The organism is Vreelandella sp. V005, assembly GCF_052645115.1.
In genome coordinates, this window is record NZ_JBQXYA010000002.1 from 224,870 (window position 1) to 684,302 (window position 459,433).

The 459,433-nt window shown below is 54.7% G+C and carries 419 protein-coding genes, 9 tRNA genes, 1 pseudogene and 1 riboswitch (2 of these 430 cut by a window edge); of the genes and pseudogenes, 252 read left to right on the top strand and 177 right to left on the bottom strand.

What is annotated here, in order from left to right; all coding sequences use genetic code 11:
- Together ACUN8H_RS06305 and ACUN8H_RS06310 are read left to right on the top strand one after the other, a co-directional pair.
- Positions 1–1,664, top strand: partial view of an FAD-binding and (Fe-S)-binding domain-containing protein gene (locus ACUN8H_RS06305; protein ID WP_445531295.1) — the 3' portion only. It extends 1,339 nt beyond the left edge of the window; the window shows 1,664 of its 3,003 coding nt (coding positions 1,340–3,003); the start codon falls outside the window, past its left edge; its stop codon occupies positions 1,662–1,664.
- Positions 1,665–1,698: 34 nt separating this feature from the next.
- Positions 1,699–2,223, top strand: a complete 525-nt coding sequence (locus tag ACUN8H_RS06310; protein WP_445531296.1) for a gamma carbonic anhydrase family protein — start codon at positions 1,699–1,701, stop codon at positions 2,221–2,223.
- Positions 2,224–2,319: 96 nt separating this feature from the next.
- Here ACUN8H_RS06310 and ACUN8H_RS06315 read toward each other — a convergent pair whose 3' ends face one another.
- Positions 2,320–4,011, bottom strand: coding sequence for an L-lactate permease (locus tag ACUN8H_RS06315; RefSeq protein ID WP_445531297.1), 1,692 nt, complete (start codon positions 4,009–4,011; stop codon positions 2,320–2,322).
- 388 nt (positions 4,012–4,399) lie between these two features.
- Between ACUN8H_RS06315 and ACUN8H_RS06320 the strand changes: the two genes are divergently transcribed.
- From ACUN8H_RS06320 to ACUN8H_RS06330, 3 genes are all read left to right on the top strand, one after another.
- Positions 4,400–5,092 (top strand): glutathione S-transferase family protein, encoded by a 693-nt coding sequence (locus ACUN8H_RS06320; protein ID WP_445531298.1) that lies wholly within the window; start codon positions 4,400–4,402, stop codon positions 5,090–5,092.
- A 103-nt stretch (positions 5,093–5,195) separates the two neighbouring features.
- Positions 5,196–5,885 (top strand): glutathione binding-like protein, encoded by a 690-nt coding sequence (locus tag ACUN8H_RS06325; protein WP_445531299.1) that lies wholly within the window; start codon positions 5,196–5,198, stop codon positions 5,883–5,885.
- A gap of 181 nt (positions 5,886–6,066) precedes the next feature.
- Positions 6,067–6,423, top strand: coding sequence for a phasin family protein (locus ACUN8H_RS06330; protein WP_445531300.1), 357 nt, complete (start codon positions 6,067–6,069; stop codon positions 6,421–6,423).
- Positions 6,424–6,546: 123 nt separating this feature from the next.
- Here the strand turns inward: ACUN8H_RS06330 and ACUN8H_RS06335 are convergent, their stop codons facing one another.
- Positions 6,547–7,911, bottom strand: coding sequence for a uracil-xanthine permease family protein (locus tag ACUN8H_RS06335; RefSeq protein WP_445531301.1), 1,365 nt, complete (start codon positions 7,909–7,911; stop codon positions 6,547–6,549).
- Between the two features lie 120 nt (positions 7,912–8,031).
- A complete protein-coding gene (gene uraD / locus ACUN8H_RS06340; RefSeq protein WP_445531302.1) occupies positions 8,032–8,568 on the bottom strand; it encodes a 2-oxo-4-hydroxy-4-carboxy-5-ureidoimidazoline decarboxylase in 537 nt (178 codons plus the stop codon).
- Positions 8,569–8,713: 145 nt separating this feature from the next.
- Here uraD and uraH point away from each other — a divergent pair, with 145 nt between their 5' ends.
- From uraH to ACUN8H_RS06355, 3 genes are read left to right on the top strand one after another with little or no spacing between them, the layout of a single operon-like run.
- Positions 8,714–9,067 (top strand): hydroxyisourate hydrolase, encoded by a 354-nt coding sequence (gene uraH, locus ACUN8H_RS06345; protein WP_445531303.1) that lies wholly within the window; start codon positions 8,714–8,716, stop codon positions 9,065–9,067.
- A gap of 15 nt (positions 9,068–9,082) precedes the next feature.
- Positions 9,083–10,285 carry a urate hydroxylase PuuD gene (locus ACUN8H_RS06350; RefSeq protein WP_445531304.1) on the top strand — a complete coding sequence of 401 codons (1,203 nt, stop codon included), beginning with the start codon at positions 9,083–9,085 and terminating at the stop codon, positions 10,283–10,285.
- A gap of 14 nt (positions 10,286–10,299) precedes the next feature.
- The gene (locus tag ACUN8H_RS06355) at positions 10,300–11,034 is read left to right on the top strand and encodes a GntR family transcriptional regulator (RefSeq protein ID WP_445531305.1); all 735 of its coding nucleotides are present in this window, start codon (positions 10,300–10,302) and stop codon (positions 11,032–11,034) included.
- A gap of 37 nt (positions 11,035–11,071) precedes the next feature.
- On the opposite strand, the gene ilvY is transcribed toward ACUN8H_RS06355, so the two are convergent.
- The gene (gene ilvY, locus ACUN8H_RS06360) at positions 11,072–11,950 is read right to left on the bottom strand and encodes an HTH-type transcriptional activator IlvY (RefSeq protein ID WP_445531721.1); all 879 of its coding nucleotides are present in this window, start codon (positions 11,948–11,950) and stop codon (positions 11,072–11,074) included.
- A 193-nt stretch (positions 11,951–12,143) separates the two neighbouring features.
- Between ilvY and ilvC the strand changes: the two genes are divergently transcribed.
- From ilvC to ACUN8H_RS06380, 4 genes are all read left to right on the top strand, one after another.
- Positions 12,144–13,616, top strand: coding sequence for a ketol-acid reductoisomerase (gene ilvC, locus ACUN8H_RS06365; protein WP_445531306.1), 1,473 nt, complete (start codon positions 12,144–12,146; stop codon positions 13,614–13,616).
- A 129-nt stretch (positions 13,617–13,745) separates the two neighbouring features.
- On the top strand, positions 13,746–15,233 hold the full coding sequence (gene modF, locus ACUN8H_RS06370; RefSeq protein WP_445531307.1) for a molybdate ABC transporter ATP-binding protein ModF: 1,488 nt from the start codon (positions 13,746–13,748) through the stop codon (positions 15,231–15,233).
- 264 nt (positions 15,234–15,497) lie between these two features.
- Entirely contained in the window at positions 15,498–15,719 is a 222-nt protein-coding gene (locus ACUN8H_RS06375) for a TA system antitoxin ParD family protein (protein ID WP_445531308.1), read from the top strand.
- Positions 15,712–15,999, top strand: a complete 288-nt coding sequence (locus tag ACUN8H_RS06380; protein WP_445531309.1) for a type II toxin-antitoxin system RelE/ParE family toxin — start codon at positions 15,712–15,714, stop codon at positions 15,997–15,999. Before ACUN8H_RS06375 ends, ACUN8H_RS06380 begins: the two co-directional genes overlap by 8 nt.
- Before the next feature lie 97 nt (positions 16,000–16,096).
- Here ACUN8H_RS06380 and ACUN8H_RS06385 read toward each other — a convergent pair whose 3' ends face one another.
- From ACUN8H_RS06385 to ACUN8H_RS06395, 3 genes are all read right to left on the bottom strand, one after another.
- Positions 16,097–17,575, bottom strand: coding sequence for an NCS1 family nucleobase:cation symporter-1 (locus ACUN8H_RS06385; RefSeq protein WP_445531310.1), 1,479 nt, complete (start codon positions 17,573–17,575; stop codon positions 16,097–16,099).
- Between the two features lie 29 nt (positions 17,576–17,604).
- Positions 17,605–18,963, bottom strand: coding sequence for an NCS1 family transporter (locus tag ACUN8H_RS06390; protein ID WP_445531312.1), 1,359 nt, complete (start codon positions 18,961–18,963; stop codon positions 17,605–17,607).
- A 173-nt stretch (positions 18,964–19,136) separates the two neighbouring features.
- Positions 19,137–19,892 (bottom strand): aspartate/glutamate racemase family protein, encoded by a 756-nt coding sequence (locus tag ACUN8H_RS06395; protein WP_445531313.1) that lies wholly within the window; start codon positions 19,890–19,892, stop codon positions 19,137–19,139.
- Positions 19,893–20,216: 324 nt separating this feature from the next.
- Here ACUN8H_RS06395 and puuE point away from each other — a divergent pair, with 324 nt between their 5' ends.
- The 13 genes from puuE (at position 20,217) to ACUN8H_RS06460 (ending at position 31,501) form a co-directional block, all read left to right on the top strand.
- Positions 20,217–21,152, top strand: a complete 936-nt coding sequence (gene puuE, locus ACUN8H_RS06400; protein ID WP_445531314.1) for an allantoinase PuuE — start codon at positions 20,217–20,219, stop codon at positions 21,150–21,152.
- Positions 21,153–21,173: 21 nt separating this feature from the next.
- Positions 21,174–22,049 (top strand): MurR/RpiR family transcriptional regulator, encoded by an 876-nt coding sequence (locus ACUN8H_RS06405; protein ID WP_445531315.1) that lies wholly within the window; start codon positions 21,174–21,176, stop codon positions 22,047–22,049.
- Positions 22,050–22,387: 338 nt separating this feature from the next.
- A complete protein-coding gene (locus ACUN8H_RS06410; protein ID WP_445531316.1) occupies positions 22,388–23,242 on the top strand; it encodes a transporter substrate-binding domain-containing protein in 855 nt (284 codons plus the stop codon).
- 8 nt (positions 23,243–23,250) lie between these two features.
- Positions 23,251–23,928, top strand: a complete 678-nt coding sequence (locus tag ACUN8H_RS06415) for an amino acid ABC transporter permease (RefSeq protein ID WP_445531317.1) — start codon at positions 23,251–23,253, stop codon at positions 23,926–23,928.
- Positions 23,925–24,581 (top strand): amino acid ABC transporter permease, encoded by a 657-nt coding sequence (locus ACUN8H_RS06420; protein ID WP_445531318.1) that lies wholly within the window; start codon positions 23,925–23,927, stop codon positions 24,579–24,581. Before ACUN8H_RS06415 ends, ACUN8H_RS06420 begins: the two co-directional genes overlap by 4 nt.
- Positions 24,562–25,290 (top strand): amino acid ABC transporter ATP-binding protein, encoded by a 729-nt coding sequence (locus tag ACUN8H_RS06425; protein ID WP_445531319.1) that lies wholly within the window; start codon positions 24,562–24,564, stop codon positions 25,288–25,290. The genes ACUN8H_RS06420 and ACUN8H_RS06425 overlap by 20 nt, the downstream gene beginning before the upstream one ends.
- A 110-nt stretch (positions 25,291–25,400) precedes the next feature.
- Positions 25,401–26,246 (top strand): bifunctional allantoicase/(S)-ureidoglycine aminohydrolase, encoded by an 846-nt coding sequence (locus tag ACUN8H_RS06430; RefSeq protein ID WP_445531320.1) that lies wholly within the window; start codon positions 25,401–25,403, stop codon positions 26,244–26,246.
- Positions 26,247–26,255: 9 nt separating this feature from the next.
- Positions 26,256–26,744: an ureidoglycolate lyase gene (locus ACUN8H_RS06435; protein ID WP_445531321.1), complete on the top strand. Its 489-nt coding sequence runs from the start codon at positions 26,256–26,258 to the stop codon at positions 26,742–26,744.
- A gap of 117 nt (positions 26,745–26,861) precedes the next feature.
- Positions 26,862–28,337 carry a pyruvate kinase gene (pyk, locus tag ACUN8H_RS06440; RefSeq protein ID WP_445531322.1) on the top strand — a complete coding sequence of 492 codons (1,476 nt, stop codon included), beginning with the start codon at positions 26,862–26,864 and terminating at the stop codon, positions 28,335–28,337.
- Positions 28,324–29,109: a molybdate ABC transporter substrate-binding protein gene (gene modA / locus ACUN8H_RS06445; protein WP_445531323.1), complete on the top strand. Its 786-nt coding sequence runs from the start codon at positions 28,324–28,326 to the stop codon at positions 29,107–29,109. Before pyk ends, modA begins: the two co-directional genes overlap by 14 nt.
- A 46-nt stretch (positions 29,110–29,155) precedes the next feature.
- Positions 29,156–29,824 carry a molybdate ABC transporter permease subunit gene (gene modB / locus ACUN8H_RS06450; RefSeq protein WP_445531324.1) on the top strand — a complete coding sequence of 223 codons (669 nt, stop codon included), beginning with the start codon at positions 29,156–29,158 and terminating at the stop codon, positions 29,822–29,824.
- Positions 29,787–30,965, top strand: coding sequence for an ABC transporter ATP-binding protein (locus ACUN8H_RS06455; protein WP_445531325.1), 1,179 nt, complete (start codon positions 29,787–29,789; stop codon positions 30,963–30,965). The genes modB and ACUN8H_RS06455 overlap by 38 nt, the downstream gene beginning before the upstream one ends.
- Positions 30,966–30,967: 2 nt before the next feature.
- Positions 30,968–31,501 carry a DUF192 domain-containing protein gene (locus ACUN8H_RS06460; RefSeq protein ID WP_445531326.1) on the top strand — a complete coding sequence of 178 codons (534 nt, stop codon included), beginning with the start codon at positions 30,968–30,970 and terminating at the stop codon, positions 31,499–31,501.
- Here the strand turns inward: ACUN8H_RS06460 and ACUN8H_RS06465 are convergent.
- Both ACUN8H_RS06465 and ACUN8H_RS06470 read right to left on the bottom strand, forming a co-directional pair.
- Positions 31,498–32,358, bottom strand: coding sequence for a DMT family transporter (locus ACUN8H_RS06465; protein ID WP_445531327.1), 861 nt, complete (start codon positions 32,356–32,358; stop codon positions 31,498–31,500). The two genes, ACUN8H_RS06460 and ACUN8H_RS06465, sit on opposite strands and share 4 nt — an antisense overlap.
- Before the next feature lie 190 nt (positions 32,359–32,548).
- A complete protein-coding gene (locus tag ACUN8H_RS06470) occupies positions 32,549–33,283 on the bottom strand; it encodes a ParA family protein (protein ID WP_445531722.1) in 735 nt (244 codons plus the stop codon).
- Positions 33,284–33,563: 280 nt separating this feature from the next.
- Between ACUN8H_RS06470 and ACUN8H_RS06475 the strand changes: the two genes are divergently transcribed.
- From ACUN8H_RS06475 to ACUN8H_RS06525, 11 genes are all read left to right on the top strand, one after another.
- Complete coding sequence (locus ACUN8H_RS06475; RefSeq protein WP_445531328.1) at positions 33,564–34,574, top strand: DctP family TRAP transporter solute-binding subunit; 1,011 nt, start codon at positions 33,564–33,566, stop codon at positions 34,572–34,574.
- 60 nt (positions 34,575–34,634) lie between these two features.
- Entirely contained in the window at positions 34,635–35,114 is a 480-nt protein-coding gene (locus tag ACUN8H_RS06480; RefSeq protein ID WP_445531329.1) for a TRAP transporter small permease, read from the top strand.
- Positions 35,104–36,408, top strand: coding sequence for a TRAP transporter large permease (locus ACUN8H_RS06485; RefSeq protein ID WP_445531330.1), 1,305 nt, complete (start codon positions 35,104–35,106; stop codon positions 36,406–36,408). Before ACUN8H_RS06480 ends, ACUN8H_RS06485 begins: the two co-directional genes overlap by 11 nt.
- 380 nt (positions 36,409–36,788) lie before the next feature.
- Positions 36,789–37,769, top strand: a complete 981-nt coding sequence (locus ACUN8H_RS06490; protein WP_445531331.1) for a TAXI family TRAP transporter solute-binding subunit — start codon at positions 36,789–36,791, stop codon at positions 37,767–37,769.
- 157 nt (positions 37,770–37,926) lie between these two features.
- Positions 37,927–40,530, top strand: a complete 2,604-nt coding sequence (locus ACUN8H_RS06495; RefSeq protein WP_445531332.1) for a TRAP transporter permease — start codon at positions 37,927–37,929, stop codon at positions 40,528–40,530.
- Between the two features lie 12 nt (positions 40,531–40,542).
- Positions 40,543–40,971, top strand: a complete 429-nt coding sequence (locus ACUN8H_RS06500) for a universal stress protein (RefSeq protein ID WP_445531333.1) — start codon at positions 40,543–40,545, stop codon at positions 40,969–40,971.
- A gap of 334 nt (positions 40,972–41,305) precedes the next feature.
- Entirely contained in the window at positions 41,306–42,115 is an 810-nt protein-coding gene (locus ACUN8H_RS06505; RefSeq protein ID WP_445531334.1) for a DUF2189 domain-containing protein, read from the top strand.
- 91 nt (positions 42,116–42,206) lie between these two features.
- Positions 42,207–42,782, top strand: a complete 576-nt coding sequence (locus ACUN8H_RS06510) for a molybdopterin-dependent oxidoreductase (RefSeq protein ID WP_445531335.1) — start codon at positions 42,207–42,209, stop codon at positions 42,780–42,782.
- A complete protein-coding gene (locus ACUN8H_RS06515) occupies positions 42,772–45,039 on the top strand; it encodes an ATP-binding protein (protein WP_445531336.1) in 2,268 nt (755 codons plus the stop codon). The genes ACUN8H_RS06510 and ACUN8H_RS06515 overlap by 11 nt, the downstream gene beginning before the upstream one ends.
- The gene (nosP, locus tag ACUN8H_RS06520) at positions 45,020–46,183 is read left to right on the top strand and encodes a nitric oxide-sensing protein NosP (RefSeq protein WP_445531337.1); all 1,164 of its coding nucleotides are present in this window, start codon (positions 45,020–45,022) and stop codon (positions 46,181–46,183) included. Before ACUN8H_RS06515 ends, nosP begins: the two co-directional genes overlap by 20 nt.
- Complete coding sequence (locus ACUN8H_RS06525; protein ID WP_445531338.1) at positions 46,155–47,567, top strand: hybrid sensor histidine kinase/response regulator; 1,413 nt, start codon at positions 46,155–46,157, stop codon at positions 47,565–47,567. Before nosP ends, ACUN8H_RS06525 begins: the two co-directional genes overlap by 29 nt.
- Here ACUN8H_RS06525 and ACUN8H_RS06530 read toward each other — a convergent pair.
- The gene (locus ACUN8H_RS06530) at positions 47,564–48,241 is read right to left on the bottom strand and encodes a response regulator (protein ID WP_445531339.1); all 678 of its coding nucleotides are present in this window, start codon (positions 48,239–48,241) and stop codon (positions 47,564–47,566) included. The genes ACUN8H_RS06525 and ACUN8H_RS06530 overlap by 4 nt on opposite strands.
- A gap of 116 nt (positions 48,242–48,357) precedes the next feature.
- Between ACUN8H_RS06530 and exaC the strand changes: the two genes are divergently transcribed.
- Positions 48,358–49,878 (top strand): acetaldehyde dehydrogenase ExaC, encoded by a 1,521-nt coding sequence (exaC, locus tag ACUN8H_RS06535; protein WP_445531340.1) that lies wholly within the window; start codon positions 48,358–48,360, stop codon positions 49,876–49,878.
- Positions 49,879–49,971: 93 nt separating this feature from the next.
- On the opposite strand, the gene dauA is transcribed toward exaC, so the two are convergent.
- From dauA to ACUN8H_RS06550, 3 genes are all read right to left on the bottom strand, one after another.
- On the bottom strand, positions 49,972–51,708 hold the full coding sequence (gene dauA / locus ACUN8H_RS06540; RefSeq protein ID WP_445531341.1) for a C4-dicarboxylic acid transporter DauA: 1,737 nt from the start codon (positions 51,706–51,708) through the stop codon (positions 49,972–49,974).
- A gap of 174 nt (positions 51,709–51,882) precedes the next feature.
- On the bottom strand, positions 51,883–53,931 hold the full coding sequence (betT, locus tag ACUN8H_RS06545; RefSeq protein ID WP_445531342.1) for a choline BCCT transporter BetT: 2,049 nt from the start codon (positions 53,929–53,931) through the stop codon (positions 51,883–51,885).
- A 210-nt stretch (positions 53,932–54,141) separates the two neighbouring features.
- Positions 54,142–54,561, bottom strand: coding sequence for a hypothetical protein (locus tag ACUN8H_RS06550; RefSeq protein WP_445531343.1), 420 nt, complete (start codon positions 54,559–54,561; stop codon positions 54,142–54,144).
- A gap of 150 nt (positions 54,562–54,711) precedes the next feature.
- Here ACUN8H_RS06550 and ACUN8H_RS06555 point away from each other — a divergent pair, with 150 nt between their 5' ends.
- Positions 54,712–55,662: an alpha/beta hydrolase fold domain-containing protein gene (locus ACUN8H_RS06555; protein WP_445531344.1), complete on the top strand. Its 951-nt coding sequence runs from the start codon at positions 54,712–54,714 to the stop codon at positions 55,660–55,662.
- Here the strand turns inward: ACUN8H_RS06555 and ACUN8H_RS06560 are convergent.
- The 4 genes from ACUN8H_RS06560 to ACUN8H_RS06575 all read right to left on the bottom strand — a co-directional run bounded on the left by ACUN8H_RS06560 (position 55,659) and on the right by ACUN8H_RS06575 (position 62,232).
- Positions 55,659–56,354, bottom strand: a complete 696-nt coding sequence (locus tag ACUN8H_RS06560) for a response regulator (protein WP_445531723.1) — start codon at positions 56,352–56,354, stop codon at positions 55,659–55,661. The two genes, ACUN8H_RS06555 and ACUN8H_RS06560, sit on opposite strands and share 4 nt — an antisense overlap.
- A gap of 87 nt (positions 56,355–56,441) precedes the next feature.
- Positions 56,442–57,848, bottom strand: coding sequence for an ATP-binding protein (locus tag ACUN8H_RS06565; protein ID WP_445531345.1), 1,407 nt, complete (start codon positions 57,846–57,848; stop codon positions 56,442–56,444).
- Positions 57,848–60,985, bottom strand: coding sequence for an efflux RND transporter permease subunit (locus ACUN8H_RS06570; RefSeq protein WP_445531346.1), 3,138 nt, complete (start codon positions 60,983–60,985; stop codon positions 57,848–57,850). The genes ACUN8H_RS06565 and ACUN8H_RS06570 overlap by 1 nt, the downstream gene beginning before the upstream one ends.
- Positions 60,982–62,232 (bottom strand): efflux RND transporter periplasmic adaptor subunit, encoded by a 1,251-nt coding sequence (locus ACUN8H_RS06575; RefSeq protein ID WP_445531347.1) that lies wholly within the window; start codon positions 62,230–62,232, stop codon positions 60,982–60,984. The genes ACUN8H_RS06570 and ACUN8H_RS06575 overlap by 4 nt, the downstream gene beginning before the upstream one ends.
- A 167-nt stretch (positions 62,233–62,399) precedes the next feature.
- Here ACUN8H_RS06575 and ACUN8H_RS06580 point away from each other — a divergent pair, with 167 nt between their 5' ends.
- Positions 62,400–62,993, top strand: a complete 594-nt coding sequence (locus ACUN8H_RS06580; RefSeq protein WP_445531348.1) for a TetR family transcriptional regulator C-terminal domain-containing protein — start codon at positions 62,400–62,402, stop codon at positions 62,991–62,993.
- Positions 62,994–63,022: 29 nt separating this feature from the next.
- Here ACUN8H_RS06580 and ACUN8H_RS06585 read toward each other — a convergent pair whose 3' ends face one another.
- A complete protein-coding gene (locus tag ACUN8H_RS06585) occupies positions 63,023–63,181 on the bottom strand; it encodes a hypothetical protein (protein WP_445531349.1) in 159 nt (52 codons plus the stop codon).
- A 146-nt stretch (positions 63,182–63,327) separates the two neighbouring features.
- Here ACUN8H_RS06585 and ACUN8H_RS06590 point away from each other — a divergent pair, with 146 nt between their 5' ends.
- The gene (locus ACUN8H_RS06590) at positions 63,328–64,212 is read left to right on the top strand and encodes an alpha/beta fold hydrolase (protein ID WP_445531350.1); all 885 of its coding nucleotides are present in this window, start codon (positions 63,328–63,330) and stop codon (positions 64,210–64,212) included.
- A gap of 59 nt (positions 64,213–64,271) precedes the next feature.
- Here ACUN8H_RS06590 and fabF read toward each other — a convergent pair whose 3' ends face one another.
- A complete protein-coding gene (gene fabF, locus ACUN8H_RS06595) occupies positions 64,272–65,543 on the bottom strand; it encodes a beta-ketoacyl-ACP synthase II (protein ID WP_445531351.1) in 1,272 nt (423 codons plus the stop codon).
- An 81-nt stretch (positions 65,544–65,624) separates the two neighbouring features.
- Here fabF and ACUN8H_RS06600 point away from each other — a divergent pair, with 81 nt between their 5' ends.
- The 3 genes from ACUN8H_RS06600 (at position 65,625) to ACUN8H_RS06610 (ending at position 68,933) form a co-directional block, all read left to right on the top strand.
- Entirely contained in the window at positions 65,625–66,266 is a 642-nt protein-coding gene (locus ACUN8H_RS06600) for a TetR/AcrR family transcriptional regulator (RefSeq protein ID WP_445531352.1), read from the top strand.
- A 171-nt stretch (positions 66,267–66,437) separates the two neighbouring features.
- Positions 66,438–68,621, top strand: coding sequence for an OsmC domain/YcaO domain-containing protein (locus ACUN8H_RS06605; RefSeq protein ID WP_445531353.1), 2,184 nt, complete (start codon positions 66,438–66,440; stop codon positions 68,619–68,621).
- Positions 68,622–68,717: 96 nt separating this feature from the next.
- Complete coding sequence (locus ACUN8H_RS06610) at positions 68,718–68,933, top strand: DUF2798 domain-containing protein (protein ID WP_445531354.1); 216 nt, start codon at positions 68,718–68,720, stop codon at positions 68,931–68,933.
- An 86-nt stretch (positions 68,934–69,019) separates the two neighbouring features.
- On the opposite strand, the gene ACUN8H_RS06615 is transcribed toward ACUN8H_RS06610, so the two are convergent.
- The 15 genes from ACUN8H_RS06615 to ACUN8H_RS06685 all read right to left on the bottom strand — a co-directional run bounded on the left by ACUN8H_RS06615 (position 69,020) and on the right by ACUN8H_RS06685 (position 95,082).
- Entirely contained in the window at positions 69,020–69,886 is an 867-nt protein-coding gene (locus tag ACUN8H_RS06615) for a DMT family transporter (RefSeq protein WP_445531355.1), read from the bottom strand.
- A gap of 85 nt (positions 69,887–69,971) precedes the next feature.
- Positions 69,972–71,201 (bottom strand): nucleoside recognition domain-containing protein, encoded by a 1,230-nt coding sequence (locus ACUN8H_RS06620; RefSeq protein WP_445531356.1) that lies wholly within the window; start codon positions 71,199–71,201, stop codon positions 69,972–69,974.
- Between the two features lie 142 nt (positions 71,202–71,343).
- The gene (locus tag ACUN8H_RS06625) at positions 71,344–72,579 is read right to left on the bottom strand and encodes a cation:proton antiporter domain-containing protein (protein ID WP_445531357.1); all 1,236 of its coding nucleotides are present in this window, start codon (positions 72,577–72,579) and stop codon (positions 71,344–71,346) included.
- Between the two features lie 145 nt (positions 72,580–72,724).
- A complete protein-coding gene (gene glgB / locus ACUN8H_RS06630) occupies positions 72,725–74,959 on the bottom strand; it encodes a 1,4-alpha-glucan branching protein GlgB (protein WP_445531358.1) in 2,235 nt (744 codons plus the stop codon).
- Complete coding sequence (treS, locus tag ACUN8H_RS06635) at positions 74,952–78,509, bottom strand: maltose alpha-D-glucosyltransferase (protein WP_445531359.1); 3,558 nt, start codon at positions 78,507–78,509, stop codon at positions 74,952–74,954. The genes glgB and treS overlap by 8 nt, the downstream gene beginning before the upstream one ends.
- Positions 78,422–80,449 (bottom strand): alpha-1,4-glucan--maltose-1-phosphate maltosyltransferase, encoded by a 2,028-nt coding sequence (locus tag ACUN8H_RS06640; RefSeq protein WP_445531360.1) that lies wholly within the window; start codon positions 80,447–80,449, stop codon positions 78,422–78,424. The genes treS and ACUN8H_RS06640 overlap by 88 nt, the downstream gene beginning before the upstream one ends.
- A 58-nt stretch (positions 80,450–80,507) precedes the next feature.
- Positions 80,508–82,706, bottom strand: a complete 2,199-nt coding sequence (gene glgX / locus ACUN8H_RS06645; RefSeq protein ID WP_445531361.1) for a glycogen debranching protein GlgX — start codon at positions 82,704–82,706, stop codon at positions 80,508–80,510.
- A gap of 77 nt (positions 82,707–82,783) precedes the next feature.
- Complete coding sequence (locus ACUN8H_RS06650) at positions 82,784–83,386, bottom strand: DUF2934 domain-containing protein (protein ID WP_445531362.1); 603 nt, start codon at positions 83,384–83,386, stop codon at positions 82,784–82,786.
- A 75-nt stretch (positions 83,387–83,461) separates the two neighbouring features.
- Positions 83,462–86,257 carry a malto-oligosyltrehalose synthase gene (treY, locus tag ACUN8H_RS06655; protein ID WP_445531363.1) on the bottom strand — a complete coding sequence of 932 codons (2,796 nt, stop codon included), beginning with the start codon at positions 86,255–86,257 and terminating at the stop codon, positions 83,462–83,464.
- Positions 86,250–88,391, bottom strand: coding sequence for a 4-alpha-glucanotransferase (gene malQ, locus ACUN8H_RS06660; RefSeq protein ID WP_445531364.1), 2,142 nt, complete (start codon positions 88,389–88,391; stop codon positions 86,250–86,252). Before malQ ends, treY begins: the two co-directional genes overlap by 8 nt.
- Positions 88,388–90,277, bottom strand: coding sequence for a malto-oligosyltrehalose trehalohydrolase (gene treZ / locus ACUN8H_RS06665; RefSeq protein WP_445531365.1), 1,890 nt, complete (start codon positions 90,275–90,277; stop codon positions 88,388–88,390). Before treZ ends, malQ begins: the two co-directional genes overlap by 4 nt.
- Positions 90,278–90,305: 28 nt before the next feature.
- Complete coding sequence (gene glgA, locus ACUN8H_RS06670) at positions 90,306–91,970, bottom strand: glycogen synthase GlgA (protein WP_445531366.1); 1,665 nt, start codon at positions 91,968–91,970, stop codon at positions 90,306–90,308.
- A 456-nt stretch (positions 91,971–92,426) separates the two neighbouring features.
- Positions 92,427–93,359, bottom strand: coding sequence for a lysine exporter LysO family protein (locus tag ACUN8H_RS06675; RefSeq protein WP_445531367.1), 933 nt, complete (start codon positions 93,357–93,359; stop codon positions 92,427–92,429).
- Positions 93,360–94,079, bottom strand: a complete 720-nt coding sequence (locus ACUN8H_RS06680; RefSeq protein ID WP_445531368.1) for a hypothetical protein — start codon at positions 94,077–94,079, stop codon at positions 93,360–93,362.
- Between the two features lie 67 nt (positions 94,080–94,146).
- A complete protein-coding gene (locus ACUN8H_RS06685) occupies positions 94,147–95,082 on the bottom strand; it encodes a 2-hydroxyacid dehydrogenase (protein ID WP_445531369.1) in 936 nt (311 codons plus the stop codon).
- A gap of 164 nt (positions 95,083–95,246) precedes the next feature.
- Here ACUN8H_RS06685 and ACUN8H_RS06690 point away from each other — a divergent pair, with 164 nt between their 5' ends.
- The 4 genes from ACUN8H_RS06690 to ACUN8H_RS06705 all read left to right on the top strand — a co-directional run bounded on the left by ACUN8H_RS06690 (position 95,247) and on the right by ACUN8H_RS06705 (position 99,278).
- A complete protein-coding gene (locus ACUN8H_RS06690; RefSeq protein ID WP_445531370.1) occupies positions 95,247–96,254 on the top strand; it encodes a DNA topoisomerase IB in 1,008 nt (335 codons plus the stop codon).
- A gap of 269 nt (positions 96,255–96,523) precedes the next feature.
- A complete protein-coding gene (gene doeA / locus ACUN8H_RS06695) occupies positions 96,524–97,723 on the top strand; it encodes an ectoine hydrolase DoeA (RefSeq protein ID WP_445531371.1) in 1,200 nt (399 codons plus the stop codon).
- 38 nt (positions 97,724–97,761) lie between these two features.
- A complete protein-coding gene (doeB, locus tag ACUN8H_RS06700; protein WP_445531372.1) occupies positions 97,762–98,793 on the top strand; it encodes a N(2)-acetyl-L-2,4-diaminobutanoate deacetylase DoeB in 1,032 nt (343 codons plus the stop codon).
- An 8-nt stretch (positions 98,794–98,801) separates the two neighbouring features.
- Complete coding sequence (locus tag ACUN8H_RS06705; RefSeq protein ID WP_445531373.1) at positions 98,802–99,278, top strand: Lrp/AsnC family transcriptional regulator; 477 nt, start codon at positions 98,802–98,804, stop codon at positions 99,276–99,278.
- A gap of 20 nt (positions 99,279–99,298) precedes the next feature.
- On the opposite strand, the gene ACUN8H_RS06710 is transcribed toward ACUN8H_RS06705, so the two are convergent.
- Together ACUN8H_RS06710 and ACUN8H_RS06715 are read right to left on the bottom strand one after the other, a co-directional pair.
- Positions 99,299–100,051 carry a diguanylate cyclase gene (locus ACUN8H_RS06710; RefSeq protein ID WP_445531374.1) on the bottom strand — a complete coding sequence of 251 codons (753 nt, stop codon included), beginning with the start codon at positions 100,049–100,051 and terminating at the stop codon, positions 99,299–99,301.
- The gene (locus tag ACUN8H_RS06715) at positions 100,015–100,509 is read right to left on the bottom strand and encodes a hypothetical protein (protein WP_445531375.1); all 495 of its coding nucleotides are present in this window, start codon (positions 100,507–100,509) and stop codon (positions 100,015–100,017) included. Before ACUN8H_RS06715 ends, ACUN8H_RS06710 begins: the two co-directional genes overlap by 37 nt.
- A gap of 376 nt (positions 100,510–100,885) precedes the next feature.
- On the opposite strand from ACUN8H_RS06715, the gene ACUN8H_RS06720 reads away from it, so the two are divergent.
- From ACUN8H_RS06720 to ACUN8H_RS06760, 9 genes are all read left to right on the top strand, one after another.
- Positions 100,886–102,382 (top strand): NAD-dependent succinate-semialdehyde dehydrogenase, encoded by a 1,497-nt coding sequence (locus ACUN8H_RS06720; protein ID WP_445531376.1) that lies wholly within the window; start codon positions 100,886–100,888, stop codon positions 102,380–102,382.
- A gap of 71 nt (positions 102,383–102,453) precedes the next feature.
- On the top strand, positions 102,454–103,887 hold the full coding sequence (locus ACUN8H_RS06725) for an aspartate aminotransferase family protein (protein ID WP_445531377.1): 1,434 nt from the start codon (positions 102,454–102,456) through the stop codon (positions 103,885–103,887).
- A gap of 116 nt (positions 103,888–104,003) precedes the next feature.
- Positions 104,004–104,681, top strand: a complete 678-nt coding sequence (locus ACUN8H_RS06730; protein WP_445531378.1) for a haloacid dehalogenase type II — start codon at positions 104,004–104,006, stop codon at positions 104,679–104,681.
- Positions 104,682–104,715: 34 nt separating this feature from the next.
- Positions 104,716–105,174, top strand: coding sequence for a DUF302 domain-containing protein (locus ACUN8H_RS06735; protein ID WP_445531379.1), 459 nt, complete (start codon positions 104,716–104,718; stop codon positions 105,172–105,174).
- 86 nt (positions 105,175–105,260) lie between these two features.
- Positions 105,261–105,608: a putative quinol monooxygenase gene (locus ACUN8H_RS06740; RefSeq protein ID WP_445531380.1), complete on the top strand. Its 348-nt coding sequence runs from the start codon at positions 105,261–105,263 to the stop codon at positions 105,606–105,608.
- Between the two features lie 49 nt (positions 105,609–105,657).
- Positions 105,658–106,125, top strand: coding sequence for an S-ribosylhomocysteine lyase (locus ACUN8H_RS06745; protein WP_445531381.1), 468 nt, complete (start codon positions 105,658–105,660; stop codon positions 106,123–106,125).
- Between the two features lie 157 nt (positions 106,126–106,282).
- A complete protein-coding gene (locus ACUN8H_RS06750) occupies positions 106,283–106,894 on the top strand; it encodes a LysE family translocator (RefSeq protein WP_445531382.1) in 612 nt (203 codons plus the stop codon).
- A gap of 98 nt (positions 106,895–106,992) precedes the next feature.
- Positions 106,993–108,030 (top strand): CNNM domain-containing protein, encoded by a 1,038-nt coding sequence (locus ACUN8H_RS06755; RefSeq protein WP_445531383.1) that lies wholly within the window; start codon positions 106,993–106,995, stop codon positions 108,028–108,030.
- Positions 108,031–108,269: 239 nt separating this feature from the next.
- A complete protein-coding gene (locus ACUN8H_RS06760; protein WP_445531384.1) occupies positions 108,270–108,920 on the top strand; it encodes a peroxiredoxin in 651 nt (216 codons plus the stop codon).
- A gap of 56 nt (positions 108,921–108,976) precedes the next feature.
- Here the strand turns inward: ACUN8H_RS06760 and ACUN8H_RS06765 are convergent, their stop codons facing one another.
- From ACUN8H_RS06765 to ACUN8H_RS06775, 3 genes are all read right to left on the bottom strand, one after another.
- A complete protein-coding gene (locus ACUN8H_RS06765) occupies positions 108,977–110,245 on the bottom strand; it encodes a methyl-accepting chemotaxis protein (protein WP_445531385.1) in 1,269 nt (422 codons plus the stop codon).
- A 411-nt stretch (positions 110,246–110,656) separates the two neighbouring features.
- Positions 110,657–110,860 (bottom strand): zf-HC2 domain-containing protein, encoded by a 204-nt coding sequence (locus tag ACUN8H_RS06770; protein ID WP_445531386.1) that lies wholly within the window; start codon positions 110,858–110,860, stop codon positions 110,657–110,659.
- 16 nt (positions 110,861–110,876) lie between these two features.
- On the bottom strand, positions 110,877–111,446 hold the full coding sequence (locus ACUN8H_RS06775; RefSeq protein ID WP_445531387.1) for a sigma-70 family RNA polymerase sigma factor: 570 nt from the start codon (positions 111,444–111,446) through the stop codon (positions 110,877–110,879).
- Positions 111,447–111,621: 175 nt separating this feature from the next.
- Here ACUN8H_RS06775 and ACUN8H_RS06780 point away from each other — a divergent pair, with 175 nt between their 5' ends.
- A complete protein-coding gene (locus ACUN8H_RS06780; protein ID WP_445531388.1) occupies positions 111,622–112,398 on the top strand; it encodes a ZIP family metal transporter in 777 nt (258 codons plus the stop codon).
- Between the two features lie 18 nt (positions 112,399–112,416).
- On the opposite strand, the gene ACUN8H_RS06785 is transcribed toward ACUN8H_RS06780, so the two are convergent.
- Positions 112,417–112,896: a MerR family transcriptional regulator gene (locus ACUN8H_RS06785; RefSeq protein ID WP_445531389.1), complete on the bottom strand. Its 480-nt coding sequence runs from the start codon at positions 112,894–112,896 to the stop codon at positions 112,417–112,419.
- 68 nt (positions 112,897–112,964) lie between these two features.
- Between ACUN8H_RS06785 and ACUN8H_RS06790 the strand changes: the two genes are divergently transcribed.
- Positions 112,965–115,163 (top strand): heavy metal translocating P-type ATPase, encoded by a 2,199-nt coding sequence (locus ACUN8H_RS06790; protein ID WP_445531390.1) that lies wholly within the window; start codon positions 112,965–112,967, stop codon positions 115,161–115,163.
- Positions 115,164–115,189: 26 nt separating this feature from the next.
- On the opposite strand, the gene ACUN8H_RS06795 is transcribed toward ACUN8H_RS06790, so the two are convergent.
- Positions 115,190–116,203 carry an isocitrate dehydrogenase gene (locus ACUN8H_RS06795; RefSeq protein WP_445531391.1) on the bottom strand — a complete coding sequence of 338 codons (1,014 nt, stop codon included), beginning with the start codon at positions 116,201–116,203 and terminating at the stop codon, positions 115,190–115,192.
- 499 nt (positions 116,204–116,702) lie between these two features.
- Here ACUN8H_RS06795 and ACUN8H_RS06800 point away from each other — a divergent pair, with 499 nt between their 5' ends.
- The 3 genes from ACUN8H_RS06800 (at position 116,703) to cfa (ending at position 120,415) form a co-directional block, all read left to right on the top strand.
- Positions 116,703–118,193, top strand: coding sequence for a SulP family inorganic anion transporter (locus tag ACUN8H_RS06800; RefSeq protein ID WP_445531392.1), 1,491 nt, complete (start codon positions 116,703–116,705; stop codon positions 118,191–118,193).
- Positions 118,194–118,211: 18 nt separating this feature from the next.
- Positions 118,212–119,069 (top strand): universal stress protein, encoded by an 858-nt coding sequence (locus ACUN8H_RS06805; RefSeq protein WP_445531393.1) that lies wholly within the window; start codon positions 118,212–118,214, stop codon positions 119,067–119,069.
- A gap of 185 nt (positions 119,070–119,254) precedes the next feature.
- Entirely contained in the window at positions 119,255–120,415 is a 1,161-nt protein-coding gene (gene cfa, locus ACUN8H_RS06810; RefSeq protein ID WP_445531394.1) for a cyclopropane fatty acyl phospholipid synthase, read from the top strand.
- On the opposite strand, the gene ACUN8H_RS06815 is transcribed toward cfa, so the two are convergent.
- The 4 genes from ACUN8H_RS06815 to ACUN8H_RS06830 all read right to left on the bottom strand — a co-directional run bounded on the left by ACUN8H_RS06815 (position 120,412) and on the right by ACUN8H_RS06830 (position 124,015).
- Positions 120,412–121,374: an arsenic resistance protein gene (locus ACUN8H_RS06815; protein WP_445531395.1), complete on the bottom strand. Its 963-nt coding sequence runs from the start codon at positions 121,372–121,374 to the stop codon at positions 120,412–120,414. The two genes, cfa and ACUN8H_RS06815, sit on opposite strands and share 4 nt — an antisense overlap.
- Positions 121,375–121,396: 22 nt before the next feature.
- Positions 121,397–121,783 carry a fluoride efflux transporter FluC gene (locus tag ACUN8H_RS06820; RefSeq protein ID WP_445531396.1) on the bottom strand — a complete coding sequence of 129 codons (387 nt, stop codon included), beginning with the start codon at positions 121,781–121,783 and terminating at the stop codon, positions 121,397–121,399.
- Positions 121,780–122,181, bottom strand: coding sequence for a fluoride efflux transporter CrcB (crcB, locus tag ACUN8H_RS06825; protein ID WP_445531397.1), 402 nt, complete (start codon positions 122,179–122,181; stop codon positions 121,780–121,782). The genes ACUN8H_RS06820 and crcB overlap by 4 nt, the downstream gene beginning before the upstream one ends.
- Before the next feature lie 142 nt (positions 122,182–122,323).
- The gene (locus tag ACUN8H_RS06830) at positions 122,324–124,015 is read right to left on the bottom strand and encodes a 2-isopropylmalate synthase (protein WP_445531398.1); all 1,692 of its coding nucleotides are present in this window, start codon (positions 124,013–124,015) and stop codon (positions 122,324–122,326) included.
- Positions 124,016–124,209: 194 nt separating this feature from the next.
- Here ACUN8H_RS06830 and ACUN8H_RS06835 point away from each other — a divergent pair, with 194 nt between their 5' ends.
- Both ACUN8H_RS06835 and ACUN8H_RS06840 read left to right on the top strand, forming a co-directional pair.
- A complete protein-coding gene (locus tag ACUN8H_RS06835; RefSeq protein WP_290697203.1) occupies positions 124,210–124,695 on the top strand; it encodes an Lrp/AsnC family transcriptional regulator in 486 nt (161 codons plus the stop codon).
- 72 nt (positions 124,696–124,767) lie between these two features.
- The gene (locus tag ACUN8H_RS06840; protein WP_445531399.1) at positions 124,768–125,124 is read left to right on the top strand and encodes a RidA family protein; all 357 of its coding nucleotides are present in this window, start codon (positions 124,768–124,770) and stop codon (positions 125,122–125,124) included.
- A gap of 18 nt (positions 125,125–125,142) precedes the next feature.
- On the opposite strand, the gene ACUN8H_RS06845 is transcribed toward ACUN8H_RS06840, so the two are convergent.
- The 4 genes from ACUN8H_RS06845 to ACUN8H_RS06860 form a co-directional block, all read right to left on the bottom strand.
- Positions 125,143–126,006, bottom strand: a complete 864-nt coding sequence (locus tag ACUN8H_RS06845; RefSeq protein WP_445531400.1) for a MurR/RpiR family transcriptional regulator — start codon at positions 126,004–126,006, stop codon at positions 125,143–125,145.
- Positions 125,996–127,762 carry a GGDEF/EAL domain-containing response regulator gene (locus ACUN8H_RS06850; protein WP_445531401.1) on the bottom strand — a complete coding sequence of 589 codons (1,767 nt, stop codon included), beginning with the start codon at positions 127,760–127,762 and terminating at the stop codon, positions 125,996–125,998. Before ACUN8H_RS06850 ends, ACUN8H_RS06845 begins: the two co-directional genes overlap by 11 nt.
- Positions 127,759–130,002: an ATP-binding protein gene (locus ACUN8H_RS06855; RefSeq protein ID WP_445531402.1), complete on the bottom strand. Its 2,244-nt coding sequence runs from the start codon at positions 130,000–130,002 to the stop codon at positions 127,759–127,761. The genes ACUN8H_RS06850 and ACUN8H_RS06855 overlap by 4 nt, the downstream gene beginning before the upstream one ends.
- A 66-nt stretch (positions 130,003–130,068) precedes the next feature.
- A complete protein-coding gene (locus tag ACUN8H_RS06860; protein ID WP_445531403.1) occupies positions 130,069–131,424 on the bottom strand; it encodes an aldehyde dehydrogenase family protein in 1,356 nt (451 codons plus the stop codon).
- A gap of 217 nt (positions 131,425–131,641) precedes the next feature.
- Between ACUN8H_RS06860 and ACUN8H_RS06865 the strand changes: the two genes are divergently transcribed.
- From ACUN8H_RS06865 to lpxL, 12 genes are all read left to right on the top strand, one after another.
- Complete coding sequence (locus ACUN8H_RS06865; RefSeq protein WP_445531404.1) at positions 131,642–132,793, top strand: GNAT family N-acetyltransferase; 1,152 nt, start codon at positions 131,642–131,644, stop codon at positions 132,791–132,793.
- A gap of 164 nt (positions 132,794–132,957) precedes the next feature.
- A complete protein-coding gene (gene ftsB, locus ACUN8H_RS06870) occupies positions 132,958–133,296 on the top strand; it encodes a cell division protein FtsB (RefSeq protein WP_445531405.1) in 339 nt (112 codons plus the stop codon).
- Positions 133,293–134,030, top strand: a complete 738-nt coding sequence (ispD, locus tag ACUN8H_RS06875; protein WP_445531406.1) for a 2-C-methyl-D-erythritol 4-phosphate cytidylyltransferase — start codon at positions 133,293–133,295, stop codon at positions 134,028–134,030. The genes ftsB and ispD overlap by 4 nt, the downstream gene beginning before the upstream one ends.
- 32 nt (positions 134,031–134,062) lie before the next feature.
- The gene (gene ispF / locus ACUN8H_RS06880) at positions 134,063–134,551 is read left to right on the top strand and encodes a 2-C-methyl-D-erythritol 2,4-cyclodiphosphate synthase (RefSeq protein WP_445531407.1); all 489 of its coding nucleotides are present in this window, start codon (positions 134,063–134,065) and stop codon (positions 134,549–134,551) included.
- Positions 134,544–135,575 carry a tRNA pseudouridine(13) synthase TruD gene (gene truD / locus ACUN8H_RS06885; RefSeq protein WP_445531408.1) on the top strand — a complete coding sequence of 344 codons (1,032 nt, stop codon included), beginning with the start codon at positions 134,544–134,546 and terminating at the stop codon, positions 135,573–135,575. Before ispF ends, truD begins: the two co-directional genes overlap by 8 nt.
- 201 nt (positions 135,576–135,776) lie before the next feature.
- Positions 135,777–136,523 carry a 5'/3'-nucleotidase SurE gene (gene surE, locus ACUN8H_RS06890; RefSeq protein ID WP_445531409.1) on the top strand — a complete coding sequence of 249 codons (747 nt, stop codon included), beginning with the start codon at positions 135,777–135,779 and terminating at the stop codon, positions 136,521–136,523.
- On the top strand, positions 136,510–137,187 hold the full coding sequence (locus ACUN8H_RS06895) for a protein-L-isoaspartate(D-aspartate) O-methyltransferase (protein ID WP_445531410.1): 678 nt from the start codon (positions 136,510–136,512) through the stop codon (positions 137,185–137,187). The genes surE and ACUN8H_RS06895 overlap by 14 nt, the downstream gene beginning before the upstream one ends.
- Positions 137,184–138,143 carry a DUF368 domain-containing protein gene (locus ACUN8H_RS06900; protein WP_445531411.1) on the top strand — a complete coding sequence of 320 codons (960 nt, stop codon included), beginning with the start codon at positions 137,184–137,186 and terminating at the stop codon, positions 138,141–138,143. Before ACUN8H_RS06895 ends, ACUN8H_RS06900 begins: the two co-directional genes overlap by 4 nt.
- A gap of 7 nt (positions 138,144–138,150) precedes the next feature.
- Positions 138,151–139,188 carry a peptidoglycan DD-metalloendopeptidase family protein gene (locus ACUN8H_RS06905; RefSeq protein ID WP_445531412.1) on the top strand — a complete coding sequence of 346 codons (1,038 nt, stop codon included), beginning with the start codon at positions 138,151–138,153 and terminating at the stop codon, positions 139,186–139,188.
- A 166-nt stretch (positions 139,189–139,354) separates the two neighbouring features.
- On the top strand, positions 139,355–140,329 hold the full coding sequence (gene rpoS / locus ACUN8H_RS06910) for an RNA polymerase sigma factor RpoS (protein ID WP_445531413.1): 975 nt from the start codon (positions 139,355–139,357) through the stop codon (positions 140,327–140,329).
- Between the two features lie 152 nt (positions 140,330–140,481).
- Positions 140,482–141,582 (top strand): alanine racemase, encoded by a 1,101-nt coding sequence (gene alr / locus ACUN8H_RS06915; protein ID WP_445531414.1) that lies wholly within the window; start codon positions 140,482–140,484, stop codon positions 141,580–141,582.
- Between the two features lie 12 nt (positions 141,583–141,594).
- Positions 141,595–142,509 (top strand): LpxL/LpxP family Kdo(2)-lipid IV(A) lauroyl/palmitoleoyl acyltransferase, encoded by a 915-nt coding sequence (lpxL, locus tag ACUN8H_RS06920; RefSeq protein ID WP_445531415.1) that lies wholly within the window; start codon positions 141,595–141,597, stop codon positions 142,507–142,509.
- A gap of 62 nt (positions 142,510–142,571) precedes the next feature.
- Here lpxL and speD read toward each other — a convergent pair whose 3' ends face one another.
- The 5 genes from speD to ACUN8H_RS06945 form a co-directional block, all read right to left on the bottom strand.
- Positions 142,572–143,366 (bottom strand): adenosylmethionine decarboxylase, encoded by a 795-nt coding sequence (speD, locus tag ACUN8H_RS06925; protein ID WP_290697238.1) that lies wholly within the window; start codon positions 143,364–143,366, stop codon positions 142,572–142,574.
- Between the two features lie 259 nt (positions 143,367–143,625).
- Positions 143,626–144,045 carry an OsmC family protein gene (locus tag ACUN8H_RS06930; protein ID WP_308321317.1) on the bottom strand — a complete coding sequence of 140 codons (420 nt, stop codon included), beginning with the start codon at positions 144,043–144,045 and terminating at the stop codon, positions 143,626–143,628.
- 71 nt (positions 144,046–144,116) lie between these two features.
- Positions 144,117–144,533 (bottom strand): gamma-glutamylcyclotransferase family protein, encoded by a 417-nt coding sequence (locus ACUN8H_RS06935; protein ID WP_445531416.1) that lies wholly within the window; start codon positions 144,531–144,533, stop codon positions 144,117–144,119.
- Between the two features lie 9 nt (positions 144,534–144,542).
- The gene (gene murU / locus ACUN8H_RS06940; protein ID WP_445531417.1) at positions 144,543–145,211 is read right to left on the bottom strand and encodes an N-acetylmuramate alpha-1-phosphate uridylyltransferase MurU; all 669 of its coding nucleotides are present in this window, start codon (positions 145,209–145,211) and stop codon (positions 144,543–144,545) included.
- The gene (locus tag ACUN8H_RS06945) at positions 145,208–146,233 is read right to left on the bottom strand and encodes an aminoglycoside phosphotransferase family protein (RefSeq protein ID WP_445531418.1); all 1,026 of its coding nucleotides are present in this window, start codon (positions 146,231–146,233) and stop codon (positions 145,208–145,210) included. Before ACUN8H_RS06945 ends, murU begins: the two co-directional genes overlap by 4 nt.
- Positions 146,234–146,303: 70 nt before the next feature.
- Between ACUN8H_RS06945 and ACUN8H_RS06950 the strand changes: the two genes are divergently transcribed.
- From ACUN8H_RS06950 to apaG, 5 genes are read left to right on the top strand one after another with little or no spacing between them, the layout of a single operon-like run.
- On the top strand, positions 146,304–148,754 hold the full coding sequence (locus tag ACUN8H_RS06950) for an LPS-assembly protein LptD (protein WP_445531419.1): 2,451 nt from the start codon (positions 146,304–146,306) through the stop codon (positions 148,752–148,754).
- A gap of 39 nt (positions 148,755–148,793) precedes the next feature.
- On the top strand, positions 148,794–149,819 hold the full coding sequence (locus ACUN8H_RS06955; protein ID WP_445531420.1) for a peptidylprolyl isomerase: 1,026 nt from the start codon (positions 148,794–148,796) through the stop codon (positions 149,817–149,819).
- Complete coding sequence (pdxA, locus tag ACUN8H_RS06960) at positions 149,819–150,883, top strand: 4-hydroxythreonine-4-phosphate dehydrogenase PdxA (RefSeq protein WP_445531421.1); 1,065 nt, start codon at positions 149,819–149,821, stop codon at positions 150,881–150,883. Before ACUN8H_RS06955 ends, pdxA begins: the two co-directional genes overlap by 1 nt.
- A gap of 53 nt (positions 150,884–150,936) precedes the next feature.
- Positions 150,937–151,764: a 16S rRNA (adenine(1518)-N(6)/adenine(1519)-N(6))-dimethyltransferase RsmA gene (gene rsmA, locus ACUN8H_RS06965; protein ID WP_445531422.1), complete on the top strand. Its 828-nt coding sequence runs from the start codon at positions 150,937–150,939 to the stop codon at positions 151,762–151,764.
- Positions 151,761–152,138, top strand: a complete 378-nt coding sequence (apaG, locus tag ACUN8H_RS06970; protein ID WP_445531423.1) for a Co2+/Mg2+ efflux protein ApaG — start codon at positions 151,761–151,763, stop codon at positions 152,136–152,138. Before rsmA ends, apaG begins: the two co-directional genes overlap by 4 nt.
- Here apaG and ACUN8H_RS06975 read toward each other — a convergent pair.
- Positions 152,135–153,583, bottom strand: coding sequence for an FAD-dependent oxidoreductase (locus tag ACUN8H_RS06975; protein ID WP_445531424.1), 1,449 nt, complete (start codon positions 153,581–153,583; stop codon positions 152,135–152,137). The two genes, apaG and ACUN8H_RS06975, sit on opposite strands and share 4 nt — an antisense overlap.
- Positions 153,583–153,762, bottom strand: coding sequence for a hypothetical protein (locus ACUN8H_RS06980; protein ID WP_445531425.1), 180 nt, complete (start codon positions 153,760–153,762; stop codon positions 153,583–153,585). Before ACUN8H_RS06980 ends, ACUN8H_RS06975 begins: the two co-directional genes overlap by 1 nt.
- A 223-nt stretch (positions 153,763–153,985) precedes the next feature.
- On the opposite strand from ACUN8H_RS06980, the gene ACUN8H_RS06985 reads away from it, so the two are divergent.
- On the top strand, positions 153,986–154,801 hold the full coding sequence (locus tag ACUN8H_RS06985; protein WP_445531426.1) for a symmetrical bis(5'-nucleosyl)-tetraphosphatase: 816 nt from the start codon (positions 153,986–153,988) through the stop codon (positions 154,799–154,801).
- A gap of 8 nt (positions 154,802–154,809) precedes the next feature.
- A complete protein-coding gene (locus ACUN8H_RS06990) occupies positions 154,810–155,946 on the top strand; it encodes a polynucleotide adenylyltransferase (protein ID WP_445531427.1) in 1,137 nt (378 codons plus the stop codon).
- 4 nt (positions 155,947–155,950) lie between these two features.
- Here ACUN8H_RS06990 and folK read toward each other — a convergent pair whose 3' ends face one another.
- The gene (folK, locus tag ACUN8H_RS06995) at positions 155,951–156,499 is read right to left on the bottom strand and encodes a 2-amino-4-hydroxy-6-hydroxymethyldihydropteridine diphosphokinase (protein ID WP_445531428.1); all 549 of its coding nucleotides are present in this window, start codon (positions 156,497–156,499) and stop codon (positions 155,951–155,953) included.
- The gene (folB, locus tag ACUN8H_RS07000) at positions 156,496–156,876 is read right to left on the bottom strand and encodes a dihydroneopterin aldolase (RefSeq protein ID WP_445531429.1); all 381 of its coding nucleotides are present in this window, start codon (positions 156,874–156,876) and stop codon (positions 156,496–156,498) included. The genes folK and folB overlap by 4 nt, the downstream gene beginning before the upstream one ends.
- A gap of 102 nt (positions 156,877–156,978) precedes the next feature.
- Between folB and plsY the strand changes: the two genes are divergently transcribed.
- Positions 156,979–157,551: a glycerol-3-phosphate 1-O-acyltransferase PlsY gene (gene plsY, locus ACUN8H_RS07005; RefSeq protein ID WP_445531430.1), complete on the top strand. Its 573-nt coding sequence runs from the start codon at positions 156,979–156,981 to the stop codon at positions 157,549–157,551.
- A gap of 7 nt (positions 157,552–157,558) precedes the next feature.
- Here the strand turns inward: plsY and tsaD are convergent, their stop codons facing one another.
- Positions 157,559–158,614: a tRNA (adenosine(37)-N6)-threonylcarbamoyltransferase complex transferase subunit TsaD gene (gene tsaD, locus ACUN8H_RS07010; protein ID WP_445531431.1), complete on the bottom strand. Its 1,056-nt coding sequence runs from the start codon at positions 158,612–158,614 to the stop codon at positions 157,559–157,561.
- 212 nt (positions 158,615–158,826) lie between these two features.
- On the opposite strand from tsaD, the gene rpsU reads away from it, so the two are divergent.
- The 3 genes from rpsU (at position 158,827) to rpoD (ending at position 163,221) form a co-directional block, all read left to right on the top strand.
- The gene (gene rpsU, locus ACUN8H_RS07015) at positions 158,827–159,042 is read left to right on the top strand and encodes a 30S ribosomal protein S21 (protein ID WP_008956349.1); all 216 of its coding nucleotides are present in this window, start codon (positions 158,827–158,829) and stop codon (positions 159,040–159,042) included.
- A gap of 255 nt (positions 159,043–159,297) precedes the next feature.
- Entirely contained in the window at positions 159,298–161,145 is a 1,848-nt protein-coding gene (dnaG, locus tag ACUN8H_RS07020; RefSeq protein WP_445531432.1) for a DNA primase, read from the top strand.
- A gap of 225 nt (positions 161,146–161,370) precedes the next feature.
- Positions 161,371–163,221 carry an RNA polymerase sigma factor RpoD gene (gene rpoD / locus ACUN8H_RS07025; RefSeq protein ID WP_445531433.1) on the top strand — a complete coding sequence of 617 codons (1,851 nt, stop codon included), beginning with the start codon at positions 161,371–161,373 and terminating at the stop codon, positions 163,219–163,221.
- Positions 163,222–163,334: 113 nt separating this feature from the next.
- Here the strand turns inward: rpoD and ACUN8H_RS07030 are convergent, their stop codons facing one another.
- Entirely contained in the window at positions 163,335–163,985 is a 651-nt protein-coding gene (locus ACUN8H_RS07030; RefSeq protein WP_445531434.1) for a hypothetical protein, read from the bottom strand.
- Positions 163,986–164,174: 189 nt separating this feature from the next.
- Here ACUN8H_RS07030 and ACUN8H_RS07035 point away from each other — a divergent pair, with 189 nt between their 5' ends.
- Complete coding sequence (locus ACUN8H_RS07035) at positions 164,175–165,545, top strand: L-serine ammonia-lyase (protein ID WP_445531435.1); 1,371 nt, start codon at positions 164,175–164,177, stop codon at positions 165,543–165,545.
- Here the strand turns inward: ACUN8H_RS07035 and ACUN8H_RS07040 are convergent.
- Positions 165,542–166,438 (bottom strand): LysR family transcriptional regulator, encoded by an 897-nt coding sequence (locus ACUN8H_RS07040; RefSeq protein WP_445531436.1) that lies wholly within the window; start codon positions 166,436–166,438, stop codon positions 165,542–165,544. The two genes, ACUN8H_RS07035 and ACUN8H_RS07040, sit on opposite strands and share 4 nt — an antisense overlap.
- Positions 166,439–166,569: 131 nt before the next feature.
- On the opposite strand from ACUN8H_RS07040, the gene ACUN8H_RS07045 reads away from it, so the two are divergent.
- From ACUN8H_RS07045 to mtgA, 4 genes are all read left to right on the top strand, one after another.
- Positions 166,570–167,553 (top strand): MBL fold metallo-hydrolase, encoded by a 984-nt coding sequence (locus ACUN8H_RS07045; RefSeq protein ID WP_445531437.1) that lies wholly within the window; start codon positions 166,570–166,572, stop codon positions 167,551–167,553.
- Between the two features lie 45 nt (positions 167,554–167,598).
- The gene (locus tag ACUN8H_RS07050) at positions 167,599–168,708 is read left to right on the top strand and encodes an S-(hydroxymethyl)glutathione dehydrogenase/class III alcohol dehydrogenase (protein ID WP_445531438.1); all 1,110 of its coding nucleotides are present in this window, start codon (positions 167,599–167,601) and stop codon (positions 168,706–168,708) included.
- Positions 168,709–168,780: 72 nt separating this feature from the next.
- Positions 168,781–169,635, top strand: a complete 855-nt coding sequence (fghA, locus tag ACUN8H_RS07055; protein WP_445531439.1) for an S-formylglutathione hydrolase — start codon at positions 168,781–168,783, stop codon at positions 169,633–169,635.
- Between the two features lie 10 nt (positions 169,636–169,645).
- The gene (gene mtgA, locus ACUN8H_RS07060; RefSeq protein ID WP_445531440.1) at positions 169,646–170,362 is read left to right on the top strand and encodes a monofunctional biosynthetic peptidoglycan transglycosylase; all 717 of its coding nucleotides are present in this window, start codon (positions 169,646–169,648) and stop codon (positions 170,360–170,362) included.
- 53 nt (positions 170,363–170,415) lie between these two features.
- Here the strand turns inward: mtgA and ACUN8H_RS07065 are convergent, their stop codons facing one another.
- Together ACUN8H_RS07065 and ACUN8H_RS07070 are read right to left on the bottom strand one after the other, a co-directional pair.
- Positions 170,416–171,183 (bottom strand): EAL domain-containing protein, encoded by a 768-nt coding sequence (locus ACUN8H_RS07065; protein ID WP_445531441.1) that lies wholly within the window; start codon positions 171,181–171,183, stop codon positions 170,416–170,418.
- Between the two features lie 30 nt (positions 171,184–171,213).
- Entirely contained in the window at positions 171,214–172,152 is a 939-nt protein-coding gene (locus ACUN8H_RS07070) for a DMT family transporter (protein WP_445531442.1), read from the bottom strand.
- A 142-nt stretch (positions 172,153–172,294) separates the two neighbouring features.
- Here ACUN8H_RS07070 and ACUN8H_RS07075 point away from each other — a divergent pair, with 142 nt between their 5' ends.
- From ACUN8H_RS07075 to ACUN8H_RS07085, 3 genes are all read left to right on the top strand, one after another.
- On the top strand, positions 172,295–172,687 hold the full coding sequence (locus ACUN8H_RS07075) for a DUF4168 domain-containing protein (RefSeq protein WP_445531443.1): 393 nt from the start codon (positions 172,295–172,297) through the stop codon (positions 172,685–172,687).
- Between the two features lie 257 nt (positions 172,688–172,944).
- Positions 172,945–174,855 (top strand): DUF294 nucleotidyltransferase-like domain-containing protein, encoded by a 1,911-nt coding sequence (locus ACUN8H_RS07080; protein ID WP_445531444.1) that lies wholly within the window; start codon positions 172,945–172,947, stop codon positions 174,853–174,855.
- 1 nt (position 174,856) lies between these two features.
- On the top strand, positions 174,857–175,582 hold the full coding sequence (locus ACUN8H_RS07085; protein WP_445531445.1) for a 3'-5' exonuclease: 726 nt from the start codon (positions 174,857–174,859) through the stop codon (positions 175,580–175,582).
- Between the two features lie 62 nt (positions 175,583–175,644).
- On the opposite strand, the gene ACUN8H_RS07090 is transcribed toward ACUN8H_RS07085, so the two are convergent.
- From ACUN8H_RS07090 to ACUN8H_RS07105, 4 genes are all read right to left on the bottom strand, one after another.
- Positions 175,645–177,285, bottom strand: a complete 1,641-nt coding sequence (locus tag ACUN8H_RS07090) for a BCCT family transporter (RefSeq protein ID WP_445531446.1) — start codon at positions 177,283–177,285, stop codon at positions 175,645–175,647.
- Positions 177,286–177,494: 209 nt separating this feature from the next.
- On the bottom strand, positions 177,495–178,370 hold the full coding sequence (locus ACUN8H_RS07095) for a glycine betaine ABC transporter substrate-binding protein (RefSeq protein ID WP_445531447.1): 876 nt from the start codon (positions 178,368–178,370) through the stop codon (positions 177,495–177,497).
- Positions 178,371–178,507: 137 nt separating this feature from the next.
- Positions 178,508–179,338: an ABC transporter permease gene (locus ACUN8H_RS07100; protein ID WP_290697338.1), complete on the bottom strand. Its 831-nt coding sequence runs from the start codon at positions 179,336–179,338 to the stop codon at positions 178,508–178,510.
- Complete coding sequence (locus ACUN8H_RS07105) at positions 179,338–180,540, bottom strand: quaternary amine ABC transporter ATP-binding protein (protein WP_445531448.1); 1,203 nt, start codon at positions 180,538–180,540, stop codon at positions 179,338–179,340. The genes ACUN8H_RS07100 and ACUN8H_RS07105 overlap by 1 nt, the downstream gene beginning before the upstream one ends.
- Positions 180,541–180,923: 383 nt before the next feature.
- Between ACUN8H_RS07105 and ACUN8H_RS07110 the strand changes: the two genes are divergently transcribed.
- Positions 180,924–181,418 (top strand): hypothetical protein, encoded by a 495-nt coding sequence (locus ACUN8H_RS07110; protein ID WP_445531449.1) that lies wholly within the window; start codon positions 180,924–180,926, stop codon positions 181,416–181,418.
- A gap of 267 nt (positions 181,419–181,685) precedes the next feature.
- Positions 181,686–181,886 (top strand): hypothetical protein, encoded by a 201-nt coding sequence (locus tag ACUN8H_RS07115; RefSeq protein ID WP_445531450.1) that lies wholly within the window; start codon positions 181,686–181,688, stop codon positions 181,884–181,886.
- A 25-nt stretch (positions 181,887–181,911) separates the two neighbouring features.
- Here the strand turns inward: ACUN8H_RS07115 and ACUN8H_RS07120 are convergent, their stop codons facing one another.
- The 5 genes from ACUN8H_RS07120 to ACUN8H_RS07140 all read right to left on the bottom strand — a co-directional run bounded on the left by ACUN8H_RS07120 (position 181,912) and on the right by ACUN8H_RS07140 (position 188,082).
- A complete protein-coding gene (locus ACUN8H_RS07120) occupies positions 181,912–183,312 on the bottom strand; it encodes a sigma-54-dependent transcriptional regulator (protein ID WP_445531451.1) in 1,401 nt (466 codons plus the stop codon).
- A gap of 11 nt (positions 183,313–183,323) precedes the next feature.
- Positions 183,324–184,769 carry an ATP-binding protein gene (locus ACUN8H_RS07125; protein ID WP_445531452.1) on the bottom strand — a complete coding sequence of 482 codons (1,446 nt, stop codon included), beginning with the start codon at positions 184,767–184,769 and terminating at the stop codon, positions 183,324–183,326.
- A gap of 67 nt (positions 184,770–184,836) precedes the next feature.
- On the bottom strand, positions 184,837–186,045 hold the full coding sequence (locus ACUN8H_RS07130; RefSeq protein WP_445531453.1) for a PQQ-dependent sugar dehydrogenase: 1,209 nt from the start codon (positions 186,043–186,045) through the stop codon (positions 184,837–184,839).
- Positions 186,046–186,213: 168 nt separating this feature from the next.
- Complete coding sequence (locus ACUN8H_RS07135) at positions 186,214–187,089, bottom strand: AEC family transporter (protein WP_445531454.1); 876 nt, start codon at positions 187,087–187,089, stop codon at positions 186,214–186,216.
- 78 nt (positions 187,090–187,167) lie between these two features.
- Positions 187,168–188,082, bottom strand: coding sequence for a LysR family transcriptional regulator (locus ACUN8H_RS07140; RefSeq protein ID WP_445531455.1), 915 nt, complete (start codon positions 188,080–188,082; stop codon positions 187,168–187,170).
- Positions 188,083–188,272: 190 nt separating this feature from the next.
- On the opposite strand from ACUN8H_RS07140, the gene ACUN8H_RS07145 reads away from it, so the two are divergent.
- Positions 188,273–190,231 (top strand): ligand-gated channel protein, encoded by a 1,959-nt coding sequence (locus tag ACUN8H_RS07145; RefSeq protein WP_445531456.1) that lies wholly within the window; start codon positions 188,273–188,275, stop codon positions 190,229–190,231.
- A gap of 194 nt (positions 190,232–190,425) precedes the next feature.
- Here the strand turns inward: ACUN8H_RS07145 and ACUN8H_RS07150 are convergent, their stop codons facing one another.
- Positions 190,426–192,558 carry a TonB-dependent receptor domain-containing protein gene (locus ACUN8H_RS07150; RefSeq protein WP_445531457.1) on the bottom strand — a complete coding sequence of 711 codons (2,133 nt, stop codon included), beginning with the start codon at positions 192,556–192,558 and terminating at the stop codon, positions 190,426–190,428.
- Positions 192,559–192,858: 300 nt separating this feature from the next.
- On the opposite strand from ACUN8H_RS07150, the gene ACUN8H_RS07155 reads away from it, so the two are divergent.
- The 5 genes from ACUN8H_RS07155 (at position 192,859) to ACUN8H_RS07175 (ending at position 198,660) form a co-directional block, all read left to right on the top strand.
- A complete protein-coding gene (locus ACUN8H_RS07155) occupies positions 192,859–193,773 on the top strand; it encodes an ABC transporter substrate-binding protein (RefSeq protein WP_445531458.1) in 915 nt (304 codons plus the stop codon).
- A 53-nt stretch (positions 193,774–193,826) separates the two neighbouring features.
- Positions 193,827–194,795 (top strand): FecCD family ABC transporter permease, encoded by a 969-nt coding sequence (locus tag ACUN8H_RS07160; RefSeq protein WP_445531459.1) that lies wholly within the window; start codon positions 193,827–193,829, stop codon positions 194,793–194,795.
- Positions 194,796–194,803: 8 nt separating this feature from the next.
- Positions 194,804–195,919 carry a FecCD family ABC transporter permease gene (locus ACUN8H_RS07165; protein WP_445531460.1) on the top strand — a complete coding sequence of 372 codons (1,116 nt, stop codon included), beginning with the start codon at positions 194,804–194,806 and terminating at the stop codon, positions 195,917–195,919.
- Positions 195,916–196,734, top strand: coding sequence for an ABC transporter ATP-binding protein (locus tag ACUN8H_RS07170; RefSeq protein WP_445531461.1), 819 nt, complete (start codon positions 195,916–195,918; stop codon positions 196,732–196,734). The genes ACUN8H_RS07165 and ACUN8H_RS07170 overlap by 4 nt, the downstream gene beginning before the upstream one ends.
- Positions 196,735–196,848: 114 nt before the next feature.
- Positions 196,849–198,660 carry an ABC transporter ATP-binding protein gene (locus ACUN8H_RS07175; protein ID WP_445531462.1) on the top strand — a complete coding sequence of 604 codons (1,812 nt, stop codon included), beginning with the start codon at positions 196,849–196,851 and terminating at the stop codon, positions 198,658–198,660.
- A gap of 17 nt (positions 198,661–198,677) precedes the next feature.
- On the opposite strand, the gene ACUN8H_RS07180 is transcribed toward ACUN8H_RS07175, so the two are convergent.
- Positions 198,678–199,268, bottom strand: coding sequence for a hypothetical protein (locus ACUN8H_RS07180; protein ID WP_445531463.1), 591 nt, complete (start codon positions 199,266–199,268; stop codon positions 198,678–198,680).
- A 145-nt stretch (positions 199,269–199,413) separates the two neighbouring features.
- On the opposite strand from ACUN8H_RS07180, the gene ACUN8H_RS07185 reads away from it, so the two are divergent.
- From ACUN8H_RS07185 to ACUN8H_RS07200, 4 genes are all read left to right on the top strand, one after another.
- Positions 199,414–199,490 (top strand) — tRNA-Ile (locus ACUN8H_RS07185).
- Between the two features lie 407 nt (positions 199,491–199,897).
- On the top strand, positions 199,898–201,961 hold the full coding sequence (locus ACUN8H_RS07190; protein WP_445531464.1) for a TonB-dependent siderophore receptor: 2,064 nt from the start codon (positions 199,898–199,900) through the stop codon (positions 201,959–201,961).
- A 140-nt stretch (positions 201,962–202,101) separates the two neighbouring features.
- Positions 202,102–202,344 (top strand): FitA-like ribbon-helix-helix domain-containing protein, encoded by a 243-nt coding sequence (locus ACUN8H_RS07195; RefSeq protein WP_445531465.1) that lies wholly within the window; start codon positions 202,102–202,104, stop codon positions 202,342–202,344.
- Positions 202,341–202,763, top strand: a complete 423-nt coding sequence (locus tag ACUN8H_RS07200) for a type II toxin-antitoxin system VapC family toxin (RefSeq protein WP_445531466.1) — start codon at positions 202,341–202,343, stop codon at positions 202,761–202,763. Before ACUN8H_RS07195 ends, ACUN8H_RS07200 begins: the two co-directional genes overlap by 4 nt.
- 22 nt (positions 202,764–202,785) lie before the next feature.
- Here ACUN8H_RS07200 and ACUN8H_RS07205 read toward each other — a convergent pair whose 3' ends face one another.
- Entirely contained in the window at positions 202,786–203,619 is an 834-nt protein-coding gene (locus ACUN8H_RS07205; RefSeq protein ID WP_445531467.1) for an ABC transporter ATP-binding protein, read from the bottom strand.
- Positions 203,620–203,893: 274 nt separating this feature from the next.
- Here ACUN8H_RS07205 and ACUN8H_RS07210 point away from each other — a divergent pair, with 274 nt between their 5' ends.
- The 6 genes from ACUN8H_RS07210 (at position 203,894) to ACUN8H_RS07235 (ending at position 214,006) form a co-directional block, all read left to right on the top strand.
- A complete protein-coding gene (locus ACUN8H_RS07210) occupies positions 203,894–206,035 on the top strand; it encodes a TonB-dependent receptor (RefSeq protein ID WP_445531469.1) in 2,142 nt (713 codons plus the stop codon).
- 229 nt (positions 206,036–206,264) lie between these two features.
- Positions 206,265–208,076 carry an IucA/IucC family protein gene (locus tag ACUN8H_RS07215; RefSeq protein ID WP_445531470.1) on the top strand — a complete coding sequence of 604 codons (1,812 nt, stop codon included), beginning with the start codon at positions 206,265–206,267 and terminating at the stop codon, positions 208,074–208,076.
- The gene (locus ACUN8H_RS07220; RefSeq protein WP_445531471.1) at positions 208,069–209,340 is read left to right on the top strand and encodes a type III PLP-dependent enzyme; all 1,272 of its coding nucleotides are present in this window, start codon (positions 208,069–208,071) and stop codon (positions 209,338–209,340) included. Before ACUN8H_RS07215 ends, ACUN8H_RS07220 begins: the two co-directional genes overlap by 8 nt.
- A gap of 44 nt (positions 209,341–209,384) precedes the next feature.
- A complete protein-coding gene (locus ACUN8H_RS07225) occupies positions 209,385–211,238 on the top strand; it encodes an IucA/IucC family protein (protein ID WP_445531472.1) in 1,854 nt (617 codons plus the stop codon).
- The gene (locus tag ACUN8H_RS07230) at positions 211,232–212,017 is read left to right on the top strand and encodes an HpcH/HpaI aldolase family protein (RefSeq protein WP_445531474.1); all 786 of its coding nucleotides are present in this window, start codon (positions 211,232–211,234) and stop codon (positions 212,015–212,017) included. The genes ACUN8H_RS07225 and ACUN8H_RS07230 overlap by 7 nt, the downstream gene beginning before the upstream one ends.
- Positions 212,018–212,062: 45 nt before the next feature.
- Positions 212,063–214,006, top strand: coding sequence for an IucA/IucC family protein (locus ACUN8H_RS07235; protein ID WP_445531475.1), 1,944 nt, complete (start codon positions 212,063–212,065; stop codon positions 214,004–214,006).
- 105 nt (positions 214,007–214,111) lie between these two features.
- Here the strand turns inward: ACUN8H_RS07235 and ACUN8H_RS07240 are convergent, their stop codons facing one another.
- The 8 genes from ACUN8H_RS07240 to ACUN8H_RS07275 form a co-directional block, all read right to left on the bottom strand.
- Complete coding sequence (locus tag ACUN8H_RS07240) at positions 214,112–214,735, bottom strand: RraA family protein (RefSeq protein WP_445531476.1); 624 nt, start codon at positions 214,733–214,735, stop codon at positions 214,112–214,114.
- A gap of 60 nt (positions 214,736–214,795) precedes the next feature.
- Entirely contained in the window at positions 214,796–215,830 is a 1,035-nt protein-coding gene (locus ACUN8H_RS07245) for a FecCD family ABC transporter permease (RefSeq protein WP_445531477.1), read from the bottom strand.
- Complete coding sequence (locus ACUN8H_RS07250; RefSeq protein ID WP_445531478.1) at positions 215,827–216,831, bottom strand: FecCD family ABC transporter permease; 1,005 nt, start codon at positions 216,829–216,831, stop codon at positions 215,827–215,829. Before ACUN8H_RS07250 ends, ACUN8H_RS07245 begins: the two co-directional genes overlap by 4 nt.
- A complete protein-coding gene (locus ACUN8H_RS07255) occupies positions 216,825–217,805 on the bottom strand; it encodes an ABC transporter substrate-binding protein (RefSeq protein WP_445531479.1) in 981 nt (326 codons plus the stop codon). The genes ACUN8H_RS07250 and ACUN8H_RS07255 overlap by 7 nt, the downstream gene beginning before the upstream one ends.
- Positions 217,802–219,217 (bottom strand): DHA2 family efflux MFS transporter permease subunit, encoded by a 1,416-nt coding sequence (locus tag ACUN8H_RS07260; RefSeq protein WP_445531480.1) that lies wholly within the window; start codon positions 219,215–219,217, stop codon positions 217,802–217,804. Before ACUN8H_RS07260 ends, ACUN8H_RS07255 begins: the two co-directional genes overlap by 4 nt.
- A 186-nt stretch (positions 219,218–219,403) precedes the next feature.
- Positions 219,404–219,739, bottom strand: coding sequence for an AzlD domain-containing protein (locus ACUN8H_RS07265; RefSeq protein ID WP_445531481.1), 336 nt, complete (start codon positions 219,737–219,739; stop codon positions 219,404–219,406).
- Entirely contained in the window at positions 219,736–220,458 is a 723-nt protein-coding gene (locus ACUN8H_RS07270; RefSeq protein WP_445531482.1) for an AzlC family ABC transporter permease, read from the bottom strand. The genes ACUN8H_RS07265 and ACUN8H_RS07270 overlap by 4 nt, the downstream gene beginning before the upstream one ends.
- Positions 220,455–220,985: a helix-turn-helix domain-containing protein gene (locus ACUN8H_RS07275; RefSeq protein WP_445531483.1), complete on the bottom strand. Its 531-nt coding sequence runs from the start codon at positions 220,983–220,985 to the stop codon at positions 220,455–220,457. The genes ACUN8H_RS07270 and ACUN8H_RS07275 overlap by 4 nt, the downstream gene beginning before the upstream one ends.
- Positions 220,986–221,136: 151 nt before the next feature.
- On the opposite strand from ACUN8H_RS07275, the gene ACUN8H_RS07280 reads away from it, so the two are divergent.
- A complete protein-coding gene (locus ACUN8H_RS07280; protein WP_445531484.1) occupies positions 221,137–222,441 on the top strand; it encodes an MFS transporter in 1,305 nt (434 codons plus the stop codon).
- Between the two features lie 165 nt (positions 222,442–222,606).
- Positions 222,607–222,936, top strand: a complete 330-nt coding sequence (locus ACUN8H_RS07285) for a hypothetical protein (RefSeq protein WP_445531485.1) — start codon at positions 222,607–222,609, stop codon at positions 222,934–222,936.
- Positions 222,937–223,009: 73 nt separating this feature from the next.
- Here the strand turns inward: ACUN8H_RS07285 and ACUN8H_RS07290 are convergent, their stop codons facing one another.
- Together ACUN8H_RS07290 and ACUN8H_RS07295 are read right to left on the bottom strand one after the other, a co-directional pair.
- Positions 223,010–223,327 carry a hypothetical protein gene (locus tag ACUN8H_RS07290; protein WP_445531486.1) on the bottom strand — a complete coding sequence of 106 codons (318 nt, stop codon included), beginning with the start codon at positions 223,325–223,327 and terminating at the stop codon, positions 223,010–223,012.
- 140 nt (positions 223,328–223,467) lie between these two features.
- Positions 223,468–224,091, bottom strand: a complete 624-nt coding sequence (locus tag ACUN8H_RS07295) for a CDP-alcohol phosphatidyltransferase family protein (protein ID WP_445531487.1) — start codon at positions 224,089–224,091, stop codon at positions 223,468–223,470.
- A 295-nt stretch (positions 224,092–224,386) separates the two neighbouring features.
- On the opposite strand from ACUN8H_RS07295, the gene ACUN8H_RS07300 reads away from it, so the two are divergent.
- From ACUN8H_RS07300 to ACUN8H_RS07330, 7 genes are all read left to right on the top strand, one after another.
- Entirely contained in the window at positions 224,387–226,033 is a 1,647-nt protein-coding gene (locus ACUN8H_RS07300; RefSeq protein WP_445531488.1) for a DASS family sodium-coupled anion symporter, read from the top strand.
- 216 nt (positions 226,034–226,249) lie between these two features.
- The gene (locus tag ACUN8H_RS07305; RefSeq protein WP_445531489.1) at positions 226,250–226,765 is read left to right on the top strand and encodes a CinA family protein; all 516 of its coding nucleotides are present in this window, start codon (positions 226,250–226,252) and stop codon (positions 226,763–226,765) included.
- Between the two features lie 39 nt (positions 226,766–226,804).
- Positions 226,805–227,626, top strand: a complete 822-nt coding sequence (gene nadE, locus ACUN8H_RS07310) for an ammonia-dependent NAD(+) synthetase (protein ID WP_445531490.1) — start codon at positions 226,805–226,807, stop codon at positions 227,624–227,626.
- 89 nt (positions 227,627–227,715) lie between these two features.
- Positions 227,716–228,861 (top strand): exonuclease SbcCD subunit D, encoded by a 1,146-nt coding sequence (locus ACUN8H_RS07315; protein WP_445531491.1) that lies wholly within the window; start codon positions 227,716–227,718, stop codon positions 228,859–228,861.
- Positions 228,858–231,917, top strand: a complete 3,060-nt coding sequence (locus tag ACUN8H_RS07320; RefSeq protein ID WP_445531492.1) for an AAA family ATPase — start codon at positions 228,858–228,860, stop codon at positions 231,915–231,917. The genes ACUN8H_RS07315 and ACUN8H_RS07320 overlap by 4 nt, the downstream gene beginning before the upstream one ends.
- Before the next feature lie 111 nt (positions 231,918–232,028).
- Positions 232,029–232,772, top strand: coding sequence for a tellurite resistance TerB family protein (locus tag ACUN8H_RS07325; protein ID WP_445531493.1), 744 nt, complete (start codon positions 232,029–232,031; stop codon positions 232,770–232,772).
- A complete protein-coding gene (locus tag ACUN8H_RS07330; RefSeq protein ID WP_445531494.1) occupies positions 232,772–233,254 on the top strand; it encodes a phosphatidylglycerophosphatase A family protein in 483 nt (160 codons plus the stop codon). Before ACUN8H_RS07325 ends, ACUN8H_RS07330 begins: the two co-directional genes overlap by 1 nt.
- Before the next feature lie 80 nt (positions 233,255–233,334).
- On the opposite strand, the gene ACUN8H_RS07335 is transcribed toward ACUN8H_RS07330, so the two are convergent.
- From ACUN8H_RS07335 to ACUN8H_RS07345, 3 genes are all read right to left on the bottom strand, one after another.
- Positions 233,335–234,717, bottom strand: a complete 1,383-nt coding sequence (locus ACUN8H_RS07335) for an NAD-dependent succinate-semialdehyde dehydrogenase (protein WP_445531495.1) — start codon at positions 234,715–234,717, stop codon at positions 233,335–233,337.
- A gap of 179 nt (positions 234,718–234,896) precedes the next feature.
- A complete protein-coding gene (msrA, locus tag ACUN8H_RS07340; protein WP_445531496.1) occupies positions 234,897–235,580 on the bottom strand; it encodes a peptide-methionine (S)-S-oxide reductase MsrA in 684 nt (227 codons plus the stop codon).
- Between the two features lie 78 nt (positions 235,581–235,658).
- Positions 235,659–236,579, bottom strand: a complete 921-nt coding sequence (locus tag ACUN8H_RS07345; protein WP_445531497.1) for a LysR family transcriptional regulator — start codon at positions 236,577–236,579, stop codon at positions 235,659–235,661.
- Between the two features lie 173 nt (positions 236,580–236,752).
- On the opposite strand from ACUN8H_RS07345, the gene ACUN8H_RS07350 reads away from it, so the two are divergent.
- From ACUN8H_RS07350 to ACUN8H_RS07395, 10 genes are all read left to right on the top strand, one after another.
- Positions 236,753–238,264, top strand: a complete 1,512-nt coding sequence (locus tag ACUN8H_RS07350) for a CoA-acylating methylmalonate-semialdehyde dehydrogenase (RefSeq protein WP_445531498.1) — start codon at positions 236,753–236,755, stop codon at positions 238,262–238,264.
- A 20-nt stretch (positions 238,265–238,284) separates the two neighbouring features.
- A complete protein-coding gene (locus tag ACUN8H_RS07355) occupies positions 238,285–240,000 on the top strand; it encodes a GMC family oxidoreductase (RefSeq protein WP_445531499.1) in 1,716 nt (571 codons plus the stop codon).
- Between the two features lie 186 nt (positions 240,001–240,186).
- Positions 240,187–240,390: a cold-shock protein gene (locus tag ACUN8H_RS07360; RefSeq protein WP_445531500.1), complete on the top strand. Its 204-nt coding sequence runs from the start codon at positions 240,187–240,189 to the stop codon at positions 240,388–240,390.
- Positions 240,391–240,732: 342 nt separating this feature from the next.
- Positions 240,733–242,502: an SLC13 family permease gene (locus ACUN8H_RS07365; RefSeq protein WP_445531501.1), complete on the top strand. Its 1,770-nt coding sequence runs from the start codon at positions 240,733–240,735 to the stop codon at positions 242,500–242,502.
- 128 nt (positions 242,503–242,630) lie between these two features.
- Positions 242,631–243,296: an alpha/beta hydrolase gene (locus ACUN8H_RS07370; RefSeq protein ID WP_445531502.1), complete on the top strand. Its 666-nt coding sequence runs from the start codon at positions 242,631–242,633 to the stop codon at positions 243,294–243,296.
- A 40-nt stretch (positions 243,297–243,336) separates the two neighbouring features.
- The gene (locus tag ACUN8H_RS07375) at positions 243,337–244,017 is read left to right on the top strand and encodes a hypothetical protein (protein WP_445531503.1); all 681 of its coding nucleotides are present in this window, start codon (positions 243,337–243,339) and stop codon (positions 244,015–244,017) included.
- Positions 244,014–245,504 (top strand): complex I subunit 5 family protein, encoded by a 1,491-nt coding sequence (locus ACUN8H_RS07380; protein ID WP_445531504.1) that lies wholly within the window; start codon positions 244,014–244,016, stop codon positions 245,502–245,504. Before ACUN8H_RS07375 ends, ACUN8H_RS07380 begins: the two co-directional genes overlap by 4 nt.
- Positions 245,501–247,006, top strand: coding sequence for a complex I subunit 5 family protein (locus ACUN8H_RS07385; RefSeq protein WP_445531505.1), 1,506 nt, complete (start codon positions 245,501–245,503; stop codon positions 247,004–247,006). Before ACUN8H_RS07380 ends, ACUN8H_RS07385 begins: the two co-directional genes overlap by 4 nt.
- Positions 247,003–248,775 (top strand): proton-conducting transporter transmembrane domain-containing protein, encoded by a 1,773-nt coding sequence (locus ACUN8H_RS07390; RefSeq protein WP_445531506.1) that lies wholly within the window; start codon positions 247,003–247,005, stop codon positions 248,773–248,775. The genes ACUN8H_RS07385 and ACUN8H_RS07390 overlap by 4 nt, the downstream gene beginning before the upstream one ends.
- Positions 248,776–248,856: 81 nt before the next feature.
- Complete coding sequence (locus tag ACUN8H_RS07395; protein ID WP_445531507.1) at positions 248,857–249,843, top strand: YihY/virulence factor BrkB family protein; 987 nt, start codon at positions 248,857–248,859, stop codon at positions 249,841–249,843.
- 72 nt (positions 249,844–249,915) lie between these two features.
- Here the strand turns inward: ACUN8H_RS07395 and ACUN8H_RS07400 are convergent, their stop codons facing one another.
- Entirely contained in the window at positions 249,916–251,325 is a 1,410-nt protein-coding gene (locus ACUN8H_RS07400) for a PhoH family protein (RefSeq protein ID WP_445531508.1), read from the bottom strand.
- 205 nt (positions 251,326–251,530) lie between these two features.
- On the bottom strand, positions 251,531–252,400 hold the full coding sequence (locus tag ACUN8H_RS07405; protein WP_445531509.1) for a LysR family transcriptional regulator: 870 nt from the start codon (positions 252,398–252,400) through the stop codon (positions 251,531–251,533).
- Positions 252,401–252,512: 112 nt separating this feature from the next.
- Between ACUN8H_RS07405 and ACUN8H_RS07410 the strand changes: the two genes are divergently transcribed.
- Together ACUN8H_RS07410 and ACUN8H_RS07415 are read left to right on the top strand one after the other, a co-directional pair.
- Entirely contained in the window at positions 252,513–253,379 is an 867-nt protein-coding gene (locus ACUN8H_RS07410; protein WP_445531510.1) for a cation diffusion facilitator family transporter, read from the top strand.
- Positions 253,380–253,479: 100 nt separating this feature from the next.
- The gene (locus ACUN8H_RS07415) at positions 253,480–253,752 is read left to right on the top strand and encodes a hypothetical protein (RefSeq protein WP_290694560.1); all 273 of its coding nucleotides are present in this window, start codon (positions 253,480–253,482) and stop codon (positions 253,750–253,752) included.
- Between the two features lie 63 nt (positions 253,753–253,815).
- On the opposite strand, the gene ACUN8H_RS07420 is transcribed toward ACUN8H_RS07415, so the two are convergent.
- Complete coding sequence (locus ACUN8H_RS07420) at positions 253,816–254,001, bottom strand: DUF3008 family protein (protein ID WP_445531511.1); 186 nt, start codon at positions 253,999–254,001, stop codon at positions 253,816–253,818.
- Between the two features lie 253 nt (positions 254,002–254,254).
- Here ACUN8H_RS07420 and ybaK point away from each other — a divergent pair, with 253 nt between their 5' ends.
- The 6 genes from ybaK to ACUN8H_RS07450 all read left to right on the top strand — a co-directional run bounded on the left by ybaK (position 254,255) and on the right by ACUN8H_RS07450 (position 261,384).
- Positions 254,255–254,722 carry a Cys-tRNA(Pro) deacylase gene (ybaK, locus tag ACUN8H_RS07425; protein ID WP_445531512.1) on the top strand — a complete coding sequence of 156 codons (468 nt, stop codon included), beginning with the start codon at positions 254,255–254,257 and terminating at the stop codon, positions 254,720–254,722.
- 132 nt (positions 254,723–254,854) lie between these two features.
- Entirely contained in the window at positions 254,855–256,252 is a 1,398-nt protein-coding gene (dbpA, locus tag ACUN8H_RS07430; protein ID WP_445531513.1) for an ATP-dependent RNA helicase DbpA, read from the top strand.
- Between the two features lie 58 nt (positions 256,253–256,310).
- Positions 256,311–257,186 carry a PA4780 family RIO1-like protein kinase gene (locus tag ACUN8H_RS07435; RefSeq protein WP_445531514.1) on the top strand — a complete coding sequence of 292 codons (876 nt, stop codon included), beginning with the start codon at positions 256,311–256,313 and terminating at the stop codon, positions 257,184–257,186.
- Between the two features lie 218 nt (positions 257,187–257,404).
- Complete coding sequence (locus ACUN8H_RS07440; protein ID WP_445531515.1) at positions 257,405–258,424, top strand: AbrB family transcriptional regulator; 1,020 nt, start codon at positions 257,405–257,407, stop codon at positions 258,422–258,424.
- Positions 258,425–258,453: 29 nt separating this feature from the next.
- Positions 258,454–260,343, top strand: a complete 1,890-nt coding sequence (locus tag ACUN8H_RS07445; RefSeq protein WP_445531516.1) for an ABC transporter ATP-binding protein — start codon at positions 258,454–258,456, stop codon at positions 260,341–260,343.
- A 33-nt stretch (positions 260,344–260,376) separates the two neighbouring features.
- Positions 260,377–261,384 carry a zinc-dependent alcohol dehydrogenase family protein gene (locus tag ACUN8H_RS07450; protein WP_445531517.1) on the top strand — a complete coding sequence of 336 codons (1,008 nt, stop codon included), beginning with the start codon at positions 260,377–260,379 and terminating at the stop codon, positions 261,382–261,384.
- Positions 261,385–261,462: 78 nt separating this feature from the next.
- Here ACUN8H_RS07450 and ACUN8H_RS07455 read toward each other — a convergent pair whose 3' ends face one another.
- Entirely contained in the window at positions 261,463–261,729 is a 267-nt protein-coding gene (locus ACUN8H_RS07455; RefSeq protein ID WP_445531518.1) for a hypothetical protein, read from the bottom strand.
- 150 nt (positions 261,730–261,879) lie between these two features.
- On the opposite strand from ACUN8H_RS07455, the gene ACUN8H_RS07460 reads away from it, so the two are divergent.
- Together ACUN8H_RS07460 and ACUN8H_RS07465 are read left to right on the top strand one after the other, a co-directional pair.
- Complete coding sequence (locus ACUN8H_RS07460) at positions 261,880–263,028, top strand: hypothetical protein (protein ID WP_445531519.1); 1,149 nt, start codon at positions 261,880–261,882, stop codon at positions 263,026–263,028.
- Between the two features lie 49 nt (positions 263,029–263,077).
- On the top strand, positions 263,078–263,929 hold the full coding sequence (locus ACUN8H_RS07465) for a mechanosensitive ion channel family protein (RefSeq protein ID WP_445531520.1): 852 nt from the start codon (positions 263,078–263,080) through the stop codon (positions 263,927–263,929).
- Here the strand turns inward: ACUN8H_RS07465 and ACUN8H_RS07470 are convergent.
- Entirely contained in the window at positions 263,926–264,660 is a 735-nt protein-coding gene (locus ACUN8H_RS07470; protein ID WP_445531521.1) for a YebC/PmpR family DNA-binding transcriptional regulator, read from the bottom strand. The two genes, ACUN8H_RS07465 and ACUN8H_RS07470, sit on opposite strands and share 4 nt — an antisense overlap.
- Before the next feature lie 205 nt (positions 264,661–264,865).
- Here ACUN8H_RS07470 and ACUN8H_RS07475 point away from each other — a divergent pair, with 205 nt between their 5' ends.
- Together ACUN8H_RS07475 and ACUN8H_RS07480 are read left to right on the top strand one after the other, a co-directional pair.
- Positions 264,866–265,483 carry a LysE family translocator gene (locus ACUN8H_RS07475; RefSeq protein WP_445531522.1) on the top strand — a complete coding sequence of 206 codons (618 nt, stop codon included), beginning with the start codon at positions 264,866–264,868 and terminating at the stop codon, positions 265,481–265,483.
- A 58-nt stretch (positions 265,484–265,541) separates the two neighbouring features.
- A complete protein-coding gene (locus ACUN8H_RS07480; RefSeq protein WP_445531724.1) occupies positions 265,542–266,033 on the top strand; it encodes a glutathione peroxidase in 492 nt (163 codons plus the stop codon).
- On the opposite strand, the gene ACUN8H_RS07485 is transcribed toward ACUN8H_RS07480, so the two are convergent.
- Entirely contained in the window at positions 266,030–266,416 is a 387-nt protein-coding gene (locus ACUN8H_RS07485) for a DUF7079 family protein (RefSeq protein WP_445531523.1), read from the bottom strand. The two genes, ACUN8H_RS07480 and ACUN8H_RS07485, sit on opposite strands and share 4 nt — an antisense overlap.
- A 270-nt stretch (positions 266,417–266,686) precedes the next feature.
- Between ACUN8H_RS07485 and fabV the strand changes: the two genes are divergently transcribed.
- The 5 genes from fabV to ACUN8H_RS07510 all read left to right on the top strand — a co-directional run bounded on the left by fabV (position 266,687) and on the right by ACUN8H_RS07510 (position 270,882).
- Entirely contained in the window at positions 266,687–267,898 is a 1,212-nt protein-coding gene (gene fabV, locus ACUN8H_RS07490; protein WP_445531524.1) for an enoyl-ACP reductase FabV, read from the top strand.
- A 53-nt stretch (positions 267,899–267,951) separates the two neighbouring features.
- A complete protein-coding gene (locus ACUN8H_RS07495) occupies positions 267,952–268,167 on the top strand; it encodes a hypothetical protein (protein WP_445531525.1) in 216 nt (71 codons plus the stop codon).
- Between the two features lie 189 nt (positions 268,168–268,356).
- Positions 268,357–268,611: a hypothetical protein gene (locus ACUN8H_RS07500; protein ID WP_445531526.1), complete on the top strand. Its 255-nt coding sequence runs from the start codon at positions 268,357–268,359 to the stop codon at positions 268,609–268,611.
- 259 nt (positions 268,612–268,870) lie between these two features.
- A complete protein-coding gene (locus ACUN8H_RS07505) occupies positions 268,871–269,698 on the top strand; it encodes a PRC-barrel domain-containing protein (protein ID WP_445531527.1) in 828 nt (275 codons plus the stop codon).
- A 206-nt stretch (positions 269,699–269,904) separates the two neighbouring features.
- Complete coding sequence (locus ACUN8H_RS07510; protein ID WP_445531528.1) at positions 269,905–270,882, top strand: GlxA family transcriptional regulator; 978 nt, start codon at positions 269,905–269,907, stop codon at positions 270,880–270,882.
- Positions 270,883–270,915: 33 nt separating this feature from the next.
- Here the strand turns inward: ACUN8H_RS07510 and ACUN8H_RS07515 are convergent, their stop codons facing one another.
- Entirely contained in the window at positions 270,916–271,710 is a 795-nt protein-coding gene (locus tag ACUN8H_RS07515) for an SDR family NAD(P)-dependent oxidoreductase (RefSeq protein WP_445531529.1), read from the bottom strand.
- A 229-nt stretch (positions 271,711–271,939) separates the two neighbouring features.
- On the opposite strand from ACUN8H_RS07515, the gene ACUN8H_RS07520 reads away from it, so the two are divergent.
- The 6 genes from ACUN8H_RS07520 to ACUN8H_RS07545 all read left to right on the top strand — a co-directional run bounded on the left by ACUN8H_RS07520 (position 271,940) and on the right by ACUN8H_RS07545 (position 278,702).
- Positions 271,940–273,154 carry an aspartate aminotransferase family protein gene (locus ACUN8H_RS07520; RefSeq protein WP_445531530.1) on the top strand — a complete coding sequence of 405 codons (1,215 nt, stop codon included), beginning with the start codon at positions 271,940–271,942 and terminating at the stop codon, positions 273,152–273,154.
- Positions 273,155–273,192: 38 nt separating this feature from the next.
- Entirely contained in the window at positions 273,193–274,257 is a 1,065-nt protein-coding gene (locus tag ACUN8H_RS07525; RefSeq protein WP_445531531.1) for an arginine N-succinyltransferase, read from the top strand.
- Entirely contained in the window at positions 274,257–275,288 is a 1,032-nt protein-coding gene (astA, locus tag ACUN8H_RS07530; protein WP_445531532.1) for an arginine N-succinyltransferase, read from the top strand. Before ACUN8H_RS07525 ends, astA begins: the two co-directional genes overlap by 1 nt.
- A 22-nt stretch (positions 275,289–275,310) precedes the next feature.
- On the top strand, positions 275,311–276,783 hold the full coding sequence (astD, locus tag ACUN8H_RS07535) for a succinylglutamate-semialdehyde dehydrogenase (protein WP_445531533.1): 1,473 nt from the start codon (positions 275,311–275,313) through the stop codon (positions 276,781–276,783).
- Complete coding sequence (gene astB / locus ACUN8H_RS07540) at positions 276,780–278,147, top strand: N-succinylarginine dihydrolase (RefSeq protein ID WP_445531534.1); 1,368 nt, start codon at positions 276,780–276,782, stop codon at positions 278,145–278,147. Before astD ends, astB begins: the two co-directional genes overlap by 4 nt.
- 129 nt (positions 278,148–278,276) lie before the next feature.
- Positions 278,277–278,702 carry a GNAT family N-acetyltransferase gene (locus tag ACUN8H_RS07545; protein WP_445531535.1) on the top strand — a complete coding sequence of 142 codons (426 nt, stop codon included), beginning with the start codon at positions 278,277–278,279 and terminating at the stop codon, positions 278,700–278,702.
- 90 nt (positions 278,703–278,792) lie between these two features.
- On the opposite strand, the gene ACUN8H_RS07550 is transcribed toward ACUN8H_RS07545, so the two are convergent.
- Positions 278,793–279,731, bottom strand: coding sequence for an EamA family transporter (locus ACUN8H_RS07550; protein ID WP_445531536.1), 939 nt, complete (start codon positions 279,729–279,731; stop codon positions 278,793–278,795).
- An 84-nt stretch (positions 279,732–279,815) separates the two neighbouring features.
- On the opposite strand from ACUN8H_RS07550, the gene ACUN8H_RS07555 reads away from it, so the two are divergent.
- Positions 279,816–280,304 carry a MarR family winged helix-turn-helix transcriptional regulator gene (locus ACUN8H_RS07555; protein ID WP_445531537.1) on the top strand — a complete coding sequence of 163 codons (489 nt, stop codon included), beginning with the start codon at positions 279,816–279,818 and terminating at the stop codon, positions 280,302–280,304.
- Between the two features lie 60 nt (positions 280,305–280,364).
- Here the strand turns inward: ACUN8H_RS07555 and ACUN8H_RS07560 are convergent, their stop codons facing one another.
- Positions 280,365–281,237: a LysR family transcriptional regulator gene (locus ACUN8H_RS07560; protein WP_445531538.1), complete on the bottom strand. Its 873-nt coding sequence runs from the start codon at positions 281,235–281,237 to the stop codon at positions 280,365–280,367.
- Positions 281,238–281,325: 88 nt separating this feature from the next.
- Here ACUN8H_RS07560 and ACUN8H_RS07565 point away from each other — a divergent pair, with 88 nt between their 5' ends.
- The 5 genes from ACUN8H_RS07565 to ACUN8H_RS07585 all read left to right on the top strand — a co-directional run bounded on the left by ACUN8H_RS07565 (position 281,326) and on the right by ACUN8H_RS07585 (position 285,983).
- Positions 281,326–282,081, top strand: a complete 756-nt coding sequence (locus tag ACUN8H_RS07565) for an NAD(P)H-dependent oxidoreductase (protein ID WP_445531539.1) — start codon at positions 281,326–281,328, stop codon at positions 282,079–282,081.
- Between the two features lie 59 nt (positions 282,082–282,140).
- Positions 282,141–282,833, top strand: a complete 693-nt coding sequence (gene bluB / locus ACUN8H_RS07570; protein WP_445531540.1) for a 5,6-dimethylbenzimidazole synthase — start codon at positions 282,141–282,143, stop codon at positions 282,831–282,833.
- Between the two features lie 12 nt (positions 282,834–282,845).
- Complete coding sequence (locus ACUN8H_RS07575; RefSeq protein ID WP_445531541.1) at positions 282,846–283,073, top strand: hypothetical protein; 228 nt, start codon at positions 282,846–282,848, stop codon at positions 283,071–283,073.
- Positions 283,066–284,556 (top strand): sodium:solute symporter family protein, encoded by a 1,491-nt coding sequence (locus ACUN8H_RS07580; protein WP_445531542.1) that lies wholly within the window; start codon positions 283,066–283,068, stop codon positions 284,554–284,556. The genes ACUN8H_RS07575 and ACUN8H_RS07580 overlap by 8 nt, the downstream gene beginning before the upstream one ends.
- Before the next feature lie 104 nt (positions 284,557–284,660).
- The gene (locus tag ACUN8H_RS07585; RefSeq protein WP_445531543.1) at positions 284,661–285,983 is read left to right on the top strand and encodes a DUF2252 domain-containing protein; all 1,323 of its coding nucleotides are present in this window, start codon (positions 284,661–284,663) and stop codon (positions 285,981–285,983) included.
- Here ACUN8H_RS07585 and ACUN8H_RS07590 read toward each other — a convergent pair.
- The 8 genes from ACUN8H_RS07590 to ACUN8H_RS07625 all read right to left on the bottom strand — a co-directional run bounded on the left by ACUN8H_RS07590 (position 285,949) and on the right by ACUN8H_RS07625 (position 295,613).
- On the bottom strand, positions 285,949–287,790 hold the full coding sequence (locus ACUN8H_RS07590; RefSeq protein WP_445531544.1) for a GGDEF domain-containing protein: 1,842 nt from the start codon (positions 287,788–287,790) through the stop codon (positions 285,949–285,951). The genes ACUN8H_RS07585 and ACUN8H_RS07590 overlap by 35 nt on opposite strands.
- A gap of 248 nt (positions 287,791–288,038) precedes the next feature.
- The gene (locus tag ACUN8H_RS07595; RefSeq protein ID WP_445531545.1) at positions 288,039–289,091 is read right to left on the bottom strand and encodes an SPFH domain-containing protein; all 1,053 of its coding nucleotides are present in this window, start codon (positions 289,089–289,091) and stop codon (positions 288,039–288,041) included.
- 2 nt (positions 289,092–289,093) lie between these two features.
- The gene (locus tag ACUN8H_RS07600) at positions 289,094–289,588 is read right to left on the bottom strand and encodes a nodulation efficiency, NfeD-like protein (protein WP_445531546.1); all 495 of its coding nucleotides are present in this window, start codon (positions 289,586–289,588) and stop codon (positions 289,094–289,096) included.
- A 293-nt stretch (positions 289,589–289,881) separates the two neighbouring features.
- Entirely contained in the window at positions 289,882–291,498 is a 1,617-nt protein-coding gene (locus tag ACUN8H_RS07605) for a DUF2235 domain-containing protein (RefSeq protein ID WP_445531547.1), read from the bottom strand.
- Positions 291,499–291,667: 169 nt separating this feature from the next.
- Complete coding sequence (locus ACUN8H_RS07610; protein WP_445531548.1) at positions 291,668–292,129, bottom strand: DUF3304 domain-containing protein; 462 nt, start codon at positions 292,127–292,129, stop codon at positions 291,668–291,670.
- Positions 292,130–292,192: 63 nt separating this feature from the next.
- Positions 292,193–292,639, bottom strand: a complete 447-nt coding sequence (locus ACUN8H_RS07615) for a DUF3304 domain-containing protein (RefSeq protein WP_445531549.1) — start codon at positions 292,637–292,639, stop codon at positions 292,193–292,195.
- A gap of 23 nt (positions 292,640–292,662) precedes the next feature.
- The gene (locus ACUN8H_RS07620) at positions 292,663–293,529 is read right to left on the bottom strand and encodes a DUF4123 domain-containing protein (protein ID WP_445531550.1); all 867 of its coding nucleotides are present in this window, start codon (positions 293,527–293,529) and stop codon (positions 292,663–292,665) included.
- Positions 293,526–295,613, bottom strand: a complete 2,088-nt coding sequence (locus ACUN8H_RS07625; protein ID WP_445531551.1) for a type VI secretion system Vgr family protein — start codon at positions 295,611–295,613, stop codon at positions 293,526–293,528. Before ACUN8H_RS07625 ends, ACUN8H_RS07620 begins: the two co-directional genes overlap by 4 nt.
- 241 nt (positions 295,614–295,854) lie before the next feature.
- On the opposite strand from ACUN8H_RS07625, the gene ACUN8H_RS07630 reads away from it, so the two are divergent.
- Entirely contained in the window at positions 295,855–296,571 is a 717-nt protein-coding gene (locus ACUN8H_RS07630; protein ID WP_445531552.1) for a trimeric intracellular cation channel family protein, read from the top strand.
- Between the two features lie 16 nt (positions 296,572–296,587).
- On the opposite strand, the gene ACUN8H_RS07635 is transcribed toward ACUN8H_RS07630, so the two are convergent.
- On the bottom strand, positions 296,588–299,581 hold the full coding sequence (locus ACUN8H_RS07635) for a hypothetical protein (protein ID WP_445531553.1): 2,994 nt from the start codon (positions 299,579–299,581) through the stop codon (positions 296,588–296,590).
- A gap of 109 nt (positions 299,582–299,690) precedes the next feature.
- On the opposite strand from ACUN8H_RS07635, the gene ACUN8H_RS07640 reads away from it, so the two are divergent.
- Positions 299,691–300,398 (top strand): DUF3581 family protein, encoded by a 708-nt coding sequence (locus ACUN8H_RS07640; RefSeq protein WP_445531554.1) that lies wholly within the window; start codon positions 299,691–299,693, stop codon positions 300,396–300,398.
- 26 nt (positions 300,399–300,424) lie between these two features.
- Here the strand turns inward: ACUN8H_RS07640 and ACUN8H_RS07645 are convergent, their stop codons facing one another.
- The 3 genes from ACUN8H_RS07645 to ACUN8H_RS07655 all read right to left on the bottom strand — a co-directional run bounded on the left by ACUN8H_RS07645 (position 300,425) and on the right by ACUN8H_RS07655 (position 307,131).
- Positions 300,425–301,291, bottom strand: coding sequence for a transglutaminase family protein (locus tag ACUN8H_RS07645; RefSeq protein ID WP_445531555.1), 867 nt, complete (start codon positions 301,289–301,291; stop codon positions 300,425–300,427).
- Complete coding sequence (locus tag ACUN8H_RS07650; RefSeq protein ID WP_445531556.1) at positions 301,288–303,699, bottom strand: circularly permuted type 2 ATP-grasp protein; 2,412 nt, start codon at positions 303,697–303,699, stop codon at positions 301,288–301,290. Before ACUN8H_RS07650 ends, ACUN8H_RS07645 begins: the two co-directional genes overlap by 4 nt.
- Before the next feature lie 81 nt (positions 303,700–303,780).
- The gene (locus ACUN8H_RS07655) at positions 303,781–307,131 is read right to left on the bottom strand and encodes a transglutaminase family protein (protein ID WP_445531557.1); all 3,351 of its coding nucleotides are present in this window, start codon (positions 307,129–307,131) and stop codon (positions 303,781–303,783) included.
- A 364-nt stretch (positions 307,132–307,495) separates the two neighbouring features.
- On the opposite strand from ACUN8H_RS07655, the gene ACUN8H_RS07660 reads away from it, so the two are divergent.
- Together ACUN8H_RS07660 and ACUN8H_RS07665 are read left to right on the top strand one after the other, a co-directional pair.
- Complete coding sequence (locus tag ACUN8H_RS07660) at positions 307,496–308,977, top strand: circularly permuted type 2 ATP-grasp protein (RefSeq protein WP_445531558.1); 1,482 nt, start codon at positions 307,496–307,498, stop codon at positions 308,975–308,977.
- A gap of 4 nt (positions 308,978–308,981) precedes the next feature.
- The gene (locus ACUN8H_RS07665) at positions 308,982–309,992 is read left to right on the top strand and encodes an alpha-E domain-containing protein (protein WP_445531559.1); all 1,011 of its coding nucleotides are present in this window, start codon (positions 308,982–308,984) and stop codon (positions 309,990–309,992) included.
- A 4-nt stretch (positions 309,993–309,996) separates the two neighbouring features.
- Here ACUN8H_RS07665 and ACUN8H_RS07670 read toward each other — a convergent pair whose 3' ends face one another.
- Positions 309,997–311,052: a zinc-binding metallopeptidase family protein gene (locus ACUN8H_RS07670; RefSeq protein ID WP_445531560.1), complete on the bottom strand. Its 1,056-nt coding sequence runs from the start codon at positions 311,050–311,052 to the stop codon at positions 309,997–309,999.
- A gap of 279 nt (positions 311,053–311,331) precedes the next feature.
- On the opposite strand from ACUN8H_RS07670, the gene ACUN8H_RS07675 reads away from it, so the two are divergent.
- Positions 311,332–312,831, top strand: coding sequence for a CoA-acylating methylmalonate-semialdehyde dehydrogenase (locus ACUN8H_RS07675; RefSeq protein WP_445531561.1), 1,500 nt, complete (start codon positions 311,332–311,334; stop codon positions 312,829–312,831).
- A 77-nt stretch (positions 312,832–312,908) separates the two neighbouring features.
- Here the strand turns inward: ACUN8H_RS07675 and ACUN8H_RS07680 are convergent, their stop codons facing one another.
- On the bottom strand, positions 312,909–313,601 hold the full coding sequence (locus ACUN8H_RS07680) for a hypothetical protein (RefSeq protein WP_445531562.1): 693 nt from the start codon (positions 313,599–313,601) through the stop codon (positions 312,909–312,911).
- A 177-nt stretch (positions 313,602–313,778) separates the two neighbouring features.
- Between ACUN8H_RS07680 and ACUN8H_RS07685 the strand changes: the two genes are divergently transcribed.
- The 7 genes from ACUN8H_RS07685 to ACUN8H_RS07715 all read left to right on the top strand — a co-directional run bounded on the left by ACUN8H_RS07685 (position 313,779) and on the right by ACUN8H_RS07715 (position 321,516).
- Positions 313,779–314,381, top strand: coding sequence for a peroxidase-related enzyme (locus ACUN8H_RS07685; protein WP_445531563.1), 603 nt, complete (start codon positions 313,779–313,781; stop codon positions 314,379–314,381).
- Positions 314,382–314,424: 43 nt separating this feature from the next.
- Positions 314,425–314,532, top strand: a riboswitch (TPP riboswitch).
- The gene (locus tag ACUN8H_RS07690; RefSeq protein WP_445531564.1) at positions 314,522–315,901 is read left to right on the top strand and encodes a sodium:solute symporter; all 1,380 of its coding nucleotides are present in this window, start codon (positions 314,522–314,524) and stop codon (positions 315,899–315,901) included. (Overlaps the previous riboswitch by 11 nt.)
- 85 nt (positions 315,902–315,986) lie before the next feature.
- Entirely contained in the window at positions 315,987–317,411 is a 1,425-nt protein-coding gene (locus ACUN8H_RS07695) for a diguanylate cyclase domain-containing protein (protein WP_445531565.1), read from the top strand.
- A 43-nt stretch (positions 317,412–317,454) separates the two neighbouring features.
- Positions 317,455–318,423: a magnesium transporter CorA family protein gene (locus tag ACUN8H_RS07700; protein WP_445531566.1), complete on the top strand. Its 969-nt coding sequence runs from the start codon at positions 317,455–317,457 to the stop codon at positions 318,421–318,423.
- A gap of 124 nt (positions 318,424–318,547) precedes the next feature.
- The gene (locus tag ACUN8H_RS07705; protein ID WP_445531567.1) at positions 318,548–319,126 is read left to right on the top strand and encodes an NnrU family protein; all 579 of its coding nucleotides are present in this window, start codon (positions 318,548–318,550) and stop codon (positions 319,124–319,126) included.
- 135 nt (positions 319,127–319,261) lie between these two features.
- Positions 319,262–320,452: a zinc-binding dehydrogenase gene (locus ACUN8H_RS07710; RefSeq protein WP_445531568.1), complete on the top strand. Its 1,191-nt coding sequence runs from the start codon at positions 319,262–319,264 to the stop codon at positions 320,450–320,452.
- Between the two features lie 26 nt (positions 320,453–320,478).
- Positions 320,479–321,516, top strand: coding sequence for a proline racemase family protein (locus tag ACUN8H_RS07715; protein WP_445531725.1), 1,038 nt, complete (start codon positions 320,479–320,481; stop codon positions 321,514–321,516).
- Here the strand turns inward: ACUN8H_RS07715 and ACUN8H_RS07720 are convergent.
- The 3 genes from ACUN8H_RS07720 to ACUN8H_RS07730 form a co-directional block, all read right to left on the bottom strand.
- Entirely contained in the window at positions 321,513–321,704 is a 192-nt protein-coding gene (locus ACUN8H_RS07720; RefSeq protein ID WP_445531569.1) for a DUF1289 domain-containing protein, read from the bottom strand. The two genes, ACUN8H_RS07715 and ACUN8H_RS07720, sit on opposite strands and share 4 nt — an antisense overlap.
- Positions 321,704–322,120 (bottom strand): alternative ribosome rescue aminoacyl-tRNA hydrolase ArfB, encoded by a 417-nt coding sequence (gene arfB, locus ACUN8H_RS07725; protein WP_445531570.1) that lies wholly within the window; start codon positions 322,118–322,120, stop codon positions 321,704–321,706. The genes ACUN8H_RS07720 and arfB overlap by 1 nt, the downstream gene beginning before the upstream one ends.
- A 97-nt stretch (positions 322,121–322,217) precedes the next feature.
- Positions 322,218–323,165 (bottom strand): D-2-hydroxyacid dehydrogenase family protein, encoded by a 948-nt coding sequence (locus tag ACUN8H_RS07730; protein WP_445531571.1) that lies wholly within the window; start codon positions 323,163–323,165, stop codon positions 322,218–322,220.
- A 134-nt stretch (positions 323,166–323,299) separates the two neighbouring features.
- Between ACUN8H_RS07730 and ACUN8H_RS07735 the strand changes: the two genes are divergently transcribed.
- From ACUN8H_RS07735 to ACUN8H_RS07755, 5 genes are all read left to right on the top strand, one after another.
- Positions 323,300–323,914: a flavin reductase family protein gene (locus ACUN8H_RS07735; protein ID WP_445531572.1), complete on the top strand. Its 615-nt coding sequence runs from the start codon at positions 323,300–323,302 to the stop codon at positions 323,912–323,914.
- 259 nt (positions 323,915–324,173) lie between these two features.
- On the top strand, positions 324,174–325,373 hold the full coding sequence (locus tag ACUN8H_RS07740) for an ABC transporter substrate-binding protein (RefSeq protein ID WP_445531573.1): 1,200 nt from the start codon (positions 324,174–324,176) through the stop codon (positions 325,371–325,373).
- Between the two features lie 59 nt (positions 325,374–325,432).
- Positions 325,433–327,532 carry a methyl-accepting chemotaxis protein gene (locus tag ACUN8H_RS07745; protein ID WP_445531574.1) on the top strand — a complete coding sequence of 700 codons (2,100 nt, stop codon included), beginning with the start codon at positions 325,433–325,435 and terminating at the stop codon, positions 327,530–327,532.
- Positions 327,533–327,643: 111 nt separating this feature from the next.
- Positions 327,644–328,213 (top strand): DJ-1/PfpI family protein, encoded by a 570-nt coding sequence (locus ACUN8H_RS07750; RefSeq protein ID WP_445531575.1) that lies wholly within the window; start codon positions 327,644–327,646, stop codon positions 328,211–328,213.
- Positions 328,214–328,327: 114 nt separating this feature from the next.
- Positions 328,328–328,690 (top strand): ribbon-helix-helix domain-containing protein, encoded by a 363-nt coding sequence (locus ACUN8H_RS07755; protein ID WP_445531576.1) that lies wholly within the window; start codon positions 328,328–328,330, stop codon positions 328,688–328,690.
- Positions 328,691–328,733: 43 nt separating this feature from the next.
- On the opposite strand, the gene ACUN8H_RS07760 is transcribed toward ACUN8H_RS07755, so the two are convergent.
- A complete protein-coding gene (locus ACUN8H_RS07760; RefSeq protein ID WP_445531577.1) occupies positions 328,734–329,501 on the bottom strand; it encodes a DUF1499 domain-containing protein in 768 nt (255 codons plus the stop codon).
- 112 nt (positions 329,502–329,613) lie between these two features.
- Here ACUN8H_RS07760 and ACUN8H_RS07765 point away from each other — a divergent pair, with 112 nt between their 5' ends.
- The gene (locus ACUN8H_RS07765) at positions 329,614–329,961 is read left to right on the top strand and encodes a hypothetical protein (RefSeq protein ID WP_445531578.1); all 348 of its coding nucleotides are present in this window, start codon (positions 329,614–329,616) and stop codon (positions 329,959–329,961) included.
- On the opposite strand, the gene ACUN8H_RS07770 is transcribed toward ACUN8H_RS07765, so the two are convergent.
- Positions 329,958–330,191: a DUF3820 family protein gene (locus ACUN8H_RS07770; protein WP_295711485.1), complete on the bottom strand. Its 234-nt coding sequence runs from the start codon at positions 330,189–330,191 to the stop codon at positions 329,958–329,960. The two genes, ACUN8H_RS07765 and ACUN8H_RS07770, sit on opposite strands and share 4 nt — an antisense overlap.
- Before the next feature lie 32 nt (positions 330,192–330,223).
- A complete protein-coding gene (locus ACUN8H_RS07775) occupies positions 330,224–331,108 on the bottom strand; it encodes a LysR family transcriptional regulator (protein ID WP_445531579.1) in 885 nt (294 codons plus the stop codon).
- A gap of 134 nt (positions 331,109–331,242) precedes the next feature.
- Between ACUN8H_RS07775 and ACUN8H_RS07780 the strand changes: the two genes are divergently transcribed.
- Entirely contained in the window at positions 331,243–331,668 is a 426-nt protein-coding gene (locus tag ACUN8H_RS07780; protein ID WP_445531580.1) for a VOC family protein, read from the top strand.
- Positions 331,669–331,687: 19 nt separating this feature from the next.
- On the opposite strand, the gene ACUN8H_RS07785 is transcribed toward ACUN8H_RS07780, so the two are convergent.
- Positions 331,688–332,581 carry an AraC family transcriptional regulator N-terminal domain-containing protein gene (locus ACUN8H_RS07785; RefSeq protein WP_445531581.1) on the bottom strand — a complete coding sequence of 298 codons (894 nt, stop codon included), beginning with the start codon at positions 332,579–332,581 and terminating at the stop codon, positions 331,688–331,690.
- Between the two features lie 219 nt (positions 332,582–332,800).
- Here ACUN8H_RS07785 and ACUN8H_RS07790 point away from each other — a divergent pair, with 219 nt between their 5' ends.
- On the top strand, positions 332,801–333,862 hold the full coding sequence (locus tag ACUN8H_RS07790) for an NAD(P)-dependent alcohol dehydrogenase (RefSeq protein ID WP_445531582.1): 1,062 nt from the start codon (positions 332,801–332,803) through the stop codon (positions 333,860–333,862).
- A gap of 125 nt (positions 333,863–333,987) precedes the next feature.
- Here ACUN8H_RS07790 and lnt read toward each other — a convergent pair whose 3' ends face one another.
- The 5 genes from lnt to miaB all read right to left on the bottom strand — a co-directional run bounded on the left by lnt (position 333,988) and on the right by miaB (position 339,611).
- The gene (gene lnt, locus ACUN8H_RS07795) at positions 333,988–335,466 is read right to left on the bottom strand and encodes an apolipoprotein N-acyltransferase (protein ID WP_445531583.1); all 1,479 of its coding nucleotides are present in this window, start codon (positions 335,464–335,466) and stop codon (positions 333,988–333,990) included.
- Positions 335,467–335,526: 60 nt separating this feature from the next.
- Positions 335,527–336,426: an HlyC/CorC family transporter gene (locus ACUN8H_RS07800; RefSeq protein ID WP_445531584.1), complete on the bottom strand. Its 900-nt coding sequence runs from the start codon at positions 336,424–336,426 to the stop codon at positions 335,527–335,529.
- Between the two features lie 179 nt (positions 336,427–336,605).
- Complete coding sequence (ybeY, locus tag ACUN8H_RS07805; protein ID WP_445531585.1) at positions 336,606–337,106, bottom strand: rRNA maturation RNase YbeY; 501 nt, start codon at positions 337,104–337,106, stop codon at positions 336,606–336,608.
- On the bottom strand, positions 337,103–338,182 hold the full coding sequence (locus tag ACUN8H_RS07810) for a PhoH family protein (RefSeq protein WP_445531586.1): 1,080 nt from the start codon (positions 338,180–338,182) through the stop codon (positions 337,103–337,105). Before ACUN8H_RS07810 ends, ybeY begins: the two co-directional genes overlap by 4 nt.
- An 85-nt stretch (positions 338,183–338,267) precedes the next feature.
- Positions 338,268–339,611, bottom strand: coding sequence for a tRNA (N6-isopentenyl adenosine(37)-C2)-methylthiotransferase MiaB (gene miaB, locus ACUN8H_RS07815; RefSeq protein ID WP_445531587.1), 1,344 nt, complete (start codon positions 339,609–339,611; stop codon positions 338,268–338,270).
- Positions 339,612–339,806: 195 nt separating this feature from the next.
- Between miaB and ACUN8H_RS07820 the strand changes: the two genes are divergently transcribed.
- The 4 genes from ACUN8H_RS07820 to ACUN8H_RS07835 all read left to right on the top strand — a co-directional run bounded on the left by ACUN8H_RS07820 (position 339,807) and on the right by ACUN8H_RS07835 (position 340,777).
- Positions 339,807–339,882 (top strand) — tRNA-Asn (locus ACUN8H_RS07820).
- Between the two features lie 98 nt (positions 339,883–339,980).
- A tRNA-Asn gene (locus tag ACUN8H_RS07825) sits at positions 339,981–340,056 on the top strand.
- Positions 340,057–340,115: 59 nt separating this feature from the next.
- Positions 340,116–340,191, top strand: a tRNA-Asn gene (locus ACUN8H_RS07830).
- Positions 340,192–340,411: 220 nt separating this feature from the next.
- Positions 340,412–340,777, top strand: coding sequence for a metalloregulator ArsR/SmtB family transcription factor (locus ACUN8H_RS07835; protein WP_445531588.1), 366 nt, complete (start codon positions 340,412–340,414; stop codon positions 340,775–340,777).
- 145 nt (positions 340,778–340,922) lie between these two features.
- On the opposite strand, the gene ACUN8H_RS07840 is transcribed toward ACUN8H_RS07835, so the two are convergent.
- Positions 340,923–343,037, bottom strand: coding sequence for a carboxy terminal-processing peptidase (locus tag ACUN8H_RS07840; RefSeq protein ID WP_445531589.1), 2,115 nt, complete (start codon positions 343,035–343,037; stop codon positions 340,923–340,925).
- Between the two features lie 138 nt (positions 343,038–343,175).
- Between ACUN8H_RS07840 and ACUN8H_RS07845 the strand changes: the two genes are divergently transcribed.
- Complete coding sequence (locus ACUN8H_RS07845; RefSeq protein WP_445531590.1) at positions 343,176–344,495, top strand: M18 family aminopeptidase; 1,320 nt, start codon at positions 343,176–343,178, stop codon at positions 344,493–344,495.
- A 72-nt stretch (positions 344,496–344,567) separates the two neighbouring features.
- On the opposite strand, the gene ACUN8H_RS07850 is transcribed toward ACUN8H_RS07845, so the two are convergent.
- The 9 genes from ACUN8H_RS07850 to ACUN8H_RS07890 all read right to left on the bottom strand — a co-directional run bounded on the left by ACUN8H_RS07850 (position 344,568) and on the right by ACUN8H_RS07890 (position 351,971).
- Positions 344,568–344,644: transfer RNA gene (locus ACUN8H_RS07850), tRNA-Met, on the bottom strand.
- 75 nt (positions 344,645–344,719) lie between these two features.
- The gene (gene ychF, locus ACUN8H_RS07855) at positions 344,720–345,811 is read right to left on the bottom strand and encodes a redox-regulated ATPase YchF (protein WP_445531591.1); all 1,092 of its coding nucleotides are present in this window, start codon (positions 345,809–345,811) and stop codon (positions 344,720–344,722) included.
- Positions 345,812–345,894: 83 nt separating this feature from the next.
- A complete protein-coding gene (gene pth / locus ACUN8H_RS07860) occupies positions 345,895–346,482 on the bottom strand; it encodes an aminoacyl-tRNA hydrolase (RefSeq protein WP_445531592.1) in 588 nt (195 codons plus the stop codon).
- 156 nt (positions 346,483–346,638) lie between these two features.
- A complete protein-coding gene (locus ACUN8H_RS07865) occupies positions 346,639–347,286 on the bottom strand; it encodes a 50S ribosomal protein L25/general stress protein Ctc (RefSeq protein ID WP_445531593.1) in 648 nt (215 codons plus the stop codon).
- A 96-nt stretch (positions 347,287–347,382) separates the two neighbouring features.
- Complete coding sequence (locus ACUN8H_RS07870) at positions 347,383–348,324, bottom strand: ribose-phosphate pyrophosphokinase (protein ID WP_009287569.1); 942 nt, start codon at positions 348,322–348,324, stop codon at positions 347,383–347,385.
- A gap of 57 nt (positions 348,325–348,381) precedes the next feature.
- A tRNA-Gln gene (locus ACUN8H_RS07875) sits at positions 348,382–348,456 on the bottom strand.
- Positions 348,457–348,549: 93 nt separating this feature from the next.
- Entirely contained in the window at positions 348,550–349,404 is an 855-nt protein-coding gene (gene ispE, locus ACUN8H_RS07880; protein WP_445531594.1) for a 4-(cytidine 5'-diphospho)-2-C-methyl-D-erythritol kinase, read from the bottom strand.
- A gap of 14 nt (positions 349,405–349,418) precedes the next feature.
- Entirely contained in the window at positions 349,419–350,066 is a 648-nt protein-coding gene (gene lolB / locus ACUN8H_RS07885) for a lipoprotein insertase outer membrane protein LolB (RefSeq protein ID WP_445531595.1), read from the bottom strand.
- Between the two features lie 69 nt (positions 350,067–350,135).
- Entirely contained in the window at positions 350,136–351,971 is a 1,836-nt protein-coding gene (locus ACUN8H_RS07890) for a tetratricopeptide repeat protein (protein ID WP_445531596.1), read from the bottom strand.
- Between the two features lie 253 nt (positions 351,972–352,224).
- Here ACUN8H_RS07890 and hemA point away from each other — a divergent pair, with 253 nt between their 5' ends.
- The 5 genes from hemA (at position 352,225) to ACUN8H_RS07915 (ending at position 356,952) form a co-directional block, all read left to right on the top strand.
- Entirely contained in the window at positions 352,225–353,538 is a 1,314-nt protein-coding gene (hemA, locus tag ACUN8H_RS07895) for a glutamyl-tRNA reductase (RefSeq protein WP_445531597.1), read from the top strand.
- Positions 353,535–354,623 (top strand): peptide chain release factor 1, encoded by a 1,089-nt coding sequence (prfA, locus tag ACUN8H_RS07900; protein WP_445531598.1) that lies wholly within the window; start codon positions 353,535–353,537, stop codon positions 354,621–354,623. Before hemA ends, prfA begins: the two co-directional genes overlap by 4 nt.
- Positions 354,623–355,483, top strand: a complete 861-nt coding sequence (gene prmC / locus ACUN8H_RS07905) for a peptide chain release factor N(5)-glutamine methyltransferase (RefSeq protein WP_445531599.1) — start codon at positions 354,623–354,625, stop codon at positions 355,481–355,483. The genes prfA and prmC overlap by 1 nt, the downstream gene beginning before the upstream one ends.
- A gap of 208 nt (positions 355,484–355,691) precedes the next feature.
- On the top strand, positions 355,692–356,192 hold the full coding sequence (locus ACUN8H_RS07910) for an Lrp/AsnC ligand binding domain-containing protein (RefSeq protein WP_290694738.1): 501 nt from the start codon (positions 355,692–355,694) through the stop codon (positions 356,190–356,192).
- A gap of 4 nt (positions 356,193–356,196) precedes the next feature.
- Positions 356,197–356,952, top strand: a complete 756-nt coding sequence (locus tag ACUN8H_RS07915; RefSeq protein WP_445531600.1) for a HesA/MoeB/ThiF family protein — start codon at positions 356,197–356,199, stop codon at positions 356,950–356,952.
- A 21-nt stretch (positions 356,953–356,973) separates the two neighbouring features.
- Here the strand turns inward: ACUN8H_RS07915 and ACUN8H_RS07920 are convergent, their stop codons facing one another.
- Positions 356,974–357,555, bottom strand: coding sequence for a bactofilin family protein (locus ACUN8H_RS07920; protein WP_445531601.1), 582 nt, complete (start codon positions 357,553–357,555; stop codon positions 356,974–356,976).
- Between the two features lie 207 nt (positions 357,556–357,762).
- On the opposite strand from ACUN8H_RS07920, the gene ACUN8H_RS07925 reads away from it, so the two are divergent.
- Positions 357,763–358,338: a bactofilin family protein gene (locus tag ACUN8H_RS07925; RefSeq protein ID WP_445531602.1), complete on the top strand. Its 576-nt coding sequence runs from the start codon at positions 357,763–357,765 to the stop codon at positions 358,336–358,338.
- Positions 358,339–358,468: 130 nt separating this feature from the next.
- On the top strand, positions 358,469–360,148 hold the full coding sequence (locus ACUN8H_RS07930) for a methyl-accepting chemotaxis protein (protein ID WP_445531603.1): 1,680 nt from the start codon (positions 358,469–358,471) through the stop codon (positions 360,146–360,148).
- A gap of 72 nt (positions 360,149–360,220) precedes the next feature.
- On the opposite strand, the gene ACUN8H_RS07935 is transcribed toward ACUN8H_RS07930, so the two are convergent.
- The gene (locus tag ACUN8H_RS07935) at positions 360,221–360,988 is read right to left on the bottom strand and encodes a class I SAM-dependent methyltransferase (protein ID WP_445531604.1); all 768 of its coding nucleotides are present in this window, start codon (positions 360,986–360,988) and stop codon (positions 360,221–360,223) included.
- A gap of 234 nt (positions 360,989–361,222) precedes the next feature.
- On the opposite strand from ACUN8H_RS07935, the gene ACUN8H_RS07940 reads away from it, so the two are divergent.
- The 8 genes from ACUN8H_RS07940 to ACUN8H_RS07975 all read left to right on the top strand — a co-directional run bounded on the left by ACUN8H_RS07940 (position 361,223) and on the right by ACUN8H_RS07975 (position 367,671).
- Positions 361,223–361,714, top strand: a complete 492-nt coding sequence (locus ACUN8H_RS07940) for a metallophosphoesterase family protein (RefSeq protein WP_445531605.1) — start codon at positions 361,223–361,225, stop codon at positions 361,712–361,714.
- Between the two features lie 153 nt (positions 361,715–361,867).
- Positions 361,868–362,035, top strand: a complete 168-nt coding sequence (locus tag ACUN8H_RS07945) for an endonuclease/exonuclease/phosphatase family protein (protein ID WP_445531606.1) — start codon at positions 361,868–361,870, stop codon at positions 362,033–362,035.
- 54 nt (positions 362,036–362,089) lie between these two features.
- Positions 362,090–362,647 (top strand): endonuclease/exonuclease/phosphatase family protein, encoded by a 558-nt coding sequence (locus ACUN8H_RS07950; RefSeq protein ID WP_445531607.1) that lies wholly within the window; start codon positions 362,090–362,092, stop codon positions 362,645–362,647.
- Positions 362,638–363,858, top strand: coding sequence for a cardiolipin synthase ClsB (clsB, locus tag ACUN8H_RS07955; protein ID WP_445531608.1), 1,221 nt, complete (start codon positions 362,638–362,640; stop codon positions 363,856–363,858). Before ACUN8H_RS07950 ends, clsB begins: the two co-directional genes overlap by 10 nt.
- Complete coding sequence (locus ACUN8H_RS07960) at positions 363,848–364,819, top strand: lysylphosphatidylglycerol synthase domain-containing protein (protein ID WP_445531609.1); 972 nt, start codon at positions 363,848–363,850, stop codon at positions 364,817–364,819. Before clsB ends, ACUN8H_RS07960 begins: the two co-directional genes overlap by 11 nt.
- Before the next feature lie 156 nt (positions 364,820–364,975).
- A complete protein-coding gene (nfsA, locus tag ACUN8H_RS07965; protein ID WP_445531610.1) occupies positions 364,976–365,707 on the top strand; it encodes an oxygen-insensitive NADPH nitroreductase in 732 nt (243 codons plus the stop codon).
- Between the two features lie 190 nt (positions 365,708–365,897).
- Entirely contained in the window at positions 365,898–366,863 is a 966-nt protein-coding gene (locus ACUN8H_RS07970; protein WP_445531611.1) for a zinc-binding metallopeptidase family protein, read from the top strand.
- A 160-nt stretch (positions 366,864–367,023) separates the two neighbouring features.
- The gene (locus ACUN8H_RS07975) at positions 367,024–367,671 is read left to right on the top strand and encodes a hypothetical protein (protein WP_445531612.1); all 648 of its coding nucleotides are present in this window, start codon (positions 367,024–367,026) and stop codon (positions 367,669–367,671) included.
- Between the two features lie 7 nt (positions 367,672–367,678).
- On the opposite strand, the gene ACUN8H_RS07980 is transcribed toward ACUN8H_RS07975, so the two are convergent.
- The 4 genes from ACUN8H_RS07980 to ACUN8H_RS07995 all read right to left on the bottom strand — a co-directional run bounded on the left by ACUN8H_RS07980 (position 367,679) and on the right by ACUN8H_RS07995 (position 373,027).
- A complete protein-coding gene (locus ACUN8H_RS07980) occupies positions 367,679–368,500 on the bottom strand; it encodes a PEP-CTERM/exosortase system-associated acyltransferase (RefSeq protein ID WP_445531613.1) in 822 nt (273 codons plus the stop codon).
- A gap of 63 nt (positions 368,501–368,563) precedes the next feature.
- Positions 368,564–371,395 (bottom strand): EAL domain-containing protein, encoded by a 2,832-nt coding sequence (locus tag ACUN8H_RS07985; RefSeq protein ID WP_445531614.1) that lies wholly within the window; start codon positions 371,393–371,395, stop codon positions 368,564–368,566.
- A 35-nt stretch (positions 371,396–371,430) separates the two neighbouring features.
- Entirely contained in the window at positions 371,431–372,648 is a 1,218-nt protein-coding gene (locus tag ACUN8H_RS07990; RefSeq protein ID WP_445531615.1) for a hypothetical protein, read from the bottom strand.
- Positions 372,617–373,027: a hypothetical protein gene (locus tag ACUN8H_RS07995; RefSeq protein ID WP_445531616.1), complete on the bottom strand. Its 411-nt coding sequence runs from the start codon at positions 373,025–373,027 to the stop codon at positions 372,617–372,619. The genes ACUN8H_RS07990 and ACUN8H_RS07995 overlap by 32 nt, the downstream gene beginning before the upstream one ends.
- Positions 373,028–373,667: 640 nt before the next feature.
- Between ACUN8H_RS07995 and ACUN8H_RS08000 the strand changes: the two genes are divergently transcribed.
- Positions 373,668–374,564, top strand: coding sequence for a dihydrodipicolinate synthase family protein (locus ACUN8H_RS08000; protein ID WP_445531617.1), 897 nt, complete (start codon positions 373,668–373,670; stop codon positions 374,562–374,564).
- A gap of 49 nt (positions 374,565–374,613) precedes the next feature.
- Here ACUN8H_RS08000 and ACUN8H_RS08005 read toward each other — a convergent pair whose 3' ends face one another.
- The 3 genes from ACUN8H_RS08005 to ACUN8H_RS08015 all read right to left on the bottom strand — a co-directional run bounded on the left by ACUN8H_RS08005 (position 374,614) and on the right by ACUN8H_RS08015 (position 376,128).
- Entirely contained in the window at positions 374,614–375,546 is a 933-nt protein-coding gene (locus tag ACUN8H_RS08005) for a glycerophosphodiester phosphodiesterase family protein (RefSeq protein WP_445531618.1), read from the bottom strand.
- An 80-nt stretch (positions 375,547–375,626) separates the two neighbouring features.
- Complete coding sequence (locus tag ACUN8H_RS08010; protein ID WP_445531731.1) at positions 375,627–376,046, bottom strand: adenylate kinase; 420 nt, start codon at positions 376,044–376,046, stop codon at positions 375,627–375,629.
- On the bottom strand, positions 375,988–376,128 hold the full coding sequence (locus ACUN8H_RS08015; protein WP_445531619.1) for a shikimate kinase: 141 nt from the start codon (positions 376,126–376,128) through the stop codon (positions 375,988–375,990). The genes ACUN8H_RS08010 and ACUN8H_RS08015 overlap by 59 nt, the downstream gene beginning before the upstream one ends.
- Positions 376,129–376,376: 248 nt before the next feature.
- On the opposite strand from ACUN8H_RS08015, the gene ACUN8H_RS08020 reads away from it, so the two are divergent.
- Positions 376,377–377,006, top strand: coding sequence for an SDR family oxidoreductase (locus ACUN8H_RS08020; protein WP_445531620.1), 630 nt, complete (start codon positions 376,377–376,379; stop codon positions 377,004–377,006).
- A gap of 6 nt (positions 377,007–377,012) precedes the next feature.
- On the opposite strand, the gene ACUN8H_RS08025 is transcribed toward ACUN8H_RS08020, so the two are convergent.
- Positions 377,013–377,951, bottom strand: a complete 939-nt coding sequence (locus ACUN8H_RS08025) for a LysR family transcriptional regulator (RefSeq protein ID WP_445531621.1) — start codon at positions 377,949–377,951, stop codon at positions 377,013–377,015.
- Positions 377,952–378,069: 118 nt separating this feature from the next.
- Here ACUN8H_RS08025 and trpB point away from each other — a divergent pair, with 118 nt between their 5' ends.
- The 4 genes from trpB to ACUN8H_RS08045 all read left to right on the top strand — a co-directional run bounded on the left by trpB (position 378,070) and on the right by ACUN8H_RS08045 (position 382,108).
- A complete protein-coding gene (gene trpB / locus ACUN8H_RS08030) occupies positions 378,070–379,299 on the top strand; it encodes a tryptophan synthase subunit beta (protein ID WP_445531622.1) in 1,230 nt (409 codons plus the stop codon).
- A 20-nt stretch (positions 379,300–379,319) separates the two neighbouring features.
- The gene (gene trpA / locus ACUN8H_RS08035; protein ID WP_445531623.1) at positions 379,320–380,159 is read left to right on the top strand and encodes a tryptophan synthase subunit alpha; all 840 of its coding nucleotides are present in this window, start codon (positions 379,320–379,322) and stop codon (positions 380,157–380,159) included.
- Between the two features lie 295 nt (positions 380,160–380,454).
- On the top strand, positions 380,455–381,501 hold the full coding sequence (locus tag ACUN8H_RS08040; RefSeq protein WP_445531624.1) for an SDR family oxidoreductase: 1,047 nt from the start codon (positions 380,455–380,457) through the stop codon (positions 381,499–381,501).
- Between the two features lie 286 nt (positions 381,502–381,787).
- Positions 381,788–382,108, top strand: a complete 321-nt coding sequence (locus ACUN8H_RS08045) for a hypothetical protein (protein WP_445531625.1) — start codon at positions 381,788–381,790, stop codon at positions 382,106–382,108.
- Here the strand turns inward: ACUN8H_RS08045 and ACUN8H_RS08050 are convergent.
- From ACUN8H_RS08050 to ACUN8H_RS08070, 5 genes are all read right to left on the bottom strand, one after another.
- Positions 382,092–382,703, bottom strand: coding sequence for a LysE family translocator (locus ACUN8H_RS08050; RefSeq protein ID WP_445531626.1), 612 nt, complete (start codon positions 382,701–382,703; stop codon positions 382,092–382,094). The genes ACUN8H_RS08045 and ACUN8H_RS08050 overlap by 17 nt on opposite strands.
- A 29-nt stretch (positions 382,704–382,732) precedes the next feature.
- Entirely contained in the window at positions 382,733–383,563 is an 831-nt protein-coding gene (locus tag ACUN8H_RS08055; protein ID WP_445531627.1) for an AraC family transcriptional regulator, read from the bottom strand.
- A gap of 138 nt (positions 383,564–383,701) precedes the next feature.
- Complete coding sequence (locus ACUN8H_RS08060) at positions 383,702–383,797, bottom strand: hypothetical protein (protein ID WP_445531628.1); 96 nt, start codon at positions 383,795–383,797, stop codon at positions 383,702–383,704.
- A gap of 10 nt (positions 383,798–383,807) precedes the next feature.
- The gene (locus ACUN8H_RS08065; protein WP_445531629.1) at positions 383,808–383,942 is read right to left on the bottom strand and encodes a hypothetical protein; all 135 of its coding nucleotides are present in this window, start codon (positions 383,940–383,942) and stop codon (positions 383,808–383,810) included.
- Positions 383,942–384,268, bottom strand: coding sequence for a nuclear transport factor 2 family protein (locus ACUN8H_RS08070; protein WP_445531630.1), 327 nt, complete (start codon positions 384,266–384,268; stop codon positions 383,942–383,944). Before ACUN8H_RS08070 ends, ACUN8H_RS08065 begins: the two co-directional genes overlap by 1 nt.
- Before the next feature lie 92 nt (positions 384,269–384,360).
- On the opposite strand from ACUN8H_RS08070, the gene ACUN8H_RS08075 reads away from it, so the two are divergent.
- Both ACUN8H_RS08075 and ACUN8H_RS08080 read left to right on the top strand, forming a co-directional pair.
- Complete coding sequence (locus ACUN8H_RS08075; RefSeq protein WP_445531631.1) at positions 384,361–384,735, top strand: winged helix-turn-helix transcriptional regulator; 375 nt, start codon at positions 384,361–384,363, stop codon at positions 384,733–384,735.
- The gene (locus ACUN8H_RS08080; RefSeq protein WP_445531632.1) at positions 384,719–385,177 is read left to right on the top strand and encodes a GNAT family N-acetyltransferase; all 459 of its coding nucleotides are present in this window, start codon (positions 384,719–384,721) and stop codon (positions 385,175–385,177) included. Before ACUN8H_RS08075 ends, ACUN8H_RS08080 begins: the two co-directional genes overlap by 17 nt.
- Here ACUN8H_RS08080 and ACUN8H_RS08085 read toward each other — a convergent pair.
- Positions 385,174–385,563, bottom strand: a complete 390-nt coding sequence (locus ACUN8H_RS08085; protein ID WP_445531633.1) for an ester cyclase — start codon at positions 385,561–385,563, stop codon at positions 385,174–385,176. The genes ACUN8H_RS08080 and ACUN8H_RS08085 overlap by 4 nt on opposite strands.
- A gap of 98 nt (positions 385,564–385,661) precedes the next feature.
- On the opposite strand from ACUN8H_RS08085, the gene ACUN8H_RS08090 reads away from it, so the two are divergent.
- From ACUN8H_RS08090 to ACUN8H_RS08130, 9 genes are all read left to right on the top strand, one after another.
- The gene (locus tag ACUN8H_RS08090; protein WP_445531634.1) at positions 385,662–385,997 is read left to right on the top strand and encodes a zinc ribbon domain-containing protein YjdM; all 336 of its coding nucleotides are present in this window, start codon (positions 385,662–385,664) and stop codon (positions 385,995–385,997) included.
- Positions 385,998–386,089: 92 nt separating this feature from the next.
- Positions 386,090–386,692 (top strand): glutathione S-transferase N-terminal domain-containing protein, encoded by a 603-nt coding sequence (locus ACUN8H_RS08095; protein WP_445531635.1) that lies wholly within the window; start codon positions 386,090–386,092, stop codon positions 386,690–386,692.
- 209 nt (positions 386,693–386,901) lie between these two features.
- The gene (locus ACUN8H_RS08100; protein WP_445531636.1) at positions 386,902–387,696 is read left to right on the top strand and encodes a carbon-nitrogen hydrolase family protein; all 795 of its coding nucleotides are present in this window, start codon (positions 386,902–386,904) and stop codon (positions 387,694–387,696) included.
- 84 nt (positions 387,697–387,780) lie between these two features.
- Complete coding sequence (locus tag ACUN8H_RS08105) at positions 387,781–388,101, top strand: DUF427 domain-containing protein (protein ID WP_445531637.1); 321 nt, start codon at positions 387,781–387,783, stop codon at positions 388,099–388,101.
- A gap of 223 nt (positions 388,102–388,324) precedes the next feature.
- The gene (locus ACUN8H_RS08110; protein WP_445531638.1) at positions 388,325–389,470 is read left to right on the top strand and encodes a hypothetical protein; all 1,146 of its coding nucleotides are present in this window, start codon (positions 388,325–388,327) and stop codon (positions 389,468–389,470) included.
- An 80-nt stretch (positions 389,471–389,550) separates the two neighbouring features.
- Positions 389,551–390,045, top strand: coding sequence for a hypothetical protein (locus tag ACUN8H_RS08115; RefSeq protein WP_445531639.1), 495 nt, complete (start codon positions 389,551–389,553; stop codon positions 390,043–390,045).
- A gap of 69 nt (positions 390,046–390,114) precedes the next feature.
- Entirely contained in the window at positions 390,115–391,002 is an 888-nt protein-coding gene (locus ACUN8H_RS08120; RefSeq protein ID WP_445531640.1) for a hypothetical protein, read from the top strand.
- 99 nt (positions 391,003–391,101) lie between these two features.
- The gene (locus tag ACUN8H_RS08125; RefSeq protein WP_445531641.1) at positions 391,102–392,868 is read left to right on the top strand and encodes a hypothetical protein; all 1,767 of its coding nucleotides are present in this window, start codon (positions 391,102–391,104) and stop codon (positions 392,866–392,868) included.
- A gap of 95 nt (positions 392,869–392,963) precedes the next feature.
- Complete coding sequence (locus ACUN8H_RS08130) at positions 392,964–393,947, top strand: toll/interleukin-1 receptor domain-containing protein (RefSeq protein WP_445531642.1); 984 nt, start codon at positions 392,964–392,966, stop codon at positions 393,945–393,947.
- Positions 393,948–394,148: 201 nt separating this feature from the next.
- On the opposite strand, the pseudogene ACUN8H_RS08135 reads toward ACUN8H_RS08130, so the two are convergent.
- Both ACUN8H_RS08135 and ACUN8H_RS08140 read right to left on the bottom strand, forming a co-directional pair.
- Positions 394,149–394,493: pseudogene (locus ACUN8H_RS08135) on the bottom strand (ATP-binding domain-containing protein); the annotation flags it as partial.
- A complete protein-coding gene (locus ACUN8H_RS08140) occupies positions 394,477–396,342 on the bottom strand; it encodes a putative bifunctional diguanylate cyclase/phosphodiesterase (protein WP_445531643.1) in 1,866 nt (621 codons plus the stop codon). The pseudogene ACUN8H_RS08135 and the gene ACUN8H_RS08140, both read right to left, overlap by 17 nt.
- A gap of 263 nt (positions 396,343–396,605) precedes the next feature.
- Between ACUN8H_RS08140 and ACUN8H_RS08145 the strand changes: the two genes are divergently transcribed.
- Positions 396,606–397,400 carry a 2OG-Fe dioxygenase family protein gene (locus ACUN8H_RS08145; protein WP_445531644.1) on the top strand — a complete coding sequence of 265 codons (795 nt, stop codon included), beginning with the start codon at positions 396,606–396,608 and terminating at the stop codon, positions 397,398–397,400.
- Positions 397,401–397,492: 92 nt separating this feature from the next.
- Positions 397,493–397,705, top strand: coding sequence for a group II intron maturase-specific domain-containing protein (locus ACUN8H_RS08150; protein ID WP_445531726.1), 213 nt, complete (start codon positions 397,493–397,495; stop codon positions 397,703–397,705).
- 152 nt (positions 397,706–397,857) lie between these two features.
- Here the strand turns inward: ACUN8H_RS08150 and ACUN8H_RS08155 are convergent, their stop codons facing one another.
- Positions 397,858–398,058 carry a diguanylate cyclase domain-containing protein gene (locus ACUN8H_RS08155; RefSeq protein ID WP_445531645.1) on the bottom strand — a complete coding sequence of 67 codons (201 nt, stop codon included), beginning with the start codon at positions 398,056–398,058 and terminating at the stop codon, positions 397,858–397,860.
- A gap of 162 nt (positions 398,059–398,220) precedes the next feature.
- Positions 398,221–398,385, bottom strand: a complete 165-nt coding sequence (locus ACUN8H_RS08160) for an uL15m family ribosomal protein (protein WP_445531646.1) — start codon at positions 398,383–398,385, stop codon at positions 398,221–398,223.
- Position 398,386: 1 nt separating this feature from the next.
- On the opposite strand from ACUN8H_RS08160, the gene ACUN8H_RS08165 reads away from it, so the two are divergent.
- The 3 genes from ACUN8H_RS08165 to ACUN8H_RS08175 all read left to right on the top strand — a co-directional run bounded on the left by ACUN8H_RS08165 (position 398,387) and on the right by ACUN8H_RS08175 (position 400,281).
- Complete coding sequence (locus ACUN8H_RS08165) at positions 398,387–398,767, top strand: hypothetical protein (RefSeq protein ID WP_445531647.1); 381 nt, start codon at positions 398,387–398,389, stop codon at positions 398,765–398,767.
- A gap of 35 nt (positions 398,768–398,802) precedes the next feature.
- Positions 398,803–399,888: a GGDEF domain-containing protein gene (locus tag ACUN8H_RS08170; protein ID WP_445531648.1), complete on the top strand. Its 1,086-nt coding sequence runs from the start codon at positions 398,803–398,805 to the stop codon at positions 399,886–399,888.
- Positions 399,889–400,191: 303 nt separating this feature from the next.
- Complete coding sequence (locus tag ACUN8H_RS08175) at positions 400,192–400,281, top strand: hypothetical protein (RefSeq protein WP_445531649.1); 90 nt, start codon at positions 400,192–400,194, stop codon at positions 400,279–400,281.
- A 308-nt stretch (positions 400,282–400,589) separates the two neighbouring features.
- Here the strand turns inward: ACUN8H_RS08175 and recD are convergent, their stop codons facing one another.
- Positions 400,590–402,875, bottom strand: a complete 2,286-nt coding sequence (gene recD, locus ACUN8H_RS08180) for an exodeoxyribonuclease V subunit alpha (RefSeq protein ID WP_445531727.1) — start codon at positions 402,873–402,875, stop codon at positions 400,590–400,592.
- A 20-nt stretch (positions 402,876–402,895) separates the two neighbouring features.
- The gene (gene recB, locus ACUN8H_RS08185) at positions 402,896–406,741 is read right to left on the bottom strand and encodes an exodeoxyribonuclease V subunit beta (RefSeq protein WP_445531650.1); all 3,846 of its coding nucleotides are present in this window, start codon (positions 406,739–406,741) and stop codon (positions 402,896–402,898) included.
- Between the two features lie 160 nt (positions 406,742–406,901).
- Between recB and pncB the strand changes: the two genes are divergently transcribed.
- Positions 406,902–408,083 carry a nicotinate phosphoribosyltransferase gene (pncB, locus tag ACUN8H_RS08190; RefSeq protein WP_445531651.1) on the top strand — a complete coding sequence of 394 codons (1,182 nt, stop codon included), beginning with the start codon at positions 406,902–406,904 and terminating at the stop codon, positions 408,081–408,083.
- Positions 408,084–408,088: 5 nt separating this feature from the next.
- Here pncB and recC read toward each other — a convergent pair whose 3' ends face one another.
- Entirely contained in the window at positions 408,089–411,733 is a 3,645-nt protein-coding gene (recC, locus tag ACUN8H_RS08195) for an exodeoxyribonuclease V subunit gamma (protein WP_445531652.1), read from the bottom strand.
- A 144-nt stretch (positions 411,734–411,877) separates the two neighbouring features.
- Here recC and ilvD point away from each other — a divergent pair, with 144 nt between their 5' ends.
- Both ilvD and chrA read left to right on the top strand, forming a co-directional pair.
- Positions 411,878–413,560 carry a dihydroxy-acid dehydratase gene (gene ilvD / locus ACUN8H_RS08200; protein WP_445531653.1) on the top strand — a complete coding sequence of 561 codons (1,683 nt, stop codon included), beginning with the start codon at positions 411,878–411,880 and terminating at the stop codon, positions 413,558–413,560.
- An 88-nt stretch (positions 413,561–413,648) separates the two neighbouring features.
- Positions 413,649–414,845 carry a chromate efflux transporter gene (gene chrA, locus ACUN8H_RS08205; RefSeq protein ID WP_445531654.1) on the top strand — a complete coding sequence of 399 codons (1,197 nt, stop codon included), beginning with the start codon at positions 413,649–413,651 and terminating at the stop codon, positions 414,843–414,845.
- Here the strand turns inward: chrA and ACUN8H_RS08210 are convergent.
- Complete coding sequence (locus ACUN8H_RS08210) at positions 414,829–414,969, bottom strand: hypothetical protein (RefSeq protein ID WP_445531655.1); 141 nt, start codon at positions 414,967–414,969, stop codon at positions 414,829–414,831. The genes chrA and ACUN8H_RS08210 overlap by 17 nt on opposite strands.
- On the opposite strand from ACUN8H_RS08210, the gene ACUN8H_RS08215 reads away from it, so the two are divergent.
- Complete coding sequence (locus ACUN8H_RS08215) at positions 414,959–415,192, top strand: hypothetical protein (protein ID WP_445531656.1); 234 nt, start codon at positions 414,959–414,961, stop codon at positions 415,190–415,192. The two genes, ACUN8H_RS08210 and ACUN8H_RS08215, sit on opposite strands and share 11 nt — an antisense overlap.
- Positions 415,193–415,235: 43 nt before the next feature.
- Complete coding sequence (locus ACUN8H_RS08220) at positions 415,236–415,412, top strand: hypothetical protein (RefSeq protein ID WP_298967524.1); 177 nt, start codon at positions 415,236–415,238, stop codon at positions 415,410–415,412.
- A gap of 68 nt (positions 415,413–415,480) precedes the next feature.
- Here ACUN8H_RS08220 and ACUN8H_RS08225 read toward each other — a convergent pair whose 3' ends face one another.
- Entirely contained in the window at positions 415,481–415,753 is a 273-nt protein-coding gene (locus ACUN8H_RS08225) for an XRE family transcriptional regulator (RefSeq protein WP_445531657.1), read from the bottom strand.
- A gap of 219 nt (positions 415,754–415,972) precedes the next feature.
- Between ACUN8H_RS08225 and purE the strand changes: the two genes are divergently transcribed.
- The 3 genes from purE to ACUN8H_RS08240 all read left to right on the top strand — a co-directional run bounded on the left by purE (position 415,973) and on the right by ACUN8H_RS08240 (position 419,401).
- Entirely contained in the window at positions 415,973–416,488 is a 516-nt protein-coding gene (gene purE / locus ACUN8H_RS08230; RefSeq protein ID WP_445531658.1) for a 5-(carboxyamino)imidazole ribonucleotide mutase, read from the top strand.
- Between the two features lie 12 nt (positions 416,489–416,500).
- A complete protein-coding gene (locus ACUN8H_RS08235; RefSeq protein ID WP_445531659.1) occupies positions 416,501–417,640 on the top strand; it encodes a 5-(carboxyamino)imidazole ribonucleotide synthase in 1,140 nt (379 codons plus the stop codon).
- A 186-nt stretch (positions 417,641–417,826) separates the two neighbouring features.
- A complete protein-coding gene (locus ACUN8H_RS08240) occupies positions 417,827–419,401 on the top strand; it encodes a diguanylate cyclase domain-containing protein (protein ID WP_445531660.1) in 1,575 nt (524 codons plus the stop codon).
- A 20-nt stretch (positions 419,402–419,421) separates the two neighbouring features.
- Here the strand turns inward: ACUN8H_RS08240 and ACUN8H_RS08245 are convergent, their stop codons facing one another.
- The 7 genes from ACUN8H_RS08245 to ACUN8H_RS08275 all read right to left on the bottom strand — a co-directional run bounded on the left by ACUN8H_RS08245 (position 419,422) and on the right by ACUN8H_RS08275 (position 425,602).
- Positions 419,422–420,240: a TraX family protein gene (locus ACUN8H_RS08245; RefSeq protein WP_445531661.1), complete on the bottom strand. Its 819-nt coding sequence runs from the start codon at positions 420,238–420,240 to the stop codon at positions 419,422–419,424.
- A gap of 260 nt (positions 420,241–420,500) precedes the next feature.
- Entirely contained in the window at positions 420,501–421,280 is a 780-nt protein-coding gene (locus ACUN8H_RS08250; RefSeq protein WP_445531662.1) for a transporter substrate-binding domain-containing protein, read from the bottom strand.
- Positions 421,281–421,452: 172 nt separating this feature from the next.
- Positions 421,453–422,175: an ABC transporter permease gene (locus ACUN8H_RS08255; RefSeq protein WP_445531663.1), complete on the bottom strand. Its 723-nt coding sequence runs from the start codon at positions 422,173–422,175 to the stop codon at positions 421,453–421,455.
- A 1-nt stretch (position 422,176) separates the two neighbouring features.
- Positions 422,177–422,878 (bottom strand): ABC transporter permease, encoded by a 702-nt coding sequence (locus tag ACUN8H_RS08260; protein WP_445531664.1) that lies wholly within the window; start codon positions 422,876–422,878, stop codon positions 422,177–422,179.
- Positions 422,879–422,893: 15 nt separating this feature from the next.
- Positions 422,894–423,664, bottom strand: coding sequence for an ABC transporter ATP-binding protein (locus ACUN8H_RS08265; protein ID WP_176302009.1), 771 nt, complete (start codon positions 423,662–423,664; stop codon positions 422,894–422,896).
- A 276-nt stretch (positions 423,665–423,940) separates the two neighbouring features.
- A complete protein-coding gene (locus tag ACUN8H_RS08270; protein WP_445531665.1) occupies positions 423,941–424,918 on the bottom strand; it encodes a succinylglutamate desuccinylase in 978 nt (325 codons plus the stop codon).
- 243 nt (positions 424,919–425,161) lie between these two features.
- Positions 425,162–425,602: a hemerythrin domain-containing protein gene (locus ACUN8H_RS08275; RefSeq protein ID WP_445531666.1), complete on the bottom strand. Its 441-nt coding sequence runs from the start codon at positions 425,600–425,602 to the stop codon at positions 425,162–425,164.
- 201 nt (positions 425,603–425,803) lie between these two features.
- On the opposite strand from ACUN8H_RS08275, the gene wrbA reads away from it, so the two are divergent.
- Positions 425,804–426,403 (top strand): NAD(P)H:quinone oxidoreductase, encoded by a 600-nt coding sequence (gene wrbA, locus ACUN8H_RS08280; protein WP_445531667.1) that lies wholly within the window; start codon positions 425,804–425,806, stop codon positions 426,401–426,403.
- Positions 426,404–426,492: 89 nt separating this feature from the next.
- Here the strand turns inward: wrbA and ACUN8H_RS08285 are convergent, their stop codons facing one another.
- The gene (locus ACUN8H_RS08285) at positions 426,493–427,521 is read right to left on the bottom strand and encodes an SMP-30/gluconolactonase/LRE family protein (RefSeq protein WP_445531668.1); all 1,029 of its coding nucleotides are present in this window, start codon (positions 427,519–427,521) and stop codon (positions 426,493–426,495) included.
- A gap of 199 nt (positions 427,522–427,720) precedes the next feature.
- Positions 427,721–428,794: a tartrate dehydrogenase gene (locus tag ACUN8H_RS08290; RefSeq protein ID WP_445531669.1), complete on the bottom strand. Its 1,074-nt coding sequence runs from the start codon at positions 428,792–428,794 to the stop codon at positions 427,721–427,723.
- A 198-nt stretch (positions 428,795–428,992) separates the two neighbouring features.
- Here ACUN8H_RS08290 and ACUN8H_RS08295 point away from each other — a divergent pair, with 198 nt between their 5' ends.
- Positions 428,993–429,937, top strand: a complete 945-nt coding sequence (locus ACUN8H_RS08295; RefSeq protein ID WP_445531670.1) for a LysR family transcriptional regulator — start codon at positions 428,993–428,995, stop codon at positions 429,935–429,937.
- On the opposite strand, the gene ACUN8H_RS08300 is transcribed toward ACUN8H_RS08295, so the two are convergent.
- Positions 429,934–430,170 carry a lipocalin family protein gene (locus ACUN8H_RS08300; RefSeq protein ID WP_445531671.1) on the bottom strand — a complete coding sequence of 79 codons (237 nt, stop codon included), beginning with the start codon at positions 430,168–430,170 and terminating at the stop codon, positions 429,934–429,936. The genes ACUN8H_RS08295 and ACUN8H_RS08300 overlap by 4 nt on opposite strands.
- A 171-nt stretch (positions 430,171–430,341) precedes the next feature.
- On the opposite strand from ACUN8H_RS08300, the gene ACUN8H_RS08305 reads away from it, so the two are divergent.
- Positions 430,342–430,770, top strand: a complete 429-nt coding sequence (locus ACUN8H_RS08305; RefSeq protein ID WP_445531672.1) for a secondary thiamine-phosphate synthase enzyme YjbQ — start codon at positions 430,342–430,344, stop codon at positions 430,768–430,770.
- A 112-nt stretch (positions 430,771–430,882) separates the two neighbouring features.
- Positions 430,883–433,129, top strand: coding sequence for a glycosyltransferase (locus ACUN8H_RS08310; RefSeq protein ID WP_445531673.1), 2,247 nt, complete (start codon positions 430,883–430,885; stop codon positions 433,127–433,129).
- Here ACUN8H_RS08310 and ACUN8H_RS08315 read toward each other — a convergent pair.
- The 3 genes from ACUN8H_RS08315 to ACUN8H_RS08325 form a co-directional block, all read right to left on the bottom strand.
- Positions 433,111–433,833: a TVP38/TMEM64 family protein gene (locus tag ACUN8H_RS08315; RefSeq protein WP_445531674.1), complete on the bottom strand. Its 723-nt coding sequence runs from the start codon at positions 433,831–433,833 to the stop codon at positions 433,111–433,113. The genes ACUN8H_RS08310 and ACUN8H_RS08315 overlap by 19 nt on opposite strands.
- Positions 433,834–433,909: 76 nt before the next feature.
- Positions 433,910–434,848 carry an ABC transporter substrate-binding protein gene (locus tag ACUN8H_RS08320; protein WP_445531675.1) on the bottom strand — a complete coding sequence of 313 codons (939 nt, stop codon included), beginning with the start codon at positions 434,846–434,848 and terminating at the stop codon, positions 433,910–433,912.
- Between the two features lie 80 nt (positions 434,849–434,928).
- Entirely contained in the window at positions 434,929–436,116 is a 1,188-nt protein-coding gene (locus tag ACUN8H_RS08325; protein WP_445531676.1) for a TauD/TfdA family dioxygenase, read from the bottom strand.
- Positions 436,117–436,267: 151 nt separating this feature from the next.
- Here ACUN8H_RS08325 and ACUN8H_RS08330 point away from each other — a divergent pair, with 151 nt between their 5' ends.
- The 3 genes from ACUN8H_RS08330 (at position 436,268) to ACUN8H_RS08340 (ending at position 438,256) form a co-directional block, all read left to right on the top strand.
- Positions 436,268–437,134, top strand: a complete 867-nt coding sequence (locus ACUN8H_RS08330) for a LysR substrate-binding domain-containing protein (RefSeq protein ID WP_445531677.1) — start codon at positions 436,268–436,270, stop codon at positions 437,132–437,134.
- Between the two features lie 161 nt (positions 437,135–437,295).
- Positions 437,296–437,904, top strand: coding sequence for an FMN-dependent NADH-azoreductase (locus tag ACUN8H_RS08335; protein ID WP_445531678.1), 609 nt, complete (start codon positions 437,296–437,298; stop codon positions 437,902–437,904).
- 52 nt (positions 437,905–437,956) lie between these two features.
- Positions 437,957–438,256, top strand: a complete 300-nt coding sequence (locus tag ACUN8H_RS08340; RefSeq protein ID WP_445531679.1) for an MGMT family protein — start codon at positions 437,957–437,959, stop codon at positions 438,254–438,256.
- 68 nt (positions 438,257–438,324) lie between these two features.
- Here the strand turns inward: ACUN8H_RS08340 and ACUN8H_RS08345 are convergent, their stop codons facing one another.
- Together ACUN8H_RS08345 and ACUN8H_RS08350 are read right to left on the bottom strand one after the other, a co-directional pair.
- Positions 438,325–439,893, bottom strand: coding sequence for a GNAT family N-acetyltransferase (locus ACUN8H_RS08345; protein ID WP_445531680.1), 1,569 nt, complete (start codon positions 439,891–439,893; stop codon positions 438,325–438,327).
- Between the two features lie 42 nt (positions 439,894–439,935).
- Positions 439,936–440,850, bottom strand: a complete 915-nt coding sequence (locus tag ACUN8H_RS08350) for a DMT family transporter (protein ID WP_445531681.1) — start codon at positions 440,848–440,850, stop codon at positions 439,936–439,938.
- Positions 440,851–441,072: 222 nt separating this feature from the next.
- On the opposite strand from ACUN8H_RS08350, the gene ACUN8H_RS08355 reads away from it, so the two are divergent.
- The 5 genes from ACUN8H_RS08355 (at position 441,073) to ACUN8H_RS08375 (ending at position 449,498) form a co-directional block, all read left to right on the top strand.
- Positions 441,073–443,094, top strand: coding sequence for an FAD-dependent oxidoreductase (locus ACUN8H_RS08355; protein ID WP_445531682.1), 2,022 nt, complete (start codon positions 441,073–441,075; stop codon positions 443,092–443,094).
- 172 nt (positions 443,095–443,266) lie between these two features.
- Positions 443,267–444,313: a threonine aldolase family protein gene (locus ACUN8H_RS08360; RefSeq protein WP_445531683.1), complete on the top strand. Its 1,047-nt coding sequence runs from the start codon at positions 443,267–443,269 to the stop codon at positions 444,311–444,313.
- Between the two features lie 305 nt (positions 444,314–444,618).
- Entirely contained in the window at positions 444,619–446,541 is a 1,923-nt protein-coding gene (locus ACUN8H_RS08365; protein ID WP_445531684.1) for a PrkA family serine protein kinase, read from the top strand.
- 60 nt (positions 446,542–446,601) lie between these two features.
- The gene (locus ACUN8H_RS08370; protein WP_445531685.1) at positions 446,602–447,891 is read left to right on the top strand and encodes a YeaH/YhbH family protein; all 1,290 of its coding nucleotides are present in this window, start codon (positions 446,602–446,604) and stop codon (positions 447,889–447,891) included.
- 41 nt (positions 447,892–447,932) lie between these two features.
- Positions 447,933–449,498 carry a SpoVR family protein gene (locus ACUN8H_RS08375; protein WP_445531686.1) on the top strand — a complete coding sequence of 522 codons (1,566 nt, stop codon included), beginning with the start codon at positions 447,933–447,935 and terminating at the stop codon, positions 449,496–449,498.
- 99 nt (positions 449,499–449,597) lie between these two features.
- Here the strand turns inward: ACUN8H_RS08375 and ACUN8H_RS08380 are convergent, their stop codons facing one another.
- Positions 449,598–449,912 carry a high-potential iron-sulfur protein gene (locus ACUN8H_RS08380; protein ID WP_445531687.1) on the bottom strand — a complete coding sequence of 105 codons (315 nt, stop codon included), beginning with the start codon at positions 449,910–449,912 and terminating at the stop codon, positions 449,598–449,600.
- Positions 449,913–450,204: 292 nt separating this feature from the next.
- Here ACUN8H_RS08380 and ACUN8H_RS08385 point away from each other — a divergent pair, with 292 nt between their 5' ends.
- Together ACUN8H_RS08385 and ACUN8H_RS08390 are read left to right on the top strand one after the other, a co-directional pair.
- The gene (locus ACUN8H_RS08385; protein ID WP_008958975.1) at positions 450,205–450,480 is read left to right on the top strand and encodes an Lrp/AsnC family transcriptional regulator; all 276 of its coding nucleotides are present in this window, start codon (positions 450,205–450,207) and stop codon (positions 450,478–450,480) included.
- Positions 450,481–450,559: 79 nt separating this feature from the next.
- A complete protein-coding gene (locus tag ACUN8H_RS08390; RefSeq protein WP_445531728.1) occupies positions 450,560–451,420 on the top strand; it encodes a DNA/RNA non-specific endonuclease in 861 nt (286 codons plus the stop codon).
- Positions 451,421–451,521: 101 nt separating this feature from the next.
- Here ACUN8H_RS08390 and ACUN8H_RS08395 read toward each other — a convergent pair.
- From ACUN8H_RS08395 to ACUN8H_RS08405, 3 genes are all read right to left on the bottom strand, one after another.
- Positions 451,522–451,608, bottom strand: a tRNA-Leu gene (locus ACUN8H_RS08395).
- Between the two features lie 45 nt (positions 451,609–451,653).
- A tRNA-Leu gene (locus ACUN8H_RS08400) sits at positions 451,654–451,740 on the bottom strand.
- Positions 451,741–451,799: 59 nt separating this feature from the next.
- A tRNA-Leu gene (locus tag ACUN8H_RS08405) sits at positions 451,800–451,886 on the bottom strand.
- Positions 451,887–452,135: 249 nt separating this feature from the next.
- Between ACUN8H_RS08405 and rnr the strand changes: the two genes are divergently transcribed.
- From rnr to ACUN8H_RS08445, 8 genes are all read left to right on the top strand, one after another.
- On the top strand, positions 452,136–454,559 hold the full coding sequence (gene rnr / locus ACUN8H_RS08410) for a ribonuclease R (RefSeq protein ID WP_445531688.1): 2,424 nt from the start codon (positions 452,136–452,138) through the stop codon (positions 454,557–454,559).
- A 2-nt stretch (positions 454,560–454,561) separates the two neighbouring features.
- Positions 454,562–455,347 carry a 23S rRNA (guanosine(2251)-2'-O)-methyltransferase RlmB gene (gene rlmB / locus ACUN8H_RS08415; RefSeq protein WP_445531689.1) on the top strand — a complete coding sequence of 262 codons (786 nt, stop codon included), beginning with the start codon at positions 454,562–454,564 and terminating at the stop codon, positions 455,345–455,347.
- 235 nt (positions 455,348–455,582) lie between these two features.
- Positions 455,583–455,960 carry a 30S ribosomal protein S6 gene (gene rpsF / locus ACUN8H_RS08420; RefSeq protein WP_007113338.1) on the top strand — a complete coding sequence of 126 codons (378 nt, stop codon included), beginning with the start codon at positions 455,583–455,585 and terminating at the stop codon, positions 455,958–455,960.
- Between the two features lie 33 nt (positions 455,961–455,993).
- Positions 455,994–456,221, top strand: coding sequence for a 30S ribosomal protein S18 (gene rpsR / locus ACUN8H_RS08425; protein ID WP_008958980.1), 228 nt, complete (start codon positions 455,994–455,996; stop codon positions 456,219–456,221).
- Positions 456,222–456,233: 12 nt separating this feature from the next.
- On the top strand, positions 456,234–457,085 hold the full coding sequence (locus ACUN8H_RS08430) for a hypothetical protein (protein ID WP_295712428.1): 852 nt from the start codon (positions 456,234–456,236) through the stop codon (positions 457,083–457,085).
- Positions 457,086–457,100: 15 nt separating this feature from the next.
- Entirely contained in the window at positions 457,101–457,547 is a 447-nt protein-coding gene (gene rplI, locus ACUN8H_RS08435; RefSeq protein ID WP_133730184.1) for a 50S ribosomal protein L9, read from the top strand.
- 307 nt (positions 457,548–457,854) lie between these two features.
- Positions 457,855–459,243 carry a replicative DNA helicase gene (gene dnaB, locus ACUN8H_RS08440; RefSeq protein ID WP_295712433.1) on the top strand — a complete coding sequence of 463 codons (1,389 nt, stop codon included), beginning with the start codon at positions 457,855–457,857 and terminating at the stop codon, positions 459,241–459,243.
- 94 nt (positions 459,244–459,337) lie between these two features.
- Positions 459,338–459,433 carry the start of a hypothetical protein gene (locus tag ACUN8H_RS08445; protein ID WP_445531690.1) on the top strand. 198 nt of this gene lie beyond the right edge of the window, so 96 of the gene's 294 nt are visible here — the first part of the coding sequence; its start codon is at positions 459,338–459,340; its stop codon lies beyond the right edge, outside the window.

The window sequence follows — 459,433 nt, forward strand, 5'->3', positions numbered from 1 at the left end:
CCGGTGTCGGCACGCTGCACGTGCGGCCGATCCTCGATATGCGCCGGGATGGCGCAGAGAAAATGCGCGAAATCGCCGAGCTGGCCTCCGCGTTAGTGCGCGAATACAAAGGCGCCTACTCCGGCGAACATGGCGACGGTATCTGCCGCGGCGAGTGGGTGGCGTGGCAGTTTGGTGAAACCATTAATAACGCTTTCCGCGAAATTAAGCAGTTGTTTGACCCGGAGAACTTGTTCAATCCGGGCAAGATCGTCGATACCCCTAAAATGGATGACGAGCGCTATTTCCGCTTTCCCAAGAGCTATACCACGATCCCGCTCACACCGGTCTTCGACTGGTCCGCCTGGAACGTGAAGCGCGACCCGCTCACCGGTGAGCAATCGGCCCCCGGTACCGGCGGCGATGCCACCCATGGCTTGGCCATGGCGGTCGAGATGTGCAACAACAACGGCCACTGCCGTAAGTTTGATGCGGGCACCATGTGCCCCAGTTTCCGCGTGACCAAAGAGGAGCAGCATCTGACCCGCGGCCGCGCTAACACCTTGCGCTTAGTGCTCTCAGGTCAGTTGGGCGATGAAGGGCTGGCCAGTGATGATGTGAAAGAGGCGCTGGATCTTTGTGTATCGTGCAAGGGTTGCAAGCGGGATTGCCCCACCGGCGTCGATATGGCGAAGTTCAAGATTGAAGCCCGCACCGCGCGCGCCCGCGTTAACGGATTATCGCTGCGTGATCGTATGGTCGGCGAAATGCCGCGCTACGCGCCCTGGGCCAGCAAATTTTCCACGCTGGTTAACGGCGTAGAGCGCGTGCCGTTTCTGGCTAAACAGATCAAGCAGGCGTTAAAGCTGGCACCCCAGCGCTCGCTACCGGTGTTCAACGGTAATTTTCTCGCCAGCGCCGATGCGTCTAGCCAGCCGGTCACTTCTGAGCGGGAAGTGCTGTTGTTTGTGGATACCTTCAATAACTACATGGAAGGCGATAACGCCAAAGCCGCCAAGCGGGTGCTGGAAGCCGCGGGCTACCGTGTGCATCTCAATGTGACCAAAGGGCAGCGGCCACTCTGCTGTGGGCGCACTTACCTCTCTTCGGGTCAGTTTGATAAAGCCAAGGCCGAGGCCAAACGCACTCTTGAGCATCTGATGCCGTTTGTCGAGCGCGGTGTGGCGATCGTTGGGTTAGAACCCTCCTGCCTGCTCAGCATGCGCGATGAATTTCTGCAGTACGGTTTTGGCGAAGAGGCGAAGGCGCTGTCTTCATCGGCTTTTCTGTTTGAGGAGTTTTTGGTTAAGGCGCGTGCCGAAGATCAACTGCCTCTCGAACTCAAGCCGCTGAACTACGAGCGGGCGATGCTGCACGGCCACTGCCATCAAAAAGCCTTCGATGCGCTGCGCCCGGTTGAGCAGGTGCTAGGCTGGATTCCTGACCTCACCGTCGAGACTATCGAGTCCTCCTGTTGTGGCATGGCGGGTAGCTTCGGCTATGAAGCGGAGCACTACGACGCTTCGCTGAAAATGGCGGAACTCTCGCTATTACCGGCGATTCGCAATGCGGATAGCAACGCTGTATTGATTGCCGATGGTACTAGCTGTCGCCACCAGATTCACGATGGCAGTGGGCGTGAAGCGATTCACGTTGCCCGATTGCTGGAACAAGCGCTAGCCTGAACGCTTAACACCAATAACAACCCAGGAGGGTAACGTGGCACTTTACCAATACGGAGAGCATCGCCCAGCGGTTCACGACGACGTCTACATTGCGGAAACGGCCGATGTGATCGGCCAAGTCACTCTGAAGGCGCGCTCAAGTGTCTGGTATCAAGCCGTGCTACGCGGTGATACCGACCACCTTGAGATAGGCGAAGAGAGCAATATCCAGGATGGCGCCGTGCTGCACGCTGACCCAGGCTTTCCACTCAAGGTGGGTAGAGGCGTAACGGTGGGGCACCAGGCGATGCTGCATGGCTGCACGATCGGTGACGGCTGCTTAATCGGCATTCAAGCCGTGGTGCTCAATGGCGCTGTGATTGGTGAGAACAGCCTGGTAGGTGCCGGTGCCTTTATAAAGGAGGGCGCGGTATTTCCGGCTAATTCATTGATCGTTGGCTCGCCTGCCAAGGTCGTGCGCGAGCTTTCCGAAGAAGTCGTGGCGGGGCTCAAGAAGAACGCTCAAAGCTATGTTGAACGCGGCAAACTCCATCGCCAGCAGCTAAAGCGTATCGATTAACGTGTAAAACCAGTGGTGCTAAATAGCAAACCCCCAGGCCTAGGCCTGGGGGTTTGCGTTTCTAGCGTCGTTATTACAGCCAGAGCTACTCCATGCTCACATTAACGGATCGGTCACTCCAATCACGTAGAACGCGATGAGGGCGATGATGCCGGTAAAGACGAGGTAGTAGAGCGTGGGCAGAATCGTTTTACGGATAGTTGCCCCTTCACGACCGAGCAGGCCTACCGTGGCGGACGCTGCGACCACGTTGTGGATAGCGATCATATTACCCGCCGCCGCACCGACTGCCTGAAGAGCAATCATCATGGCCGTGGATAGGCCCAGCGTTTCCGCAACGCTAAACTGGAATTCTGCCAGCATCAGGTTGGAGACCGTGTTGGAGCCTGCAATGAAGGCGCCCATCGCCCCGACGGCGGGTGCAAAGAACGGATAAATACCGCCCACGCTATCGGCCACCGCCTGGGCCATCATGACCGGCATCGATACCAGATCCGCACCGTTAACGCCGGAGTTGATCAAGATGCGCACCATTGGAACGGTAAAGATCAATACAAAGCCCGCGCCAAAAATGGTTTTGGTGGATTCCGATACCGCGGCACTGATTTTTTGCGGATTCATGCGGTGCAGGAAGTAGGTCACGAGAACTACCGCCAGAATGATACCGCCCGGCAGGTACAGAGGCTGCACGCCACCGCTAATGCCCGCTTCACCGAGAATATTGGTCCAGCTCAGGTTGATCGAGGTCAGCGCAGCACGCAGCGGTTCGATAGTGCGTGAAGCCACCAGGAACAGCGCCAGCAGTACGTAGGGCACCCAGCCTTTGAAAGTGGACATTGGCGCTCTGCCTACCACATCATCAAGCTTGATTTGCAGGTTGCCGATCCACTCGTCTGGCCATGCCTTCTCGTCAGGGAAGTCCCAGGTGTCTTTAGGGAGCAGGAAGCCACGTTTGGCCGCAGGCACTACAATTGCCAGGCCGACCATCGCGCCAATCATCGAGGGGAATTCGGGCCCCAACAATACGCCCACCAGCATGTAAGGCACGACAAAGCAGATGCCGGTAAAAATGGCGAAAGGCGTAATCGACAGCCCTTCTTTCCATGAACGGTTAGCCCCGAAGAAACGCACCATCACGGTGACAAGAATCAGCGGCATCAAAATACCCACGATACCGTGCGTAATCGCCACTTCACTGGTGATGAGCTGGAAGAACACGTCCCAGCTTGAGCCGACTGAGTCCAGCTGAGCCGTGATGCCCGCGCGATCAACACCGCTACCGACGCCGACGACGATAGGCGTACCCACCGCACCGAAAGAAACCGGCGTTGATTGGATCATCATGCCCACGACTACCGCCGCAAGCGCGGGGAAGCCAAGTGCCACCATTAGCGGCGCCGCTACTGCCGCTGGCGTACCGAAGCCTGAGGCGCCTTCGATAAAGCAACCGAACAGCCAGGCAACGATCAACGCCTGGACGCGGCGGTCAGGGCTGATGCCGGAGAAGCCGTTACGGATAGCCGTAATGCCGCCCGAGTGCTTAAGCGTATTAAGCAGCAGGATGGCACCAAAGATAATCCATAACAGGCCAGCGGTTTGGATCAAGCCTTGAATCGTGGAGGCCGCGACACGGCTAAACGACATATCCCAAACGGTTAAGCCGATAATGGCGGCGGTCAGGAAGACGATAGGCATCGCTATTTTGGCAGGTATTTTAAACCCGATAAGTAAAATACCGGCAAGCAACAGCGGCAGGAAGGCCAAAAGTGCAAGTATCGTTTCATTCATGGAAGGAACTGCCCCTTGTTATTAATTTGGTATGCTCCGGAATAACCGTCTGACATTTGTATCGCCAGTCGGGTGTAGGTGAAAGATACGTTTAGGCTAACAAGATGACTACATTGGAAAATTGGTCTTACCAGTGCAACGCCTGTTTTACACACCAGTCCGCGTTATTTTTTTGCTACAATTGGTTGTATTTAAAGAGTTTTTTAGGAGGGGGTTAAGGTAACTGAAAGGCGGCCTCATTAGACTAATAGACAGTGCCAAGCAGCGTCTCTTGCACGGTTAGATGGTTGGGCTCATTGTTTAGCGACGCTAAGCGTGTCAAAGAGGTGAGGCAGCGCTTTTCTCACTCTTTTTTTATCAACGTTGTTCTTAACCAGAGGCGGTAGTGATGACAATAAAGTTCTATGAGCTGTGCGGCCGAGATGAACGGCTACGCTTTTCACCTTACTGCTGGCGTGTGCGTATGGCGCTTGCCCATAAAGGCTTGGAATACACCAGCGTGGCGTGGCGATTCCTCGACAAACAAGCATTGGCGTTTGCCGATTACGACAAAGTGCCGGTGCTTTGCGACGGCGATCAGGTAGTCACCGACAGCTTTGAAATCATGCGTTATTTGGATAAGGTCTATCCCGACGCGCCCATGCTGGGTGAAGGTGCCAGCTATCAGCGGGTGTTACTGTTTAAGTATTTTGTAGAGCGTAGCGTGACTCCCGCCCTGTTTCGCATTATTGCCATGGACCTGCTAGCGGCGATCCATCCCGACGACCGTAATTACTTCCGCGAAACACGGGAAGCGCGGTTCGGTTGCACGCTGGAAGAGTTTCACCAACCCGAACAGGGTAAGCAGCAACTCAAACAGGTATTGGCGCCTGTGCGCGACTTACTGCGGGAAAGCGCCTTTTTAGACGGCGATGCGCCCGCTGGTGCCGATTATCTGTTGTTTGGCAGCATGATGTGGGCACACGTGGTATCGACCCAAGAAGTCGTCGAGCCCGGCGACCCGGTCGATGAATGGTTCAAGCGTATGCTCAACGCACACGGTGGTGCGGCTAGCAGCGCGCTGACCGTGCGTGAACTGTAATAGCTAGCGTATAGAGGCGGTACGCTAATGTACCGCCCGACCAAGCGTGAAGGCTTGATAAACTCATGATGAGTGAATCAAAGGTTTCAACAAGGAGATGGCAATGATTGATCTGTACTACTGGACAACACCTAACGGCCACAAAATCTCCATCATGCTCGAGGAAGCCAAGCTGGCGTATCGAGTGAAGCCAATCAATATTGGCCGCGGTGAGCAGTTTGACCCTGAATTTCTCACTATTGCCCCTAATAACCGCATTCCCGCGATCGTCGATCACGCGCCGAAAGATGGCGGCCAGCCGCTTTCGATGTTTGAGTCTGGCGCCATTCTGGAATACCTCGCTGATAAGAGCGGCCTTTTCTTGCCAGCGGTAGGGCGTGAACGCTATATCGTGCTCCAGTGGTTACATTGGCAAATGGGCGGGTTAGGCCCGATGGCAGGCCAAAACCACCACTTTTGCCACTATGCGCCGCAGAAGATCGAGTACGCCATTGAGCGCTACGTGCGGGAGACTAACCGACTTTACAGCGTGCTGGACCAGCGCCTGGCGCAGCACACCTATGTCGGCGGTGACGACTACTCGATTGCCGATATGGCGATTTACCCCTGGATCGTGCCCTGGGAAAAACAGGGGCAAACGATCGAGGAGTTTCCCGACCTGGAACGCTGGTTTGAGATGATCAAGGCACGTCCAGCCGTACGTCGAGCCTACGCGCTCATCGAAGAAGTTAACCCCCAAGCAGGGGTGGAAATGGACGAACAAGCGCGTAAGCACTTGTTCGGTAACCGCTAGTAGCCATTGATAGAAACGGTCGCTAATCATCACTCAAGTGAGCGAGCGCAGCATGAGGAAAAATCATGTTGCGCTGCACAAAAAGCACTGCTAGCTTTATCAGTAGCAGAGGCAACAGCCTGGCTAAGAACCGCCAAGCAAAGGCGCGTTTATTTGCTAGCTCACACTTGGAGATATTGAGATGAATAAAGCAACCGACAAGACTACCCAGCAATTTGAATCCGCATTTGTGTCACCGATGCGTTCTTACACGTTAACAGCGCTCGATTATTACGATCAGCTGTTCAGCGCTCAAATGGATGCTTTCCGTGCCTACTCTGACATGGCGATTTCACAAGCACGCACATGGCTTGATGTTAAAGATGCCGACAGTTTCAAGAAGGCGATGGAAAGCCAGCAGAAAACGGCAAATAATTTCATGGAACGCGTAAAGGGCGATACTGAAAAAGTAACGTCAATCGGCCAAAGCTTTGCTCAAGATAGCCAGAAGCAAGCTGAAGAAGCCACTAAAAACGCGGTAGATAAAGCAAAGCAATAAATTAGCATTAGGTCAGTAAAAAGCGCCGCTTTCCTCAGGGAAGCGGCGCTTTTTTTACTTGGGCGTTTTTTTGTACCTGGGCATTTTTTTGTAAATGGTTAACAGCAAAAGAGGTGGGCGCTGTTAACGCTTAGCTTCAGCTTCCGCAGCGGCAAGCTTGGCTTGCCGGTCGGGCTTACCTGGTAAAATAGCATCTAGCAGTAGGGCGGCAAGTGCTGCGGGTACTAGGCCTGATTTAAGCAGCAGCCCAAGCTGACCCGGCATGGTTTCCGAAATGGCTTCAACGGCTGGCAGGCCGATACCCAGGCTTAGCGAAACCGCGATGATCAGCATATTACGCTGATCCAGCTCGCACTCCTTGATGATCTTAAGCCCCGCTGACGCGATCATGCCAAACATAACCACCCCTGCGCCGCCCAGTACTGCAGGCGGCATGGCGGCCACCAGTCCACCTAGCTTGGGGAATAGGCCCATGGCGATCAATAACAGTCCGCCAATGGTGACCACGTGGCGGCTAACTACACCGGTTAGGGTAATCAGCCCAACGTTCTGTGCGTAAGCGGTGTTGGGCAGGGTATTAAAAACCGCCGCAAAAGACGTGGCCACGCCATCCGCCATTACGCCGCCGGAAAGCTCACGGTCTTTCGCGGGGCGGCCAGCGCCGGTGGTGGTAATCGCTGATATATTGCCGATGGTTTCTAGTCCCACCACAAACATAATCAAGGTCATACCGATGATCGCGGTGCCCGAAAACGTCATGCCGTATTCCAGTGGCTTGGGCAGTGCGAACCAGGCAGCGTTACTTAGCGAGGTAAAATCGACTTTGCCAAGGGCGATAGCCACCGCGTAGCCCGCCATTAAACCAAACAGGATTGACGACGCTTTAATAAAGCCACGCCCATATTGGTGAATGGCGATGGTCACGCTGAGTACAAAAAGCGCCAATAATAAATTGCCGGGGGAGGCAAAATCGGCTTCCCCCACACCGCCTGCGGCGTAATTGAGTCCAACCGGCATTAGCGTAATACCGATCAAGAGCACCACGATGCCGGTCACCACCGGGGAGAACCAGTGGCGGATTTTCTTTAAAAACGCGCCCAGCACAATTTGCAGCAACCCCGCCACAAACGAGGCGCCGAGCACCGCGGGTAGGCCAAACGCCTTGGCCAGCGGCAGTGCCACTGGCAGAAAGCCAAAGCTGGTGCCCTGCACAATCGGCAGGCGCGCCCCGATGGGGCCGATACCGATGGTTTGTACCAGCGTGGATACCCCCGCCACAAACAGCGCGACTTGTATTAAAAAAATCTGCTCCGCCGGGTTAGCGCCGATCACACCGGCAATAATGATCGGCGGTGTCACGTTGCCAGCGAACATGGCCATGATGTGTTGCAGGCCTAGCGGGATCGCTTTTGTAAGCGGCGGCATCGCGTCTGGGTTTTGATTAATGGTACGCGAAGGCCGCGTGTTGGCGTCGGGCGGAGTGGACATAAAGAGCCTTTATTCGCAGTGGGTGGCATTGTTTTCTTCTTGCATCCATTTACTATTAAAAGTGTATACAAGAAATAAATGCAATAGCCCGTTTGGCGAAGAGGCGTTGCCGCTGGTGGTTTATTGTTCGGCTCGCGCCCTTAAACGAAAACGCGCAATGCGAATGATCTGCTCAATGGCTGTTTGCCGCTCGGTGGCTGCATCGTTATGCAGCCGCGCTTCAAAGGCATCGAGAATACCGTGCCGATCTAGCCCCTTAACGGCAATCACAAACGGAAAGCCAAATTTCTCCTTATACGCGGCATTAAGGTCTTCAAAGCGGGCAAACTCCTCAGGGCTGCACTGGTCTAGCCCGGCGCCTGCCTGTTCACTGGTGGAGTCTTGGGTTAATTCGCCTGCCAAGGCGGCTTTACCGGCCAAATCGGGGTGCGCTCGGATAACGCTAATTTGCTGTTCGCTGCTTGCCTGCTGCAACATAAGCCCCATCAGCTCGGCCAGTGCGTCTGGGGTGTCATGGGCTTCGGTTAGGCCGTGCTGCCAGGCCGCTTCGGCCACCCAGGGCGAGTGCTCGTAAATATCCCCGTAATGGTGGGTAAGCATCTCAAGGCTGCACTGGCTCGGCGCAGGCGATAGCAGTCGCGGTGTTTCAGCAGGCATTGGCTCTCTCCAAAGTGAAAAAGGGTAACGCGCGGGTGTTCAAAAAGTGCGCGGTTGGAATTACTGTATACAATAAATAGCTGTAACGGTACTCTTTGACCAATAGGTCAAATCATGCAAACAACGTTATAAATAAGGAGTGGCTATGGGACGTTTAACCACCCACGTATTGGATACCGCCAAAGGGCAGCCCGGCCAGGACATTACCATTGAGGTGTTTCGCCTTACCGGCAGTGATCGCCAGCATCTGAGTACCGTTGTCACCAACAGCGACGGGCGTTGCGATGCCCCCATTTTAGAAGGCGATGCGCTCACGCCAGGCGTGTACGAGCTGGTGTTCCATGCGGGGGACTACCTGCGTGCCCAAGGCGTTGAAGCCAATGAACCCCGCTTTTTAGACGTGATTCCGCTACGTTTTGGCGTCGCCGATGCCAGCCAGCACTACCATGTGCCGCTACTCCTCTCGCCCTATGGGTACTCGACTTACCGCGGTAGCTGATAGGGGACATCCGTTATGCAAGCGTATCTAATCGAGTTTGTTAACTTACTGCTGCGCTGGCTGCATGTCATTGCCGCCATCGCCTGGATCGGTGAATCGATCTACTTTGTCATGCTGGATAACAGCCTGCGCACGCCAAAAGCAGCGGAAGATCGCGACAAGGGCGTGTTTGGTGAAATGTGGTCGGTGCATGGTGGTGGTTTTTACCACAACCAAAAGTACGCTACCGCACCTGCCAAGTTGCCCAATGACTTACACTGGTCATTCTGGAAAGCCTATACCACCTGGCTTTCCGGTTTTACGCTGTTTGTGATTCTCTACATGGTCAATCCAGGCTTCTATTTGGTGAACCCCAATAGCCCCTGGGAGTGGGCCGCCAACCTGACGGGCTGGCAAGCCAATGTGCTGGCGCTGGCATTCCTGCTGGGCGGCTGGGTGGTTTATAACGAGCTGTGCAAACGCATTAGCCCCAACATGGATCGCGATGGGCTGCTCAGTATCGCCGTTGCCGTGATGATGATGGTCGTTGCTTATCTCAGTACACAGATGTTCACCGGTCGTGCGGCCTTCCTGCTCACGGGCGCGGTTATGGCGACGGCGATGTCGGCTAACGTTTTCTTCTGGATTATCCCCGGCCAACGCCGCATGGTGAAAGCCATGAAGGCGGGTGATGCGCCCAATCCGCTGGATGGCAAACGCGGTAAACAGCGCTCGGTGCATAACACCTACTTCACGCTACCGGTCGTGTTGTTGATGGTGAGTAATCACTACTCGTTTATCTATTCTCACGAGCTCGCCTGGGTGGTGATGGTGTTGTTCATCTTCGCCGGCGCCCTGATCCGTCAATTCTTTGTGTTGATGCACGCAGGTAAAACCCAGCCCGCCTATCCCGCCTTCGGGGTAGGGCTTATTCTGTTGGCGTTTTGGGTGGCGGCACCCAGTGCTTCATCCCCAAGTGGCACTGCAGGCGCACAAGGGCCAGACCAAGCGCAAATCACCGGCCTGATTGAGCAGCACTGTGTTCAGTGTCATGCTCGCAACCCCGGGCATGCCGGTTTTTCAGCGCCGCCCGCTGGGTTTGCTTTTGAAAACTGGGAAGAAATTCTCGGTCAAAAAGCGCAGATTCAACAGGTCGTGGCCAGCCGCTACATGCCGTTAGGCAATATGACCAACATGAGCGATGAAGAGCGCGATATCATTGCCGCTTGGGAGGATTGATAAAGAGGCTAGCTATGAGTGATGCGCAGGCGCCGATAAAGCGGCGCGCTTCCGTTAAAGAAACCAAAGATGGCAAAGAGGGTGATGAACGCCACGATGCTATCTATCGCGCCGTGAGCGATGCCATTGTCGAGCAGCGCTTGAAGCCCGGCGCGCGGCTGCGCGAGGATGCCCTAGCGGATGTGTTCGGCATTAGCCGCACCGGTATTCGTAAAATTTTGCAGCGCCTGTCACTTGAGCAACTCGTTACCCTGACGCCGCGCCGTGGTGCCAGCGTTACCCGGCCCACCGCAGACGAAGCCAAGGATGTTTTCGATGCCCGCCAACTGGTCGAGTGCGGATTAATGCCCGACGTGGCGCGGCGCATGGGTGAAAAAGAAGCCGCTGAGCTACGTGAAATGGCCAAGCGCGAACGCCAAGCGCTGCGCAGCGGCCAACAAAGCCTCGCTATCCGGCTCTCTGCCGATTTTCACGTGCGCTTGGCGCAGCTTTCTGGCAATGCAACCCTGGCGGAGTTTGTCGAGCGGCTCTGCTCGCGCTCTTCGCTCATACTCGCCGTCTACGGCCATCGCGGCCATTTGGGCTGCGAGTCCCACGACCACGATGACCTAATCGGCTATTTAGAATCCAGCAACGGCGAGCGCGCGAAAGCCTTTATGAGTCGCCACCTCAAAGCCATCGAAGCCTCGCTCTCCATGGTCGAAGAGGAAGAAAACGTGCCGGATTTACAGCAGATATTTGGGGAGTGAAGGCGCGGGTCGAATCGTGACACACCGGGCGCCGGGCTTACATCAAGCTCCAAAACGCGTCGACCAACGGGTTTTTTAGGTTTTTCTTCAAGGTAAACAAACCAATATCGTAGGGCTCCAGTTCTGGCGTCACGTCGAGCACGCGGATGCGATCCATCAGTGGACTGTTGTCGAGGACGATTTTAGGCACCACGCCAATACCAAAGCCCAGGCTTACCATACTCACAATGGCTTCATTGCCGGTCACCTGGGCATAGATGCGCGGGGAAATGTCATGCTGGCGAAACCACTCATCCACACGCGTTCTAGACACACCGCTTTCCGATAGAATCATGGGCGTATTCGCCCACTCAGCCGGTGTAATGGGCGTACTGGTGGGCGCATTGGGCACTTGCTGCGCCAGCGGAGCAATAAACAGCAAAGGCGACGTCGCAATGGGCTTGAAGGCCAGACCTCGCGGTAAGTTGGCAGGCTGTGCCGCAATGCTAAGGTCTTCTTTTCCATCGAGCACATGTGCAATGGCGTGTTCGGGGTCCCCCGTGCGCAGCTTGATTTCAATAACTGGATAGGCAATACGAAAGCGGCGCAGTAGCTCGTGCAAAAAGCTATAGCTGGCCGTTACGGAGCCATACAGGCTGATTTCCCCGCTTAATTGATCCGGGTTGTCGTTTAACTGATGACGAATCAAATTCCACTGACTGCTGGCATCGCGGGCATACTTGAGAAATTTTTGGCCTTCTTGGGTGAGCACCACGGTACGGTTGTCGCGGTTAAACAGTGCCACACCCAGCTCGTCTTCTAAATGGCGAATATTGCGCGACAGGGCAGATATGCTCACATAGCACTCATCGCTGGCGCGACCGAAATGCAGGGTTTCTGCCAAGGCAAGAAATTGTTTTAAAATTTTAAAATTCATACCTGCCATGATAATGGAGCTTTGCAAAAAAAGGGACATGTTGTTGCAAATATATCAATTTAAGAAATAGTCGTTATTCGTTAGATTGGCGCTACTCACATGGCGCTGGGTTCGCACTTAGCAGCTATGTCACTCTTTTTCGTATCGGTGTGCGACATCGATATCGTGCTTATCAATCATTAGGATGTTAACGATGGCTAACTACTTCAATACGCTGCCGCTACGCGAGCAACTGGCTCAACTCGCCAAATGCCGTTTTATGTACAGCTCGGAATTTGCCGATGGCGTAGACGCGCTTAAAGGCAAAAAAATGGTCGTGATCGGCTGCGGCGCGCAAGGCCTTAACCAAGGCTTGAACCTACGCGACAGCGGCTTGGACGTCTCTTACGCCCTGCGCCCCGAAGCCATCGAACAGAAGCGCCAGTCTTGGAAGAACGCCACTGAAAACGGCTTTACGGTCGGTACTTATGAAGAGCTGATCCCCACGGCAGATGTGGTCTTGAACCTGACGCCCGATAAGCAGCACACCGCTGTTGTAACGGCGGTAATGCCGCTGATGAAAGAGGGCGCTTGCCTGTCTTACTCTCACGGTTTCAACATCGTCGAAGAGGGCATGAAAATCCGCGACGACCTAACCGTCATCATGGTAGCGCCGAAGTGCCCAGGGTCTGAAGTGCGCGCTGAATACGTGCGTGGTTTCGGTGTTCCTACCCTGATCGCTGTTCACGAAGCCAACGATCCCAAAGGCGAAGGCCTTGCCCTGGCAAAAGCCTACGCAGTGGGCACTGGCGGCCATAAAGCCGGCGTGTTGATGTCCTCTTTCATCGCGGAAGTTAAATCCGACCTGATGGGCGAGCAAACGATCCTCTGCGGCATGCTGCAAACTGGTTCAATCCTTTGCTTTGATAAAATGATCGAAGAAGGTATCGAGCCTGGCTACGCCTCTAAGCTGATTCAGTACGGCTGGGAAAACGTCACGGAAGCACTGAAATACGGCGGCGTGACCAACATGCTGGATCGTCTTTCTAACCCGGCTAAGATCAAAGCCTACGATCTTGCTGAAGAGCTGAAAGAGATCATGCGTCCGCTATATAACAAGCACCAAGACGACATCATGAACGGCAATTTCTCTGCTGGCATGATGGAAGACTGGGCGAACGATGATGCGAAACTTCACGCATGGCGCGCAGACACTGCTGAAACAGCATTCGAAAAAACACCAGCGGGTGACATTAAGATCTCTGAGCAAGAGTACTTCGACCACGGCATCCTGATGGTGGCGATGGTAAAAGCGGGGGTTGAGCTTGCGTTCGAAACCATGACCGCGGCTGGCATTATCGCCGAGTCTGCTTACTATGAGTCACTGCACGAAACGCCACTGATCGCCAACACCATCGCGCGTAAGAAGCTGTACGAAATGAACGCGACTATCTCCGATACCGCGGAATACGGCTGCTACCTCTACAACCACGCGTGTGTACCGCTCCTGGCTGACTTTATGAAAGGTATTAAGTCCGATGTTATTGGTAAAGGCCTGAATGTAGATGACAACGGCGTTGATAACGCACGTTTGATCGAAGTCAACGATGCCCTGCGCGCTCACCCGGTTGAAGCCGTTGGCGCAGTGCTGCGTGGCCACATGGCGGACATGAAGAAGATCGTTTAACCGGTTGATTAAAGAATAGCGGGTTAATGCAATTAAAAAGCCGGGATATCGCCACGATAGTCTCGGCTTTTTTGTCTCTTTTTTATTCAAGCCTGATTTTTTAACACCGTCACCGTAAGGAATAGTTCGATGGAGCCTTCAAACCGCTTAGCCAATATTCAGCTAAACAAAGCGACGATCAGTTTTGATGATCGCTTCACCCTAAGCGAGATTGATTGGGCCATCGAACCCCACCAGCATTGGGCCATTACTGGCACCAATGGTGCAGGTAAATCGGCCCTGGCGGCGGCGCTTGCGGGCGTTGGAAAAATTGAAGCGGGCAGTGTTCAAGGCCTTCCCCACAACGTCGGTTTGGTCTCCTTCGAAGCGCAAGCCGAACTCATCGCCCAAGAGCTGAAAAAAGACGATGCTGATATCATGGATGTCATTTCACTCGGCACCCCCGTCAGTGAAATGATTTTCGAACACTGCCAGGACACTGAACTCGCAAGCGAGCTGGTCGAAAAATTCGGGCTGACGAGACTCCTTGACCGCGCCTTTCGGAAGCTCTCTACGGGCGAAACACGCAAAGTCATGCTGATTCGCGCGCTGGCGAATAAGCCGGACTTACTGATTCTAGACGAGCCGTTTGATGGCTTAGACGTCGATACGCTCGCCATGCTGCAGGCCCATCTTGCCTCCATCATCGACACTATACCCATGGTGCTGGTGCTGAACCGCTTTGATGAAATGCCCGACTTCATCACCCATGTGGCCTACCTGGACAAAGAGCGTGGAGATAAAACGAGAGGCGATAAAAAGCGCGGGGATCAGGGGCGATTAGCGTTCACGGTAGACCGCCAGGACGATGCCGCCTTCAATGAGCTTTACCAATTGCTGCATTTGAAAACCACCGATCTCCGCGTGCCCGAGGCCGACCCCGCCAACCAACTACCCGCGCTCGACCCCAGCCAGCCGTTAGTGAAACTCAAGCAAGCGACGATTCAATACGGCGATACCGTGATCGTCGATAAGCTGGATTGGACAATAGAGCAGGGCCAGCACTGGCAGCTAAGCGGCCCTAACGGTAGCGGTAAGACCTGTGTGTTGTCTTTGATCACAGGGGATCATCCCCAGTGCTACACCAACGATATTTTTGTGTTTGGCTTCCAGCGCGGCAACGGAGAAAGCATCTGGCAGATCAAGCAGTTTATCGGCTATGTCTCCACCGCCCTGCAGTGGGAGTATCGTGTCAGCACCAGCTGCAAAAACGTGATTATTTCAGGCTTCTACGACAGCATCGGCGTGTACACCAAATCCACCGATAACCAGAAGAAAATAGCCGACCAATGGCTCGAACTACTCGGCATGAAAGACCGCGCCGACCAGCCCTTTAACAAACTCTCCTACGGCGACCAACGTTTGCTGCTCATCGCCCGCGCCATGGTTAAACACCCGCCGCTGCTGATTCTAGACGAGCCTTGCCTCGGCCTGGACGACATGAACCGCCAGCTCGTGCTCGCCCTGATCGAGAAGATTTGTGAAGGCCAAGAAACCACGGTGCTCTACGTGAATCACCACACGGAGGACAAGATTAAGGAAATAGACAATCATTTGGCGCTTGAGAAGAATCACTAGTGGGGCCTCATGCTCCGGTGCCTCCGAAACAGACCACGACGAGGAGACCACAGGCCAAAGCCTTCATGAACTGCCACCTAAAAGCCATCAAAACGTCGCTCTCCATGGCCGAAGAAGAGGAAAACGTGACGGATTTGCAGCAGATATTGGGGGGAGCGCATTAGTTCTTAGAGCTAATAGAAAATCAGTCGACAATGTTAGCTGCAAATTGCCTCATTTGTAGCGTCTTGCTACAATTATGGCAGTTTTCATGAGGGCATTAAAATGGCCACTAACAGCATACGCCTAGACCAGCAATTAATTGAAAAAGCTACGATTATAGCCAAAGCGCTTGATCGAACGACTCCTAAGCAAATCGAGCATTGGGCAAAAATCGGGGAAATGATGGAAGACAATCCTGATTTGCCTTATGAATTTGTGAAGCAAGCCATTATTGCAAAAGCAGAACGTGAAGCCGGGAAGCTGGAGCCCTACGAATTTGGCTAAAGCCATCAGTGTTTTACAGTCCCCAAGCTTTAAAAAAGCAGTAAAAAAGCTTCAAGCCAATCAGAAAAAAGATCTCGACGCAGCCGTCAAAAAGCTAATGGAAGAGCCCGCTTTGGGGGAGCTGAAGAAGGGTGATCTATCATTCTTACGGGTATATACATTTAAAATGAACAAGCAGCTGACGTTGCTCAGATACAGTTTTGATGATGGCGCTCTTGTTCTTGAACTGTTAGCCCTTGGATCACACGAAAACTTTTACCGTGATATCAAACAGAAATAGTACGTTATGGAGGCAGGCTTCGTAAAAAAAAGCGCCATCGGCTTTAACCGATGACGCTTATAGGAAGGGTTGAAACACCAACTACGGCTAAATCGCCTCAACCTACCTTCTGCTCAGCAAACACAGGCGCAGCCTTAAACTGCCGCATCAACCCGTAGTAGAACAGCCCACCCAGCCCTGCACCAATCAACCAGCCATAGCCGCCAAGCGCGGATAGTGCAGGTACTAACACAGTAGAGAGCGAGAATAGCGCCGCGACGCCAAAGGCGATAAGGGCGCGGGTGTTCCAGCCGTTGACGTAGTAGTAGGCGCTGCCGGGTGCTGATGAGAACAGTTCCTGCATATTCAGGTGCTGACGTTTAATCAAGTAGTAGTCGACCACAATAATGCCGTAGAAGGGCGCGACGATGGCGCCTAGCGCGTTTACAAAGCCGGGAACGCCAATCTGGCTGATGACCGAGAGCCATAGCGCGCCGACGAAGAAGGCGATCACCGCGGTAATCAGGCCGCCCATTTTAAAGCTGATTTTGCTGGGGAACAGGTTGGCCAGGTCGTAGGCAGGCGGAATGAAGTTGGCGACCAGGTTGATGCCCACCGTGGCGGCAAAGAAGGTTAGCGCAGCGATAATCGTTAGCGGCAGCGAATCTACCCGCTCAACGATATCGGCGGGGTTGGTCAGCGCCTCGCCAAATAGCACCAGGGTTCCGGCAGTAATTATCAGCGCGATAAACGAGAAGAAGGCGACGTTGAGCGGCAAGCCCAGCAGGTTGCCTAGCTTCATCTGGCGTTCGGTTTTTACAAAGCGGGTGAAATCGCCGAAGTTGATCACTACCGCTGCGAAATACGCCACCATGGTGCCGACAATCGCCATAAAGGCGGCGATCGAACTGCCGCTGGTGTCACTGCCACCGCTGAAAATGGTGCCAATAGCAGGGATCAGCTCACTGCCCGCCTGATACCAGACAATGATCATTAGCACCACCATCACCACGTAGACCAATGGGCCTGCCCAGTTGAGAAAGTGCTTAATGCGCTCAATGCCCTGCCAGAAAATCGCGATTTGAAACAGCCACACAATCACAAACGATACCCAGGCAACGCCGGAAAGCCCCAGGAAGGTGCTGCCGCTGCCTGCGCCTAGAAAGGCGGTTATAAGAAGGGTGACGGCGGTGGAGGCGAAGTAGGTTTGTACGCCGTACCAGAAAATCCCCACGATGGCGCGCAGCATCGCGGGTAGGTTCGCACCACGCACGCCCATGCTGGCACGCACCATGACGGGAAAGGGAATGCCGTATTTAACGCTGGGCTTACCGGTGAGGTTGACCAGAAACATCACGATCACACCGGCTAGAATAATCGCCGCCATCACCGCCCAGCCGTTCAGGCCGTAGGTTAAAAACAGTGAGGCCGCGAGGGTGTAACCAAACAGGCTCTGGATGTCGTTAGACCAAACGTTAAATATCTCAAACGCGCCCCAGTTACGGTCTTGGGGTTTTAGCGGCGCGAGATCCTCGTTATAGAGCGTGGGATCAATGTGCTTAATGTCCAGGTCACTAACGTCATTACTCTCTTTCATCTTATTCGCTCTTCGGTTGGCAAATGGGGTTACTGACTAAAGCGCTGGCAGGGAGCCCAGTACTTCATCAATAGATAGTAGGTAACACCGGCGGGGATCAGGCTGGCGTACCACGAGATCGCCGAGAAAGAGAGCGCCACCACAATGCCCACCGCCGTGGCGATGAAAGCGGCCAGGTTAATACCTTTATAAGGCCCGTTAACGTCATACAGTTTGTCGATATCCAGCGTGCGACGGCGAATCACATAATAATCGACCACCAGAATGGCAAAGATAGGGCCGAGGAAGGCGGAGTACGTTTGCACAAACAGCTGTAGACCCGCCGCAGAGCCCGGCTGCACCAGCTTCCAGGGGAAGGTGGCGAAGGCCAGCAGCCCAACGATGACGGTGGCGACCGAGAACTTGATCTTGAAGACGTCCATCAACACATAGGTCGGCGGTACCACGTTGTTAAGCACGTTGGTGGTGACCTGGGCAAAGGCGATGAATAGCAGGGTAGTCATTAACAGCGGGGTGTTGTCGACGGCGTTGGCAAACACCTGGATTGGGTCGGCGGTGCCAGTCGCTTGCGAGACCATATAGCCGATCAAACCCATAAACAGCGTGCAGGGCAGAATCGACATAGCGTAGATGGTGGTCAGCAGGCTCTGGGCGGTGCCCTTCTTATGCTCGCGAGAGTAGTCGCTGACGTTGAGCATCATGGTGCTGTAGATGCCCAGGAACAGCATGGTCGCGCCCCAGAACGGCATGCCCCAGGAGCCTTCCATGGTCAGCAGGCTGGCGGAAAGCTCATCGCCATAGCGCTGCACCGTGGCGTAAAACATATACACCAGCGAGGCGAGGATAAAGGCGCTGCCGATATTCTCTAACCACTTGATGCCCTGAAAGCCCATTACCGACAGGCCGATTTGCAGAAACTGGAAGGTAATGAAGTAGAAGATAAGGTTGTCGAAACCGAACAGGGTAGCCGAGACCATATTGAGCGCCCCGGCACCAATCCAGCTTTGAAAGCCGTACCACACTACCGCCGGTACAGCGCGCACCAAACCCGGTAAGCGCGTGCCGGTAAAGCCGAAAGCGCTGCGCGCCTGCACCATAAACGGAATGCCGTACTTGTAGCCTGCGGCCCCGTTAATAGCCAGCGCTATGCCGATCACAAAGCAGCCGATGGCAATCGCCAGGGTGGCTTGTAACAGGTTCAGGGTGCCGACCACGCTGGAGCCCATGGCAAAGGTGCCAATGGAAACGCAGCCGCCAAACCATGCCAGAAAGTAGGAGCCGCGCCCCATAATCCGGGCCTGTTGCGGGGCCAGGCTTTCTGCCCCGAGTGCTTTTGATCCAGCATCGGATCGTTCTTCTGACGCAAGAGCCGAGGGTGAAGCGCTCATGATGTCGTCCTCGCAAGATTATCGGTTTTATTGGCAGCTCGGGTACGTTGGTTACCCGAGCAACGCTTGCGGCGTGGCGTGCTAATGGACGTACTGGTTTTTAAAATATAGTTTTCAAATTCTTAAGCTATTGTTATTAAAATATTATTCAGTCGTTATTGTCTTTTTAGCTGTTATGACCTGCGCGTTAATTCAAGATCAGAAAGCTCGGAAAACTTACCGGTGAAGGCTTTGGGGCGTGGGTAGGCAAGGTCGCCATGTTTACTGGTATACAGCCCTAAACTGACCAGTGACTCCGCCAGTTTCAGCGCGGCGGTAACACCTTCGACGACCGGCAGGCCCACTTCGCGGCTAATTTGCTGGGTCAAGTTGGCCATGCCGCCACAGCCTAAAACGATAGCGCCAATGCCATCTTCATCCCGCGCACGGCAGCACTCTTCAACAATGCGCGTAAACGCCGCGTCAGGGTGATGTTCCAGATCCAGCACCGGAATTTCAGCAGCACGGATGCGGCGGCAGTGGTGGCTAAAGCCATACTGCTGAAGCAGATGCTCGGCGATAATGCCGGTGCGGCCCAGGGTCGTGACGATAGAAAAGCGCGTGCTGACCAGCGTAGCAAGATGAAAGGCCGCTTCAGCAATGCCAATGACCGGCGCGCGGGTCAGTTCCCGTGCGGCAAGCAAGCCGGGATCGCCAAAGCAGGCCACCACATACGCATCGATACCGCCTTCGCGCTCGCCCTTTAGCACTTCCTCGGCCACGCCGACCGCACTGACCACTTCGTCAAAATGGCTTTCAATCGAAACCGGCCCCGCGTCAGGCTGGGAAGCGCTTACGGTGGTGCCAGCGCTTGCCTGTTGCTGAGCTGCCTGATGAATAGCAGCGGTCATCGAAGCCGTGGTATTGGGGTTAATAATTCGTATATGCACGTTAAATAATCCGCATGTAAACAATATAACTTTTCTTGTATACAAAAATAGGGCGGTTTCTAGCCAGACGCAAGGGTCTAGCCGCGAATACACGACGAAAGTGATAGCCTAAAAGTTTGACCAATTGTTCAGGATTCAAAGGCTTAACGGGGATTGCGACGAGAAAGGCTTTTGGTGTCAGAGGATTAGCGCTAAGCCGCGTTGCGGTACGCTAGTAATGTCGCTATTTTGTATACAAATAATTTGCTGCCGCCTGGGTGCTGCGCTCCCTGCAGTAGAGCTAATAACCCGCGCTGGCCAGAAATATGACCGAAGGAGCTAACGATGTCGTCTTCATCCAAGGTGCATTACCCCCGCGATTTGATCGGTTACGGACGCAACCCGCCCCATGCCAACTGGCCCAATAAAGCCAAAATTGCCGTGCAGTTCGTGCTTAATTACGAAGAGGGCGGCGAAAATAGCGTGCTGCACGGCGATGCAGGCTCCGAGCAATTCCTCTCAGAAATTATCGGTGCGCCGGCCTATCCAGACCGCCATTTGAGCATGGAGTCTATCTACGAATATGGCTCCCGCGCCGGGGTGTGGCGCATTTTGCGCGAGTTTGAGAAACGTGATTTGCCGCTCACGGTGTTTGGCGTGGCCATGGCGTTGGAGCGCAATCCAGAGGTGGCGCTGGCCTTTAAAGAGCTAGGCCACGAGATTGCCTGTCACGGCTATCGCTGGATTCACTATCAGGAAGTGCCTGAGCACGTTGAGCGGGAACATCTGCAGCAGGCCATGGAGATTTTTCAACGCCTTTACGGTGAGAAGCCCCAAGGCTGGTACACCGGGCGCGATAGCCCCAATACCCGGCGGCTAGTACTGGACGAAGGCGGTTTCCTTTACGATAGCGACTACTACGGTGACGACTTGCCTTTTTGGACGCAGGTGACCGATAGTCAGGGCAGTGACCACAACCACCTGATTGTTCCCTACACGTTGGACAGCAACGATATGCGCTTTGCCGCGCCGCAAGGCTTCAACACTGCGGATCACTTCTTTACCTACCTGCGCGATGCCTTTGATGTACTTTACGCAGAAGGGGAGGAGGCGCCCAAAATGCTATCAATAGGTATGCACTGCCGCTTGTTGGGGCGGCCGGGGCGTTTTCGCGCGCTGCAGCGCTTTTTAGATTATATCGAAACCCACGACCGTGTTTGGGTGGCCCGCCGGGTCGATATCGCCCGTCACTGGGCGGAACATCATCCTGCAACTCGTTAATAAGCCGCTAAATAGGATGCTATGACGCCGCATATCGGACAGCGTATTACTGCCCAGTTTGACGCGCTAACTGCCCAGGAGCAGAGGGTGGCGAGCTTTATTCTCGATCACTTTGATGATCTAGCGGTATACAGCGCCGCCGATTTGGCGCGCTTGACCGGGGTATCTAAGTCGACGGTCAGCCGCCTGTTCAAGCGCTTGGGGTTTGAGAGCTACCGCACGGTCAAAGACCACGCCCGCCAGTTGCGTAACCTGGGTGTGCCCTTGGTAATCGACGCTAACGCCATGCAGGAAGAGGCTGGCGCACCGTTTCAGCGCCATTTGCAGCGCGAGCAGGATAACCTACAGCGCTGCTTAAACGGCATCGCGGCGGATCAGTTTGCTGCGCTGGTCGAGCATTTGGATAGCGCGCGTCATGTAGTCGTGATCGGTTTTCGTAACAGCTACCCGCTAGCGCTGCATTTTCGCCAGCAGTTGATTCAGGCGCGCACCCAGGTGCGGGTGGTGCCTCATCCTAACCAGTCATTAGCAGAAGAGATCGTCGATCTCACCGAGCAGGACGTGGTGGTGCTGTTTGGCTTTCGCCGCCGTCCAGCAGCGTTTGCCGCGCTGGTCGATGCACTTGAGCGCTCACCCGCCAAGGTGGCTTTACTGGCTGACCCCACCGCGGTCAACGTTGCCTCACAAGTCACGTGGTTTTTTGAAACGCCGCTGGAAAGCCTCTCGGCGTTTGATAGCTATGCTGCCGCCAATAGCCTGATCTGCCTGATCGCCAACGGTGTGCTGCATCGGCGCTTGGCTTCTGGCCGCGAGCGCATCAGTGCGATCAGCGATGTGTACGCCGAGCTTAGCGAGCTGGAAGCGCCGACCATGAGCGTAGATTGGAGCGCTCAGTAGCTGGAGTCTCTTCATGGTGCACCTCAGCGTATTGGCCGCTGAAAGTTGCACCAACGCATTGCATCGCTCTCCTTTTATTCCCCCTTCTCAATACGTCAGTCACTGTATTTTGTTTCTTGGCGCTCTCTAAGCTGCTGTTCTGAAAAACGTATGCCACTTCTGGTATTGCTGTTGCTATTAGCTGGTCAAGTGAAACGAAAGTTTCTTTGTTGGAAATCGTGCAACAAAGCTTTCATTCGCTTTGCTTCCATCACCAAGACCATCACTGCTAATCATTCAGCGATGCATCTCTAGCAAAACCCAGATTTTGTAGAGCATGCACCTGCCAGGAGAGCTTTATGAAATCGTTATCCCACCGCTTCAATCACTCTTTCTCAAGCCGCTTTAAGCGCTTGCAGTCCGGCGTTTTAGCCACAGGGTTAAGCGCCGCTGTAGCTCTCGGTGCTATTACTACTAGCCCCAGTGTTCAGGCGGATGCGCTTGAGGATATCGAATCGCGCGGCACACTCCGCGTGGCTGTCCCGCAAGATTTTCCACCGTTTGGCTCAGTAGGTACCGACCTACAGCCCCGCGGCTACGATATCGATATGGCCCAATACCTCGCTGACGAAATGGGCGTTGAGTTAGAACTGATCCCCGTTACCAGCGCTAACCGTATACCCTATTTGCAGACCGGCCAGGCGGACCTGGTGATTTCTAGCCTGGGTAAAAATCCTGAGCGAGAAGCAGCGATTGATTTTTCTGATGCCTATGCACCTTTCTTCTTAGGCGTATTCAGCGCTGATGCAGACGAAAGCGTAGATGGCCCGAAAGGCTTAGCCGATAAAACCATCGGGGTCACCCGCGGCGCCGTGGAAGATATGGAGCTGTCCAATATTGCCCCGGACTCCACGATGGTGCAGCGCTTTGAAGATAACGCCACTACCATTTCTGCGTTCCTTTCCGGCCAAGTCGACTACGTCGCCACCGGTAACGTAGTCGCCGCTGAAATCGCTGAGCGAAACAGCGATCGCGCACCCTCAATGATTTATCAGCTCAAGGATTCACCCTGCTACGTGGGCATGAATAAAAACGAGCCTGCGCTAATGGAAGAAGTGAACCGCCTGATTGCACAAGGCTTGGAAGACGGCACGTTGAATGAGCTGTCCCAGCGTTGGTTCAGTGCGGATCTACCTGAAAACTTCGGTAGCTGAGATTCACCATGGGGCCAACACTCGACTTTCTCACCCTGTTGCCCTACGTCAGTGAGCTCCTTAAAGGGCTAACCACCACGGTCATTTTGACCGTGGTGACCACCTTGACGGGATTGTCGCTGGCAGTGGCGGTAGCCTATTTACGCGTCAACGCGCAGCCATGGGTACGCTGGGGGCTGGGCGGCTACGTCGAAGTCACCCGCAACACGCCTTTCATTGTGCAACTGTTCTTTATCTTCTTCGGGCTACCGGGGCTCGGCATTAAAATCGATGCCATTACCGCTGCGTTTATTGCCATGACGCTCAACCTGGCCGCTTACAGCGCCGAGATTTTACGCGCCGGCATCAGCGCTACAGCGAAAGGCCAGTTGGAAGCGGGGCGTGCGCTGGGTATGACAACACTGCAGAGCTACCGCCACATTGTGCTGGTACCCGCGTTTGCCAGGGTTTATCCCGCGCTGATCAGTCAGTCGATCATTGTGATGCTGGGGTCGGCGGTGGTGTCGCAGATTTCGGTATTCGATTTGACCTACGCCGCTAACTTTATCCAGTCGCGCAACTTTCGCAGCTTTGAAGTTTACCTGCTGATCACGCTGATCTATTTGCTCCTCGCATTTGGTATGCGACGCAGCTTTATGCTGGTGGGCAAGCGCGTATTCGCCTATCAGCAAGGAGAGCAACGATGATTGAGTTCACCTTCTGGGACATTCTGCGCAACCTGCTGCTGGCAACGCGCTGGACCATTCTCCTCTCGTTGATTGCCTTTGTCGGCGGTGCCACGGTGGGGCTGTTATTGACCTTTATGCGGCTCTCCAGCAACCGCTGGCTGCAGCGCTTAACGTCTTTTTATGTTGATCTGTTCCAAGGTACGCCGCTGTTGATGCAGCTGTTTTTGATCTTCTTTGGCGCGGCCGCACTAGGCCAGCCGATTTCAGCCTGGCTGGCGGCTTCCGTCGCACTGACCCTGTTCACCAGTGCTTTTTTATGTGACATCTGGCGCGGCTGTTTAGAGGCGGTGGCCAAAGGCCAGTGGCACGCGGCGCGGGTGCTGGGCATGAATTACTTCCAGACCATGCGCCATGTGATTCTGCCTCAGGCACTGCGGCTTTCGATTCCGCCCACGGTGGGGTTCTCGGTACAGGTCATCAAAGGCACGGCGCTAGCCTCTATCATTGGCTTTGTCGAGCTGACCAAGGCGGGCACCATGCTCAATAACGCCACCTTCGAACCCTTCACCATTTTTGCCCTTGTGGCCCTGCTTTACTTCGCGCTGTGCTACCCACTTTCCTGCTACGCGCGCTATCTGGAGAAAAAGCTCTATGATGCTGGTTTACGTTGATAACGTTCATAAAGCCTTTGGCGACCTGGAAGTGCTTAAAGGTATTAATCTTTCCGTGGCGCAAGGCGAAGTGGTGGCGATTATTGGCCGCAGCGGTTCGGGTAAAAGTACTCTGCTGCGCTGCCTGAATCAGTTGGAAAAACATGACAGCGGCGAGATCATCATTGCCAATAAGCAGCTCGATGCAGCGTCAATGTCGCCCAAAGAGCTGAGTGAAAATGTCGGCATGGTCTTCCAAAGCTTCAACCTGTTTCCTCATAAAACCGTGGGTGAAAACGTCTGCTTGGCACCGCTGGTAGTGCGCGGCGATGAAAAGGCTGAGGTGGAGAAAATTGCCCGCGAAGTGCTGGAGAAAGTCGGTCTTTCGGATAAGTACGATGCCTACCCCGCCCAGCTTTCCGGTGGGCAGCAGCAGCGAGTTGCCATCGCTAGGGCTCTTGCCATGCGCCCTAAAGTGATGCTTTGCGATGAGGTAACGTCTGCCCTTGACCCCGAGCTGGTCGGCGAAGTGCTGCGCGTGCTGGAAGCACTGGCGGCCGAGGGCATGACGCTGATTCTGGTCACCCACGAGATGAGCTTTGCCCGTGACGTAGCGGATCGCGTGGTGTTCATGCACCAAGGGCGCATCCACGAAGAGGGTGCCCCCAGCGAACTGTTCAGCAACCCGCAAACGCCGGAGCTGAAGCAGTTTATCTCTGCCGTGCTTTAGTCTTTTTAGACGACAAAGCCTAGCGTACTATCGTATACAAGGATGAATACACAGAGCCGTCGTAAAGACAGCCAACCAACACGCCACGCTCAATTAAAACGGGAGAAATAATGCCAACCAATAATCGCTCGGCTACTTACTACGCCCCCACCGGCGGGCATCCGCCGCAAACCCAAATCACCGCTGATCGCGCCGTATTTACCGAAGCCTATGCGCTGATTCCCAAAGGCGTGATGCGCGATATCGTCACCAGCAATCTGCCGTTTTGGGAAGGCACGCGGCTATGGGTGTTAGCGCGGCCGCTGTCGGGATTTGCCGAAACGTTCTCCCAGTACATTATGGAGGTACAGCCCCAGGGCGGCAGCGATAAGCCCGAGCCAGACCCTCAGGCGGAAGGCGTGCTGTTTATTGTGGAAGGTGAGTTAACGCTTACTTTGTCAGGCGAACGCCACGTCATGCAGCCCGGCGGCTATGCGTTTATTCCCCCTGGCAGTTCATGGCAAGTGCACAACGAATCTAGCGCGCCGGTGCGTTTTCACTGGGTGCGCAAAGCGTATGAGGTTGTCGAAGGGCTTGAGGTGCCAAAGGCGTTTGTGACCAACGAGCAGGACATTGCCCCCATCGAAATGCCGGGCACCGAAGGGCGCTGGGCCACCACGCGCTTTGTCGACCCTGCGGACGTGCGCCACGATATGCATGTGAATATCGTGACCTTTCAACCCGGCGGCGTGATTCCTTTCGATGAAACCCATGTTATGGAGCATGGCCTTTACGTGCTTGAGGGCAAAGCGGTTTACCACTTAAACCAGAATTGGGTAGAAGTAGAAGCCGGGGACTTCATGTGGCTACGCGCCTTCTGCCCCCAGGCCTGCTACGCCGCTGGCCCAGGGCCGTTCCGGTATCTGCTCTATAAAGATGTTAATCGTCATGCCTCTCTTAAACTTTCATCTCGCTAAGGAGCTGTAATGCTTGAACTTAAAGCCGAAATGCTGACGGCAGAAGCGTTCGCCCCCTTTGGCGATGTGATGGATGCGCGTACCTCCGCCTCGTTTCCCATTAATGCCGGGCGCACCCAGCGCCATCACGATCTGGCCAAGGTGGAAACACTGGGGGAAAACGCTCATACGCTGATTAATATCTTCGTGAGCCAGCCGGTTACACTGCCACTGGCGCTCACGTTTCTTGAGCGCCACCCTCAGGGCAGTCAGGCGTTTATGCCGCTGCATGAGGAGCGCTTTATTGTCGTGGTCGCACCGCCGGGGGAGCATATCGATCCCAGTGATGTACGTGCCTTTGTCACCGATGGCCGCCAAGGCGTCAACTATCGCGCCGGTACCTGGCACGCCATCCAATCGGTACTGGAGCGCGAAGGCGAGTTTTTAGTGGTGGATCGTGGCGGCGAAGGCAACAACTGCGATGAGTTTCCGCTTGCGATCACCGTGACGTTGAAATGATCCGCGCCTGATGTGTTACACCGCTGTCATATCGCACGCGTTAAACTGATAAGCTAGGGTGACGACATAACGTTACTCCAAACAGTCACACACGCTAATTCGCATGGTTGGAACACAATGAACGCACTGCACTTCTCCTCGATCCGTCGTACCAAAATTGTCGCCACCCTTGGGCCTGCCAGCGACCGTGAAGGCGTGCTGGAAGCCATGCTCCAGGCGGGTGTCGATGTGGTGCGTTTGAATTTCTCCCATGGGACCGCCGACGACCACCGCCGCCGGTTAACCGAAGTACGCGAGATTGCCGCCAAGCTGGGCCGTAGCGTAGCCGCCTTGGGAGACCTGCAAGGCCCCAAGATCCGCATTGCACGGTTTAGAGAGGGTGCCGTGGTGCTTAAAGAGGGCCAGCCGTTCATTCTCGATATGGAACTCGACGGCGATGCTGGCGATATTCACCAAGTAGGCTGTGACTACAAAACCTTGTCGCAAGACGTGGCCCCCGGTGACCGCCTGCTGCTAGATGACGGACGTTTGGTGTTGGATGTAGCCCGTGTTCACGGCCAACAGGTGCATACCACCGTGGTGGTTGGCGGCAAGCTCTCCAACCATAAAGGCATCAATAAACAGGGCGGTGGTCTTTCTGCTCCGGCATTGACCGATAAAGACAAGGAAGATCTCAAAACCGCCGTTGAAATTGGTGTCGACTATCTGGCCATCTCTTTCCCCCGCCATGCGGAAGACATGCTGGAAGCGCGCCGTTTGCTGGGCGAAGCGGGCAAGGAAATTGGCCTGGTGGCAAAAGTTGAGCGTGCCGAAGCGGTCGCTGATGACGCCACACTGGATGGCATCATCGAAGCGTCTGAAGCGGTCATGGTGGCGCGGGGTGATCTAGGGGTAGAAATCGGCGATGCCAAGCTGGTCGGCGTGCAAAAACGCATGATCAAGCGGGCGCGTTCGCTTAACCGGGCGGTCATTACTGCCACGCAGATGATGGAAAGCATGATTTCAGCGCCGCTACCGACGCGTGCCGAAGTCTTCGACGTCGCTAACGCGGTATTGGATGGCAGCGATGCGGTCATGCTCTCGGCGGAAACCGCGGCGGGTGACTATCCGCTGGAAACCGTCGAAGCGATGTCGCGTGTTTGTTTGGGCGCTGAGCGGGAAAAATCCGCCCAGGAGTCCGGCCACCGCATTCATGAGGGATTTACCCGCCCGGACGAAACCATCGCGCTTTCTGCCATGTACGCGGCTAACCACATGACCGGTGTCAGCGCCATTGCCTGCATGACATCCTCTGGGTATACGCCCTTGATCGCGTCGCGCATTCGCTCCGGCCTACCGATTGTCGGTTTGGCCCACAATCCTATCGCCCAGCGCCGCATGGCACTTTATCGCGGTGTGGTTTCGCTGCCGTTCGATACATCCGAAATGAGCGCTACCGAGCTGAACGACCGTGCTCTGGAACTGCTGGTGAAAACCGGCATCTCCAAGGCCGGTGATCACGTGATCCTTACCCGCGGTGACCATATGAATGCTCACGGCGGCACCAATACCATGAAGGTCATGGAGATTACTGACGAGCATGCTAAAAGCTAAATGTGCGCATGGGCTGCTGCTCGCCTGCTTGCTAGTAACAAGCGCCCCCGCAATAGCGGCGGCGCCTATCGTTGCCGCGGCTTCTGATCTGCAGTTTGCGCTAACCGAGGCCGCCGAGCAGTTTCAGCGGGAAACCGGTCACAACCTGCGCTTGAACTTTGGTTCCTCCGGCAATTTCCGCCGCCAAATTGCCCAGGGCGCGCCCTTTGAGCTCTATCTCTCTGCTGACGAGCGCTATGTTCAAGCGCTTTATGAAGAGGGACACACCCAGGATGAAGGCGTGATATACGCCATTGGCCGATTAGTGTGGATGCAGCAAGCGGGGCGCGATGATTTACCCAGTGACGATGCGCCACTTGCTGGGGTTGAAGCTGCCCTAAAAGCACAAGAGAGTGTTTCCGCTGAACGAATCGCCCTGGCAAATCCTGAGCACGCGCCCTATGGCGTAGCGGCGCAGCAGGCCCTTGAGTACGCTGGGCTTTGGGAGCCAACCGAGCCACTGCGCGTGCTGGGCGAAAATGTCTCCCAGGCAGCGCAGTTTGCGCTTTCCGACGATGCGCGTGGTGGGCTAGTGGCATACTCGCTGGCCTTGGCCCCTTCTTTACGCGAGCGAAGTGAGTACGTACTTATCCCTGAGAGCTGGCATGAGCCTTTGCGACAACGCATGGTCTTGACCAACCAGGCGGGAGACGTCGCCACTGCTTTCTATCAATGGCTGCAGCAAGACGAGGGACAATCCATTTTGCGTACCTATGGTTTTAACGTCGAATAATGGCTTTAACGTCGAATGATGAGCGCTTCTTAATGGATGACTCTTAATGGATTGGTCGGCGCTGTCGGTTTCGTTACGTCTCGCGGCTTTCACCTGTCTTATCCTCATCCCCATCGCTATTTGGCTAGGCCGTGCCCTGGCCTACGCGCGTTTTCGTGGTAAAGGCCTATGCGAGGCATTCGTTGCGTTGCCGCTGGTATTGCCGCCTACCGTACTGGGCTTTTATCTATTGATGAGCTTTGGCCGTGATGCCCCGGTGGGGTCGCTTTGGGCGGACCTGACCGGCAACGGGCTAAACTTTACGTTCAGCGGCATCTTGCTAGCATCGCTAATAGCTAATCTACCGTTCGCCGTGCAGCCCATCCAGCGCGCCTTTGAGCATGTGCCCCAAAACCTGCGGGAAGCAGCCTGGTGTAGCGGCTTGAGCCACTGGCAGACGCTGCTGCGTATTGAGCTGCCTTTGGTGTGGCCCGGTATTCTGTCAGCGGCGGCGCTGACGTTTGCCCATACGCTGGGCGAATTTGGTGTGATCTTGATGGTGGGGGGCGCCATCGATGGCGAAACCCGCACCCTTGCCATTGCCATTTATGATCGCGTGCAAGCCTTCGATGAACAGGGCGCTGCACAGATGTCGGCGTTGCTACTGTTGGTGTCGTTTATTACCTTGGGGCTTGTTTATGGGCTGGCCGGATGCAGAAGGTGGGTGCGTGGCTGATTCGGTTTTGGGTGGGCTCGCTGCAGGGCTAAGCGTCGCGGTCCATCAAACGGGGCCGATTCCCCTGGCCGCTGAGTTCACCTGCCAGCCCGGCGAATTACTGGCACTGGTCGGGCCATCCGGTAGCGGTAAAACCACGCTGCTGCGCACCATTGCCGGGCTTTATCGTCCCCAGGGTGGACGTGTGGAGTGCGCGGGAGATAGCTGGTTTGATGCTAAACGTAAGCATTCACTTTCGCCACAGCGTCGGCAAGTTGGCATGATGTTTCAGGACTATGCGCTGTTTCCCCACTTAACCGCGTTAGAAAATATTCAACTACCGCTGCGCCACCTACCTCAGCTCCAGCGCCGGGAGCTAGCGGAGCAGTGGCTGGCCAAGGTGCGTCTAGAGGGGCTAGGCAAGCGTTACCCTAACGCACTTTCCGGTGGTCAGCGCCAGCGAGTGGCGCTTGCCCGCGCCTTGGCCCGCGACCCCAAAGTGCTATTACTCGATGAGCCGTTTTCGGCGGTCGATCAAGTCACCCGGCGGCGTTTGCAGCGCGAGCTGGCACTGCTCCGCCAGCAAATCGAGATTCCTATCGTGCTGGTGACGCATGACCTGGAAGAAGCCACGGCATTGGCGGATCAAATCTGCGTGCTGCATAACGGCGTTAGCCTTCAGCAGGCTTCGCCGGATGTGCTGTTCAGCCGCCCGGACACACCGCTAGTGGCACGCTTGCTGGATCGACATAATCTATTTGAAGGCACCGTCGTGGAGCTAGAAGGGCAGCGCCGCTTGCAGTGGGGAGAAACTTATCTGGACGTCACCGAAGGACTCGCCAACCTGCCACTGGGTGAAGCCGTGACCTGGTATTTGCCGCCTTCTGATATTGTGCTTCACCGCCGTGATCGACCTTCCCAAGGCGAGCGGGAAAACCCATTGGCAGCCACGGTTGAAGAGTTAGTGGTTCTTGGGGGTATTACGTCAGTTTCCTTGCGCGTCCAACATGGTGATATGTTACGTTTCGATATCGCCACCCATGCCGTACGGCGTAACCAGTTAACCCGCGGTGCCGTGGTGAACGTTTCACTGTTGGCAGTCGGTATTCACTTGCTGCCAGGCCACCGAGTTCGCGCAGATGCGCATGACAAAAGGAAGTAAGCATGGATCCCACGCGTCGCACGCTGCTGAAAGCATCGTTACTGTTACCGCTGGCGGCGCTGTTGCCGATGTCATTACTCAGCTCGTTTGTTTGGGGGCAGGCATCTGCGCAAGAGATGCAGACACTGTCGTTGGCTATTCATAGCGAGGACGGGCCGCACCGCTTAGACGTGGAGGTCGCAGAAACCTCTGCTCAGCGCCAACGCGGCTTGATGGGGCGTGAGAGCCTGCCGGAAGCTAGCGGAATGTTGTTTCGCTTTGAGCGCGAGCAATCGGCTAATAACGCCTTTTGGATGTATCGCACCCTGATCCCTCTCGATATTGCTTTTATCGATGCCAATGGCCAGATTGTAGCGATCAATACCATGCAGCCCTGTGAGTCTACATCACCAAGTGAATGCCCCTCTTATCCTGCGGGGGCTGCGTATCATTCAGCGCTAGAGCTCAACGGCGGCTACTTCGCCGAGCGCGGCATCAAAGTAGGGGACTGTGTCTCCATTCCAGAGGAAGCCGGTTTTTGCCAGCCTGAAAATTAAGCGGGCCGAGGGCGGCGGTTGACATTAATCACGATCAGGGCAATGCCTGCGACTACCAAACCTCCCCCCATCAGTTTATGAAAGCCTAGGCTGTCGCCCATTAATAGCGCGCCTAGGCCAACCGCCAATACCGGTACCATTAGCGTCATGGGCACCACACGGTTAACCGGGTGGCGACGCAATAGCGCGTACCAAATGCCGTAAGCAACAATCGACGACATGACGGCGGTGTAAACCATCGCTCCCCAGCCTATCCAGCTTGCCTGCTGAATCGCCTGCCATTGACCGCTTTCAAACAGCCATGAGCCTAGCGCTACCTGCGGCACCGCAAATAGCGCCACCCAGCCGGCCAGTGCTAGCGGTGTGATCGGAGGGCCACGCTTGATCAACAGCTGTGATACCGCCCAAGCGAAAGCACTCATCAGTAAGATGCTTAACGGCAACGGCGAAGGCAGCGTGGGACCTCCCGCCAGCACGACCACGCCAGCAAAGGAAAGCAACAACCCGGCAATCCGCTTTGGCCCCAGCCTCTCTTTCAAAAACACCACCGCCAGCAGCGTGGCGAAGGGTGTGCCCATTTGTACCAATAACGCCCCTGTTCCCGCTTCTGCCTGTGCTAAACCAATGAACAACAGGGCGAAGTGCAGGCTGCCAAAGGTGAAGGAGAGCAGCAGCAAAAACGGCAGCTGTACGCGTGGCACCGGATAGAAGGGCACGAGTAATAGCGCAACCAGCATAAAGCGAAGCGTGGTCATCAACAGCGGAGGCAGCTCCACCACGCCGACCTTGATAACAATGATATTTAACGCCCAAATGGCGATAACAAACAGGCCGAGCAGGAGGTCGCGTAGGGGCACGTTGTTGTCCGTTCGTTGATAGTCGTTGCTAGATGAAAACGAGCGTCATTGTACCAGCTTGGCTGTCGGCAAAAATAAAACGTGTTAGTGCTGAGCCCTGCTGCCGTTAACTGACCGCTTGGCTACTTTTGGAATGCAGATCTGGGGAAATGCGGCCTTTATCGCCACCCTCAGGCGCAGAAAATCCAGATCACTGCAGACGCTGTGCGATCTCTTGCCACAGTTCGGCGTACGCCCGGCCGCCCGGCGTGCTGCGGGCGAATTGCCCGACCGGCGCGCGTTCGATACCCATGCGCTCGACCGCACTGGCGTTGGGCACGGTCGTTGACAGGCGCCTTGGCCAGCGTTCGCTAAGACTATCGATCACCTGGCGATGCAGTGTCTTGCGGCGGTCGGCGAGGGTTATAAATGGCCAGATCGGACAGGCCTGCTCGACCGCGTCCAGGTGAGTGTCCAGTTGCTCGAGGGTGCGAAGCGATAGGGTCGTTGGCACTACGGGTACCAGCAGGGCATCGACGCTGGAGAAAATCTGCTCGGCGAGCGCCGACAGGCTTGGCGGGCAGTCGAGTATCACCAAGTCGTAATTGGCCATCACCGGCTTGAGGATTTTGCGTAGTCGACTAGGCTTGCGGGTTTCCATCGACGCTTCCAGGTCGCGCGAGCCTAGTGCCGCGGGCAGCAGGTCGAGCCCCTCAATGTCGGTCTCGCGGATCGCCCGATCAAGATCCGCCTTACCCTTGACCAGTTTGTCGACACCACCGCGCACTTTGGGTTTGCTGCGCAAGTAAAAGGTCGTAGCTGCCTGGGGGTCAATATCCCATAGCAACACTCGCTTGCCGTCGCGTGCCGCTTCGGCGGCGAGATTGACGGCGGAGGCGGTCTTACCCACGCCGCCCTTGATACTGTAAAGCGCCAGCATCTGCATGGGAAACTCCTTGATTGGTAACTGTTTTAGTCTAACCGATTGGCCCACACGGATACGTGACGTTTCTATGACGGCGGTGGTGGTGGTCGCTCCACACCCCTGTGATACACGCCGAAAGTCGGTCGTTAATAGCCCATAGAATGGCTTTCCTTCCCCTCAAGAATACCTACAATGGAGTGCTTATCGCCAACATGCACGTAATGCAGCACCGTTATTTAGGCGATACAGTGATAGACCTCCTAATAAAGTCACCATAAAAATCGATAAAAAAGGATCTACCATGACGCTGACACGCTCAATGGCTCGTTTCACTGCCGGCTTGGCCGGTGCGGCTCTACTTTCCGCTTCCCTGTCTGCACAAGCTCGTGAACTCTCGGTTTCTACCGTTTTGTCTGACGCTTTCCCCTGGGGGCAGGCGGCAGAGAAGTGGGCCGAATTGGTGGAAGAACGCAGCGGTGGAGAATTAACGCTGCGCGTTTACCCCAATTCTCAGCTTGTGTCTGGCGACCAAACCCGTGAATTTTCTGCCATGCGTTCTGGCTTGATTGATGCGGCGGTGGGCTCGACCATCAACTGGTCGCCCCAGGTGCCGGAGCTGAATCTGTTCTCCTTACCATTCTTCATTCCCGATGAAGCCGCCGTGGATGCGGTTACCGGTGGTGAAGCGGGGGAGCTGGTGTTTGAAGCAATCGAGTCGCGTGGCGTTATCCCGTTAGCTTGGGGTGAGAACGGTTTTCGTCAGGTTTCCAACTCGCGTGGGCCGATTAGCCAGCCAGATGATCTGGATGGCCTAAAAATTCGCGTTGTTGGCTCGCCGCTGTTCCAGGATACCTTCTCAGCACTGGGCGCTGACCCCACGCAAATGAGCTGGACCGACGCTCAGCCAGCGTTGACGACAGGCGCGGTGGATGGTCAGGAGAATCCACTTTCAGTGTTTGACGTGGCGCGTATCGATCAGGTCGGTCAGGCGCATTTGACGCTCTGGAACTACATGAATGACCCATTGATTTTCGCCGTCAACCAGCAGGTATGGCAGTCACTGGATGAAGCGCAGCAAACCATGCTGCGTGAAACGGCTCAGGAAGCCGGCGAGTGGGAAATCGCCATGACCCGTGAAGAGGAAGGCGAGCGATTAGCGGCGATTAAAGAGCGCGGAGTGACGGTGACCGAGCTTTCTGATGAGCAGTACCAGGCGTTTGTTGATGTGACACAGTCCGTTTATGAAAAATGGGCGCCGCGCATTGGTGAAGAGGTGGTCAACGCCGCACAAACGGCTATCGACGCACGTTAATTACCATGATGTTCAAACTCCCGGCCCGCAAGGCTGGGAGTTTTTTGCTGTGAGGCTGCCATGAAAGGCTTACCTGATGCACGCCCCGAGCGCTGGCTAGGCGCGCTGGCGTTAATCATTATCGCATTGATCAGCCTGGGTAATGTCATTACCCGATATCTGACCGGTGGCTCTTTTTCGTTTACGGAAGAGTTTTCGGTGTTTTTGTTGGTAGTGCTGACGTTTGCAGGCGCCTCGGTGGCGCTGCGGCGTAATCGGCATATTCGCATCGGTTTTTTGGAGCGTGCACTACCGCCCAAGTACCGCCATGCGCTGATTGTTTTCCAAGCGCTGTGTGGTGCCATCGTGCTGGGTTTGATCACTTGGTACGGCGGCAAGCTCGCTTGGCAGGAGTATCAGTGGGAGTCGCTTTCACCGGGGTTGGGTTTGCCGCAGTGGTGGTATTTGGTTTGGTTGCCAGTGCTTTCCGCCGCCATGTTATGGCGCTTGTTCCAGCAAACCGCCGACCGTTTGACGGGGAGGCTCACCGATGAGCCCTGATGTTTGGATGATTCTGGCCTTTGCAGGCTTGCTGATTGCGGGCATCCCTGTGGCGTTTTCCCTGGCGCTTTCCGGGGCTGTCGGCATCGTGCTGGGTTTGTCGCCGGATATGCTGGCCACCTTGGGCACCAATACCTATAACAGTATTGCCAAATATCCGCTCATCGCCATTCCGCTGTTTATCCTGACCGGGCTTATTTTTGAACGCTCCGGCGTGGCCCTGCGCTTGGTGCGTTTTGCTCAGGCGCTGATTGGCCCTCGCCATGGCGGCTTGGCGCTGGTCGCGGTGTTGGTGTGCATGATCATGGGCGGTATGAGCGGCTCTGGCCCTGCCGATGCGGCGGCCGTGGCGATGGTGATGCTGCCCAGCATGACCAAAGCGGGCTATCCCAAGCCGTTTTCGGCCACGCTGATTGCGGCCTCAGCCTCGACGGCGATTCTTATACCGCCTTCAGTGGCGCTCATTCTTTACTCGATAGTGGTGCCCGGTGTCGATTTGCGTGCCTTATTCGCGGCAGGGCTGTTCCCCGGCATATTGGCAGGCATAGCGCTATTGGTACCTGCCATGATCGTCTCCAAGCGTTATGGTTGGGAAGGCGGCACACCGGTAGAGAGCGCCGAAAAGCTAAGCGTGCGCACCACTTTTAAACAGGCGATACCGGCGCTGTTTGCGCCAGTGCTGATCTTGGGTGGTTTACGCTCAGGCCTGTTTACTCCTACCGAAGCAGCCGTCGTGGCGGTGGCCTACGGGGCGATAGTTGGCCTGTTTCTTACCCGCGAACTGTCGCTGCGCGATCTATGGGAGTTGTTAGGCGAGGCGGCGATAATCTCAGGTGTGGTGATGCTGATTATTGCGCTGGCCGGTATTTTTGCCTGGGCAGGCACTATGTTGGGCACCTTCCGCCACTTGGCGGAGTGGATCATTAGCCTGACCGACAACGGGGTAGTGCTGCTTATTTTGGTGATGTTAGCGGTGCTGGTGGCAGGAATGCTGCTAGACGCCATTTCGATTTACTTGATTATGATGCCGATCTTGATTCCCGTTATGCAGCATTTTGAATGGAACCCAGTCTGGTTTGGCATTCTATTGGCAATGAACATCGCCATAGGCCAGTTTACCCCGCCGGTGGCGGTCAATTTGATGGTGACGACCGAGGTGGCAAAAATTCGCCTGGAACAAACGCTTGGCTGGGCGCTGCTGTTCGTAGTTGCCATGGGCTGCGCGCTAGCGCTGGTGGCGCTTTTCCCTGCCATCGCGTTATGGCTGCCGACGGTGTTGGGCTATAACGTGTGATGTAGGCTCAGAAAAGAGCGATCATAAGGTATCGCGTATGTCTAGCAAGCAGTGTCTATCCTTATTCCCTATGCCAAAACGGTATAGGGATTAACGCTTACTAAACGTTACTGGCCACTAAACTACTATCGTCCAAGCCTAAATGCGTTTTAAATAGCGAAAGATACTGCGGTATGTCGTCAAGCACGCTTTTTTTCGCTAACGGCTTAGTTTTTCGCTAAAGTAGTATTAGCAGGCAGTTAGCAGATTGCTTGTAACAGTTTGTCCTAGAAACAGAATGTCTTGAAAAACGTTTTGGAGCACGATCGCCTAAGGGAACCATTCACTAGGTGAGCCCAAAGCGCGCAGTACTCATAACATCAATATAAAGAGGTGTGTTCATGAAACGCCATACGTTTTCTACCGCTGCTTTCTCCGGTGCGCTACTTGCCGCCGCTGCCTTCGCCTCTCCGGCGATGGCACAGGATGACGAGCAATTCATCACCATCGGCACCGGTGGCCAAACCGGCGTTTATTACGTCGTGGGTCAGTCGATCTGTCGTTTGGTTAATCGTCTCGAAGACGCCGATATTAAGTGTAATGCACCTTCTACCGGCGGGTCTGTCGCCAATATCAATGGTATCAAGTCCGGCGAATTGGACATGGGTGTCGCCCAATCGGATGTCCAGTACCAAGCTTACAACGGCACCGGTAATTTCGAAGGCGAACCCTACGAAGAGCTACGGGCGGTCTTTCGTGTCCATGGTGAACCGTTAACCCTGCTAGCGCGTGCTGATTCAGGTATCGAGACCCTCGATGATTTGGAAGGCAAGCGTGTCAATATTGGTAACCCAGGCTCAGGCCAGCGCAACACCATGGAAGTGGTGATGGAAGCCAAGGGCTGGACCGAAGATACCTTCTCTTTGGCCTCTCAGCTTGATGCTGCCGAGCAAGCCGCTGCACTCGCCGACAATAACGTCGATGCCATGGTTTATGTGGTGGGCCACCCTAACGGTTCCATTCAAGAAGCGACCACTACCGTTGATTCGCGCCTGATTCCGCTGAACGACGAAGACATTCAGGGTATTGTCGATGAATACCCTTATTACTCTTCATCGGTGATCCCGGGTGGTTTGTATCGCGGTAACGACGAAGATGTTGAAACTTTCGGTGTGGCGGCGACATTTGTTACCACTGCTGAAGCTGATGAAGAAGTTATCTACCAGACCGTTAAAGCGGTGTTTGATAACTTCGATCGTTTCAAGCGTTTGCATCCAGCCTTCGAGAATCTGGATCCAGAAGAGATGGTAACTCAGGGGCTTTCTGCACCGTTGCATGATGGGGCGGCGCGTTACTACCGTGAGCAAGGCTGGATCGAGTAATCCTGCAGCCTGAGGTGTTGCCACCTTAGTAAGGAATGCGCGGTTACCCCAGGGTACCGCGCATTTTGGTTTAAGATATTGATAGGGCATTTAGGATGTTGATAGGGCATTTCGATATGGCAACTATGTGTCAATCGACTCGGAGCAGGGCAGGCATATGACAGAAGATAAGAACAGACCTTCGGGAGACGGCGTAGACTTGGAGGATATGGTTGCCTCCAGCGACACGGGCGCCCGTAAACCAGCCGGTATGCCTGGTAAGCTCTTGGTCAGCATTGCAGCAGCGTGGTCTCTGTTTCAATTGTGGATCGCTTCCCCGGTGCCCTTCGTTCTGGGTTTTGGCGTATTTAGTGCCACGGAAGCCCGCTCTATTCACTTAGCTTTTGCGCTGTTCCTGGCGTATATGGCCTATCCGGCACTGAAGCGCTCACCGCGTGACCGTGTGCCGATCCAAGATTGGATACTGGCTGCGGCCGCGGCCTTTTGTGGCGCTTACATGTTCATGTTTTATGAGCAGTTATCCCAACGCCCCGGCGCACCGATCCTGCAGGATGTGATCATTGGCATCGCCGGGATACTGCTTTTGCTTGAGGCGACGCGTCGTGCGCTTGGCCCGCCATTGATGATCGTGGCGTCCGTCTTTCTGGTCTATAGCCTGGCTGGCCCATGGATGCCGGGTATTCTTTCCCATGGTGGGGTCAGCCTCTATGGTTTGATCAACCACCAGTGGTTAACGACTCAGGGTGTCTTCGGCATCGCATTGGGTGTTTCCACCAGTTTCGTCTTCTTATTTGTTCTTTTCGGCGCGCTGCTCGATAAGGCAGGTGCTGGCAACTACTTTATCAAGGTGGCGTTCTCGCTGCTTGGTCACTATCGCGGTGGGCCTGCTAAAGCGGCCGTGGTGGCCTCGGCCATGACCGGTCTGATTTCCGGTTCTTCTATTGCCAACGTGGTGACTACCGGTACCTTCACGGTGCCGATGATGAAGCGCGTTGGGTTCTCCTCGGAGAAAGCGGGCGCTGTTGAAGTAGCGTCATCGGTCAACGGCCAGATTATGCCGCCGGTAATGGGCGCTGCTGCTTTCTTGATGGTCGAGTATGTGGGCATTTCTTATGTCGAGGTGATTAAGCATGCCTTCCTGCCCGCGCTAATTTCCTATATTGCGTTGGTCTATATCGTTCACCTAGAGGCCCTAAAGGCCAATATGCAGGGGCTTCAGAGCAGCAATCCCCCTAAGCCGCTGGTCAAAAAAGTGATCGGTTTCTTGGGTGGTCTGCTACTCATGATGGTGACCGCGTTGGCGGTCTATTACGGCCTTGGCTGGCTCAAACCGGTGTTGGGCGATGCAACGCCCTGGGTGATAGGCGTTGGGCTGACGATGATTTATGTGGCGCTGCTCAAGCTGGCGTCAGGTTACCCCGAGCTGGAGCTCGATGATCCTAACGAACCGATCTATTCACTGCCGCAAACCAAGCCCACGGTGTTGGTTGGCTTGCAGTACATCCTGCCCGTCATTGTGCTTGTTTGGTGTCTGATGGTGGAGCGTTTGTCGCCCGGGCTGTCGGCCTTTTGGGCCACTATTTTCATGATTTTCATTATTCTTACCCAGCGTCCGATCACTTCGATCTTCCGTGGCCGCAGCGATATGAAGGTGGATCTGCGTGAAGGCGCGATGGATCTATGGAATGGCCTGGTCACCGGCGCTCGTAACATGATCGGTATCGGCATCGCCACGGCCACGGCCGGTATTATCGTCGGCGCCGTCTCTCAAACCGGGGTAGGTCTAGTGCTGGCCGAAGTGGTGGAAACACTGGCCATGGGTAACTTGATGCTGATCCTGCTGCTCACGGCAGTGCTTAGCTTGATTCTTGGTATGGGGTTGCCTACCACGGCTAACTACATCGTTGTTTCGGCTCTACTGGCTCCGGTGATTGTGAACCTCGGCGCAGAAAATGGCCTATTAGTGCCCCTGATTGCGGTTCATCTGTTCGTGTTCTACTTCGGGATTATGGCCGACGTGACACCGCCGGTGGGGCTTGCGTCCTTTGCCGCGGCAGCCGTCTCCGGCGGTGATCCTATTCGAACCGGCTTCCAGGCGTTCTATTACAGCCTGCGTACCGCAGCGCTACCGTTTTTGTTCATCTTTAATACTGACCTGCTGCTGATTGATGTGACCTTCCTGCAGGGGGTGCTGATCTTTGTGGTGTCCACCGTCGCCATGCTGATCTTTGCTGCTGCGACCCAGGGCTTCATGATTACGCGCAGCCGCTGGTATGAGTCCATTGTGCTGTTGCTGATTGCGTTCACGCTGTTCCGTCCAGGCTTCTGGATGGACATGATCCATAATCCCTACGAGTCCATTCCTCCTGCGCAATTCGTTGAAGCATTAGGCGATGCCGACGAAGACTCGACGCTGCGCCTGCAGATTGCCGGTCTGGATGACTACGGTGATCCAATGAGCACTTATATGACTCTACCTGTGCCTGACGGTGAAACAGGTCAGGAGCGGCTTGATAACCTAGGCATGGAGCTGTTTATCGAGGATGGCACGGCAGTCGTTGATATGGTGACCTATGGCAGCCAAGCGGCGGAGCTCGGTTTCGACTTCGATCAAGAAATCATCGAAGTGTTAGCTCCCGTGAACCGTTGGACGAAAGAGATCATGTGGATTCCTGCTTTCCTTATCTTTGGTTTGATTGTCGTCATGCAGCGCCGTCGGCGTGAAAAACAGCTGTCGGATGAGACAACTGCATCCGCCTAGGGGGAGGTCGCTATGTACCAGAAAATCCTATTGCCCGTGGATCTCAACGAAGAGGCTTCATGGAAGAAGGCGCTACCCACGGCCATTACGCTGTGTGAAACCTTTGGTGCGTCGCTGCATGTGGTGACGGTACTGCCGGAATTTAAGATGCCCATGGTGGGCGCTTACTTTCCCAAAGACTTCTCGCAGAAAGCCCACGATGCGATCAACGATGCGCTACATGCGTTCCTTCAGGACAATGTGCCCGAGGGTATTAAGACGCAGAGCATTATCGTCGATGGCTCGCCGTGGGAGGCGATTATCAAGGTAGGCAAAAAATTGGAGGTTGATCTTATCGTGATGGCCTCTCATACCAAGCGCAAGTTTGTTGACTACGTGTTGGGCCCAAACGCTGAGCACGTGGTTCACCACTCCAAAGTATCGGTAATGATTGTGCGCTAGGCGTACTTTGTGGACTAAGTAAAAGCCACGCACCGTAAGGCAAAACTCCGAGCAAATGCTCGGAGTTTTTTTATGGCGGAGTCAGCTAATCCCTTATATAGCGTTTGCTAACGCAGCAATTTAATTGGCGCTTTCCGTTCATCTCGTGGATTTTTTGTACGCATATCCTTTCAGTAAGCGCCTCTAAAGAGCAGGTCAGCTACATTAAGAGTGTATTAAGAAAAAGTGTGACGTCATTAAATTGGCATCAATGCCTTCAGTGGGTAATGCATGTTGAAGCGATGCGGTAAATCCTGGAGTCAGGATCTATATCAGGAACCAAAGGAGTGATGCCATGAATGCGGCTACAACAAAAACAAACCATCATTCAGATCAACCCAGCGTTAAAATCACCATCAATAAAGTAGGTTTGGATCGGCCAAGAGCCTGGTTGGCTGCCGGGGTAGAAGACTTTCGCCATGCGACGGTGGTGAGCCTTTCGTATGGCATGTTTTGGGTGGGTTTGAGTATTGCGATCACCCTCGGTGCTTTCACCTTAGGGTACTGGTATTGGCTGCTCCCCATGATCGCTGGCTTTATGTTTATTGGTCCATTGGTGGCAGTCGGTTCTTACGGTATCAGTCGCGCATTGGAACACGGCCAAGTGCCTAACTTGGGCGACGCTTTTGGAAGCTGGCGTCCTCATGCTGGTCAGCTAGCCATGATGGGGGTCATGATGATGATCTTCTTCTTGGCTTGGATTCGCTTAGCCACCCTGCTGTTTGCCCTGTTTTTCGGCTTAGAAGTCCCCAGCCCCGCCACCCTCTACACATCGCTGCTTACCACCTCGGAAGGCTTAGGCATGCTGGCTGTCGGCACGGTAGCCGGGGGCATTTTAGCATTCGGCGCGTTTGCTATTAGCGTAGTAGCCATTCCCACGCTGATGGACCAAGACTTAACCTTTATGGAAGGTATCGAAGCCAGCGTGCGCTGCGTGGCGCGCAACTTTCGCGTCATGCTGCTGTGGGCGGTAATTTTGACGCTCTGCGTGTTAGTGGGCGTGATGACTTTTTATATTGGACTGGCGCTCATTCTGCCAGTATTAGGCCATGCCAGCTGGCATGCCTACGAGGATTTAGTGCGCTTTGAGCCGTTTGAAAAATGAAATCGTAACACTCAGTGAGTAACTGTTAACGTTTTGATTACGAAAAAGATAGTATTGAGCCTGACCTCTTTAAGGAGATAGCGTAACCTTTATGCTGTCTCCTTTTGTTTTTAAGGCGTTTAAATCAAAAAGTTTCTGGCGTGAGGTGCTAACGGTGAAAGCGTTATTAATATGGTTGGCCGTGCTGATGACCAGTATTCCTTTGGCGGGATATGCTGACACAGACGATGAATTAGCCGTCCCAGACGGGCCTGTGATTTTGACCGTTACCGGCAATATTGACCATACCAACGTTGCCAGTGAAGCGCAGTTCGACCGTGCCATGTTAGAAGCGCTACCCCAGCATGAGTTCGATACCAGCACACCTTGGACCGAGGGCATTAGCCACTATCGAGGCCCTTTAATGCGTGATCTGCTGGCGCGCTTAGATGCCCAAAGCGATGCGGTACACGTGACCGCTCTGAATGGCTACGAAGCGGAAATACCGGTAAGTGATTTTGAAACGTATGACGTCATCCTCGCGCTGGAAAAAGATCAAAAAGCGATACCAATCCGTGAGTACGGTCCGTTATGGGTGCTCTATCCTTTTGATCAAGACGAAGCGCTGTTGAGCGAGAAAATACGCTTTAGAGCGGTATGGCAGGTTATGCATATTGATGTCCGCTAGCGCATCAACCGCACAGGCCTTTAGCCTGCTGCGTTATCCCCGTCGTTTTAAGCTGGTGGCTATCCTGGCCGTGTTGCTCTTTGCTGCCGCGTTGGTGGTGGCAACGTTGGCCGCCTGGCGGCAGGAAAACCTTAACCAAAGCCTGCGCGAAGATACCGCCTGGGTGGTTTATAAACTGGATCGTGACGCGGTACAGCTATTAAATCACTTGCTGGCGGTAACGCGTGGACCGCTCGCGCCTGAGACCCACGATGAGCTGAACCTCCGTTTTGAGCTGTTATACAGCCGCCTTACGCTGCTTAATGAGGGAGAGGTGAGTACGCTCTTACAACAGCTCGATATCGCCCGGGCGTTGTTAGGCGATATACAGCAACAGCTGGATGTGCTGGATGGTATGTTTTATCCCTACGATGAGCCTGCCGCCGGTGAGGGCATAGGTCCATTGCCGATTATAGCGCTGGAAGAGGAATTGCAGGCGCTAACGCGATTAACAGAGCGTCTGGTGATTGCGATTAATGGCTATTTGGCCGAGTCGGCGACTGAAGAACGCACACAACTCAGCCTGCTCTATAAGTTACTTATGTCGCTCATCATTGGCATGAGTTTAGCGGCCTTTATGGTGATTGCTTTTCTGGTGCGGGAAATGCGCGAGAGTGCAGCGATCAGGCGTGAACAGGAACAACTTGGCCGGCAACTGGAAGTGACTGCCAAGCAGGCACAAGCGGCGAACCAAGCGAAATCAGACTTCCTCGCTATGGTCAGCCATGAGATTCGTACCCCGCTGAACGGTGTGATTGGTATGAGTGAGCTACTGCGGGAATCGGCGAGCCCCGCGCAGGTGGAGGATTACGCCCATACGATTCACGATAGTGCCAATCAACTGCTGGCAATGATCAATGAAATTCTTGATTTTTCTAAAATCGAAGCAGGCCACTTAACCCTGGAAACCGCGCCGACGGCGCTTAAACCACTGGTGGATAGTGTGGCAGTGCTGTTTGCACCCAGAGCAAAAATTAAAGGGTTGGCACTGATCGTTTACGTTGATCCGCTGGTGCCTGCCTGGGTGTTGGTGGATGCTGGGCGTTTGCGGCAGATACTGCTTAACCTGATAGCAAATGCGATTAAATTTACTGACCGAGGAGAGGTCAGGGTTAAAGTCTCCTCGACGGTGGGGCAGTTACTATTTGAGGTAATCGATACCGGCTGTGGCGTGAGCGAGCCACAGCAAACGCGGCTCTTTGAACCTTTTCAGCAGGCAAATGAGTCGGTGGCGCGCCGCTTTGGTGGAACCGGGTTGGGGCTTGCGATCTGCAAGCGGCTCAGCGAAGCCATGCAAGGGCGGTTAGGGGTGAAGAGCCAAATCGGCCAGGGGAGTACTTTCTGGTGCGAGCTGCCCTTGGTAGAGGCTGACCCTGTTTCAGCATCACTGCCCGTGATGCCTAATCGCGATTTTGCCGGCACCACGCTTCTGCTCGTTGAAGATAACGCCGTCAACCGCAAAGTAGCGATTGGCTTGCTAGCGCACTTGGGCTGCGATGTCGTTTGGGCTGAAAATGGCCATGACGCGCTGGCAATGGTGTGGTCGCAGCCCGTGGATTTGATCTTTATGGATATTCAATTGCCCGATATGGATGGTCTAACGGTTACTCGGCGTTTGCGTGAACAGGAGGGATGGCTGGCAAGTGTGCCGATTGTGGCCATGACAGCCGGCGGCGCTGAAGATGATCGTCAACGCTGCTTGGCGGTAGGCATGAACGATTACATCACCAAGCCGCTGTCGCTCTCTGCGTTAAGTGACGTACTTGCGATACAGCTGTCTACCCTGCCAAGCGCTGCTCCAGTGCCTTCATTAGGGAATGATACAAAAGCGTTAAACCAGGAACAGCCGTTACTTAATCACGCAACCCTAACGATGTTGAAAACGACCCTGGGAGAGGCGAGCCTGACGCAGCTGATCACGCTTTACCACCAGCAAGCCAACGATTACACCGCTCAAATGACTGCCTGCTTGTCCGCATCCCTCTTAACAACGGAACAGCAGTATCACATCGCTCGTCTGGCGCACCAGCTGCGCGGTGAGTCCGTCAGCATGGGCGCTGGCCGAGTTGCCGAACTGGCAAGGCAGCTTGAAACGCTAGCAAAGACTGATAAAGCCAACCCAAGCCAGCTTGATGATGTATTCAGCACATTAAAGCTCGTAGCCGCGCACACCCATGCGGCACTGGAGACATGGCGTTGTGACAACTTATCCGATTGAAAAAGGCATTCTGACGGCGGCTAGCCAGCAGGCGGTCGCTTCTCTCGCCGCCAAAGAGCTTGCCGCGGCGCTTTATCATGAACACTTGGGTTTCGTGCTTTTCTTCTGCAGTGCAGAGTATGACCTAGCGGCGCTGGCGGCTGAATTAGCGCATAGCTTTCCCTCGACGCCACTAAGTGGCTGCACCAGCGCAGGGGAAATTACTCCACTTGGCTATGACCGTGGCTCGATTGTGGCGATGGGGTTCGACCGTCGCTGGTTTGCCATCGAAACAGCGCTGATTGATGACCTTGATCATTTTGAGTTGACCAATGCGCAGCCGCTCGTTGATACGTTACTTGAGCGTTGCCGCCATCAGGCCATTGCACCGATCAACGAACACAGTTTTGCCCTGACCCTATTGGACGGTCTGTCGAGCCGCGAAGAGCAGGTACTTGCTACCTTGGATGCAGCGCTAGGTCGTATCCCCAGCTTCGGCGGCTCGGCAGGCGACGATAACCATCTTAGCCATACCCACGTGTACAGCGCTGGGCGCTTCTATACTCGGGCAGCGGTCGTCATCATGATCAATACTCGGCTGCCCTTTGAAGTGTTTTCCACCCACCATTTGACGCCGCTAGCTCACAAGCTGGTCGTGACGGAGGCGAACCGAGAGCAACGGCGGGTAATTGAACTGAATGGTTTACCCGCCGCGCAGGTATATGCCGATTTGGTTGGGGTTGGGCCTAAACAGCTCAACGCTGCGATTTTTGCTCGTCATCCCTTAGCGGTGCGTATCGGTGGACAGCACTATGTGCGCTCCATCCAGAGCGTTAATAGCGACAGCAGCCTGAGTTTTTACTGTGCGGTAGAAAATGGCATCGTGCTTACAGCCATGCAACCAACACCGCTACTCGACGACCTCAACATCATGCTTGAAGGCGTGAGTGCTCGGCTAGGGGTGCCTAGCGTCATCATTGCCTGCGACTGTTTTTTACGCCGTATGGAGCTTGAAGCACTGGATCATTTAGACCAAGCGTCGCAACTGCTGCGCCAATCCCGTGTGGTGGGGTTCAATACCTACGGCGAGCAACATCATGGTATGCATGTGAATCAAACGTTTACGGGGGTGGCGTTTGGAACTCTTCCAGTTAACGACGTTTAACACCGACGCGCCAGAACACAGTGACCCAGCGGGCGCCACTCACGCAACTGATATGGCAGCGCTGTGCGAAGAGAATCGCCGTCTACGTAAGGTCTGCCAAGCGCTCATGGAACGGGTAGAAGGGGACGGCAGTGTCGAGGGCGCCCCTTACGCTGCCTTTGAACGTTCGGTGTTATTGGCGGAGCAGGTGCGTGAACGTACCGATACGCTGCACCGCACCTTAGACGAGCTGGGCCAGGTCAATACGCGATTATTGGCCGCAAAAGCCGACGCCGAGGCGGCCAATCTTTCTAAAACAAAATTCCTCGCCGCGGTGAGTCACGACCTGCTGCAGCCATTAAACGCTGCCCGTCTGTTTGCCAGTGCCCTAGAAACCCATGCACTACCTGAGGCTTCCCAAGCGCTGGTGGGCCATATTGGTCGTTCACTAAAAGATGTTGAAGGCCTCTTGGGCACGCTGGTGGATATCTCCCGCTTGGATGCGGGGGTACTACAGGCCGATAAAGCACCGTTTGCGGTAAGCACACTGCTGGATGCGTTGGCGGAGGAGTATCGTCAAGTGGCTGGCGTTAGGGGGTTGGCGCTGCACTATGTGCCCTCGAGTGCGGTGATTGAATCCGACTTGGCGCTGCTGGCGCGGGTAATTCGCAATTTTCTGAGCAACGCCGTGCGTTATACCGAGCATGGTCGCGTGCTGCTGGGCTGTCGGCGCCGTCGCGAAGGGTTGGAAATTATGGTCGGTGATACCGGCCCTGGTATTCCCGAACAGCAGCGCGAAGCCATCTTTCTCGAATTCCGACGTGCCAACCATTCCCAGGGGGCCCACTCTCGTGGCTTGGGATTGGGGCTGGCGATCGTTGATCGTATCAGCACGATGTTAGAGCAGCCGGTATCGCTCACTTCTCGACCTGGTGTGGGAGCACTTTTCTCGATCACCGTGCCTTACGCGGCGGCCTCCACCTCGTCGCTGCCAGTACGCTACGCCTCGCCCTTATCTGAAATAGAAGATCCGTTGCAGGGCTGCATTGTGTGGGTGATCGACGATGACTTGGCCATTATCGAAGGCATGCAGGCACTGTTGGGGAGCTGGGGATGTCGAGTGCGCGCGGCTGCCACGGTCAGTGCCCTCGAAGCTGCCAGCGATGGTGAGCGTCCGGCGGTGCTACTGGTGGATTATCACTTGGGTGACCACCGTGAAACCGGCATTGATTTAGCAGCAAGATTACAGCGCCGTTACCCCGGCTTGGCATCCGTCGTGATAACGGCCAACCACGAGGCTGAGATCAAGCGTGCCACCCGTGAGGCGGGCATGCACTGTTTGCTCAAACCGCTAAAACCACTGCGGCTGCGCATGCTACTGGGCACGCTGCTGAATAGAGGCTAGTGGGGCCGGTTAGCCTGATGGAAAGGTAAGTCTTCTTCACCGGCAATCACGATCGCATGCACTCGGCTGGTGGCTTTTAATTTCCGCAAAATCGCCGACACATGGGTTTTAACGGTGGTTTCGGCAATCACTAGCTCTCGGGCAATCTGCTTATTGGACATGCCTTTGGCCATGCAGACCAGCACGGCCAACTGCTTATTGGTCAAGCGCGACAAACGTTCATTGGTTGTCGAGGCACTTGCGATGGTGGGTGCCAAAACGGCCCGCGGCGCCGGGCGGCGCATCACATCAGGCGGAAGGTAGAGCTGGCCTTCCAGAATCTGCGTTAATGCAGCGAGTAGTGTTTCTCGCGGCGTGGATTTTGGAATATAGCCCACCGCGCCAAGGGTGATGGCGTCTAATACCAGTTGGCGCTCCTGATGCGCAGACACAATCGCCACCGGCAGCCAGGGAAACACGTCACGCAAGTGGGTGAGCCCCTCGAGACCTTCGGCATCGGGCAGGCTTAAGTCCAGCAATAACAAATCCAGCTCAGTGTGCTCTTCCACCAGTGATATCGCCGCCGCGAGGCTCTCTGCTTCCAGCAAATGGGCATTCACTAAGCCACTGCTAATCACGGTTTGCAGCGCATCACGAAACAGCGGATGGTCATCTGCCACCAACAGGGAATACATGGCGTCTCCTACCAAGGGATGAGAACTACTCCTGCCATCGGGCTATATCGCCATTTGCTTTTATGAACAACACTCTCTAAGCACCTTTAATAATCATAATACCCAGGAGCTCAACAATGATCTACGCCAACCCAGGTGATACCGGTTCAGTGGTGTCCTATGAGAAACGCTACGGTAACTATATCGGCGGTGAATTCGTTGCCCCGGTCAAGGGTCAGTATTTTGACAATATCAGCCCCATCAATGGGCGCGTCTTTTGCGAAATCCCCCGCTCGACGGCAGAAGACATCGATAAAGCGCTGGATGCTGCCCACAAAGCAGCGCCCGCTTGGGGCAAAACATCGGTTCAAGAGCGCAGTAATATCCTCCTAAAAATCGCCGACCGCATTGAGCAAAATCTTGAAATGCTCGCCGTTGCCGAAACCTGGGATAACGGTAAAGCGGTGCGCGAAACCCTCAACGCCGATATTCCGCTGGCTGTCGACCACTTCCGTTACTTTGCTGGCTGTCTACGCTCACAAGAAGGCACCGCGGCGGATATTGACGCCAACACGGTCTCTTATCACTTCCACGAACCGTTGGGGGTGGTGGGTCAGATTATTCCCTGGAACTTCCCGATTCTAATGGCCGCCTGGAAGCTGGCGCCTGCGCTGGCCGCGGGTAACTGCGTGGTCTTGAAGCCTGCGGAACAAACCCCTGCGTCGATTCTGAAAGTGATGGAAGTGATTGGCGACCTGTTGCCGCCAGGCGTGCTCAATATCGTCAACGGCTTTGGTGCTGAGGCAGGACAGGCGCTGGCCAGCAGCAAACGCATCGCCAAAATTGCTTTTACGGGCTCGACACCCGTTGGCTCGCATATACTGAAATGTGCAGCGGAAAACATTATTCCTTCTACCGTTGAGCTGGGCGGTAAATCCCCGAATATCTACTTTGCCGATATCATGAATGCCGAACCGACGTTTATTGATAAAGCGGTAGAGGGCTTGGTGCTGGCGTTCTTTAACCAGGGCGAAGTGTGCACCTGCCCCTCGCGGGCGTTGATCCAGGAAAGCATGTACGACGCGTTCATGGCCAAGGTGATCGAGCGCACAAAAACCATCAAACGCGGTAACCCGCTGGATACCGATGTGCAGGTAGGCGCTCAGGCCTCCCAAGAGCAGTTCGACAAGATCATGTCTTACATGGATATCGCCCGAGATGAAGGTGCGGAATTCCTCACCGGCGGTAATAAAGAGACCCTGGATGACAGCATCAACAGCGGTTACTACATCCAGCCCACGTTGCTGAAGGGAAACAACCAGATGCGCATCTTCCAGGAGGAGATATTTGGCCCAGTGGTGGCTGTCACTACCTTCAAAGACGAAGAGGAAGCGCTAGCGATTGCCAACGATACTGAGTTTGGTTTAGGCGCAGGCGTGTGGAGTCGTGATATCAATGTTGCTTTCCGCATGGGCCGCGGCATTCAAGCCGGTCGTGTGTGGACCAACTGCTACCATCAGTATCCCGCCCACGCGGCGTTTGGTGGCTACAAGAAATCTGGCGTGGGCCGCGAAACCCATAAAGTGGCGCTCGAGCACTACCAGCAAACTAAAAACTTGCTGGTCAGCTACGACATCAACCCGCTGGGCTTTTTTTAACGTTCCAGGTGTTGAATAGCCGCTAAATAGCCTCCCAGCACGGTATCAGCTACTGCCGGGAGGCTTTTTATACTCCCTCTTATCCAGCACTACCTAGCCAGCACTACCCAGCCAGCGGCGCGACATGCGTTCGGCATGTGACAGGTTGCTGACGACCGCTAATTTACCCGCTTCGCGTTTGATTCCCGCACGCTTTAACTTCAAGGCCATACGCGGCGGTAGCCCCACAAACATAACACCGACCCCTTGCTCGCCTAGTTCCCGTCGCAGTGTATCCAGCGCCACCATGGCGGTGGTGTCCAGACTAGGGACGTCACGCATATCCAGCACAATGATGCGTACGCCATGATCAATGACCCGCAGCGTGGCAATGGCTTTCTCTGCGGCGCCAAAAAACAGTGGCCCGCTGATTTTATAGAGGGCTACTTCGGATGGAAAATGTTCGCCCATTGGCGGTGCTGCCAAACGCTGGGTATAGGTTAGCTGCGCCATGCGGCGGATAAACAGCGCGGCAGCCAGGCCAATGCCCACAGCCACCGCGATCACCATGTCGAAAATAATCGTCAGTGCAAAGCAAATCACCAGTACCCAAACATCGCTGGCAGGCGCGCTTTTCAGCGTATGGACAAAGTGGTGTGCCTCGCTCATGTTCCAGGCAATAATAAACAGCAGTGCCGCCAGGGCGGCCATAGGGACATGCCCCAGCACATTCGCCAGCGCAATCACCGCCATTAATATCACTAATGAGTGAACGATAGCGGCGAGGGGAGAAAACGCGCCACTTTTGATATTGGTCGCGGTGCGGGCCAACGCAGCCGTAGCGGTAATGCCGCCAAAGAAGGGCACCACGAGGTTGCCAAGCCCTTGGCCAATCAATTCGGCGTTGGGATCATGGCGAGTGCGGGTTAAGCCATCGGCAATGACAGCGCACAATAACGACTCGATGGCAGCCAGTAAGGCGATTGCCAACGCAGGGCCCAGCAGTGCTTGTATTAGTGCAAAGTTAATCCTAAGCGGTGAGCCATCGGCGCCAGGGAAATGCCATGGCGCGATAAAGCTGGGCGCGAAGGGAGGGATGCCGCTACCGGTTTCGTCTTCGAACGCCCAGCTAAAGCGTGAAGCGATCGTATCGACCTCAACACCTCCCATCAGCAGCAGTGCGGCGGCTAGCGTACCCGCCGCTAAACCTACCAGGGGGGCTGGTACCGGTGTATTCAAGCGCGGCCAGACTAACAGCGTTGCCAAGGTCACAAGGCCTACGCTAATTTCCGACAGCGACAGGCTTGGCAGCGCGCGGCCAATCGCCAGTACGTTACGCAGGGTGCTGTCGCCTAACGCTACGCCGGCCAAGCCAAGAAAGTCGGGCAACTGTAATAGCGCAATCACCACGCCGATACCGGCGGTAAACCCCAAAATGACCGGATAAGGCACATACTGAATCAGGCTGCCCAATCGTGACAGCCCCAGCAAGACTAAAATAAACCCCGCCATTAGGGTGGCTATCAGCAGTCCGCCCAAGCCATGGTTAGCCACAATGGGAAAGAGAATGACCACGAAGGCCGCGGTGGGTCCGGAAATGTTAAATCGTGAGCCGCCGGTTAAGGCGATGACCGCCCCCGCGACGATAGCCGTATATAGGCCGTGCTGGGGAGGCACGCCGGTCGCAATTGCCAGCGCCATGGAAAGGGGTACGGCCACCACACCAATCGTTAGTCCCGCCATTACATCGCGCTTCAACTTGGCAAGCGTGTACCCTTCGCGCCAAGCGCTAAGTAACGCACTGCCAGGCATCGGGAAAACGTACCCCGAGGGTCGATGCGCGCGGGACATGAGCCGCCTCCTAAGCAATAGGGAAATCAGCTCTTTACGCTACTCCGGCCCCGTGATTTGCACAACAAGGCGTTAGTCGTGAAGCCATTCGGGCACAAAAAATCCCGGCGCAGAGGCCGGGATGTTAAGGGTTGCTTTCCTGTTGATGGGCATGTTGACGGACAGGGTAAGGGTTTAGATTTGTGAGTCTTCCGGGGGCTCACCAATCGTACCAGGCATTGCCTGCACATGGCCCATCTGCTGGCCCGCCAAGGTAAGGAAGTGCAGATGGCGCTCATATTCGCCAACCAAATCACCAATCACTTGCCCGCGGGTGTAACCGTTAAGATCTTTATCCTGGCCGCCCTCTGCCAGGTACACGTCCAAGCGTACATAAAAGTCGTCATCGGCAGGGATGAAACTGGGTGTGCGCATGCGGTGTGGGCAAACCTGATATACAAAGCTAGTGGCTTCGCCGAAGTCGACCTGGAGGGTCAAGTTCGGTAGCGCCTCGCCCTCAACGTGCTCTTCAGTCACATTGGCGGTTTGGCCACGGCTCTCAAGCTCCTGGGCGAACTGGGTCATTGCCGGGCGAATCGAATGCTCAATCGTTGCAGCCGCACCGGCGCGGTTAGAGGTATCCAAGGCGCGGTCCAAACGCTCTTTCCAATCGCCACCAGGGGCGCTACCGGCAATCATGCGTCGTGCATCGGCCTTGCTGCCTTCCATTTTCAGGGCTTTATACATGCCGACCATGACCGCGAAAATGACCAGCGAGAACGGCAGCGCGGTGATGACCACGGCGCTCTGCAGCGCATTCAATCCACCCGCCATCAGCAGGGCAATAGTGATCAAACCAATCGTCGCTGACCAGAAAATACGTAGTTTCACCGGCGCATCGTGGTTCACATCGCTCAAAATAGAGGTGAAATTAGCAAGCACCAGCGCACCGGAGTCCGCTGAGGTAATAAAGAACACGATACCCAGTACGGTGACGACCGCAGCGGTAAGGCCCACATAGGGGTAGTATTCCAGTAGTGTGTAAAGCGTGGTTTGCGGCGTATTGAGCGCCTGCTCACCCAGCTCGGCAACGCCTTGGTTGGCCACCAGCTCGATGCCGCTGTTACCGAATACCGACATCCACACCATCATGAACGCGAGCGGAATAAACAAGGCGCCTGCGACGAATTCACGGATAGTACGACCCCGGGAAATACGCGCCAAGAACAGCCCTACAAAGGGTGTCCAGGCAATCCACCAGCCCCAGAAGAAGATCGTCCACCACATTTTCCACTCTTGAGCACTTTCATCGGCAAAGGCATAAGTGTCGAAGCTGGCGCCCACAAAGCCCGATAGATAATCACCGGCGTTGTTGACCACTTTATCCAGCAGCACCAGGGTATCGCCTGAAAAGAGTACGAACAGCATCAATGCAAGTGCCAGCAGCATGTTGAATTCTGATAAGCGGCGAATGCCTTTCTCGACTCCAGTGACTACCGAAATCGTCGCTAATATCACGACGAGGACAATCAGGATCACCTGCACGGTGAGGGTTTCCGGCACACCGAACATATAGGTGAGGCCGTAGTTCAACTGCATTACCCCAATGCCGAGGCTGGTCGCAATGCCGAACACGGTGGAGATGACCGCAGTGATATCCACCGCGTTACCAATCGGGCCGTGAATACGCTTGCCCAAGATCGGGTAAAGCGCACTGCGAATCGCCAGTGGCAAACGATGACGGTAGCTGAAGTACGCCAGCGCCATACCCATCAACACGTACAGCCCCCAACCGGAGAGCCCCCAGTGCAGATAGGTTTGAACGACGGCGTTACGCATTGCTTCCTGACTTTCCGGGGTTAAATCCGGCGGTGCCAAATAGTGCGCCACCGGCTCGGCAACGCTGAAGAACAGCAAGTCGATGCCGATACCCGCGGCAAACAGCATGGCTGACCAGGAGAGCAGCGAGAACTCAGGCCGAGAGTGATCGGGACCCAGACGAATGCTGCCAAAGCGCGACATGCCGATGGCGACGACGAAAACCAAGTAAGCCACGATGGCGAGCATGTAGTACCAGCCAAAGGTTTTGCTCACCCAGGCAAGGCCAGCATCAAAAAAGGCGCCAGCTTGCTCAGTGAACATCATGGTAAGCACTAAAAAGATAAGGATACCGGCCACACTGCCGTGAAAAACCACGGGATTGAGGCGGTCGCGGGAGGGAAGGACGGGATTGTCTTTCGCCATCGAAGTGGACTCCTTGTGTTGAAGGGGTGGATGAAATATTTTATTTTGAATGAACGTTCAAATAAAATACGCGATTAAGCGCTCCCCTTCAAGTTACCCTCTCTCCTATAAGTTGAATTAGCGTGAGGCCAGCAATCATCTGACCAACATGCGGATACAAAAACGCCCGGAAAACCGGGCGTTAGAAAGAGTGTTAACGATAACCAGCGTTTATTCGCTATCAGCACCGTTTTTGCTATCAACGTAGTGGCCGCGTTTGCCGTGCTCGCTACGATGCTCTTCACGGACATCGTGCATCGCGCTGCGCAGCGCTTCCTGCTCTTCGTCTGAGAGTATTTCAGCAATCCGCTCGTGATGCTCTTCACGCAGTGCGTGCATAGCTTCACGGTGTTCAGCGTGAGCTTCGTTGAGCTCAGCCTGCTTCTCTTCCGAGATTTCTGCGCGCTGATATACCGCTTGGCGGCGCTCCTCCATGCGCTCTACCATACGCTCGTGATCAGGGCCTGTGCCTTCGTGGTCGCCGTGGTTATCCGCTTGAGCGGTAATCGCTAGCGGTGCAATCGCAATCGCCAGCAGGGCCGGGGCAAGCAGTTGGCGAATCGACATTTTCTGAGTAGTGGTTGCTTTCATAGCATTTCTCCGGGTGAGTTGACGATGCCAGTATCGCTAGGTGGCGTGCAAACCGTTTGCAGAGAGTGTGCAATAATCAAGATCTTATTGGCTTGTGGCAGGTCGTATTGAAGTGGGTGAGGGGTCACCCCGTTATCAAGGAGCATTATAATGTCGCGAACTGAACTATTTCGCGCGTGGCAACAGCATGACGCGTTGACTACCCTGCGCCGGGTCACCGGTCTGGGAGCGCTTACCTTACTACTGAGTGGGTGTAGCGCTTCCCAACACATTAGCCAGGGCGAACCAGCGGTTGAGAGTAACCCGCTGCATGAACCCCAGCCCTTTACGCGCTTGGCCCCAGTCACTTACACGCCCGACGTCTGGCCGCAGGCGTTGAAGGCGAGTGTTTATCTGCCCCGTGGGGCAACGGATACACTGCGCCCAGCCGCCCTAGTGGTGCATGGCGGTGGTTGGCGTAATCGCACACCTGAAGATATGCAGGGCATTGCCGAACAGCTAGCAGGGCAAGGCTATGTGGCGGTTAATGTTGAGTACCGTTTTGCACCTGAATACCGTTTTCCCAGCCAACTGCATGATTTGCAGCAGGCCATGGCCTGGATTCACGCCAATGCCGATGAATGGAAGGTGGATGCCGATCGCATAGTGGGTGTGGGCTTTTCATCAGGCGCACACTTAGTGAGTTTGTTAGCACTCGCGGGCGCCGAAGGGCCGCTGGCGGAACCTTATGGCGGTGAGCAGAGCCGACTGGCCGCGGTGCTGGCGGGTGGCCTACCCAGTGATTTGCTTAAGTTTGATGATGGGCCGCTGGTGGTGGATTTTATCGGCGGCACCCGCGCACAAGAGACCGAGGCGTATCGGCTCGCGTCGCCTGCCTGGCAAATTACCCCCCAGGCGCCGCCGTTCTTTCTCTTCCACGGTAAATGGGACAAGCTCGTGCCGGTGGATCACGCCACGGACTTCTATCAAGCGTTGCAAGATAACAACATCGAAAGCGAGCTATACCTGCAGCGCTGGCGCGGCCACATCACCAGTTTCCTGCTACGTGGTGGCGCCATCGATGCAGGCATCGCCTTTCTCAATCGGCAGGTAAACCCCTAGCCTTCCGGCTGATACTTATAGCCGACGCCATATACCGAGCGGATGATTTCCAGTTCAGGCAGCGCTTCGTGGATCTTCTTGCGCAGTTTTTTGATATGACTGTCCACGGTGCGCTCCGAGACGATGCGGTTATCGCGATACATATGATCCATCAGCTGTTCGCGGCTGAAAATACGCCCAGGTGCCTGCATCATTACCCGTAATAACTGAAACTCCACCGCGGTCAGTCCTAAATCCTGACCGTGGGCGAGGGCTTGCCAGCCATCTTCGTTTAACACCACCGGTGCATTTTGTACCTCACTCGGCGTCTCGGCTGCCGCTTGGCTACGGCGCAGTACCGCTTTAACGCGGGCGACGACTTCTCGCGGGCTGAACGGTTTGCAGATATAGTCATCGGCACCCAGTTCAAGGCCTAGCAGGCGGTCGACCTCTTCTACCTTGGCGGTGACCATGATGATCGCTATGGAAGGCCACTGCTGTCGAATTTCCCGGCTTAGGGTGAGGCCATCTTTACCGGGCAGCATGATATCGAGCAGCACCAGCGCTGGTGAGTGCTGCTCCAGCCACGGCATCACTTCATCACCGTGGCCCAGGGTGGTGACCTCAAAGCCATGAGTGGTTAAGTAGTCCTCCATCAGGCGGGCAATTTTCGGTTCATCCTCAACAACGAGCAAAGAGGCAGCATGCGACATAGGGGGAAACTCGCTTAGCAGTGAACGGGAAAGCATGGCTTAACTCATTTTGAAATAACAGTTCATAACGCATTCGCTCAGAGAACATCAGCTGGCAGCCAATAGCGGAAAACGCAGTGTCCAGCGTAGCCCGCCCAGTGATGATGCAGAAGGGATAAGCGTTGCACCATGCGCATTGACCAAGGCACTGGCGATAGAGAGCCCCAAGCCGCTGCCGCCGCTCGCGCGGTTACGCGAGCCTTCCACCCGATACAGGCGCTCGGTCAAGCGGGCCAGCTCGCCTTCCGGCACGCCCGGTGTACTGTCTTCCCACGTGACCACTGCCATGCCCTGTTGCGTCGTGAGCGTAACGCGCAGCTCACCCGGCGGCTGGGTGTAGGCGCAGCTGTTGTCCAGCAGGTTGTTCCACAGTTGGCGCAGGCGCTGGGCATCGCCACGAATCATGATGCCAGGCTCGATCTGTTCAGTCAGCGCCAAGCCGCTTTCCACCAGCCAGCGGTCGGCATCGTCCAATCGGCTGGCCAGACAGTCGCTTAGATCCATCGGCGCCAGCTGTATATCCAGCGCCCCCGCATCGCTTTGCGAAAGCAGGCGTAAATCCGCCACTAGGCGCTCTAGCTGGCCCACTTCTTGAGCGAGAGAGCCGAGATTTTCCTGATTAAGCGGCCGAATGCCATCCTGCATGGCTTCGATCTCTCCGCGTAGTACCGCCAGCGGCGTTCGCAGCTCATGGGCAGTATCAGACACCCAGCGGGCGCGGGCATCGCGGCTGGCTTCCAGCGTGGCGGCAAGCACGTTGAAATCCCGTGCTAAGCGCGAGAGCTCATCGCGGCCGCGTTCCGGCAAGCGGGTGTGGTAGTCGCCTTCGGTGAGGCGCAGCGTAGCGCCTGCCAGTGCCCGCGTGCGACGCCCTAGCCACCAGGAAAGCCCGCCTGCCAATAGAAGCGAGGCAACGCAGAGTGAGATGACGATCAGCACTAGGTTGCGCTGCTGGCGTTCCAGAAAGCGGCTCTCCATGCGCTCCATCATTTCCCGCGGCGGCCTGAATCCCAGCGAGCCGATAGTGGTCTCGCCGCTGCGCAGCGTCAGCCAGTGCCAGTTACCCGAGTTTTCGCGCCCGCTGTGGGGCGGCACCACAAAACGACCATCTGCCGCACGCAGGCTAAAGTCACGCGCTTCGCCTAACGGTGAGGGTCGGTCGCGGTGCTCCTGGCCCAGTTCAAAACGAACGATAAACGGCCAGCGTTCCGGCGACTGCTCCAGCCACTCCCAGCTCTGCTGGGTTTCCCAACGGGTGACGAGACCATCGGCCAGCAGCGCGGCGCGGCGTTCCTGGGCCTGGTTGAGGTAGTCGAGAAAGCCGCGATCAATACTGTAGGAGACGGCCAAAAACATGCTGGCTGAGATCGCCACGTTGACGCTAAGAATGGTTATAAATAGCTTCAGGCCCAGCCGCGAAGGCCGCCATTGGCGTAAGCCAGTGAATATCGCCATTAGTTTCCGCCCTCCTCTTGGCTCGGCTTGCTATCGTCTAGGTTGTTATTGGGGTTGGGCTGGCGTGGTGTGCTAAGCCGTTCGCGAACATTTTCCAGGCCTAGGTAGAGGCAGGGCACCAGAATCAACAGAATGGCGGTAGCGAACAGCATGCCGAAGCCGAGCGAAATCGCCATGGGAATCATGAAGCGTGCCTGCCGCGAGGTTTCCAGAATCATCGGCGCCAGACCCAAAAAGGTCGTCAACGTGGTCATCATGATCGGTCGCAGGCGACGCGTGGCCGCCGCGACAATGGCTTCCCGGGCGCCCATGCCTTCGCGGCGTTTACGGTTGGCGTAGTCGATCAACACCAGCGCGTCGTTTATCACCACGCCAGAGAGCGCGAGCATGCCCAGCAGGCTGATGATCGATAGTCCAAAGCCCATGATCATATGGCCTGCCACGGCGCCCACAATACCGAAGGGAATGGCGGCCAGCACCAGCAGCGGCTGTAAATAACTGCGGAAGGGAATCGCGAGTAGCGCATAGAGCGCGGCAATCATGAGCCACATCGAGGTTTTCAGCGTAGCCAGATTGTCGGCAGTATCCTGCTGACGGCCGCCCATGCTGACCTCAAGCCCGGGCCAGGTTGCCTCCAGGTTGGGAAACACTTCTTCCTGCAGTGTAGCGAGCACTTGGTTGATCGCCATGTCGCTTTCTGAGTCGGCGGTCACGGTGATGATACGTCGGCCGTTGATGCGCTCTAGGCTGCTTGAGGCTTGGCTGATGGTGATGTCGGCTACCCGCGAAAGTGGCACGCTGAGCCCATCGGGCGTGCGCACCGGCATGCGATAAAGCTCGTTCAAGCTGTCGCGGTTGTCGTTGGGTAAGCGTACCTCGACGCTTATTTCACTGCGCCCGACGTACTGTTCCAGCGCCGTGGCGCCCTGAAGTGGCCCGCGCAGTGCTTGGGCTAAGTTATTGCCGGTGAGTCCTAAGGCGCGACCCTCGGCTGAAAGACGCATCTCCAGCTGTGGCTTGCCATCGCCCAGGCCGCTGTCGATATCGGTGAGCCCATAGCCGCCTAACGTTTCCGCCAAGCGTTCCGCGGCGGCTTCCAACACTTGGGTGTCGGGGTGGGAGAGGCGCAGGCTGAGCGCCGCGCCACTGCCGGGGCCGCCTACATCCGACTCGAAACGTACCGACTGAGCACCGAGTAGATCGCCGGTCAGGTCGCGCCACTCCCTGGCGATGCGGGAAGGTGGCCACGCTTCCAGGCTTTCGCTGGCGATATCCAAACGTACTTCCAGGCTTTCGCCGTCCAGGCGGCTGCGTGAGCTGCTAAAACTGAGGGTGTCTTCACGCTCACTCAGTACATCAGCGGCGTCGAGCAACTGTTGGCTAAGTTCGCGGCTCACGATGATATTGCTGCCGATCGGCAGGGTGACCGTGGCCTGCACCTGATCCGACTCGACGCGTGGCATTAGCGAAAACCCCAGCCGTCCGCTCATGGCCCAGGAGAGAGCGATCAGCAGAATGGCGATGCCCAGCGAAATACTCAGCAGCCGCTGGTTCAGCGCGCGTTGCAGAAACGGCTCGAACTGACGATAGGTGAAGTGGTGCAACCCACCCTGCAAACGTTGGCGCAGTGCTTCTAGGGGCCGCTGCCACGCTGGGGTTTGGCGCGGCTTGCGGCTATGCGCGAGGTGGGCGGGCAAAATAACGAGCGCTTCCAGCCAGGAGATCAAAAAGACGGTCACTACCACCACCGGCACCGTGGCAAAGATTAGCCCTAAGAAGCCGGGTAAAAATAGCAGCGGCAGGAAGGCGACAATATTAGACAGAATGGCAAACGTGAGCGGCGTGGCGATCTCGCTGGCGCCTTTCACCGCCGCATCGCGCAGTGAATAGCCTTCTTCCCGATAGCTGTAGATGTTTTCGCCGACGATGATGGCGTCATCCACCACGATGCCCAGCGCGATGATAAAGGCGAACATCGACATCATGTTGAGCGAGACGCCGATCCAGGGCAGAAACAGCATGGCACCCAGAAACGCCGTGGGAATACCCAGCGTGACCCAGAAGGCCAGCCGTGCTTCCAGAAACAGCGCCATGAGTACCAGTACCAGTGCCAGTCCCATCCAGGCATTTTTTAACAGCAGGCTGAGGCGGGCTTCGTAAACTTCCGAACTGTCGCGGGAAATATCCAGACTGACGCCTTCCGGTATCCCCGCGCGCAGGCGCTCAAGCTCTCCGTTGACCGCTTCTGAAATGCTGGTCGGGGTTTGATCACCGATTTGGTACACATCGACGGAGAGGCCGGGCTGGCCGTTATAGAACTCCTCGCGATCGATCTCGGCAAAGCCGTCGCTAACCCTGGCAATGTCACCCAGTGTAATCGGCGCACCCTGGGTGCTGGTCAGGATGGGCAGCTCGGCAAAGGCTTCGGCGCTGTTGCGCCGACCCTGATAGCGAATCAGCCACTCGCCCTCGGCCGTGGTTAGCTGGCCGCTGGCAAGGTCAAGCGCCTCTTCGGCGATGCGACTAGCCAGCGCCTGATGATCGAGACCAAAGCGCTCGATGGCCTCTTCGTCCAGGTGAACTTGAATCTCGCGCTCGCGGTTGCCGGAAAGCTCCGCCCGAGAAATACCCGAAGTGGCTTGCAGTTCACCGCGCACATCTTCTGCCGCGTTGTGCAACGCCTCCAGGCCTACCTGACCATATACCTGCAGGCTCAATACACTGCGCGACCGCCCGGCCAAGGTAAACCGCGGTGGGTCGGCAGCGCTGGGCAGCGTGGTGATGGCGTTGATCGCCTGCTGAATGTCTTGATAGGCGCGCATGACATCAATGCCGTCAATCAGGGTGGCGCTGACGTTGGCGCTGCCTTCGCTGGCAATGGCGGTCAGCTCGTCAATGCCCTCTACATCGGCAATGGCAGCTTCCACCGGGAGCAGCAGGCTCTGCTCGACATCTTCCGGGGTGGCCCCTGGATAGCTGATAGTGACCTGGACGATTTCGATATTGAACTCGGGGAATACCTCTTTTTTGATCGCCAATGAGGCCATTAGGCCGCCGACGATAAACAGCACCATCAAAAGATTGGGTGCTACGCCGTGATCGACCATCCATGCCAGTGGGCCACGTGGCACCTTCATGATTCGTCTCCCGATCCTTCTAACGCTTGGGCGGGCGTATCATTGGGGCGACGGATGCGGACCAACTGACCCTCACGCGGTTGCGCCAAGCCCGAGATAACGACTTGTTGGCCGACATCCAGGCCGCTACGAATCAGCGCATCGTCTTCTCCGCGATAGGCCAGGGTGACCGGCGTGCGGCGCAGGCGATTCTCCTCATCCACCCGCCACGTGACATCCCCTGGGCGAAGCGCCGCAGAAGGCAGTGATATTAGCTGCTCTTGAATCGCAGGTTGGAAAGAGGCGCGCAGTACATCGCCCAAACGCAGGGCAGGGCCATCGGTCTCGAGCGCTAGCGGGTCGTCCACCGCGATGAGCAGCTGTGCCTGAAGGCCATTCTCTTCCAGGCTGGGCAGCATCGATACCAGCGTGCCCTCACGGCTAGTGCCTTCGGGCCAGCCGCGACTGGTTAACGTCACGCTGCTACCGGCTTCCAGCCACTCTGTCCATTCGCCGGGCAGCGAGGCGCGCACCCAAAACTGCTCGACGCCTACCAAATGCAGTACTTCCGTGCCTTGGCTGAGCAGGCTGCCAGCGCCGACCAGGCGCTCCTGCACCATGGCCCGCCAAGGAGCGGTTAACGTCGCGCGCTCAAGGTTCAGGGCGGCTTGGTCGCGTATCACGCGCGCCTGGGTAAGCTGGGCTTGGGCTTGGCGCAGCTGGGGCTCGCGCAGCACCAGTGCACGACGCTCTGCGCTGAGCTGTCGGCCAAAGGATTCGTACTCGCTTCGGGCGCGCTGCTGCTCCGCTTGTTCCAGCGCGAGCTGTGCCTGGGCATTGGCCAGTTGCGCTTCGGCATCTTCCAGGCTTAGCGCCAAGTCGGCTTGGTCAATAAACGCCACGGCGGCGTTTTGCTCTACCACCTGACCGGGCACAACGTCGTCGGCAAACCGCTGCAACTGCCCGGCCACACGGCTGGCCAGCATGGTCTCTTGTTCTGCTTCAACCCGCCCAAACCCATACAGGTTCGGTGCCTGGGTGCTCTCGTTTACCGTGACCACATCCACCATTGTCGGCAAGGGGCCGGGGGGGGGCGTTCGTTCAATGCGAGGCGGTTGGGTCATAATCCACCAGGCGAGCGCCAGGGTACCCACCAGAATCAATAACGCCACCACGGCACCGAGCCGAATGCGGCCTTGTTGTGATGACGGTGGTGAAAAATAGTGAGAAGAGCGGGGCGTAGAAGTGGAGTGCCGTGTTAGTGTCATTACCGCGCGTCATCCATTGGGAGCGAAAATTCCAGAAAAATAAGCGTATGATGCAAGCATCACGCATTGTTAAGCAGCGATTAGTCAAACAATGTGCAAATAATAGGTAACTGTCACCACGTGGCACCCATTTGATAGCAATAGACTGACTGGTCTACTTTGAGCATATGAAAAACAATGTAACCCGCGATAAATTAATTGATAGTGGCGCCCAGCTGATTAGTCAGCAAGGCTACAACGCGACGGGTATCAATGCCGTTTTAAAATCCTGTGGTGTGCCGAAAGGCTCCTTTTATCACTACTTTTCCAGCAAAGAAGATTTCGGTCTGGCGGTGATCGAGCACTTTGCTGCGACCTACGACGAAACGCTCGTGGCGATTCTTGAAGACAACGGTACGCCGCCACTTGAGCGCTTGAAGCGCTACTTCGCGACCGGTCGTGAATATATGCAGGCGTGTGACCATACCACGGGCTGTCTGATCGGTAATCTGGGCCAAGAGCTGTCGGGCCAGAGCGACACTTTCCGCGATGCCTTGAATCTAGTTTTTCAGCGCTGGGAACAGCGCTTCGTAAGCTGCCTTCAGGATGCCAAGGCACGGGGCGATATTGCTACCTGCATCGCACCCGAGGCGCTTGCCGGTTTTATTCTCACCGGTTGGGAGGGCGCTATTCTACGCGCCAAGACGCTTAAATCCGTCGCGCCCATGGAGCAGTTTGAAATGATTCTGTTCCAGCAGGTGCTGGTTCGTCCATCGCCGTAGCCAGCGATGGACGAGACGTTAAGCGCCTATTAAAAGCCTTCCAACACCAGCTTGCCAACCGTGCTGTTGCTCTCGATCAGCGCGTTGGCGCGTTTCAGGTTGTCGGTGTTAACCGGGCCCAATACGTCGCCTAGGGTGGTGGTTAGCCGTCCGTCATCGACCATGGACACGGCGTTGTAACCCCGCACGCAAGGTTCGCCGCTTTCATGGTCATTCTCCTAATCAAGATAAGTGGCGCCATCATGCCCGTATGTTGTTTCATTAAAAAGGACTCGGCTGCGTAATATCAGCGCAGGCTGTATTGGTTCGTGATGACCTAAGCCAGGAGCACACCATGTTTGAAGGGTTTGAAAAACAGACACGCCACGTAAACGGCGTCGATATCACTTTTCGACAGGGCGGCAATGGCCCGGCACTTCTTCTGCTCCACGGCCACCCGCAGACCCATGTGATTTGGCACAAAGTGGCAGAAGAACTTGCCCAACATTTCACCGTTATCGCAGCGGATCTGCGTGGCTACGGCGACAGTAGTAAACCCGACGACGACCCTGAGCACCTTAATTACGCCAAGCGTGTCATGGCTGCCGATATGGCCGAGCTAATGAGCGCGCTAGGCTTTGAGCGTTTTAAAGTGCTGGCCCATGATCGCGGCGCGCGAGTTGCCCACCGTTTAGGTGTTGACCACGCTGAACGCGTCGAGCGCATGGTGCTGTTGGATATCGCCCCGACGCTGGCTATGTATCGCGGTACCAACGAGGCCTTTGCACGCAGCTACTGGCACTGGTTCTTCCTAATCCGCCCTCAGCCGCTGCCGGAAAGGCTGATTCAGAGCGACCCTGGCCACTACCTGAAAAGCGTGATGGGCGCTCGCAGTGCCGGTATGGCACCTTTTGCTACAGAAGCATTAGTGGAGTATGAGCGTTGTTTATCACTCCCTGGCACCGCTACCGGTATTTGCGGTGACTACCGCGCCAGCGCCACGATTGATCTGGTGCATGATCAGGCGGATATCGACGCAGGGGTAAAACTCACCTGTCCGTTGAAAGTGATGTGGGGCGCTGAAGGTGCCATTGAAGCTTGCTTTGATGCCTTGGCTGAATGGCGCAAGGTGGCCACCCAAGTCGACGGCAAAGCGCTTCCATGCGGCCACTACATCGCCGAGGAGATCCCTGAAAAACTACTTGAGGAAGCGCTGCCGTTTCTATGCAAGGTAGGGTGACAATAGGGTTTAAAAAAACCGATCATAGCCAATGGCAGATCGGTTTTCACCTTCCGCCTTTAATGTTCCATACTGCTAACGATAAGCGCCGCATTGACGCCACCAAAACCAAACCCGTTGCACAATACATGCTGAGTGGTGTGCTGGTGATGAGTCGCCGTGACAAAGGTTAGATCCCGCATGTCATCGTCGCACTCTTCTAGATTGATGGTGGGCGGGAGTTGCTGGGTTCTGAGTGCTAAGACTGAAAAAATACTCTCTATACCTCCCGCTGCGCCTAATAGATGACCTGTGGCGGCCTTCGTTGCCGAAATAGGGATGGCGGGCAAACGCTCACCGAAGACATTACGCAATGAGGCAATTTCAGCCCGGTCGCCAACGGGCGTCGAAGTGGCGTGGGCGTTGATGTGGTCAATGGCATCAATGGTAAGGTTCGCCATGCCTAACGCCGCTTGAATAGCCGCCGCTGCGCCGGAGCCATCCTTCGGGCCTGCCGTTAGATGGTAGGCATCTGCGCTGGTGCCGTAACCGCTAATCACCGCTAACGGCGTTGCACCCCGCGCGAGGGCATGCTCAAGCGTTTCGATCACCATAACGCCAGCGCCTTCTCCCATCACAAAACCGTTACGGCCTTTATCAAAGGGCCTGGATGCGCGTTCAGGATTGTCTGCTTCCGTCGAAACGGCCTTTAAAGCGTTAAAACTGGCCAGTGAAAGAGGATCAATACACGCCTCAGCGCCGCCAACGAGGGCAACATCGGCTTCTCCATTGCGAATGATGCGCATACCATCGCCAATCGCCTGTAGCCCTGCCGCGCAAGCCGTTACCGGACACCCCAGCGGGCCTTGAAAGCCATAACGAATGGACAAATTGCCAGCCGCCAAATTGGCTAGAAAGGCGGGCACCGTGAAGGGAGAAAGTTTGCGATAGCCGCGCTCAGCAAGGGTTTTTTGGGCTTGAGTAATGGTGGGAAAACCGCCGATACCAGAACCAATGATGGTGGCTGTTCGGCGTTTTTGAGCCTGCTCAACAGGGAACCAGTTGGCCTGTGACAGCGCTTCTTTGGCTGCCGCCAATGCGTAGAGGCTGAACAAGTCCATTTTGCGCTGCTCTTTGGGGTCGGCTATCGCATCCAGGTCAATACCGCCGCTTGGGTCTTGGCTAATGCTCGGCACCACCCCGGCGATTTTGATCGGAATATCGCCTGTGTCAAAGCGGTCAATGGTGCTGATGCCAGACTGACCGTCCACCAGTCGCTGCCAACTTGTATTGACGCTGTTCCCTAACGGGCTGACCATACCCATGCCAGTAATCACGATAGGTGAGTGCATAGTGACTCCTAATTTATTGATGTGGTCACCCTAGCAATGGGCAGTATATGATCAAGATAATATTTAGCTGACGAGGTAATTATGCCTTATCCCAAGAGCCATAAATCGAAAACCAAAGAGCGCATTTTGGCTTCAGCGACAGAGCTCTTCAGCCGCAATGGGTTTCAAAAGGTATCGATTGGCCAGATCATGAAGCTAGCCAAGATGACGCACGGCGCCTTTTATGCACATTTCGCTTCAAAAGAGGCCCTTTACAATGAGTCTGTCCGCCTAACCATTGATAACAGCCGGGCGGCCAGGCTGGTAAAAGGCCCGCTTTCGTTACAACACCTAACCGAATTAGTCGCCAACTACTGCAATCTCCAAGAGCTGGAAGCTAAGCATAAGCCGGGGCCTGAAGCGGTACTGTTCAACGAAATAGGCAGTGAAAAAGCCGAAATCCGCACTATGTTTGAAGCGTCATACATGAGCATGAAAAAGATGCTAGAAACGCGGCTGATAGCGCTGAGTAAGCTGAAACAACTCCCTTTTGCCAATGATCGCAAGGCGATTGCTGATAAATCCCGGGTCATATTGGCCTCCCTGGTAGGGGCCGTCGCCATTGCCAAAAGCTTGCCTGGGGAGGTGGAACGAAAGCAGGTATTGGTAGCCACACAACGCCAGATTTTACTGATGCTTGGTGTCAGCGAAGCTGAGGCGGAGCGTATGATGCAAGCGCAATAGTTCGTGAAGAGAACTCCGAGTTGCTGCTGTTGTAAGCACAACCATTTTGCACGACATGTGGTAGATGATTTGGGAGACTGACCAAGACGAAGCGGGTAAAAAACTGGATAATGGGCTGCAATTCGCCTACTGCCTACTCATAGGCACACTCATTGCTCCGGACGCCCGCTCATGGAAATCAAAGTTAACTATCTCGACAACCTCCGCCTGGAGGCAAAGTTCGACGATTTTACGGTCATCTCCGACCAGCCGATTCGCTATAAAGGCGACGGCTCGGCCCCCGGCCCGTTTGACTACTTCCTGGCCTCGTCGGCCATGTGTGCCGCCTATTTCGTCAAGGTGTACTGCAACGCGCGGAATATTCCCACTGAGAACATTCGCCTGTCGCAAAACAATATCGTCGACCCGGAAAACCGCTACAAGCAGATTTTCAAAATCCAGGTCGAACTGCCGGAAGATATCTCGGAGAAGGACCGCGAAGGCATCCTGCGCTCCATCGACCGCTGCACGGTGAAGAAAGTCGTCCAGACCGGCCCTGAGTTTCAGATCGAGGTAGTCGAGAACATCGACGAAGACGCTCAGGCGCTACTGATGGGCGCACCGGAAGGCGGCAGCACCTACATCGAAGGCAAAGACCTGCCGCTGGAGCAGACCATTGCCAATATGAGCGCGATCCTGGCGGACCTGGGCATGAAGATCGAGATCGCCTCCTGGCGCAATATCGTGCCCCACGTGTGGTCGTTGCATATTCGCGATGCGGCCTCACCGATGTGCTTTACCAACGGCAAAGGCGCTACTAAAGAGAGCGCGCTCTGCTCGGCGCTGGGCGAGTTTATCGAGCGCCTGAGCTGCAACTTCTTCTACAACGATCAGTTCTTTGGTGAACAGATTGCCAATAGTGAGTTCGTCCACTATCCCAATGAAAAGTGGTTCAAACCGGGGCCGAACGACGAACTGCCTGCCGAGATTCTCGATGAGCACTGCTTGGCGATCTACAACCCGGAAGGCGAGTTGAGCGGCTCCAACTTGATCGATACCAACTCGGGACGCGAAGACCGGGGCATTGTCTCGCTGCCGTTTGTTCGCCAAAGCGATGGTGAGACGGTCTACTTCCCCTCCAACCTGATTGAAAACCTGTTCCTCAGCAACGGTATGAGCGCGGGCAACACGCTGGTGGAAGCTCAGGTGCAGTGCCTTTCGGAGATTTTCGAGCGGGCGGTGAAGCGGGAAATCCTCGAACAGGAGCTAACCCTGCCCGATGTACCACAAGAGGTGTTAGACAAGTACCCCAGCATCGTGGAGGGCATTAACGCCCTGGAAGCGCAGGGCTTCCCGGTGCTGGTGAAAGATGCCTCCATGGGCGGGCAGTTCCCGGTGATGTGTGTCACCTTGATGAACCCGCGCACCGGCGGCGTGTTTGCCTCCTTCGGTGCCCACCCAAGCTTTGAAGTGGCGCTGGAGCGCAGCCTGACCGAACTGCTGCAGGGGCGCAGCTTCGAAGGCCTGAACGACCTGCCGCTGCCGACCTTTAACTCCCAGACCATCTCAGAGCCGAACAACTTCGTTGAGCACTTCATCGACTCGGTGGGCGTAGTTTCCTGGCGCTTCTTCAGCGCTAAGCCCGACTTCGAGTTTAGCGAGTGGGACTTTTCCGGCAGTAACGAGGAAGAAGCCGAGACGCTTTTTGGTATCTTTGAGGAGCTGGGTGCCGAAGTGTACATGGCAGTACACGAAGATCTGGGGTCACCAGTCTGCCGTATTCTGGTACCGGGCTACTCGGAGGTATACCCCATCGAAGATTTGATCTGGGATAACACCAATAAGGCGCTGGATTACCGTGAGGATATTCTTAACCTGCACCGCCTGGATGACGATCAACTGCTGGATCTGGTCGAGCGGCTGGAAGAGAGCCAGATGGACGACCACGCCGATATCATCACGCTGATTGGTATCGAGTTCGATGAGAACACCGTCTGGGGCCAGATGACCATTCTGGAACTCAAACTGTTGGTGTATCTGGCGCTTGGCCGCCACGAGGAAGCGCTGGACTGCGTGCAGATGTTCCTACAGTACAACGATAACACCGTCGAGCGCGGCCTGTTCTACCAAGCGGTGAACGCGGTGCTGGAAATCGAGCTGGATGACGAGCTGGAACTTGAAGATTATTTGCACAGCCTTCAGCGCATGTTTGGCGAAGACACTATGACCGCTGTCGTGGGCTCGGTGCGTGGTGACGTACGTTTCCACGGCCTCACGCCTACTAACATGCAGTTAGAAGGCCTGGAGCGCCACCAGCGCTTAATCGAGAGCTACAAGAAGCTGCATGCCGCGCGTGCAGCCACAGCAGGTAGGTAAGCGTTATCCACAGGTGGTGATCGTTGATCGCTCTCCTGGCGTTACGGCGTCAGCAGAGTCGCTTGATAGACGTGAAATGGTCGTTAAGGACGCCCTATGAAACATCGAATTATCTTCGCCATTCTCATGTCGTTTACGCTCTCGCTGATCATGTCGGCCTGGGTGACTTACGTCAATATCGGGACGCATCCAGGCTTTTTGGGCATCTGGCTGCACGCATGGCTGTTGGCGTGGCCTGCGGCTGGGATTATTGCGTTTGTTTGCGGTCCCTTTATTCATAAACTTGCCCACCGGATTGCCGGGAAACTCTAGCACCTAAGCGGCTGCGTGTTTGCAGCGAGCGTTTGCAGGCACTTTTGCTTAGGGCTTTTGCTCAGGGCTTTTGCTCAGGGCTATGCCTAGCTTGACGTAATGCTTAGAGCCGTGACCGTCACTAAGATAATTCCCATCCCGACCATCTGAATAACGCCCAGGCTTTCACCCAGCACGGCGACCCCAAACAATGTGGCTGTCACCGGCTCGACCATGGCCACCATGGAGGCCAGTGCCGGTGCGGCATGCTTAATGCCCACCACGTAGAGCAGAAACGAGAGACCCGCGCCCAGAATGCCCAGCGCCACAAACAGCAGTAGCTCCGGTGCGTTGATGACGCTAACCGCCTGAGGAATGTCTGCTGGGAGCAGGAGCACCAGCGCCAACACGGTGAAGGCAATGGTTAAAATAGCGGATGGGCTGCCATGGGGCGTGGCATATTTAAAACCAAAGATGAACATCGCATAGGAAAGCCCGGCCAGGAGCCCGGTCACGACGCCCATCAGCGAGAGCCCGCTAGCCCCAATGGCATACAGCTTGGTGAGAAGTACTACGCCGACCATGACCAGCGCGATGGCCAGCCACTTAATGGCAGTAGGGCGCTCGAGCTTAAGGGCAAAAGAGACCAAGTAGACAAATACCGGGGCGCAATACATCAATGTGGCTGCCACCGCCACGCTGCCATGCTCGATACTCAGGAAGTAGAACGTAAAGTTGCCCGCCACCCCCAGGCCCGCCACGACCGACCAGAACCACAGTGGCCGACTGGTCAAGCCGTGCCCGCCGCGCTGTAATAAAAGCCAACCCAGCGCAAAGAGCAACCCCACAAAACCACGATAAAAAGAGACGACCGCAGCATCCCAACCGCTGTCTAATAAAATACCCGCGATGCCTCCGGAAATCCCCCAGAAGAGCGCCGCGAGCGCAATCAACATTGTGCTGGCGCCTGCCATATTTCACCTTTCGTCCATGAATGGTTTAACGTGCCTTTGAAAGGTAGACGTTACGCTTTATGAACGAAAGCGTTGGGCTCACTGCTTAACCAAAGAACCAATAACACACCAAAATGGCGGTGATGATGCCTGCAGCGTCAGCCACCAAGGCGCAGCCCAATCCGTGGCGAATACGGGTAATGCCGATGGCGCCAAAATAAACCGCCAGCACATAAAAGGTGGTTTCGGTGCTGCCCTGTAGGGTGGCAGCGAGTAGACCAGGAAAACTATCGACACCAAAGGTATTCATGGTTTCGATCATCATGGCGCGGGAACCACTGCCGGAAAGTGGCTTCACAAAGGCGGTGGGTAGCGCGTCCACAAAACGAGTATCCCAACCAACCCCTTCGACCAGCCAGCGGATACCGCTTAAACCAGCATCCAGCACGCCGCTGGCGCGCAGCACGCCTACGGCCACTAGCATGGCAATTAGGTAGGGTAGCAGGGTGATGGTAAAGCTCAGGCCCTCTTTAGCCCCTTCGATAAAGGCGTCATACACCTTCACTCCACGCAATGCCGCTACGATTAAAAACATCATTACAATGCTAAATAGCGTCAGGTTACCCACCAAGGTAGAGGCTGCTGCCAGGGCCTGGGCCGACATACCCGCCAAGGTGGTGATCAATAGACCCAATGCGAAGGCCGCCGCCACTAAATAGGCCAACACGACGGGATGCCAGAGCTTTAATCGCTGCATCACCGCCACCGCTAAAAGCCCGGCTAGGCTAGAGGCGCTGGTCGCGAGCAAGATCGGTAAAAATACCAGCGTGGGGTCGGCGGCCCCCTGCTGGGCGCGATACATGAAAATGGTGACGGGCAGCAGGGTGAGCGACGAAGTGTTAAGCACTAGAAACAGGATCTGCGCGTTGCTGGCGGTCTCACTGCTGGGATTAAGACTTTGCAGCGAGTGCATCGCCTTGATGCCAATCGGCGTGGCGGCGTTATCCAGTCCCAGAATGTTGGCGGCGAAATTCATGCTGATCAGCCCCATGGCCGGATGACCACGAGGCACCTCCGGCATCAAGCGACAGAAAAGCGGGTCGAGCACCCGCCCCAGCAGCCGAATCAACCCTGCCTTTTCGGCAATCGAGAGAAACCCCAGCCACAGCGTCATGGTGCCAAGCAGCACCAGGATAATATCGACGCTCACGTCGGCCATATCGAACAGCGATTGCACCAGGCGGGCAAACACCTCGCTGTCGCCACCCACCAACCACTGCCAGAGCGATGCCGCGAAGGCAGCGATAAAGAAGCTTAACCAGATTCCGTTGAGCATGGCGGAAGGACATCCTGAAGGGTGAGCAGACAGCAGATAAAAACGCTACTGCGTATCCTACCCAAGGAGCCTTGATTAGCGCTAACCCAACAGCATCAGAAACAAGAGAATAAGTGCGAACCGCCTCAAGCAGAGAGGACGCTTATGATGACGTTTTTGAGCCCCTCATCCGCCGGTAGAGGTGCGAAAACGGCATGGCGGTTAGGCCGTGTACCAGGATAGACGACACCACCAGCAAGCTCACCACGGGCCAGAGTTCAACGACATCGGTTTTATGATGGGCCAGCGCGGCATAGTAAAGCGCGGCTACGCCGATCGGTCCAAACCAGCCGGTGAAACCGCCGTCAAGTCTGGTAGGAATCTCTCGGATTCGGCCGCCTATTAATAGCACAACGGGTAAGCGACGTAGTAAAAGCACACCCATGACTAGCGCCAAAGCTGGCCACCCCAAGGAGAGCCACGCTTGCCAGGGAATCATCAAACCCAGTAACAGGAAAATAGGGGAAGTGAAAAAGCGATCCATGCCTTCCACCACCCTCTCTTCTTCCTGTTTCTCTGAGGCGTTGACTTGCAGATCAAACGCTAACCCCGCGATGAACACCGCGAGTATGCCATTGCTGCCCACCAGCTTGACTGCGGCAAGCGTAGTGAGCGCCAACGCTGTGGTTACCATTAACATTGACGGCTGGTCGATGGTATTTTTTTCTTCAGCTTTGCGCATGGCAAAGCCTACCGAATAACCGATCATCGCTCCTAGCAGCAGGGAAACTAAAATATCGCCTCCCAGCACTCTCAGCATGTGGAAGGTGATGGATTGATCCGCGGGTAGCGTTAGCAAAAACACAGCCAACATGACAAAAATAAAGGTAAGGCCGTCATTGGCGCCCGATTCACTCGAAATGATGTGGCGCAGGTAAGCGGGCAGGTTCTCTTTTGCAACGGGCCCGGTTACGAGGGTCGAGGCAACCACCGGATCAGTCGGAGTAACCACCGCTCCGATGAGCAGCGCCGCTCCTAGGGGTAGGCCCAGCACCCAGCCAATCAGTAGGCTGCTGCACAGCCACATCACCGGCATGCTCACCAGCAATAACACACAGAGGGAGCGCCAATGGCCAAAAATATAACGCTTAGGTAGCCGCAGCGCGATACCCATCAACCCAATGGCAAGCGCCAGGCGGGCCACTTGTTCTAAAATGGCCATTTCATTGCCCCACTGGGCTGGGTCAAGAAGCGCCCACCCGGTTGGGCCCAATGCCGCTCCTACTAGCAATAGGGTAACGGAATCGGGTAAGCCGATGCGTTTCAGTGGCGTGGATAAAAGCCCCAGCAATAAAGCGCTGGCGGCAACGGCTAATAAGCCAATATTAAACTCGTGCATCTTAAGACTCGCTGATGCGATAGGGGCCTCTAGCGGTGAAGACGGAGATCAACACAGACGCTGAGACCTCTATTTCCTGTGATGGTCTTGGGGTTGGCTGATCTCCGTACCAGGTCCCTCTGTTTGTCTCCTAATGGGTATTGCTTCAATGAGTGGGTGGCATGTCGACCGGGCGTAGCATCAGTACCGCTAGCGGCGGTAGCGTCAGCTCAAGGCTGGCCACTTGTCCATGCAGTGGAGAGTCTTCGGCGGTTAGCCGACCCAGGTTGCCCAGATTAGAGCCGCCATAGCACTCCGCATCGCTGTTAAGGCGTTCCTCCCAATCACCCGGCAGTGGCACGCCCAGCCGATAACCTTGACGCGGCACTGGCGTCATATTGGCCACGACCAATAACGGCTCACCATCAGCACTCCAGCGCAGCCAAGCGAAGACACTGTTGGTGTTGTCATTACCCACCACCCAGGTAAATCCCTGTGGTTCACTATCGCATTGGTGAAGGGCGGGAAGCTCGACATAACAGCGGTTAAGATCGCTAAGTAAACGATGAATACCGGCGTGACGGGGTTCGGCAAGCAGCGACCAGTCCAACTCCCGGTCATGGCTCCACTCACGCCATTGCCCGAACTCACAGCCCATAAACAGCAGTTTTTTGCCGGGTTGCGACCACATAATGGCGAGATAGGCGCGTAGGTTAGCGAACTTCTGCCACTCATCGCCGGGCATTTTGCCGATCAGCGAACCCTTGCCGTGTACCACTTCGTCGTGGGAGATAGGCAGCACGTAGCGCTCCGAGAAAGCGTAAACCATCGGAAATGTCATGTCGTGATGCGAGTGGGAGCGGTAGATCGGATCCTTAGCGATATAGGTCAACGTGTCGTGCATCCAGCCCATGTTCCATTTATAGGCGAAGCCCAGCCCACCTTCATTGGTCGGCTGGGTAACGCCCGGCCAGGCGGTTGACTCCTCAGCGATCACCACCGTGCCAGGCGCCTCTTCACTGATGACATCATTGAGATGGCGCAGGAAGTCGATCGTCTCGAGATTCTCATGGCCGCCAAAGCGGTTAGGGATCCATTCGCCTTCGTTACGGGAATAGTTACGATAGAGCATCGAGGCAACGGCATCGACCCGCAGTGCATCGACATGAAAGTGCCTTAGCCAGTGCAGCGCTGACGCCAGCATGAAGCCATGCACTTCACGCCGCCCCAGGTTATAAATATAAGTATCCCAATCCTGGTGGAATCCTTCAAAGGGGTGCTCATATTCGTACAGGGCAGTGCCATCGAAGCGTGCCAAGCCGTGGGGGTCCGTGGGAAAGTGGGCCGGAACCCAGTCGAGAATCACCCCCAGCCCCGCTTGGTGGCACTGGTCAATGAAGTAAGCAAAATCAGCAGGCTTGCCAAAACGGGCACTGGGTGCGAATTGGCCCAGCGGCTGGTAGCCCCAGGAGCCGCCAAACGGGTGCTCCATGATGGGCAAGAGCTCAACGTGAGTGAAGCCCATTTCCAACACATAGGGGATCAACTGTTCGGCCATATCACGCCAGCTGTAAAGCTCGCCGTTGTCGCCGCCGTGCTTACGCCAGGAGGCCGCGTGCACTTCATAAATGCTGATGGGCCGGGAGGGGGCGTGCGCCTTTTCCCGTTGGGCGATCCACGCATCGTCATGCCAAGTAAACGGCGTGGTGTCGGCTACTACCGACGCGGTAGACGGCGGGACTTCGGTGGCCAAGGCGACAGGATCTGCTCGCAGGCCAATCTTCCCGCTGGTCTCGATAATTTCATATTTGTACGCTTCCCCAGGGCCGAGGCGCGGGATGAATAACTCCCACACTCCAGCGGCGATGCGCAGCCGCATGATGTGTCGCCTGCCGTCCCAGCTATTGAAATTACCCACCACGGAGACGCGTTGAGCATTCGGTGCCCAAACGGCGAAGCGCACGCCCTCGACGCCCTCCACCGTCATGGGCTGGGCGCCCAGACAGTGCCCCAACTGGCGATGATTGCCTTCGCCTAACAGGTAAAGATCCATTTCGCCTAGCAACAGGCCGAAGTTATACGCATCCTCGGTTACCTGTTCGCCCTGGGGCCAACGAATACGCAGCAGGTAGGGCGCTGCATGGGGTAAGCGGGCAGCAAATAGGCCTGGGATCTGTATGCTCGTAAGACAGCAACGCACGTCGCCGCTTTCGCGGTCGAGAACATCAACCCCCACGGCGCCCGGAAGGAACGCACGTAAGAACGACCCTTTCTCATCGCTATGAATGCCGAGCAGCGAGAAGGGGTCACGATGGGTGCCTTGCGCCAGGGTGTCGGCGTCTTCCTCAGTTAACCACAAGCTGCGATCCAGAAGGGGACGGGTGTGAATAACATCATTCATGTGGCTCTCCTGGGCTGAGTTGTTCGATGATGGCACCTAGGCCGTGCAGCGGCACAGTCAGCCAGTCGGGACGGTTGGCGGCTTCGTAGCTGATTTCATAGGCGGTCTTTTCTAACACGAACAGGTCTACCGCTGCGGCGGCGCCGCTGGCTTGCTTCCATTCGTGAGGTAAATCCATCGTGGCTTGCCAGTAAGCATTGAGAAACGCCTGGCGCCCTTTGAGCAGGTACTGCTCTACCACCGCGTGGCTGGTCATAGTTTTCGCACCGGCGCCTTCATGCTCGCCAGGGTGAGCCTCTTCCACCTTGGCATAGGCGTAGTCGAAGGAGCGCAGCATGCCAGCAACATCGCGAAGCGGGCTATCCTTCGCACGGCGTTCCTCCAGAGGCCTGGCCGGTTCGCCTTCAAAATCAATAATGTAGGCATCATCATGGGCCACTAGTATTTGGCCGAGGTGCAGGTCGCCATGGATGCGAGTGAGCAGGCTGCCTTCGGCAAGCTCTGCCATCATCTTGATAGCGTCCATGATCTTAGTGCGGCTCGCCAGGATGGCATCGGCGAGCTGCTGTTCAGCCTCGTTGGCGGCGCTTTTGTAGCGCGCGAGTACCTCTAATGCTTCTTCGACACGCTGCGTCACGCGCTGCGTCCAGTACTGCACGTGGGCGGAGCCGGCAATTTCAGGCGCAAACGCCGGGTCGTCGCTGGGCGTGGCCAGCACTTGATGCAGCTCGCCCAGTCGGCGCCCTAAGGTAGCGGCAAACTCTTCTAACTCTTCGAAGGCGCCGTAGCGGTCTTCCTCCCGTGGCTCGGCGTTCCGGTCATCATCTGCCACCGCTTCACGAATGGCGCGTTCCAGTTTGGTGCGCGTCCATGACCAGGCATCGCCCTGGTTGTCGATGAAGCCTTGCAGAATCATCAGCGTCTGTGTGGTTCCCTCTTCGAGCCGGGTTACCACGCCGTACAAGGGCACGGTATGCGTAAAACCCCGCTCAGTCAGATAGCTGCCGATCTCCGCTTCGGGGTGAATGCCCGGCTCCAAGCGGCGAAACAGCTTGAGCACTAATTGATGATTGATGATCACCGAGCTATTGGATTGCTCGGCACTCTGCTGCACTACCTCGGGGTGCTCGGGAAGCGTTAGTTCGGCGAAGGCGGCGGTGGGCAAGAAATGGATTTCACCTTGCGCGTAGGGCACTACGCTGCCTAGGCGCATACTGTCTAATACGGCCAGCGTAAAAGCATCCAGCGTGACCGCATCAGTGAGTAGCCCCACTTCGTGGAAGCGACGCACCCGCGCCATGGCAAGCTGTTGCGGTAGCGGATTGCTTTGCTCGTCTTCGCCCAAGAAAGCCAGCGGCAGTTGGTAGCGCTCACTGCCTTGGCCGTGTTTGACCTCCAGTTCGCTAAACAGCAGCGCATGGCCCTTGTGCTCAAGACGGCCGGTGGGGTGTAGCTGGACGTGTTCGATACGTGCCTGCTTGGCAGCAAACCAGCGTCGCTTGGGCAAGTAGCTGGGCAGCGTTTCACGTTCGAGTAGGCGCCTGGGCGTCTCCTCAAAAATCTCCTCAAGGCGTTTTTTGATAATCAGTGTGACGAAATCTGGCATGGGTTCGGGCACCGGTACATGCCACTCCGGCATGGCGGTCGCCGGGGCCAGTAAAAACCAGAAAAAACCGTAAGGGGGCAGCGTTAGCAGGTACGCCAGTTTACCCACCGGGGGAAAAGCGCTGCCGCCGACCATTTCGACGGGCACCTGACCCGCAAACGCGGAAAGATCGAGCTCCACAGCCTGGGCGGTACTGGCTACATTGGCCACGCACAGCAGTGTTTCTGTCTCGCCGTTATCAAGCGTCATCTCACGCAAATAGGCGAGAATATGCCGATTGGAGGGATAGAGTGGCCGCATGGTGCCACGGCTGAAAGCACGGTGCTGACTGCGTACCGCGAGTAGCCGTCGCATATTGCTAAGCAGCGAGTGCGAGTCGCGAATTTGTGCTTCGACATTGACTGTCTGGTAACCGTAGAGCGGGTCCATGATCGGCGGCAGCACTAGCTTGGCCGGGTCGGCGCGGGAGAAGCCGCCGTTGCGATCCACTGACCACTGCATCGGCGTACGCACACCGTCACGGTCGCCGAGATAGATATTGTCGCCCATGCCAATCTCGTCGCCGTAATAGAGCACCGGCGTGCCCGGCATGGAGAGCAGCAGGCTGTTCAGCAGCTCGATACGTCGCCTGTCGCGCTCCAGTAGCGGCGCTAGCCGACGGCGTATACCTAAGTTGATGCGTGCCCGACGGTCTGCGGCGTAATGGTTCCAGAGATAGTCACGCTCCTTGTCGGTGACCATTTCCAGGGTCAGCTCATCGTGGTTGCGCAAAAAGATCGCCCACTGGCAGGTGGCCGGTATTTCCGGGGTCTGGCGCAGAATGTCGGTAATTGGGAAGCGGTCTTCCTGGGCCAGTGCCATATACATGCGCGGCATCAAGGGGAAGTGGAAGGCCATGTGACACTCGTCGCCGTCGCCAAAGTAGGGGCGAGTATCTTCAGGCCACTGGTTGGCTTCGGCGAGCAGCATACGATCAGGGTAACGCTCGTCGATCACCGCGCGGATCTTTTTGAGGACGACATGGGTTTCCGGCAGGTTCTCGTTATTGGTGCCTTCGCGCTCGACCAAATAGGGAATAGCGTCTAGGCGTAGACCGTCGACGCCCATGTCGAGCCAGTACTCCATTACCTTGATGACTTCGTCGAGCACCACGGGGTTATCAAAGTTGAGATCCGGCTGGTGGGAGTAGAAACGGTGCCAGTAGTAGGCCCCGGCCACCGGGTCCCAGGTCCAGTTCGAAGATTCGGTGTCGAGGAAGATGATGCGTGTGCCGGGGTACTTCTGGTCAGTGTCCGACCATACATAGAAATCCCGCTCTGGTGAGCCGGGCGGTGCCTGCCGGGCGCGTTGAAACCACTCGTGTTGGTCGGAGGTATGGTTGATGACCAGTTCGGTCAATACGCGCAAGCCGCGCCGGTGCGCCTCGTTGATAAAGCGCTGGGCATCCTCTAGCGTGCCGTAATCGGGGCTAACGCTGGTGTATTCAGCGATATCATAACCATCGTCGCGTCGCGGCGAGGGGTAGAACGGCAAAATCCAGATCGTGTTGACGCCCAGGCTGACAATATAGTCGAGTTTTTGAATCAAGCCTTCGAAGTCGCCGATACCGTCGTCGTTGGCATCGAAGAAGGCCTTCACATGTACCTGGTAAATCACCGCATCCTTATACCAGAGTGGGTCATCGAGGAAATCCATCGCCTCGACGGCGTGTGTTTCGCTGCTGGCATCCATCATTGGCTTACCCTCTCTGTTTTCATCGGTAGATCTGTTTTCATTGGTCGATAACAACCGCCATACATTCTTCGGCTTCCTGGCTAATAGCGCTGTTGAGCTAATCGGCGCTGGTAAACCGATCGCTAGTGAACCGGGCGAATACGCCATATGGCGAACGGCATCACGGCGGGATCCAGTCGCATCGATTGCCATTTGCCGTGCCATGTCCATCGACCGCCACTCATCAGGTCTTCTGCATGCAGGTGCGCCTCATCGGGAAGATCGAAAAGCCCCATAGGCAATTCAAAGGCTCCCTCTTGAAGCTCGAAGGGGTCAAGATTGACAGCGACCAAAATGGCCTCATCGTTTATTTCGGTGCGCTTGGCGAAGAGCAGCAAGCGGTCGTTGTTTACCGCGTGAAAGGTCAGCCCCAGGTGGCTGTGCAACGCCGGGTTCTCGCGCCGGATGCGGTTGAGCTGAGTGATTTCATAGATGATATTGCCGGGGGCGCTGTAGTCGCGCAGACGAAGCTGGTACTTCTCCGAATCGAGGTACTCTTCTTTGCCGGGCACCGGCGCGCCTTCGCAGAGTTCAAAGCCCGAATACATGCCCCACAGCCCTGACCCCATGGTGGCTAGCGCGGCGCGAATCAAAAAGCCCGCTCGCCCAGACGATTGCAGAAAGTAGGGGTTGATATCCGGGGTGTTGACGAAGAAGTTCGGTCGATAGCCATCGCGCAAAGGTGATTCATTGAGTTGCGTGAAGTACTCGGTTATTTCAGCCTTGGTATGGCGCCAGGTAAAGTAGGTATAGCTCTGGGTGAAACCCAGTTTGCCCAGGCGCAGCATCATGGCCGGCCGAGTAAAGGCTTCAGCCAGGAAGATTACATCAGGGTCTTGGCGGCGAATGTCGGCGATTAGCCACTCCCAAAAGGGCAGCGGTTTGGTGTGCGGGTTATCGACGCGAAATATTTTCACGCCTTCCTCCACCCAGCCTTGAACCACATCACGCAGTTCAAGCCACAGCGAAGGCATAGCCTCCACGGCGTAGAAGTCGACGTTGACAATATCCTGGTATTTCTTAGGTGGGTTCTCTGCGTAGCGAATCGAGCCGTCGGGCCTCCAGGAGAACCAGCCCGGGTGCTCCTTGAGCCAGGGGTGATCGGGCGAACACTGAATGGCAAAATCGAGCGCTATCTCCAGGCCGTGGTCAGCCGCAGCACTCACCAGATCGCGAAAATCCTCGCGGGTACCGAGCTGAGGATGGATAGCCTCATGCCCGCCTTCTTCGCTGCCGATAGCATAAGGGCTGCCGGGGTCGTTCGGCCCTGCAACAAGGGTATTATTTGGCCCTTTGCGGTGTGCTCGCCCGACGGGATGGATTGGCGGAAAATAGAGCACGTCAAAGCCCATATCCCGAATCAACGGTAGCCGCTTGTGCACATCCTGAAACGTACCATGGCGTTGCGGATCGTCGGTTTCTGAGCGAGGGAACAGTTCGTACCAGCTAGCAAAGCGCGCTTTTAAGCGTTCTACATCGAGCGGATAGAGCACATCACTGCGAGTTAGGTGCGGCCGGTTATCCGCTTCTTGCATTAATTTAACCGTTTCACTGCTCAACAGCAGCGCAACCCGGTCGGCGGGTTGTTGCGCTAAGTGAAATTGCTCCAGTAGCGCCGTTAGCGACGCGTTGAGCGAGTCTTCGCTTCGCTCGGCGGCTTGTTCAATGAGCCGTCGGCCTTCCTCGAGTTCGAGCTCAACGGGAACGCCCGCCTGGTGTTTCTTGGTCAGTTCGTAATGATAAGTGGCGTAAACATCCCACCAAGCTTCGATAATAAAGTCATGACGCGCTACCCGCTTAGGGGTAAAACTTCCTTCCCAAATATCCAACCCCAAGGGCGCCACTTGGCGCATGGGAACGCGCTGCTGTTGGCCGTCGTCGCTGTACCAGCAGATAGCGGCTGCCAGCACATCATGGCCATCAGCAAAAATGGTGGCTCTCACCACGACCGGCTCATCGACAATCGCCTTGGCCGCGAACCGCCCCTGGTCGAGAGACGGGGTGACAGACTCAATGGCAATGCGCGGTGCATGAATGGCCGCTAAGCCATGGTGCTGTTGTTGATGCTGTGCCGGGAGGGCCCCGGTCGTCGGATCGACAGATGAACTCATCGCTAGCTTCTCCTTGCGGCGCGGAACCGGAAACAAAGGTAACCGCACCGCTTCATGTCTAGGTGACGGTGCCTTCGGCGTGCTGCACTAGCTCAAGCAGGGCCAGCGAGCGACCTTCCATCACGTGTTCCTCGCCAAAGGCGCGCTGGAACGGGGCTTCTTCCAGGGTGTGGCTGGTGTCGAGTCGGCAGAGCCAGCCGCTACCGCTGGGTGCGGCCGGGAGATGAAAATCAACCGCCTCGTGATGGGCGTTGAAAATCAACAGTAGCGTGACATCGGCACCTGGACGGCGAATGCCCGAGGGCTGGGCGCGGCCATCCAGCAGTAGGCCGAGTGTGCGTGATTCGCCATTTTCCCAGCGCCCGATGTCCATTTCGGCACCGTCCGGGGCCAGCCATGTCACTTCCTTGAGGCCCATTTCTTCGTTGTACTCACCCGAGAGGAAGCGACCTCGCCGCAGGATGGGGTAACGCATCCGCAGTGCGATCACGCGCCGCAGGTACTCGATCATGGCATGAGCATCACCATCCAGGTTCCAGTCCAGCCAGCTGATCTCGTTGTCCTGGCAGTAGGCGTTATTGTTGCCTTGCTGGGTGCGCAGCAGTTCGTCCCCTGCCAGCAGCATCGGCGTGCCCTGGGAGAACAGCGTGGTGGCGATAAAGTTACGAATCTGACGCAGCCGTAAGGCCTGAATGTCGGCATCGTCGGTGGGGCCTTCCACGCCATGGTTCCACGATAAATTGTGGCCATGGCCATCCATGTTGTCCTCGCCGTTCGCCTCGTTATGCTTATCGTTGTAGGCCACCAAATCAAAAAGGGTATAGCCGTCATGAGCGGTGACGAAGTTGACCGAGGCGAAAGGGCGCCGACCACGCCGCTTGAAGAAGTCTGCTGACGCCATCAGCCGGGTCGCCAGCTCCGGTAACTGCCCTTCATCGCCACGCCAGAAAGCGCGTACCGTATCCCGGTAACGGTCATTCCACTCCGCCCAGCCAGGAGGAAAGCCCCCGACTTGGTAGCCACCGGGGCCACAGTCCCAGGGTTCGGCAATTAGTTTGACCTGGCTGAGAATGGGATCCTGGCGGCAGGAGTCGAGAAAGCCGCCGCCCTCGTCGAAGCCGTGGGGTTCGCGTCCAAGAATGGTGGCCAAGTCAAAGCGGAAACCATCGACGCGCATTTCTGTCGCCCAATAGCGCAGCGAGTCAGTGACCATTTGCAGCACACGCTGATGGCTGAGGTTAAGCGTATTGCCCGTGCCGGTATCGTCGATGTAGTAGCGCGGCTCTTCTGGCATTAGCCGGTAGTAAGAGGCGTTATCGATGCCTTTAAGCGAAAGGGTGGGGCCTAGCTCGTTACCTTCTGCCGTGTGGTTGTAGACCACGTCAAGAATGACCTCAAGATCGGCCGCATGGTAGCGCGCCACCAGCTCTTTGAATTCATTGATGCTTTCGCCAGAGATATAGCGTGAATGGGGGGCGAAGAATCCCAGGGTGTTGTAGCCCCAGTAATTGCGCAGTCCCTGCTCTAACAGACGTTGATCATCAACGAAGGCGTGGATCGGTAGTAGTTCAACCGACGACACGCCAAGCGAGCGGATATAGTCAACTACGTCGTTGACCATCAGCCCGGCAAAGGTGCCGCGAAGCGCTTCCGGCACCGAGGGATGGCGCATGGTATAGCCGCGAACATGGGTTTCATAAACAATGGTTTGATCCCAAGGCAACTGCACGCCGCGTGAGCGCCCCCACGTGAAAGCAGGATCGATGACCCGGCAACGCGGCATAAATGGTGCGCTGTCCCGCTCATCGAAACTCAAATCTGCGTCGGGATGGCCAATGGTGTAACCAAACAGCGCTTCATCCCAGGTCAGTTCACCGATAATTTGCTTGGCGTAAGGGTCGAGCAGCAGCTTATTGGGGTTGAAGCGGTGTCCATCCTCGGGCGCGTAAGGCCCATACACACGGTAGCCATAGAGCTGGCCGGGGCGGACATCGGGCAGGTAGCCATGCCAAACTTCATCGGTGTATTCAGGTAGTTCGACTCGCGCCAACTCCTGTTCGCCGGTTTCGTCAAACAGGCATAATTCAACCCGCGTGGCGTGTGCTGAGAACAGCGCGAAATTAACGCCTAGGCCATCCCAGGTTGCCCCTAACGGAAACGACGACCCTTCGTGAACACGTGTCTGCCGCATAACGCTTGGAGTTTCATCGGCGGCAACGGACTTATCGCTGTCCCGTGAGGCGTGGCTTGTATTCATTGCATTCATCCTTTAGCCAGTCGGGCAGTTGTGTGTTGGCAAACACTTTTCATCACCGCTTTTTAGCCACTGCTCTATTAACGATCGGAATCGCCGGGTTTAGGCGTTTTGGGTTTCTTCGCCTTTGGCGCAGCTTTTTTCGCTGTTTTGGCCGCTGTCTGTTTCGCCGCCGCCGTCTTGCTCGCTGTCTTACTGGCTGTATTAGGCGTGCTGGTTACTTCGCTTGCGGCCAATGGGTTACTGCTTCGCCGCGGGCGGCGGGTACGCGCTACCGTGGCAGAGTCTTCTGGGAGCGGCTCCATCGAACTCGACCTATCGTCGGGATCGGTAGGTGCCTGCGCTGGATGGCCGCGATCCTGTACCGGTACGTCTTGCCCTATGAAGGTGTCATCTCGAAAGGGCGCTTCATCGAAGTCAGGGTCGCCATCAGGGTCTTCCAGCGGTAAGCGGTTTTCCTGTATGCCTACCTCGTCCTCCTCCAGCGGCAGGTCATCCTCCAAAATAGGGGTTTCGTCCAGCGGCTCACCGACTTCTTCCAGGTCGGCGTCGTTACCGGCTGCTTGCTCAGCGGCGACGATCTTTACCGCTCTGTCCCAATGGCGTTGCTGCTGGCCCTCGGGACGTCCTTCAGCTTCCCAGATGCTGTAGGCCAGTTGACGCACGCGCTCTTCGTCAGTCATCTCAGCTCTCCCTTTGTGCTTCTCAATGTTTTTCAAAAATGATGCTTCGCAAATTTGATGTATTGGAGGGGGCACTCAAACGCTGCCCTCAGTGACGACCTCACGCAGGAAAACACCCAGGGGAAAATCCTTGAGCAGCGTTTCGATAGAAATACCCTGTTCGCCTACCGCATAAGAGGACGTCGTCATTACTGCCTGCCAAACACCGGCATCCGGTTGTAAGTAAGTATTTCCCCAATGGTGAGGGAAGATATGCGGCTGCTCGGCGTCGGCAAGCAGCGCTGTGGTTAACCGAGGAGCTACCACTAGCAACTGGTAACCCGCGTGTTGGCGCGTAAATGCCACTACGTGGTCGGCATGCTCACCCGTGGCTGAAAGTGGGCGGTAATCACCGTGTTCAAACAGCAGGGGAAGCCGCTTCCGTAAGTGCAACAACCGAGCAATGAGGGCTTGCTTTACCCGACCGTCACGCCACGTTGGTAGCGCTTCTGTCGGCGTTAGCGCCTCTTCCAGCGCTGCTTGGCGGGCGCCATGGTCAACAGGGCGACGATTGTCGGGGTCGACCAAGCTGTAATCCCAAAATTCCCCGCCCTGGTAGAGGTCGGGCACCCCCGGTACGGTCAGGCGCAGCACGGCCTGCACGAGACCGTTGAGCGCACCCGGGAGATCAATAGCGCGCGCTGTCGTTGCAATGGCGTCGCACAGTGCAGGCGTTGCCAGCACATCTTTCAGAAACGCATGCGCGGCCGACTCATAGGTGTCATCTGGCCATAGCCAGTGGCTGCGTAACTTGGCTTCCCGCATGGCTTTTTGCTGCCATTGAATAAGCCGCTGGGTAAATGCCTGCATCGCCTCGGAATCCTGTGAGTCAAGCGTTGGCGCCCAAGCGCCCAGCAGGAGCTGATAGAGAATCAGTTCATCACCGGAGGAGGGAGCTACCCCAGCAGGCAGTGATCGGCGCAGCGGCGCGGCTAACCGCCGCCAATGCGCCACTTGCGCTGCAAAGTAGTCGGCCTGTTCACTGAGCGCCGCTAAGCGGGCGCGAACATCTTCACCACGCTTGTGGTCGTGGGTCGCGGTGGTCACCATGGCGCGGGGAAACAGCTGGGCACGCTGCTGGTTCGCCGCGTGGAAGTGCGCAATTGAGTGGCTGAAGTGCTCGCCATCGAAGCCCACATCGTTACGTGAGATGAGTGCCGCACTGCGGTACCCCGCGGTGTCTTCCACCGCCTTGGCGGCCACCGGTGAAGTAAGCTGCTGGAAACGCACAATGGCGCGCTGACGCAATCGGCGCTCTTCCGCTTTCGCAAAGTCCTGAGGGGCTTCGCCTCCCAGCCAGCGCTCCAAGGCTTCAAGAACGGCCACGTCGGGCGGATTTAGCATTTGGCGAGCGCCGCGCAGCGCCTGGGCAAAGAAAGGGGCATCGGCAGCAGGCCGGCCAGCAGCATCGGCATAGCTACGATAAACGGGGAAGTGAATGATCAAGGCTTCTAGCGCTCGTCGGATGGCCGCTAAGCTAATGTCCCGGCTGGCGAGCTGGGCTTGGCCAACGGCATGCAGGGCACGAGCGCAGGCGTTGAATTCGCTGGCCAGTAAGGTCGTCAGCACTTCGCGCCTCGCCTCACGCACCTCGCTGGCAAAGTCTGGGGAACGACCGCTAACGTCCTGCCAAAGCTTGCGCAGTCGTGCCGCGCTGGCAGGGTCGTGTTGTAACCCCGAGACTTCGTTCATGAATTCATAACCGCTGGTACCATCCACCCCCCAGTCGTCATGCAGCGTTTCGCCATCGCCCAGAATTTTTTCCACATAGAGGGCGACATGCCGCGGCACATCGCTAGGGCGTTTTGCCTGGATGGCATCCAAGCGCTGGCGCAGTTGCAGGCAATAGCTGCGCGGGTCGGCCAGTCCATCAACGTGATCAATGCGTAACCCGTCGACCCAGCCTGCCTCCACCAGCCGTAACGGAAGCGCGTGAACCGCTTCGAAAACTTCCGGTACTTCAACGCGCAGCCCACCCAGTTCGGTGACATCGAAAAAACGCCGCCAGTTGATTTCATCGGCGGCGGTGCGCCACCACGCCAGGCGATAATGCTGGCGTTCAAGCAGGGTATGCAGGCGAATGGCACCATTGGGGTCGGTACCGTCAAACAGGGCGATGACCACGTCGAGAGCCTCTTGAGCGGCAGGAGACTCCATCACCTTGCTGAGCTGGTAACGCGCATTGTCAGCCGCGGTATAGGCATCTTTCCTTTGCTGTAAGGCATCGAAAAAAGCCGCCTGCTCGTGCAGGGCGTTATGTTCGGCAAAGCGCAGGATGTCGCCGTAGTGGCGTGGGTCAATAGGAAAGCGGTGCTCATGATAGTCGACATGAAAGCCTGCCGTGTCGGCATCGTAGCCGAGCACCAACTCGCCTGAAGACAGTATCTCGGCGTAGGAATCACCTAAAAAGGGCGCCAGTAACTTTCCGGTAAGCGATGGGGCGACCTTCTTGCCGGTGGAGTGCCAATCGATATCGAAGTACTCGGCATAGGGACTGTCATTGCCCCAGGCAAGCACATTCTGCCACCAGCGGTTTTGAGAGCCTCCCACCGCCAAGTGGTTAGGCACGATATCGAGAATCAGGCCCATGCCGCGGGAGCGCAGCCGTGATACCAGCCGCTCGAGCGCTGCCTCACCGCCTAGCTCAGGATCAATGCGCGTTGGGTCGATACCGTCGTACCCATGGGGGGAACCCGTGCGTGACGCCTGTAGCGGTGAGGCATAAATATGACTAATGCCAAGATTGGCGTAATAATCGACCCACTGTTCGGCATCCTCGAGGGTGAAGTCGCGGTGAAACTGCAGGCGCACCGTGGCGAGAAGTTCATTCATGTGTCGCTCTCCCAAACAGGGAGGAAGATGGCGTTTTACCCTGAGAAGTGGTTTTGCGCGTTCGCGCTAGCAGCGCCAGTCGTTGACGAACTTCATCGGAGATCAGCAGGTCGGTGGCATCCGATGACCAGCGGCGACACCAATTAGGATGTTCATCCACCGTATTCGGTAAATTCGCCTGCTCTTCAAGCCCCAGGGCGTCCTCGACCGGCAGCAGTAATAGCGGCGCGGGAGTGGCGGCTAGGTGGCGTGCGCACGCATTGAGTACCTGCGAGGCGGGAATATCCGCTGCTTCCAACGTCTCGGTCGTCGGCTTCACGCCCAGTAGGCCCAGCGTCGCGGCGAGCTTGGCCCGCTCTTGGCGCCGGGCTAGCTGTTCACTTTCAGCACTTTGTGTTTCCTTGAGCAGCCCCAGGCGGCTGCGCCATTCAATGTCGCGGCCTGCCCACCAGCCCGCCACGGTGGGCAAGTCATGGGTCGAGGAGGTAGCCATGGCATGCGGGTTCCAATCGCTGGCGGCTAAGTAGTGATGCGCTTCGTCCTGTTCGAACCACAGCACTTGCATGCCTAATATGCCGCGTTCGGTAAGCCTCTCACGAAACCCGGGTGCGACGGTGCCGAGATCTTCACCAATCACAATGCCGCGGTGTCGCCAGGACTCCAGCGCCACCAAGCGCAGCATGTCGTCTAAGGGATAGCGAAGATACCCCCCTTCAGTAGGCGGTGCGCCACGGGGGATTAGCCATAACCGCATTAAGCCCAGGATATGATCAATGCGTACGCCGCCTGAGTGGGCGAAGGCACTGCGTAACATGTCGATAAAACTGCGAAAACCTGAGCGCTTCAGGCCATCAGGAGAAAAAGCGGCAAGCCCCCAATCCTGACCATGTGCATTGAACAGATCGGGTGGGGCGCCAATCGAGACGCCTTCCAACATATCCGTTTGACGGCTCCAGGTTTGGCTGCCACTCGCATCCGCCCCCACCGCCAAATCGGCGATCAAACCGATCGCCATGCCGCTTTCACGGGCTGCCTGCTGGGCACGGGCTAGCCCATCGGCCGTTATCCACTGCAAGAAAACGTGAAAACCGATCTCGTCAGCCCGGGTCTCTGCGAAATGCGAAAGCTTCGGGCTGGCAGGATCGCGAAGGTCTTCCGGCCATTCTCGCCAGTCACCGTGTCCGATCTCTCTTTGTAGGGCTTCAAAACGGCAGTGGTCTTCTAGCATTTCGCCACCTTCACGGCGAAATGCCTGCATCTGTTCGCGCAGGGCCTGGGCGTCTTTATCTTCACGCGCTATAAAATCATCGTAAAGATAACGCAGCCAAGAGAGCTTGGCGCTGGCGGCCTCGGGCCAGTCAAGAAAATCATCGGCTTCCAGACGACGCAGCTCAGCCTGCAGCCCATTACGGGCCTGAGCTTCTTGTACGCAGGTTTCACCCAACAGGGTTTCTGCCGCGCTATACAGCACGTTATAAAGTAATCGCGTAGAAGGAGAGTAGGGGCTGTAGCGCTCAGGGGCGGCGCTAAACATGGCATGGGTCGGGCTGATCGCCAAAGCGTCGGCGCCTTGTTTAGCCGCCTGCATAACGCACTGCTCTAACGCTAAGGTATCACCAATGCCGCCATCGCCGGGGCGGCGCAGCGCGTAAAGCTGAGCCGCTAAACCCCATAGTTTGGGCGTGGTTTCACCACTGGCGTCGCTGATCGAATAGCACTGACGCGGTGCGACAGCTATGGTCAGTTCGGCATCGGCTATCTGCAACTGGTGATAGCCAAGCGCGGTAATGCTTGGCAGTGCACCGTCATCGTCGAGGTAACCCTCTTTGGAACCGCCTTGCTCAAGCTGCAGGGTAAACGCAGTGCCGGTGGGCAGCGGAGAGGGCAGCGTAATAGACGCATCACATTCAGCGGTAATCAGCGGAGGCCACTCAGCAGGGTTTTGCGGTGCATGCAGGCGTTGCAAACGTTGCAGGCCTTCTTTTATTGCTGATTCGTTCGCCGTCGAATAGCCGAGAATCTCCAGCAGGGTGCATTGAACCTGCTCAGGAAGCTGGCAGGGCTCGCCATCGCTATTTTCCCACTCAAGCAGTAAACCAGCCGCTTCGGCGAGTTCTTTTAACGACGCACTCATGCACATATCTCCTCGGCCCCTGGGTTATGTTGTAACCAAGCCACGGCGGCGCGGGGTGGCAGCCGACCACTCTCCGCGGCCCTGGCGGCTCCGTCAGCGGTTTCATAAAGTAGCTGGCCGACGCCCAGCCCTGGCGTGGCCACCGGCTGCTGCCCTAGATTGAGTGCTATCACCAAGTGGGTGTCGTCATTCATGCGCCAGCGGGCGAGCACTGCCTTGTCACCGTGCATCTCATCACCCAGGACCTTGGTGCCCAGCGCTTTAGCGTCTTGTAAGCGCGGTACGATATGTTCGTGGCGTAGTGCCAATAGCGTGCGGTAGCGTGCTAGGCAGGCAGCGAAAGGCGATGTCTCCCGCGCGGCGAAGTCGGGAATTGAGGCTTCGAACGTGGTCAGCGCGTTGGGGTCAGGTATGCGCTCGCGCGCCGTTTCGTCAAGAAAGTCACTGAAGTCGGAAAATTCTGCCCGTCGCCCTTCGCGAACCGCTTGAGCAAGCTCATGGTTATGTTCGGTGAAAAAAAGGAAGGGTCGCGTAGAGCCCCACTCTTCGCCCATAAACAACAGGGGAATCATGGGTGATAGCAGCAGTAACACCTCGGCGGCGGCCCGCGTTTCGGCATCGGTGAGTACGCTTAGCCGCTCGCCGAGCGCGCGGTTGCCGGTCTGGTCATGATTCTGAAGAAACGCGACAAAGGCCGTGGGCGGCAAGTGGGCGCTGGGCTCCCCCCGGGCATGACCATGGCGCGAACGCTGCCCTTGAAAAATAAAGCCTTCGCTGAGGCAGCGCGCCAAGCGGGGCGTGGCGTCATCGACAAAGTCGCTGTAATAGCCTTCTTGCTCGCCGGTCAGCAATACATGCATCACGTTGTGCCAGTCGTCATTCCACTGGGCGGTAAATTGCTGTGGGTTAAGCAGGCTGGAGGTATTGCCTTCGTTCTCCAGCACGAGATGAACATGTCGCGTTGGGTCGAGTCTGGCGCGAACCGTTTCGGCCATTTCAACCAGGAAGTCTTGCTCGCTAATGGCGTGAACGGCATCGAAACGTAGGCCATCCAACCGGTACTCTGTTAACCACATCAAGGCGTTATCAATGAAGTAGCGGCGTACCATCGGCTGGCGAAAATCGATCGAGGGGCCCCAAGGCGTTACGATATCCTCGCGGAAAAAAGGCCCAGCGTAGTTGGCTAGGTAGTTACCGTCGGGGCCGAAGTGGTTATAAACCACATCAAGAAACACCATCAGGCCGTAGGAGTGCGCCTCATCGATCAATGCTTTCATGTCGTCTGGGCTGCCGTAGGAAGCTTCCACGGCGTAAGGAAGCACTCCGTCATAGCCCCAGTTACGCGCACCGGGAAATTCAGACACCGGCATTAACTCAATAGCGGTAATGCCCAGTTCGGCTAGGTAGGGCAGGTGTTGGCGCACACCGTTAAAGCCCCCTAGGATGCCGACATGCAGTTCGTAGAGCACGGTTGCGTGCCAGGGGCGCCCCTGCCAATCAACGTTTTTCCACTGATAGTGGCTTGGGTCGATCACCACGCTGGGGCCGTCGATATCGCCGGCCTGAGCACGCGCAGCGGGGTCGGGTACCAGGCTGCCAAGCTCATCGTCGCCTGCAAATATACGAAAACGATAGCGATCACCATGCCCACAGGCGAGCTCCGCCGTGACACAGCCATCGTCACCAGGCGTCATGGTGGCACTGTGCAACCCCTCGACCTCTACGTCGACTCGTCGAGCGCCTGGTGCCCATAACCTGAACTGCGTGCGATCTTGCTCGACGACGTGCGCACCAAAGGTGGGTTGAAACCAATTTTTTTGCGGAGTGGTTTCTTGCCCCTTGGTTTTTTGCAGCCTAGTCTTTTGGCGCTGAGTCTTTCCAAACATGCTGACTACCTCGCTTGCCGGGTCGCTCTCACTGGGCCACTGTCGCTTCGTTTTCAAGCGCCTGCAGGTACAGCTTGCTGTACGGGACGATTGACTGCTTCCAGTGGTAGCGACCTGTCATCGCGGCGCCACGCATAGCGTTGAACAGATCGGTCGATTTGTAGACCGCGAAAGCGCGTTGGATAGCGTGCATGTAACTGCCGAACTGCATGTCGTCGAACAGAAAACCGGTCACGCCATCCTCGATCGTATCGGCCAGACCGCCGGTGCGGTGGGCGATAGGCAGCGAGCCGAAGCGCTGGGCATAGAGTTGGCTTAAGCCACATGGCTCGAAGCGCGAAGGCATCAGTAGGAAGTCACTCCCTGCAAAGAGACAGCGGGCTTGATACTCGTCAAAACCGATGTAGGCAGTGATAGCGCCAGGAAAACGAATGGCTAGCTTACGCAGCGCTTCCTCGACATGCTGTTCACCGCAACCCATAAAGACGATTTGGCCGCCGGCGTGAACAATCGCCTTTGCGGCTTCGATGGTCAGGTCAAGCCCTTTTTGATGCACCATGCGCGAGATCACAGCAAACAAGGGGCCTTGGCTGGGGGTGAGCCCAAAGTGGCGGCGAACATACTCTGCGTTGGCCCGTTTGCCGCGCCAATCGTTGCAAGAAAAGGCCTGAATCAGATGGCTATCGGTACGCGGGTCCCAGGAGTCGTCAATACCATTGGGAATCCCGCTCAAGCGGCCTTGTTCAGCTTTGCAGCGAAGCAGTCCATCTAATCCACAGCCGAATTTAGGCGTGGTGATCTCTTGGGCGTAGGTCGCGCTGACGGTGGTTACTTCGGAGGCATAGACGATTCCCGCTTTCATAAAGGAAATATCCCCATAGTATTCAACACCATCGATGTTAAACGCTGCGTCGGGAATGCCGAGTACCTCAAGGCGCGAAGCATCAAACACGCCTTGGTAAGCCAAGTTGTGAATGGTAAAGATGGTCGGAATGGATTGCGCCTGCCAATGAAGATAGGCGGGGGCTAGACCACACGCCCAATCATTGAGGTGCAGCAGTTGAGGCTGCCAATCAAGTGCCGCGTTACCCAATGCGATATCGGCCGCTGCCCGCGATAGCCTGGCAAAACGGATATCGTTATCCTTCCAGCCCTCATCCTGGCCATCACCATAGCCGCTTGAACCCCGGCCATAGGGTGTGCCCTCACGTTCGTACAGTTCTGGGCATAGCAATACGTAGAGAATCAGTCCATCGCGACAGGTTAACTGGCCAATATCACAAGCGGGCAATCCTGCAAAAGCGGGTACGTGACCCACCGTCACGATGTCATACTCAGACTGAATCATTTCCCGATAAGCAGGAATCAGGACACGGACATCGTGATGTGCTGCCAGGGCGCGTGGAAGCGCAGATGAAACATCGCCCAGACCACCGACTTTAACGAAATCGGTAATCTCGGTGGTAACAAATAAAATGCGCTGGGAAGCGTCGAGCTTATCTTTATGGCTTCGATCGTTACTATCATCCCTTTGATCGATTACTGCTTGTTTTAAAGGATGTCTTAGTATTTTTTGGTTAGCGAGAACGGTAGAAAGAGGGCGTCTTGACCCCTCTTTTTCTTCATTCTCTAACGTATTCTCTTTCGATATGCTTTTATCGTTAGTAACTTCACCCAAAGCCACATCGCCCATGCTCTACCTCCCTGGATTACCATGGTCAATACCGTATAACTACATAACTCATTAATAATTAGCGATTTCTTTTTCATAGCCTTAGGCTGCCCTGCCTTTAGGCGTACACTGGAAATCACTACTTAAGCACTATAGTTGAGAGATCATAGGTTAGCTAAAAGGAAAGCGACCATAACTTACATCAATAAGCGTATTAAATAAGCCTTGCGGTTAGCCGAGCAACACTGAAGGAGTTCATTTTTTAAAAATTAAGCGTTTTCTTTTAAATGGTTGCTTGTGTTTTTTAATAAAAGATAAAGGCTGGTTTGGGTGGTTTCGTTTTGTTGATATTTACTTTTCTTTTAGTGGCTTGTTTGTTATTTTTAACAAAAGTAAACGACCGCTTTTACTTGCTTATTAATCGTTTAGGCGAGTGTTGCCAGGGCCCGTGCACTCAAAAAGCATGGCCCCGTTTATCTACACCGACAGCGAAAGAAAAAACAGAATCAGCGGAGGAGAGAGCAGCGAAAGTATAAACCCACTCACCACGGCGATGGGTACGCAAGCCACGCCGCCATGTTGCTGAATAACGGGAAGTGTGAAGTCCATGGATGTCGCCCCACCGTAACCGATAGCCAGCGCGGTATGGCGGTGAATTACCAATGGAATCAAGATAAATGCCAGCAGCTCCCGGGTGAGGTCATTGAAAAACGCCACGCCACCCATCAGCGGACCTAGCTGGTCGCCAATTAAAATAGCTGAAAGCGAGTACCAACCAAAGCCTGACGCCATAGCGAGCCCTTCGTTCCACCGAAGCGAGAGCAGTGGGGCAGCGGCTAAACCTGCCAGTAAAGAGCTGATAGCCAGCGTCACCGCAATCGCTAGCCCCATTCGATTGATCAGGATTTGCCTAAGCGGCATACCTGAGTTGCGTAACTGGCAGCCAATTAATACCAACAGCAAGTAGAGCACCCATTCGGCGAGAAGATCCGCGGTGTTGAACAGCGCTTCACCCACCGTTGGGCCTAATAAAAGACCGATGATCACGCCACCTGCCACGACGGCCACAAGCAGAATTGACCCCTGCATAGCGGCCAGTTTGCTCGTAGGCGCGTCCTTGACCACTGGCGAATCGCCTGCTTTAAAGGGCAGGCGATGCGACAGCCACCAAAGCGCCGCCAGGTTGAAAAGCGTGGTAATACTAAATAGTAATAATGCATTACCACCTAAGCGTGAAAATTGGCTGGCCAGGTTTTCCAACCCTGCCAAACTCACCCCCATTAACAGTAGAATCATATAAACCGAGCCGCTAACGGCTCGGTTTATAGTGTGTTGCACCTGGGGAGAACGAACGGGCACCAAGTAGCCAAGCACCAGTGGCAATAAGACAATCAATAAACCTGAAAACATTTAGGGCGTCGTTCCCCCGGCTGGGTTGAAGTTGGTTAACGTCAGCTGCGTTTCGCGGCTACCCTCTTTTTGGTACACCGCAGACAGGATCAAACCGGGCCAGTCTGGGTGAAAGTGGAGTTGCAGTAGGCGGTCAGGTTTCTCAATATCGATCAATGATACCTGCAGTGCTTCAAACTCACCGGCAGGCACGCGGATGGTGTCAGGTGCGTTGTCGTTGGTTTCATTCACGTAGTATTGGAAGTGCTCATCCCGGCCTTTTTGATCGACGAACTCGATCTCGCAGGGGGCGATTTCAGTGCAATTTTCATGCCCCGCTCGGCGCGATAAATCAAACAGTGCTGTTTGCCGATCTAAGCTGGGAATATCGCTTTCGTTCAATTGATAGCTGTCACCGACGCCTAACACGGAATAGCTGCTATTAAACAGCAGCGCCTGGGTCTCATCACCATTGATAGCAAATCGGCTGAACTCCTGTCCTCGCGCCACGGTAATCGAAAAACGCATGTCGCTTAACCAGTGACTATCCTCCTTCGTAAGCCGATGGGTAATCGTGGCCCCCGGCCAGCCGCGTACTTCAAGCCGATACTTTGCTTCAAAGGGGCGTGGCTCGTTGAATGTGTCTGCTGCTAGTGCTTCGCCACTTAACCCAAGGGCGGCAAGGCTCAAACCGAGCCCTGCCAGTAAGCGGCTAGACTGTCGTGCGAAAACATTGGCCAAGAGGCTTTCCTCAATTAAAAACAGTATCGTCCTAAGAGCCTATAGCCAGCACTTGGTTCCCAGCGCGCTAGTAGCCCGCCTCCGGGTTGACGGTGGCAAGCTTTTCGCCTGACTCAAAGGCATGTAAGTAGGAAATGACCTGGTCGATGGCATCATTCAGCGGTGTGGGGGCGGCCATATGCGGCGTGATGATCACGTTGGGATGTTGCCATAAAGGGCTGCTTTCCGGCAGCGGCTCCTCTTGGAAAACATCCAGTAGTGCTCCCCGTAAGTGGCCTGGCTGGCCAGCGTTGCCTAGTGCGTCTAACAGCGCCTGCTCATCGATCAAACTGCCCCGGCCAGGATTAATCACGCTAGCGCCTTTGGGCAACTGAGCCAGCCGCTCAGCGTTGAGAATGTGCTTAGTAGCGGCGGTATCGGGCAAAATGGTCACTAGGCTTTGCACTTGGCCAAGCAGGTCGGTTAAGCCGTCATCACCGTGGAAGCAGTGCACACCGCTGATCTTCTTGGGTGATCGACTCCAACCCAAAACGGGGAAACCCACTTGTTGCAAAGCGCTGGCCACAAAGCCACCGATCGCGCCCAGGCCAAGCACACCCACCGGCCATTGGGATTTCTCGACCACCGCTTGCGGTTGCCACTTGGTACTTTGCTGCTGTTGCGCGTACCGATCCATACTGCGGTAGAAGTGCAGTACACCATACAGCGCATAATCGGCCATCAGCTCGCCCATACCCGCATCGCGTAATTTTACAATGGGTACATCACTGGGTAGTCCTGGGGTTTTCAGCAGGTAATCCACGCCGGCGCCCAGATTAATGATGCCCTTAAGCTGGTTCTGTTCTTGCAGCAGGTGCGCGGGCGCTTTCCAAACGGCAAGGTAGTCAGCATTTTTGCGCTCGTCCGCTGGCGCTTCGCTGGTCACGACGGTTGCTTGAGGCAGCGCCTCAGAAAGCGCCGTTTGCCACTGCGCAGCTTCATCGATATGCACCACAATTTTCATCTCGCCTCCGGTTCCATCGCTAATGGTTGATTAACCGCTATCATGGGTGAGGTAGGGTTAGCGCTGCAAGGGACGCCCAGCGTTGATGGTGGCAACAATCCTGTTCAGTGACAGGTGAATGCGCTCTGCGCGTACTGTGACAGGCCTTGGAAAAGGACATTACCATGACCACACGCTCTCCCCGTAGGGTGACACGCCACCGCTGTGGCAAGGGATTCACCTATCGCACCACGGGTAATCAAACGCTCAAGGATAAGTCATGGCGCAGTTGGATTGCTTCACTTGCGATTCCGCCTGCTTGGCATGATGTAGAGATCGTACTCAATCGTCGCCACCACATCTATGCCACGGGGCGCGATGATGCTGGGCGCAAACAGTATATCTATAACCCTGAGTGGCGGGAGCAGCGCGAAGCGTTGAAGTTTGATCGCATGGTGGCCTTCGCTCAAAAGCTCACCTCGATGCGGCGCATTACCGGCCAGCACCTCACGCTTGACGGGTTGCCACGCAACAAAGTGTTGGCCTGTATGGTTCGCCTGATCGATAGCGCCTATTTTCGTCCTGGCAGTGAACGTTATCGGGAACAGAATGACTCTTACGGGTTAACCACCATGCGCGCAAAGCATTTAACCATCGAGGGCGACGAACTGATTTTCGATTATCAAGGCAAGAGTGGCCAAACCCAGCACCGGGTCGTGGAGGATGCACGTCTTGCCAGCGTCGTTGCGGAACTCGACGACACTCCAGGGTACGAAATTTTCAAATACTTCGATGAAAACGGCCATAAGGTGCGCGTGGATAGCCACGATTTGAATGACTATATCCACGAGGTAATGGGCGAGGCGTTTAGTGCCAAAGATTTCCGTACCTGGGCGGGTACGTCAATCGCGGCGCTCGCATTGGAAGAGCTGGGGCTGGGCGACGACGAGAAGGCTAGCCAGGCCAACGTTCGCCAAGCGGTTGAACGCGTTGCTTCGAAACTGGGTAATACGCCCAGTATCGCCAAAGCCAGCTACATTGATCCTCGCGTCGTGGAAAGTTACCTGGATGGCCGGACGCTGGAGCATTTTCGCCAATTGATTGAAGCCGAACTTGAAAAAGAGGAACTCACCGGCCCCGATGAGCGTGCTGTGCTCGAATTACTGCGCAGTCGATTAAAGCGCGAGGCCTAGGTTAACCAAGCGAGATTTGGCCGTAGGCGATTAATAAATATGCACGTTTCCTCATCTTTTAAGCAACTTTTGTTATAAAGCCTTTGACCGTTAACCAAGGGTCGGTGCTAGTATCGGGTCAAGACGACATTGGCGGGCCTGCTGCAAGCTCAGCAGATGCAACCCCGACGCCTGATCGGTGGTGGCCAGGTCGATCCTGTGGCCCAGCGTTGCGTGCCTATAGTAGGCAGTGCGCTGGTTCTTAGTGATCCATAATGGCGAGTTGCCCGATGACTCAGGTTTCCCTGCCTTTCACACGCGAAGAGTACACTACCCGCTTGTGGAAAGTGCGTGCTGAAATGGCCAGTCGTGGCATTGACGTATTGATCGTTAGTGACCCTTCCAATATGGCTTGGCTAACCGGCTACGACGGTTGGTCGTTTTATGTACATCAGTGTGTGCTGGTGGGCCTTGAAGGCGAGCCGGTATGGTTTGGGCGGCGCATGGATGCCAACGGTGCGCTGCGCACCTGCTGGATTGATCCCGACAACATTACCTACTACCCGGATTACTACGTGCAGAATCCGGACATGCACCCGATGGAATACTTGGCTCAGTCAATCATGCCCGATCGAGGCTGGCATTTGGGCGTCGTCGGCATGGAAATGGATAACTACTACTTCTCCGCTAAGGCGTATTTAAGCCTGCTAAAAGAGTTGCCCCATGCGCGTTTTATGGATGCCAATGCGCTGGTGAACTGGTGTCGGGCGATTAAATCGCCTCAAGAAGTTGCCTACATGCGCATCGCCGCCCAAATAGTGGAGGGCATGCACTCGCGTATTTTGGAAGTGATCGAGCCCGGCCTGCCGAAGAGTAAGCTGGTGTCGGAAATTTACCGCGTCGGCATCGAAGGCTTTGTCGATGGGAACGGCAAAGTGTTTGGCGGTGACTATCCCGCCATTGTGCCCATGCTGCCCACGGGCAAAGACGCTGCGGCTCCCCATTTGACATGGGATGACACGCCGTTTCGCAAAGGCGAGGGCACCTTCTTTGAGATTGCTGGTGTGTTTAAGCGCTACCATGCGCCGATGTCACGCACGGTTTTCCTGGGGACGCCGCCCACTGACTTTATCCGTGCCGAATCTGCGCTGCTGGAAGGCATCGAAAATGGCTTGGCGGTGGCCAAACCTGGCAACCGCACGGCGGATATCGCCATGGCGCTGGGTGCTGCCATGGATAAATACGGTTTTGACCGTGGCGGCGCCCGCTGTGGTTACCCGATTGGTATTTCTTACCCCCCCGACTGGGGCGAGCGCACCATGAGTCTACGCCCCTCCGATGACACTATTCTGGAGCCGGGTATGACGTTTCACTTTATGCCGGGGCTCTGGGAGGAAAATTGGGGCTTGGAAATTACCGAAAGTATTTTGATTACCGACGATGGCTGCGAAACCCTGGCCAATTTTCCGCGCCAGCTGTTTGTTAAGTAGCGGTTTGTTAAGTAGCTGTTTGTAAAAAGGAACCTTCCATGACCAATCAACCGAGCCAACTGCGGCCAAGCCCCATTTCCGCCACTGTGGATTTTGATGCCGACGGTGTTCAGCACGGCTTTTTAAAACTGCCGATCTCGACCGATGAATCGGCCTGGGGCGCGGTGATGATCCCCGTCACGGTGATTAAAAACGGCGATGGCCCCACCGCGCTATTAACCGGCGGCAACCACGGCGATGAGTACGAAGGCATTACCTCACTGCTAAAGCTCTCTTCAACGCTAAAAGCGGAAGACGTCTCTGGCCGCGTGATTATCGTGCCTTGTATGAATACTCCGGCGGTGATGGCGGGCAAGCGCACCTCGCCGATGGACAAGGGCAACCTTAACCGTAGCTTCCCCGGCGACCCCAACGGTAGCGTGACGCCGCAAATTGCCGACTACTTTACCCGCGTACTGGTGCCCATGAGCGATGTGGTGCTGGATCTTCATTCGGGCGGTCGCACGCTGGATATTCTACCCTTTGGCGCTTCCCATGTGCTGGATAATAAAGCGCAGCAGCAGTCCGCGCTGGAAGGCGCAAAAGCGTTTGGTGCCCCCTATGCCATGGTGATGTTCGAGCTGGACGCGGAAAGACTCTTCGACACTGCCTGTGAGCGCCAGGGCAAAGTGTTTGTGGCTACCGAACTGGGCGGCGGCGGTACCTCAACGCCGCAAAGCATCACCATTGCCGAGCGCGGTGTACGCAACTTCTTAATCCATTACGGCTTGGTAGAGGGTGAAGTGGCGATGCCCGAAGGCGGGCAGATGTATCTCGATATGCCCGATGCCAGCTGTTACGTGCAGAGTCAGCATTCAGGCGTATTAGAGCTACTGGTGGCGCTGGGCGACGAAGTGAAGAAGGGCCAAACCATTGCCTACGTGTATGACATGACCCGCAGCGGTACCGCCCCGGTGGCGTACAAAGCCGAGCGCGACGGCATTCTGATGGCCCGCCGTGCGCCCTCGCTCATCAATATGGGAGACACCTTGGCGGTGATCGCCGATGTTGTTGAACGCCTGGAGGCTTAGCGCCTGGCATGATGAAACTGGACCGGTACGATCTAAAAATCCTCGATATCCTCTCCCGTGACGGGCGGATCACTAAGTCCAAGCTGGCCGAGGCGATTAATCTCTCGGTCAGCCCCTGCTGGGAGCGGGTGAAACGGCTGGAAAAGGCGGGGATTATCGAAGGGTACACCGCCCGTATCAATGCGGACGTGCTGGTACCACGCAATCCCGTTTGGGTGCAGATCGAACTCAAGCAGCATAACGCCGAAAGCTTCTCTCGTTTCGAATCGCTGGTCATGCAAACCCCTGAGGTGACCGAGTGTGTGGCGGTGGGCGGCGGCGTCGACTACCTCGTGAAGTTTGAAGCCCGCACCATCGATAGCTATCAGCGTTTGATGGATAAGTGGCTGGTGTCTGAAGCGGGCATTGAACGCTACTTTACCTATATCGTCACCAAGACCGTCAAACGTGAGCCAATTGGCATCGATAGCGACGTGGGCTACTAAGCGTTGCCGGCATCAACGCACTAAGTCGGTAACGGAGGAAGGGCGCTACCTGTCACATTTGAGCCGTAGCGCACCCGGTTGCGCCCCTCGCGCTTGGCTTCATAAAGCGCGACATCAGCGGTTTTTATCAGTCTTTCGAGCTCTGTTTCCGGGTCGAATGGCCCAGCACAAACGCCCACGCTGACCGTTACCTTACCCTCTTGAGTAGGCTGGTGGGGAATAGCCAAACTGGCTACTTGTTGGCGAATGTTTTCCGCGAGAGCGAGGGCATAGTGTGGCCGCGGGCTGTGTTCGGAACGTAAAATGAGAAACTCTTCGCCGCCGAAACGGCACGCTACATCATCGTTGTCACAGGCGGTGCGGATCGCGCTGGCAATGGCGCGTAAGCAGCGATCCCCTTCGGCGTGGCCATAATAGTCATTAAAGGTTTTGAAATAGTCCACATCGACAATAATGACCGCAAGGTAGCTTTGCCTGGGTGGCTGTTGCTGTAACGCCGCCGCATAGCGATCAAGGGCGCGGCGATTGGCAAGCCCTGTGAGTGGGTCGATGTGGGAAATTCTTTCAAGCTCTGCATTGCGTGCAGCCAGCTCTTCGCGCAGTGTTTCCACACTCACGTTTTCCAAGTAGAGCCGCAGCGATTCTGCGCAAAAACGGTAGTTGGCCATCAACGTCAATACCAGCGCTGGAACACTCAACGCTAGATGGTTCATCACATAGCGGCTGTTAGCCCCGGCTAAAAAACCGACCGTGGCATACAGGCATACAGGCATGCGAAGACGAATAACGAACCGTAGAGGCCGTATTCAAAAGGCGGGATGAGGACAATGGTCAGCACCATTAGAAATACCAAGCCCGCGTAAAAGTAGCCCAAGACCTGCGGGTTTTTTGAGCCGAGCAGAACGGCGCACCACACCACCGTGGCAAGGCATACCACCAACACAGCGGCGAGCTCTTTGCGCCGTATCGAAACAGAGCGCTTGTAATAGGCAAACAGCATGACGGTGGGTGGCCCGACGATGAGCAAACGTAGTAACACCGAACGCATAGCGACATCTGGCAGCAAAAAAATATCGACCAGCGTGTAAGAAAAATAGAACAGTGCGAGGAGTGACGTATGCAAATGCAGCGACCGCAGACGCACATCGTGACGGTCGATATCGTACTTGTGGCGTACCGTCGTTGTACCGATACGTTGTGAGAGCTGTTGGTAATAGGAAAGTCGAAACACGTTCACCCTCACACGGTTCGCCAAACAGTAACGTCATCGCCTTGTTATAGCGGTAAGGCTAACGTTATTAAAGAGAAGCCAAGCTTAACCGAGAAATTACCCACGTGGTGCTGAAATATTTATTGGCAACAATTGTTTAGCTTTGAATGTAAGAGCTACATTGTTGTCTCGACGCGTTAAATGCATGCTTCACCAAAAAAAACCACTGCCAAACGCGCACCGACAAAAAAAGTCGCGTGATAAGTCTCGGTTTTCGAAAACACTTCGTGTCGCCTCTCCGTTAATCTGGGTGCATTCGATGGCAAGGCAATGAGTGCTTGCTGACACTGCCATACAGTTGCTGCAGCGCTCAGACTGCATTAAAGGAGAGGTTTTCATGACCACACTATCGACCACGCTTGCTAAACGCCTGGAAGACCCGCGTCTGTTCCGCCAGTACGCCTATGTGGACGGCAAATGGACCCACGGTGAAGGTGGCCGCGAAGAAGCGGTTTATGACCCTGCTACCAATGAAGCCATTGGCCATATTCCGCTGCTGGAAGCCGAGCAAATTACCGCTGCAGTCGATGCCGCAGAAGCCGCTTTCGTTCACTGGCGGGCACTGCGGGCTGACGAGCGCTGTGAACGCTTACTGGCTTGGTATGACCTGATTCAAGCCAACCGTGAAGACCTCGCCACCATCATGACGCTGGAGCAGGGCAAGCCACTGCCCGATGCTCGTGGTGAAGTGGAATATGGCGCAAGCTTCGTGCGCTGGTTCGCCGAAGAGGGCAAACGCACTTACGGCGAGACCATCCCCAGCCATATTCCTAATGCATCGCTTGGTACCATTAAAGAGCCGGTCGGTATTGCCGCGATGATTACGCCGTGGAACTTCCCGCTGGCGATGATTACCCGTAAAGCTGCCGCCGCGCTGGCCGCAGGTTGCCCGGTAATTGTGAAGCCGGCTAATGAGACGCCTTACTCGGCGTTGGCGCTGGCGGAACTGGCTGAGCGCGCGGGAATCCCGGCGGGCATTTTCAACGTCGTGCTGGGTGACCCGGCGGAAGTCTCTAAGATTCTATGCAGCGAGTCGCGTATTCGGGCCCTCTCATTTACCGGTTCCACGCGAGTCGGCCGTTTGCTGATCGAGCAGAGTGCCGATACCGTCAAGCGGCTTTCCTTGGAGCTGGGTGGAAATGCGCCGTTTATTGTGGGGCCGGATATGGACCCAAAACAGGCCGCCTACGCAGCGGTCGACGCCAAATTCCAAACGGCGGGGCAGGACTGCCTGGCCGCCAACCGCATTCTGGTACACGAATCCATTCATGATGAATTCGTCGAGCAGTTCGCCGAGCGCATGGCGGCACTGACGGTAGGCAATGGCCTGCAGGGTGAGATCGACCTTGGCCCGCTGATTCATCGTCAGGCAGTCGAAAAAGCGGCGGCGATTGTCGATGACGCTATTTCCAAAGGCGCCAAAATGATGGGCGGTGACCAAAGCCAAGCGCCGGGTGAAAACTTCTTCATGCCGGTGATGCTGACCGGCGTCACGCCCAAAATGAAAGTGTGGCGGGAAGAGAACTTTGCCCCCGTGGCCGGTATTACCGCGTATAGCACTGACGATGAAGTCATCGAAATGGCCAACGACACTGAATATGGCCTGGCTGCGTACATCTACACCCACGATATCCGCCGCATTTGGAAGCTGATGCGTGCACTTGAGTACGGCATGGTCAGCGTCAACTCGGTGAAGATGACCGGCCCGCCGGTACCCTTCGGTGGTGTGAAGCAGTCCGGCCTTGGCCGTGAAGGTGGCGCCACGGGTATTGATGAGTACCTTGAAACGAAATATTACTGTCTGGGTGCGCTGGGTTCAGTCTCAGGCAGCTAATAGCCAAGTCGACAATAATTTAAAACACCCTCCCTGCAATGCGGGGAGTTTTACCGTACAGAGAGAACGTTATGAGCTTGCATCAGGATCTGATCGAACGCGACCGCAAAGTCACTTTCCACGCCTCTACCCACCTGCGCGATTTCGCCCACGGCGATTTGCCGGGCCGCGTGATTACCGGCGGACAAGGCATCAACATCGTGGATAAGGATGGCCGTGAGTTTATCGACGGTTTTGCTGGACTTTACTGTGTCAATATTGGCTACGGTCGTACCGAGGTGGCTGAGGCAATCTATAAGCAGGCGCTTGAACTCTCTTACTACCATACTTATGTGGGCCACTCTAACGAGCCGCAAATTGAACTCTCCGAGCGTATCCTCAAGATCGCCGGTATGAACATGTCCAAGGTCTACTACGGTATGTCTGGTTCGGACGCCAACGAAACCCAGCTCAAGATTGTGCGTTATTACAACAACGTATTGGGCCGCCCGCAGAAGAAAAAAGTCATCTCGCGCATGCGCGGTTATCACGGCTCGGGCATCGCGTCTGGCTCGCTGACCGGCCTTAAAGCGTTTCACGACCACTTCGACCTACCGATTGATACCATTCGTCATACCGAAGCGCCGCACTACTATCTGCGCGCCGCCGAGCAGCACGGCATGACCGAGCGCGAGTTTTCCGCGTTTTGTGCTGATAAACTCGAAGCGATGATTCTGGAAGAAGGACCTGACACTGTCGCCGCCTTTATCGGCGAGCCGGTACTGGGCACTGGCGGTATCGTGCCGCCGCCGGAAGGTTACTGGGAAGCGATTCAGGCGGTACTGGACAAGTACGACGTGCTGCTGATCGCCGATGAAGTGGTATGCGGTTTTGGCCGTACCGGCTCCGACTTCGGCAGCCACCACTACAGCATGAAACCTGATCTGGTCACTATCGCTAAAGGCCTCACCAGCGCCTACCAGCCGCTTTCTGGCGTGATTGTCGGTGAGAAAGTCTGGCAAGTGCTTGAGCAGGGCACCGGTGAGTTTGGCCCTATCGGCCACGGCTGGACCTACTCCGGCCACGCGCTTGGCTGTGCGGCAGGGCTGGCTAACCTGGATATTATCGAGCGCGAAAACCTGGTAGGTAATGCCGCCGAAACCGGCGCTTACTTCCAGCAGCAATTAAAGGCTAACTTTGAAGGTCACCCGTTGCTGGGTGATGTGCGCGGCGTTGGCTTAATGGCCGCCCTGGAGTTCTCACCTGAGGCCAAGCAGCGCCTGCACTTCGACCCTGCGTTGAAAGTAGGCCCCCGAGTGGCGGCAGCAGCGATGGAGGAGAACCTGATTGCCCGCGCCATGCCCCAAGGCGATATCCTCGGCTTTGCGCCACCGCTGACCATTAATCGTGGTGAAGTGGACGAGATGATTAGCCGCGCTAAACGCGCCATCGACCGCGTCACCGATGAGCTTACTCGCTCGGGCGATCTAAAAACCGGCCAGCAAGAAGCCGCTTTTACGGTGTAATGACCTGGCTTAACCTTTTGAGCGCCACTGCCTGTGCAGTGGCGCTTTTGTTTTTGTAGCCCACGACTATGCTAGATACAGTTGTTAGCCACTGGATAGTAAAGGAGAGGTAAACGATGCAGCCGGTTTTAGCCTTCGATGTATACGGCACGCTGATTGATACTCAGGGAGTAACGGTGGAGCTGGAACGCCGTTTGACCGATGCTTCCAAGGCCGTCGAGTTTGCCCGCCGCTGGCGGGAGAAGCAGCTCGAATACAGCTTCCGCCATGGTCTAATGGGTGCCTATGTAGCGTTTTCAGAGTGCACGCGAGAAGCGTTGGTGTTCGTGGATAGGGCACTACAGACCGGTCTTTCCGATAACGATCAGGATCATCTGATGGCGGTCTACAGTGAGCTGCCTGCGTTCGACGACGTGGTGCCTGCGCTGGATAAGTTACGCGATGCCGGCATTCGTTGCGTGGCCTTTTCGAACGGCACTGCCGATGCCGTGTCGACGCTGTTAACGCGCGCAGGGGTTGAAAGCCATATGGACGACGTTGTTAGCGCCGATGAAGTAAAGCGCTTCAAGCCTGACCCCGCCGTTTACGCTCACTTGCGCACCCGGTTAGAGACGCGGCCAGAGCATACCTGGCTGGTTTCCAGTAATCCCTTCGACGTAATTGGTGCCACCCACGCCGGGTTACGTAGCGCCTGGGTGCGGCGCAGTTCAGATGCCCCCTTCGACCCCTGGGGAATCGAACCCGATATGACGGTCACCGATCTAGAAGCATTAGCAGAGCGCTTGATTAAATAAAATTTATTAATCGCAACCAAAATAAGGAAACGTCATGCGTATTTCATGGTTATTTAGCATAGCAGCGGTCTGCGGTCTGTTCAGTCAGCCGTTATTGGCCGCCAGTGATAATGGTATTGAGCACTTAACCAGCGAGTCCAACTTCGACACCGTCATTGAACAACTCCATGCAGCATTAGAAGAAAAAGGACTCAATGTAATGGCAACGGTAGATCATGCTCAAAATGCCGCTAACAACGATCTTGAGTTGCCGCCTACCACGACGTTTATATTTGGTAATCCCAAAGCTGGCACGCCGATGATGCAGTGTCAGGGAAGCGTGGCGCTTGATTTGCCGCAAAAAATGGTCGTTCGCGAAACGGACGATGGCGTTCGTCTCGAGTGGAACGATCCGCACTACTTGGCAGAGCGCCATGGGTTAGAAGAGTGCGACCTGACGCTAGACAACGTAGCGGGCGTATTGCAGGCGGTTGCCGAGAGCGCTGCCGAGTAAACTCGCTGAACGTTAGCTAGGTGAGGCTGTCAACCAGCCGGATGGCAGCGCATAATAGTGCACGTTCAACGATTTAGGATTCAAAAATGTCAGAAAAAATTTACTGTATCGCCGGTTTTAAACCCAAGTCAGGTAAAGAAGAAGCAGTGTTTAAAGCGCTTCAGTCATTAGAGCCAAACACCCACCGCGAAGATGCGTGCATTCATTACACCGTCACGCGCCAGATCGACAACCCCTTTGCCCAGGGCACCAGTTATCCAATCGTTTTTCACGAGATTTGGGCCAGCCGTGAAGAGTTTGAAGCGCACTGCCAGCGCAAAGAGATTCAAGACTTCTTCGCCAAGCACGTTGAGTCACCCGATGGTGATATTGAAGATGCTAACGTGTGCGTTTACACCGATGAGCCATGGAATTTTGACGCGCCCAAGGTATAGCCCCAGCGTGTAGAATAGGCTAACGAGCTGAACGGAAAAAGGAGCCAACATGACCGATAAAAAGATGAATGTCGAAAGCTTTAACCTGGATCACACCAAGGTCAAAGCCCCGTATGTGCGTTTAGCCGACATCAAAGAAGGCCAAAACGGCGACCGCATCCACAAGTATGATCTGCGGATCTGCCAGCCCAACAAAGAGCACATGGAGATGCCCGCGCTGCACTCGCTTGAGCATTTGATGGCTGAGATGTCTCGCAACCATACCGATAAAGTCGTTGATATCAGCCCAATGGGCTGCCAAACCGGCTTCTACATCGCGTTGATTAATCACGACGATTACGATGGCGTGATTACTATCATCGAACAAACGCTCAATGATGTGTTAGAAGCTACCGAAGTACCCGCCTGTAATGAAATGCAGTGCGGCTGGGCTGCCAGCCACAGCCTGGAAGGGGCTAAGGAGCTTGCGCGCAACCTGCTAGCCAAGCGCAACGAGTGGACTGAGGTGTTCGCTTAAGCCTTACTTAACTGCACGTACGTTGTAAGCTGAACGCCTCCTGGGGATCTATTACCCAGGAGGCGTTTTTATAGCCAGGGTATTTAACAGATGAAAAGGCTAACCAACGATGACATGCTGGCACAGCGCACGCATTTCCCACCGGTGAGGCATTGATATGCTGTTAGACACGTGGCTTTTATACCTGGCCGCCTGCATTGGCCTTTCGCTTTCGCCAGGGCCCAACGGTCTGTTAGCGCTCACTCATGGTGCGCTGCATGGCAGCCGTAAAACACTGTTTACCATCATCGGCGGTGCCACAGGGTTTTTTCTCATTATTGCCTTGTGCATGTTTGGGATTGGCGCGCTGCTTAAATCGTCGCTGGTGTGGCTAACGGTGCTGAAATGGGTCGGTGGGGCCTATTTGATCTGGTTGGGGATTCAAGTGTGGCGATCGCCGGCGATAACGGGCGAGCTTGATGAGAATGCAAGCCGAACGAGCGGGTGGTATCTGTATCGCCAGGGTGTGCTGGCATCGATTACCAATCCCAAAGTACTGCTGTTCTTTAGCGCCTTTCTCCCCCAGTTTATCGACCCGCAAGGCAGTTTGATGCTGCAGTTTTTCGTGCTGGCAGGCACCTTTGTGATGATCGAATGCGTCGTGGAAGGTCTTCTTGCCAATATGGCCAACCGCATTCGCCACTGGCTAAAACGCGTCGGGCGTGGGTTTAACCGCACCTGCGGCGGTATTTTCATCGCCATTGGCGCGGCGTTACCGTTAAGGACATAAATTCAGTTAACGGAGTTGGCGAGTGTGCAATAGATTACCATTGACATCTATATACGATGCTCCTATAAACCCGTGACAACCCATCACCTTAGGCCCTCATGTTCCTCTTAGTCACGATTGCTACCCTTTCAATCGCGTTCTCGTTTTTATGTTCCATCCTTGAGGCGGCGCTTCTTTCGATTACGCCTAGCTATATTGCTAAGCAGAAAGAAGACAACCCCAAGCTACACGCTTCACTGACCAAGCTGAAAAGTAATATTGATCGTCCCCTTGCGGCTATTCTGACGCTCAATACGATTGCTCATACCGTTGGCGCCACAGCGGTAGGTGCTCAAGCGGCGGTGGTGTTTGGTGAAGCGTCGATTGCTATCGTCTCGGCAGTCATGACGATGCTGATTTTGATTCTGTCGGAAATTATTCCGAAGACCATTGGGGCTACCTACTGGCGTGGCTTATCGCCTTTTCTACCGCGTCTGTTAAAGCCGATGATCGTATGTCTGCTGCCCTTCATCTGGATGTCTGAACAGATTACGCGACGCCTAGGTAAGTCAGAGCACGATGTCGACCTGCGCGATGAAATTAAAGTGCTGGCGCGGGTTGGCTTAGAAGAAGAAGTATTGGATGCGGATGAATCGCGCACCATAATTAATATGCTTAACCTGCACGATATCCTGGTAAGCAAGGCCATGACGCCTCGTACGGTTTGTGTCACGGTGCTGCCGAATATGACCGTGGCAGAGTTTGATGAGCAGTATGGCAAAGCACCCTTTACACGTTTCCCCGTGATGGACAACGGAGAACAAGCCTTTGGCTATGTGCATAAAGCCGATATGTACCATGCAGACGACGTGAAAACGATGCGCGAGCTGATGCATCCGATTGGTAGCGTAGATGTGTCTCACAATGTTGAGCAGGTGTTTACCTCTATGCTCAAGGATCACCTCCACATGCGAGTGATCTACGACGAGCACGGCACCTTTTTGGGCTTAATTACGCTTGAAGACATTATCGAAACCATTCTGGGACAGGACATTGTCGATGAGACCGATAATGTAGCTAACTTGCGGCATTACGCGAAACAGCAATGGATCAAGCGCGTTAAGCGCAATGGTAAGAGCGAAAAACCGGTGGAATAGCCCTATTCATTGGTGTTAGTGGTATGCGGCGCCTCAGGGCGCCGTTTTGCTTTTTACCGCTAATTTTTAACTCTCGTTTTCCCCCTATTTGCTTATTCACTGTTTTGGTGTTTTCTGCGCTTGATGATGCCTGTGAACATTGTGGTACCACTGGCTGTCTTAGCACTGAATGTTCTATAGTGAGCGTGTTGAAAGGCAAATAAGATATTAGGGCGTCTATCGCCCATTAAGGAGGAAACATGTCATTACGCATCAATGCCGTTGTACCTGATTTTGAAGCGGAAACGAGCCATGGCCCCATTCGCTTTCACGACTGGATTGGCGACAGCTGGGCGATTCTGTTTTCGCACCCCAAAGACTTTACGCCGGTATGCACGACGGAATTTGGTGCCGTCGCGCAGCTAAGTGCGGAGTGGAAGAAGCGCGGTACTAAAGTGATCGGTGTTTCCGTGGATGGTGTTGAAGACCACAAACGCTGGGGCAATGATATCCAAACCGTCAGCGGCAGCGAGGTAGATTTTCCTATCATCGCCGATGACGGCTTAACGGTATCAAAGCTCTATGACATGCTGCCGGAAGATGCCTACCTGCCCGATGGCCGTACGCCCGCCGACAGCGCAACGGTGCGCTCGGTATTTATTATCGGGCCGGATAAGCAGTTGAAGCTTTCGATGACTTATCCAATGACCGTAGGGCGCAACTTTGCAGAGATTCTACGCGCGCTGGACGCACTGCAGACCACGTCGAAACATGGCGTTGCGACTCCGGCCGATTGGACCATAGGCCAGGACGTGATTATTCCGCCTAGCGTTTCTGACGCGGACGCTAAACAGAAGTATGGCGAGTACGAAACGGTGCTGCCTTACCTGCGTAAGACGCCATTGCGTTAATAGAGTCATATAAAAGCGAAAAGCCAGCGCCTGTGCGCTGGCTTTTGCATGTAGCATCAAGCGGACTCTAGCGCCAGTCGTTCAATCGACGTTGAAACACTACGCGCCCCGGTGAGTATCTCATTAACGATGATCTCGATTTCACCGACGCTAGCTTGGCTCGATTGCCCCTGCTCGACTACTTGCTGCATAGCCTGAGTCGTTCGTTCCACCAAGGCGCTGTTCTCTTTCAGCACCCGGGTAATATCCTCCACCGCTTCGCTAGAGCCTTTGGCCAAGCGACGCACTTCGTTAGCTACCACCGCAAAACCGCGCCCCTGTTCACCCGCACGCGCTGCTTCTACCGCGGCATTAAGCGATAGAAGGTTGGTTTGGTTAGCGATACGTGCAATCGATTCAGTAATGCTATTAATACTCTGTGCCTGATTGTTAAGTGCGGCGATTAGCTGCTGTGCTTCCGCCAAGGTTAACGCCGCTTGTTCAGAATCGCGTACCACACGCTGTAGATGGCTAAGGCCGCTTTGGGCGATCTGCTCTGTTTGAGAGGAGGTGCTTTGAGCGGCAGTAACGGCGCGGTTCGCTGATTCAGCTGCCTCGACGGAGCGGGTAATATCGGTAGCAAACTTAACCACCTTAACGACATTGCCATCGCTATCTTGAATGGGGTTATAAGTCGCTTCCAGCCAGACGCTTCTGCCATGCGAATCCAAACGCTCAAACTTGCCTTGCATATACTCGCCCTGAGCCAGTCGCTCCCAGAAACGCGGGTTGGTTTGCGCGAACTCAGCGGGACAAAACATCCGGTGGTGCGCACCTACTAATTCTTCATTTCGATAGCCCATCGCCTGCTCAAAGTTTCTGTTGGCATTAAGAATTTCACCACTCGGAGTAAATTCAATGACCGCCATGGAGCTATTTAATGCCGCTAAGACAGCATTTTTGCGCTCCGCCTCTTGGTGAGCCGTAGTGACGTCGTTGGCAATCTTGATAATCGAAGTCACCTTGCCGAAACGATTAGTGATCGGTAAGTAAGTAGCCTCTAGCCAAACCTCAGCGCCATGGGCATTAGAACGCCGAAAGCGCCCTTGCTGACTATGCCCTGCGGCCAGTGTTTCCCAAAAAGTTCGATATTCAAGGCTATTGCTCTCTTCAGGGAAACAGAAAATTCGGTGGTGCTGCCCTTTTACTTGGTCAAGAGTGTAGCCGACCGTGGTTAGGAACTGCTCACTTGCCTTTTGAATAGTTCCCGTAGGCGTAAAAGTGATACAAGCAGTGTGCTGATGAAGTGCACTATGTAAACCATTAGCAACTAGAAATGTGAGCATGGCTAATCCTTTTAACGTGGCGATACAAATCTTGTGTATAAGGTTCGTGCAATCCTGGTGTGCAAGTATCTAAATGACACATAATGTTGCATTTGTGAGAGTGCCGGTGTTTTTTGATGATTTTCTTCAATTATTCAGTGGCTTAAGATGAATGGCACTATTTAGTAGACGTAGATGCTGGCAACTGAAATCCAGTATGTTCACGTGATTTGAGCAAGCAATCAGAGCTATTCATATCGAGTTAAATCTATCGCATAATTTCCGTACAATTATTATTGTAGTGCAATGGCTACGGAAAAGCACTGCTATGTATATGATGGGTACAATGTTTTAGTTGAGCGTAGGCAAAAGTTCGCTGTTTAGAGAAGCGAATCAGGAGAGAACAAGGCTGTGTCGTGGCTAGCCGAAAAACTAATCGTCTAATGTTTTGCGGGAAGAGAGTAGCGAGGCAGGGTAGTGGGCGCTAATGTTGTGCAATAGATCGAATTGGCGAGCGCAGTGACGGCAATCCCGGCACATGGAAAGGTGAAGGCGAAGAGCCATCTTTTCACGCAATGTTAATATTTTGTCCTGCCTTAACGACATCAGCCCAGTGGCTTCGCGGCACATAAGCATATTAATTTCCCTCCGGCTAGTTGAGCCAACCATGATCCAAGCACTCTCTTAGCCGCAAACGCGCACGGTGTAAGATAACCCAGCAGTTGGTTTCGGTAATGCCGATTTCCTTACAGATATCTGTCGTCGAGAGTCCCATCAGTTCACGCAGGGTAAAAACACGGGCGATGCTATCGGGCAAGGCAATTAGACAAGCATCGAATACTTGCCAAAAACGCTGGTTTTCCAGCACCTGTTCGGGCTCTCCCCAGTGGCTGGGGCGCGCATTGATCTGCCAGTGGCCGTCACTTTGGAATAGGCGATCAAGGGTATCGTCATCCAGGTGCTGATCCATCGGCTGCCAGGTACTTTGGCGGCGCTGTTGGCGTAGTTGATCCATAATTTTGAATTTCAGAATACCGAATACCCAGGTTTCGAACTCGGAGCGACCTTCAAACGTGGCACTTTTCTCAAAAGCCGTCAGCAATGTTTCCTGCACGGCATCTTCCGCGGCGGTGGCATCGCGCAGCTGCAAGCGCGCAAACGCCACCAAACGCGGCCTTAACTGGGTAAAGTGGGCAGCTGCTAACATCGCGGTGAGTGGCACGTTAATCCTTTGTAATAAGTGCTTTCTAAGAACACGTTTACATCGTCCTGATGAGACGATCATTATTTTATTCATGCGGTGCTAGTGCGTTAAAGTACGTGCTGATAACACGTTAGACAATAGCGTGTCGTTCTGTTTCATCTCTTTCTAATTGCCAATTGGGTTAATGCTGTCCATGGAAAATACGTTGTTATTAGGGTTTTTGGGCAGCTTAACGGCTGGGCTACTGACTGCCGTCGGCGCATTGCCAGTGCTGTTGGGCAAAACGCCTAGCCGTGGTTTTCGCGATTTGGCGTTGGGTTTCGCGGCGGGCGTCATGCTGGCGGCGTCTTTCTTTTCGCTGATTATTCCTGCCCTGGATGCTGCGGAGATCTATTACTCAGGTGGCCCTGTGCCCGCAGCGATTGTGTGTATCGCTATTTTGTTGGGGATGGGCGCGATTGCGCTACTTAACGAACACCTTCCCCATGAGCATTTTGCCCAGGGCCGTGAGGGGCCAGAAGCTGCCTCACTGCGCCGGGTATGGTTATTCGTGTTTGCTATCACTATTCATAACCTGCCGGAAGGCATGGCGGTAGGCGTTGGCTTTGGCGCCAATGGGCTAGATGGCGGCATGCCGCTGGCAATCGGTATTGGCCTACAGAATATGCCGGAGGGGCTAGCCGTCGCGGTTGCGTTGATGGGCGAAGGTTACTCAAAGTGGCGCTCATGGTCGATTGCCGCCTTAACGGGCTTGATCGAACCCATTGGTGGGCTGTTTGGCGCCAGCATTGTCAGCGTGTCGCAAATCCTGCTGCCCTGGGGACTGGCTTTTGCTGCGGGCGCCATGCTGTATGTCATCAGCCATGAAATCATCCCCGAGACCCACCGCTGTGGGCATCAGAAAAAAGCCACTTTCGGTTTGGCGATGGGCTTGGTGATTATGCTGTTCCTGGATGTATGGCTCGGGTAAGTGTGTCGTTCAGTGAGTTCAACGCAGCGCCTCCGCACCGCCGTGCGGACCGGTCTGCTTGCACAGACGATGGTCACTCAGTACATCAATAATATGGCAGTGGCCCACATTGCCCCCCGCACATTGATTAATCATTCGCTGTAGCTCGTCGCGCACCGCGGTGAGCCTTGCGAGCCGTGCTTCCACTTCTGCTAGATGACGCTTGGCCAGTGTATCGACCTCATCGCAGGGCATGGTCGGTTGATCCGCCATTTGTAACAGCTCACGTACCGCCTCTACCGAAAAGCCGAAATCACGCGCATGGCGAATAAACGTTAAGCGGCGGATGGCAGCTGTGGTATAGCGCCGCTGATTGCCTTCATTGCGTGGTGCCGAAGGCAACAACCCTATATGTTCGTAATAGCGTACCGTTTCTGGCTTGCAGCCGGATTCACGGGCCAGCTCGCCAATGCCGATATAACGCGCCGTGGTGGCTGGTTCTGGAGTTTGCATGTTCATGGCTTGAACCTCTAGTCGCTACAGGTATTACGCTATCCCTAAAATAGTCGAACTGGGAGCGCCATGCGATGACTCATACAACAGTGAACCCCCCACAAGCGTCGGCCGAGCCTACTACCTGGCGCGTGCAAGGTATGGATTGTGGTGGCTGCGAGCGTAAAGTCGAAGCGGCTCTGGCGCGTTTGAAACATGTCGAACAGGTTTCTGCGAGTGCTGTTGCCGGCTCGGTACGATTGACCGCGCCGCCTGGGAAAGCGCTGCCCCATGCCGAGATAGAGTCGACCATCACTGCATTGGGGTACCAGGTCGTTGATGAGGCGGCGGACACGTCTGAAGCGACAACACATACGCCTTGGTGGGAAACACCTAAAGGGCGTTTAGTGCTTGTCAGCGGCGCATTACTGGCACTGGCTTGGGCACTCAAATTTGCCTGGCCTAGCCTGGGCACTTGGCCGTTTGTTGCCGCGACGGTGGTTGGCCTTGTGCCGATAATTCAGCGCGCTGGGCAGGCGCTGAAGATGGGGAATCCGTTCACCATTGAAATGCTGATGAGCATTGCCGCCCTGGGGGCGCTTGGGATTAACGCTGCCGCCGAAGCCGCTGTCGTGGTGTTTCTATTTGCAGTGGGTGAAATGCTGGAAGGGGTGGCCGCTGCCCAGGCCCGGCGCAGTATCGCGGCGCTTTCAAAGCTAACGCCCTCGACTGCACGACTGATGGAGCAGGGCGAAGTGCGCGAAGTCGCTGCCGCTTCGCTTGAGCCCGGTCAGCGAGTGCAGGTACGCCCCGGCGACCGGTTACCCTGCGATGGGCAAATCATTACCGGTCGCTCATCAATCGATGAGTCACCGGTCAATGGTGAGTCGGTGCCTCGTGAGCGTGGTGAAGGAGAGGGAGTCTTTGCAGGCACCGTTAATCTGGACGGTGTGCTTGAGATCAAAGTCACCCAAAGCGCTGAAAACAACACTATCGCCCGAGTGATCAAGCTGGTGGAAGAGGCTCAGGCGGCCAAAGCGCCGGTAGCACGTTTTATCGACCGCTTTGCTTTTTACTACATGCCCGCGGTCGTGGGGGTGGCCCTGTTGGTTGCTATCGTGCCGCCGTTAGTTTCACCGATGCTGTGGTCAGAATCTATCTACCGTGCGCTGGCATTGCTGCTGATTGCTTGCCCCTGCGCGCTGGTGATTTCGACCCCCGCGGCCATTGCCGCTGGGTTATCGGTCGGCGCGCGCAATGGCCTGTTGATGAAGGGCGGCGCGGTATTAGAGCAGTTAGGCAAGCTGAAACGCGTCGCGTTGGATAAAACCGGTACGCTAACCGCGGGCATGCCTACCGTCACCGATGTCGAGAGCTTTGATACTGACGGTGGTGTCGATACCAGAAATGTTGATAAAAACAGCCTTGACGAAATCGTGCGTCTTGCTGCTGCCCTTGAACAGGGCTCCAGCCACCCGCTCGCTGTGGCGATTAGTGACTATTTTCAGCAGCAGGGGTTGCCGACGCCTGTTGTGCAAGAGGGTCGCGCGCTGGCCGGGCAGGGTGTTGCCGGGCAGGTGGAAGGGCGTTCATTAAAGCTGGTGAGCCCACGCGCTGTGCAATCACTAGCACTTCTTTCTGGCGATCTAAAAGCCCGCATTGCCGCGCTGGAAGCCCAGGGCAAAAGCGTGGCCGTATTGATTGAAGTAGAGAGCGAGAACGAGCGCCCGTTAGGGTTAATGGCGCTCCGAGACGAGCCCCGGGAAGATGCTCGTCAAGGCCTTGAGGCGTTAGAGCGCTTAGGCGTTCAGGCGGTCATGCTTAGCGGTGACAATGCCCGCACCGTAGCCGCCATTGGTGAGCAGTTGGGTATCGAAGCCGAAGGCGAGCTGATGCCCGAAGATAAAGCCCAGCGTGTGCGCGAGTGGCAGGCGCAAGGGGGTGGGCCGATCGGTAAAGTGGGCGATGGCATTAACGACGCCCCGGCGCTGGCAGCGGCGGAAGTAGGGATCGCGATGGGCAGCGGTACCGATGTGGCGCTTGAAACTGCCGATGCCGCGCTACTTAAAAATCGCGTAACGGGCATTGCTGAAATGATTGCGCTCTCGCGAGCGACCATGCGCAATGTAAAAACCAACGTGGCGCTGGCGCTAGGCTTTAAAGCCTTGTTTTTGGTCTCTACAGCGCTGGGTATTACCGGTATGTGGGTAGCCGTAATGGCGGACACTGGGGCGACCGTGCTGGTCACCCTCAATGCGCTGCATTTGTTGCGCTATCGCTTTAACGATGTTTAAAACAATCCCCGTTAACGTTGGACGAACTAACCCTGTACGTATTCGACTAGCGCCTGGGCAAAGGAGTCGGTGCTACCGGTGCCGCCCATGTCAGGGGTCACCATGTCGCGGCGGGTTTCCAGCACGGTACGAATCCCCTGGCGGATGGCGTCGCCTTTTTCGTTCATGCCGAGGTGGTCGAGCATTTGGGCTGCGGCCAGCAGTAGGGCGCAGGGGTTGGCTATGTTTTTGCCTTCGATATCTGGTGCCGAGCCGTGGACGGCTTCAAAGATCGCGGCCTTCTCGCCGATGTTGGCACCTGGTGCCAGGCCCAAACCGCCCACCAAACCTGCACACAGGTCAGAAAGAATATCGCCAAACAGATTGGTGGTGACCACTACATCAAACTGATGCGGGTTCATCACCAACTGCATGCAGGCGTTATCGACAATCATCTCCTGGAATTCGATCTCAGGGTACTCTTTGGCGATCTCCCGCGCGACATCCAGGAACAGCCCCGAGCTGGTTTTGATGATGTTGGCTTTATGGACGGCGGTGACTTTTTTGCGGCCATTGTTTTTGGCCAGCTCAAAGGCATAACGCACAATACGTTCGGAGCCTTTGCGGGTGACTTTAATAACTGAAATGCCGGTATCACCATCTTCGATCATCTCTTGACCATCGGAGAGATATGCGCCTTCGGTATTTTCGCGCACCGTAATCATGTCGATATCATCATAGCGCGAGCGAGTACCGGGGAAGCTGATCGCCGGGCGCACGTTGGCATAAAGATCAAAGTGGCGACGCAGCTGTACGTTGATCGAAGAGAACCCTTTGCCGATGGGCGTCGTGAGGGGGCCTTTTAAGGCAATACCGTATTTCTCAATGGCATCCAGCGATTCTTGAGGAATCAGCGTGCCGTGCTTTTCAAGGGCGCCTAAACCCGCATCAATATGCTGGTAAGTTAAGCCGCAATCTAGCGCGTCAAGGACACGCAGCGTGGCATCCATTATTTCGGGGCCGATACCGTCGCCTTTGATGACTGCAATAGACTGGCTCATTGGCTGCTCCTCTTTAATCGGCAGGTGGGCTGCACGTGCCGCTTCAACGAAAATTGTTGGGACTGGGTAAGACGTCCTTTTCGAGCGTCATGGTACGCCAAATTGAACCTAGAGGGCACCCTGCTAAGGGCGTAGCACGGGTGCAGTTAGCGCTAATTGCTGGTAGAATCCTGCCGCTCTAACCGACGCGATGATTATTCGCGCTTTACTGACAGCAAGGCATAACAGTAATGACCTTTTCACGTTTATCGCAGGCAATGTCTGTTTCTGGGCTGATGACTCCGCCCTAGGTTGTTCCCCTCCTCAAGCGAAACGTCTAGACACATTCATTGTGTTGTCATGGCGTTGCGGCACGCTATTGCCATCCTTCCGCCGATTGGCGGGCCGAACCCTAGATTGCTCAAGCACTGGCTTATCCCTCTGATATCGCGCGTTGTGCGTGCGCCACTGTGTTGCGTCGAGGGTTTGTAAAATTTTAACCTCCACCCATGGACTCTCAATGGCTCTCTATAGCAAGCAAGAGTGGTTTTCTAACATCAAAGGCGACACGCTCTCGGGAATCGTTGTTGCCCTCGCTCTCATTCCCGAGGCGATTGCTTTTTCAATTATTGCCGGCGTAGATCCCAAAGTTGGCCTTTATGCCTCTTTCTGTATTGCCGTGATTATCGCCTTCACCGGTGGTCGTCCTGGCATGATCTCAGCGGCAACCGGCGCCATGGCGCTGCTGATGGTAACGCTGGTGCGCGAACATGGCCTTGAATATCTGCTGGCGGCAACGCTGCTTACCGGTGTGCTGCAGATTGTGGCTGGCTATCTAAAGCTTGCCGATCTGATGCGTTTTGTCTCGCGCTCGGTGGTCACCGGGTTCGTTAACGCGCTGGCGATATTGATCTTCATGGCGCAACTGCCGGAATTGACCGACGTGACCTGGCATGTTTACGCCATGACGCTGGCAGGCTTAGGCATTATCTATCTGTTTCCCTATTTACCAGTCATCGGTAAATCGATTCCTTCACCATTGGTCTGCATTGTGGTGCTAACCGCCGTCTATATGGTCAGCGGTATGGATATCCGCAGTGTCGGCGACATGGGTGAACTGCCCGATACGCTGCCTGTTTTCCTATGGCCCAGTGTGCCGCTGAACCTGGAAACGCTATGGATCATTTTACCCTACGCATTAATGTTGACCGTGGTGGGTTTGCTCGAATCGATGATGACCGCCACCATAGTGGATGACCTGACCGATACACCGAGTAATAAGAACCGCGAGTGCAAAGGGCAGGGGGTGGCCAATATAGGTGCCGGGCTGATGGGTGGCATGGCTGGCTGTGCCATGATTGGTCAATCGGTAATCAACATAAAATCCGGTGGGCGGACGCGATTATCGACGCTGATTGCTGGCGTGGTGCTCTTAATGTTGGTGGTCTTCCTGTCAGATTGGGTATCCCAGATTCCCATGGCGGCATTGGTCGCCGTAATGATCATGGTATCGATTGGAACCTTTAGTTGGGAGTCGATCCGCGACCTGAAAAAGCACCCCCTCAGCACCAATATCGTCATGTTGGCTACCGTGGCGGTAACGGTCAGCACACACAACTTGGCCATCGGCGTATTTGTCGGTGTGCTGCTGGCGGCGCTGTTCTTTGCCAACAAAGTGGGCAACATTCTCTACATCGGTTCAAAAGAGATCGAAGCGGGTAAGGAGCGTGAGTATCAGGTGATAGGGCAGGTATTTTTCGCTTCTTCCGAGCGCTTTACCACTGCGTTCGATCTCAAAGAAAGTATCGAGAAAGTGACCATTGATCTTTCCCGCGCCCACTTTTGGGATGTGACGGCCGTTCAAGCGTTGGATCGGATCGTCATCAAGTTTCGCCGCGAAGGTACCAAGGTAGTGTTGGTGGGCTTGAGTGAAGCTAGCGCGACGGTAGTAGACCGCTATGCCGTTCATAATGACCCCGAAGCCGTTGAAAAGCTGATGGGCGGCCACTAATCAAGCAAGGAGCGCAATATGACAGATCAAGTATTAGCCGCTATTGACGGCTCCCAATTCTCTGAAGGCGTTTGCGATTATGCCGCCTGGGCAAGCTTGGCCATGGAGGCACCGTTAGCCTTTGTGCATGTAGTCGACAATCATTCGGACGTCCCTGAAGAGCAGAACCTCTCTGGCAACCTACGCTTCGGTGCCCGCGAACAGCTGATGAAAGAGCTTTCCGAGCTTGATGAGCAGCGCGCGAAGGTGAATCGCGAGCAAGGCAAATTAATGCTTGAAGCCGCCAAAGCGCGCGCAATAGAGGATGGGGTCAGCGACCCCATCACGCGCCAACGCAATGGCACCCTGGTAGAAAGCCTGTTAGAGCTTGAGAAAGACATACGTTTGCTGGTAGTGGGCAAGCGTGGTGAAACCGCCCACCAAGCCAGTGGTCATCTGGGTTCTAACCTTGAGCGTGTGGTACGTGAACTGCACCGCCCCATCCTGATGGTGCCAAAAACCTTCAAGCGGCCTGAAAAAATCTTGATGGCGTTTGATGGCAGCAAAACAGCGCGTAAAGGCGTTGAGATGTTAGCCCGTTCACCGCTATTTGCAGGCACGGAATGCCATGTGCTGATCGTGGGTGCCGAAACGGCTGAACACCGCTCCGAGCTTGAGTGGGCGGTAAGCACGTTGCGCGAAGCGGGCCACCAAGCAGAAGGCGCTATTCGTGCTGGCGAAGTGGACGAAGCTCTTCAAGCTTACGAGAAAGAGCACAGCATTGACCTGTTGGTCATGGGCGCCTACGGCCACTCGCGGATTCGCCATCTTTTGGTGGGTAGCACTACCACGGCCATGCTTCGCGGTAGCCGTCTACCGGTGCTGATTTTGCGTTAACCCTGCGACTAGGCCGTATTGAGTCTATTGCCAAAGCCAGTGCTCGCTGCTTGCGTGTGCTGGCTTTTTTGTGCTTAATCCGCGTTAAGTTGGCTTATTTAATAATGCTAATGTTGCAATGCGGTTCTATGCTGATAGTCAGGTCGTTACCTATTCACTCAACGGAATAGCGCGAGGAGCCTGCCTTGAATATGCCTACGCTGGAAAAAAAACATGTCGGCTTCGATGAAGCCTCTTCGTCCCATCGTTTTGTCGCCGATCTACTGAACCAGGCCGATATTCAGCTGGATGGTCAGCGCCCCTGGGACATACAGCTGAAAGCCTCTGGCGTTATCGATAGCGCCCTTTCGCGAGGCAATCTTGGGCTTGGCGAAAGCTACATGAACGGGGATTGGGAAGCCGAGCGGCTGGATGAATTGTTTTATCGATTAATGCGCGCCCAGCTTGGCCAGCGTATTAAGCCTACCCAACTGGTCTACTACTCATTACGTTCTCGATTATTGAACCGACAAACGGTTAAGCGAGCGTGGGAAGTGGGCGAAAAGCATTACGATCTGGGCAACGACTTCTACGCTGCCATGCTCGATCAGCGCATGACCTATACCTGTGGCTACTGGAAAGATGCTCAAACGCTGGATGAAGCTCAGGAAGCGAAGCTTGATCTGATTTGCCGCAAACTAGCGTTAAAACCCGGTATGCGGGTGCTTGATATTGGCTGTGGTTGGGGAAGCTTTATGGCCTACGCCGCCGAGCATTACGGTGTGGAGTGTGTGGGGCTTACTATTTCGAAGGAACAAGCCGAGTTCGGGCAACGACTGATCAAAAAAGGCTTGCCGGTTGAGTTTCGCTTACAGGATTACCGAAATGAGCACGAACGGTTTGACCGTATTGCCAGCATCGGCATGTTCGAGCATGTGGGGCATAAAAACTATCGTGAATTTATGACCGTCGCCAACCGCTGCTTAAACGATGATGGGTTGTTTTTGCTGCATACCATTGGTAAAAACTTGAGTAATACGGTCACCGACCCCTGGATTGATAAGTACATTTTCCCCAATGGAGAACTGCCCACCTTGGGTCAAGTCACGGACGCTGCTGAAGCGCTTTTCGTTGTGGAGGATGTGCATAACTTCGGGGCTGATTACGACCGAACGCTGATGGCCTGGCATCAAAATTTTGAGGCTCACTGGCAGACATTTAAAGCCCAGTATGGCGAGGTTTTTTATCGCATGTGGCGCTATTACTTATTAAGCTGCGCTGGTGCTTTCCGCGCCAGGGAGCTCCATCTCTGGCAGTTGGTGATGAGCAAGCAGGGGGTGTTGGGGGGCTATTACCGTATCAGTTAATTTGTTTTTTCTGGCAATAGCTTGTCAGGCACCCAGCGTAAGAACGCCACCATACCAAACAGCTCGACCAGTGATTGAAACACAATCACGACTACCGCTGCTTGCCAAGCGCTAGGGAGTGTCAGGGCGATAGGCAGCATTACAAAAGAGTTACGCGTGCCAAAGCTAAAGGCCAGAGTTCGGGCGCTAGCGGTGGGCAATGCAAACAGCTTGCCTAGCCCTTTGCCCAGCAGTGCCGCAAAGATTAAAAAGGCGATAAAGATGAACACGACCTGAGCCAACACCTGGCTAAGCCCAAGCACCGTGTTGACCTGAGAAGCGGCAATCATAAATACCACTAGCGCCAATAGCGGCACGGGCAGCAGCCCCAGGCAGGCAACGCTGCGTTTAATGCTGCGGTGGCGTTGGGCAAGGTATTCAGTCAGCCAAGCGAGTGCTAACGGCGTAACAATAAGGCTGGTAAACGCACTCAGTAGCTCTGTAGAAAGCGTGAGCTGAAACCATTCACTGCCTAAAAACAGCCAAAGATAAAACGGTAACGCGACCATCTGCACCAGCAGCAGTAACGGGGTGGCAGCCATCGCTCGGGCGGCATCGCCTTTGCCTAAATGCGTGAAGGTGATAAACCAATCGGTGCAGGGCACCAGCAGTACCAACAGAATGCCTGCCAGCACCGCAGGAGAAAGCGGTAACCACACAACAAAAAGCACTAAAAAGGCGGGAATGGCAATAAAGTTACCGATCAGTAACGCCGCCATAAAGCGTTTGTCAGTGACGCTGCGGGGAATGTTCAGTAAGGGAATTTGGGTAAAGGTGGCATACAGCAGTATGCCTAATAGGGGCCATACTAGCGGCGCTAGCTGCTTGGCAAACCCCGGCGCCCCCATGCCTAGTGCTAACCCCAAACCAATAAATAGCAGGTAGAGCCAAGACTGATGCTTTTCCATCTGGTCGCGCATGGTGGTGTATCCTTTGGGGGGTCTATTTAGAGAGCGCCAGTCGCTCACCCACCACGGCGGCACCCAGCCAAAGCGGCAGGCTGACCACGATATACATCAGCGCCATTGCAGGTTTGCCCACCTGGACCAGATACAGCGTCTCTAAGCTAAACAGCGAAAAGGTGGTAAAGCCCCCGCAAAACCCGGCGACCAGTAACGGTTGCAAGCGCGCAATTGGGCTGTGCGGGGAGCGCGAAAGAGTGGCAGCCAACCAGCCAATTAAACCAGAACCCAGCACATTGACGATGAGGGTTCCCCAAGGAAAATACCCTCCTAATGTCGCTTGGGATAATAGCGAAACGCCGTAGCGCAGCCCGCTGCCCACACCGCTGCCGATACCCACGGCAAGGTACGCCTTCCAGGCGCTCATAAGGTCGCCCCTGACAGCGGCGCGCCTGAAAACACCCAGCCAAGAGCCACCATGGCTAACCCAAGCAATAGCGTGGCTCCGATATTAACGCTAGCGCGCAATCGTTGATGGCTTTGCCATAGCTCAATGGTCTGTAAACTAAAAGAGGAGACGGTGGTGTAGCCACCCAATAAACCGGCCACCGTAAACAACCATAAAGGCGACGAAGTGGCCGGTAAGCCTTGGGTGCCCAGTAGCCAACCTGCCACAAAAGCACCGCTGGCATTAACGAACAATGTGCCCCAGGGAAACGCCTTGCCTAGATAGCCAGCCATTAGGTTGGAAACCGCAAAGCGTCCCATGCCACCCAGCGCGCCGCCTAGTGCAACCAGCAATACGTTTGTTAAGCCATACCCCATGCTTTTCCCCGTAGGCGTTCTGTCAACAGGTCGCAAGTGTAGCATGCACTTTTATAAGCGTAGCCGGGTAAAAGGCGTTTTAATGCGTCGGGACTCAAACAGTTAGTGTAGAAAATGATGTGAGAGTCGACGAAAGAGGCCGTTACAGCGTCAGCTCCGTTTCCTTGGAAGAAGCCCCCTGTTTCACTGAATGGGCGGCAAGATTAATACCCGCGATGACGGCCTTTAGCGATGCACTTACCGTATCACTATCCTCGGCCACCGCGCAGAGCCGCTGGCCATCAATATTGAGCTGCACGAAGGCGATCGCATTCGCCTCGCTGCTGGCACCGAGGGAGTGCTCGCTGTAATCGATAATGCCCACACTGCTGCCGGAGTTGCGTTGCCACGCATCGGTAAACGCCGACATCGCGCCGTTGCCCTTGCCTGAAAGGCGCAGCGTTTCGTCACCCTGTTGCAGCGTGAGTTCAATACCTTCCTGCTGACCTTTGGAGAGCCGATAATCAACTAATGAAAGCGGCGCTTCCTGGGTGAAATGGTCAAACATCACCTGGCGAATCATTTCGCTGGAGAGTTCGCTGGCGCGTTTTTCGCTCTCTTGCTGTACGTAAGGCGCCAAGGCCAGCATCATCCAGCGGGGCAGGTTAATGCCGTAATCGCGCTCCAACAGGAAGGCCATGCCACCTTTGCCCGATTGGCTGTTGACGCGAATCACCGCTTGATAATCGCGGCCGATATCGTGGGGGGCTATGGGCAAATAAGCCACTTGCCAAGGCTCATCGGGATCCTGATGTTTGAGCGACTTCCGAATGGCATCCTGGTGGCTGCCCGAGAAGGCGGTGTAGACCATTTCGCCAACCCAAGGGTGGCGCGGGTGTATAGCGATACCGGTGCACTCGTTGACCACCTGAATGATTTCATCAGGATTGGAAAGATCCAGTTCAGGATCGATGCCTTGGCTATAAAGGTTCATTGCCAGGGTGACGATATCCATATTACCGGTGCGCTCGCCATTGCCCAGCAGCGTGCCTTCTACCCGCTCGGCGCCGGCCAGCAGGGCAAGTTCGGCAGAGGCCACCGCGCCACCACGGTCGTTGTGGGTATGCACCGAGATAATCACACTGTCGCGGCGGCTGATGTGCTGGCAGAAATACTCGATCTGGTCAGCGTGGTGGTGTGGGCCTGCTACTTCCACCGTGGTTGGCAAATTGAGAATACATTTGTTGTCTGGCGTTGGCTGCCAGACATCCATTACTGCTTCACAGATCTCCAGCGAGAAATCGATCTCGGTACTCGAAAAGCTTTCAGGGGTGTACTCGAAACACCAATCGATATCGGGGTATTGATCGGCGTAAGTTTTGACCCAGGTTGCCCCCTGCACGGCGATATCGACAATGCCGGCGCGATTCATCTCAAATACCCGCTCGCGCTGAATCGTCGAGGTGGAGTTATACAGGTGAACAATGGCGCGCTTGGCGCCCACCAGCGAGGCAAAGGTCTTCTCGATCAGGTGCTCGCGGCACTGCACCAGCACAGCAATGGTGACGTCTTCGGGGATTTGGTCCTCTTCGATCAGCCAGCGCACGAAGTCGTAGTCGGGCTGGCTGGCCGACGGGAAGCCCACCATGACTTCTTTAATACCCACGCTGACGATCTGATGCCAGAAGCGCTGTTTTTGCTCAACGGTCATCGGCTCTAGTAGCGCCTGGTTACCGTCGCGTAGGTCTTCGCTCACCCAGATCGGGGCGTGGTCAAGGTCACGATCGGGCCATTGGCGGTTGAAAGCAGGTACACGGGGCGCAGGGCGATACTTGCGATGATCGAAAGCAGACATGGTGGATTTCCTAAGCGTAGCTGGATGATTGAATCGGCTGCTTGTGGCGACCGCACTACTTCGTTCGCTGCTTTTGACAGCCTATCCAGTGTAGGCGGTTTGCCGCGCTAGGTTCTTGCGGAAACAGGCTCGCCAGGCACATAATTAGCATAAAATATCGTTATTCATTATTTTTCTGGTAGGAGCTGCTTGTTATGTCCGTGTCGCCACTGGTGTTAGATCGTTTTGATCGTCACATACTGGATATCGTGCAGCAGGAAGGGCGGATCAGCAATCAAGAGTTAGCCGATCGTATCGGACTTTCCCCCTCGCCTTGTTTGCGCCGGGTGAGAGCCTTGGAGGAGCATGGCTTGATCCTGCACTACCGTGCGGAAGTCGATTCCCGTCAACTGGGCTACCAATTGATGGCGCTACTGCATATTTCCATGGATCAGCATACGCCGGAACGCTTCGATAATTTCGAGCGCCATATACGGGAAATACCCAATGTCATTGAGTGTCTGATCATCACTGGCCAAGCGGCGGATTTTCAACTCAAAATTCTGGTGCGTGATATGGATGACTATCAGCACCTGCTACTCCATGTGATCAACCGGATTGAGGGGGTGACTGGGGCGCACACGAGTTTTGTCCTGCGCCGGGTCTTTGAACATCGCCCGGTCCCGACAGATCGGCGTTGAGCAAGCAGGCATGGTCAAGGTTAAGTAAAGCGGTTTACACTGCCTGCCTAATGCCTATTAGGAGTTTTTACTATGAAAATTCAGCGCCACGATACGAAAGCCCGCATGAGCCGTGCGGTGGTCCATCAAGGGGTTGCCTATTTATGCGGGCAAGTAGCAGGCCCAGAGGCCCGCAATGGCGATATCACCGCCCAGACAGAAAGCATGCTGGCGCGGGTGGATGCGCTGTTAAAAGAGGTTGGTTCAAGCCGCGAGCAGTTGCTTAGCGCAACGGTTTACCTAAAAGATGGCAGCGATGTGGCTGCCATGAACGAGGTATGGGATGCCTGGGTGCCAGAAGGCTATGCACCGGCACGTACCTGCGTATGCGCGCCGTTGCCCGCCGATGAACTCAAAGTGGAAATTACCGTCACCGCTGCCGTCAGCTAACACTTTAGGCGTTACCGCTCACTTATTGGGTTTTTCCACCGGAAAGCGCGTGTCGCGCAGGCTGTCTTTGATTTTTTTGAGGTGGGGTAGGAAGTCTTCGCCACGCCTCAGGGTCACCCCAGTGGCCAGCGCGTCGATAAGTGTTAACTGAATGACCCGTGACGTCATGGGCATGTAGTGGTCGGTGTCTTCAGGCGTCGCGACATCCAGCGTAGCGGTACATTCATTGGCTAACGGTGAGTGGGGCGCTGTAATGCCTAACACGACAGCACCCGCGTCCCGCGCAAGGCGGGCGATATCGACTAATTCACGGGTGCGGCCAGTGTAGGAAATAATCACGACAACGTCCCCAGTATGGCAAGCGGCGGCCACCATGCGCTGCATCAGTACGTCTACGTAGGCCATTACCGGCAGGTTGAAGCGGAAAAACTTGTGTTGAGCATCCTGGGCCACCGCGCCGGAGGCGCCCAAGCCAAAAATATGGATCTGTTTTGCCTGGGTAAGGTAGTCGACCATTCGCTCAATGGCCGCCATGTCGATTTCCCGCTGCGCTTCATCTAGCGCGGCAATGGTGGCGCCAAAAATTTTATGAGTGTACTGAGTGGCGGTGTCGCCAGGCTCCACGGCCCGGGTCACGTAAGGCGTGCCGCCGGCCAGGCTCTGGGCGAGCTTGATCTTAAAATCAGGGTAGCCTTTGGCGCCAAAGTTGCGGCAAAAACGATTAACCGTAGGCTCACTTACACTTGCCGCCTGCGCTAAGCTGGCAATGCTAAGGCTGGTGGCGACCGTTGGGTCCTCAAGAATTACATTGGCGACTTTACGCTCTGAGCGGTTGAGTTCCTCTAAACGTTCGCGTAAGCGGTCAAGTAAGTCATGAGCCATTAACGGCCTCCCCATGCGTAGTAGAAAAAAGCGGCTTCCATTCGGTGCACCATGTCACAAATTCTTCGGCAGGCAGCGGTCGAGTGTAAAAGTAACCCTGGGCCGCTTCACAGCCGATTGAGCTCAAGTAGGCCGCTTGACCAAATGTTTCGATGCCTTCGGCCACCACAGCGCAGCCTACACTATGCGCAAGCTGGGTAATGGTATTCGCCAGCTGGCGATCAATCGCACTTGTCTCAATATCTCTCACAAAGGCGCGATCTATTTTCAGTGTCGAGAAGGGCAGCGTCTTAATATACGCCAGGGACGACTGACCCGTGCCAAAATCATCGATCGCTACCGCAATGTCCATTTGGGCCAGTTGAGCAAGCTGCTGGCGCGCGTGGTTCATGTCGCTCATCAGCCCGGACTCGGTTACCTCCAGGGCGAAGAAACGCTGGGGGATCTGCTGTTCTTCAAGCCGCACCAAAAGCTGCTGAGCAAAGTCTTTACGCGTCAACTGGCGTGCGGCCACATTGACCGCGATATGGAAATCGTCGTTGAGCAAGCCTTGCCCCCGCCAAGCGGTGATATGTCGCATCGCTTCCGTCAGCACCCAGTCGCCTATGGCAAGAATATCACCGCTGGCCTCAGCCAGTGGAATAAACTCACCAGGCGAGATAACGCCGAATTCTGGATGGTGCCAGCGCAGCAGTGCTTCTGCGCCAAGAATCTTATGATCGGCCAACGATAGCTTAGGTTGAAAAGCAAGCGACATTTCGCCTCGCTCGGTGGCGCCGCGGATCGCTTGTTGAATCTGCAGGCGGTGCCGCTGCCGGGCTTCGAGAGCGGGTGAATAATGCTGTACCAGCAGCGACCCCTGAGGCGGTAAAGCCAACGCGGCCATGTGCACCAGCCGTTCAGGCTCGAAATGGCCCTGTTCGCCACTGATACCAATGCGTGCGCTAACGGGCAACAGCAACTCTTCCAGTGTTTGATCCTGCTCGAAACTTTGCAGTAACTGATCGGCCATCTGCGCTAGTTTGGCGGGATCCGCTGTCGGGGTGATCACCAGGAGCTCGCTACCACCCCATAAGCCGAGCAGGCAGTCGAGGCTGAGCTGGTGACGAAGGCGTTGACTAACAACATGAAGGAGTTGGTCGGCGACCCGATAGCCGTGCAGGCGCACCACGTCTTCAAGCTTATCGAGCGCGATAAACAAAAGCCCTGTGCCGGAAGCCTGCAGGGCGGCCGCTTGGAGTGCCTGGCTTAATCCGCGTCGGTTAGGCAGCAGGGTAATTGGGTCGGTGCGCGATTGGCGGTCAAGCTCCTGCGTACGTTTAGCGATCATCAGTTCTAAGGTATCGACCTGTTTATCGCGAACTTGGTAGCGATGCTCGATATCTAACGTGTTGCGGATACGCTGCAGCACTTCATCTTGCTTGAATGGTTTCGTGATGAAGTCGCGCACCCCTAACGCCAGAGAGCGTTGGCGGGTGGCGTCGTCAATTTGGGCGGTGAGCACGATAATGGGAGGCATCTGCTTTTTAAAGCAGCCCCTTAGCTGTTCGATTACCGCGTAACCATCTAAATGGGGCATGCGAATATCCAGCAGCACTAGGTCTGGCATTTGCTGTTGGCAGTGTTTAATGACTTCTCTTGGGTCATTGATGCCGTGGATATTTTCAAACCCATACTCGTCGAGCAGGTCGAGCATCAATTCAATGTTGACCGTGTTGTCATCGACGACTAATAAGTGTTTTTCGGTAAGGCTCATGGCCCCTTCCTTACCACCGGCTGTAAAAATTGCTGCAGCGAACGGCTAAGTTTGTCGATGTTAATCGGCTTGGTTAGATAGTCGACAAAACCGGCTGCTAGCCCATAGCGGAGGTCACGCTCCATTGCGTTGGCTGACAGCGCAATGACTTTAATGTGCTTGAGCGTCGGCGTTTTCTGTATTTCTGCGAGCGCTTGATAGCCGTTCATGCCTGGTAAGTGAATATCCATTAATATTAAATCAGGCGTTGAGTGGCGCATGATTTCAAGCCCCTGTTCTGCACTCACCACGGTTTGAAGCTCAATGTGGGGGTAGTCCTCAATAATATCTTCCATGAGCCGCTGGTTAGTCGGGTTGTCCTCAATATAAAGCAGTTGAAAGGTCCGTTCACTAACGCTGACTGACTCAGCATGTGTATTAGCAGGCTGCGCTGATTGAGATAAGTCGTTTTCCGCTAAGGGCAATGTAAACCAAAACGTTGACCCTTCACCGGGCACGCTTTCAAACCCAATACGTCCCTGCATGCGGCCAATGAGTTCACGGGTAATGGCCAAGCCAATACCGGTACCTTCCGAAGCATCGTGCTCGGCACCGAGCCGATTAAAGGGTTCAAACAGCTCATGCTGACGTTCAGCAGCAATCCCTTTGCCTGAGTCAGCCACACTAATACAGAGTTCATCGGCCTGGGAGCTTACCGAAATGGTGATAGTGCCCTGATGGCTATTGTACTTAATGGCGTTCGAAATCAGGTTGAGCAGTACCTGCTTGGTGCGCGTGTAATCGGCTGTTATCTGCCAGGGTGCTGGAAAGGGCGCCCGCATTAGGGTTATCCCAGCGGCTTCAATATTGGCTTCAAGGGTGCTGCAAGCATCGTCGATCACCGTGGTGACCGACATCGCTTCCAGGGATAGCGATAGGTGGCCTGCTTCGATTTTGGCGAGATCCAGCACTTCATTGATCAAGCTAAGCAGGTGTTGGCCGCTTTTCTCAATTTGTGCCACTTGCCGATGCTGCTTGTCACTAAGTGGGTCGCGCCGAGCTTTGGCCAGCAGTTGGGAAAAACCGATAATGGCATTCAGCGGCGTGCGCAATTCATGGCTCATCGAGGAAAGAAATTCACTCTTAGCCTGATTGGCTATTTCCGCTTGATCCCTTGCGTTGGCTAAATCCTGGGTTACCTGCTCGCGCTCGGCCATTTGGCTGTAAAGGTTAATGAGCAGGGCACAAGTGTCCGTAAACGGCTGAAGCCAGTCTAAGAGCGCTTGGTTTAGCGGCTGCTTGCTATTAGCAATCGCGAACATACCGATAAGCCGCTCGCCACTAAAAATAGGCACGCCCAGATAATTATGCAGTACGGGGTGCCCAGGGGGGAAGCCACCGCGTTTAACATGGCTGTAGACATCGTTGGTCATGATGACTTCGCCATACGCAAATACACGGCCAAGCAGTGATTTGGGGTTGGTAAGCGTCATATCACCGCTGCGTAACCGCTCCATTAGCAGGCGTGAATCCTCGCTCCACGATAAGTCGGTGATCGCATGGATTTTAAGCGCGTTAGTCGTGCTGGTGGGCATCACTTCACCAATGAGCGCGTAGTCGCTGTCGGTTAGTTCGCGTAACGCTTCCATCAAAAAGGTCCATAGCCTTTTGCCTGACATCAGCGCTTGGTAATCGGTAATCCCTTGGTGAAGCACTTTGAGCAGATTTTGCTCTTTCTGCATTCGGTGTGCTGTGTCAGTCAATTGCATCTGAAGCTTATGCTGGCGAAGGAGTTCTTCTACCTGACCAGCCAAGCTTTCGAGTAACTTTAAATCGCGTGGGCTGAAGTCGCGAGGCTGACGATCAATCAAGCACAGCGTGCCTATCGCCATGCCATCGGTAGGCCTTAGGGGATAACCCGCGTAAAAGCGAATACGGGGAAGACCTTCGACCAGCGGGTTATCGATAAAACGTTCATCGTGCAGCGTGTCTTCGATGATGAGCGGCGCATCAATCGCAATCGCATGGGCGCAAAAAGAGAGCTCACGGGCGGTTTCACAAATCCCAAGCCCCTGGTGCGATTTAAACCACTGGCGCTCTTCGTCGACCAATGAAACCAACGCAATAGGCACGTCAAACAGATCACGGGCCAACTGCGTCATGCGCTCAAAGGCTTTATCAAGCGGTGTGTCGAGTACTTGTAAAGCATGCAAGGCCGCCAGGCGTTGTGTTTCATTTTGAGGAGTATCTGGGGCTTGCATGGACATTCCAGAACATTGAGTTAATAAAACATAGCATTATAACTATCGGCGGTGGGGACATCAGCTTTAACCAAGCCCCAGCAGCTTCATTAACCAACGCCGATAAGGTGGGTAAAGCAGGTGGCTAGGGGTGCGTTTTGATTGATAAAACACACCGCGCAAATGGCTAAAGCGCTCAAACCCTTGGCGGCCATGGTAGGCGCCCATGCCACTCTCACCGACACCGCCAAAGGGTAAGGAAGGCACCGCGTGGTGGAGCAGTGTCGCATTAAAAACCAGTGCCCCAGAACGGGTGGTTTTCAGCAACTGTTGCTGCAAGCTTTTATCGTGGGTGAAGGCATAAAGAGCTAAGGGGTGAGGCCGCGCATTGATAAAGTCGATAGCGGCCGACATGTCATGAACGCCAATGACAGGCAGGCATCGGCCAAAGATTTCCTCACGCATCACCCCCAGGCTCTGATGAGGGTCGATGATCAAGACGGGTGCATGTTGGCCGTGGTCGATGACTCGGCAGCCGTGGTTGTGGGCTTCTTGTAGCATGGCTTCCAACCGCTGTTGATGCGTGTCATCAATCGGGGAAGTGACGGCATGGTCGTCGGGCCGTTGCTGCACAATGGCGTGGCTTAGTGCTTTCACCACGGCGTTAATATGACGGCTTTCTACCAGCACGTAATCGGGGGCGATACAGGTCTGCCCACCATTCACCCCTTTCCCAAAAATAATAGCTGCTGCCGCTTTATCGACATCCACATCGCCCGCTACGATAGCGGGCGATTTGCCGCCTAACTCCAGCGTCACAGGCGTTAAGTTGGCCGCCGCCGCTTGGGCAACTTGCCGCCCCACCGCCGTAGAGCCGGTGAAGACCAAGTGATCAAACGGTAAGCGGCTAAAACGACGCGCGACGTCTATATCGCCTTCCACCACCTTGAACTCTTCAGACGTAAAGTAGTGGGGCACTAACTGTTTCAACAGCGCGCTGGTAGCGGGGGTGTGCTCGCTAGGCTTGAGCATCACGACATTACCTGCTGCAAAGGCATCCACCACGGGCATTAGCGCCAAACTCCAGGGGTAATTCCACGGAGAAATCACCCCCACTACCCCTAATGGCTGCGGTGCAATGCGGGCCCGAGCGGGCAGAAGCCGCCACGGTACACTGACCGACCAAGGCCGCATCCAGCGCCACAAATGCAGTCTGGCATGACGAACAGCGTGCAGCACCGCGCTAATTTCAGCCATGCGTATCTCGACGTCACTGCGCTTGCCAAAATCGGTCTGGATGGCCCGAATGATGTCTAGCTGATGATGCTTGGTCATGCGTGCAAGGCGGGCTAGCCGATCCCGCCGCACCGTGAGTGTCGGGTAGGGGAGTTGGTCGGCAGCTTGACGCTGCGTCTGGAAGTCACCCGTTAGGTCGCGCTTCATGGCCTCTCCTGGTGCGCCGCTTTCGGCGCGAGTGATAAGCGTGGGTAGTGCGGTCAGTATTAAAGGGCTGCCGTTAATGGTTAATGATTAATAGTTAATGTAAATGGGTTGGGCGTCCCGTTAGTGTAAAGTGGTGCGGGTAATGTCGATTGGCTAAGCCAGCACGCGCATTTGAGGTTTCCCCTTTCTTTAAGTCCCACACTCCTTGGAAGGTGCTATGCCGTTTAGTCCACTGTCGCTCACTATTCTACCCACCATTGGGGCCGTCACGGCAAGCCAGTGGGATGCACTGGTAGATAGCGATCAGCCATTTTTACGCCATGCTTTTTTACATGCCCTGGAAGCGAGTGGCTCCGTCAGTCTGGCGACTGGCTGGGAGCCTTGCCACCTAAGCGTATGGCAAGGCGAGCAGCTAGTTGCTGCGATGCCGATGTACCGTAAGCATCACTCCTACGGTGAGTATGTGTTTGATTGGGGCTGGGCGGAAGCGTTAGAAAATGCCGGTGGCCGCTATTACCCTAAAGCACTCAGCGCGGTGCCGTTTACACCGGTGCCCGGTACGCGCACATTAATCGCCAGCCATGTTGATGCGAGCGCCGTGCGCACCCTGTTGGCAGAGGCATGGCGTGAACAGTGCGCAAGTCAGGCGCTGTCAAGTTGGCACTTGCTGTTTGCCAATGAAAAGGATGTTGCCGCTTGGCAGGCGCAGTGCCCCGATCTCATTACCCGAGAAGGGGTCCAGTTTCAGTGGCATGATCGGGGGTTTGGCGATTTTGATGGCTTTTTAGATAGCCTCACTTCCAAGCGCCGCAAAATGATCAAGCGTGAGCGACGCCTGGTCGCCGACCAAGGCTTGAAGGTCGCTCGTTTGGAAGGTGATGCGATTACTCCCGCCGACATGGCACATTTTTATCGCTGCTACGCCATTACCTACCATGAGCGTGGTCGACCGCCTTATTTAAACCACAATTTTTTTGAGCGCCTGCGTCTTAGCATGGCGGACGCCCTCGTGCTGGTTCAGGCCTCTATAGAGGGCCGCCCGGTGGCGGCAGCTCTCTATTTTAGAGGTAGCCGTTCACTTTACGGTCGTTATTGGGGAAGCGAGGTAGTGGCTGACTGCCTGCATTTTGAAGCGTGTTACTACCAGGGGATCGATTACTGTTTGCAACAGGGCTTGACGCTGTTTGACCCGGGCACTCAGGGCGAGCACAAGCTCGTGCGCGGGTTTGCTCCCCAGCGTGTGCGGTCACTGCACTTTATCGAACATCCGGGCCTAGCCGCGGGAGTTGCGCAGTTTTGTCAGCAAGAGGGCGAACACGTGAGCGCTTACCGCGAGGCAGCTCACCAAGCGCTGCCCTTTAAGCGTTGATTTAAATAACGCGTGGCTCGCTGGTGATGCGCCTTGATGGCATAATGCGCGCCAATCAGAGTGTCTAATGGGAACAACCTCCCTTTTAAAGCGTTATTTTTGAACACAGCCGAGTCGTCAAGGTATCGATGACAGGGTGTGGGGCAGGTGACAGGAGAACGGTGATGCGCAAATGGGTAGTGATGGCACTGCTTGCCGTGTTGGCACTGCTTCAATACGAGCTTTGGTTAGGCAACGGCGGCTGGCGCGATTTACAGCGCGTGGAACAGCGTGTCGCGGTGCAGGAAGCGGAAAATGTTCCCATGCGAGAGCGCAATGCGCGACTGGCCGCTGAAGTGACGGATTTAAAAACCGGATTGGACGCCATTGAAGAGCGGGCGCGTAGTGATATGGGTATGGTGCGTACCGATGAGCAGTTCTTCTGGGTGCCAGGGGTGGCGATTGAAAGTGAGCTGATCGGCATCAATGCCGGATTGGTCGCTCCTCAGGAGCCGGCACAGTGAGCCAAACGTGGCTGGTCGTTCCCGCCGCAGGCCAAGGCCGCCGCATGGGAGCAGATAAGCCTAAACAGTATTTACCCTTGGCCGATGAGCAGCCGGTGCTGGCGCATACCTTGGCGCGACTCTATATCGCCTTCCCCACCGCCCGTTTGGTACTCTGCTTGGATGTAGATGATGGCTGGTTTTCGCCGCACTGGGTGCCGTTCGCTGATTGGCAGCGCGTGTCCGGGGGCAACGAACGAATGGACAGCGTCTTAAATGCGCTGCATGCCATGGCCGCCGAGAATGATGATATCGTGTTGGTGCATGATGTGGCGCGCCCTTGTGTTACTCAGGGCGATTTATTGGCCCTCCATCAAGCCGCTTCTTCCCATGCTGCTGGCGCGCTGTTGGCGATGCCTGTCGCTGATACGATGAAACGTGCCGATGCCCAGTGTTTGAGTAAGCAGACTGAACCTCGCGAAGGCTTATGGCATGCGCTGACACCCCAAGGGTTTCGCTTTGGGCTGCTGCGTCGGGCGTTGGAAACTGCTCGCCAGCAGCAAACGATGGTGACCGATGAAGCGTCGGCAGTCGAAGCCTTGGGCGAGTACCCGCAATTGGTACGCGGGCGGCGCGATAATCTTAAAATTACTCACCCAGACGACTTAGCGCTTGCGGTGGCGATTATGGCGGCACAAGAAGCTCACGACTCTGGCAGGCCTTTAACCATCGAGCCTCAAGCAACCGGGCTTTAATCAACTAGCGCTGATTCTATAGGAGCTTAGTAATGCGTATCGGCCACGGATTCGACGTCCACCGTTTCGGCCCCGGCGACCATCTGATGATCGGTGGCGTTAAACTACCGTTTGGCCATGGCTTTATCGCCCATTCTGACGGCGACGTGCTGCTGCATGCGGTTAGCGATGCGTTGTTAGGCGCCTGCGCATTGGGTGATATTGGCCGCCATTTTCCCGATACCGATGCGACGTGGGCGGGAGCCGACAGCCGCGCACTACTTCGCCATGTGGTCTCGCTGGTGCATCAACAGGGCTATGGCGTGGTGAATCTTGATGCCACGCTAATGGCGCAGGCGCCTAAAATGGCGCCGCATATCGACGCAATGCGTGAAGTGATTGCCGCGGACCTTGGGATTACGCTGGGCCAAGTGAACGTCAAAGCCACGACCACCGAACGATTAGGCTTCACCGGACGCGGTGAAGGCATCGCCGCGGAAGCGGTGGTACTGCTTAATCGTGCTGAGGCGCTTAATGATTAAGATGCCAGCCTGGCAGCGCTGTTTAGATCCGCGGTTCGGCCCACCCAAACCGGGCCAGTATCGGGCCGAGCCGGAAGATTTCTGGGTCGACGAACAGCTCGATTTTACGCCTGAGGCACATGGCGAGCACCTATGGCTGCGTGTTGAAAAACGTAACCAATCCACGTTAGAGGTGGTTAAGCTACTAAGTCGGCTTTGTGACGTAACGCCCCGGGATATTGGCTATTCCGGTATGAAAGATCGCATGGCGGTGACCCGCCAATGGCTGAGTGTGCATTTGCCAGGCCGAGACGCCCCGCCGGCGCTTGAGCAGTCACTTAACGCGCAGGGCATTACGATTGTTGAGCAGGCGCGCCACCCGCGTAAGCTTAAACGAGGCGTTCACCGCGCCAATCGTTTTGTGTTACGCCTAAGCGGTGACGCCATTGCCAGCGACGACTTCGTCAATCGCTGGAAAGCCCTTTGTCAGCTCGGGGTACCCAACTACTTCGGCCCCCAGCGCTTTGGCCATGAAGGACATAATCTTCAGCGCGCAGCAGCGATACTTAACCGAGGTTGGCGTAAGCGGGATGACCGCCAAGGTATGATGCTTTCCACTGCGCGCAGTTTTTTGTTTAACCAACTGCTCAGTCATCGTATTGCAGACGGTACCTGGTCGCAGCCGCTAGCGGGCGACACCTTAATGTTGGATGGCACGCAAAGCGTGTTTAGTATTGAGGCGAGCGATGCAACACTTCAGGCGCGTGCCGCTGAGCTGGATGTTCATCCCACCGGGGTGCTGTGGGGCGTTGGTGAGCGGGGGCAGGGTGACGCGGCTAGCTATGAGGTCTCTTTACAGCAGCAATATCTAGACTTATGCAGCGGTTTGGAGCGCAGCGGTGTTAAGCAGTCACGCCGCGCGCTTCGCATGCGAATGCTGGAACCCCAGCTGGTGTGGGAGGCTGGGGCTGTCAGGCTTTCATTCGTGTTACCCCGAGGTAGCTTCGCCACTGCCGTGCTTGGTGAACTGATAGAAATGACCTGATAGCGAGTCGTTAATAGCGGAGAGCTACTTGATTCGTCAGAACGTTTATAACTCGTCAAAACGGTGTTAACACGCTAAAAAGTTTACTAAAAGTGAGGGATAGGCGTCGTCACCTTTCGCGTTTATGCTCTCTATTTATATCATCAGTACTTATGCCACCCGTGCTTATGACGCTTGTGTCTATAAAGAGGGAGACCCACTATGCGGCGACTATTGCTTTCCAATGATGACGGGGTGTATGCGCCTGGGTTGCGTGCATTGCACGACGCATTGCTGGCACATGCCAATATGCGCGTAGTGGCCCCTGACCGAGACCGCAGCGGTGCCAGTAACTCCCTGACGCTGTCACGGCCGCTCTCGCTGACGCCGCTTGATAACGGGTTTTACAGCGTTGACGGCACACCTGCCGACTGCGTCTATTTAGGCGTTCACGGCGTTTGGGATGAAAAACCCGATTTAGTGATTTCAGGTATTAATCACGGCAGTAATCTGGGTGACGATGTGCTCTATTCAGGCACTGTCGCGGCGGCGATGGAAGGGCGCAACCTGGGCATGACCGCGATTGCCATGTCGCTGTGCGGTGAGCGCCACTTTGCTACCGCCGCAAGAGTGGCCGCCACCTTGATTGGCGCCGCGGACCAACTCTCGCTACCGCCGCGTACGCTGCTGAACGTCAACGTGCCCGACGTTCCCTGGGAAGCGATCAAAGGCGTTAAAGTCACTCGTCTGGGTTATCGCGGGCCAGCCGAAAAACCGTTGCCGGTAAAAGACCCCCGCGGACGTACGCGCTACTGGATTGCGCCCGTCGCAGCGAATGCCGATGATGGGGAAGATACTGATTTTGCCGCCGTCGAGGCGGGCTATGTATCGATTACGCCTCTACAAACAGACCTAACGCGCCACCCCGCGCTTAACGATGTGCAGGATTGGTTGGATGTTTTTGCCTGATATCTCTCCTGGGGAGCTGCGCGGTCGCGGTATGACCTCCCAGCGCACCCGCGACCGTATGGTCAAGCGCCTCATGCAACAAGGGATCACCGATACCCGTGTGCTTGAGGTGATGGCTAGCGAGCCTCGCCACCTATTTGTGGATGAGGCGCTGGCACATCGCGCCTATGAAGATACCGCGCTGCCCATCGGGTTTAGTCAGACACTGTCTCAACCCTTTATTGTGGCGCGTATGACCGAGCTGGTGCTGCGTGCCGGTCCGCGCCGGGTACTGGAACTGGGCACAGGTTCTGGCTACCAAACATTGCTACTGTCGCGCTTGGTCGAAGAACTGTACTCCATTGAGCGCATAAGCGCGCTGCACGAGCGAGCGGCCGAACGGTTAAGGCGACTGAACGCCCCGGCCACGCTCGCCGTGGCGGACGGTGGCTATGGTTGGCCTGAGGTAGCCCCGTTCGACGTTATTTTATTGACCGCTTGTGCCCATACATTACCTTCATCGTTACTAGAGCAATTGAGTGTCGACGGCGTATTGATCGCCCCTATCGAAGATCCTGATGGCAACCAGTGGCTTACACAGGTAAAGCGCATTGGGAATGCTTTTGAAAAGCGGCGGCTTGAGCCCGTGCGTTTTGTACCTTTGCTACAAGGAGTAGTGGATTGAAGCGGCAACCCTTGGGAATATTTTTACGTGGCGCAGGGATGGGCGCCGCCGATGCGGTACCCGGTGTGTCGGGAGGTACGATTGCGTTTATTAGCGGTATTTATGAAGAGCTGATTAACACGATCAAGCAGTTTGGTCCGAGTGCGATTGGGATATGGCGTCAAGGCGGTTGGAAAGCGCTGAGTCTTCACCTCAATCTAGCTTTCCTGGTGCCGTTATTGGCAGGGGTGGCGGTTAGCCTGTTTAGTGTGGCGCACTTGGCACTTTGGCTGATGGAAGCACACCCGCTGTTGTTGGACGGGTTCTTTTTTGGCCTAGTAGCTGCTTCAGCACTAGTGGTCGGAAAAGCGAGTAGCGGCTGGAAGATATGGTATCTACTGCCCTTGCTCGTAGGCTTAGTACTTGCCCAGGCGTTGCCAGGCATGATGCCGCTGGTGCTGCTGCTGGGTAATGAAGCATTGGTGGTAATGGTGGCAGGCTGCATTGCTATTAGCGCCATGCTGTTGCCGGGGGTTTCGGGCAGCTTTTTATTGCTGACAATGGGGCTCTACGGCACCATCATGGGAGCAATTCGCAGCCTGGATCTGGGTATCATCATTCTGTTTGGGATGGGCTGTGTGGTGGGCTTAGCGTTGTTTTCGCGGCTGTTGTCCTGGTTATTACGTCGGCACCATACCTCGACCATGCAACTGCTGCTGGGGTTTATTGTCGGTTCGTTACCGGTTCTCTGGCCGTGGCGTGAGCTGTTACGCTATCAAATCGGGCCAGAAGGGCAAATGATCCCTCTGGAACATCGCTATTTGCTGCCCGCTGACTATGCCGTATTGACCGGTGCCTCGGCACAAGTCGCTGGTGTCGTCGCCCTGATGGCCGTAGGGGCATTCATTGTCGTGTTACTCAACCGACACGCGGATCGTCGGCCAATCGATTCCAAGCTGGGCGCTGAAAAGGAGTAAAAGGTAAATGCGTAGAATCGTAGTGATATCGGCGCTGGTATTCGTCATTGCTGGCTGTGCCAGCCAACAGGGTGGAGGCCCCCAGGTGCGTGATTTAAGCCAAGCACGCCAAGCGGTTGAAAATTCGCCTCAGTACACCGTCAAAGCAGGAGACACGCTTTATGGTATCGCATGGCAGCACAATCTGGATTATCGCCAGTTAGCGGCAATGAACAATATTGATGCGCCTTATCAAATTCGCCCAGGACAAACCATTACCTTGCGCGAAGGCGCCTCAATGGCCTCGGCAAGTAGCCAGCCGGCGACGAATAACGCCAACAGTGGCGGTGCCGTCGCGACCGGGCTGAACCCGCAAACGGCTTCTGTGGCGAGTAATGATCAGGAGCTGGATTGGCTATTGCCGGACGAGTCTGCCATTGAGCGTAATCAGCGCCTGACGGCTGAGCGCAATGCCGCAGAGTCGCCCGAACAGGACGCCGGGCCGGCTCAAGCCGAACCGGAAGTAATAGCGGCTGCCGAGCCAGAACCTGCCGCTCAACCTGAGCCCGAAGTCGAACCCGCTGCCGAGCCTGAACCGCAGCCGGTTTCAGAACCTGAGCCACGGCAGGAAGCCGCCCCGGCCAACCAAAGTGCCGCCGCGGACCGTGCTTCGCGCACCTATACTCCCGCCGAAACGATCGCTTGGCAATGGCCTGCTGAGGGCAACGTAGCCGGTGAGTTTGGACAGGGCGATAGCATTACCGCCGGGATTGATATCACCGGTGAAAAGGGGCAACCTGTTAAAGCGGCTGGCCCTGGTATCGTGGTTTATGCGGGCAGTGGCGTCAGGGGCTATGGCAACCTCATCCTTCTCAAGCACAACGACCAATTCCTGAGTGCGTATGCGCATAACGATAGCTTACGAGTCAGTGAAAATGACGTCGTCGAGGCTGGCGAAGTGATTGCCACGATGGGGGATAGCGATGCGGAGAACGTCAGATTGCATTTTGAGGTGCGCCGCGATGGACAGCCTCAAGACCCAATGGACTTTCTACCTGCCCGCTAATGCACTCACCAGTAGAGTGGGGTAGTAGCGTTTTACTTGGAAGTTGCCCGAATGGCTGTATTCGAGCGTCATAAAACAATTGTCACATAACAATACGGTGTGCGCCTGAGAGCGCCCACCTTTGACTTTCTAAATGGCGGGTAGGCGACAATCGAGGGGTAAGGCCATGAGTATGTTGGAGAAAGATCTACAGGAGGTTGACCTGGATGCTGCTGAGGAGGCGCTTGATGATACCGATGACGATATTACGGTTGAAGAAGATGCTTTTGAAAAGGCACTAGGGCGTGAGGATCGACAATCGACCCAAAGCTTGGATGCAACGCAAATCTACCTCAACGAAATCGGCTTTTCGCCACTTTTAACGCCAGAAGAGGAAGTGTATTACGGTCGCTTAGCGCGCAAGGGTGACCCGTTGGGCCGCTCACGCATGATTGAATCCAATTTGCGGTTGGTGGTTAAGATTGCTCGCCGTTACCTCAATCGCGGTTTAACGCTGCTGGATTTAATCGAAGAAGGTAATTTGGGCTTGATTCGTGCGGTTGAAAAATTTGATCCCGAGCGCGGGTTTCGTTTTTCAACCTATGCCACTTGGTGGATCAGGCAGACGATTGAGCGTGCGTTGATGAACCAAACGCGGACCATTCGTTTGCCCATCCACGTGGTCAAAGAGCTCAACATCTACCTGCGCGCTGCGCGTGAATTGACTCAGAAATTTGATCATGAGGCGACTGCCGAAGAGATCGCCGACCACCTGGATAAACCGGTCGAAGTGGTCAAAAAGATGCTGGGCCTCAATGAGCGCGTGTCGTCTGTCGATTACCCCATGGGCGGTGAAAGCGATAAGCCCTTGATCGACACCTTGACCGACGATGAGGTGCAAGGCCCGGAAGCGCGCCTGGTCGATGGCGACGTTAAAGAGCATGTCGATCTCTGGCTGGATGAGCTGAGCGAAAAGCAGCGCGAAGTGGTCGTACGCCGCTTTGGCTTACGCGGCCACGAATCGGCAACGCTCGAAGAAGTGGGGGCCGAGATCGGTTTGACCCGTGAGCGAGTGCGTCAGATCCAAGTGGAAGCGTTAAAGAAGCTACGCCGCTCGCTGGAAAAGCAGGGCCTCTCTTTGGAAGCACTGTTCGAGACCTAGATGGCCATATCAGGCGAATGTTATCCCTGCGCGCCATTCTCTAAGCCGATCAAGTACTAGTAGGTGCTTGCTCGGTTTTTTTATCGCTTAAACTTTTTGGCAGAGCTTTTTGTTTGTGCTCGCTATTCTGAATCCGGTAAATGAGGAATCTCATGCGTCCCCTTGTGGCCGATATTGATCTGGACGCGCTGCGTCACAACTATCAATTGGCGTGCCGCTGTGCGCCCAAGAGCCGCTCAGTGGCCGTTATCAAAGCCGATGCTTACGGCCATGGTGCGCTCGCATGCGCTAAAGCTCTGGAAGAGCATGCCCCAGCCTTTGCTGTCGCCTGTATCGAGGAAGCCCTGGCACTTCGCGCGGGCGGTATTACCATTCCTATCGTCTTGCTTGAAGGTATTTTCAGGGCCGATGAGTTGGCACTCGTGGATGTCCACGGCTTCTGGATCGCGGTGCACAGCCAGTGGCAGGTAGATGCCTTATTGGCGGCCAAGCCCCGCCAGCCTATTCCGGTCTGGCTAAAGGTTGACTCAGGCATGCATCGTTTAGGCTTTGCCGTTGAAGAGGCCGCTGGTATTTGGCAGCAGTTAAGCGCTGTGCCGAGTGTGGCCTCGCTCCACCTAATGAGCCACTTCGCCAGCGCTGATACGCAGGATAACGGTTATTTCAATCAGCAGATGTCACGGCTCCAAGCGTTAGCTCGTCAACTTGATGCGCCGCTATGCCTAGCCAACTCACCAGCGACCTTGGCGTGGCCAGTTGCCCATGGCGACTGGAATCGGCCCGGCGTCATGCTGTATGGCAGTGACCCTTTAGAAGTGGCCAATGATATCACCCGACAACTGCAGCCCGTTATGACCCTGCGTTCGGAAATCATTGCCCTGCGGGAGCTGGAGGAGGGTGAGCCAGTTGGCTATAGCGGTCGTTGGAGCGCGCCGCGGCGTTCACGCATCGCCGTAGTTGCCTGCGGCTATGGTGACGGCTACGACCGCCATGCCCGTGATGGTACACCGGTGCTGGTGAACGGTCAGCGTTGTGCTATTGCCGGTAAAGTGTCGATGGACATGCTCACGGTGGATGTGACGGAAGTACCCGAAGCAGCTATTGGCAGCGAAGTCGTATTATGGGGCAGTGCCAGCAACGGCGAAGTGCTGCCCGTGGATGAAGTGGCCCGCTACTGCGATACGATCAGTTATACGCTGCTGACGGGGGTACTGCCCCGGGCGCCTCGGCGTTATCATGGGCGCTCTGCTTAAACGGTTGTTGTTATGTCTAAATCACGTTACCCGCGCTCGTTTGCCCATCCACGTTACTGGCCCACTTGGCTCGGTATTGGCGCTATGTATGTGGCGGCGTGGTTGCCCTGGCGGCTAAAAATGCTTATTGGTAAAGGGCTGGGGCTGCTTGCATGGCGATTTGCCAAGCGGCGGCGGCATATCACCGAGCGTAACTTGGCGCTGTGCTTCCCTGAAAAAAGTGCCGAACAACAGCGGAGCCTGGTCAAGGATACCTTCATCGCCAACGGCATTGGTCTCGTAGAGACGGCAACGGGCTGGTGTCGCGACGGTGAAAACCTGCGTCATCGCGTTAGCTATGTGGGTGAAGAGCATATGGCACGCGCACAGGCGCGTGGCAAAGGCGTGCTTATTGTCGGCGTTCACTTCTCTTCGCTCGATTTGGGCGGTGCACTGCACGCACTCTATTTTTCTGCTGATGCGGTTTATCGTCCGCACAATAACCCTTTGTTCGAGCGTTTTATGACCCGCGCTCGCAGGCGAAATTTCGGCGCTGCCATCGATCGTTATGATTTGCGCGGTGTGGTGCGGCAACTGAAAGCAGGCCGCATGGTATGGTACTCGCCGGATCAGGATTTTGGGCGTGATGTGAGTGTGTTTGCACCGTTGTTTGGTCAGCAAGCCGCGACTATTCGCTTAACGGCGAAGTTGGCCCGGATGACCGATGCATCGGTAGTGCCGATGATGTTTCATCGCAATCCGGATAATACGACGTATACCATCGAAAGCCTGCCCGCGTTAGAAGGCTTTCCGAGCAATGACGAGGTCGCCGATGCAACAAAGGTCAATCAGTTTATTGAACAGGCAATCCGCAAGCATCCCGAACAATACCTATGGCTGCATCGACGTTTCAAGACCCGCCCCGAAGGCGAGCCCAGCGTTTATTAACACTGGAAAGTGGACACCAAAAAGCCAGCTTTCGCTGGCTTTTTGGCGTTCAAACGCTGCGTTTAGTCCAAGTTGCGGGAGTAGAAAATCTCCAACATCTCTTTACGCAGACGGCTCTCGATGTCTCGCGCTTCTTCAAAGGTAATATCGCGCCGCGACGTGCCGAACAGGTAATTATCCAGTTCGAAGTCTTTGAGCAGCATCTTGGTATGGAACATGTTTTCCTGATACACGTTGACGTCCATCATCTGATACGCATGCTTGGTATCTTCGGCAAGGTAATCTTGGATGGAGGTAATGCCGTGATCGATAAACAGTTTTTTGCCATCTACATCACGGGTAAAGCCGCGGACCCGATAATCCATGGTGACGATATCGGAGTCGAAGCTGTGGATCAGATAGTTGAGCGCCTTTAGCGGGCTGATATGACCACAGGTAGAGACATCAATGTCCAGCCGGAAGGTGCTGATGCCGTTATCAGGGTGCGATTCAGGGTAGCTGTGCACCGTCACGTGGCTTTTATCCAAATGCCCAACGACCGTTTCGGGCAAGGGGCCGGGGCCTGGTTTGATTTGCTCAGGCGCAGTGTCATCCAGCTCATGCTCGGCAATCAGTATCGTCACGCTGGCGCCATGGGGTTCATAGTCCTGGCGGGCGATATTGAGCACATGAGCGCCGATAATGTTGGTGACGTCTTTCAAAATCTGTGTCAAACGTTCGGCGTTGTAGAGCTCATCGATATAGTCGATATAAGCCGCACGCTGCTCTTCGGTTTTGGCGTAACAGATGTCGTAAATATTGAAGCTCAATGAGCTTGTCAGGTTGTTAAACCCGTGGAGTCGGAGATTATCTGTCATGTCCGAGCCTCCCTATGGCAGGTGAAGACACCCCGACGAGCCAGCGCCGGAACCGATAAGACGTTGCCACCATCGCTGCGGTGTAACCCCATAAAATGAAGCGGAGCCGTTACCGCACAGGTGAAGGTAAAACAAGCGGACGTATTATGCCCGCCAAGGCGATCGCTTGCATCCGACTGAACTACTTTTTTTGTCGTCGTTGCTAGGCAAGCGGTATCGCTAAACGGAAACGTCAATCGCTGGCCGAGTAAAAAGCGGCTCAAGCTTCGACAATCTCATAGGAGTGGGTGATCTCTACACCGCCATTAACCAGCATGATAGACGCACTGCAGTACTTTTCAGCGGAGAGTTCTACGGCTCGCTGAACCTGCTTCTCTTTCAACGCGCGCCCGGTCACCACGAAATGAACGTGAATCTTGGTAAAGACGGCGGGGACTTCATCAGCGCGTTCAGCGTCCAATTCCGCGACGCAGTCAGTGACATCCGCCCGCGCTTTATCGAGGATGTTCAAGATGTCAAAGGCGGTACAACTGCCCATGCCCATTAATAGCATTTCCATGGGGCGCGGGCCGGTGTTACGCCCTCCGTGGTCGGGCGGGCCGTCGATGACAACGCTATGCCCGCTACCGGATTCCGCCACAAATTGACGGCCTTCTGTCCATTTTACCCGTGCTTTCACGTGGCTCTCCTCATCTAGGCGACGAAAGGTAAGTCGCGCAGCATAACATTTCTTGGCCTACGCGCCTCTTTTCAGCGCCTGGTTCGATTTTTAGCAGGGGAGGGCATTTCCCAGCCACCTTCTTGAATGGCAGGCTTACCCCTGACGCTTGGATTATAAAGATACACCCAGGCCTTACCAAAGCAGGTGGCGATCTGCTGGCGGTCATACTCACCCAGGGTCGGGGTATGAAGGCGATAATCCTCAAGCCGATCCAGCTGGGCTAAATGATTAGCCTCAATTTCATAGACCTCGATGGTCACGCCCTGAGACGGCTGCCTTTTAGCGCCAGGGTAGGGACCGATGTCATACAATGTAAGTGCGCAGGTAGCATCGCTGCCAAGCCATTTAGCAGTGCTTAGCCAATAGGCATTGTTGAAGCCTTGTTTTAGCGTGCCATAGACGGCCACGCGCGGCGTGTCAGCAATGGCTTCCTGTAAATAACGCATCGCTATCGCTTATCCCCTCCTGCGGTGAAGCTGACTTTCCAGCTCGGCAAGGCGCCCCGGGGTTCCCACATCGACCCAATGGCCAGCATAGTGCTCACCGCTCACCCGCTGGTTATCAATGGCGGACCTCAATAGCGGCGCTAATGCAAAGGCGCCCTGGGGCTGCTCGGCTAACAGGGCTGGGTGAATTACGCTGATGCCCGCGAAGGTTAAACGCGTAGCGCTGGATTGGTGGACGCGTCCAGCACGTAGGCCAAAATCTCCATCGGGATGGTGAGTTGGGTTATTCACCAGCATCAGATGCGCTAAATCGTCGCCTTGCAACGCTTGTGCGCTGGGCAGCGCTTCGCACCAAACGTCGCCATTGATGAGTAGAAACGGCGCTTCTCCTAATAGTGGTAGCGCTTGCTGAATGCCGCCCCCCGTTTCCAGTGGGGTGGTTTCCCGGCTCCAGTCAATGCGTAGCCCAAAGGTGTCGCCATTGCCAAGCGCCTCCATGATCTGCTCGGCACGATAGCTGACATTGATGACGACTTCATGAATACCTGCCGTGCGCAGGCGCTCCAGATGATGCACAATCAACGGCTTGCCTGCCACGGGTAGCAGCGGCTTGGGGCAGTGATCGGTGAGTGGCCGCATTCGATTGCCAAGCCCGGCGGCAAGGATCATTGCCTTCATAAGGCCGCTCCTTCCAGCCGCTGCAGAATAGCAGGGCGTAAAGTGAGCTTGACCCACTCGGTGAACGCCGCTTGGGCAGGTAGGTTCAAACCGGTTAGTGCTGCAAGGCTATCTTCCAGGTGAGCCAGAAAGTGCGGTAAGCGCGCCAGGTAGCCACTTTTTTGATCACGCAGCGTTAATCGGCAAAATATTCCCAATACTTTCAGCGAGCGCTGGGCAGCCATGGCGTGGCACTGGGTGAGAAAAGTGGCAAGCGCTACTCGTTCTGAAAGCCGGCCATCGCGCTGTGCCTGCTGATGAAAGGCAGTGACGAAGTCGCTAAACTGTTTATCGCTAAAGCGGCAGTAGCGCCCACGCAGCAGTGAAATAAGGTCATAGCTGAGCGGGCCCGCCACCGCATCCTGAAAATCGATCATAAATAAACGCTGGTCGTGTACCATCAGGTTCATTGCATCGAAATCGCGGTGCACGCTGACCACTGGCTGTGCCAAGGCTTGCTGAATAAGACTTTCACGCAAGGGGTGCCAGCTTTCGGGTGTCGCTAGCCCTAGCCAGGCATTAAGGCACCATTCGGGAAACAGATCGAGCTCCCTGCCCAGTAGCGCCGAGTCATAATCGGGCAGCGATTCGGGGCTGGCGCGGTTTTGCAGCTCGGCGATCAGCGAAAGCGCCTGCGCATGGTAAGTCTGTATGGTAGCGTCGTCGGTAAATAAGTCTTGTAGCGAGGTGCTGCCCAGGTCATCAAGGAGCAGAAAGCCATCTGCTAAATTGGCGGCATGCACCCTGGGCACCGCCAGGCCAGCGCTGTGCCAACGCTGGGCGATGGTGACGAAAGGGTGTGAGTCCTCCTGCTCTGGTGGCGCATCCATCACCACTTGCGTGGTGCCGTTGGGCAGCGTGAGGCGAAAATAACGCCGAAAACTCGCATCGCCCACGGCGGATGAGAGCGTAATATCGGCCTTGGAAAGGCCGTTTTGTTGGGCAGCCCACGTGGTGAGGGCGTCAATCCGATAAGAGGACATGCAAGCTCCTTGCTGGTCGGGCATCATGCGGGCTGTATAATACCGATTCTGGATGCCAAGGATAACGAACATGGGCAAGCGATTTTCGCGCACGTTGCCGGTTGCGCATACGCTGATGGGTAGTTTGCTGGCTGGCGCCTCGTTTACGGCGGCGGCACAGAGTCAAACCATGCCTGCTGAAGCGTTAGACTGGCAAGCCTGGAGTGAGGAAGAAGCGGCTAATCAATTGTGCCGGGGGCGCTACGTGATGCCTAGCTACCGCTTACCTGCGCAAGAGAACCCGGAAATCCTTGCGCTTGAAGCCAGCGATGTGGATTACGCCGCCAACGGCGAGGCGTTATTGCGTGGCGATGTGGTACTGCGCCGCGGTAATGAAGAAGTAGAGGCGGAGCAGGTCTTTTTGCCCGCCGACCGTGAGCAGGTCGATGCGGAAGGCAATATCGCCATCCGCGATGGTCGTGCCCTGGTGCGTGGCGAACAGGCCATGCTCCGGTTGAACGAGGACCGGGCGACGCTGGGTAACAGCCACTATGTGCTTTACGATCAGCATTTACGCGGGCAGGCACGTCAACTGGAGCAGACGGCGGAAAACGAGTACCGCCTTCAAGACGCCAGTTTCACTACCTGTGATCCTGGCGCCAATAGCTGGCAGCTGGTCAGCAGTGATATTCGCCTGAATCAGGCTGAAGGCTTTGGTACCGCCCGCCATGCGCGTTTGCACGTGAAAGATGTGCCGGTGTTTTACTGGCCGTGGCTGCGTTTTCCCATTGACGACCGTCGTCACACCGGGCTGCTTTCCCCGTCGATAGGCTTTTCGTCAGATGGTTTTGATTACGCCCAACCGTTTTATTGGAATATCGCCGCGAATCAAGATGCCACTATCACACCACGGTGGATGAGTGATCATGGCTTGCTGATGAACGGCGAGTACCGCTATTTGCTGGAAGAGAGTGCTGGCATCGTTGAAGGCGGTTACTTAAACAGTGATAACGGCGGCTCGGGCGGCGGCGAAAACCGCTTTGAAGGCGATGACCGCTGGTATGTCGATGCCCGCCATGCTGGTCGGGTTAATGCGCGTAGCAACTACCGACTGCGCTATGGGGCGGCCAGTGACGGGCGCTACTTCGATGACTTTGGTGGCGAGTTTGGTGAAAGCAGTCGCGCCAGTATGGAGCGTTTAGCGCAGATCGATTACCGCGGCCAGCGCTGGCAATTAGACGCCCGCGCCCAGGGCTTCCAACGTCTGGAAGACCCGCTCAGCGACAGCGATAAGCCCTTTTACCAATTGCCGAGCCTGAGTGCCAACGCGAATTGGCAGCTCGATAACGGCTTGTATACCCAGTGGCGCTCCAACGCGACCTATTTCTGGCGCGATGTGGACGAGCGTCGTGTACCCGAACGTGAAGCGGCCACCGGTAGCCGTGTGCACCTCACGCCTGCCGTGGGTTGGCGCTTTGAACGGCCTTGGGGCTATTTGGAGCCGCGAACCGAGTTTTGGAACACGGCCTATGAGTTGGATTATGGCCAGCGCGTTACGCAGCGGGGCGACTCACCCAGCCGCAGCATTGCGCTGACTTCGGTCGATAGCGGCTTGGTCTTTGAGCGCGAGTTGGCTCTTGGTGGGCGCGAATATCGCCAAACCCTGGAGCCACGCCTGAACTACGCCTACGTGCCACGCACTGATCAGACTGAGCTGCCGGACTTTGATAGTCGCGAACGCGCTTTCTCATGGGATCAACTCTGGTCCGCCCAGCGCTTCTCCGGCGCTGACCGCGTGGGCGACCTTAATCGCCTCTCTTATGGCGTGCAGTCGCGAGTGCTTGAAGACTCCTCTGGCCGGGACCGGCTCTCGTTGGGGATCGGGCAGAGTGTTTATTTTGATGAACGTCGAATCGATAGTGTGGGCGATCCAGACACGCTACCGGATCGGCCCGAAGATAATCCCAACGTTAACCCTGAAAGCTACTATCAGGCGACTCGGGATCGCTCGCCGCTGGTCACGCGCCTTGATTGGCAAATCACTGATCGCTGGAGCAGCGGTTACGAGTGGCTCTACGATGATCACCGCGAACGTACCGAGCGCTCAAGTGTCGATGTAGGTTATCGCCACCCCGCAGGACACGTAGTGAACCTTGGCTACCGTTGGGAGATCGAAGGGTTCGATCCGGGCGTGTTGCCGGGCGACGATAGCTTTCGCGATTACAACCGTGAAGAGTGGGATCTGTCGTTTGCTTGGAAAGCCAGCACCCGCATTGATTTGATTGGCCGCTACCTTCACGATCAAACCAACGACCGCTCCCTGGAGCAGTTGGCAGGCGTGCAGTGGAACAACTGCTGCTATGGCCTGCAGTTGGTATGGCGTGAATGGTTAGATGACAATGACACCGCCCCGATCAATGATGATTTTAATGATCGCGGGTTATTCTTGCGCTTCGTGTTCCGTGGCTTAGGTGGCGTCGGTCAGGGTGCGGACAGCTATTTTGAACAGACCATTCCTGGCTATCGTCCGACTGCCCTGTAAATGACTTCCATCGAATGGCTAATGAAAGAGACGTTTGTTATGAAAATGAGAAAGCCCTTGCTAGGCCGAATGACACAGTTATCTGCGGGTAGCCTGCTTGCTTTATGCGTTGGCGCCGGTCTTGCGTTGGCGCCGCTGACGCTCCAGGCGCAGAACTTTCAATCCACTCAGCGTCAGGCACTGGATAGTGTCGTGGCCGTGGTCAATAACGATGTCATCATGCGTAGTGAGCTCGACGACCGAATGGCGCAAATTGAGCAGCAGGCCCAGGCACAGGGTGGTAATTTGCCGCCGCGTAGCCAGCTTGAGCAGCAAGTGCTCGAGCGCATGGTGATGGAAGAGATCCAGCTACAGATGGCGGAAGATGCCAGCCTGACCATCGACGACACCGAGCTCAACGGTCAGGTTCGTTCTATCGCCGAATCCAACGGCATGACGCTGGATGAATTTGCCGATGCGGTGGAAGCCGATGGCCTAACGCTTGCTAGCGTGCGTGAAGATGTCCGTCGCGAGATGCTGATGCGCCAAGTGCAGCAGCGCCAAATCAGTAATCGAGTCTCGGTCAGTGATCGTGATGTGGAGCGCTTTCTAGACCAGCAGCAGGGGCAGACCGGCGAGCAGAACTTTATCGAAGAGACGCGTGCCCGGCATGTGCTGATTACGCTGACCCCGAACCGCGATGAAAACCAAGCCCGTGCGCGAGCGGAAGAGGTGCGCCAGCGGCTAATGCAAGGCGAAGATTTTGCCTCGGTGGCACGCGAGTATAGCGATGACAGCGGCACGGCTCTCAACGGCGGCGAGTTGGGCTGGGTTCGCCCTGGGCAAACCGTGCCGGCGTTTGAGGAAGCCATGCGTGAACTAGACGTCAATCAAGTTTCACAGCCGGTGCGCTCTCAATTCGGCTACCACGTGATTGAGGTGGAAGAGCGTCGTCGCCAGAACGTTACCCAAGAGAGCCAGCGTGAGCAGGTCCGTCAAGCGATCTTTCAGCGGCGTGCGAACGAAGAGCTAGAGAGCTGGCAGCAAGAGATTCGCTCCCAGGCCTTTGTCGATATTCGTCTCTAATGGCAGATAGTGCCTCTCTGCCAGCCAACGCCCTGCCGGTAGTCGTGACCACTGGCGAGCCCGCGGGGATTGGTCCTGAGCTAACGTTAATGCTGGTGTCCCGGGGCCTGCTTCCCTCGAATACCGTGGCCATTGGCGATCCAGACATGCTGCGCCAGCGTGCAATAGCGCTGGGGCTTAATGTCACCGTGGCCGAGTGTTCGGCAGGTGAGTATCCCGTGGGCACACAGGTATTGCCTGTTTGGCCTGTCGCGCTTAAAGCGTCCGCTAAGCCGGGCGTTCTTGATCCGGCAAACGCCGATTATGTGCTTTCCACTCTGGCGCTGGCAGTCGATGCCTGCCAGCATGGTCATGCTGCTGCTATGGTGACAGCACCACTGCATAAAGGTGTGATTATAGAAGGCGGGCACCCCGATTTTACCGGCCATACGGAATGGTTGCGTGATGCCTGTGGTGTGGATGACGTGGTAATGATGCTGGCCACCGATGCGGCACTGCATGCGACGTCGCCAGAATGGCAGGGAAGTGGCGATCTACGTGTGGCGCTGGTGACGACTCACTTGCCGCTGCGCAAAGTTGCCGACGCCATCACCTTTGAGCGCGTCATTCGCATCAGCCGATTGTTGGCGGCAGATTTGCAGCGTCAGTTCGGGATTGCCAAGCCGCGTATTGCGGTGTGTGGTCTGAACCCTCACGCTGGTGAAGATGGCCATCTGGGCCGCGAAGAGCTGGATATCATTATCCCCGCGCTAGATGCTCTGCGCGCTGAGGGAATGGATATTCGTGGCCCCTTGCCTGCCGACACGCTATTTACCCCCCGGCACTTGGCAGGTGTCGATGCCGTACTGGCGATGTACCATGATCAGGGCTTGGCGGTGTTAAAATACGCAGGCTTCGGTCAGGCCGCCAATATTACCTTGGGCTTGCCACTGGTGCGCACGTCGGTCGACCATGGCACCGCGCTGGATCTGGCAGGCAAAGGCGTGGCAGACCCAGGCAGCCTAAACGTCGCTATTGCGCTTGCACGCCGTTTAGCTGACCAGCGAGTGTCTGCTGCTGTTTAGCATTTGCTGCGAAACATTCCCGATTGAATCCGCACTCCAAGGAACACCGTTTGATGTCTACTGTGCCCCAACACCGCGCTCGTAAACGCTTTGGTCAGAATTTTTTGCGCGACCTTGGCATTATTTCGCGGATCGTTCGTGCCGTTGGCCCACGCTCGTCGGATCGCCTTGTCGAAATCGGCCCAGGGCAGGGCGCGCTGACAGAGCCGCTGCTGGAAGCGGCGGGGCATCTCGAGGTAATTGAACTCGACCGGGATCTTATCCCTGGCCTGCGAGTGCAATTTTTTAACTACCCCGACTTTGTGATCCATGAAGGTGACGCGCTGAAGTTTGATTTTGCCGCGCTGAAAGGCGATGGGCCCGCGCTGCGGGTGGTGGGTAACCTGCCCTATAATATTTCCACACCGCTGATCATTCATCTGCTGGCCGCGGGAAGTGCGATAGAAGATATGCACTTTATGCTGCAAAAAGAGGTCGTTGAGCGTTTGGCCGCTGAACCTGGCGGCACAGATTGGGGGCGCCTTTCGGTCATGGCGCAGTACTACTGTCAGGTCGAGCAGCTGTTTATTGTGCCGCCGGAAGCGTTTGTGCCACGACCCAAGGTCGACTCTGCCATTGTACGCCTAACTCCCCACGAAACGCTGCCCCATACGGCGGATGATCCCGCGCTGCTATTTGAGCTGGTGAAGCTAGCCTTTGGTCAGCGGCGAAAAACGCTGCGCAATAACTTCAAAGGACGGGTAAGCACCGACACTTTGGAAGATCTGGGCATTGACCCCATTCGCCGCCCGCAAACATTGACAGTCGCCGAGTACGTGGCAATTGCCAACCGCGTGACTGCGGATGAAACAGCAAGCAGTGAACAGGGCGCCCAAGCGTGAGTAGTTTAGCAATCGAGGTCAGTGTTGCACCCAGCTATCGTGCCGACGAATCCAGTGATGCGGAGTCGCGCTATGTATTTAGCTACACGGTGACGGTTCATAACCAAAGCCCGCATAGCGTTCAACTGATGGCGCGCTATTGGAAAATCACCCAGGGCAGCGGCGACTGCCAGGAAGTGCGTGGCAAAGGTGTTGTCGGTCAGCAGCCGTTAATTGGCCCCAGCCAAAGTTTTCGCTATACCAGCCGTGCCATTCTTCAAACGCCGGTTGGGGTGATGGAAGGTGCCTACACGCTGCTAGACACCTCCACGCAGCGCGCCTTTGAAGTGACGATAGCACCGTTCAGGTTGGCGGCACCGCTCCAACTCCATTAAATAGTTTGTGTTAACTTTGTTTCCAAGTGATCGCAAAGCCGCAGGGCCAACTGCACTAGCGTTAACGTGGGGTTGGCGTGGCCTGCGCTCGCAAACACACTGGAGCCCGCCACGTAAAAATTTTCCTGGGCAAACAGGCGGCAGTCGCGGTCGACGATCCCTTCTTCTGGTTTAACGCTCATCCGCGTCCCCCCCATGTGATGTCGCCCTGCAAGTTCGCCGTCGGTGGGTAGCTGAACCGGCGTATCGGCTAACCATTCAGCCATTTGCAGCCTTCCCACCTCGTTATCGCGCAAGTACTCCCCAAGCAACAGCATGCTCTCACGAATGGTGCGACGGTCCAGCTCTGACTGCTGCCACACCAAGCGGCTGCGGGGTACGCCCAGTTCGTCCAGCTCTTCACTGAGTTCGATGCGATTCTCAAAACGCGGTTCTTGTTCCCAGGCGGCTCTAAGTACTGCGCCATGTATTACCTTTCCCTGTGCTTGCCATACACGAAGCCGTCCGGCTAACGCTGGCGCTTTTTCCACAAGCTCCTCAATTAGTGCCTGAGTGGCTTCAGCATTCATGCGGTGTAATCGCAGGCCACAATTCAGTATTTGCCGCGATTCGAGAGCGTCAGCGGTGGGCGAAAGAAATATATTATACTCATCGTCCATGCCTAGAGCCGCTGGCTCAAACAGCAGCGCTTTGCCCACCGTGGCGTGGGGGTGCTCCATCCAATAACGACCCAGAGTGGCGTGCTGAGGTACTAATTGGCCTTGGGCCTGTTGATTACACCACAGTAGCAAGCGTGAGTTTTCTATACCGCCGCAGGCTAGTACAAAATAGCGCGCGCGTACCAAGCGATAGTCACCTTGGTAATTTTGGAACGTGGCGCTAGTGACGATGCCATCTTGGGTTTCTAACGCCATCAAATTGGCCGTAAGGCAGCACTCAAGTGTGGTCGATTCACGTAGCGTTTCAGCGTACTTATCTTTCAGGCGTGTCGGGTTGCCCAGAGAAAAAAAGATGCGCTTTAGCCCCGCCCCAGTAATGGATTGGTCTGCAGGTGGCTTCGCCAAGTCGAGGATAGTGGCGGCAGGGCGATAGTAGGGCGCAAGCGCGTCAAGGCTAATCGGCCACGCCGTTTCGCTGGCGGCTGTCTTGGCGCTAAAGTCGTATCGATCCAGCGGTCGGCAGATGCCGCCCCAATGGTTAGTCGACCCACCTAAATGACGCAAGCGGGCGCCATATAAAGGAATATAAGGGTCGCCGATCGTTTCCCCGCGATAGCACGCCTGAGAGCGCTCGCTGTAGTCCGCATCGCCACCTTCGCACAGCAGCACGCGGTGCCCCCGCTCGGCAAGTGTGACCGCCATGGAAATGCCCGCCGCGCCTGCGCCGATAATGCATACATCGAAAGTGTCACTGTCTTCGCTGATCTGTTCAAAATCGATATACATCAGCGGTCACTCGTCTTAAGCAACCAACCCTTCACTATCACAGGTGTATTAGCGGGGGAACGTTGAGTGGCCGATGCCTGAACGATAGGCAACAGGGTGGTGCCGGGCAGTACCATGGCGCCGATGCCCGCCAGGGTAGCAGCCCGTAGCAGTCCACGTCGGGTAGGGTCCATCGACATAAGCGTAGTGTTTTCCTTAACAGGGGTGGAGAGTTAGCGCTACTTACTATAATAACTGGACTGGCTGATATGCCCCTTGGGAATTGCCAAATGCATTTTATAGTGATCCAAACTGGCTATTTTCACCAGCCTTATTCGTCCAGAGAACGCATCAACGACAGGGAGAATAGATAGTCGAGATGTTAATATTTAGTTCATTCATTTGCTTAAAAAGGCCTTACGGATGAGTACCTATGCGATCGGCGATTTACATGGCTGTCACGCTGAATTTATCGCACTACTGGAAACGCTGAGTTTTGAACCTAAGCGGGATACGCTTTGGCTAGTGGGCGATTTGATTAACCGTGGACCTGGTTCTTTAGCGTGTTTGCGAGAAGTGCAGGCGCTAGGCAGCGCTGCCCGTTGCGTGTTGGGTAATCATGACTTTCATTTGCTCGTCGTCGCCCGGGGTGGCGGTAAATTGAAAAAAAATGACACGCTGAGCGATATTCTTGACGCTCCTGATCGCGAGAAACTGTTGGACTGGCTGCAAAGCCAGCCGCTCAGTGTGCTTGAGCAGCACACGCTAATGACTCATGCCGGTCTACTGCCCCAATGGGGCGTGCCGCAGGCCCAATCATTTGGCCGTGAAGTTGAAGCTAAGCTGGCAAGCGATGCCTCGGGGGCATTTTTAACCCAGCTATTTGGCAACCAGCCGGACCGCTGGCGCGACGACCTAGAAGGAATGGACCGGCTTCGCATGATCGTCAATGTGTTTACTCGAATGCGCTTTATTGATGCCGAGGGGCGTTTGGACTTTGCCGCGAAAGAAGGGCTTGAAAGTGCCCCAGAGGGCTTTCTACCCTGGTTTCAATACCCCCGTGCAGATGATGTTCAACTGTTGTTTGGTCACTGGGCGGCACTAATGGGGAGAGCCCCGCATGCGCAGGTGCCGGTCGAAGCGCTGGATACCGGCTGCGTGTGGGGCGGGTGTTTGACCGCGCTAAACCTAGCCAACGGCGAGCGCACCAGCGTGCCCAACCGCCAGCGGGAAAAATAGAGAGCGTTATGGGAAAAAATGAAACGCAACAACGCACGGATCCTCGGTTAGCGGGCCTTCAGGTTTATCGTGTCGGCGGCGCGGTGCGCGATGCTTTGCTCGGTTGGCCGGTGGTCGATAATGATTGGGTCGTAGTGGGCGCCACGCCAGAGGCCATGCGTAAGCGTGGCTTTAAGCCAGTGGGGCGCGATTTTCCGGTCTTTTTGCATCCAGACACCGCCGAGGAGTATGCGCTTGCGCGGACTGAGCGAAAGTCAGGGCGTGGCTATGGTGGGTTTGAAGTGCACGCCAGCCCTAATGTCACCCTGGAAGAGGATTTGTTACGCCGCGATCTAACCATCAATGCGATTGCTCAGAGTGTTAAGGGGACGTTAACCGACCCGTTTAATGGCCAGGGAGATATCGAGCAACGCGTGCTGCGCCATATCTCGGTTGCGTTTAGTGAAGATCCGTTGCGGGTGCTGCGCACGGCGCGCTTTCTGGCCCGCTATGCATCGTTGGGGTTTACCATTGCTGACGAGACGCTGGCGTTGATGCGCCAAGTGAGCCACAGCGGTGAACTTGAGCACTTGGCCGCCGAGCGGGTGTGGGTAGAAACCGAAAAGGCACTTGGCGAGCCAAGCCCTGAGGTCTATCTCACCACCCTTGAGTGCTGTGAAGCGCTGCCTGTCTGGTTTTCAGAGCTCGTGGGTTCGATGCTGTCGCAAGGGTTAGCGGCAATGAGTCAGGCGCCTCAACGCGGTGCGTTAGCCGTGGCTCATTGGCGTTACGCACAGTTGGTGTCGCCGTTAAATGCTCATCAGCGCGATGCCTTGGCGGCACGGCTCAAACTGCCGAATCGGGTGGCCCAGTTAGCGCGCTATACAGCACTTACCCACGCACTACTGGCCGTGCCACTCGATGGCCAGGGCGTGCTGCACTGGCTGGAACGATTGGATGGCTGGCGGAAGCCCGAGCAGGTCGAAGAGCAACTGACACTCGTCGCGATACTCGCGCCTGAACAAGTAACGCAGTTGGCTACTGCTTGGCAAGCAGCCAGAGCGATCAGCCCTCAGGCGTTAATCGCCGAAGGGTATCAAGGTGCAGCGCTGGGTGAGGCGATACGCACTCGGCGTGGGCAAGCTGTCGCGGAGGCGGTTGGCTAGCAGGTTATCGGCGCGCCGCTGCCAAACGGGGTATCTCATCCGCCTGGGAGATCCAGCGGCCCCGCCAGCTAAAATTGACTGCCCACAGGCGCTGGCTACCGAGCTCGAAGGCTTCCCATAGTGCAGCATAGGAAGTGCCGCAGTGGGGGTGGCGCTCAGCGGGCAGTAGCTCAGCAAGCGGTTGCAACACGAACGCATTGTGCGTTATTTCGCTACGTGGCAGCGTGACATCATCAATGGTACCGCAGAGGCTGCCTACCGTGAGTAAGTCAATATCCAGCGCGCGAGGGCTAAATTTGGCCGTGTCGGGAAGTCGGCCATGCGCGACCTCCAGCTGCTTACTCCACGCCTGAAGCTCTCCAGGGGTCCAGTCACTGTGAAAGGCCACCACCAGGTTATAGAAGTTGCGATTGTCGATAAAACCGACTGGCTCGCTTTCAAACACACGTGAAATTTGCAGCGCGCCAAACGTATCAGTAAGCGCGTCGAGGCAGTAGCGGATATGCCGGGCAGGCTCGATATTGCTGCCTAGACTAACAGTCACCACCTTCATGCGCTGGGCCCTTGCGTTGCCTCTGGTAAGGTGCCGCGGGTAATTTCCAGACCGACGTTGGCCGCGTTAGGCACTGCGCCGGGCTTGCGCACAGTGAGGCGTAACCAGGTAATGGGGAATTCTGAGCGCAGGCACTCTGCGAGGCGTTCGGCGAAGGTTTCGACCAAGGCGAATTGATGCTCGTTGGCAAACTGCTGAATGCGCTGACAAATGGCGGCGTAATCCAGGGTGAGACGTAAATCGTCGGTAGCTGCCGCTGAGCGTATATCGGTCGCCAAGACCAAATCTAAGCTTAGCGACTGTTGAATAGAGCGCTCCCAGTCATAGACACCGATGACGGTGTCGACCTTCAACGCTTCAATCAAAATACGATCCATTTTGCCTTCCCCTGCTGCAACAAGCCGGCGATTGTACGTTAGGATGGGGCTAAACGACAGCGGCCGGGCTAACAGCACGGTCTACAATGCGAGCAGAGCGCCATGCTATGGATAGTGGTGGGGTATTTAAGCGGCAGTTGGCTGGCAGCGCTGAGCGTTTGCCGCCTGGCTGGCGTGGGTGACCCCCGTCAACATGGCTCGTTTAACCCAGGCTTTTCCAACGTGCTGCGCCTGTATGGTCCCCGCTTAGCAGCAGCGACACTGCTGCTAGACGCCTTAAAAGCCATGCCCGCCGTGCTGGGCGCCAAGCTCATGAATTGTCCGATATGGTTGCAGGGGTTGGTTGGGCTAGCGGTGTTATTAGGCCACAGCTTTCCGCTCTGGCACGGCTTACGTGGCGGAAAGGCGGTTGCCAGTGCGTTTGGAGCGCTGCTGATATTGGTGCCGAATGTCGCGCTACTCACTGCGTTGGTGTGGGCACTGCTGGTTTGGCGGCTAAAGACGGCGGCGATGGCTTCACTGGTGAGTGCTTTGGTGGCGCCGCCGTTATGCGCGTGGCTGGCGCCTGGGTATTTTATGGTGGTCGGCGGCTTTAGTTTGTTGGTGCTGGCTCGCCACGGGCTCAATATTCGTCGACTGCGACGCGGTGAAGAGCCGCCGTTTCGCGGCTCCTAGCGCGTTGCTAGCTTTCAGCGGCAGCCGGCGGCGTCAGTTGATCCAGCGGCCAGCGGGGCGTTGCCTGCATAATGCCGGGGGTATCGCTTTCTCCTGCGGCAAGGCGTTGAGCACCCACGTAGGCAATCATGGCACCGTTGTCGGTGCAGAACCGACCGCGCGGATAGTAGGCACGCGCCTGACGCTTTTGACACTCGACCTGCAGCCGTTCGCGGAGCCGATGATTGGCGCTAACGCCACCCGCTACTACCAAGCGCTTGAGGCCGGTTTGATCCAGCGCCCGACGGCACTTAATCACTAGCGTATCGACAACGGCTTCTTCAAAAGCGCGAGCTACATCGGCGCGCGCTTGGTCGTCGAGTTCGCCAGCTGCCTCTAATTGGCGAATGGCGGTCATGGTATGGGTTTTTAACCCAGAAAAACTGAAATCGAGACCCGGCCGGTCGGTCATGGGCCGTGGGAAGCGAAAGCGTTTGGGGTCACCCTGTTCTGCGAGTTTGGCCACCAGAGGGCCACCTGGGTAGGCCAGGCCAAGCATTTTGGCCGCTTTATCAAACGCTTCGCCTGCGGCGTCATCCACTGATTCGCCGAGCAGTTGATAACGGCCCAGCCCCTGTACTTCGACAAGCTGGGTGTGACCGCCCGAGACCAGCAGGGCCACGAACGGAAACTCAGGCGGTTCGTCTTCCAGCATCGGTGCCAGCAAATGGCCCTCCATGTGGTGGACACCTAGCACGGGAATATTTAACGCCCGTGCCATGCCGTGAGCGGTGCTGGCGCCCACCATTAACGCGCCGACTAAGCCAGGGCCTGCTGTGTAGGTAATACCGTCAAGATCATGGCGCGTCAATTTGGCATCGCTAAGCACCTGCTCGATTAACGGCAGCAATTTGCGGGTATGGTCCCGGGAGGCCAGCTCGGGAACCACGCCGCCAAATTCGGCGTGCATGGCGATTTGACTATATAACGCATCGGCAAGCAGCCCTTTGCCGCCGGTGAGCGAGGTGTCGTAAAGCGCGACGCCCGTTTCGTCACAGGATGTTTCAATGCCCAGAACACGCATAAAGAGCGACTCATTAAATATATAAAGGTAAAATCATCAATGCCCTAGTTTAGCATTGTCGTCACCGGTGAGCGTAAGCATTTGCAAAGATAGCCAGTGGCGACTAGACTACTGTGCGCTGTAAAACTGGGTCGTGCACCGCATTCTAAATCGAAATTTTGCGATGTACGTACTATCCGAACTCAAGACTCCTTAAGGTAGGTGAGTGCTTAATGCCTTCTGTAAAAGTACGTGATAACGAGCCGTTTGACGTCGCCCTGCGTCGCTTCAAGCGTTCTTGCGAAAAAGCCGGTGTTCTCTCTGAAGTACGCCGCCGCGAGCACTATGAGAAGCCGACTGCTGAGCGTAAACGCAAAGCGGCAGCTGCCGTAAAACGCCACGCTAAGAAAGTCCAGCGTGAGCAAAAGCGTTTCGAACGGCTCTATTGATCCGTACCCGAGGGGCCGGCGCTGTTAGCTGGTCGTCTCAAGAGGGATGCCAAGCGGCCGCCACTAGGTGGCCGTTTGTTTTGGACTGTCATTTTTTCAAAGCTGCCATTACGCAAGGCCTTCAATGCTCAGAGTGGCCTGATTTGGCAATGGGTCTGATGGTCTTAAGCGGTGCTTCAAAAAGCAGCTTTTAAAAAATAGCTTTTAAAAAACAGTCTCGAAAGTTAGCGCATTGCGCGAGGATGCCCGTAGTTCATGGCAGGCCAAATTCCACAGCGTTTTATTGATGACCTATTGGGCCGCGTTGACGTGGTCGAGGTGGTCGGTGAGCGCGTGCAGCTTAAGAAGGCTGGTCGTAACTACTCCGGGCTATGCCCTTTTCATCAAGAGAAAACCCCATCGTTTACGGTTAGCGCGGATAAGCAGTTTTATCACTGCTTTGGCTGCGGAGCGAATGGTAATGCACTACGCTTCTTGATGGAGTATGACAAACTGCCGTTTCCTGAAGCGGTGGAGCAGTTGGCTGGGCGTCTAGGTATTGAAGTTCCTCGCGAAGGGGCTGACGACCCACGCGCCCAGCAGCGTGAAAAAAAGCGCAAAGAGGGCGTTAACCTGCTTGAACTCGCCGCCAGCTTTTATCGCGAGCGATTAAAAATGCAGGAAGGACAGTCCGCCCAGCGCTATTTGTCGGGTCGTGGGCTCTCGGATGAAGTGATCAAAACGTATGGCATTGGTTACGCGCCCGCTGGCTGGGAAGCGCTAAAGCAGCATCTTAGCGAGCGCGGCATAGGTGAGCCGGTTCAGGTTGAGTATGGCCTGCTGATCAACCGTGAGGATACCGGGCGAACATACGACCGCTTTCGTGATCGGGTGATGTTTCCGATTCGTGATTTGCGTGGGCGCACCATTGCGTTTGGCGGGCGAGTGATGGGCGATGATCAGCCCAAATACCTCAACTCGCCGGAAACACCGGTGTTCCATAAAGGCCGCGAACTCTATGGCCTGTATGAAGCGCGCCAAGCCTCCAGCAAGCTGGAACAGCTTGTCATGGTGGAAGGCTATATGGATGTCGTGGCGCTGGCGCAGTTCGGTATCCATAACGCGGTGGCGACGCTGGGAACCGCCACCACAGAAGATCATTTGACCCGTCTGTTTCGGCTGGTGAGTCGTGTGGTGTTCTGTTTTGACGGTGACCGCGCCGGAAGGCAGGCAGCGAGCCGAGCGTTGGAAACCGCCTTGCCGCAAATGATCGATGGTCGCGAGGCTCGTTTTCTGTTTTTGCCCGACGGAGATGACCCTGACACGCTAGTGCGTCGAGAAGGTACGCAGGCGTTTCAGGATCGCATCACCTGCGCGATGCCGCTGTCCGAGTTCCTTTTCGAGCAAGCAGCCCAGGGACGCGACTTGAATACCGTCGAAGGGCGTGAGCGGTTTGCCAGTCAGGTGCTTGAAGCGTTGAACAAAGTGCCTGATGGCATGCTCAAATCACTATTGTTTGAGTCATTGGCGCAGCGGAGCGGCTTGGCGCAAGAGCAGTTGAAATCGCTGCTCGAAAAGCGTACCCGGGCGACACAGCAGCAGCGTTCTCAAGGGTCGGCTGAGGTAGAAGCCGATGCGCCTTTGGGGGCGGCGGGGCCGGTTTCAGCAGCGCCCGCTAAAGGGGGGCGCGCTCGCACGCAGGTGCTTTCCCCTGTTGGGCGTATTATCCAGCTGTTGCTGCACGAGCCAAACTTGGTGGCTGCGTTACCTGATCGGTTGGATTGGCTGCCAGAGGAGGATGACACGCCGTTATGCCAAGAGTTGATTGCGTTGCTCAAGGCGGGGCGCTATCGCAGCCCGCAGGTGGTGTTGGCGCATTTTCAGGGCAGCCAGCAAGGTCAGGCGTTGGCGGTCTTCGCTAAGCGTGAGTTGTTGATTCCAAAAGCGGATCGCGAAGCCGAGCTGACTAGTTGGGTGGAACATTTGCAGCATGTTCAGCGTCAGCGTTCTCCCCATGAGGAGTACGCAGCGCTGCTGGCGCAGGAACGCGCCGGGCAAAAGCTTGATAAGGAGCAGCGCCAGCGTTTGGCAAGCTTGGTAATGCAGCTTGCTCAGCGCAATTAAGGCGGTGTTTTAGACGGTAGGGTTGAATTCCTAACGTTTCAGCACCAGATATAGGGTCAGCCACCGAGCGCTGGCCTAACCGAACAACCTAACACACCTGATTGACCGCGCAAATACGTCAAGCTGGAAAAATTCCGGTGAATTACGCTATACTGTTCGGCTTGTTGAGTTTAATCGATTCAGCGCTCCAGGTGTTTCATTCTTCTTCGTCGAGATAGGGTTTCTATGGCTGGAAATGCGCAGCAGCAGTCACGTCTGAAGGAGTTGATCGCTCGAGGCAAGGAACAGGGCTACCTGACCTATGCCGAGGTCAACGACCATCTACCCGAGGATATCGCCGACCCGGATCAAGTGGAAGACATCATTGGCATGATCAACGACATGGGTATTAGTGTCGTTGAAGAAGCGCCTGATGAAGACACTTTGATGATGTCGGATCACTCCACGGACGAGTCCGCTGCGGAAGAGGCCGTAGCGGCTCTTGCCGCCGTGGAAAGCGATGTAGGCCGCACCACTGACCCCGTGCGCATGTACATGCGTGAAATGGGCACGGTTGAGCTTCTAACCCGTGAAGGCGAAATTGAAATCGCCAAGCGGATCGAAGAGGGCACCCGTGAGGTGATGTCGTCACTGGCTTATTTGCCGGGTGCCGTCGCGTCCATTCTGGATGCCTATGACGCCACTCAGGATGAAGAGGCGCCGGGACGACTGTCGGATCTCTTCTCAGGCTTCATTGACCCTGACGAGGGCATTCCCGGTGTCGCTGAGGCAGAAGTGCCCGAGCCGGAGCCCGAAGCTGATCTTGATGATGATGTCGAGGGGGATGGCGAAGACGAGGACGAGGATTCCACGGCCAGCGAAGGCGGTCCGGATCCGGAAGAAGCGCGTGCGCGCTTCGAACAGATTCGTGAGCAGAACGCACTGGTAGAAGCAGCGTTTGCCAAGCATGGTCGCGGTAGCCCTGAGCTGAAGGCTGAGCAGACCCGCTTGGCAGTGCTCTTCTCGCCCATCAAGCTGGTGCCCAAGCACTTTGAGCGCTTGGTTGGCCAAGTGCGTATCAGTGTCGAGCAAGTGCGTGCTCAGGAAAAAGCGGTCATGCAGCTGTGCGTGAAAAAAGCCAAAGTGCCGCGCAAGACGTTTATCAAGTCGTTTCCTGGTAACGAGTCGCGCAAAACGTGGCTGGATGATTTCCAGGCAGCGCAGAGCAAGTACGCTGACCGTCTTGAGCCGCTGCGCGCCGATATTGCCCGCGCTCAGCGCAAGATCGCCTTTGAAGAAGACATGGTACAACTCTCGGTTGCCGATCTCAAAGAGGTGAACCGCAAGCTCTCCATTGGCGAGGCGAAAGCGCGCCGTGCCAAGAAAGAGATGGTCGAAGCTAACTTGCGCTTGGTGATCTCGATTGCCAAGAAGTACACCAACCGTGGTTTGCAGTTCTTGGACTTGATCCAAGAGGGCAACATCGGTCTGATGAAGGCCGTCGACAAGTTCGAATATCGCCGCGGCTACAAATTCTCGACCTATGCCACGTGGTGGATTCGCCAAGCCATCACCCGTTCGATTGCAGACCAGGCGCGCACCATCCGTATTCCGGTGCATATGATTGAGACCATCAACAAGCTCAATCGCGTCTCGCGTCAGATGTTGCAGGAAATGGGTCGTGAGCCGACGCCGGAAGAGCTCGGCGAGCGCTTGGAGATGCCCGAAGATAAAGTGCGCAAGGTGCTCAAAATCGCCAAAGAGCCGATCTCCATGGAGACGCCCATTGGTGACGATGATGATTCACACCTGGGCGACTTTATTGAAGATGGCACCATGCTGCTGCCGATCGATATGGCCACCGGTGAAGGCCTGATCGAAGCGACGCGCAACGTATTAGGTGGCTTGACCGCACGCGAAGCGAAAGTGCTGCGTATGCGTTTTGGTATTGATATGAATACCGACCATACGCTGGAAGAAGTGGGCAAGCAGTTTGACGTCACGCGTGAGCGAATACGTCAGATTGAAGCTAAAGCGCTGCGTAAGCTGCGCCATCCTAGCCGCTCTGAGCCGCTGCGTTCGTTTCTTGATGAATGATCGATAGCTGCTAATACCTAAATAGCCGCTAAGACCTAAAAAGCCCGCCGTTCACTGAACAGGCGGGCTTTTTTATGTTTGGCCTAGCGTAATGGGCCTGCCAGTAGAAAGCGCTAGGCAGACGTTTGACGTTGCGCCTTATAAATACGAAGGGCCAATAGCAGGAGTTCCAGTGTGGCGATCAAAATTAAGCTGTAACCGAGAAGCTCCACTACCTCTTCTGCGACACTCTTAAAGGTGCCTGAGTAGCTATCTTCGAGAATTAATTGCCAAAACTCTTGCCGACCATAAAGCCGCGAGAAGATATAAGTGGTCAATACCCCCGCCGTAAACAAGCCGAAGGCGAAGGTGTTGCTGTAATGGGCAAACTCAACGAGGAAGTGTTTACGTTGCTTAATCACCCAAAAGAGCGCTGGGAAAATGATCAAGGCTACCAGCACTTTCCAAGTGTTATCAGCGACATAGTTATCCAGGAAATGATCCTGCTCGCGCACCAGTGAGGCCGCTACAAACGCGAGTAGCAATAGGCTGACGGTGGGCCAGACCCTAAGCACTTGGCGAATATAAAGCAGCATGGCGCAGCAGGTGGCCAGCACGAGTGTTTGCGTAAACTCGGTAAAACCCAACTCAGAAAACCGCACTGAGGGAAGATAGAGCGCTTCAAGATAGGCGCCTTGGGCAATCGCCCCTATGAAAAATACGTATAACACTGCACGTACTAAAATGGTTTGGAACCCTATTGGCCAGGGAGGGGGAGAAGACATACCAACATCCTTTGTGGGTAAGCAGCGTCGTGACGTGCATATGCAAACATGCGTGGGTGAATGTTCATTATATCGTCACACTTCTGTGTGCGCACGTCGATATTGTGGTTATTCACTCGACGTTTGGTCATCGCCCCTGCAAAGTGTTTAATGGGCAGGCAATAACAACGTTGTGAGGGGGGTATGGGCATGGCTATTAGTGTGTTTGATCTTTTTCGTATTGGTATTGGTCCCTCCAGCTCCCACACGGTCGGGCCGATGCGAGCTGCGCGTGACTTTGCCATGGCGCTCGAAGACGCCTCCGTCACACGGGTCGTGGTAAAGCTTCATGGCTCACTGGCCGCCACCGGTGTGGGCCACGGTACCGATCAAGCTGTCATCATGGGGCTCATGGGGGAGGCGCCGGAAAGTATCGACCCCGATACGATTGCATCGCGATTGAAGCAATTGGATGAGGGGGAGCCGTTGCTGCTGGCCAATGGGCAGCCGATCGCCTTTGAACATGGCCGGGATGTAGAGTGGGATGACACCTGCCTGCCGTTTCATCCCAATGCCATGGTGTTGAGCGCCTACGGTAACAACGATGCGCTGCTGGCGACAAATACCTATTACTCACTGGGCGGCGGCTTTTATGTCGATCAAGCCAAAGCCGATCAAGGCGAAGTGGGCGAAGATAGCACGACGTTACCCTATCCCTTCGATACCGCCGCCGAGTTGTTGGCACTGTGTCAGCAGCATCGCCTGCGCATTAGCCAGTTGATGCTGGAGAATGAGAAAGCCTGGCGTAGTGAGACGGCCATTCGTGAAGAACTGCTGACTATTTGGCAGGCCATGAGTGACAGTATTGAAAATGGCTTGCGAGCCACTGGGCATTTGCCTGGGGGGTTGAAGGTTCGTCGTCGTGCACAGTTGCTGCATCAACAGCTACTCAACCCGCTGGAGAATCAGCGCCTCATTGTATCGAGTTTCACCGTAATGGATTGGGTCAACGTGTTTGCGTTGGCGGTGAACGAAGAGAACGCCGCTGGGCGGCGGATGGTCACTGCGCCGACCAACGGGGCGGCGGGCATCGTGCCAGCTGTGTTAGCGTACTATTTGAAGTTCGAGCCAGATGCTAGCGAGGCGGATGTGGTGGATTTTCTGCTCACTGCGGGTGCCGTCGGCATTTTGTGCAAAAAGAACGCCTCCATTTCCGGCGCTGAAGTAGGTTGCCAGGGCGAAGTAGGCTCCGCCTGTGCCATGGCAGCCGCTGGGCTTGCCGAAGTGCTGGGTGGCTCGCCGGGCCAGGTGGAAAACGCCGCTGAGATCGGCTTGGAGCACAACCTGGGTTTGACCTGCGACCCGGTGGGCGGCCTCGTCCAAGTGCCCTGCATAGAGCGTAATGCGATCGCTTCTGTCAAAGCGATCAATGCCGCGCGCATGGCACTTCACGGCGATGGCGAACACTTTATATCGCTGGATAAAGTGATTCGTACCATGCGCGATACCGGCCGCGATATGCAGGATAAGTACAAAGAGACCTCCAAAGGGGGCCTCGCCGTCAATGCGATTGAGTGCTAAGTGGATGAATGCTTGGGCAATACATTGCCGATATTAGCCACCAGGTAATCTACCAACTGGCGTATTTTAGGCGATAAATGACGATGGCGGGGGTAAACCGCCCACACGGCGGTGTCGTGGTGCTGAAAGGGTTCAAGTACCGCTACCAACTCGCCGCTGGCCAAATAAGGGGCCACGTAATAATCGGGTAACTGTGCAAGCCCCAGCCCTTTACGGGCGGCATCTAACAACGCCGGGCCGGAATTACCGCTCCAGCACCCTTCGACGCGCACTTCGCGACGTTGCCCGTTCACTTCAAATAACCAGTTAGGACGTGAGCCAATCAGGCAGCGGTGCTGGCCAAGCTCCGCTAGGGTGTGTGGGCGCGGTGCTTGGCGAAAATAGCCCTGGGAGCCAACAATATATTCGCGGCGATCGCATAGGCGTCTGGCAATCAAGCTGGAATCTTTCAGTACCCCCATGCGAATGGCAATATCGTAGCCCTCTTCGATCAGCTCCACCGGTCGGTTAGTGAAGTGCATATGCACGTCCAGCTGAGGGTGGAGGCACTGGAAATCATTGACCAGCGGGGCAATAAAGCGCTCGCCAAACGTCGTCGCCGAGGTGAGTTTAAGCAATCCATTGGGTTTGGCTTGCAGCTCACTCAGTGCCTGCTCAGCATCCCGCAGCCCATCAAAAAGATGGCGGCAGTGCTCTACATAAGTAGCCCCCACATCGGTCAGGCGAATTTGCCGTGTAGTACGGTAGAGTAGCTGAACGCCCAACTGATTTTCGAGCTGGCTGACCAAGCGGCTGATATGCGAGGTAGAGACCTTTAAATGGCGGGCAGCGGCAGAAAAAGTGCCCAGCCGCACCACCTCGACGAACGCTTCGATACGGCTCCAGTGCTGCACACTGACTCCTTGATGTTGATAACGATTGTTGCTCAGTGGCAATAATCTTGTGAGTGTATCCCGCTTTATCATTAGCGCCTAGCTGGCCTACACTGCAAGCATGTTTATCTTATCAATGGAGTGTACAGCTTATGTCTAAATACTTACCCAAGTGGTCGCGTGGTGCCCTAGCAATGGCTATTGGTGCAGGTTGTGCAGTCACTGCTCAGGCCGAGCTACCCACGCAACAGCAAGAGCAAGCGCCTGGCTGGTTCCGAATGATGGTGGGGGATTACGAAGTCACTGCGCTCTACGACGGTCATACGGCGATTGATACTTCTTTGCTAAAAGGCATGGAACAAGAAGAGATTCTTCGTCGCCTGGATACGCTATTTATTGATGCTGAAAGCGGTATGCAAACCGCCGTCAATGCGTTCCTTATTCACACCGGAGAGAACTTGGTGCTGGTCGATGCTGGATCAGCCGCCTGTTTCGGTCCGTCGCTTGGACAGGTAGAGAGCAACCTGCGCGCTTCGGGCTATTCGCCAGAAGATGTCGATACGGTGCTGATGACCCATTTACATCCCGATCACGTGTGCGGCTTAGCCAATGAGAGTGGCGAAGCGGTTTATCCCAATGCTGAATTACGTGCCAGCCAAGCCGATGCTGACTTTTGGCTGGACGAGGAGCGCGCGGCAGCGGCACCCGAAGGTAATCGAGCATTCTTTGAAATGGCTCAAGACGCGGTAGCGCCTTATCAGGAAGCGGATCGCTTCAACCCTTTCATGCCCGGTGATGAAGTGTTGATGGGCATCGTTGTACAAGACAGCCATGGGCATACCGTGGGGCACTCAAGCTTTATGCTGACCAGTGATGATGACGCCATGCTGGTATGGGGTGATGTGGTACATAGTTACGCTGTTCAATTTGCCGACCCCACCGTTGCCATTGAATTTGATTCCGACCCAGAGCAGGCGGTGCGCACGCGTGAGAGCGTGCTCGAAAGTGCCGTCGAGGATAAGCACTGGGTCGCTGGTGCGCATATGCCATTCCCTGGTATTGGTCACATCGTAGAAGATGAGCAAGGCTATCGCTGGTTACCGATTGAGTTTGCCCCGGTAGCTACTGACGAGTAACGCTTTCATTAAGGTGATAGACGTAGTTGATATTTAGGAGTCGAAATGAAATCACGCGCAGCGGTAGCACTAGAAGCGGGTAAGCCGCTTGAATTGGTTGAGATTGATGTCGAAGGCCCGAAAGCGGGCGAGGTGTTCGTCAAAATGGCAGCGACTAGCGTCTGTCATACCGATGCCTATACGCTCTCTGGGGCTGACCCTGAAGGCAATTTTCCAGCGGTGCTCGGCCATGAAGGGGCGGGTGTTGTGCAGGAAGTGGGCGAGGGCGTTACCAGCCTCAAGCCGGGCGACCATGTGATTCCGCTCTATACTGCTGAGTGCGGTAAATGTAAGTTCTGTTTGTCAGGTAAAACCAACCTGTGTGGCAGCGTACGCGCTACCCAGGGTAAAGGGGTCATGCCTGACGGTACCTCGCGGTTCTCACTAGACGGTAAGATGCTTCATCACTACATGGGCACTTCCACTTTTAGTGAGTATACCGTGTTACCCGAAGTCTCCCTGGCCGTGGTATCTAAAGAAGCGCCCATGGATAAAATCTGCCTGCTGGGCTGTGGTGTGACTACCGGTATCGGTGCAGTGCTGAATACCGCCAAAGTAGAGCCGGGCGCCACGGTGGCGGTATTTGGTCTCGGGGCGATCGGCTTGGCCGTCATTCAAGGCGCGGTGATGGCTAAGGCGGGGCGGATTATTGCCATCGACGTTAACGCTGATAAGTTCGAGCTGGCCAAGCAGTTTGGAGCTACGGATTTCGTGAATCCGAAAGAGTATTCGGACCCGATCCAACAAGTCATCGTCGATATGACCGATGGTGGCGTTGATTATTCGTTTGAGTGTATCGGCAACGTCAACGTGATGCGCTCGGCGCTGGAGTGCTGCCATAAAGGCTGGGGTGAATCGATCGTGATCGGTGTTGCTGGCGCTGGCGAGGAGATCTCGACACGGCCATTCCAACTGGTGACAGGGCGAGTTTGGAAAGGGTCCGCCTTTGGTGGCGTTAAAGGGCGCAGCGAGCTTCCTGGCTACGTCGACCGGTATATGAACGGCGAGATCAATATCGACGACTTCATTACCCACGACATGCCGTTTGAGAAGATCAACGAAGCCTTTGATTTACTGCATGCCGGTAAGAGCATTCGTACCGTGTTGCATTACTGAGTATTATAGTTGGCACGTTTAAACGCGGTGGGGATAACCTGCCGCGTTTGTTGCATTTAAAGGAACCTGCCCATGAGCATGAGTGAAACTTTAGAACTGGTGTCTGCTAACCGCAGTTTCGGTGGCTGGCATAAGCGCTACCGCCACTACTCCCGTGCGCTGGATTGCGACATGACCTTTGCCGTTTATTTGCCGCCCCAAGCGGAAAATGAACGTGTACCCCTGCTTTGGTGGCTCTCTGGGCTGACCTGCAACGACGAAAATTTCATGCAGAAAGCGGGTGCGCATCGCATCGCTGCCGAGCTTGGAGTGGCCATCGTTTGCCCTGACACCAGCCCTCGAGGAACGGATTTACCTGGCGAGCATGAAAGCTACGACTTGGGCTCCGGCGCTGGGTTTTACGTGAATGCCACGGAGTCCCCCTGGAAGCCTCACTACCGCATGTATGACTATGTGATTGAAGAGTTACCTTCCGTTGTGCGTCAGCACTTCCCGGTCAATGGGCGTGAGTCTATTAGTGGCCATTCGATGGGGGGCCATGGTGCTTTGATTTTGGCCTTACGCCATCCTGGGCGCTTCCGCTCGGTATCGGCTTTTTCACCGGTGGTCAATCCGATGAATTCTCCTTGGGGGCAGCAAGCGTTCACTGCTTATCTGGGCGAGGATCAGTCGCGCTGGCGCCAGTATGATGCCTGCGAACTGGTGGCTAATGGGGCATCACGCCAGCGGCTATTCATCGATCAGGGCGAAGCGGATCAATTCCTGGAAGAGCAGCTTCAACCCGAGCGTTTAGAAGCCGTTTGTGAAGAGCACGATCACCCCTTAACACTGCGCCGTCAGCCGGGCTACGATCATAGTTACTTCTTCATTGCCTCGTTCATTGAGGATCATCTGCGCTATCATGCAGACCACCTCATGAAGCGTTAAGGATAACGGAATGCTCAATCGCTCGCTGCGCCGTTTCATGCGCCTGCTCTGGCGCTTTGTTTGGCGCGGCTTTTTAGCGTTTGCGCTGCTGTCAGTCGCGCTGGTACTTCTGTTTCGCGTTGTTCCTCCACCGGGGTCGATGGTGATGGTTGAACGCAAAATACAGAGTTGGATCAATAGCGAGCCGATCCGCTTACAGCGCGAGTGGCGTGGTTGGGATTCACTCTCTGTTAACGCCAAACTGGCCGTGATTGCCGCCGAGGATCAGCGTTTCCCCCATCATAGTGGCTTTGATTTAGTAGAGCTGCGGCGTGCCTTGCAGGCGAGCCAAGAGGGCGGCCGCCTACGGGGCGCCAGTACCTTAAGCCAGCAAACGGCGAAAAACATTTTTTTGTGGACTGGCCGAAGCTGGACCCGCAAGGGGCTCGAGGCATGGTTTACACTGCTGATTGAGATACTTTGGAGCAAGCAGCGCATTCTTGAGGTTTATCTCAATGTGGCAGAGTGGGATCGCGGTGTGTTTGGGTTGGAGGCAGCTGCTCAGCACTATTTTGGCGTCTCGTCCAATTCACTTACCGAGCGCCAAGCTAGCCTGCTAGCCGCTATTTTACCTAGCCCATTAACACGTAGCGCCGCTCGGCCCGATGCACAGGTTGAGCGGCGCAGTCAGTGGATACGCCAACAAATGCGTAATTTGGGTGGGGCTGATTATCTTGAGTATCTTTAACCATGGCAGTCAGTTGTTGGGCACTGGTTATATAACACTCTCCATATGTTTTTCTAGTTATATTTAGCCTCGTCGATAATGGCCAGTGATTCCAGGTTTGGGTAGGAAAAGTAGTACCCCTGTTGGACTGGTATGCCGAGCGCCAGCAGGCAGCGCGACTCTTTACGGGTTTCAACACCCTCAGCAATAAGTTGTGTTCCCAGTGTGCTGGCGAGTGTCACTAGGCTTTTGAGTATGGCTTGGCGGCGCTTATCGCTATCGCAATCCATGACCAGATCCCGATCAAGTTTCAGCGTATCGGGCCTTAGGTCGGTTAATAAATCAAGATTGGCATAGCCGTTACCAAAATCATCAAGGGAGGTCGTGAACCCCATCTCACGGTAGCTTTCGATAATCTTGCGCATATGGCCGCGGTCTTTAACCCGCTCTGTTTCGGTTATTTCAAAATTGAGCCGCTCGGTGGGAAAACCAACCCGATGCGCTGTTTCCAGAGTGGCTTGAATGCATGCTTTGGGTTCGTAAACGGCATTGGGTAAGAAGTTAATAGAAAGTTTTTCCTGCATACCCAGATCGCTGGCTAGTTCTATCGCGCAAATACGGCATGCTTGATCGAAGCGATACATCAACGCTGGCGTCACTTGCTCAAGAATAGAATAGGCAGACTCTCCATTGGGTCCACGTACTAAAGCCTCGTAGTAAATAATCGCTCGCTGAGTGACATCAACGATCGGTTGAAACGCCATGGTAAATGCAAAAGGTACCGGTGAATCGCAACGGTTACATTGCCCGTTCACCCTGGCACAGTGGTGTTGTGCTGACATGTTTATCCAAGCCTAGGTATAAAAATATCGTTATCGTCTGATCGCCCCATGGGCGGGTTTTCGTATAACCATCACCACCCCGGTGATGGCGACCAACATTCCCACTAGTCCTAGCAAGGGAAGACGTTCGTCAAATAGCCACCACGCTTGTAGCGCGGTGACCGGTGGTACAAGATAAAAAAGACTCGCTACCCGCGAGGCTTCCCCTTTTTTTATCAAGGCCATGAGTAACAGAATAGCGGCAATTGAGAGAATCAACACCAACCAAGCCAGTGTAAATACAAAGGTGCTGCTCCACTCCACTTGGCGCGTTTCAAATAGCAGAGCGCCGCTTCCCAGTAGCATGCAGGCTGCCAAGTATTGGATCACCGCCCCAGACAGCAGCGGCATCGTCGTGCAATATCTTTTTTGATAGAGCGTGCCTAACGAAATACCCAGCAAAGCGGCGGTGACGCAAAGTAAAGCACTAATGCCAAAGCCATCAAACAGCGACTCACCAATATCGAGCTTGCTACCAAGTACCAAGCTAATGCCGATAAGTCCAAGCCCCAGCCCTAACCACTGGCGCGAGGAAAGTCGTTCGCCTAGTAACGGCCCGGCAAAGACGGCGGTGAGTAGCGGTTGGACGCCTACTAATAAGGCCGCTAAGCCAGCGGGCATACCTAAATAAATGCCATAAAAAACACCACCCAAGTAAGCACCGTGAACAAGGAAGCCCGATATGGCGATATGTGTCCATAACCTAGGCGATGAAGGCCAAGGGATACGCATCAAAAGTGCCAACGGGATCAACAGTAATAAGGTCAGCACAAAGCGAATAAACAGAAAGGTGAAAGGTTCTGCGTAGGGGAGGCCAAATTTGGCGCCAATAAATCCTGTGCTCCATAGAAGTACAAACACGGCAGGCATGGCGGACAAGCCAATAGATGCTAGATTTTTTTCTTTTAAATCACTGAATTTTAATGACATTTTTATTTCCTGGTAGCGTGTTTAAATTTTTTTAAATTACATATTGTTCTTTTTGTTACTAACTTTTACATAAGAGATTGAACCTGATCGAACACAGCGCGTCTCAATGGGCACATACACAACGCAATATTGAGGTTTTACTATGCAACGTATGACTGCTCTGTTCTCTGCTGCCCTGCTCGCCACAGGTTTAATGACCGCTACTGCTCATGCCCAGCAAGACCAGGAACCGGCACAAGATCCGATGGCTACTCAGCAAGCAGCACCTGCCCAGGATTTTTCTGATGATCAACTTCAGCAGTTTGCCGATGCTTCTCAAGAAATTGCCGTTATTTCTCAAGAATATACCCAGCGTCTGCAGGAAGCGGAAGATGAGTCAGCGCAGCAGGAAGTGCGCACAGAAGCTAATGACCGCATGATCGAAGTAGTCGAAAACAGCGGTCTTGATGTTGATACCTTCAATGCAATTGGTCAATCCATTCAGCAAGACCCTGAAATGATGCAGCGTGTTCAGGAAATGGCGAGCCAATCTTAATCCTGCCACTGTTATCGGCTGATGACGTTATTAGTGTAGCTAACTTAACAAATTAATTAGCCACGTAACTATCAGCTTGGCCTAGGCCATCAAAGCCCGGTGCTTCTTGCATCGGGCTTTTTGTTGTTTACAAGTTTTATGCTGCAGCCTTTCGGTAGAGACCGATTATCGTGCCTTGTGGGGTTTACCTTCCTCAGCCTACCCGCCACACTTTATACACTAGCCCAACCATTGGCCGGCAAGCCGAAGGAGTCCATATGGATGTCGAATTGTTAGAAATACGCCAGCATATGGGACAGTTTCCCCCGTTTGACGGGCTGTCGGATGATCTTCTCGATGCTATCGCTGAACAAGTGGAAGTCAGCTATTTCAAAACCGGTAATAGCATTTTAGAGCTCAATGAAACACTCAATGACCTTTGCTATATACGTAGCGGTGCGGTAGAAGTCTATCGTAGCCAGGGGGAGCTCTATAATCGCTTGGGTGAAGGCGATATTTTCGGTCACTTCAGCCTGCTGCGTAATCATAAAGTGCGTTTTCCTGCCCAGGCCATTGAAGATACCTTGATTTACTTTATCCCTAACGCTGTGTTCCAACGGCTGTGTGAAGAAGATGAGGACTTCGCCGATTTTGTCGAGTTGGAACGGCCGCGGCTAGAAACGGCCGCCGAGCAGCAGAAGAAATCCAACGACATGATGGTGACCAGGATCCGCAAGTTGCTGACGCGTTACCCTGTCATGGTCGAAATCTCAACCAGCGTTCAGCAAGCAGCGCAGCAGATGAGTGAAGCCCAAGCCTCGGCACTGCTAGTATTGAAAGAGGGCAGCGATAACCCACGCTTTAGCTTTAAGGACAGCGAAGGCCAGACGTGGCAAATGTACGGTATTTTGACCGACAGCGATTTTCGTACTCGCGTGGTGGCTGAAGGGCTATCCCCGCAGACCACGGTGGGCGAGGTGGTTTCCCCGCGGTTGATTACGGTTCAATCCGATGCCTCTGTCTATGAAGCCATGCTGACGATGTTACGCAGCAACGTGCATCACTTGCCCGTGCTTTATCGGCAGCGTCCGGTGGGCGTGGTGCATCTCTCCGATATTATCCGTTATGAAACCCATAGCGGCCTCTATTTGGTGAGTAATATTTTTAACCAGTCCAGCGCTCAGGGGCTGGCACGTTTAGCTCCCGATGTGCGGGCAGCGTTTGTACGCATGGTACAGGAGGGCGCTAACTCGCAAATGGTGGGCAGTGCGCTGTCTACGATAGGGCGAAGCTTTACACGGCGCTTGCTAGAGATGGCGGAAGCGGAACTAGGCCCACCGCCAGTGCCCTACTGTTTCATGGTCAATGGCTCCATGGCACGTAATGAACAGAGCATTGTTACTGATCAGGATAATGCACTGATTCTCTCCGATGAGTTTATTCCCGAACAGCACGACGGTTACTTTTACGCTTTGGCAAAGATAGTCAGCGATGGCTTGGATGCCTGTGGCTATACCTACTGTAAAGGTGATGTGATGGCGACTAACACTCAGTGGCGCCAGCCATTAAGCGTTTGGAAACGTTATTTTCAGGACTGGATGGCCAATCCCACGCCCGAACGATTGCTGCACAGCTCGATATTTTTCGACCTGGACAGCTGTTATGGCGAAGAACTCTATGTGGAAGCGTTGCAAGACCTGATTGCTGAAACGGCCCCTAAATCACCGCTGTTTTTAGCCGCCATGGCGCGTAATGCCCTCAATCGCACGCCACCGTTAGGGTTTTTTCGCACTTTTGTCATGGAGCAGGACGGCAAGCACAATAACTCTATCAACCTTAAACGCCGCGGCACCGCGCCGATGGTGGATTTGGTGCGTATCCACGCCCTGGCCTGCGGCTCTAAAGCACAGAACTCTTTTCAGCGCTTAAATGACATTGGCGATACCCAATTATTAGCGACCGGGATGAGTGAGAAACTCAGCTATGCGTTTGAGTTTCTATGCATGTCGCGGCTTCGACATCAGATGATCGACCTGCAAGAAGAGCGTCAGCCAGATAATAATATCGAGCCTGAAAATGTCGAGGATAGCGAGCGTCATACCCTGAAAGATGCTTTCCAAGTGTTGAGTAATGCACAGAAGTTTTTGAAGTTTCGCTACCCAATGCCTGCTCAACGGCAGGGGCGTTGATATGCACGGCATACGTCCACGTCAGAAAATTACCCAGGCCGACTGGGCAGGCTATATGGCTCAGCGTGCAGAGCGGGCCAGTAGTCCGGCGCTTCAACAATTTTTTAGTACACCACTGCCAGATCCCGAAACGCCGATTGCCGAGGTGCCAATGGTGGCGCTGGATATGGAAACCACTGGGCTGGATGAGCGGCGTCATGCGATTGTTAGTATTGGCGTTGTGCCCTTCACGTTAAACCGTATCAAGCTGGCAGAAAGGCGCTATTGGGTCGTGAACCCTTCACGGCCGCTGGCAGAAGCTTCCATTGCTTACCATCATATTACCCACTCGGAAATCGCTGAAGCACCGGATTTAGAAATGATATTGGATGACCTTTTAGCCCAGTTAGCGGGGCGCTTAGTCGTTGTCCATTTCCGCAATATTGAGCGGCCCTTCCTAGAGGCTGCTGTTAAAGCACGCCGGGGGGAAGGGGTGCTGTTTCCTATGATCGATACGATGTCATTGGAAGCGCGGCTTCATCGTCAAACGCTTTGGGCACGTTTTCGCCGTTGGCTAGGTCGTCCACCCGTGTCGATACGCTTACACGCTAGCCGTGAACGCTATGGTTTGCCTGCCTATCAAGGCCATCATGCCTTGGTCGACGCGCTAGCAACCGCCGAGCTATTGCAGGCGCAAATTGCCACCCACTATCGAGCTGACACCCCCTTAAAAAATGTTTGGTGTTAAAAGTGACCCATAAAAAAACGGGCAACCCTTGGGTTGCCCGTTTGCTTTACGCATTAAACGTCTTAGACAGCTTTCGGTTCGCTCATTAACCCTTTGATGATGGCATAACATGCCACTAGCAAAATGATGGTGAACGGGAAGCCCGTCGATACGGCCATGGTCTGTAGTGCCGTTAAACCGCCGCCTAGTAGCAATGCAATCGCAATCGCGCCTTCAATGATTGCCCAGAACACCCGCTGTGGCGTTGGCGCATCGACTTTGCCGCCCGCCGTGATTGAGTCAATCACCAACGAACCCGAATCGGATGAAGTGACAAAGAAAATAATCACCAACAAAATGGCAATAAACGAGGTGATTTGCGATAGCGGTAGCTGTTCCAGCATGATGAATAGCTGAAGATCGACACCGGCATCCCGCACAGCGCTAATACCTTGGTTCACATACTGATCAATCGCCGTGCCGCCAAAGGTGGTCATCCAGAGTACTGATACCAATGAGGGTATAAGGAGTACTGAAACCAAAAATTCGCGAACGGTACGGCCACGTGATACGCGTGCGATGAACATACCGACGTATGGAGACCAGGAAATCCACCACGCCCAGTAGAAGGCTGTCCAGCCTTGGCTGAAGTTAGCATCTTCACGGCCAAATGGGTTCGATAAGGCAGGTAGATGAACCGCATAGCTCCATAGGTTCTCAAAGAAGCCAGTTGCAATAAGCAGGGTAGGACCGACCGCGATCACAAAGAACAGCAGTAGCGCGGCCATTGCAATATTGATTTTGGACAGCAACTGCACGCCCTTATCGACGCCAGCAACTATTGAACAAACGGCAATAAGCGTAATACCGATAATCAGTAGCACCATGGTGATATCACCTTCAGGCGCGCCGAATAGGTAAGTGAGTCCCGCTGCCGCTTGGCTAGCACCTAGCCCAAGCGAGGTGGCCAAGCCAAAAAGCGACGCAAATACCGCCAGAATATCAATCAAGTGGCCCGGCCAGCCCCAAACGCGCTCACCTAGAATCGGGTAGAACACTGAACGCATTGAGAGCGGTAGCCCTTTATTGAATGAGAACAGCGCCAATGAAAGCGCGACGACGGCGTAAATCGCCCAGGGGTGTAAGCCCCAGTGGAAAATCGTTGCCGCCATGCCCAGTGCTGCTGCACCCGCGGCATCGCCCTCGGCGCCTGACAACGGTGCCCAGCTGCCACCATCAAAAGAGGTACCAAAGTGGGTCAGTGGTTCATTGACGCCGAAGAACATCAGGCCAATGCCCATGCCTGCGGCAAATAGCATCGAGAACCAGCCCATGTAGGTAAAATCGGGTTTGGCATCAGCGCCACCAATGCGGATTTTACCTAAGGGGGAGAAAATTAGGCCTACACACAAAATAACGAAAATATTGGCGGCCGAAATAAAGAACCACGCTAGATTGCCTGTCAAGAAGCTGAAGATCGCGTCATAGATAGGGGCGATCGCCTCTTGCAGCGCAAGCGTTAAAATAACAAATAGCAGTACCACGATGGCCGAAATGGTGAACACCTTGCCGTGTAGATCAAGGTTAACGCCCATGGTATTCGTGGTGATATTGTCTTGGCCGATCACATAGTCGGTATCAATTAAATTCGCTGGGCCATCTGGAGCAGGTATGCCCTCAGAGACTGTCTCTTCAAGGTGGTGTTTGTCGTCGTGGTTATCCACTGGAGCCTCTCTCTTTCGATCAGATGTGTCGATCAAAAAATGTTGAACAGTAACCAAAATGTGGTCATCAACCAACATTCCAGGGCGCGCATTAAGAGGCACACAATAGCAAATCTGTTAAAACAGGATTCAACGTATTGTGAACCATAGCGCTTATAACGACAGCAGAGGGCCGAAGCCCCCTGCTGCAGTATCTTGCTCGTGCGGTGTTAGCTATCGAGCCACTGCTCTACGACATCTTGATTGTCTTCAACCCACTGCTTGGCGTTCTCGTAAGGATCGCTGCCGTCTTCCTGGTTCATGAGCATGACTTCGCCCATTTGCTCCGGCGTCCATTCGAAAGCATCGAGAATCGCATAGGCTTCGGGCATATCACCCTCTAGCCCTTCGCGTGTCGCGGTGTGGATTTGCTCCGCACCGCCATAGACATTCTCAGGATCGTCCAGGTATTTAAGGTCAAAACGGGCAAACATCCAGTGGGGCGTCCAGCCAGTCACCACTACGTCTTCTTCATTACTAATCGCGCTGGATAAGGCGGCTGTCATCGTGGCGCCACTACCACTACGCAGGTCCAGCTCAAGGTCATAGGTATCCACAACCTCTTCGGTCAGACCCATTAGGCCTGCACCGGGGTCAATACCGATGATCTCGCCGTTAAAGCTGTCAGCGTTGTCGTTTAGGTCAGCAATAGAGTCGACGTCGGTGTACTCAGGAACGACGAGGCCCAGCTTGGTGCCGTCCAGGTTTGGTCCTAGGTCTTCTACGCTATCACCCAGGCGTTCCATGTAGTCGGCATGGGTAGTGGGCAGCCAAGCGGCAACGATGGCATCTGCATCGCCAGTAGATAGCGCTTGGAACATAGCGGCTGCCGAGAGCGAGGTGAGATCGACCTCGTAGCCAGCTTGCTCGAGGACAGCGGCAATGACGTTGGTGGAGGCAACTTCAGAAGACCACTCCACGTAGGCCAGGTTGATCGTACCTTTCTCTTCTTCGGCTTGTGCTGCACTGCTAATAGCAACGCCTGCACCGGCTAACAGTGCTAGTGAGGCAATACGTATACGGAGGTTCATGGTGCGATATTTCATTCACTTTCTCCCTTGGGTATAAATTATTAACGTATCTAATGGCTGCCTAAAACAGCATGGTGAGCAAGAAGCGACTTGGCAAGCCATTGGCTCAACGCAGCCGCTTCTGTCTGTTTGCTTAATTAGCGCGTTTCATCTTATTGTCGGGTTTTTCTAAGCGATTGGGTTAAGCGGTCAAGCAGCATGGCCAGAATCACCACCGCAATACCTGCTTCGAAGCCATCACCTGGGCGCAAACGTTGAATGGCGCGCCAGACTTCGCTACCTAGGCCATCGGCACCAATCATGGCGGCGATCACGACCATGGAGAGGGCGAGCATAATGGTCTGGTTGATGCCCGCCATGACAGTGGGCAGTGACAGCGGTAGCTGAACTTTGAACAGTTTCTGACCACGCGTGGCGCCGTAAGCATCGGCGGCTTCAATGAGCTCTACCGGCACCTGACGAATCCCCAACGTGGTAAAACGAATTGCTGGGGGCATCGAGAAGATGACCGTCGCGAAAATCGCCGAAACAGAGCCGATCCCGAAAAACGGAATGGCCGGAATCAAATAAACGAAGGCAGGCATGGTCTGCATGAAATCCAGAATCGGCATGATCACCCGGTAAAGCCGATTGGATAACGCGGCCGCGATGCCTACCGGTAGAGCGATCACTACCGCCACCATCGTGGCAAAGACGACCAGCGTGAGCGTCTCGATCATCGGGTTCCAAAGGCCTAAGTTCCAAATCAGTGCAAGACCGGCCGTGGCGCCTATCGCTAAGCGAACGCCAGCTAACTTCCAGCACAGTAAGGCTATCAAGCCCAGCAGCGCCCACTCAGGCAGCCACATCAAGCTGTCGTTTAAAACATCAATGCCGGTCTGCGTGAAGCGGGAAATACCACGGGTAACCAAAGAATATTCGCTGGTTAACCAAGTCAGGCCGCTCTCAATCCAGTCACCTAGCGGAATGCGTGGGATATCCATTATTGCTCTCCTGCCCGTGCCAGTTCATCGAGTACTGCGCCTTTTACCACTACGCCGAGCAATTGATCCTGCTTATCGGTAACGGCGATAGGGAAGCTCTTTTCGCTAAACATGGCAAACAGGTTGTGCAGTGGCTCATCCATAGGGACTTTGCGGAAGTCTTGGGTTAGGTAGGCGGTGATGGATCCCGCACCTTCTTCGATTGCTCGACTCGCAGCGTCGGCTTCCAACAAGCCCAGCAAGCGACGATCACGGTCAACAACATAAATCGAATCGATGCTGTGGTCACGCATACGGTGTAACGCCGTGCGCGGTCCATCGCTTTCACGAGCGGTGGTGCGCAGCGGACGCATAGCACTTTCAGCGGTCAAGATACGTGAACGATCGACCCCTTCGATAAAGCGCCGCACGTAGTCATCTGCTGGCTGGGTGAGAATCTCTTCCGGCGTGCCGATCTGTACCACTTCACCATCTTTGAGCAGCACGATGCGGTCACCAATATTGAGCGCCTCGTCCAGGTCATGGGTGATGAACACGGTCGTCTTCTGCATTTTGGTTTGTAACTGCAAAAGCTCTTGCTGCATATCTTTACGAATCAGCGGATCCAGTGCCGAGAAGGCTTCATCCATCAACAGCACGGTGGCATCGTTGGCCAATGCGCGGGCTAGGCCAACGCGTTGCTGCATCCCGCCTGAGAGTTGATTGGGGAAGGCGTCTTCCCAGCCCTCCAAACCAACTTGCTTCAACGCGTTATGAGCAATTTTTTGGCGCTCAGTTTTCTCTACACCGCGAATTTCCAAACCGAACTCGGCATTCTGCTGCACAGTGCGGTGCGGAAATAGCGCGAAATTTTGAAATACCATAGAGAAATGACGGCGACGACACTCCAGCAGCGCTTTCTCTTTCAGTGTGGGAATGTTCTCACCGTCGATGACGATCTCACCTTCGGTGGTTTCAATCAGACGGTTCAGGCAACGAATCAACGTTGATTTTCCCGATCCTGAAAGTCCCATAATCACCAATAGTTCGCCTTCATAAACGTCAAACGAAATATTGGAAAGTCCCAGCGTCTGGCCCGTTTTCTCCAGAATTTCCGGGCGCTTCATGCCCTGGTCACGAAGCTCAATAGCTTTTTGGGGGTGCTTGCCAAAGACTTTACTTAAGCCGCGCACTTTAATTTTGACGGGTCGTGTCTCGTCCATCGGCGGTGCCTTTTTGTTGAGCGAAATGAATGGCGATTGATAACAGCCCAAGCGGCGTCACAACCTCATTCATAAAAGGAAAGATAACTTGTGATGGTAAATTTATTAATAATTATTATACATAGGTAGGGCGTGTGTGTCACAAAGGCTCGCTCAACGGAACAGCTCACGCCACATGTGCCATTTTTTACCCGCCCCTATTGACGGTAAGTGGACTCTAATTTGTTTTTAATTTTTTGTAAGCAATTGATTTTTATGTTTTAAAATTAAGTATTGGATAAGTTGGCACATTAAGTGAATTGTTCGTTTGTATACACGATGATTAATGGACAAGGATAGTCATCAAGTAGCTTTTACAGGCGTTAGAAATGGAGGTAGGTGTTATGGATGAACAACTTGAGCGCAACGGAAGTAAGCAAGCTGCCAAGCGTCCACGCTGGTTAACACTGTGTATGATGGCCTCTGCTGCCAGCGTGATAGTGCTTTCAGGCTGTGGGGATAACGAAGAGCCAGCGCCTCCGGCTGAAGAACCATCCCCTTTAGAGCAAGATAACGGCAGCGGTCAATCGTCTAGCCTTGAGCAAGAGCCTGCTATTGAACAGGATCCTGCCCTAGATGAAAATTCAGGCTCTGCGGGGTCTATGACGCAAAGTACAGGCGCTGAATCAGAAGAACCGATGTCTGAAAGCAATATGTCTGAAGATGGCGCTTCTGAAGAAAGCATGCCCGACGATACGATGGACGAGCCCGCCACAGGTACAATGAATCCTGACGAAGACGAAGCAGGATTTGGCGAAGGGACGGATCCTATGCCGGGTGATGATAGCGATACCGCTCCGAATACAGACGAAGACGACGAGACCACCAGTAACCAGTAACTGTTATATGTACCGCTCCCTACGATGGTAAGTCGCATCAGCTGTTTGTTCCCTGCGGCTGCTCCACACGATTTACCATCCTTTCCGCCCCCGCGCCCGCGGGGGTTTTTTTATGGCTAATCACTTTATCTTTTTATAAAGGCGCGGTTTTAGCGCTGTATCGTCTGGAAATTTAGAGTTTCGCCGCTATGGTATAAGACTTAGCGTTAATGTTAATTGCCTGAACGTTACGATAAACGGTAGATGCCAATAAGGAGAGAATTCGACATGATGTCATTAAAAGCCAACATACGGCCTTATGCGTTATTACTAATGGCACTGCTTTCAGTGGTCTCGCTGTCTGGCTGTGGTGAGAGTGCTCCCCCTGAAACAGATGCTCAGCCTGAAGAGCAAGAGCCTATGAATACGGGACCTATGCCGTTAGACAGTGACCCCGCCAGTGAAGCGCCCGGCGGGGTAACGGAATAAACAGCCTAGCCCGGCGCAAGCGCCACTACTCTTCATTATCTTCAAGGCGGCGGTAGAGCGTTCTGCGCGCAATGCCCAGCACCTCTGCCGTACGCCTTTTGTTGCCGCCCGTCGCTTCCAACACTTTGTTAATATAGCGTCTTTCAACTTCTTCCAAACTGGGCCAGCGGATCGGAGGGGGCGTTGGCATTTGGTTGCCTGTCACTACTTCGCCGCTCAAGGTAGGCACCAATGGTGTGCCGTTTTCCGACGTAGACTGCTCGCGTAATCGCTCGGGTAAGTCTTTATGGCTGAGTGAGCCGTCTTCGCTGAGGGTAACGCCGCGCATAATGGCGTTTTCCAGTTCACGTACGTTGCCTGGGTATGTGTAATTAAGCAGGTTGTTGAGGGCTTCGGGCTCGATTTTCTCAATCTGCTTACCCTGTGCTTCTGAATGTTTATCGATCAGGGCAAAGATAAGGTGCTCGATGTCACTGCCGCGTTCGCGCAGGGGCGGAATGCGAAGCGAAAAAGTTTCCAAACGGTAGAAAAGGTCGCTGCGGAAATTTTCATGCTCAATCTCTTTTTCCAGATTGCGGTGGGTGGCGGCAATGATGCGTACATCGACTGGCTCTTCGCGTTCACTCCCCACTGGGCGCACGGTTTTCTCCTGCAAAGCGCGCAGTAACTTGGCTTGAAGATTAATCGGCATTTCGCCAATTTCATCTAAGAAGAGACTGCCCCCTTGAGCGCTGTGAAATAGCCCTTTGCGCGCTTCATTAGCGCCGGTAAAGGCACCTTTGACATGGCCAAAGAACTCACTTTCCATCAAGTCCGCGGGAATGCTCGCGCAGTTCACCGGCACAAAAGGCTGGTCGTTACGCGGGCTTTCCTGGTGAATAGCGCGGGCGAGTAGCTCTTTACCAGTGCCGCTTTCACCTAAAATAAGAATCGGCGCATTGCTTTTCGCTAAACGAGAGGCGTCATGAAATAGCGCCTGCATGACCTGGCTTTTACCGACAATGCCGTGGAAATGACTGATATCCGCGTCGTGGGAAACCGCCAAACGCTGGCGTTCGAGCACGCGAAAGACGGCTTCGCGAATAGCATCCAAATCGAGGGGCTTGGTTAAAAAGTCGTCAGCCCCCATTTTCAACGCCTCGACGGCTTGGTCAATGGTGCCAAAGGCGGTAATCACGATAATGCCCAGCTCACTGCCTGCTTGGCGTAGCTGCTGGAGTAACTGTATACCCGTCATGCCGGGTAAGCGTACGTCGGTAATTACCAATGAGACGGTGGTGTGGCTCAGTAAGGCTATGGCCTCCTCAGCGCTAGGCACACCAAGCGTGGAGTAGCCTGCATCCTGCAGTTCTTCCTCTAATAACTCACGTATAGCGGCGTCATCTTCCACCACCAATAAAGGTAAAAGGTGTTCCTGATGGGTCACAAACGTTGTCCTCACGCGGATGCGGTTTCACTAATGGGTAGTGTAATTTCAAATCCAGCGCCGCCAAGGGCGCTATCAAACACGCCGATCGTGCCGCCGTGGTCGTTAATAATGCGATGTACCATTGAGAGCCCCAAACCACTGCCCTGGCCGACGGGTTTGGTCGTAAAAAATGGATCGAACACTTTATGATGATGAGAGCCGGGGATGCCTGGGCCATCATCTTCGACACAGAGCGTTAATTCATTCTCATGCTGCTGGGCGCGTACGCGTATCCGGCTGACGTCAGGTGCTTGCGCCGCATTTCTCAGCAAATTGGTCATTACCTGGATAAGCTGCTGACCATTGGCGAGTAAGTTGGGTGTCGGCGACGGTAATTCAATGTCTAAACGAATATTGCGTGGTTCTAGCTCTTCTTCAACCAAATCGCTGGCGCTGGTAATCAGCTGATCAAGCGCTAAATCACCCTTTTCTACATTATGCTGACGGCCCAATTCCATCAACTGGCGCACAATTTCAACGATACGCTCTACTTCTCCACGAATTCGCCCTAAGCGAGCGCGCTCGTCATCACCAATGATATCGCGGCGTGCCAAGCGCTGAGCTTGGCCATTGATCACCGTTAACGGTGCTCCTATTTCATGGGCGACGCCGGCCGCTAGCACACCTAATTCCGCCAGCTTTTTAGATTTACGCAGGCGCTTTTCTAACTCTATTTCGCGGCGCTGGCGATCTTCGATTTCGTGATCTTTCTCTGCCATCGCATCCAGCATGCCATTCAAGCCGGAGGCGAGACGGCGATACTCAGTGGGGCCATCTTCAGTGGCGCGCTGGCTGCGGTCACCATCCTCCACCAGTAACATGACGTGGAGTAGCCGGTTCAGCGGCCGTTCAATATGGCGGCGGAACCCCCACCAAATACTAAAGACAATCCCTGCGGCGCCGATCACAAAGACCAACACGGCCACAATGCTGATAAAGCCCGTATAGTTCTCAATCCCTGTATTTAACCGATTAACCTGCAGCACACCATATACCGTGCCATCTTGCGAACGCAGGGGTGTCAACGCAGAGTAGTAATTCCAGCCTTCATACTGCCGGTAGTTGCTATATAAATCATCGCGCTCAATGACTTGCTGAATCTCTTCCTGAGTGAAGATGTCTTTGCCAAGGCCGAGCCCGTAAATGTCGCGTCCTTGGGTGTCGAACACATAGGCGCCATAAATGCGATGAAAGGAGAACGCCGATTGAAGGGCTTCTTCCAGGGGTGTATTGCTATCGGGGGTCACCGCGTAGCTCAGCGACGAACTCAGCGTACGGGTGATGATCTCTACTTCCGTCTGTAGCTTCGAGCGTACATTATCCTCAAGCGACTTAATGGCCACTAAGCTGAACACCACCAGGATGATAAACAGCGGGACGATCACTGTTAATATAATTAAATTGCGTAATCGCATGTGGTATCCATGGTGGTGCTCTTTTTGATAATGGAAAGTTTACATAAGAAAAGCGAATAGGGCGGTGCTACTGGTTGGTCGACATCTGGTCGGTCGGCATCAGACGATAGAGGCCGCCTTGAGGGTCGTCAGTGAGTAGATAAATGCCATCGGGCCCTTGTCGAACATCCCGAATGCGACCGATTTCACCTTGTAAAATTAGCTCTTCTTCGGCCACCTTGCGTTCTTCTAAACGCAGACGCAGCAGTTTCTCACTGCCAAGGCCGCCTGCCAACAGATTACCTTTCCACGCGCTGAAAGCGTCGCTAGTCACTTCTGCTAATCCGGCAGGCGCAAAACGGCCGTCAAAGACATACACAGGATCCACCATGCCAGGCAGAGAATCTTCGCCAATCGGTTCATTGGTGGCGTAATCGTTACCCTGACTGACTTCCGGCCAGCCATAATTATGGCCCGCTTCGATATGATTGAGTTCATCGCCGGTTCGCGGACCGTGTTCTGATGCCCACGCTTCGCCACTACTCATCACGGTCATGCCCTGAATATTACGGTTTCCCATGGAGTAAATTTCGTTAAGCGTAGAGTCATCGTCCACATAGGGGTTGTCGTCAGGCACGCCGCCTGTAGCGGTAAGGCGCAGCGTTGAACCCGCGTGGTCATCGCTTGCTTGGGCGCGAGGCGGCTCGCTACCTCGGTCGCCGATGCTCATTAGCAGCGTGCCGTCGGGCAGCCACGCGAGCCGCGAGCCATAGTGGCGGCCAGGGCCTGAGGCGCGATCCTGCTCAAACAAGTGTTCATCCTCACCCAGTTCGTTACCAAGCCATTTAACGCGTGATAGCGCCGAGCGCGTTTGATTGCCATCGGGTTTGCTCCAGGTGAAGTAAATCCAATCGCTGTCACCCGCGCTATCGCCGCCTTCAAAGTCAGGGTGTAGAACGATATCTAACAAGCCGCCCTGGCCCTGAGTGCTGACATCAGGCATCCCTTCCAGGGCGCGTGTTTCGCCACTGGTAGGGTCAACCAGCGTCAACTGCCCGCTGCGTTCGCTCACCAGGGAGCGGCCATCGGGTAAGAAGGCAACCGCCCAAGGGTGTTCAAAACCGTCGGCGATACGCTCAATTGAAAGCGTTAGGTGATCGGTTTCGAGCGACTCCTGAACCACTTCTGCGTTGGCGCTGTTCATGGTAGCCACCAGTATCAACACACTAATGCCCGCTACTCCAACGCTCACGGTGTGCCCACCACGAGTGGTGTGACCCTTATTGGTATACGTCATAGCGCTCTCCTGTCCAGCGTATCAATGCTCAGTAGTAACAATGCTCAGTAGTATCAATGGCAGTAGTGCCTCGCACCAATGCCGGTTTATGGGCACTCGTCTAGCAGTGACTCTTCCCCCGTGAGGGGGTTCCGCTATAGGTGGCTAAACGGCATTCCTTAATAGAGTTTACATGAGCAAGGCGAGCAACACCGGTAGGTAAACCAACGCTAGCAGCGTTGAGCAGAACACAAGGCTGGCAACGTAGGCAGGTTCACGCTGGGCACGCTGCGCAAACAGGTAGTTAAATACCGCCACGGGCATACACATTTGAACCACTAATATACTTTGTGCCAAGGGAGGAAGCCCCACCCAGCCAGCGATAAACCATGCGGCCGTGGCGGCAAGCGGAACGCGCACCAAGCTGAACCCTAAACCCGAACGCAGGTTCTTGACCTGAATGCTAGCCAGCGATACGCCCAAGGTAATCAGCATCAGCGGTACGGTAAAACCAGACATTAAATCCACCGTGTTCGCCAACCAAGGGGGAAGCGAGGTGCCAGTCAACAAGAGCGCCATGGAGATAAGGATGGCGTAAACGGTCGGCGTTTTAACGAGCGTTATAAGCGGATTTCCCTGGCTATTAAGCGCCGCGCCAAGCGTGAATTGGAACAGCGAGACGGTCACCATGACCGTGATGCCATAGGCAAAGCCTGCACTGCCAAACGCGTAAAGCACCACGGGTAAGCCCATGTTACCGGTGTTGGGATACATCATGGGTGCGAGCAGTACTCGCCATTGGCGGCGTAACAGTTTTGCCACGCCAAAGGTTGCAACGCCCATGGTGATAATCACCAGTGCGGCCGCTAGCATGGTACGGCCAAAGGTCGCTGCATCAATGTCGGCACCCGCTAGGGAGGCCAGTACCAGCGAGGGTGTGCCAATGTTAAATACCAGCCGGGTGATAAAGTCGACCGGGTAGGGTTGGCCTAAACGCACCCATAAATAGCCAAGCCCTGCACCGGCAAGCACAGGCGCCATGACGGCAAAAAGTTCGGCAAGCATCGAGTATCCTTGGCATTCGTTAGGCGACTATTGTCGTTAATGAGCGGGCTAACTGGCAAGGTAAACACTCGAATTAGGCTAAGCCGTGGCGGTTGTCGTATGCCACTGGGCCGGTACCTGGCTACGCAAGAACTCCAGCAGCGCATGGGTGCGTCGGGATTGATGCCCATAGGCATAGAGCAGGGTAATTGGCAATGGGACGGGCTCCCAGCCGGGCAGGCAGTTAAGCAGTTCGCCTGGGTGGTGCTGTTCTCGCTTGGCGGTGAGCCAGTGAGCAAGCAGGCCGATCCCCTGGCTACGTGCGATAGCGTCAATATGCAGGGCAGTGAGATCCACACGCAACCGTGAGCGTGGCGGACTAAAGGTGTACTCGCCATGTTCCGGGTGTGAGAGCAGTAGCCCATTGGAGGCTGAGCCCAGCAGGTCTATCCACGCATGCTGATTAAGCTCATTGGGGTGCTTGGGCATCCCTGCGGTCTCTAAATAGCGGGGGCTTGCATATAATCCGCGGGTTAAATATCCCAGGCGCTCCTGATTGAGCCCGCACTCATGCGTGGGCCCTAGCCACACATGCACACTGTTGCTGTGCATTTTAGTCGGCGGCGTTTCACGGGTTTGCAGCGTTAGCTCTACCTTTGGGTGTCGATTTAAAAACGCATCGATAGCGCTAGCCAGCCAGCTACGCGCTAAAGCGCCATGCACCTCGAGGGTGATTTCACCGCTGATCTCCTCACGCAGTTCAGCCAGCGCCTCCTGGCTATGGGCGGCCATCGCTAAAAGCTCGGTACAGTAGTTGTGAAAAAGCAGTCCCGCTTCGGTTGGGATTAAGCGATTGGCTTGCCGCCGGAGTAGGGGCTGATTGAGTCGGGTTTCCAATTGGCTGATGCGTCGACTCAGGGTCGACTTGGCCAAGCCAAGTTTTTGCGCACTGCGAGTCAAGCTGCCTGTGGTCATCACATCGGCAAAAGCGGTGAGTTCGTCGAAGTCATACATGGTCAGGCCCACAGGCAGAGGATGAATCTTAATTGTGCCACTGTTTGGTGCGAATGAAAATAATAGGCATTTGTGTTCCGTTTCTTTGAACGCACCGTCTCACCCTAAAGTGCAAAGAGTGTGTAAATATATAAATGCTAACAATTCGCATTTATAGGGCAATCGCTCACACACTATGAAGGATTTTGCTATGTCTCCCTGTTTGCGCCGTACGCTGCTGGCCAGCGCCGTTTCTAGCCTTGCCAGTGGCGCCTTGTGGGCACAAGAAGCGCCACGGCTGGATGATATGGTCGTGACGGCCTCCGGCTTTGAACAACAGATTACCAATGCCCCCGCCTCTATTAGCGTCGTGTCTCGAGAACAGCTAGAGCGGGGCTATTATCAAAATGTCACCGATGCCCTGCGTGATGTGCCCGGTGTGATCGTGACCGGTGGCGGCGCGGGGGATAACGGTCATGACATTTCGATTCGTGGCATGCCGTCTCAGTACACACTCATACTCGTGGATGGACGCCCGCAAAATTCGCGTGAATCACGGCCCAATGGTAATGCCGGGTTTGAGCAGGATTGGCTGCCGCCGCTACAGGCTATTGAGCGTATTGAAGTGGTGCGCGGCCCCATGTCAACGCTCTATGGCTCCGATGCCATTGGCGGCGTCATTAACGTTATTACCCGCAAAGTTGCCCAGGCGTGGCACGGTAATGTGCAGCTCGACACGGTGTTACAAGAAGACAGCGACTCAGGCGATAGCCGCCAAGCCAATTTTTATCTAAGCGGCCCCTTGGTAGGGGATAGGCTGGGGCTGCAACTTTACGGGCGCACCTCTCAGCGCGATGAAGACAACATTCTTAACGGCTACGAAGATAAAAGCCTGCAAAGCCTCACCGCGCGGTTCAGTCTTGCTGCCTCGGATAACCACGACTTTACCGCGGAAGCTGGGATTACCGAGCAGGAGCGGCAATCGCTGATGGGAAGATCAGCACCATCAGAAGGCTGCCGCGGTGGCTGTTCGGATAGTTTTAACGACTATACTCACCGCCATGTAGCGCTCACCCATAGTGGACGCTTTGATATTGGCACCAGCGAAAGCTTTGTCCAGCGGGAAACCAGCGAAAACCCATCGCGGGAAATTGAGATCACCAATACCACTGCTAAAACCAACCTGGTGATGCCCCTCGGTGCACATATGCTTACCCTTGGTGGGAGCTACGAAAAGGAGTCGCTGGATGATGACACCACCAATCAGATATCTGACCGTAACCACGTAGAGCAGCAGCAGTGGGCCCTGTTTGCAGAAGACGAGTGGCTGTTGACCGACGCCTGGGCGTTAACCGGCGGCATGCGGCTAGACGATGCCGAAAACTACGGCAGCCATATCAGTCCGCGCCTCTACAGCGTATGGAACCTGACGCCAGATTGGACGTTAAAAGGCGGCGTATCCACCGGTTTTCGTTCGCCCAATCTACGCGAAGTCACCGCTGATTGGGGGCAGACTAGCCGAGGCGGCGATGTCTACGGAAATCCAGATTTAGAGCCAGAAACCTCGCTTAATAAAGAGTTGGCGCTGTTATATGCCAACGATGCCGGGCTAAGTGGAGGTCTTACACTCTTCCATAATGATTTCAAAGATAAAATTACCCGCATTGCCTGCCCTGAAGGTGTGTGTGCCGATGAGCCCAACCAGTTCGGCAGTGATCCGACTTATCGTATCAACATCGATGAGGCCGTCACCCAAGGGGGTGAGGCAAGCTTAGCGGCGCCGCTAGGCGAGACGGTCGAGCTAACAGCCAGCTACACGTTTACCGACAGCGAGCAAAAAAGCGGCGAATACGCAGGCGAGCCGCTGACACAATTGCCTCGCCACCAAGTATCGGCCACGCTGGATTGGCAGGTTTCGCCCAAGCTACGCCAGTGGACCAAAGTGACTTATCGCGGTGAAGAGAGCCAGCCCAACACCGGCCCCTCGCAAAGCGCGATCGTAGCGCCTTCCTACACCTTTGTGGATGCAGGCGTTGGCTACCAGCTTAATGAAACGACGCAACTCAATGCGGGCGTATACAACCTGTTCGACGAAGCGATCGATTACGACGAGTACGGCTATGTGGAAGATGGTCGTCGGGTTTGGCTAGGCCTTAACGTCGCTTTCTAATGCCGGTGTGGTGAGCAGTTAATCAGTTAATAGTTGAACAGTTAATAATTAACCTGTTAGTAATTAAACAGTGCAGCGGCTATTTAGCGATAGCCGCTTTTTTGGCTAAGAAAAACGCGCCTTAATAAACAAAAAAGCCCCGGCACATGGCCGGGGCAGATGTCAGCATTAAAACAGTAGCAAGCTGGAACCAATTAAAACTCGTAGCGGGCAGAGAGCCACAGTCGGCGGCCTTCCTCGCTATTGGCGTACACATTGCCAAAGCTGGTGCCATCGCCGTAGGCCCGGTAGTCGACGAAGTCTTTATCAAAGAGGTTGTAGATCGTCGCGCTCAGATTAAGTTGATCGGTGACCGCGTAGTTCCCCCCCAGATGGAACAGCGAGTAGGCTTTAAAATCACCTAGATCGTCGAAGGACGGGGCACCCCGAACGCCTTCACGATTACGGTAGCGCTCGCTGCGGTACTCCGCTGAGAGCCATGTGTCCAGCTTCGTAGTGGTTTGCCAGCGCAACGTGGCATTGACGGCATGCTCGGGGGTGTCGGTGAGCGGATCGCCTTTATTTTCACCGCTTTGCTGTTCACTATCGGTGTAGGTGTAATTGGCATTCAAACGCCAATCGGGATTGAACTGATAGCTGGCGGCTAGCTCGATGCCCTGGGTGATGGCTTCATCGATATTGACGTCTTGGCCATACAGACCGTCGGGAATCAGCGGATCGTTTTCGATCAAGATATCGTTGCCACTGGCGATCTTGTCATCAAACTGGTTGTAGAACAGTGTTGCGCTGGCGGTGAAGCCCTGTTGATTATCGTAGTGTGCGCCGATCTCACTGCTGGTACTGGTTTCGGGCTCGAGATCAGGGTTACCAATGGTGAGTACAGTGCCTTGGCCCGTTACTCCGTTAATGCCGTCGTGCAGGGCGTTGAGCGTGGGGGTTTTGTAGCCGCGGCTAACGCCACCTTTTAGTGTCCACTCCGGCGTCGTGTTCCAGACCAAGTAACCACGTGGGCTAAACTGACTGCCAAAGGCATCGTGGTGGTCGTAACGGCCGCCTAGGGTAAGCGCTAAATTCTCTTGCAATAGCCACTCGTCTTCAGCAAATAGCGACCAAGTGGTTTGCTCGAAGGTTTCCCCAGCCAAGCCGTCGTCAAGCTCCGCATCCCACCACTGCATCCCCACGGTAGTCATGTGATTGCCTAGCGGCATGATGAATTTACTATCGAGCACCGTGTTAGTCGTCTCGAGTTCGCGCGGGTCGCCACCGACAATGCCTGGAAAACCGTCGTAAGCCTCACCTATTGCCCCTGGAATGGTGCGCCCTTTGGTTTCAGTGGTATTGCGCATTAGGCTGGATTCCAAGGTGCCTGATGCAAATCGCCCCGTGTGGCCAATCGCGACTTGCTCACGCTCGAAACGCAGCTCATCAGAGTAGCCAAAGGCTTCGCCGGGTTCTGGGTCGCAACTGCGAGTGCGGCCATCCAGCGTGCCCAACTGGCACTCATCATTGGTATAGCGCTGCCGGTTGATTTCACCATCCACCCAAAGGTCATTGTCGCCGTTCGGGGTCCAGGTCAGTTTGCCTCCCAGGTTGTAGATGTCGCTCTCGACAGGGCTGGGACCTCGCTGGCTCACTTCGATCGGGTCACCGTTTTCGTCGCTGTAGACAAGCTCGGATGCGTCGCGCTCATAGAAGCGCCCGCGTAGCTGGGCGCCCACGGTATCTTCAATCAGTGGCCCGCTGGTGTAGAGATTGATCTCACGGCGATCGCCGAAGTCACGATCCTGATTAAAGGTGTTCTCAATGCCTACCGAGCCGGTCCACTCACGGCCAACGCGGCGGGTAATGATGTTGATCACGCCGCCCATGGCATCGGAGCCGTATAGGGTCGACATCGGCCCACGTATTACCTCAATGCGTTCAATACTAGAGACAGGTGGGAAGAAGCTGGTCGAGGTTTCGCCAAAACCGTTAGGCGTGACACTGCCTGCTGCGTTCTGGCGACGCCCGTCGATCAGTATCAAGGTGTAGTCGCTAGGCATGCCGCGGATGCTGATATTACTGCCGCCCGTTTTACCCACTTGGCCGCCTACATCGACGCCTTCCACATCACGCAGGGCATCGGCAATGCTGGTCACTCGGGTACGTTCGAGCTCCTCGCGTGTTATCACCGAAATGCTGGCCGGGGCGTCTACCAACGCTTGCTCAAATCCACTGGCAGATACCACCATCGTATTGAGCTGAGCGGCTTCTTGAGCGTGGGCACCCGCAGATAATGTGGCGAGCGCGATGGCACTGGTTAATGTAGGACGAGTGAAGTAATGCATGTGTACCCCTTGGTAATACGATTTGCTTTCTAATGATATTTATTATCAAATAGGTTTGAGATTCTAAGAAGAAAAGTTCCTATTTGCGATGCAAATTGAAGGAACGCGCTGTTGCGTAGAATGAAACCTTCAGCCCCTCAAGACGTTGCGATAAATGGAACGGCCTATTCGCTCAAATAGTAGTGCAAGTGCTTTTGAGAATCGTTACTATCTTTAGCTGTCTTCTTTGTTCGAGAGAATCCAATGCTGGCTCACATCACATCGTTAGCTTTCGCCCGTCAAAAGCGCGGGCGCCTGAGCATGGCTGCCGTGTTATTGAATGTTTTATTCATCAGTGCATTGGGCGTGTCTGCCGCGCACGCGCGAACGCTGGAAACGGCGTTTGGCGACGTAGAGGTTGAAGGAACCCCCGAGCGGGTGGTGACGCTTTACGAAGGCGCACTGGATGCTGCCGTGGCAGCAGGTGTGCAACCGCTAGGCGCGGTTACCTCCCGTGGTGGCGACAATGTCGCTCGTTATATAGAGGCGCATCTGGGGGAGGACCGACCCGCGATCATGGGGGTGGTGCGCGAGATCAATATTGAGGCCGTACTGGCGCAGCAGCCGGATTTGATTCTGGCGCCCGCGCAACTGGCCGATGAGCAGTATCAGTTGCTTTCCCGCATTGCGCCCACAGTGGTGCCGCCTGCTCAGCCGCTGGCGCCGGATAACTGGAAAGCCGAAGCGCGCCTTTATGGCGAAGCACTCAATCGCCAGGCCGCAATTGATGATGCCATTACAGCCGTGGAGCAGCGTGCCGCTGAGGTTAGCCAAGCCGTGAACAAAGCCGGTGTGGCGGGTAGCGCTTTCCTCATTCGGTGGATGCCCGGCGGCCCCATGGTGATGTCGCAAAACCTTTTCGCCGCCGGGTTGTTAGCCCAAGCTGGGCTGGATGTTCAGGACGGTGGGTTAGTGGGCGAGCGCGGTGTGCACAGCGATGTGCTTAGCCTGGAAAACCTCTCACAAGTGGATGGCGACTGGCTGTTCCTAGCAACGCTCAACGACGATGGCAAAGCAGCGTTGGAGGCGGCCAAGCAGAGCAGTGCCTTTACGCGCCTGAATGTGGTGCAGCAGGAACGCGTTGTTCCTGTGGATGGCCAACTCTGGACAAGCGCGAACGGCCCGCTGGCCGCCCAAGCCATTCTTGATGAGCTTGAGGCTGCGCTGTTGCCGTGAGGGTTTCACCATTTGCAACCTTAGCCGTTAAAAGAGCTAATCCGCGCACGTTAATGCTGCTCCTGCTCACCGCCCTTGTGGCGGTGAGCCTCGTTAGCCTGTTGATCGGCGCGGGCAGCGTTGGTCCCGGTAGAGCCATGGCGCTGTTAAGTGGCGCCCAAGACAGTGAGGCGCGCTTTATTGTTTGGGAACTGCGCGCACCGCGAACCTTAATCGGCATTGTGGTGGGCATGGCGCTAGGCGTGGCGGGCGCGCTGTTACAAGCGGTGGCGCGTAACCCGCTGGCTGAGCCAGGCTTATTAGGGGTGAGTGCGGGCGCGGCCTTTGCCGTGGCACTGGCCTTGGTGCTTGGGGCCAGTGCGGCCACGCTACGTATTTCCGTTGCCCAGTTGGGGGCCTTGGTGGGCTGTGTGTGCGTATTGAGCGTGGCGCGCTTTCGCGGTGTGGGTAACGACCCTATACGGCTCGTGCTTGCGGGCGCTGCGTTTTCGGGGCTACTGGCGTCACTCACGTCGTTGATACTGCTTTATGACCAGCGCGCCGCTGATGAAATTCGGTTCTGGGTGATTGGCAGTTTGGCTGGCCGCCGCTTGGACGATCTGCTTTCGGTGCTGCCCAGTATGCTGGTCGCTTCCATTATCGTATTACTGATCGCCCGGCCGTTAGCCGCGTTAGCACTAGGGGAGCGGGTTGCCTCGGGGTTGGGCCACCACCCCAACCTTATTCGTTGGTTGGTGGTCGCCTGTGTAGCGCTCTTGGTCGGCGCGGCTACTGCGATTGCCGGGCCCATCGCGTTCGTTGGGCTGGTGGTGCCGTTCGTGGCGCGCGCATTCGCCGGACCCGATATTCGTCGCACGCTATGGTTCTGCCTTCCTATTGGCCCTTTGATGGTGTTGTCGGCGGACATCGTGTCGCGTGTCGTCGTTGCCCCATCAGAACTGCCGCTGGGCGTTCTCACCGCGCTATGCGGTGCGCCCGTGCTTATAGCGGTAGTGCGTGCACGCCGTTTACCGATGCTATGAGTGGAGCAATGAAACCTACCTCCGTCCGCTCCTCTGTTTTTGATGCCGCTTCTGTACGACCGAATCGTCTGGCTATTTCGCCACCCCCAGGCTATTGGCGCTTAGCTTGGCGCAGCCGTCATGGCGACCAGAGTGTGCTGCTGGAGCGGCGTGCGGTAACGGTCAATGCGAGCTTGTTAGGCGCGTTTCTGTTAGCCAGCGTGCTCTACCTGAGCCTGGGTAGCGTCAACGTCGCCCCGATGGCGGTGTTACACGCGCTGTTTGGCACGGCCGATATGATGGCGAACTTCGTGGTGCAAGAGCTACGCCTGCCCCGGTTAGCCGCCGCTGCTTGCACCGGGGCGGCCTTTGCTCTGGCCGGCATTTTGATGCAAACGTTAGCCCGCAATCGCCTGGCGACCCCCGGTATTATTGGCATCGATAATGGCGCGACGGCGTTTGCGGTGGCATCCATCGTCGGCATCGGCATTTCCCTTGCGCCCCCCGCCATGGCGTTAGCCGGGGCGACTACCGCTGCGGTACTCACGTTTGGCTTGGCGGCGGGCAGCGGCACCCAGGGCTACCGCTTTATCGTTGCGGGCATTGGTGTGGGCGCGGTGTTCGGCGCCGTTACTCAACTGCTGCTCGCTCGCATAGCAATCGACACCGCTAATGCCGCTTACCCCTGGACCGTCGGTTCGCTCAATGCCCGCCCCAGCGGCGCGCTGCAACTGCTGATGCTTGGGTTGGGGCTAGGCTTGATCACGGCGCTGATGTTAGCCCGCTCGCTTACGCTGCTGCGTTTCAAGGATGCCACCGCCAGCGGGTTAGGGGTCAATGTTAAACGCCGCCGATTAGAAGTGTTGCTGCTTTCGGTGGCGCTGACCGGCCTGGCCGTTGCCGTGGCAGGGCCTGTCGGTATGGTGGGGCTAATTGGTCCCGAGATTGCCCGCTCACTGTCGAGTTCACGCGGTGTGCCTATTACGGCGGCAACGCTGGCAGGGGCGTTGGTGATGGTACTGGCTGACTTGGCTGGCCGCACACTGCTGGCGCCGATTGAGATTCCGGTCGGTATTGTCACCGCCGTGGTCGGCGGGCCGTGGTTACTTTGGATATTAATGCGTCCGCAACGGAGCTTTACATGAGCCAACCTTCCAACTCCGCATTACCGTCACTGTCGACCCAATCTCTCGGCATGAGCTATGGCGCCCGGCAGGTGATCAATGGCTTGGATATTGCGCTGCCCAGCGGCAAAGTGACCGCGATTGTGGGCCCCAACGGCTGCGGAAAATCGACGCTACTGGCCGGGCTTGCGCGCCTGCATAAACCTGATAGCGGGACGGTGTTGTTGGACGGCGCCGATATTCAGCGCCTGCCCACTCGCCAGTTAGCAACTCAATTGGCGCTGCTGCCCCAAGAGGCGGTGGCGCCGGAAGGCTTGACCGTGACCGAACTAATCCGCTTTGGCCGCCAGCCCCATCAAGGCTGGCTGCGCCAGTGGTCGGCGGAGGATCAGCGGGTGGTTCATCATGCCCTGACAGCCGCAGGGCTTGAGCCGCTCGCGAACAGGCCAATTGATGCGCTTTCCGGCGGCCAGCGGCAGCGCGCCTGGATCGCCATGACCATCGCCCAACAAACCCCGCTGCTGCTGCTGGACGAACCCACTTCGGCACTGGATCTAGGGCATCAAATTGAAGTGTTCGAGTTGGTCAAACACCTTGCTCACCATGGCCGTACCGTCGTGATGGTGTTGCACGATCTTGCCAGCGCCTGCCGCTATGCCGACCATCTCATCGCCATGCGCGAAGGGCAGATCGTTGCGCAAGGACCGCCCGCGCTGGTGGTGACGCCTGATTTAGTGCGCACGCTCTATCAAGTCGATTGCACCCTACTCATCGACCCCGATACCGGCAGCCCCTTGCTGGCCAACGTGAGGCGCTGTTCAGAGCCCGCTTATTAGGCCAACTGCCGGGCGAGACGCCATGGGTGCCTGCTAAAAACGGATGCCCCGCTAGAGATAGCGGGGCTATTTCATTACTCTAATGCCTCGATAACCACTCAGTAAGGAATACTTGTGTCCTCTCCTGCACACAGTTTTCAAGCCTTGGTGCGCCTGCTGCGCTACGCCCAAGGCTATCGGCGACGCATCATGGCCGCCACCGCCTGTTCTGTTATCAACAAGCTGTTTGATATTGCCCCCGAGATTTTGATTGGTGTCGCCATCGATGTAGTGGTGAACCAAGAGCAGAGCTTTGTGGCGAGTTTGGGATTTGAAACGCCCCAACAGCAGATCACCATGCTGGCGGTGCTGACGTTCGTTATCTGGGCGGGAGAGTCGCTGTTTGAGTATCTGTTCCAAATCCTCTGGCGCAACCTGGCCCAGCGACTACAGGCAGATATGCGACAGGATACCTACGAGCATGCCCAGCGCCTCGATATGGCGTTCTTTGAATCGAAAAGCTCCGGCCAGCTCGTAGCCACCATGAACGATGACGTCAATCAGCTCGAGCGCTTTCTGGACGGGGGCGCCAACGCCCTGATTCAAGTGGTCGTTACGGTGATAGCGGTGGGCGCGGTATTCTTTGTGCTTTCACCGCTGATTGCGCTGTTGGCGTTTACGCCTATCCCCCTGATTATCTGGGGTGCGTTCTTCTTCCTGCGCAAAGCCGGGCCGCTGTATAGCGACGTGCGCGAGAAGGTGGGGGATCTGGCCAGCCGGTTATCCAACAACCTAAGCGGCATTGCCACGATTAAAAGCTTTACCAGCGAAGACCGAGAAGCCGAGCGCCTGCGCGATGCTAGCGAAGCCTACGTAGAAGCCAACCGTCGCGCGATCAAGGTGAGTTCCGCGTTTATTCCGGTCATCCGCATGGCGATTTTGGCGGGCTTTCTCGCCACCTTCACCGTGGGCGGCATGATGGCGCTTAACGGCTCGCTAAATGTGGGCGCTTACGGCGTGTTGGTATTTCTAACTCAGCGACTGCTCTGGCCGCTCACCGGCTTGGCTCAGGTGATTGACCTGTTCGAGCGGGCCATGGCCAGCACGCGGCGGATTCTCGATCTGCTCGAAGTACCGATTACCGTTAAAGACGACAGCACCACACCGCTTACCCAGCCGGTGCGCGGCGAAGTGACCATTGATAATGTGAGCTTTCACTACGCCACCAGCGGCGTTGGTGTGGAAAACATTCATTTACACGCACCTGCAGGCAACACACTGGCATTAGTGGGAGCGACCGGCTCGGGGAAATCAACGCTGATCAAACTGCTGCTGCGCTTTTACGACCCCGAAAGTGGGCGGGTACTCATCGACGGCCAGCCAATCACCGACGTCAGCATGAACTCGTTACGTCAATCGATAGGCCTGGTCAGCCAGGATGTATACCTGTTTGAAGGCAGCATTCGCGACAATATCGCTTACGGTAAGCCCGATGCCGACGAAGCCGCGATTATCGACGCCGCCAAAACCGCCGAGGCGTGGAGCTTTATCGAAACGCTGCACCAGGGGCTGGATACGCCGGTAGGGGAGCGGGGCGTGCGGCTTTCCGGCGGCCAGCGTCAGCGGCTCTCCTTAGCGCGGGCGCTGCTTAAAGACCCGCCGATTCTGGTGCTGGACGAAGCCACCAGTGCAGTGGACAACGAAACCGAAGCGGCCATTCAGCGCTCGCTCAAGCGCATCGCCCATGGCCGCACGGTGATTATGATTGCTCACCGGCTTTCGACCATCGTGCATGCCGATGAGATCGTCGTGATCGAGAAAGGCCAAGTGGCCGAGCGGGGCAGCCACTCAAGCCTGCTGGCGGCTAACGGCCACTATGCCGCCCAGTGGCGCGTACAAACCGGCGAAGCCCAGGCGGGGGATGTGGAAGTGCTTAGCAACCTTTAACGGCTATCGATTAACTATTATCTATTAACCAGAAGCGCGTTGAGGGTGACGGGCACATGCTCGTCAATCTCCTGGTAGCCCAGCATCGACAGCACGGTGCGCACCGTGCTGTTGGCCATCAGCGCTCGGCCATCCATCGCCATGGGCTCCGCGTGGGTGACGCGTATCTCGTTCAAACCTTCGCGGGTAAAGCGCAGCGGCACGGACTCCTGCTGGTTAATCATGTCGGACTGAACGCGAAAGGTCAGCGTCTCGACCAGCGACTCGCCAATATCCAAGCCATCCAAGCGCTCTGGCGACATTTGCGCCTCTAGCGTTACCAGGGTGGTATTTGCCAGCAAGCCTACCCACGGCGGCAGCTCGCCAAAGCGTTCCAGTACATCGGTTTGGCTTAACTTCAACGGTAAGCGCAGCGTGCCATCGCTGGAGATGTCGCCTTGCAGGTCGCGTACTTGATGATGGTGCGTCTGCGGCGCTTCGCCGTTCAACTGGGTAATCGATGCCTGCACCTGCGACTGGCCAGGATCAAGCTGCCAATCCGCGTGCACGGGCAGCGCCAACAATAAAGGGAATAGAGCAATCAATGCTTTCACAGCGCGTCTCCGCATAAAGAACGGTTCACAAGAGCAATAACTACCCACCCAGACCCTGTGGCTGGCAATAAGTGCCGCAAAAAACTCCCGCAATGCCATTAAGATAGCGCGATGGGGGTAGCCTCTCCCCGCCACATTCGCTATTATATGCACGCTTTTCGGGCCTATAGCTCAGTTGGTTAGAGCAGGGGACTCATAATCCCTTGGTCGTAGGTTCAAGTCCTACTGGGCCCACCATTTCTATATTTGCCTAATTCAAAGGCAGGAATAATCAATCCCTTGTTCTAAGCTCCCGCCATTTGTTTTTCTACTCATCTATTTCTCTCGTGCCTGCGCTTAATGGCTGCCGATGTGCAACAGGGAAGTCATGAAACATGGGCGAATCAGTGCTTACACCTTTCCGGAAGGTTAGTTTCGGTTTTTTACCGATAGATGCAGGCTACCGCCGCTGGTTAAACTAGCTAACAATTGCTAGGCCGTTCCAAACCACTACACAGGCCGCCCTCTGCCAGCGTTGAAAATCATCGAACATGCCCATTGAAAAGAAGCAACCGTTAACGCTATCATGAATGCTAATAACAATGATTATCATGATTCTTATTGATCTGCTTTCCCTTGCTTCTAATTCTAACTGAGACTCTGCCATGCCTCGTCTGCCGTTTGCTCGTCGCCCCTTGGCGCGCTCGATTTCCGCGTTGATCCCCGTTACGGCGGTGCTTCTTAGTGCATCTGCCTATGCTCAAGAAGAGGCTGCTTCCAACGAAACCGTTGTAGTGACTGCTACTGCGTTAAAGGTCGACACGCCGCTGGTAGAAACGCCGCGCCCGGTTTCGAGCGTTGACCGTGAAGAGTTGGAAACCCGTAACGTTCAGCAGTTAGATGAAACGTTCCGTTATCGGGCGGGCGTGTTGTCAGGTCATTTCGGCAGCGACAACAACACCGATTGGTTCAAGGTGCGCGGTTTTGATCAGTCTACTTACCAAGATGGCTTGCGTATCTACCGCGAAGGGTTTTATCAATGGTTGCCGGAGCCGTACGGCCTTGAGCGGGTCGATGTCTTTAAAGGCCCATCGTCTATTTTGTACGGTGAGGCGCCTCCTGGGGGCTTGATCAATGCGGTGAGCAAGCGCCCGACCGAGACACCCCAAGGCGAGGTCAATTTGCAGCTTGGCAACCGCAACCATCGCCAAGTAGGCATTGATACCAGCGGGCCGTTGGGTGAGTCAGATGATGTACGCTATCGCCTAGTAGGGCTCTATAAAGAGCGTGATGGCGATTTAGACGCGACAGAGAATGAACGTTACTACTTTGCGCCAAGCCTAGCGGTTGATTTCACCGACGATACGACCGTTACCTTTTTAGCCAGTGTGCAAAAAGATGACGGCGTGCCTGTGAACGCCTTCAAATTGCCCTACGGCACGGTGGAAAATACTCCCTTTGGCCGCGTTGATCCGCAAACCAACTTCAGCGAGCCGGGTTACGATAAAGATGAGCGTACCCAGTGGGCGTTGGGTTACGAACTGCGCCACAGCCTCAACGATACCTGGCGTTTCGAGCAGGATTTACGCTACAGCGAGTTAGATTTAGAATTACGCAGTACTTACGCCTTCTTTATGGTCGATGAGCGTGAGGCAGCCCGTGGCCATGTTTATCGTGATGGCTCGATCGACAGCTGGACTGTCGATAACCGCATTGTGGGGACTTGGTACACCGATCGCACCGAAAATACGCTGCTGCTAGGGGCCGATTATCAGAACCTCGGTGTGAGTGGCCAGGAGGCGGACCCTTTCCCGTTTGGCGACCCTATCGATATCTTTGACCCCACTTATGGCAACTTTACGCCAGTGGGCGCGGATGATCTGCTTACCCGCGAAATCGATAAGGAGCAAACCGGCCTTTATGCCCAAAATCAGTTTCGCATTGATGATCGCTGGGTACTGTTAGGCGGTGTGCGCTACGACCAAGCAGAAACCGAAAACAGTAATCTCACGGCCGGTACGACCCAGCGTTCAGATGATGATCAAGTATCGTGGTCGGGTGGTGCTATGTATCTGGGTGAAAACGGTGTTAACCCCTACATAAGCTATACCGAGTCCTTTGACCCGCTGGGCCGGGTGGATAGCGATGGCGAGCTTTATGATCCCCGCGAAGGTCGCCAGTGGGAAGCCGGTGTGAAGGTGGCTCCTTTTGGTTGGGATGGTTATGTAACGGCGGCGCTGTTTGATTTGGAAGAGAGCAACACGCTGGTCAACTCTCCCGCAGGTTTCCAGGTGCAAGAAGGTGAACGCACCTCGCAGGGCTTTGAGTTAGAAGGCGTTGGCTATCTTACCGATGACTTAAAAGTCACCGCAGCTTACACCTATACCGATTCTCGCCTGGAAGATGATGACCGTGCGCCGTTGATTCCGCGTCATCAAGCCTCTACCTGGTTGGATTATGCCTTTACCGGCGGTGCGCTGAATGGCGTTACCCTTGGCGGCGGTGTGCGTTATGTAGGCAGTACCGTTGACACTAGCGTCGCGGACAACACAGAAGTGGATAGTTACACGCTGGTTGATGCGATGGTGGGCTATGAGTTTGCCGATGGCTGGCAAGCCCAGGTCAACGTCAATAATCTCACCGATAAAGAGTATGTAGCCAGCTGTGAATACTGGTGCTACTACGGCGAATCCCGCAGCGTGATTGGTAGCGTGAAATATAGTTGGTAAAGCCCATGGCTAACCACAACGCCCGGCCCTAGTGGTCGGGCGTTTGCTTATTTGGGGTATGTTTTAAGGTCTGAGGGTCTTTGCTGCTTATGCTATTATTGCTAGCAATGATGTCAATGCTAGCGTTGAGGAGAGTGGGGATGGCGACTATTACAGTGCGTAATTTAGATGATGAACTCAAAGCGCAGCTTCGTGTTCAGGCGGCGAGCCATGGCCACTCTATGGAAGAAGAGGTGCGGTTGATTCTTCGCCAGGCGCTGGTAAAGCCGCAACAGGGTGGAATGGGAAGTCGTATTCATCAGCGTTTCGCCGCTGAGGGGGGGCTGGAATTAGCGTTGCCAAAACGTGAGGGAAAACCAAGGGCCGCGGACTTTGAGTCGTGATTATTCTTGATACCAACCTATTGTCGGAACTGATGCGTCCTGCGCCCAATAGGCGGGTAGTTGATTGGCTAGATGCTGAGGCGTCTCTCAATGTAATGATAACCGCTATTACCGTGGCCGAAATTCTTTACGGTATTGAACGTTTACCCGATGGCAAGCGTAAGCAGCACTTCGCAAAGATAGCCGCCGAAATGTTTGAGGAAGACTTTATCGCGCGCATTTTACCTTTTGATGAGATCGCCGCGTCCTACTATGCAACTTTAGTTGCTGCTAGCGAGCGTTCGGGGCGGGTAGTGCATTCTGCTGATGCTCAAATCGCCGCCATCTGTCAGCAGCACCAAGCCCAACTTGCTACCCGCAACGTGAAAGACTTCAAATATATGGGCATCCCCATTATCGATCCATGGCAGGTTGGGTAGCGTCTCCCTATACGCAGCGTTGCTAAACAACCAAAGCCGATTCAGTGATGGAGTGGTGCAGTTTCCGCGGCACACAAATAGGGCAACCGCTTTCCGGATCCTGGATTACGTGGGCATCCAGGTCGAAAACGCGCTTTAGATTGGTCGTGGTGAATACCTCTCTAGGAGCACCGCTGGTGATAATTTGACCATTGCGCATCATCACCAAGCGGTCAGCATAAGCGGCGGCCAGGTTCAGATCGTGGAGCACCAGCAGTAGGGTGCGGCTTTTCTCATGGGCCAGGCGCGAAAGCAGTTCCAGCAAATCCACCTGTACCTTCAGATCCAGAAAGGTAGTGGGCTCATCAAGCAGGATCAGGTCGGTTTGCTGAGCCAGCACCATGGCAATCCAGCAGCGCTGGCGTTGGCCGCCCGAGAGCGCATCCACGTTGCGCTCGGCGAATTCCGTCACGTTGGTATAGGCCATGGCTTCGCGTATAGCGTCGGCGTCCTGCTGAGCATTTTTCTGCCATAACCCCTGATGCGGAAAACGCCCCATTCCCACTAATTGTTTAACGCTAAGCCCTTCTGGAGCCACCGGCCCCTGAGGGAGAATGCCCAGCCGCTTGGCGACCTCACGGGTATTACTACGATGGATATCCTTGCCGTCCAAATAGACATGCCCGTCCCTCGGCGTAAGCGTGCGAGCAAGGGTTTTTAACAGCGTCGATTTACCGCTGCCGTTGGCGCCTAATAGCACCGTTAACTTGCCTTCCTCGACGACAATATTCACGCCATTCAACACTGTCTGAGCGTCATAGCCCGCATGCAGGCCTTCACCTGTAAGGCGAGACTGCTGGTCGGAGGAAAGATTCATGGGTTAGCTCATTAGTTATCGAAGCAGGCAGCACCGTAAGACAAAATATTCTCATTTTCAATATTTACTACCCGCCACTATGTCATTGCCTGTTGTGCTCACCAAACGGCCAGGCAGAGTACATGAATAGATACGGCGAGGATTTCGTTATACCGAACGATTCGTTTCATTTTGTAGATCTTTTTCTTGTAATATGCATAATATAATCATTATCATTTAGATGTGCATTACGTTTTGTGGGGAAAATTCACTCAGCCAAGGGGATAAGAAGAACATGCAAGCCAACAAACGCCAGGTATTTTGGCCGACGGTAACGCTAGCAGGATTAATAGCGGCCACTCAGGGGTACGCTCAGGAAACGGCGACCACTGACGCCCAAAATAGGCGGGGGGACTCGAATCAAACAATGGTGGTAACCGCTTCACGTACCGGTGCAGCCAAAGAAGACTCTCCACAAACAGTGCGCATCATCAGTGAGGAAGAAATTACTCAGCAGTTGCAAATCACCAGCGACTCTTCACAAATTTTGAGCAACCTGTTGCCATCTTACTCGCCCAGCCGCCAGAAAATGAGCGGTAGTGGTGAAACCCTGCGTGGCAGGCGGCCACTCATACTGATCGACGGCATTCCCCAGTCCAATCCATTGCGTCCCACCGGACGTGAAGCCCATGTCATCGATTTTTCCATGGTGGAGCAGATCGAAGTGATTCAAGGTGCTAACGCTACCAATGGGGTCGGGGCGGCAGGTGGTGTCATCAACTTGATCACTAAACGTCCAGAATCAGGGTCGTTTAATCAGCACGTTGAAGCTCAGGTAACGACGCCCACCAGTGAGCTGGACAGCGACACGATTAGCTACAAAACCAGCTATGGGGTGAGCGGTAACAGTGGCGATGTGGATTATCTGTTTTCGGCCAGCCTTGAGGATCAGGGACTGTTCCTGGATGGCAATGGAGATCCGGTCGGGGTGGACAACACTCAGGGCGACCTGATGGATGCTCGCTCATTCGATATTTTAGGCAAGTTGGCTTATTGGTTTGATGATAACCAGCGCCTTCAATTCACGCTGAACCACTACAATATCGAAAACCACAATAACTACGTCAGCGTTACCGGTGACCGTGCTAATGGCGTGGTGACGACATCAGAGCGGGGCAACCCAGAAGGGGATGCGCCCTATAACCGAGTGTGGACAACCGGACTAAGTTACGACAACTATGATTTAGCCGGTATGCACTTGACTGCGCTGGCGTTTTATCAAGACTATGAGTCGCTGTTTGGGGCGACCAACTCTGCAACGTTCCAAGACCCGGCGATAGCACCCGTGGGGACGTTTTATGACCAAACCATGGCGGCTACCAGCAAGTTTGGTACCAAGGTCTCACTAACGAAGGATGATCTTTGGGATGAGCGCCTGAAGATGACGGTTGGTTTCGATACCTTATTCGATGAAACCGAGCAGTATTTGTACCAATCCGATCGAACCTACGTGCCGCCCACCGAATACACCGATCTATCACCATTCTTTCAGGTTGATCTGCGGCCGGTTGATTCTTTGCTGCTTTCCGCTGGTGCTCGCTACGAATACGCCAAGCTAAATATCAATAGTTATCAAACGGTGGCCGCTAATAACGGCGTCACTGTTGAAGGTGGCGACCCCAGTTTTAATGAAACGCTTTATAACTTCGGGGCGGTGTGGAAGCCCGTTGACCATTGGAGCCTGTTCGCCAATTACGCCGAAGGGTTTTCTATCCCCGATGTTGGCCGTGCATTGAGAGGAATCAGTGCCCCTAATCAATCAGTCAATAATATTGAAAACCTGAGCCCAATCGTCACCGATAACATCGAAACCGGGGTGCGTTTCGAGAACGGACGCTTAGCGGCTGAACTTAGCTACTACGAGTCGGCTTCAGACTTTGGTAGTCGTCTCACAGAAATAGATGATGTCTTCTTTATGCAGCGCCAGGAGACTGAGATTAAAGGCTTGGAGGCATCGGTAGATTATCAGTTTAACGATAAGCACGCTGGCCGCTTAGCCTACTCCCGTATGGAAGGGCGCTACGACAGCAACGACGACGGCAGTTTAGATGCCAAATTATCAGGGCTGGATGTTTCACCTGATCGCCTGACCGCCAGTTGGTCGGCCAACTGGACCGATGAGCTTTCCACCTTTGTGCAGGCCAACTACGCCTTTGATGAAACCTTCGATGAAGCCAATCGTGAGTTTGATGGCTATCTACTGATGGATGCAGCTGTGGGTTATCAGCTTCCCGTTGGACAAGTCAATGTAGGCGTATCAAACCTGCTTGATGAGCAGTACGTGACCTACTATTCGCAAAGCGCGCTGGTGAACGATGAGCGCTATTTCGCCGGTAGGGGCCGCACCTTAACGCTGGGTTATAAGCTGGACTTCTAAACCCTTAAAGATTCATTCCACGATAAACGGTATGAGAGAGCTTCCGCCAAAGGCGGTTGCTCTCTCTCCTAACTCTTTTCATCACCAATTGCATAACTCATTTCATAACGACAACGTTTATAAACACAGTACTTATATAACAACTTCGCAAAGTGACTAGCCAGGGATACACGGACGCACATGCCATTGGTGTGTGGGACTTAAATGGATAACATTTTGCGGGGGCCATATGAGCTACGCACGCTACTCTCGTTTACCTGGCGAGATCAGTCAGCATGCATCTATGCATGCGCTGCTGAACTGCATTATTAAGGAAGTCGCCATACCCCAAGGCACGCTCTTCTATCGATGGCCAAGCTGTTTAACAGGTTTACCTAATCAACTATATGGCACACCAGCGCTGATTGAATGGTCAACGACCCTTTCTCTGTTGGTCATGGTAGACCGTCGCTCAAACATCGGAAGCCACTATTTCCTCTCCGATATCTATCTCAGAACTTCAGCGTTATCGCGATGGCAAGCACCCGATATAGCAGGCTTGGTCAATGCGCTATTGGAGCACTGTGAGTGGTTGGACGATACACCCAATGGCGAGTTAGTTGACCAGATACTCCAGAGCCAGGGGGTTATGGCCTCCATTGTTGGGCATGCCACCGAGCAACCCAAACTTCAGCCGCTAAGCGATTATCGCAGTAGCGAACAGGGCTTGTGGTTTGGCCATCCTAATCACCCAACCCCCAAGGCCCGGCAGTGGCCCGCCCACTTGCGGCAAGACAAGCCTCCTTACGCACCGGAATTTGGTGCTACCACGGCCTTACACCAGTTCTCGTTTCCGCTTGAAGGGTTGAGCGCCCAGGCCAATCGAATGGATGCACAGGAGATACTGCCGTTCGTAGCGGATCAGCGCAAAGCTGAAAATGCCCAACGGGTGGTGCTTAGTATGCACCCCGTTCAGGCGGTGCTTTTCAGGCAGGACGTAAAGGTGGCCGAAATGATCAAGGAGGGTGTCATTGGGGATCTTGGTAAGAGCGGTTGGCGCGCAGCACCTACTGCATCCATGCGCACTTGGTATATTGATGGGCAGCCCTGGTTTATAAAAGGCTCGCTCAACGTTCGTATTACCAACTGTGTACGGAAAAACGCGTGGTATGAGCTGGAAAGCACGCTGGTTATTGATCGCATTATGCATCGGCTATTGCAGCTTAAAGACGCCGCGCTCGAAACATTATGTGTGGCGCAAGAGCCTGCCACGGTGCATTGGCAGCCTACCAATGGCAGCGATGAGCAAAAACAGTGGTTCCGGGAGCAGACCGGCATGATTCTGCGTGAAAATTTCTGCCAGCGTTACGCGCCACAGAACTGCCTGCTGAGCGCATCGCTATTTGCTCGCGATGCCACACTAGCACCCATGATACTGGCTTTTATTGAGGGGGCAGCACACCGTCCCGGGCAAGCCACCCTGCCAGCGGAGTGGCAAGTCAGGCAGTGGTTTCAGGCATATTTACGCGCGTTAGTCGCACCGGTGATGGGGCTATTCTTCCGTCACGGAATCGCCATGGAGCCGCATTTGCAGAACTGTGTGCTGATTCATGAGCAAGGCCAGCCGCAAAAGATGCTGTTGCGAGACTTTGAAGGGGTCAAGCTAACCAGTGATAAAGGCGTTGACTGGCTGGCAGGGGAAGTCCTTGATCCCCGCGTCGAAGCGTCGATGATTTACAGCCGCGAAAAAGGCTGGAATCGCGTCGCCTATTGCCTGTTCGTCAACCATATCGCCGAGGCGATCCTGGCCTTGAGTTGGCAGCGCCCGGCCCTTGCCGACCTGCTCTGGCATGACACGCTGGAAGAGCTACGCCATGTAAGAAAAAGACTGGAAGTGCCAGCACCGGAACTGGATGCACTGCTGAAGGGCGCCAGCTTACCCTGTAAGACCAATTTCAAGCTGCGACTTATGGCCAAAGCCGACCGGCAGGCTCAGTACGTGTTACTGCCTAACCCATGGCACCTTAACCCGGTGATGGGTCAGGAGGTGGCTTATGGCTGAGCATGTCACGATACCGGCTCATGTACTTGCCGCTATTGAGAAGCATCAGCGGCAGTGTAGCGATCCCATGGCGGCGTTCTTTTATGACCTTCCGGCGCTGGCTGCTCATGGCGCGGCGATCAAAGCGGCGCTTCCTGCAAACGTTGAGCTTTACTACGCGATTAAGGCCAATAGCGAAGCCGCGATTATTGATACCCTGGCCCCCATCGTCGATGGCCTGGAGCTGTCATCCGGCGGCGAGATTGAGCGTGCCTGCAACAGTGCGACCCCGCGCCCGTGGGTGCTTTCAGGGCCTGGCAAGCTCGATTCCGAGATGCGCCATGCAATGTTGCAAGGGGTCGAGGCGTTTCACATTGAGAGCCTTAACGAAATTGCCCGCTTGCAGTCAATAGCGGCATCACTTCAGCTCACCCAGCCGGTGCTGATACGCATTAACCCTACGCTGGCAGACGAGTTCTCCAGTCGTTTGAAAATGGCGGGCGCTGCCACCCCTTTTGGTATTGATGAAGTGCAGCTGGCCGATGCGGTTAACGCCGTGGATAGCGCAGCTAATTTAACGCTGCGCGGTTTTCATATCCATGCCATGTCGCATCAGAAGAGTGAGCAGCGTCATCAGCAACTGTTGAGGTTCTATCTACGGCGCTGGCCCCAATGGCGAGCGCTGGCGCGGGATCCAGAAGAACTCACTCAGCTTAATGTGGGGGGCGGCATTGGCGTTAACTACCTTGAGCCATCGCAACAATTTGACTGGCCCAACCTGTGTATGGCGCTGGGACGCCAGTTGGAAGCCATGCACGAGCCGCCGCGGGTGCGCTTTGAAATCGGCCGCTTTCTTACTGCCTTTTGTGGTTACTACGCCATCGAGGTGATTGATACCAAGGTAAGCCACGGGGAGGGTTTTTTAGTCTGCCGTGGCGGCACGCATCAGTTCCGGTTGCCCGTGGCACAAGACCACGACCATCCGGTTATACATCTGCCGCGCCGTTCACGCCTGCCGATTCCTTCCAACGCGACCGAATATCCGCCGTGGACGGTCGTCGGCCAGCTCTGTACGCCCAAGGATGTATTGAGCCGACATCAGTCGCTACGCGATGTGGCAATCGGGGATCTGCTGGTGCTGCCGCTGGCGGGCGCCTATGGCTACAACATCTCCCACGCGGACTTTCTTTGTCATCCCCGCCCTGAGCAAATCTTCGTTACTCACGCCTCGGATAGCCTGGCAACAGAGGCGATGAGGCTCGCCCAGAGCGAGGCCATGAACTGATCCAGCCGTTTGTTAATCATTTATCGTTGTTTTAAAGGTCTCTCATGTCATCACATGAACACATAGTAAGTACGCCGACGACTCCTTTTACCTCCATGGAGAGCTGGCGTCATCATAAGCGGATTGAGCAGCGTGTCGTTGGTCAACTGCTGCAAACGCTGCTCTACGAAGATGTACTTCGTTATGAAATAGCCCCCCAATCGAACTCAGCATGTGCCGGTAACACTCGCTTTACGCTCAAGCTAGGAAGCCGTGGCTACCAAGTGCATGGCTGGCTATGCCACAGCTTCCAGCTTATTCGACTCGAACACTCCTCTTTGGTCACTGTTCAGCAAAACGGCGCGCCAGCGTCGGTAAGCCTGCAGCAATTTATCAATGATATTGAAGACGAGCTGGGGGGCGGTGCGATTCAGCCCGGTTTTGTCGATGAATTGAAACAGACGCTCATCAAGGACATTCAGTCCTCTACCGCTTTTCCGGTCTACCCTGAAGCACCGCAACGGCTGGATGCTGATGCTCTGGAGCACTACTTCACCGATGCGCATAGCTACCACCCTTGTTATAAGTCACGGCTTGGCTTCTCCCTGCAGGACAATCAGCGCTATGGCCCAGAGTTTGCTCAGTCACTTCAAGTGTTGTGGCTTGCGGTGCCGCGGCATTTGGCGCATCAAGGGGCCGTTGAAGGCAACGATTTTGCTGACAACCAAGCGCAGAGTGCAGGGCAGCGTGTGTTGGCAAGCCTGGGTGAATACCTGGCTCAGCGCCAGCTAAGGCGTGACGAGGTGGTGTTGATGCCCGTGCACCCATGGCAGTGGGAAAATGCGCTGGTGCAGGCTCTTTATCCAGAACTTGCCAGCGGTGAAATCGCGTTGCTCGGCGCGGGTGAGGCAACCTATACCGCCCAGCAGTCGATTCGCACTCTCGCTCCGCTAGATATTAACCAACCCTATCTCAAGCTGGCGATGAGCATTACTAATACGTCGAGCACGCGGATCCTGGCGCGGCATACCGTGACTAACGGTCCCATCATTACCCAGTGGCTGCAGCAGCTTATTGGGAGTGACGAAACGGCCAGCGCTGCAGGCTTCGTAATACTTGGCGAAGTGGCCGGCGTGGCGCTAGATGAGCGCGCCTTTCCGCCCGCCCGTTACCACGATATCTATGGGAAAGTGGGCGCGATCTGGCGGCAAAATATCAGTCAGTTTTTACATGCTGGCGAACAGGCAGTGCCCTTCAATGGGTTGAGTCAGCTGTCTCGGAGCTGGGAGGGTGAGCCTTCTGCACCCTTTATCGCTCCTTGGGTCGAACGTCATGGGTTGGAAGCCTGGGCAAAGCAACTTATTCACGTGGCCACGCTGCCGATTATCCACATGCTGTTTGCCGAAGGCATCGGGATGGAGTCCCACGGTCAGAATATCATCGTCATTCACCGTGATGGCTGGCCGACCAGAGTGGCATTAAAGGATTTCCATGATGGTGTGCGTTTCAGTCCTGATCATTTGGCAAGGCCTGAGCTTGCGCCCACGTTAGAGCCGGTGCCCGCGAGCCACGCTGCACTCAATCGCAACTCCTTTATTGTCACCGATGATCTATCCGCCGTTCGTGACTACTCCTGCGATGCTTTCTTCTTTATCGCATTGGCTGAAATAGCGATTTTCCTACACCGCCATTTCGGTTTAGAAGAGTCTCGCTTCTGGTCGATGACTGCCGCGGTGATTAAGGAGTACCAGCATGCTCACCCTGAGCATGCCGAACGCTATGACTGCTTCGATGTGTTTGTGCCCGATTGGGAAGTGGAAGCCCTGACGCGTCGTCGACTGTTTGGGGATGGGCAGCCACAGGTCAAGCAGGTACCCAACCCGCTTGCTGCCTACGCCCTGCGGGAGGCTGCATGCTGAGGAGTAACCAGCTCAAACGGTCGCTGTCTGAGGGCCGGGATGTTTACGGCGTAATAGCTTCAATACCCTCGGCGGCCTCAATAGAACTGATTGGTGAAGCCGGTTTTGATTTTGTGGTCATTGATACAGAGCACGTGCTGATCAATCCAGAAACCATTGAGCACATGATTCGTACCGCTGAAAGTTACGCATTGACACCGCTGGTACGCGTTGCCGATAGCCACCCTAAAACGCTATTGCGACTGCTGGATGGTGGCGCCCAAGGCATTGTGCTGCCCAATGTGGAAGATGCCGACACATTAGCGCGGGCAGTCGCCGCGTGTAAGTACGCGCCAGACGGTGAGCGCAGCCTGAATGCCGGTCGGCCTGGAGGGTTTGGCAAAAGCGCTTTGGCTGAGTACGTCGTTCAGGCAAATCAGGAAGTCATGCTGATAGCGATGATTGAAAGCCATCGCGGTGTTGCGCATATCGATGAGATTTGTGCGGTACAAGGGCTCGATATGGTGCTGGAAGGCGCGGCAGACCTTTCTCAATCCCTAGGGGTAACGTGGCAGCCAGAGCATCCCCAGGTGATCCAAGCGCTGGAAACCGTGCAGCGCAGTGCCTGCGAACACGGAATTCCCTATTGCGCTTTTCTTCGCCAACCGACGGCCCAAGCGAGATGGCGTGCCAAGAGGGTTAGCGCTTTCATGCTGGGCGATGAGCGGGGAATTGCGTTTCGGGCCCTGCAAACCAGCCTTAATGAAGCCAAATCCCCTGCACCGTCCAAAAACCCATGAAGCCTTGCCAACTAACTGCACACACTATTTTTGGAGGTCGCTAGTATGCAACCCGTGAATGCCCAACGCTATTCTCAGCAGCTGATTATACAAGCCCTTGTCGACGGTTTGCTGGTGGAAGGGCTGTTAGATAATCTTGAAGTCGAATGGATCAACCCCGCACAAGCCAGCGAGCTATTGACACATTTCCCTGTGCTTAATGATTACCGAAAAGACACTTCCAAGCGGTTATGGCGGTGGCAGCAGGATCAGCAGCAAATTGTCATGCTATTGCAGCCTGGTATTACCCAAGCATGGGAGAAAGTGCCAAAAACACCGGCACTGCTGCTAAGCCATGCCACTCAACAGGCACAGGAGCTTGGCCCTGTTGACCTTACTCAACGCCTATTTGGCGCAATGAACAGTAGTGTCATGGACAATAGTGCCATGAGTAGCGACGACGGTCAGGCCTTCACACAGGGTCAGCAGGTGTTTCTTCAGGCGCTATCCGACAGTGTCTGGCAGGCTGCCTGCTCGGTGGATCACCAGGTAACAACGCAACACTTAAACCAGCTATCCACGCCTCAACACTTTACGGTGATGGAGCAGTGGGCATCGCTGCTAGACCGGCCTTATCATCCTACGGCGAAAGCCAAGCAAGGGCTTAGTGAGGCTGAATACCGCGCCTACATGGCTGAGTTTGATCAGCCTATTCAATTGCGCTGGGTGGCGGTTATTGCTGATCGGCTGTTGACCGGGGCGGGGGTCGGTGAAGCGTGTGCTGCGCCGTTACGCTGGCTGGCAAGTAGCGATGCCTGCTTGGCGGTGGAGCAAGAGATGGCAGAAAAAGGGCTGACGCAAACGCATACTGCTATCCCTGTTCACCCTTGGCAGTATGAACATGCGCTGCCTCACTGGTTACAGGAGGCCTTTGATGCGGGCGACTGCGCTTCTCTGTCAGCGGTTACCGAGCCCTGGCTGGCCACTTCTTCGCTGCGCTCGTTAGCGCCGACGACCACAAGTGCTCACTTTCTGAAACTCCCCATGGCCATCCACTCCCTGGGCGCCTCCCGTTACCTGCCTGCCGTCAAAATGGTCAACGGTGATCTCAGTGCTCGATTACTGCAGCAAGCGAAGCAGTTGGATACAAGGCTGGCTGAAGGGCTCTATCTGTGTGATGAGAGTAAGTGGTGGGCCTATATGCCTGAAGATGCCACGCTGTTTGATGAGGCGCCACGCCACCTCTCGGCGATGGTGCGCAGCTATCCCGACACGTTACTGCAAGACCCCAGCGTGCGTTTAATTCCCATGGCAACACTAGGCACACCGCTACCGGCAGGTGACCACTATGTGTTTGACGATTGGCTAGCACAGCGTGGGATTGCGGCTAGCGCTGCATCGGTGCAGTTACTGTTTGAAGAGCTGTGCGACTGTTTCTTCGATATTAACTTGCGCATGCTACGACTCGGCATGCTGGCGGAGGTGCATGGCCAGAATGCCGTATTGGTCTTTAAGGACGGGCAGTGCCACGGGCTGCTGCTACGTGACCATGATTCGCTGCGGATTACCGTTGAGCGCCTGGAGCAGCATGGGATGGAGGATCCGTGCTACCGCATAAAACAGGGCGGCTCCAATACACTCTACCACGACAGCCTCGAAGCCTTGTTGTTTTGGCTGCAAACCCTGGCGATTCAGGTCAATCTTCGTGCGATTATTGATGCCCTTGCCAACTATTACCGCCTTTCCTCAAACGATCTTTGGCGGGTAATGGCCTCACGCCTTGAACAGCAGATTAACGCCGTACCATTTGCGCAGCATGATCGTGAGATGCTCCGCGAGCAGTTGTTTGAACGAGAGCAGTGGCCCTATAAGCGCCTGATTGCACCGATTATTGAGCGTGCCGGTGGGCCAGGCAGCATGCCCTTTGGCACCAGCGCTACCTGTAATCCTTTCAAACGTGTGGCGACAGCCGCTGTTGAGGTAAACAATGCAGCATTAACGGAGGGCTAAGAGTGGCAAACCGCCCGAGCATCTCGGGCGGTTTTTTATAGGGCCATGATTAATAGAGCGGTGATTTAAAGATATCGCATTTAAAATGCTGTAACTCAAATATACTCAGCAAAACCATTCAGGAAACTGCGCTTTAAGCGCGCTGCGCTTCTCATCTTCCTGGGCCTGCTTAGCTTCAGCGGCCTCTGCCAGTGCGTCTGCCCGGTGAGGAGGAATAATAAACAGCCCATCGTCATCACCCACGACCAAATCCCCTGGATTGATAGTGACGCCTTCAATAGCGACCGGAGTGTTGATTTCCCCTTCCAGCTCCAGCGCCCTTGTGGTCAGCGGGCTTGAGGCACGTGCGTAAGTGGGTAGCCTCAACTGAGTCAATGCCTCCCAATCGGTGACCGCGCCATTGGTAACGACACCGGCCAGCTGTTTGCGTAGTGCAGCATAGGCGCGAAACTCCCCCCAGCAGGCGCGCCGATGGTCACCCGAAACGTCTATCACCAGCACATCTCCTGGGCATGCCATGATCAGCGCTTGGCGGATGATACTCCCATCCGTATGGGGGATCCTCACCGTTAATGCCGTTCCTAGCAAACGAACCGGGCGCTGAATGGGTAGCAGGGAGGTGATGGCCCCGAAGTCGGTAAAGTGGCCTAAGGTCGACGTGGCAAGATGTTGATAACGCGCACGTTGCTCAACTGTCAGCGTGATCTTGCGGGGTTCGATATGAAACATCTCTCTCCCTTTATCCATGGGCTATTTAGTCGCTACCTTGAGCATTGGTTGTGCCCCTGGTTAGCGTTGCTGGTAGCGGGTTCTGTGCAGCAGATAAACAAAGAAGGGCGCGCCTATTCCAGCAACAAAGATGCCCGCCGGTAAGTCTTTGGGTAAAAAAGCGACCCTGCCCAGCAGGTCGGCATAGAGCACGATCAGGGCGCCCACCAGCGCTGACATGGGTATTAGCCGTGCAAGGTTTCGGCCCACCAACTTGGCCGCCAAGTGGGGGGCAATTAAGCCCACAAAGCTTAAGCCTCCGGCAAACGCCACGGCGGCACCTGCCAACGCCACGCTGCAGGCCAGGAGCACTAACCGGCTGCGCAAAATAGCCACCCCAAGCCCTTCAGCAACGCTATCACCCAGTGCCATGGCGTCCGCATGGCGGGTGAAGACTAAGCAGAGTGGCACCGTTACCAACAGCCACGGCAACATCCCCTGCACATCTTTCCATTGGGCGGCGTACAGGCTACCAGTTAGCCATACATAGGCGGCCATAGCGGCCGAGTCATCGCTGAGCACGATTAACAGGGTGGTGCCCGCGCCCATGGCCGCCGCCAGGCCAATACCCACCAGTACCATGCGCGATGGGCTAATCCCGTTTTTCCAGGTCAGACTGACCACCGCCAATGCCGCCACTAGCGCGCCGAGCATGGCGGCAAACGGCAGCCACTGAATGCTCAAATGGCTACTTAACAGCACCAGAAAAAGCACCGCTGCCAGCGCCGCGCCGCTGGTAATGCCGATCACATCCGGTGATGCCAGCGGGTTACGTACAATGCTTTGCAGAATAGCGCCGGCTATCGCCAGGGCGCCGCCGACCAGTACTGCCAATACAATGCGGGGTAGCCTTAACTCCCAAATGATAAAGGAGATATCGCTACTCTGCGGGGCGATTAGTGCCCGTAATACCTGCATGGGCGGCGTGGGAAAACTGCCCAAACTGAGCGACAACCCGGCGCTTGCTAGCAGTAATAAGCTGACTAGCAACAGGTGAGTGCCCCATCGAGGGCCTACGTGCGGGGTAGGGAGGGATAGCGTTGCGGTCTGTCTCATTGGCTTACCATCTTGCTTCGCGCCAAATAAATAAAGAAGGGTGTACCAACCAGCGCGGTCATTACACCGACCGGTATCTCCTGTGGGGGTATTAAAAAGCGCGAGGCCAGATCGGCCAGCAGCAGCAAACAGGCACCCAGCAGGGCGCAGGCGGGCAATAGCCAGCGGTGGTCAACGCCAAAAAGCCCGCGTGCCATATGGGGGACAATTAACCCCACGAAACCAATCATCCCTGCTAGCGCCACGGAACTGCCTGCCAGGACAATCACAATGAGCCCCAGCAGTAGCTTGATGGTGGTGGCCTGCATGCCAAGCCCGGTGACCATATCATCACCCAGCAGTAGCGCATTGGCGTGGCGAACGAGTAGAGCACAAAGCAGAAGCGCTCCGCCAAAAAGGGGCAGTAAGGGCACGACCACCATAAGCTCTCGCCCGGATAAAGAGCCCGCCAGCCAATAGAGCACGCTTTCAAAACTTTGCTGGTCAATGACCAGGAGACCCTGGCTAAACGATACAAACATTGCCGTTACCGCAACGCCTGCCAATACCACTCTCAGAGGCGATAACTCCCCCTGGCGGCCACGGCTAAGTACGACCACCAGAATGGCCGCGACCAGTGCCCCTAAAAGCGCGGCCCACACGTAGTGGGCGGGAGTATGCAGCGGCAAAAGTGACACTGCCACCACCACAAAAAACATCGCCCCTGCGTTAATCCCTAAAATGCCGGGTGATGCCAATGGGTTGCGGGTCATGGTCTGCATCAGCGCCCCGGCAATGGCCAGACTGGCGCCCACCAGAGTGGCAATCACCGCGCGTGGAAGGCGCTCAGTGAACAAGATGATGTGGGCCACCTGAGTGGGGTCGTAGTGGTGAAGGGCTACCCATAATGATGACCAAGCGATATCCGTCGTGCCCAGCATCACGCTGGCGGTAAATGCCCCCAGCGCCGCGATTACCCCAACGAGTAGTCCGATGCTTTTTGCAGCGGCATTGTTCAGCATTTGGGTTCCTCCTCAAGGTTCGGCAAGGGAGCATGGCAAGTTAATTCATAGTGCTCATAAAGGTCATCTAACGTGGCGTTGGCCGCCAAGATGCCGCCGCCCATCATCCAACTCACCGGGTCTACCTCAAATACATGCTCGTTCTGAACGGCTGTTAGCTGTTGCCACAGAGGATGAGTGGCCCAGTGGCGGTAGTTCGCCTCAATGGCCGGATCATCTGGTTCAAGCAGGACAAACATGACATCAGCATCCAGTACGGGAATGTTCTCGGTGCTGGAGAGCTTCATTCCCCAGCCTTGAGTGTGCAGCGTATCCGGTTGCTCGAAACCGAGTTCATTGAGGATGGATCCGGCAAATCCGCTGGTATAGATACGCACGTGGTCACTTTTAAAGCGCACAACGGCTACTTTTTGCGGCCAGCGGCTACCCAGTTGAGCGGTAATCTGCTGGCGAAAATCGGCGACGCGTGCATCCCAGCGTTGCAGTAGCTGGTCAGCCTTAGCTTCGCGGCCAGTGGCATTGGCCACCATGGTGAGGGTGGTTTTGAAATCGAAGACGGTGTTGGCCGACACCGTGGGCGCAATGGCGTCGAGTAGCGGTGCTATTCGCCCATGACGAAAATCACTGGCGATCACTAGGTCAGGCCTAAGCCAGGCAATTTTTTCCAAGTTGGGCTGGGTTTCCAGCCCAACGTGTTCAGCGCTGGCAAGCTCATTACGCAAGTATTGGTACATGGGCTTTTCTAGCCATGCATCCACCACGCCGATGGGGGTAAGCCCAAGTGCCACGGCGCTGTCCGTAGCCCCTTGGTAAAGTGTCACGATACGCGGTGATGTGTTACTGGCAGTGGCTTCGTCTTGTTCAGCAGTCTCAGCATCTACAGCTGCGCTATTCGCGCTAGCGAGCAAGCCAACGAGCATAAGGGCGAACGCTAAGGCGCTGGCCACGCGCAGAGGTAAGGTCAATATCTTCATGTTGTCCTGGCACAAGAAGCTGTCTGAATAACGCGGCCCAATTGCCAAGCCAGCGGCAAGCAGAGGGCGGCGATGGCAGCCAGAGCAAAAAAAGCGTTGTGAAGGCTCGAAGCGCTAGCCTCGGTGTAGCTTACCCCTCGGTTGAGGGCCGCGTTAACCGTGATGTCGTAGTAGATCGAAAGGGCCACAATGCCCAGAGAAGCGCTGAGTCGGCGGGACATATTGTTCATGGCAGAGGCCTGGGTGACGCTCGATTCAGGCAGATCTTTAATGCCCACCGTGGTGGCAGGCAAGTAGGCGCAGCCAAGACCAATGCCGCGCATCCCCATCCAGGCGCCAATCACCCAGACCGGCGTGGCAGCCGTTAACGTGCCCAGGCCGACCAGGCTGATGATGGTAATGATCAGCCCAGCGCTCATGCACCACTGTGGTGGGTAGCGGTCAAGCAGCTGTCCCGCCACGGGTGAACAGGCGGCAGCCGCAAGCGCAGTGGCTAAAAATACCAGCCCTGTGATCAGTGGGCTAAATCCCAGCGCGTTCTGCATCCACAAGGGCACTAATAAAATACAGCCAAACAGAATAATGGATTGCAAACAGGCGAGTACAACGCTGATACGAAAGCCTTGATAGGTGAACAGCGACAGATCCAAGAGGGGGGCTGGGTGGCGTCGCTCAACGTGCACAAAACAGAGTAACGCAAAAATGCCGAACACAAGCGGGGCAACAGACTGAGTACGCAAAAGGTCTGGGAGCGTTTCTACCCAGCTAAGCGAAAATAGCACCGCTCCCAAACCCAGTGTAATCAGGGTAAAGCCGATTTTATCAAAACGCCGCTGCTGAGTGGGTAACTCTTTCCCTAGATATCGGTAGCCGCACATCAGCCCTAGCAGCGCAAAGGGCATATTCATTAAAAAAAGTGCGCGCCAGTGGCTAATTTCCAACAATAATCCCCCCACTGTTGGGCCTATTGCGGGCGCAATCATCACGGCCGCCCCCCATATGCCGCTAGCGCGGCCACGCTGATGAGACGGGTAGGCAGAAAAAATCAGCGATAGTGACAGCGGTATCATCAGGCCGGCAGCAATGCCTTGGAGCCCGCGGGCGAAAATAATACCATTCAGAGATTGCGCCAGCGCACCGACCCCTGAGCCCACTAGAAAACCCAGAAGCCCGAGCAGATAAATTTGCTTGCGGCCAAATTTTCCGGCGAGGAAACCGGTGAGTGGCATGGTCATGCCCATGGTAATCATAAACAGTGTCAACACCCAGCTTACGTGTGTGGCGCTGGCATTGAACGTGGTCATCAGCTCAGCCACAGCAAGATTTAGGGCACTGTTATTCAGGCTGACGGTAAAAGTGCCAAGCAGCACGCTAATCAGCACCTTCCCGCCATGCACGTTTGCATCCGGCATGTCACTCACTTAACAGGGGGCACAAGGGCCGTCACCAAGTTCATGTAACTACCCGGCATAACCGATGTGCATGAGCAGGTATGTGAAGTCGAGCGGGGGATGATTACATGCCTAGCTGTTTAATGCAAATCGTTATCATATGAGAAGTTGTGCTTGTAAGGGTGTCTGTTCAAGCGTGATTATGGGCTACATAAATAAGACGCCTACCTGCACTAGCCCGTACACCGCGACCCCAGCCGCCACCGGCCAGCCCAGCGAGCGTAATTTCCACCACACCAGCAGGGTGACGGAAAGCCCAATGACCGTTGCGACCCAGGAAGTCGCGCTTGGGTTGACCGGCATAAGCGAAACGCCCAGCACAGCGGCAATCATCAGCGGGCCGAGAATACCCAGCCACTGAGGCATGTTATTAATCCCGGTCGCGCTGTTTAAACGGCGTTGCATCCAGAGGAAAGGCATTACGCGCATAAGCAGAGTTCCCAGTGCTGAAACCACCACGGCTAGCCAGAGTGCACTGCTCATGGGTTACACCTCCCCGTTTGAAACTTCACCATATAGAAACAGATCGCGCCACAGGCGGCGGCCAGCGGAATGGCCACGTTGCTCCAGCCATAGAGGGTAAACATCAAGGCGGCAAAAATGGTGCAGCTCAGCGCCAGTGCCCAGCGTTTGTCGGTAAAGCGTGGCGCGATCATGGTCAGAAATAGTGCGGGAAGGGCGAAGGGCATCACTTCACCGAGTAATGGCCATCGGGCGGTTAACGTTTCACCCGCTGTGGCGCCGACCATGGTGCCGACGATCCAGACTCCCCAGGCTAGTAGTGAGGCACCCACTAACCAGCCGAATCGCTCGGGCGCCGCGAGCTGTGGAAGGCGCGTCAACGCGAGGGCAAACACCTGGTCGGTGAGGCCGTGCATTAGCCAGGGCCAGTGGCGGCTGCGCGGTAACAAAGCCGCCAGGTTCGGGCCATACACCACATGGCGCACGTTAATCAGTAGCGTCATCGCGACCACCAGCCAGAGTGGTGAGCCGGCCGCGACCATCCCGACAAACAGAAACTGCGAAGCACCGGCGTAAATTAGCGCTGAGATCGCCGCCGCTTCCCACATGCTAAAGCCTGCCTGGGTGGCCACCACCCCAAACGACAGCGAGACCGGAATATAGCCGCCCAGCAGCGGAATCGCTTCACGTACACCTTTTAAGGCGTAACGGACAGGGGAGTGGCTGGCAAGTTGGCTCATGGCGTTTCGCCTTTTGCGGCGTAGGTGATGGTCATCATCAAGGTGGCTTCTGCGGCTTGGGTGCGATAAAGATGGGGCTGATCTGCAGGAAAGGTGAGGGTGTCGCCAGGTGCCAGCGGCGTGGTGGCGCCTTCTGGTCCCGCTTCCAGCCAGCCGCTAATCAGCGTTAATGACTCGCGGGTACCTAGCGAATGAGCCTCGGCATGGCGAAGCGTATGGGGCGCGCAGCGCATCCAATAGGCGTCCACCTGGGGGGTGTCTTTCCCTTGATCGATCAAGCGCACTTGGATGCCATCTTCACCCAAGGGCACGGTGATGGGGGCCACCACGGTTCCGAAAGGCACATTAAGCTGCACCGCCAGCCGCCAGATGGTGTCTAGCGTTGGGTTGCCGTTGCCCTGTTCAAGGCGACACAGGTTGGATTTGGCGATGCCCGCCTCACTGGCCAGCTGCGACAACGACCAGCCCCGCTCAAGGCGAAGCGCTTGAAGATGGTGGCCCAGCGTATTGAGCGAGAGCTTATCCATGGTGGTGCGCCTTAGGAGTGCCGTTCTTTATATAGAACGTTCTATATAAAGAACGTTAGCCTGTCAACGAAAATTGCGTCAGCATCCGCTGGCACTCTTTATGCATCGGCTTAATGCATTACCCTTAGGTAATCTGCTGCGAGGAAACGCAATGCGATCATTGGCAATGCTTAAACCGGTTAAATCACTCCTGTATAGCGTGGCGTTACTGCTGCTAGGCAATGGGCTGCTCAACACGCTCCTGACACTGCGGGGGACGGATGAGGGTTTCTCCAGCGCCGTGTTGGGGATGATCATGTCCGGCTACTTTGTCGGCTTTATTGGCGGTACCTGGGTAAGTGGTCGCCTGATCAGGCGCATGGGGCATATTCGCACCTTTGGTTTTTGCGCCTCCCTTTGTGCCTCGGTGGCGCTGTTGCATCTGGTCTTTGTCAACCCGTGGGTATGGTTGCTGTTACGGATGGTGTACGGGCTTTCTTTTATTACCCTCATCACCGTGATAGAGAGTTGGTTGAATAGCCAAGCAGCCAGCCATGAGCGGGGGCGTATTTTCGCGGTTTATATGGTGGTCAATCTGGGTGCCTTAGCTACCGCACAGCAGTTGCTGCGGCTCTCCTCGCCACAAGGTTTTTTGCTTTTTGTCATCATTGCCATCTTGATTAGTTGGGCACTGTTGCCCATCACGCTGACGCGACGCGTTCAGCCTAAGATGTCTGAGCGGCCCAAAAGTAGTCTGCGCGTGCTGCTAGGCTTTGCGCCCTTGGCGGTGGCGTCTGCCGCGTTATCGGGGCTAGCGATGGGCGCGTTTTGGTCGATGACCCCGGTGTACGCCACGCAGTTAGGGTTTGATATCGGCGGTGTCGGGCTAGTGATGAGCGTGGCGATTATTGGCGGCGCACTGTTGCAGATACCGATTGGACGATTTTCCGATAAGCATGACCGCCCCCGGGTAATGACGTGGGTCGTGCTGTTAGCCGCGCTGATCGCTGCGTGCATGCCGTTTGCGCCAACGCATGAAGCGCTGCTAGGCCTCTACTTCCTCTGGGGTGGCTTGGCGTTTTCACTCTACCCACTGGCGGTAGCGCAGTTGATTGATCAGCTTCACCCCGATGAGATTGTCGCTGGCTCGGCGGACATGTTGGTGATGCATGGCGCTGGCTGTGCGGTGGCGCCCATTGCAGCAGGCTCCTTGATGACGGCAGTCGGGAGCCAAGGCCTGCCGGTTTACATTGCTTGCGTGTTTGCGCTGCTGGGCATGTATGCCATTTACCGCCGCCGCCGTGTCACCGCACTGGTTACCCACACCGCACACTTCGAGCCGATGGTACAAAGTAGTGCAGAAGTGCTGGAATTGATCTTCGATGATACTCAAGGCGATCTTTTCGATGACCCTAGTTTCTATGAAGAGCACGAACGTGAGCGCTTGAGAAGTATCTTAACGTCATCAAAAGGCTGAAGAAAATAGCGCTTAATCTGACTCTGCCGGTATGCTTGGCGTAAATAACCGATTATATTTTATAGGTAGCGGTGCTAGTCACCGCGCCTTGGTTGGGTGGCGTCGGTAAGTGCCTCTGCCGTTCGACCGTTTTCCCAAAAGAAAAACGAAAAAAGGAAACATCCAATGCGTATTAAAATGGTGCTGGTTGCGCTGGTGGCTCTCATGGCGTCATCGCTGGTGGCCGCAGCAGACTATTACGTGGATATTACTAACCGCACTGGCTACACCATCTATTATATGTATGTGAGTCCAGGGAACTCAAAAAGCTGGGAAGAGGATGTGTTAGGTAGTGATGTATTGATGAATGGGGATACTCAGCGGGTTACCTTGACGGGCTATACTAACCCCTACTTCGATATTCGCCTTGTCGATGAAGATAACGACAGCTACACCTTTTGGAACGTGAATGTCTCGACCCAGGACATCATCGTTACGCTCGATCATTTGGATTAGCAGCCGCAAAACCATTAAAAATGCCCCTGACGCCTAAGCGGAGAGGGGCACAGATAGAAAATATATTAGTAAGTTACGCTGCAACAATATGTAGTTTAGCGGGGACGGTTTTCGGCGGCTGAACGATAGGTTCGTCATTATCGGCGAACAGATCGCTACCCTTCATTTTCGCATAGCCACGCTGCGTTAAGGTAAGCACATCAGGTGAAGTGCCCCATTTAAGCAGCATTTCATCAAGCAGTTGCTCGGCTTGCTCATCCAGGCCCCACTGGCTAAGCAGTTGAGCAATAGCGTAGTCGCACTCGGGGGTGTCGAACAAATCATCCTTGATATCTTGAATGGCGATGTGAAGACCCGCTTGGGAAAGTTCGCTTAGCGTTTCACTGTGCATATCACGGCTCCGTGTGAATGCGGATGGAACGGCGGCTATCGTGGCGTAACCGCCTGATTTTATGTTGTACGTGTGTTGTACGACAATGACTCTAATATACGCATGAACGGGAAGCAAATGCAAAAACATTCCATGACAAACTAGTGACCTTTATGCTGGCGCAGCGTCCAGTAGCCACCCCATAGTCTTGTCGCGGTGGTGATAAGGCAGGCAATGGCGAACAGCATCGCTAGGGTTGGAAAATAATTAGGGAAAAGACAAAACAGCACCAAGGCCGCCACGGTTTCAGTGCCTTCGGTTAAACCTTCTAAATAGTAAAACGCCTTACTGGGAAAGTGCGGGCGCTCAATTGCCTGTTGCTTGGCGGCAATCGCAAAGGCTAGAAATGAAGTGCCTGTGCCGATAAATGCAAACAATAACAAGGCGGCTGACAGGGCATTTTGTGCAGGGTTGGCCAGCGCAAACCCAAGCACTACGACAGCGTAAAAAACAAAATCGAGCCCAATGTCGAGAAACCCGCCGGCATCGCTACAGCGGCCACTAAGGCGCGCGAGCGCACCGTCAACGCCATCACCCAGTCGGTTAAGCACAATCGCCAGTAGCGCCCATCCATACTGTTCGTAGGCCAACAGTGGTAACGCGGTAATGCCGATCAAAAAAGCAGTGAACGTCACTTGATCGGGTGTGATGTGTTTTTGATGCAACGGTGTTGCGAGGCGTTGCAGCGGGCGATGGGTAAGCGGCATTGTAAAACGGTCAAGCACACGTTTCTCCTTGGCGGTTATCGGGAATGTTGTGTGTTATTGGGAATATTGCGTAACGACGTATAGCAGTCACATAGGTTAACGCTAGCGCTATATCGTCGTTAGCAATTGCTAATAATTAAACTAAGGTCGTTAGACTTTGGTTGTAATTATGAGCAAAACACTGGACTAATTGTCTATTGCAGTTAATAAAGGGCGCCAAGGCAGCTTCAGAATTCCCCTCATGTTGGCTTATTTGCCCACAAGCTGTTGCTTAATCTCACTCTCATTTCTGACCGCAAGTGGCGCTTACTGTATGCATAAAACTGCCCTGATGACGGTATGGGATCAGCTATGGCACTCCCATTACCAAGCCAAAAATTTATTAATGTGCGCGCTCCCGACCGGTGGCACCGCCAAGGCGGCGAGTAACACCCAACGTGAGCCTTCTCACCAACCCAAGCCGCCCGCCTATACGACGCCGCAAAAAATAGGTTTATTGCTTGGCCCGCTGCTGTTTGCCTTTGTGGTGATGTTTTTTCACCCTGAAGATTTGAGTTTTGAAGGCCGCATGGTGCTGGCGACCACGCTTTGGGTAGCCGTTTGGTGGATCACTGAAGCGATCCCCATCCCCGCGACATCACTGTTGCCCATTATACTGCTGCCTATTACCGGTGCATTGGATGGCAATACGGTCACGGCAGCTTACGGCAATCCGATTATTTTCCTCTTCCTTGGCGGCTTTATGATCGCTCTGGCGATGGAAAAGTGGGATTTGCACAAGCGCATCGCTCTGTCGATCATTGCCGTGTTGGGCACCAGCATTAATAGCATTGTGTTCGGCTTTATGGCCGCAACCGGCTTCTTATCCATGTGGGTATCCAACACGGCGGCCGTGATGATGATGCTGCCCATTGGTACCGCCATTGTGTATCAGGTCAGTCAGGAACTGGCAAAAAGTGACGGCGACCATAGTGGTGAAATCGAGAAGTTCAACAAGGCGCTCATTTTTGGTATCGGCTACGGCGGCACCATTGGTGGCTTGGGTACGCTGATTGGTACGCCGCCTAATATTATTCTGGCGGCGATCGTTAATGAATTATTCGGCATTGAGATTTCATTCGCCGGCTGGCTGATGTTTGCTTTTCCCGTGGTGGTCGTGCTGCTTGTGAGCGCTTGGTTACTACTGACACGCGTCTTTTTTCCGATCAAATTTAGCCATTTGCCGGGTGGTCGGGCGCTAATTAACAAAGAAAAAGACGCTTTGGGTAAAACCAGTTTTGAAGAGAAAGCTGTACTGGCGGTTTTCTTGTTCGCCGCCTTTATGTGGATTACACGCTCGTTCTTGTGGCAGGGTCAGATCTTCACCATTCCGGGTATCAATGACACTATGATCGCGATTTTTGCCGCGCTACTGCTGTTTTTGATTCCTTCTAAAAACAAGGGTGGCTGCCTGTTGGGTTGGGAGGTAGCCAAAGACGTACCTTGGGGTATTCTGCTGCTGTTTGGTGGTGGCTTGGCGATTGCGGCAGGCTTTGGCTCTTCCGGCTTGGCAGAGTGGATCGGCGGGCAAATGAGTGTATTGGAAGGTGTTAACTTCCTGCTGGTGATTCTGCTGGCTACCGGCATGGTGTTGTTCTTGACTGAAATCACCTCGAACACGGCGACCGCCACTATGATTCTACCCGTGCTGGCGTCGCTGGCGCTGGCGCTGGATATTCATCCCTTCGTACTGATGGTGCCTGCAGCAATGGCCGCTAACTGCGCCTTTATGCTGCCGGTGGGTACGCCGCCAAACGCGATTATCTTTGCCACCGGTAAGCTTAAAATTATCGAGATGGTGCGCACTGGCTTCTGGATCAATATTATTGCCATGCTGCTCATTGTGGCGGCGGTCTATTTCCTGCTGCCGGTGTTATGGAGCGTAGACTTAACCAACTATCCCGATGCTTTTAGACGCTAATATGTCCCACTAGCAGATCATAGCCTCGCCTTCGGGCGGGGCTTTTTTATCGCTATTTTGTCGTTAATTCAGGCACATAAACAATGTTAATTATGGCGTCGGGCTTTAGACAAATCAGTGCGCTTAACTATAGTACGTTTGACTACAGTACGTTTAACGACAGTGCCTACAAGGAGTAGCGGGCGTTAGCTCGATGGCGTCATAAGGAGTTGAGCAATGGAACTGCTTGAACATATCAGTGAATATCTGAAAAAACATGAGCTTAAAATGGCCACGGCGGAGTCGTGCACCGCTGGACTGATTGTTTCAGAGCTGGCGGGCGTGTCCGGTAGCGGCCAATCGATCGATTGTGGGTTGGCTGTTTATTCACCTGAAGCGAAAAACCGCTATTTAGCCGTCAGCTTTGACACTATTGATACCTATGGCCTGACCAGCGAAGCCACCTCACGCGAAATGGCGTTAGGTGCTTTGAACAATAATGATGCCAATGTCGCGTTAGCCAATACCGGCATTGCGGGCCCAGAGCCCCACGATGGGATACCGGTGGGAACCGTTTGCTTTGCTTGGGCGTTTCGGCACGAGCACGAGGTTTATGTCATGGTAAGGACGAAACGCTTCGCGGGTAACCGAAATGAGGTACGTCTCGCCGCTGCTCACTATGCGCTAGAAATGGTGCCAAAACATCATGGCCAGGTAGTGGCTGGCAAAGCACCGCGCGTTGATGAATCATAATCTTCGAAATTCCACCGTCGACGGGAGGCAGGCAGCGCCATGACTAACCCAGTAACTCAGCAGCGTATCCAGGCAGATTTGCAGGTTAAAGCATCGATTAATCCACAGGATGAAATTGATGCACGGGTCGATTTTCTCTGTCACCAGATCATCGAGACAGGTCAGCATGCGCTGGTACTAGGCATTAGTGGCGGGGTGGACTCTACCGTTGCGGGGCGTTTAGCCCAACTGGCTGTCGAGCAGGTCCGCGAGAAAGGGGTTGAAGCCCGCTTTTACGCCATCCGGCTGCCTTACGGTGAACAGAAAGATGAGGATGATGCGCAGCAGGCACTGAGGTTCATTACGCCTGATGAAGTGCTAGCCATTAATGTAAAACCCGCCAGTGACGCTTTACTCTCTTCCCTGGAAGAGGGCGGCCTAACGTTTCAAGATGCGGCGCAACGCGACTTTGTATTGGGTAATATTAAAGCGCGCCAACGCATGGTGGCGCAGTATGCCATCGCTGGTGCCAAGTCAGGTTTAGTGGTGGGAACCGATCAAGCCGCAGAGGCACTGATGGGCTTTTTCACCAAATACGGTGATGGCGCCTGTGATCTTGTGCCGCTGACGGGGCTCACCAAAAGCCAGGTGAGAGAAGTCGGTGCGGCGTTAGGTGCGCCCGCCGCGCTGGTAGAAAAACAGCCTACTGCTGATCTGGAATCACTTAAACCGCAGCTGGCTGATGAGGAAGCGCTAGGGGTCAGCTACGCCGAGATTGATGCCTTCCTTACAGGGCAACCGGTGAGCGAGCAGGCCTACACCACCATCACCCGTACCTATCAACGCACCGACCATAAACGCCAACTCCCCAGAACGCCGTAGCGGCATTTTCTACAAGCTCAACACCTGCGCTAAACGCAGCGCCATTAGGTTGCTATGATGCCGCTACACTATTGGCTGTTGAGCTTGTTATGCGTTTACTCCATACCGCTGATTGGCATCTGGGCCGGCTATTCCACAATCTTTCATTGTTGGAAGACCAGCGCCATGTGCTCAACCAGCTTATCGCTATCATCGATCGGGAAAACGTCGATGCGGTGCTGATCGCCGGCGATATCTATGACCGCTCGGTGCCGCCCTCGGCGGCCGTCACTCTGCTGGATGAAGTGCTCCACGCGCTATGTGAGGTGCGCAAGCTGCCGGTCATCATGATTTCAGGCAATCACGACGGCGCCGAGCGACTGCGTTTTGGTGCGCGCCATTTGCGTCAAGCCGGGCTGCATATTCTTTCCGATTTAGCTGATTTCGCTATGCCCGTCACGCTGACCATCGACGGCCTAGAGGTGGATGTATTCGGGATACCTTACGCCGACCCTGAGCATGTACGCAGCCAGTTGAACGTAGACGTGCGGGACTTTGACGGCGCTCATCGCTATTTGGTCGAGCGCATTGGTGAACAGCGCCACCCAACACGCCCATGCATACTGATGAGCCACTGTTTTGTAGATGGCGGCAGCGCCTCCGACTCCGAGCGTCCGCTAACGTTAGGCGGTGCCGAAAGCGTGGCTTGGGAGCCAATGCAGGGCTTCGATTATGTGGCGCTGGGTCATCTGCACGGCCCGCAGTATCGCGGTGGCGAGCATATTCGCTATAGCGGGTCGCTGCTTAAATACAGCTTTTCCGAAGCCAGCCAGCGTAAAGGCGTCACGTTGGTCGAGTTAGACGTGAACGGCGTCAAAAAAATTGACCAGGTGACATTGATGCCCAGCCGTGAAGTGCGTGTCTTAGAAGGTGAGCTGGATGCGTTGATCGTCCAGGGCCAAACCGATAAGAACGCCGACGACTACCTGTTGGTGCGATTGACCGATCGGCACGCCATTCTCGACCCCATGGGCAAACTACGTGAGGTGTACCCTAATGTGCTGCATCTCGAGAAGCCCGGCATGCTGGAGGCGCGCGGTACGCAGCAGCTCGACCGGGAACGGCTGCGCTTTGATGCGCTGGATATGTTTAGCGACTTCTTCAATCAAACCAGCGGCGAGGCCATGAGCGAGCGTCAGGCCAGCGCGATGGCAGAATTGATTACCCAATTGCAGCGTGATGAGGCCCAGCAATGACGCCGTTAACGCTGACCATGCAGGCCTTTGGCCCGTTCGCGGGCACTGAAAGCATTGATTTCACCGCGCTGGGCAGAAGCCCCCTGTTTTTGATTAACGGGCCCACCGGGGCGGGCAAGAGCTCGATTCTTGATGCGCTGTGTTTTGCTCTTTACGGCCAGACGACGGGTAATGAACGCGACCCGACCCAGATGCGCTGCGATCAGGCAGATGCTGCGCTATTAACGGAAGTTAGTCTCGATTTTCATCTTCGCGGCGTTGATTACCGGGTGCGTCGTGTCCCCCAGCAAGAGCGCCCCAAATCCCGCGGCGAAGGTACCACCACGCATAATGCTGAAGCGCAGCTTTGGCGATTAAAGGCGGGTGGTGAGGTAGAGACCTGTCTGGTGGCGCGCAAGGTCAACGATGCCACCGCCGAGCTGCAAACTCTGATTGGCCTGGATGCCAATCAATTTCGCCAGGTCATGGTGTTGCCCCAGGGCAAGTTCCGCGAGTTGCTGATAGCCGATTCAAAAGAGCGTGAAAAAATTTTTTCGCAACTGTTCCAAACACATATCTTCCAGCGTATCGAAGAGCAACTGCGCAACCAGGCCAATCAAATCGAGCGGGATGTGAAGGAGCATCGGCAACATATCAGTGGCATTTTGGCGGGGGGCGAGCTGGAGAGCGAGGCCGCGTTAGATCAAGAGCTGGAAGTGCTAAAGCCACAGGTGCAAGACGCACGGCACCAGTTCGAGACAGCGCAGCAGCAGCGCCGCAAGGCCGAAATACAGCGCGATGAAGCGCTGGCGCTGCAGCGCCAATTTGAAGCCCGCGATACGCTAGCGGCGGACAAAGCTCGCCATCTTGGGCAGCACGATGAGATCGAAAGCAGCAAGGAGCGTTTAGCTCAAAGCGCCCAGGCACAGGCGCTGCAGGCCCCAAAGAGCGCCTTAGACCAAGCGCAGCAAGCTGTAACGACCGCTCAAGCCGAACAGCAAACGGCGGAAGCTGCATTAACCGCCCAGGGTTCTAACGCCCAACAGGCAAAGCAGGCATTAGAAGCGACACGCCAGCGACAGTCAGAACTGCCTGCGCAGCGCGAGCGTCATCGTCAGTTGGGCGAGTTTATTCAAAAAGGCCAACAGCTCAGCGAGCTGCAAACGCATTTTCAAACGGCGCAGGCCGCGTGGCAGCAAGCGGACAGTGCACTCAAACGCGATGAAACCCAGTTAGACGCTATTCGACAACAGGGTGAAGCGATAGGTGTCAACCTCGAACGTTTACAGGCCGAGCTTCAGCAACTGGCCAGCGCGCCTGCTGAACTAAGCCGCCATAACCACCTACTAACCCAGCGCCAAGAGCTGGATGAGCTTGGCCGCCAAGGGCGTGAGTTAACGGCTCAACAGCAGCAGGCAGCGGACACACTCGAACGCCGAAAAAGCGAAGCAGCACAGGCGGATCGCAATGCCACTGAGCAGGAGATGCGCTGGCATCATGGCCAAGCCGCGCTACTCGCTCTGACGCTTGAGCAGGATGCCCCTTGCCCGGTGTGCGGCAGCTTGTCACATCCCGCGCCGGCGGTTAACAACGCCGATGTCGTCACTCAGGCGCAGGTGGAAGCGGCCAGGTCGGCTCAAGAGCAGGCCCGCCACTCTCTTCAGGTCGCTGAACGCGATCACCAGCAGCTTGCGCAGCAGATTAACTACCACACACAGCAAGTCCAGCGACTCAACCAGCAGTTAGGCGAGTGGGCTAACCAGCCGCTAAATGCACTACAAAACACCTGCGATGAGTTAAATCGCCAGGTCGCTCGGCAGACAAGCGTTGAGCGAGAGATCCACCAGCAAATCGCCGCCCGTGACGCGCTACGGCGAGAGTGGGGCGCGCTTGATAAACAGCTTAAAACCCAGCGGCCTGCGGTTGAAAAAGCCAAAGAGGGCGCATTAAGGCTAGAAAGCCAGCGCGATCAATTAAGTCAGTCGTTGCCAGAAAATGCTCGAGACCCTTTTGCTATGCGTCAAACGCTCACTGAGCTTGAGCGCCAAATAACGCAACTTGAACAAGATGGGGAAAGCGCTCAGCAAGCGCTTTCAAACAGTCAAACCCAGCTGGCGCGAGCAGAAGAGCAGCGACGCGGCGCGAACGAACGAACCGAACGCAGCGAGCAGTCGTTACAGCAGGCGCAAGCAGAGTGGCAAGCCGCGCTGCAGACCAGCCCCTTTAGTGATGAGATGGCGTTTCAGGCGGCGCAATTGGATGCTACCCAGCGGCAAGCGTTGACGCACCAAGTCGAGGCGTACCAGCGTCGCTTAGCCGAGCTTGAAGGTGCACTGCAGAATTATCAAAACCAGCTTGCCGACAAAACGCCGCCGGATCTTAACGCGCTCACTACCTTGACCGAGACTGCCCAAGCGGCCGAGCACACCCAGTTAGAGGCATGGCGAAAGCTGGATGGACGATTAGCGACGCTGCAGGGTATTCACCAAAAGCTGGCCTCTGCCCACACAGCCCAGGCTGAGCTTGAAGCCCAATATCAGCTGTGGGGCACGCTAAGCGAAGTCGCAAATGGTCGCACCGGGCATAGAATCAGCCTGCAACGCTTCGTGCTCGGCGTGCTGCTGGATGATGTTCTCATTCAGGCTTCAGAGCGGCTGGTGCGTATGAGCCGGGGGCGCTACCAGCTAGTGCGTCGAGAGGACCCCTCAAAAGGTAACAAGGCGTCAGGCCTGGAGCTTGATGTAGCGGACACCTATACCGGCAAGAACCGTTCGGTAGCGACGCTTTCTGGTGGGGAGTCGTTCATGGCAGCGCTGTCGTTAGCGCTGGGTCTTTCAGATGTCGTGCAGGCTTACGCGGGCGGCATTCAGTTGGATACGCTCTTTATCGACGAAGGCTTTGGCAGCCTCGACCAAGATGCTCTGGATCAAGCCATTAACATGCTGAGCGAACTGCAAATGGGCGGGCGCATGATTGGGGTTATTTCCCACGTCAGTGAGCTCAAGGAGCAAATGCCCATCCGGGTAGAAGTACGCGCTAGCCGGCACGGCAGCTCTGTAGAAGTAAAGGGCGTATAGCGATAATGTGGACTAAGGCAGCGTTAATTCATGCTGCGTTCATACAACCTGTTTTATAAAGAGCGTTAAACGTTAACGGCACCGAAAAAACCACCCATAAAGAGTACAAGGATGAACGCAAGCAAGATTTTACAGCAGTTGATGCAGCAAGCGGGCAGCAGCCAGAAGGGTGGCAGCAGCGGTGTCGATGTGAAGGGCATGCTGAGTGGGCTCTCTAAGCAATTAGGCGGCGGTAGCAGTGGACAAGGGAGCGGTTTTTCTAGCGGCTTCGATGTTAAAAGCCTGCTGGGTGGCGGTGCCATGGGCATGTTAGTGGGTTCTAAACGGGGCCGCAGCATGGGTGGCAAGGCGTTGAAATACGGCGCCATTGCCGGGGTAGGCGTATTGGCCTGGAAAGCATGGCAGAGCTCGCAAGTCGCAAAGAACAGCAACGGCCAGCCTGGCAATGCGCAAGCCGCTGCTGAGGAAGGCGAACGTGTCGAAGTGCTTAGCGGTGACGTCCAAGAACGGCGTAGCCTTGAGCTGCTACAAGCGATGATCATGGCGGCGCGAGCCGATGGCCACATTGATGAGCAGGAACAGGCGTGGATCACCGAGCAGATTGACGCGCTCGGCGCTGATCAAGAGATGCATCATTGGGTAGAAACGCAGTTGAAGGCGCCACTCGATGCCCAAGCCCTGGCCCGCGAGGGGGATTCCCCCCAGGCGGCTCGCGAAATGTATTTGATCAGCGTGGCGGTCATCGATGATCAAAACCCGATGGAACGCGCATGGCTTGATCAGTTGGCTAGCGCGCTTAACTTGCCCAAAGAGATGACGAACGAACTTGAACGTCAAGCCGAGCAGGCGGGTTAGTGCTGGACACGTTTAATTTTTGGCTGGCAACCGGCTTTGGGCTAGGCCTTGCGCCGTTCGCTCCCGGTACGTTTGGTTCACTGTTGGGCGTACCGTTAGCGTGGTGGCTGTTGAGTCGCCCGTTAGGCCAGCAAGGGCTCGTAATGGCGGCACTATTGCTGCTGGCGGTGCCTGTTTGCCACATTGCCGCTTGGCATTATGACGGGCTGGATCACGGCAGTATCGTCGCCGATGAATACGTGGCGTTTCCATTGGCGGTCATTGGGTTGGCGGCTGCGCGCCATCCCCTGGTAATAGCGCTTGGCTTTGGAGTTTACCGCTTTTTTGATGCACTAAAGCCACCGCCCATTCACCTCACTGAGCAGTTGCGCGGCGGTTTCGGTATTGTGATGGATGATGTGGTGGCTGCCTTGGTCACCTGGGTCGTGATGATGATAGGTCTAACACTTTGGCAGCGCCGTAAAACTCAACGTAGCGTCTAACCAACCATAAAAAGCGCCGCAAGCCTATAAAGCTTGTGGCGCTAGTTTTTTTACAGCTTAGCCATTAACGAAGTAGCGCATTACTCTTGAACGACAATCACCGACTTGGCGTTGACGAACTCGTGCATGCCGAAGCCGCCGTGTTCACGCCCATAACCGGAGTTTTTCACCCCGCCGAAGGGCATTTCCGGTGTGGCAACGCCAAAACCGTTGATAAAGACCATGCCTGTATCGAAGTATTTGCTGGCAAGCTCCGTGGCGTGTTTGACGTCTTTAGAGATGATGCCACCGCCCAAGCCGTAACGGCTGTCATTAGCAATGCGCATTGCGTCTTCATCGTCTTTGGCACGAATCAGCGCGGCCACTGGACCAAACAGCTCATCATCGTAAGCGGGCTGGCCCGGCGTTACGTTATCGAGCACGGTCACCGGGTAGAATGCGCCTTTGCCAGTTGGTTTTTCACCACCGCAAAGAATTTTTGCACCTTTGCGTACGCTCTCTTCTACTTGATCGTGAAGGCCGTCGCGCAGATCAACACGGGCCATCGGACCTAGGTCGCTACCTTCTTGGGTCGGGTCGCCCGCCGTCAGCGATTCCATACGAGCGACATAGCGCTCTTTAAACGCTTCGTAGTTTTTCTCGGTCACCACAAAACGCTTGGCCGCCACACAGGTTTGCCCGCCGTTATAGACGCGCCCCTGTACACAGGTGTCCACCGCGACATCCAGATCGGCATCGTCAAGCACTAAGAAGGCATCGTTAGAGCCCAGCTCGAGAACAGTCTTTTTCAGATACTCGGCCGCTTTGGCAGCCACTTTTCGGCCAGCGCCGTCGCTGCCCGTGAGCGTCACGCCACGCACTGCAGGGTGCCCAATCACTTCATCTGAAACATCGTGAGAGATCACCAACGTGCGGAACACGTTTTCAGGTAACCCTGCTTCACGGTAAATTTTCTCTAGCAGTAGACCGCTGCCGGTCACATTTTCAGCGTGTTTCAGCAGCACACCGTTACCTGCCATGATATTGGCAATGGAGTAACGCACTACTTGATAAGCCGGAAAGTTCCAGGGCTGAATGCCGTAGATGACGCCCATTGGCGAGTAGCTAATAAAGCCGCGCTCACCATTGCTAGGCTGGCGCTCTTCGTCAGCAAGCTCTTTAGGGCCATTTTCTGCGGTGTAATCGCAGATGCCGGTGCACAGATCGACTTCTTGACGCGCCTGCTCAGGAAGCTTGCCCATCTCTTTGACCATCAGCTCGACAAGTTCGCCTTTATGGTCCTGCATCGCTTGGCCAATCGCCTTAACCGTTTTCGCGCGGCTCTCCAACGATTCGAGGCGCCAATCGAGGAATGCGTCATAGCAGGCATCGACAACCTGTTTCGCTTCACCGCTATTCATTAGGGTGTAAGTTTCGAGTGTTTCGCCGTTCGTCGGATTAATCGTCGTGATGCTGTTGCTCATAAGATCTCCTATCTATAGATCAACGCTTGGGTCAAAACGTCCAGCTCCTGGGCGCTTAGTCGACCGGTCTACTTTTGGTACAAAGCTACCTTAGTACAAAATGAGCGCTTATGCATAATTAAGCGCTCAATATCGGGCAGTGATTTTAACGATGAGTTCCCCCGCCGGGGCTAGATGCGCTATCCAAACGTAGGTCCGCCTGCTTCTTCGTCCCACACTTCTTCCAGGCGATCATCGCGCCCACAGCTGAAGCGATAGAATTTGTAGCGAACGGGGTTCTTTTGATAATAATCCTGGTGGTACTCCTCGGCCGCCCAGAATGTCGTGGCGGGCACTATCTGGGTTGCAATGTCGCGGTCAAAGCGGGCTTCCATCTCTGCTTTGGATGCTTCGGCTAACGCACGCTGCTCTTCATCGTTATAAAATATGGCTGAGCGGTACTGGTCACCCACATCGCAAAACTGGCGGTCTACCGCGAAGGGGTCGATGTTGCGCCAAAAAATCTCCAGCAGTTGCGCGTAGCTGATCTGTTCAGCGTCGTATTCCACTTTCACTACTTCCGCATGCCCCGTGCCACCCCGGGAAATATCTTCGTAGGTGGGGTTGTCGAGCTCACCGCCGATATAGCCGGAAATTGTGGCGCTAACGCCGGGTTGGTTGTCGTAGGGCGGCTCCATGCACCAGAAACACCCTCCCGCGAAGATCGCTTCTGCGTTGCTCTGGGGTTGAGAGGCCTGTGATTGAGAGCTTTGGGATTGAGAATCCTGTGATTGAGAACTCTGCGCTTGAAGCGCGGGGCTTGCCAGCCCGATAGCGGCCAGTACGCAAAGTGACAGAGGTTGAAAGCGGAGAAGTCGGGTCATGGTTAGCACTCCAAGGGAGATAGCAAATAATCGCGATCTTGAGTTGATTGGTGACACGAACGCTTTGTTCCTTACAGATTAATCCAACCGATGTGGCCAGACCTCATCTAGCGTGCTCAGGGCGGCGTTCACCGTCGGTTCAGTGGCGCTCTCGCGACGCCATATAAAGCTTAATGCACAAGGAAGGCGGATATTGTCCGCGACCGCCAGGCCGCTCTCTTGGCGTTCCGCCATTGCCAGGGCATCACGGGCTAGGCTTAAGCCGACGCCTGCACGGACAAGATCTAGCATGCAGGCTTCCTGGTCGACTTGAGCCACGCGATGAGGCGTTGCGCCGCTTTTGGCTAACGCCTGTTTTAGCAGCCGGTGGTGAACAGAATCATGCGGAGTAACGATCCAGGGCAGGGTGGCTAGATACTCCCAGCGGGTGTTAGCCAGCCGATTTTCCCAGCCCGCCGGCGCAATGACATGATAATCAAAGTGCGTTAGCTCACGCCAAGCTAACACCTCATGCTTTTCATCGAGGGCTTTATTCGGCCCAAGGCCAGGGGGAGCCAAGTAGAAACCGACATCTAACTCGCCCTGTTCAATACGGTTTAACACGCTGCCGCTCATTCCATGCTGCAACTCGGTTTCTAGCTGGGGAGCGCGTGCCATCAGGCGGCTTAAAAAAGCGCCTAAACGGAGAAATTCGGGATCGACAATGGTACCAATAGTGAGCTTGCCGCGCAGGGTGCTGTGCAGCGCCCCGGCGGTTTGCTCAAAGGCATGGGCGCTGGCCAGCGCCTTTTCGGCGGCCGGTAACAGGGTATGACCATCGCCAGTCAGCGCGAGCCCTTGAGGTCGCCGGGTGAACAGCGTCAGTCCCAGGTTGGCCTGAAGTTGCTTCAACTTTAGGCTAATGGCGGGTTGCGTTAGATGTAGTTGCTCTGCCGCGCGGGAAACGCTGCCTGTTTTGGCAACGGCCACGAAGGCGCGCAGTGTGGCGTAATCTTGCATAGAGCCTTCGCAATGTGGCTACTGATATTAGCAGAGCTTATAACTGGCTTTTAAATAACTCAATTGATCCGGCCGGAGAGGTCGGTAGGCTAGGCTGATAAAACGCTTCAATCGATAACACGCTTTTACACATAGCCGTTTCGTATCGCGCCTTTCAAACAGCAGGTAATTCCATGACAACAACAGCGATTCAGCACTTTATCAATGGCCAGGTAACCGCTGGCGAGTCTTCACAGTCTCAGGACGTTTACAACCCCGCCACTGGCCGGGTCACCGGTCGCGTATCGCTCGCCTCTGCGCTGGATGTGAACAGTGCCGTTGAGTCGGCGCAAGCGGCCTTTCCAGCTTGGTCGGATACGCCGCCTATTCGGCGTGCTCGGGTGCTGTTCAAGTTTCTAGAGCTTTTGAATGCCCATAAGGACGAGCTGGCCGAAGCGATCACTAAAGAGCATGGCAAGGTCTTTACCGATGCCCAGGGGGAAGTGGCGCGGGGGATTGATATCGTTGAATTCGCCTGTGGCATACCGCAGTTGCTCAAGGGCGATTACACCGAGCAGGTCAGCACCGGAATCGATAACTGGACCATGCGCCAGCCGCTGGGCGTGGTGGCTGGTATAACGCCGTTTAATTTCCCGGCCATGGTACCCATGTGGATGTTCCCGCTGGCGATTGCAGCGGGGAATACGTTTATTCTCAAGCCTAGCCCGCTGGATCCCAGCGCGTCCTTACTGATGGCTGACCTGCTGAAGCAAGCAGGCCTACCGGACGGTGTGTTCAATGTCGTGCAGGGTGACAAAGAGTCGGTGGAAGCGCTGCTTGACCACCCCCATGTTAAGGCGCTGTCGTTTGTGGGTTCGACCCCGATTGCCAATTTGATATACGAGCGCGGGGCGCGCAACGGTAAGCGGATTCAAGCCCTCGGCGGGGCCAAAAACCACATGGTCGTGATGCCGGATGCGCACCTTGATAAAGCCGTCGATGCGTTGATTGGGGCTGCCTATGGTTCTGCCGGTGAGCGCTGCATGGCGATTAGCGTAGCGGTATTGGTCGGGGAAGTGGCCGATAAGGTCGTGCCGATGCTGGCGGAGCGGGCTAAAGCGCTGAAAGTTAAGGATGGCATGCAGCTGGATGCGGAGATGGGACCCATCGTGACCCGCCAAGCTCATCAGCGTATTACCGGATATATCGAGAAAGGCGTCGCTGAAGGTGCGGAGTTAGTGGTCGATGGCCGCACGTTTGCGGCGACGTCGGCAGGCGATGAGTGTGCCGAAGGGTTCTGGATGGGCGGCACGCTATTCGACAACGTCACGCCGGAAATGACGATCTATAAAGAGGAAATTTTTGGCCCCGTCTTGGTTTGTGTGCGCGTGCCGGATATCGCCACCGCCATTCAACTGATCAACGATCATGAGTTCGGCAACGGCGTTAGCTGCTTTACCGAAAGCGGTACGGTGGCGCGGGAGTTTGGACGTCGCATTCAAGTCGGCATGGTCGGCATCAATGTGCCTATCCCAGTGCCTATGGCGTGGCACGGCTTTGGTGGCTGGAAGCGTTCGCTGTTTGGTGATACCCATGCTTACGGGGAGGAGGGCGTGCGTTTTTACACCAAGCAGAAATCGATCATGCAGCGTTGGTCGGACTCGATTGATGACGGTGCTGAATTCGTCATGCCGACCGCAAAATAAACGCTGGCGGAGAACCTCTCATGGCACAACAACAATCAAAAACAGCGTCGGGTGCGGGTTTAGAATTTGATTATATCGTGGTAGGCGCAGGCACCGCTGGGTGCCTGCTGGCGAACCGATTAAGCGCCAATCCCAACCACCGCGTACTGCTGATAGAGGCGGGTGGCCGGGATAATTACCACTGGATTCATATCCCGGTAGGCTATCTTTACTGCATTAATAACCCGCGTACCGACTGGCTGTTTCGCACCGAGCCGGACAAGGGGCTCAATGGCCGCTCGCTAATCTACCCGCGGGGCAAAACGCTAGGCGGCTGCTCTAGCATCAACGGCATGATTTACATGCGCGGCCAGGCGCGGGATTACGATCACTGGGCCGAGCTAACGGGCGACGCTGCCTGGCAGTGGGAAAACTGCTTACCCGACTTTATTAAGCATGAAGACCATTACCGCCTGGACGCTGGCGGCGACGCCGATCCGCAACATCAGGATTTTCACGGCCACGGTGGCGAATGGCGGATCGAAAAACAGCGTCTCAAATGGCAGGTGCTGGATGATTTTGCTGAGGCCGCTGTGCAGGCAGGTATTCCACGTACTGAGGATTTTAACCGCGGTTCGAATGAAGGCGTGGCCTATTTTGAAGTCAACCAGCGTTCAGGATGGCGCTGGAATACCGCTAAAGCGTTTTTGCGCCCCGCGTTGAAGCGCGACAACTTAACGCTCTGGCACTCCACTCAGGTCAATCGGCTGCTGTTTGACACGCAAGGCAACGCGCAGCGCTGCATCGGCGTCGAGGTAGAGCGCAATGGCAACACGCAGCGCACCATGGTGAGCAAGGAGGTGGTACTTTGCGCAGGGGCGATTGGCACGCCGCATTTACTCCAGCTTTCTGGCGTGGGGCCTAGCGAACTGCTTAATGAACACGCCATTGAGGTCGTACATGAGCTCCCCGGGGTCGGTGAGAATCTGCAAGACCACCTGCAGATACGCTCTATCTATAAGATCACCAATGGCAAAACGTTGAATGCCATCGCCAGCACTCTATTGGGTAAAGCCGGGATTGGCTGGGAATACCTGCTGAAGCGCTCTGGGCCCATGAGTATGGCGCCTTCACAACTGGGCGCGTTTACCCGCAGCTCGGCGGAGCAAACCTACCCGAATATTCAGTATCACGTTCAGCCATTAAGCTTGGAAGCCTTTGGGCAGCCGCTACACCCGTACCCGGCGATTACGGCCAGCGTGTGTAATTTAAACCCCACCAGCCGTGGCACTGTGCGGCTAAAAAGCAGCGACCCGCGCCAAGCGCCGGCCATTTCACCCAACTACCTAAGCTCCCCCGAAGACCGCAAAGTGGCGGCAGACTCTCTTCGCGTAACGCGACGTATTGCCGAGCAGCCTGCATTCGCCAAGTATGCACCTGAAGAAGTGAAGCCCGGGGTTGAATACCAAACCGACGATGAGCTAACCCGTTTGGCGGGGGATATAGGCACGACGATTTTCCACCCGGTGGGCACCGCCAAAATGGGCCGTGAAGATGACGCCATGGCCGTTGTCGATAGCCGTCTGCGAGTGCATGGCATTCACGGGTTAAGAGTGGCCGATGCGAGCATTATGCCGACGATTACCAGTGGCAATACCAACTCGCCCACACTGATGATTGCAGAGAAAGCAGCCGGTTGGCTTCTTGCTGAACAAGCCCCGTTCGCCGAGAGTGCACGGGCCCATGAGCTCGCTTAGACATAGCGATATGTGTGTTGACGCGCGTAGTGGTTAGGCGCAAAATAGTCGCAGTTGGTTAGCAAGTCGAACGTTGTCAGCAGTATAGAAGCGCCTCTAGCGTTAAATCTGGTGAAAGTTTCTTGTTATACCCACTGTACTTCGGGTATTTCCCGGTTTTAATTAGCACTATCGAGGATTTCGATCATGGCAACTGGTACCGTTAAGTGGTTTAACGACACTAAAGGCTTCGGCTTCATTTCTCCTGACGACAATGGCGACGATCTGTTCGCGCATTTCTCTGAAATTCAAGCAGAAGGCTTCAAAACCCTACAAGACGGCCAGAAGGTTTCCTTCGACGTCACGCAGGGTAAAAAAGGCCTTCAGGCTTCTAACATCAAAGCCGTTTAAGTTATTTCTTAAACGTTGAGATGTTAACAATCACCGCCTCGCGTTGATTGTCCAAAGAACCCCGCCAAGTGCGGGGTTCTTTGCATTTGTACTACTTACCTGTTCCCTCTACTGGCTCACACCTCACACCTCACACCTCACACCTCACACCTCACACCTCACACCTCACACCTCACACCTCACACCTCACACCTCACACCTCACACCTCACACCTCACACCTCACACCTCACACCTCACACCTATATTCCATTTTGTTCTTTAAGTGTTTCTAAAAATAACTTTTTAGAATATAAGCCAGGCCTCACAATACCCCTTATTGATTGATTAGGATGTTGTGTTGATGTCACTGGATGCTTGGATAGCCCTAGGGGTAGTGCTGACAATTTTCCCGCTAATGGCGTTCTCACGCTTGGGGCCGGATATCATTTTACTGGGTGCGGTGATCGTATTGATGACCCTGGGGGTGATTGATCCTCAGCAAGCGCTCGGAGGCTTCTCCAATAGCGGGCTATTTACCGTTGCCTTTATGTATGTATTGGTGGCGAGCATTCGCGAAACCGGCGGTATCGATCTGATTATCCGCTATGTATTGGGCCGCCCAAACAAGGAAAGCGGTGCACTGGTCCGTCTATTGCTACCCGTTGCCGGGCTCAGTGCCTTTGTCAATAACACGCCTGTGGTGGCTACTTATATTCCCGCGGTAATGAGCTGGAGCCGAAGGCTGCGCTTATCGCCTCAGCGGCTGCTAATGCCACTCAGCTTTGCGTCTATTCTAGGCGGCACCATTACCCTGTTCGGTACCAGCACTAACCTCGTGGTGCATGGCCTGTTGGTAGAGCGTTACCCTGAGCTTGGCATGGGGTTGTTGGATTTAGCCTGGGTCGGTATCCCTGTGGCCGTGGCGGGGCTTGCCTATCTGATCCTACTGGGGCCGCGCTTATTGCCTTCCCGGGAAGGGGTGGCCAATGCCTTTGCTAACCCGCGTGAGTTTACGATCGAAATGGAGGTGGACCCGGCGGGCGTGCTGGTCGACCGCAGCGTTGAGCAAGCCGGGCTGCGCCACTTGCAGGAGCTATTTCTGGTGGAAATAGAGCGCGCAGGTAATGTGGTGAGTGTGGTGGGTCCCGGTGAAGAGTTAAAAGGCGGAGACCGCTTGGTGTTTGCGGGTACGTCCGATGCAGCGGTGGAGTTACAGCAAATTCGTGGCCTGATTCCGTCTCGAGATGAAACGTCCAGTTTGGAAAAAGAGTTTAAGGAGCGCCGCTTAGTCGAGGCCGTTGTCTCCAATCAGTGTCAGTTTATTGGCCAGCGTATCCGCGATGGCCACTTTAGAACCTTATACGGCGCCGCGGTGTTAGCGATCTGCCGCGGTGGCGAACGCGTCAAAGGCAATCTAGGTCAGGTGCGGCTGCAGCCCGCTGATGTCCTTCTGCTGGAAGCCCGGCCACCGTTCATTGAGCGTCACCGTCAGTCCCGCGATTTCCTGCTGATTAGCGAACTGAACGGTGCTGCCCGCCCGGTGCATGAAAAGGCGCCGCTGGCCTGGGGGCTTTTATTAGGCGCGGTGCTGCTCGCTGCTTTAGGTGTGTTAAGTATGCTTAACGCCGCGATGTTAGGGGCCGCGTTAGCGCTTGTGACCGGGTGCTGCTCGGTCGGTGCGGCTAAACGTGGCCTCGATACGCAAGTGTTGTTGACTATCGCTGCATCGTTTGGCGTGGGCGCTGCCCTGCAAAGCTCTGGCGCCGCTGAGGTAATGGCGGGAGGGGTGCTTACGTTTGTCGCCGGTAACCCACTCCTGCTATTGATAGGTACTTACTGTGTGGTCGCGTTGCTGACGGAACTAGTGACCAATAATGCCGCCGCCGTGATCATTTTTCCGATTGTCATGAGCGCGGCAGAAAGTTTAGGGGTTAGCCCGATGCCGTATGTGGTGGCGGTCATGTTTGCGGCCTCCGCTAGCTTTTTAACGCCCATCGGTTACCAGACCAATTTGATGGTATATGGCCCCGGCGGCTACCGAGTGAGTGATTTTATGCGTCTGGGTAGCGGTTTAAATATACTGACTGGCGCGATAGCGCTACTCTTGATCCCCCTGGTGTGGCCATTTTGACAGGCTAATTCGACAAGCTAACTTGGTAGGCTAATTTGACCGGCTATGGCTATTTTAAACGCGTAGCTGCTCGCTGTTAACGCAGGTTTGCGCTAGGGTGACGCTTTTTGGATAAGGAATATGATGTCATGAGTGCTCCTGGCGAACTGGTTATTGAGCCGAAAAATGGTCAACCTGCCGATGCCTGTGTCTTTATTATTCACGGCTTGGGTGCAGATGGGCATGACTTCGAACCACTGGTGCCTGCACTAGCGCTGCCCAGCGATTCGCGCGTACGCTTTATCATGCCGCATGCGCCGCGCCTACCGGTGACGATCAATGGGGGCATGGTCATGCCCGCTTGGTACGATATCCTAGCCATGGATTTGGGGCGGCGGGTAGATGAAAGCCAGCTTAAGAAATCGGCTGAGCGTATTCAGGCATTGATCCAAGCACAGATTGATCAGGGGATCGATAGTCAGCGCATTATCGTAGCTGGCTTTTCGCAGGGGGGCGCTGTCGCCTATCATGCAGCGCTTACTTTTCCGGCCCCATTGGGAGGGCTATTGGCCATGTCGTCCTACTTCGCGACGGCCGATAATATCGACCTCGCGGACGCCAATCGCGAGATTCCTGTCGACGTTCAGCACGGTAATTTTGACCCGATTGTACCCGAGAGCCTGGGCCGTAGCGGCGCTGACCGCTTAAAAGCGCTGGGTTATACGGTAAATTACCGTCAATATCCCATGGCACATGCCCTATGCCCCCAGCAGGTTAACGATATTGGAAAGTGGCTAAGTGCTCGCCTAAGCTGAGCGCCTATTCGTGACCGATGCAAGGACGTAGCGAAAACGAATGTTAGCTTCCTTTGATGCAATAGAAGTACTTTTGGCGCTGTGCTTAACAGGGTCTGCTTTTGTGTGTCTGTTTGATCGCCATCTAGTGCGTGCCAGCTGTTTTTTTGTCGTCTTTGCAGGCCTAATGGTGCTGGCGTGGTTGAAGCTCGGTGCGCCATGGCTGGCGGCGTCCGAGCTACTGTTGGGTGTTTTACTGACAGGGCTGGGCTTTTTCTATGCCCTGGGCCACTTTTCTCCTGGCGCTTCCGTGCCTCTAAGGCATGATAAATTTAGTCATCCCTGGTCGCGGATCGCGATGCGCGTGGTGCTGGCGTTGGCCTGGTTTTTCATGGTGGGCGCGGCAATTCGCTATGTGATTGGCGATATGGTGTATTCGCCTGCCGAACACCCACTATTGTTGGCCGGGGTGCTCATCGCCGCCCTTGCCCTGGCGGCGTTTGCTCTGCACCGCCATCTCTTCAGGCGCCTGCTAGCCTTTAATCTGCTTGGTTCCGGCGTCTTTATACTATTGGCTGGCGTGGCGGGTACCTCAACGGCTGCGCAAATGCTCATTAGTGTAGGGCTGTTGGTGGCGTGTCTGGGAACTATGCTCGGCGCTTTACTCATTCGCCAGTTGTTACATTTGGAAGGAGTCGAGGCGCTTGGGCGTGACGGCCAACCCCAGAGGAGTAAGGCATGACATGGCGCTTTGGCCTTTTCGATAGCACCTTTGCGCCGCTTGCCTCTGCCCACTGGGCGCTGCTGGTAGCACTGGCTTTTCCGCTGTTGATGGGGGGATTGGCAACGCTATTTCCTCCTAAGCGCGCCTGGCCTGTCATGTTGACCTGCGTGCCGTTATTAGCTTCGGGTGGTGTGCTTCTAATGGCCTTTCAGGAGGCGGGCCTACTCCGTTGGCAATGGGAAATAGCGGGTCTTATCTTATCGCTGCGCCTAAACGGGTTAAGCGTGCTGTTACTGCTAACGACTCAGTGTCTCGTCGTTGCCGCCGCGCTATACACGCCTGGGCATTTTCGGTTAACCGAGACTGGCCCTTTGGCACGTTGGCTATGGCCGTTGATGGGCGTCGTGCTTAGTGCGCTGTCACTCATTTGGTTGGCCACCGATTTACTCACTCTTTATATCGCGTTAGAACTAATGGGCCTGGCGGCGGTAGGCATGTTAATGCTATCCGGAAAGGCGCCAGCGCTACTGGCGGGAATGCGCTATTTGCTATTGGCGTTAGTCGGGTCGCTTACGTATCTGTTAGGGGTGGCACTGATTCTGGGCCACTGGGGCCGTTTGGATTTGCAGGGCTTGGCCGAGATGATAGAGCCAGGCCCGGTGGCTTGGTTCGCCGCGGCGCTAATAGGCGCTGGGCTCGCTTTAAAAGCCGCGCTGTTTCCCCTGCACGCTTGGCTTACCCCTGTGCACGAAAACGCCTGGACACCGGTGAGTGCGCTGCATGCCGGGTTGGTTATCAAAGCCTCTTTGTTCGTGCTACTACAGCTATGGAGCATTCTTCTTCCGGATACGTTTTATGCCCCGCGCGTCATTGCCTGGCTAGGCCTGCTAGCGATTGTTTGGGGTGGCTTGCTGGCGTGGCGTACCGACTCTCTTAAAACTTTGGTTGCTTCGTCTACCGTTGCGCAGTTGGGCTATCTGATGGTGGCCTTTCCGTTGTTGCTGGGGCCTGATATCGCACCGCTGCCGCGTGCGCTGGCTTGGGAAGGTTTTTGGCTGCAGTTAATGGGCCATGCCTTTGCCAAAGCCGCCATGTTTATGGCGGCGGGCAACCTGATATTGGCCACTGGTGAGAGTACGCTGAAAGGTCTGGCCGGTACCAGCCGTCGTTTGCCGCTTTCCCTATTAGTGTTTGGCATTGCCTCTATTACGTTAATGGGCTTGCCGCCTAGCGCAGGCTTCACCGCTAAGTGGATGCTGCTTGAGGCCATGATCATTACCCAGCAGTGGTGGGCAGTGGCGGCCCTATTAATCGGTACACTGCTGACAGCCGCCTATGTATTCCGCATGTTTCGTTACTCTTTTGATGAGACGGCCCCGCGTCATCACTATCAACCATTGGCGCCGGGGATGGATTTAATTGCCATGTTGCTCGCCTTAACGGCGTTTGCGCTTGGGCTACTGGCACACTTCCCGTTGGAATTGATGCATGGAGGAAGCCCATGAACGCCGCGTGGTTACCGTTAACCGCTTTGGCCACCTCCCTGCTGGTCGCCGTGACGATTTTCGCGCTGCCGGAAGATGCTAGGCGCCTGCGCACGACGATTAACATTGGCGCGGCGGTGGTGAAGATTATTCTGGTCACCCTGATGGTCCGGCGGGTAGCCGCAGGCCATGAAGACATTTTTAGTTTCCAGGTGATTGGTGGTCTGGATTTCGTTCTGCGCATCGATGCATTGGGCGTGATGTTTGCGGGGTTATCGTCACTGCTGTGGCTGTGTACCACGGTGTATGCCATTGGCTACTTGGAAGGCTCTGCCAACCGAAAACGTTTTTTTGGCTTTTTTAGTCTTTGTGTGGCGAGCACGATCGGCATTGCGCTGGCTGACAACCTCTTCACTTTTTTGATTTTCTACGAAATGTTGACGCTTTCCACGTACCCGTTAGTGGTTCATCGAGGTACGGAGCAAGCCCTGAATGCAGGTCGCGTGTATTTGCGCTATACGCTAAGCGCTGGTGTCGTATTGCTGCTGGCAGCGGTGCTGCTGTACACCCTGACGGGCGACCAATCGTTCTCTTCAGAAGAGGGCCTAGGCGATTACTTAAATGACCATCGGGATCTGCTGACGCTAATTTTTATCCTGCTGGTGGGCGGTCTTGGCGTTAAAGCTGCCATGGTACCGTTGCATGGCTGGCTACCCCGGGCGATGGTGGCGCCCGCCCCAGTGAGTGCGCTACTGCACGCGGTGGCCGTGGTAAAAGCGGGGGCCTTCGGCATTCTCCGGGTCGTTTATGATTTGTATGGCATAGAACTTAGCGTTGAGCTGGGCGTGATTAGCGGCTTAGCGGTGGCGGCGTCGATAACGATTATTTATGGCTCGCTAAGGGCCATTGCGCAGCAGGAGCTAAAGCCACTGCTGGCGTTTTCCACGGTTAGCCAAGTCTCCTATATCATTCTGGGGATCGGTATCTTTGGCCCTTTTGGTACGGTGGGGGCGATGGCGCACTTACTTCACCAAGGGTTGATGAAGGTCACGCTCTTCTTCTGTGCTGGTAACTACGCAGAGGAACTGGGTATTCATCGCATCGATGAACTGGACGGTGCCGGTAAACGCATGCCGTTGACCAGCATTGCTTTTACTATCGGCGCATTGGGCATGATCGGCCTTCCACCGGTGGCTGGATTTATTACTAAATGGTACCTGGGGGTGGGGGCAATACAGGCAGAAATGTATTGGGTCGTGGCGGTGTTGGTGGCAAGCAGTACCTTAAATGCCCTCTACTTTTTGCCAATTTTGCACCGACTCTGGTTTCGTTTAGGGCCTTCCCACGGTAAAGGCAGCTGGCCGGATGAACAGCGCCTGGGGCGTTTAGAAACTCATAGCTGGCTGCTGTGGCCAATGGTATTTACAGCCCTGATCAGCCTTGCGGCCGGTTTGTTTGCAGGCCTTCCGTTTAGTCCCTTGGATTGGGCCGCCCGGGTAGCCAACGGGGAGTACCTACCATGATGACGCTTCTGCTGACCCTGGCACTGCTGTGGCCCTTCGGCGTGATGGCGCACGCCGTGTGGCGTTTCTACCATTCCCCTAACGCGCAGCGTGACTACTTTTCAACGTGGTGGCTAAGCGCCGCTTGGCCAGCGCTGCTCTTAGCCTATGTCGGAGAAGCGCACTGGACGCTGGATGTCTGGATGCTGGGCGGAGAGTGGGAATTAAATTCGTTAAGCCGACCATGGCTGGCGTTCACCGCACTGCTGTGGAGCTTGGCAGCCGTGCACGCGAAAGGTTACTTCGCCAAAGAGCAGGCGCAGGCACAAGCAGGGGATCTAGCTGCCCAGCGGCGCCTACTGCGGCTGGCGCTGTTTTGGCCGTTAACATTATTGGGCAATGTGCTGCTTATCATCGCCCAGGATATTGCCAGTTTCTATTCCGGTTTTGCCGTGATGACCTTCGCCGCCTACGCCCTGGTAGTGCACACCGGTACCGAACAGGCACGCCTAGGCGCCAAGGCCTACTTGATATTAGCGGTGGTGGGTGAAGGGCTAATTTTAGGCGGCTTCCTCTGGTCGGCGGGCGCCGCCGACACGCTGACATTGCAGGGGGTGCGCGAAAGCATTGTGAGCGCTGAGCATGGCGCGTGGATGGCCGCCTTGCTTTGCCTTGGCTTTGGTGTAAAAGCGGGTGTGATTGGTTTGCATGTGTGGCTGCCCTTGGCGCATCCGGCGGCACCAGCACCTGCTAGCGCAGTGCTTAGCGGCGTCATGATTAAGGCGGGTTTGCTGGGCTGGATCAGTGTGCTGCCGCTTGGCAACGATCAGGTATCCGGCGCGTTAACTCAGTTTGGGCAATGGCTGTTAGTGGCTGGGCTGGCGGCCGCCTTTGCTGCCGCCATGTATGGCGTGTTTCAGCGCCACCCTAAAGCCGTGTTGGCCTATTCCAGTATCAGCCAGATGGGCATGATGACGGCGCTGATCGCCATGGGGTTGGTGGCACCCGATGTGTGGCCGTTGCTGTGGCCAGGGCTAGTGCTGTTCGCAGCTCACCACGCGCTTGCCAAAGGGTCGCTGTTCATGGGTACCAGCATCAGCGAGCATATGCCGCGCTGGCCGCTGCCGCTGGTGTGGGGGTTGCTGGCACTGCCAGGCATTTCGCTGTCGGGCGCTATTGCCGCTGGCATGGTCAGCAAGTGGGGGGTCAAGTCGCCTCTTTATGAAATGCACCACGCGTCGTTGGTCAAATTATTGAGCTGGGCGGCCATCGGGACGGCGGCCCTGGTCAGCGTTGCGCTTTGGCGACAGTGGCAGCAGCGCCATCACGGCGGCAGTCACCCCGCGCAGTGTGGGGCTTGGTTAGTGGCTATAGTCGCCGCGTTGTTAACGCCCCTTTGGCTCCCTTTGCCTGCTGGCAGCATCGAAATGCCGCCTGTCAAAGAGTGGTTGGGCATTGTATGGCCATTTCCAGCGGGCGTTGCTATTGCCCTGCTAGGCTGGTTGATCACACGACCGCTATCGGGGAAAACGCTGCCCGCTGGTGATGCATGGTGGCTCTATGCCGGCGTCGCTAGCGCGGCCATGGTGCCGATGCGGGTGATCAGTCGTCGCTGCGGCCAGCTTAAATCCGCCAGCGTGGCAGCGGCCCAAAAAGCTGAAAAAACATCGATGGGCTATTTGTCGCGACTATTGGCTGCCGAACCCTGGTTGCGTCACCATACGAGTGGCTTGATGATGGTGCTTGCCGTGCTACTGGCGGCGTTACTGATGTGGGAAGGCCAGCAATGAGACAGCTATTAGAAAAACAGTTAGTCGTCATACCTTTGATAGCATTGAGCGCATCAGGCGAGTGCTTGTTAGGAAGGCACTGTGGGTAAACTCGTGCGTGGCCGCAGCGCCCTGGTACCGGGTGATATACCTCAGCGCGGTTGGCACGACATTGCATGGCGTGTGATGCGCGCCGCGCGCCGTCACCGTATTACCATGCTGGCTGCTGGCGTGGCGTTCTATGCGTTATTGGCGCTATTTCCTACCATTGCGGCGGTGATTTCGCTCTGGGGCTTGCTGTTTGACCCCTACGAGGCAGGCCAGCAGCTCTACGAAATTAGTCGTTTTATGCCACCCGATGCGGCCGAGCTCATTGATCAGCAGGCCCAGGAGGTGGTGGAGAGCGCGGAGTCGGGTAACTTCGTCGGTGCTCTGGTGGGGCTGCTGATTGCGATGTTTATTGCCTCCAAAGGGGTAGGGGTCTTGGTGATTGGGCTTAATGTGGTGTATGGCGAAACCGAAAAGCGCAGCCTTTTACATCGCAGCACTGTGCTCGTATCGCTGACCTTTGGGCTGATTATCATGACCCTAATCTCATTGGGCTTTATTGCCCTTGTGCCGGTGGTGGTCAATAGCCTGGCAATCGACCCGCCGTTAAACAAGATTTTGCAGTGGCTGCGTTGGCCAGCGCTACTAGTGATCATGAGTATGCTGATCGCGCTACTGTATCGCTATGCCCCCTATCGGCGTTCGGCACAGTGGAGTTGGCTTAGCTATGGCACGCTGCTGGCAACGGTGATGTGGCTGTTAGGTTCCGGGGGACTGTCACTTTATGTGCGTTATTTCTCTACCTTTAGTGAGCTTTACGGTTCGCTAGGGGCGGTTGTGGCGCTAATGCTCTGGTTTTGGCTCTCTGCCTTTGTGGTGCTATTTGGGGCGGAGGTGAACTGTGAAATGGAGCGTCAAACCTACAATGACACCACCATTGGCGAGTCGCGCCCGTTAGGCCAACGCGAGGCGTTTGCCGCCGACACGGTTGGTACGCCGCGGCCATGGAAAGATGTCAACGATGATGACGAGAAGGCGTAAATTAAAGCCAGCGTCGGCTGGATCGATGCCAAGATAATTCCCGCCCCCTAACAGGGGCGGGCGTCGGTGGGGTTAAAGCAACTCTTCCGCGGCCAGTGCCAAGCGCGAACGTTCGACACTCTTCAACGTGATGTGCCCTGCGTGAGGCCAATCGCGGAAGCGCTCCACGACAGCGGCCATGCCGCAGGTGTTTGCCGTTAGGTAGGGGGTGTCGATTTGGCCAACGTTACCCAAGCAGACAATTTTCGTATTACGCCCCGCCCGGGTGACCAGCGACTTGAGTTGTTTGGGCGTAAAGTTTTGCGCCTCATCAATGATTAAGAAGGTGTCGTTTAACGTGCGTCCGCGCATAAAGCTTGGCGAGCGTATTTGTACCCGCGAACCAATCAATTGCCGCGTGGCGCCGTTGTCCCAGCTTGATTCTCCCTCTTCATTGCGCAACAGGTTATCCATATTGTCGTGGAAGGCGCCCATCCACGGCGACATCTTCTCCTCTTCTGTGCCGGGTAAGAAGCCGATGTCTTCGCCCATGGGGATCGGCGCGCGGGTAAACACAATGCGTTCAAACAGCTTGGCATCCAGCGTCTGCTGAAAAGCGGCTGCCAGGGTCATAAAGGTTTTGCCCGTACCGGCATTCCCGGCGATGGTGACCAGATCTATATCGGGATCCATCAATAGGTTGAGGGTGAAGTTTTGCCGACTGTCGTGGGCGTGAACGCCCCAGACACCTGCATGGTGGCGGTAATTGGTGAGTAGCTGAAGGCGTGCTGAAGAGGGCCCCAGTTCACGAACGATCGCTTCAAACTCCGCCCCGTTTTCGCTATCTGAGACGAGCATGCCTATGTGCCAGTGGCGGGGCATATTGCCGGTGAGTTGGTAGAAAGTGTGGTGATCAAGTCGTTCCACGGTAACGTCAACATTCAACGTTTCCCATAATGATGCACCATTCTGGCCTGCGGAGGCGTAGACCTGTGCGCCCTCAATCATGGCATCGCTGTCGGAGAAAGCGCGGTCATTGAGATAATCTTCTACCGGTACTTTCAGCGCAGCGGCTTTAACGCGCAGGTTAATGTCTTTGGTGATCAAAATGACCGAGGCGTCGGGACGTTCTTCGCGTAGGCGACAGGTCTCCGCCAGTATGCGGTTATCGGGGCTATCGTCGAGGGCGTCAAAGAGCTTTAAATCGTTATAGCATAAGAAGTGCAGGCGTCCTGATTCGCCGCTGATACGAGGGATGGGGATACCACGTTGAATCTCATCAAAGGTGACTTGGCTAGTAAGGTCAGAGAGCGTACGGCTGATTTGGCGAGCCGTGCGAGCGATTTCACGAACACCGTTTTTGTGCTTATCAAGCTCCTCCAGAACAGTCATGGGGATAACAACATCGTGCTCATCAAAATGATAAAGCGCGGCGGGGTCATGAATGAGGACATTAGTGTCCAACACATACAGCCGAGTGGCTTTCTTATCGAGTCGTACCATCGTTGGAATCACTCCTTGGTTGACGGCAACTTCGACACTGGCAGGTGCATATTACGCCTGGATGACACTTGCCTGTGTTCCTCACGTGGCGTGTCCTGGCGCCTCCTTATTTAGCACTTTTTAATAGCGTGGAAGGCTTTAGCGTTTTTTTCCACAAAAAAGATTTCAACGATATGTCAGTCGCTTCCAACAGTAGGACGGCGGGTTAATGCAGCGTGGCCAAAAAATGGGCGACCTTGTTGAGTAACGCTGTGGCCACCACGCCGCGGTTATCACTCTCCACATAACGGTAGTGGTGACTATCCAGCACGAGATCATGGTTAAGGGTGCACAGCGTTCCATTCTCCAGTGCCCCTTTAACCAACGGATAAGGCAGCAGCGCCCAGCCGGTGGCGTTGATAACAGCATCGCGAATCACTTCGAACATGGTTAGCCCAAGGTAATTGCCCGAAAACAGCGCTTCGCTGATCAGCTTGTCATCCTGCACGTGGGTTAAACACACCTGGGTGTACTGGGCCAGATCATCACGGTTAACGCTGGGTAATCGACTCAGTGGATGTTGAGGTGCCGCCACTAAACGCATACTGACGGGGGCAAGATTGGCGGCGTTGGCGTCGATGCCTTCAGCGGTATACAGGCCGAAGGCAATATCCACCGTTTGGCGCTGCACAAATTGAGCGTGTTCTTGAGGAGGCACTAAATAAACCGACAGCGCCGTTAGCGGGAACTGCTGCTTTAAATCGTGCATCACCTGGCGCCAAAACACCTCGGGTAAGGCGTCATCGCGGGCAATGCCGAGCTGGCTCTCCACGCCCTGCAAATGTTGGTGGCAGTGCTTTTTGATTCGGCTGGCGCTGGTTAACAAACGGTAGCAGTCGGGGAGGACGCTATCGCCGACGGCGGTCAGCGTAAGGCTATTGCCTGAGCGCTCAAACAGTGCCACGCCCAGGCTATCTTCCAGCGCATTGACGGCGGCACTTAAAGTGCTGCGCTTTACACCGGTATGCCGTGCAGCGGCGGCGAAAGAGCCGTGTTCGGTGACATCGATGAAGGCCTGTACTTGTTCTGAACGCATAATTGCCTCTTTCGCTTTGAGTGCCAGTAAACTTGGCACTCAGCGATTCGTGATTGTCATAATGCTTCACTATTATGGCGCACAATTGTCCAAATGTGATGGAGTTATCCGCGTGACCCCCTTTGTTGCCGAGCGCCGTGCGCTAACATTTTCAGCCATTTCAGCCAGCCTGTTTGCGTTTACCGGGCTTGCGTTAGGGCTTACCAGCGGTTCAATAACGATCCTGTTTGATAGCGGCTATTCGCTTCTCAGCTTGGTATTGGCATCGCTTTCGCTCTATGCCCTTAAGCAGGCACGCAAACCTGCCGACGATCACTACCCCTTTGGGCGGCTGACGGTGGAGCCGCTTGCGGTGCTGCTCAAAGGCGTAGTGATCGCCATGGTATGTATTGTTTCGCTGGTGTCTGCGCTGTGGAGCCTGCTTGATGGCGGCCGCCTGGTGACGCTCGATTTGGCGCTGATGTTTGGCGTGGTCAACGTGACGGGCTGTTTATTGACCTGGTGGTGGCTGGCACGCTATGCCCGCACCGCTCGCTCGTCATTGTTAGCGGCGGAATTACGTCAATGGCAGATGGATACCTGGTTGAGTGCGGCTGTCATGCTGGGGTTTGGCTTGACCTGGTTGCTAACCCAGTCTCCCTGGGCAAGCTATGCAAGGTTCGCCGACCCAGTGATGGTGCTGATCATTGCGGGCTATTTCTTACCCATGCCCATTAGGATGGTGAAGGGAGCGCTACGGGAACTGATGTTTGGTGGTTCCTGTACGACCGTAAGACAAAATGTCGTTGAAGATATTGCCGATTTTGACGTCACCGCCGACGATGTGCGGCTTGCTCAGGTAGGCAGCTTTCTGATGGTAGATATCCAGCTCGACAAGCAGCAGTTTAACGACGCCCAAGAGATCGTCGATAGCGTTGAACAGCGTTGTAAACGCCTCAATCTGCGCCCAGTCACCAGTTTAACGTTGGTCGCCGGCTAAGGGATGCAAAAAAGATTGACGTGTCAACAAAGGCAGTGCTATTTAGCGCTACCGACAATGGGTGTCGGCTTACTATTGATACGTTGAGGGTTGTAAAAACATGCCATTGCGCCGCTGTTTACCCGTACTGCTGCTGACCGCTATGGTCGCTGGCTGTGCAAGCTCTACCATTGCCCCAAGCTACACCTCCAGCAATCCTGATGTCATGCGGATTGGCGGTGAGCGTCCTGCCAATCGCGATGCGACGGTCGAAAGCGCGGGTTCATTCTGTCTGGAAACCGCAGAACGTTGGAACGAGCATGGCCGTACGCCCGACAATCAAACGCTATGGGCAAAAGATACCCTGCGTAAAGTGGTGCCTTGCAAGCAGTAATCGTTAGTAAAAACAAAGCCGCCAGCTTCGATAGCTGGCGGCTTTGTTGGCAAATAAGGATAATTAATCCTGTTTCTTTTCTGGCTTGCCTTTGCGCTTGGTGCTCGCGAAGTCTTCTAACTCTTCCTCGCTCATCGAGTCATACATCTCTTTAGACGAACCATAAAGTTCGCTGGGCTTGGTTTCGCCGCGCTTAGCGGAAAGTGCCGCGCCCGCCGCTTTCTGTTGCGCTTTAGATTTTGCTGGCATCGCTGGACTCCTTTCAATTAGCTTCCTTTTACCTGCTGCGCTATTGAGCATTGCACTGTTGAGCATCGTCTATTTAGCGTAGTCGCTGACGCATAGCTTTCCAGCCGCATTAATCAAATCTTCCACCCATTGCAATCGGTTGACTTTCTTTTGCCTATCGCGCTATTAACCTAGAAGAGGTAGTGCGCCGCCCAAGGTAATCGTTAGTATCAAAATAATCGTTAGTATCAACGCCGTTAACGAAGAGAGCGACATGACACCGGCTATTCATAGCGCGAAACAGGCGGGATTTGCCTTTCAGCTGCACGAGTATGAACACGACGCCACCGCACACTCCTACGGGCTGGAAGCAGCGGAGAAGCTGGGCGTAGCAGTTGAGCAAGTATTTAAAACGTTAGTGGTGAAGCTAGACGGTAAGCACTTGGCAGTAGGTATTGTGCCGGTGAATTGTCAGTTAGGTTTAAAGCAGATCGCCAAGGCTGCCGGCGCCAAGAAAGCAACGATGGCGGAGCCGTCGGAAGTAGAGCGCACCACCGGTTATGTGCTGGGCGGGGTTAGCCCGCTGGGGCAAAAAAGGCGTCTGGCGACGTTTATCGATAACTCCGCAGAAAGCTTTGCCAATATTTATGTCAGTGCCGGGCGGCGCGGGTTAGAGATCGAACTCTCGCCTCGGGATCTGGCTACCCTGAGCCAAGCCACTTTTGTACCACTGGCAACGTGAGCTCGCTGTGATGGCGGCGCAGGCCGTGGCACTTTCTGGTATGGTGCCGTAACGTTTGTGCGTCACTTGCCCTCCAGGGGCGCACGCTGTGTTCCGACGGCCACTTTTCTGTGGCCCAAGTAAGGTATTATCGTGTCTGACTCCTCTTTTTCCTCGTTAGCGTTGCCAAAAGCTCTGCTGAGCAACCTTGCGTCCCTTGGCTACCATGAAATGTCGCCGGTACAGGCAGAGAGCCTGCCGCCGATGCTGGCCGGGCGCGATGTGCTGGCGCAGGCGAAAACCGGCTCAGGCAAAACGGCAGCGTTTGGTTTAGCGCTGCTGGCTAAATTGAAAGTAGAGAGCTTTGCAGTACAAGGCTTGGTGCTGTGCCCCACCCGGGAACTCGCTGACCAAGTGGCTGAAGAGCTGCGCCGTTTAGCTCGCGGCATGGCCAATATCAAAATACTCACCCTTTGCGGTGGCGCTCCCTTTGGGCCGCAGCTTGGCTCTTTAGAGCACGGTGCGCACATTGTGGTAGGCACGCCAGGGCGTATTGATGAGCATTTGCGTAAAGGGTCATTGACGCTGGAATCGCTCTCGACGCTGGTATTGGATGAAGCGGACCGCATGCTGGATATGGGCTTCCAAGCGACCATCGATGACATCATTGCCGAGACCCCAACTGATCGCCAAACGTTGTTGTTCAGCGCGACTTTTCCCGATGAGCAAGCATCGGGCGGTCTAACCGCCATGACACGGGGTGTCATGCGTGAGCCGGTGATGGTGAAAATCTCCGAAGTGCACGATGCCAGCACGATTCAGCAGCACTTCTATAACGTTGCCAATGAAGAGGCGCGGTTTGATGCGCTGCGCCAGCTGCTGCTAGCTTATCGGCCTGCCAGCAGCGTAGTGTTCTGTAATACGAAACGCGAAACACAGGCTGTGGCTGAGCAGCTAACGGATGCTGGATTTAGCGCGGTAGCGCTCAATGGTGATTTAGAACAGAAAGATCGCGACCGTATTCTGATTCTGTTTGCTAACCAAAGCGCCTCCATTCTGGTGGCCACGGACGTAGCCGCCCGCGGCTTGGATATTGCCCAACTGGACGCCGTGTTCAATTACCAGATTGCCCGCGAGCTGGATGTGCACGTGCACCGGGTAGGGCGCACCGGACGTGCTGGGGCCAGCGGCATAGCGTGTACGCTAGTGACCCCTAAAGAGAGTTATCGGTTGGAGCGGCTGGAAGGGTTGTTGGAGCAACCTATTGCCACCGAACCCTTGCCGAAACCTCAGCACTCGGTGCCGTTCGAGCCGCTGATGGCAACGCTGCAATTAGCCGGTGGTAAGAAAGACAAGTTACGGCCCGGTGATATTCTTGGCGCGCTGACCAGCGAAGGCGGGTTGAGCGGTGGCCAAGTAGGCAAAATTAAGGTGCTCGCGCGCAGTGCCTACGTGGCGGTAGAGCGGGGCGTGATTCAGCAAGCTCAGGCAAAGCTCGAGCGTGATAAATTAAAAGGGCGGGCTTTCCGCGTTCGCCGCATTCGTTATTGAGCGCTTGACCCTAAGCTCAGATAGTACAGATCGTAAAGAGGAGCCAACGCAGCTAACCATGAAAATCCCTAAGCGATTACAGCCGCTTGTCGATGATGGCATGATTGACGAGGTGCTGGTGCAGTTAATGAGCGGTAAAGAGGCGCAGGTCTACGTGGTGCGCTGCGGTGACGAAGTGCGCTGCGCCAAAGTATTCAAAGAGGCCAAACAGCGCAGTTTCAAGCAGGCCGTTCAATATCAGGAAGGGCGTAAAGAGCGCAATAGTCGCCGCTCACGGGCGATGGCCAAAAAAACCCGCTACGGTCAAAAAGAGCAGGAGCAGGCGTGGCTTAATGCCGAAGTCGATGCACTCTACCGGCTTGCTTCTGCTGGCGTTCGCGTGCCCGAGCCCCATGGGTTTGTCGACGGTGTACTGCTGATGGAGATGATCAGCGATGCCGAGGGCAATGTCGCGCCGCGCTTGGACGAAGTCACGCTAACCCCGGAACAGGCCGAGAGCTACTACGCCAAGGTCATTCAAGACGTGGTTAAAATGTTATGCGCGGGCCTGATTCATGGCGATCTGTCGGAATTTAACGTGCTGGTCGATGCCTCGGGCCCGGTGATTATCGATCTGCCCCAGGCCGTTGACGCCGCAGGCAACAACAGCGCGGCGGCAATGCTTTATCGCGATGTGGATAACATGCGCAATTACTTCGGCCAGTTCGCTCCAGCGCTTTTGAGTACCGAATATGGCAGAGAGATGTGGGCGCTGTATGAAACCGGTGAACTACATCCCGATAGCAGGCTCACCGGCCACTTCGATGCCGACACACATATCGCTAACGTCGATGAGTTGATGGAAGTGATTGACGATGCCAAAGAGGAAGAGGCGGAGCGCCAGGCGCGAATGCGCGACGATGATGACGACGGCGAGATTCCGCAGCCTTATTGACCGCACCGTGGATAGCCTTGAGGCGTGTAGCGCGATATTCTTAGCGTGTTAATTATTATTTTTAGTTCTTTCGCCGTACGCTTGGTGGCAGCACCACTGCAGAAAGCATGGCTAGCAGGAGAGCTAAAATTACGAGCTGAGATTAAGTGCTACGTTGAGGAGCTGGTGTGAGGAGCAGCTTTAAAGGAATTTCGGCAGGGAGTGCAAAGTCGTTGGCCATGTCGCTAACGGTAGGAGCCGTGGGCGGTACGCTGTTTCAACTCACCGGTTTGCCTCTTGCCTGGATGCTGGGCCCTCTTATTGCCAACCTGCTGGTCTCGTCAAAAGGCATCAAAGTGGCGGTGCCCGAGCCGCTGCGTAATGTGTTTTTAGCGGTGATGGGCATGGTGCTGGGGAGCCAGGTAACGCCGCAGCTGGCACACCGGGTGCTGGATTGGCCTGTTTCTGCAGCACTATTGCTGCTCGGTGTAGCAGCCTCCACCGCCGTTGCCGCAGCGTGGTATCGCCGTTGTGGTTTTGATCCGGTCAGTGCCTGGTTCGGGGCTTCTCCGGGTGCCATGACGGCGATGATCCTCCTGGGTGAAAAGTGCGGCGGCGATCCACAGCGCATTGCGGTTGCGCAGTCGCTGCGCATTATTTTAGTCATTCTATTTTTACCACCGCTGTTTTGGGTCTATGAAGGCGGTGGCGAAAGTATTGGTCCCGTTCACAGCGGCTTGGAACACGGCTGGATGCTTTTACTCATTCCGCTCTTACTGCCGCTGGGACGCTGGCTTCGCATCCCCAGCGCTGCACTATTGGCACCTCTGCTGATGGCAGCGTTATTGTCGGGTTTTGATATCGCCAGCCTTGCCTTGCCAGCTTGGGGCATGAACGGAATGCTTTGGGTGTTAGGTAGTGCCATTGGTTCTCGCTTTCAGGGCATGACGCGTCGATTATTGGGCCGCTATTTATGGCAATCAGGTGTTGCCACGCTACTCGCGCTGGTGGTGCTGGCGCTGTTTGCAGAGCTCATACACCAACTGCTAGGTGTTGGGCGTGATGTGGCGCTGCTGGCGCTGGCGCCAGGGGGCATTGGCGAAATGGCTATTTTGGCTGTCGCGCTCAATATTGATCCCGTATTTGTCGCTTTCCACCACTTGCTGCGCATGGTCACGCTGATGATCATTGCGCCATTTTGGGCACGATGGTTATTGCGCCACACCACTTCTCATCAACACTACCCTAAAGACCGTTAACACCAACGCCAGTCACGTAAGGAAATCTCATGCTATCGCGCGTTTTACAGCCGCTCTTTCGTTATTTCGAAACGCTGATCAATCCTTATCCGGAAGGCAAGGTCGAAACGCCGCCTAAGGGCTTAATGCCGTTTATTGTGCACTTTTCCCGTCCCATGCTGCCGCTGTTGCTGTTAATGACGCTGTTCACGGCGCTGGTATCGGCAGCGGAAGTGGTGTTTTTCAGCTATATGGGTCAACTGGTTGATTGGCTGGGCAGCGTTGAACGGGCCGGTTTTTGGGCTGAAAACGGGCTTTGGCTGTCAGCGTTGGGACTATTGACATTGATCGGCCTGCCGCTATTGGTGCTGTTGCAGTCGCTGGTGACCCATCAAAGCATTTTTGGTAACTATCCCATGATTGGCCGTTGGTTATCGCATCGGCATATGTTGAGCCAAAGCTTGGCCTTTTATCAGGATGAGTTTGCCGGGCGGGTGTCGCAAAAAGTGATGCAAACGGCGCTGGCGATCCGTGAAACCGTCACCAAGGTGATGGGACTTTTGGTCTATGCGATTGTTTACTTCACCGGGGCGGCTTTTCTGCTGGGTCGGGCGGATCTATTGCTGTTGATTCCGCTGGGGATCTGGTTAGTGGGATACCTGGCGATTATGCGCTTTTTCGTGCCAAGGCTGCGCGATGTCTCCATGGCCCAGGCGGATGCCCGCGCGCAAATGACCGGTCGCGTGGTGGATAGCTATAGCAATATTCAAACCATCAAGCTGTTTGCCGACACTGAGCGCGAGCAGCGCTATGCCCGCGATGCTATGGAAGGTTTTATGGTTACTGTGCACCGCCAAATGCGGCTGGTGACGATTATGAGCGTAGGGCTGACACTGCTTAACACGGCACTGCTGGTGGGCACGGCAGCCATGGCGATTAGCGCCTGGTACATGGAGGCGATTTCGCTAGGGGTCCTGACGATTGCGATTGCGCTCGTGATGCGTATTCGCTTTATGTCCGACTGGATTTTATGGGAGGTGGCGGGGCTGTTTGAAAATATCGGCACCGTGCAGGATGGCATGAACACCATCGCCCAGGAGCCCACGGTGCGCGACGCGCCAAATGCGCCGCCGCTGAAGGTGCCTCAGGGGGAGATTCGCTTTGACACCATGCGTTTTGGCTATGCGCATGCCAAAGGCGAGAGTAAAACCGTGTTTGATGGCTTGAACCTGACGATCACCCCGGGGGAAAAAATCGGTTTGATCGGGCGCTCTGGTGCGGGTAAATCGACCCTGGCCAACCTGTTGCTGCGTTTTTATGACGTGCAGGGCGGGCGAATCCTCATTGATGGACAAAACATTGCCGAGGTAACGCAAACCTCCTTACGCCATCAGATTGGCATGGTGACGCAGGACACGTCGCTACTTCACCGTTCGCTGCGCGACAACATCCGTTACGGTAGCCCTCATGCTAGCGAAGAAGACGTTTGGAACGCGGTCTGTCGTGCTCACGCGGATACTTTTATCAATGAGCTGGTTGACCCGAAAGGGCGTAGAGGGCTGGATGCTCACGTGGGTGAGCGCGGCGTCAAGCTCTCCGGTGGTCAGCGCCAGCGGATCGCCATTGCTCGGGTACTGCTAAAAAATGCGCCCATTCTGGTGTTGGATGAAGCCACCTCGGCGTTGGACTCAGAAGTGGAAGCTGCTATTCAGGAGCAGCTGGATACGTTGATGGAAGGTAAGACGGTTATTGCCATCGCGCATCGTCTCTCTACCATTGCCATGCTCGATCGGCTGATTGTGGTCGATGAAGGTCGCATCGTTGAAACCGGTACCCACCAAGAGCTACTGGCGAAAGGGGGGATTTATGCCAGCCTATGGCAGCGCCAGTCCGGTGGATTCCTTGGGCTTGATGTTACCGACATTAGCCCCAACCCCTAGTAAGTACTCCCAATCTTCCACATGGAGATAGCGATGAAAGCCATCAAGCTTAACCAACCCGGCGGTTTAGACAAGCTGGAAGTCGTTGAAGTGAAGGGACCCGCTGAACCAGGGCCCGGTGAAATTAAAGTGCGCCTACACGCCAGCTCGCTTAATTTTCACGATTACGCCGTGGTCGCCGGCATGATTCCGACCGAAGACCAGCGTATTCCCATGTCTGATGGTGCTGGCGTGGTTGAGGCGGTCGGTGCAGGCGTGAATGAATTTACTGTGGGCGACCATGTCGTCTCTACTTTCTTTCCCCACTGGCTGGAGGGCCCGGCCAGAGTGGGTGATTTTCGTACCACGCCGGGCGACGGCGTCGATGGCTATGCGCGTGAGCAAGTGGTCCGCCCGGCGGAGTGGTTTACCCATCAGCCAAAGGGCTACAGCCACGCTGAGTCGGCCACGTTGACCACCGCGGGACTGACCGCTTGGCGGGCACTGGTCGTCGATGGCGGGATTAAAGCAGGCGATAGCGTGCTGGTGTTGGGCACTGGCGGGGTATCCATTTTCGCGCTGCAGTTTGCCCGCCTGATGGGTGCCCGCGTAATTGCGACGTCATCCTCTAATGAAAAGCTGGCACGGCTGCGTGAAATGGGCGCTGAGCACACTATCAATTATAAAGAGACGCCTGATTGGGGTAAGCGCGTGAAAGAGCTGACCAACGGAGAAGGCGTTGATCATATCGTCGAAGTGGGTGGGCCAGGTACGCTGCCGCAATCCTTTGATGCGATCAAAATCGGTGGGCATATCGCGCTCATTGGCATCCTCACTGGCCGTGAAGGTGAAATACCAACGGCTAAATTAATGGCCAAGCAAGCGAGTTTGAAAGGCTTGATAGTGGGGAGTCGTCGCCAGCAGATCGAGATGATTCGCGCCCTTGAAAACCTTGATATGCATCCGGTAATAGACTGTGAATTCCCGCTTGCCGAGATTGCCGACGCATTCCGCCATCAGGAGTCTGGCCAGCACTTCGGTAAGATTTGTCTGACGTTTTAAGTCAACTGGCTTCGTAATGCTTATCACTACTGAGCCGCCAAACTTGCACGCCTTGTCGGCGTGCAAGCTTAAGCCCTATCAATCGGGCAGGCGGCTATAGACGACCCCTTTTACTTCGAGCTCCAGAATCTCTTTATAAGGCACGGTAACGCCTTCTACATCGCCTGGCGTGCGGTGGCTATTTTTAATCTCGGTTTCCGGAATCACTTTAACGCCAAACAAACCGACATGCTGAATTCTGGCGCTGAAGCGGCTTCCGTCATGTTCAATCAGCAAGCGTTCACCGGCGATGCATTTCTCTAATTTCTCGTGTAACTCTTCTTCACTCACGTGGACGACACTCATGGCATTCTCCTTTTATAAAATCATAGTCCTTTAAGTGCGCTACCGACTGTCTACAAAGACTTTATTTTAGACGATAAGTTCGTCTTTAAGAGTAGACGCTAGGAGCGCCGTGCTAAAGTGGGGCTTGACGCCAGACATAGGGGAAACGTCATGGAGGAGCCGTCCTCACCGGCCGATACGCCATTGTGGAAAATTGTTGAGCTTGATCAGTTTCGTACCCCCGAGAAGACCCAGGCAAGCCAGTGGCGGCGTTCGTTACGCTCGGTTTCGTCGTGGCTGGGGGGGAAGAGTGACGCTGAACAGCAGGTAAAGGATGAGAGCGAGCTACGTAGGTTGCCCGAAGTTAGGTTGGCGCATTTAGTGCCGCCTATCGATTGGGCGCCTGTTGCAAGCGCATTAGCCCTTGAGCTTAATGGCCAAGATGCGCCGGTAACGTTCTTTATTACGACACCTTATAGCGGCCATGTGGCGGTGGTTAGGCAGTGGGCGGAAAAGCACAACTTCGCTTGTGTACCGACACCTTCGCTTAGTGAGCTTGCCGAGGGTGGCACTGATTGGGTAGAGCAGTGTGTCAATCATCGTGAATGGGCAGTGCCGGCCCTTGAACGTTGCTTTTTACGCCACACCCAGGGTATTCAGGGGATCCGGGAGTTTCTTGAGCGCGCTTTAAGTGGCCGCCTGGGAAAAGGGGTCATTGGCTGTGACAGCTGGACCTACGCCTTCCTTCAGCAGGTAATTGGTATCAATGGCGCGCCGGTATTTACGCTTCAATCAATGGAAGGCGAGCAGCTGTCGCGCTATTTTGCGATGATGGCAGCCCATGCTGGTCAACCTCCCGCCGTCTACAGCACTCGATCCGGCAGGCAGCTATTGCCTGGCACTGAAACCAAGCGCAACGAAAAAGCCCCCTACAAAGAACTCCAGCGCTTATCGGCGCATTGTCGAGGGCATATCGGCATTGCGTGGCATTACTGGCGCGAGCGCTTGCGCGAGCCAACAGAGAGTAAAGAAGAGGAGTTATGGATGGTGGATGCGCTGGCCGAGGCGGAACTTGCCACCGATACCGGCGATATTGCCACGCTAGTGCTGCATGCATTGTTGATTCATGGCGGCCTGGATGACCATTCTCTGGGCGAAGTATTGCCGTTTTCGCACCATGAAGCTCTTAATGCCCGTTTAGCGTTGCAGCGTAAAGGTATTGTCTCGAGCTTCGAAGGGCGCTGGCAGGTGGCACCACTGAGCTACGCGAATGTGCGGCAGTTGTTGGAATCGCGTAATTATCTGGTCGATCCTCTCTAGCAGCTCTAGGCAGCGACGTTAAAACTGACAGGCCTGCGGAGGGCAACCCATGGAAGAGGAACAGAAGTACGCGCGACTGTTTAACGATATCGATAGCCAAGCACTGATGACGTTGGGCATCGTGCTACTATCAGCTATTGTGCTGATTATTGTTAGCCAGCGTGGCCTGAACTGGATCGGCAACCGGATGCATGGCCAAGTACGCTTTCGTATTTTTGCCATGGTACCAATGACGCGCTTGCTAATATTGATTACTGCGCTCGCCATCATCGTGCCGACGATTATCGAGCCGTCGCTACGTAACATGGTGACTGTCATGGGTGCGTTGGGCCTAGCCATTGGCTTTGCCATGAAAGATTATGTCAGCAGCCTGATAGCCGGCGTCGTTTCAGCGGTAGAGCTGCCTTATCGGCCCGGCGACTGGGTGCAAATTGAAGATACGTATGGCGAGGTCAAACACGTTGGCTTACGCACCGTCGACATCCAAACCCCTGACGATGACTTGGTTTATGTGCCGCATTTAAAGCTGTGGGATCACGCTGTCTACAACGCCAACAATGGCGGTACCAGCCTGCAGTGTGTGGCGAGCTTTTATCTTCACCCTGAGCACGAGGCAGGCTGGGTACGTAAAGCGTTGCGCGATGTGGCGCTCACCAGCGCCTATCTAACGTTCGATAAGCCGATCGTGGTGGTCGCTGAAGAGAAGCCCTGGGGTACCCATTACCGTATCCGCGCCTACCCGGTGGACCCACGCCAGCAGTTCCTGTTTATTACCGATCTTACCTTACGCGGCAAAAAAGTGCTGAGTGCCGCCGGGGTGCCGTCAGCGATGTTGCCACCGGATGCGGCCTTGGATACCCGCAACGCGGTGGGGTCTGCTTCCTCAAGAGGAATTGGTTAGCCCTGGTGCTCGTCGGGCAGCTCGCCACTGTGATAAACGTTTTGCACGTCGTCCAGTTCGTTGAGCATGCCCAGGAATTTTTCAAACATCGCCACATCATCGCCCTCGACCGGAGTGGTGGTTTGGGGAAGAAACTGAATTTCGTCTACCTCAAAGTCAATCTCGCCGAATGTATCCAGAAGTGCTTGTTTGGCTTTCGCGTAGTCCGTATGCGGGGCGAAAACGGTGATACGTTCGCCTTCTTGCTCAATGTCGGTGACATCGACATCGGCTTCCATTAGCGCTTCAAGCACGGCGTCTTCATCGCTGCCGGCAAAGGCGAAGATGGCACAGTGGTCAAACATGTGGCTAACGCTGCCAGGCGTGCCGATTTTGCTCTTGGTTTTGGTAAAGCAGCCGCGTACATCGCCAAAGGTGCGGTTGGGGTTGTCGGTAAGACAGTCGACGATCACCATTACATTACCGGGGCCAAAACCTTCGTAACGAGCAGCAGAAAAATCTTCTCCACCGGCGCCGCTGGCTTTATCGAGTGCTTTATCAATCACGTGAGAGGGCACTTGGTCTTTCTTGGCTCGCTCCATTAAACCGCGTAACGCCAGGTTACCATTCGGGTCGGTACCACCCGCCTTAGCGCAAACGTAGATCTCGCGTCCGTATTTGCTGTAGACCTTGGTCTTTGCATCGGCCGTTTTGGCCATGGATTCCTTACGGTTCTGAAAAGCCCTGCCCATGTTGCCGTCCTATGTTTTCTAGATCTATGTTTTCTATATGCCCCGCGCACTGAGCGGCGGGGCGGGTGTTTTCAAAAGAGTAAATTTTACCCAACAGCGTACCATGCTAACAGCGTTATTTAAGGCGCCAACCGAAGTGTTGCTTGGCTTAGCGTATACTGGCGCTTTCGCTTCATAGCGTGATATCCCTGAAGGAGAAACCAGCATGCCGTTGACACTGTGGCTATCTCTTGCCGCGATTTGTGCCATGGGCGCTATGTCACCCGGGCCCAGTTTGGCACTGGTGCTGCGACACACCCTCGGCGGGGGGCGCTTTGTGGGTGTCACTGCCGCCCTTTTTCATGCTTTTGGCGTGGGGTTTTATGCGCTACTGACGGTGTGGGGGTTAGGCGCGGTGATCGCTGGTTTTCCGCTGCTGTTTCAACTGATCACTTGGTGTGGGGCCGCTTATCTCGCCTGGTTAGGTATTAATGCACTGCGTGCTGGAAAAGCCAACGCTCTACAGCCAACGGTAGTGACTACTCACCGGCGTCAGGCGGCCAAAGAGGGCGTGCTGGTCGCACTAGGCAACCCAAAGCTAATACTGTTTTTTGTCGCGCTGTTAAGCCAGTTTGTAACGCCAGAGATGAGCGCGCTAGCCAAGACTATTATTGTCCTAACGGCCATGATCATTGATGGTGGTTGGTATGTGTTGGTGGCTGTTCTGCTTTCCCACTCACGCATCTTGCCTTGGTTACAGCAGCGTGCCCACTGGATTAATCGCATTACGGGGGTGTTGCTGATCGCCCTGGCGCTAAGAGTGGTCGCTGGGCCGCTGGTGTAAAAAGTCGAGTCGTGGCATGGTGCTAGCTATGCCGTTTGGGGTTTTGTGGGGCCGAGTAATGCAAATTTACGACCAAGATTGTTATACCCATCAAGGGCTGCCGTTCAACCTGCGCGCGCTGCGTGGTCAGGTACTGCTGGTGGTAAACGTTGCCAGTCAGTGTGGCTTTACCCCACAGCTAGGCGAGCTGGAAGCGCTTTATCAGCGCTATCGGGATCGTGGCTTTACCGTGCTTGGTTTCCCCTGCAACCAGTTTGGCCGCCAGTCACCCGAGAGTGCGCAGGCCTTTTGCCAGTTTGGGGAGCAAACGTTTGGGGTGAGCTTCCCCTTGATGGAGAAGGTGAACGTCAATGGCAGCCAGGCGCATCCGCTGTTTTGTTGGCTAAAGCATGAAGCACCTGGTGTGATGGGGACGCAATTAATAAAGTGGAATTTCACCAAATTCTTAATAGGTCGCGATGGAAAGGTGATTGCCCGCTTTGGTCCCCGCGATCATGGGCGGCCGTTGCGCCTGGCGTTAGAGCAGGCGTTGGATCAAGCCTACCCCTAAATTTTTTCCCCCCGGGCAATGGCGACGCGGCCCATTAAGGCATTCCAGCGGTGACGAACCATCAAGGTGGTCAATCCTGAAAAAAGTGCCCAGCTTTTACGCCGCCAACCTTTCAAACGCAGGTTGTGATTGACCAATTGCTGCATCAGCTTTCGATCATTGAATTGGCGCCATTCACTGGCAATGGAAAGCTGATGGCGCGACATCACCGGTGCCATCTCCAGGCGAAACATCCATTCAAGCTCATTAAGTGTCATATCGTAGCGCTGCACGATATCGACCATATGCGCGTAATCGCGTTCACTGGGTTCACGGTCAAGCCACAGCGGGGCTAGCGCTAGCCAAAGATCACCGCGTTCATCTACTAGCTGCTGTGCATTCATGATTGCCTCTTCTGGAAAGTCCCGATCTATCTACTTACAGCCTATCCATGTACTTACACTAGCACTAGATGCTGACACCAATATCGACATAAGTACGGATATAAATACGTGTGCCAGTATCGTGACGCCAAAGCTTCTTCATCTCAAGGCGCACAATAGCGCAAGAGCGGACATCAGGCACGGAGACAGCTAGAATAGTCTCACTGAGTCATGGCGTCGCCTGGGCAGGGCGACGTCGATCACCCAATCAATCCGATAACGAGGTTCGATGTGATTATTAAACCCAAAGTGCGCGGCTTTATTTGTACTACCACTCACCCCATTGGCTGTGAGCAGAATGTTCGTGAACAGATCGAAGCGACGCGCGCCCGCGGTTTGGATAAGCAGGCTGGCCCGAAAAAAGTACTCGTGATTGGAGCGTCGAGCGGTTATGGCCTGGCTGCGCGCATTACCGCGGCATTTGGCTACGGTGCTGACACGCTGGGCGTGTTCTTTGAAAAGCCCGCCACTGATAAAAAGCCAGGCACTGCCGGTTGGTATAACAGTGCCGCTTTCGATAAATTTGCCAAGCAGGAAGGGCTGTACAGTAAGTCGATCAACGGTGATGCGTTCTCCCATGAAGCTCGGGAAAAAGCCATTGAGCTGATTAAACAGGACATGGGCGAAATCGACTTGGTGGTCTACTCGCTGGCATCGCCCGTTCGTAAGCTACCGGATAGCGGCGAACTAAAACGCTCAAGCCTGAAGCCGATTGGCGAAACCTATCGCGCCACGGCTATCGATACCAATAAAGATGCGATTATCGAAGCGGAAGTAGAGCCTGCAAACCAGCAAGAGATCGACGACACCATTACCGTCATGGGTGGCGAGGATTGGGAACTGTGGATGGACGCGCTCAACCAAGCGGGCGTGCTGGCAAAAGGGGCGCGCAGCGTCGCGTTTAGCTATATCGGTACCGAAATCACTTGGCCAATCTATTGGCACGGCGCACTGGGTAAAGCCAAGGAAGACCTGGATCGCGCTGCCACGGCGATTGATAGCAAATTAAAAGCGAGCGGCGGTGGCGCCAATGTCGCCGTACTGAAGTCGGTGGTGACCCAGGCGAGTGCGGCGATTCCAGTCATGCCGCTGTATATCGCCATGGTCTATCGCATCATGAAAGAACAGGGCCTGCACGAGGGCACTATAGATCAATTGAACCGCTTGTTCGGTGAGCAGCTCTACTCCGCCCAGGGGCAGCAGGGCGAGCTAGTAACGGATGAGGCAGGCCGTCTGCGTATGGATGACTGGGAGCTGCGCGACGACGTTCAACAAGCTTGCCAGGATCTATGGCCAGAGGTGACTACCGAGAACTTATTCGCCATTACCGACTATGCTGGTTATAAGCACGAGTTCTTAAAGCTGTTTGGCTTTGAGCGTGAAGACGTAGATTACGATGCCGACGTTAACCCCGAAGTAACGTTCGATGTCGTAAATCTGTAGGCCATTGACGCAGGCGCGACGCGCCGATTCGACCGGAACACGGGAGTTGTTTTATGGATACTAGGGAGAGCAAAACCCCGGAAGAGCAAAAAGAGCACATTATAGGAGAACGGGTGCCTGAGGATTTTGAATCCTCTCAGCCGCACCTTCAGCCTGAAGCCAAAAAGCGCCCAGGCGGAATGTACAAGTTACTGCCATTGGTGATCATCATTCTTGGCATAATTGTGGTGAGTATCATTGTGCTAGGCATCATTAATCGTGGTAACTAGTTAATCACCGTTTAGATATCTTGCCGGGCCTTGAGCCCGGCAATTTTTTTACTCGCTTGCTTAAGATGTTAGAGCCGCTGATGGCGCTCAACCGTTGTTAAAGTTGGCACATAAGTTCGTAAGAAACGTAACGTTCTGCTAAGAAAGTAAAGTGTTATAAAACGGAACGACTTTCGCGCAGGAGGATTTATGACTCACGTAGCACGAGTAGAACCGATCACTCACAAGCGAGGCGATAAACTGTTTATTTCAGGCTGGCGCGTGGTGGATGTCACTGTTCCTGATGCGCCTCAGGAGCTATCCCAACACGAAAATGAGCCTCAGGCCATTGAAGCGGCTAGAAATTTTGAAGCCAAAACGGCGCAAGAGCTGGATTCCAGTCCTGACGATACCCAGGATTATGATGCATCGGATCCGCAGGCTGGCAAGCGCTTTTCTCGTTAAGGGTTTGGCTTATACGTTAGCCCGCCACGATGATCAGTTTTTAATGAAAAGCAGTAATATGCTGGCCCCTATTGTTGAGCAACTCAGCGGCGGACTTGCTTGGTATATGGCGTGTTTTAGACGTGAATTATGGTTGTAAGTTAGAAAGTTAAGCTTATTAATGTTTATTAATATTTTTATAGAGTGTGGTTTTGACTTTGATGTTTAGCGCTTTAGTGGACTAGCTTTTGATGTGTAAACCAACATAAGGAGAGATTGTATGAAACGGACAGCACTTGCCATTGCCATTGGCGCGGTTTGCACAAGCTTATCAACGGGTGTTCTGGCTCAGGAAGAGAACCGGAATGATACAAGCAATGCGAATCAAGCATCTCAGCAGCAAGGTTCGAACGGGCAAACGCAGCCTAGTAACAATAATCAGACCCGAGACAGTGAGACCAGGGATATCAACGTTGAACAGAAGCCTGCCGAGGTAAAAGTAGAGCAAGATAAACCCGATATCACTGTGGAGCAATCTCAACCTGAAGTCACTATTGAGCAACCTGAACCCAATGTGACCGTTGAAGAAGCCGAGCCAAATGTTACCGTTGAGCAGACCGGCGAGCCTGAGGTAACGGTCGAGCAAGCTGAAGACGCTGAGGTCAACGTTAATCAAGACGAGCAAGAGCGCCAGCAGGATAACCAGCAGCGCGACCAAGCGAGTCAAAACCAAACGGATCAAGCCGATCAGAATAACCAAACCGATCGAAATGACCAGTCCAACCCACTGATGTCGCAACGGGCCAGTGATTTGGAAGGTAGATCAATTGCTAACCGTGAAGGCGAAGAGATTGGCGAAGTGCAGCATATCGCAAAGCATAATGACTCTGGCGAGTTGTTCGCTATTGTTTCCGTCGGCGGTTTTTGGGGCATTGGCGCAACCGATATCGCGCTGCCCCTGAATGATGTGCACGTTGAAGATGATCAGCTCGTCGTCAGCACCACGTATGGCAGCAATGAAATTGAAGATTCGTCGAATGATTACCAAGAAGACGAATACAGTGAAGTGGATAGCGATATGACGCTATCCGAGGCTAAGCAACAGTAGCTAAGAAAAGGTAACAGTGCTGGCTTTTATTCGCTGTTAGTCACGTGAGTAAGGAGGGCAAGGCATAATATGTCTTGCCCTTTTTCATGGGCAGTCGTCGGTGGTATTAACGTAGCGACATCTTTTTTTATCTATGAGTAACTAGCGCTGCCTTCAATTGCTCAATTGGGTAAGATGGGCGTTTACCCAAGCCGATGGCATTTTTCATGCAGCCCAACCCTCTAGCGTCGCAAACAGCCATATCCCGTCGGCGGGTAGCGTTTTTGCTGTTGCCGGGGTTTTCCTTACTCACCCACGCCAGCGCACTGGAACCTCTCCAAATGGCGAATCAGTTGAGCGGGCAGATGCTTTATCACACCGTGACGTTAAGCCTGAACGAGGAACCGGTACGCAGCGGCGCGCAGCTTTCCCTGATAGCCCAGCATGCGCTAAGTACAGCGCTAGGCCCGCTGGATCTATTACTTATATGCGCACCCACGCCGCTTCCTTATACGCTGCCTGCCAAGCTAAACGAATGGCTGCGCAGTCATTTAGGCCGTGGCGTGGCGTTGGGCGGTTTAGCTGGGGGAACAGAAGTGCTGGCGCGCTGTGGATTATTGGAAGGGTATCGCGCCACGCTTCCATGGCAGCGTTTTGAGGCGTTTGCGCAAGCTTACCCACAAGTCACCCTTTCCCAGCAGCTGTTCGAAATTGACCGGGACAGGCTAACCTGCGCTGGCGGTACAGCAGCGATGGATTTAATGCTCACGCTGATTGGGCAGCATCATGGTGCGCGCTTGGCGGAACAGGTATCGGAGCAGTTTGTGTGCGATCGCATTCGCTTAGCGGATGAGCGCCAGCATGTGCCGTTGCGCACCCGCTTGGGCCACGCACCGCAAAGCTTGGTGGATGCTGTTACGCTCATGGAAGCCAATATTGAGGAGCCGCTCTCGACTCTGGAATTGGCAGAGCATCTGGGAATTTCTCGGCGCCAATTAGAGCGGCTGTTCAAGAAATATTTACAGGCGGTGCCAAGCCGCTACTATCTGGATTTACGTTTGCAGGAAGCCCGCAAACAGCTGCGTGATAGTGATCGACCGGTAGGCGATATTGCCTTTGTCACTGGGTTTTCGTCGGGCGCGCATTTTTCAACCGCCTACCGGAATCACTTTGGCATGACGCCAAGAGAAGAGCGCCTAGGTTAGAAAGGTAAGATTAGAAAGATAAGAGTAGCGGGCTCAGGTTAAGGTATCGACAATACCGCCTTCTACCCGCAGCGCTGCACCCGTGGTGGCGCTGGCTTGAGGCGACGCGGCATAGACGCTCATGCTGGCCACTTCTTCAGGCGTCGCAAGGCGCTGAATAATAGAAGAGGGACGGCTCTCTTTGACAAAGCGTGCTTCCATCTCTTGTTGAGAAACACCCTCTTTTTCCGCCATTTCACCAATCATCTTGAGCACCCCTTCAGAGCGCGTTGGCCCAGGCAAGATAGCGTTGACGGTGACCTGCGTGCCGCTGAGCGCTTTGGCCAGCCCGCGTGACACTGACAGTAGCGCCGACTTGGTCATGCCGTAGTGCACCATCTCGGTGGGGATGTTGATGCCCGATTCACTCGAGATAAATTGAATACGCCCCCAATCGCGGTCGCGCATGCCCTGGGCATAATGGCGCGAAAGGCGCACCGCACTCATGATATTAATATCGAAAAATTGCTGCCAAGTGGCGTCATCAACCGCGAAGAAATCTTGCGGGCCAAAAATACCCACGTTATTGATCAATATATCCGTACTTGGCTGCTGCTGGATTAGCGTTTGGCATCCTTCAGCAGTGCCGAGATCGGCGGCCACGCCTGCTACCTTGGCATTCGGGGCATCTTGTTTAATGGCGGCGATGGCTTCATCCACCCGATCTTGCGTTCGGCCTGTGACGACAACCTGGGCGCCAGCGTTGGCAAGCCCCTGGGCTATCGCGAAACCGATACCCGCTGTCGAGCCGGTAATGATGGCGTGCTTACCGCTTAGATCAATTTGCATAGGGTGTACTCCTCTCTTCCTGAGTGTTAGTACGTCGCGATACCCCGCTAAACAAGTATGACTTTATCGCTTGCTAACCAGTATGGGGGTCTTATAGCGTACTTCAAGCCGTTAATGTGGCTGAGCAGGCGCCGCTATTCATAATTTGCCGTCCCATTACTGAAAGCGGTTAACCGTGCTGGCCCCTTATACTGTTTTCATTCCTTTCCTCCAGCGGAGATAGCGCCCTATGAGCCATACCCCGAGCCGTCAAGATTACGACCACTACATGACGCCGAACTACTCACCGCAGCAGGTTATTCCCGTGCGCGGCGAGGGTAGCCGCTTGTGGGATCAGCAGGGGCGCGAATATATCGATTTTGCCGGTGGCATCGCCGTCAACTCACTGGGCCACTGTCACCCGGTGCTCGTTAATGCGCTGAAAGAGCAGGGCGAAAAGCTGTGGCACCTCTCTAATGTGTTTACCAACGAGCCCGCACTGAACTTGGCCAAAACGCTGGTTGAACGCACCTTCGCTGACAAAGTGTTTTTATGCTCCTCCGGCGGTGAAGCCAATGAAGCCGCGCTGAAGCTGGCCCGCCGCTGGGCGGTGGATAATCATGGCGAACAGAAAGATAAGATCATCTCCTTTTATCAATCCTTTCACGGCCGCACCTTTTTCACCGTGAGCGTTGGTGGCCAGCCTAAATACTCTCAGGGCTTCGGCCCGGTGCCAGGCGGTATTCAGCACGCCAACTACAACGACCTGGAAAGCGTTCGTGCACTAATGGGCGACGATACCTGCGCGATCATGGTTGAGCCCATGCAGGGCGAAGGCGGCATCGTGCCCGCGACACCAGAATTTCTTCAAGGCCTGCGCGATCTGTGTGACGAACATAACGCGCTGTTGATTTTTGACGAGGTGCAAACCGGCGTTGGTCGCAGCGGTGAACTCTACGCTTACAAAAACTACGGCATTGCCCCGGATATCCTTACCAGTGCCAAGTCGCTGGGCGGCGGTTTCCCCATTGGCGCCATGCTGGCCACTGATGATGTCGCCAAGTCGCTGGTCGTCGGGACTCACGGCTCCACCTACGGCGGCAACGCGTTGGCTTCTGCCGTGGCGCTGGCGGTCGTCGAGTTTGTCGATACCCCTGACGTGCTAGAAGGCGTGAAAAAGCGTCACGACCTGTTCCGTGAACACCTGGAAACTATCAACCGCAAGCACGGGGTGTTTAAAGAAATCCGTGGTATGGGTCTGCTAATAGGCGCCCAAATGTCGGATGCCTACGAAGGCCGCGCCAAGGACATTCTGCCGCTGGCCATCGAAGAGGGCTTGATGGCCTTGATTGCAGGCCCCAACGTGCTGCGCATGGCGCCCTCGCTGGTGATCCCCGAAGCGGACATCGCCGAAGGCATGGCCCGGCTAGAACGCGCCATTGAGCGGTTAGTTGCCTCCGCATGAGTGAGCTGCCTAGTGGGTTAACAGAGGGGGCGTCGAAGATGCTGGTAGTGCGACCCGTTAAAGCGTCGGATCTCCCGGCGCTCGAACAGTTGGCTGAGCATGCAGTGCCCAGGTTGACCAACTTGCCTGCCAACCGTGAGCGGCTTCAGGAGCGCATTGCGCGCTCCCAGGAGGCTTTCAACGGCGAGGTCGAGTTTCCTGAAAACGAGCACTATACCTTCGTGCTCGCTGACGATAGTCGTGAGGAAGTATTGGGAACGGCCACGATCCGTGCCCAGGCAGGTGCCAATGAGGCTTATTACACCTACCGCCAGGAAACGTTGATTCACGCTTCGCAGCAGTTGAATGTGCGCCGTGAAGTTCAGACGCTGGCGCTTTCCCACGAAGTCTCGGATGCCACTTTGCTGTGCGCTTTTTCGCTGAACCCCCGCTACAAGGGTACCAGTGCCGAGAACCTGCTGCGACGGGCGCGATTGATGTTCATTGCCCAGTATCCAGAGCGCTTTTCGCGCATCTTAGCGGTCGCCTTCCCCGGCTATCTGGATACCCGCGGTGAATCGCCTTTTTGGGAAAGCGTCGGCAGGCACTTTTTTGCCCGTAGCTTCCAGGACATCAACCACATTGCGGGGGTGCGCTCGAAAAGCTTTATCGCCGAGGTGATGCCCCAATTCCCGCTCTACCTACCGCTGTTGACGCCCCAGGCGAGAGCCGCGATTGGGCGTGAACATCCCGCCCATGAAGAGGCGCTGGAAGAGATGCTGGCGGAAGGCTTTGTGCGCTCTCGCCATGTGGATATTTTTGACGCTGGGCCGATTGCCAAAGCCGAGCGTGACCGGCTGGAAACCTTTCGCCGCGCTGCCTGGCACCCGGTGCGCATTCGCCCCGAACACGCCTTGCCCGATGCCGAACCGGCGATGATTGCCAACCAGAAGCTGGGGGATTTCCGCTGTATCGTTGCGCGTTATGCGCTGTCGCCGACGGGCCAGTTGATGCTTTCGGCGGAGCACGCCGAGCGGCTGGGCGTTTCGGAAGGGCGAGCCGTGCTCGCCGCACCGCTTACCTTACCCGCCGCGGTGGACGCGCTCGATGAAGGAGAAATGTAATGCGCATTCGACCCATTGCCCGCAATGACCTGGATGGGCTGCAGGCGCTTGCGCAGCAGGCCGGGGTAGGGTTTACCTCGTTGCCGGATAACCGCGAGTTTCTGGCCGGCAAGATAGAAGCCGCCGCCAGCGCCTTTGAAGAGCGCACCCCGGTGGATGACCGGCTCTACTTTTTTGTACTGGAAGATGAAGTGAGCGGTGAGTTGGCGGGCTGCTGTGCCATTGAAGGGCAGGTAGGCCGGGAAGTGCCGTTTTATAACTATCGGCTGGGTACTCTGGCGCACTCCTCCATCCAGCTGGATCTTCACCGTACTATCGACACGCTGTTTTTAAGCTCCGACCACACGGGGGATGCTGAAGTGTGCTCGCTGTTCCTGCGTCCGGAGTATCGCGGTGAAGCCAACCGCCACTTGCGCAACGGCGCGCTGCTTTCCAAGGCGCGCTGGCTGTTTATCGCCCAGTTTCGTGACCGTTTCCCCGACAAAGTGTTGGCGGAGATGCGCGGTGTGTTCGATGAGAACAACACCAGCCCTTTCTGGGAGAGCCTGGGCAAGCACTTCTTTCCCATGGATTTCAGCGAAGCGGATCGACTCACCGGCCTGGGGCAGAAGAGCTTTATCGGCGAGCTGATGCCCAAGTTTCCGATCTACACCACCTTCATGGCTGAAGAGGCGCGGGCCTGCATTGGCCAGGTGCATCGCCATACCCGCCCAGCACTGGAAATGTTGAAAAAAGAGGGGCTGCGCTGGGAAGGCTATATCGACATTTTCGACGGTGGCCCCACCGTGGAAGCCTATATTGATGATGTGCGCGCTATCCGCAATTCACGGCTTTGCCAGGTGGAAGTGTCTGCCGCTGCCCGTGAAGAGAGCGTCAGCCGCTGGCTGGCGGCTACCACCCAGATGCTGAACTTTACCGCCAGTTGGATAGGCCGTGCGCCTTCTGAAGACAACACCATCGTGCTTAGCGAGCAGGAAGCGAGCCGCTTGGGTGTCACTACCGGTGATTATCTGCGGCTACTCGAAACCTAGGCAACGTTCACAGGAGAATTTTATGCACGCTCAACAACAGCAACTGATCAATGGCGCTTGGCTGGCAGGCGATGCCGCGTCGTTGAGCAAGCACGATCCTGTTTCCGGGCAATTGCTCTGGGAGGCCGCCACGGCCAGCGAGGATCAGGTCATGACCGCTGTGAAGGCCGCCCGCAGCGCCTTTCCTGGCTGGGCGCGTACTCCCGTTGCCGAGCGCCAGGCCCTCGTTGAGCGTTTTGCGGAGGTGCTAAAAACCCGTGGGGAGGCGCTGGCGGTGGCGATTGCCTCTGAAACCGGTAAACCCCTCTGGGAAGCGCGCACTGAAGCGGGGGCGATGGTGGGTAAGATCGCACTATCGGTAAAAGCTTATAACGAGCGTACCGGTGAGCGGGATAAAGCCGTTGGCAATGCCAAAGCCGTACTGCGCCATCGCCCCCATGGCGTCATGGCGGTCTTCGGCCCCTATAACTTCCCCGGCCACCTACCCAACGGCCATATGGTGCCCGCTTTATTGGCGGGTAACACCGTCGTTTTCAAGCCCAGCGATCAAACTCCGCTAACCGCCGACTTAACGCTTCAGTGTTGGCTGGAAGCCGGGCTACCTGCCGGGGTGATCAATCTGGTGCAGGGCGGCGTTGCCGTGGGCCAGGCGCTGGCAGGTAACCCCGATATCGATGGCCTGCTGTTTACCGGCAGCGCCAAGGTAGGCGGCATGCTGCACCAGCAGTTTGCTGGGCAAATGGATAAAGTCCTGGCGCTCGAGCTGGGAGGAAATAATCCGCTGGTAGTGAAGGATATTGATGACGAGCGTGCGGCGGTACTGACCATTCTGCAGTCGGCGTTCCTTTCCGGTGGCCAGCGCTGCACCTGCGCTCGCCGCTTGATGGTGCCGGAGGGCGAAGTGGGCGATCGATTGATCGATGCGCTTTCCGAGGCGATCACCAAGCTGCACGTGACGGGCCAGTTCGAAGAGAACCCAGCGCCATTCTATGGTGGTTTGGTCAGCGTCGCGGCGGCGGATGGCTTGCTCAAGGCTCAAGAGGCGCTGGAGTCCATGGGGGGCGCGGTGATCAATCGTATGCAGCGCCTGCAAGACAACACCAGCCTGCTAAGCCCCGCGCTGATTGATGTGACGGGCCTGGACGTTCCCGACGAAGAGCACTTCGGACCGCTGCTGAAAATCCATCGCTATCGCGACTGGGATGAGGCATTAGCGCTTGCCAACGACACCCGCTATGGGCTCTCCGCGGGATTGATTGGGGGAGAGCAGTCAGATTGGGACGACTTTCTGCTGCGCATTCGCGCGGGCATCGTCAACTGGAACCGCCAGACCACTGGCGCTTCCGGCGATGCACCCTTTGGCGGCGTGGGTGACAGCGGCAACCACCGCCCTAGCGCCTATTACGCGGCAGACTACTGCGCTTACCCGGTTGCTTCTATGGAAGCCGACACTCTGGAGATGCCTGAAACTCTGCCACCAGGAGTGAGTTTATGAACGGCAGTGCCTTCAGCCGTATTAGGGAAGTCAACTTCGACGGCTTAGTCGGCCCTACCCATAATTACTCGGGGCTGGCCGTTGGTAACGTCGCTTCGATGAGCCACGGTGGTCTGCTCTCCAATCCCAAGGAGGGCGCGCTACAGGGGCTGGCCAAGATGAAGTCGTTGATGGACGCAGGCTACGCCCAGGGCGTGCTGCCACCCCAACAGCGCCCCGATATTGGCGCACTGCGCGATTTAGGTTTTAGCGGCAGCAATAGCGATGTGCTGGCCCGCGCCGCCAAAGAGGCGCCGCAGCTCCTGCGCGCGGTATGTTCGGCTTCCAGCATGTGGACCGCTAACGCAGGCACGATTACCCCCAGCGTCGACGCACTGGATGGCCGCGTGCACTTCACGCCGGCCAACCTGCAGTCGAGCTTTCACCGCTACCTGGAGCCGCAAACCACGGGGCGTGTGCTGCAAGCGATCTTCCGCGACGAACAGCACTTCTCCCACCACCCGGTGCTACCCGCTACCCCAGCCTTTTCCGATGAGGGTGCGGCCAATCACACCCGCCTTGGCGGCGAGTACGGTGACCCCGGCGTTCACTTGTTCGTCTATGGGCGCCAAGCGTTTGGTGACTTGCGTAGCGGCGCTCGCGAACCCCAACGCTATCCCGCCCGCCAGACCCTGGAAGCCAGCCAAGCGGTAGCCCGCCAGCACGGGCTTTCTGATGCGCAAACTGTCTTCGCTCAGCAGCACCCGGATGCCATCGATGCAGGCGTGTTTCATAACGATGTCATCGCGGTGGGAAACGGCCCTGTGCTGCTCTACCACGCTATGGCGTTTCTCGATGAAGAAGGCACGCTCGATGAATTGCGTGCCAAAATGAACACACCGCTGATTCCCGTGCGCGTGCCGGTCGAGGCGGTGAGCATGGAAGACGCAGTCGCGTCGTATCTCTTTAACTCCCAACTGCTCTCCAATCCGGACGGCACCATGACGCTTGTGGTACCCGGCGAGTGTCAGGAGCGGGAAGCGGTCTGGCGCACGATCCAGGATCTCATTCTGGCGGGTAATAACCCCATCGGCGAAGTGATCGTCAAAGACGTCAAGCAGAGCATGCGCAACGGCGGCGGCCCCGCTTGTCTGCGTCTTCGCGTCGTTTTGTCTGAAGCAGAACGTGCTTCGCTCTCTGGCCGCGTGCTGCTCAACGATGCGCTTTATGATGACCTGACCGCCTGGGTGAATCGCCACTACCGCGACCGTCTCGCCCCTGACGATCTCGCCGACCCGCAACTGGCAGAAGAATCTCTTGCGGCACTGGATGAACTCACCCAGTTGCTCAAGATCGGGCCTGTTTACCCGTTTCAGTTGAGGTAGGAGTCGCGTAAGCGTGTTCTAAACGGCGAGGCTTAGCCTTGCCGTTTTGTATTCGCATATAGGCATGCAATATTGATAGTGTCGATGCGACGCAAAGGCTAGACCTCAAGCAGCGCTAGGAATCGAGATATGACGCCTATTATTCGGCCGACTGACGACAAGGCGTTCGCGGAAAAATTAATTCGCCAAAATATGTCGGGCTATTACCAATATCTGGATATGCGCTGGGATACCGAGCTCTTTGATAGACAGTGGGGCGAGCTGGATAGCTACGCGTTAGTCATTAACGCTTCACGTGTGGGGCTGCTATGCATCAACCACGATGAAGACGCCTACTATATACGGGAACTGCAAATTGACCCAATGTGGCAGCGCCAAGGTTTGGGGACAGCAGCTATCCGCTTCACGGCTGAAACTGCTCAGCAAGCGGACATTCACTTAGTTCGGCTTCGCGTATTTGGTATCAACCCAGCCATCGCTTTATACCAGCGCATGGGGTTTAGAATATTGAAAACCGCAAAGGGAATGCACACCATGGAACGTCGCATTCTGTAGCCGTACAAGCAGGGTCGTATAACGGCTCTTGTGATTCCCTCTCCGCGACGTCCTGCCACGGTCATCACCCACTCGCTTAGGCCCCCTCGGTTAGGCAGCTTTATCAGGCGTCTGCTTCGCTTTACCAATGTTAAGCAGGGCAATACCGGTACCAATCAATAGGATGCCAAGCAGCAAGCCCTCGGGGGCGGTTTCTCCCTGTAACAGGATGGCGACCGGAACCCCCACCACGGCGCCAACAGAACCTAATAGGCTCAGAAATACCGGGCCACCGCTTTTTTGCAGCAGGAAGAGCAGCAAAAACTGGCCAGCGAAAACCACCGCCTGGACGGCAATCAGGACAATCGACAGAGACCGATCCATGGGTACGTGAAGTGAGAAGCCTGGCAGTAGGCTCACCCCGAGCAGAAGCAGGGAAGCTGCTATCAGCATCCCAGGCGCCAGCGCATCGCTGGATACGCCTACTGGCCAGCGCAGGGTTCGGTAGAGGTTGCCGATCGCCAGCAGCACAGGGCCAATCAAGGCGAGAAGAATCCAAAGGTAGTCTGCATCAGGGGCAGAAAGCTTATGAAAAGCCAGGGTGAAGGCTCCCATAAGGGCTGACATGACACCAGCCGCCCGCAAGAGCTGAAAACGCTCCATTTTTAATGTCAACGCACCGACGTAGGTGAGCAGCGGTGGCAACGTGATGATCAATGCCACAAACCCGGCGCCGACATGGGGGACCGCTGAGAAGAAGAGCAGATTGGCGCCCGCCACGCCCAGCAGTGCAGAGACGGCATAATACTCGACAGTGCGAAGATTAACGGGCGGAAGATGGCGGCGGTAGGCGGCGAGCGCCACTAGAATAATGGCCGCTCCCAAAATGGACCAAAATAGAAAAGCGAGCGCTGATAGTTGCATTTCACCCGCGAGCTTTGCCAAATTAGTCGATAGGCCCAGCAAGGCGCCACCGGCCAGCAGATACAGCAGCGGTGCAAGCCAGGCTCTTTTAGAGGAGTGTTGCTTGGGTGTGTTGAGTGATGTCATTAGCAGCCTTCAAGGATTATATCTTGATGTCAAAGTATGTAGAATTAACCTTGACGTCAAGATACATAGGCGCAAAATACACCGATGGATCATGTAGACCACATACTCAACCAATGGCGGCAGGAGCGGCCCGACCTCGACGTAGCCCCGATGGGTACTATCGGGCGGGTCAAACGGCTTAACCACGCTTTAATGCGCACAATGGAAAAGACCTGGGCGAAATATGGTCTGACGGATGCGAGCTTTGACGTGCTAGCAACGCTGCGCCGAGAGGGAGCGCCCTATGCGCTATCGCCGAGCGATCTAATGGCATCCACCATGGTGACGTCAGGCACCATGACTCACCGCATCAATCTACTGGAAAAGGCAGGATTGATCGAACGAGTCAAAAACCCAGAAGACGGTCGTGGTTTCCTAATCTCTCTTTCACAACGCGGCTATGATTTGATCGACGAAGCGGTGGCCGCCCATGTGGAGACACAGGCGCAACTGGTGAGCGGGTTAACTGAAGAACAACGTCAGCAACTGGATGCGTTGCTGAAGCAGTTTCTGTCAGGGTTTGAGAAGGAGTGATAGCGCTTGCCGCCGGGGTATGCTGTCACTTGATCCGCTTATCGGTACTAAAACCAGCGATTACCGTTCACGCAACCCATGCGTTATCGCCTCCATAAATGCGTGCACTCTGGCCACATGGCGCAAATCTGGATGGGTGAGCAGCCAGAGTTGAGTCGTCAGCGCCTCAATCGGTTCGCTGAGCCTGAGCAGCACATCATCGGCATCCCCAAGATAGCAGGGCAGTATCGCAATGCCTGCCCCATGACGCACTGTAAGTTGCATCCCCAGCATGCTGTCCAGCCGGTAGGCCACGTTTTTACCCACCATCCACTTCTCAAGTGATGTATCGCCTAGATGCACATCCGGGCCTATCCAGTTTTCTGACGATAGTGACGCTAGGTCTAATGGCAGAGGAGTATTTTGCCAAAGCGCTTTTTGTCCATAAACCGCCAAGGAGATGTCGCTTACTTTTCGACCTACAAGCGTTTCCGGTGGCTTGCAGGTTGGACGGATAGCGATATCGGCCTCACGCCGTGTCAAACTATGAAGCTGGTTGGAGATGACCACTTCAAGTGTGATAGCCGGATAGGTTTTTCGAAAGCTTGCCAGCAGCGGAGATAGCAGGCCCGTGAAAAGTGTGTCGGTTGTGGTGATTCGCAGGCTGCCGGTAAGCGTTAAATCCTGCCCTATGATTCGGCGCTCCGCGCTGTTGATCTCGCTCTGGACGCGCTTGGCAGAAACTGTCAAATCTTCGCCTGCCATTGTCGGCGTATAGCCGTTACGGCTGCGCTCAAAAAAGGTAACGCCCAGTCGCCGCTCCATCTCACTTAAACGTCTGAAAACAGTGGCGTGGCTGATACGCAGCGTTCGGCTGGCGCCGGATAGAGAACCCGCTTCGGCAATTGCTAGCACAATCTGCAGGTCGTCCCACCTTATTTGCTGTTCATTCATGCAAGTCTGATTCTCATTTATGACCAATGCCTACTCGTTTATGAACAGGTTAGTCTGTTGTCGAACCAATCGACAGGGGGAATGCAGAATGAATGTATTGATCGTCTTGGCTCACCCGGAACGCAAGTCATTCAATGGCGGTCTAGTGGATGAAGCGGTAGCACAGCTGATGGGCGAGGGTCACACAGTGGAAGTGGATGATCTTTATGCGGATCAGTTTGATCCGGTGGAGCGCGCTGGACACTATCCGCCTAGCGCTGTGGCATCGGACTACTTCTATCCACTCAATGAGCAGCGGGCTCACTACGAAAAAAACGTATTACCGCAGGACGTTCAGCGGGAGTTGACGCGGTTGGAGTGGGCTGACTTGGTGATCTTTCAGTTTCCCTTATGGTGGCACGCCCAGCCAGCCATTTTGAAAGGCTGGTTTGATCGGGTGCTGGTGTATGGTGGTCGCTATACGAGCCGCATGCGCTACGATAAAGGCTACTATGGTGGCAAGAGGGCCATGCTCTCGGTGACCACGGGCTCGCCTGAAATGACATTTCAGCCCTTTGGTCGTGCAGGCAACATGGTTCACTGGCTTTGGCCGATTCATTCATCACTGTACTACGTTGGCTTTGACGTACTGGCGCCCCAGGTGAACTACGGCATTCAGGGCGGCGGTATTCGTTATCAAGCGGAAGCTGACCTCACGGGTCACCTGGAGGCTTGTAAAGCGGCTTGGGTATCTCGGCTGAGGAACCTGGATAGTGAACTGGCCATCCCCTTTGCTGGGTGGGATGACTGGGACGAGGACGGCGTATTACGCCAAACAACGCCACTTCGATGGAGGCTGGGCTGACCTAGTGTAGACTCTGCACTCGTTTATAAACCAGATCAGCAAAAGGCCCGACAAGCGCCATGACTCCCTCGAATCACCGTTTTACCGATGCTGAGCGCCGTGGGCTTTATCGCGCCATACACGAACGGCGCGATGTGCGCTCGCAATTTCTGCCCGAACGGATTCCACCTGACGTACTGGCCCGCCTTTTGGAGGCAGCCCATCATGCGCCTTCGGTAGGTTTCATGCAGCCCTGGGATTTCATCGTGATTGAGAGCCGCACTGTCAGGGAAGCGGTATTGGCGACGTTCGAGGACGAAAATCGGAAGGCCGCCGAATGTTTTGAAGGGAAACGCAAGGAGCATTACCGTAGCCTTAAACTGCAAGGCATTCTGGAAAGCCCTATCAATCTTTGTATTACCTGTGATCGAAGTCGGGGCGGCCCCCATGTACTGGGGCGCAATAGCATTGTCGATACCGACCTGTTTAGTACCTGTTTAGCCGTGCAAAATTTTTGGCTGGCGGCACGAGCGGAAGGTATTGGCGTTGGCTGGGTGAGCATTCTTGATCAAGAACAGCTTAGCGCGGCGTTGAACCTGCCTGATCATGTATATCCACTGGCGTACCTATGCCTTGGCTATGTGAATGAGTTTTTAGATCAGCCGGAGCTTGAAGCCAAAGGCTGGCGCGATCGGCTGCCATTAAACGAACTGGTACATGGCGACCAGTGGGGGCAGCCGCTAGCTGCTCTTAATAAAGTTGCGGTTAAATAAAGGAGAGTACTCGTGCGACGTTTGATCGTTCTGCCCACTTCTCGTGCGGGATGGGGGTTATTCATCGCTTTTATGGCGCTGGTAATAGCGGGAACGTGGCCGATAATCGGCTTGGTTAATAAGGCAACGCTAGTGTTAGGGCTCCCGTTAATGGTGGTATGGAGCTATCTGGTGATTTTTGCCTGCGTAGTAGTGATGTTGATTGGTAATCGTATTGTAGAGCGCGACGACCATGAATAGCCTTTGGCCACTACTCATAACACTGACCTATGTGGCCATTGTGATGGTGATTGGGTTACGCGCCAGGGCAGGGCATTCCATGAACAGCCTGGAAGAGTGGGGCGTGGCAGGGCGCAGTATGGGGCCGGTGACGCTTTACCTGCTCATCGCCGCCGGTAGTGTGAGTGCTTACACCTTTATGGGCGCGCCCGGTTGGGCTTATTCCAGAGGCGTCGCGGTGTTTTATGTAGCGATCTACCTTGCCTATCTGGCGTTGGTCGCCTGGTACTTTGGCCCGAAAGTGTGGCAGTTCGGCGAGCAGTTTGGTCACGTGACTCAGGCAAGTGCCATCGCTGACCGCTATCAAAGCCCTGCGCTGGGGGCGCTGGCTGCGCTCGTGATGGCGATTGGCTCCATTGCTTATGCCGTTCTGCAAACGATTGGTTCGGCCTATATTTTGTTTGTGATGAGCGGCGGCTTGATACCGATTTGGCTGGGGGTCGTGCTGGTGCTGGCCTGTATTGCCGTTTATCTCTACGCCAGCGGACAGCGAGCGATTGGTCGTACCAATGCCTTTCAAGGCGTGCTGATGCTAATCGTTGCCTGGGCGGTTGGCCTGTGGGCTGTGCATAGCGCCACCGGCGGGTTAAGTTTTGCGGTGGTGTTCGAACGCATCCAGACCGAACATAGCGAGTTTCTCACCCTGCCAGGCGCCGGTGGTGATATGAGCTTTAGCTTTTGGACAACCTCGATCATCGTTTCTATGTTCTCGTTTATGCCGCCAGTATGGACACAGTGGATGAGCGCTTCTTCCGCGCGCACCATTCGTCGCAGCGCAACGTGGCTGCCCACCTATTACGTAGTGATTCTGCCTATGGTGGTGGTTGGCTTCATCGGCATTTTTTCGCTGCCTGAACTCGCCCGCGCCGATACCGTAGTGCTGGAATACGCCATGCAGCACTTGCCTGTCGTGCTGGTCGGGCTGTTGGGCGCTGGCACGCTGGCAGCCTCTATGTCCTCAAGTGAACCCTTTATTCACTCTGTATCACTGTCATTTAGCAAAGATGTGCTTCAGCCGGTGTTAAAACTCTCGGATGCAGCCACCGGCAAGCTGGCGCGGCTGTTAATCTTGCCCATCATGTTCCTGATCGTGGCGCCACTGGCGATTGCGGAGCCCGGTAGCCTGGTGATGATTCTGCTAGTGGGGTTGGGTTTTGCCTCCCAGGTGCTGCCTGCATTTATAGGTATGTTCTTCTGGCCACGGGCTTCTCGTTTGGGCGTGATGGCCGGTATCGTGGTGGGGTTTTTGATCACCACGGCATTTACTCTCCTTTGGCCGCACCCAATGGGCATTCATGCAGGCTTCTGGGGATTGATGGCCAATTTGCCCGTATTTATTACAGTGTCACTGATGACGCCTGCTACCAGCGCAGAAGTGGTTGAACGTTTCTTTCGTATCGCCGCTCCTCGCGGGTTTACACGGCTGCAAAGAAACGCGGAATAATAAACGCTGACTTAATCTGTTCATGTTGTTCGCTTACCCTTGCAGATAACCGATTTTATAGACGCTCTACCAAGTCGAAACAATGTACTAACAAAGGCAACGCGATGAGTCATGCACTGACTGGACATAACCGCCCTCAGCAGGTGATTGAGGCAACTCATCAGGCGAACAAGACATTGGCCACGGCCACCCGCCAAGCCAAGTACGCCAAAATGGCAGCATCGCCTTACCGGTTTTATCGCGGGAGCAATCACCTTTTCTGGCATGACGTTTGGCACGATTGGCGCTTTGCCCTGTTTGGCGGATGGCCGGAAACCCAAACGTGGCTGCAAGGCGATGCTCACGCCTATAACTTTGGCGCTTATGGCCATCATGATGACCAAGTGCGCTATGGTATGGACGACTTTGATGATGCATTGATTGGAGATTACCAATACGACGTGTGGCGGCTAGCTATCAGCGTGGTACTGGATGGTCGCGAGAATGCGGAGCTAGACACCAAAGCGATCGATAAAGCGCTTAAAAAGCTTATAGAAGGTTATTACCAAACGCTGGCAGATCACGTCGATGGTAAACCCATTCATGCCGTGACGCTTGAAACCGCCAAGGGCCCGCTGAAGCCGTTCATGAATAAGGTGGCGGATAAACAGAGCCGTGCGAGAATGCTCGAAAAGTGGACCACACTAGATGAGCATAAAGGCCGCCAATTTGCCGAGCGGCCCGGTAAGCTCGCCAATCTACCGGCAGATGTCGCCAGCCAGTTACGCCGCCTGATTGAGCAGGAGTATCAGCAGACCCTGCAACACGCCTTCAAAGAGAGTGACCCTCACCATTTTCGTGTGAAAGATACGGCCCGCCGGCTGGATGCAGGTACCGGTTCATTGGGTGTGGAGCGCTACTATGTCTTGATCGAAGGGGGTGTTGAACACGAACACGACGATATCATTCTGGATGTTAAAGAGCAGGTGCCACCAGAGGCGTTTCGGCTAATGGATAAGACGCAGCAGCAGGCGTGGCGAAAGCTGTTTCCTAATGAAGGGATCCGCCATGCAGCGGCATTCCATGCTATTGCCGAGCATCCGGACGCTTATCTTGGCTGGCTGACCATGAACGGGAAGGTGTTTTCGGTGCGTGAACGCTCGCCGTTTAAGAAAGACATACCTACCCATAAGCTTTCTGGAGGCAAGTCATATAAAAAGCTGGCCCAGCAGTGGGGAGAAATTCTTGCGCGTGAACACTTGCGTGGTGCCCAAGCGCTAAACAAGGGCGACGCGACCCGTTTTGCCAAGGCCGTATGCCAACGGCTGAATGGGCGGGAAACTCAGTTTGTCGACGTCGTTTCAACGCTCGCGGTGGCTTATGCCGACTGCACCGAACAGGATTATGCGGTGTTTATCGATCACTTTCTGGCGACCGATTTACCCTAACTAAACCGCTGGGAAGACCTGTTTGGGCTAGCGTAAAAGCTTTTGCTTGACGCGTTTTAGTCCACACAACACAGCGGTTTCGGCCGCTGTGTTTCGCTTGGTACAGTGCTTCATCGGCAAGCCTGAGTAGTTGCTGTGGTTCTTCGCAGTGGCTTGGAAAGGCGGCGATGCCGCAGGAGAGTGTGATCCGCCCCAGCGGTTCTTCCTCATAGATCAACGGCTGTTGAGAAACTATGTTCAGAAGGGCGTTAGCGTATTCTGCCGATTGGTCGACGGTTGTTGTTGGCAACAGCGCCACAAATTCTTCACCACCGAAACGACAGACAACGCCGTCCCCCTGAAAGTGCTGCCGGAGTCGTGCGGCGATTTCCACCAGTACGCTGTCACCTGCGTCATGGCCAAACTGATCGTTAATTAATTTAAAGTGGTCCACATCCAGCATTAGTAGCGATAGGTGGCTGTTATCCTGTTGCGCTCGGCGACATTCATGCTCGAACACAGTATTGAAATGGCGACGGTTATGAAGCCCTGTCAGGGGGTCTTCGAAAGAGAGCCCTTCTAGTTCGCGCACTAGGCCATCCAGTTCGGCAGTACGAGAAGCTACCTGCCGTTCGAGTGTTTCGTTAGACATCGCCAATTCTTGCTGAGTACGGCGGTAGTGCCACAGAAAAATGGCGGCGTTAGCAAACGAAAAAGCGAGTGTTCCATAGCTTAGTGGGATAGGGCGCCAGGGAAGAAAACCGTGGGCTACCAATATATCGGTGATCAGCAGCGGAGCGAAAAAGGTGAAACTTAACACCAGTAAACGCTGATCCAGATTGAGCTTTGGGAAACGGAACAGGGCCAGCAACAGCATGACAGGGAGGGTCACGATCAACAGGACGTCGAATATCGGAAACGTCACCGAAAGACTGATAATGCCGAGCTCAACCAAGCTAATAGTCACTATCACATAAGCGAAGTGTAAGCGCCACAGCTGGGTCAGCCAGCGTTTAGCAGAGCCTTCAAGCCAATGACTCAATAGCAGGCCTAGCGCCACCGGCAACATGTAATAGCTGCCTGCCCGCAGCGTATCCCAGGCAAGGGCGTTACTGGCAATCAATTGTCGCGCAGGGGCTTCCGAGATCAGCATGAGCCCCGATGCGTAAGCAAACAGGGCGATGGCGCCAAATCCTCTCCGTTCAGGACCAATCAGTGCGAATATGGTGGCTAGAATCGCCAGCACCAGAACGAGTGCGCTAACGCCAAGATCCTGAGCAGAATCATGGATAACCTGCTTTAAAACATCAATGCGCTCCATCACCTTCACCTCGCCCCACAAACCGATGCTGGTGTAGTAAGAGTAAAGCCGAAAAGTGAGTGCTTGGCCCGCAGCGCCTTCGGGTAAATCAATCATGTGCCAGGGCCATCCTGCAAAATCGCCGCGCCCCTCATCATCAAGCTCGCCATATTGATAAATCAACCGATCACCCAGATAAGCCTGACCAATCAGGTTAATACTGGTAATAAAAAGTACGGGGTCATTCCATTGACCTTCCGGCAATGTGGTGCGTAACCATAGGTGTTGGTGCCCATCACGTCCTGGCGGATTGGAAGGGGAAGCCGTTGGTTGCCATTCGAGTGCATCGCTATAGAGCCATGCCGGTGTGCCATCCACATTGGGCGGGGAATCGCCCCAACGATACTCCCACTGATTAAGTGGTTGGGGCGACGTGCTAGCTTGAAGCGTGCAAGAGATCACCATCAGGATGGTAAAGGCCATCATGAGCAGAATGTCACGGCATTGAGGGTAACCACGTAGCAACATGGTAAATATCCTGATTTACAGCAAGATCGCCTACTACGATGTTTGCATCAACCGATGACACACTGATGGCTTATGCAGCATGGCGCACAACTTTCTGAGCGGTGATAGCCAGTTTAGCGAAAAAATTAGCCTAGGTGATGATGGTTAATTCAACGCTCGAGTACCGGTTATTTAGCCGCCTTGGGCACAAAAAAACCGGATCACTCAGAATCCGGTTCACTCTTAATCTGTACGCTGTCATAGGGCTATTAGTGACCGCTGACGGCACCGCCGACGATTCCACTACGAAAATCGCCATCATTACTGTTACGGTTTTTAAGATGATTGGCCACCGTATCTTCCGGTGATCCTGCCATCTCGCGAAACATGCCCATTGAGCCTAACAAAGCAGAGGATTCATAAGGCACGAAAACCCGTTCGCCATCTTTCGCCATATTGGGTAATACTTTGATGTAGCTCTGGCCGAGCAGATAACCCACTACCGTGCGCTTATTTTCTTCGCTATCGCCGATGGCGCTCAGCACTAGCTTGATAGACTCCTGCTCACCCTGTGCGCGTAGAATAGCGGACTCCTTATCGCCTTGAGCATTTAGAATCGAAGATTCACGCTGACCTTGAGCCATCGCTATCGCCGCCGATTTTTCACCTTCTGCTTCGGTGACGGTAGCACGGCGTTTACGCTCGGCGGCCATTTGCAGGCGCATAGCGGTTTCCACTTCTTCCGGCATGGCGATATCCTGCACTTCTACGCGAGATATTTTTATGCCCCACTTAGAAGCGGGCTCTTCCATTGCCGCCTGGATCTCGTTGTTCACTTCCGCGCGGGATTCGAACAGCTTATCTAGCTCCATCTTGCCGACGACTGACCGCAGTGTTGTCTTGGCCAGTACCTCAACTGCCTGGCTCATATTGACGACCTCATAGACGGCCCGCTTAGGGTCAATAATCTGGTAGTAGAGCGCGCCATTGATACGCACCGTGACGTTATCGGTGGTGACCACCGGCTGGCCGGGGAAGTCCATGACCGTTTCGCGGCGGTCGATCCGGATTTCGTCTGTGGTGATCGCGGTGTATTCCTCACCGAGTTTGCGATAGCGCAGCATGGTGATGGCGCGGGGTTGTTCGATAAACGGGATAATAATGTTAATACCACTTTCCAATACGCGATTGAACGATCCGAGGCGTTCAACCACCATCACCTCAGATTGGCGAATAATGACTAAGCCTTTAGAAATAATCACGACCGCGATTGCGACAACAATTAGGCTGATTAATAAACCCGGGCTAATAGGTAAATCCATGATTAAGGTTCCTTGCGTTGAGAATTGTCATCTTGAGGAGCGATGTCTGAGGGTTGATGTAGCGTGACCAAAGCAGTAGTACCTTCAAAGCGCCTAAATACCACCGTTGTACCCATGGGTAACTCGGTTTCACCTGTATCAAGGTCGCGTAAACGGTAGAAATCACCATTCACTTTAATCCCAGTGGCATCATCAAAATCACGGCGCAGGGTCGTGTAGTGATTCCCTTTCTCTACGCCAGTGCCTGTCGTACCGTAAGCTACTCCGCGGGGTGAAAAGCGCGGGCGAATGACCATAATGCATAGCGGCAGCAATATCCCGGTAAAAATAGCCATGCTAAGCAGCTGCCAGGGGAGCGTTAAGCCCAACGCTGTAACGGCGGCGGTAAGTGCCGCGGCAATGCCCAGTGCAAGCAGTACCATCGCGCCAGAGGTCAGCTCTGCCAAACTTAATAGCAGGGCGAGTACCAGCCAGCTGTAAGCCGGGTTCCAGTCCATATGCACTCCAATACTAGCGACGAGGGATGCTCAACAGAGTAACGTACTTAGCTCATCTTGGCCTGTGGACAGCCTGTAAGCTTTAAACTTTCATGACCACTATTGCCGATAACAGCATTGTTATGCCGATTTATGTCAACCGCCCATTGCCCATTGCCCATTCCTCGAAACCACTTCGCTTTAAAATGGCTACAAGTCTATTTGTGATAGCTGGAGAGATAGTCGCGCGTCTGTCTATGCAGAGAATCTTGACAGTCATGGCGGGCTCAATAAACGTATTGATTAGCGACATTTTACCCTTCAGGCTGATCAATACCTCGCCACGTCATAAAACGATATCCGCCAACGAGCTGTGAGGGCTGTCGATTTCGATAAGTCATCTCTTCGGGCTGTTTGTCATGCAAACCATATGCGAACAGCAACCCCACAGGCTCAGGTAGTTCAGGAGGCGACTCTTCTCTTGTCCACTGATACCAACTGTTAGCTAATTGAGAATGATGACGAAGCGTAGCCCGCGCATGCAAATAGGTATTTCTGTCAGATGAACGTTCGCGGCGGCGTATATCCTGCGCCTCGCTGTCAACATCCTCGAGCCAGCCCCAGGACTGCTTGAGGGACTCTATAGCCGCATCAATTTCGACTTGCTCAGCTCTTTGCAGTGACCACTCTTCTTGTTCTCCGGAAATAGACGCCACCAGTGAACCAATAGTGCGATGGTAATAACGGTTGGGCAAGTCATCCTCGCGCGCTTCTAGAGCAGCCAGGGTGTCCTGATAGTCACGGTAACGCTGTGCCAACCAGCCCAGATAAACCAAGGTATGCGCACGGAAGTTCTCATCCGTAGGGCGTTGCCGAAACGTCGTCATTCGCTGGTAGTGGCGTGCCAAAGCAGGCAGTGAGTAACCTTCGATTTCATCATTCAGCTCGAACATTTGAGCAAAGCGACGACCTCTAGCAACTAGGCTATCCAGCGGTGGAAAGGGTACCCCAGCGATGGTGGCACGGCGGTAAATACGGTGTAGAGCGGCGCGCGAAAGTTCTGCACTGGCTTTCTGCTCATCAGCTTTCAGACCACCGCCAATGTCCTCACTAATTCCAGGGCACAGTTCTTCATGCCACTGCGGATTTTCCGCTCCCAGCGGACGGCAGCGGCGGTAAAAACGCCGCTCATGGGCAGCGATTAGATGTAGCGCTCGCTGGCAACCCCGATGTAGCCCTCCGCCATCATCAAGTACCGGGCTTAACGGGTGAAACCAATCCAGCAGTCCCATCTCGGCATGGGTACGATCCACACAGTCCAACAAGCCTACGAATACCACCTCTACATCGCTGTCCTGATAAACAAAACGTTCGCCATCCTGATCGCACACTTCATCCAGCAGCCGCCGTACAAATGCTTTAGCCATGGCGGCACCAAAATCGAAGCCAAAGACAGAAACACGTATTCTGGCCAACGGTAGCTCACTGTTTTGCTTAACATCAGCAACGCTATTGCGGAAATCGCGAACAGCGGAAGAGAGGCGGGTGTGGCTCCCACTCATTAACAGGTTAGCGGCAATGGAGGTGTCCCTGATAGGTGCAGCGGCCTCAATACCCGTGCGAATAGCGGCATCCCGGGCCGCTTTTACCCAGTTCCAGGGTTGAGTAATGGATACTTTAAATGAACGCCCAAAAACCTCGTACCAGCGCCCCGAACCACCACCCGAGAGAACCTCTTTTGCGGCATCCGTGCCACTGGAACGCAGCTGCCCCTCACCCGTTCCGACTGCTTCGCCAGGAACGCGGTTCGCAGCTCCCACCACATCGTCAGATAGGCTGGACTCGAAAGATGTTCCAAGGCCTGAGTAGTAATGCTTACGAAAAGCATTACTTATTTGGTCGTCTTCACCCCAGAAGTGGGCCAAAAACATGGCCGCTATATTGCTAACTTTTCCCCTCGATAAATCACTCTCAAGATTTCGATTTATTCCATCAAAGAAAAAACTAATATCTAGTGCTTTTCGGCAGTCTGCACCATATATGTTAGAGGGTCTATATGCATTTCTAGCGTCAATAGCTTGGATGCGTTCTAACGTAATTTCATTCACTCCTACTCTCCCATTTATTCCGATAATGCTCTAATTTTGGGGAGCGGATATTGTTGCTCCATAACAAATCAACTTTATTGTTGGGTAAGAAGTGCACATGTAAATACTGATCATCACGATTATATTCTGGCATGGGCAGGGTTATACTATGCCTTTCTTCTTCCAGTCCTGCCTCGATATCATCGGGAGTAACATCCAGAATCCACACTACCTCGACAGTATCTCCCTTGAAAGACCAGCAGCAGGTGGTGCCTCCATTCCCTCCCCAATTACCATCGATCCAATAACTAAAAATAGGCCTGTTAGTGTGGTTGTATCCTGCTAAAGAGCCACTCTTTGATGAATTAAAAAGCATACTCCAAGCTACCCATATCACTCCCAATCCAGCTAGTATAATTTTAAGCCAGTTAGGTAGTAGGCGCATATAACGGCTTATTGCCCAGCGTACTAACATGGTAAATAATTCCTTTTTTTCATAATAAATTCCGCATGGTGCTTATCATTAATCCTAGCTATGTTACTTATCTTGGAGGCGCTCAAAAAACGGAGCTTGTAAGTCTGGACTCCAAGCAAGCTCGACTTGATTGTCAGGGAGAAAGTGGACATGCAAGTACTGATCGTCTCGGCTATATGCTGGCATAGGGATGTTTTCGCTATGTCTCTCTTCTTCAATTCCCTGACGCTTCTGCTCTCCCGTCATACTTAGAATCCATACAACCTCAACAGAATCTCCTTTAAAAGACCAGCAACAGGTAGTACCACCTCCGGTATACAAACCGCCAGAGTAAGCTGATAAATTTCCGCCCCAATTGTCATCTAGCCAGAAGCTGCCAATGGGCCTATCGATATGATTATGTCCCATTAAAGAACCACTTTTCGAAGTGTTAAAAAGAATGCTCCAAGCAACCCATACAACCACCAAAGCAGCCAATAACACCTGAAGCCAAACAGGTACTAGGCGCATGTAACGGCTCATTGCCCAGCGAACTAACACTCTTCAGTCTGCTGGTAAGTGGTAGCCAACAAGTCAGCTAGCGTAGCCTCTCGATTAGACGCACGCTGTAAAAGGCTTTGCATCTCCTCCGATGCCCAGGCGTCCTTACCCTGGCTTAATTGCACATAGACAAAGGTTCGTTTGTCGGAAGTGCCGGTCAAACCATGGTTGCTGGCTTGCATTAGCGCTTTAGCCACCTGACGGGGCCGCTCGCAAAGACATATCCCTTCAAATAATGAGGGTGAAAAATCGACTAACTCGGCGGTTAATTGCATTACCTCGGGGTCACCGTGTAGGGATTGCCAGCGGGCTTCATCTACTGTCAGTTGCCATGGGGGCAAACTCTCTGGCAAAGCTTTCCCTTCAAGAGCCGTCCAGCTTAATGTTGCATCTCTATACCACCAGCGAGTAACACCTAAAAAAAGTACGTTTGTTGGGTTCTCAAGCGCATCCTTATGCAACTGGGTAATGACATCAGGGAGATAAAACCGTAGCAATGAGCGCTGCTTGTGCGGGTTTTCCACCGCCATGGCCGGAGCCAGATGGCTAGTCAGCTCAGTCCCTGACAGTGGAGTCTCGATCCAGCCTTGCAAGGCACATAAAATGCCATTAAGCGTTAACAATTTATCAATTTTGTCTTGCCTAACCTGTAAAACCCAAGGGCCTTCGCGCTGCAAATGGGGCTGGCTTTCATCTTTAATTAGCGACCAATAATGGCTGTCTTGAACCAGCTCATCGAACAGGGTCGTTCGTGTGGCTACGGATAGGTGAGCTAGCTCAATTAAGGCATAGCGCTCTATTGCAGGGGGGGCTTCTGATGATGAGAAGCGTTGCCATGGCGGAAGAGTATCAGCCTTCATGCTTGTTCCCCTGGTATTGCGCTCTGGCCTTCTGCTAATGCTTTCTGCCAACACTCTTCACATACTTCTGGCAACTTAAGGTTGGTCTTCAATAGCGCAGCTTGTGAAATATTATCACTTCGCTCATGCACCTCCGCTACCGCATGCCCAGGCAACAGCGGCCCATCCACCACCTGCCCAGAGCCATTGCCAGGGGTGCCCCCCACGTTGACGCGCACCTTAGGCCCGACCATCGTAACGCCGCCGCCGTCCAGTTTGAGAAAGCTGCCCCCGGCATTCAGGGTGAGTTCGTCACCCGCTTCTAGCACTACTTTGTGGCCTGCTTTGATATGCAGCTCGCGGCCGCTTTCGCTGAGCCAAGCTTGGCCAGCGTTGATATGCAGGGAACCCTGCACGTTGAAGTGTTGCTGGCCTTCCATGTGTTCGAAACGATTGCCGTGCACCGTGTGGTGGTCGTCGTTATCGATCTCGTTGATGCGGTCGTTATTGACCTTCAGGAAGCTGTCGTTGCGGATGTCTTCGAGACGGTCGTTGAGCGTTAACAGCTCCAGGTCTTTCTGGGCATGCAGCCAGATCTCCTCCTCACCCGCTTGGTCTTCAAAGCGCAGTTCGTTGAAGCCTTCGGCTTTGTGGCTTTGGGTACGCAGCACCGTGCGGGTTTTGTGTTCCGGCAGCGGGTAGGGCGCGGTGTTCACGGCATGATAGGTGCGCCCAGTGACCATCGGTTGATCCGGGTCGCCTTCCAAAAACGAGACGATGACCTCGTGGCCGATGCGCGGAATGGCGATGCTGCCGTAGCCACCGCCCGCCCAGCCTTGAGCAACGCGTACCCAACAGCTCGCGGTGTCGTTGGATTCGGCGTAACGGTCCCAGGGAAACTGGACTTTGACCCGGCCGTGCTCGTCGCAGTGAATCTCTTCGCCTTTTGGGCCGACCACAAAAGCGACTTGCGGGCCATCAACGCGAGGTTTGGGCTTGGGCGTGGCGCGCCAGGGGGTATCGCCAGGGGTCAGCGTGACTTGGTTGTGGTAGCGGGTCATGCCGTTTGCATCACCCTGGGGGTCTTTACCGACCAGCATCCCATCCTCTTCCAGGGCCTGCGGTTGCTCGCCGAAGTGGCTCACTTCAATGGCCTGCCAGTCGCGGTTGAGGCTGTCGGTGTCGTGGTCGGTGAGGGTAAAGCGCATGCCGGGCGCAAGCTCCGGCAGGTCGCTTTCTGCGCTGGCGGTAATGGCTTCTCGGCGTAACTGTTCCAGGCGAATGCGGGTAAAGGGCTTGCCGGAAGCGTCCTGCTTGTAGCGGCCGGGGTAATCAAAATGTTCGTAATCGGCGTTTTGACCGTGTTGCTCAATATCGCGACCCAGATGCTCATGTAATTGTGCGTAAGCCGGGTTTTTAAAGCTGTAGTCTTTCAAGGTAGTGGTGGCCGCTGCCACGCGGGCGGTATGGCTGAGTTTGCGCACATGGCGCATGAGGGCAGTGCCTCCAGCGCGGCTGTGATATGTGCGCTCACCGACGCTGATCAGTACCTTTGGGTCGTCGGCGAAAATAAGTCGGTGGCTATTTTTAGTGAATTCATGGAAGTAGAACAGGCCTTCTTCGGCGGCCAGGCGTTCGATAAAAGCAAGGTCGGTTTCACGGTACTGCACGCAGTATTCGCGCTCGGCGAGTTCACGTTTCACCGCAAAGCCCACATCAATAATGCCCCGTTCGTCGCACAGGGTATAAATGATGGTGAGCGGGTCGACTTTTTGGAAGATGCGCGAGTTTTGGCGCAGAGATAGCCGCCATAGGGCGGGGCGTAGTACCAGAGAATAAAACGTGCGGCGATGGCCTCGGTCGCCCTTGCCAAACTCGCTGATGATGCCGTGCACCCGGGGCAGGGGTTCGCCATCTTGCCAAATAGTGAGGCTCGCCTCACGGTCGAGTAACTCGGTGGCATCGAGATTGCCATAGCGGCTGGCGAGGTTAAGTAACAGCTCAAAGGGCTGAGAGAGGGCTTCTCGGAGGGTGAAGTCGATTACGGCGATCTCGTCAACGCCGGGTAGCGTCACGGTAAAGTGCAGTCCGGTGCTGAGTGCCATGCCCCCTCCAGGAGTAGTCGCTAACGTAGCCAAGTTAAATGAGAAACGATCAGGATAACGACCTAACCAGGGACGACAACCCCAGATGGGTATCTAACGGCAATGTCTTACAAAGCGTGTCGGCAATGTCTTACAAAATAAGAGAGTGGTGATTAAAAAGTGATCAATGTTGCACTCGTGCATGGTGGGAGAGGTGCTATCCTGTCAGCCTTTATCGTTAGTGAGCATCAAGGAGAAGCGAGTGTCGGGCGTGGTTTACTGGCTGGATATGGCGGGTGTCATCGTGTTCGCGTTGTCGGGCGTGATTTTGGCATGCCGTTCGCGCATGGATCCGATCGGTATGCTGGTGCTGGCGTCTGTGACCGGCATTGGCGGGGGCACGCTGCGCGATTTAGTGTTAGGCGTTCGGCCAGTGTTTTGGGTGACTGATCCGACTTATCTCTGGGTCATCCTGGCTACCGTGAGCGTCTCGTTGATGGGGTTTCACTATATCCATCGCCTGTCGCGCGGCTTTCTGCCCATCGCCGATGCGTTTGGGCTGGCGCTGTTCACCGTTATCGGTGCCCATAAAGCGCTGCTGCTGGGTACGTCGGGCATGGTGGCGGTGTTGATGGGGATGATGACCGGAGTGGCCGGTGGCATGATTCGAGATGTGTTGGCCCAGCGAGTGCCGATGGTATTACGCGAGGAGGTATACGCCACGGCCGCGATGGCTGGCGGCGTCGTTTATGTCGCGCTGCACGCGCTGGAGGCGCCGCTGACAATCGCTATTGCCGCTTCGCTCATTGTTACCCTCGGGCTGCGGTTAGCCGCTATTCATTGGCACTTGGCATTACCGGTGTTTGCCTGGGTCACGGTTCCTCCTAAAAACCATGAAGAGGCGGCGGCACCGCTCTCTACGCCGCAAAAGGCCAAAGAGCGTGTACGAATGATCCGTCGGCAGCGAAAAAAACACTAAGCGTTAGGTTCGCCGCTTAGGGGCTAAGCAAGTGACTTGCTTCCCGCCATTGTTCAAACCAGCGTCGCGGTTGAATAATTCGCAGGGTGGGTTCGCTATCGGTAAGTTCCACGCCTAGTCCGACGACTCCAAGGCGTGCGTAAAGTGCGCCGTTTGCAGTGCGGTCGGCCAGCGCGATATCCGAAAGCAGGAGTAGTGGGCCACCGGTGAGTATCAGGTCCTGTAAGCGAATGTGCTCGCCGTTGATGTCGAGTTGAGCGGTGCCTTCGATATCATGAACATTCAACAAGCGTCCTAGCCAGTCGCTATCCCTAGCACGGGCTAGAAATAGCCGTGCGAGCAACCCCGTGTCGCGCATCTCCAAGCGTAGCTGGCTGGAAAGTCGAATAGGGTCTTCCCACGCCAACGCTGACTCGTCCATGGAGAGCTGCACCCACCAGCCTGCATCCTGGGCTCCGTCCTCACTTTGCCGGAAGACATTGTCAAGGCGCAAAAAGGAGTTATCGGCAGTAAATTGACGCGTTGCCAGGTCGCCGTCGGTGAGGTGTAAGTCGAGATGAACATCGCCGCGAAGCTGCTGATCCAGCAACGCCAGCTCGGCACCAAAGGCGCGCAGCGATATGTCCCCTTGCGCGTTTAGCCCTTCCAGTAACCACTCGCTTTCAAGGCTAGCTTGCCCACCCAGTAAGGTGACACCCGCTCCTTCAGGCAAATAGCGGTTATAACGAGTGAAATCGGGCACCTCGGTAATGGGCAGTGCTATACGAGTGGTGAAGTGCTCGGGCTGAGGAGATTCGAGCACCTCGCTAAAGCGTTCGGTTTGAGTCGTCAGGGCAAAATGCCGGCCCTCCAGGTGCGGCCTGTCATCGTCTTGGCGTTTTAATGCAAAGCGGGGAATGCCAAGCGAGAGTTGAGCCTGCTCGGGGCTATCCATTTGGGCGGTGAGCTCACCTCGCCCGGTGACGAGATAGTCTAAAAACATGACTTCAAGCTGGTCGGCGTTAACTCGTAACCGGGTGGGGGCCAGCAAGTGGTCGTTGCTAAACGCGCCTTGGGCAAATAGCTGGCCCTCACCAGCGATGGCCAGCCCATGAGCCTCTGGCAAGAAGGTGTTTAAAAAGCCGAGCTGATGCACGCTTCCTGCCAGCGTAAATTGGCCGCTAGGCTCGTCATTGTGTCGCTGAAAACGACCGTCGGACAGCACTATGGTGCTGTCTAAACGCTCGCTAGCTGCGTCAGCATCAGTCACTTGCCAACTTAACTGGGTACCGCTGATATCCAGCGTGGAGCCATCCATCGCCGCTTGCCGGATGGGCAGAAATAGCTGCATACCACTGGTTAACGTGCCCGCTTGATCACCGTGCTGCCAGCGCGTGGTAAGCCCGCTTCCAGCTAACGTCATTTCCCCGCTTAGTTGTTCTGAAACAATGGTAAGTTGACCGTGACTATTGGCTTGCCCGCTGAGTAACTGCAGGGGTGCTGGTTCTGGCAAAATAGCGTCTAAGTAGGTTTGTAACACAGCAATATTCGGTAGGCGCGCATTTTTCCAGCTTAATGTGGCAGAGGCCTTTTCACGGGCTTTTGTCTTATCGATGGGGCTTGTAGCGTCGAGATTGATATCGGCATTGGCAAGCAGTTGACGCTCTTGGTGGTGCAGCGTGGCCTCGGTAAAGCTGAGCGTTGCCTCAATTATTTCCTCTGGCGTTAGCTGGGCGTTAAGCGTGCCCCTTCCTTGGGCGATAAAGCCAAGCGTATCGGCGGCCAGTGCTGGTGCTTGAATATTCAGTTGGGCTTCAAAAGGGCGCGATTGGCGAATGCTAGCCGAGGCCTCAATTTGACCATGGCCGGAAAGGTGGATGTTATTTTCACTGTTAACAGCAGAGTTAACAGCAGCCTCAGTCCCGGCGTCTTCGCTATCAAATACCAGGAAACGATTAAGCATATCCAGGCGCGTGATATCGCCCTGTAACGCCAGTGTTGCTGCCGTAGGGAGGTCAAGCTGATCCAGGCGTTGGTTGGAAATTTGGGTCGCGAGATGAAGCTCAGCATTCTCCGCGTAAGGATGTGTGTCCGCGAGCGCGACATCGACAAGCTGCGTCGAGAAATGCAGGTGCTCTTTCTTAACCGCTAAAAGAACCTGACCTTGGCCGGTGGCGGTATGGCGTGGTAGTGGGTTATCAGCGATTAGCCAGTTCGGCGAGTCAGTCGGCGCTCGCAGCCGCTGCTCATCAACGGTCAAGCGCAGCAAAGGTGCGTCCAGGATGAGTTCGCTATCAGGCTGCAGTGTGCCAGCTGTTAACGTTAGTGCCCCTGTTAGTGCTCCTCGTCCCTCCAGAGTGAGCCACGGCAGGGCATCCAGGTAGGGCATAATGACATCCCATGCATCTGCCTGGGCATCCAACTGAAATTGTGCCGAAACTGCTTCCAGTAAATCGGGGTTAATTTCGCCGCTTACCGCGTCGACCGGGGTTATTGAGTCGAGTGTCGCTGTTGCGTCAAGATTAATCTCGCGCACTAAGGTGGCTTGATCACTAAGGCGAACTAAACGACCATTGGTAATAGCGAGTGAAACCTCAGGGATCGCCAGGGTGTCGCGGCTCAAGGTGGTCTTGGTTATTTGTAAACGGCCGTCTGCTTCGAGCGCCGTGTCACCAATGGTTAAACGTCGGATGCCTTCGGCATCCAGCGCCTCGATATGTAATTCACCGCGCAGCAGGGCCAGTAGAGAAAGCGAAAGGGTGGCGCGTTCTGCTTCGATGGAAATAGGTAGGGCGGCATCTTCGCGAGCAAGATAAAGCCCCTCTACTTCCCAGCGGCCAGGGTGGCGGCTGACGCCTTTTTTCCAGTGAATATCAATACCCTCAAACTGGGCAATACGTGCGGGCAACCATTGACTATTTAGCAGCCAATAGCTGCCAGCCACCCAGATCAGGATGATAAATAGTAAGCCAATCAACCCTCTAAAAAGTAGGCGGGGTAGGCGATTTTTACGAGTGTTCGCGTCTGGCATAGTGGTTTCCCGAGCAGATAACTCCTGTTGGGGCGTGTTTTATGGCATTATGCGCGGCGTTGGGCAGTGACGGGTTTTCGATTTCAACGCTAGGCAGGCAACAAACGCCATGTTCAAGGATTTTTACGCGCAGCGCGGAGAGTATGTAGTGATCTCCGCAGAGCAGGCCAGTCGTTTCGCCAAAGGCGTCGCTGGTGACTACAACCCCATTCATAACCCGGATGCACGGCGCTTTTGTGTGCCCGGCGACTTGCTATTTGTATTGATACTCACAAAGTTTGGGTTGTCGCGGCAAATGGAATTTCGCTTTACCAACATGGTGGGCGCCGATACCCCGCTTAAATTCAGCGAAGCGGACGATGGTACGTTGCACGTCTGCGATGAAAGTGGGAAGTGTTACTTGCAGGTAGTGCGTGGTGGTGACATCACCCACGACCCCGCGGTGGTGGAAGCCTTTGCACGCTGTTACGTCGCATTTTCAGGGAAAAATTTCCCGCACTATCTCAAACCTCTCATGGAGCAACACGGGGTTATGTTTAACCCTAAACGCCCCCTGGTGATCTACGACAGCATGGGTTTTTCACTTGAACGTTTAGATGGTTTCTCACCGGGGTTAACGCTCAATCACTCTTCGTTAGAGGTGAATGGCAAACGTGCCGATGCGCGGTTGGAGTTCTCGATTGAATCGGCTGGTGAAGCGGTAGGGGTGGGCTCCAAGAAACTCGTAGTGAGTGGCTTGTGTGATTACGACGCCGATGAAATGGCCGCTATCGTCGAAGAATTTTATCGCCTCAAGGCTGCCTACGAAACGGCTTGATGGCTATCTGCCTCATCTGTCCAGCGTTAGCTCGCCAGCGGCATGACATCGACTTCCACCTCCAAGCGATGGTCGCCGCCGCCGTTCATCACCCCTTTGAGCGGCGCGACATCGGCATAATCGCGCCCCCAGGCCAACACAGGGTGCTGCTCACCGGCCACGGCACCATTGGTGGGGTCTAGTGCCAACCAGCCCCAATGGGGGATCCAGGTCGCCAGCCAAGCATGGGAGGCATCCGCGCCTATTAGCCGCGGCTGCCCAGTCGGTGGCTGGGTTTCCAGGTAGCCGCTGACATAGCGCGCCGCTAGGCCTACTGAACGCAGTGCACCGATCGCAAGGTGCGCGAAATCCTGGCATACGCCACGTCGGTTAGTGAGCACATCGCTTAACGGTGTCGCCAGTGTGGTGAAGCTAGGGTCGTATTCGAAGGTGGTATGAATCAACTCATTGAGCGCTAGCGCCGCTTCGATAAGTGGCCTGCCAGGGGTAAAGCAGCTAAGCGCAAAGTCAGCGAGTTCATCGTTACGGCGGATAAACGGTGAGTCCAGGCGGTAAAGCTGAACGTCAAAGCGGTTGTCCTGGCTAAGCTGCTGGGCAACGCTTTCCCACGTTGGTGAAACACTGGGCAGGGCAGCTAACGGTTGTGTATTCAGCGGTGTGACCACCGTGACATCCAGCGTTTGATGAACCTCTTCCATGGCGAAATAGAGCACTCGATTGCCGAAGATATCGCAGCGTTCGCGCTGTACCTGCGGCGCAGGGCTGATCAGTAGTTCCGATGCGCCGCACTGCTGGTGCGGCGTTTTACGTGGGAGCACCCGCGCTTCACTGTGGCACAGCGTCACCGGGGCGCTGTAGTGGTAGCGGGTGGTATGCCGCAGCTTGTAATTCATGCATCGGGCTCCATGCTGACTAGCTGGCGAGGGCGTTCCACGTGGCTGAAGTGGCTTTGGCTGATGGCTTCAGAAAGTGAGCTCAATGGCTCAATCAGGGCATCCAGCAGTTGTTCTAACGCCTCTTGCGCCTCGGGGGTATCCGCTAAGTGGCTTAAACGATCAATATCGGCAAGGTGGAGCGCCGCATTGGCCTGAATCAACAGCCTTCGTTCGGCGTTACGGTAGGGCGAGGTGCTGCCGGGCAGGCGGTCCATCTGACGCTCAATGCGCTTGAGCATGTAGCCCACCGAGCGCGGGTTGGTTTCGTCAAACAGCAGTAGGTCAAGAATCGCCGCTGGGTGGAGCTCGCTACGGTAGCGGCGCCGATAGGCGGTAAAGTTATCGGTGGTGGCGAGTACCACTTCCCACAATGCCAACCCTGGCGAATGCGGGGCGTTGAGTGTCAGTTTGAGCAATGAGAGTAGCCCGAGCACGCGATCCAGAAAGCGGCCAATATCCATAAATCGCCAGCCGTAATGATGCGGCATGGTCTCGTTACAGAGCCCAAAAAAGGCCGCTAGCTGGGCTGAAAGGCTTTCGCAGGCGCGTCGTGCAGCGCTGGCTCCCAAGCTGGGGTTGAACGTCGCCATGCGCTGGCGCAACTGATGCACTACCCGCCAGGAGTCGTCGCCAAGATGATCACGCACGCTGCGCGCATTGCGCATCAATTGTGAAAAAAGTGGCTGCAGTGCCTGGGGGTCTAGGTCATCGAACTGCGCCAATAAGGCGGCGCGTTTCTGGTCAAAACCGATGAGTGGCGCTTGTAAGCGGTGCTCATCATCCTCGTTCAGCGTGGTGATATCCAGCGCCAACAGCAGCTCATCCAGTAGCTGATCAGCGATTTCATCCTGATCATACTCCATCAGCCTAAGCAGGGCTTCACGCAGCAGGCGGGCCCGGGTATCCAAACGCTCACCGTAGCGGCCTAACCAAAACAGACTTTCAGCCACTCGGCTGGGTAGGTCGGTGCCGTCGCGTGTGGCTACCACTGGGCCACGCGCCTGACGTAACTGACTAACATGCGGTTGAGGTGAGGCTGCTGTCACCCATACATCTTTGACGATGGTGCTACTCAGTGAGTGGGAGCCGGGCTCGCCCACCCAGGCCAAGCCGCCGGGCATGACTTGATATTCGTCTGCGGCATCGGGTTTGACGGTCGCGCTATTCGGCGTGCGGGTCACAAAACAGCGCAGGTTGAGCGTGGTAGGTTCGAGGCGCTGTAAATGGCTGTTAAATACAGGGGCGGTGGCCGCCTGAGTAGAGGCATCGGCGTTGTGTAACAGCAGCGGTTCATCCAGCAGGTGCTCGCAGAGCGCGGGCAGGTAGTCCGCTAATACCGGGGTTTCTAGAATGCCGACGCCCAGGGCGTTCGATAACGCCACCCCGCCTGAACGCATGGCCTGTAACAGCCCGGGCACGCCGAGTTGTGAGTCCCCGCGGAGTTCCAGAGGGTCGCAGTAGGCGTCGTCGCAATTGCGCAGTATGACATCGACGGGCTGTAAACCGCCCAGTGTGCGCAGCCATACCTGCGTATCACGCACCACCAAGTCCTGGCCTTCTACCAGGGCGATATTGAGGTAGTTGGCCAAGTAGGCGTGCTCAAAATAGCGCGGGCTCCCGGGCCCCGGCGTTAAAAGAATCAAGGTCGGATTATCGCGGTGCTGGTAGGCCATCGCGATTAAGGTTCGATGATGTAAATCGAGAAAGCCGGCTAACCGCTTTAACGGCGCATTCCGGTACATATCGGGTAGGGCACGGGCCATCAATATACGGTTTTCAAGCGCAAACCCAGTACCTGAGGGCGCCTGCAAACGATCTGCTATCACTCGCCATTGGCCTTGGGTGTCTTGGATCACATCCACGCCGTGAAAACCGATCGGCGCGCGGTCGTTAGGCAGCGAGCGGTGACAAGGCAGTAACAGGTGCGGTGAAGCGAGCAGCTCCTGGGTCGGCAAAAGGCCTCGCTCAAAGAGCGTTTTAGGGCCGTATATGTCGTCATAAAGGGCCGTCAATAGCCGGCTGCGTTGAGTGAGCCCTGCTTCCAACGCTTGCCACTGTGCTTCATCGATTACCCAGGGTAGCGGGTCGAGCCGCCAAGAGCGTCCCTGGGTTTCATCGTGCATATTAAAAATGACGCCATTTTCAGCCAGCAGGCGCTGAATCTCTTCATGCTGATGGAGGCGGCCTGTGGGGCCGAGTGCCTCTAAACAACCGAGTAAGCTCTGCCAACCAGGGCGTAACTGCCCTTGACCATCGAGCATGGCGTCATACGTGCCGGGCTGTCCCTTGCCTAGCTGATTCAAGTAATCCTCAACGAGCCCGTTAACCACGGGCGCGAGAAGCGAGGGGGAGACAGGGGCCGTCATTGTCCTTGTAATCCTGAGAGGTAAGGAGCGGATTATCCTGCAGTAGCCGCTAAGAGAAAAGCATTAGCTGAGTTAAAAAAACTAACTAGGCGTCCAGCGCAGGTCGAGCGTTTGCGGCAGTTCCAGGCTGGGTGTTTCCACCTTGGGCGCCTGATGGCCATGGCGGTGACCGCTGTCACTAAAACGGCCCAGTCGACGCGCTTCGGCTTCAAACGCATTGACCGGGAAGGTATCGAAATTACGCCCAGTAGGATGCACTACGTAGTAGGTGCAACCTGCCACGGAGCGCTGGTTCCATGTGTCGATGACATCAAACACCAGCGGCGCGTGAATAGGGATTTGCGGGTGTAATGCCGAGGGCGGCTGCCAGGCGCGATAGCGTACCCCGGCGACCGCTTCGCCATTTCGCCCTGTCGCTGAAAGGGGCACGCGACGGCCATTACAAGTTACCACATAGCGGTCGCCACTCATGCCGCTCACTTTGATTTCCAGGCGCTCCACCGAGGAGTCCACATAGCGTGCCGTGCCGCCTGCCGAGGCCTCTTCACCCAGCACATGCCAGGGTTCAATGGCTTGGCGCAACTCGATATCTAGCATGGGCGTATGCAAGCGACCATGCAGCGGAAAACGGAACTCCAGGAAGGGGGCAAACCACGCCAGCTCGAAGTCGAAGCCGTGGTGGCGTAAATCGCCCAGTACGTCGTCAAGATCGTTCCACAGGTAGTGAGGCAGCATCCAGCGATCTTGCAGTGCGCTTCCCCAGCGCACGGGCTTGGCGCGGTAGGGCGTTTTCCAGCAGCGCGCGACAAGGGCGCGGATTAACAGCATTTGCATGAGCCCCATGCGCGCATGGGGTGGCATCTCAAAGCCGCGCAACTCTAGTAAACCGAGTCGACCACTGTCACTATCCGGTGAATAGAGTTTGTCGATGCAGAACTCTGCCCGGTGGGTATTACCCGTTAAATCTGTTAACAGGTGGCGTAACAAGCGATCGACCAGCCAGGGCTGTACCACTTCGCCTTCAGGCATTTGTTGTAGGGCGATTTCAAGCTCATAAAGGGCTTCATGGCGCGCTTCGTCGACCCTAGGCGCTTGACTGGTCGGGCCAATAAACAGTCCAGAAAACAAATAAGAGAGGCTCGGATGGTGCTGCCAATAGGTCACCAAGCTAGCTAGCAGATCCGGGCGACGCAAAAAAGGCGAATCGTCAGGCGTAATCCCGCCCAAGGTGACATGGTTGCCACCGCCAGTACCGGTGTGGCGACCATCGAGCATGAACTTTTCAGTGCCCAGGCGGGTTTTCCGCGCTTCTTCATAGAGCCGTTCGGTTTGTGCCACCAGCGTTTGCCAACTGGCGGCAGGCATAATATTCACTTCGATCACGCCGGGGTCTGGGGTGATCATGAAGTTTTCCAGACGCGGGTCACGGGGAGGCGAGTAGCCTTCTACCATGACGGGGCAAGCAAGCGCTTTGGCGCACTCTTCCACTGTACTGAGCAGGTCAAGGTAGTGCTCTAGGCTGGTGAGCGGCGGCAGGAAAATATGTAAACGGCCATCCCTGGGTTCCACACACAGGCTAGTATGTATGATGCCACTTTCCTGGTCGGTTGCTGCGCGTGGCTGCTGCTGCACGCTTTCACCTTCAGGATGCGATGGGCTGGGATGGCTGGAGCGACCCAGGCGTTCAGCATCACTGATATGCAGCTGCTCGGCGTTTCTGCGGGCGACCTCACCGTGAATATCGCCAAGCTCAGGACGCGGTGCGAACAGTGATTCCGCTTGGGGCTGCTCTTCAGGGTCAGCCCAGGGCAGTGCCGAAAGCGGTAAGCGCAGCCCCATGGGGGAGTCGCCGGGCACTAGAAAAAGATGGTCGCGCTTGAGCGGCCAGCGGCCACTCTCCCAGCGGTGGGCCTGGCTGATCGAGTGGCGGAGCGGTAGGGCATAGCCAACGACTTCGTCCAGGCCTTGTTCGAGCAGGCGGGCAAGGCGGTGACGCTCGGCGTCGTCCTTGAGGTTGGCTTCTCTTGGGTCAACGTTGACCGGCAGCGACTGCTCTTTCCAGAGATAGTAATAGGCATCCTCGAACGCCGGAATCCAGTAGCGTTCGGCGATACCCAACCGCTCGCTAAGTGCCTGGGTAAAACGTTGCGCGATGACGCTATCAGCGTCGATATTGGGGGCGCCTTCCATGCAGGCTAACCATTTTGGATCGCGCCAGAGCGGCACGCCATCCTTGCGCCAGTAGCAGGCCAGCGCCCAGCGTGGCAACGGTTCGCCGGGGTACCACTTGCCCTGCTGCTGTTGAATAGCGCTACCGGGCGCATAGGCCGCCTGTAGCCGCGTTAGCAGTGCTTCGGCACGCTCACGTTTATGCTCCCCCAGCGCTTCGGTATTCCACTGCGGGCTTTCCATGTCGTCAATGGAAACGAACGTCGGCTCGCCGCCCATGGTCAGCCGTACGTCCTGCTGTAGAAGTTCGGCATCCACATCGTCGCCGAGTTTGCAGATACGCTGCCACTGCTCGTCGCTGTAGGGCTTGGTGACCCGCGGGTCTTCGTGAATACGCGTCACTTCCATGGTCACGTCAAACGTGACTTCGCACTTGTCGGAGAAGCCAGTGATGGCCGCTGCGCTGCCCGTGGTGGGGGTGGCGGCCAGGGGGATATGGCCTTCGCCAGCGAACAGCCCCGAGGTGGGGTCAAGCCCTACCCAGCCAGCGCCGGGCAGAAACACTTCGGTCCAGGCGTGTAAATCAGTGAAATCCACCTCGGTACCACTGGGACCATCGAGTGCTTTGACATCGGGTTTCAGCTGAATCAGGTAGCCCGATACAAAACGCGCCGCGAGCCCCAAATGGCGAAAAATTTGCACCAGTAGCCAAGCGCTGTCGCGGCACGAGCCGCTGGCTAGCGTGAGTGTCTCTTCACAGCTCTGTACGCCAGGCTCTAAGCGAACCAAGTAGCCGATGTCGTCCTGCAGTCGCTGATTAAGCGCGACCAGGAAGTCGACGGTGGTGGTTGGCTCGCGGGGAACGGCCTTTAGCCACTCCATTAACATTGGCCCAGACTCGGTGATTTCGAGGTAGGGACTTAGTTCTTGGCGCAGCGCTTCCGGGTAAGTAAAGGGAATGGTTTGCGCAATGTCGTCTAAGAAGAAATCGAACGGGTTTATCACGGTCATCGGCGCGATCAGCTCGACGGCGATGGTCAGCTCCTTGCGCGGCTCGGGAAACACGACGCGCGCATTAAAGTTGCCGAACGGATCCTGTTGCCAGTTCAGAAAGTGGTCGTCGCCAGAGAGCTTAAGTGAATACGCCTCAATATGGGTGCGGCAGTGGGGCGCCGGGCGCAGCCGAATGACATGGGGTGAAAGACGCACCGGACGGTCAAAGTGATAAGTCGTACGATGATGCAAGGCAACACGAATGGTCATGGGCCACCCTCAAAAGAACCGTTATCAACCGGATGGTCGGTTGGGTTAAGGAATAACCGAACGTTTCGCAAGTATCGTTCCACTTTTACTTTTTTGCAGCCGCTATCTTAAGTAAGGCGTTTAACTAAAGTGGAAATAGCCTTGTGCACCATTTTGGCTCTCTTTGTTCGCACCAAAAGTGGGCATTAACGCATGTTAAGTCGCCCTAAAACCCCGCCAAGTAGCATTTGAGTAAGCAAACGTTGAAATATCGCAAAAGATGGTACGTATTTTGCTCTCAATTGTTGGATTGTTTTGCGCGCGGCAGGCCTACACTGAGCATTGAGGAAGTTGCCGCTTCCACCCCAGCGCCAGGAGAGCGCCCATGAGCCAAGTGAATTGGAATAACTATGCGTGTCGTGACTTTTACGACGAGCTGATGGCAGCACCCGGTCAGCCACGCGAGTCAGCGGGTGAATTGTGCAACATGTTGGCAAGGTTTAGCGCAGAAGAGTTAGCAGAGCGGAAAACCGCGGCGGAGATCGCGATCCGTACCATGGGGATTACGTTCACCGTTTACTCTGAAGGTGCCATGATCGATCGTGCTTGGCCATTTGATATTGTGCCGCGCATTATTCCGGCCAGTGAGTGGCGTAAAACAGAGGCGGGGCTCAAGCAGCGCGTTCAGGCGCTCAATTTATTTATTGATGACCTTTACCACGACCAAAAAGTCATTAAAGACAAAGTACTTCCTGCGGAGGTACTGGCGCAGTCGGTCAATTTTCGCCCCCAGTGCGTTGGCATTAACCCACCGCATGGCGTGTGGGCGCATGTATGCGGGTCAGACTTAGTGCGCGATGGCGACGGTACCCTCTACGTGCTTGAGGACAATTTACGCATTCCTTCCGGCGTCTCTTACATGCTGGAAAACCGCAACGTCACTAAGCGAGTGCTGCCGGAGCTATTTGCCTCGGGCAAGATTCTGCCCGTTGATGATTACGTGGCACAGCTTTACGACATGCTAGCCGCAATGTCGCCCCGCCCCGGCGACGATCCACAGATCGTCGTGTTGACCCCAGGGATCTATAACTCGGCCTACTTCGAGCACGCCTACTTGGCCCAGCAGATGGGCGTAGAGCTGGTGCAGGGGAGCGACCTGCTAGTCGATGATGATGACGTCGTTTACATGCGCACCGTGGCAGGACTGCGCCGGGTAGATGTCATTTATCGCCGCGTGGACGATGAGTTTATAGACCCGGAAGCGTTTAATCCTGAATCCATGCTGGGCGTGGCGGGCCTGATGCGCGCCTGGCGGGCAGGTAACGTAGCGCTGGCCAATGCGCCCGGCGCTGGGGTCGCCGATGACAAGGTCGTCTATGCATTCGTGCCGGCGCTGATTCGTTACTATCTTGATCAGGAGCCGCTGCTGCCTAACGTGCCGAGCTACCTGTGCATGTTCGACGATGACCGCCGTTATGTGCTCGATCATTTGGATGAACTGGTGGTAAAACCAGCCAATGAGTCCGGTGGCTACGGCATGTTGATTGGCCCACGCTCAACCAAAGAGACCCGTGAAGAGTTTACCCGCTTGATCAAGGCCAACCCGCGCAATTATATGGCCCAGCCGACGTTGGCGCTTTCTACGACGCCGACGCTTGCCAATGGGTTACCGCAGCCACGCCACGTAGACCTTCGGCCTTTTATACTCTCTGGGCCTGAAATTCATGTTACGACCGGAGGGCTGACACGGGTAGCGCTCATTGAGGGCTCATTGGTAGTGAACTCATCGCAAGGTGGCGGCAGTAAAGATACCTGGATCGTGGAAACCGATGACAAGGCGGCAGCGGCCGCGGTGAAAGGAGCCTAATGCCATGCTGTCACGCGTTGCTGAAAACCTCTATTGGATGGCACGTTATATTGAGCGCGCGGAAGATACCGCGCGCCTGTTGAGTGTTAACAGCCATCTCATGCTCGATTTACCCGGCCGCCTACCACTTGGCTGGGCGCCGCTGATTGAAATGACCGGGAGTTTGGAGACGTTTAGATCTCGTCACCTTGATTTTGATGAACGCAACGTGGTGCATTTTTTATGTGCTGACCCCGACAACGATATTTCCATCATCTCCGCGCTCGCGAGTGCCCGCGAGAACCTGAGAACGACCCGTGATGTCGTGCCCAGAGAGATTTGGGAAGAGGTCAATCAGCTCTATTTGAGCGTTGCTGATCATGCTGAAAATGGCGTTAGCCCACGTCGTCGCGATAGCTTTCTCAAGAGCGTGATTCGCGGTTGCCAAGCGTTAACGGGCCTCATTGAAGGGACGTTGAGCCACGGGCCGGCGCGTACCTTTATTGAATTAGGGCGTCAGTTAGAGCGGGCCGATATGACCACTCGTATCGTCGATGTGCGCTCCGCCAGCCTGTTGCCGCAAAACCCTGAGGAGCTGTTGCCGTTTGAAAACTTGCAGTGGATGAGCGTGCTGAAATCTCTCACGGCTTATCAAATGTATCGCCAACAGGTGCGTTTACGCGTGCGGGGCCCCGATGTACTGCGCTTTTTACTTCAAGACCCCAATCTGCCACGCTCGATTGCCTGTAGTCTTGAGACCCTGGGTCATGAGCTGACGCTACTTCCCCGCCAAGACCGACCCGCAGCGACGGTTTCGCTGGTGCGCGCAGACGTTGTAGATGCCGATATCCAAGCCCTTGCGCATTCACCCAGTAAGCTGCATGCGTTTATTGATGAATTGCAGATAGGCTTTGCCGCGATTCACGATACGCTGAGCGCTACCTACTTCGTGAATGACGACAGTGTGCCCCGCGTGACACAGACCCAAAGTCAGAGCCAGAGCCAGAGCCACGCGGGGGACAACGATAACGACTGATAGATTAACGCGCCACGGGACTGGCGGCCTGGATCAATTGATGCAGGTACGCCAGCTTCTCACGCACGGCGGGAGCGAGCACCGCCGGTGCTAGGTCGAGCAACCCCATATCTCGGTTAAGTTCATTCACCGCCAGGCCTACCTGATGAAAAGCGATCAGCATGCTATCCAGGCTGCCATCGTATTCAACATGGGTAATGCCTATATGCAGTGCGGTATCCAGCACGGCGACCATGTCCAGGTAATAAGCAAACGTTTCGGCGAAATCCTCCCAAGGGTGCATGGTGGCATAAGCGGAAATGAACCGCTCGGGCCAGTCGCGGGGAGCCCCCTGTTGGTAGTAACGCTCCAGCGCTTCGGCATAGCTTGGTCGATGATGGTTGCCAAACACTGCGCGGCAGGCCTCTTCATCACGGTTCTTGACCAGTACATCCCAGTAGTAGTGGCCAATTTCGTGACGGAAATGCCCAATGAGGGTGCGGTGGGATTCGTTCATATCGACGCGCAAGCGTTCACGTTCAACGTCATCGGCTTCTTTGACGTTAATGGTGATATGGCCCGAGGCGTGGCCGGTATACACCTTTTCCTGCTTGGCAGTGGAGCGCCATAAGCCTTGGTCGGGCAGGGCATCGGCCATAAACGAAAAGCTTAACGGTACGGCAATTGCGTCCTCTTGAGTGCCGTGCGGCAGCTTGAGCAAATCAAGTGTATGAAATAACCGCCGCTTTGCAGCCTCAAGCGCCGCCCAACGTTCGCGGTGGCCTTCAATATTGAGGTCAGGAATTACCTCGTTATATCGGCAGCAGTCGCATAACGCATTCGCTTGGCCGTGCTCCATCACCACCGTACGGTTACAGACATTCTCCACGATGTAATTGTGGCACTTCATCAGTGCCGTATCGCAATCTGGGTGCGTACAGCGATAGCCACCGCTGTCCAGGGGCTCAAGCGCAACGATATTACGACAGGCGGGGCACCAGCCCACCTCTGATTGGCAGGTGAGGCAGTGAGTGTTTTCATAAAAAAGAGGATTGCCACAGCGGCAGCTGAAAGTCTGCATCATTAATTCCCTGTGTTAAAACACGTCATGCTTAGCGTTTGCCCTCAGCGGCCCGATAAAAACCAAGTTGCCTCTGGTTAGCCGCAGCATAGCCAGCACCGCGTCACAATGGAAAGGCTAATTGACGCCATGCGACAGATTTTGTTTACTCATAAGCTACCTGGTTGACGTTAACGTCAACTTGCTGCTATACCCTGTGTTCTTGCCCGTCAGCGGTGCGCAGGCAATTACTGCTTTATGACCGCCATAACAATCACAACCATCAACAGGAGCAACGCTATGTCCGTTCGCGAAATTCCCATGTATATAGACGGCCAGCCCGTGCAGTCACAAAGCCAGGAGTGGCGCGATGTCGTTAACCCCGCCACACAAGAAGTGGTGGCGCGGGTGCCATTTTGTACCTCCGACGAAGTGGAACGTGCCATCAGCAGTGCCAAAGAAGCGTTCAAAGAGTGGCGCAAGGTGCCGCTTGGCAAACGCATGCGCATCATGCTCAAGCTTCAGGCGCTCATTCGTGACAATACAGCCGAGCTCGCGGCACTGATTACCGAAGAGCATGGCAAAACCTTGCCAGACGCGGAGGGTGAGGTGGGCCGCGGTTTGGAAGTGGTAGAGCACGCCTGCTCGATTACCTCGCTGCAGTTAGGTGAGCTGGCTGAAAATGCTGCTAATGAGGTGGATGTTTACACCATGCACCAACCGCTGGGCGTGGGCGCAGGCATTACCGCGTTTAACTTCCCCATTATGTTGCCCTGCTTTATGTTTCCGCTGGCCATTGCCACCGGCAATACCTTTGTTCTTAAACCCTCCGAGCAAGACCCTAGCTCCACGATGCGCTTGGTTGAGTTGGCGCATGAAGCAGGCGTCCCGCCCGGTGTGCTAAACGTGGTACATGGCGGGCCGGATGTGGCCAATCAAATCGCCGACCATCAGGATATCAAAGCGCTCTCGTTCATTGGCTCTACTCATGTGGGGTCATTGCTTTATAACCGTGCGGCAGCAGCGGGCAAGCGCATGCAGGCGATGATGGGGGCCAAGAACCACTGTGTGATCATGCCCGATGCGAACCGTAGCCAGGCGATCAATAACCTGCTGGGCTCCGCCTTTGGGGCCGCCGGGCAGCGCTGTATGGCGAACTCAGTAGTGGTGCTGGTGGGGGAAGCTCGGGAGTGGTTGAGCGATATCGTTGAGGCGGCCGAGCAGATGAAAGTTGGGCCCGGCACGCAGTTAGATGCCGATTTAGGGCCGCTGGTGTCGCCGTCGGCGCGTGATCGTGTCCTGCGGTTAATCGATGCGGGCGAAAAAGAGGGCGCCAAGCTGATGGTGGATGGTCGCAACGTACAAGTGGACGGCTACCCCAACGGTAACTTCGTGGGCCCTACTCTATTCGCTGATGTGACCGCAGACATGACCATTTATCGTGAGGAAATTTTTGGGCCTGTGTTGTGTGTCGTGAGTGTTGAAACGCTTGATGAGGCCATTGCCTTTATCAATGACAACCCCAACGGTAATGGCACGTCTATCTTTACTAACTCGGGCTGGATCGCACGCCGCTTCGAAACCGATATCGAGGTGGGGCAAATCGGCATTAACGTGCCGATTCCCGTGCCGGTTGCTTACTTTAGCTTCACCGGTTCGCGGGCATCAAAGCTGGGGGACTTAGGGCCCAATGGCAAACAGGCGATCGCTTTCTGGACGCAAACGAAAACCGTAACGGCTCGGTGGTTTGAACCGGAGAATGTTTCTAGTGGCATCAATAGCACTATTTCACTGGGTTAACGAGCGCTTCCTGCTTTAACGAAAATTGGCCCTGCTTTATGCAGGGCCAAGTGGCGAAGTGTACTGGCTGTTGTCGCTTAAAAATTATCGAATAGAGGCAAGCTCTCTTCGAGCAACTGCTCGATGGGGCCGAGCTGGCTTTCATGCAACACTAATAGCGACTCCTCCTTTATGAAGTTTTCAGCGGGCGGCACCAGCAGCGCGAATTCGCCCTCTTCGAGGTGAAATTCATGTATCTCGCGCATGCCAAGTGGGGTAGTGCACTGCGCGCAGCGATAAGTGTCATCTTCGCCATAAACGAGGCGGTGGTACATTTTAAACAGGGTGTACAAGGCCAGGCCGCCTTCAAATGCAGGCCAGCGTGCTGGGGTGTCGCGAATGTCGTTGGTGAGGTCTTGCCCCTCCGCTTCTGCCTCTGCAATAGCATCATCTAATGGGGTAGCCAGAATGGCGGTTCTGTCTGCGGGAAGTGGTGTATTGTGCTTGGAGGCGTGTTCAAAATCCTGCACTGCACGCTTGAAATCAGCGATACCAGAAAGGGGGTAGTCGACATGTTGCAGGTCTTTAGGATCAAAGCCTCCATTCTCCCAGCCATGGATGACCCGTAATGTCATTTGCCCCCGCGTCATTGGGCGGGCCAGCAACATATGCAGCATGATGCGAATATGCAGCTGGCGCTCGTCGGTGTCATTTTTAAATGCTTGGTAGGGGTCCGCAAAAAGCTCGTTTAGGCGACCGGGGGTATGTTCCTTGGCTTCGTTATAACTCATGACAGTGTCCCTTTGAACGAGCTGTTTATTGAGAGCAGTGGGCAATGTTTATCAAAGATCAATAGTGCAGTATGGCGAGCAGAGTCGCTAATTAAAAGTTACTTAAGTTGGCGTTTTGTTACGTAATGACTAAGTCGTTTTGGTGAGATGGTTAAACTAAATAATAAAGAGGTGATTATGTCTGCTCAACTAAGCCGTTTTAACGTACCGGAAACGTTAAATGATCTACCCGATGATATTCGCACTACTATATTGGCCGTTCAGGAAAAAGCAGGCTTTGTGCCGAATGTGTTTTTAATGCTGGCGCATCGCCCCGATGAGTTTCGTGCTTTCTTCGCCTATCACGATGCGCTCATGGAACGTGAGTCGGACTCGCTTACCAAAGCCGAGAAAGAGATGATCGTGGTGGCTACCAGTGCACGTAATCGTTGCTTGTATTGCGTGGTGGCCCATGGGGCTCTCGTGCGTATTTACAGTAAAGATCCGCTGCTAGCGGATCAGGTCGCGATTAATTACCGTGTTGCACCCATCAGTGAGCGCCACCGAGTCATGCTCGACTTTGCCATGTACTGTGGCATTGATGTTGGTGAAATGACCGATGAGTGGCTTGCTCGCCTGCAGGCGGTAGGCTTTAGCCACGAAGACTGCTGGGACATCGGTGCCATAGCGGCGTTTTTTGGAATGTCCAACCGTTTGGTCACACTGGCAGGCACGCCACCCAATGAGGAATTCTATCTGATGGGGCGTGTGCCACGTGAAAGGGCCGCTAACACACCTTAAACTTTACTAAGGTGCTTTTTTGGTTGACGATAGCGCCTTCATTCACTGTCGCCAGGGGAGCCCTGCTTGAGCGGGCTGAGAATGCGCACTGCGCAGACCCTGGAACCTGATCCGGTTCGTACCGGCGGAGGAAGTGCGACATGCTATACCTGACGTCAGCCGTGCTCGGCGCGGCGCTATGCTGCTTTGCTTTTTTGGGCCTACGGGCTCGCTGGGTGGATGGCCCAGTGGACGATTACGTTACCGCCCGCAATTCTCAAACGGCTTCGACCCTAGGACTTTCCTTTCTTGCCTCCGGTATGGGCGCTTGGATTCTATTTGCCCCTCCCGAAATTGGCGCCTTCGTTGGTCCTCTCGCGTTGGCGGGCTATGCGCTGGGATCCGCACTACCGTTTATTGTCTTAGGGCTGTATGGTCCCAAAATTCGCCGTGCCTTGCCGGAAGGGCGTAGCATCGGCGAATTCGCTGGCGCTTGCTATGGTCCAGGTGTTAGACGCTGGGTAACGCTGGTGTCGGTTGGCTATATGGCCTGCTTTTTGGCCGCTGAGTTAACCGCCATTGGCGCAATCACCGCACTGTTGTCAGAGGTGCCACCCGCACTGGTCATTATTGGCGTTGCCCTCACCACACTACTCTATACGGCGGTGGGCGGCTTGCGCGCCAGCCTTGCCACAGACCGATGGCAAGCGTGGCTATTGCTGGCGCTGCTAATCGCGGTGGCGGGCGTTACGTTCTGGCGCCTGCCGTCACTGCCTAGCCAGGTAGCGATGCCTTCCCTTCCGGTGACCAGTGCGCTCAGCGTTGCCTTGACGCTGGTGATTGCCGTCACCGCAGCGAACCTCTTCCATCAGGGATATTGGCAGCGTGTATGGGCGGCGCGGGATGAACAAAGCTTGGGTCGCGGCGCCTGGTTAGGCGGTGGTATGACGGTCGTCGTCGTCATGCTGATTGGCGGTCTGGGCATGTTAGCGGCAATGAGCGGCGTTGCACTTGGCGAGCCGCCGATGCCCTTTTTCGCGCTGCTAATGGAAGCGCCCGCGTGGCTGACCTTACCCGCCCTAGTGCTTGCGGTGACCTTGGTGGCCTCCAGTGTGGATACGCTTCAAAACGGCATTGCGTCGCTTGTCGTTGCCCGCAGTGAACAGCAGGGGGTGTCACTGGCCGCGGCCCGCTGGGTCACCATTGCGGTGATGGTTCCGGTGGTCGTGATTGCGTTACAGGGGCTGTCGGTACTGCGGCTGTTTCTGATTGCTGACTTGCTGTGTGCCGCTATTGTGGTGCCTGTTCTGTTAGGCCTGTGGCATCGAATGACCTCAATGTCGGCTATTGCGGGAGGCATGGCAGGTTTAGTGGGCGCCATTATCCCTGGGTGGTTAAGCCAAGGAAGCCTCGCCGCGGGCGTGGTAACGGCCAGTTTTCCAGGCAGTATTCCCACACTGGGGCCGTTTGTTGGCGCGATAGTCGCCTCAACATTGGTGAGTGTTTTGCTCGCGAGTATAACGAAAAGCAGTAAGTGCTAAGCAACCAAGCAATCAGTACTAAGCAGTAACGTGCTGCTCGCGTTATGCTGATAGCTCTACACCTACCGCAATTGGTGAAACAACCATGAGCTACCCAATCGCACTTAATGAAGAGGCACGCTTAGCCGCTCTTTATGAGCTTGAACTGTTAGACACCCCAGATGAACCTGCGTTTGACCGTGTCACCAGGCTGGTCACTCAGCTGCTGAACGTGCCGATCTCAACCATTACGCTGATTGATGCCGAACGTCAGTGGATCAAGTCTCGTGTGGGCGTTGAAACGCGCGAGACAGGTCGTGATGTCGCGTTTTGCGCTTACACCGTCATGGCCCCTGAACCGTTGATCGTTGAAGATGCACGCCAGGATCCGCGCTTTGCCAATAATCCCTATGTCATTGACCCAGAAGGTATTCGCTTTTATGCGGGTATCCCACTGTGCACGTCGACGGGCCTTGCATTAGGGTCGCTCTGCGCGATTGACCGAAAACCACGAGTGCTGCAGGATCAGGAGTTGGCGGCATTGCAGGACTTGGCCGCCATCGTAACGGACGAAATTCGCCTTCGCGAGCGGTTGGCGCGGGAACGCAAGAATGCACAGGCTTCGCAGCGGGCATTAAACGAGCTTCATCGCAGCATGGAGTGCCAAATTGAGCGGCGCACAAACGAGCTCAATCTGGTCATAGAATCCGCCTACGATGCCTATATTAGTATCGATACACAGGGCATTATTCTCGATTGGAATCGCGCGGCAGAGCTCATGTTCGGTTGGCCACGTAAAGCGGCGCTGGCAAGACCTATCACGCAGCTGCTCTTCCCCACAGGGTTGCCAACCGAATCTGATCAAGCACCTGTCATGTATAGCGCGCGGCGCGAGGATGGCAGCGACCTGCCCGTCGAGATTCGGATAAAGACATTGATCATCGATGGCCGTGAGCGGCGGAGTCTGTTCATACATGATATTACCGAACGGCAGCAGCTAGAGCGTTTGCGCGATCAGCAGGCTCGTGAAGATGTGCTAACGAAACTGCCTAATCGGCGAGCGCTGGATGAACGCCTGCCGGAAGCGATGGCTCGCACGCGGCGTACTCAAAAACCCTTGACGGTTATGTTTCTGGACCTGGATGGCTTTAAAGCCATTAATGATGCCCATGGCCATGCTGCGGGAGACGAGCTGCTGCGCGCGATGGCTAAACGGTTGGTTAAGGCCGTTCGTGACACCGATTACATCGCGCGCTGGGCGGGGGACGAGTTTGTCTTATTATTAGAAGGTAGTGAACTCACGGCGATTGAGCCGTTAGCGAATAAGCTGGTTCACATCATTGAAGCGCCGTTTAACGTTGGCAAGGCAGTACTGACGGTGAGTGTCAGCATTGGCGTGGCAATGTACTTACCGGCAAGCGCTGAAACCGCCAACGAGCTGCTAAAGCGAGCCGATGTAGCCATGTATGATGCCAAGCGCTCTGGAAAAGCCCAGGTCCGTATTGCCCAGCCACTAGACAATACTTCTTAAGCCTCAAATACCTTTTAAGTCTCAAATACCTTCAAGGATGACGATGATTAGAGCCATTGTAACGACGCCTGATGGCGAGGTGCATGAGGGCGATGACCGCCTGTTATCGCTCTGGCACGCCACGCCGGGAAGCCATATCTGGATCGATATGCAGGGGGAAACGCAGGAGAGTGAGCGCACTATGTTGGAGGCGTTCGATTTTCATCCCATGGCGATTCAAGATGCTCATAAAGAGCGTCATCCGCCCAAAATAGAAGAGTTTGATAACCATACGCTGATTATTTACCGTGGCATCTCATCCTTCGATGCCGAGCTAAACTACCTCCCGCAACAGATCTGCTTCTTTGTGGGTGAGCGGTTTCTCGTCACGCTTCACCCTGGGCAAGCACTTTCGATTGAGCGGCTTTTTAAAGAGCAGGGTCAAAAGCTGCTGGCGCACTCACCGGAGCACGTGGCGCTGCGCGTCATGTACATTTCGGCGGGGTTTTATATCGATAGCCTGTTGGAGTTCGAAACGGCGTTAAGTGACCTTGAGGATGAGCTGCTAGTCAACGGGAATGACGTTCTGATGCGTAAAATCATCACCTACCGTTCTCGGCTAGTTAAGATGCGCCGCATTTTTAGCTATCACCAGGGGATTACTCAAGAGTTAACGGCCTATGACTATGCCCATTTACCCCGTGAAGAGAGTGAAACCCTGCATGCTATCAACGATGTAGCGGATCGCTTCGAGCGGCTCTATACGTTAACCCAGATGTACTACGATATTTGTGGCGACTTGATCGATGGTTATATCTCTATCTCGTCGCACCAATTAAATATCACCATGCGCGTGTTAACCGTTATTACAGCGATCTTTGTACCTCTGACGTTTATCGCCGGCATTTATGGTATGAACTTTGAGAATATGCCTGAACTGCGTTATGAATACGGCTACTTTTTTGTGTGGGGCGCCATGTTGGGAATTGGCGGTATCTTGATTTGGCTATTTAAGCGTAAACACTGGTTTTAGATGCTCCAGTTAACGAAAAGTTGACGCATGCGTAGGTGGTTGGTGGTCGTCTGTGGCATTCTCTCCAGCGACCAAGACTATAAGGCATCGAGCCGTCGACTAGCGTTTTACCAGGGAGTGTTTTATGACCATTATGATTATCGGGTTGGTGATTTTTTTTGCCAGCCACTCGGTGCGTATTTTTGCCGAAGACTGGCACCAGCAGCAGGTTGCCAAGTGGGGGGAAACCACCTGGAAAATAGCCTACTCAGCGGTTTCCTTGATTGGTTTGGCGATTGCCATTTACGGTTTTGGCCAGATGCGCCTAGACCCGATTTATGTCTGGAACCCTCCTATGGGCATGCGTCATGCAGTAGCACTACTCATGCTGCCAGCGTTTATTATGCTAGCGGCAGCGTTCATTCCGCATAACGCGATCAAGGCCAAACTTGGCCATCCGATGACGTTATCAGTAAAAATCTGGGCGTTTGCTCACCTGCTGACCAACGGGCGCTTAGGCGATATTATCTTTTTTGCTGCGTTTCTTGTCTGGGCCATCTTGGCATTCAAAGCCGCTAAAAAGCGTGATCGTTTAACACCCCCAACACCGGTTAGCACCACGAAGATGGCGACGCTTGCTACCGTGGTCATCGGGCTGGTGGCCTACGTCGTGTTTGCTCTCTATTTACATGCTGTGCTGATTGGCGTTCCTGTGTTTAGCTAACGCTCGCTGTTAGGTTACCGGGAGGTTGCGTGCCAAGCGTCACCGCCCATGCCGCTTACTTGGCTTTTGAGACTCAGTGAGAGTTTGTTATTGTCATTGACGTGTCAATACACTCTTATTTAGGAGCCAGCCCCCATGGCCGAAACTGCACACTCTGTGCCGACGACGATGGCCGCCATGCTTTTGACCGGACATGGTGATATCGAAAAACTGCAGTACCATCAGGATGTCGCTACGCCTCAGCCGAAGGCGGGCGAAGTGCTGGTGCAAGTGACGGCCACGGCAAAGAACAATACTGATCGAAAAGCACGTGAAGGCCTCTATCCCACCAAGGATAAAGGTGATGTCACGTCCTTTGCCATGGGCGGGACGCCAACGCTCACCTTCCCGCGTATTCAAGGCGCCGACGTGGCGGGCCGCATCGTGGCAGTTGGGGAGGGCGTTGACGCCGAACGCCTTGGCCAGCGTGGGCTGCTCGATTTTAATATCTACGCCGACGAGCGTCGAGACATTAACCTTACGCCTGACTACTACGGCCATGGCGCTGACGGCGGTTTTGCTGAGTACATCGCTGTTCCTGCTGACCAGTTCTACCACATCCCTAATCCGGAATTGCATGATGCAGAGCTTGCCTCGATGGGCATGTGCTCGTATCAAACTGCCTACCACATGATGACGGCCGCTCAGGTCAGTGCTGGCGAACGCATACTCGTCAGTGGTGCCAGCGGCGGTGTGGGCACTGCGTTGATTCAGCTCTGCCGCATTGTGGGCGCTATTCCTTATGCGGTCAGCCAGCTAGACAAAGCGGATGCCCTTAAAGCGCTGGGTGCCGAAGCGGTAATCGATCGTGGCGATTTGCCTACCTTTGTGGATCGCGTGCTGGAAACGACTGGCGGTAAACCGATTGATGCGGTGATGGATCTGGTCGGCGGTGAGATGACCAATCTCTTTATCGATACCATGATTGTCGATATGCAGGGGCGTAAAAGCTATCCGCGGCTGTCTATTGCTGGCGCTAGCGGCGGCAACCTCAGCGAGATCATGTGGACGCGTGTTTATCTCTATCAAGTGCAGATATTGGGTGTTTCCCATGGTACGCGGGAAGAGGCCGAGCAGCTGGTGGCATGGATTCGCAGTGGCGAATTGAAGCCGGTACTGCACGCGGCTTTCAAACTTTCCGATCTCCATGCCGCCGAACGCTATTTCGTCAACCGGGGCAGTAATTATCTGGGAAAAATTGTACTTGTGCCGGATGCCCAGTGGGCCTCTCACGGCGCCCCTTTTGCCCTTGAAAATACCTCTACCGCTGCTCAGGAGCACCGCTAGTGCATAACCTCCATAAAATCCAGCTAATGGATACCCACGCCGGTGGCGATGTTAGCCGTATTGTGACGGGCGGCATTGATATTTTGCCGGGTGCCACCGTGCGCGAACAGATGGAGTACTTGCGCGATGATGCTGACGGTTTACGCCGCCTGCTGCTGGAAGAGCCCTATGGCATTCCAGAAATGTCAGTGGATTTATTGGTTCCACCCAGCCACCCGGAGGCGGTAGCGGGCTATATCATTATGGAAGTGATGGGGTATCCCATTTACTCAGGCTCCAACACGCTGTGTACCGCAACGGCAGTACTGGAAAGCGGTATTGTGCCCAAGCAAGAAGGCATTCAGCGCTTTAAGCTGGAAGCGCCCGCAGGCTTAGTACAGATCGAAGCCAAGGTACATAACGGCGTGGTGGAGTCAGTCACCTGTGGCGGCTTGCCCAGCTATATCGATACCTATCGCGATACGATTCATGTGCCGGGTATTGGCGATGTCACCTACTCCATCGCCTATAGCGGCGGTTTTTACGCCTTAGTGGATGCCACGGAGTTGGGCTTTAAGCTCACGCGCGATGAAGAGCGCGCGCTTTCTGAGTGCGCCTACAAAATTGTCGAAGCCATCAAAGCGCAGCGAGGCTTTTCCCACTACACCCTGGGCGACGTAGGGCCACTGCCGTTTTTGCACTTCATGGGGCCTGAAGAGCAAGTGACGGAAGGTTATATACGCTCACGCTCGACCACCTATGTGCATCCAGGCGTTATTTGCCGGAGTACCACGGGAACAGGTACCTCGGCCCGATTGGCCTTGATGAACTATGAAGGGCGGCTGAAGATAGGCGATAAATTAGAGACGGTGTCACTACGTGAGACGGGATTTATCGGCACCTTTATTGGCACCCACCAAGAGGGCGCTTATCAGGTCGTGGAAAACACCATTACTGGTCGCAGCTATGTGCTGGCGCATTCGGATATTGTGATCAACTGCGATGACCCGATGGTGGCCTGTGGCGAACTGCATCATATATTGAGCGATCGTCATCAGCCTGCGACATTGCCATCAACCCCCTAGCTTTTGGAGGCATAGCCCTCGCTTTCTAGGCGTTCCCATACCGGGGCCTTTTCGGCCTCGGTCATACTTCCCCAGCCGGCGATTTCATCCAGCGTTCGACCACAGCCGTGGCAGACCGAGGTGGCAGGCTCAATCTTGCATATTTGCACACAGGGAGAGAGTGGGCGATTAGTGAGCGGTTTAGCCATCAAGAGGCCGACACCTTGCCGCGCAGTGATTTAATTTTGCCTTTACGTGTTTTGTGATCGACACGACGGCGCTGAGAGCCTTTGGTCGGCTTGGTGGGGCGGCGTACTTTTTGCTGTCTGGTGGCACTTTGAATTAGCTCTTTTAAACGTGCCAGTGCATCCTCTTTATTGAGTTCAAGCTTGCGATGGCTTTGGGCTTTAATAATCACCACGCCCTCTTTACTAATGCGCTGATCCGAGAGCGCCATTAAGCGCTCTTTATAATGTGGTGGCAGCGTAGAACTCAGAATATCAAAGCGCAGGTGAACTGCTGAGGCGACTTTGTTGACGTTCTGGCCGCCCGCCCCTTGGGCGCGAATCTGGCTGATATCGATCTCCCAGTCAGCCAAAGTAACGTTGCTAGAAATGGTGAGCATTAATGGTCCCTGTGTGACTCGTGAACCTACAAGGCTAGCACAATTGGCACAGAGGCGGTGGTCGTTAAGTACTTAACCCAAGCAGTAACGCCAGCTTTTAACTGGCTAGATTGGTCACTGGCTGACCATCGATATAGGCCAGCAGATTGCTAAACGCATCGCCAAAGTAGAGCTCGTAGCTATCTTTTTCCACATAGCCAAGGTGCGGTGTGGCTACTAGATTGGGCAGTGCCAACAGTGAATTTCCTAACACAGGTTCTGCATCAAAGACATCTAACGCCGCTTGGCCAGGCCGCCCGGCTTTGAGTGCTTGTTCAAGCGCCCCTGGTGCCACTAGCTGAGAACGGCTAGTGTTGACCAGAAGAGCTGTAGGCTTCATTTGAGCGAGGGATTCAGCGCTGACGATACCGCGGGTATCGTCATTTAAACGAAGGTGCAGGCTGAGTACATCCGCGCGCTGGAAAAAGTCTGTTTGGCTTTCGGCTACTTCGAGCCCAGCATCGGTAGCGCGCTGGCGGGTACCTTCACGTCCCCATACCAACACATTCATTTCAAATGCCTGACCATAGCGCGCCACTAGGCTGCCAATTTTTCCGTAACCGAAAATGCCTAAGGTGCGACCTTTGAGCCCCGTACCCAAGGTGCGCTGCCAACGGCCCGCTTTCAGGTTCTCAACCTCTGACGGTATATGGCGCATGGCGGCCAGCACCAATCCCCAGGTCAATTCGGCTGCGGCGTAGGGCGAGCCAGTGCCCGCCATCACGGTAACGCCGTGGCGGCGACAAGCCTCCATATTCACGTGTGCTGCACCGCCTCCGGTTTGGCTAATAACTTTCAGGTTGGGCAAGCGCTTCAGCAGCGCGGCGGTGATCGGGGTACGTTCACGAATCAGCACTAACGCCTCGGCATTCTGAAAACGCGCACTCAGCGCGTCCAGATCGGTTAGGGTGTCGTGATAGATCGTTACATCATGGCCTTCTAGCTGGTTGAAGGTGTCTAAACGGCGCACACAGTCTTGATAATCATCGGGAATAACAATCTTCATTGAATCGGTTCCTTAGCTGGGCAACGGTTATGTTTGTAAAACGCGGCTATGCTGGAAATGCTGTTATAAAGTGCTAATACGCTGAGAGAGTACCCTGAAAATACCACGCTTAAACCTGTTCCCTAGGAGCCAAAATGAGCGACTACCTATTAGATGAATCCTCCTTAAGCCCAGGCGTGATTTATCGCCTGTTATCCGGGACTGTTTGCCCACGGCCGATTGCCTGGGTGTCTACCCAGGATAAACGCGGCAATGCCAATTTAGCGCCGTTCTCTTTTTTTAATGTTGCCAGTGTAAACCCACCCGTGCTGGCGTTTTCACCACTGCTCAACGGTAGCGGTGAGCTTAAAGATACGGTGCGTAATTTAACTGACGTCGCGGAATGTGTTGTGCATGTGGGAAGCGAAGGCTTAATTGAAGCGCTCAATACCACCAGTGCCAGCCTTCCGCCGGAGCAAGACGAATTTTCCCTGGCCGGGCTGGAAAAGGCGGCGATGCCAGGCGTTAGCGTACCGCGAATTGCCAATGCGCCGGTGGCGTTTGGTTGCAAACTGTTCGACATGATTCGTTTTGGTGATCAACCCCTGGCAGGTACCTTGGTGCTGGCGCAGGTGATTTCCATTCATATTGATGATGCGCTTTGGGACGGCCGTCATGTGGATATGAATTTGCTCAAACCGGTTGGCCGTTTAGCAGGCAGTGATTACATTCGCATTAGCGATCGGTTTGCCATTGAACGACCTGATTAGCGCTGGCTTAATTCCACTAAGTATTTGATTAATATTTAAAAACTGGCTATTTTGCTAGCGTGGTTCTATGTAGTTACAGAACAGGCAACAATAATTACTTAGTCCTTAGCGATAATAAATCTTTAGTCGTATATTCTCCTGCCGATAGTAGTGAGTAACAGATTGGTAATGTTGGTGTTCAGGCGATGGTGCTCATCACTTGACGCTAACTAGCCATTTATAGGTTGAGGAAGTGATCTAGCGAGTGAGGAGCAGATCAATGCGACGAGTGGGAACGCTATTGTTAAGTAAAAGACCGTTAAAAAAGCGGCTAATCAATATAACGCTCTTCACCGGGCTATTGATTTCGCCATTGACCCAGGCAGCGCTGACCTTTGGCATTGTCGCCCCTTCCAGCGGAGGCGCCGCCCCTTTAGGGCTGGGTATGCAAAAGGGGATCGAAACCTATTTCGCCGAGGTGAATGCGGCTGGCGGCGTAAACGGTGAAACGTTAGCATTGATCGCCCGTGATGATCAGTATCAACCGCTCCAGGCCGCCAGCAATACCCGCCAACTGATACAAGAAGATGAAGTGCTGGCGGCAATCGGCAACGTTGGCACGCTAACAGCGACCGTCACTATCCCCCTTTACAATGAATTCGAAACGCTGCTTTATGGCGCGTTTACCGGTGCGGGTGTGTTACGCAAAACACCGCCTGATCGCTATGTAATCAATTACCGGGCCAGTTACGTTCAAGAAACGGCAGCTATGGTCAATGGACTCTTGGAAGCGGGCGTATTGCCTGAGGAAATAGCCTTTTTCACCCAAAACGATAGCTTTGGTGATGCAGGCTACAATGGGGCTGTACAGGCGTTAACCTCCCAGGGCGTTGGAAACATCGCCGCGCTGGCCCATGGGCGTTTTACCCGCGGTACCCGCAATATCCACCAAGGCTTGGCGACCATTCTGCAAGCGCCGGTGACACCTCGGGCGGTCATTATTGTGGGCACTTACGGGCCCGCGGCAGATTTCATTCGTGAAGCACGCAACGACCTACCCGATGCCGTATTTTTGAACGTCTCTTTCGTTGGCAGCCAAGCGCTAATGGATGAGCTTGGAGAGTTGTCAGAAGGCGTGATTATTACCCAGGTAGTGCCGCCTCTAGATGCCGACCTACCTGCTGTAGAAGCATATCGTCAGGCGCTAGCCACGCATTCACGCGGTAGTGAACCTGACTTTATTTCCCTCGAAGGCTACCTTGCTGCGAAGCTGTTTGTGGAAGGCGTAAAGGCGGCGGGTGCAAAACCAGATCGTGACGCCATTGTGGATGGTTTGCTTGGTCTGGGTACCATCGATATTGGCTTGGAAGAGCCGCTCAGCCTTGGACGTAATGATCACCAAGCCAGCGATGCGATATGGCCAACCATTATCACGAACGGCCGTTTCGAGTCGGTGGAGTGGGCGAGTCTGTTACCGTAACAGCGACGGTATTTAGGCTTAAGTTACCTGTAAGTCCCTGACACAAGTGAAATCAGATAATGAAAAAAACGTTAAGTATTAGAGCCATGTTGATCAGCCTGTTCTTAGCGGCAGTGCTTGGCGCTGTGGTTCTAGCTGCAACAGGTTGGACCACTAACCAGCGGCTTATCGACTCGCAGCGTTATATTACCGGTGAGGTTTTACCTCTTCAGGACGCCAGCCGTGGCATGGTGCTTACCATGGGGGCGTTTGGTCAGCGTCATGCGGACTTGCTTGCTGCAGAGAACGCGACGGGCCTTGATGCAGTCACCACACAAGCCGCATTAGATGAGCGTTTTCAAACCGCCCGTCAGGGACTGAGTGGGGTTGATCACGCAGAAGGCCTAAGTGAGCTGGATAACCATTACCAAGCGTTGATTGAGGGCGATACGGCACTTGAGGCAGTACGCCGTGAAGAGGTGAGCCTGCAAGTGCAAATGGCCGAGCGTATTAGTGCGATGCAAACACTTATTTCTCAAGTGATGCTTAGCGCCGAAGATATTGCCGGACGTGCAGCGCTGGCCCAAGTGCGCAGTGACCGTGACCAGCGTGAGTTAATGGAAGCCTGGCGCGAAGATGGTATGACGACACTGCCTACTACGCTTCTGGATAATATGTTTGCCGCACAAGCGGATATTGGACGCTTGAGCGGTAATGCTCGCATGGCCTTAGCGCAATTATCTGACCTTGGGCGTCAAATGATGCAAATGGAGAGCTCTGATGCGCTGGTCAATTTGCGCCATAATGAAATTGCTCAACAGGTTGGTCTTGCTCGTCAATCACTGGCGGCAATTGCCAATGCTCCGAGTACCGAAGTAGAGCAGCGTGCGCTGATTGATGATCTTAGCGAGGTCATCGTAGAGCTGGAAGGGCTGATGATATCCGATGATAACGCCGTCTATGAACTTCGTTTCCAGCAACTTGCGCTCCATGAACAGGTGCAGGCGGCGCTCACTAATGTTGCCCAAGCCATGGCGCAAATGCGCTCGGCCCTAAGTGACGTTGAAGCGTATACCGTTGCCCAGGCTGACAATGCCGCGACCCAGGCTGAGACGCTAGCTAATGCTGGCCGTTCATTACTGATCATGGTGACCTTGATTGTTATTGCGCTATTGGCGATTTTCGGCTGGCGTACGATGGTGCGCGTACTGGGGCCGCTGGTAGCGATGCGCCGCCAAATGGAAAGTATTAGTGGCACAGCAGGTGAAAACGCCGACCTTTCCAAGCGTCTTGAGCTAAAGCGCAACGATGAAGTGGGCCAAACGGCGCAAGCGTTTAATAACATGATGGACACCTTCGAAGGCATGGTGGCGCAAATTCGTGAAAGCGCCGAATCTATCGCATCCAGCAGCCGCCAAATCGCTGCTGGCAACGAAAATCTCTCCCAGCGAACTGATCAGCAGGCAGCATCGCTGGCTGAGACGGCCTCAAGCCTTGAACAGATTACCGCCACGGTGAAGCAAACGGCTGAGTACGCTGACCAAGCAAAAGATGCAAGCGGTAGCGTGGATCAGCGCGCACGGTCGGCGGGTGATGTTGCCAAGCGCACGACTGCCGCCATGGGCGATATCCGCGAGGCAAGCGAAAAAATCACCTCCATTATTAAAGCGATCGACGATATTGCCTTTCAAACCAACCTGCTGGCGCTAAACGCCTCCGTTGAAGCTGCAAGAGCGGGAGAGCAGGGGCGTGGCTTCGCGGTGGTGGCTCAGGAAGTGCGTAAGTTGGCGGGGCGCAGCGCTGAAGAAGCCGCTCAAATTCGTCACTTGGTAGACGACAGTGTCGCGAAAGTGAGCGAGGGTGAGCAGCTCGTCAACGCTTCCAGCAAGCATCTCCAAGACATCATAGCGAGTCTTGGCGAGGTAACGCGCTATGTTACTGAGATTGCGGATGCTACCCACGAACAGTCGGCAGGTATTGATCAGATCAACCAAGCTATCTCTCAATTGGATCAAGTCACGCATCAAAACGCGCGGCTGGTACAAGAAGCCACAACCGCCAGCCATACGCTGGATGATCGAGCGGGTGATATGCATTCGCTGGTGGGCCGCTTTCGCGTAAGCGATAAGGCGGGGCAGCGTCATTTATCTTTGCCCCAAAGGGAAGAAATTATCGAGTAGTAAGCAATTACTACCTATTGCCGTTAAGCGCTTGCTAATCTCATTTCACACGCCTCGCGTGTTCTCAAATACTCGATCAATAACCATAAGATCAATAAGAGGAGCAATGAGATGAGTAGCAAGCGCATTTTAATGATCACCGGCGACTTCACTGAAGATTATGAAACCATGGTGCCGTTTCAGGCCTTGATGGCCGTTGGCCATCAAGTGGATGCTGTCTGTCCTGGAAAAACCTCAGGCGATACCGTAGCCACCGCGATTCATGATTTTGAAGGCGATCAAACCTATTCTGAAAAGCCGGGGCATCGCTTCGCACTTAATGCTGATTTCGCCAGCATTAACCCCGCCGATTACGATGCCCTGGTGGTACCGGGTGGTCGCGCACCGGAATACCTTCGTCTCAATAAAGAAGTGCTAACCATGGTGCAGCACTTTTTCGAGACCAATAAGCCCGTGGCGGCCATCTGCCATGGTGCGCAGCTCTTGGCTGCTGCAAAAGTGCTTGAAGGACGGCAGTGTTCCGCATATCCGGCCTGCCAGCCGGAGGTAGAGCTTGCCGGAGGCCACTTTGCCAATTTGGAAGTGACGGATGCGGTGACCGATGGCAACCTGGTCACCGCCCCAGCGTGGCCAGCCCACCCAGCATGGCTGGCGCAATTTATGGCATTGTTAAATAAGTGAAGCCCGCTGCGATAACATAGTTACCTTTGCGCCCGGCCTCGCCGGGCGTTCGGCGCTATTGCCCACTATATTGATAGCGTGAGCTTGAAAGGACTAATTGGAGAGGTAACGCTTGTGTGCAAACTTTTTATTCAAGCCGACCCTGAACTGTGGCGCAGTGCGACACACTCGTTGCGTATCGATGGCATGGTGACCAGTGTGCGAATGGAAAATTATTTTTGGCACATTCTTGAAGAGATCGCCCAGCGCGATGGTATGAACACCGCCCAAATGATTACCCGGCTGTATCATGAATCGATCGATGCCGGGCACGATTTGGGTAACTTCACTTCGTTTTTACGGGTGTGCGCACTGCGCTACCAAGCGCTTCAATTAACTGGCGATATCCCTCCGCAACACCAGGTGCCTATCGCGACATTGGATGCTGAGCAAATTATAGCGCGTGAGGGCTGCCGCAGGTCGGGATCGCTGCATTAACAGGTTTATAAAAAAGCGCTTGAAAACGCGTCATATAAGCGACTTATTCAAGCCGTGCTTCCAGCGCACTTAAAAAAGCTTCAATGCGCGCCGCATTGGTGCCCACATCGCTGGCACCCAGGCGCGATGCAGAACGCATATCGACCTGCACACCGTTTTCGACTTCTGATAAGCGAATCACCACGTCGTCTTCAAAACCGAACCAGCGGGTCGTTGCCGTGGCTTCTATGCGATCGTAGGTGATTCGAGCAATGCGCCAGCCAGCTTCTTCCGCTCCTGCTTGGGCCGCAGCGAGCACGGTTTGTGGCGTCTCATCGATAACCAGTGGCCGAACATTAGGGTATGCCGCGCGTTGCTGCTGGGCGGTAGTCTCGCCTGGGTAGGCGACTCCATTGGGTGCTATCTGACGTGCCTCGGCTAGGGCTTCAAAAGCAGGAGGGGTCTGCATATCGGTTGTGATGTCATGAATGGCCGGTACCGTTTGAGCGCGTTGCCAGTGTTGCCAGGGAATATAAAGGAGCGCCGCTGCAGTGATAATGATCAGAGAGGCCACTAAGGCAGATGTAAAACGGCGAGCAAACATGCCTAACAGTAGCGCAATAACACTGACTGCCACCGCACCTCCAGCGGTATAGACGCCGTTACGCAGTAAGCTAAACGCCTCACCTAAGGAGATAAGTTCACCATGGTAAGCCGGGCCAGCCCCTGCCATCATGACGGCCGCTGCTATGAGCAGCAGTAGGGCCAGCCCCGTCAGTATGCCGGGCCAGCGGCCACCTCTAGGGCGTGACGCTTTCGATTGCGTTGCCATCTTATCTCCTTGGTGCATCATTTTGGGCTTCTCTTTTCAACTGCTTTTTTCAGCTACTCTTAGCACAAAGGCAGCATCGAAAGCTAAATTAACGTCTGACAGTAGGGACAGTATGAGCGATAACGCCACGGCTTTGCGTCAGCTCCTTTTAAGCGCGCCGCACGAAGCACTGCCAATGACCTATCAACAGGTGGCTACTGAGCTCGGGCTAACGCCGCCGCGTACGATTGGGCAAGTTACCCAGGCGCTTGAGCAGTTAATGCGTGAAGACGCCGCGCAACAAACGCCTTTCATTGCCGCCTTGGTGGTTAGCCGCCAGGGCGAGGCGTTACCCGCGGCGGGCTTTTTTGAGTTAGCGGTCGCCTTAGACCGTTTTCCCGAAGATCCGACCCTCCACGAACCCGCTTACCGGGCGGAGTTTCAGCGTGCCCTAAACGAACGCGGCCCTTTTCATCATTAAGTCTCGTCGCGCGGACGGGGCGTCTTGCGCAACGGGTCGAGCAGTGGGCCAAGTCCGTTATGATCGATTTCATGCATGAGATGCAGCAACTGACCCATCTCTCCAGCGGGAAATCCCTCCCGGGCAAACCAGTTTAAATAAGGCCCGGGGAGGTCGGCGATCAAGCGACCCTCATACTTGCCAAAGGGCATGGTGCGGGTGACTAACTTTTCCAGATCCTCTGGTTTCATACGTTGACTCCTATAATAGGGAAAGAAATGACTTAGTGGTCATGACCCGGTCGCTGGGCAATGTCACCAATGAGTTGGGCAAGTGCACGGGCAGGTTCGCTCAAGTGGCCGCTGGTAGGATGAATCAGCCCTATGTCGCGGTGAAACGTTCGCTCGCCTAACGCAACTGCACGTACGCCCGCTGGCCAGCGGGCGTGCGCCATTGCTTCGGGCACCAGTGCGACGCCGACTCCTTTGGCCACTAGCTTAATGATCGCTTCTAGTTCGTCGACTTCGCATACTTCGTGCACATTGCAGTGGTTATGGCGTAGGAAGCGCTCCACCTGCCTACCGCCGAAGGAGGCCCGGTCATAGCGGATAAATGGCTGGCTGGCGAGTAGTTCCCGCCACTGATTACCCGGTGCATTAGTCGGCACGATCAAGCGGAAGGGTTCGTGGGCAAGGGGCGTCCAGCGCAAATCGCTGTGTAGCGAAAAGGGCGGGCGTATAATAATCGCCATATCCAATTCTCCCGCGTCGACCTGATTGACCAGTTCCATGGAAAGCCCCGGTACCACGCGTGTACAGCATTCACTATAAAGGTGATGAAAGTGCGCCAATGCATCGGGGAGTAGCGAACGCTGGATAGAAGCGATGGCGCCGATATTGACCCGCTGTGTCGTCGATTGGCCTGACAAGGAAGCACCTAGCGAACTGTAGAGCTTTAATAGCGTTTGTGCTTGCTTAAGGGTCTCTTGCCCCCGCTGAGTTAATATCGCGGCGCGGCCTTTACGTTCAAACAGGGCGATACCCAGTTCTTCCTCCAAACGTTTCATTTGTGCACTGACGGCTGCCTGGGTTAGGCCAATTTTGTTGCCCGCTGCGGCAAAGGTGCCTTCTTGAGCGACGGTAATCAGCGTCTTTAGCTCGCGGATCATTGATAAATCCTTTTTGTGAATCAGCCAAAAAGTTATTGATTTTATTTTCCCATGCGCCGCCCTAGGATGAATACACCGTGGCGGCCTAAAGTGCCACCGAGTCCGAATAATACTCACCTAAGTTGGAGATGACGATGAGCCTTTCACCCTTTCATTTAGCCATTCCTGTTTACGATGTGGCGCTGGCACGCGCATTTTATAACGACGTCTTTGGCCTGGAAGAGGGGCGTTCCAGTGAGCAGTGGGTCGACTTTAACTTCTTTGGTCATCAACTGGTCATTCATGAACAGCCTAAAACGCCGGGGCAAGAGAGTGCTCATACCAACCCAGTAGACGGGCACAACGTACCGGTGCCGCACTTCGGTGTGATTTTAGAGTGGGGTGAGTGGGAAGCCCTAGCTGATCGTCTGAAAGCGCGCGATACCCAATTTGTGATCGAGCCTTATGTTCGCTTTAAAGGTGAAGTGGGTGAGCAGGCCACTATGTTCTTGCTCGACCCATGCGGAAACGCTCTAGAGTTCAAAGCATTTAAAGATATGAGTCAGGTATTTGCCAAGTAAGCGCGATATTGAGCTCGTTTTAAGCGCGTAACGCCTGCTCTTGGCGACGATGCTGAAGTGGCGGCTCGCCAAAGTAGCGCTTATAGTCGCGGCTAAACTGAGGCACGCTGCGGTAACCCACCGCCGCAGCGGCCTGATTGACGTTGTGATTATCCTGCAGCAGTAATTGCTGTGCTTTAATTAAGCGAAGCCGTTTTAAATACTGGGCCGGGGACGAGCGAGTAATCTGCTTAAAATGCTGATGAAACGTCGATGCACTCATATTGGCCTGTGCAGCCAACTGTTCCACGCTAAAGTCTTGGGCAAAGTTAGCATGGAGTTTGGAAAGCACCTGCACTATGCGAGAATAATTACCGTGCCCTAGTACCAGTGCCCTTAATGCTTGGCTTTGCTCTCCCTTTAGTGCCTCAAATACCACATCACGGATACGTGCTGTGCCCATCGTGTTGCACTCTACCGCTTCATTTAGCGTGCGTGCCAAGCGCAAAACGGCGTCCTGCATGCCCTCAGTCATGGCAACTGAAGCCATCGGTAACGGTGCTCGGTCGTGATGCCCGGTATCACCCATGGCTGTGACCATCTCGCTTAATAGTGCCGGATCCAGGCGTACCGATATACCCAGCAGCGGTGCTTCCGGTGAGCCGTAGGTTTCACACTCAAAGGGCAATGGTAGCGTTTGGACTAAATAGTGACCGGGATCGTAATAGATTTCGCGATCACCCAGATAACCCATTTTTCTTCCCTGGGCAATGATGGTCAGGCTTGGCTCATAAAGAAGCGGGGTCCGTACTTGGTGGCGGCTTAAACAGAGTAGCGAAACGCCCGGCAGAGGGGTGTCACTGATACCGTCACGCTGAATGAGAGGGGCGATAACAGCAGTCAGCGCATTGCCAGCCTGAGCGGTTGAGGCCATGGTTGTTCTCTCTGGTTTCTGGTGGCTTTTATACAATCATATCGATTTCTGACTATTTTTTGTTATTTTATTACGTGCTGCCGGAGTAATTGGCAAAAATGGCGTAGCTTCGTTCATCGCTATCCTCATGGATTAGGCCAATACTATCGACATACCTCGCATGCGAGGAAATGTCTGCTGATAAATATGGCAGTCTTTTGTTGATAAGGAGTTCCACCGATGAGCCAAGCATTATCCTATGCGGCATTTGCTAACGATAAGCCCTTAGCCCCTTTTACATTCGATCGTCGTCAGCCACGTCCTGACGATGTTGCCATTGAAATTCTTTACTGCGGCGTTTGCCACAGTGATCTCCATTTTGCGCGTAACGATTGGGGCATGAGCCAATACCCCGTTGTGCCTGGCCATGAAATTGTGGGTCGTGTGACGTCTGTCGGTGACAAAGTCTCGCGCTTCAAGGCCGGTGATCTGGTGGGTGTGGGCTGTATGGTGGACTCATGCCGCACCTGTTCAGCCTGTAAAGATGGCGTGGAGCAGTACTGCCTGGAAGGCTTCACCATGACCTATGGCAGTGAAGACCGCCAGGACGGCACCATGACCCAGGGTGGCTACTCCGACGCCATCGTGGTGAGTGAACACTTTGTACTGCAGATGCCTGATGGGATCGATCTAGCCTCAGCAGCGCCGATTCTTTGTGCCGGTGTGACCACCTACTCACCGCTCAAGCATCACGGTGTGGGTAAAGGCCATAAAGTGGGTGTTATTGGCATGGGTGGCTTAGGCCATATGGGCGTTAAACTGGCCAAAGCGCTGGGGGCTGAAGTCACGGTATTTACCCGTTCCGATGCTAAAGTGGAAGAAGCCAAGCGTAACGGTGCTGACCACGTGGTGGTTTCCAGCGACCAGGCACAGATGGATGCCGTTGCAGAAACCTTCGACTTTATGCTCGATACCGTGCCTGTACAGCACGATCTAAACCCCTACCTAACATCGCTGAAGTATGACGGCACGCACATCATTGTCGGTCTGCTAGAGCCCATCGAGCCCGCTATTGAAGCGTTCAACCTGGTCTTTAAGCGCCGCGTGGTAGCCGGTTCGCTCATTGGTGGCATTGCAGAGACCGAAGAGCTACTCAAACTCTGCGCTGACAAAGGCATCACCTGTGATATCGAAATGCTCGATATCAACAACATTAACGAAGGCTTTGAGCGGATGGAGAAAGGCGACGTTCGCTATCGTTTCGTGATTGATATGGCGACGCTAAAAAATAGTGCTACCTAGATGTCCGATTGGCTAGCGACCTATCAAGCTTCTCAAGAAGTGGCTAGCGTGAGTCAATAAAACGGCCCGATGCTTGTAAAGGCGTCGGGCCGTTTTTTGGTCAAGGCTTAAAGCTTAGCGCTGTGTCAGCTACGACGCTGGCGAGTGGTTCTTACACCCAACAGCCCCGGTAAAAGCATCAAACCTGCCAATAGCCAAGCGGGCCAACTGCCGGTACGGGTAAACGGTGTCAGGCCTTCCATGGCGTAAAACTCGCCGGTCAGCAGGGTGGTTTCGAACTGCGGTGCGCGCTCCACTAGGCGGCCGTTGGGGTCGATAATCGCCGTAATGCCGTTACTGGTAGCGCGAATCACATAACGACCATTTTCCAGTGCCCGCAAGCGTGCCATCTGCAAATGCTGATGGGGGCCAATCGAAGCGCCAAACCAGGTGTCGTTCGAGACCGTCATGATCACACCGCTGTCTTGCGCGCGGCGGGCAACTAACTGGGGGTAAATAATTTCATAGCAGATCGCATTGCCGATATTAATACCCGCGGCCTGCATGGGGGTCTGCTCGTGCTCGCCTTTGGTAAAGGTCGACATTGGCAGGTCAAAGAAATCGATCGCTCCGCGTAGTACGCTTTCTAGCGGCAAGTACTCACCAAAAGGCACTAAGTGCTCTTTATGGTAGCTCCCCTCGACATTGCCAACGCCAATCACGCTATTGAAATAGCGCTCCTGCTCGTCGCGCTGAACGATGCCGGTAAGCAGGGCGACATCGGGCGGTAGATTGGATTGCACGCGTTCCAAGACCGGGCGGGCCTGGGCTTCCATCATGGGCAGGGCCGTTTCAGGCCATATGATCAGATCCACTTCATCGGCGACTTCGCGGGTGAGTTCGCTATAGGTGTTCGCCGCCGTGCGCTGTCCTTCAGGCGTCCACTTCAATAGCTGAGGCAGATTGCCTTGCAGTAGCGCCACACGGGTGGGTTCGCTGACCGGCGTGGTCCACTGCTGCGGCAATGCCAACGGAACTAACCAGATCGCGGCCAGAGGGGCGAGTGTCCACCATTGACGGCGCAGTAGCTCTGCAGCGAAGGTGCCGCTTAACGCCACCAGTAATGACAGCAGGTAGACGCCGCCTACGGGCGCCCAGGCGGCTAGTGGCGAATCGACATAGCCAGAGCCCATTAGCAGCCAGGGGAAGCCGGTAAAAAGGTAAGTGCGCAGCACCTCGCCCAAAACCCACGCGCCCGCGAAGCTGATAAACGCCAGCCGGGCAGAAGTAAAACGGCGGTAGAGCCAGAAAGTGCCGGAGAAAAAGAGCGCCAAGATCGTTACAAACAGCGCGGTGAGAAACACTGCCAGCGGCACACCGGTATAGCCATAGTCGTGAATAGAGACGTACACCCACGAAGTGCCGCTGGCAAACAGCGCTACGCCGTATAGCCAGCCTTTAAAAGCCGCCTGGGCGGGCGTCAAGGTATGGAGGCCGATATAGAGTAAACCAATCGCGACAGGGCCTAGCCACCATAGTTCAAACGGAGAAGCGGTTAACGTGGTAAAACCGCCTGCCACCAGGGCGGCAAGCAGCTGTAATAAAAACGCGGGGGAAAGGCCCATAGCGGATCGCCTATCTACGGTAAGGTTCGAAAGAGTTATCAGAAAGCGTAGTAACGCTGGCTAGGCTTTTGGGTCTTCCTGCTCGTCGCTCTCTTCGTCATCGCGGCGATGGTCTCGATAGGCTTCGAGCAGACGAATACGACGCGTATCGGCATTCAGAATGACAAAGCGCCAACCGCCGAGGGTGGTATGTTCACCACGGCGGGGCAAATGGCCAAACTGCTGCATTACCAAGCCGCCAACGGTATCGAACTCATCGTCGGAGAACTCGGTGTCAAAGCGTTCGTTGAAGTCTTCGATAGGGGTCAGGGCACGAATGGCAAAGTGGCCATTCTCTAATGTGCGGATATCATCCTCTTCGTCGGTATCATGTTCATCTTCGATGTCACCGACAATCTGCTCAAGAATATCTTCAATGGTGATTATGCCCGCGGTGCCGCCGTATTCATCAACGACGACGGCCATGTGGTTGTGGGTATCACGAAACTCTTTAAGCAGGCTGTTAAGCCGTTTCGACTCAGGAATAAACATGGCTGGGCGCAATATATCATCGAGTTTGAAAGCGTCCCGCTGGGCCTGGGTTTGCGAAAGGAGTGGTAGCAGATCTTTTACCAACAGAATGCCTTTCACGTCATCCAGGTTTTCCCCAATGACCGGATAGCGGGAGTGGCCCGTTTCCTGAATCAGCGGCAAATAGCCATCGCTGGTTTGATCCAAGGCGATGGCGGACACCTGGGAGCGGGGTATCAGTACTTCACGTACTTGCTGATCGCTGATTTCAAGTGCGCCTTCGATAATCATGATGGCGTCTTGATCCAGCTTTAGTTTCCCAGCGGTATGACGTAAAAACGTCATCAGCTCGTCGCGTGAGCTGGGTTCGTCATTTTCTCCGGAAAGGGCGCCAAAGAGTTTCTCGAGCCAGGATTTTTGACTAGGGTTGCTCGATCGGTCTTCGCTCATGCGTCAATTCTCTCGTTTGCGGGCAGTCAATGGCTAACTTGTTTGCGGCTTTGTTGCCAGGTCTACGCTGGCAGATAGCTGTTTTATCACTGATGCGGGGGGGAGTGCCAGACAGATAGTACCAGATTCGCTGTTACGTGATTTAACGCACCACCAATAAATGATTAATCGCAAAGCGTTTAGTCATGAATCTCCTCAGAGGCTGAGCCTGCATAAGGATCGGGAATATTCAGTTCCGCTAGCAGTTCGCGCTCAAACTGCTCCATCTCCTCTGCCTCTTGATCATCAATATGATCGTAGCCCATTAAATGCAAGATGCCATGCACGACCATGTGGGCATAGTGGTGCTCAAGTGGTTTGCCTTGCTCGCTGGCTTCTTGCGCCACGACGGCATGACAAATCACCAGATCACCTAATAGCGGTAATTCAATTCCAGGCGGGCTTTCAAAGGGAAACGACAATACGTTGGTGGTTTTATCTTTGCCCCGGTAGTCACGGTTAAGTGTCTGGCTTTCATCCTCATCCACAAAACGGATCGTCACTTCGCGGCGCGGATCATCAACGTGGTGGGCAAAAACACAGCCCACCCAATGGGTGAGCTGCGTTAAAGAGGGAAGCGAAGGTTCGTTGATCACTGCTTGACGATCAATGACCAGCTCATCGGCGCTCAACTCGTTCATCTCGAACCTTCCCAAGAGCCTTCACGCGATTGCATACGAGCGTCACGCTCTTGCTGACGCACTTCACGGCGAGCACGCTCTTCCACTTCTTGCTGGGACTCGAACATGTCGTAGGCTTCGATAATGCGCTGAACCAAGGGGTGACGCACCACATCCTTGGCGGCAAAGTGAGTGACGCCGATCCCTGGGGTGTCTTTCAGCACGTCGAGCACCTGAATGAGCCCAGAGCGCTGCCCCTTGGGTAAATCGACCTGGGTAACGTCGCCGGTAATCACGGCGGTGGAGCCAAAGCCTATCCGGGTCAGGAACATCTTCATCTGTTCTGGAGTGGTGTTCTGGCTCTCATCTAAAATGATGTAAGAATTATTGAGCGTACGACCGCGCATGTAGGCCAGGGGGGCAATCTCAATCACCTGACGCTCAATCAGTTTAGCTACTTGCTCAAAACCGATCATTTCATACAGGGCGTCGTAAAGCGGGCGCAAATAAGGATCGATTTTTTGTGCCAAATCGCCCGGCAAAAAGCCCAGTTTTTCGCCTGCCTCAACAGCAGGACGTACCAACAGAATGCGGCGCACTTCCTGCTGATTGAGTGCTTCGACCGCGGCGGCAACGGCGAGATAGGTTTTACCCGTACCCGCAGGCCCAACGCCAAAGTTGATATCGTGTTCGCGGATGCTGGACACATAGCGTTGCTGGTTGAGGCCGCGCGGTTTGATCATGGTGCGCGGCGTGCGCATGATCACTTCGTCGCTGCTGCCGCTACCGTCTTCTTCTTCATCTATCGCTTCAAGCCCCGATTCCTGCAGGAACAGATGGACGGTATCGGCTTCAAGCTCGCTTGCGGCCGTTTCACGGTAAAGATGTTCCAGCACGTTTGCCGCGGCTTTAATGCGGTTGGCCGGCCCCGCCAGTTGGAACACATTGCCTCGGTTGCGCAGCGTCACGTCCAGGCGGCTTTCAATCAGCTTCAAATGCTCGTCCTGCTGGCCGCAAAGGCTAGCAAGGCGCTGCGGATCATTGGGTTCAAGGCTTAAGGTGATGATGCGATTGGCCTGAGGTGTTGGCTGGCTCAAGAGTGGGAAACCCCTCGTTAGTGTATGTATCGTTCAGCTTACTGCCCCGCCTGATGCGGGGCAATGATCTGTGATAAGTGAACGATCAATAGCGCACTGGCGAGGCAAGTTCGCCGCGCAGCGAATTGGGAAATGCCTCGGTAATCTCCACATCGACAAAGTAGCCGATCAGCTCGGTGGGGTTGGCTGCGCGGAAGTTAACCACACGGTTGTTCTCTGTGCGCCCTGAAAGTTGGCCGGGGTCGCGAGGTGAAAAACCGTTCACCAACACGCGTTGCGTGCTGCCCATCATGCGGCGACTAATCTGGGCCGTTTGTTGGATGATCCGCTCTTGTAAAATGGCTAAGCGCTGCTTTTTCACGCTTTCCGGCGTTTCGTCCGGCAGCCCAGAGGCAGGTGTGCCGGGGCGTGCGGAGTAAACGAAGCTAAACGAGTGATCAAAGCCAATCTGATGAATCAGGTTCATTGTCGCTTCAAAATCTTCTTCGGTTTCGCCGGGGAAGCCGATGATGAAGTCAGAAGAGAAGCTGATGTCCGGGCGATTGGCGCGGATACGCTCCATCTTTTCGACGTACTCCGCCGCTGTATGGCCGCGCTTCATGGCGCTAAGAATGCGATCAGAGCCCGACTGTACCGGCAGGTGCAGGTGGCTCACCAGCTCAGGAATATCCGCAAAGGCGTCTACCAGGCTGTCGGTAAACTCGACCGGGTGTGAGGTAGTAAAACGGATACGATCGATCCCTTCCACTGCCGCCACACAGGCAATCAACTCGGCCAAGTCGATCTCGTCGCCAAGCTGGTTCTCACCACGGTAGGCATTGACGTTTTGGCCCAGCAGATTGATCTCACGCACGCCTTGGTCGGAAAGGTGGATGACTTCATCCATGACCGCTTCAAACGGGCGTGAAACCTCTTCCCCGCGGGTGTAAGGCACGACGCAGAAGGTGCAGTACTTGGAACAGCCTTCCATGATCGATACAAAGGCCGTTGCCCCATCAGAGGTGGGCTTCGGCAGATGGTCGAATTTTTCGATTTCTGGGAACGTCACGTCCACGGCGGCAATCTGGTTATTGCTGCGGGCATCCAGCATGGAAGGAACCCGGTGCAGGGTTTGCGGCCCAAACACCATATCCACGTGGGGGGCCCGTTTGCGGATCGCTTCGCCTTCTTGGCTTGCCACGCAGCCGCCAACGCCAATGACGAGATTGGGATTAGCGTCTTTCAGCTTTTTCCAGCGCCCCAGCTGATGAAACACTTTCTCCTGCGCTTTTTCGCGAATCGAGCAGGTGTTGAGCAGAATGACATCGGCTTCACGCTCATTGTCAGTGAGTTCGAGCTGATGAGATTCACCGAGTAGATCCGCCATACGCGAGGAATCGTACTCGTTCATTTGGCAGCCGTGCGTTTTGATGAAGAGCTTCTTCGCCATCGGTACCTGTCATCTATGAGTCGTCAAGGGACGAGGATGAATGGAGTGCTATCGAGTGGCCGGTGATTGCTACCAAGCCACTATCTTGGATAGGTGCATTATACGGATACAGGAAACCAGCGGCTAGCGTTCATCCATAATCGATACTTGACCGTCACATTTCTATGGGTATACTACGCACCGTGTTTGAGCAGTTCCTCGATAGCTCAGTTGGTAGAGCAAATGACTGTTAATCATTGGGTCGCAGGTTCGAGTCCTGCTCGAGGAGCCAGTCGCTTGCTCAATGGCAAGTTGGCTTTGCTTTAAACACAATTGTTTTGCAAACACTCGGTTTGTAAAACAAAGCTTCAAAAATATAGCTTATGATGTTCCTCGATAGCTCAGTTGGTAGAGCAAATGACTGTTAATCATTGGGTCGCAGGTTCGAGTCCTGCTCGAGGAGCCAAGTTATACCACCGCTTTTTAGCTATCTTGTTCGGTTCTTCGTCTAAGGTAGTGCATGATTCCTCGATAGCTCAGTTGGTAGAGCAAATGACTGTTAATCATTGGGTCGCAGGTTCGAGTCCTGCTCGAGGAGCCATTTCCTTCTTGCCACTGCTTGTTTCCTTTCTAAATTAATCTTTAAATTGGCTAAACGCTACTGCCCGTGAATCGTAGGCGGTATTGTCGTGTCTGGGATTTATCCATTGGGCGTTCATGTGCGCCATCGTGGGGGATATTGACGGTTGCCTCCGGTCGCCTTGGTGACGTAAACCTTGATGACGTAAACTACGTTGATCGTTGATTGGTTCAGGGAATTTATGGTGGGCAACTTAATGGCACCCCAGGCGCTGCAAGTATTTAAATGTTTAAGCGATGAAACACGCTTGATGCTGGTACTGCTAATTGCTCAAGAGCAGGAGCTGTGCGTGTGTGAGATGACCCATGCGCTGCAGGAGTCGCAGCCCAAAGTGTCGCGGCATTTAGCTCAGCTACGCCAGTGTGGGCTGTTGAGCGACCAGCGTGAGGGGCAGTGGGTCTATTATCGCCTTGCTCCCCAATTGCCTGCTTGGGCTCACGAGATTATTCGAGCAGGGGCTCAGGGGAGTGCTGTGCAACTGGCATCGCTCACGCAACGCTTGACGCGAATGGGCGATAGGCCTGCCCGCCGTGCGGCCTTGTGTTAACGCGGTGCTGAGGCAGGTGAAGTGACAAAATAGTCAGGTTGTTGAAACAGCGCAACAAGACGGCAAAACAAAAACGCCGGTTCCTCATGAAGAAACCGGCGTTTTTTTAGCGAGTTTTTAATGCTTCGTCATTAACGCTTAGTCATTAACGCTTAGCTGCTAACCGCTGAGATGCCTGCAGGTGGGCGTAGTCGAGAAGGATCTCAGCGGATTCAAGTACGTAAGCACGATCAACGGCCAGTGCTTCGTCCTCTTCGGTCTCACCCTCTTGGGCGGAGGCGTCATCACTCTCTTCGCCGACGTCTGCCGTGGTGTCTGTCCGAGCATCCATCCACTCGTCCAGCTCTTCAAGGCCCAGTGCGCGGCGGCGTTGGTTTTCCAGGGAGAGCTGCTCAGCTTCCTGGGCTTCCATTTCACGCTCGCGCTGTTCGCGGTTCAGGCTCACGCTGGTGTGCTGTTCGCGCAGCTGCCGGGCGAGGGTAGACTGGCGTTCAAGATAGCGGAAATTAGGATTATCCTGAGCGCGCGTATCATGCTGGGCAATGAGCTTGTCAAGCATGCTTTCCGGTTCACCATAGCGGCGATACTGAACATCTTGCACGGTATCCCAGGCTAGGGCGTTATCCAGACTGCTTTCGCCGATGCGCTCGGGGTCGATAAGGCTAGGGAAGTCGATGTCTGGTTCTACACCACGGTTCTGGGTGCTGTCGCCAGAAATGCGATAGAACTTGGCGCGGGTGAGCTTGATCTGACCATGGCTCAGCTCGTTAAGCGTTTGGACAGTCCCTTTGCCGAACGTGGGCGTGCCGAGCACCAGGCCGCGGCCATAATCCTGGATAGCACCGGCAAAGATTTCCGACGCCGAGGCAGAGAGACGATTGACCAAGACGCCTAGGGGGCCATCGTACAGAGTGCCTGCCTCGCTATCGCCGTAGAGCTGAATACGCCCTTGGGCGTCACGAACCTGAACCGTGGGGCCGCGGTCAATAAATAGACCGATCAGCGAATTGGCCTCTTGTAGCGCGCCACCGCCGTTGTTGCGCAGGTCAAGCACAATGCCTTCCACGCCTTCTTCTTTAAGGTGTTCGACTTCTTTGGCAACATCACGGGTGGTGCTGCGATACTCCTCTTCACCGGCTTGCCACGCATCGAAATCAACATAGAACGTCGGTACGTTGATGACCCCCAGGCGGTGGGGTTCGCCATCACGCTCTACCTCGATAATTTCACTGCTGGCAGCTTGGTCTTCCAGGCTAACGGTGTCGCGGGTAATCTCAACGGTTTGTGAGCGGGTCATGTCGACTGCTTGGGCGGGTACCACATCCAAGCGGACCACTGAACCTTTGGAGCCGCGAATCAGATCAACGACATTGTCCAGGCGCATGCCCACAACGTTAACCATCTCGCCTTCTTCCTGGCCAACGGCAATGATGCGATCTGCGGGTTCGAGTACGCCTGCGCGCTCGGCTGGCCCGCCGGGCACTAAGCTTGCAACTTTAACGTACTCGCCGTCCGATTGAAGCAAGGCGCCAATTCCTTCAAGAGAGAGGCTCATCTGAATATCGAAAGATTCGCCCTGGCGGGGCGAGAGGTAGCCGGTATGAGGGTCAATGCTGCCGGTAACCGCCGCCATTAGCACGCCGAAAACGTCTTCTGCTTCGGTTTGCTCCAATCGCGTCAATTGGCCTTCATAGCGCTGGCGCAGATTGGTTTCAATCTGTTCGTTGTCTTGGTCGGTTAGGGCAAGTGTCAGTGCGTCGTTTTCGAGCCGTTTGCGCCAAAGCTCATCGAGCTCGCTTTGCCGGGAAGCCCAGGGGGTGTCTTCACGATCGATCTCTAAACGCTCGTTGCTTTCAAAACTAAAGTCGAGACCTTCATCAAGTTCGGCTAGCAGTGACTCAAGGCGAGCGCGTTGGCGATCGCTAAAGGTGTTGTACAGACTAAATGCGTCGTCCAGGTCGCCATTAAAAAGGGCGTCGGCCATGTTGGTTTCTAAATGGCGGTAGGGCTCGATATCACTACGCAGCAAGTAAGCCCGCTGACCGTCAAGAATATCCAAATAGCGTTGGAACGCATCTTGCGACCATGCGTCGTCAAAATTTATGTCAGCGTAGTGGCCGTAGCGGAGCGAATCCGCAATTTCCACTGCCGCCTGGCGTTGTTCATCGGTCGGCTCGAGTTGCGCAAAGGCAGCAGGGCTGGTAACAACCAGCATGACCGCCAGGGCGACCGAACGCGAAAGCGTTGCAAACAAGCTCATCAGTCAAGCTCTCCCGGATTTGTGTACACTCATTCTTCCCTAGACTCGCATTTGACCCATGAGTTGCGTAGGCCGAGGGAGTATTGTAGCAGGTCGCCTGCGCTATGAGACTCAATCATTACTGTTACGAGGATTTCAATGTCCGAGACTTTCAACGCTGACCGTTTAACGCGTCTATGTGACTTTTTACGTCATTCCCCGACACCCTGGCACGCCGCAAGCAATATGGCCTCGCGATTGGAGCAAGCCGGTTTTCAGCGGCTGGAAGAGAAGGCGAACTGGCATCTGTCGCCGGGCAAACGTTACTACGTTACCCGAAATGACTCAGCCATCATTGCTTTTCAATTGCCTACGTCAAATTTAACCGCGTTGCGCATGATGGGGGCACACACCGATAGCCCTGGCTTGCATCTAAAGCCCAACGCGACCCAGCGCTCTGCGGGCTGGCTGCAGTTAGGCGTTCAAGTATACGGTGGCGTGCTGCTCGCCCCTTGGTTTGATCGTGATTTGGGCTTGGCGGGGCGCGTACATGTCCGTCACGCCGATGGACAACTAGAAAGCGTGTTGCTCAATATCAATCGCGCTATTGCCACCATACCCAGCTTGGCAATCCACCTGGATCGGGATGTGAACAGCGGACGCCCAATCAATGCACAGACGCAAATGGCGCCGGTGTTGATGCAAAGTGAGGCGGCCACGTTCGTTGAGTTAGTAGGGCAATGGCTTGAAGAGCAGCATGGCTTGCGTGCCGTGGAAGTGGTCGATTTCGAGCTAGGCTTTTATGATGTGCAGCCGCCATCGCTAGTGGGCGTCAAGCAGGAGCTGGTGGCGAGCGCCCGGTTGGATAATCTGCTTTCCTGTTTTATGGGGTTGGAAGCGCTGTTGGACAGCGATGGTAGTCAGGGCGCCCTGTTGGTAGCCAATGACCACGAGGAGGTGGGCAGTGCCAGCGCCTGCGGCGCTCAAGGTCCTTTTCTGGCGGATGTGCTAACGCGTATTAACAGCCAGTTAGGGGGCAAGGACGGCGAAAAGGGCAATGACGAGTCGCTGATTCAACTGATTCAGTCGTCGTTGATGATCTCTTGCGATAACGCCCACGCGCTACACCCTAACTTCCGTGACAAGCATGATGAACGCCACGGCCCAGCGATTAACGGCGGTCCGGTGATCAAGGTAAATGCTAGCCAGCGCTACGCTACCAATAGCGTGACAAGTGCCCTGTTTCGTGATGTGTGCCGTGAGGCAGATGTGCCGGTGCAGTCGTTTGTGACACGTGCTGATATGGGTTGTGGCAGCACCATTGGGCCTATCACTGCCACAGAGTTAGGTGTGCCTACCATTGATGTCGGCGTGCCGCAGTGGGCGATGCACTCGGTTCGGGAGACCGCAGGCACGAAAGATGTAGAATATCTAACCCGCGCTTTAACGCTGTTTTTAAACCGTCCAACGCTGAGCTAACCGTGTTGGTCTAGCCTAAATCGGGAAAAACAAAAAGCCCGCTAACAATGTTAGCGGGCTTTTTATAAGCTTTGGTGGCTACGCCCTGATTTGAACAGGGGACCCCATCATTATGAGTGATGTGCTCTAACCAGCTGAGCTACGTAGCCTTTCAACGGGGGCGAATGGTACTGACAAAACTGATTTTAGTCAATATTTTATTGCTCCCGTAGAGGAGCTACCGCTTACACATTGAAGCGGAAGTGCACCACGTCGCCATCTTTGACGATGTACTCTTTACCTTCCAGGCGCCATTTGCCTGCATCTTTGGCGCCTTGCTCGCCGCCGAGTGATACAAAATCGTCATAGGCGACGACTTCAGCACGAATAAAGCCTTTCTGAAAATCAGTGTGAATCACACCAGCGGCTTCTGGGGCCGTGGCACCCTCTTTCACTGTCCAGGCGCGAACTTCTTTAACACCGGCAGTGAAGTAGGTTTGTAGACCCAGCAGGGAGTAACCAGCGCGAATGACTCTATCAAGGCCTGGCTCTTCCATGCCCATCTCACTGAGGAACATGGAGCGCTCTTCATCGTCCAGCTCAGCGATTTCAGCTTCCAGCTGGTTGCATACGGGCACTACCAGTGCGCCTTCCTCGGCGGCGATTTCGTTCACGATATCCAGGTAGGGATTGTTCTCGAAACCGTCTTCATTGACGTTGGCAATGTACATGGTGGGCTTGAGGGTCAAAAAGCCAAAGCTCTTCACCTGACGCTGCTCTTCTTCGCTTAAGCCAAAGCTGCGCAGCGGTAAGCCTTCTGCTACGTGGGGTTGGATGCGGTCAAGGATCGCCTTGGTGGCAATGGCGTCTTTATCGCCGCCCTTCACCGAGCGAACCAGTCGTTGGCTGGCTTTTTCGACGGTATCCAGATCAGCCAGGGCCAGCTCTAAATTGATAGTTTCAATATCCGCGCGGGGGTCGACCTGATTGGCTACGTGAATGACATTGTCGTTATCGAAGCAGCGTACCACGTGGGCAATCGCCTGGGTTTCACGGATGTTGGCCAGGAATTTATTGCCCAGGCCTTCGCCTTTGGAAGCGCCTGCGACCAAGCCCGCGATGTCGACGAACTCCATGGTGGTCGGCAGCACTTTCTGCGGTTTGACGATCTCAGCGAGCTTGTCGAGGCGCGGGTCGGGCATCGGGACGATACCCACGTTCGGCTCTATGGTGCAGAAAGGGAAGTTTTCTGCATCGATGCCTGATTTGGTCAATGCATTGAATAGTGTGGACTTGCCGACGTTGGGCAGGCCGACGATGCCGCAATTGAAACCCATAAAATGTTCCTGAGAATAAGAGGGTGAGGCGTAAAAGTTATTGCCATTCTACGAGATGCGCTAGCTACCAGCCACCGGCTTGGTTAGTCTGGCCTTAGGCTGTGCAATTGATTCATGGCTTTGGCCCAGTCGCCTGCCAGTGCGAGTGGAAGGGTAGTGATGCATTCGTCCATCGCGCGAACGATAGCTTCCTGTTCAGCCTTGCCAGGGCGTCCCAGTACATAGTTGGTGACCTGGCGCGCCTCACCAGGGTGGCCAATGCCAATCCTCACCCGATGAAACTGTTTCTGATTGCCTAGCGCGCTGATGATATCGCGCAGGCCGTTGTGGCCGCCGTGACCGCCACCGGTTTTATAGCGTGCCAGCCCAGGCGGAAGATCTAGTTCGTCATGGGCGACCAGCAAATTTTCGGGTGCTAACTTGAAAAACTGACACAGGGCTGCCACCGAGGCGCCGCTGCGGTTCATAAAGGTAGCAGGATTGAGTAAGTGTAGTTCCTCATCCCCCAGGCGCACTTTGGCGTAATGGCCAAGAAACTTCTTTTCGGGGCGCAGTTCTGCATGAGCACTTCGCGCAATAGCGTCTACCAGCCAGAAGCCTGCATTATGCCGCGTGGCGTCATATTCTGCGCCGGGGTTGCCCAATCCAATAATGGCCATTACCTGGCTCATCTTCCCACCTCCTAGCCACTTTAAAGGAGAATTCTCAGCATGGTGCCAGCGGCAGCCCTAAAAAAAATCAAGCGCCGAGGCGCTTGATTCTAACATCATGTCCGCATTACGGGGCCATGCAGGCATGGCCCCGATGGGATGCTTCATGCTGCGTACTTACTCGGCGCTAGCGCCTTCTTCACCTTCGTCTTCGCCTTCACCATCTTCATCTTCTTCGGTACGAACTTTCACTTTGGTGATGCTCAGTACCGCATTGTCGTGCTCTTCGCCGTGGGACAGGTCAACAGAAGTGACGCCGGCCGGCAGGGTAAGGTCAGACAGGTGCAGCGTAGTGCCAAGCTCAACAGCAGCGATGTCGACTTCAATGAAGTCAGGCAGGTCTTTCGGCAAGCAGCTGATCGCAACTTCGTTGGCCAGTACGTGCAGTTCACCGCCTTGGTCTTTAATACCTACACACTTCTCTTCGCCCGTCACGTGCAGCGGCACGTTCATGGTGATTTCGTGGGTAGCATCAACGCGCAGGAAGTCAGCGTGGGTTAGCAGCGGCTTGAAAGGGTGACGCTGCAGGTCACGAACAACCACTTGCTCTTCTTTACCGTCGATCATCAGCTTGATGACTGAGGAGAAGAAAGATTCGTCTTCAATCGCCTTGTAGAAAGCGGTTTTTTCTACAGAGATGGACTGCGCGCCTTTTTCACCACCGTATACAACGGCAGGTACTTGCTGGTTCGCACGACGCAGGCGGCGGCTCGCACCTTTCCCCAGGTCGTTACGAACGCTGGCTTTCAGGATAAAATCAGACATGGAATTGCCTCTTAGTTTAAGTAAGGAAGACGCCGCCGACCGCGACCAGACGACGACGTTTCCGTGGCCCCAAAAGGGGGCTATATCGTCAGGCGATTAGTGGAACATCGCACTGACAGATTCTTCGTTGCTGACCCGACGAATCGCTTCAGCGATTAGGCCCGCAACGCTCAACTGGCGAATTTTGCCGCTCCGACGTGCAACGTCAGAGAGCGGGATGGTGTCGGTCACCACCACTTCATCCAGTACGGAGTTGGTAATGTTATCAACCGCTGGGCCTGACAGGATCGGGTGCGTTGCGTAAGCCACAACGCGCTTTGCGCCGTGATCCTTGAGCGCTTCACCGGCTTTACACAGCGTGCCTGCGGTGTCGATCATATCGTCGACCACGACACAGGTGCGGCCTTCAATCTCACCAATGATGTGCATCACCTGGGCTTGATTCGCCTGAGGGCGACGCTTATCAATAATGGCGAGATCGGCATTCAGCTGTTTGGCGATGGCACGTGCGCGAACAACGCCGCCTACGTCGGGAGAAACCACGACAAGGTCGCTGTAATTCTGACGCTCGATATCATCCAGCAAAATCGGTGAGCCATAGACGTTGTCGACCGGCACATCAAAGAAGCCTTGAATCTGATCCGCATGGAGATCCATGGTCATCACGCGGTCAACGCCTGCCTTGACCATCATGTCGGCCACTACTTTGGCGGAAATAGGTACGCGCGCCGAGCGTACGCGGCGATCCTGACGTGCATAGCCAAAGTAAGGCAGCACAGCGGTAATGCGAGTTGCCGAGGCACGACGCAGTGCGTCGACCATCAGAATCAACTCCATCAGATTGTCGTTGGTCGGTGCACAGGTGGACTGCAGGATGAAGACATCCTTGCCGCGCACGTTCTCATTGATCTCGACTGCGATTTCGCCGTCGCTGAATTGACCTACCGTAGCGTTACCCATACGGCTGTCTAAGCTCTCGGCAATTTTTTGAGCGAGTGCGGGATTAGCATTCCCGGCGAAAACCATCAATTTTGACACGCGCAACCACCTTTGCAGTGTTGGGGATCGGGGGAAAAACGCAGGCCATTGTTGGGTTGGCTGGGGTACCAGGATTCGAACCTGGGAATGCCGATACCAAAAACCGGTGCCTTACCACTTGGCGATACCCCAGCAATAACCTAACGCGCTGACCGGGCGCTTTTAGCTGCCCAGAGCGGGACTATAAACTGCCCAGAGCGGGCCTATAAAAAGCCCAGATCGCGACTATAAATAGCCCAGAGCATCATATAGGGGAGAGGTGTTGAGTCCGCGCGCTACCCATGTCGACCAACGTGGGCTCGCTAATTGCGCGATTGCCTGTGCCGTTTGCTGCGACTCAAAGGCAGCGAACACGCAAGCGCCCGTACCGGTCAACCGACTAGGTGCGTGCTGTGCAAGCCAGTCAAGGGCTTCCGCAATGGGCGGATAGCGTTCTTTTACGACAGCTTCACAGTCATTGCGCCACTCCGGCGCTCCCCCCTGCAGTGCGCGCGCCATAGTAATGGGGCGGCTGTCACGTGTCAATTGCGGGTCTTGAAAGATACCGGGCGTCGACACGCTAATGCCGGGGTGAATAATGACGAACCAGGGGGTATCAAGCGTCACCAATGACAGCTGTTCCCCGATCCCTTCCGCCCACGCGCTATGGCCGTGTACGAAAACGGGTACGTCGGCCCCAAGCTGTAACCCCAAACGTGCCAGTTCCTCTAGCGACAGATTCAACTGCCAGAGATGATTCAACCCCACCAGCGTCGTCGCCGCGTTGGAACTGCCGCCCCCTAAGCCGCCACCCATGGGCAACTGCTTGTTAATAGACAGGGTGGCTCCCAGCAACGTGCCGCTGTGGCGCTGCAGTAACCTGGCTGCACGTACGATTAGATTGTCATCGTGATGCACGCCGCTGACCGCTTGGGTGAGCTCAATGTCGCCATCGTCGCGAGCCGCCAGGGTCAGGTGATCATTCAGGTCGATAAACTGAAAGAGCGTCTGCAGCGAGTGGTAGCCGTCTTCCCGGCGGCCCACGATGTGTAGCATGCGGTTAAGCTTGGCGGGGGCCGGTAATGTCAGCTGCGCGTTCATTAAAACGATTACCCTTACTCGTCGCTGGCTTGCCACTGATTGACCACGAGCGTAATGCGTACATCGTCGTAGTTCATGATTAACCGGCGCGGCAGCCACATGCCTTCAAACTGTTCCCAGTCACGATAATCGATCTCCCAGCCGTCTTGTGCCAAGTGGCTGGGGAAGCCGAGTTCATCGGTTTCCAGTTCGTAGCTTGCGTTTTCGCCGGGCAGCCCACGCACCCAGTTGGGCATGGCAGTGACGGGTAACGACCAGCCCAACTGTTCTTCCATAAGCGCTTCTGGGGTTTCTGCCTCAAAGCGACCGTCGCTATTAGAGAGTGAGAAGCGACCTTCACGACCCTCAAGCACATTGCGCCCACCACCAAACGGTCCACTGATCAGCATGCGGAAATAGTATGGGGTCTGATTCCAGTCTAGATTGGCGCTGACGTTCTCTTGGGGGGTGCGCAGCCCTGCTTTGCCGACGAGTGTCCAAGTATCGAATGCTACTACGTCAGCCTGTTGACGCTCCCACTGACCCGCTTGTCGGCCGCTTTCATCTACTGGGCCCTGTGAGGCACACCCTGCCAGGAACAAGAGGGCAAGGCCCAATACCCACAAGCGCGTAAAGGCAGGGAGAGAAGGTGAGCGTAGCGGAAAGGACATCAGTGTCGGCATAAACGGGCTCCATGTTGGGAAATGACGGCGCAAGCGTAACATGATGGGGCGCCGTCGGGTGACGTAGCGTTAGGGTGTCACTGGCGGTGTTAGTTCAGGATAGCGCTCAAGCAAGTTGTCGATCTGAGGATGCAAGTTGGTGCGCTGCATAATCTGCTGGATCAGGCGGCGTGCCTCTTCTTCACGTCCTAGCGCCTGCAATACCTCGGCTAAATGGGCGGCGACCTCTTGGTCGGGTAGTTGGGTATAAGCGCTTTCAAGCCAGAGAAGCGCTTCTTCGGGCTGGCCCAAGCGGAAGTACACCCAGCCCATGCTATCGAGCACGGCGGGGTTGTCAGGGTCGGCTTCGTAGGCGCGTTCGATGAGTTCAAATGCCTCTTGTAGGCGCCCAGGCAGGTTAAGGTCTGCCAGCGTGTAACCTAGCGCATTGAGAGCTTCGGCATTGTTTGGGTCGGTGCGCAACACTTGTCGTAAATCCTGCTCCATACCCTCGATATCACCTGCTTCCCAACGACGCATGGCGCGCATATAAAGCAGGGCGGCATCATCGGGTGTGCGGTTGATTTCGCGATCCAATAATGCGTTCGCGTCGGCGGGCTGGTTCATCTCATCCAGTAACTGGACTTCGAGCATCACCAGTTCAGTGAAATAGTTGTCAAAGCGCATCCGCTCAATGCGCAGAAAGGCGCGGGCATCCAGTAGGCGGTCTTGTTCCACCAGCATTTGCGCTGCGGCCGCGCGAGCAGGCAAAAATTCATCGCCTTCGCTCACTTGGCGGTAATAGAGTAGCGCGTTGTCGGTCTCGCCCTGAGCTTGGGTAATCGTTCCGAGCAGGAAGTAGGCTAGATTCGGTACCTCCGGCTGCCCGATCAAAGGCTGCAACAGCCGCTTAGCAGGTTCAGGGTGTCCCTCTTCCAGATACAGCTGGGCCAGTGATAAACGCAGATCCTGGTTGCCGCCATGACTTTCCAGCAACGCGTTGGTTTGCACTTCAGCCGCACTAATATTGTTAAGGCGGATTTCTGCTTGGGCTAGTAGCAAGATAAAGCGCGCATCGTCAGGGGCGAGTTGCAGGCCTTGCTGAGCCGCCTTCCGAGCAGCCGAGTAGTCTTCCATCTCTAGCGCAAGACGTGCCCTTACCAGCCACAATGTTGCTAATTCAGGGTCGAGCAGCGCGACTTGATCAAGACGCCGCTGGGCTACGGTGGTGTCGCCAAGGGCCGCTTCAATCAAGGCTGTACCCAGCAATACATCGCTATGGTGTGCTAACTGATCGGCGTTGGGTTGCGCTAGGTGGTCGCGCAGTTGCTGAGCAATGAGGGTAAGAGGCGCGCCTTCTTCGGCCACGGCAATTTCTGCAAAGGCGGTTATATCACCATGGCCGCCAGCGTTGGCAATATCCAGACGCTGTTCGAGGCTGTCGAGCCAGTCACCGCGCTGTAATGAAAAAGCCGCCAGCAGACGATTGGGGGCTTCTGCTTGTGGAGCCAGTTCACGCCAACGTAGCGCAGACGCTTCTACTAAAGCGGCTTCATTGCCAAAGCGGGCAGCGAACGTGGCGCGCTCGGCAAGCGCTGGCTCGCGGTAGCGTTGCGCCGCTTCAAGATAACCTTGGCTGGCAAGGCGATAATTGCCGCGCTGGCCGGCCAGCTCAGCCCCCAGTAAGGTGCTAAGGCCGGCAGCATCAAGCCCCCGCGTGATAGGGGGTGCTTCATGCATGGGGTCATCGGCCCAGGTGCCCAAGGGGCCATCCTGCTGGCTCGATGTCGATTGGCAGCCGCCGAGAAATAATGCGGCCACCACTGGCAGTAGCGCTAAGCGCGGTCCAGACGTATTGGAAAGTGCAAAGCCCAGCAATGAAGAGCCCAAAATAGTAGGGCCTGAAAAGGTAGAACGAGGTCGCATGCGTCTCTCGATTAAGTGGCCGAATGCTCAGCATAGCGGCTTGCCTGCCTGCGGCAAAGTGGTGTGGGCCAGATGATAGCCTGCTGTGATAGAATGTTCCTCCTTGAAAAAGTGGTCAGCCATCTTTATGCCTGTTGTTAGGCAGTGCCTGAACCACGCCAAAGACTTGTTTTAGCAAGCCCTAATTGACGGTGCGGCCGCTTAAGACCGGCGGTCGGCGAAAGTCCGACACACTAGCGAAGACGCATAACGCATGACGCTTCTTGCCCTGGGAATAAATCATCGTACCGCCAGCGTGGCCGTGCGTGAGCAGGTGGCTTTTTCGCCAGCGCAGCTTGATACCGCGTTGGCTGAGCTGCGCAGCCTGCCACAAATACATGAAGCGGCGGTGCTATCTACTTGCAACCGCACGGAGCTTTACTGTGTCACGGATGCGGCTGGCGAGCAGGCGGTACTCAATTGGCTCGGACGCTTTCATAACTTGCGCGTCGATGAGCTGACCCGCTGTGCCTATCACTATTTAGACAACGATGCGGCGCGTCACTTGATGCGTGTCGCGGTGGGTCTTGATTCCATGGTGCTGGGCGAACCTCAGATTTTGGGGCAACTGAAAGATGCCTATCAACAGGCGCGTGACTCGAAAGGATTGGGTGGCGAACTTGAACGCCTGTTTCAACACACCTTTGCCGTAGCCAAGCAGGTGCGTACCGAAACCGGTATTGGCAAAAACCCTGTCTCGGTGGCCTATGCCGCGGTCAGTATGGCTAGTCGCATTTTCGATGATTTCAGCCGCTCACGCGCACTGCTCATTGGTGCTGGCGAAACCATTGAGCTGGTCGCCCGGCACTTAAATGAAGCCGGTGTTCGCCAACTAACCGTGGCCAACCGGACGCGCGAACGTGCCGAGCTCGTGGCCGGGCCGTTAGGGGGAACGGCCATCACCTTGCAAGAGATCCCCGACGCCCTTGAGCACGCCGATATCGTGATCTCTTCGACTGCGGCACCGCTGCCTATACTCGGCAAAGGCATGGTGGAGCGGGCGCTAAAAAAACGTCGCCACCGGCCGGTGTTTATGGTGGATATCGCCGTGCCCCGGGACATCGAGCCCGAAGTGGGCGAGTTGGCCGATGTGTTTCTCTACACCGTAGACGATTTAGAAGAGGTGATTCAAGAGAACCGTCGCCATCGTCAAGTCGCCGCTGATCAAGCGGAGTCGCTAATAGAGCACGGGGTGGGCAGTTGGCAGCATGAGCGGCGCATTCGCAACGGTGGTGAATTGATACGCGACTATCGCCAGCACGGTGAAGCACTGCGTGATCTTTCTAAAGACCAGGCTCTTGAGCGGTTAGCACGCGGTGAAGACCCTGCTAAAGTCATCGAACGTCTAGCGCATCAACTGACCAACCGCTTGCTGCACCAGCCTACCCAGGCGATACGCGATGCGGCGTCCGAAGAACATCATGAGCTGTTGAATGCCGCGCCGCGCCTGCTGTTACCCGCTAAACCAGCCTTTGAAACCACGCCTGCGCCCCCGGCTAACCGCCAGAAGGATGATACGCCCGCATGAAAGAGACTTTGCGCCAACGCCTAGACAGCTTTACAGAACGCTTTGAAGAGCTGGCGATGCTGCTATCTGATCCTGAAGTGATCAATAACCAACAACGCTTTCGCGATTACTCGCGAGAATATGCTGAGCTCGAGGAACTGGTGGCCGCTTGGCAGCGCTATCGTGACATCGAAACCAATATGGATGAGGCCGAGGTGCTTAGCCGCGACAGCGACGCGGACATGCGCGAGCTGGCGGAAATGGAGCTGAGCGAGGGGCGTGAGCGGCTAGCCGAGTTGGATACCGAGCTCAAACGTTTGTTGGTGCCGAAAGACCCTGATGATGGGCGGGGGGTGTTTTTAGAAGTACGCGCCGGTACCGGCGGCGACGAGGCGGCTATTTTTGCGGGTGATCTGTTTCGCATGTATTCACGCTATGCGGAAAAGCGCGGGTGGCGGGTGGAAGTCGTCAGCGCTAACCATGGCGAGCAGGGCGGTTACAAAGAAATTATTTCCAGGGTAAAAGGCGATGGTGTTTACGCTCAGTTAAAATTCGAATCGGGCGCGCATCGAGTGCAGCGCGTACCTGCCACTGAATCTCAAGGCCGCATTCACACCTCCGCTTGCACCGTTGCCGTCATGCCTGAAGTAGACGACGTTGGTGATATCGACATCAATCCGGCCGATCTGCGCGTGGATACCTATCGTTCCAGTGGTGCTGGCGGCCAGCACGTTAACACCACGGATTCCGCCATCCGCATTACCCACTTGCCGACCGGCGTTGTGGTGGAGTGCCAGGAAGAGCGCAGCCAGCACAAAAACCGTGCAAAAGCGATGTCGCTGTTGGCAGCCAAGCTCAAACGCAATGCGGTAGATTCCCAGCGCCAGGAGCAGGCGGACGCCCGCCGCTCGCTGGTGGGCTCGGGGGACCGCAGCGAACGCATCCGCACTTATAACTTTCCCCAAGGCCGGATTACCGACCATCGCATCAATTTGACCCTTTATAAACTGAGTGAAGTGGTCAGCGGTGAGCAGTTGGATGACGTGATAAACCCACTGATTCATGAGTATCAAGCGGAACAGCTCTCAGCGCTTCAGGATGCCTAATGTCGCTTGATGTGCTTCTGAAACAGGCTGCCAAGCGGCTTCAGGCGGCGGGGTCTGCCTCGCCGCGAGTCGATGCTGAGGTCCTGATGTGCCATGTGCTCGAGCGGGATCGTACCTGGCTTTATACCTGGGGCGATAAAATGTGCTCCGCCCAGGAGCAAGCACGCTTTGATGCACTCATCGACGCTCGTGCAGAGGGCAAGCCGGTCGCATACCTGACGGGCGAGCGCGAGTTCTGGGGGTTGCGCCTAGCGACCTCGTCCACGACGCTTATTCCCCGGCCCGATACTGAAACCCTGGTCGAGATTGCACTGAGCCGAGTAACGCGTATTTCAGGCCGCCTGCTTGACCTAGGTACTGGTACTGGCGCCATTGCATTGGCGTTTGCCAGCGAGCAGCCGGGATGGCAAGTCGTGGGCGTTGATGTGCGTCAAGAGGCGGTGGAGCTGGCAACCCGTAATGCATACGCCTTAGGGATTGCCAACGCCCGTTTTTTGCACAGTGATTGGTTTGGCACGCTGCCAAGCGATGGTAATGCTGAAACGTTTTTCAATATTATTGTCAGTAATCCCCCCTATATCGCTGCCGATGACCCCCATCTTGATGAAGGGGATGTGCGCTTTGAGCCCCGCTCAGCACTCGTTGCCAAGGCCGATGGCATGGCTGATTTATTGCATCTGGTAGCCACCGCTCGGCGCTATTTGGCGGCATCTGGCTGGCTCCTGCTGGAGCACGGGTATACCCAAGCCGCAAAGGTGCGCCTTGCACTCACCAGCGCTGGCTATCAAAACGTTGAAAGTGTGCGTGACCTGGGAGGGCATGAACGGGTTACTCTAGGGCGCCTAATAACAGCCACTTAAGCGCATTGAGTTCAAGCAACCGCGCTCACTTCCATGAGCGTTGCGAATTCCCCAGCGCTGACTCAAGGGGTTAATTTAATAATTAACGGGTTGATTAGAATTTGTATATAAATGATCGGCTCACTCAGCGTCATTATAGTACAACCTTTAGCGAGGGGCTCGCATGAAGGACTTCGGTATTAAGGACTTTGGCATCAAGGACTCTGGCATGAAACCTAAAAATAGAACGCTGGACCGTATCGATCTTAAAATCCTGCACTGCTTGCAGGAGAACGCGCGTATTTCTTATGTGGATCTTGCCTCTGAAGTTGGGTTATCCACAACCCCTTGCCTCGAACGCGTTAAGCGCTTAGAGAAAGCGGGCATTATTCGTGGATATCAAGCCATTCTCGATCCTCGCGCATTGAAAGCTAATTTATTAGTCTTTGTCGAAATCAGTTTAGAAACACAATCACCTGCGGTATTCGATGAGTTTCGCCGTGCTGTCGAGAAACTTCCCCAGATTCAAGAGTGTCATTTAGTATCAGGTCAGTTTGACTACATTCTGAAGTGCCGTATTCCCGAAATGGCGGCGTATCGCCAATTATTGGGTGATGTGGTGTTAACGCTCCCTGGGGTGAAAGAGTCCAAGAGTTACGTGGTAATGGAAGAAGTAAAAGAGAGCTTTAATTTGCATATCCCTGCTTTCGAGGAATTTGAGGATAAATGAGCCGATGATGGATGATCAGGCGCTGCTGCGCTATAGCCGCCAAATCATGCTGCCCGAGGTCGATATCGACGGCCAAGAGCGCATGCTATCTGCTCATGCCGTCATCATTGGTGCGGGCGGCTTAGGCTCGCCTGCGGCGCTCTATTTAGCCGCCGCTGGGGTAGGACGGATCACCATCGCCGATGCCGATCACGTTGAGCTTTCTAATCTTCAGCGTCAAATAGCGCATCAGCAGGCAAGCATTGGTTTGAACAAAGCCCACTCGGCCCAGGCCAGTATGCAAGCGCTTAATCCGCACTGCGAAGTTGTGGCGTTAGACCAATATGCAGAAGGTGAAGCGCTGGGGCAATTGATAGCGTCTGCGCAGGTGGTGCTGGATTGCACCGACCGTTTCTCAAGCCGCTATGCGGTCAATGAGGCGTCGCAAAAAGCCGGTGTGCCCCTTATTTCCGGTGCGGCCATTCGCTTTTCAGGCCAGCTGGCAGTGTTTGATCCGCGCGACGAGTCTTGCCCTTGCTATGCTTGTCTTTACCCGCCTGACGAGCGTGGCGAAGAAGCGCTAAGCTGTTCAGAGAGTGGCGTGATGGCGCCCTTAGTAGGCTTGATCGGCTGTTTTCAAGCGGTTGAGGCCTTCAAGCTGCTTAGCGGTGCAGGCACACCCCACCAAGGGTTATCCACTTTTGATGGGTTAAGCGGCCAATGGCGACACTTTCAAGTTCCCCGAGACCCTGCCTGTGCAGTTTGTGCTCATCGTCGTTAAGCATGGGACAGCGCTTTCCGCTCACACTTCGGTTTCATCCTGCTTAATAGCTTGAGCGGTGGTGGTACGTTGTTCTTTGGTTGCTTTTTGAGCCGTGGCGCCTGAAGAACTACTTAGCATCGATGGCGTTGTTGAGCTGCCTGAAGCGTCGTTAAAAGCACTTTTGAGTATCTCGTTATCCGGGTTCATATCGATACTGCCATGGAAAACACTGCCATCTTCCAGTATCAAGCAAGGGGCGACAATGGTACCTGAGACATGGGCGCCTTTGTGGATCGTCGCGCGGTGTAGTACCACGAGATTGCCGGTGACTTCTCCTGATACGTGCAGCGTATGGGCAAAAACATCGCCTTTAATATAACCCTTTGCACCCAGTGTCACCGTGTGCTGCTTGCAGGTGATAATGCCGCTAACACGCCCCTCTACTGTCAAGTCCTCATCGCTATTAATGTCCCCTTCCACTTGCGTATTGCTACCAATGACAGACAGGCTTGAACGCGCATGGTTGGCTGTCGAGCCCTGGGCCGAAGAGGAGGTAGCTTCAGGCGTGATGAGCGCGGCTGCTTTATTTTCAGGTGGGGCATTCTTCGCTTTCGTAAACATGGGTGGCTCCTGATGAATGACGACAAGGTCTCTTTTGGCAGCGTGTTAACAGCTAAAAAGTTCTGATCAAGCACTTTAATCTGCTTATTCAAACAACAAAGCTTGGAGTTAAGCCGAGTGAGAGGGCTTATTCGGGCTGCCGCCGCTTCATGAGAGAGCGTATAACGTTAACTGGGGTAACCACATCTGAAGCGACAGGGCACCAGTATGGGCATTCAAGCATGGTTTATTATTTTTGGTGTTGGCGCAATGATGCTGATTGTATGGGACGGCAAGCGCCGTAAACGTCAACAGACTACCTCGGGTGCCCCTGACCGCTCGCCATCGTTATCAATCGTAAGTGCTTCGCCCATGCCTAGCGAGCCACTTGGAGGAAATACACCCCTCACATCGGTGGCGACAACTAGAGCGTTCCCAGTGGTTGAGCGCAGCGATGTCGGGACGAGCATCGGTGCAGCCACGCATATTTCAGGCAAAGTCATTGCAGATGAGCCGGTATTCATTAAAGGTCGCATAACGGGAACCGTCATTGCGCCTAATCACACTGTTTCAGTGACGGCGACCGGCCACGTCACCACTTACATGGAAGGGCATTGTGTCGATATTGATGGACATTTGGTAGGCACGCTTAAAGCGAATAACCGCGCCATCGTGCGAACGCGGGCACGCATTCAGGGGGTGATCGAAGCGCCTCGGCTAGCCTGTATGCCAGGCGCGTGGCTGCAAGTGGACGTCGCCCACCAAGCCAAGTGTCATCGACCAAAGGTGGCTCTGGTCTCGTAAAGAGTGTCACCGCTGCTGTTTCACTTAATGTGTTATACAAAGGTCTAAAGTTGCCCCAAATCGTTTTAGTTGGCTAATACCTGGCCGATACCTAATGCCATGACTTATAAATGAAAAAGGGAACAACGGGATGAAGCACCTTTCGATTAAGTGGAGCCTGACGGCCGCGTTAGCATTGCTGGTGCTGATGATTGGGTTGATTAGTGGGCTAGGGTTTTATGCAAATCAAAACAGCGCTCAAGCACTGGAAGAACTAACAGCGACCAACGTCAGACTTACCAACTTAGCCAACCGGACACAAGTACACGCATTGAGAGCGCAAACCTTTCTGGATCGTTCGGCGAGTTTTAGTACGCAAGGGAATCCAGAAAAAGGGCAGGAGAGCCTTGCCATGGCGGCCGAGGCCGTGGCGGCTGCAGAGGAGCGCTTTACTGAGTTTCGGGCGGTGCCCATTGATCCTGAAGGCACGCTGGCCCCTCACCGTGATGCCATTATCAGCGCATACGATGCATTTATAACCCAAGGCATATCCCCGTTGCTAGAGGCCGCCCCCTTTCAAATACAGCGTCGTCAAGAAGAATTGGGGGCTTTAAGTGCTGAGCTCGATGCGGCAATGAGCGGATTTATTGCTTATACCGAAGAGCGTGGCGCCAGTGTGCTTCAACATGTCAATCAATTAGCGTCTGTTATTGGTGTTATTGCCCTTACCCTACTCGGCATTTCATTGCTGGCCGCCGTGGCGATCCGTTGGGCCATGATGCGCAGTGTGGTAAGACCGCTTCGCGATGCCAGTGACCATTTTGCTCGGATCGCCGATGGTGATTTAACCGGCCACATTGAAGATCGTGGCCGGAATGAAATAGGCCAACTTTTCAGTGGCTTGGCGGCGATGCAAGAGAAGCTCAAACAGCTGGTGATTGCCTTGCGAGGCAGCAGTGAGCATGTGTTCAATGGTGCTGGCGATATTTCGACAGGAAGCCAGGATCTCTCTTCGCGTACCGAACAGCAGGCGTCAGCACTTCAGCAAACGGCTTCTAGTATGGAAGAGATGGCGACGACCGTGAGTAAGAACGCTGAAACGGCTCAAGAGGCGGATCAACTTTCCGTCGCGGCATCGAAATCTGCGGAGTCAGGTGGCGAAGAAGTTGAGCGGACTGTGCAGCTAATGCGCGAGATTGCCGCCAGTGCCAATCAAGTAAACGACATTATCGGTGTGATTGATTCTATTGCCTTTCAAACCAATATCTTAGCGCTTAATGCCTCGGTTGAAGCAGCACGTGCCGGTGAACAAGGGCGTGGCTTTGCCGTCGTGGCTAGCGAGGTACGCTCATTAGCGACCCGCAGTGCTGATTCCGCCAAAGAGATACGCAGCTTGATAGAACAAACCACCACAAAGATCAACGGTGGCGCCGAACAGGCGGAGCGAAGTGGGCAGACCATTCATCAGACGGTAGACGCCATTCACCAAGTCACCACCTTGATGGGTGAAATTTCGACCGCAACGCGAGAGCAGAATAGTGGTATTGAACAGATCAACGCGGCGCTTACTGAAATGGACTCGGTGACGCAGCAAAATGCTGCTCTGGTTCAACAAACCAGCAGTTCTGCCAGCGCCTTGGAAGGGCAGGCCCGTCAATTAGCCGAGTTGATGGCGACTTTCCGAATTGATGAAAGTGCCACCAGCAATGCGGCGTTAACGCACACACCTGACACCCAAGCGCAAAACGTTAGCAGCCATATGGAACCCGCACCACGCCTACCAGCGGCGCAACGTAAAAAGGCCTCGATTGACGAGTGGGACGAATTCTAAGCCATCATTAATTAAAAGCCGCCGATGGTAAGGTTCACTATCGGCGGCTTTTTGTTTAGCGGCTTGTTAGGTTTATGCGCGGGCCGAAACGCGCAGGCGAACATAATCGGCTGTCCAGTTACCTTGCTCATCCTTTAGGCTGTGGCCTAAGAGCGTTAAGGTATTTTCCACCACTGCTTCGCGTATATCTTCATCAAGCCCATGTAAAAACGGGCTGGCAAAGGTTTCAAGCCATCCAATCATGCCGGTAGGCAGAGGCGTAGGGCGTGGAATTAGCTCAATGCTCTCTACCTTGAACCCTACCGTTTCCAGCATACGACCGTACTCTTGCGGTGTAGGGAAGTACCAGGGATGTCGCCCGCGGGCGCTAATGCCTCGAAATTGCAGGGCGGCAATGAGGGCGGTACAAATGGCGGCTACATTGCCATGACCACCAAACTCGGCCACAAACCGACCCCCTGGTTTCAAAGCCCGTTTCACGCCTGCCAAGACAGCCTGAGGGTCAAGCATCCAGTGCAGCGCCGCATTGCTAAAAACAGCATCAAACTCATGATCGAAAGGCAGCTGGTGACCATCGATAGCACGGGCCGTAATGCCACGCTGGCGGGCTGCCTCCACCATCTCCTCTGACGCATCGACGCCCAGCACATTAGCGCCTAATTGCACTAAGCGCTCAGTTAATGCGCCATCACCGCAGCCGAGATCCAAAATACGTTCGCCGGGTTGGGGGGCTAATAGCTTGACGACTTCACTACCTAATTTAGGCACAAAGTTCGCATTCTGGGCATAGCCGCTGGCGTTCCACTCTTGCCCGGGTGCATTTTGAGAGGTATTAGACATGTCAGCTTCCTGGCGTCGTTATTATTCCATCAAAGGATGATAGTCACATCGGTATAACCATCAGAGTATAGCTGGCTAATGGCTAACTTATTAGATTGGTAACGAAATTCTAATGCAATTATGAGGCGTTATTTTCAGTTATTTAAATCTATCCCCTGTTTGAGTAATGTTACGTAGCTTTCTATCAATAAAAGCTACCATGCAGTTACTATCGCAGAGTGAGTAAACGTATTAATGGACGCATCAATACCGCACTATACCGTTACTTCCCCCGTAGGAATAATTGCCGACACCCATGGCTTATTGCGTGATGAAGCGCTGGTCTTACTGCAGGGATGCGAGTTAATGCTGCACTTGGGAGACGTGGGCAGCAAAGAAGAGGATAAAGCGATTTTGCAGCGCCTTGAAACCATGGCTCCCGTTCACTGCGTGCGAGGTAACATTGATACGGCTGCTTGGGCGGAGAGTTTGCCGATGCATCAAGATATCGTCGTAAATGGTCGCCGTTTGCATCTTGTGCACCGTTTAGAAGACGCCGCTCCCACAACCCATTGCGAGGCCGTTCTTCACGGCCATTCCCATAAACCCCGCAACGAACAACGAGAAGGGACGCTGCTTTTCAATCCAGGCGCAGCGGGCAAACGTCGATTTAAGCTGCCTATTACGCTCGGCAAACTATGGCTTGATCAACGTGGCCTACGCGGTGCGATCATGCATTTGCTGTAGGGTGTTTTCGTAGAATGTTTTGCCGTTCTGAAGACAAATTCTGCCGTTAGCATAAAGCCAAGATGCGGCAAGTAAGAGGCAAGATCAAGGCTCTCCTGCTACGCTTTTCCGTGATGCAATGTCACGGAAAGGAAGGGAGTTCAGGTGAGTGTCATGGAACAGACGACCACCCCAAGACCACGTCATAGCAAGCCTGTTAATTCGTTACAGGTCATGACGCTTAATGTGCATAAAGGCTTTAATGTCTTTAATCGGCGCCATATCCTGCCCGAGCTGCGTGATGCGATAACGACCCACTCCGCTGACCTGGTCTTTCTATAAGAGGTCATAGGCGAGCACCGACAGCATGCCGTTCGCATTCAAGACTGGCCGAGCGTGCCGCAGTACGAATACCTCGCAGATACCCTATGGCCTGACTTTGCCTACGGCCGTAACGCCGTCTATCCCCAAGGCGATCATGGCAACGCGCTGTTGTCCCGCTATCCCATCGTGCAGTACGACAATAAAGATATTTCCATTCCTGATAATGAAAAGCGAGGCTTGCTGCATTGCCAGTTAGACGTCCCTGGCCACGAAGGCGTGCATGCGGTCTGCGTTCATCTGGGGCTGCGGCAAAAACATCGTTTCGAGCAATTGAACGGGTTGTGCCAATTGCTCGAAACGCTACCAGACGAGGAACCGGTCATTGTGGCAGGCGACTTCAATGACTGGCGACGCCAGGCCGACCGTGTGCTAGCGGACTGTGGGCTTTGCGAGGCATTCGTGCAACACCAGGGCCGCCCGGCGAAGACGTTTCCAGCGCGCTGGCCGCTGGTGCGCCTTGACCGTATTTATATACGCCATGCTTCGGTGCGCAATCCCCAGGCCTTGTTCCGAAAGCCCTGGTCTCATCTGTCAGATCATGTACCGCTTATTGCCGAGATATGCTTGTGAATTTCCAATGGACGGAAAGTAACGAAACCGAGTTGCTGATCAACGGAAACGAATATTTTAGTCGCGTCTTTGAGGCCATTCGCGCGGCTCGCGAAGAGATATTAATCGAAACCTTCATCATCTTTAATGATGAAGTAGGCCAGCAACTAAAAGAAGTCTTGTTTGATGCTGCCGCCAGACAGGTACGTATCCACGTTACCGTGGACGGCTATGGAACGGCGGCATTGGACAATGACTATATGACGGCGCTGACGAACGCTGGCATCCGCCTTCATATCTACGATCCCAAACCGCGTTTATTCGGTATGCGCACCAATTTGTTTCGCCGCCTTCACCGCAAAATCGTTGTCGTGGATGGTGATGTCGCCTTTATCGGCGGTATCAATTTTGGCGCCGATCACCTGCCGGATAAGTATGTCATGGGCAAGCAAGACTATGCCCTTCGGGTACGCGGAACGATTGTTAATGACATTCGCGAAGCCGCAGGCGCACTGCTGATTGAGCATCAGGCGGTGCAGGAGCTGCCACCCACGCAGCCTTCATCGTCGCCCACTGGGGGCGCCGCTGTCCGGCTGGCTGTGCGCGACAACACATTTCATCGCAATGATATCGAAAAGCTCTATCTTGAGGCGATTCATGCGGCGAGGTCACGCGTTGTCATTGCCAATGCTTACTTTTTTCCCAGCTATCGCCTATTCCACGAATTACGCAACGCGGCAAGGCGGGGCGTTAGCGTGACGCTCATCTTGCAGGGACGTCCAGATTTGCCCTGGGCCAGAATGTTCTCTAGCTCGCTTTACAGCTATATGTTGCAAGATGGGATTAGCATTTTTGAGTATACCGAGCACCCATTACACGGAAAGATCGCCATCGTTGATGAAGAGTGGTCTACGGTGGGGTCGAGCAATCTCGATCCCATCAGCCTGTCATTGAATCTGGAAGCCAATCTTTTCGTACGTGATAGCCGGCTCAACCAAAGGATCAATGAGCATCTCTCAATGCTCATCGACACCAGCTGTCAAATGATAACGGCTCAAGCCGCAGCCAAAGGTCGCTGGTGGCGGGCACCGCTAATGTTTGTCAGCTTTCACGCCCTGCGTCATTTCCCCAAGCACATGGGGTGGCTGCCCGCGCATGCCGCACGGATGGAAACCCTGACGCCCAGGTCGCAAAAAGCAGACGCGCAAAGGAGTGAGCAGAATGCAGACTAACCGCAAAAAAACGGGCGGTATTCGCTCTGCTCTGCGTACCGCCTGGGCGCGCTGGCTAAAGCATGCCGTCACTTTGTTGCTTTTTACTGTGGTCGCTGCCTTACTGTTTTCGCTGGTTCGGAATATGGAGTGGCAGGCGGTCGTTGAGACACTGCGCGGATATAGCCCTGCTCTGGTCGTCATGGGGGTAGGGGTCACTGCTGCAAGCTTTGCTGTCTTCAGCAGCTATGACCTGCTGGGTAAGTGGTATACCGGGCATACCCTACCCATTACGCAGGTGCTACCGCTAGCGTTCGTATGCTACGCCTTTAACCTCAACCTGGGCGCCTGGGTGGGGGGCATTGCGCTTCGCTATCGGCTCTACACGCAGTTTGGCTTGAGTGTGGCGACGGTGACTCGGGTGTTGAGTGTGAGTTTGACCACTAATTGGCTCGGCTACATGCTGCTTGCGGGTGCGTTATTTACCCTCGGGTATATTGAGTTACCGCCGCACTGGCACATCAGCACGTTAGGTTTGCAATTGGTTGGTGCGGGGTTATTGGTTATTTGCCTTAGCTATCTACTAGCGTCTCGTTATTCCCGCCGGCGTATCTGGCGCTGGCGGGAGCATGACATCGTGCTGCCCTCGCTACGCTTAGCCTTACTGCAATTATTATTGGGAGCGGTTAATTGGTCCTTGATGGCCGTCCTTGTCTACCTTTTGCTACCCCAAGGCGTTTTCTATCCCACTGTTCTCGCAATTCTTCTGGTCAGTAGTATAGCGGGCGTGGTGACCCATATACCCGCCGGCCTGGGCGTCTTGGAGGCCGTGTTCATCGCTATGTTGCAACATCAATTGGCCTCCAGCGAGATTATCGCTGCGCTGATAGGTTATCGAGCGATCTACTTTTTATTCCCTCTCGTGGTGGCATGCATGATGTATCTACTTCTAGAGCGTTGGAGCAAGCGAAAAACAAAGTAAGCATTAAAGGGGGGTGAGAAAAGAGCGTGACGCACGGATACTCAATCAGTGCAGAGGTAAGCTGGTGAGGCTAACTCATAGTCGATAAGATAATAGAATCATGAGAGGTTGCTCTAATGCTTATTAGTGAAAGTGAATATTCTAAGGCGAGGTACCATGAACGACGTTATTGAGTTACTTAAAGCTCACCGCTCCATCCGCAAGTTTAGCGATCGGCAGATTCCCAGTGAGCTACTCCATGAGCTGATTAAAGCAGGGCAGGGCGCTGCTACCTCTAGCCATGTACAGGCATATACCATTATCCATGTGAAAAATCAGACGAATCGGGAGCAAATCGCAGCGTTAGCCGGCGGCCAGGGTTACATTGCTACCTGTGCCGATTTTTTAGTGTTCTGCGCTGATATGAAGCGGCCCACCGAAGCGTCTGAGCATACAGGTGCCAACGTCGTGCGCGGGATGACCGAGCAAATGTTGGTGGCGACGGTGGACACGGCTCTGATGGCGCAAAATGTGGCAGTAGCGGCTGAATCTGAAGGGTTAGGGATCTGTTATATCGGCGGCATTCGTAACAATCCCCAAGAAATTAGTGATCTATTACGCTTACCCAATCATGTTTACCCGGTGTTTGGCATGTGTCTTGGTTATCCAGCGCATGATCCTGAAGTAAAACCACGTCTGCCAGTAGAAGCGATTTTGAAAGAAGACTACTACACTGAGGACGCTGAGCAGGTGAAAACCTTTGATGCCACCATGCAGGCTTACTACCAAGCTCGGAGCAGCAGCAATAAAGATACCGACTGGTCACATAACCTCAAGCCCCTTTTCGATAACAAGCTGCGTCCTCACATGCGTGACTTCTTAACCAAACGTGGTTTTGAAATGAAATAGGGCTAATGGGCCACAGTAAGGGTATAACAAAGCGTCAAAATGAAATGGTTTTGAAAAAATACAATGTGGCCATGAACAGTTTCGCCATCAAGTAATAAGCGCAGTACACTTTTAATAGGATTGTGGAGAAGAGAAAGCTCAACGGTTTATTTGATGATCCCTTTTCCTCGTTTTTCAGGAGCTTCACCGCATGCGCGTATTTTCTAATCCCGTCGGTGCCGGCTCTCTTTGGTTCGACAATCTCACCACGGCTGACGGCATACCTATCGCTTACGACCCCCAGGCTCGGGCATTTGTACCCATGCCGCCGTTCTGCATCAATCGAGACATCATAGGGTGTAACTGGATCGCTCCGAAAGAGGGGGCTTTTTGCCGCTCGTGTGCGATGACGGCGCTGGCCCCTGATCCCAGTCTGCCTAACGCGATACCGAACTGGGCGAAAACCGAAGCGGCGAAGCGCTGGGTATTGGATAACCTGGGGCGCTGGCATTGGTTTCGGCCAGAAGACCCAGGCGCACCACCGGTTTTTCACTTACTAGCGGAAGGGAAGAAGCCCGTGCCAATGGGCCACATAGAGGGTGTCGTCACCATCAGCGTGGCCGAGGTAGACCCTGTATTGGTCACGACCCGTCGTGAGGCACTAGAAGAGCCTTATCGGACAATGATCGGCCATATGCGCCATGAAATTTCCCATATGCTATGGTGGCGGCTAAGCCTGCGTGAGGATTTCCTTGACGCTTTCCGCGAGATGTTTGGAGACGAGCGCCAGGATTATACGGCCGCTCTTCAACGCCACTATCAAGATGGGCCGCCACCCGATTGGAAAGAGCGTTATTTAACGACCTATGCCTCTGCTCACCCACATGAAGACTGGGCCGAAACCGCTGCACATCTGCTGCATTTAACCGATATCGCCGATAGTTTTGCAGCGTCCAATCTTTCTTCGCCAGAGTTGCCCAGCCATCAATGGGAGCCGTACGCAGAACCCGATGCCGAGCATCTGATATATGTAGCCGCGTCGCTCACCGTGGGGGTTAATCATGTTAATCGCGCCATGGGCTTGCCGGATCTTTATCCCTTTGTGCTTTCTGAGGTCGCCCGACGCAAGCTAGCGTTCGTACATGATTGGCTGCGCCGAGGCGCTCAGGGCCTTTGATAGCCGTTGAATTAAAGCCACAGCGCGACGTGTAGAACGCAGCATATCGCCTATACTGACAAAGCATGGCAATAACGACAGCCGACAAGATAAAAAGACGATAAAAACAAAGGCCGATACAACACCGATGACATCGGCCATTTAGCTTGGAGATTGACTGATGAATCTAGACCGCGCTTACCGTCTATTAGCCGCTTTCTATACGTTGATGCTGATCATTGGTGTTATCGCCCTGATAGCAGGTGGCGGAACACTCCTTTCTCCTGTGTACTTGCTGGTGGGCGCATTAGCCGTAATGGGGTTATGGGGATATATCCTTAAGCGCCGGTTTATGAACCCCCGCATGTGGAGGCCCCTAGCGGGAGTATTAGCGGTTGGTATTGTGATTCAGTTATTCATCATGCTCACCACATCACTGTCCAGTGAGTTGTTGACATGGATGCTTACTAGCAGCATTTTTTCCGTCATGCTGGTTATCATGCTTTTCCACTATGGAAATCGCGATCAACCGCTATGGGCCTCTGAAGAAGAGCGAACGGCTGCCCGCCAATTAGAGGCATTATTAACGAACAACTCCTCACTAACTGCCATCAACAGGGATGAAACGCGCGAGAATAGCGTTAAAGTGACAAAGTCCAAAAATGGTTATCAAGCAAGCGTGACGCGGCGTTCCCAAGAGGGCCAAGAGCGGTTTGAAGAACGCTTCCAATACCCCGAAACGCTAGTTTTTTTCTTGGAAAAATTTACTAGCGTGACGGTCAATGATTTTAAGCCAGTGTCATTTGTAGACAATAGCACAACAACCTAAAAGCGGTTTAGATAGACGTCACGGCTGAGCTGCTGTCTTTTTTTGCCAGCAGTTCTTTTAATTGCGGCTCTAGTGATTCTTTGATGTTTAGATACAAAGGTTTTAATTTTTCATGCATGCCTATTTCGGCTTTTAAGTGGTCAATATAATAAGCATACCTTAAACCATGATGTTCTATGGCACCGCTTACTTGGGTGAAGTGGAAGCCTGACAAGGCTAATAATCTAGGTAATCGTGGTTCCATCATTGCAAAAACATGATGTTTGCCACTTAATATAGCCAACGAATAAGTGCATAGAAAGAGAGCTATAGCGATCACTGGGAAAGTTCTTTCTTCCTCGGACGTAAATTTTACTTCCTCTAATTCTTCTCTATTTCCTTTTTTTAATGTATGGTAAGAGCGAAAGTTTTGTGAAATTGCTAAGCGCGAAACCTCGCATATTTGAAGCTTTGGCATTTTAGCGGGATGGATGATTTTGTGATTTAGGCTATGCTTTCCCTGTATTTCTACAGGTAATTTGTAAAACTTAGACTCTGTATCGTCAGAAGGTATAATTAAGCGCATACAGCCAGCTAGAAGACCGCTTCTTCTATGTTCAATTAGGCAGTGCAATGAGTGTTCATCATATTCATCTGTTTCGATTCTTTGTATTTTATCTTCTTTCATTTTGTATCTTAATTCTTCTAAAAAAACTTTATGGCGCAATTCTAATGCCCTTTTTTTTTCTTGTGGCGTTTTAGCGATTATAAATTTATAGTCGTTTTTAAATGTTATCAGTATATCTTGTCCCGGTGACGTTATGTTTTTTTTGCCTCCTTGAGAAACCATGTTTTAATTTCCTTAGGTAATAGGGATTGTCTAGTGGTATTTAAGAGATGTGTTTGGTTTTTTTCATGCTTTTTTAGTTAATGTATATATGCTTTTTGGCCGCCCTAAATGATAGCCTTGGCCGTATGTTATTCCATATGATTTTAATAGAGGCAATAGAGCTTCTTGATCAACAAACTCTGCAATCGTTTGTTTGCCGAATCCTTTTGCTATATCGGCTATGGCTCGAACGATGACTCTGCTATCAGGGCTAATCTTCAGACTACGAATAAAAGAACCATCAATTTTAATATAATCAACAGGCAACTGACCAAGATAATGAAAGCTGCTAAACCCAACGCCAAAGTCATCTAAAGCTGTTCGGCAGCCTAAGTCTCGAAAAGTCTGTAATACGCCGCGTGCTGTTGAAAAGTCGGTAACCGCTGCTGTTTCAGTCACTTCTAAAATAAGATGATATGGGTCAGCGCCACTAAGTTCTAATTCATCGGCTAGGTATTGCTTCAACCCCTCATCATGCAACGATTGGCCTGACAGATTAACGGCTAACGTAATGCCCTGATCTTGCAGTTTGCTGAGCGCTTTTAAACTATGCCGCAAGACCCATCTATCTATCATTGTTATTTGCCCACTCTGCTCGGCAACGGCTATGAATTGGCCAGGGGAAACAAGACTACCGTCTTTATTGCGCATACGAAGCAATACTTCAAAATGTTTTACATCATTGTCTTCCAACCTAATAATCGGCTGAACCATGAGTTCGAAGCTGTCTTCTTCCAGCGCAGTGTGTATGCGCTCAACCCAGTAGACTCGCTCTTGTAATTCATTTTTGGCATTTTCTTCTTTAGACAGAAGGTGCCATTGCTGAAGACCGTTCTCTTTTGCCTTGTACATCGCCACATCGGCATTAGCCATTAAGTCGGCTGGTGTTTTGCCATGGGTGGGAAACAGCGCGATACCAATACTGGCCGTGACTCGATGCCTGCGCTCACCGACAACAAAACCGATACCGTCTAACAACTGAATAATATATTGCGCAACTCTTACCGCTTGATCAGCATTAGTATCTTCAAGTAGTAGTGAAAACTCGTCGCCCCCTAAGCGAGCAATGACTCCACGCTGACCTAAATTATGAAAAAGTGTATCGGCTACTTCACGTAATAATATATCTCCTACATGATGCCCGCTTAATTCATTAACTTCTTTGAATTGATCTAAGTCCAGTAACAGCACTGCGCCAATTTCAGTGGCAGGTTTCTCAATGGCGATTTGCAGCGCATTTTGGAAGTAACGTCGGTTATAAAGCTCAGTGAGGGGATCACGTTCGGCCAACCAGGTTAGCCGCGCTTCGGCAGCTTTGCGTTCAGTAATATCAAGCCCAACTGAAATGCGCGCTACCTTACCCTCATTACCTGTTTGCAGGGGCGCATGATACCAAGCGATGGTATGTATTTGCTGATTCGGCGTGTTTAACGTTTTTTCCTCTTGCTGATGAATGGCGAATGTATTCACAGTAGTAGGAAGCCCTGCCTCGAACACATCGACAAAATGACGGCCAAGTAGGGATGATTCACCAATTCCTAGCATTAGTTGAGTATACTCATTCACCAGGCTGATGCGGCCGGTGCTGTCTTGGGCAACGATAAATACTTGGGCCGTATCCAATAAGCCGTTGACGAAATCACGTTCTTTAGCCAGTTCCTCAATACGTTCGGCTAATTGGCTGCCTCGTTCTTGGACTTCACCTTCTAGCCTTTCAAGTTGGTGTGATAGCTCATACGTCGTTCTTTCAAGTACATCTATTTCATCTGAAATGCGATGACGATGTTGGGGAATTGCTGAGCGAATATCGCTAAACTTCCCGTTAGCTAGCGCGGGGAGCAGCCCTGCAACTCTACGAAGTCGCGCCATTGGTCCAAGGAGAATGACGAGCAGGAGTAATTCAGCAGCGATCCACCCAAGTACGCCGACAAAAAGTAGCGTGCGTGTATCATAATTAATAGCATTAATTTGTTCAGTAATATCTGAGATGAGTAATAAATAACCAATGCTACTACGCTCATAGTCTTCCTCCATCCGAACAGCGCTGAGCTCTAAATGCCTGCCCGAGTAATCAAGGCTTAGAGGGGCATCTATTAAACGGGGAAGTGCTATTTTTCGAGAGGCGCGCTGCAATGGTGCTAAGCTTCTTTCTTCATTGGTTAGTGCTAATAAACGACCATTCCATGCGTTTAGCTTTCTTGATGCTGCGACAGCGCTTTCTTCAAGTGTACCTGTTACGAGCAAAGCTACTTCACTATTAGAAACTTCTTTCGCCTGTCGAGTAACATCTGCTAACGAGCGAGATAAAACGACCATGCCAACACTTTCTCCCTCGACGAGTACCGGCACGGCCGCAAATTGTTGGCAGCTAACAGCGCATCGAAGTGTGGCTAGGGGGCGTTCAGTATCCATGACCCGTTGCACCCAACTGAGTAGAGGTAGTTGCGATTCTGTATTGCCAGCACCCCAATTACCAAGAACTTGGCCGCTTCTATTGATAATTAAAATTTCATCAATGCCAGCCTCAAGCTGCAGTGCTGGCCACTGTGCGTCGAGTGCTTGTTCGACATCGAGTGTATTATTAGCTTGTAAAGGAGAGCCTAAGCTTGCAGAAGCAGCAATCAAGCCAGCCAATTGCCTTAAATTATCCGATGAGCGAGCTAGCGCTAAGCGGATTTCTCGTTGCTGTCGTTCATGATGCTGGTGGCGACTTTCCTGAAATTGACGAGTGAGTTTTTCATGTCCTAGCAAAGTAAATAGGCTGACTAACGCTAAGAGCAGCAGGCTGCTTAGCGCGATAACGCGCCAAGTAAGGCTAAGGCGCTGGGGCATTCGAAAAAGAGTAGGTTTTCTCATCGCAGTAGCATCCAAGCCAGGATCGAGTAAAAACGTTAGAAACGCAGCGATAACTGAAACAGCAGCATATTCCAGCGTCTACTGGTTTCTTCAGACGCTTCATTACCTTGATTAGGCCACCAGCCAGTGCCATCTACATGATGGTACTCGCCTGCAAGCATTACTTGAGGATGCGGGGTCCATTGCAAGCCAAAAGTTAGATCGTCTGCAAATTGAGAATGAGCAGGCCCTAATCCTTTAGCTTCAAATGTTTTACCCGAACGGTCATCACGATTATTAACTAAACTATCGTAACGTACTAACCACTGCCAATTATTGTTAAAACGGCGAGTAAATTGAAGATACCAGCTTTCACCTCGTGTGCTTGAATTAGGAATAGATTCGAAGCCAGTAAGTTCAAGATGTCTTGTCGCGTATTCTGCAGTTAGTGTCCATAGCTCTTGGTTATACTGGAAAGAAAACACCCATGGCTGGAATTGGAAGGAGCCATTGCCTGGTTGATTGCCGTATGAGTTATAATCAGCATTAGCCTTCGCAGTACTGAGGGCTGTGATAATCCTCCCGCCATCATGCTCATAGCGTATTTGGCCAATGGCTGAGCTCCCCGGTTCTAATGAACCAGGAAAACTATCGAGACCTAAAGTTTGTTCTACGTCATTTTCAATCCTTGCTTTCCCAAAACCTAGCTGAGTACGGATTGCCCCTGTAGAAAGCTTTTCATCGTGATAAAAAGTAACCCCATCCCCCGATAGCCCTAGTGACCGAGTTCGATCAAAATAAATGGACTGAGGCAGTAATATGCTAGGCCGGGTAAAGGCCACATCACGTGTTTGATTATAAAAACCAAAAGGATTTTTTATCCGCCCCAGTTGAATACCAAAGGTTCGCTGCTGATTAGAGACCATTTGGTAGTCAATCAAACCATAGTCAAGTTCTGGGAGGGCATCACTACTTTCGCCTCCTGCCCGACGACTGAGCACTTGCGCCGCCAACAATATATCCTGATGAGGTCGTAATGAGGTGTTAAGGCCTATTTCCGTATATTCAAAGCTGCCAACCCCTTGGTTGCTAGGGCCAAAAAATTCATTCTCGTCTGTAATTATTAACGCTTGGCTAAGAAAACCATGAACTTGTAGTGTACCCATAATACCGCTATCGCTGAGTACAAGAGGTGATACGCAAAACGATGATGCGCCTACCAGAGCAGCAATTAAGTGAGGTTCAATCCATCGAAATGATTTGGATACTATCATCCAGATACTCCCTTTCAAGATATCCTAAAGCTCCAGGAGTGTTGGCGATCCTATCGCGCATCTCCAGTTGACTGCTTACGCGATCAGGGGCTTGCCCGGTGCCCGAAAAGACCATACGGTCCCAGGCTAGCTGCAGTTGGTGTGGGTAAACTGATAAATGTTCTTTGGTAAAACGAGCATGTATAGGGTTGTTACTATCTAATACAAATACCCGTGCTGCTTGTCCGTTTGGCCAAGTGCGCTGACGCATAGCAAAGATGGCCCGAACGGTATCACGGTTTAACAAATTGATGGTTACATCTGGGTTTGCAACTAAAAAAATAGCTGGTTCTCTAGCAATAGCCTGAGAGGTGGCCAGCAGGAAGCAGCCTATGAGCATACTAGACGAGATAGCCCTTGCTATTCGATGAATCGAGCAGCGTATAAGAACTAACGATGTCATCGTTGGATACAGGTCCATTGATTGATGACAGATGTACCTAAGTAGCATTCGATGACGAATATCACTTGAGGTATGTAAGTTTTGATAACACGGCCTCCTTTGGGCATATGGCTATTTCGTTATTGTCAATAGCTTTTGGAATTTACTTTCATAGCGCGCTAAAGAAGCATTATGCCATTTCGGCACAGTTAATTTCCAAACCCTACAACAAATTAATGAGATTTTCAGGCTTAGGCGTCAACGCAAAACAATAAAGATGGCCTGCTACGTCTGCCGGTAGGGCCTTGAGCTCAGAGTTTAGAGATATGGTTATCAGCTGTTAATAAGGAAACTTTTAGACCGAATATCCCGAACCGCCTTACGTTTATTGTTATATCTGCCGCCAAACGGCATATTTATAAATCACGTGAGGTAAAGTAGAGAGGCCAGCATGAACCACCGTAATGCTCACACGCATCGTTTACGTAAGGTAAGCAAGTGGTCTCATGCTCTAGCATTGCTTTAGGAGCGATGCATTATCCAGCTTGTCTAATTGCCCAGCAGTGCCTTGCCATCCATCTGATAGGAAATAACTACCATGTTCACCGGCCTAAGTGCTTTTCCGCTGACCCCTATGAATGAACAAGGCATTAACGAACGTGCCTTCGTTGGCTTGGTAAAGCATCTGGCTGATGCAAACGTGGACTCTATTGGCGTGCTGGGCTCGACCGGCAGCTATGCCTATTTAAGAACGGAAGAGCGTGCCCGCATTGCCAAGCTTTGTGTGGAAAACGCTGGAAGCGTGCCGGTCGTTGTAGGTATTGGTGCGCTGCGTACCCGAGATGTGCTGGCGAATGCCGAAAGTGCCCAGCAGGCAGGTGCACGTAGCGTGCTGTTGGCTCCGGTGTCCTATCAAAAGCTCACCGATGATGAAGTGTATGACCTCTATGCCACCGTTAGTCGTTCGCTGAGTGTTCCGCTATGCGTGTATGACAATCCCGGTACTACCCATTTCGAATTTAGCGATGAGCTGCATGGGCGTATCGCTCAATTGGAACAGGTGCGTTCTATCAAGATCCCACCGGTGGGAAATGATTTAGATGCAGCGCGTGAGCGTATCTCACGGCTGCGTGCCCTTATTCCTACAGAGGTCACTCTGGGCATCAGCGGCGACCCGGCCGCCGCTACCGGGCTTAACGCCGGTTGCGATGCGTGGTACTCCGTTATCGGCGGGCTCTACCCCCACGCAGCGTTAGCCCTGACCCGGGCCGCTCAGGCTGGAGATGCTCAGCAAGCCAATTCACTTTCCATTGCGTGGGAGCCGTTATGGGCGCTTTATCGTGAATATGGTGGTAGCCTGCGGGTCGCCGCCACCATCGCAGAAATAACAGGCAAGGTGAGCCAGCCCTGCTTGCCGCAGCCGCTCAAAACGCTGCAAGGGAATGATCGCAAAAGAGTAGAGCAGGTCATCAAGCAGCTAGACTTAGCATCGTGAAATGAAAACGCCCAGACAAGGCTGGGCGTTTTCACCGTACAATCGACGTTTACTCAACGAGTTCCAGCAGGCGGTCAGGATAGTTAGTGAATAAACCGTTGACGCCCATTTCCATTAAGCGCTCCATCTCATCGGTTTCATTGATGGTATAAACATGTACCGGCAAGCCGTTTTCGTTCGCCTGGCGAATAAAGTCGGCATCAATCACTTCCTCACCTTCGTAGATGAAGTTGGTGCCCATGCCGACTGCATAATCCGCTACTGCTTGGAAATCCTCATCGGTGATCTCTGTTGGCCCTGGCGTCACGCCTGTCCACTCGACTAGACGTCCATCATTCTCTTCACTGGGGTAATACCAGACTAATTGGATAAGCGGCACATTTTCGTTTAATTCATGCACTTTTAACAGGCTATCTTGCTCAAACGATTGCACTAGAACATGACCGCTCTCAATCAAATCGTGCTCTTCCAGTAACGCTACCAGCGCTTCTTCCAGACCTGGGTTCAACTGAGGCGACTTGGTTTCAATATAATAACGAGCGTCGTGACCAAAATGCGTTAATAGCTCATCCAGGGTGAGCATTTGCGCGCCTTCAAAGGCAGTGTCGGCACTGTCGGGGTTTTCCTGGTTAAACCACGTGCCGGTATCCAGGGCTTTGAGTTCTTCTAGCGTATAATCATTGATGGCGCCTTCGCCGTCACTGGTGCGGTCAATGGCGTCATCATGAAACACCACGACCTCCCCGTCGGAAGTGATTTGCGCATCCAACTCCAAGTAATCGACGCCCCATTCGTGGGCCAATTCGTAGGCTGCCAGCGTGCTTTCCGGCGCATGGCCACTAGCACCGCGATGAGCGATGACCTGGAAAGATTGAAGTTCCTGTAGCTGTTGCTCTATTGAAGAGTTTTCTGCCAAAGCGGCGGTGGTAGCGGTAGCAAAAAAGCTCAGGGCAATTGACTTAACCAGTAAACGACACTGCATAGGAATTCCTTTCTTTGAATGCTTGTTTAATAACCCTACACGCATTACTGAATGAAAGCCAAGCCAGCCTTACACGCTGCCTAGTCCAAAGTAGCTAGGCTTTTCACCAATGCCAGTGCCTCTTTCCTGGACCTCAAACGGACAACCTGAATATGTGCATAGCGAGGATTAATCATATCGGCAAAGTAACGTTGCCGATTCTGTCTCCAAGTCTTGAGAGACCAGAGCAACACCGACTCGCGGCTTAAAAAGGTTTTGCGGAAAGATTCTCGATTGCCGGTGCCGGGCCAAAGCTCTTCCTGGCTGATGATGCGTTTGATATCTCGAAAGATGGCTTGGCTAAACACACGCCAAAACGGGTAATCGATCCAGACTACTATAAAGACATCACGCCACTTGATAGGGCGGGTTCGGTCAAAGTTGCCGTCCAATACCCAGCCCTCAGGCGACGTCGCCAAGGCCGCTTCTAGCCTGCCAAAAAAACTGATCAAGCTGAACATAAGGAGCGTTTAGCGCTGTTGAGAGCTGCTTTGCTAGCGTGCTCTTGCCGCTACCACTGGTGCCAACCACATTAATCTTCATAACAGAGCACTTTTTGAACAGCAGGGCATTTTATAAATTGCTTCTCGAATGGGCAACCGACTCTGCTTAGAGCGCTAGCAGCGCGACGAGAGCTACAGACCGCTGCACTAAAAGCGCTGGTAACAATGTCTGATAAGAGGAGACTCAATATAGGTAATTGGGGGCAGACGTAATTGGGTTAATAATGGGTTGAATTACCTCCATGCGCCTGCATACATAGTCTAAAAAGCAATATACGAGGAGGTCTTATGACCACATTAGTGATTGGCGCGAACGGGCAGATTGGCAAACAGTTTTGCGATCTGGCCCAAAAAGCAGGCATGCCCATCAAGGCGATGATTCGCAGTGAAGAACAAGCCGTCTGGTTTAAAGAGCAGGGTATCGATACCGTGGTAGCTGATTTGGAAGGCGAGTTTGAACATGCCTTTGACGGCTGCGATCAAGTGGTTTTCACGGCGGGCTCTGGCCCTCACACCGGGCCAGACAAAACATTGATGATCGACCTTTTTGGTGCCATTCATGCTGCCGATATCGCCAAGCAGAAGGGCCTCTCTCGCTACATCATGATCAGCGCCATGCGAGCAGAGCAACCGCTGGAAGCACCCGAAAAAATGCGCCCCTACATGGCCGCGAAATTTGCCGCTGATGCCCACCTACGCAATAGCGGTATGCCCTACGTCATTCTCAAGCCTGGGCGTTTAACCAATGCGGCTGCCAGCCAGCAGTTCGCCAGCTCACTGGATGAAGCAGGCGACAACCAGATCTCACGAGCCAATGTGGCTCATGCGCTACTTCATCTTGTACAAAAGCCCTATTTGATTAATCAGGAGTATTTGCTGTTGGATGGTAAGCGTTCGATTGGCGAGATTATCAGCTAGTAAGAGCTAAACGTGATTGGTTGTTAAATCATTGCTTGGATCAGTTGCCAACTCCCGCTTAAGCCATTCTGCAAGAAGCTCACTTTGGCGGGAGACACTCGCAATGCTGCCTTGATTAGTCAACCACAGGCAAAGACGCGCAGGAGTCCGAATACTCCCCCAGGGCGCCACCAGCCTGCCACTCCTCAAGTCGTCTTCCACTAATAGCCGTGGCGCAATAGCGATGCCCAGGCCTGCCACCGCGGCTTCCATCAAGTAGTAAAGGTGATCGAACCCCTGGCCTCTGCTTAGTGCCGTTTCAAGCTGTGCCAGCTCCAGCCCTTTGGCAATGGCCCACTGCGGCCATGCCTGGGGTCGGGAAGAGGTGTATAAAAGCTTATTGGTAAGCAGCGATTCGGGCTTGGTCACATCGCATTGAGCTGCCAGCTGCGGGCTTGCCACCGCACATATCTGTTCCGCCATCAGCTCGAATACCTCTACACCCCCAGGCCACGGCGGCTCGGCAAACGCCAGGGTGGCGCTGGCATCCGTTTGCTTACCCGGCTGTTCACTTTCGCTCACCACGACTTTTAGCTTGAGCTCGGGCAAATCGCGGTGAAGGCGATCCAGGCGGGGAATCAGCCAGCGTGCCAACAGGCTGCCAGGGCAAGCGAGAATGAAGGGGGCTTCTTCCACTTCACGTTTGAGCACTGCGCAACTATCGCGCAGTTTCGTAAACGCCTCACTCAAGCCGCTTTGTAGTCTTTCCCCGCGCGCAGTCAATACAATACCTCGACCCGCTTTGGTAAACAGCGCGACACCAAAATGGTCATCCAGGCTTTTTAACTGGCGGCTGACAGCGCCGTGAGTCACGCTTAGCTCATCGGCAGCGGCAGTGACGCTACCCAGCCGGGCAGTTGCTTCAAAAGCGCGCAAGGCGCTGAGTGGGGGCATGCTATGTTGCATGAAGTGGCCTGCTGATAGTTGACTTAATCTCACCTATTGATGACATCTTATCGATTTTTATACGCACCTGCTTGCGCTACTTTCACTGCACTGGTCGATAACGCATTCAGAGGTCGCGATGAACCAACCTGTAGATGTATCCAAGAGCCTGCCCGATGCCAACGGCCTATTTGGCAGCTTCGGTGGCCGCTTTGTCGCCGAAACCCTAATGCCGCTGATCCTTGAGCTGCAAGATGAATACACCACGGCCAAGAACGACCCTGAGTTTCAGCGCCAGTTGGCCTACTTTCAGGGTGATTATGTCGGGCGGCCAAGCCCGCTCTACTTTGCCGAGCGGCTGACCGAGCACTTCGGCGGGGCGAGTGTTTACTTTAAGCGCGAAGAGCTAAATCACACCGGCGCACACAAGATCAACAACTGCATCGGTCAGGTGTTGTTGGCCAAGCAGATGGGCAAGAAGCGCATCATTGCAGAAACCGGGGCGGGTATGCACGGTGTTGCCACTGCGACCGTTGCAGCACGTTTTGGTTTGCCTTGTGTCATCTACATGGGCGCAACCGACATTGAACGCCAGCAGCCCAACGTATTTCGCATGAAGCTGCTGGGAGCGGAAGTGATCCCCGTCATCTCGGGCACCGGCACGCTAAAAGACGCCATGAACGAAGCACTGCGCGACTGGGTAACGAACGTCGACGACACCTTCTACATCATTGGCACCGTGGCGGGGCCACACCCTTATCCCGCTATGGTACGTGACTTCCAGGCCGTGATCGGCCATGAAACCCGCACCCAAATGCTGGAAAAGAAAGGTCGCCTGCCGGATTCACTGGTGGCCTGCATCGGCGGCGGTTCAAACGCCATGGGACTGTTTCACCCCTTCCTGAATGACCTCGATGTGAAGATGATTGGCGTTGAAGCGGGTGGCAAAGGGGTTAAAAGCGGCCTGCATGCAGCCAGCCTGAACGGTGGCACTCCCGGCGTGCTGCACGGTAACCGCACCTATCTGCTGCAAAACGAAGATGGTCAGATTATCGACGCTCATTCGATTTCCGCCGGGCTGGACTATCCGGGTATCGGGCCGGAGCATGCATGGTTGCACGAGCAGGGGCGGGTCGAGTACGTCTCTGCCACTGACGACGAAGCGCTGGAAGCGTTCCAGATATGCTGTCGTCAGGAGGGCATTATCCCCGCCCTGGAAACCGCTCACGCCCTGGCCGAAGTTGCCAAGCGTGCGCCCACGCTCCCCCGAGAACACTTGATGGTGGTGAATCTCAGTGGCCGTGGCGACAAGGACATGATGAGCGTGGCCCATCACCTGGGGGATAAATTCGGGGTAAAAAACGTATGAGCGCAACACAGGAGGCTATGATGAACACTACTTCTCGGCTTGAAGACTGTTTTGCTGCGCTCAAGCAGCAAAACCGCCCGGCGCTGGTCAGCTACCTGACGGCTGGCGACCCAGATGCCGAGACCTCCCGCCGCCTGTTGCACGGGTTGCCAAAAGCGGGAGTGGATATCATCGAACTCGGTATGCCGTTCAGCGACCCTATGGCTGATGGCCCCGCCATCCAAAAAGCCGCGCTGCGGGCGCTGGAAAACGGCCAGACCCAAGCCAAAACGCTGGAAATGGTGCGCCGCTTCCGCGTAGAAAACAGCACCACGCCCATTGTGCTGATGGGCTACTACAACCCCATTTACTGCTACGGCGTTGAGCGCTTTTTGACCGATGCCGCCAAGGCCGGGGTCGATGGCCTGATCGTAGTAGATTTACCCCCCGAGCACGACGAAGAGCTTTGCCAGCCAGCGGCACAACACGGCATTGATTTTATTCGCCTAGCCACGCCGACCACCGATGCCAAACGCCTGCCCAAGGTGCTGGCGAACGCCTCCGGTTTTATCTACTACGTTTCCGTCGCAGGCGTCACCGGCGGCAGTGCGCCCACGCCTGAAAAACTGGAAGGTGCAGTCGCCGGGCTTCGTGAACATACTGAACTGCCTATCGCCGTTGGTTTTGGCATCCGCACCGCCGAACAAGCCGCCACCATTGGCCGCTTCAGCGATGCAGTCGTCGTTGGCTCTGCACTCGTCGACTGTATCGAAAATGCCACCACGCCTGACGAGGCCGTTGAGCGAGTGCATGGGCTGGTTAGCGAGCTGGCCGAGAGCGTCAGGGCGTGTCGGGAAGTGAGAGAGCCACAAGTCTGTTAATGAAACCCAGTAGTGAGCGATAAGTGACAAGAGCTGGCCAACGCGCGGGCTCTATATTACCTACCATGCATCACTTTTACATTGGCTACGTCAGCTTGGAGTTCTAACTATCATTTTTTAAGTTTCTGACTTCTTCCAGTTCTTCGCTTGGTAATCACCGCTATCCCAACTAGGGTCAATAGAGTTTTACACGCGCTAATGCATTTTCTTCTTGCGTGCTCTATCAGGGAAAAGCCGTGTGTCTTAGGCCATACGCCAAGTACGGATTCACGGCGATTATTTATTGGGGATTACTATGAAGCCAGACAACACTTTTGATCCTACTCGCCGCCAAGTAGTGGGCGGCCTTGCTACCGGTATGGCTGCCGCTATGGCGGCGCCCGCGTTTGCCCAGTCATCTTCATCGTCGCCATCGAGCAGTGCCAATACCTCAAGCACCAATGAATCAGGAGGCACGTTAAACCAAATGCAGGATCCCAAAAGCAAGTACCCTCAACCGCCTTTTCAACGCCAGCCGCTAGAGTGGCCTGGGCTTGCCAGCGAGATGACACCGCGCCCAGATCACGGCGAAGAGAGCTATCGCGGCAGTGGCCGTTTAACAGGAAGAAGGGCGCTGATAACCGGTGGTGATTCCGGTATTGGTCGGGCGGCCGCCATTGCCTATGCGCGCGAAGGCGCTGATGTGGCGATTAACTACCTGCCCGCAGAAGAGTCGGATGCGCGTGAAGTTATTGAGCTTATTGAAGCGGAAGGGCGTAATGCGGTGGCTATCCCAGGCGATCTGCGCGATGCATCTTTCTGTAGTGAGTTAGTGGAAAAGGCCGTTGAGCAATTAGGCGGGCTAGATATTCTGGTCAACAACGCAGGGCGTCAACAGTGGCAGCCGTCGATTATGGACATTAGTCATGAGGCCTTCGACGACACCATGAAAACCAACCTGTACGCCATGTACTGGATCACCCAAGCGGCCATCCCCCACATGGAGCCCGGTTCAGTGATCATTAACACCACGTCAGTGGTGGCTTATGATCCACCTAAAATCCTGCTCGATTACTCCATGACCAAAGCGGCCATTGTGGCGTTCACCAAGGCGCTAGCGAAGCAAGTGGCTGAGCAAGGCATTCGCGTCAATGGCGTCGCCCCCGGCCCGTTCTGGACCCCGCTTCAGCCCAGCGGTGGCCAGCCACAAGACGCCGTGCAATCGTTTGGCGAAAGCACGCCGCTTGGTCGCCCTGGCCAGCCGGTAGAATTGGCCGCCACTTATGTACTGCTGGCTTCGCCAGAATCCAGCTACACCACCGGGAATATACACGGCGCAGGCGGTGGCGCTGGCGATCCGTAAGCTTTCCTGAACGTTGTTCTCGCTATTTATCTAGATAGCCGCGCGCGGTCTGGCCTTCAATAGGTCAGACCCGTTTTAGTAGTTGGGCTGATAAAGATATAACCACCTAGCCGATAATGGGTGCATACGGCTAACCCTCCCTGACATAGCGAAATGCTAATTTTCCCTGGCTATTGGCAAATCATCCTCCCGCTTGTGCACCCTTGCTACTACAGGCATTATCGGCGCTCGCAGCGGGTTGCAGATAATGCCAATTCGCCTGAATTACGTCACCTAGGGAGAAATCATGGGAAAGCTTTTTACACTGATAGTCGTGCTGGCGCTTGGTTACACAGGCCTATATTTCTATTATGGTGTGGTGACCAAACAGATAGTTCAGCAAGAACTAGATGACCGAGGCCTTTCCGCCGTCAGCGTCGAGAACGTGGAATATGGCATAACCGCCCCGATTAGCATATCAGCTGATATCTCCATCACGGGCACCTACCGTGGCGCTGAAGCCACCATCTATTTGGCAGTAAAAGGCCACCCGCTTTTCTCCGACGAAGTCACTGTCGAGTTCGATGGCCTGCAAGCGCTACGCCTGGGTATTAGCCTCGGACAGTAAGCGGCAGCCACACATGCTCAAACCCGATCGAAAATGCCACGGCGACCAGCAGCCCGGCCATTAGCCCATTAAAGCGCTTCACAATAGCTGGGTTTTTGATCCGCTGGCCGACCAAGCGGCCCATCACCACGTAACTGCCGGGCGCGCCCGCGGCCAGCATGGCAAGCCCTAACGCCCACACCAGCAGACTCAACCCATGAATGCCCGCGGCGGGAAACTGCAGCGTGGTGATCGGCAGGGTGGCGACAATCGCTTTGGGGTTGAGTAACTGCATGACTAAACCATCGCGATAACTCACCAGCCGAGGGGCATGAGCGGGCCTGCTAAAATTGGAGCTAGCGCGGGCAATTTTGTAGGCCAGATAAATGATATAACTACAGCCCAGAGCGCTTACCATTACCAGGGCGTCGTCATCGATCCAAGCAGCGCCCGCCCAGCCCAACACCAATAAGTACGCCAGCATCGCCGTGCCCACGCCAAGGCAAAATCCCACCGACTGTCTGGCCTGGCCATTGATGCCAACGTTCAAACCCAGCAGATTCACAGGCCCAGGGGTGTACATGACGTCCAGGGCATAGGCGACGATTGCTAACATGGTGAAACCTCTATTTTGGTATTTAGGTGCTAGCGCGCTACATCACGCTGGTACTGGTGGGGTGTCATGCCATAAATGCGCTTAAAGCGACGATTAAAATGGCTAAGGTCGGCAAAGCCGTACTGCAATGTGACCTCACTTAACGAGGCGCCTGCATCCAGCGCCGAGCGGGCCGCATTGATTCGGCAATTGATCACGTATTGGTGCGGCGTGATGCCGTACTGCTGCCGAAACAGACGCAAGAAGTGGTACTTGGAAAGGTGGGCCGCCTGGCTGATGTCATCGAGTGAGACATCACTATCCAAGTGAGCGTGAATATATGCTTTCGCTAGCCCTAGCAGGGCATCTGGGCGGGTGGTCACTTGGCTTGGTTGAGCAATACCACCAAGTTGCACAGTCCGCTCGATGACCCGATACAGCGCATTCTCCTGATCGATACAGCTACCGACCTGAGAGGTAACCAAGCGCGCCAATGCCAAAATAGTGTTGCGCAGCTGCGCATCCTGAATCAGCGTGCTACGTGAACGAAAGCTCGCCGTTTTCGCGTGGCTCTGGGCCTCTGCGAACAGGTCGTTAACGTCTTCAGGGTGCACATACAGCATCAGGTAATCCAGCGCGTGTTCGCCGCCGGATTCGCCATCGTGCACTTGCTCTGGGTTGAACAGAATAACGTTGCCGGGAGGGCTGCGGTGAAACCGCCCGCCGCTGAAGAAATCCTGACGCCCCGCCAAGGTCACCCCGAAGGCATACTCCTCGTGGGCGTGTCGGTCGTAGCTGAAATCCTCAATGGCCGCATGAAGCACCGTTAGCGTCGGCACATGCTGGCTTTTAATAAATTGAAACCGGCTTGCGTTACTCATGCCGCCCCCTCCTGATTAGTCACACCACCTAGCTTATGCCAGCGCCACCTTAGAATGCTTGTACATAATTGCTAATCGGTTGTGAGACCGCACCTTCGCTAAGCGGTAAGGCACTAAAGGGGGCGGTATACATCACCCTCAAACAACCGGCACCGTACCACCATCAATCACATACTCCGTGCCTGTAATGGTGGCGGCCAGTGGTGATGCCAGAAACGCAATCAGGTTGGCCACTTCAGCAGGCTTAGAAGGGCGGCCAAATCGGAATGCCGCCCAGCGAATTCATGATGATCTGCTTGCCACCTGCGTAATCGGTGCCTGCCTCTTGGGCGACACCTTTTTTGATAGGCTCTTGCGATAGGTGGAGAGCGAGGTTCATTAGTGGATTTCCAATGACTGGATTTGCGACTCGGCAAGCTGGAAAGCGTGGTCCAGTTGCACCGGGCTGCCGGGGAAGTTGCCGGTCACGGTGGCGGTAACCACCATCGTGTTGCCTTGTTGGGAAACACTGACCGGCTCGACGCTGTACTCAATCTTCTCGCGGGTAGCGCGCATCCACGCTTGAATAGCGGGTCGCCCGCGGTGCGTCTCGCCTTCGTCGAACACACAGGCATCGTGGGTAAAGCATTCGCCAAGGCGGCTATCATCCGCCCCGTTGCTGATGCTGAAGTAAGTGGTGATCGCGTCTGGCAGTGACAAACTCATGATGGTCATCTCTCGCAGGGGTTAATATGCGAGAATCTTCTGCTCAGACTTATGCGTTAGCAAGAACGCACAAAAAGGTAAGTGGCTCACCTATGAGAAAGATTTATACGCCCGCTACCGCCGCAAGCGATGTGGAAAATGTATTAAAAGTGCTGGAAGGGCGCTGGAAGCTCATTATTCTCTTTCATCTCTTCGATGGGAAAGTGCAGCGCTACTCCGATTTCGAAAAACTCATCCCCGACATCTCCCAGAAAATGCTGGCCCAACAGCTGCGCCAACTGGAAGCGGATGGCATTGTGGCCAGAAAGGTCTATCCCCAGGTGCCGCCGAAAGTGGAGTGCCGCCTGACCGAATGGGGGCAAACGCTCTGCCCAGCGCTGGATGCCTTGCTGAAATGGGCAGAGCAGAAGGACCACTTCAACCACAAAGCCGAGCAGAACGACCAAGACGATGCCGCCACCCAATGAGAGCCAACTGATGCACTACCGCACCATGACCATCAACGACTATGACGCCGCCATTGCCTTATGGAGCGAGAGCGAAGGCGTGAAGATTCGCGATGCCGATTCACGGCCAGGCATCGAGAAATACCTGCTGCGCAACCCCGGCCTGAGCTTTGTTGCCGAAGCAGAAGGTGAACTGGTGGGCACAGTCATGGCGGGCCACGACGGCAAGCGCGGCTATGTGCAGCACCTCTCGGTGTTGAATTCTCACCGCCGGTTAGGCATTGCTACGCGGCTGGTAAATCTCTGCCTGGAAGCGCTCAAGAACGAAGGTATCCAAAAATCACACCTGATGATCCTTCCCGAGAACGAAGCCGCCCAGACGTTTTGGGCCAGCCAAGGCTGGGCTTACCGATCCGATATTCTGCTCTATTCGTTTGTGAATGGAGATAACCAGAACGTTTAACCAAGCTGAGTCTCAATCGCGGTTTTATCAATCACCGACCAGACCTCCCTAATCTTGTCATCGCTAAACAGGTAGAACGCGTTTTCGCAAAACGTCACGTTTTTGCCATCCACCGCAAGGCCAAGGAAGCTACCTTTGGGGGTGACATCGAATCGCAGCCTGCACGCGATATGCGGTGGATCAACGGCCAACAGCTCAATGTTAAAGTGAAGATCCGGTATCTGCTCATAGTCGGCTTCTAGCATGGCGCGATAGCCATTAACGCCTAAGTAGCTGCCGTTGTGGTGGGCGTCGTTATGCACGAACTGGCCAAGCTTCATCCAGTCCTGATTATTGAGACAGGTGATGTAATCACGGTAGGTCGCTTCAAGGTCACGTTTGTTCATCCTGATGCTCCTTTCTTAGGCGGTGTGAAGGCATTCGCCACGGTGCCAATGGCTCAGTATCATTACCAGCCTAAACCAAACCACAGAAGTCATCACATATGCCGTGCCCACCTTGCCCAAACTGCCAATCCGAATTCGTCTATCAGGATCAACGCCTGTTCATCTGCCCAGAATGCGCCCACGAATGGAACCCGGATGAGACTGCGGCGGAAGACACCGTGACGGTAAAAGATGCCCACGGCACACCGCTAGCGGAAGGCGATAAGGTAACGATGAACAAAGACCTCAAGGTCAAAGGCAGCTCGCTGGTACTCAAGGTAGGCACCAAAGCCGTTATCAAGCGGCTCATGGATAGCAAGGATCACCAACTGGACTGCAAGGTCGACGGCGTCGGCGACATGATGGTGACCGCCCATTTTGTGAAGAAGGCCTGAATCACAGTAATGTCAGCTTTTGTTGCTTAGCGGTGGTTTACAGTGCCAAGTGTAACTTTCGCTGAGTAACCCCCATACCAAGGGAAGCAATAATGGAACTCTATCTAAACGCAACGTCGCCCTACGCACGCCTGGTGCGCATCGTATTACTGGAAAAAGGCTTGGCGGACGCCGTGACGCTAAAGTGGTGCGATCCCTGGTCAGACAATGCAGATCTGTTAAAAGCCAACCCCGCCGGGCGCATTCCCGCGCTGGTAACGGAGGAGGGCACCACGCTAAGTGAGTCCATGCTGATTGCCGTTTACCTGGATAGCATAAGCCCCAACCCGCCAATGCTACCAGCAGTCAGCCTAGGCGATGTGCTGCACCTGGCGGGACTGGGCCAAAATCTGATGGATGCCGCTTTCACGACGGTGATTGCCAGAAAGCACTATGGTAAGGAGATTGACGAGAGTGAGTTGGGGCAACGGCGTTCGCGAGCCATTCAGCGGTTATTGAAACAGCTGAACAGCGAGCTTAGCGAAAAACAGCAGGACACAGCCATCAACCTGGGCGAAATCGCTACTGCCGTAGCGCTGGATTACCTGGCTTTCAGGCTTCCAGAAGTGAACTGGAAAGAAGAGTATCTACAGCTTCAAGCATGGCATGCTGGTGTGACTGCTCGTGCAAGCTTTCAGCAGACTGCATTCGTTTAACGGAGTCTACTCCCATGCGCTGGCTTCCAGTATCACCTCGCTACTGAGGGGTATTATCGTCTGTTCAAACATCTTCTAGGCGTTTTTTTGTTTTAGGCCTAGAAGCAGTACTTACCTCCTTGTATGGCAAAAGCTCTATAAAGGAACAGTAGTGGGAGGTGGCTTTAGCCCGCGACCATTTCAGCACCCAACCAGCTAAGCGATTAAAAATGACTACCACCACAGCCGCCCCCATCACCATTGCCCTTGCCCAACTGCCCGTCAGCAAAGCGGCGGTAGACAAAAACCTGCAGACGCACTTGGCCTACATAGAGCGTGCCGCTGCGCTAGGGGCTAACGTGGTGGCCTTCCCCGAGCTCTCGCTCACCGGCTACGAGCTGGCGTTACTCAGCCAGTTGGCACTGCCTCGCTACGATAAAATCTTTGCCGCACTCACTGCCGCTGCCGTGGCCAATAACACGGTGGTGATCGCAGGCTGCCCACTGCATAACCCAAACGGCAAACCCTACATTGCAGCGGTAACCTGCTTCCCTAACGGCGAACACACCTTCTACCTAAAACAGCACCTTCACGAAGGGGAGGATGTTTATTGTGCCCCCGGCCACGAAAGCGGCCTTATCAACGTGAATGGAACCCGCATCGCCCTGGCCGTTTGCGCCGACTTTACCCACCCTAGCCACTCCGCCACCGCGGCGGCCCAACAAGCGGACGTTTACCTAGCCAGCGCGCTGATCTCCCCAGGCGGCTACGCCAAAGATGCCGAGCTACTTGCTACTATCGCTCAACGCCACCAACTAACGGTACTGCTCACCAACCACGTTTCCACCACGGGCGGCTTGCAAACCTGCGGCAACAGCGGTAGCTGGAACGCAGCGGGGGAGCTAACGGTTAAAGCCCCCGGCACCCAGCCCAGCATAGTGCTTTGTCACATTCACCAAGGTGCATTAAGCGGTAGCGTGGAAGTGATGACTCACCTACATCACAAAGCATCTATTGCCGACTAAGAACTAATCCGACAAGGTAGGCTTAACCTAAATTAACTGCTAGTCTCGAAGTATTAGAGCGAAAAACGCCGCAGGGACAATACGATGCAGAATGCCCGCATAACGCTTCACCCAAGCAAGCAGCGCATGCAGGTGCAGGTTGATGGCATTCTGTTAGCCGACTCCACCAATACGCTTGAACTCCGCGAATACGGCTACCCGCCACGCCATTACTTTCTACGCGAAAACGTACGGATGGATTTACTCACCGTTTCAGAAACCACCACTTATTGCCCCTTTAAAGGGCATACGGTGTGTTTTTCGCTGTGTGAAAGTCGGGATATTGCTTGGAGTTATGTGGAGCCGATTGAGGGTATGGAGCCTCTAGCGGGTAGGGTGGCTTTTTATGAAGAAGTGCGCGAATGACTCTTTTCGACCCAAAGTGGTCATTCTTGGAAATGCAGCAGGAGCGTGAATTTGGGATATGTAGCCTAATTATAATTATTAAGAATGTATATTAATAGCTTGGAGTTATTTTCTTAGGCTGCATTTGTCAGATAAATATGCAGGCACGTTTATCCAATCATAAGATGGGCAGTCTAATACCTGTTAGCTAGGAATGGATTGCATAACATAGATGGGAGTTTTTATGGCGGAAAAGTCTGAAGAAGAGCGTATTAATGATGCAAGAGCCAAAAAGGCGGGAAAGCAAAGGCCGTTCCCAGCTTGCCCTTTTTTGGAAGCGTTAGATTTGGCGAAGTCCCTGCTTGAGTATGGGAGTGGGCAGCCAGTTCGGAGGATAAGTCTTTTTGATCATATTGGTAAATCTCCGGAGAGTGGTACATCTAGACAGTGGATAACCAACGCCAGCAAATATGGTTTAACAAAGGGAAGTTATAAAGCAGAGCATCTGGAATTAACCCCAGAGGGAGCGAAAGCAGTTGACGAGGAGCTCTCAGAGCGAGAAAGAACGAAGGCAAAAGTGGGCCTCGCAATTGAAAATATTGACACATTCAACCAGCTTTACGAGAAGTTCGTCGGGAACAAACTACCTGCACGTGCTGCTATGGTCGATTCAGCCAGAGATATCGGGGTGCCAGAAAAGTTTCTAGAGGAGGCTGTAGATACTTTCATTGTTAACCTCAGGGATTTGGGATTGTTGCAGACTTTATCTGGGGCAGAGCGAATAGTTACAGTTGAACACTTGCTCGACACACTCCCAAGCGGGACACCTAGACAAGCTACACCAACATCCCATCCTCATTCCCCTAGCAATTTGGTTACGCTTGAGCATGCTTCGTTCGAAAATACTTGTTTTTATATCACTCCCATTGGCGAAGATGGTAGCGAACAACGTAAACACTCCGATTTATTTTTAGGATCAATTATAGAGCCCGCCCTTGAGCAGTTTCAGCTAAAGGTTGTTCGAGCTGATAATATCGACAAGCCAGGATTTATAACACGTCAAATTATTGATTACCTGCTACGCTCGAGGCTTGTTATAGCCGATTTGTCATTTCATAATCCAAATGTCTTTTATGAGCTGGCTATAAGGCACGCTGCTCGGTTACCGGTCGTGCAAATAATTCGTGCAGCGGAAAGAATTCCTTTTGACCTTAATCAGGTTCGGACAATAAAGATTGATACTACCGACATATACTCACTCGTGCCGCGTATCGCCACCTATCAATCGGAAATTAGCAATCAAGTTCGGCGGGCACTGGAAGATCCTGATTCGGTCGACAACCCAGTTTCGTTTTTTTACCCAAATTTTGTGGCACGTATCGACGGTTGATAGCTAACAATTGCAGCCAAGGGACGCTCCTGGCGTCGCGCCCCTGCTGCTGGCGTTATGTGGAATGGTGACTTACTGAGATGGAATCGATTGCGATTAATTGGCTATCTACGCAAGTGCCAGAGTTTGGCGAGTTATCGGCTGATGAAAAGGTAGCAATTGTCGATTTTTCTATGATATGGAGCTTTTTCGAGGGAAATTGCCTCGAAAACAATGCAAACATGAGGCAGATACGCCAATACGTCGGCAATCTAACCGACGACGTTGTCGAAAGCTTCAACGATGGGGAGGTTGTTGAGTACTTCCGGTCTAGGTATACAGCTGGAACTACCTTTACTCATCATTACGATTATCTATATCTCGAACGAAGCGGAAATCCCCCAGAGGTCACTGATATGCTCCTTCGTCAAGCCGCCTCTAAATCGGTCGAGTTGATTGGATGCTTGGGAGTTATTTTTAGGTATCGGAATAACTTATTCCATGGCGAAAAGTGGCGGTATGGGTTGCGTGGGCAGCAGCAAAATTTTGAATGCTCATCGGCGTTGCTTAGATGGTTAATCGAACAAACCACATAACCAAGCGCGTAAGGCGGACGGCTTTCAGCCACCGCTTCGCTCTGCGTTAGCTGAAAAAAGGAATCAGTAGTGGAAACCTACTCTGTGGATATTAAAAAAGATGAAGAAGGCTATTTGGGTAGAGAGTGCCCCGAGTGCGAAAAGTATTTCAAGATAAAGCCGGGTACTGGTATCCCTGATTTCTCCGATTGTTATTGCCCCTATTGCCAGCATCTTGGGCCGCAATACCATTTTTGGACAAAACAGCAGATTGAGTATGCGCAGTCAGTTGTTCTAAACAAGGTTTCTGGCGATCTTCTCAAAACGATGAAGAAGATGGAGAGAAAAGCAAAAAGAAATCAGTTTATTTCTATTGGAATAACCGTAAAGGGAAAGCCAGCTCCCATTACCTACTACTCTGAAAAAGAACTTGAAGAAAAAGTCGAATGCAAAAACTGCACCTTGCAGTACGCTATCTATGGTGCATTCGGGTACTGCCCTGATTGTGCTGAGCACAACTCCCAACAGATAGCCGAGGCAAACTTTGATCTGGTAAATAAAATACTCGATCTGGCTAAAGAATCACCAGCAGATATAAAAAGCAAGCTAATTGAAAACGGGCTGGAGGACTGCATCTCGGCATTTGATGGGTTTGCACGAGAGCGTTGTCGCGACCGATATCCTAAGCTGTCCTTTCAAAATATTTACGTAGCCAAGAATAAACTCGAAGAATCCGGAATTAACATCGCTGAAGGTCTCGATAGCTCCGAATGGGAGTTCGTCGTAAATCAGTTTCAAAAGCGTCACCTTCTCGCGCATAAAATGGGCGTAGTTGATGAAGAATATATAAAGAAAACGGGCAGCCATCCAGAACAGTTGGGGAAGAAGGTGTCGATCACTGAAAATGATGTTGTGTCGTTGATAGGCCATCTAAAAGTAATCGTCTCGAACCTTTCGAAACATGTGCAGCGCAGCTAACAATCACAGGCACTGGGACAAATTTTCCGCTGCGCTCCAAATTTGCCCGTGCTGTGTGCGTTAGGGCAATCAGCGCACTCAACAAAAGGTTTTTTCAAAATGATAGGAAATTTGAGCTTAAGCAAAAATGCACAGTTTTATAGTTTGAAAAAACAGTTAAGCAAAAAATCAGTGGCTGATGCATTTAAAGATATTTCCAAAAATCGTATTGGCAGTTATCTGATAAATGAGATAAAAGAAAGTCATATAGCAAGCTCCGGGAGTAAAGCTACTTACTCTATAATCTCATATAAAATTGAGGCTGAACCCTCCTTTTTGGAGGGGACATCCACAAAAGAACATAAGTATGCGTATTTGTTGTTAATTGAGTTTGATGATGCATTGGCAATCCTGAAAAAGTACGTTGATTCGCCAGAGAAGTACTTTTCTAGATTCATTGATGAATATGACTATGAGAAATTTTGTCATTTCCATGGAGATAAAAATCCAGAACACGAGCGGGTAACGATGAAAAACATGAGCATCTCCAATGCTGTTATTAGGTCCCGTTCGTTGGAAGCGAAAAGTTTAAATGGTATTCTGCCTTCCACGTCATCAAGTAGGTCAATTCCTAGTAATTTTAGAATGAATATCGGCCAAGAGTCGTATACTTTGACTCCGAGTACTTCAAGAGTTAGTCATCGAGATAAAAAGTCTAATTTTAACGATTGGATTGATTGGGCGTTTGAGGTGAAAGAAGAAATAAAATCAACAAAAAATTCAAGTGAGTTTATAAGTAATTTTGCCTCGCCTGTTCAACTTAAGGATGTTATGGACAGGGGCTATAAAGTTGTAGCTATCCTATTTGATTTGAGTGAGATTGAAAATAAAGTAGCTTCTGGCGTTTCGGTCTTACAGAAAAATGACGGGACACAATTTAGTACGAGAGAGATTAACAGATTTTTCAATCAGTTAAAGGCTCCGATGCTGGTTGATGGGGAAGTTCTGAAAGCCAAAGGTATAGCTTTGGCGGGAAAAGTTGGCTATTCAAAAAATGTAATCACTGTTAGAAACAGAATTCTTGATCAGGTTTCGGTTATTGAAAATGGACTGCCAGATTACACCGTTGGGTCTTTTATAAATAAGAACAAACCTTTCTCTGCAGTGTTCGATTCTCCAAATTACTCCTATTTTTCAAAATCATGCTTTGAAGACAAAAAACTTTTGGGTAACATTCAATCTATTCTTAATGTGTTTGACGAAGGTTATGACTTTAGTGATGTGGTAAGTGAAAAAGAAAAACCGCACGATGCAAGTTTAACTAGATTTCCGGATAAATCTCTATTCAGAGCTGTGGAGGATAATTATTGTAATAAACATGATATTGTAATATGTGACGATATGAATGATGAGTGGGCTGATCATATTGCTATTGACAAGTCTAGCGCTACACCTTCGATAACCTTTGTTCACTCCAAATTCACTAAAAAAGATACTTATGGCGCAAGCGCGTTCCATGAGGTGGTCGCACAAGCGTTAAAGAATATAGGACGAACCCAAGCCGAAAAAAGTTTGTATAAGATTAAATATGATAATGAGTGGTCTAAAAACTATGAGGGTACCAAAATTAAGAGGGTTGATGGTGCCAAAAATTGGTCAGAGCTAGAGCAAGCTCTAGATGTTATTGAGCTGAACCCTAACTCAATAAAGAAAATAGTTCTGGCAACTCCTTTCTTGAAGAAAACAAAGCTGCGGGGTGAGTTGCAAAAGCTGTCTAAGGGGCAGAAGTGTAAGCCACATTATGTGCAGTTGATTTGGTTGATTAACACCTTTATAAGTTCATGCAAGGATTTCGGAGTCCAAGCTCATATTCTCTGCAAGCCATAGCCCTAACAATTTGCTGCACAAGGATAAATTACTCGCTACGCTCCTAATTTATCAGTGAGCAAAGCGTTATACCGCCTACTAAATCGGAGCACTTAATGCAATACGACGTCGCACTATCGTTTGCCGGAGAAGATCGCGATTACGTAGATCAGGTCGCCGGTTATCTGAGACGAGCCGGGGTTGACGTGTTCTACGATAGGTACGAGCAAGTGGATCTGTGGGGCAGAGATCTATACGAGCATCTTAGCGACGTATATCAGAACAAGGCGCGCTACACCGTTATGTTTATTTCGTGCCATTACGCCGAGAAGTTGTGGACACGTCACGAGCGCAAGAGCGCGCAAGCAAGAGCCTTCCGAGAGAGTCAAGAGTACATTCTGCCTGCTCGTTTCGATGAGTCGGAGGTTCCTGGCTTAGTTGAAACGGTCGGCTACCTCGACCTAAAACACTTCTCGCCTGAACAACTGTCGGACGCCATCTGCGAGAAACTGGTCCGGTCGGGTGTGGAACTCACGCCCGAACCTCTTCGTCCTGCTGGAGATGAAGCGCCAGCGGCCTCGCCGTCTCTGGTTACTATTGCTGTTCGGGATGAGCAGGACGCCCCCATTCCCGAGGTAGATGTACTGCTCATCGCGTCGAACGGAACCTATCTACGGGAACGTACAAGTGAAAACGGGACCGCCGCCTTTGAGGTTGCTAAGAGAAGGACTCTGACCTTATTCTGCGCTCACCCTGAGCGGCCAGCCTTTGTCAGTCCTGAATTCGATCCTGTACGAGACTTCTCGGTCACATTGCCAAGCATCGAAGGGATCGGCTCGCTTATCTGTATTCGTGGGCACAATGTGATTCCCGGTCTGAAAGGCTCGATGAACCCGATCCACGACTCCTCGGCCCGGCTCTACGTATACACGAAAAACATTGCCGTAGATGGAGGGAAACGGCAGCCTGCTAGCTTCGAGATAGGAAAGCCGTTGCACTTCGAGGATTCAGGCGGACATGAGTGCTTCGTCACATTCGTGGCTGTGATCGCCGATTGTTTTCTCGTAGAGCATAAGAAAGTTGCCTCATCGGCGGCATAACAAGCGGCTGCACGCGGACGCAGGTCCGATTCGTTTGGACTCCTGCTTTGCTAGCTTGAGAGCTCACCGCTTTGGCTGACCGCCGCGTGCCCTGCGCTGGTGAGCCGCGAGACGTTAAAGCGCTATTTTAGTTGCTACTAAAAGACCGCTCCTGGCCGAAAACTGACACCATCAACGTGTTGTCGGCTTTGATTACAATCTCTACATTCCACTAACCCTCATAACCTCCTTAGTCACTGCATCATTCAATATGCCGCGTTTGGCTTCGATCAGCGTGAGCCAATCGCGTGCGCGGGTGATGCCGGTGTAGACCAGCTCGCGGGTGAGGATTGGGTTGGGCGTTTGCGGTAGCAGTAGGGCGGTGTGCAGAAACGCCGAGCCTTGGGATTTATGTACCGTCATCGCGAACACGGTTTCTACCGCGTGCAGGCGTGAAGGCAGCACCCAGCGAATCGGTTTTTCCGGGTCACTGGTCGGAAAGGCGACTCTTAAGAGCGATCTTCCTGGCGCTCCTGATGAAGAGCGAGGGTCAGGCATCGCCATTGTGGTCAGGCACGAAACCGCCCAGCAGGCGGTCGATTTCCTTGGCAGGCATCGGACGGTAGAAGAAGAACCCCTGGACGAGGTCGCAATTCATTTCACGAAGCAATGACAACTGTTCGGCGTTCTCGACGCCCTCGGCCACCACTTCCAATCCCAACCGATGGCCGATGAAGATGGCACCCTCCATGATGGCCCTATCCTTCGGCTGTGTGGGAGCGTCGTGGATGAAGGAGCGATCGATCTTCAGGGCGGAGACTGGAAAGTGCTTGAGATAGCTCAGGGAGGAATAGCCGGTCCCGAAGTCGTCGATAGCAATGTGAATACCGCGGTGATAAAGGCGCCACAGGTCCTCAATGACGGTTTCGTCGGCTTCGATCAGGACATTCTCGGTCAATTCGATGCCGATATCCCGCGGACCTAAGCCGTGACGCTGCAGCGAGTTCTCGAAGCGCTTGAGGGCATCGGGACGCACCAGTTGACGACCCGAAACATTGATGTCGATGCGGTGTTCATGAAATCCCTTGGCACGCCATTCCACCTGCTGGCGGCAAGCCTCTTCGATGACCCAGTCGCCTAGGCGATGAATCACACCGGAACGCTCGGCCAGCGGGATAAACTCGGCAGGCGAGATCGGCGGGCCCTCGGCAGGCTGCCAGCGTAACAAGGCCTCGAGATTCTCTATTCGCCCACTGGCCGCCGAGACCAGGGGCTGGTAGTGGAGGGAGAATTCATCGTTATCCAGGGCTTCCTCGAGTCGCGCCGAGAGATAGTGCTGGCGAACCAGCTCATCATGGAGCTTCTGTTGGAAGAAACGTACAGCACCCTGACCATCCAGTTTGGCACGATTCTTGGCAACATCGGCATTACGGATCAATTCGCTTGACGATTCACCATTCTCGGGAAAGAGCGCCACACCCAGGCAGGCCGTGACCTGACGCTCCCGACCATCCAGGGCGAAAGGTTCCCGAAAGACATTCTGGACATGACGAACGACCCGTCTGACATCGGAGTCCAAGTGGACACCGGGAAAGGCCAGCACGAATTCATCGCCAGAGACACGGGACACCAGATCAGTGACTCGCTGGCACTCTCTCAGGCGCCGAGTCAGCTCAATGAGCAGGCGATCGCCCTGATCATAGCCAAGGGCATCATTGATCTCAACGAAGTGATCGATGTCCAGGTAGATGGTTGCCAGGCCATTGCCCTGGCGTCGACATGAATCCAGCAGACTGTCCAGGTCGACCTCGAAGGTCTGGCGGTTGGGGAGATGGGTGAGCCTGTCGAAACGGGTGGCGAATTCCAGGTCTCGGTGGGCGCGCTTTTGGTCGGAAAGATCGACATCCACGCAGAACATCAAGGGGGAGTCGGTATGCTCATTGAGCATCAGGTGCTGCGAAAAGACCGATACCAGTTCACCGGTTTTGTGCTTAAGATCGAGTTCACCGGCGGGTATATCGACCCCGTCTTTGATCCAGGCACAATGCGCCTGGATCACCCCGTCACGCATGAAGGCAGGAATGATCAGATCTTCCAGTAACTGCCCCTGGGCTTCCTCAGCGGTATAGCCATAGAGACGAGTGCTACCCTCATTCCAGTAAATCACTCGCCGATCGCGATCATACCCCTGAACCGCCACCTTCGGCAGGCTCTCTAGCAGGGCGCGGAATCGCTGCTCACTCTCCAGATACTGGCGGCGTACTAACTCGACTTCTTCCCTGTCGGCATTATGCGAATTGATGCCATTCGTTGAAGGTGTCTTTGACACTTCCAACTCGAGCGCACCGGAAAACTCCCTGCGGTTTTTTTTCAGGCGTTCCGGATCTCTGTGATGTCGGGAATCGCTGGCAGTCATGGGATCCACTTAAGAAAAAACACTGTCAAGAGCCATCATAATGGCAACAATGGGCACTTTGTTGTGATTATCCTACACCTATGTGTAGTAGGGAACCTACACATATACGTCATCAGCGGTCTAATCCTGTTTTAATAAAAATTAATCTTTTTTATTACATTTCTTGACATATCTTTTCAGATCTTTTCATTTCTCTCCTGTTGACCGCGTTCTTACACCGGCAACACAGGGCAATTTCGCCCAGTTAACAGGAGAATACCATCGTGAAACTCGATACCCTCAAGCACGGTTTCGATCTCACCTTCATGCCTGCCGATTCACTCGCCGATTATTGGAATCCGGGAGTGACCGAGGCGCTGAGGCATCAGGATTGGGCGAAAACCGATATTCGGGAGCGAATCGATCTGACCGCCTGGCAGGGGTTTGCCGCCGATCTTCCGCGGGATCCCTATGTCAACCAGCGGTGGAAGCGGATGTCCTGGCTCGCCCTGAACGACCATGGCGATGTCGAAGACATGGGCCAATGCCCGATGGCCCAGGGGGGGGCCTTCAACGACGCGGAGAGCATGGCGGATCGCCTGCGGTACTATGATCCGCTGACTCGGGAATTCATGGCACGCCCCGATGTGAAGGCCTTCGTTCGCGCCTGGGCAAGGCTGTGGAATATCGGTGCGCGTGAACCCATCCTGATGCAGATCACCGGGGTTCGCGGGGAAGGCAGCATCGACCCCCTTCAGGGTCAGGGGATTCATGCCGATGGCTGCAAGGCCCTAAGCATTCTGGTCCTCAATCGAGAAAACGTAGCGGGGGGTGAAAACCACCTCTACGGCGACAAGGCTGGCACGCAACCCTTGGTTGATATCACTCTGGATCCGGGTGATATCCTTCATCTGAGCGATGACCGGCTATTCCACAGTGTCGACGGGATCGAACAGCTCGACAGCGAGGCACCCTTCGAGCGGTTCATCATCATTATCAACAGCCGCTTCGTGGACGACTTCCAGAACCGGATGTTGCGTCGCCACTTCCCGGAAGCGGTCCTTAATGAGAGCGACTGACACTCTCGGTAAATTGAGAACCTAGCAACACCAACGCCCCCGGAACTCCGGGGGCGTCTTGGTTGTGCGCCTGGCATGGTGCGTAGCGCCTGATACAGCGTGTCTGCGAGATACTCAAGCGCGGGAGAGGGCGCAACATCCGACGAATGCTCGAAGAACTGGTTCCGGTCCTGCGTGGCTGGGCCAGCTACTTCAGCCTGGTGGATGTGAAAAGTATTTTGGAAGCACTGGACGGCTGGGTCCGGCCACCGCAGCGCTCCGCATTATATCAGTGTCGCCTAAAAGGCCACTCTGGCCGGGAGTAGTCATACGCCCTCAAGGATCTTACCGCTTAGCAAGGCCGAATCATTTGGCGCAAGAGCAAGGGATCCAGCAGAATACCGTTCAAAACACGACAGTCGTTGAGAGGCTGCCGTCCCGTTGCTTGCGGCGTCAAATCAGACTCTAAACCAAGCTGCTACTGAAAAAGGGGGGCATCGGAAACCCACTGCATCTCTTGAATGATAATACGATTCCGACCTGTCTCCTTGGCTTCGTAGAGGCCGTTATTGGCACGCTTGATAGCGGCTTTTAAGATCTTTTCGCTAGTGGCGGCGATGTGCGTCACACCGAAGGAGGCGGTAATAGTCATAGGCGCAGTGTCCTTCTCAATGGGCACTTGGGTTCAGGCTAAGCGATAGGTTTGACACCTAGCGCCAAAGGAATTATCACTCGTTAAAAATTTTGACCTACCTTGAGAAGCAGTACACTATATTTAATACCACATGCGTTGAATATAATTTATTCCGCGAGTGATGTTCAGGGATGTAGTTGATTTTTTTCAATGAGTAATTAAAAGTATGATAAATTTTTTATCGTTTGGCTTACGAAAATATAGATGGTGGTTACTGGCAGTCTCGCTGAATTTGTTTGCGACAACGTTACAGGCGACTGAGACTGAGCCCGTCCCAAGCACTTTTGCTCCTTCCCAAGATGAGTCCCCCATATTGACGGTGGTTACTCAGTCAGAACGGCGTTTTATTAGCCGCGCTGAAATTGAATCCTTGCCACTTCATGCCACAACTTTGCAGCACTTCAAAGGTCCGCAAGGAAGTTTTGCAGGCGTGTGGCTTAAAGATCTATTGTCTGCACAAGGTGTTGATGAAACGGCAACGCTACGTTTCATCGCTCATGACGATTACAGCACTTTTATAAATCCTGAAGAACGGGATTATCTTCTCGTTACCCGTCTCGACGGAGAGCCCTTAACGCTGACCGATTTTGGACCTACTATGCTGATTGTTCCGGCTGAGGCAGAGTTTGTTGAAGCGGGAACCGCCAATATGACCCATTGGGTCTGGTCGATTCGAGATATCATCGTTCAATGAGGTTGAGGGCCATCAAGTCAATAGCCGGGCAACTGGTGTTAGGTTTTTCTCTGCTGATGTGCATTATTGCCATTGCCATTGCGTTATATAATTTAAATGCTCGTCAGTATATGGGATCTAATTATACCTCACTGGCAGCAGTGGTTGTACGCTCTCAGTCTCATGCTGTTATGCTTCGAAACGCTCTGGAGGATTTGCGCCAACGCCCTGGAGATCCTGACGTTTTTAGTAGCCTGGAGAATCTTCTATGGCGGATACCCCAGCATATTGATGGGATCCGTTTTAGTCTGCAGACCAATAAACTTTCAAAATCAGATTATCGCGTCTCTCTAGAAGAGTTACAGGAAGTCCAGAAGCATCTGTCTGAAATGCGACAGCAGCTTGATGAAATTATCTTAGGCGCCTCACCCGAAAAGTTTCTGGATCAGGGCCAAGTGATCGAAAACGACTTGGCGTTGACTTTCAGCATCCTTGAAGGACTGGTGCATTCAGAAGCAGCCAAGCAGCGTATTGTCATGGAGCGCTTGGGGCGTACCATATCAATGCTGGTTTTTATGATCCTGCTACTAGTAGTGGGACTTTTGATATCGTTGTTTAGGCTCAAGCGCGAGCACCATAAGGTGATGCAACTTAGCCAGTTCGATGAACTAACCAAATTAGGCAATCGTCGCTATTTACTGAGTTTTGCAGAAAGCTTTTGTAAGCAAAGCCAGCGCAGTGGTTGTCCGCTGGGCTTGATTCTTATTGATATTGATTATTTTAAATATGTAAATGACACATTTGGCCATCCTACCGGTGATCAAATACTTCAGGTATTAGCCGGAGCGCTAAAAGATGAAGCTCGCGAAATAGACGTGTTAGCTCGGATCGGAGGTGAAGAGTTCTGTGTTTTGATGCCGGATACAGATGTGGATGGCGCCATGAAGCTAGCAGAGCGTATGCGCCAAAAAGTGAGCGATCTGACAGAGCAACAATTAGGCATGGCCACTTCAGTAACGGTGAGCTTAGGAGTGGCAATAGCATACAAAAACGAAGCTACCTTTGAGCATCTTTATGCGCGTGCAGACAAAGCCCTGTATCAAGCGAAAACTCACGGTCGCAATCGGGTAGAAGTCGGTTAAGGGAACACAGCATAGATCAACCTGCAGTTATAGTCTTCAAAAGCAGCTTATATTTTCTGGCTATGCCCAACAAGTCACATAAAATATTCCCTTAGATTATGTTGATAATTGCCTAATTATATGTAAATCGGCACCTTTATTGATAAGCACATTAATCAGTTAGATAAGCAAGTGTGGCTTCTGTCTTCATGTCTCTCTCTTAAACTCTTTTTTAGTTTAATTATATTGTTAGAGGAAAAGCAGATTTGTCTAATGTATGTATTAAATAGTTGGGAGCATATAGTAATTTAAATTAAGCATAATGTGTTTGATGAAAAGGTGATGCTTGATTCCTATATGAGCACGGCTATCAGGATATGGAAGGGTTTTAAAAATATAATTAAAGAAAAATAATGCTAACCCAATGGCATATTGTAACTTCGAGATTTTTAGGAAGAGATAGGTGAAAAGAATATAATAAAATACAAAATAAGAGGAGAAATAATTGAATGTTGCTTTTAAAAGTAGGCCAATTTTTACGTTATAAAAATCGAATATTTATAAGTAAGCGCTCTGTTATTATAGGGTACTACTTTCTTCTTTTCTGTAGTAAAACGGTTAAGGAATACCTCTGTCTCAGGGTTGGATGTGACAGTATTCGCCTCACTGAAGGACCGTTTTTGGCCGAAAACCGACACCAACACAGGTAATGTCGGCTTTGATTACAACCGCCCCATCCCACTAACCCTCATAACCTCCCTCGTCACCGCATCATTCAATATCCCTCGTTTGGCTTCGATCAGCGTGAGCCAGTCGCGGGCGCGGGTGATGCCGGTGTAGACCAGCTCACGGGTGAGAATGGGGTTAGGCGTTTGCGGTAACAGTAGTGCGGTATGCTGAAACTCCGAGCCTTGGGATTTGTGTACCGTCATGGCGAACACGGTTTCTACCGCGTGTAAGCGTGAAGGTAGTACCCAGTGAATTGGGTTTTCCGGGTCACTGGTCGGAAAGGCGACGCGTAAAAGTGTCCTGCCGGGAGTGCGGGGATCAGGCACCGCCATTGTGATGCCGATATCGCCGTTCATCAGTTTCAGGCCGTAGTCGTTTTGGGTGACCAGCACCGGGCGGCCTTCGAACCAGCCTTTCTCTAGCGTGTGGTCGCTGCCAAACAGCAGCTTTTCGCGGCGCAATGTTTTGGCGATGCGCAGGTTTAACCCTTCTACGCCCCAGGGGCCTTTGCGTAGGGCGCACAGAAGCTGGAAGCGGCTGTAGGCGTTGAGTACTTGCTTCGCCCAGGCATCGTAAGCGTCGCCGTTCTCTTCAAACGCCAGTGTTGTATCAGGCCGCTTACTCACTAGGGTATTCAGGTAGTGCTGGTAGCCGGTGGGCGGTGCCATTGGCTCGCCCTTGAAATTGGTGCGGCCTTCGCCTGCGTTGGGAAAACGTTGCGGGCTGCCGGTGATCACCAGGCGCTCTAGGGCGCTGTCTTCATTTTGTGCGTCAGGCTTCAATACTAGATGGTGAAGATCGGCGTAGCCGTTATTCAGTACGCCATGCACGGCTTGGTGTTTATCCCGTTCCCGCAATGCTTCACTTAACGGCTGGTTAATCGCCTGGGCGAGCTGGCCGATGCCGCTTGTTTCAGTAAAACGGTGGCTTACCCGCAGCATGGTAATGGCTTGGTCCAGCGGTTGGCCGTCGGGGTCGATTAATGCCTCCGGCAGCGGGTGGTCGGAGAGTTTGGCCAGCCACTGCGCCGTGGCGGGCGTGTAGTGGGCGGCGTCGGCGCGACGGCATAGGTCGCCCAGCACGGCACCTGCTTCCACGGATGCCAGCTGGTCTTTATCCCCCAGCAGCACCAGCTTGGCGCTGGCGGGCAGGGCGCTGAGCAGCGCTGTCATCATTTCGATATCTACCATCGAGGCTTCATCTACCACCAGCACATCCAGCGCCAGCGGGTTGGCGGCGTTGTGGCGGAAGTGGCGGGTGTCGGCGCGGGCACCAAGTAGCCTGTGAATCGTGGTCACTTCTGTCGGAATGTCGATTGCGTTCGATGAGGAAGCGGCTGAGTGCTCATCTAATAGCGATTCCAACCCGCTAAGGGGTAGCTCATTAACCTGCCCGGCGATGGATTCATTTAGCCGTGCGGCCGCTTTGCCGGTGGGGGCGGCCAGGCGAATGCGCAGCGGGTGGGAGTGGGGCTGGGCCAGCTGCAGGGATTGCAGCAGGGCCAGCAAGCGCACCACGGTGGTGGTTTTGCCGGTGCCGGGGCCGCCGGTGATGATCGCGAATGGGCTGCGAGCAGCGAGGGCACAGGCGTTTTTTTGCCAATCCAGGGTGTTGGTGGCGGGGAATAGGGCGTCCAGTGCGCTTTTGAGTAGCGGTGACTCCTCTGTCTTATACACTGGGCTATCCATCGAGCTAGGCGCTGGGCTATCCGCGCTGAGGCGTGTGGCAATTTCCTGGTGAAGGGTTTGCTCGAACTGCCAGTAGCGGCGCAGGTAGAGTTTGCTGGTGTTGACGCTGTGGCTCACTACCAGCGGCGTATTGCCGGGGCCATTGCTGATCAGCGTGGGGTGGTTGAGCGCGGCCTGCCATTCGGGCAGCGTTAGCGTGGCCAGCACGTGGCTGGGCAGCGGCGGCGGGTCGTTCAGGTCGTCACCTTCCGGCGGCAGCGAAAGCGCAAAATCCGGCGCTTCCAGCGTCGCGGCTACATCCAGGCACACATGGCCGCGGCCAAGCTGGTGGCTGGCCAACGCTGCGCCTAGCAACAGCAGCGGCGGGGCGTTTTGGGTTTCACGGTCGAGAAAGCGCACCAGGGCCAGATCCAGATCCCGCAGCCAGCCGCGGGAAACCCAGCGCTCAAACAGCAGGAATAGCGCGGCGGTATCGCTTAGCGCGGGGTGCGGCTGGGCGGAACTGGCGGCTGATTCTGTCGGTGGTGTTACCGATGCGGTTGAATCAGGTGCAGTGGGCGGCGCGTCATCGGCGAACAGGTCAAAGTTCATAGATTGTGTGTCTCTATTACTCATACCACCGCCTCTAGGCCTGTTTCTGATACTGCATCTGCTGCAGTGCCTGTAAAGAGCGCATCCAGCGCTTCAATCAGCGCGACCGGCGCGGGCACGGCGTGAACACCCCGGGCGGTGGTGCGGCTGCCGCGTAGAAATACCGTCATCGAGCCGCCCAGGTGTTGGTGCGGGTCGTAATCGGGCAGGCGCGCTTTCAGCAGCCGGTGGAGCGCGAGCATATATAGCGCCGCTTGCAGGTCGTAGCGTTTTTCGAGCATGGCATCGCGCAGGGCGTCAGCGGTGTAGGCGCTGTCGTCGCTGCCCAGGTAGTTGGATTTCCAGTCGAGCACGTAGAAGCGCCCTTCATGCTCAAAGGCGAGGTCGATAAAGCCCTTGAGCATGCCGTTGAGGGTGTCGGCATCCAATACGGGGCGTGATACCCCTGGCAGTAAGTGGTCACTGACCAGCTCATCCAACTTGCGTGTTTGTACCTGATGCGCGGCAAACCAGAACTCCAGTTCCACCTGATAGCTGTCGAGTTCGCATAGCGCCACCTGGCTGCCTGCGCTGGGCTCTGTCAGGGGCGGGGACATTGGCAGGGGTAGAGGCGTAGCTAGCAGTTCTTCCAGCCAGCCCGCCAGGGTGTCGTGCCATGCCTGCCAGCCGCGCAGCTGCACACGCCGCCGCAGCATGTCTTCTCGGGCGGCGGGGTCTTTTAGCGCATTGTTGAAACCCAGTTGGCCCGCCCACTCCAACAACCCATGCAGAAAGGTGCCGGGGCCTGGGCCTCGCGGAAACCGGTGCAGGTGAAACGATTCGGTGTTGATGGCGTTGTCGTGGGGTTCGTCCAGCACTTCCAGGGTGGTGGCTTCCTGGGGGGTGGTGGGTTCCGGCGCGGGCGTTGGCTGCGCCGCGCCTGGCATAACTTCTGAGACAGCCCCTGAGGTACGCAGCGCCGAGTAGCTGGCGATCCACCACTGTTCCCGGGCGGGGCGCAGCGGCGTGCGGGCATGGCCCAGTGCCTGCTGTTCCGGCGCCGGGGTGGAGCGCAGCGCGGTGGGTTCCGGGGCGGCACTTAGCGCGATATCGCTGCCTTTCACTAACTCGTCTAGCGCTTGGGTAAACGCGCTGGGGGCGATGGCCTTGCCGCCGTTGATCAGGTGGCCGATGGCGCTGTTCTCGCTGCCTTTTAGCGGTGCTAGCCCCAGCCAGGTGGCGTGGCGGGCGCGGGTGAGCGCCACGTAAAGCTTGCGCAGGTCTTCGCCTAGCCGTTCGCGGTCGGCGGTGGCTAGCGTTGCTTCATCGGCGCTCAGGCTGAGTTGTAGCGTGCCATCGCTATCGTGCCAGCGCAGTTGCAGGTCGGTGTCGTTGACCGGGCGGTGGTTGGCGATAAACGGCAGGAACACCAGCGGGTACTCCAGCCCCTTGGATTTATGAATGGTCACGACCTTGACCAGATCGGCGTCGCTCTCCAGGCGCAGCTTGTGGCTGTCGCCGTGGCTGTCCGGGTCGGCAATGGCTTCCGCCAGAAAGCGAATCAGCGCGTGTTCGCCATCTAGTTCCTGGCTGGCGTGCTGCAGCATTTCACCTAGGTGGAGCAGGTCGGTTAGCAAACGCTCACCTTCGGCAAACTCGCCCAGCAGCCGGGTGGCGATATCGAAATCGACCATTAATCGGCGCACCAGCGGCAGCACGCCCTGGCGCTGCCACAGGCGGTGGTAGTCGCTGAACTGCTCGACCCGCGCCTCCCAGGCCAGCTCGCTCTGATTGAGATGGTCGAGTGCTTCAAGGCTCAGCCCCAGTACCGGCGTTGCCAGGGCCGCGCGCAGCTTGGCTTCCTTGGCCTGGGGCTCGGCGCAGGAGCGTAGCCAAATGGCTAGCTGCGGAGCAATGGGGGAGCTAAACACCTTGTCATGATCCGAAAGGTAGACGCTCTTGATGCCTCGGCTGGCCAGCGCTAGTCGAATCGCCCGGGCTTCCTGCAGGCCGTTGACCAGCACGGCCATGTCCGAGGGGGCCAGCGGAGTGAGTCCGTTATCGTCGCTGTCTTCAGTCACTTTCGCAAAGCCCGCTTGTTGCTGGCGGCCTGCTTCCAATAGCGCGGCCATGTGCGAGGCGCAGCGCTCGGCCATCTTGGTTTGGTAGGCGGTTTTGGAGAGCGGCTCGTCGCTTTCCAGTGGCCACAGGGTCATCGCGGCTAGCGGTTTGCCGTTGAGTACCAGCGTCTCCTTGGTGCCTTTGGCGTTGACGGGGTTGAACGGCAGCGGGTTGTCGCCGCCATCGGCACGGAAAAGAAAGGCGCCGCCCTCATGCTGGTCGGCGTAGCTAAAGCAGTGATTGACCGCTGCCACCATGGCGCGGCTGGAACGGAAGTTGGTGCCCAGCGTAACGTGGCGGCCATCGGTTTCTTGCCGGGCCTGTAGGTAAGTGAAGATATCCGCGCCGCGGAATGCGTAGATCGCCTGCTTGGGGTCGCCAATCAGCAGGATGGCGCTGTCGCGACGGGGCGTTGCGACGTCATACACGGCGTTGAAGATGCGGTACTGGATCGGGTCGGTGTCCTGGAACTCGTCGATCAGTGCTACGGGGAACTGGCGCTGGATCTGCGCGGCCAGGGCCTCTTTGTTGGGGCCTTTCAGGGCGCGATCCAGGTGGGTGAGCAGATCGTTGGGGCCCATCTCGGCGCGGCGTTCCTGTTCGCGCTCCAGCCGGGTGCGGCACCACTGTACGGCGTGAATCAACAGGTCGTTGTGCGGCTCGGGCAGGGCATCCAGCACTTGCGGTAGCTGTGCCAGCGCTTCCCATGCCTGCGGGCAGGGCGGTGCGCCCTCTTTCCAGATATCCGCCATGCCGTCGGGCGTCATGCGTTTCCAGGCGGCGTCGGTGAGCGCCGGGCGGTCGGCATCCGTTTCGCACCACTCGCGTAGCGCGCCTAGCCAGTTGGTGCGGCTTTTGGCGTTGAAGCTCTGGCCCTTGAAGGCTTTACGCGTGGCGGCGTCTTCCAGGGCGGGCACCAGTTCGTCCAGCCAGGCGGGCCAGGGGGCTTTGAGTTCGCTGAGCTGAGCGGCGCGTTCGGCCTGGGTGGCGGCCAGGATCTCGCTGGGTTCGGGCTTTTCGTCGCCCAGCGCTTCGCTTTCGGGCAGTAGCCGTTGCAGCGGGGCGTGCAGGTCGTCCGGTGATTTCCAGTAGCGGGTGACAATGCCGAGGGCGTCGCTGTCCAGCGGGTAGTAGAAGCTGCGCCAGTAGTCGCGCACCACTTCTTGCTCCAGTTCGCGCTGGTCGTTTTCCAGGTTGAGCGAGAATAGACTGCCGCTGTCGAAGGCGTGTTCGCGCAGCATGCGGTAGCACCAGCTGTGGATGGTGGAAACCGCGGCTTCGTCCATCCATTCCGCGGCTAGCGCCAGGCGCCGCGAACAGGCGGGCCAGGTGGCGGGGGCGTATTGGTCGCGGAGTTCTATGAGCAGGGGATCATGAGCAGGTGGCACGGAAGCAGGCCACTGCGAGGGCGCTGTGAACCCGTCCTTGGGCGCTACTTTTTCCATCCCTGGAAAAAGACCCTCTTCGTGACCTGCTTCCTTAGCATCTGGAGTCTCACGAAATACGTCTGCTGCTTCTACCAGCCGATTGCGGATCCGTTCGCGCAGCTCTTGGGTGGCGGCGTTGGTGAAGGTAACGACCAGGATTTCCGGCGGCGTGAGCGGGCGGATAAACGCGGTGTCGTCGTCAACGCGGTGGCCGCCGAGTACTAGCCGCACGTAGAGCAGGGCGATGGTGAAGGTTTTGCCGGTGCCTGCGCTGGCCTCTATCAGTCGGCTGCCGTGGAGCGGGAGGCTTAGTGGATTGAGTGGTTCAGGCTGGCTCATCACTGATCTCCGGACGCTGGCAGCAGAAAGCAAATCGGCCCAACGTGGGGCCTAGACTGTATGAGAGCCCCGCCACCTGATAATCTTGTCGCCGAGCCACTCTTGGTGCATTTTAGTTTACGCTACCGGCGGCTTCGGTTCACTCTAACGATGGGATCTCATGCTGACATCGCTGCTGGATAATGACTTTTACAAGATCACGATGCAGAACGCCGTGATCAAACGCTTTCCCTATGCCCAGGCGCGCTACGCGTTTATCAATCGTGGCGAGCACGAATTCCCTGATGGCTTCAGTGCTGCGCTGCGTCGCGAAGTGGATCAGATGGCGACGCTGCGCTTGAGCGATGAAGAGAAGCGCTATCTCGAAATAACCTGCCCTTATCTTGACCCTACCTATCTCGACTTCCTGGCCGGATTTCATTACGACCCCGCCGAGGTGATTATCGAGCAGCAGGGCAGTGACCTCTCGGTGATTATCGAAGGGCCCTGGTACCGCACCATTCTTTGGGAAGTGCCGTTGATGGCGCTGATCAGCGAGCTTTGGTATCGGCTGCGTGGCGTGTCGGTCACCCATGAGGCTGATGCGATGATCGAACAGCGCGCCCAGGAGAAAATTGAACTCTACCGCCGCTTGGGGTTGAAAATTGCCGAGTTCGGCACCCGTCGGCGCTTCTCGTTCGATGTTCATGACCGTGTGGTGGGTGCACTTTGCCACCATGGTGGCGAGGCGTTTAGCGGCACCAGCAATGTGCTGCTGGCCATGCGCCATGGGGTTAAGCCGATCGGCACCCACGCCCATGAGTGGTTCATGTTCCATGGCGCCCGCTTCGGTTTCAAGATGGCTAATAGCCTTGCCCTTGAGCATTGGGTGGATGTGTATCGCGGTGATCTGGGCATTGCCCTGACCGATACGTTCACCTCGCGGGCCTTTTTTGATAGCTTCGATAAGAAGTTCGCCAAGCTGTTCGATGGCGTGCGCCACGATAGCGGCGACCCGATTGATTTTGCCTCCCAAACCATCGCCCACTACGAGCGCTTGGGCATCAATCCGTTGAGCAAGACGATCATCTTTTCCGATGCGCTGACGCCGGAGAAGGTCGAGCATATTCACGCATTTTGCGAAGACCGGATCGGGATGGCATTCGGCATCGGCACCAACTTCACCAATGATGTGGGTGTCGAGCCGATGAACATGGTGATCAAGATGGTCGAGGCACGCCCGGAAGGGCAGCAGTGGCTGCCGGTGATCAAGCTCTCCGATGTGCCGGACAAGCACACTGGCGACCCGGAGATGATTTCGTTGGCGAAGCGGGTGTTAACCTTGGGCTGGAAGAGCCATTAGGCTTTTCAGCCTTTAACGGCACGATGCAGCGGCGCGTAGAGCGCTTCGGTCAGGGTGGCGAAACGGTGGCCTAGCGCCTGCTCGCTGAACAGCCGTTCGAAGCTCGGCCATTGGTGGGAAAGATAGGCGCTTTGGGCGACTTCCCCGGTCTGGAAGCGCCCTCCTTCGTAGGCGGTTTCGGCGGCGGCGTAAGCATCGCTGTCCGGTTCGGATTCTGGCGTACCCAGCTTCGCCAGCCAAGCGAAAGCGGCCTGTGGCGCCAGCGGTAGCGGGGCTTGCATGCCATCGCACCAGACGCTTAGCAGGTTTTGTAGCTGGTAGCGGGCATTCCCGGCTTCAAGTGGCTCCAGCCGCACATGGCCTGCTTTGGAAAGTAGCTGGGTGGTCATTGGCCCCTCACTATTGCCCGCCAAATGCGCGACCCAGGGGCGTAGCAGGTGCTGCCAGCGGTATTGACCACGGCCGCGCCCCTGGCTGACTAGGCTGCTGCTGAGCAATAGCAGGCGGCAGCGGTTACCTGCTTCATCCCGGCGTAGTTCTCCTAGCCAGTCCTCCAGCGTTACCTTCCCTTCAGCGCTTTCAGCTCTTTTAACAACAACATGCACCGCCTGTGGCGCTGCTACCACGTGTGGCCACTCTTGCAGCGCCTCTTCGTAGGCGCCAAATAGGGCCTCCATCGGTTCGGCCAGCGTTTCGCGCATCCGCTCGCCAAAGGCACCCACGGCCAACACGCCTTGACCCTTGAAGCGTTCCAACGCAGCGTGCAGCGCTTCTACTCGCGGCTGACCGTTATCCATGGCGTGACGCTGGGCGGCGATCAATTGATCCTGCAATTGCCAGTTCTGTAGCCCGTCCAGCGTGAAGGGTTCAACGTCTAGCCGGGTCAGCGCTTCCTGCTCGAAATAAACACCCAGGCGGGTGTTAAAAAATGCCTTCGCGGGGTCGCGTAGAAAGCTGCCTAGCTGGTTCAGGGTTAACGCGCTCTGCTGTTCGCTGTCCGCCTTAAGCGCTGGAGACTTTGCGCCTTGGGTGCTTTCGCCACTTGGGGTGTGCAGGGCGTGCCATTCGTGGGCATACGTAAACAGCCGCGCCTGGGCAGGGGAATCGCTGATTTGTTCGGTAAAATAGCGGCGGCTGAACGGTTGCAGCGGGTGCTCGGTGGTTAACGCTTCCAGCAATGGCTCGCCGTTTTGCGTGTGCCAGCCTGCTTCGAGGTGGTCGCGCAGCTGCCCGACCAACACCGAGGGCGGCATGGGGTTATTGTCGATCTGGCTGCGGCCCACCCAGCTGATATAGAGCTGTTGGCGGGCGGAGAGCAGCGCTTCCAGAAACAGGTAGCGGTCGTCTTCGCGCCGTGAGCGGTCGCCGGGGCGGTAGTCGCTGCCCATCAGGTCAAAATCCAACGGCGGCTGTGAGCGCGGGTACTCGCCATCGTTCATGCCCAGCAGGCACACATGTTTGAAGGGAATGGCGCGCATCGGCATCAGCGTGGCGAAGTTGACTGCGCCCGCGAGAAAACGTTGGGAGAGGCTGTGTTCGTCGATTTGCCCCAGCCAGTGTTCGCGCACCATGGAGAGCGGCAGGGGATCAAAAAGCGCGGCCTCTTCAGTGCTGTCTAGCAACTGCTGGAGCGCGTTTTCGAGCTTGGTGAGCATGACGCTTTCCTGGGCGTCGTCGGTCAGGAAGTAGGTTTCCAGCAGTTCGCGCAGCCGGGCCACCCAGCTGGCGGCGTCGGTGGGCTGGCAGAGGATCTCCCAGGTGGTTTCCAGCTTTTCTAGCAGATTTGCCAGCGGGCCTGCTAGTGATGCTTCCAGCCCGCCAATATCGTCGAATGGCTCGATGCCTTGCCACGCCTCGGCATTGCCTACGGTGTAACCCAGCAGCAGACGACGCAGGCCAAAGGCCCAGGTGTTTTGGGTCAGGCCTTCGGGGAGGTCCAGCCGGGTGCGTTGCTCTGCGTTGAGCCCCCAGCGGATCCCGGCGCCCTCGATCCAGCGGCTGAGAGTGGGCAGGTCGTGCTCATTGATGCCAAAGCGCGTGCGCAGCGCAGGGACTTCTAGCAAGTCGAGCAGGTCGCTTACCGAAAGGCGCAATTCCGGCAGGCGCAACAATTTTTCCAGCGCGATCATCATCGGCAGGCGGTGGCGGCTGGCCTGATCCGAAAGCGTGTAAGGAATGTAGCGCGGGTCGTCGGGTCTCGCGTTCGCGTTGTAGCCACCGAAAGCGGAGCGGTACTGGCCGAACACTGCTTCTATGTGCGGCGCGTAGCGGTCGATATCCGGCACCATGACGATGATATCCCGCGGGCGCAAATTCGGGTCGGCGCTGAAGGCCGCCAGTAGCTGGTCGTGAAGAATCTCCACTTCCCGCTGGGGGCCGTGAGCGATATGGAACACGATGGAGTCGTCGCTGGCTGGGGCGATCGCGGGCCAGTGGGTTTGGGTTTCCGCCACAGGGCGCAACTCGCGGATATCGTCCTGCAGCTGGCTGAGCAGGCAGTTACGCTCTTCGCCGCTGAACGGCTCGAACATATCGATGCGCAGCGCCTGCTGCTCGAAGAGCGTTTTGTAGTTGCCGGAATCATCGTGTTCGTCGAGCAGGCGCAGGTAGTCGCGGCCCTGTTTGCCCCAGGCGGCCAGCAGCGGCTGTGCGTGCAGGTGAAGGGCGTCATCGGCATCGCCGGTGCCTAGCACGTCCAGGGCGTCGGGCATGCCTGCCTTGCGCCGCTGGCGGTAGCGGCTGGCGCGCAGTAGGTCTTTGTGCTCGATAATATCCGCCCAGTAGTACTGGCAGGGGTTATGCACGCAGAGCACGATTTGGCAGCAGCGCGAGAGCGCCGCCAGGGCTTCTAGCGTTTGTTGGGGCAGCGAAGAAATACCGAAAATGATCAGCCGCCGGGGTAAACCGGGTGGGCACGCTTGGCCTTCAAGGTGAACGGCGGCTTCCAGAAAACGACTATGCACCTGGGCGCGGCTGCTGTTAAGGCCTGTGTCGCCTTGCGTCATCGCCACATCGTCGCGCAGCGCGCGCCATAGCTCGGGCTGCCACAGCTGATGCGCTTCCAGGGGACGGGCTTCGCCACGGGCGGTGATGAGTACGTCTTTACCTTTGGCCCAGGCGTCCAGCCAGTCGGCACGATACACCTGGTACTGATCGAATAGATCCGCCAACCGCTCGGCCAACTGGTAGTGCTTGCGCTGGTCGCGATCGACCTCTAGAAAGCGCGCGAGCGGCGCAAAGGCTTCCTGCTCGGCAAGGCTGGGCAACAGGCGCAGTAAGCGCCATATCAACCGCGACTTATCGAAAGGCGACGTTTCCGGCACCGCGTGCTCGTCGTGGGTTAAGCTGTCTTTTGTTAAATTAGTCAACACCGTGCGATAGGCCTGCCAAAGAAAACGCGCGGGCAGTGTGACGTTGAGTGCCGCCGCTATGCCTGCGCCGCCTTGGGCCGGGTCTTCCGCCAGCGCCAGCTTTAGCCACTGCCCAATGCCGTTGCTCTGCACCAGAATGGTTTCATTCTCCAGTGGCGAGAGCGGGTGCAGACGCATCCACTCCACCGCCAAACCGCGCAAATCTTCCAGGCGATTGGCGTGCACGACCATAAAGCCCGGAGTTAGCGGTGTTTGTGAGAGCAGCGAGTTTGCAGACATGCAGGATGTTCCTTAGTTAATCATTCCTTTACGGCAGGGGCACAGCGGCTGATTGTATGGTGCCATAAGTTAATCATCTTGCGAGATTATGATTATATCGCCAAGCTATGCGGATATCGTGAACAACGCTAAGAGAGAGCTCTAATGTCAGATTCATCGCAAAACTCCCGCCGTCACTCTGCGCCTGTGGTCGATGGCCCAGGTAAAGCTGCTAGCCGCGCCATGCTGCGCGCGGTGGGCTTTACAGATGCCGATTTTAAGAAGCCTCAGGTGGGCATTGCGTCTACGTGGAGCATGGTGACGCCGTGCAACAGCCATATTAATGAGCTGGCCGAGTTTGCCCGCGATGGCGCCGATGCTGGCGGTGGTAAAGGTGTGATTTTCAATACCATCACGATTTCCGATGGTATTGCTAACGGCACCGAGGGGATGAAGTATTCGCTGGTGTCACGGGAAGTGATTGCCGATTCCATCGAAACCGTAGCGGGCTGTGAAGGCTTCGATGGTTTGGTGGCGATCGGTGGCTGCGATAAAAACATGCCGGGCTGCTTGATGGGCTTGGCGCGCTTGAACCGCCCCAGCGTGTTTGTCTATGGCGGCACTATTATGCCCGGCAAAGGGCACACCGATATCGTCTCGGTCTTTGAGGCCATGGGCGCACACTCCCGCGGCGATATCGACCTGATCGAACTTAAAAACATCGAAGAAACCGCCATTCCTGGCCCCGGTTCCTGTGGCGGCATGTATACCGCCAATACCATGGCGTCGGCGATTGAAGCGCTCGGTATGAGCCTGCCGGGTAGCTCCGCGCAGAACGCTATCTCGCAAGAGAAGCGCGATGACTGTAAAGCGGCGGGTGAAGCCGTGCTGGCGCTGCTGGCGAACGATATCAAACCCTCGGATATCATGACCCGTGAAGCGTTCGAGAACGCGATTACAGTCACCATCGCGTTGGGTGGCTCCACCAACGCAGTGCTGCACTTGATTGGGATGGCGCGTACCATCGGTGTGGAGCTGACCCTGGCAGACTTTACCGAGATTGGTAAACGCGTGCCGGTGCTCGCCGATTTGCGCCCTAGCGGCCATTACATGATGAGCGAGCTCGTAGCGATTGGTGGTATCCAGCCGATGATGAAAATGCTGCTGGATGCGGGCTTGCTCAACGGCAACTGCTTGACCGTGACGGGTAAAACGCTGGAAGAGAACTTGGCTGATGTAGCACCTTATCCCGCCGAGCCACCGATTATTGCTCCGCTGGGCAACCCGATCAAAGCGGAAAGCCATTTGCGCATGCTTTACGGCAACTTGGCGCCGGAAGGCGCGGTCGCGAAGATTACCGGTAAAGAGGGCACGCGCTTTTCTGGTTCGGCGCGGGTGTTTGGCTCGGAAGAAGAAGCCCAAGCGCGCATCAACGACGGCACGGTCGTGGCGGGTGATGTGGTGGTGATTCGTTATGAAGGCCCCAAAGGTGGCCCCGGCATGCGCGAAATGCTGACGCCTACTTCTGCCATTATGGGCCGCGGACTGGGTAACGATGTGGCGCTGATTACCGACGGTCGTTTCTCGGGTGGCAGTCACGGTTTTGTGGTTGGCCATGTGTCGCCGGAAGCGTTCGAAGGTGGCCCGCTGGCGTTGGTGGAGGATGGTGACATCATCACCATTGATGCCGAGGCCGACACTATCGAGATGCACGTGGCCGAGGACGAAATTATGCGTCGGCGAGCGGTATGGAAGCGGCCCGAGCCTCGTTATACCCGCGGTGTGCTCGCCAAATACGCGCGTCTCGTTAGCTCGGCCAGCACCGGTGCAGTGACAGACCAAGAGTAACGGTTTATCGGCAGGTGTCATCAAGACGTCAAGCGCAAGGCTTAGCCTATAAGCCTTGCGCTTTTTTATTGGGTAAAAGGTAGAGACGATGGTGGATCAAACACAAGCACGCGGGCGCATAGGCGAGGTGTTTTGGGCATTCTTAGCGCTGGGCTTAACGTCTTTTGGCGGCCCGGTAGCGCACCTGGGCTATTTTCGTACCGCCTTTGTGGAGCGGCGTCAGTGGTTAACCGAAAACGCCTACGCCGATTTGGTCGCGCTGTGCCAGTTTCTGCCGGGGCCGGCGAGTAGCCAGGTGGGTTTTGCTCTTGGCTTAATGCGTGCTGGCCCGTGGGGCGCGGCGATGGCGTGGCTGGCCTTTACGCTTCCTTCAGCCATTGTACTGGTGCTGTTTGCGCTGGGGGCGGCGGTGTTGGATGGCCCGATTGCTAGCGGCATTATTCATGGCCTGAAAGTGGTCGCGGTAGCGATCGTCGCCCATGCCGTATGGGGCATGGCGCGTAACCTCTGCCCCGATCAAACCCGCGCTGGAATTGCCCTGGCAGCGGTTTTTACCGTGGTGTTAGTGAGTGGCCCCTTGGGCCAAGTGGCGGCGATTGTCCTGGGTGGCTTAGCGGGTTTACTGATGTGCCGGGATAGCGCGGCTGTCTCAGCCAGCGAGTCGCTCTATTTTCCGGTAACGCGTCGTGCGGGCGTGGTGGCATTGGGGCTATTCGGTGGGTTGTTAATTCTCTTGCCGCTGTTGGCGGGCAGTGCCGGTTGGCTGAACGTTGTGGATGCGTTTTATCGTTCAGGTGCGCTGGTGTTTGGCGGTGGTCACGTGGTGTTACCACTATTAGAAGCCGAGGTGGTGCAGTCAGGATGGGTAACAACCGACGAATTTTTGGCCGGTTACGGCGCAGCGCAAGCAGTGCCAGGGCCGTTATTCACGTTTGCCGCTTACCTTGGGGCGATGCTGCCCGGCATGGCTGGTATCATTGGGTCCTTGTTGGCACTGCTGGCGATCTTTATTCCGGGCTTTTTGTTGTTAGTGGGCGTATTGCCGTTTTGGAATCAATTTCGCCAATGGGGCAGCGCCCAGGCGCTAATGCGGGGTGCCAACGCGGCGGTGGTGGGCATTCTAGGCGCGGCACTTTATCAGCCGTTGTGGACCAGTGCGATTATCGGACCTTATGCGTTCGCTTTAGCCCTAACAGGCTTTTTGCTGCTGACTGTGTGGAAGCTGCCTGCCTGGCTGGTGGTCGCGCTGGTGGCAATCGCAGGAATCTTTATCCCACTGCAGTGACGGCAATATCTACGCGCGTTGTGTATAAACACTCACGCTGAATTTCCCCTACCTCGGCATTATCTTCTACGCTGAAGTTGTCGCCAATCATGGCTAACGAGGGAGGAGTTATCATGACAGACATGGGAGTCTGTGCCTGTCCTGGCTGTGAGCATCACGTCTCCAGCGAGCAGGCGGCCATCACTGAAGGGCGTGCTTATTGTTGTCAGGCGTGTGCCGTCGGTCACCCAGGAGGGAGCGATTGTATGCACAAAGGGTGCCCATGTAGTGAGCTAAATCGCCCTGATCCAGATGAAGAGAGTGGCGGCGAAGAAGTAATGGAAGGATTCAGCAACGCGCAGTTTTAACCACCAATAGCGTAAAACTGCCACTATGGACAAGGAGACCATCATGTCTAGACAAGCTCGTATCGAACCGGTCATTGAGGCTACTGATCTTAAAGAAACCATCACCGGATGGTTGGTAATTGATGAAACTGTGCCCGAAAACGAAGTGGTTGTATCCGAGCACACCTCTAAGAAAGAGGCGATTCAGGCTGCCGAGGCGTTAGAGCAGCGCGAAGACTAGCTAGCCCATCAACACTAGCCCAGCAAATAAAAACGCCTCGCGAGAGCGAGGCGTTGATTGGCTATCGGCTATGGCGCCTCCAGCTCTAAGGTACGACGCAGGGCGTGGAGTTCATCCACTCCCAGATGCTCAAGCTTTCCGGCGAGCAGGTCGCTAATTTTCTGAACGGGAAGTCCTGCCCGGCGGGCAATTTCTCGACTTCCTAAGTCCGATACAGCGATCAGACGAGTAATAATACGCATTAATCGCGTACGTTTTTCAAGTTCCCTGACATCGAGGTCAGGGCTGCTTCGCGGAGGATCAATCTGTTCCGCAGTGGCAGTTGCGCGTGCCGTGCTCATGTGGCTCCAACAGTCTGAAATGACAATCACACAATGCCGCCAAGTCGTGCGCATTTCAATGTCTATTTTGATGAAAATTTCGCGATTTCTGCAAAGCCCGCAAACGCGCTAGCTCTGGTAAACTAGTCGCCTTCCTTTTTTGTTGTGTACCCAGGCGGGTACACGCCGATTTTTCAATTTGGTATCGCTTTTATAGGCCGTTGTGCCGAGGAGTTTTGCATGTCGTCGAACAGCACACCCAAGGTGGGCGTGATCATGGGATCTAAGTCTGACTGGCCGGTCATGGAGCACGCTGTCTCCATGCTGGAGCGTTTAGGCGTGGCCTATGAAACCCGCGTGGTCTCGGCGCATCGCACGCCGGACCTGCTGTTCGATTATGCCAAGAGCGCTGCCGAGCGCGGCTTGCAAGTGATTGTGGCGGGCGCTGGCGGCGCGGCGCACTTGCCGGGCATGGTGGCATCGCAAACACCGCTGCCAGTGCTGGGTGTGCCGGTGGAATCAAAAGCGCTTAAAGGCTTAGATTCGCTGCTTTCGATTGCTCAGATGCCAGGTGGCATTGCAGTGGGAACGCTGGCGATTGGCAAGGCAGGTGCCACAAATGCAGGCTTGCTGGCGGCGCAGATCGTTGGCTTGCAAGACGCCATGGTGCGCAGTGCGGTCGAGGCGTTCCGCGCTGAGCAGACCCAAAAAGTGCTCGATAATCCGGATCCGCGCCCCGATCCAGAAGCAGAATAAGGAGGCTCGGCCATGAGTTCAGAAATTATCAAAAACATCGGTGTGTTGGGTGCAGGCCAGCTCGGCCGCATGTTGGCATTGGCGGGCTATCCGCTGGGGAACCGCTTTACCTTTCTGGATACCACGGGTAATCCCAGTGCGGGCATTGGCGAGGTGATCGTCGATCCGAATAACCAGCACTTGGCCGAGTTTTTAGCCAAGGTAGATGTGGTGACTTACGAGTTTGAACACCTGCCGGTGGAACTGGTGCGTGAGATTGAGCAGCACAAGCCGGTTTACCCCAGTAGCCGTGCGATTGAAGTGTGCCAAAACCGGGTCGAAGAGAAGACGCTATTTGACCGCTTAGGAATTCCCACGCCCGCCTACCGCGTGGTGGAAAGCGCTGAGCAGCTAGAAGCGGCCGCGCGTGAGCTGGGTTGCCCGGTCGTGGCTAAATCGGTAACAGAAGGCTACGACGGCAAAGGTCAGGCAGTATTGAAACAGCCTGGGCAGGCTGGCGAGGCGTGGAGCGCGATTGGCCATTCCAGGCTAGTGGTTGAATCGTTCGTCGATTTCGTGCGCGAAGTCTCCATGATTGCCGTGCGTGGCCGCGATGGTAAGGTAGCGTTCTATCCCATGGCAGAAAACCAGCACGTTGACGGTATTTTGCGTTACTCCGTAGCGCCGCTCCCAGATTTAGACGCGCGTGTTCAACAAACCGCCGATAGCTATATTCGTGCCTTGTTGGATGAGTTGGATTATGTGGGTGTATTGGCACTTGAGCTGTTTCAAACTCGCGATGGTAGCCTGCTGGCCAACGAAATGGCGCCTCGTGTGCACAACTCCGGTCACTGGACGATGGATGGCGCGGTCACCAGCCAATTTGAAAATCATCTGCGCGCCATTCAAGGCTTGCCTTTAGGAAGTACCCAGGCGATAGCCCCCACCTGCATGATTAACGTGATTGGTCGAGAGGGCGATAACGTAGCGATCTTGGCGCTTGCCGATTCGCACCTGCATCGCTATGACAAAGCCGAGCGCGCAGGGCGCAAGCTCGCCCACGTCAATCTCTTGGCACCCAACCACGCCGACCTGCTTGAGAAGGTTCAGGCCTGCAGCGTGTTATTGCCGGAAGCGCCGCCTCCCGCCTGGAGTTTTTCTAGCAAACAGTAGTGATCGAAAGCTGCTTGCCCAGCAAGCGGCTTTTCATTTCACTATTATCCATTGGGATAGCGTCTAGTTGACCAACTACGCAACTTTTATCGCTAAAATCGTCTAAATGCGCTAAAAAGGAGCCACAAAAAAACCAGCGCTTTAAGTTGGTCTTAATAGCACTTCTTTTTTAGGCGGGTAGTCGGTATGTCTCACTCCACCACCACGGGGACTGCATCGGGAATGCACAGTGGTTTCCAGCGCGCTCATCATGCCACTGTAAAGCGCTTGCACAGCGAGAAAGTACGTCTTCTGTACGATAATTTATGGCAGCCGGTGCTTAGCAGCGTCTTGGCAGGCACGCTGCTGGTAGCCGCTATGTGGCCGGTAGTGGAAAGCTGGATTCTGCTCACTTGGCTCGCCGTATTGACCCTGGTATCCATGGCGCGGCTTGCTTTGGCCTACTATTTTCGTCGTTTACCCGTACAGCAACAGCATCATCGCCGGTGGTTATACCGGTTCAGCGTTGGGGCAATTGCGGCTGGCTGCGTATGGGGGGCGAGTGGACTGTTTTTTTTCACAGGCGAGCATCATGGCCAGGTCGCCGCGCTTTCAATTGTTCTGGCCGGCATCGCCGCCGGTGGGATAACAACGCTTTCCGCCGTATGGTGGGTGGCACTGGGTTTCGTGCTGCCAGTTATTCTGCCGTTGCTGGTGCAGTTTTTATTATTAGGATCATCGCTGGCGTTTCTGATCGGCGCTATGCTAAGCCTATTTCTCGGTCTGATTATCACCACCAGCCGCCGTTTAAGTCGCACTATTCACGACAATATTGCCCTGCGTGTGAGCATGGCCGCTCGTGAAGCACAGTTGCAGGAGAGTGAGAACCGCTATCGCTCTATCTTTCAGCGCTCACCGCTTGGCGTGCTGCATTTTAATGAGCATGGGCAAGTGACCGACTGCAATAGCAAGCTACTGGATATTCTCAATGTGAATCGTGCGCAGCTGCTCGGCTATCGCATGTTATCCCGCACGGCGGATAGTGGCGTGGCAAAGGCCGTACGCAGTGCGCTAGCCAAAGGCTCGGGCTATTACGAAGGCACCTACTATCTACCCAAGGCGAGTGTGGGCACGCCGCTGCGTGCCTTCTTCAATGGCGTGCATAGTGCGGGTAACGAGATGGTCGGCGGTGTAGCGATTATCGAAGATTTCACCGAGCGCAAACGCGCCGAGGCGATCATTTACCGCCAAGCCTATTATGACTCGCTCACCGATCTGCCTAACCGTCGCCTGTTTATCGAGCAGTTGGCTACCCTCTGCGATGAGACAAAAACGGCGCAGTCGGGCGGCTTGTTGATGTTCTTGGATCTAGACCGTTTCAAGTTGATTAATGACACATGGGGGCACGCCACTGGCGATGACTTGTTGGTGCAGGTGGCGCGCCGCCTGGAAGGCTGCCTACGCGATGGCGATATGGCGGCGCGGCTTAGCGGCGACGAGTTTGTACTGCTGGCGCGACTGGAAGAAGGTCCAGAGGCAGACAGGGAAGCCGCTGCCAACGCTTATATGTGCGCCGTTCAGCAGGCACTTTCTGAGCCTTATCGGCTTGAAAGCCGCTGGGTGGAAGTGACCCCCAGCATAGGCTACACCTGCTTCACGGCGGCGGACTGTGACCACGAAGAATTACTCAAGCAGGCAGACATTGCGATGTATCGCGCTAAAACGGAAGGCCGGGCACGCCTACGCCGCTTTGAGCCGTGGATGCGGGATGCCATGCATTAATGCGATGTTGCAAGAACCTTTTACGTTATCTGTCCGCTCAGCAGTAGCCATAGTGCGATTAATGCAAAGTGGCCGGGATACCACGCCAGCCATAGACGCCGTGGCATCGCCAAGTTAATGGCAGGGACTCGCTGGGCGGCGCCAGCGGCGAGCATTAGCACTACCACACAGGTACCGACGGTAAACGACTTGGCCAGGTCAGACGCGTTCATTTGACCGGCAATCCATAGCACCGGAAACGCTGATAACCCTGCCCACAGGCGCGACTGAAAGTCACTGTTCGCTTGGCTCAAAGCGTGCAGGGCAAACATCAGAAGCGGAATAAGCAGCAGCCCATTGTGGCCATACTCGACCCAAAACCCTAGTAAGTACCAGACGGTAACCCCAAGCGCGGCACCGGCGAGTAGCCAGGGCATGGTGAGCGTTTGTTGCTGATAGTGCTGCCAGCCTTGTCGCACTAACGTTCCTAAGGCCAACCCACTGGCGAGAGTAAAGCAGACATTCAGAATAAAGGCATCTGACGTGCGTGGCATCATCATATAAGGGAGTTGGGCAACCAGACCAATCACCAAGATGCGCCGCGAGTAGCGCAGCGGGTTGCGGGTGTTAAAGAGCCCATGCCAAGCGACCATGGCGGCAAACAGCGGGAAGGCAATCCGGCCAATGGAAGATCCTGCCCAGCTCAAATCCCAGTCGCCAGGCAGGATATAGCGGGTAAGGTGATCAACCGTCATCGTAATCAGCGCTAGCCACTGTCCCCAGCCTGTCCAGTGAGAAGAGGGACGCAACGTCGCGGCAGCCTCTTTTGCCACCGAGTGGGCGGCTGATTTTTCAACCATGGTATCTCCTTGTCATTTTGCGTTAAGAAGTAAAGACCCACATTTTGTGAGCGAGTTCGCTGAATTGGCTTACCTTTCTCAGCGTCACGACAAATATGAAGGGAGTTTACCCGCTTTTGGCTTTTCTTAGTGATTCTAATGGTGGGGGACTACTTTTCACTGGGGAGTGATGGTTCAGCGAGGAGAAGAATACAGACGGTTGGCTGTAAGGGGGAAAGGCGAATGCCTCCCCGGCGTAAGCGCCGGGGAGGAGAGAGCGATTACTCGGCGTCTTCTTCGCCAAAGTAACGGGTGTAGATTTCGTCGTAAGTACCGTCTTCTTGCACTTCAGCCAGTGCTTCGTTGAATTTCTCGGCCAGTGCTTCGTCGCGTTGACGGAAGGCGATGCCGAAGCCGTCACCGAAGTACTCTTTCGGCTCGCTAACGCGCTCACCCACGACGACGTATTCTGCTTCGTCGCTTTCCAGCAGAGTCGATTGGCCAATCGGGAAGTCGAGGAAGACGATATCCAGACGCTCGGCGGCCATATCCAGCACCATGTCATCGGCGGTAGAGTAGCGGCTGATTTCAGCCACGTCGCTGAAATTATCGGTGACGTAGTTGTCCTGCAAGGTGCCGCGCTGAACGCCGATCGTCATGCCTTCCAGCGTTTCTTTGGTGGCTTCGCTGATACCCAGGTCGCTGGCGGCGAACCAGGCTGATGGCATGGTGATGTAGGGGTCTGAGAACAGAACTTGCTCACGACGCTCTTCATTGATCGTCATGGACGACATAATGGCGTCATAGTTGCGAGACATTAACCCTGGAATGATGCCATCCCACGCTTGCTCGACCCATTCACAGGTAACGCCCATGCGGTCGCACAGCTCATTGCCCAGGTCGATATCAAAGCCGGTGAGCTCGCCTTCAGCCGTGCGGAATTCCATCGGCTCGTAAGGTACGTCAACACCAATACGCACGTTGTCGTAGTCACGTGCTTGTGCTGAGGAGGCGGCCGCTACTGCTAAGCCGAGTAGTGAAAGAGTTAGTAATTTTTTCATATTATAGCTATCTCCATAGAAAAGCAGATTCACCAGAAGGTGATCATTGTTTGTTAGCCGACAATTAAACTAACCCAGGTTGGCGCTGACGAAAAGAGCTTACCTGCCTATGAACCAACGTTTGTTTGACGGTTGCATCATTTTTTCATGATTAAGGGTCTTGGGGGCGTACTTATGGATTTAGGTGCGCCAGCAGCTTTTTCTCCAGATAACGGAAGAAGAACAGGATCGCGAACGTTAAGCATAAATAAATAGCAGCCACGAAGAGAAAAGCTTCGAACGGGGCGTAGTAGCGAGCATAGACAAAGCGAGCGGCGCCGGTTAAATCCATCAAGGTGACCACGCTGGCAATCGCGCTGGCGTGCAGCATAAAAATCACTTCATTACCGTAAGCGGGTAGGGCACGGCGAAAGGCACTGGGTAAGATAATCCGCCGCATCATTAAGCTCTGCGACATGCCATAAGCGCGGGCAGCTTCGATCTCGCCTTGCGCGGTGGCTTTAATCGCACCGCGGAATATCTCGGTAGTGTAGGCGGCGGTATTGAGTGTAAAGGCGATTAAGGCCGGATAGAAAGCTTCGCGCAGTACTGGCCATAAAAAGGTGTCTTGAATGCCGTCAATAAACACCACGCCGTAGTAGATGATATAGAGCTGAATCAACAGCGGTGTACCGCGAAAAACGTAGGTGTAAAAATAGATTGGTAGGCTAATCCATTTATGCTTTGAGCTGCGCATGATCGCTAGTGGCACGGCGAGTATAAGCCCTGCAATAAGCGACAAGAAGACTAATTGGGTGGTGGTGACTAAACCTTCCCAATAGTAACCCAGCGTATCGGCGGTAAAAATGGTATTGCCAGCGAGTAGGTCATTGAACCAAGTGGAAATGTCGAGCATGTCACTGACCTCCAAAGCCGATGTCGTAGCGTTTTTGCAGCCGCGCAAAAATCCATTCGGAGACGCTGGCGATCAATAGGTAAACCACGGCGACCGGGATCAAAAAGGTGAACGGTTCGTGGGTGGCGCGAGAGGCTTCAGCGGCCACGCGTACCATGTCGGTTAACCCAATCACGGATACCAGCGCGGTGGTTTTGAGCAGTACCATCCAGTTATTCGATAGCCCAGGCAGTGCATGGCGCATCATCTGTGGAAAGCGGATACGGCGAAAGACGAGCCCACTGCTCATGCCATAAGCTTTGCCTGCTTCGATCTGCCCGTTATCCACGGCCATAAAGGCGCCGCGAAAGGTTTCGCCCATATAAGCGCCAAAGATAAAACCAATGGTGAGTACACCGGCGGCAAAGGCGTTGAAGTTAATATAGATATCGATTTCGTAGTTGTAATAGAGCATATCGCTGATGGCGTTGACACCTATCTGGCCGCCAAAAAACAGCAACATCATTAATACTAAATCCGGTACGCCACGAATGAGCGTGGTGTACACCGTGGCGGTTCGCTTTAACAACCAACTGCGCGACATCTTCGCGCTGGCGGTCAGTAACCCTAAAACAATCGCTAAAATTAACGATAGCACCGCCAATTGAATAGTGACGCCAGCCCCTTCTAACAGCCGGGGCCCATAGCCTTGCAAATCAATCATGGTGAGCCTCGCGGATCAGTATTTAGGTGCCAGGAACTGCTGCAGGCGCGGTGATTGCGGATTACCGAGCACTTGATCCGGCGGTCCCGCTTCTTCCACTAAGCCCTGGTGAAGATAGATCACTTGGCTGGAAACATCGCGGGCAAAGCTCATTTCGTGAGTCACCACGACCATGGTGCGACCCTCTTCGGCCAGCCCGTGCATGACCTTCAACACATCGCCGACCAACTCTGGGTCGAGGGCGGAGGTGGGTTCATCAAACAGCATCACTTCCGGGTCCATCGCTAGTGCGCGCGCGATGGCGCCACGCTGCTGCTGACCGCCGGACATCTGTGCTGGGTAGGCGTTGGCTCGGGCGCTTAAACCCACGCGATCGAGCAGGGCGTGGGCGTGTTCCAAGGCCTCTTTTTTGGGCTTTTTCAGCACATGGATCGGCGCTTCAATGATGTTTTCCAGTAGCGTCATGTGCGCCCACAGATTAAAGCTCTGGAACACCATGGAGAGCTTGGCGCGCATCTGTACTACCTGCTTCCAATCTTCAGGTTCGCGGCCGTGCTTGGTGGTTTTAAAGCGAATCGGCTCGCCATGGACAATGAGGTCGCCATCGTCGGGTTGTTCAAGCAAGTTCATACAACGCAAAAAAGTACTCTTACCCGACCCAGAGGCACCAATCAGAGTAATCACATCGCCCTTTTGGGCTTGCAGAGAGAGACCTTTCAAAACTTCCGTATCGCCAAAGCGCTTTTTAATATTACGCACTTCAAGGGGAGTAGGCGTAGCGGCCATATCATTGGCTCCAGTGCAGAGTTGCCGCAGCAACGGGTTATCAAGAACAGGCTGTGATGCGGCTGGCGCGAAAAAAGGGGCGATTCTATCAGGCTGGACGCATAATGCGCGCCCTACTTATCATATTAAACATACGACGATAGTCGTATCGACGTCGTGCAGCCTGTTATCGCCTCACCATTATTATTGTCAAACGTTGCTAACAAACGTTGCTAACAAACGTTGCAGTCAAACCCCATTCGTTAAGAAGATTTATAAGTGCGCTTGACGAAGGCGCTAGTTGACCGGTGCCACTAGCAGGGCCGCACGGGCGCCTACTTCGACATTGGCATTGGGAAATACCACATGAAGAGGCGTATCACCCACTCGGAAATCGCCTGCTTCACCGTCTTGCGCCAGCAGCGTGCCAGGTTCGAAACGATTGAAATTAGCCGTATCCTCGGCAAAACAGAGCTGAAAGTCGGTCGAGCGGCGAATCAGCTCGTGGTGTACCTGGAAAAACTGCATTTGCGAGGCGGATCGTTGGGCCGGAGAGTGGCCTTCACTTAGTGCTGTGAGTAGGGAAAGCATCGGTGTCAGCGAGGCCATATCGTTCTGGCCGAAAAGGGCCACACGGCCTAGCTCAAAGGTGAACGACTGAGCGCCATGATAATGCTTGCTGTAATGAGAAAAGGTCCAACTGTGCTGATGTTGGTGTAGCACCGCCTGCATATCCGCAGCGGCGAGCCACTCCCACTGGTTGTCCTCAGTGGGTGACGCTGCAAAGGGTTCGACGATGAAACGGGGGTAACGGCTATCGCGGATGGCGGTATGCAGATCATAGTGCAGTTTGGCCAGCGTCGAATGGCGGGCGTAAAAATCATCCACGGCGGCCATTAATGCTCGGGCGCGGTCTGGTTCTTCGCCTTCGGCGTGTAGTTCACGATCAAACAGGCGGTTCAGATTAGTGGTGATAAAACGCTGCTGTGCTTTAAGCGCGGGGAGGTTACCCAGGATCACCAGCACGGGTGCGCCCAGTAGGGCGCTACCGGCTTCCAGGCGGCTAAGCCATTCACCGATTAATTCGACGGGCGCAGTTTCATTACCATGAATCGCCGCTGAAAAAATGCATGCATAGGCACCCTGGCTTGCCGTGCTAGGCGTTAATTCCAAAATGCCCGCTGCATGCAAGTGATAGCTGCCGCTTGGGAAAACGCCGTGCTGATTGTCCGGGAGCTGCCCATCAAGCGACCAGTCGAGCCATTGGCCTAGCATTGTCAGCTCCTTAGCCTGTGACTTTCGTTGTTTTTTAAATGTCGTGGTCTTTCTAAAAAGTGAGCCTAGCATTACCACGCTAACCGCTTGTCACAAGTCACTAGGTCGTTCGCATGTAAAAGCCCAGCGTATTCGTGAAAAGCGTCGCCAAGAAACAGTGGCCTTTTTAGCGCAACAATTAAATAGCTGGCATCAAAAAGCGCCCATGCAATGCATGAGCGCTTATTCAAGTAGCGTGACGGGTTATGCTGATCGCTGGCGCTGCATTTCCTGCTCATACTCATTGGCCAGAGAGGTTTTTTGCTTATCTTGTAACCCTCGGCCGGCCAGCTGAAATACTTCCTGCTCTTCTTCATCCAGGTGATGCGTCACTAAATGCTGTAGCTGCTTCGCATGAGTCAGCCAATGGGTGGCGCTATAGTCGGTTTCGTCGAGGAGTTCTAACAGTTCATCAATTTCATGATGCTCGGCAACGCTATGGCGCGCTTTTTCCTGGGTTAAATCGATCGACATCATGGGGATATAGAGTGCCCTTTCTTCAGCCGCTGCATGACCATGCAGCTCTTTTCTTACCTGTTTGTAGAGGGAGTCGCGCTCGTCACTGTCTCCATGAGTCTCAACTAAGCGGGCAAGCAGATCACGCTGAATATCATGGTCCTTGCGCAGGGCTTCAAAAATCGTCATTCCAGACTCCTTGGATACGTATAGGTAGGCAAGACCAAAGCTAGTGGGGGTTAATGTAAAGTGCAAGCAGTCGTTCGTCGATGAAATCGACGAACGCGGACGAAAACATTCGCTTTTATCTATGTTTGAGTGCGTTATGTTGTAGTGACTGTTAACTGGGGTTAAGCCCGTCGCACCGAAAATGAAGGCAAGGAGATAGCTATGACAAAGGTATTGGTACTTTATTATTCCATGTACGGTCACATTGATACGATGGCGCACGCCGTCGCAGAGGGCGCAAAAGGGGTGAGCGGTGTGGAAGTCACCGTTAAGCGTGTACCTGAAACCATGCCAGCAGAAGCTTTCAAAAATGCCGGTGGCAAGCAGGATTACGATACTCCAGAAGCCACGCCGCAAGAACTGGCTGATTACGATGCGATTATCTTCGGTACGCCAACCCGTTTCGGCAACATGACAGGGCAAATGCGTACGTTTCTGGATCAAACCGGCGGCCTGTGGGCTAACGGCTCGCTTCGCGGTAAGGTGGCCAGTGTGTTTACGTCTACCGGTACCGGCGGTGGCGATGAAATGACTATTACCTCTACCTGGACCACCCTGGCTCACCACGGCATGATCATCGTGCCGATCGGTTACGGTGTGGAAGAGCAGTTCGATATTTCCAAAGTCAGCGGTGGTACACCGTATGGTGCGGCGACCCTCGCGGGCGGCGACGGTTCTCGCCAGCCGGATGAGCGTGAACTCAAAATTGCTCGTTTCCAGGGCGAACTGGTCGCGAAGACGGCCGTTAAACTAGCTAGCTAACATCCCTAGCCAGCTAACGCCCATTGTGCGTAAAAAAGCCTCGCCGATTGACTTCCGGCGAGGCTTTTTTGTGGGTGATATCGTCACCGCTAGGCGCCGCGAGCGGCCGTATAAATAGTGTAAACGGATTGGCTCGCGGTCATGAATAGACGGTTGCGATTTGCCCCAGCAAAGCATACGTTGGAGCAGACTTCGGGCAGCAAAACCCGCCCCAGCAGGGCGCCTTCTGGCGAGAAAACCACGACGCCATCGATACCTTCTCCACCGTTGGCACTCGACCAGATATTGCCATCCATATCGCAGGTCATGCCATCGAAGATGGTGTCTTCGCTGGTGACGATTACTTCGCGATCATTGACACTTTTGCCATCTTCGCCAAGCGTCCAGCGAATGATACGCGCGGGTTCGTCAAAATGGGTGGGGGCGCTGTCGCTGGCGTAGAACCCTTCGCCATCCGGCGTGAGCACAATACCGTTGGGCTTATGAATATCGTTGGTCAGAAGGATGGGTTCATCAAGGCTTTCATCGACGTAATAGATCCCCGTTTCAAGCTCCAGTTCACGCTTCTTACCTTCATAGTCGAAGTGGGCGCCGTAGCCAGGGTCGGTAAAGATAACGCCGCCCGAGGGTAGTGCCACTACGTCGTTTGGGGCATTGAGTGGTTTGCCCTGATAGCGCTCTGCGAGCACCGTGGTGCTGCCATCCCATTCGTAGCGCAATACGCGTGAAGGGTAGTGTTCGCAAGCAATCAAACGCCCCTGATGATCAAAGGTATTACCGTTGGAGTAGCCAACGTTGTCTCTTAAAACGCTGACCTGGCCAGTCGCTTCGTCCCAGCGCATCTGCTTGGCGCGGGGAATATCGCTGAAGACGACGTAACGGCCCACGGCATTCCAGGCGGGCCCTTCTGTCCATAGCCCGCCACTCCAGTGGCGCTCCAGCGGGCTATTGAAAATCATATAGTCACTGAAACGTTGATCCTCTACTTTCCATGCATCAATGGGGTAACGAGCAGGCACGGGCCCTGGCGAGGCCTGCATGGCAAAAAGCTGAGGCGAGCTGCCGACAGCGGCCAGGGCGGCCGTTGCCGAGAGAAACTGACGGCGTCCGAGTTTCATAACATTATCCTGAGGGTTATTTTTTGGGATTGTTAATTAAACGATGTAACGAGCGAACCAAAACCAGTGCTTCGGCTACTCTCAGAATAAATGTAGAACATATGAGGTTAAAATTCGCACATTGGCTGCCTAGTAGGGGATCCAGGCAGCCAATATTTAGCAAACAGCAGGGTTAGTGGATAAATAGGGCGGGAAATTTTTAGCCCGAAATGACGTCAGCAATCGCCTTGCCCAGGCTTTCCGTGGTGCCTTGGCCACCGACATCGCGAGTGAGTACTTGGCTGTTGCCTTCGCTAAGAACGCTTTCAATCGCGGTGACGATCGCATCACCGGCTTCCTTGTGGCCCAGGTGCTCGAGCATCATCGCTCCTGACCAGATCTGGCCGATAGGGTTGGCGATGCCTTTGCCGGCGATATCCGGTGCACTGCCATGTACCGGCTCAAACAGGCTGGGGAAAAGACCTTCTGGATTGATATTGGCCGATGGCGCAATGCCGATCGTGCCGGTGCAGGCGGGGCCTAAGTCGGAAAGGATATCGCCGAATAAGTTACTGCCCACCACCACATCGAACCAGTCGGGGTGCAGAACGAAGTTCGCGGTCAGAATATCGATATGGAATTTATCTACGGCGATCTCGGGGTAGTTTTTTGCCATTTGCGCGACGCGCTCATCCCAGTAGGGCATGGTAATTGAGATGCCGTTGGATTTGGTGGCGGAGGTCAGCTTTTTACGTGGGCGGGTTTGGGCCAAGTCAAATGCGTATTTCAGCACCCGGTCAACGCCGGTGCGGCTCATCACCGTTTCCTGGATAACGATCTCGCGCTCGGTGCCTTCATACATTTTGCCGCCAACGCTTGAGTACTCGCCTTCGGTATTCTCACGCACCACATAGAAATCAATATCGCCAGGTTCGCGGCCTGTCAGCGGGCTTTTGATGCCAGGCATTAGCTTGCAGGGGCGCAGGTTGATGTACTGATCAAACTGGCGCCGGAACTGCAGCAGCGAGCCCCAAAGTGAAATATGGTCGGGTACTTTATCGGGCCAGCCTACCGCGCCGTAAAACAAGGCATCGAAGCCTTTTAATTGCTCGAACCAGTCATCTGGCAACATCTGGCCATGTTCGAGATAGTAGTCGCAGCTACCAAACTCAAAGGTGGTGAACTCAAGGTCGATATTAAAACGCTTGGCGGTTGCCTCGAGGACGCGGATGCCCTCGGGCATGACTTCGGTGCCAATGCCGTCGCCGGCGATGATGGCGATACGATGAGCCATGGTGCTTCCTTCTTTTGTTAGTGGCTGACACTTGCTCATAAGTACTGGGTCTGGCAAATGCTGGGTCTGGCAAGTAATGAGTTGGTAAGTACTGGGTTTGGTAAGTACTGAATAGAGTGTAGCGGCTATTTTGGCGGAGATAATCAGGCTATTATTCAAGCTATTGTTGCGTAAAAGTGCAGAATGGTGAAGGAGCGTATGGCTCAACTGGATGATTTGGCGTTTTTTCAGCACTTGGCACGGGCGGGCAGTTTAACAGCAACCGCCCGTGAGCTGGGGCTATCGCTCTCGGCCGTGAGTAAGCGTTTGAAACTTTTAGAAGCGCGTTTAGGGGTCGAGTTGGCCGCCCGAACAACCCGGCGGTTAACGCTCACTGCAGAGGGCGAGCGCTACCTTGCCCGTGGCGCGCTCATTCTGGACGAGCTTGATGAGCTGGAGAGTTCCCTGGGTGAAGGTGCCGATCAAGCCCTTGGCGGGCGATTGCGTATCAATGCCACCTTTGGCTTTGGTCGCCGTCATATCGCACCGCTGTTATCTCGCTTTTGTGCTGAGCACCCCGAAGTAGAGGGGTGGTTAGAGCTGACCAACTTTCCGCTCAACCTGAGTGATCATGGCTTTGATATTGGCATTCGCGTGGGTGAACCCCCGGAGTCGCGCTTGGTGGCTCGGCGCATTTTGTCGAATCGACGCATACTCTGCGCATCGCCAACGTATATTGCTAACGCGCCAACCCTTCAGGCGCCTGCAGATTTGCAACAGCACGCTTGCTTAGTGATTCGCGAAAATGACAGTGATTTTCCGCTCTGGCGTTTTGAGCGCAGCGCTCCTTCTGTGCAGGTGCCTTCGGCAACGATGCAATCCGTCAAGGTCAGTGGCCGGCTAGCCAGTAACGATGGTGAAGTGATCACTCGCCTGGCGTTGGATGGCCACGGTGTGATGCTGCGCTCATGGTGGGATGTTAATGAACACCTTGCCAGCGGGGCATTGGTTGCGCTTCTTCCCGGCTGGCAAAGTGTAAGAGCCGATTTTTATGCTGTCTATGAACAGCGTCGGCATGTGCCTGCAAGGTTGCGTGCTTTTATTGCCTTTGTACAACGCGAGATGGCGGGGCGGGTGGCCACGCTGCCAGCGATTTCCCATTAGCGGTTAGGGCAAGTTTCCCCCTGAGCGACGTCGATGAGTTCATCCGTCGGGAAGTCGAGCTCCGCTGCTCGCTCGCGCAAGCTATACGTGGCGGTGACGCAATCCAGGCCGCGTTCAAATGAGTGATCCAGACGCGCTATTTCGTACCATTGGCCCTGGTAGCGATCCAATGCAAAGTCTTTAACCGGCTCGGTTCTCTCGGGAATGCCGGTACAGCCGGTAAGTAAAGCCATAGTGATAACGCTGCTTCCTAGCAAATGTTTCATTTCAGCGCTGCGTGGCGATGGGTCATTGGCGATCGACTATGTTGTGTACTATCAGAGGTTACTTACTGACGTAATTTTGCCATATAAGAAGGGCAGGCTAGAGCTGTGCCTCTAGTGATAGCAAACAAAGGAGTGTTTATGTGGTTTCAACAAGAGATTCACTTACCCGAAGTGGCGCGTGGCTTCCATCTTATTACCGATGACGTGGCTAGGGCGCTGCCGTGTTTAAACGATATTCGTATTGGCACACTGCACCTTCAACTTATGCATACTTCTGCCTCGTTAACGCTTAACGAGAACACTGACCCGGATGTGCGTCACGATTTAGATGCCTTTCTTCGCCGCCTAGTGCCGGAAGACTTGCCCTATTTCCGCCATACATTGGAAGGGCCTGACGATATGCCCGCCCATGTGGCCGCCAGTTTGCTGGGTACCCAGCTCACCTTGGCGGTGCGTGACGGTCGACTTGCACTAGGTACTTGGCAGGGCATCTGGCTGGGTGAGCATCGCAATCAGGCTGGGCCGCGGCGTTTATTGGCTACCTTAAATGGCTGTGATGCTGGCTAACCGGAGGCATCACCTCGACGCGGTGTTGCTGTATAGTTAGGGCGTTTTAAGGCTTGTACCGTGATAAAAGCGGTTCACTCTGTATTCTCTATTATTGAAAAAGCGCTTTTAGATGCCACGACGCTCCGTTTTTCACCTCTCCCGCCAGCGCTGGTTGCGGCTGTTTTTCTTTCTCAATCTTACCCTGGTGGGTGTGCTTATTGCGCACCAAATCTGGCTATACGTGGCCGAGCCTGAGTTTGAGTCAGTTCATACGTTGCAGGTGGCGGATATACGTGACGCGTTATCAGAGCGAACCGACTACCGCTTTGCCGTGGTGGGCAATATCAATAACTCGGTGAGTGTCTTCCAAGATGAAATTGTACCGCTGATCAACCAGGGCGGTATCGATTTTCTTATCTCGGCGGGAAATGCGGTCAATGGCGGGCGGCAAGAGAGCTATCAGGCGATCTACCACAGCTTGGAACAGCTCAATGTGCCTTATTTGCTGACCTATGGCGATAACGAAGACAGTGACTTTGGTAGTTACCTGTTTTATGAGTACTTTGGTCCGCACTTCTACTCGTTTGTGGCCGGAGACAGCCACTTTATTTTCTTGGATGGGACGGGCAAGTCATCCACCTCCTGGCAGCTTGATTGGCTCTCCAGGGAGTTGGCCGCCTCTGAGGCGCAGCATCGTTTTTTGTTTATCGGTTTGCCACTGCACAACGTAGTGAGCGATGCGCCGCTGTTTGAGGCCGATAACTATCTCAATGACCCCCGCTTGGCCGATGGCATCATGTCACTGGCGGAGGAGCATGACGTGGATACGGTATTCTCCGCTAACCTAACGCTTTTTTCAGAGCAGACGGTTAACGGGGTGGATTACGTTACCACGGGCGGCGCGGGCGGTATCCTGATCGATGCCGATAGCAGCTTTCATCACTACATCATTGTCGATGTTGAAGGCGAGAACGTCGCCATTGCACCGGTGCGTTTAAACGTGGATAGACCCGGCTGGTGGCGGGTACTTAGTAGTGTTGCCTCAACGGTGTACGCCTTCTTTTATGTCAGTTATACCCGTTTTTTACTGATCGTGGGTTTGTTGACGCTGTTAGCTTTGCGGTTATATCGGCTCATTTTTGAAGACCGCAACTACTATCCCGATTTTGATATCGATCCAACGCCTTTTTTGGGTAAGTCATTGCGGGTGGCGATGGTATCCAATAACTACTTTCCGTTTGTGTCCGGCGTATCGGTGTCGGTGGATCGCTTGCGCAATGGTCTGCGTGACTTAGGGCACTCGATTCAACTGCTAGTGCCCCGTTACCGTGACGCTTGGCAGGACGGTAAAGCAATCAAGCGTATCCCAACGCTGATGGCGTTTGGTGAGAAGAGCGAGTTCCGCCTTACCAACCCGTTCAGTGTGCGCTTTCGCCGCTGTCTGCGTGCCTTCAAGCCCGATTTGATTCATGTGCATCACCCATTTTGGCTCGGCTCCATGGGGCTGCTGATGGGGCGGCGGCTTAAGGTGCCAGTGGTCTACACCTATCACACCCGACTGGAGCACTATGCTCACTTCGTACCGTTGCCCGGTGCGCTTTTTCGTAATTTGATCTCGCACTACCTGATCAAGCACTTTTCTAACCGCTGCCAAGGGGTGATCGTGCCCACGTACTCCGCAGAGGAGTATTTGCGCATGATCGGCGTTAAAACACCTTCACTGGTACAACCCACGGGCATTGATGTAGAGCGTTTCGCACATGTCGAGGCGGGGAAGTTGGAAGCGTTGCGTGAGCGGCTGGCGATCGCTCCCGCGCACAAAATATTGATTAGCGTCTCGCGGATTAGCAAAGAGAAGAATATTGGCTTTATGTTGGAAGCGCTCGCTGAGCTGCAGACCCAAGGGCATGAGGACTTTCATCTGTTGCTCATTGGTGATGGGCCCGACCGCGAGGCGATTCAACATCAGATCGACACCTTAAAACTCACCGCACGGGTAACGTTAGTCGGGGCGGTACCGCCTGACCAAATGGCGCTTTACTACCACCTAGGCGATATATTTGTGTTTGCCTCTACGTCGGAAACCCAGGGGATGGTGATTCTCGAAGCGATGTCGGCGGGTCTGCCCGTGGTGGCGATACGCTCGAGCGGGATTGATGACGTAGTGCGTCAGGGGGAGAATGGCTTCAAAACGCCGCAAAATCGTCAGGCGTGGGGTCAAAAAGTCATTGAACTAAAAGATAATAAAGCGCTACGTCAGCAGTTGGGTAAACAGGCTAGCCACTTTGCCGAGGAGTTTGATATTGCTAACTTTGCCACCGCGGTAGCCACCTTTTACGCCGAAGTGCTCGCCAAGTATCACTCCCCGTCACGGTGAGGCTGTTTTTTGGCTGCTTGGCGGTGGTTGGCATCTTGACGCTGACTGGCATAGTACTTAAGCCCGACAAGCAGGCCAACCCCAGCGGCAAGCCCGGCGCCTGCCAGTATGAGTTCTTTTGCAGAAGCCGCAGTAAACAGGGCGCCTAGCTGGCTACCCAAAAGGATGACCGCTGCCAACCCCGGTACGATGCCCAGGGTGGAACCGATCATGTAGTCGCGAAACTTAAGGTGAAAGGCTCCCGCTAGCATATTGGTCAGCGTGAACGGTGCGAGTGGCAGTAGGTTAATGACCGTCATGGTGCGAATGCCGCGCTTGGATAAATAGCCCGAAAGGCCACGCAAATGACGGCCGCCATAGTGCATCAGCGCCTCGCGGCCTAGCCAGTGGCCTACCCAGTAAGAAACGATGGATGAGGTCAGTGTGCCGAGCGTGGCATACCCCAGCCCCCACGCCGGGCCAAACAGTAAGCCCGTGACCACTACTAATAGGCTAAGCGGAAACATTACCAGCAGTGCGCCAGCGTAAACGGCCATCACCGCCGCAAACATCCAGGGCGCCTCACGCCACTGGCGGACGCTATCGATCAGCTCGCTCAGGCGCGCCTGGGTCAGTAGGTCGTAGCGCTGCAGCAAGTGCCACATAACGCCTAACGACACGACGGCTATCAGCAGGCCAACGCCTTTGCTCAGTGTTCGCGACATGCCCACTCCCATCGGCTAAAAAAAGCGCTAGCATACGCTAGCCGTGCGATGGGATGAAGACGCTTTTGGCGGGTGATTAGTTGTTCAGTTCGGCTTCAATTACCGGCCATGCGGGGTCACCGTCGGCGGTGGTGACGTTAGCCAGCATGGCTTCAATGCGCTCGGGGTGATCAACGATCCACTGCTCGGCGACATCGGCAAGGTCTCGCTCTTCCTGGCCAAACGCTTGAATCATCCAGCTCTGCTCTTCGGCAGAGAAGGCAAACTGCTCAAAGAATGCCACGATATTGGGGTTTGCTTCGGCGTAATCAGCGCGCAGAAGGGTCAATACGTCGCTTTCACCGTTATTTTCACCGAACAGATCTTCGGGGTCTTCCAGGTAACGCATCGGCAATTCAAGGTTCATCCAGTGCGGTGTCCAACCTACCCATACAATGGGTTCTTCTCGAGAGATTGCATCTCGTGCGGCAGAAAGCATTCCCACCTCACTGGTATCGACCAATTGCCAGTCGCCGAGTCCCCAGGTGTCGTTATCGATCGCGTTGTTGAGTATCTCACTGGCCGCCGAACCGGCACCAAAGCCATGAATCTCGCCGTCCAACTTGTCGCGGTAGTCATCAAGGTCGGCAAAGCTTTGCAGGCCGTCATCAAAAAGGTAGTCAGGAACCGCCAAGGTCATTTGTGCACCATCGACATTGTTCGCCACATCAATGAGCACGCCCGATTCTTTGCGAGGATTGAACATCTCGCGCTGGGCCGGTAGCCAAGCACCCAGGAAGACATCGATATCGCCGCTTTCAATGCCCTGATAAATTACCTGCAGGCCAATCTCTTGCGTGCTGGTCTCGTAGCCCAATGGGTTCAATAGCTGTTCAGCAATGGCGGTTTTGACGGTAATGCCGGGCCAGGCAGGTACGCCGAAGTCGAGGGTTTGATCGTCGGCCTGAGCGGCTGAGACGAACAGCGCCGTAGTGGCGAGGGCGATACCTGAAGTGAGCGGTTTTAGGTATGTCATAAGATCTCCTTGCTAGGTTTTATTATCTGATAGGGGGCGTTGCGAAACTACTATTGCTTATTAGCGTTAATCAAAAACCGCTAAATATCGCGGGCTATTACACGAAGGCGTGAGGCCAGCATATCGCGGTCTAAATAGGTGCCTTGTAAATGACGAGCGCCACTATTGGGATCGAATTCGCGCCGTCCGTGCAGCACGCGGCGGTTATCAAACGCAATCATCTGGCCAGGGCGGAGGGTGAACTCTAACTGGTGTGCTTCGCTGTGAAATAGCTTCCATAAGAGCGCGTAGGCACTGTACCAAGCGTCCATTTGTTCTACCGGAAGGTGAAGCGCATCGCGAATCCAGTTGTTCAGCCGCATCTCTACCAGATTGCCCGCACTATCTAGCGTGACTACCGGTGCGCGCATGGAAATATCGTGGCTCTCATCCTGGAAGCGAAAGTCGATGGGCGTTTCGCTGAGTATGGCGAGCGCTTTTGGATCTTGCTGGCGTAGCGCTTCTACCACGCGGGCGCCGTCGGCAAACAGTGATTCACCGCCGCTGGCTTCGTTTTGAAGACAGTAGAGCAACTGAATGTCCGGCGGTTGTTGCCAGTTGGGTAAATCGATATGCAGCGGTAAGCCAACAGCGGTATATGCCGCGTTATTGGGATTTGGCTTGGAGCGGACATCAAATCGAGCGCCAAAATTAGTGGCGCGCAGTGGCCCAATACGCTCAGCCAAGCGGCTTACTTCTTCTTCTACCAGCGGGCCGTCGGTGATCAGTGCCAAGCCATCACGCAGCATAGCGGTTAGCCAGGCTTTTTCGCCCTGGGGCGTGAGAAAGTCGCTGTGCTTGATACGCTCAGGCGTAAAGTTATCGACCCATGGCTGGGCTCGGGGGACGGCTGAGGTAAGGCTTGCCTCTGGACGGCGCTGATGAAGCCAGCCGCTATGAAAGGCGCTGCTATGACCATCCTGCCAGGTCAAATGTAAATGGCCATCCAGCAGCTCGATGGTGGGTGGTTCAGTGATCGCTTCCAGCGGCAGGTAAAGCCGTTCACGCGTCTGTGGGTGGCGACAAGCTTGGCAGGCGCAGTGGTCGCGTAACCAGAGCAGAGGCAGGGTAGTTTGCTGGCCGTCTTGCCACTCTAAGGCGATACCCTGGGGGGTGAGCATTGCTTGGGCAAGTGCGGGGCCAGATTGATAAGGGGTTAGTTCACCCATCTCTGGGGCGGGTAGTGAGTTCGTCGCTGTCATCGAAATATTTTGTACTGCGCTATTCATTAAATCTCCCAATCGCTCCCTTAATCTGAATGCCAGTTGGCGTTAGCTAAGAGGTGTGCGTAAGTGCTGACTAGGATGAGGAGTAGCGGTGCGAGTGACAAACGATTAATCTGGCCCCTAAGGTATCATTTTATTTATAGGTCACTTTCCCATGAGTCAGTTACCCCCTTTGCTATGGTTACAAGCCTTTGAATCTGCAGCGCGAACCTTGAGCTTCACTGCTGCTGGCAATGAACTTGGGGTCACTCAAGCGGCCATTAGTCAACGTGTTCGATTACTGGAAGACCGCGTGGGGCAGAAGCTCTTTGTGCGTCATGCGCGTAGCCTGACCTTGACGCCTGCTGGGCAGGCCTGGCTGCCCAGCATCCATGATGCCTTTGTGCGCATCAGCGAAGGCACCTTGGAGGTATTTGGCAGCACCTCTGAACAGCCAGTGACGCTGCGTGCGACCCCAGTCATTCAGCAGTCGTGGCTAGCGCCGAGGTTAATCGCCTTTCATCGAGCCCATCCGCAGGTGGCGATTCGTTTGGTCAGCGCTATTTGGCACGATGACTTTGGGCCCGAAGGAGCCGATATTGAAATACGCTACGGTAAGGGGGAGTGGACGGGCGTTGAAATGCAGCCACTCGGGGAGGAACACCTGCTGCCGGTGTGCTCGCCAGCGTTGGCAAAGACGCTCTCTGCGCCAGAAGATCTCGCCGGGCACACGCTGCTGCACGCGGTAGGCTTTGGGGTAGGATGGCCGGGCTGGTTGCAAGAGGCGGGCGTGGCCGAGGTGGAAGCGAAGTGCTGGTCGCTCACCTGCGATAATCAAGTCATGACGTTAGCCCTTGCCAGCCAAGGTGGCGGCATTGCCCTTACGCATCGGCGGTTAATGGAGCGACGTGACGATTTAGTAGCCCCTTTTGCCATCAGCGTACCTAGCGATGAGCGTTTTTGGCTGGTACGGCCAAGCCGGCGACACGTTAGCGATGAAGCCGCGCTGGCGTGGCAGTGGCTGTGCAACGCCATGGGGTAACGAAATAGGGTAGCGAAATAGGGTAACGGGCGGTGAAAGCCCCCGAGAGGACATAATTCGATTTAATCGAATACAAGCCGGAAAACGTTGCGCTTTTGCTTTCTGCACGGCGTCGTAGAATAGCTCTCAACCCAATAACCTAATGCGCTTTGGAGCTTTTAATGACGACACGTGCCCTGGTGATTACTTCTTCCATTCTCGCCGAAAATGGCCAATCCAATGCGTTGGCAAATCGCTTTATCGACCAGGCTAACGCCCGCAATGGTATCAATGTCACTCAGCGTAATGTGGTCAAAAACGCGCTGCCGCACCTGGATATTAGCGAGTTGGGTGCTTGGCAAGTGGCGGCTGACAAGCGCAGCGCGGAGCAAAACGCGTTGGCTGCTCACTCGGAGACCCTGCTGGCGGAGCTGCGCGCCACCGATGTGCTGGTGATTGCGGTGCCCATGTACAATCTGGGTATTCCTTCCCAGCTAAAAGCGTGGTTTGACCGCGTATTGCGCGCTGGTGAGACGTTTCGCTATACCGAAAACGGGCCCGAAGGCTTGGTGGAAGGTAAGCGTGCAATTATCCTGGCAGCCCGTGGTGGCCAGTATGCTGGCACCGAATTGGATAGCCAGACGCCTCACCTTAAAGCCATGCTCGGGCTGATGGGAATTAAAGATACCCATGTGGTCTATGCTGAAGGTTTGAACATGGGCGAGCAGCGTCGCGACGCTGCGCTCAAGGAAGCTTTTCAAGCGATCGATCAATTGGTTGATGCGCTGTAAGCAGGGTATAAGGCTTTTTTTAAGACGCGTCACGAATAAAAGGATATGTCACATGCCCCGGCCGGAATTACTCGAGCAGATCTACACTATTGTCGATCAAATTCCGGCGGGGCGGGTGACGACCTATGGGCGCATCGCAGCCATGACTGAAGGCGCTACCCCGCGCATGGTGGGATCGGCGATGCGACATCTCCCAGATGGCCATCAGTTGCCTTGGCATCGGGTGATCGCTTCAACATTGAAGCTTGCGGATCATGGTGGGGCAGAGCGTCAGCACCGCAAGTTGCGCGATGAGGGCATTCTATTCGATGCCAAAGGCCGCGTACCCGCGCATCTTGTCTGGCCTGATTGAGCAACGTCAGACTCTTTAGAAACAACAACGCCGCCCATTGGGCGGCGTTGTTGTATTTATGATTCACTTCAATCCTCCAGGTTGGCACCTGATTTCCACGACCAGTCGCGCCAGCGTAGATCAAACAGGTCCTTGCGGCGGTCCTTCAGGTTGGTCACCGAGCCTTCGGCACGTACTACCGTTAGACGAGTGAGATCCAAGTCAGAGAAGAAGATCATCTCGGTGTTAGGCGTGGTTTCCGCCAGTACCGCATCGTGGGGGAAGGCGAAGTCAGAGGGCGAAAATACCGCCGATTGCGCGTACTGGATATCCAGGTTTTCAATCGAGGGGAGGTTGCCTACGCTGCCGCACAGTACCACGTAGCACTCGTTTTCAATCGCCCGCGCCTGGGCGCAGTGGCGCACACGCAGGTAGCCGTTTTTGGTATCGGTCCAGAAGGGCACAAACAGAATGTCCATATCCTGGTCAGCCAGAAGACGGCCAAGCTCAGGGAATTCGACATCGTAGCAGATCAGGATACCGACGCGACCTGCGTCGGTGTCGAACACTTGAAGTTGATCGCCACCCTCGATGACCCAGTCGCGGCGCTCCTGAGGTGTAATGTGTAGTTTGGCTTGTCGCTCGACGCTGCCATCACGGTGGAATAAGTAGGCGATGTTGTAGAGGCGATCATCCTCACCGACCTCAATCATCGAACCGCCCACAATATTGATGTTGTAGGAGACCGCCATGCGCGATAGTTCCGCTTTAAAGCGCTCGGTGAAGCCCGCCAGAAAGCGAATGGCACCCATTTGATCCTGCTGCGCGGCGCGGTCTTGAAGCCCCATCAAGGGGGCATAAAACAGTTCTGGGAATACCGCGAAATCACTCTGGTAGTCGGAGAGTGCATCGACAAAGTACTCGATTTGCTGCAGCGCGGCTTCCACCGAGGAGAATTCACGCATCTGCCATTGCACGGCCCCGACCCGCACTTGGGTCGGTTTGTTATCGAGCACGCTAGCCGCGGGCTCAAACAAAATATTGTTCCACTCAAGCAGGGTGGCGTAGCCACGGGACTGCTCATCTTCGGGCAGGTATTTACGCAGCAGGCGCTTTACCTGAAAGTCATTTGCCTGCTGGAAAGAGAGGATCGGATCGTAAATCTCTTTGCGCGAGACTTTATCAATGTACTGAGCGGGCGTTAATTCGTCGGCGTGCTGGTGATACTCAGGGATACGCCCGCCAGCCAGGATCGCACGCAGGTTGAGCGAGCGGCATAGCTCTTTACGCGCTTCGTATAAGCGACGGCCCAAGCGATACCCCCGGTAATCCGGGTGAATCAGCACATCCAAACCGTACATAGCATCGCCATCCTCATCATTGAGGATGATTTCGCGGTGGCCGATCAGGTCATCGTATTTATGCGGGTTGGAAAACTCGTCGTAATCCACCTGCACAGTGAGCGCTACACCCACCAGCAGGCCGTCGTCCTCAATGGCGATTTGGCCATCAGGGAATTCCTGAATTAATTTGTCGATCGTACGCTTCGGCCAGGCGCCGCCGATATCGTGATAGACGGCGTCCATCAATGCCTTGAGCTGATCGTAATCATCGCTCATTAGGTTGCGCAGATTTAGATGCAGTTCTTCCAGGGACATATCAGGGCTTTCCAACGTCAGAAGTAGATGCTTATTCTACCATTATTGAGCGTTGCTCGGCTTATCCGGGGTTAAACTACGTGTTAACGGGCGTGTCAGGGTCTGTGCCATGATGACCCCGGCAAGAATTAGTAGTCCGCCTGCAAAGTGGAAGCCCGCCACTCGCTCACCTAAAAAAATCATGGCAATCACGGCGCTAAACAGCGGCATGAGGTTGATAAAGATACTCGATTGATTGGCACCGATTTGGCGCACGGCACGCATCCATAAAAAAGTGGTGATCACTGAAGCGGGAATACCTGCGTAGAGGATTAGCCCGATGTTTTGGCCATCAATCGGCGTCATGGGGCCCACCAAATAGGGTGGCAGTAGAATCAGCACGGCAAAACAGACCTGGGCGTAAAGCATCACCCAGGGGGGTAAATTCATTGACCAGCGTTTTAACATCACCCCATATAGCGCATAGCAAGTGGCCGCCACGACCATCAGTGCATCGCCTAGGGCCACTTGTAGCTGCAGCAGTGAAAGCGGGTTGCCACGCCCCAGCAATACAGTAACCCCCACAAAGGCCAGCACACCGCCTAAAACGCCGCCTAATGTCGGTGGTTCACGCAGAATCAGCGCGCTAAGCAAAACGGTCAATAGCGGCACCATGGCGGCCAGAATGCCCATGTTCGTGGCCGTCGTGGTTTCTGCCGCCACGTAAGCAAGCCCCTGCCAAAGCCCCATGCCCAGTAACCCAAGCAGTGCCAGTTTCGGCCACTGGAGACGAATTTCTGCACGATGGCGCAGCACCGCTGGCAGTACAAACGGGGTCATCACCGCGAGCGCTAACAGCCAGCGCAAAAAAGCAATGCTGCTGGGCGCAATGGCGCCTACGCTAAGCTGGTTTATGGTCATATTGCCCGACCAAATCAATACGGTGGCGAGGGGCGGCAAAAAGTAAATCAAGGGCATCGCAACGGTTCCTTATCGTTAGCCGGGTAATGTGACGCGGATTGGCGCGCTGGGCAAGCGGTTGACTAAGATCGAGGGCTAGATTAAAGGGGTTGGCGTGAAGGGCCGGTTTGAGGGGCTGGTTCGAAGGGCTATACGTACCGCTCAGGATGTCATACGCTTGTTTGAATTTGTATTGCACTGCTGCTAGCACTGCCACTAATAAAAGCCAGGAGACCCGTGATGACCCAGACGCCCGCCTATCCGCATCTTTTTCGACCGCTAACGATTGGTCATTTGACGCTGCCTAACCGCGTCTTAATGGGGTCCATGCATACCAATTTAGAAGAGGCGCCGAAGGGGTTTGAGCGCCTGGCCGCTTTTTACGCGGAGCGGGCGCGAGAGGGTGTCAGTCTCATCGTGACAGGCGGCATTGCGCCTAACGCGGAGGGCGCGGTTTTCCAGGGAGCCAATGCGCTCGTCGACGAGGCGCAACTGCCTGAACATCGTCAGGTGGTTGACGCGGTACACGCCGAGGGCGGCCACCTGTGTATGCAGATACTGCACGCAGGGCGCTACGCTTATTCACCGGAACTGGTAGCACCTTCGGCGATACAGGCGCCGATCAATCCGTTCATGCCGAGGGCGCTGAGTAGCGACGAGGTCGAGCAGCAAATTGCTGACTACGTGCGCTGTGCGCGCTTGGCGCAGCAGGCGGGCTATGACGGTGTTGAAGTAATGGGCTCCGAAGGTTATCTGGTCAATCAGTTTATTTGTCAGCGCACCAATCAGCGCGACGACGCGTGGGGCGGCCCGTTTAAAAACCGTATGCGTTTTGCCGTCGAGATCGTCCGCCGCGTACGTGAGGCGGTAGGCGAGCGTTTTGTGATTATTTTCCGCCTCTCGATGATTGATCTGGTCGAAGAGGGCAGTACCTGGGAAGAAGTAGTCACCCTTGGGCAAGCGATTGAGGACGCTGGGGCGAATGTGATTAATACCGGCATCGGCTGGCATGAAGCGCGGGTACCGACGATTGTGACCAGCGTACCCCGAGCGGCCTTTACCGAGGTGACCAAGCGTATCAAATCGGCGCTTTCGATCCCGTTGATTACCACCAACCGCATCAATATGCCCGAGGTCGCCGAGCACGTGCTGGCCGAAGGCCATGCCGACATGGTTTCCATGGCGCGGCCTTTTCTGGCCGATCCCGCCTGGGTGCGCAAAGCACAAGCCGGCTTGGCGCACGAGATCAATACCTGTATCGCCTGTAACCAAGCCTGCCTGGATCACACCTTTGCCGGAAAGCTGACTTCCTGCTTGGTCAACCCGCGCGCCTGCCATGAAACCGAGCTAGTGATCGCGCCTGCACAAGCACTCAAACGGGTAGCGGTGGTGGGTGGCGGTCCGGCTGGTTTGGCAACGGCTGTGACAGCGGCTAGCCGTGGCCATCGCGTGGTCTTGTTTGAGCAGCGCAGCGAGCTGGGCGGCCAGTTCAACTACGCACGTAAAATTCCCGGTAAAGAGGAGTTTAACGAAACGCTGCGCTATTACCGGGTGATGCTTGAGAAGTATGCGGTAGAGGTGCGGCTCAACACGACGGCCACCGCAGAAGCGCTGACTGCTTTTGATGAGGTGGTGATGGCCACTGGCGTCAAACCTCGCGAGCTGGAGCTGCCCGGTCACGACCATGTCAAGGTGTTGAGCTATGCCGCGGCCATTGAGAACCCGGAGCGTGTAGGCGCTAACGTAGCGGTTATTGGTGCCGGTGGGATTGGGTTCGATGTGTCGGAGCTGCTCGCCCACCAAGGCCATCCTGGGTTAGATATTGATGCCTGGTGCGATGAGTGGGGCGTGGACTTGGCCGTGGGCGAACGTGGCGGTCTAAAAACACCGACGCCACCCCTTGTGCCCCGCCAGATTGTGATGTTGCAGCGTAAAACCTCCAAGCCTGGCAAGAATTTGGGTAAAACCACAGGCTGGGTACATCGCGCGTCGCTTAAGGCACGTGATGTCACTACGCTAACGGGTTGCGAATATCTCAAAATCGATGATGCTGGTTTGCACATTCGTCGTGATGACATCACTCAGGTGCTGGCGGTGGACAGCGTGGTGGTGTGTGCCGGGCAAGAGTCCGTGCGCGACTTGTTGGCCCCGCTAGAGCAAGCAGGGGTGGCCGTGCATGTGATTGGCGGTGCAGATGAAGCCAGCGAGCTAGACGCCAAGCGCGCCATTGAGCAGGGCACACGCTTGGCGGCGAGTTTGTAAAAATGCGCACAAGATCTGATTGATAAGTAAGTGCTTAAAAGCGCGGGTGACGTTGGCCCATAAATGGCGATAGACTAAACGACTAATCTGGCTATTAAGAATAGCTAGATATTAAAGGCGAGAGTGGCACCCAGCTCGCGCCGTTCGATCGCCAGATAAAAGGACCCTCGTCATGACCTCGGAGTGTAGCCCGCGTTTTTTAGCCAGTGATAACACCTCAGGTATCTGCCCGGAGGCGATGGAATACCTGCTTGAAGCCAATCGTAGCGATGATTTGGCATATGGCAATGATCTCTGGACGGCCCGCGCTGCAGATCGCTTCCGCGAGATGTTTGACTACGATTGTGATGTGTTCTTTGTCTTTAACGGCACCGCTGCTAACTCTCTGGCGCTGTCGGCGATGGGTCGCAGTTACCACAGCGTGATTTGTCATGAGTTGGCGCATATCGAAACCGACGAGTGCGGTGGCCCCGAATTCTTCTCCAACGGTGCGAAGCTGCTTACCTCACCGGGTGCCAACGGTAAACTCACCCCAGAAGGCATTGAAGCCCTGGTGACCAAGCGCAGCGATATTCACTATCCTAAACCCAAAGTGGTGTCGCTGACCCAAGCGACCGAAGTGGGGACGCTCTACTCTCGCGAAGAATTGATGGCCATTCGTGCCATTGCCGATAAGCACGACCTGCGGCTGCATATGGACGGCGCCCGTTTTGCGAACGCCTGTGCCAGCCTAGATGCCACGCCGGCTGAAATTACCTGGCAGGTGGGGGTCGACGCACTGTGCTTTTCCGGTACCAAAAACGGCTTAGCCTTTGGCGAAGCGATCCTGTTTTTTAACCGCGAGTTAGCCGAAGATTTCTCTTACCGCTGCAAACAGGCAGGCCAACTGGCTTCTAAAATGCGTTTTATCTCAGCGCCGTGGTTAGGATTATTAGAAAGTGGCGCCTGGTTAACCAATGCCCAGCACGCCAATGCCATGGCGCGTTACCTGTCGGAAGGCTTGCAGGCGTTGCCGGGTGTCTCATTGATGTTCCCTACGCAGGCCAATAGTGTTTTCGTTGAATTGCCGCCACCGGCCATTGAAGCGTTGAAAGCCAGAGGTTGGACCTTCTATACCTTTATCGGCGCTGGCGGTGCTCGGTTCGTGTGCGCCTGGAATACCACCGTTGAATTACTCGATGAGCTATTGGCCGATATTCGCGCTGTCCTTGAGCGTTAAGCGCAAAAACAGAGCCTCTTTTGACGTTGTTTAGTACCCCTCCCTAGTCACGCCGCCGCCCAGGCAGCGGCGTGACTGCCCGGTCGTTTCCCTTCGCCTGGTTAGTTGCTTTATTTAACGCAACTAATCGCCTGAATAATTCTCCTATCTATATCGTCACTGCGATATCGCTGCTGCGTTGAAGTTTTAGTCATCACTTTTTGCTAATGCTGACTACGCTAAAAAAGCGACACCTCGTTTGGCACACCGTTGCGAAACACTTGGCTTGGCGGTGACTGCCTGGGGTTGGGCCACAGGAGAGTTCCATGAGCATCTTTGATCACGTTCAAGACCGATTTGCCCGCGTTCAGCAAGAGGACATGAGCCTTGAGGAGTATCTGGCGCTTTGTCGCCGTGACCCGAAGGTTTATGCCAGCGCCGCCGAGCGCATGCTGGAAGCCATAGGCGAACCTGAAGTGATCGACACGGCGAAAGACCCGCGTCTGTCACGAATTTTTTCTAACAAAGTGATTCGTCGTTACCCCGCTTTTGCCGAGTTTCATGGCATGGAGGAGGCCATCGAGCAAATCGTTGCCTACTTCCGCCATGCGGCCCAAGGGCTTGAAGAGCGCAAACAGATCCTCTACTTGCTTGGCCCGGTGGGGGGCGGTAAGTCGTCACTGGCGGAGCGTCTCAAGCTACTGATGGAGCGCATCCCGTTCTATGCCATTAAGGGTTCACCAGTCTACGAGTCACCGCTTGGGCTGTTCTCCCCCGAAGAGGACGGCGAGCTGTTAGAAAAAGAGTACGGTATTCCTCAACGGTACCTGCGCAGCGTGATGTCGCCTTGGGCAGCCAAGCGGCTAAAAGAGTATGGCGGCGATATTTCTCAGTTCCGAGTGGTGCGTCTGTACCCCTCACGGCTAAATCAAATAGCTATTTCCAAAACCGAGCCAGGTGATGAAAATAACCAGGATATCTCTTCGCTGGTGGGCAAGGTCGATATCCGCCAATTAGAACTTTATTCCCAGGATGATCCTGACGCGTATAGCTTCTCCGGCGGTTTATGCCGGGCTAACCAGGGGCTAATGGAGTTCGTGGAGATGTTCAAGGCACCAATCAAGGTGCTGCATCCGCTGCTCACGGCCACGCAGGAAGGCAACTACAACCCTACCGAAGGCATGGGGGCGATTCCCTTTGATGGTGTGATCCTAGCCCACTCCAACGAGTCTGAATGGCAGGCATTTCGCAACAACCGCAATAATGAAGCGTTTCTTGACCGGGTCTATATCGTCAAGGTGCCTTACTGCCTACGGGTCACCGAAGAGATCAAAATCTATCAAAAACTGCTTGAGGACTCATCACTCAACGCGGCCCCTTGCGCACCGGATACGCTACGGATGCTGGCGCAGTTCTCGGTGCTTTCACGGCTAAAAGCGCCGGAAAATTCCAATATCTACTCCAAAATGCGGGTGTATGACGGTGAGAATCTAAAAGACACCGACCCACGGGCCAAGTCGATTCAGGAGTATCGCGACGCGGCGGGCGTTGATGAGGGCATGCAAGGGCTCTCTACTCGTTTCGCGTTCAAAATTCTTTCTAAGGTGTTTAACTTTGACAGCACTGAAGTCGCCGCCAACCCGGTGCATTTGCTGTATGTACTCGAGCAGGCGTTGGAGCGCGAACAGCTGCCTTCAGAAGTATTCGAGCGTTACTTGGGCTTCATCAAGGAGTATATGGCGCCTCGCTACGTCGACTTTATCGGTAAGGAGATTCAAACCGCTTACCTCGAATCCTACAGTGAGTATGGTCAAAACATCTTTGACCGTTACGTGACCTACGCCGATTTCTGGATACAGGATCAGGAGTACCGCGACCATGAAACCGGGGAGCTGTTGAATCGACAGTCACTGAACGAAGAGCTGGAGAAAATCGAGAAACCGGCGGGTATTTCCAACCCTAAAGATTTCCGGCATGAGGTGGTCAATTTTGTACTGCGGGCACGCGCGCAAAATAATGGCATGAACCCGAGCTGGCAGTCCTATGAAAAGCTCAAGGGGGTTATCGAGCACAAGATGTTCGCTAATACCGAAGAGCTACTGCCGGTCATTTCCTTCAATGCCAAGGCCTCGCGGTCGGATCAGAAGAAGCATGAGGATTTTGTGGCACGGATGGTTGAGCGTGGCTACACCGAAAAACAGGTGCGGCTATTGTCTGAGTGGTACTTGCGTGTGCGTAAGTCCCAGTAAGGGACTGTCTTGAAAGTACTAGTAATAACAGTGCTTAAGTCGGGCGTTTAAGGAGGTCGTATGACCTACTTTATTGATCGAAGGCCTAATGCAAAACATAAAAGCGCGGTGAACCGCCAGCGCTTTTTAGAGCGCTATCGCAAACATATAAAGCGCTCGGTGGAAGAGGCCGTAAACCGCCGCTCGATTACCGATATGGAGCGTGGTGAGAAAATTTCTATTCCGACCAAGGATATTTCTGAGCCGGTTTTTCAGCATGGCCCGGGGGGGGCACGTAATGTCGTCTCACCGGGCAATAAGGAGTTTCTTGCAGGCGATAAAATTCGCCGTCCCAGCGGGCAGGGCGGCGGCAGTGGGGCAGGTGAGGGGGGCGCTTCTAACCAGGGCGAAGGGAACGATGAATTTGCCTTTACGCTCAGCCGGGAAGAGTTTCTGGAGTTCGTGTTTGATGGCTTAGAGTTGCCCCACTTGCAGCGTAAGCCGCTGAAGTCGCTAGAAGAAGTCAAAATGGTGCGGGCAGGACTTTCAAAAGACGGTGTGCCTTCGCGCATCAGTATTACCCGTTCAATGCGGGAAGCCTATGCCCGCCGTATTGCCATGCGGGCGCCCATTAAACGCGCGCTTAAAGAGGCCCAGGAGGCCCTCGACGCGGAAGAGCGTAAAGATTCAGTGCTGCGTAACCCCACGCGAGTCAGTGAGCTTAAAGCCGAAATCGAGCGCCTGGAGAAACGCATTGCGGGCGTGCCGTTTATAGATACTTATGACTTACGCTACCACCAGTTAAGCGCGCAGCCGCAGCCCTCCAACCAGGCGGTAATGTTTTGTGTCATGGACGTTTCAGGATCAATGACCCAAAACCATAAAGATATCGCCAAGCGGTTTTTCCTGCTGCTCTATCTGTTTCTGGAAAAGCACTACGAAAAAGTCGAGCTGGTGTTTGTGCGCCACCATACGGCCGCCCGTGAAGTGAGCGAGGAGGAGTTTTTTTACTCACGGGAAACCGGTGGCACAATCGTTTCCAGCGCCCTCAATTTGGTCAACAAAATTATCGAAAAGCGTTATCCGGTCGGGCAGTGGAATTTATATGTGGCCCAGGCTTCCGATGGCGATAACTGGGATGACGACTCAAATATATGCCGTGACCTGTTGGTCAAGCAGTTGATGCCGCAGTTGCAATACTATGCTTATGTTGAGATTACCCCTCACGACCATCAATCACTTTGGCATGAGTACGAGAGCGTGGTGAAAGCCTTTCCCGAGCGTTTTGCCATGCGGCAAATTGTTGAGGCGGGGGATATTTATCCGGTCTTTCGCGAACTGTTCAAGCGTCGCTTAAGCCAGTCCTCGTGACCGTGTAGCGAGACTAGTGACCGCGTATAGAGGAGTGGGCTATGAGTACGACCCGCAAGCGCAAGCCGATTGCCACCGGCTCGGATTGGAACTTCACGATGCTAGAGCGCTTCGATGCGGAACTAGCAAGGCTTGCTGATGAGTACCGACTCGATACTTATCCCAACCAAATTGAAGTGATTACCACCGAGCAGATGATGGATGCCTACGCTAGTGTGGGCATGCCGGTGGGGTATCACCACTGGTCGTTCGGTAAACAGTTTCTGGCCGTTGAGGGGGCTTACAAGCGTGGCCAAATGGGCCTGGCTTACGAGCTGGTCATCAACTCCGACCCTTGTATTGCCTACTTGATGGAGGAGAACACGTTGATGATGCAGGTGCTGGTGATGGCCCACGCCTGCTACGGCCATAACTCCTTTTTTAAAGGCAATTACCTGTTCCGTACTTGGACAGACGCTTCTTCCATCGTCGATTACCTGGTGTTTGCGCGTAAATATATCGCCCAGTGCGAAGAGCGCCACGGCGTGCAGGCGGTCGAGCAGTTGTTGGATGCTTGTCACGCGCTACAAAACTACGGCGTTGATCGTTACAAGCGGCCCTCACCGATATCGGCGGAAGAGGAGGCGAGGCGGCAGGAGGAGCGGGAGGCTTATCTTCAGACGCAGGTCAATATGCTTTGGCGCACCATTCCTGAAGCGCCCACTGGGCATTCTTCGCTGCCGGGCAGCGTGCACAGTGATGATGACCCGTTAGGCTTGCACAGTGGAGGGCTTTACCCTTCGGAACCGCAGGAGAACCTACTCTACTTTATTGAAAAAAATGCACCGCTACTGGCGCCTTGGCAGCGCGAGGTGGTGAGAATTGTGCGTAAATTAGCGCAGTATTTTTACCCGCAACGCCAAACGCAGGTAATGAATGAAGGCTGGGCGTGTTTCTGGCACTACACGCTAATGAATCGACTCTATGATGATGGCAATGTCGATGAAGGGTTGATGCTGGAGTTTTTGCAGTCGCATGCTGCAGTGATTAACCAGCCCGCCTTTGATAGCCCGCACTTTAGCGGTATTAATCCTTATGCGCTTGGCTTCTCGATCTTTATGGATATCAAACGTATCTGTGAGGCCCCTACCTCTGAAGATCGAGAGTGGTTTCCTGATATAGCGGGCACGCCGTGGCGTGAGACGGTTGAGTTTGCGATGCGTAACTTCAAAGACGAGTCGTTTATTCAGCAGTTTCTTTCGCCAAAAGTCATGCGCGACCATAAGCTGTTTCTAGTGATAGATGATGATCAGGCCGAAACCTTAGAAGTGGCCGCCATTCATAACGAACAGGGTTATCGTCAGGTGCGTGAAGCGCTCGCTACTCAGTATGCGCTTTCGGTGCGTGAGCCCAATATACAAGTAGTCGAAGCAGCGATTCGTGGAGACCGCTCATTGACGCTTCATCATGTGCAGGACAATCGTCGTCCGCTGGGGCGAAGCGTTTACCCAGTGATTCGCCATCTACAGCAGTTGTGGGGGTTCCCTGTTCATCTCGTTTCGATGGAAGAAGGGCGGGTGACGCGTCGGTTCCACTGGCCGGTAGAAGAGGAGGGCAATGCTTCTTAACCGCTCATTTAGAAACCCGACTTTCCAAAACCTATTTTCCAAAACCACTACCCCGCGCTGGGCGCGGGGTAGGCGGTAACCACTTTGAGGGTTAGTGGCTTAGGCTTGCGCAGTCCAAGACTGACACCAGCCAGCAGGGGCGACGCTATTTTCAGGGAATAGTTGGCATCCCTGCGTTTCTGCATTAAAGAACATACAGTTATCGCAGCGCTCGCCCTCTTCATAAGCGGGGTGATCGCTGGCTTCACTGGCGTCTTCGACGTAGTTAAGCGCTTGAGCGTTGCTTGAAGCGGGATCAAGGCGCGGCAGCTCTTGAGCAAAGGCAGTCTTGGAAAGAATGCCTGCACCCAGCGGCAGGGCCGCTAGCCCAAGCATGCTGTTGCGCATGAAGTCTCGACGGCTTTTATTAGCCATGATTTCTCCTTATCGTCACGGTCTGACGTTTGGTCACGTTGGTCGGGTGGTTAGCCACCTCTTTGTGCTCCGCATTATCTTAACAGCCGGAGTGCTTAGCGACACATTGCTAGATACTTCTCCAACCATTACATGCTAGCGAATGTACAAAGGTTGTGCGAATGCCTTGTAGTGTACAGCGACAATTGGTCACGCTGCTGTTGGGTGCTGCGCTCGCTTCTTGGTCGCTGTTATACTCTGCGCAGCTTCGAGGCAACGTCGAGTTGCCATCATTTTCTTTAAGGGGCGCGATATGCAAAACGCAGTCATTTTAATCAATACCGATAAAGGTCAGGTAAAAGCCGTGGCCGAGCGCTTGGCCGATGTCGAAGGTATTAGTGAAGTCTACTCCACCTGTGGACGCTACGACCTGGTGGCCATTGCGCGCACACGTGATTTCGAAAGCTTGGCTGAACTGGTAACCGAGCGCTTAAATGCCGTAGAGGGTATCAGCGATACAGAAACCTTGAATGCCATGCAGGTTCACTCCCGTCATGACCTCGAAACCATGTTTTCGCTAGGCTGGTAGACCATAAGCAGCTTTCAATGGTTGCCTCGTTGGTCGCTTAAATAGCGTTTACGCTAGGGCTAGTCAGGGAGTAAGCGTGTTGGGAACGTCGCTTTCAAGCTGGCGTCGGCAGGGTCGACGCTTGGGGATAGCTGTGTTGTTCGTTGCCGTTGGCACCGGGCTTTGGGAATTTCAGGAGCGTCAGCATAAAGATGCCTACACATGGATGGGTGTGCCTAGCTGGGAGACATTTAATCCAACCACGATGCACCGTGTGCTGCGCAATGAGGGTTATTTGGTAGGTTGGTCGGATGTGCGCGTCAACCCGCTATGGGTAAGCTATCAAGTTGAAGCGGTAGACGATTCACGTATTGGCTCTCGCCCAAACTTTCAAGCCGACTGGCGTACGCTTTGGCCGGTAGGCACCGATAGTTACGCCGGCAGCGGTTACGACCGAGGCCATCTGGCGCCCAATTACGCTATTGCGGCGGTGCATGGGCGCAGCGCTCAGGTCGATACCTTCTTGATGAGCAATATGGCCCCGCAACGACCCAACCTGAACCGCCAGCTGTGGCAGCGTTTAGAAGAGACGGTAATGGATCACTTTGCGCCACGCTTTGACCGGTTGCAGGTGATTACCGGCCCCATTTTTCCAGAACACTTTATGGATAACGTGTTTAATCGGGTAGGGTTGGTGGAAGTACCTTCGGCGTTTTATAAAATTATTGTCGCGCCACACAGTGAAGCCCCGTTAGCGTTGGCGTTTATCATGCCGCAGGATGTCCGTGGTAATGAGCCACTGGATGACTACCTGGTCACAATCGATGATATCGAGGCACTTACAGGGCTTAACTTCTTCCCAGAGTTGACGAGGGAAGTAGAGTCAGTGCTGGAAGGGGAGTTGCGTACACAGGGCTGGTCGCTTGAGGAAGTGGCACGACGGCCGGGGCGTTATCAATAAAGAGGCATACTTGAGAGAGGCAAGTACTTTAAAGAGAGCGGTAGCGTCGAGAAGATAAGCTTGGAGAAGTTGTCATGATGCGGACTGGCCCATGTAAGTCATGGTGCCCAGGAGAGGACTTGAACCTCCACGTCCATACGGACACTAGCACCTGAAGCTAGCGCGTCTACCAATTCCGCCACCTGGGCGCATCATTTAACGCTTGGATTAACAACTTGCTGTTTGTGTTCGTATGGTGCCCAGGAGAGGACTTGAACCTCCACGTCCATACAGACACTAGCACCTGAAGCTAGCGCGTCTACCAATTCCGCCACCTGGGCGAACACAAACCTTGCTTGGTACCGTACTGCTTACACTAATGAGTAGTAAAGAAGCAGTTTGGTGCCCAGAAGAGGACTTGAACCTCCACGTCCATACGGACACTAGCACCTGAAGCTAGCGCGTCTACCAATTCCGCCATCTGGGCAAGTGGCGCGTATAATACCGGGGTGATGGTTAAATGCAAGACCCTGTAGAGGCTTTTTGCGAAGCAAATTGTATAAACAATGTCTAAGACGGTTGGGTGATTGAACGTGCAGCGCTATACTGCGCCTATGACTAAACAAAACCCTATTCATTTCAGCGCTTCAAACACTGAAATCCCCCGCCCGCAACGCTTCGCGTATGCGCTTTTTTTATGCCTCTCGCAAATGACGCCATCAAGGATGTTGCTCGTATGAAGTATTGGACGTTAAGTGATGATCCACATGCCGAGCGCGAGGCGCATAAATATGGTAATCCCGCGCCAAGCCGGGAATATTTGCTTGCTGCCCTAGAGACATACGGTAAGCCAATTACCCATGAAAATATGAGCCGAATGCTGGGCCTGGAAGACGAAGAACTCATCGAGGCTGTCCGGCGCCGTTTGGCGGCGATGGAGCGCGATGGCCAAGTGTTGCGTGACCGCCGCAGTGCCTATGCGTTAATTGATAAGCTGGATCTCATTAAAGGCAAAGTGCTTGGGCACCGCGATGGCTTTGGCTTCTTGCTGCGCGATGATGGCAAAAAGCCTGACCTGGTACTGCCGCCGCGGCAAATGCGGCGCGTCTTTCACGGTGACCATGTATTGGCTCGGGTTAGCGGGCGTGATCGCCGTGGCCGTGATGAAGCGACCATTGCCGATGTGATTGCACGCAACACGCAAACCATTGTGGGTGTTTACCGCAGTAATACGCCTGAGTTCGGTATTCTGATTCCCGAAAATCCGCGTATTACTCAGGAAGTGATTATTCCGCACAGTGCCTGTGCTGGCGCTAAAGATGGTCAAGTAATTTCGGCCAAGATCGTTCAGCAGCCAGCGACGCGTGTGCAGCCGGTCGGCGAAGTAGTCGAAGTGCTGGGTGAGCGTATGGACCCCGGTATGGAAATCGATATTGCGATTCGCAGTTACGATATCCCCGCTGAATTCCCGCCTGAAGTACTCGATCAAATTGCCGACATTTCAGCGGAAGTACTGGAAGAAGACAAGCAGCACCGCGTTGACCTGCGTGATGTACCGCTAGTCACCATCGATGATGAATCCGCTAAAGATTTTGACGATGCGGTGTGTGCATGGAAAACGAAATCTGGCAGTTGGAAGCTTCTTGTCGCCATCGCGGATGTTTCCCACTATGTGCGCCCTGGAACGCCGCTAGATGACGAAGGCCGCACACGGGGGAACTCGGTCTACTTCCCCGGTCAAGTGGTCCCCATGCTGCCGGAGCTGTTGTCTAATGGTCTCTGTTCGCTGAACCCTCATGTGGATCGCCTAGTGTTGGTATGCGAGATGAATATCTCTCAAACCGGTGCGATCAGCCGCTACCGTTTCTACGAGGCGGTGATGAATTCTCACGCTCGCCTTACCTATAACAAGGTGGCCGCGATTCTTGATGAGAAGAGCGAAGAGGGCGAGGTGCTGCGGCAAGAACACAGTGAGCTCTTAAAACCGCTAAAGAACCTGGAAGAGCTTTATTACCTGTTACGCGAAGCACGCGCTGAGCGTGGTGCGATTGATTTCGATACCACTGAAACGGCCATCATCTTTAACGATGAGCGCAAAATCGAAAAAATTGTGCCGCGTAGTCGTAACAATGCTCATAAGCTGATTGAGGAGTGCATGCTGGCAGCTAACGTTGCCACGGCGCGCTTCCTGGATAAGCATGACCTGCCAGCGCTCTACCGTATCCATGAACGGCCCACGCCCGAGCGGCTGGATAAGCTTCGTCTGTTCCTCAATGAGCTAGGCCTCTCCGTCGGCGGCGGCGATATGCCCACTCCGCAGGACTACCAAGCGCTGCGCGAAGCAATTATTGACCGCCCTGATGCGGATATTATCCAGACAGTCATGCTGCGTTCGATGAATCAGGCTGTGTACTCGCCGCAAAATGAGGGGCACTTTGGTTTGGCCTACCAGGCCTATGCCCACTTCACTTCACCGATTCGTCGCTATCCTGACCTGTTGGTGCATCGCGCTATCCGTTCGGTGATCCGTGGCCCGCGTCAAACCAACACGGTGTTACGTGTCGAAGGCGCACCGGTTGAGCCGCCAAGTAAGTGGTGTCCATATACCTTCGAGCAGATGCTTGAGCTGGGTGAACACTGCTCGATGACGGAACGTCGCGCTGACGAAGCCACCCGCGATGTAGAGAGCTGGCTGAAGTGCGAGTTCATGTCCGACAAGCTTGGCGAAATGTTCGAGGGCACGATTGCCTCGGTCACTCAGTTTGGTCTGTTTGTACGTCTGGATGAGTTCTACGTAGAGGGGTTGGTGCATGTGACCTCGTTGCCATCGGACTACTACCACTACGAAGCAGAGAAGCATCGCCTGAAAGGTGAGCGTACTGGCACGACCTACCGTTTGGGCGATGGCCTCACGGTGCAGGTGGCGCGTGTCGATATGGATGACCGTAAGATCGATTTCGGCCTGGGGGACGAGAAGCCCCGTCCGCGCCGCCAGCCGCGTAAGAGCCGTGGTGGTGAAGAGGGCGCTGGGGCCAAAGCGAAAGCCGGTGGCGCCAAATCGGCAGGCAACAAACCCTCCAATAGCGAGAAGCCCGCTACGCGCCGTGGCCCACGCCGTACTCGTAACGGCCCACGCAAACCATCACCTAATAAGGGCTGAGCATGAAGTCAGCGTCTTCACGGCGGGGTCCCAAGACTCCCGATGGGTTGGATCAGGTCTATGGCGTTCATGCACTGCAAAGCTTGCTAGACAGAGGCGAAGCGCCCCGTGAGTTATGGGTGCAGCAGGGGGCGGGGAGCCGCTTGAAAGAGTTGGTCGCCCACGCTCAGTCGCAGGGTGCTCGGGTGAAAGAGCAGCCCCGCGATTTGCTGGATCAGCTAACCCAGGGTGCTGCTCATCAGGGTGTGGTGGCGTTTTGCCCACCGCTGACGCCAGAAGGTGAGGAGTCACTCTGGCTTAAGCTGCGTGCTTGGCCGTCGCCTACACCGCCGCTTCTGCTAATCCTTGATGGGGTCACCGATGTGCATAACTTCGGTGCCTGCCTGCGCAGCGCGGATGCCGCAGGGGCTCATGGGGTCATCGTGGCAAAAGATAAAGCCGCGCCGCTCAATGCCACGGTGCGCAAAGTGGCCTGCGGTGCTGCCGAGGTGGTGCCGGTTTATCAGGTGACCAATCTGGCGCGTACGCTTGCCAAGCTAAAAGATGCCGGGGTCTGGATTACCGGCACCGCCGGAGAAGCCGAGGCCAGCGTTTTCGACATTGATATGACCGGCCCGACTGCGCTGGTCATGGGGGCAGAAGCAAAAGGCATGCGTCGTTTGACCCGTGAAGCATGCGATAACCTAGCCAAGCTACCGATGGCGGGAGAGGTCTCTAGTCTAAACGTGTCGGTGGCCACCGGTATTTGCTTGTTTGAAGCAGTTCGTCAGCGTCAGCTTGCAAGTTAAACGCCGTACTACTAAGATACACGCGCCCGTTTGTCTGCAAGCGGGCGTTAGCTGTGAGAATTAGTAATTGTAACTGTCGTAAAAAACAGTTGTTGAGATAAAAGTTCTGTTTGATGCCCCGTTAGCCGTTTAATGCGGTAGCGGCGCACTTCAGTTAACTCCTTGCTTCCTTGTCGTCGTTTACTGTTTTTAGCAGTAGCACACAAAGGAAGCTGTCAAACCGCAAGGAGATCCCATGCGTCATTACGAAATCGTGTTTATGGTCCACCCGGATCAAAGCGAGCAGGTGCCGGCGATGGTTGAGCGCTACACCAGCATCGTTACTGAAAACAGCGGCACTGTGCACCGTCTGGAAGATTGGGGCCGTCGTCACTTGGCTTACCCGATCAACAAGATCCACAAAGCCCACTACGTGCTGATGAACGTTGAGTGCAGCGGCGAGACTCTCGATGAAATCGAGAATATTTTCCGTTACAACGACGCCATTATCCGCAGCCTGGTTGTTCGCTGCAAAGAAGCTGTTACTGAAGCTTCCCCGATGATGAAACCGGCAGAAGAAAAACGTCCGCGTCGCGAAGAAAAACCGCGCGCTGAAGAAGAAGAAACTGCCTGATTTTATTCACTGCACGTTTTAAGGAGCTAGTCCATGGCACGTTTTTTCCGTCGCCGTAAGTTTTGCCGCTTCACCGCTGAAGGCATCAAGCAGATCGATTATAAAGATCTGGACACGCTGAAGGCTTACATCACCGAAACTGGCAAGATCGTTCCAAGCCGTATTACCGGCACCAAAGCACGCTATCAGCGTCAGTTGGCGACTGCTATCAAGCGTTCGCGTTATCTGGCACTGCTGCCCTATTCCGATAGCCACCAGTAAGCGTTTAACGTGATGCTGGCACTAGCCCGATGGCTGATGCGGGGCACGCCTTACGCCGCAGGCGGGGCGGCCCTGGCAACGCTAGTGCCTTGGTTGTTCTGGTTAGGGGCAGCCATCGCCGCGTTGATGACCCTGCGTAAAGGTTTCGTGCCTGCGCTTCCGGTTATTATCGCTGCAGCGCTACCGGCTGGCTGGTGGTGGGCGCAAGGTGATGTCATTCCGCTTGCTAGCATATTGCTGGTAACGCTAATGGCGGTCATTCTGCGCGAGAGAATGCGTTGGGGCGAGACCTTAATTGTGGGGACATTAGTCGCCTCAGTGATGGTTCAGCTTGGCATTTTCAGCCCACCAGGTGGTACGGAACTAATGCTTGAGCAGTTGCGTGAAGGTTCACAAGAAGTGGATCGCATGCTCACGGAATTCGCCAATCAAGGCTACGATACCCAAACCATTGCCGCGCTAGTGGTAGGTGGTGTGACCGGGCTCGTTGTCCTATTGGCAGCCATCGTGTGTTTGGCGCTTGCGCGTAGTTGGCAAGCTGGGTTGTATAATCCAGGTGGCTTTCGCGAAGAGTTTCACGCACTGCGCCTAACCCCCAAAGAACTAGCTGTATTGGCGGTGATTGGGGTGGGTGGCATGCTGCTAGGCGCACATGCGTTGGCGATGCTTGGCTGGATTCCGCTATTGGTAGCTGGCGTTGCGTTAGTGCACGGGTTTATTGGATTAAAGGGGATGAACGGGCTGTGGCTGGTAGCATTTTATGTGCTGCTGATCACGACCTGGCCCACGATTCTCATTGTGCTGCTGTTGGGGCTGATTGATACATTCGCGAACGTTCGCGCACGCCTTGCCCGCAGCAACTGACAAGAGGTTTACGAGATGGAAGTCATTCTGCTCGACAACATTGGTAAGCTGGGCGGCCTGGGTGATAAGGTCACCGTGAAGCCTGGTTATGGTCGTAACTATTTGGTGCCTTACGGTTTAGCCGTACCGGCTACTAAAGACAACATCGAAGCGTTTGAAGCGCAGCGTGCTGAACTCGAAGCGCAAGCTGCAGAGCGTAAGGCGGAAGCCGAAGCGCGCGCTGAGCAGTTGAACGACATCGAACTGTCTTTGGTTTCCAAAGCAGGCGACGAAGGCAAGCTGTTTGGTTCTATTGGGCCGCGTGACTTGGCTGACGCCATTTCCTCTGCTGGCATCGATGTTGCCAAGAGCGAAGTCCGTATGCCGAATGGCCCGATTCGCCAAACTGGCGAATACGACATTGCCCTTCACTTGCACGCTGAAGTGGATGCGGTTGTACGCGTTGTGGTAGTGGCAGAGTAACTGGCTACTTAGCTTAGTCACTTGTTGTGCTAGCACGACAGCCTCAAAAGGCGCGGGTTTTCCCGCGCCTTTTGTTTTTTGTCATCTCGTGTTTTAAAACGTTTATCTTTAAGCGCTTGCGCTTCAAAGTACCTGTGTTGGATAAGTAGTACGTTCTGGATAGTGTCGTAAATTCGCCCGATACGTTGAGTCATGGCGGCTTTTAGACAATGTCTAGCGAGGGGCAATGCCGGTAGTCGAATTTACTCGCTCCGGCTAAGATAGCTCCTTTTCATCGGCTACGCTTTCACGTTTTAAGGAGCTCGCTATGCAGGACCAGCCTTCTGCTGATCAAGAAACGGCAGCGCTAAAACTGCCGCCGCACTCGCTGGAGGCGGAACAGTCGGTATTAGGCGGGCTAATGCTGGACAACCAAGCCTGGGATAATGTCTCAGAGCGGTTGGTAGCGGATGACTTTTACCGTTATGAACACCGTCTAGTGTTCAATGTGATGATCCATCTGGCGGAATCTGGCCAGCCATTAGACGTGGTCACGCTCTCTGAAGCACTGGAGGCGCGTGACCATTTAGATACGGTAGGTGGGTTGGCTTTTTTGGCTGAGCTTGCCCGCAATACACCCTCTGCCAGCAATATTCGTGCTTACGCTGACATCGTGCGTGAGCGAGCGACATTACGGAAGCTGATCCGTGCGGCGAATCAAATCGCTGATAGCGCCTTTTCGCCCCAGGGTCGTCCGGCGGATGAGCTGCTCAATGAAGCAGAGCGGTTGGTATTCCAGATTGCTGAGGAGCGGCCCAAGACCGGCGGCCCCATTGGCATGAGTGACCTGCTGACCAAAGCCGTCGATCGCATTGATGAGCTGTTTAATCTCAAAGGCGAAATGACCGGGCTCTCGACCGGTTTCCGAGATCTGGACGAAATGACCACCGGGCTACAGCCTTCGGATATGGTGGTAATTGCGGGCCGCCCCTCCATGGGTAAGACCACGTTCGCCATGAACTTGGTAGAGCATGCGGTCATTTCCAGCGACAAGCCGGTCATGGTGTTTTCCATGGAGATGCCGGCAGAATCGCTCATGCTTAGGATGCTTTCATCGCTGGGCAGGATTGACCAAACCCGTGTGCGTACCGGTCAGTTGGAAGATGAGGATTGGCCGCGCTTAACCTCTGCGGTCAACCTGCTAAAAGACAAACAGCTGTTTATCGACGATACCGCGGCCTTATCGCCTAATGAAATGCGCTCCAGGTTGCGCCGGGTAGTGCGTGAGCATGGCAATATAGCGCTGGTCATGATCGATTACCTTCAGCTGATGCAGATCCCTGGCTTTAGCGAAAACCGCACCGGCGAAATTTCTGAAATCTCGCGCTCTTTGAAAGGCTTGGCGAAAGAGTTCAATTGCCCCGTGGTGGCACTTTCTCAGTTGAACCGCTCATTGGAGCAGCGTCCCAACAAGCGCCCGGTCATGTCGGATCTTCGCGAGTCGGGTGCCATCGAGCAGGATGCGGACGTCATTGCCTTCGTTTATCGAGATGAAGTCTATAATCCAGATAATCCCGACAATCAGGGGATTGCAGAGCTAATTATCGGTAAACAGCGTAATGGACCAATCGGCACCGTTCATATGGCATTTATTGGTAAATACACCCGCTTCGAAGACCTGGCCCCGGATAGCTACGGCCAAGCCTTCGGCGACTAAGCGTTTAATGACGGGTTCTTGATGAATCGCTTGAGGATGGGGAGCGAGCTCGTATAATGCCCTCCCCACGATACGCAAAAAACGGGAGTAGCAAATGGCAGGTGGATTTCGGCGCGGTAATCGGCAGCGTCTTCCTAAGCTAGAAGGGCGCGGTGAGCTTGAAGCACTAGAGCGGGAAGGGCCTTTCAAG

Bases quoted from the DNA above. Each gene is read 5' to 3' on its own strand.
- ACUN8H_RS06315 (WP_445531297.1), bottom strand. From the start codon at position 4,011: ATGAATGAAACGATACTTGCACTTTTGGCCTTCCTGCCGCTGTTGCTT.
- ACUN8H_RS06320 (WP_445531298.1), top strand. From the start codon at position 4,400: ATGACAATAAAGTTCTATGAGCTGTGCGGCCGAGATGAACGGCTACGC.
- ACUN8H_RS06325 (WP_445531299.1), top strand. From the start codon at position 5,196: ATGATTGATCTGTACTACTGGACAACACCTAACGGCCACAAAATCTCC.
- ACUN8H_RS06330 (WP_445531300.1), top strand. From the start codon at position 6,067: ATGAATAAAGCAACCGACAAGACTACCCAGCAATTTGAATCCGCATTT.
- ACUN8H_RS06335 (WP_445531301.1), bottom strand. From the start codon at position 7,911: ATGTCCACTCCGCCCGACGCCAACACGCGGCCTTCGCGTACCATTAAT.
- uraD (WP_445531302.1), bottom strand. From the start codon at position 8,568: ATGCCTGCTGAAACACCGCGACTGCTATCGCCTGCGCCGAGCCAGTGC.
- uraH (WP_445531303.1), top strand. From the start codon at position 8,714: ATGGGACGTTTAACCACCCACGTATTGGATACCGCCAAAGGGCAGCCC.
- ACUN8H_RS06350 (WP_445531304.1), top strand. From the start codon at position 9,083: ATGCAAGCGTATCTAATCGAGTTTGTTAACTTACTGCTGCGCTGGCTG.
- ACUN8H_RS06355 (WP_445531305.1), top strand. From the start codon at position 10,300: ATGAGTGATGCGCAGGCGCCGATAAAGCGGCGCGCTTCCGTTAAAGAA.
- ilvY (WP_445531721.1), bottom strand. From the start codon at position 11,950: ATGAATTTTAAAATTTTAAAACAATTTCTTGCCTTGGCAGAAACCCTG.
- ilvC (WP_445531306.1), top strand. From the start codon at position 12,144: ATGGCTAACTACTTCAATACGCTGCCGCTACGCGAGCAACTGGCTCAA.
- modF (WP_445531307.1), top strand. From the start codon at position 13,746: ATGGAGCCTTCAAACCGCTTAGCCAATATTCAGCTAAACAAAGCGACG.
- ACUN8H_RS06375 (WP_445531308.1), top strand. From the start codon at position 15,498: ATGGCCACTAACAGCATACGCCTAGACCAGCAATTAATTGAAAAAGCT.
- ACUN8H_RS06385 (WP_445531310.1), bottom strand. From the start codon at position 17,575: ATGAAAGAGAGTAATGACGTTAGTGACCTGGACATTAAGCACATTGAT.
- ACUN8H_RS06390 (WP_445531312.1), bottom strand. From the start codon at position 18,963: ATGAGCGCTTCACCCTCGGCTCTTGCGTCAGAAGAACGATCCGATGCT.
- puuE (WP_445531314.1), top strand. From the start codon at position 20,217: ATGTCGTCTTCATCCAAGGTGCATTACCCCCGCGATTTGATCGGTTAC.
- ACUN8H_RS06405 (WP_445531315.1), top strand. From the start codon at position 21,174: ATGACGCCGCATATCGGACAGCGTATTACTGCCCAGTTTGACGCGCTA.
- ACUN8H_RS06410 (WP_445531316.1), top strand. From the start codon at position 22,388: ATGAAATCGTTATCCCACCGCTTCAATCACTCTTTCTCAAGCCGCTTT.
- ACUN8H_RS06415 (WP_445531317.1), top strand. From the start codon at position 23,251: ATGGGGCCAACACTCGACTTTCTCACCCTGTTGCCCTACGTCAGTGAG.
- ACUN8H_RS06420 (WP_445531318.1), top strand. From the start codon at position 23,925: ATGATTGAGTTCACCTTCTGGGACATTCTGCGCAACCTGCTGCTGGCA.
- ACUN8H_RS06425 (WP_445531319.1), top strand. From the start codon at position 24,562: ATGATGCTGGTTTACGTTGATAACGTTCATAAAGCCTTTGGCGACCTG.
- ACUN8H_RS06430 (WP_445531320.1), top strand. From the start codon at position 25,401: ATGCCAACCAATAATCGCTCGGCTACTTACTACGCCCCCACCGGCGGG.
- ACUN8H_RS06435 (WP_445531321.1), top strand. From the start codon at position 26,256: ATGCTTGAACTTAAAGCCGAAATGCTGACGGCAGAAGCGTTCGCCCCC.
- pyk (WP_445531322.1), top strand. From the start codon at position 26,862: ATGAACGCACTGCACTTCTCCTCGATCCGTCGTACCAAAATTGTCGCC.
- modA (WP_445531323.1), top strand. From the start codon at position 28,324: ATGCTAAAAGCTAAATGTGCGCATGGGCTGCTGCTCGCCTGCTTGCTA.
- modB (WP_445531324.1), top strand. From the start codon at position 29,156: ATGGATTGGTCGGCGCTGTCGGTTTCGTTACGTCTCGCGGCTTTCACC.
- ACUN8H_RS06455 (WP_445531325.1), top strand. From the start codon at position 29,787: ATGGGCTGGCCGGATGCAGAAGGTGGGTGCGTGGCTGATTCGGTTTTG.
- ACUN8H_RS06460 (WP_445531326.1), top strand. From the start codon at position 30,968: ATGGATCCCACGCGTCGCACGCTGCTGAAAGCATCGTTACTGTTACCG.
- ACUN8H_RS06470 (WP_445531722.1), bottom strand. From the start codon at position 33,283: ATGCAGATGCTGGCGCTTTACAGTATCAAGGGCGGCGTGGGTAAGACC.
- ACUN8H_RS06475 (WP_445531328.1), top strand. From the start codon at position 33,564: ATGACGCTGACACGCTCAATGGCTCGTTTCACTGCCGGCTTGGCCGGT.
- ACUN8H_RS06480 (WP_445531329.1), top strand. From the start codon at position 34,635: ATGAAAGGCTTACCTGATGCACGCCCCGAGCGCTGGCTAGGCGCGCTG.
- ACUN8H_RS06485 (WP_445531330.1), top strand. From the start codon at position 35,104: ATGAGCCCTGATGTTTGGATGATTCTGGCCTTTGCAGGCTTGCTGATT.
- ACUN8H_RS06490 (WP_445531331.1), top strand. From the start codon at position 36,789: ATGAAACGCCATACGTTTTCTACCGCTGCTTTCTCCGGTGCGCTACTT.
- ACUN8H_RS06495 (WP_445531332.1), top strand. From the start codon at position 37,927: ATGACAGAAGATAAGAACAGACCTTCGGGAGACGGCGTAGACTTGGAG.
- ACUN8H_RS06500 (WP_445531333.1), top strand. From the start codon at position 40,543: ATGTACCAGAAAATCCTATTGCCCGTGGATCTCAACGAAGAGGCTTCA.
- ACUN8H_RS06505 (WP_445531334.1), top strand. From the start codon at position 41,306: ATGAATGCGGCTACAACAAAAACAAACCATCATTCAGATCAACCCAGC.
- ACUN8H_RS06510 (WP_445531335.1), top strand. From the start codon at position 42,207: ATGCTGTCTCCTTTTGTTTTTAAGGCGTTTAAATCAAAAAGTTTCTGG.
- ACUN8H_RS06515 (WP_445531336.1), top strand. From the start codon at position 42,772: ATGTCCGCTAGCGCATCAACCGCACAGGCCTTTAGCCTGCTGCGTTAT.
- ACUN8H_RS06530 (WP_445531339.1), bottom strand. From the start codon at position 48,241: ATGTATTCCCTGTTGGTGGCAGATGACCATCCGCTGTTTCGTGATGCG.
- exaC (WP_445531340.1), top strand. From the start codon at position 48,358: ATGATCTACGCCAACCCAGGTGATACCGGTTCAGTGGTGTCCTATGAG.
- dauA (WP_445531341.1), bottom strand. From the start codon at position 51,708: ATGTCCCGCGCGCATCGACCCTCGGGGTACGTTTTCCCGATGCCTGGC.
- betT (WP_445531342.1), bottom strand. From the start codon at position 53,931: ATGGCGAAAGACAATCCCGTCCTTCCCTCCCGCGACCGCCTCAATCCC.
- ACUN8H_RS06550 (WP_445531343.1), bottom strand. From the start codon at position 54,561: ATGAAAGCAACCACTACTCAGAAAATGTCGATTCGCCAACTGCTTGCC.
- ACUN8H_RS06555 (WP_445531344.1), top strand. From the start codon at position 54,712: ATGTCGCGAACTGAACTATTTCGCGCGTGGCAACAGCATGACGCGTTG.
- ACUN8H_RS06560 (WP_445531723.1), bottom strand. From the start codon at position 56,354: ATGTCGCATGCTGCCTCTTTGCTCGTTGTTGAGGATGAACCGAAAATT.
- ACUN8H_RS06565 (WP_445531345.1), bottom strand. From the start codon at position 57,848: ATGGCGATATTCACTGGCTTACGCCAATGGCGGCCTTCGCGGCTGGGC.
- ACUN8H_RS06570 (WP_445531346.1), bottom strand. From the start codon at position 60,985: ATGAAGGTGCCACGTGGCCCACTGGCATGGATGGTCGATCACGGCGTA.
- ACUN8H_RS06575 (WP_445531347.1), bottom strand. From the start codon at position 62,232: ATGACACTAACACGGCACTCCACTTCTACGCCCCGCTCTTCTCACTAT.
- ACUN8H_RS06580 (WP_445531348.1), top strand. From the start codon at position 62,400: ATGAAAAACAATGTAACCCGCGATAAATTAATTGATAGTGGCGCCCAG.
- ACUN8H_RS06590 (WP_445531350.1), top strand. From the start codon at position 63,328: ATGTTTGAAGGGTTTGAAAAACAGACACGCCACGTAAACGGCGTCGAT.
- fabF (WP_445531351.1), bottom strand. From the start codon at position 65,543: ATGCACTCACCTATCGTGATTACTGGCATGGGTATGGTCAGCCCGTTA.
- ACUN8H_RS06600 (WP_445531352.1), top strand. From the start codon at position 65,625: ATGCCTTATCCCAAGAGCCATAAATCGAAAACCAAAGAGCGCATTTTG.
- ACUN8H_RS06605 (WP_445531353.1), top strand. From the start codon at position 66,438: ATGGAAATCAAAGTTAACTATCTCGACAACCTCCGCCTGGAGGCAAAG.
- ACUN8H_RS06610 (WP_445531354.1), top strand. From the start codon at position 68,718: ATGAAACATCGAATTATCTTCGCCATTCTCATGTCGTTTACGCTCTCG.
- ACUN8H_RS06615 (WP_445531355.1), bottom strand. From the start codon at position 69,886: ATGGCAGGCGCCAGCACAATGTTGATTGCGCTCGCGGCGCTCTTCTGG.
- ACUN8H_RS06620 (WP_445531356.1), bottom strand. From the start codon at position 71,201: ATGCTCAACGGAATCTGGTTAAGCTTCTTTATCGCTGCCTTCGCGGCA.
- ACUN8H_RS06625 (WP_445531357.1), bottom strand. From the start codon at position 72,579: ATGCACGAGTTTAATATTGGCTTATTAGCCGTTGCCGCCAGCGCTTTA.
- glgB (WP_445531358.1), bottom strand. From the start codon at position 74,959: ATGAATGATGTTATTCACACCCGTCCCCTTCTGGATCGCAGCTTGTGG.
- treS (WP_445531359.1), bottom strand. From the start codon at position 78,509: ATGGACATGGCACGGCAAATGGCAATCGATGCGACTGGATCCCGCCGT.
- ACUN8H_RS06640 (WP_445531360.1), bottom strand. From the start codon at position 80,449: ATGAGTTCATCTGTCGATCCGACGACCGGGGCCCTCCCGGCACAGCAT.
- glgX (WP_445531361.1), bottom strand. From the start codon at position 82,706: ATGAATACAAGCCACGCCTCACGGGACAGCGATAAGTCCGTTGCCGCC.
- ACUN8H_RS06650 (WP_445531362.1), bottom strand. From the start codon at position 83,386: ATGACTGACGAAGAGCGCGTGCGTCAACTGGCCTACAGCATCTGGGAA.
- treY (WP_445531363.1), bottom strand. From the start codon at position 86,257: ATGAATGAACTTCTCGCCACGGTGCGCCTGCAGTTTCACCGCGACTTC.
- malQ (WP_445531364.1), bottom strand. From the start codon at position 88,391: ATGAGTGCGTCGTTAAAAGAACTCGCCGAAGCGGCTGGTTTACTGCTT.
- treZ (WP_445531365.1), bottom strand. From the start codon at position 90,277: ATGTTTGGAAAGACTCAGCGCCAAAAGACTAGGCTGCAAAAAACCAAG.
- glgA (WP_445531366.1), bottom strand. From the start codon at position 91,970: ATGGGCGATGTGGCTTTGGGTGAAGTTACTAACGATAAAAGCATATCG.
- ACUN8H_RS06675 (WP_445531367.1), bottom strand. From the start codon at position 93,359: ATGTTTTCAGGTTTATTGATTGTCTTATTGCCACTGGTGCTTGGCTAC.
- ACUN8H_RS06685 (WP_445531369.1), bottom strand. From the start codon at position 95,082: ATGAAAATTGTGGTGCATATCGATGAAGCTGCGCAGTGGCAAACGGCG.
- ACUN8H_RS06690 (WP_445531370.1), top strand. From the start codon at position 95,247: ATGACCACACGCTCTCCCCGTAGGGTGACACGCCACCGCTGTGGCAAG.
- doeA (WP_445531371.1), top strand. From the start codon at position 96,524: ATGACTCAGGTTTCCCTGCCTTTCACACGCGAAGAGTACACTACCCGC.
- doeB (WP_445531372.1), top strand. From the start codon at position 97,762: ATGACCAATCAACCGAGCCAACTGCGGCCAAGCCCCATTTCCGCCACT.
- ACUN8H_RS06705 (WP_445531373.1), top strand. From the start codon at position 98,802: ATGATGAAACTGGACCGGTACGATCTAAAAATCCTCGATATCCTCTCC.
- ACUN8H_RS06710 (WP_445531374.1), bottom strand. From the start codon at position 100,051: ATGCCTGTATGCCTGTATGCCACGGTCGGTTTTTTAGCCGGGGCTAAC.
- ACUN8H_RS06720 (WP_445531376.1), top strand. From the start codon at position 100,886: ATGACCACACTATCGACCACGCTTGCTAAACGCCTGGAAGACCCGCGT.
- ACUN8H_RS06725 (WP_445531377.1), top strand. From the start codon at position 102,454: ATGAGCTTGCATCAGGATCTGATCGAACGCGACCGCAAAGTCACTTTC.
- ACUN8H_RS06730 (WP_445531378.1), top strand. From the start codon at position 104,004: ATGCAGCCGGTTTTAGCCTTCGATGTATACGGCACGCTGATTGATACT.
- ACUN8H_RS06735 (WP_445531379.1), top strand. From the start codon at position 104,716: ATGCGTATTTCATGGTTATTTAGCATAGCAGCGGTCTGCGGTCTGTTC.
- ACUN8H_RS06740 (WP_445531380.1), top strand. From the start codon at position 105,261: ATGTCAGAAAAAATTTACTGTATCGCCGGTTTTAAACCCAAGTCAGGT.
- ACUN8H_RS06745 (WP_445531381.1), top strand. From the start codon at position 105,658: ATGACCGATAAAAAGATGAATGTCGAAAGCTTTAACCTGGATCACACC.
- ACUN8H_RS06750 (WP_445531382.1), top strand. From the start codon at position 106,283: ATGCTGTTAGACACGTGGCTTTTATACCTGGCCGCCTGCATTGGCCTT.
- ACUN8H_RS06755 (WP_445531383.1), top strand. From the start codon at position 106,993: ATGTTCCTCTTAGTCACGATTGCTACCCTTTCAATCGCGTTCTCGTTT.
- ACUN8H_RS06760 (WP_445531384.1), top strand. From the start codon at position 108,270: ATGTCATTACGCATCAATGCCGTTGTACCTGATTTTGAAGCGGAAACG.
- ACUN8H_RS06765 (WP_445531385.1), bottom strand. From the start codon at position 110,245: ATGCTCACATTTCTAGTTGCTAATGGTTTACATAGTGCACTTCATCAG.
- ACUN8H_RS06770 (WP_445531386.1), bottom strand. From the start codon at position 110,860: ATGCTTATGTGCCGCGAAGCCACTGGGCTGATGTCGTTAAGGCAGGAC.
- ACUN8H_RS06780 (WP_445531388.1), top strand. From the start codon at position 111,622: ATGGAAAATACGTTGTTATTAGGGTTTTTGGGCAGCTTAACGGCTGGG.
- ACUN8H_RS06785 (WP_445531389.1), bottom strand. From the start codon at position 112,896: ATGAACATGCAAACTCCAGAACCAGCCACCACGGCGCGTTATATCGGC.
- ACUN8H_RS06790 (WP_445531390.1), top strand. From the start codon at position 112,965: ATGACTCATACAACAGTGAACCCCCCACAAGCGTCGGCCGAGCCTACT.
- ACUN8H_RS06795 (WP_445531391.1), bottom strand. From the start codon at position 116,203: ATGAGCCAGTCTATTGCAGTCATCAAAGGCGACGGTATCGGCCCCGAA.
- ACUN8H_RS06800 (WP_445531392.1), top strand. From the start codon at position 116,703: ATGGCTCTCTATAGCAAGCAAGAGTGGTTTTCTAACATCAAAGGCGAC.
- ACUN8H_RS06805 (WP_445531393.1), top strand. From the start codon at position 118,212: ATGACAGATCAAGTATTAGCCGCTATTGACGGCTCCCAATTCTCTGAA.
- ACUN8H_RS06815 (WP_445531395.1), bottom strand. From the start codon at position 121,374: ATGCGCGACCAGATGGAAAAGCATCAGTCTTGGCTCTACCTGCTATTT.
- ACUN8H_RS06820 (WP_445531396.1), bottom strand. From the start codon at position 121,783: ATGAGCGCCTGGAAGGCGTACCTTGCCGTGGGTATCGGCAGCGGTGTG.
- crcB (WP_445531397.1), bottom strand. From the start codon at position 122,181: ATGGGGTATGGCTTAACAAACGTATTGCTGGTTGCACTAGGCGGCGCG.
- ACUN8H_RS06830 (WP_445531398.1), bottom strand. From the start codon at position 124,015: ATGTCTGCTTTCGATCATCGCAAGTATCGCCCTGCGCCCCGTGTACCT.
- ACUN8H_RS06835 (WP_290697203.1), top strand. From the start codon at position 124,210: ATGTCCGTGTCGCCACTGGTGTTAGATCGTTTTGATCGTCACATACTG.
- ACUN8H_RS06840 (WP_445531399.1), top strand. From the start codon at position 124,768: ATGAAAATTCAGCGCCACGATACGAAAGCCCGCATGAGCCGTGCGGTG.
- ACUN8H_RS06845 (WP_445531400.1), bottom strand. From the start codon at position 126,006: ATGGCTCATGACTTACTTGACCGCTTACGCGAACGTTTAGAGGAACTC.
- ACUN8H_RS06850 (WP_445531401.1), bottom strand. From the start codon at position 127,762: ATGAGCCTTACCGAAAAACACTTATTAGTCGTCGATGACAACACGGTC.
- ACUN8H_RS06855 (WP_445531402.1), bottom strand. From the start codon at position 130,002: ATGCAAGCCCCAGATACTCCTCAAAATGAAACACAACGCCTGGCGGCC.
- ACUN8H_RS06860 (WP_445531403.1), bottom strand. From the start codon at position 131,424: ATGAAGCGCGACCTAACGGGTGACTTCCAGACGCAGCGTCAAGCTGCC.
- ACUN8H_RS06865 (WP_445531404.1), top strand. From the start codon at position 131,642: ATGCCGTTTAGTCCACTGTCGCTCACTATTCTACCCACCATTGGGGCC.
- ftsB (WP_445531405.1), top strand. From the start codon at position 132,958: ATGCGCAAATGGGTAGTGATGGCACTGCTTGCCGTGTTGGCACTGCTT.
- ispF (WP_445531407.1), top strand. From the start codon at position 134,063: ATGCGTATCGGCCACGGATTCGACGTCCACCGTTTCGGCCCCGGCGAC.
- truD (WP_445531408.1), top strand. From the start codon at position 134,544: ATGATTAAGATGCCAGCCTGGCAGCGCTGTTTAGATCCGCGGTTCGGC.
- surE (WP_445531409.1), top strand. From the start codon at position 135,777: ATGCGGCGACTATTGCTTTCCAATGATGACGGGGTGTATGCGCCTGGG.
- ACUN8H_RS06895 (WP_445531410.1), top strand. From the start codon at position 136,510: ATGTTTTTGCCTGATATCTCTCCTGGGGAGCTGCGCGGTCGCGGTATG.
- ACUN8H_RS06905 (WP_445531412.1), top strand. From the start codon at position 138,151: ATGCGTAGAATCGTAGTGATATCGGCGCTGGTATTCGTCATTGCTGGC.
- rpoS (WP_445531413.1), top strand. From the start codon at position 139,355: ATGAGTATGTTGGAGAAAGATCTACAGGAGGTTGACCTGGATGCTGCT.
- alr (WP_445531414.1), top strand. From the start codon at position 140,482: ATGCGTCCCCTTGTGGCCGATATTGATCTGGACGCGCTGCGTCACAAC.
- lpxL (WP_445531415.1), top strand. From the start codon at position 141,595: ATGTCTAAATCACGTTACCCGCGCTCGTTTGCCCATCCACGTTACTGG.
- speD (WP_290697238.1), bottom strand. From the start codon at position 143,366: ATGACAGATAATCTCCGACTCCACGGGTTTAACAACCTGACAAGCTCA.
- ACUN8H_RS06935 (WP_445531416.1), bottom strand. From the start codon at position 144,533: ATGCGTTATTTACAGGAAGCCATTGCTGACACGCCGCGCGTGGCCGTC.
- murU (WP_445531417.1), bottom strand. From the start codon at position 145,211: ATGAAGGCAATGATCCTTGCCGCCGGGCTTGGCAATCGAATGCGGCCA.
- ACUN8H_RS06945 (WP_445531418.1), bottom strand. From the start codon at position 146,233: ATGTCCTCTTATCGGATTGACGCCCTCACCACGTGGGCTGCCCAACAA.
- ACUN8H_RS06950 (WP_445531419.1), top strand. From the start codon at position 146,304: ATGGGCAAGCGATTTTCGCGCACGTTGCCGGTTGCGCATACGCTGATG.
- ACUN8H_RS06955 (WP_445531420.1), top strand. From the start codon at position 148,794: ATGAAAATGAGAAAGCCCTTGCTAGGCCGAATGACACAGTTATCTGCG.
- pdxA (WP_445531421.1), top strand. From the start codon at position 149,819: ATGGCAGATAGTGCCTCTCTGCCAGCCAACGCCCTGCCGGTAGTCGTG.
- rsmA (WP_445531422.1), top strand. From the start codon at position 150,937: ATGTCTACTGTGCCCCAACACCGCGCTCGTAAACGCTTTGGTCAGAAT.
- ACUN8H_RS06975 (WP_445531424.1), bottom strand. From the start codon at position 153,583: ATGTATATCGATTTTGAACAGATCAGCGAAGACAGTGACACTTTCGAT.
- ACUN8H_RS06980 (WP_445531425.1), bottom strand. From the start codon at position 153,762: ATGTCGATGGACCCTACCCGACGTGGACTGCTACGGGCTGCTACCCTG.
- ACUN8H_RS06985 (WP_445531426.1), top strand. From the start codon at position 153,986: ATGAGTACCTATGCGATCGGCGATTTACATGGCTGTCACGCTGAATTT.
- ACUN8H_RS06990 (WP_445531427.1), top strand. From the start codon at position 154,810: ATGGGAAAAAATGAAACGCAACAACGCACGGATCCTCGGTTAGCGGGC.
- folK (WP_445531428.1), bottom strand. From the start codon at position 156,499: ATGAAGGTGGTGACTGTTAGTCTAGGCAGCAATATCGAGCCTGCCCGG.
- folB (WP_445531429.1), bottom strand. From the start codon at position 156,876: ATGGATCGTATTTTGATTGAAGCGTTGAAGGTCGACACCGTCATCGGT.
- plsY (WP_445531430.1), top strand. From the start codon at position 156,979: ATGCTATGGATAGTGGTGGGGTATTTAAGCGGCAGTTGGCTGGCAGCG.
- tsaD (WP_445531431.1), bottom strand. From the start codon at position 158,614: ATGCGTGTTCTGGGCATTGAAACATCCTGTGACGAAACGGGCGTCGCG.
- rpsU (WP_008956349.1), top strand. From the start codon at position 158,827: ATGCCTTCTGTAAAAGTACGTGATAACGAGCCGTTTGACGTCGCCCTG.
- dnaG (WP_445531432.1), top strand. From the start codon at position 159,298: ATGGCAGGCCAAATTCCACAGCGTTTTATTGATGACCTATTGGGCCGC.
- rpoD (WP_445531433.1), top strand. From the start codon at position 161,371: ATGGCTGGAAATGCGCAGCAGCAGTCACGTCTGAAGGAGTTGATCGCT.
- ACUN8H_RS07030 (WP_445531434.1), bottom strand. From the start codon at position 163,985: ATGTCTTCTCCCCCTCCCTGGCCAATAGGGTTCCAAACCATTTTAGTA.
- ACUN8H_RS07035 (WP_445531435.1), top strand. From the start codon at position 164,175: ATGGCTATTAGTGTGTTTGATCTTTTTCGTATTGGTATTGGTCCCTCC.
- ACUN8H_RS07045 (WP_445531437.1), top strand. From the start codon at position 166,570: ATGTCTAAATACTTACCCAAGTGGTCGCGTGGTGCCCTAGCAATGGCT.
- ACUN8H_RS07050 (WP_445531438.1), top strand. From the start codon at position 167,599: ATGAAATCACGCGCAGCGGTAGCACTAGAAGCGGGTAAGCCGCTTGAA.
- fghA (WP_445531439.1), top strand. From the start codon at position 168,781: ATGAGCATGAGTGAAACTTTAGAACTGGTGTCTGCTAACCGCAGTTTC.
- mtgA (WP_445531440.1), top strand. From the start codon at position 169,646: ATGCTCAATCGCTCGCTGCGCCGTTTCATGCGCCTGCTCTGGCGCTTT.
- ACUN8H_RS07065 (WP_445531441.1), bottom strand. From the start codon at position 171,183: ATGTCAGCACAACACCACTGTGCCAGGGTGAACGGGCAATGTAACCGT.
- ACUN8H_RS07070 (WP_445531442.1), bottom strand. From the start codon at position 172,152: ATGTCATTAAAATTCAGTGATTTAAAAGAAAAAAATCTAGCATCTATT.
- ACUN8H_RS07075 (WP_445531443.1), top strand. From the start codon at position 172,295: ATGCAACGTATGACTGCTCTGTTCTCTGCTGCCCTGCTCGCCACAGGT.
- ACUN8H_RS07080 (WP_445531444.1), top strand. From the start codon at position 172,945: ATGGATGTCGAATTGTTAGAAATACGCCAGCATATGGGACAGTTTCCC.
- ACUN8H_RS07085 (WP_445531445.1), top strand. From the start codon at position 174,857: ATGCACGGCATACGTCCACGTCAGAAAATTACCCAGGCCGACTGGGCA.
- ACUN8H_RS07095 (WP_445531447.1), bottom strand. From the start codon at position 178,370: ATGAAATATCGCACCATGAACCTCCGTATACGTATTGCCTCACTAGCA.
- ACUN8H_RS07100 (WP_290697338.1), bottom strand. From the start codon at position 179,338: ATGGATATCCCACGCATTCCGCTAGGTGACTGGATTGAGAGCGGCCTG.
- ACUN8H_RS07105 (WP_445531448.1), bottom strand. From the start codon at position 180,540: ATGGACGAGACACGACCCGTCAAAATTAAAGTGCGCGGCTTAAGTAAA.
- ACUN8H_RS07110 (WP_445531449.1), top strand. From the start codon at position 180,924: ATGGATGAACAACTTGAGCGCAACGGAAGTAAGCAAGCTGCCAAGCGT.
- ACUN8H_RS07115 (WP_445531450.1), top strand. From the start codon at position 181,686: ATGATGTCATTAAAAGCCAACATACGGCCTTATGCGTTATTACTAATG.
- ACUN8H_RS07125 (WP_445531452.1), bottom strand. From the start codon at position 184,769: ATGCGATTACGCAATTTAATTATATTAACAGTGATCGTCCCGCTGTTT.
- ACUN8H_RS07130 (WP_445531453.1), bottom strand. From the start codon at position 186,045: ATGACGTATACCAATAAGGGTCACACCACTCGTGGTGGGCACACCGTG.
- ACUN8H_RS07135 (WP_445531454.1), bottom strand. From the start codon at position 187,089: ATGCTTGCCGAACTTTTTGCCGTCATGGCGCCTGTGCTTGCCGGTGCA.
- ACUN8H_RS07140 (WP_445531455.1), bottom strand. From the start codon at position 188,082: ATGTATGACTTCGACGAACTCACCGCTTTTGCCGATGTGATGACCACA.
- ACUN8H_RS07145 (WP_445531456.1), top strand. From the start codon at position 188,273: ATGTCTCCCTGTTTGCGCCGTACGCTGCTGGCCAGCGCCGTTTCTAGC.
- ACUN8H_RS07150 (WP_445531457.1), bottom strand. From the start codon at position 192,558: ATGCATTACTTCACTCGTCCTACATTAACCAGTGCCATCGCGCTCGCC.
- ACUN8H_RS07155 (WP_445531458.1), top strand. From the start codon at position 192,859: ATGGCTGCCGTGTTATTGAATGTTTTATTCATCAGTGCATTGGGCGTG.
- ACUN8H_RS07160 (WP_445531459.1), top strand. From the start codon at position 193,827: ATGCTGCTCCTGCTCACCGCCCTTGTGGCGGTGAGCCTCGTTAGCCTG.
- ACUN8H_RS07165 (WP_445531460.1), top strand. From the start codon at position 194,804: ATGAAACCTACCTCCGTCCGCTCCTCTGTTTTTGATGCCGCTTCTGTA.
- ACUN8H_RS07170 (WP_445531461.1), top strand. From the start codon at position 195,916: ATGAGCCAACCTTCCAACTCCGCATTACCGTCACTGTCGACCCAATCT.
- ACUN8H_RS07180 (WP_445531463.1), bottom strand. From the start codon at position 199,268: ATGCGGAGACGCGCTGTGAAAGCATTGATTGCTCTATTCCCTTTATTG.
- ACUN8H_RS07190 (WP_445531464.1), top strand. From the start codon at position 199,898: ATGCCTCGTCTGCCGTTTGCTCGTCGCCCCTTGGCGCGCTCGATTTCC.
- ACUN8H_RS07195 (WP_445531465.1), top strand. From the start codon at position 202,102: ATGGCGACTATTACAGTGCGTAATTTAGATGATGAACTCAAAGCGCAG.
- ACUN8H_RS07205 (WP_445531467.1), bottom strand. From the start codon at position 203,619: ATGAATCTTTCCTCCGACCAGCAGTCTCGCCTTACAGGTGAAGGCCTG.
- ACUN8H_RS07210 (WP_445531469.1), top strand. From the start codon at position 203,894: ATGCAAGCCAACAAACGCCAGGTATTTTGGCCGACGGTAACGCTAGCA.
- ACUN8H_RS07215 (WP_445531470.1), top strand. From the start codon at position 206,265: ATGAGCTACGCACGCTACTCTCGTTTACCTGGCGAGATCAGTCAGCAT.
- ACUN8H_RS07220 (WP_445531471.1), top strand. From the start codon at position 208,069: ATGGCTGAGCATGTCACGATACCGGCTCATGTACTTGCCGCTATTGAG.
- ACUN8H_RS07225 (WP_445531472.1), top strand. From the start codon at position 209,385: ATGTCATCACATGAACACATAGTAAGTACGCCGACGACTCCTTTTACC.
- ACUN8H_RS07230 (WP_445531474.1), top strand. From the start codon at position 211,232: ATGCTGAGGAGTAACCAGCTCAAACGGTCGCTGTCTGAGGGCCGGGAT.
- ACUN8H_RS07235 (WP_445531475.1), top strand. From the start codon at position 212,063: ATGCAACCCGTGAATGCCCAACGCTATTCTCAGCAGCTGATTATACAA.
- ACUN8H_RS07240 (WP_445531476.1), bottom strand. From the start codon at position 214,735: ATGTTTCATATCGAACCCCGCAAGATCACGCTGACAGTTGAGCAACGT.
- ACUN8H_RS07245 (WP_445531477.1), bottom strand. From the start codon at position 215,830: ATGAGACAGACCGCAACGCTATCCCTCCCTACCCCGCACGTAGGCCCT.
- ACUN8H_RS07250 (WP_445531478.1), bottom strand. From the start codon at position 216,831: ATGCTGAACAATGCCGCTGCAAAAAGCATCGGACTACTCGTTGGGGTA.
- ACUN8H_RS07255 (WP_445531479.1), bottom strand. From the start codon at position 217,805: ATGAAGATATTGACCTTACCTCTGCGCGTGGCCAGCGCCTTAGCGTTC.
- ACUN8H_RS07260 (WP_445531480.1), bottom strand. From the start codon at position 219,217: ATGCCGGATGCAAACGTGCATGGCGGGAAGGTGCTGATTAGCGTGCTG.
- ACUN8H_RS07265 (WP_445531481.1), bottom strand. From the start codon at position 219,739: ATGAGCAGTGCACTCTGGCTAGCCGTGGTGGTTTCAGCACTGGGAACT.
- ACUN8H_RS07270 (WP_445531482.1), bottom strand. From the start codon at position 220,458: ATGAGCCAACTTGCCAGCCACTCCCCTGTCCGTTACGCCTTAAAAGGT.
- ACUN8H_RS07275 (WP_445531483.1), bottom strand. From the start codon at position 220,985: ATGGATAAGCTCTCGCTCAATACGCTGGGCCACCATCTTCAAGCGCTT.
- ACUN8H_RS07280 (WP_445531484.1), top strand. From the start codon at position 221,137: ATGCGATCATTGGCAATGCTTAAACCGGTTAAATCACTCCTGTATAGC.
- ACUN8H_RS07285 (WP_445531485.1), top strand. From the start codon at position 222,607: ATGCGTATTAAAATGGTGCTGGTTGCGCTGGTGGCTCTCATGGCGTCA.
- ACUN8H_RS07290 (WP_445531486.1), bottom strand. From the start codon at position 223,327: ATGCACAGTGAAACGCTAAGCGAACTTTCCCAAGCGGGTCTTCACATC.
- ACUN8H_RS07300 (WP_445531488.1), top strand. From the start codon at position 224,387: ATGCATAAAACTGCCCTGATGACGGTATGGGATCAGCTATGGCACTCC.
- ACUN8H_RS07305 (WP_445531489.1), top strand. From the start codon at position 226,250: ATGGAACTGCTTGAACATATCAGTGAATATCTGAAAAAACATGAGCTT.
- nadE (WP_445531490.1), top strand. From the start codon at position 226,805: ATGACTAACCCAGTAACTCAGCAGCGTATCCAGGCAGATTTGCAGGTT.
- ACUN8H_RS07315 (WP_445531491.1), top strand. From the start codon at position 227,716: ATGCGTTTACTCCATACCGCTGATTGGCATCTGGGCCGGCTATTCCAC.
- ACUN8H_RS07320 (WP_445531492.1), top strand. From the start codon at position 228,858: ATGACGCCGTTAACGCTGACCATGCAGGCCTTTGGCCCGTTCGCGGGC.
- ACUN8H_RS07325 (WP_445531493.1), top strand. From the start codon at position 232,029: ATGAACGCAAGCAAGATTTTACAGCAGTTGATGCAGCAAGCGGGCAGC.
- ACUN8H_RS07335 (WP_445531495.1), bottom strand. From the start codon at position 234,717: ATGAGCAACAGCATCACGACGATTAATCCGACGAACGGCGAAACACTC.
- msrA (WP_445531496.1), bottom strand. From the start codon at position 235,580: ATGACCCGACTTCTCCGCTTTCAACCTCTGTCACTTTGCGTACTGGCC.
- ACUN8H_RS07345 (WP_445531497.1), bottom strand. From the start codon at position 236,579: ATGCAAGATTACGCCACACTGCGCGCCTTCGTGGCCGTTGCCAAAACA.
- ACUN8H_RS07350 (WP_445531498.1), top strand. From the start codon at position 236,753: ATGACAACAACAGCGATTCAGCACTTTATCAATGGCCAGGTAACCGCT.
- ACUN8H_RS07355 (WP_445531499.1), top strand. From the start codon at position 238,285: ATGGCACAACAACAATCAAAAACAGCGTCGGGTGCGGGTTTAGAATTT.
- ACUN8H_RS07360 (WP_445531500.1), top strand. From the start codon at position 240,187: ATGGCAACTGGTACCGTTAAGTGGTTTAACGACACTAAAGGCTTCGGC.
- ACUN8H_RS07365 (WP_445531501.1), top strand. From the start codon at position 240,733: ATGTCACTGGATGCTTGGATAGCCCTAGGGGTAGTGCTGACAATTTTC.
- ACUN8H_RS07370 (WP_445531502.1), top strand. From the start codon at position 242,631: ATGAGTGCTCCTGGCGAACTGGTTATTGAGCCGAAAAATGGTCAACCT.
- ACUN8H_RS07375 (WP_445531503.1), top strand. From the start codon at position 243,337: ATGTTAGCTTCCTTTGATGCAATAGAAGTACTTTTGGCGCTGTGCTTA.
- ACUN8H_RS07380 (WP_445531504.1), top strand. From the start codon at position 244,014: ATGACATGGCGCTTTGGCCTTTTCGATAGCACCTTTGCGCCGCTTGCC.
- ACUN8H_RS07385 (WP_445531505.1), top strand. From the start codon at position 245,501: ATGAACGCCGCGTGGTTACCGTTAACCGCTTTGGCCACCTCCCTGCTG.
- ACUN8H_RS07390 (WP_445531506.1), top strand. From the start codon at position 247,003: ATGATGACGCTTCTGCTGACCCTGGCACTGCTGTGGCCCTTCGGCGTG.
- ACUN8H_RS07400 (WP_445531508.1), bottom strand. From the start codon at position 251,325: ATGGTACGACTCGATAAGAAAGCCACTCGGCTGTATGTGTTGGACACT.
- ACUN8H_RS07405 (WP_445531509.1), bottom strand. From the start codon at position 252,400: ATGCGTTCAGAACAAGTACAGGCCTTCATCGATGTCACCGAACACGGC.
- ACUN8H_RS07415 (WP_290694560.1), top strand. From the start codon at position 253,480: ATGCCATTGCGCCGCTGTTTACCCGTACTGCTGCTGACCGCTATGGTC.
- ACUN8H_RS07420 (WP_445531511.1), bottom strand. From the start codon at position 254,001: ATGCCAGCAAAATCTAAAGCGCAACAGAAAGCGGCGGGCGCGGCACTT.
- ybaK (WP_445531512.1), top strand. From the start codon at position 254,255: ATGACACCGGCTATTCATAGCGCGAAACAGGCGGGATTTGCCTTTCAG.
- ACUN8H_RS07435 (WP_445531514.1), top strand. From the start codon at position 256,311: ATGAAAATCCCTAAGCGATTACAGCCGCTTGTCGATGATGGCATGATT.
- ACUN8H_RS07440 (WP_445531515.1), top strand. From the start codon at position 257,405: ATGTCGCTAACGGTAGGAGCCGTGGGCGGTACGCTGTTTCAACTCACC.
- ACUN8H_RS07445 (WP_445531516.1), top strand. From the start codon at position 258,454: ATGCTATCGCGCGTTTTACAGCCGCTCTTTCGTTATTTCGAAACGCTG.
- ACUN8H_RS07450 (WP_445531517.1), top strand. From the start codon at position 260,377: ATGAAAGCCATCAAGCTTAACCAACCCGGCGGTTTAGACAAGCTGGAA.
- ACUN8H_RS07455 (WP_445531518.1), bottom strand. From the start codon at position 261,729: ATGAGTGTCGTCCACGTGAGTGAAGAAGAGTTACACGAGAAATTAGAG.
- ACUN8H_RS07460 (WP_445531519.1), top strand. From the start codon at position 261,880: ATGGAGGAGCCGTCCTCACCGGCCGATACGCCATTGTGGAAAATTGTT.
- ACUN8H_RS07465 (WP_445531520.1), top strand. From the start codon at position 263,078: ATGGAAGAGGAACAGAAGTACGCGCGACTGTTTAACGATATCGATAGC.
- ACUN8H_RS07470 (WP_445531521.1), bottom strand. From the start codon at position 264,660: ATGGGCAGGGCTTTTCAGAACCGTAAGGAATCCATGGCCAAAACGGCC.
- ACUN8H_RS07475 (WP_445531522.1), top strand. From the start codon at position 264,866: ATGCCGTTGACACTGTGGCTATCTCTTGCCGCGATTTGTGCCATGGGC.
- ACUN8H_RS07480 (WP_445531724.1), top strand. From the start codon at position 265,542: ATGCAAATTTACGACCAAGATTGTTATACCCATCAAGGGCTGCCGTTC.
- ACUN8H_RS07485 (WP_445531523.1), bottom strand. From the start codon at position 266,416: ATGAATGCACAGCAGCTAGTAGATGAACGCGGTGATCTTTGGCTAGCG.
- ACUN8H_RS07495 (WP_445531525.1), top strand. From the start codon at position 267,952: ATGGATACTAGGGAGAGCAAAACCCCGGAAGAGCAAAAAGAGCACATT.
- ACUN8H_RS07500 (WP_445531526.1), top strand. From the start codon at position 268,357: ATGACTCACGTAGCACGAGTAGAACCGATCACTCACAAGCGAGGCGAT.
- ACUN8H_RS07505 (WP_445531527.1), top strand. From the start codon at position 268,871: ATGAAACGGACAGCACTTGCCATTGCCATTGGCGCGGTTTGCACAAGC.
- ACUN8H_RS07510 (WP_445531528.1), top strand. From the start codon at position 269,905: ATGCAGCCCAACCCTCTAGCGTCGCAAACAGCCATATCCCGTCGGCGG.
- ACUN8H_RS07515 (WP_445531529.1), bottom strand. From the start codon at position 271,710: ATGCAAATTGATCTAAGCGGTAAGCACGCCATCATTACCGGCTCGACA.
- ACUN8H_RS07520 (WP_445531530.1), top strand. From the start codon at position 271,940: ATGAGCCATACCCCGAGCCGTCAAGATTACGACCACTACATGACGCCG.
- ACUN8H_RS07525 (WP_445531531.1), top strand. From the start codon at position 273,193: ATGCTGGTAGTGCGACCCGTTAAAGCGTCGGATCTCCCGGCGCTCGAA.
- astA (WP_445531532.1), top strand. From the start codon at position 274,257: ATGCGCATTCGACCCATTGCCCGCAATGACCTGGATGGGCTGCAGGCG.
- astD (WP_445531533.1), top strand. From the start codon at position 275,311: ATGCACGCTCAACAACAGCAACTGATCAATGGCGCTTGGCTGGCAGGC.
- astB (WP_445531534.1), top strand. From the start codon at position 276,780: ATGAACGGCAGTGCCTTCAGCCGTATTAGGGAAGTCAACTTCGACGGC.
- ACUN8H_RS07545 (WP_445531535.1), top strand. From the start codon at position 278,277: ATGACGCCTATTATTCGGCCGACTGACGACAAGGCGTTCGCGGAAAAA.
- ACUN8H_RS07550 (WP_445531536.1), bottom strand. From the start codon at position 279,731: ATGACATCACTCAACACACCCAAGCAACACTCCTCTAAAAGAGCCTGG.
- ACUN8H_RS07555 (WP_445531537.1), top strand. From the start codon at position 279,816: ATGGATCATGTAGACCACATACTCAACCAATGGCGGCAGGAGCGGCCC.
- ACUN8H_RS07560 (WP_445531538.1), bottom strand. From the start codon at position 281,237: ATGAATGAACAGCAAATAAGGTGGGACGACCTGCAGATTGTGCTAGCA.
- ACUN8H_RS07565 (WP_445531539.1), top strand. From the start codon at position 281,326: ATGAATGTATTGATCGTCTTGGCTCACCCGGAACGCAAGTCATTCAAT.
- bluB (WP_445531540.1), top strand. From the start codon at position 282,141: ATGACTCCCTCGAATCACCGTTTTACCGATGCTGAGCGCCGTGGGCTT.
- ACUN8H_RS07580 (WP_445531542.1), top strand. From the start codon at position 283,066: ATGAATAGCCTTTGGCCACTACTCATAACACTGACCTATGTGGCCATT.
- ACUN8H_RS07585 (WP_445531543.1), top strand. From the start codon at position 284,661: ATGAGTCATGCACTGACTGGACATAACCGCCCTCAGCAGGTGATTGAG.
- ACUN8H_RS07590 (WP_445531544.1), bottom strand. From the start codon at position 287,790: ATGTTGCTACGTGGTTACCCTCAATGCCGTGACATTCTGCTCATGATG.
- ACUN8H_RS07595 (WP_445531545.1), bottom strand. From the start codon at position 289,091: ATGGATTTACCTATTAGCCCGGGTTTATTAATCAGCCTAATTGTTGTC.
- ACUN8H_RS07600 (WP_445531546.1), bottom strand. From the start codon at position 289,588: ATGGACTGGAACCCGGCTTACAGCTGGCTGGTACTCGCCCTGCTATTA.
- ACUN8H_RS07605 (WP_445531547.1), bottom strand. From the start codon at position 291,498: ATGTTTTTGGCCCACTTCTGGGGTGAAGACGACCAAATAAGTAATGCT.
- ACUN8H_RS07610 (WP_445531548.1), bottom strand. From the start codon at position 292,129: ATGTTAGTACGCTGGGCAATAAGCCGTTATATGCGCCTACTACCTAAC.
- ACUN8H_RS07615 (WP_445531549.1), bottom strand. From the start codon at position 292,639: ATGCGCCTAGTACCTGTTTGGCTTCAGGTGTTATTGGCTGCTTTGGTG.
- ACUN8H_RS07620 (WP_445531550.1), bottom strand. From the start codon at position 293,529: ATGAAGGCTGATACTCTTCCGCCATGGCAACGCTTCTCATCATCAGAA.
- ACUN8H_RS07625 (WP_445531551.1), bottom strand. From the start codon at position 295,613: ATGGCACTCAGCACCGGACTGCACTTTACCGTGACGCTACCCGGCGTT.
- ACUN8H_RS07635 (WP_445531553.1), bottom strand. From the start codon at position 299,581: ATGCCAGACGCGAACACTCGTAAAAATCGCCTACCCCGCCTACTTTTT.
- ACUN8H_RS07640 (WP_445531554.1), top strand. From the start codon at position 299,691: ATGTTCAAGGATTTTTACGCGCAGCGCGGAGAGTATGTAGTGATCTCC.
- ACUN8H_RS07645 (WP_445531555.1), bottom strand. From the start codon at position 301,291: ATGAATTACAAGCTGCGGCATACCACCCGCTACCACTACAGCGCCCCG.
- ACUN8H_RS07650 (WP_445531556.1), bottom strand. From the start codon at position 303,699: ATGACGGCCCCTGTCTCCCCCTCGCTTCTCGCGCCCGTGGTTAACGGG.
- ACUN8H_RS07655 (WP_445531557.1), bottom strand. From the start codon at position 307,131: ATGACCATTCGTGTTGCCTTGCATCATCGTACGACTTATCACTTTGAC.
- ACUN8H_RS07660 (WP_445531558.1), top strand. From the start codon at position 307,496: ATGAGCCAAGTGAATTGGAATAACTATGCGTGTCGTGACTTTTACGAC.
- ACUN8H_RS07665 (WP_445531559.1), top strand. From the start codon at position 308,982: ATGCTGTCACGCGTTGCTGAAAACCTCTATTGGATGGCACGTTATATT.
- ACUN8H_RS07670 (WP_445531560.1), bottom strand. From the start codon at position 311,052: ATGCAGACTTTCAGCTGCCGCTGTGGCAATCCTCTTTTTTATGAAAAC.
- ACUN8H_RS07675 (WP_445531561.1), top strand. From the start codon at position 311,332: ATGTCCGTTCGCGAAATTCCCATGTATATAGACGGCCAGCCCGTGCAG.
- ACUN8H_RS07680 (WP_445531562.1), bottom strand. From the start codon at position 313,601: ATGAGTTATAACGAAGCCAAGGAACATACCCCCGGTCGCCTAAACGAG.
- ACUN8H_RS07685 (WP_445531563.1), top strand. From the start codon at position 313,779: ATGTCTGCTCAACTAAGCCGTTTTAACGTACCGGAAACGTTAAATGAT.
- ACUN8H_RS07690 (WP_445531564.1), top strand. From the start codon at position 314,522: ATGCTATACCTGACGTCAGCCGTGCTCGGCGCGGCGCTATGCTGCTTT.
- ACUN8H_RS07695 (WP_445531565.1), top strand. From the start codon at position 315,987: ATGAGCTACCCAATCGCACTTAATGAAGAGGCACGCTTAGCCGCTCTT.
- ACUN8H_RS07700 (WP_445531566.1), top strand. From the start codon at position 317,455: ATGATTAGAGCCATTGTAACGACGCCTGATGGCGAGGTGCATGAGGGC.
- ACUN8H_RS07705 (WP_445531567.1), top strand. From the start codon at position 318,548: ATGACCATTATGATTATCGGGTTGGTGATTTTTTTTGCCAGCCACTCG.
- ACUN8H_RS07710 (WP_445531568.1), top strand. From the start codon at position 319,262: ATGGCCGAAACTGCACACTCTGTGCCGACGACGATGGCCGCCATGCTT.
- ACUN8H_RS07715 (WP_445531725.1), top strand. From the start codon at position 320,479: ATGGATACCCACGCCGGTGGCGATGTTAGCCGTATTGTGACGGGCGGC.
- ACUN8H_RS07720 (WP_445531569.1), bottom strand. From the start codon at position 321,704: ATGGCTAAACCGCTCACTAATCGCCCACTCTCTCCCTGTGTGCAAATA.
- arfB (WP_445531570.1), bottom strand. From the start codon at position 322,120: ATGCTCACCATTTCTAGCAACGTTACTTTGGCTGACTGGGAGATCGAT.
- ACUN8H_RS07730 (WP_445531571.1), bottom strand. From the start codon at position 323,165: ATGAAGATTGTTATTCCCGATGATTATCAAGACTGTGTGCGCCGTTTA.
- ACUN8H_RS07735 (WP_445531572.1), top strand. From the start codon at position 323,300: ATGAGCGACTACCTATTAGATGAATCCTCCTTAAGCCCAGGCGTGATT.
- ACUN8H_RS07740 (WP_445531573.1), top strand. From the start codon at position 324,174: ATGCGACGAGTGGGAACGCTATTGTTAAGTAAAAGACCGTTAAAAAAG.
- ACUN8H_RS07745 (WP_445531574.1), top strand. From the start codon at position 325,433: ATGAAAAAAACGTTAAGTATTAGAGCCATGTTGATCAGCCTGTTCTTA.
- ACUN8H_RS07750 (WP_445531575.1), top strand. From the start codon at position 327,644: ATGAGTAGCAAGCGCATTTTAATGATCACCGGCGACTTCACTGAAGAT.
- ACUN8H_RS07760 (WP_445531577.1), bottom strand. From the start codon at position 329,501: ATGGCAACGCAATCGAAAGCGTCACGCCCTAGAGGTGGCCGCTGGCCC.
- ACUN8H_RS07765 (WP_445531578.1), top strand. From the start codon at position 329,614: ATGAGCGATAACGCCACGGCTTTGCGTCAGCTCCTTTTAAGCGCGCCG.
- ACUN8H_RS07770 (WP_295711485.1), bottom strand. From the start codon at position 330,191: ATGAAACCAGAGGATCTGGAAAAGTTAGTCACCCGCACCATGCCCTTT.
- ACUN8H_RS07775 (WP_445531579.1), bottom strand. From the start codon at position 331,108: ATGATCCGCGAGCTAAAGACGCTGATTACCGTCGCTCAAGAAGGCACC.
- ACUN8H_RS07780 (WP_445531580.1), top strand. From the start codon at position 331,243: ATGAGCCTTTCACCCTTTCATTTAGCCATTCCTGTTTACGATGTGGCG.
- ACUN8H_RS07785 (WP_445531581.1), bottom strand. From the start codon at position 332,581: ATGGCCTCAACCGCTCAGGCTGGCAATGCGCTGACTGCTGTTATCGCC.
- ACUN8H_RS07790 (WP_445531582.1), top strand. From the start codon at position 332,801: ATGAGCCAAGCATTATCCTATGCGGCATTTGCTAACGATAAGCCCTTA.
- lnt (WP_445531583.1), bottom strand. From the start codon at position 335,466: ATGGGCCTTTCCCCCGCGTTTTTATTACAGCTGCTTGCCGCCCTGGTG.
- ACUN8H_RS07800 (WP_445531584.1), bottom strand. From the start codon at position 336,426: ATGAGCGAAGACCGATCGAGCAACCCTAGTCAAAAATCCTGGCTCGAG.
- ybeY (WP_445531585.1), bottom strand. From the start codon at position 337,106: ATGAACGAGTTGAGCGCCGATGAGCTGGTCATTGATCGTCAAGCAGTG.
- miaB (WP_445531587.1), bottom strand. From the start codon at position 339,611: ATGGCGAAGAAGCTCTTCATCAAAACGCACGGCTGCCAAATGAACGAG.
- ACUN8H_RS07835 (WP_445531588.1), top strand. From the start codon at position 340,412: ATGGTGGGCAACTTAATGGCACCCCAGGCGCTGCAAGTATTTAAATGT.
- ACUN8H_RS07840 (WP_445531589.1), bottom strand. From the start codon at position 343,037: ATGAGCTTGTTTGCAACGCTTTCGCGTTCGGTCGCCCTGGCGGTCATG.
- ACUN8H_RS07845 (WP_445531590.1), top strand. From the start codon at position 343,176: ATGTCCGAGACTTTCAACGCTGACCGTTTAACGCGTCTATGTGACTTT.
- ychF (WP_445531591.1), bottom strand. From the start codon at position 345,811: ATGGGTTTCAATTGCGGCATCGTCGGCCTGCCCAACGTCGGCAAGTCC.
- pth (WP_445531592.1), bottom strand. From the start codon at position 346,482: ATGAGCCAGGTAATGGCCATTATTGGATTGGGCAACCCCGGCGCAGAA.
- ACUN8H_RS07865 (WP_445531593.1), bottom strand. From the start codon at position 347,286: ATGTCTGATTTTATCCTGAAAGCCAGCGTTCGTAACGACCTGGGGAAA.
- ispE (WP_445531594.1), bottom strand. From the start codon at position 349,404: ATGAACGCGCAGCTGACATTACCGGCCCCCGCCAAGCTTAACCGCATG.
- lolB (WP_445531595.1), bottom strand. From the start codon at position 350,066: ATGCCGACACTGATGTCCTTTCCGCTACGCTCACCTTCTCTCCCTGCC.
- ACUN8H_RS07890 (WP_445531596.1), bottom strand. From the start codon at position 351,971: ATGCGACCTCGTTCTACCTTTTCAGGCCCTACTATTTTGGGCTCTTCA.
- hemA (WP_445531597.1), top strand. From the start codon at position 352,225: ATGACGCTTCTTGCCCTGGGAATAAATCATCGTACCGCCAGCGTGGCC.
- prfA (WP_445531598.1), top strand. From the start codon at position 353,535: ATGAAAGAGACTTTGCGCCAACGCCTAGACAGCTTTACAGAACGCTTT.
- prmC (WP_445531599.1), top strand. From the start codon at position 354,623: ATGTCGCTTGATGTGCTTCTGAAACAGGCTGCCAAGCGGCTTCAGGCG.
- ACUN8H_RS07910 (WP_290694738.1), top strand. From the start codon at position 355,692: ATGAAACCTAAAAATAGAACGCTGGACCGTATCGATCTTAAAATCCTG.
- ACUN8H_RS07915 (WP_445531600.1), top strand. From the start codon at position 356,197: ATGATGGATGATCAGGCGCTGCTGCGCTATAGCCGCCAAATCATGCTG.
- ACUN8H_RS07920 (WP_445531601.1), bottom strand. From the start codon at position 357,555: ATGTTTACGAAAGCGAAGAATGCCCCACCTGAAAATAAAGCAGCCGCG.
- ACUN8H_RS07925 (WP_445531602.1), top strand. From the start codon at position 357,763: ATGGGCATTCAAGCATGGTTTATTATTTTTGGTGTTGGCGCAATGATG.
- ACUN8H_RS07930 (WP_445531603.1), top strand. From the start codon at position 358,469: ATGAAGCACCTTTCGATTAAGTGGAGCCTGACGGCCGCGTTAGCATTG.
- ACUN8H_RS07935 (WP_445531604.1), bottom strand. From the start codon at position 360,988: ATGTCTAATACCTCTCAAAATGCACCCGGGCAAGAGTGGAACGCCAGC.
- ACUN8H_RS07940 (WP_445531605.1), top strand. From the start codon at position 361,223: ATGGACGCATCAATACCGCACTATACCGTTACTTCCCCCGTAGGAATA.
- ACUN8H_RS07945 (WP_445531606.1), top strand. From the start codon at position 361,868: ATGGAACAGACGACCACCCCAAGACCACGTCATAGCAAGCCTGTTAAT.
- clsB (WP_445531608.1), top strand. From the start codon at position 362,638: ATGCTTGTGAATTTCCAATGGACGGAAAGTAACGAAACCGAGTTGCTG.
- ACUN8H_RS07960 (WP_445531609.1), top strand. From the start codon at position 363,848: ATGCAGACTAACCGCAAAAAAACGGGCGGTATTCGCTCTGCTCTGCGT.
- nfsA (WP_445531610.1), top strand. From the start codon at position 364,976: ATGAACGACGTTATTGAGTTACTTAAAGCTCACCGCTCCATCCGCAAG.
- ACUN8H_RS07970 (WP_445531611.1), top strand. From the start codon at position 365,898: ATGCGCGTATTTTCTAATCCCGTCGGTGCCGGCTCTCTTTGGTTCGAC.
- ACUN8H_RS07975 (WP_445531612.1), top strand. From the start codon at position 367,024: ATGAATCTAGACCGCGCTTACCGTCTATTAGCCGCTTTCTATACGTTG.
- ACUN8H_RS07980 (WP_445531613.1), bottom strand. From the start codon at position 368,500: ATGGTTTCTCAAGGAGGCAAAAAAAACATAACGTCACCGGGACAAGAT.
- ACUN8H_RS07985 (WP_445531614.1), bottom strand. From the start codon at position 371,395: ATGAGAAAACCTACTCTTTTTCGAATGCCCCAGCGCCTTAGCCTTACT.
- ACUN8H_RS07990 (WP_445531615.1), bottom strand. From the start codon at position 372,648: ATGATAGTATCCAAATCATTTCGATGGATTGAACCTCACTTAATTGCT.
- ACUN8H_RS07995 (WP_445531616.1), bottom strand. From the start codon at position 373,027: ATGCTCATAGGCTGCTTCCTGCTGGCCACCTCTCAGGCTATTGCTAGA.
- ACUN8H_RS08000 (WP_445531617.1), top strand. From the start codon at position 373,668: ATGTTCACCGGCCTAAGTGCTTTTCCGCTGACCCCTATGAATGAACAA.
- ACUN8H_RS08005 (WP_445531618.1), bottom strand. From the start codon at position 375,546: ATGCAGTGTCGTTTACTGGTTAAGTCAATTGCCCTGAGCTTTTTTGCT.
- ACUN8H_RS08010 (WP_445531731.1), bottom strand. From the start codon at position 376,046: ATGTTCAGCTTGATCAGTTTTTTTGGCAGGCTAGAAGCGGCCTTGGCG.
- ACUN8H_RS08015 (WP_445531619.1), bottom strand. From the start codon at position 376,128: ATGAAGATTAATGTGGTTGGCACCAGTGGTAGCGGCAAGAGCACGCTA.
- ACUN8H_RS08020 (WP_445531620.1), top strand. From the start codon at position 376,377: ATGACCACATTAGTGATTGGCGCGAACGGGCAGATTGGCAAACAGTTT.
- ACUN8H_RS08025 (WP_445531621.1), bottom strand. From the start codon at position 377,951: ATGCAACATAGCATGCCCCCACTCAGCGCCTTGCGCGCTTTTGAAGCA.
- trpB (WP_445531622.1), top strand. From the start codon at position 378,070: ATGAACCAACCTGTAGATGTATCCAAGAGCCTGCCCGATGCCAACGGC.
- trpA (WP_445531623.1), top strand. From the start codon at position 379,320: ATGAACACTACTTCTCGGCTTGAAGACTGTTTTGCTGCGCTCAAGCAG.
- ACUN8H_RS08040 (WP_445531624.1), top strand. From the start codon at position 380,455: ATGAAGCCAGACAACACTTTTGATCCTACTCGCCGCCAAGTAGTGGGC.
- ACUN8H_RS08045 (WP_445531625.1), top strand. From the start codon at position 381,788: ATGGGAAAGCTTTTTACACTGATAGTCGTGCTGGCGCTTGGTTACACA.
- ACUN8H_RS08050 (WP_445531626.1), bottom strand. From the start codon at position 382,703: ATGTTAGCAATCGTCGCCTATGCCCTGGACGTCATGTACACCCCTGGG.
- ACUN8H_RS08055 (WP_445531627.1), bottom strand. From the start codon at position 383,563: ATGAGTAACGCAAGCCGGTTTCAATTTATTAAAAGCCAGCATGTGCCG.
- ACUN8H_RS08065 (WP_445531629.1), bottom strand. From the start codon at position 383,942: ATGAACCTCGCTCTCCACCTATCGCAAGAGCCTATCAAAAAAGGTGTC.
- ACUN8H_RS08070 (WP_445531630.1), bottom strand. From the start codon at position 384,268: ATGAGTTTGTCACTGCCAGACGCGATCACCACTTACTTCAGCATCAGC.
- ACUN8H_RS08075 (WP_445531631.1), top strand. From the start codon at position 384,361: ATGAGAAAGATTTATACGCCCGCTACCGCCGCAAGCGATGTGGAAAAT.
- ACUN8H_RS08080 (WP_445531632.1), top strand. From the start codon at position 384,719: ATGCCGCCACCCAATGAGAGCCAACTGATGCACTACCGCACCATGACC.
- ACUN8H_RS08085 (WP_445531633.1), bottom strand. From the start codon at position 385,563: ATGAACAAACGTGACCTTGAAGCGACCTACCGTGATTACATCACCTGT.
- ACUN8H_RS08090 (WP_445531634.1), top strand. From the start codon at position 385,662: ATGCCGTGCCCACCTTGCCCAAACTGCCAATCCGAATTCGTCTATCAG.
- ACUN8H_RS08095 (WP_445531635.1), top strand. From the start codon at position 386,090: ATGGAACTCTATCTAAACGCAACGTCGCCCTACGCACGCCTGGTGCGC.
- ACUN8H_RS08100 (WP_445531636.1), top strand. From the start codon at position 386,902: ATGACTACCACCACAGCCGCCCCCATCACCATTGCCCTTGCCCAACTG.
- ACUN8H_RS08105 (WP_445531637.1), top strand. From the start codon at position 387,781: ATGCAGAATGCCCGCATAACGCTTCACCCAAGCAAGCAGCGCATGCAG.
- ACUN8H_RS08110 (WP_445531638.1), top strand. From the start codon at position 388,325: ATGGCGGAAAAGTCTGAAGAAGAGCGTATTAATGATGCAAGAGCCAAA.
- ACUN8H_RS08115 (WP_445531639.1), top strand. From the start codon at position 389,551: ATGGAATCGATTGCGATTAATTGGCTATCTACGCAAGTGCCAGAGTTT.
- ACUN8H_RS08125 (WP_445531641.1), top strand. From the start codon at position 391,102: ATGATAGGAAATTTGAGCTTAAGCAAAAATGCACAGTTTTATAGTTTG.
- ACUN8H_RS08130 (WP_445531642.1), top strand. From the start codon at position 392,964: ATGCAATACGACGTCGCACTATCGTTTGCCGGAGAAGATCGCGATTAC.
- ACUN8H_RS08140 (WP_445531643.1), bottom strand. From the start codon at position 396,342: ATGACTGCCAGCGATTCCCGACATCACAGAGATCCGGAACGCCTGAAA.
- ACUN8H_RS08160 (WP_445531646.1), bottom strand. From the start codon at position 398,385: ATGGGGGACTCATCTTGGGAAGGAGCAAAAGTGCTTGGGACGGGCTCA.
- recD (WP_445531727.1), bottom strand. From the start codon at position 402,875: ATGAACTTTGACCTGTTCGCCGATGACGCGCCGCCCACTGCACCTGAT.
- recB (WP_445531650.1), bottom strand. From the start codon at position 406,741: ATGAGCCAGCCTGAACCACTCAATCCACTAAGCCTCCCGCTCCACGGC.
- pncB (WP_445531651.1), top strand. From the start codon at position 406,902: ATGCTGACATCGCTGCTGGATAATGACTTTTACAAGATCACGATGCAG.
- recC (WP_445531652.1), bottom strand. From the start codon at position 411,733: ATGTCTGCAAACTCGCTGCTCTCACAAACACCGCTAACTCCGGGCTTT.
- ilvD (WP_445531653.1), top strand. From the start codon at position 411,878: ATGTCAGATTCATCGCAAAACTCCCGCCGTCACTCTGCGCCTGTGGTC.
- chrA (WP_445531654.1), top strand. From the start codon at position 413,649: ATGGTGGATCAAACACAAGCACGCGGGCGCATAGGCGAGGTGTTTTGG.
- ACUN8H_RS08215 (WP_445531656.1), top strand. From the start codon at position 414,959: ATGACAGACATGGGAGTCTGTGCCTGTCCTGGCTGTGAGCATCACGTC.
- ACUN8H_RS08210 (WP_445531655.1), bottom strand. From the start codon at position 414,969: ATGTCTGTCATGATAACTCCTCCCTCGTTAGCCATGATTGGCGACAAC.
- ACUN8H_RS08220 (WP_298967524.1), top strand. From the start codon at position 415,236: ATGTCTAGACAAGCTCGTATCGAACCGGTCATTGAGGCTACTGATCTT.
- ACUN8H_RS08225 (WP_445531657.1), bottom strand. From the start codon at position 415,753: ATGAGCACGGCACGCGCAACTGCCACTGCGGAACAGATTGATCCTCCG.
- purE (WP_445531658.1), top strand. From the start codon at position 415,973: ATGTCGTCGAACAGCACACCCAAGGTGGGCGTGATCATGGGATCTAAG.
- ACUN8H_RS08235 (WP_445531659.1), top strand. From the start codon at position 416,501: ATGAGTTCAGAAATTATCAAAAACATCGGTGTGTTGGGTGCAGGCCAG.
- ACUN8H_RS08240 (WP_445531660.1), top strand. From the start codon at position 417,827: ATGTCTCACTCCACCACCACGGGGACTGCATCGGGAATGCACAGTGGT.
- ACUN8H_RS08245 (WP_445531661.1), bottom strand. From the start codon at position 420,240: ATGGTTGAAAAATCAGCCGCCCACTCGGTGGCAAAAGAGGCTGCCGCG.
- ACUN8H_RS08250 (WP_445531662.1), bottom strand. From the start codon at position 421,280: ATGAAAAAATTACTAACTCTTTCACTACTCGGCTTAGCAGTAGCGGCC.
- ACUN8H_RS08255 (WP_445531663.1), bottom strand. From the start codon at position 422,175: ATGCTCGACATTTCCACTTGGTTCAATGACCTACTCGCTGGCAATACC.
- ACUN8H_RS08260 (WP_445531664.1), bottom strand. From the start codon at position 422,878: ATGATTGATTTGCAAGGCTATGGGCCCCGGCTGTTAGAAGGGGCTGGC.
- ACUN8H_RS08265 (WP_176302009.1), bottom strand. From the start codon at position 423,664: ATGGCCGCTACGCCTACTCCCCTTGAAGTGCGTAATATTAAAAAGCGC.
- ACUN8H_RS08270 (WP_445531665.1), bottom strand. From the start codon at position 424,918: ATGCTAGGCCAATGGCTCGACTGGTCGCTTGATGGGCAGCTCCCGGAC.
- ACUN8H_RS08275 (WP_445531666.1), bottom strand. From the start codon at position 425,602: ATGACGATTTTTGAAGCCCTGCGCAAGGACCATGATATTCAGCGTGAT.
- wrbA (WP_445531667.1), top strand. From the start codon at position 425,804: ATGACAAAGGTATTGGTACTTTATTATTCCATGTACGGTCACATTGAT.
- ACUN8H_RS08285 (WP_445531668.1), bottom strand. From the start codon at position 427,521: ATGAAACTCGGACGCCGTCAGTTTCTCTCGGCAACGGCCGCCCTGGCC.
- ACUN8H_RS08290 (WP_445531669.1), bottom strand. From the start codon at position 428,794: ATGGCTCATCGTATCGCCATCATCGCCGGCGACGGCATTGGCACCGAA.
- ACUN8H_RS08295 (WP_445531670.1), top strand. From the start codon at position 428,993: ATGGCTCAACTGGATGATTTGGCGTTTTTTCAGCACTTGGCACGGGCG.
- ACUN8H_RS08300 (WP_445531671.1), bottom strand. From the start codon at position 430,170: ATGGCTTTACTTACCGGCTGTACCGGCATTCCCGAGAGAACCGAGCCG.
- ACUN8H_RS08305 (WP_445531672.1), top strand. From the start codon at position 430,342: ATGTGGTTTCAACAAGAGATTCACTTACCCGAAGTGGCGCGTGGCTTC.
- ACUN8H_RS08310 (WP_445531673.1), top strand. From the start codon at position 430,883: ATGCCACGACGCTCCGTTTTTCACCTCTCCCGCCAGCGCTGGTTGCGG.
- ACUN8H_RS08315 (WP_445531674.1), bottom strand. From the start codon at position 433,833: ATGTCGCGAACACTGAGCAAAGGCGTTGGCCTGCTGATAGCCGTCGTG.
- ACUN8H_RS08320 (WP_445531675.1), bottom strand. From the start codon at position 434,848: ATGACATACCTAAAACCGCTCACTTCAGGTATCGCCCTCGCCACTACG.
- ACUN8H_RS08325 (WP_445531676.1), bottom strand. From the start codon at position 436,116: ATGAATAGCGCAGTACAAAATATTTCGATGACAGCGACGAACTCACTA.
- ACUN8H_RS08330 (WP_445531677.1), top strand. From the start codon at position 436,268: ATGAGTCAGTTACCCCCTTTGCTATGGTTACAAGCCTTTGAATCTGCA.
- ACUN8H_RS08335 (WP_445531678.1), top strand. From the start codon at position 437,296: ATGACGACACGTGCCCTGGTGATTACTTCTTCCATTCTCGCCGAAAAT.
- ACUN8H_RS08340 (WP_445531679.1), top strand. From the start codon at position 437,957: ATGCCCCGGCCGGAATTACTCGAGCAGATCTACACTATTGTCGATCAA.
- ACUN8H_RS08345 (WP_445531680.1), bottom strand. From the start codon at position 439,893: ATGTCCCTGGAAGAACTGCATCTAAATCTGCGCAACCTAATGAGCGAT.
- ACUN8H_RS08350 (WP_445531681.1), bottom strand. From the start codon at position 440,850: ATGCCCTTGATTTACTTTTTGCCGCCCCTCGCCACCGTATTGATTTGG.
- ACUN8H_RS08355 (WP_445531682.1), top strand. From the start codon at position 441,073: ATGACCCAGACGCCCGCCTATCCGCATCTTTTTCGACCGCTAACGATT.
- ACUN8H_RS08360 (WP_445531683.1), top strand. From the start codon at position 443,267: ATGACCTCGGAGTGTAGCCCGCGTTTTTTAGCCAGTGATAACACCTCA.
- ACUN8H_RS08365 (WP_445531684.1), top strand. From the start codon at position 444,619: ATGAGCATCTTTGATCACGTTCAAGACCGATTTGCCCGCGTTCAGCAA.
- ACUN8H_RS08370 (WP_445531685.1), top strand. From the start codon at position 446,602: ATGACCTACTTTATTGATCGAAGGCCTAATGCAAAACATAAAAGCGCG.
- ACUN8H_RS08375 (WP_445531686.1), top strand. From the start codon at position 447,933: ATGAGTACGACCCGCAAGCGCAAGCCGATTGCCACCGGCTCGGATTGG.
- ACUN8H_RS08380 (WP_445531687.1), bottom strand. From the start codon at position 449,912: ATGGCTAATAAAAGCCGTCGAGACTTCATGCGCAACAGCATGCTTGGG.
- ACUN8H_RS08385 (WP_008958975.1), top strand. From the start codon at position 450,205: ATGCAAAACGCAGTCATTTTAATCAATACCGATAAAGGTCAGGTAAAA.
- rnr (WP_445531688.1), top strand. From the start codon at position 452,136: ATGAAGTATTGGACGTTAAGTGATGATCCACATGCCGAGCGCGAGGCG.
- rlmB (WP_445531689.1), top strand. From the start codon at position 454,562: ATGAAGTCAGCGTCTTCACGGCGGGGTCCCAAGACTCCCGATGGGTTG.
- rpsF (WP_007113338.1), top strand. From the start codon at position 455,583: ATGCGTCATTACGAAATCGTGTTTATGGTCCACCCGGATCAAAGCGAG.
- rpsR (WP_008958980.1), top strand. From the start codon at position 455,994: ATGGCACGTTTTTTCCGTCGCCGTAAGTTTTGCCGCTTCACCGCTGAA.
- ACUN8H_RS08430 (WP_295712428.1), top strand. From the start codon at position 456,234: ATGCTGGCACTAGCCCGATGGCTGATGCGGGGCACGCCTTACGCCGCA.
- rplI (WP_133730184.1), top strand. From the start codon at position 457,101: ATGGAAGTCATTCTGCTCGACAACATTGGTAAGCTGGGCGGCCTGGGT.
- dnaB (WP_295712433.1), top strand. From the start codon at position 457,855: ATGCAGGACCAGCCTTCTGCTGATCAAGAAACGGCAGCGCTAAAACTG.